Raw genomic sequence first — 457,938 nt, forward strand, 5'->3', positions numbered from 1 at the left:
CATGCGACGCTCGCGTTCGCGCGTCGGTTGGTGGCTGTTCTCTGCGCGGTTGTTCAGTCGGGCTGCAGCTTTGACGAACACGTGCTTCATGTTCGCAAGTTCCGGGATCTCGGCTTTTGCCGCCGGATAGCTGCGCAACTGATCGGTGACGATCTTGCGCGGCACGGGGTTCGAGCGCATGCCTCCATGCATGTTATGAAGCCTGACGTCGTCCGCCCGATGTCGTCACATGACGATATAAAAATGAACTTCTATTTATGTTTCAGGGCGCGCCACGCACACTTGCATCTAACTCATTGATTTAATTTATTATTATTGACGAATTGTCAGTGAGATTTAGTAATATTTGATCTTCGAAGGACGATGAACTGTCGCTAAGTTGTCAAAATTGACACTTTGGCGTCACAGTAGTTCCGTAAAACGTCTTCCGCATCGAAGGCGATGCACGAGGGACGTGGGACGTGCGACGCATGACATCGATCCGGGTAACGTCGATGGGATTCTGCGCGATAAAGAGCGTCATATCATTAGTAATCCTATCTGATTTACTAAGTCGCGCAGCTTCGTGGAGGCTGCCTGAATTTCTGCATACCTGACACCAGGTACATGTGTATCCGGGTCAGGATGTTTGCAACGATTGACGGAGAATAAACATGCCGATCAGGCATATGACAGGGTTGTTGGTGGGGCTGGTGAGCGGCGCGACAATGAGCGGCGCGTATGCGGCAGATACGGCGACGTTGCAGGGTCACGTGCTGTCGAGCGCGAACAAGCGTCCGCTCGCCGGCGCCCGGATTCAGATTCGCGAGACGGGTACGAGCACCACCACCTCGTCTGATGGCGCTTTTAGTTTTACCAGTCTTGCGGCAGGGCAATACACACTGGTCATCACGCCGACTCGCTCTGCCGCCGTCGAACGCACTGTGGTGGTGCGCGAGAACGACACGACAAGCGACGACCTCACCGTGGACGCAGCCGTTCCCTCGCTCGACCGCGTGACCGTCACGTCGCAGCGCACCGCGAACGTTGTCGCGCGGGCGACCCAGCAGAGCGCGGCGAACATGGTGAACATCCTGACTGCTGACGACATCCGCAAGATGCCCGACGTCAGTGCTGCGGAAGCCGTCGCTCGCGCGCCTGGCGTGTCGCTTGAAACGGATTCGGGTCAAGGCCGATACGTCAACATTCGAGGTCTCGATACCAACCTGAACAGCACGACCTTCGGCGGCATCCATTTGCCGCCGACCAACCCGGCTTCCGCCCAGAACGGGGGGCGTGCTGTCGCGCTCGATACGATTCCGGCCGGTATGATCGGGCAGATCGTTGTGACTGACACCAACAAGCCCGAACAGGATGCGGATGCGCTCGGCGGCACGATCGACATTTCGCCTCGCACCTTGCCTCCTTCCGGCAAGCCGTTCCTGGATGCCAAGCTCGGTTCAGGTGTCGAGACGCTGCGCGGTAGCACAATTCAGGATGTCGGGATGACGGCGGGTGCGCGCTTTGGCGCGCACGGCATTGCCGGTCTCGGGTCTGGCATCACGTCATATTCCGACGCGCCGTTCACCTTCATCGGTACCTTTGCCTACGACCAGGACCACCGCGGCGTCGACGACGAAGAAAACGCCTATGTCGATGCGACTGGCGTACCGAACAAGGCCTACGCGCAAACCGACCCGCGCTACTACAACTATCATCGCAAGCGCCTTGGCTACGGCGGCGAACTGGACTTTCAGCCTAACGCCGACAACAAGTGGTACTTCCGCTACTACAACTTCGGCTATACGGAGAACGTGAACCGGCAGGACATCCAGACCAACTTCAACGGCAATCCGGTCCAGAATGCGAACGGCACGCTCACGGATACGGCGACCTATGCGAAGGGATTGCGCGACGAGAAGGAGACGCTGCGAACGCAACTCTTTGCGCTGGGCGGTGAAAACAACATCGGCCCCGGCAAGATCGATTATCGCGCCGGCTTCACCAGTGGCACTTACGACAAACCGTACGACCTGAATTCGACGTTCAACAACGGCGCCCCGGCCACGGTGACGTATTACCCCGGCTCCGACTACGCGACGCAATCGATCGTGTCCGGTCCGAACCCGGCTGATCCCGCCGGCTACACGCTGGGCCAGATTGTCAACTCGTCGCAGTACGTCAAGACCAATGAGTGGTCGGCCAACGTCAACTACACGCTGCCGACTCACTTCACGAGTGCCGAGGACGAACAGTTCAAGTTCGGTGCCGGCCTGCGCCGCATGACCTTCGCCAGCGCGCAGAGCAACTACACGTACTCGCCGGCCGCGGGAATCCCGCTGTCGCAGGCGGTGTTCGGCGCACCGAACGTTTTCTACAACGGCATGTACAACGTCGGGCCGTCCATAAGCGATGGCGTGATGAGCGGCCTTTATGGCGCCGCCGCGGCCAACGGTAACCTCACGGCTTACCCGTTGAAGGACGCCGCCGCTTTCTCGGCTATCAACGAGAACATCTACAGCGCGTATGGCCAGTATCAGTTCGGCTGGGGCCGCCTGGGTGTGCTGGCGGGTCTGCGCGGCGAATGGACGCAGGATGCGTTCAGCGGCAATCTGATCAACGGTAGCTCCGTTACGCCAAACCAGACGTCGAACAACTACTTCAACCTGTTTCCGTCCCTGCAGTTGCGCTACGATTTCACGCCGACGCTGGTGGGTCGCGCGATCTATTCGAGCACGATCGCGCGTCCGGGCTTTGCCCCGAGCAGTGCGTCGGTCATGGCCGATCCGGGAACGGGAACTGTGACCACCGGCAACCCGAACCTGAAACCGACCACTTCACAGAACTTCGATATTCAGTTCGAGAAGTATTTGCCGCATGGCGGGATCATTTCGCTCGGCGCGTTTGACAAGTCGATGACCGACTACGTCGTGGGCCAGTCATCCACCGTCTTCAGCTCGCCTTATCTCCCGGGGTATTCGGGCCCCATCAGGCTCGTAAGCTTTGCCAATGTCTCGTCGGCACGTGTGCGCGGTGTCACCGCCAACTATGAGCAGCACTTTACGCAGTTGCCGGGGTTCCTGAGCGGCCTGGGCGCAGGCGCGAACTGGACCTGGACCAATTCGCACCTGGACATTCGCCCGGGCGACGACCACACGCTGCCATCCGGTCCGCGCAATTCGTATAACGCCAGCGTGTTCTACGAGCGTGGCCCGTTGGACATGCGCCTGTCGGCCTCCTATGTGGGCAAGAGCCTGTGGGCAGTGGGCAGTTCTGCTGCAACCGACGTCTACACGGCGTCGCGCTTCTCGCTCGACTTCGGCGGCAGTTATCAGATCAGAAAGGATGTGGGCATCTATCTCGACGTTCGCAACATCCTGAACACGCCGCTGAAGTTCTACGAGGGCTCGCCGGATCGTCCGATCCAGCGCGAGTTCTACGGCCCGACCGTGATGGTTGGTTTGACGATCAACGAATAACCCCGCAAAAACAGGATCAACATGAAACTCAAGTCTATTGTTCAGGCAGTAACGACGCTGGCTCTGTCCTCCGCACTGCTACTGGGCAGCACGGCGCATGCAGTACCGGGCGCGAATCACGGTGAGTTCGAAGTCGTGAAGCATTACGCGTTGGGCGGCACAGAGGGCTGGGACTACGTCGGGTATGACGCGGTTCGTCAACACCTGTTCATCAGCCGGGCCAATCATGTCCAGGTTGTCGATACCGGATCCGGCAAGGTGGTCGGCGAGATCGCCAACACGGACGGCGTGCATGGCTTCGCGTTTGTTCAGGATCGGAAGCTCGGCTTCATCACCAACGGCCGTGCCGACACGATCACGGTGGTCGATCTAGACACGCTGCGCACCGTCGAAACGATGAAGGCGGGAGGCCCGGACCCGGACGGCATCATGTATGCGCCCCAACTGAAGCGCCTCTATGTCAGCAATGGCCATGACCAGAGCGTCAGCGCGATCGATCCGGTTACGCGCAAGGTTGTCGCGACGATGCCGGTCGGCGGCAAGCCTGAATCGCTCGCGGCTGACAGCGACGGTCGCATCTTCGTCAACGTCGAAGACAAGGGAGAGATCGTCGCGATGGACGGCAAATCGAACAAGGTGCTCGCTCACTGGTCGATCGCGCCTTGCGAAGGGCCGTCGGGACTCGCGATCGATACGAAGTCGGAACGGCTCTTCACCGTCTGCGCGAACAACCGGATGATGGTGATCGATGCGCGCTCCGGCCGCCAGGTTGCCCAACTGCCGATCGGCGGCCACCCGGACGCCGCAGCGTTCGATCCAGTGCTCAAGACCGCGTTTAGCTCGAACGGCGCAGACGGAACGCTGACCGTGGTGCACGAAGACGACGCGGACCACTACACCGTGCTGCAGAACGTGCCGACGGAAGTGGGCGCGAAGTCGATGGTTCTCGACGGCGATGCTCATCGCGTCTACCTGGTCTCGTCGAAGTTCGGCTCGACTCCCGCCGCGACCGACAATCCGCATCCGCATCCGCATCCGGGCATTGTGCCCGGCACGTTCAACGTCCTGGTCGCGCAGCGCATGCCGCAAAGCAGCCGGTAACGTATCGCCGTCACCTCAACCGCCGCCGGCGGCATCGCGACCGCGATACGCCGGCCGGCGGCAGATTCAAGACACCACATTGAAGGTAGCATCATGCTTCGCATCATTATCGACTCATCGGTTCAGTCATTCGGCTTGTTGCCCTTGATGGCAGTAATCTTTGTGGTCGCGCTCGCGATCATCATCGAACGCGCGATTTTCTTCGGAACGTCCGTGCGCAGCGGCGTCAGCCTCGAATACGACCTCAAGCAGGTAGGCCGCGCCAGGGCCGACGATGTGAAGAAACTCGTTCAACATTACCAGGGATCGGTGCAAAGCGAACTGATGAGGTCCGCGATCGAATCGCAGGGTCAACCTGTGGAAGACTTCGAGCGCGAAGTCGAAGAAAGCATCATGTTCCAGATGAGAAAGCTCGACCGCAACCTGTGGGTGCTGGATACCGCAGTGACCCTCGGGCCGTTGCTCGGCCTGCTGGGCACCATTATCGGCATGATTGGCTCGTTCAATATTCTGGGCTCGTCGGGAACTAGCGATCCGATGGCCGTCTCCGGCGGCATTGCGCACGCGCTGATCGCCACCGCTTGCGGCCTGACGATCGCTCTCGTCGGCGTCGTGGCGCTCAACTATCTGAACAAGCGCGTGCGAATGGTTCTTCTGCAGATGGACATCATCAAGTCGATGCTCGTCACGCGGCTTGCCGCTTGAGTCGCGGCCACTTCACATACGGAGAACACCGTGAGAAACCATCGGGCTCACTACTTTGGCAATGAAGAGAAACCACGGATCGAGATCATTCCGATGATCGACATCATGATGTTTCTGCTCGTTTTCTTCATGCTTGTCATGCTCAAGATGATTCAGGGCACTGGACTCAAGCTGGAATTGCCGCAATCGTCCACCGCGACGCAACTCAACACGGTTGACGTGACGGTCGGGGTGGAGAAGGACGGAGAACTGCACCTCGACCGGAACGGCATTTCTGCGCCGCAACTCACTGCACGCCTGAAGGACATGGAGGCCACGAAGCAGGTCAATGTAACGATTGCGGGCGACAAGGGAGTCGAGTACGAGACGATCATCAAAACCATGGATCTGGTGCGCTCTGCGGGGATCAGTTCGGTCGCGCTCGCGACCGATGCGCAATAGTCTGTGGAGGCGCGCGTAATGAACATGAGTATCTCGAGTAAACCCCGTCGAGCACTGTGGCCGACCATGGCGTCACAGCCAGGGTCCGGCAATGCAATGACCATCGCGATTCTCGCTGCGCTTGCGATCGAGGGCATGCTGATAGTGGGCGTGATGTCGGTGCGTGTGCCCACTCCGAAGCCGGTACACGCGCCGCCCGTCATGCAGATGCGGCTTGTCAAAGCCGTTGCGCCACCGCCGCCACCGCCGGTCATCAAGAAGGTGGTGAAACAGCAATCGGATCTCCCGGTGCCGAAGCCAGTGGCACGACCGGCCGCCCCAGCTCAACGGCGCGCTGCCGCGCCGACAGCCGCACCGGTACCGGTTGCTCCCACGCCCGTCCCGACACAGGATGCGCCTTCTACGGCGCATGCTGCGCCAGCCGCTCCGGGTCCTTCAACCGCGGCATCCGGCAACACGAGCGCTGCCGCTGCGGCACCCGCCGACATTGCAATCGTGTGTCCGGTGCAGGCGAAGCCCGACATGCCGCCGCGGGCGTTAGCGGAGGGCATCTCCGGCGAAGTCACGGCGCGTGCGACGATCGAAGGCGGCAAGGTCGCCCGCGTCGATATCGTGAAGTCGACGCCTCCGGGGGTTTTTGACGGATCGGTACGGCGTGCGATGGCTCAGTACCAATGCAAGGTCGACGGCGGCGGTCAGGTCGTGGTCGAGCAGTCGTTTGATTTCACGCAGACCGACTAGACTGCTTGAGGGAATCTGTATGAAGGCGAGTGCGCGACTCGCCTGACACGCGCCGGCGCAGTTGAACTGCGCCGGCGTGTCATGTCTCGACTCAGCGGACGCTGAGCACCTGGAGTCCGGCCTCCGCTGCCTGCGGACCCTTCGTGTGAACGACGTAGAACCTCTTTAACGACGGAACATAGATCGAGGTCTTGCCACCGAGCGTGTTGATGTGTTGCTCGATCGTGTAGTGGTTCGGATCGACCTGTTTGACGACATCGAGTCCTTCTGCGCCGGTAACGTAGAGGCGCTGGTGCTGCGAGTCGAAAGTCATGTCGTCCGAAACGTCGACGATGTCGAGAGACTGGATCACAGAGCCGTTGTTCGCGTCCAGCACGAACAGCTTGCCGGGGTCGCGCGAACCGACGAACAGGCGCCCGGTCTTCGGATCGAACGCCATAGCCGAATTTCGGCTTGGGCCGGGAACGTGCCAGAGACTCGTCAACTTGCGGGTGTTCAGATCGATAACGCCGATTTCGTTTCTGTCGCGCATGTTCACGAAGAGGCGCTGCGTAGCATGGTCGATGACCATGGCCTTCAATTGTCCCGCAGGAACATCGATTCTCCCCAGTACGGAATCGTCGGCAAGTGAAATCAGGCTGATGTACGCGTTGTCACGATGTGATTGCGCGCCGCCGTTACCCAAAAAAAAGATCCCGCTCTTGCGATCCGCTACGCCGGAATCCGGTTGCGGATCGAGTGGAATCACATTCTTGACTTCAAAGCTGTTCGTATCGACGACCTTGACGTTCGAGTCGCCCGCATCCGCTATGAACAATTCCTGACCGTTGTGTGCCAACAGTATCTTGTGCGGAGACTTCGCAACGTTCGTGACGCTCGCAAGATGTTCGCCATTGGGCAACTGGAATACCTCAATCGAGCCGTACTTCTCGGCTGACACGTACAGACGGGAGTGAGCCAGGTCGACTGCGAAATGGTCGAAATCGCCACCGGTGACGTGTGGTAGCGGCGTGGTTGAAAGAACCCTCAGCGGGTCTGTTGATGATTCTGCGGCAAAGGCTGTCGATGCAACGCAAGGCAAGCAAGGGCAAGTAGCCGTGTAGTCGTCTGCATGAGTTTCGTTAGGGTGGTTAGGGAGCAGAATCCAAATGTTCATCCTAGCGTCCAACTCGCGACCATATTGTGACGAACGGGTTACCGTTTTGAAATTGACGAGGCACTGATGTCGTGAATGGCCCGGTCATAAACGGTCCACTGGATCACCGCAACGTTGCGGCGCCGGCGCTCGTGATGGCGGGCAAGCAACTCGCACAGATGGGTACGGGCACGGGCGTGCAGGCATGCTTCAGTTGCCTTGCCGCCGGCGGCAAGGGAAATGGCGCGCGCTTGCCGAGCATACCGGGTGAGCCAGGCGCTTTTGCCGTGGCGCGCTTGCATGAATTTCAGGTACGCACACGCCCGAATGTCGAGGCTTCCTGTAAGTATTAGATCAACTGCCTGGGACTCTCGTTTGCAGCCTCCAGGTATTCGCAAACCACCTCCGATCTGGGTTCGAAGGCGCAATACCCCCGCCGAAGGCGTAGGCAGCGAACCGCAATACTGACTCGCTGGCAACGATTGGGGTCGTCAGGTTACTGTAAATGTGCCGGTTTCATTGCGTTCACCCTCGAGACTATAGCCAGTCATCAATTGCCGTATGGCATCGCCGACAACAAGGCAAGGAACGGGGGCAAAGTCCGGCCAAGACTCAGCCGCTCGAAGTAGATTCTCGACGGTTCGTTGGCCCTCAAACAGGAGCCACTCGGGGGGATGCCACTCAACGGTCGCTCGATGTGCAGCGCCAGAGTCACGCACTCGACCGACCCGTTAGGTTGACTGACGGACGCTCTCACTGGCGCATCCTTTTCAGCGGCCAATCAATCGGCATGCCCCGTTGCGTCATCGATCGCCCGTCAACTTGACAGAGCCGGCGCGGCGGCAGGCACTGAACGGAACGACGCGCGTTGCAACGGAGCGCGGCTCCGTCGCGACGGCACCGCCTTCGCTCTCGCTACGCGCCGAACGTAAGCGCATGCGTGAGATCGCCCATCGGCATCTGTCCGCGTGCGCGCATCGCGTCGTCGCGCAGCTTCAGACCGTCGAGTGTCTCGAGCCCGAACACACGTGTGACGAGGCGCAGGATCGAGCCCGTGTCGTAGACCGTGTGGTCGACATAGCCCTTCTTCGCGAACGGCGAGACGACGAGTGCCGGCACGCGCGTGCCCGGGCCCCACCGGTCACCCTTCGGCGGCGCGACGTGATCCCACCAGCCGCCGTTCTCATCGACGGTCACGATCACGACCATGTTCTTCCACTGCGGGCTGGCGCGCAGCGCCTTGACCGCATGCACGACGTGGCGGTCGCCCGAGGCCACGTCGGCATAACCCGCATGCATGTTCAGGTTGCCCTGTGGCTTGTAGAACGTGACGGCAGGCAGACGCCCCGTGCGCGCGTCGGCGAGGAAACGGTTTGTGCTCTCGTCGTCGCCGAGGCCGCCGTCGCGCAGACGCTTCGTGCGGGCCCCGGTGCCCGGTCCGAGATTGTGGAAGTAGTTGAATGGCTGATGGTGATACTGGAAGTTCGGGATCACAGGCGTGCGGTTCGTAAGGTTCGCGCCGTAACGATCGAGCGTCTCCTGGAAGGCACCCGCATACCACGCCCATTCGACACCGCGCGCGTCGAGCTTGTCGCCGATGTGCTCGTGGGTCTGCGGCGGCACGGCCATCGCGTTCGCATCCAGCCGGAAATCGACGACGCCGTCCGGCCCGGGCGTAAGCGGCGTCGGCGCGTACGGGGGCATCATCGTGTTGACAGCGTAGCTCAGCGTCGAGCCGTTGGCGAGCGTCTCCTGCGGCGTGAGCGCGCTCGGACCGAACTTCGGGATGCCGTTCATCGCGCTCGCGGGCGAACCCGACAGCGGCTTCAGGTTCGGGTCGTCTGGGCGTCCGCTCATGGTCTCTGCAATCTGGAACTTCGCGATGCTCTCGCGCGGATTCGCATAACGCGGCGGCGTGGCCGCGGCGAGATAATGGTGATTGAGAAACGACCCGCCGAAGGCGCCCTGGAAGAAGTTGTCGCACAACACGTATTCGCTTGCAAGATCCCACATGCGCAGGTCGTAGCTCGTGTTTGCGTAGTGACCCATCGTGAAGCCAGCGGAATCGGCCCAGGCGACGAACATGTCGTTCCGGCCGCCGTTGATTTGCATCTGGTTCTGATAGAAGACATGCCACAGGTCGTGCGTGACGAGCGAGAGCGGCAGATTTTCCCCGCCCGGCCCCTTGAGCGCGAACGGCGCGTTCGGCAGGTTCGTCTGGTACTGCTGCCCGGCAGAGTAGGTGACGCCGTCGGCGACCTGATCCTTGAGCAGCCAGCCGCCCGGCACGGGCGGCAGAGACGGCAACACGGTGCTGCCGTCACGGTCGCGCTGCAGGAAGTCGGCGGGCTTCAGCGACGAGAGCGGCTTCTCGACGCCGGGGAAGTCGCCGAACAGGTTGTTGAAGCTGCGGTTTTCGGCATAGATCACGACGATCGTCTTCACGTTCTCGCGCAGTGCGGCATCGAGTTCGGCGCCGGCGAGGCCGCGCGCGGTGCGGCTCTCGGGCGCCGCGCAGCCGGCGAGGCCACCGCCAACGGCGACTGCCGCAAGGCCGCCGAGAAACGTGCGCCGGCCGGGATTGGCGGCGGGCGGCGTTTTCTCCGCTTCCGTCGATTGCGAGGATCCAACGGACGGGTCTTCCTTTTTTGTCATGAGATTTCCATTTTGCATAATTGAGCTCAAGGCGAGGCGCGCATCGGGAAAAAACGCGTGCCTGGCTCGGCCGACTGGCAGCATGGGCGGATACGGATCGCCGACGCCGTGGCCGTCCGCGCCATGTGCCGCCTCGGATGGTAGCGTGTAAGCGGGGCGGTTGAGTTACGGATCGATGACAGCACATCCGCGCATCGACCTCAGCACGAAAACGCGCAAGGCGCATGATTGTGCAAGTCACGGTGATTAGGACCGGTCGCCTCCACAGTTGCCGACCGAGTCGTGCGAATTCATGCCTTTGGTCCAGCCGGCGCTGTGAGAGGACACGCGCTTGCTCAGAAAACGGACGGATCTTGGGTGGCCTCAGTGAAACGATGCCAGGCGGCAAAGCGTGCGGCGAGCTGTTTGCGATAGGGTGAGGCGCGTAGCAGATGTCGCTTGAGCGCGAAGTGCTGCCGGATCGGACCGAAGCTCGATAAGAAAGCCTGCGTGCGTTCAAGATCGCGGAAGCCACGCATGCGTCGCTCGCGTTCGCGCGTTGGCTGAGGGCTGTTTTCCGCCCGGTTATTGACCCGCGCGCTAGCTTTGACGAAGACGTGCTTGAGGTGAGCCAGTTCGGGAATCTCGGCTTTCGCCGCCGGATAGCTGCGCAGCTGGTCGGTCACGATTTTGCGCGGTGCCTCAGTACACGAGGCAAGCACGCGCTTGAAAAACCGCTTTGCTGCAGCCTTGTCGCGGCGCTTCTGTAGCAAGATATCGGGTTCGGCACCGGGTTGGTCGACGGCGCGCCACAACAAAGCTTTGCGTAGGTGTTCTTTTCCATCGGTTACTTGAGTCAGCGCTAGTTCAATGTTGCATCGCCCGGGACGTTTCTTTGAAAGCGGCGGCCGCGGCCGGGAGGAAGACAGTCAGGGACTCGACGGTTCCAGTCACTGCCGTTACCTCCAACGGTCCCACGCGCTTTGCTCTCATAGCAGATTTTTGAACAGCTGCCCGCGCAAGGTCGACGCTATCTGCTCCAGGATGTCAGGCAGCAAAACTTGCGCATCTAGTGGTCCTACGACGGAGTACTCTGAGCCCGCATCGCCATCGTTGACAACGACCGCAGCACACCGGGCACCGGTTGTCTGCCGAACGTCATCACATGGCGCATCGAACTGGCCTACTTCCCTGCCGCCTTTCACAACTTTCGCGCCCGCCCTTTCCGTCATCTCAGCCTCTCAGATTGGTGAGTATCTTAGGAGCATTCTATGCCGGCAGGCTTGTGTCCCAAATCAAGTTAACGAAGGCTTCAGTCTTTCTGTAGACGGATGGATGGTAAGCGCCCGGCAATGGCACCCAGGGGAGTGCCTACCAGCGCTCAGGCGGTGATCGGCGCCCAGCGATGAGGCAGTAGCTGAGCGATGTCGTCGGCGCGATGCGTTGGCAAGCGATTCAGTATGTCTTTGAGGTAGACGTATGGATCATGGCCGTTGAGCTGCGCTGATCGAATCAGGCTCATGATCGCGGCTGCACGTTGCCCCGCACGCAAAGAGCCCGCGAAGAGCCAGTTCGCCCTTCCCAGGGCCCATGGACGAATCTGATTTTCCAGCCAGTTGTTGTCGATGGGCACATGCCCATGGACAAGGTAGCGTGTAAGCGCGTCGCCTCACGTTTTTGCCGAATAGGGAAAGCCCTACTAAATACTTTCGAGCATGAACCTACCCTTCCCCAAGGGCAAGGGCGGCGCCCCGAATGTTCCCGTTAACGGCTCAACTAAAACAGAACACTTGTCTCTGGGCCGCACGCTGCCGTCACGCGCCGGCCATCGTTGGTCTGCGTTGTCAGTCGCTTTCGATTCTGAACAAGGAGATGAACATGACCTGCAAGCGCCTAACTGTTTCATCAGCGGTCGCCTTCGCCCTGCTCGCCCTTACCGGCACAGCCCGCGCCGAGGGCGAATGTTCCGCCGCAACACTCAGGGGTCCCTACGCATTCAGCGCTCACGGCGAGCTGCTGGGAATACTCGATACCAGCGCGAGCCCTCCCGTGCTCCAGGCGCTTACCACGCCCATCATCATTGACGGCGTGGCCATTCAGAACTTTGACGGCTCTGGCAGTTTTACACGGACCGATTTTCTCAATACCAACGGCTCCCCCAGAGCCGGACAGACGACATTCAATCCGAATCAGCACGGCACATATACGGTCAACGCCGATTGCACAGGTACGATGCACATCGTGTATGACAGCGGGACGGTGCTCGACGTCCAAATGGCGGTTGCGGAGAACGGGAAGGTTGTCAAAGGCATCATAAGCCAGGAGACAGTCCCTTCTTTCGCGTCGTGTACGACAGGTTGTGCGCTGGGTGTCCAGGTAAGCCTTGACGGTAAGAAGACTCGTGACAACAACCGCGACCACTAAAGCCATAGTAGACCGCGAGCTACCCGGTGAAGGGGGAAGACTCGACCCGCTTCCCTCTTGATGTTGGGCGTCACTGTCGACTGCGTTGGCCCGACGATGTTAATGCACTCTTCGGTCCTGTAGAAAACCAATTCGGCGCTCCGGACCTTGTTGTCTACAACGCTAGTGGCCGTTATCGCGCGGCGGTCGAAGTTCAGGTTTCGTCGGGGGTTTCATAACTCCGTTGGTGCAAGTCGTGCGGTAGAAAGGCAGTTTGACAGACGAGGCTGTATGGTTACGAGACTGCTTGCAGTCCGTGCACTGGCTCTGACCCTCGCAGGCGCGGTGCACGGGCAGGGAGCTGCTAGCGGCTCAGGAATGGGTCGCCAAAGCGGAAATGCTGGGTCGAAGAGCGGTGTGCACATTTCGACGCCGGCTTCAACTCCCACGACCGGCTCCCCCTCCGCAACGCCAGGGGGCGGGCGCCACCGACCAGACCGGCGGCGCTGGCACGTCGACGCGTCCTGATGCGTCGCCCGGGACGCCTGATAACCCGAGTGGCTTGAAAAAGCCCGATTGATATCGCTCTATCAGCTCAACGCGGCATCGGCGCTCAGTGCCCCGCCAGTGGACCGCTCCCTGGCACGTCAGGAGCCTCGACAAACTCATCGGAGTCGTTCATGCGGTCAGCAGGCGTGGGACTGTCATGGGCACGGAGTTGCAGTCGGGCCCGTTGCCAGAATTCATCCGCGCGACCATCGGGACACCCTGCCTTCTCCCACAAACGGTAGGCAAGCGAACGGAGTTCCTCTTCCGCAATTTGCGTATCCATGTCCAGCCTCGCAAAAGTATTTACAGAGAAAGCAGCACACTCGCAAGTGGCATACAAAAACACCCCTGGCCCGGCAACTCGGATATTGTTTTGGTGAAGTCCAAGACCTCGTCATTATCCGCCTGGCTAGACAATGAACAGCCATCTGGTGAAAGTCGAGCGCACCGGAAGCAGGGTTACTTTGGTTGGAGCGGAACAATTTCACGGTAACCAGCTGAGCTACGACGAGCGATACGCCGGGTCGCATCCGCCGCGCCTTCTGCCCCCAAAACGTCAAGGTCAATGTCACGATACCCAAGCTCATTGGGAGCGTCGAGTGTTCGGCAACACCAGCGGGCATCGGGGCCGCGTGGAAAGTTTTCGTGATGACTTCTGTGACTTACTCCTGCCTATCCCTTGCGAGGTGAAACGCCTCTCGGGCAATCTCTTCGACGCGACTAACCCTGTCTGGCAGCTACCCATATCGGTCGCGCTTGCTTGCAGGCAGCCGTCCGCCATTCTCAGATGTGGCTCGAATAAGCCCGACACGCCGATTGGGGAATATCAAACTCGGCGTCTGTTCGTCATCGGTCTGGACAGACTGAACACGTTGTTCAGGTCGGTTAAGACGACCGAAGCGGTCCATATTCACATGCCTTCGATTTTCGTTTGCAAAAAAGATAGGGCAATGGGACTCGGCCTCGCCAATACCGACGGCCCGCTGCCCGAAAACATAGAGGCCTTCCTGGCGGAAACCGCAACTGGTATGTCTGAGGAAGTCATCACCGCCTGTAACCAAATGGACCCCATGAGAATGTTAGCCGCTCCAGAAGCGGTATCGCGCAATGCGCCTCCAACGCTAAACCCGCATCACGCCTTTCAATGGTCGTGGCGCTCGTCGCCGTCTCCGTGGTCACGGTGCCAGTCACCTCGCGGGCCGCCGCCGTGGTCATGGCCCCAGTCACCGCGATGCCCATCGTAATGGTCCCGAGCATCGTGCCACTCGCGTTCATCGTGATGGTGCTCGTCCCATTCGCGGCGCTGCCAATAGCGATGTCCGTCGTAGTACCTTTCGCCATACCAGCCTGGACTGATGACAACAGCGGCAGGAGGTTCGACGTACACCGGTGGCGGCGGTGCATAGACCGGCTCGGGCGCATACACGACACCGGGAATGCCAATATTGACGCCAACGTCGACGTGCGCGAGTGCGACGGAGGATGCGCCTATGCCAATGCCGGCGACGAGTGTTACTGCCAGCCAGCGATGAAGTTCAATTTTCATATTTCCTGTTGCAATAATTGCCTTGGCACAGTCCTGACGAAGAAACAGCTCAGGCGCCTTGCATAGCGGCCGTCGCACTACGGTGCTCGCCCACTGCCAGTATCCTGATGCTCTCGCTCTGCGCGCTTCGACGAGAAATTGCAATCACCGTCAACGCATCGACTGTGTTCGCAAGAAGCGCAGCTCTTTACCGTCCGGGCACACTATAGCGAGGCGCGCCGTTACGAATGTCATATTTTGTAACGAAAGGCGCCACGCGAAATCCTGCACGTAGATACCGAACTCCTCATTCGGTCGACCGATTGCCTTGCTCCCACGTGATTTATCTCGGAACAACGGCGCGTAGTGTCACCGACACCTTCTCCCTCAAGGGCAATATCGGGCAAGCTGAATGGCTCTTCGACTGCTTCCATCTGTGGCGGCAGTGGCTCGATGGGATAACGTTAAATGAAGAAGCGTTGGCCTGGATTGCCGCGGCCGTCAAGGATTCGCGTCGAGCACACGGCATAGACCTCTGGAACAATGCCCGGTTGCGAACCGCGCTGCAGCAGCGCTTTGGCATCGAATACTCACGGGGTTATGTCTGGGAGATTGCTACCCGTGCGGGCGTTGCAAATATCCTCAGCAGGCGAAGGAACTGAAGCACCCGCGCGGGCCAGTTACGCCATGCCTTCACGCTTCCGAAGAAGCGCTTGTGGTTACCGATTAAATCCTGCCCGAGAATTGACCCGTGCTTTCATCGATGCGGGTGCGAACCGGCAAATTACTGCAGAATGGGCGCGAGTTCGTCGCTGCCCACTGCGCGAAAAGCCTCGCGCCCCGGTGTACTGGCTGAAAGCTCCAGGAATTTTGGCGACGGTCCTTCGGCTGCAAGTAATGATGAAAGGAGCACCATTGTCGCAGCTGATTCCGGCCAACGCGGACCTGCTATAGAGGCTACTGGTGTACCGAAAAAAGTGCATTGCCTGACTCGGCGTTGACGACCTTGGTGCAAACTACCGATAGCATTCCAGTGTCGTTCGATGAGGCGGACTGTCCCCGCGAATCAGTTTTGCGACGGCTGTCGCATTTAGAGAAAGTTGGTTTGAGATGAGGTCGACCCGGCTGTGCAACCCACGTGCCCGATGGTCACCCCCGGAGTTAGGCAACGCATCTTCCGAGCGTGTGGGCGTCGCCCAGATTGAAGATAGCGCCACTTCCGTTTCAGAGGGCGCACTCACGGGCACGTATTTGAACTGCGAAATGCCCGCTGCAATGAACTCGACCTGCTTTGCAAGCTAACCGGCTGCAGCCGTCCCTAGCGAATCATTTCTTGTACGGCGTTTCTGGAAGCCGTTATAAGCAACGCTTCAAGGTTCGAACGAGACGGTCGGCTCGCAGGAAGTACCCGGCGGCTATTCCTGCCAACACAGGGCACATGCCACACAGAAGTGCGAACGCCCAGTAATCTCCAGTCGATTTCATTGCATGGCCTATACGAGGGGTGGAAGCATTTTCCAAATACGAATTTCCTGCACCGATTCTTTCACCTTCCTCACTGAATAGCAATGAAAGTTGCAGTAATGTGTATGAAATAAATCGTAGGCGTAAGTGTCTTTGAGCCTCCTCTCGCTCCGACTCCAATCGGTCTTCCTCAATGACGGTCTGGCCAAACCAGACAGCGGGGCGCTAGGGCACGCAATTTTCGTTTAGACTGCAGCGTTAAACGGTTCCGACGCAAAGCTTATGCGCCTTATTGATGTGCTTCTGTTGACCGCTGCATCCGTGGCGCTGCTTATGTTTGTGCTTTGGCGGGTCGCGGAAGTAAAGGGTTGGCTCTAGATTGCAGGTAAAACCTGCTCTATCAGGAACTGTGGCTAAAACGCGCAGCATTGATAGCAGGCCGGTTTTCGGCAATTTCGCTGCCTTGGCCCTTTCGACGCGAGGACTCACAAACTACGTGAAGTGGCAGACGCGGCATATCGCGCGCGAAAGCCAACAACTCAAAGGGCGTGTCTTCAGCGGTCTTATATCAGCGACAAGCTCACACACACTCTCTGTCCCGCCGAGTGCCAAACCGCTGCGGTAATATTGCCGCGGCTACTCCGCACGTGGCTACGAGGCTGCCAGTGAGTCGCCGCAGACATGGACGCGCTCACCGACCTGGACCGGCGGCGGCGCCGAGTAGTTGAAATGCCGGTAGCTGCCATCCTGCATTCTGACCTGCGCCTGATAGCTCGTCGCCTTGCGCACCGCATGCTCGATGCCGTTGCCCGCTAACCCACCGCCAACGGCTCCGGCAATCGTTACCAGAAAGCGCCCGCGTCCTCCTCTAGCCTGATTTCCCAGCAGTCGACCCGCGCAACTTCGCCAGAGTTGGGGTCAACCGCGACTGGCTGGTGCGACAAGAGCCGGGGTCTGGTAGCCATCATTGTTGTTGCGGCTGGGAGCCTGCTCAATCGGGGCGCTCCGGTGATATTGAACACCGGGCTGGCCGGGCGCCTCCTCCCGCCTAACGTATCGCTTATCGCCTCGTCGCGGTGATGCGACCGGCGCGCTGGCGATTGGCACGGCGACCGATATAGCCTGGGTGAAAATGCGGTCGTGCCCGGGACGTCGGGAGAATGCCGGTCCTTGCAATACGAGTTCGCACTGGCCAGAATGGCCCCCACGGCATCGGCAACCAGAGGAGGATGCGACTGCGTTGCTGCAAGTTGGAAGTCCGATTCGCAGCCGCCACGTGCCGAAGGCAGCGGTAGAATCTCTCGGCATTCAGGGAGACCCCCCGATGGCAAAGACAATCAGCGTAAGTATCGAACAATTGCGTCCGCTGCAAGCGACCGTTGGAATGCTCGAGGTCGACGCGAAACGAAAGCACCTTTTGGCCATGAATCAAGAGGTTTGAAAGCGTTCCTTAAATGCGCACCAATTCCAACGGTCATCGGCGAACATGACCGGCACTACGTCATCGACCATCACCATCTTGCGCGTGCCCTTTGGGACGGCGGCATCACGAAGGCTTTCGCGACAGTCGTGGCGGACTTATCACGACTCCCCGAGGGAAAGTTCTGGGACACGGTTATCGAGCGACGGTGGGTACACCCCTACGATGAGCGCGGCATACTGCGGGCAATGTCTGCAATTCCCGACGAGGTCTCTGGCCTGACCGACGACCCCTACCGCAGCCTGGCAGCCTTCGTGCGCGACGCGGGCGGTTACGTGAAAACGCCTGAGCCCTTCGCCGAATTTCAGTGGGCGGAGTTCTATCGAACGCGCATTCCGACGTGGACGAATGAATTCCAGTTCAATGCAGCGGTTGAGCAGGGAGTACACCTTGCGTCGAGCCCGGACGCGCGGACGCTTCCAGGCTTCAAACCACAGGGTGCGAAATCCGGCTAAGGCTTCGTGGTGGGCCGTACTGCGCGCCGTAGAGCAGATGTCCTCAAACACCAACACATGCCCGCCAGGACTTCTGAAAGGAAGCGCAGGTAGCATGGCAAGGAATGTGGTGGCGACGTCGCCGCCGCAGACGGCATCAGGCCCGTGACGCTGTTGCCGTAGTGTTGGCTACGGCTACTGGGCGCGGCGTCTCGCGAACGGCTACATCAATCACGCGTCGCCAATCTTGTGGATTCGCATGAGCACTTACATCCTCCTGGGCGGTGGTTTCGGCATTGCTTTACTTATCGCCATCTGGGGAATCTGGCGCTTGAGGTAGCGGCGGACGTCCGTTACTGCGAGAGCTTTGCAACGATGTATTTCGTTGGCGGCTCGCACTTTGAGTGGCTCGCGAGCGAGCAGGCGTCCGCGCAAGCACCCTTGTACGCCTGGATAGCCGCCGCATCACATCCTGCCTCGATTTCGCACTCCTGCTGCTCCGGCTAGCGTACCGGCGCGGCATGCAGTCGCAAGCTTAAGAAACCCTTAACTTTGCACGCGTGACAATCTGGAAGTCTCCCCTTCCAGTTTCGCAGGGGATGTCCGGCCGAGGGGGCGGGCGCGCCACTTGCACCATGTGTGCAACCCCTTTTTTCTAACGCGCGGTGTCTTTGCATACAGTCAACTTACAGGCCCTATGTCTTCGTCTGCTATCAGCCCGTCGTCTCCGGCGACAAAAGCTGCCCCGGGTCTCGTGCTCGGCGCTATTGGTGTTGTATTTGGCGATATCGGAACGAGCCCCCTCTACACGCTGCGTGAATGTCTGAAGGCGGCGGGCGGCATTACCCAGCTGAATGTGTTTGGAATCGTGTCGCTGATTCTGTGGTCGATAATCATCGTCGTCACGCTGAAGTACGTCAGTTTCGTCATGCGCGCCGATAACGACGGCGAAGGCGGAATCCTGGCTCTCACGGCGCTTGCTTCGGGCGTGGCCCCGGCGCGACTGCGCCGCCTTCTGCTGACGCTCGGCGTATTCGGCGCGGCGATGTTCTACGGTGATTCGATGATTACACCGGCGATATCGGTTATCTCAGCTGTTGAAGGGGTGACGCTTGTGGACCCCCACCTGACCGAATGGATTGTTCCCATCTCGCTGGTGATTCTCACGGGCCTTTTCAAAATCCAGAAACGCGGCACCGGTGCGGTCGGAAAAGTGTTCGGACCGGTGATGATTCTATGGTTCGTGACCCTGGCAGCACTTGGCCTATCTCATATCGTCACGCATGTCGATATCATGCGAGCCGCGTCGCCCGTCTACGCTATCGCGTTTGTTGCGCATGCGCCAACGACGGCGTTCGTTGTTCTGGGCTCGGTGTTTCTGGCGCTGACTGGCGGAGAGGCCCTTTACGCCGACATGGGCCACTTTGGCAAAAAGCCAATCCGGCTCGCATGGCTGTTGCTCGTGCTGCCGAGTCTCATCCTGAATTACTTCGGTCAGGCGGCGCTCGTCCTCGAAAGGCCTTCGGCGGTGGCGCAGCCTTTTTTCGAGTCAGCACCTGGCTGGGCGCTCATTCCGCTCGTCCTGCTCGCCACGGCGGCGACCATCATCGCGTCGCAGGCGGTTATTTCCGGCGCGTTCTCGATGACGAAGCAGGCCGTCCAGCTCGGGTTCCTGCCGCGCATACCGGTAGTCCACACGTCGACGCACGAAATAGGACAGGTGTACGTACCGTTCATCAATGTCTCGCTTTACGCCGCAGTTGTGTTTCTCGTAGTCTTCTTCAGGTCCTCCGACAATCTGGCTGCGGCCTATGGCATTGCGGTCGCATCGACGATGCTGCTGACGACTTTGCTGATGTACTTCATCACCCACTGCCTGTGGAACTGGAAGCCGCTCGGGACGCTGGCTGTTATCGGGCCGCTGGCTCTCGTCGACGCGGTGTTCGTCTCGAGCAATATCAGCAAGGTTCTTGAAGGCGGCTGGTTCCCCCTGCTCGCGGGCGGTGTGCTGTTCACCGTGATGACCACATGGCACAAGGGACGCGAAACGGTCGTCGAGCGGATGAAAAGCGACAACCTGCCTTTGGCGCCATTGATTCATTCCCTGTGTGGCGGCGAGCACTCGCCGCCCCGCGTCAACGGCACGGCTGTGTTTCCCGGTGGCGTAGTAGACATGGCGCCGACCGCCTTCCTGCATAACCTGAAGCACAACGGGGTCATGCATCAGGTCAACATCTTTCTTGCCGGCACGACGGACAACGTTCCCCACGTACCGGACGACAGGAAAGCCGCCGTCGTCGACCTGGGGCACGGATGCTATGCCGTCACAGTTCATCATGGCTTCATGGAGATTCCAAACATCCCCGCGATTCTTGAACTCGCGCAGGAGCAGATGCCCGACTGGCAGTACGAGCCCGCAGACACGTCGTTCTTCCTGGCGCGCGACACAATTATGGCGACGGGCGCAAGCAGAGCCATGCCGCTATGGCGCGAGAAGCTCTTCGCATTTCTTGCAAGAAACGCCGCGCAGGCGGCGGAATACTACAGTCTGCCCGCGAACCGCGTTGTGGAAATGGGCGGGCAGATTAACCTCTGAAGGGCCGGCGCATTTCAGCGGTGCAATCCGGACGGCAAGCGGGTCGCGCGTTGGTCAGCCTTCGTCGATCAGTTCAGGGTGCAACTGGATGTACAGCATCGCCAGCCAGTGCCCTGGAAAGGTACGCGCAATCTGCATGATGTGAGGTGGACTGCCTTCCAGCACTACGTGGTGTTGCGCGAGCGCTTTATCGAACGCCTCGCGCACGTCCACCAGAACCCATCGATGTGCCAGCAACACCGTTGCCCCGCCAAACAGACCGAAAGCGGTTGGCGACATGTCTCCCACGGTCAGCCCTGCCAAAATGGAAAGTAGCAGTACGCATATCTCGGTAATGCATCCGGCCACCAGCAGGATGGTCAGTTGCGCCTTGAGTTTCAGACCAGGAGCCGCTTTTATGTCGAACCTCGCTAAAGGTCTTCCGAATTTCATGCATGCGCGCGGTGTCGACTCTGGCGCCGCGCCCAGCGCATCACCCCCCCCGCGACTGGCGCGCCCGGCTGAGCCTGCGACTGACTCGTGAAACCCGAGACGGGGTCTCGGGGTCGACAGGCACTACGAAACAGACACGCCCAGGAGCCGACCAACGCCAAACGTGAAAGCTGCGGCGACAAGGCCAATGACGACCTGCCGCAATGCAGAGAAAGCGGCACTTCGTCCGTTAAACAGTGACGTGAAGACTCCGATGGATGCGAGAGCAAGAGCGCTCAGGACGATACACTGCGCGATGGCGCTGAATCCATGCGTCCACAAGAAGGGCATTGCCGGGAAAATGGCGCCCACCGAGAACAGGCAGAAGGAGACGCCGGCAGCGGACCAAGGATTCCCGCCCAGTTCCGCCGGGTCCAGTCCAAGTTCCTCCCGTGTCAACGTATCAAGGGCCTTGTCCTTGTCGCGCATCATCTGCGATGCCACGCGCTTCGCCTCATCGGCGTCGAGACCCTTGGCGCGATAAATCAGCGCCAGCTCATGTTCTTCGGCCTCGGGCGAATTCTCCAGCTCGTCGGCTTCCCTGGCAATCTGGGTGCTAGCCAGCTCCCGCGCGTTGGTCACCGATAGCCACTCCCCCAGCGCCATCGAGCACGCGCCGGCAATCAGTCCGGCCAGCCCCGTCAGCAGGATTGCCTTGTTGCCCGTTCCCGCACCCGCCACGCCCATAATCAGACAGAAGTTGGAGACGAGGCCATCGTTCGCGCCAAGCACTGCTGCGCGCAGGTCGTTCCCCGACGACACCCCCTTGTGCCATGACTCCGCTGCTGCAATGCGCGCGCCTTGCGACATGTCCGGGTCGCCGCCATGAGCCAGCGTCTGGACCACTGCGGCGTGGTGATGCTCGTCGGCCGACATGCGCCCTGCGTCCGGTTGCCCGTGATATTTGTTCCGGTCTGCGTACTCGGCCGCAGCAAGCGTGGGCAATACGAAACCCGCGCCGAAAAAGTGAACCAGTGTCTGCATCAGGCGCGTTTTCACGGCCTGCCCGGTCCCCTTCGGGTGGACCCCGTTGGCCGTCAGTTTTTCGGCCCACACCTGCGCGTGGTCGCGCTCTGATTTGGCCAGGTCGCTATACACCTGCTTGCGGGTACCATCCTCCTCGACCTTCGCGAGCGTTTCGTATAACGCAGCACTATGAAGTTCATCAGAAAGGTTTGCCCTGAAACGCTTTATTTCCTGTTTCGATGCCATGGTGAAGTACGTGCCTATTTTTGTTCTCGACCACGTAGCGTAATTGATTCAGGACCCCTGAATCACAAAGCCCCTAAAGCGCGCCTTAACCGAGAACGCCAACGGTTCTCATGCCGATTTGGGTCCGCCCGCATGCACGCCCGCATGCACGCCGGCTTGCAGAGACGGGCGCAGGCCCCAGTTGCAACTGGTCAAAACACGATATTGGTGCGCACACCCACCACCGCTTCATTGCCGATACGTTGGGACGGATTGTCCGGATTGGGAATGCCGCCTGCGGGCCGGAACGCGTACTGAAAGTCCGCCTGCAACTGCCACCACGGTGTGACCTGGTACTGGTAGGTCGCCTCGATGAGGGTCTCAGCGCTGCGCGACGGATACCCCTGCGTCGTAAGCGAGGCCGTATCGCCGGCGAGGCCCTGTGCATGTGAGCCAATCTTCGCGTAGCCCACAGCCACCCCGACGACGTCGTTGTCACGCCCCTTGAACGGCGCCTTCAGCGTCACGCCCGCGTTTATACCCAGGTCTACCAGGTTACGGTCGCCCGGCGCGCCCATGACTCTGGCAAACACGCCGACCGATTGCGGACTGTCCGCGCTCGGGCGCCAGACCATCTGGTCGGCCACGGCGTAGAAACTGTAATCACCCCGGTGGCTCTGCGGGACACCCGTACTTACTGGGTTCGCAAGCGACAAGCCGGTGTTGTCGAACTGCTGGTCGGCAAATTGCTGCGTGTTGTACCAGAAGCCCAGCTTGTACGTACCGGGCAAACCGCCCGGCTGTGCGTCCGTCGGGCTGGCCGGGGGCTGGTTGATTGCATACTGCACCTCGCCGATGAACAGCGCGCTGTTGTGCAGGTTGAAGTTCGTGCCGTGACTGTTCTGTTTCTGCGGGTCGCCGACATCACTACCCGCCGGATGACCGTCGAACACACCAGCCAGCACCGTCCACGAGTCGGACGGTTTGGCGCGTACCCGCACGCCCAGCGACGAGAGCGGATAGGCCGGGCCGCCCGCCGGCATGTCGACTGACGGCAGCACGGGCCATCCGAATGTCGCGTTCATGAACGGAGTCGCGTACTGGCTCACCATGAACTCCTGGTCGAGACTCTGCTGCCCGACCTTCACATCCACCTTCCCCGCGAGCAACGACTGCTGGTACCAGAGCTCCCAGAGCCGCGTCGTGTCGTCGGCTTCGATACCGCTCGCGCTTTGCAGCGTCAGCAGGTTGCGCTGGCTGAGGTTGGTGCCATGAATCTGCAGCGCTGAAACGTTGAACGTGCCGCCCGGCAGCCCGAACGCCTTTTGCGTGTCCACCACGACACCGAGTTGGGTCAGCCCGTCGTAGGCGCCACCGCGCTTCACGCCGCCGGATAAGTTGTTCAGATATTCGCTGGTTTCCTGCAGGTTCACGGTGACGCCATAGTTGCCGAGCCACGGGCGCAACCCGCCCATGTCGCCGAACAGGTTCGAACGGTCCCAGAACCCGGTCGGTGCTGGCGGCGCCTGGTCCGCTTTCGCCGCCGGATTGTCCGCCCCGGACGAGGACGACGGCGCTTCAGTCTGAGCCGGCGTTGCGGCAGGCGTTCCCTCGCTGGCCGCCTGGGCGAAAGCGGGCGGCACAACCCCGAGGGACAGCAAGAAGCTCAAGCTGATGGGACCACCGGACATCAGCAGTCTGGTTTTCAGGTTTTTCTTCATGACGAGTGGGGGCAAAGTTATCTGACGGATGAACCCGTTCGTTTATGGATATGACACGCAAAGTGTGGCGGGACCGTGAACCCGGTCCCCGTTCAATAAAACCACCAGCTCAGTCGTAACGCACGGCCCAGTTCGTTACCGACGGACGAGGTGGACAACATAGCGACCAGAGCGACTGCAGCGACTGTCATCGCCAGAATCGCGTAGCCGGCTGGTGTTAAAGGGCTGCCCACATAGGCAACGCCAATGGCTGCGCGCGCGGCCATCTTTCCGGCGCGGCGCAACTGGTTGGCTGCGAACCTGCGTGCGCCACCGGCTTGCGGGAGCCCGCTGGCATGGGCAACCGTCGCCCGGTCGGGAGGCAGTGCGACAATGAAATGTGCCCGGGCCGCACAGGCGGCCACTCGCACGGCGCAGTCCGCGCGGACGTGGGACGGCAACGCCCGGGCAACGAGGGACATCGGGCGCGGCGCATGCACCGCGCCACCCAAAGACGCTACAAATGATTTGACGAACATAAGCCCACTCCTGTCCAGCCTGACGAAGTCAGGCGACATATGAAGACGCGATTGCGCCACGCAGATAAACCTGCGAATGGCTGTCAAACAAGGGAGCGTGCTGCTGACAGACCGGCAGAAAGCCAGTCAGTGATGAAGCGCGCTAACCCGACCAGAGCGAGTTAGCGGCGAAGGAATGTTCCTGCGGTCGCTATCTCGCGGTTACTTCGCCGGCACGAGCCGGCATCGGACTTCCACTACCAGGGCATGCGTCCACGAGGGACTCCTTTTGATGAGACTGGCGGATTGTATTCGTCTGTCGAGCGAGCCGGCAAGCAAAAAAATCAAAAGACATCGCACTCTGAATCTCTTCGGAAAAGTCACGAAACAAACGGTTCTGCTTCACATTCTCATCTGCATTTCAAATGCTTGCGTGTGCCTTTCCGTCACTGAAATGATAGAACGGTCCTAATCCGTTCATTGAAAATTATATTGGCTCTGCTTAGCGAATCATGTTGACTCCGGCTTCAGGCGGCACTTAAAATTTAAAGGTCTTCACAAACGGGGCTGATGCCTTGGACACCTGCAGTAGTCGACCTTTGAATATTTTCGCTGCCTGACCGGCAGGACGTCCGCGCTCCCTTTCATAGCCGCCGTCCTGCCAGCAGGCAGACGGTGCGCGCCGTAGTTACTCTCTCAGTGCACCCCTATTAGAGCCAAATGGCCGCAGCGATTACGTGCGTCCGTTTGGCACAGCGTCGCGAGCCTCAACTCGCGGCTGCGTGCGGTCGCGCCTTTTCGATTCACTGGCGCGGGCAAACGCGTGAATAAACACGTGCGTACCAGACGCCGATAAGGAGCCGTCATGCCGGACAGTGACAGTTGTCCCATATGCCACTCACCTTTCCTTTTTCCCGAGGAAAGCGAGTAGACCTTTGTTGCTGCGCGCATGATGCGCTCGACCTCCGTGTCTGCTGGCTTTCCGTGAGCCCCGTTAAGCCAGACACCCGGAGAAATATCATGAACTTCAGCCTCCTCCTGTCGCAACTGCCGCACGTCCAGGAATCGCGCGCCCACTACGACGCCATGCTCGCGCTGCAGGCCCCGGAAGCGCACAAATTCGCCGCGTTCTGGCAGCGTCTCAAGACGCTCATTTCGTAATTTCTCGCGCTCTTCTCCGTCATACGCAAGCGACGCCGTCGTTCGACGACTCACGCCCTTGCGTATGCCAGAGGTGCACACTCCTTTCAAAAAAATCAGACTCTGAGAAGAAAGCAAAATGTCTACTCCAACGCAGGTCTCCCCAACGCGGAGCGCCGTGCTTGACCCGGCGCACGTCGGCGATATCAGGGGCGCCTTGGGCACCATCGCCCACCACGACACCGCACCACGCACCAGCTGGTGGGCGCGCTTCCGTACACTGCTGGCTATCCTCGGCCCTGGCCTCATCGTAATGGTCGGCGACAACGATGCGGGCGCCTTCGGCACCTACACACAGGCGGGGCAGAACTATGGGACCAGCTTGCTGTGGACCATGCTGCTGCTGGTACCCGTGCTCTTCGTCAACCAGGAAATGGTGCTGAGGCTGGGTGCCGTAACCGGCGTCGGCCACGCGCGCCTCATCTTCGAGCGTTTCGGCAAATTCTGGGGAGCCTTCAGCGTCATCGACCTGTTCATCCTTAATGCGCTGACGATTGTGACCGAGTTCATCGGCATCACATTCGTGCTCGACTTCTTTGGCGTTTCGAAGATTGCCGGGGTATGCATCGCTGCTGCACTGACCATGGCAGCCGTCAGTACAGGAAACTTCAGACGTTTCGAGCGGTTTGCAGTCGTGCTGTGCCTGTTGAGTCTGCTGCTCGTGCCTGTGCTCGTGTCGATTCACCCGCCGGTTGGCCAGATGACGCGCGACTTCTTCATTCCGAACTGGCCCGCCCACTCGAAGCTGAGCGATGTGATGCTGCTTGTCATCGGCATCGTCGGCACCACGGTGGCGCCGTGGCAGCTGTTCTTCCAGCAGAGCTACATCGTCGACAAACGCATCACGCCGCGTTTCATGAACTACGAGAAAGCTGACCTGTGGATTGGCATTGTCTTCGTACTGATTGGCGCGGTAGCGATGATTTCGTTCTGCTCCGCGCTGTACGCTGGCAAGCCCGAGTTCGGCAATTTCACGGACGCGGGTGGCATTATGGCGGGCCTTGAAAAATATGCGGGCCGGACGTCGGCCGTCCTCTTTGCAGTGGCCCTGTTTGACGCCTGCATTATCGGCGCCGCTGCAGTGTCGCTGTCGACCGCATACGCCATCGGCGACGTATTCAAGATTCGCCACTCGCTGCATCGCAGCGTGTCGGACGCAAAGGGTTTCTATCTCGTCTACTTCGGCATCGTTGCCGCCGCTGCAGCGCTGGTTCTGATTCCGGGAAGTCCGCTTGGTCTGTTGACCGAAGCGGTGCAAACACTCGCAGGCGTGTTGCTGCCCAGCGCTACGGTGTTTTTGCTCCTGCTGTGCAATGACAAGGCCGTGCTCGGTCCGTGGGTCAACTCGAAGAAGCTGAACCTCTTCACAGGTGCCGTTGTCTGGGTGCTGGTGATGCTCTCCATCATCCTGACCGCCTCGGTGATGTACCCGGATATCGCTGGGGAAACGATTCTCGAGATTCTCGCTGGTGGCTCATTGCTGGCCGTCGCCGGCTTTGCCGCAACGGTGGTAATTCGCAAGCTTCGCCATGAACCGGTCGATGGCGCAGCCGAAGGTGCGGTGCAGACGTATTCGAAAGACGCGCGCGGTACCTGGCGCATGCCGCCGCTGGAGGAACTGCCTCCCCCGAATCTCACGCTGACCAAACGTGTCTGGATGGGCGTGCTGCGCGGCTATCTGCTGGTGGCTGTCGCACTGGTTATTGTGAAGGTCGTGCAGATGACGTTCCTGAAATAAGCCAGACACCGGTGCGTTCAGTACTTTGCAGCCGTTCGCTCATGCGCAGTGCCTGCTGCCCTTATCCGGGCACGCAGGCCGCATAGCACGAAAGGTAGATGTTGTGTCCAGGATTCGAACGCTCTCTGCGCGCTCGATGCGCCTCGCGGCAGACCGGTCCCGTGGCCGGATAGCGTACGTCCGGCGGATTTTATGGGACAAGCCACTCAGCCCCACTGAGTGGGCTCTCCTCGTCGCGTGGTCCTGGGGGCACTGTCAGGTTGATGGGGATGCGGCGGTAGAATGAAGTGATGAAGAAAACGAAATCGCTTTATCACGGTCACCGCTTCCCTGCCGTCGTCATCAGCTGCGCGGTTCGGTGGTATTTCCGGTTCAGCCTTAGCCTGCGCGACGTCGAGGAGTTGTTGCTCGAGCGTGGTGTCGTGGTCACTTACGAAACGATCCGTTGCTGGTGCGACAAATTCGGCGCTGAATTCGCCCGGTGCGCCAAAGCGGTGAGGCCCAGGCCGGGCAGCATATGGCATCTGGACGAGATGTTCGTGACGCTGCGCGGCGAGCCGTATCTGTTGTGGCGAGCGGTCGACGAGCACGGCGCTGAGCTCGATGTGCTGGTGCAAAAACGGCGCGATAAGGCTGCGGCAAAGCGCTTCTTCCGGAAGGTGCTGCGTTCAAACCCGGTGCCGCGCAAGATCGTGACGGACCAGTTGCGCAGCTATCCGGCGGCGAAGGCTGACATTCCTGAACTCGCTCATTTGAAGCACGTTTTCGTCAAGGCGGCTGCACGTGTGAACAACCGTGCCGAGAACAGCCACCAGCCGACCCGCAGGCGCGAACGCCAGATGTGCGGCTTTCGCGATGCGCGTCGCACGCAAGCGTTTCTCTCATGTTTTGGCCCGATCCGGCAGCACTTCGCGCTGCCCAGACATCAGATGGACGCAGCATGTCATCGCGCCGTACTCCAGGAACGCCTCGCCACATGGCATGGTGCGACTGTCACTTCCGCATCTCAGAAAGCTATTTAATAAAGACAACTACGCTTCAGCCAAACAGGTAGTCTACAGCCGTCAACTTGACAAAGCCCTTGCCAGAGCGCTACGACATCGCCGGCGCGGCGTTCGCTTTTGCGTTGATCGTGACGCTTGCGGCAAGTGGTGTGCACTCAGTCCCCCTGCTTGCAGCCCGCGCCTGGGAGACGCTTCTCGGCGGGTCACTCGGCCTGGTTGCCGCCATGATCATTTTTCCACTCCAATCTTCGGGCTCTGGAAAATAGGCTGCGACGACCACCCAATTGCCGAGCACCGATCGTCAACGCTCGTACAACGATGTCAAACGATAGCTTCCACGCTGCATACCGCCTAACAACTCGATGGCAAATACCGGGCTTGAGCGGTACTCGACAGCTCCTGCGAGGGTCTGCAATGGGCTGAACTTCCGTCATCCAACGCGATCCCGCGAGTGTCGGTTCGTGGGCCGGTTGCTGCCGGGGCGTGTCAAGGCTGGAATGCGTTGCCGCCGAGCAGCGCCGATAGCGTCGCTCCCCAGTAGCAGAATGCTGGCCTGACCGCTTCGATCGCCTACCTGCATGTCGGCGGGCCGAATGCCAACACGACCCGGCGCCGTCGCGATCGGCCCGAATGGCACTCCGGATGGCAGATGCCCAGCCGGATGAAGTGGCGGACGACGGCAATGTAATTGCAGGCGACGTGCCGGTATGCGACGGCGCCCATCTTGCGGTAACGATGGTGGTAACCGGCGAGCAGATTGTTTTCGTAAAAATCGTACTGCGTGCCATCGGCGGCGACCCTCTTGCCGTCGCCCCAGTATTTCGGCAGATCGAGACGCAGCGAAAGCTCGATCAGTTCGCGCTGGGCCGTTTCGAGTTTGTCCACACTCACGCGGCCACGTGCAGCGGCTGCACCGCTGCGCGGCAAGACGTCCGGTGAGAACTTCGAAGCTCCTGGTTTCTGCCTTTCCCCTTCCTCGAACGAACCTCCGTCGATCGCCAGGGTCCATTCGGTAGTGGGGTTCCGCGGTTGCGTGCCCGGCAGTTCAATGGCGTCAATCCGCATCCTCGCCAGCGTCAAGCGATTTTGTCTACGAATTTCTAACTCGCGACACTAGCTTCCTCCGCCATAAAGCAGCGCGTTCAAGCGTGCCACCGTGCCATCCTGCTCCGCCCGGATCAGTTCCTGACGAACCTCCGCCCGGGTCTTGCCGGAAGAAGCTGTGTTGACCTTCATAGGCGCCACCAGTTGTGCCGATGAGGGATTCGCTTGCGACACGGTGGCAGCATTTTCGTAGGTTCCGGCCGGGACGTCCATGTCGCCAGCGTTCGCGTGTGCAGCACCCAGTGCGAGGGTAGCAGCCGCAATCAGACTAAGATTTTTCATCAAAATCTCCAATTCGCAGGTTACTTTGCAATCCAAAATATCCGATGGTAACGCCGTCGCTTCTGGAACGTCCCGTCGAACGAGTCGCATAAGATCTTCTCGATCGTTTCAAACCGTCCGGCGTGTACTCGTTAAACCGCAACATTGTCGGTTCTATTCCCGATCAGCGACTTTAGGTGCTCACTTCTTCCAGAGCGTTCGCTCTGCACATATGGCTCTGCGCGGGATCCCCGCGGTCTGCCCGAGCCATTCCTCTGAGCCGAACCGTCCTGCACAAGCGGCCGCGCGGCCATCACTTTTGCGTGCTTGCGGGAGGCCGCTGCTTCGCGTCGCCTTTAGCACGGGATCGTCGTCATGACGGGTGCCAGGCTTGCGCGGAGCATCACCCTGGCAGGTCTGGCAGCCGGTTGAATCCAGGAATAACCGGGCCTAACCGACGGTCTTGCAAGCAGGAAAACACGAAGGAGGTGATCGAAATGGACATCATCGACATGGCCCGTGCATCGGGAATGACAGTCATCCTCGACGGCAAAATCGGGCGGGAGGAATATCGGAGCGCTTGCGGTTCGCTATCGGCGTTGGAGCGATTTGCTGAGGCAGTACGTCACTCCAAAGCGGGCTCGAAAGGCAATCCGATGCGCGTGCGACCGTCTATCTGCCACTCATGAGGGAAAGCCGCACGATGAGCACTGTAGGGCAGGACACCTACTAGCGGCTCCGGATCTGTTGCGCGGATGAAATAGCGGGGATAATTCCTGCCCCATTGTTCCCCGACAACACGCAACTGACTTGTTGTACGGAAAACGCAAGGACAACGCAATTGCCAGCGAAGAAGAGACAACTGGCTGGACGCGAGACGGCGAATGCTTTTCGGCCCATGAAATACTGCTGATCGCGCACCTCAATCCGATTGAGCGCCGCGGACCGGTGCGATCATCGGCGGAAATCCTGAACCGTATAAACTAGATGTTGTTCAACTCATCGCCAATGCGTGAGTCGCGCGCTCTCAGTTCCGTCAGTCGCCTGATCGGCAATAGTAATATTCCTGAAGGCACGCATCGAAAGATCCAGCTCGACGATCTTGGCGGCAGGACGATGGATGCATGACTAAACACGCGTTGCAACCACATCGAACCGAACCCCTCCGGCCGATCTCCCAACGAAATGCCTCTGATCTAGAGGGTGAACAGCAGAGTATGTCGCGCTTTCCCAGTTTTCAAAGATGGCGGCCGGCGGGAGTGCGATCAGTTCGGCTGACCACCGGACTGGTGCTGTTCACCTATGTAGGGACACATCTCCTGAATCACTCGCTGGGGAATATCTCGCTCGCGTGGCTAGAGCGTGGTCTGCTTGTACAGAAGTCCATCTGGCAGGGATGGCTTGGAACAGGCGTACTGTACAGCGCGCTCGTGACGCATTTCTTCCTGGGTCTGTGGGCTCTGTATGAGCGCCGGTCAGTGCATTGGAATCGGGGTGAGGTGACGCAGCTCGTTCTCGGCTTGTGCATTCCACCGCTGCTAGCCAACCATCTCGCCAATACGCGGATAGCATTTGCCGCGTTCGGCCTGAACAAGGGTTACGCGCAGTTGTTGTACTCGTTCTGGATTGCTTCGCCGTTCTTCGGCCGGGCGCAGCTGATTCTGCTGGTGGTCGCCTGGTCGCATGGGTGTTGTGGCGTCTGGTTCTGGTTGCGGTTGAAGCCATGGTTTGGGACGTGGCGGAGCGTGTTGCTGAGCGTCGCCGTGCTGCTCCCGGTGCTCGCTCTGCTAGGTTTCCTGCAAGGCGGACGGGAAGTGATCGCGCTTGCGCAGGATCCCGTCTGGCGCGCTGCGGCGATTCGGCCGGCGGTCGTCGGCACGGGATTGCAAAATCTCTGGCTCGCCGATCTGCGCAACGATTTTTTGCTCTTCGATGGTGGTGCGCTACTGTTGGTACTTGGAGCGCGGCTGCTGCGCACGATCCGTGAGCGCCGGCACGGACAGCTCTGCATCTTATATCCAGACGGACACAAGGTATTCGCGCCGCTCGGATTTTCGGTGCTAGAAGCTAGCCGGATGGCGGGCGTTCCCCATGCCAGCACGTGCGGTGGGCGTGCCCGATGTACATTGTGTAGGGTGCGCGTGCTCAGCGATGTACCGCTGCCCACGCCGGCCGAGGCGGAGCGGCGTGTCCTGGAGCGACTGGGCGCTGACTATCAGACAGTGCGTCTTGCGTGCCAGTTGCGGCCGATCCATGATCTCTCCGTATGGCCACTTGTGCCGCCGGCCGCATCCACGGCCTTCCTGCAACGGCGTCAGCGGGACGTCATGCCGCAAGAGCGATTCGCAGCGTTCATGTTCGTGGACATGCGGGGTTCTACACAGCTTGCGGCAGCACAACTGCCGTTCGACAGTATATTCGTAGTCAGTCGCTTCCTGAGCGCTGTCTGTGCCGCGGTAGTCCAGTCGGGTGGTATGCCAAACCAGTTCATGGGCGACGCTGTGCTCGCGATCTTTGGCTTACGCAGCGAGCCAGCCATTGCCTGCCGCCAGGCGCTCTGCGCAGTGCCGTTGGTGGCGGCCAACATTGATCAACTCAACGCTGCGCTCGAGCAGCAGTTGCAAACGCCTATCCGGTTTGGCATTGGATTGCATTGCGGCCGGGCCGTGATGGGTGAGATTGGCTTTCGCGAGCATGCGACATTCACGGCAATTGGTGACCCACTGAACGTGGCCTCAAGACTTGAGGAACTGACAAAAGAAATAGCTTGCGACGCTATCGTGTCCGAACAGGTGTTCCAGCGTGCCGGCGTTTCGGCGGGAGACCTGCCGCAGCTTGATGCACACCTGAAAGGCCGCCCCGGCCCGGTTCCCGTTCGCGTGCTGTCCAAGGCGTCCCAGATGCCTCAGGCCTGACGCCAGCTAGGAAGCGGGATGCGCTCGCAGGTCCGAGATGAAGCCGTTCAGTTCCGTGTCCCCGGCATCGGTAATTGCCCAGTAATTCATTCCTGCAGCACTCCAGTGCGCGAGGTGATAGCCCTGCCGCTGGTAGATATGAGGCGTGGCGCCCGCGTCGTCGCCCGGCCACACATAAAGATTGATCGGGTGCAGCTTGTACCGATAGACCATCACGGTACGACAATTCTTCCAGCTCCCGCAGCACGATCACCTAACGGTATTCCAGACGCAGACTCTGCAATGCCTTTTGCACCCGCTTCTGGCTCTGGCTGCGTATGAGCATCGCTTCAGGACTGTCGTCGTGATCAGCGGTACTCGTCTCAAGGCTATGCATGTCTTCCTCAAACTCCAGCGTATCCGGTGCGTGGCCCCGGTTCTGCTGATACCAGGTGTAGAAAGTGTTGCGCACGATGCTTAGCAACCAGGCGCGGGCATCGTCGCCGCGAAATCCGCCAAAAAACCGGAACGCGCGCAGATACGCCTCCTGCACCACGTCCTTGGCATCCTGGTCGTTATGCGTCAGCCATCGCGCAACATTGAAGGCCGAATTCATATGAGGTAACACGAGCTTCTCAAAGCGCTGCGCGCTGACTGGATCGGTCATTGTGAAATTCCTGCAGTAACCGCAATCCGTGACCGACAGTTATAAGACCGCCAGCACGTCGTTCTTATTCCCCGCCTGTCAAAATCGCTCCGTATTACTCTGGCTTAGCACGCGGAGGTCATTTTATCGATACACGTGCGCGGAGAAACCTTGGGGAAACGCCCCGCCTGATGCAATTTCATCAAGCTAACCAAGCCCGCCGCCGCGGATTATCTCCGGCTTGAGCCGCCAGTCACGTCCTCCCCATGCCCGGTCCGATGCACGATCCGACGCCCCTCGTCTAAATTTTCCCATACCGGCTGGCGGCGCCCTCGAGCGCGGGCAGACGGATGAGTGACTTCAAAGACATTGTATCCGCGCTGAAGGTCACAGCGACGCACTCTCTCCCCCGCGAATGCAACCCTGCCCGTGGAACGGCGAAACCCCCGCGGACGGCCGACATCACCCCGACCAGCCATCCGATATATGTCGCCGATCGCAAGCTGACGCGGACAGTCAAGCCAATGCTTTCATCGAATATTCGGGAATATCCGATGACGAAGCAGCGTCTACTCATTGCGTACCGCACACTATCATCAGGAGTCGGAAATGAACAAGCTCACCATTGCCGCCATGTCGCTGTCCGTTCTCATGTTATCGGGCGCATTTGCGCAGAGCCAGACACGCGCCGAGGTCTATCAGGAACTGATCGATGCGCAGCAGAACGGCCTGAACTATGTCACCGATACCTCGTACCCGGATGTCAATCCGATCTTCGCGGCGCAGGTCGCTCGCATGAAGCAGGAGCATCTTGCGAAACAGCGCGCAATTATGACGGACAGCAATGCCAATTGAACCCGCGTTTCGTCCCGGCTGAACTTCCTTGGCGGATGACGGCACGCATGCGTCCCGTCCGTTCACCACCGCTCGCATCATGTGCAGCCCAGGCCGATCCTCGCGCGAATAAGCATCCCAAGAAGCAAGGAGCACTACTATGAAATCGGATTCGATGAATCAGTTTGTTGACCGGCCACTACGTGCGCTGGTTGTCGCGGGTGCGGTGCTGATGGCAACTTCGGCCAGCGTGTATGCGCAAACTTCGTCAGCCCCTGCCGCGCATCGGCTCACTCGCGCGGAAGTGCGACATGAACTCGAAGAACTGGAGGCGGCCGGGTATAACCCGGCCCTGGGCGACGATGTTGATTACCCGACCGATATTCAGGCCGCGGAAGCAAAGGTTGCAGCCAAACATCAAGCGGAAAGAAATGCAGTAGCAGGGGTAGTCCAGACCGGACCGACAACGCCGACGCCATGATTCGGCAGAGGCCGATGATGATAGTCCGGCATATGCGGGGCTACTAACCTCGCTCGAGTTGCCGTACACGCAAGACACCTTCACGATGCTTTGGGACTGGTGAACCACCGTCCGGGAGAAGGACATGAGACGTATCTATTTTCTGTTACCGAATGTGCATAGTGCACATACGGTCATCAACGAACTTCTGTTGTTGCGGGTCGAGTGGCGACATATCCACGTGATCGCCAATCATAATGTGCCCCTTAAGGATTTGCCGGAAGCTACCCTGGCGCAACGCAGCGATCTGTTGCCCGCCCTCGCGAGAGGGACGACGATGGGCTGCTTCACGGGGATGCTGGCCGGACTGGTCGCACTGGCGTTCCCGCCGGCTGGCCTGACGATCGCAGGCGGCGCGGTCGTGGCGATCACGCTCTGTGGCGCCGGCTTTGGTGCATGGACGGCGACGATGATTGGCGTCGATGTACCGAGTACGCGACTCAAGCGCTTTGAACACGCTATAGAAAAAGGCGAACTGCTGATGATGGTCGACGTCGCGAAAGGTCGCGTCGAAGAAATCGAAGAGGTGATCAAGGTGCGTCACTCCGAGGCCGACATCCAGGGAACGGACCCGACGATTCCTGCGTTTCCGTGACGCCGCGTCACGCCATCCGGCTCTGTCGCAATGACGCGATCCGCCATGATGTGCGGACCAATATGAACGACAGAAAGCTCGTCGTCGTGCGGCGCGGGGCATCGTCCGGAGCTTCTCGGTATTCTCGATACCACGGCGAGCGATACGTGCGGTGGTGGCGCGTCGCCGCCGCGACTCCCTGCAATGCGCAGAGTCGTATTCCCATCGAGTACGGCCTCGAGCACTTTCGCTTCATGCCGGTTCGTGCCGCGCCAGCGACCACAGGCATCAGCGGAGTACCCCCGACGGTCCACTGCGATATGCCGCTTGCTGCCGAGCACGCCCCGGGAGGGTCGGATTCAGCCCAGTCTGTTCGCACCCGTTTCTTTTCATCGCGAGTTCGTAACCGAGCTGCATGTCCGTTAGCCGTCTCATGCCTTGCCACATCACCGTATTGCCAAGTGGAGGATCGCTCGCACGAGCCAGATAGCCATCAAGCTGGGCGAGCTGAACATATTGCGTACGAGCGGTGGCGCACGTGCGCTAAACACACTACTCACTATAATTTTGTCGCACACTCGCTACCCAAGGGAATGCCGTGAGCGCTGCCAGGATCCCATTGTCAATTTCGTGAACACCGCGTTCTCGCGCCTCCTTCCGGACAGTTGCTCAACCTCCGGCGGCATGAGTTCCGGGAGAGAGTGCACCTATTTCACGGTAATCGTCTCTTTCATATACGGGTGAATGCCGCAGAATACGTTGTAGACACCAGGTTTATCGAACTTGAACTGAAAGGTGTCGTTCTGATCAAGCGCGCCGGAGTGGAACAGGCCGGCATCGTTGACAACCGCATGCGGCTCGCCATCGAGATTTTTCCAGGTCACGGTCGAGCCGGCCTTAACCGTGAGGGACATCGGCGAAAACATGAAATTCTTTATCACGACGGCATTCGACTCCTGCGCTTGCACAGCCGAGAAGTGAGCCGATGCAGCCATGACCATCGCGGCGCCAGCGGAGATCGCAATGGCGCGGCGAAGGGTAGTGGTTGGCATGATATGGCTCCTGGTTGATAGCATGGTGTGGCAATTCAGACGAGTGCCGTGTCGGTAAGTGTCGCCTTCAGCGGGTGGCGCGCGATCTTGATAGTGGTCACGCCAAGCATCTTCGGAAGCTGATCGCTCGCCACCGTCAGGGGCATGGGGCCGGGGCCATTGCCGGCCGTCGGTTGCGGATACGCCGTCGAGCGCGCTGTATGGAAGGTGATATTCCCCTCCACCTTCGACACGATCTGATGGATATGCCCATTCAGGACGGTGACCGAACCAAAGCGCTTCAGATAGCTCATCGCCTGGCCAGCATCGCCGGTGCCCCACCCCCACGGTTCGTAAATGGTCCACATCGGCATGTGCGCAAAGACGACGATCGGCGTGCTGGACGAGCGCCCCTTCAGATCATTTTCCAGCCAGGTGAGCTGGTCGTCGCCCAGACCTCCCAACCCGTTCGGCTTGAAATGCATGACGTTGACGAGCCCGATGAAGTGCACCCCATTGTGGTCGAAGCTGTAATAGCCTTTGTTGTCCGAGGCTTGCCCGAAACGGTTGAAATATTCGGTGCCAGGGCCGTCGGTCACATCGTGCTCGCCGGGCACGGTATGCAACTCGGTGATATTCAGGCCCGACAGCAATTGGGCCGCGAGGTCGAACTCTGCCGGTTTGGAAAGATGGGTAATGTCACCTGTGTGAATCGTCAGCGCCGGCTTGACCGGCATGGCGTTGACAAAATCAATCGTCTGTTTGAGCGTACCGGCGACATCCGGATTGGCTTCCTTGTTGAAGCCTATATGAGAGTCGCTGATCTGCAGGAACAGGGGAACACCCGAGGCACCTGACGAATCCTTCGCTGCGGCGGCGAGGGCTAATTCCACCGGCGTGAGAATACCGCCGGCCAGGACAAACACGGTGCCTACGCCACCGAAGGCGAGACATTTCAACGCGCCGCGGCGCGACGGATCGGATGGAAGATCTGACGACATGGTGCCCTCACGATTAGGTTCAGGAGGTAGACCGCCAGATTATCCGGCGGGCATCCCGACTGACTTCAATGCGTAGACTGCCGGGTCATCCGTTTTATTCCAGGCCGCCGCACATTTCCAATGTCGTCGTGGGCTCGGCGCAACCGGTTCACGCCATGGTTGGCTGCAGTGGCCGCGCGCCAGGGTGACATTGGCGCGCACGTAATGGTGACGTGACCAGAATCGGTGGCAAATTTCGCCTCTCCACCTGATGCTCGCGAGCCGACAGTGAAGTATTTTCCCGGTCGGTCAAATGTGTTATTTGACGGCGCGGGAATATCCAGCGACGAAACGGCGTCTAGATTGCATATCGCACATCACGCTCAGGAGTCCGCATAGAAGAAGTTTGCCGCTGTCACCGTTTCTGCATGCCCGTCCCTCGCTCTAACCTGAAGACAGGAGAAGTGCAAATGGTAACTATTCAGCGCTTGTAAACTGCTACCAGGCTGTGCATAGTGAGGGATATGACGAAGATGCCCGACATCAAGGATCTGACACCGGAGCAGAAGGACGCACTCATCGTTGATCTGGTGAGGCGTCTGAACGAGCTTGAAGCGAAGCTCGAGAAGGACAGTCATAACTCCAGCAAGCCGCCCTCAAGCGATGGTCCGAAGCGCAAGCCGAAGTCACTGCGTGGCACGAGCGGCGCCAGCCCTGGCGCGCAACCGGGGCATAAGGGCAAGACGCTCAAACGTGTAGCGCAGCCCGATCACATCAAGATTCACCCGGTAACGCCGGTGTGCGACGCCTGTGGACAGTGGATCGAATCCACCCGGATCACCGTGTTGACTGAAGGCCGTCAGGTAATCGATCTGCCGCCCACGCGCTTTGAGGTGACCGAGCATCGCGTCCAGATCGCGCAGTGCCGCTGCGGCAAGCACCATTCGGGCGTGTTTCCCGAGGGCGTGAGCCAGGCGGTTCAATATGGTCCTCAGGTGCGCGCCGCTGCGGTCTATCTGACGCAATACCAGCAGTTGCCGGTTGCGCGCACCGCCCAGGCGCTGGAGGACCTGTTTGGTCTGCATGTGAGTACGGGAACCGTACAGCACAGCATAGACCAGGCTGCCCGGTTGCTGGCGCCGGCGGTTGATCAGATCAGGCAGGCGCTACACGAGCAGCCAGTGGTGCATTTCGATGAGAGCTGTATGCGTGTGGGACGCACGCCTCACTGGCTGCATATTGCCTCGACGCGCGCGTTGAGCTGGTATGGCTCGCACCGCAAGCGCGGTAGCGAGGCGCTGGACAGCTTCGGCATTCTGCCCGGCTTTACGGGAATCGCGGTGCATGACGGCTGGAGGCCGTACGCCGGCTATGAGTGTGAACACGCGCTGTGCAATGCCCACCATCTGCGCGAACTGGTGTTTGTCCTGGAGTCCACGCAGCAGGCCTGGGCCCAGCAGATGATTGATCTGCTTTGCCAGGCAAAGTGCGTATTCCGGTGAACGTGATCAGCGATTCCGATTGAAGGTGATCGCTGATTCCGGACGAAGGTGATCACGTGTTTCGGTCGATGGTGATCACTTTCGGGCTCGTCCGAAACAGGTGATCACGTTACCGGAATGGTTGATCACCATCCCGAAACGGGTGATCACCGGACCGAAACCGGTGATCACAGGACCGAAACGGCGATCAGGTTTCAGCTTGGCGGTGGTGTTGCGCATGTTCTCAACGATGGGCAGTAGCCTGTTTCCTTTTTTTGGAAACGAAGGCAATGCCAGCACACCGCACGAGCATGCGCAAATTGAAGGAAGTCCTACGGCTGAAGTGGGCGTGTGGTCTCTCACACCGCCAGATTGGTCGGGCGGTCGGCATCAGTGTTGGTGCGATATCCGAGTACGCCGCGCTGGCGAGTGCCGCTGGTCTGGACTGGGCCAGTATTGAGCCTCTTTCGGATGATGAGATCGAGCAGCGCCTTCTGCCGAAGTCGGCGATGGGTGAACCTGCGGCCGGTTCCAAACGCATTCAGCCTGACTTCACGTTGATACATCGTGAGTTGCGGCGCAAAGGCGTGACGCTGCAGCTACTTTGGGAGGAATACGTCGAGGCACATGCCGCGCTGCGAACCTACCGCTACACGCAGTTCTGCCAGCTCTATAAAGACTGGGCGCTGACTCTCAAGCGCTCGATGCGCCAGCAACATCGCGCCGGCGAGAGATTGTTCGCAGACTTCGCGGGCCACACCATACCTATCGTTGCCGCCGATGGAGACATCGCGTTCCAGGCGCACGTCTTCGTCGCCGTCCTCGGCGCGTCAAGTTACACGTTCGCTTGCGCGACACGCTCCGAAGCCACTGTCGACTGGATCGGCAGCATCATCGATTCGATGGAGTTCTTTGGGGGCGTCCCAGAACTGCTGGTGCCGGACAACCCGCGCGCACTGATCGCCCAGCCCGACCGCTACGAGCCAGTGCTCGGGGCGACCACGCAGGACTTCGTCAATCACTACGGCACTGCCATGCTGCCTGCACGGCCACGCAAGCCGCAAGACAAGGCGAAGGTCGAGGTCGGCGTGCAGATCGTCGAACGTTGGATTCTGGCGCGTCTGCGCAACCATCGCTTCTTCAGCCTCGCCGAACTCAACAAGGCAATCGGCAAGCTCATCGTTGATTTGAACCTGCGCCCATTTAAGAAGCTTGAAGGTAACCGGCGCGAATGGTTCGAACGACTCGACCGACCGATGCTTCGTGCGCTACCGGCAAAGCGGTACGAGGTTGCAACGTTCCGCAAGTGCCGGGTCAATATCGATTACCACGTCGAAGTCGCACTCTCATTATTACAGCGTTCCGCATAGCCTCGTTCGTCAACAGGTCGAAGCTCGAATCACACGCCACGGAGTCGAGATTCTGCACGGCGGCAAGCGCGTTGCTGCTCATGCTCGTTCCCGACACAAAGGACATTACACGACGGTCGCCGACCATATGCCGGCGGCTCACCGTGCGCATATGGAATGGTCCCCTGGTCGGTTGCTTAACTGGGGCGCATCAATCGGTGCCGGCACCGAGACCGTCGTCAACCATTTACTGACGAACCGCCCACATCCCGAGATGGGCTACCGAGCCTGCCTTGGTCTGCTCAAGCTCGCCCGCAAATATGGCAAGGAGCGACTCGAAGCGGCTTGCGTGAGGGCCGTTGCGATCGGGGCACCCACCCGTCGATCCGTCATCTCGATTCTCGAGTCCGGACTCGACCGCCAGACACCGCTCCCGCAATCACTCACCGAGTGGCTATCTCCCGACCATGAGAACGTCCGAGGGCCCGACTACTACCACTGACCGATGGAGGTCGATATGTTGACGCAGCAAACCGTTTCCCAACTCAAAGCCTTGACGCTTGACGGCATGGCTCGCGCATTCGAGGAGCAACTCGGCCTGACCGCAAGCTCGAGTCTGTCGTTCGAGGAGCGCTTCGGGATCGTCGTTGAGCGCGAGCTGGCATGGCGCGACACTCGACGGCTCGAACGCCTGCTCAAAGCTGCGAAGTTGAAGAACCCTCAGGCATGTTTCGAGGACATCGAATACCGCCAGAGCCGTGGCATCGACCAACGGATGATCGCAACGCTCGCCGGCTGCGACTGGGTCCGTCACGCCCAGAACCTGATCCTGACCGGACCCACGGGAGCCGGCAAGACCTGGATCGCGTGTGCGTTCGGGCAGCAGGCGTGCCGGCAAGGCTTCTCCGTCTTGTATGTACGCGTTGGACGCCTGTTCGAAGAGTTGAAGATCGCTCACGGCGACGGTAGCTTCAGCCGCCGCCTCGCCCAGCTCGCCAAGGTCGACGTGTTGCTACTTGATGACTGGGGATTGCAGGATCTGGACCAAGGCGCACGCAACGATTTGCTCGAAGTACTCGACGACCGCGTCGGCACACGCTCGACCGTCATCACCAGCCAATTGCCCCTGGAACACTGGCACGCGTGGCTGCAAGACCCGACGCTGGCCGACGCCATTCTCGACCGGCTTGTTCATCAAGCTCACAAACTTCCGCTCAAGGGCGAATCGATGCGAAAGACGAACATAAAGCACGACGCCAACCCAGCAACGTGATCGCTCCAGCTATACTTACGTAACCGCGCAACACCACCTTCCAGACTGATCACGTTCGCCGAAACGCTCGATCACCATCACCGAAATCCGCAGGCAAAGCGCGAGGTCGACCTCAGTCTGGCCTCAGGCGACACCGCGCTGGATCAATCGCGCCAACGCTATTACGCACGGCGCAGCCGCACGCTGATCGCCCAGGCGCGCAGGCTCAATCCGCAGCAGGCACGTGAGCCCACGCGCAAGGAACGCCGCGGCAGAATCAGGCAAAGCTTTACCTGCAACCTGCTCACACGCCTTCACAGGCATGCACGCCAGGTGTGGCGTTTCATTGCAGATCATCGTGTACCGTTCGACAACAACCAGGCCGAACGCGATATCCGCATGCCCAAACTCAAACAGAAAATCTCAGGGTGCTTCCGTTCGGAATCGGGCATGCAAGCGTTCTGCACGATCCGCTCCTACCTTGCCACCTTGCGTAAGCAGAACCATTCGCTGATTGATGCACTGGCCTCCAGCTTTGCCGGAATCGTCGTTTCGCCTTTGTCTGCCGCTGAATAGTTACGTGCAAATGAACCAATTCGATTTTCGCGAAAGCCCGATCCCTGGTGCGTACAGCGCTGACGCACCCTGCCACCACGAGGCGGCGAACGGCATCCCAGGTTTGCGCAACCAGCCCGCAGGCAAGAAGGCTTCGTCGCGCATCCGTCGCGCAGTCTGGATCCCCGCCGCGTTCGTGGGGCTGATAACTGCGGGATGCACGTCGCTGCCCCAGACCAGCAGCAATGAATGCGTAGGTCCAGTCAGCTACTGCCAGCTCTTCTTCGGCTCCTGAATAGCCGTTCTCGTAGCGTCTGGTATCAAGGGCGACGAAGGTGCACGGCAGATGGCTGCTAATGACAGACAGGGGTTTCCAGCAGTTCGCGTTGAACCTGCGCAAATCTGAATACGGCGTTCAGAAAAAGGTTGCTTTACCCGATATCTTTTGGAGATATCGGATGCGATTCATATCAATCGGTGAAGCGGCAGCGGAACTGGGCGCGGCGGTGGCGACACTGCGGCGCTGGGATCGGCAGGGACGTCTGACGCCGGCCGGCCGTACCATTGGCGGACATCGCCACTACGAAAGGGAATCGGTTCATGCGAGCCTCGGCAGCGCGCCGAAACCCGCTGGCAAGATCGTCTACCATGCCCGCGTCTCGTCGCATGACCAGGCCGGGCAGTTGAAGACGCGGGCTGCCGGCTGGAAAATTACTGCATCGAGGCCGGCTTCACCGGTATCGAAGTCGTTGCTGACCCGGGCAGCTGTCCATCGCATTCATGGCGTGGGCTTCGTCTGCGCTATCGTGTTTCCGCCGGTCAGCGCATCCTGTTCCGCTTGATGTTTGGCCGCCAGTCTTTGTTCCGCCGCCTGAATGTCATCTGGGTAGTAGAGATCGTTGGGAACAGGGCGATACCCGACCGCCTCCAACTCCTTGAGTTCATTCCGCACTTCTGCACGGGTGATCTGATGCGTGCCGGGCTCCGCCGACGTTTGCGCGTACACACTGGCTGACGTTGCCATCAGCAACGCACTCACGATGAGCGAACCACGCGCGGATTGACCAACAAGCCGATTAAGCAAATTCGATTTCATGTTGCTACTCCTTGGTTTTCGAGCCCGTGATGTCCACAGTCCACTTGACTCCAGCGCACGACCCTCTGCACGGGTAAACCACTGAACCGGCATTCTTATTCCCTACTCTCTTTCGCAGGACAAAAGGTATCCCTGACATTTTCCATAAGAGGACACAGTGGCACGCAAACGGGATTGCGGCTCGATTACTCACATCGAAATCGATCTCATTTGTAAGTTTTTAGGCCACGCAAATTTCCTTTTTTTCACAAGCTGCGGGAATATCCGGCGACGAAACAGCGTCTACTCATTGCATATCGCAAAACGGGCCGGTCTCGCGCTTTCGGCACCTTAAGGAATTTGATATGAAAAACGTTTTCGACAGAGCGGGCGTGCCGCGAGCACCGATGGCATTGAGAGGACTCCTGCTAGCGGTATCGTGTATCGCCGCGGGCAGCGTCGCGGCGCAAGGTCTCAGCCCATATGACGATATCAACGCGCCTGAAAACAGCACCCGGTTGATGCCGCAGGCTGCACGCGGGAGCGCGTATCCCACCCACGGCGATCGGCAGGCGGGAGAGCTGAATCTGAATCCTACAGATCCGCGGGCGCAACTCGCCAATGGTTTGCCGAACAACGCTCAATCTGGTGGATACGGATCGCCACTAGCCGGCGTGACGACCTATGTTGTGCCGCCGTCGAAAAATTGATGGTCGAGACGAGTCGGCCTCATGCAGGGTGTACTGCAGATAGCTGGTTGCATTGAATCGCGAGCCTGATCGTCGTCGAATCCAGACATGTCACGTGGCTGATTCGCATGCGCGCTGGCGGGCCATCAATGGCAACCTGACTGGATCCGGTATTGATCGCGTCGCCGCGCATTTGTTACGCTGGTCGGCCACAGGGATGAAAGCGATGAAAAAGCATTCCGTTCATTCGATTGTCGCGCGTGCGTTGTGGATTTCGGTGCTCGCGATGGTCGCTGCATGCACGCCGCTCCAGGTGATCACGCATACCGTCAGCCAGTCTGAAACGCGAGTTCCGCCAGGTCAGTACGAACTTGATCCGCACCACTGGAGCATTACATTCGACGTCGATCACCTCAAGTATTCGCGCTTCACGATGCGCCTCGATCGTGCGACTGCAAATCTCAACTGGGACAAAGGCGGGCTCGACAGGAGTTCAGTCGCGGCGACCATCGATGCCGCCAGCGTGGATACCAACGTGCCGCTCCTCGACAAGCTCGTCAAAAGTGCTGATATGTTCGACGTGGCGCGCTATCCGCAGATCCGGTTCGTCAGCACGCGATTCAAACGCACAGGAGACGCCCGCGGCACGTTGACCGGCGATCTGACGATCCGCGGCGCCACGCAACCGGTCACGCTTGACGTGACGTTCAGCGGCTTCGCACCCGATCCACTGACGAAAAAGGACACGCTCGGCTTCTCGGCGGAAGGCCATTTCAGCCGCGCGAGGTTTGGACTATCGACGTGGTTCCCGGCCGTAGGCGACGAAGTAAACGTGCGGATTCAGGCGGAATTCGTCCGGCAACTCGCAGCGCCCGAACGCGCTACGGGCGTACCCGACATGTCGTTCAGGAGAGGGATAAATGGTCCGGTCCGGGATCAGCTTGTCGCTTTCGCCCTGAGGGCACCCGCGAACACGCAGAGCCAGTCATCATCCAGGGTTTCGAGCCCCCCTTTCGAGTTGGTCGATCGATATGTTCTGCCTTAAATAGGCGTGCGAGAGCGACCGGGACGGTAGGTAGTCGGGGGCGTGGCTGTACCCGACATGGAGGAGGTTTTCGATGGCTACAGAGAACAGAAAGCGGCCGATCGCGCAAAAGTCGATCGCACTCGCACTGCAAGGCGGTGGAATGCACGGAGCGTTCACCTGGGGCGTGCTCGACCGCCTGCTGGAGGACGGCCGGCTTTCAATTGAAGGCGTCAGCGCTACCAGTGCCGGTGCGATGAATGCCGCCGTGCTGGCCCACGGACTACTAATGGGTGATTCCGAAGGCGCGCGCCAGGCACTGCACGACTTCTGGCGCGCCGTTGCACAATCGGCGGAGAGCTACGATCCCTTCGGCAAGATACCTTGGTTGAGAGGAACCCACACGTTCGGACTGGACCACTCGCCCATGTACCTACTGGCGGACATCGTTCTTCGCGTCCTGTCACCATACCAGTTCAATCCCCACAACATGAATCCGCTGCGCGCGATACTTGACCAACACGTCGATTTCGCCGCGCTGCGCAGACATTGCCCGATACATCTATATCTATGCGCAACTAATGTTGAGACCGGTAGAATACGAATCTTTTCTGGTCAGGAACTGTGTACAGAGGCTGTGCTTGCTTCGGCCTGTCTTCCAACGCTGTTCCAGGCGGTAGAGATCAACGGTGAATATTACTGGGACGGAGGCTATGTCGGTAACCCGGCTATTTTTCCCCTGATCTATAACTGCAGAACACGCGATGTAGTGGTTGTCCACATCAATCCGATTGTGCGTCCCGGTGTACCAACCATGGCGGCCGATATCCTCAACCGTATGAACGAAGTGAGCTTCAATTCGTCGTTGATGCGTGAGATGCGCGCAATCGCTTTCGTAACCGAGTTGATCCAGCAAGGAAGGATTGAGCCCGGCGGGATGAAGGAAATGTTGATCCACTCGGTTCGGTCCGACCAGACAATGGCCGCACTCGGTGTGTCGAGCAAGTACAACGCCGACTGGAACTTTCTCTGCTCTTTGCGTGATAAGGGACGGATCGAGGCCGGGGCGTGGCTCGAGAAGAACTACCAATACATCGGCCAACGATCGAGCGTCGACATCAGCAAGGAATTCCTTTAGCAGGCTGCGGAAATACACCCCTCCTGAAACAAGGCCCTTCGCTCTGCGCGGCTACCGGCCGCGCAATTTTCTGCATTGCGAAATTTCAACGCGAATCCAGTTTGTTTTTTCGGCGATTTGATGCCTGTTTTTCGCCTCATGACCGCAATTTCTGCAACTACGGGCGGACCTGTCCTAGCGAACGCATGCGCACGAGGTGGTAGGCGGCCATGTTCAGCACGAACATCTGGTCGACTTTCTTCAACCCGCGTACCATCAGTTGGCGCATGCGCCCCACGGTCTTCGCCCACCCAAAGCCTTGTTCGATCAGCTTGCGCTTTTGCTGCGATATCGCGTAGCCCACACTGCGCGCAATCTCATCGGGCACGGCCGAACGGCGACCCGACGTGTTCTGCGCCACGTGCGGCGTGACCTTCATCTGCTGGCAAGCTTTGATGAATTCCTCTGCGTCGTAACCCTTGTCCGCGCCCAGCGTGATTTGCGCAGCCGCATCGTTCGCCGCCTGCCGCGCATCGTTGATCATGACCTTGGCCGCTTCACGTTCGGCATGTCCGTCAGCACAGCTCACCCGGACATTGACCACCAGCCCATGGCGGTTGTCGGTCAGCGTGTGGCCCATGTAACGCAATTCGCTGGCCGTCTTGCCCTTGCGGTAAAGCCGTGCATCGGGATCGGTCCCCGACTCGTGCGTTTCGTTGCTCCGCTTGCTGCCCTTGAAGTCGCCCTCGCCGCTGCCACCGTCGTTATCCCTGTCGTCACCGTCCTTGCGCACAAAGCTCTTGTGTGCCGCCCACGCCTGGATCAGCGTGCCGTCCACGCTGAAGTGCTCGCCCGACAACCAGTTCTTCTTCTGCGCGACGCACAGCACTTCGTTGAAGAATTCGACCACCGCATCGTGCCGGATCAACGCTCGCGGTTCTTCGTGAACACCGTCGGCACCTAGACTGAATCGTCCATCGACACCAATAAACCACCGAAACAGCAGGTTGTATTGCGTTTGCTCCATGAGCTGGCGTTCAGACCGGATGCTGTACAGCACCTGCAGCAGCATCGCCCGACGCAGCTTCTCCGGCGCGATGCTCGGCCGGCCTCCCTTGATGTGGGCCTCGTACATCCCGGCAAACACCCGATCCATCTTCGTCAGCGCCTCGTTCGCCATGACGCGAATCGAGCGCAGCGGATGCGAGGGCGGAACGAAATCGTCCAGCTGATATGACTCCCCGTGTCAATAGGGATGGTTTTTAAATTTTATTCATAGGCGTTTTTGAGTTTCCTGAGGGCGACGTAGCAGTAAATCTCGACGGTGGATCACGCTGATATTCGCGGATTGGGTACCGCATTACAGAGGTCCGTGTCATGAGCCTGCCGCTTTCTTGCGCCGCAAGTCGGCCTTGCCGTTGCCAAACTGGAACGCGGATTACTCAGATACCGGGCTACGCCGCCTTCAGGAAACTCTTGCAGTGTGTGGGCTGTTGGGTGGTTGGAGAAATGCGTTACGCAGGCTGTTCGCTTTGCGGTACCGCCAAGGCCATCCCCATCCGGCCAATGTCCCAGATGAACGCGGCAAGTTCACGAGCCACAGCAATGATTGCAACCTGCCGGCTCTTTCCTCTGGCCACGAGCCTGCGATATCGGCCACACAGGCGTAGCTGGGCATCCCAGGCCCGATCGACAATGGGCTTGGGTATGCCTTCTTGCCGGCTCTGTATGTCTTTGCTCACGCGCGCCGGATGCTGGTAGCTCCAGGCTGATTCGACCAGCAGCTTTCTCGCATAACTGTTGCCGGCCTTGGTGATGCTGCCCTGGCGCCGTTTGCTACCTGATGAATGTTCCGACGGCGTGACGCCCAGCCACGCCATCAACTGCCGCGGGTGTTCAAAGCGCGACAGATCTCCCAGCTCGGATATCAGTCCCACCGCCGAGGTGAACTGGATGCCGCGCATTGCCTGCAACGCCAGTACGACCGGATAGAACCGCCAGCTACCGACCGCTTCGTGCAGCGCTGCCTCCAGTCGGTCACACTGCGCGAGGCGATCTTCGATGGTGCGGCGGTGTTCGTTGAACGCCAGTTGCTGCCACGCACTATCGAACGAAAGGGCACTCAGCCACCGCCGGTGTGCGGGCCCCCAGTTCGCCAGGCCGCAGTAACGTACGCCGTGGGAAAGGAGGAAAGACTTCAATCGCTGCCTGGCCTGTTTCAGATCGTCCCGGGCGGACGACCACGCCCTGGCCAGATCGCGAAACGCCTCGTCTTCCACGCTCGGCACATGGACTGCGGATAGATCGCCGGCTCGCAGCGAACGCACCAGTTTGAACGCGTCGCGCCGGTCGGTCTTGACGCGATCACCGGGCTTTTTCGGAATCAGCGATGGCGCACAGACCATGCAATCGAAGCCCTTCCCGGTGAGCCGGCGATGCAGGTCATAACCACAAGGCCCGGCCTCATAGACAACGTGAACATGCCGGGCCTTCGACTGCAGCCGCTTGCACAGGCGATCAACTTCTATCTGTGTCGTGCCGGTCTTGCCGAGCAGTTCCACGTCGTCCAGACCGATCGCGTAGGCAACCGTGATCGAGTCCTTGTGAACGTCCAGCCCAACGTATAGCGTGCTATCTTGGTTCATGCTGGCCTCCGTGTTGGAAACAAACCGACGAGTGGTGGCTCTGGCCACACTCTTGCGGCTCTGGCAGCATGCTAACCCGCGCGCTTCACTACCGCACGGCGGCCAGCCTCGCTGCCACGGGAGTCATACTGCCTTGCGCACGGAAAACAAACTCTCGGTGAATGTGTCGGTGCCGCGCATGATCTCCGGGGGCGGGTGCAGTTCTTACATCAACGCTTTTGCTATCCGTCGCGATGACTTCAGTGCAAGGTATTTCCGCAGCCTGCTAGTCAATTTCGCTGCACCCCAGTTACAGGACCGGCAACAAATTTGACTGCGAAAATCAGACGGTGCATTTAACGACGCCAGCTGCTGATTGACGCGCCCACACCCTCGCGAGCGCATCGCCTTTCAGGTAGCAAATGAACTCGATCAGAATCGCACGCGTATGCCCGCAGTGACGGCCACCCGCTCGTTCGAGCTCGACATCGATAGCCCATTGATCACCGCATGGATGCCACTGTCGCCAGTGTCGCTGACATGCTGGTACACACCCTGAAGATAAATGTCGGTGCGTTTGGACAGCGCATAGTCCGTCTGCAGCGTAAACTGGTTCCACTTCGGCGCTACGCCGTCGATGCGACTGTCGGTAAAGGTATACGCCGCGGAAACCGAGACCGCCGGAGTCAAGTTGTAGCGTCCATTCAGTTCATAGTTGCTGAAGCGCGCACTATTATCGACAAAGGAAAGTCCATTCGACGTGCCGGATGCCGAGGCTCCGATTCCCGTCAGATTACCGTCGAGCCCGAAGTTTATCCAGACATTGCGCGGACGCGGCTACATGTTCGTGCCGTCGGCGAAGCAGGACGAAGAACGCCCGGTAATCGTCCGCGACCGCGACAGCCGGGGTTGTGCCGCGTCCGCACTCCATCTCCTGCAAACAGCTGGCCTCGCTTGAAATCGAAAACGCGGCGGCGCTCACGCACGCCGTAGACGCACCCGCTGCTGAGGCAAACCCGGATCGTCCGTCAAGGTGTGACGCTGGCCGTTGCGATGCGTGCGCACCCGCTGCCGGATCTCGGCTTCGGTCGCGTCGCCCGGCACGGCCATGCACGAGTACTCGCCGTTCGCGTTGATCCACTCGACAATCCGGCACCACTGGCCCCACAACGCCACGATCGGCGCCGAAATGCGGCAGCCACGCACCTTCATCACGTTCTTGCCGGCATCCGCCGGCGCGTTGACGCGTTTCGCGGGCTTTCTGCCAATTGCCGTGCCGGCGGCCGTCTTCCGGCCGGACTGGAAATCGCGTGAAGCGGCGCCGCTCACGTTCGACGAGACTTGCATGGAAGGTCCCCCTAGTGAATGAAGTGCCCTTTGCCGCCTTTTTTGCGGAGTTCATATGAGGGCCGCACGATCGTACGTATCAATCGCGCAGCCACGACGAAGAAAGAATGGAGAAGTTGTGGAGATTTCCCGGTACATGTAACGCCATACGCCAATCATCTAGAATTCGCCCATGCAAAGCGCCCCTCTTCACACCCAACCTGTCGATCGGCCACACACGTCGTTGTCTCGCGCACGGCGCGCCCCGATGAAGATGCGCTTCGGCATCACCTGGAAAATGTTCCTTGCAGTCTTGATCGCCTGCCTCGTCATTTCCCTGACGATGGGCTACGCGGTACGGGTGAGCTTCGAGAACGGCTTTTTGCACTATGTTCGCGAGCGCGACGCAGGGCGCATCAAGGCCGTGATGGCAAAAGTGACGAATGAATATGCCACGCACGGCAACTGGAATTTCCTGCGTGATCATCCGGATGCATGGCTCGCGCTGCTGGACGCGGCGATCCATGATGCCTTACGCGAGGAAATCGACGCCGCGCAAATCGACAAGAGGCCGAGCTGGCAGACGTTTCCCGGCAGCGGCAGCGTGCAGCAACTGCTCGGGCCGTTGACTGGCCCATCGGTAGGTCCGCACTGGGGCATGCGGTTGTCGCCAGCGCCGCCGGCGGCCTCCGCCATCATGAGGGAGCGCGACCGCCCTCGCGCGAGCGACAGTGACAGCGCCTATGCGAGACCGCCGCTTCCGCAGCCGTACGACGGCATGAGCGGCAGCCTTGCGCCCGGCGGTCCGCCGGTCGCGCTGTTCGACTCCAATCACGAACTGGTGGCGAGCAGCGCACGCGAGCCCGCGCCGGACAGCGCCATGAAGCCCGTCGTCTATAACGGCAAGATAGTCGGCTGGCTCGCCGTCAACGGACCGGACACCCTTTCGGATGCCGCAGACATTGCCTTCCAGGCGCAGCAGATGCGCGCAACGTGGCAGATCGCGGGCGTTGCCGTCGTGCTCGCGGCGATCGTCGCGCTACTGCTCGCCCGCATCGTACTTGCGCCGGTCAAGCGCCTGATGAACGCGACCCATAGCCTTGCCGGCGGCGACTACAGCGCGCGGGTTCCGGCCGGCCGGCGCGATGAACTGGGCCGGCTCGCGTCGGACTTCAACATATTGGCGGATTCGCTGCAACAAGCCGAGCGCTCGCGGCGCAACCTGATCGCGGACATTTCGCACGAGCTCCGCACGCCGCTTGCCGTGCTGCGCGGCGAACTCGAAGCGATTGAAGACGGCGTGCATGAATTCGATCGCGACTCGCTCAAGTCCCTGCAAACCGAAGTCAATATGCTCAACAAGCTCATTGAGGACCTGTACGAGCTTTCGCTGAGCGACGTCGGCGCGCTCAGCTATTACAAGACGCCCACGCACGTTGCGGAGCTTGCTCGCGCATCGCTCGACGCCATGCGCGAATCGTTCAAGGCAAGACAGATCGCGGTCGAATTCAGCTGTATGCAGGCCATCGCCGACGCGATGTTCTCGGTCGATTCCGCGCGCTTCGTCCAGTTGCTGAAGAACCTGCTGCAAAACTCGCTGCGTTATACCGACCCCGGCGGCCATGTGCGCGTATCGCTCTCAGAGAGTGGCCAGGGCTGGCAACTCGAAGTGCAGGACTCGCTGCCCGGCGTGCCGGAGGCCGCGCTCGCGCATCTGTTCGATCGCTTTTACCGCGTGGACGAATCGCGCAGCCGTCAGGGCGGCGGCGCGGGTCTCGGCCTGTCACTGTGCCGCGCTATCGCGATGGCCCATGGCGGCACGATCGACGCCAGGCCTTCGCCGCTCGGCGGCGTCTGGATCACCGCGCACTTTCCGCCGGAAGGAGACTGATGTGATGACCGAAGCGCACAGTTCACACATCCTGATCGTTGAGGACGAACCCAAGCTCGCCGCCGTACTCGAAGACTATCTGCGTCTGGACGGCTTCACGACTACGATCGTCGCCGACGGACAGGCCGTAATGCCGTTCATTCGCGCGACGCCGCCGTCGCTGATGCTGCTCGACCTCATGCTGCCGGGGCGCAACGGCATGGATATCTGCCGCGAGCTACGGCAATTTTCGGCGTTACCGGTGATCATCCTGACCGCGCGCATCGACGAAATCGACCGGCTGCTGGGCCTCGAAATCGGCGCCGACGATTATGTCTGCAAGCCGTTCAGCCCACGCGAAGTGGTAGCCCGCGTGAAGGCGATCCTGCGACGCGCGGCGCCCGCGGTTGCTTTCCGGCCCGGCGCACAGCAAGTACCGCACGGACTCGATGTCGACGAGCAGTTTCATCATGCACTGCTCGACGGCAACGAACTCAGGCTCACGCCGCTCGAATTGCGTCTGCTGGTGCTGCTGATGAAATCGCCCGGACGCATCTTTCCGCGCGACTACCTGCTGAACAATCTGTACGAAGACCACCGCGTGGTCACCGACCGCACGGTCGACAGCCATATCAAGAACCTGCGCCGCAAACTGCAGACCGTGCGGCCTGAGAGCGAGCCAATCGTCTCGGTGTACGGCGTCGGATACCGGCTGGAAATCTGAAGGGAGGCGCAACCAGCGCTTATCGCAACTCCAGTTCGACCTTCAACCGTTCGAACGAGTGCATCACGCGGCTCGCCCTCAAGGCCTGCTTCCAGAACCGCTCCTTCAACGCGCCGCCGACGAACAGATTATGCGGCAGCACGATCGCGCCGCGTCCCCAGTTCGGCCGCCACGTAAGCGCGAGGCCGCGACGCATGAATAGCGACGGCGTCGGCACGCCGAGCGCCGACGCGAGATGCCCCAGGCCCGAATCGTTGCCGATGAAGAATCCCGATTCGGCAATCCACGCCGCCACGTCGACGAATTTGACGAACGAGTGCAGATACGGCGCGATGTCTTCGTCCATCAGCCATGCCGGCTTTTCGTCCGGCGCGACCAGGAAGGTCGGCTCGAAGCCGCGGCGTATGAGCTTTCCGGCAAGCGCGGCAAATTTCGCGCGTGGCCAGATTTTCCGATCGTGGCTACCGGTCGGATGCAACGCGACACGTGCGGCATGCGTCCGCGGACGGATTCCGCAGGGCGCGACGATACCCGTATCGCGCGTCACGTTCGCAAGACCGAAGGTATCGCGCGCAACCGCAACGAAGCGCTCGATCATGTGACCTGCCTTGTTGAACGCATCGAGCCGGCTGATCTCGCACAGTTCGCCGTCCGCAGATAAAGCGCGCCCTGCCGCCGTCGCGTACAACTGGATCACCAGATCGACCCGCGGTGGCATTTCGCTCGCGGGCCGAACGTCGATGCCGGGAAACCACTGCGCGAGATCTTCCATTACCCAGCCCACGACCATCGGCCGGAAACCGTTCCTGACCAGATTGTTGACCAGCACCATCGCCAGCAACGTATCACCGATCGCTGGCGACATCACGACGGCAATCGAGTTGGCGCGTTGGAGCATTGCGTTCATGACTGCACGCGGCGCCGCTTCACTGCTTGCGGCGCTCGGCGGTTGTGTCGATTCCAGATCATTTGATTGCGCTGTCGCGTCGTCCGCATGGGTCTGTCAAAGTTCGTTTTGTGTGAACCATATGCTGACATAGCGCTATGCCACGATTGTTTCCGCGAACTTACCGAAAATTTCTTGCGGAAAATGGCACACCGGCACCCCTACGCGCCGCACGTCTTCATCCAAAGGATCGTCCGTTGGCCAGCAGGTATTCGTAGCCAACCAAGTACTTGACCAGTTTCGGCAGTATGACTTTCCGTGAGTCAGCGGCTGGCCCACCGCCAGGAATCAGACGAGGGTTAGTCAGTGTGGGAACTCTGCCACAGAGGATTCGACTGCATGGTGTGCGCGCCATCGCTGATCGAGCATTCGCAGCCAACTGATGGCACGGCTGGGCGGTTCGACGGCATCCAGAGAAAGGAGCCCGCTGGGCAAAGATAAATACTTCAAAACCCAAGGCACCCGCAACTGGGTATTTGCCACAACCGAAAAACAAGAGGATGGGAGGAAGAAGGAGCTCGTCCTGCTGAAAGCGGCGGACACGCCGATAAAGCGGCATGTCAAGATCAAGGCCGGGGCCAATCCGCACGACCCACAGTGGGAACCATACTTCGAGACCCGATGGGGCAAGAGGATGATGCACCTGCCAAGGGGCCGCGCGAAGCTCTACCGGGTCTGGCTGAGGCAGGATGGCCTGTGTCCGACCTGTCAGGAGCCGATCGCAATAGGTGCCCCTTGGGTCACCCGCTTCATTGTGAAAAGAACCGACGGTGGGTCGATTGCAGCGGGCAACATTCAACTGCACCATCCCGGTTGTCATGGAATTCAAAAGTACGCCGGAAATAAGTTGTGAAAGCGGGTGTCGAAAGATGCCTTGGCAGAGGCCTGAGCTGTATGCAGGGAAACTTGCACGTACAGTTCTTAGGGGGCTAGGCGCGGGCAACCGCGCTTGGCTACCCGGCGATGCTGGTTCTTCTCACGAGCGCAAGGGCGGCTTCAGACCAAACACAAGGAGACACGTTATGAAAACTTCGCAAAAACGATCTTGAGAGAGTCCGGACATGAAGCATGACACGCACCGTAGCAACGGTTGCCTAGAGGGAGAACCTGTCTCGTGATGGTCAGCAGTTATCCACGGTCGGCCGGCGTCGTGGTCGAAACGATCCACCGTTGAGACTTACTGATACGCCGCCCTCAGGAAATTCTCGTGCCTATGGAAGGAAAGCAACGAAAACCGATCCCGATGGCACGGAAAATGGAATGAACGCCTCCCACCGGAGATATTAATGCGATCAAGCTGAGGGAACGCCAATGGGCAACTCTGGAATCTGGATCCCGTCATGGACCATTGGGACGCTGCGCCCTATTCCATGTCGCAATTGCACAAGTGCATCGCCGAAACCTGCCTTATGCCCACGATAGGGATCGCCCTTCAGAGTGCGCTGGCGGACATCCAGGACCGCTGGGTCACTCTTTTGCACAACGACTTCCCGGTAAGTTCGATCTCCGACTCATTACGGGCGTCTTTGAGCCCGTAAATGCGCGCCTGTTTGAGGGGCTGGCATTTTCAATTTTGGAGCCAGCAGAGAGCGATGCTCTCAATGAATACGACCGCTACGTCGGGATGGATGTCTATGCGCGCGCACAGACGGGACTGATCTATGGCCTCGGCATAACTGAGATACGACTCGATAAGCGTGGCTCCCGTCAACCGTCGCGCTCTGAAACGCTGCTTGGAACTAACAGAGACCTTTCTTGCGGCTGAGAAACTTCTTTGTGGGAAACTGAAATCATCTTCAACATCCCATCGCTAGCCGCCGCAGACGATGTTCTGCTGATCCTGCTTGTTGCCGCTGTGGACGTTGTCTTCGGCGCACTGGTACAAGCGCTCTAAATATTGCGGGAATGGTTGAAGGCAGCCGGCGCGTAACGCGCCGATGACTGCCACCCGCTTCGTCTCGTTGATTGTCCGGCCGATCATCAATGCCCGGCGCGACGGGGCGGCCAGGGAACGCGATACCGCCACCCGGGAAAATTCACCGAAATTCCGCAGATGCGACTGCCACGTGGCCGCGACTCGCCTGTCTGATACCTTCATCGCGGCGCGCCAGGCACCGAGACACCATCAACAAACCATGTTGCTCAGGGCGAGGCGCGACGTGGCCGCGGCCAAAGCTTTCTCCAACAAGGCCATCAGGCATCAGGGCCAGTCGCCGGAGACCATCACGCTGGACGGCTATGGTGCCTCGCACCGCGCGGTGCGCGAGATGAAGACCGATGGCCTGCTGCCTGAAGACACAAAGGTCCGGTCGTCGAAATATCTGAACAACGTGATCGAGGTGCGACACGAGGTCGCTTACAGAAGTTGTTCTCCCTTCTCGCCGTATCGAAGGAGAGAACCACCGGTGTCACCCGGTGAATCCAGGGGCCTGAATCAAGAGCGGCTCTGACAACGTAACGAAGCGCCGCAAGGCGCGGGGTATCAATCGCGAGAGGCGTACCCTTCTGGCAGCCATACGCCGGATGAGTGCCAGATAGTCGGTATGGTGAAAACATTTGAATCTGCAGTAGGGTCGTTACGTTGAACGAGCGGAAATGGCTATTGCGCTCGAACCAAAACGGTACTGGAGGTGGGAACAGCGTCTTTCGATTACGCGTTCGTGACCCGCATACCTCCCGGCCCAGAGCAGGCACCTAACCCGACGTACTTCCATAAGCGGAACGTGGAAACCCCGTATCGCTCCCTTCGGGACAGCAGGCTGCGAGGTCTGCCCATGGCGGTGCGGGCACAGGATCGGGGAAAAAGCGAATGCCCGGCTGTAATGGACGGGATACGGGTTGCAACATCACCCGACGCGAAAGCGGGCAGACTTCCTCGTGGTCTCTCCTCACCAGAGAGTTTGCAGAACCATCTAAACGGAAGGAAAGCAAATGAGCGCAGCAACACGGGCGCGTGCACCTTCGGGCGTGGCGTGGAACGGCATCAATTGGGCCGATGTTCAACGTCAGGTAAGGAGGCTGCAATCGCGTATGGTGAAGGCGGTACAGGCCGGCCGCCATAACAGGGTGAAAGCACTGCAATGGCTGCTGACCCATTCGTTCAGCGGCCGTGCATTAGCCGTGAAGCGGGTGACTGAAAACAAAGGCAGGAACACCCCCGGTGTGGACAAGGTAACGTGGAAAACACCGGCGGCAAAGGCCAACGCGATTGCGTCGTTGAAGAGGCGGGATTATTCGCCCCTTCCACTTCGGAGAGTTTTTATTCTGAAGAAAAACGGCAAGACGAGGCCGCTCGGCATACCCGTGATGAAATGCCGCGCCATGCAGGCGTTACATCTGCTGGCGTTGGAACCCGTTGCGGAAACCACCGCCGATCTGAATTCTTATGGGTTCAGACCGGAACGCTCTACTGCTGACGCTGGAGGACAATGCTTCATTTCTCTGGCAAAAAAGGCGAGTGCGGAATGGGTGCTGGAGGCCGACATCCAAGGCTGTTTCGACAAAATTTCCCACGACTGGATGATCGCCAATATCCCCACGGACAAGGTGATTCTAAAGAAGTGGCTCAAAGCGGGATACGTGTATCAAAACGAACTCTTCCCCACTGACGCCGGCACCCCGCAAGGGGGAATTATTTCCCCGGTGGCAGCCAACATGACGCTCGATGGCCTCGAAGCTATGCTCGCGGAAAAATTCCCGCGAGCGAAGCAGAGAGGACTGAAAATGAACATGGTGCGTTACGCGGACGACTTCATTATTACCGGCCACTCGAAGGAGTGGCTGGAACATGAAGTCAGGCCGGCAGTAGCTGAATTCCTGGCGGAACGCGGGCTGGTCCTATCACCAGAAAAGACCAGGATAACGCACATCAAGGATGGGTTTGATTTCCTCGGATGGAACATTCGCAAGTACAACGGCAAGCTACTGATGAAGCCGTCGAAAGCGAACGTCAAGGCACATCTTGACAAAATTCGTGAAATCATCAAGGCCAACAAGACGGCTAAACAGGCGAACCTGGTAAAGCTGCTCAATCCTGTTTTACGAGGATGGGCGAATTACCATAGCCATGTCGTCGCCAAGAAAGCCTTCGATCGGGTTGATCACGAGGTCTGGTCAATGCTATGGCGATGGGCGGCCAGAAGGCACCCTAAAAAAGGCGCCCGATGGATAAAAAGCAAATACTTCAGGGCCAAAGGTCTGCGGGATTGGGTATTTGCCGCCACAGAAAAAAAAGAGGATGGCACGACAAGAGAGGTCACCTTGCTGAAGGAATCGGCCACGCCAATAAAACGGCACATCAAGATCCGAGCGGGCGCAAATCCGCACGATCCGCAATGGGCACCATACTTCGAATCCCGATGGGGCCAGAAGATGCTGAACTCGACGCGCGGTCGCCGTAAGCTGTACCGTGTCTGGGTAAGGCAAGATGGCATGTGTTCCAACTGTCAGCAGCCCATCACAATGAACACCCGCTGGGATGTTACGCATATTGTGAAGCAAACTGACGGCGGCACGGATGCAGCAAGCAACCTCCAGGTTAACCATCTCAATTGCCGTAGAAATCCGCAGTACGCCGGAAAATGAAGTTGTACTACCGGGTGTCGACAGATGCCTTTGCAGAGGCTTGAGCCGTATGCTCCTAAAGGCGCACGTACGGTTCTTAGGGGGCAGCAGCGCAGCAATGCGCTGCTGCTACCCGACCAGGACCATCGCCACATCAGGTCCAGAACGAATGTGATGCTCGGTTTCAAACGGTTCAGGAGCGCCGCGACCACGATTTCAGGCATCGAGCTGACGCATCGAATTCGCAAGGGCCAGTTCGATCTCGCGAAGCCCGGCCTCAAGGATGCCGCTGCGCCCGTCGTATGGAATGCTGTCCTGTCCACTCGATAAGGTTTCCTGCCTATATGAAACTTCTCAACCGGCTTACCTATTTGCAGCAGAACCCGAAAAAGAAGGCCCGGAATCGCTTCCGGGCCCGAGAAAGGTGGTCATGGCATGGCTCATTCGGCTCGAAACGTGACTGAGCCGAACTTCGCCAGCGGTATTAACCACCTGCGTGGTCAAACCAACGAAACAGCCCGACAAGCGGGCGTCTCGAACGTCAGAAACGGAATTCCGCTACCGCCCTGTCTGCACGAAAATTAGCAGCCTCTCCTTAAGGGCAGCTTATGCAGTGACGAAACGCTCCGAAAGGTCGCGCCTTCGGCATTGGTCAGAAAACGGCGCTTCGCATGTTGCCCCCAGTATTGAGCTTTGGCTACGGACAACGTGCCATTGTCCGGAACTGCGCAATCCTGGTGCACTGCATCGGTCACGAGCACGCCATCCTCGGAACGAACTTACAGTCGCTCAGGGCCCCGCCTTTTCGTCCGCGGCCTCCAGCCTTCACGACAGGTGCCGCTGATCGCCTGGAGGACGGCGAGTCTCATTGGCAGTTCGACGATGCACCGTGTTTTCTCCATGCAGCATGGGTGTTCTGCGCCAGGTTGACGGCGGACGGTTATTTATTCGCAGTACTCGATGCGGTGACGCTTGACTGGCGCAGCACATACGGAGTTGATCCACAGCGAATGGCAGGCGTCTGACCGACGGTCAATTTCAGGCTGGTTGGAGCGAGAATTCCGCGGCTCGTTGGTTGTGCGCCTCGCCGCTCGATTCACGCAACTTGATTAATGTTCATGTGGGAAACTGGAAGAACTCCGAGGAATATGCCTGGCCCATGCCTTCCGATAACACATCAAACGCGTCTATGGATATCTCGACCACGTTTTCGCCATCTGCAGTCATGACGCCCGCACTATCGCGAATACCTTTCCGGATCCAGCATCTGAAATCCCGATCCATACAGATCATATTGTCCGGCTCGCTTTTGAGCACATCACGTGCCTCTTTCACAGAGCAAATCATCGCCATATCTTTCATTGCCTGACCACCTGTGCATCCCAACCCACGATTTCCGTTGGACTGGATGTACGTTGCCCGGTTCACCCGCGCGAATACCCCTTATCTTGGCAGTGGGTTCGGCAAACTGTAATAACGTCCCGGCGGCATCATCTGTAGACTTGGGACGGTCGACCCAGCAGCGCCGGAGGCGGCCCGAGATGCGCTCGCAGCAACGGGCGCGGGAACAACTATACTGGACTGTCCGCCCGCTTCGGACGCCGGTGTGCTGATGCCGGACGAGTCCGCGTCGGAACCCGGGTCGTCTTTATAGACCGGCGGCGCCGGATTGCCGTCGGAGATCAGGTACTGGCGACGCTGCAGATACGCGTCCCGCACGAATGAATACTTGTCAAGGGCGGCACCCGCCAGGAGGTCGCCTGCTCCGAGCAGCGATGCGCGCAAGCTGACCACCCGCACCCCATAAAGGGTCGTGCGGACCCAGATCGGCTGGACGAACGTTGTCAGATCGCCTTCGAATTCGACGAGCATCCCCGCGGTATCACGCACGGTGCTTGGACCGAGCAGCGGCAGAACGAGATACGGCCCCGGCGGCACGCCATAGTGGCCGAGCGTCAGTCCAAAGTCGGCCGTGTGCTTTGGCAGCCTCGCTATCGTCGCGACGTCGAACAGGCCACCGACACCAAAGACTGTATTGATGGCAACGCGCATGACATCCTCGACGCCATCGGTAATCTTCAGCTGCAGCAGATCGTTGGCAGCCGTGTACACGTCGCCGATGTTTGAAAAGAAGTTCGTAACACTGCCCTGCACCGGCTGCGGAAGCGCCCATACATACGCCTGTGCCACTGGCTTCAAGGCATACTGGTCGACCTTGTCATTAAGCGTGAAGACAGTGCGATTGAGTCCTTCGAGCGGATCGCCTTTCGTCGGCGTCTTTACCGTCGCGCAGCCCGCCAGTACAAGTGTTGCCGCCGCCACCATCCCTGTGGCGCGTATCGTCACCATTACTGCTCTCCTGATTTTGCCTCGGGACTAGCCTCCGGCTGGATCCTTGACAATGCGAAACATTCAATACACCGCAGGCATACCTGGCGGACGATGTTTGAAGCGTCGGTGCACCCAGTAATATTGCTCGGGGAATCTCACGATCTGTTCCTCAAGAAATTCATTCATGCGACGCGCGTCGGCAATGTCACTCCCTGACGGGAAATCGGTTAGCGGCCTGAAGATCTTCAACTTATAGCCTTGGTAATCCGGAAGCACTTCAGTTACGAATGGCACAACCCGCGCGTGCCCCAGTCTTGCGAGCCGCGAAACGGCCGTCAGCGTACAGGCGGGAACGCCAAAGAACGGGACAAACACAGAGTTGTCGACGCCCTGATCCATATCGGCCGCGAGCATAACGGGTTTGCCCGAACGCAGCAATCCCACAATCCTTCTGGCGCTCGTCGCGCGCTCGATCATCTCTGCGCCAAACCTGCCGCGTTGTCGCCTGGCCAGGTCGCACATCCGGGCATCTGACATACGGGTGTAAAGCGAGGCAACCGGGAAATGTGTCGAGTAGAGCATGCAGCCGACCTCAATGCCCACAAAATGAAAGCCCATAAAGATGGTAGGTGGAGCATTCTTGTCATCGAGATCAATTTCACTTTCAATCTGCACACAATCCCTGATCGACTGCGCGCTGCCAAACCACTGAATGCCCCGTTCAAGATAGCTGCGAACTACATGCCGAAAGTGTTCTCTCGCAAGCTCGTCGTGTTCACGCGTAGTCTTCTCCGGGAAGCAGAGACGAAGGTTCACGAGGACCACATGTTTGCGACGACTGGGAAGGGTATAAAGCGCTCCCCCAAGTGCACTGCCGAGCCTCGCGACAAACGTGTAAGGAAGCATGGACAATATGCGGAGCAACGCTACCATGAGCGCAAAGCCAAGTTTTTTCAAAAGTTTCCCTACCCAGGATGCGCCATGACTCGGCGAGGAGAAGCCCTCCTTGGACAGCCCCGCACCACGAGCACCCGCTCCGATGCACCCGAGCCTCAGTTGAACGTTTCCGTTCGCGAAATCAATCGACAACCATACAACGTAGGAGCAAGTGACTGGTTACCGACACGACATACAGTGTTACTGAGTCTGACGCGCGACGCAGTCGATCGTGAGACACACGACAGAGACGCTGTGCGACGTGCTTTGGATCCTGCAACCAATTGAATGAATGATGCTGCAACGGCGCGAAAGCGCGCGGACATGTCCGATGCGTGGCAACCTCACCCGCGATCAGAAATCTCCACGATCGACGTGCGTGGCCGCGTCACGCGATTGACTACCGGCATCCGCGCCCCGCGCCACACGACGTGCGAGCCGAACGCCGCGCTCAACCACTGCAGCGCCAGCAAGGTGTCGCGCAATGGCACGAGCGGCAGGTCGCGCCAGAAGCTGCTCGAATAGCGGGCGCTGCGCGCATGCAACAGAATGCGCGCACTGACACCCGTAACCGTGCTAGTCGACAGCGTTAACAACATGAAAGGATGTGCAGTGGCGCCATCGCCGTTGCTCATCCCGAGCAGCAGCGCCGAGCCGATCACCAGCCAGGGGGACGTGAAGGTGATGAACAGGAACGCGAAGCCAGACGGATTCACTGAGCGGATCGTACGCAGCCAGCGCATCTCGCGCAGCCACAACGTGGTGAAGGTCGGTTCGATCACGTCCGTGTCGACCATCACGGGCGACAACACGGTATTGAACCCAAGAGTCCGCGCGTGCTCGGCCAGCCAGTAGTCGTCGGCAAGGCAGTCTTTCAGCGCCTCGAAGCCGCCAATCCCTTCAAGTGTGGAACGGCGCAGCGCCAGCGTCGCGCCAAAGCCGAAGCGGCGCGAGCCTCCCGCGTGCGCGACGCGCACCGACGGCGCGAACCATTCGTTGATAAAGAGTGCCCCGACGCGCGGCCAGAAACCGCCGACGCTCTGCGCGCGATACAGGCAGGTCACGACGCCGATGTCGGGGTCGGCGAGCGGTGCGGTCACGGTATCAAGGTAATCCGGTTTGACGGCAATGTCGCTATCGGCCAGGACGACGATAGCATGCCGTGCCCTCTCGAGCATATTGATCAGGTTGCTGACCTTCAGGTTGCTGCCGTGCACGCGCGAGTCGACGACCAGTTCAATGTCGCGATGCGAATAGGCGGCCTGCAAACGCCGCACCACCGCGATGGCCGGATCAACCGGCGAAGACACGCCGAATAGCAACTGGAAGCACGGATGCGCCTGCTCGCAGAACGTCACGAGGTTTTCATACAGACGCGGCTCAATCCCGCACAACGGCTTAAGCACGCTAACGGAGGACCAGCCTGGCTGCCGGGCACAGGTGCGCTTGCTAAAAAAAGGCATCGCAACGGCGGCTATGCCCGCGTAGATTGTAGCAACAGAGCACAGCAGAACCAGCGGCCACTCAAATATATGAAGCGAATGTACCGTCATTGCTTTCCGCCTCCTGTGGGCTGTGGCACTTTGGGCGTTGAACTGACCAATGGAACTATTGCCGGGACGCTAATTCGCACGTTCATACTCCCATATTTCGCCCACCCGGGCGGCATCGATTTGCCGCAGCACCGGAGCGAAGCATTCGCCAGCAATTCCACACGCAAGCAACACTATTGCGCGAGGTTGCGTGCCGACCTTCCCTTCAATTACAAACAGGATCTCAAGCTCAATTCTCGTGCGTCGATGGCCGGGGCGCAGATACATGGGCGATGTCAGAACCGCTTGGAAAAGCCGATGCTGAAACCCCGCGGAAGCAACTGAACGAATACCGGCGTATCCCACCTTGTGGTCCAATAGCCGACCGCTGTACCCAGCGCCCAACCGGCGAGGACGTCGGTCTGCCAGTGCGCCTGGCTCTTCATTCGCGCGACGGCGTCGTAGGCAGGAAGGACTTCCAGCGCCCAGACCCACGGATCCCGACGGCCATAGTTGACAATGAATGGCGTCACGAAACTCGCCTGCAAGGTGACCTCACCGCTGGGAAAGCTTTGACAGCAGGTTCCCTGAAACCAGCGGTTCGGTCCCTGTCCACTATTGGGCCGAGGACGGCCAAATGTGTATTTCAGGCCCTGCGCCGCGACGGCAGATATCGCTGACGCGTCCATCGCTTGCCAGAACGTATGGCCGAGTTCATTGTCGTTCCCGAGCCAAAGCGCCCCGCCCAGTTCGACGGCCACCACACCGTATTCGAGTCCAAGCTGATACCCGCGGGCCCATATGCCGCTCTGGTCCAGCGCCCATTCATGGTCGATTCCCAGTGGACCACCGCCAGCACGTGCTCCCGCACACACGACTCCTAGAACTGCGGCTGCAATGCAGCATTTGATATTGCCGGTCAAATGCCGGCGTGGCAAAAGTGCTCGAAGGCAGCGCATAACGCCTCCCGGCAGACTATGAACTTGCACACGGACCCTGGATGTTGCTTGATGGGCTGCAAGGATTGACCGAACCTAAGAATTCGGAATGACCGGCGTCGATTGCAGTTCAGGCTTCGTGCGCAGATCTCATCGCTCGATTCGGCGTGAAGCCTCTCAGCGCTCTCGCGGTCAGCTTATCCATTTGCGCGTGCTCGACCGTCTGGGCCACAGAGGGCCGAGGTCATTTCACATCGGTCGGGAACACTCCAAATTGCATCTAGCCGGTTCCCTGCGATCGCTGCACGGACTACGCGCTTGCAACGAATTGCAAAGTTCGACGGTATTAAATAAATCTGTCACGCACCCTACTAGTAATCCACCAAATCAGACAGTCTGCGACTGAATCTCAGGTGCAGGATGACAAGCTGACGTCCTGGACACTCACGTGAGACGGAGATGCTGTGACCCATTGGGCCGATGGGGGTGACGTGGCGATCGGCGACTGCTGAGTGGAACGCGAGTCTGGCCGCCTTTTTGGTTAGCAGCACCAGGCAGATGATGGCTGTAACAGCACCGGTCCGAAAGACGGGAGTTTGAAAGGTCTCGTCGGATAAACCGAACACCGCGAGCGCGGCCAGCGCGAGCGCCACGATGAAGACAGACGCCAGTGACGCTGTCATCAGATACGCTCGAAGCATGTCCACGGTGGACGGTTTCATAAGGCTGTCCAACGATGTCAATGTCAACAATCTCGAAGACGCTTCCGCAGGCCTTCACCTATCGCGCAGCGGCAGCGCGGCGCTCCAACTCTATGTGCCCTTCTACAGTAACAAACTCTTTCGCAGATGCTACCCCGCGGTCCTGAAGGAAACCTTAACCAAATCAGCGTAACGTGCATCAAACCGAGAAAGGCCGCTAAACTCGTATTGGCCGGCAGACAAACAATGAAAGTGAAAGACGCCGTCGATGACGATACCTTGGGGTACCCCCTCTTATGCGCACTCTCCTTGTTGAAGACGACGATCTGATTGGTAACGGTGTTGAAGCAGGACTTCGTCAGGCGGCATTCACTGTTGACTGGGCGCGCGACGGCCGGGAGGCGCAACTTGCTTTGGGTACCACGAAATATGCTCTGGTCGTTCTCGATCTCGGCCTTCCCAAGATGTCGGGCGCAGAAATCCTGGCATGGTTACGGGATTGCGCAAACGATGTGCCCGTCCTCGTGCTCACCGCGAGGGGCAATGTGGTCGATCGGGTCGGCACGTTAGAAGCAGGCGCTGACGATTATCTCGGCAAGCCTTTCGATCTCTCTGAACTCGTAGCCCGCTGCCGCGCACTGTTGCGCCGGTCACAGGGACGTAGCGTCGAAGTCATGCGGTATCACGATATCGTTGTCGACGCAGCTTCAAAAACTGTCCTGCGTGATGGTGCGCGCGTTCCGTTGACCGCTCGCGAGTGGGCGGTGTTACTCCAGTTGCTTTCCCATCAGGGCGTCCCACAGTCGAAATCGCGTCTTGAGGAGAGTGTATATCGATGGCAGGAGGAGATAGAGAGCAACGCGATTGAGGTGCATGTCTCCAACCTGCGCAAAAAGCTTGGTGCGGATCTGATCAGGACAGTCCGGGGGATTGGCTACCTTATGGACAAGAAATGATAATGGGTGCGCCGGGAGACCGGCAAGGAGTAGATGGTGAAAGTCCATTACGATGAAGGTGTAGCGAACCACATCGGCCCCGAGCCGTGCGCAGGCGCCCGCGAGGGTGTCGGCGAAGCGTCGGTAGGGGAGCGTGCAGGCCAGCCATTGAGCCGCGATATCTTTAACGTCTCAGGTGCCGACGTCGTCCATTTGGCGGAAGGCAACACGGAGGGGCGCGCCATCGCAAGTGCCTCGACGACTTGGCGCGGTCGCAGACCCTGGCATGCACGGACGATCCTTGTGCGGGAACCGGGAGATCTCTCGTCTGGCCTGTCGCAGCACGGGCAGGTCCGCATCGGGAAGGCGAGGAGCCGTAGCCGATGATGGACGGACGTGAGAAGTCAGACTCCGCCGTAGTAGCGACGAAGCCTGCGAACAACGCCGGGAAACCGGCTGCGGAGTGGGCGGAGCCAAGGGCGGGGACCAAGGGGAGCACGGGTCAGTCCAACACGTGCCGGGCACAGAACCGGGAAAGCGTGTCACACGGGCTGGAACGTGTACGGCAGGCAGCAAGGCAGCGGAAGAAGGAGCGGTTCACTGCGTTGCTGCACTATGTCACTATCGACCGGCTGCGGGAGTCATTCCGTGCGCTTAAGCGCATGGCGGCTCCGGGTGTGGACGGTATGACATGGCAGTACTTCGAGGCGGCGCTGGAGGAGAATCTCCAGCGCCTGCACGCACAGGTACAGAGCGGCGCGTACCGGGCGTTGCCCGTTCGGCGGCAGTACATACCCAAGCCGGATGGCAAACAGCGCCCGCTGGGAATTGCCGCGCTGGAGGATAAAATCGTCCAGCGCGCGGTGGTTGAAGTTCTCAACGCTATCTACGAAGAAGATTTTCTTGGCTTCTCGTACGGGTTTCGGCCCGGGCGCAGTCAACATGATGCGATGGATGCGTTGTCAACCGCCATCGATCGCACCTCGGTGAACTGGATACTGGACGCCGATATTCGGAACTTCTTTGACGGACTGAGCCAGGAATGGCTAGTCCGTTTTCTGGAGAACCGGATCGGCGATCAGCGCATCATCCGCCTTGTGCGCAAGTGGCTCAAGGCGGGCGTTCTGGAGGATGGAGAGCTTAGCGTCAGTGAAACCGGTACACCGCAAGGGGCAGTGGCCTCGCCGCTGCTCGCGAACGTGTACCTGCACTACGTGTTTGATCTCTGGGCGCAGCAGTGGCGACGGCGAGAAGCCAAAGGCAACGTAATCATCTCGCGGTACGCGGATGATATCGTGGTCGGTTTCGAACACGAAGCAGACGCGAGGCGCTTCTGGGACGCGATGCGAGCGAGGTTGGCGAAGTTCGAGCTTGCGCTGCACCCGGACAAGACGAGACTGCTGGAGTTTGGGCGCTATGCAGCGCACAGGCGAAAGCATCAGGGTCTTGGTCGGCCAGAGACGTTCACCTTTCTGGGCTTCATCTTCATCTGCGGGCGTTCACGCCGCGGCGCCTTCCAGCTACAGCGGAAGACTCGCGGAGATCGCATGCGGGCGAAGCTCAGACAGATCAAGGACGCACTCCGTCGGCGTATGCACGAGTCAATTCCAGAGCAAGGGAAGTGGCTCAAACAGGTCGTTCAGGGGTACTTCGCATATCATGCGGTGCCCACGAACTTCCGCGCGCTTTGTGCTTTTCGCCACCACGTCCGATCCCTCTGGATGCGCGCGCTACGGCGGCGTAGTCAGAAAGACCGCACGTCATGGACGCGGATGACGCACATCGCAGACGCATGGCTCCCGCATCCTCGCATACTTCACCCGTGGCCGAACCAGCGATTTGCCGTCAAGCACCCGAGGTAGGAGCCGTATGCCCGAATTGGGCACGTACGGATCTGTGCGGGGGGTGCCCGGTAACGGGCATCCCTACCGCGATCATCGGTACGATGTCGCCTGATGGTGCTGGTGTTTGGGGCTCTGTCAGGTTGATGCTGAGGCGGCGGTAAAATGCCGTGATGAAGAAGAGAAAATCCCTTTATCACGGTCACCGTTTCCCAGCCGAGGTCATCAGTTGCGCTGTGCGCTGGTATTGATATGACTTTGCGTGTCAATCGCGAAATTGGTTTCCAGGTTGCATCGACGCATGAATTTCCTGAGGGCGGCGCAGCAGTAAGTCTCGACGGTGGATCACACTGACATCCGCGGGTTGGATACCGCATTACAGAGGTCCGCCTCATGAGCCTGCCGCTAACTTCCGCCGCAAGTTGGTGATGCCCGTTGCGTAATACCATCGCGGGTTGCTCGGATGCCGGGCTGCGCCGCCTTCAGGAAACTCCTTCCGTTGTTCGGGAAATCACACACAGGCCGCGGGCGGTTTGCTGCGAGGTATTGCAAGCGCCATGGCCAGTCGACTGATGTCCCAGATGAACGCCGCCAGTTCGCGGGCAATAGCCACGACCGTGATGTTGATGGGCTTGCCTCGCGCGGTCAGCCGGCGGAATCGTCGGCACAGCCGCACCTGGGCGTCCCAGGCGCGGTCGATGATGGCCTTGGGCAGACCTTCGAGACGGGCCTGGATTTCCGGACTGACGCGGGCAGGATGGCGGTAACTCCAGGCCGCTTCGACCAGCAGTCTTCGGGCGTAGCTGTTGCCGGTTTTGGTAATGCTGCCCTGGCGGCGTTTGCCTCCCGATGAATGCTCGGATGGCGTTACGCCGAGCCAGGCCATCAGCTGACGCGGGTGTTCGAAGCGGGACAGGTCGCCCACTTCTGAAATCATCCCGACGGCGGTAACGAACTGGACGCCCCGCATGGCCTGCAGGGCCAGCACTACCGGATAGAAGCGCCAGGAGATCACCGCTTCGCGTACGGCTGTTTCGAGACGGGCGCACTGCGCAAGCCGGTCCTCGATCGTGCGCCGGTGTTCGTCAAAGGCAAGGTGCTGCCAGGCGCTGGGAAACGAACAGCGGCCCAGCCAGCGACGGTGCGCCTCGCCCCAGTTTGCGCTACCGGTATAACGGACGCCATGCGCGAGCAGGAACGACTTCAGTCGATGCCGTGCACGTCGCAGATCCTCGCGGGCAGCCGCCCACGCGCGGGCGAGATCCCGGAATGCCTCGTCTTCAATGCCGGGCACGTACACGGCCGACAGGTCGTCGGCGCGCAGCGAGCGCGCCAGCTTGATGGCATCACGCCGGTCGGTCTTTACGCGCTCGCCCGGCTTGCGCGGGATCAGTGAAGGTGCGCAGACCATGCAGTCGAAGCCCTTCTGGACGAGCTGACGGTACAGCCCGTAACCACATGGACCTGCCTCGTACACGACGCGCACGTGCGGCGCCTTGGATTGCAGGCGTGTGCACAGGCGATCGATGTCGGCCCCGGTCGTACCGGTCTTGCCCAGCAGCTCGATCTCGCCCGCGTCGATCGCGTAGGCGACCGTGATCGAGTCCTTGTGAAGATCCAGTCCAACGTACACCGTGCTATCGTTTCGCATGCTGGCCTCCGTGGAGGAAATCGCCGGGGCATGGCCCAGTCCACGCCCGTGCGGCTCTGACAGCAATGCTAACCCGCGTTCAGTTTCCCCACGGCGGGCCAGCCCTTGCCTCACGCAAAGTCATACTGCCTTCCGGTTCAGCCTGAGCCTGCGCGACATCGAGGAGTTGTTGCTTGAGCGTGGTGTCGTGGTCACGTACGAAACGATTCGTTGCTGGTGCGACAAGTTCGGCGCTGGATTCGCTCAGTGCGCGAAAGCGGCGCGGCGCAAGCCGGGCAGCACATGGCATCTGGACGAAATGTTCGTGACGCTGCGCGGTGAGCCGTATCTGTTGTGGCGAGCGGTCGATGAGCATGGCGCTGAACTCGACGTGCTGGTGCAGAAGCGGCGCGACAAGGCTGCGGCAAAGCGCTTCTTCCGGAGGGTGTTGCGTTCAAACCCGGTGCCGCGCAAGATCGTTACCGACCAGCTGCGCAGCTATCCGGCGGCGAAGGCTGACATTCCCGAGCTCGCTCATGTGAAGCATGTCTTCGTCAAAGCGGCTGCACGTGTGAACAACCGTGCCGAGAACAGCCACCAGCCGACCCGCAGGCGCGAACGCCAGATGTGCGGCTTTCGCGAGGCGCGTCGTACGCAGGCGTTTCTCTCATGCTTTGGCCCGATCCGGCAGCACTTCGCGTTGCCCAGACATCGGATGAACGCGGCATGTCATCGTGCCGTACTTAAGGAACGTTTCGCCACATGGCATGATTGGACTGTCACTGCCGCGGGCGATAAGGTTATCTAATAAGGATAACTACGCGTAGGTCACACAGGTACTCTACGCCCGTCAACCTGACAGAGCCGTTGCGATCAGTGGCTACGCTCAACCCGAAGACGTGCAAAAGGCGCTCGATTCCGGGTTTGACGCGCATTTCGCGAAGCCACTCGATATGCTTCGAATTGCGCAGCTTTTTACCGGCGATGATTTTCGCGATGGCTAAAGGTATGCTCGTGCGCCATAGCCCTCGCGGAGGCGCACTCCTGGCGGGTGAGCGTCACGCTGTTTGAAGCCGAATTTTTCATTCGAACACGCGCTTCGTCGACGACGCCATAAATGACCGAGCGTCCGCTTTCGATCAATCGACCGTCCCTTGTGGGTCGACTTCGGCCGGTGCCGTTAAGATTGGCCACCCCGACCACGCTACGGCTTCCCCGCGGTGCTAGACTCAAGATCAGCTCGCCAAGATCTCGGAGGTTGGAATGACCAGCGCTTACGTTGTCAGAACCGGCGAAAAATTTTTCTGCAGCGCGGAGGACGGTGACATCGGGCTCGCGCCGGAGGTAAAAGAAGCAAAACGCTTTCTCTCGCGTGAAGAAGCCGAAGAAGCGGCGAACGAGCACGCTGATCCCGAGTATGAAATCGTCACTGTGGACATCGCGGAACGTTGACTCAAAGTCGTTTCGCCACGTATGCTGAACGTCTGATCTCCGCTGGAGATCACAATCCCTCAACGATGTCTCGCTGACATCATCCCCGAGCGGCGGTATGGGCGTGTAGCGCCGACGTAGTCGACGACCACCGGAAAGGAGTCTCCCTTGCGCGAGTCCTAGTACAGGGTTGACCGCGTAGCGCTGTCATATTGCAACAGACGTGAGCCAGACAGTCTGCTTCGACGTCGCCGCGCCGCCGGCTCAGTAGTTCCGACCGGAATCCGCTGCCAATCACGCGGACAGTGGTCCGCGCCCTGCTATTCACCTGACATATCCTCACGCGCCTGTAGGCGCCGGCAGGCTGTGCCACCACGTGCGCGAGTGCTACTTCCGCATTCAAAAAGTCCCCAATTTTCCCCGAAAAGACGAGTACAAGGCCCAGGAACCCGACGGTTACGGCTACAGCTGGTTCTGCAAGCATTACGAGCGCTGGGCGGCGTCGCTGCCGGTCACGCTGCGCCAACCACACGTGCCTGGCGAGAAGCTGTTCTACTGCCCGGACGCCATGGCTGAGGTGCAGGAAGGGTTGTCTGAAACGACGGCGGCTCCATCATTCGCGCGCATTGCCTCTTCCATTTTCGCGAAGGACATCGGACGTCCCGTCAGAAAGCCCTGAACGACATCACATCCTGCCTCGCATAGCCAGGCGAGTTGAGCAGGGTACTCAACGCCTTCGGCAACGACCGCGAGTCCAAAGCTGTGCGCCATCGAGATAATGGCGGTCACGATCGGCTGCCCCGCATGCGGGAGTGCCTTAACGAAGCTTCGGTCAATTTTGAGCTGGTTTAGTGGAAAGGACTGCAGATACGCCAGTGACGAATAGCCCGTACCAAAGTCGTCGATCGACAGGCGGATACCGTGGGTGCGCAGTTGCCGCATTACGTTCACCGCGACGGCCATGTTCGCCATGAGCAGGCTTTCGGTAAGCTCGAGTTCGAGCATGCACGCGGCTAGGCCACTTTCCCTTAGAGCCTCAAGAACATCGGACTGAAATCCGGGCTCTCGAAGCTGCCTCGCGGAGACGTTCACGGACACGCTTATGGCATTACCTGCGCGGACGTTCCACCGGGCGGCATCGCGGCAGGCGCGCCGCATGACCCAATTCCCAAGCGCAACAATGAGATCGCTGTTCTCCGCGATCGGGATGAATTCCGCTGGCGGAATATTGCCTTCCGATGGATGGGTCCACCGCGCGAGAGCCTCTGCGCCTACCAGCCGTCCCGTTTGGCAGTCGTATTGCGGCTGATAGGCCAACTCAAGCGCGTCGCCCTCAATTGCTTCACGCAGATCGCGCTCAAGCCGTGCGCGTCGCTGCGCGTCCTTCGTCATCTGTGGCTTGAACTCGACGGCGAGATTCTTTCCGCTGTTTTTAGCAGCATACAACGCGATGTCCGCGCTGCTAACGAGCGATGCAACGTCAGTTGCATCGTCAGGGAATCGACTGAACCCGACGCTTGCCGTGACGAGAACGTTGCCGCCAGACAGTTCAAACGGTCTGGCCAGCATGCTGGTGATGCGTTCGGCAGTGTGACGGCTTCCGGTGCGGTCTGCGTCGTCGACCGCGAGCACCGCAAATTCGTCACCTCCGATGCGGCTGACGACGTCTGTCGAGCGAACTGCATCCCGTAGCGCGACTGCGACGGAACGGAGCAGTTCGTCTCCGGCGCCGTGCCCCAAGGTGTCGTTGACAGTCTTGAAGTTATCAAGGTCAATCAGGATCAGCGTCACATGCTCGCAGTCCTCGCGCCCCGGTCGTAAGCGGGTCGCCAATTCGTCGTAGAATGCCCGGCGGTTTGGCAGGTCTGTCAGGGGGTCTGTATTCGCGAGATATTCGAGTTCCTTCTCGGCCTCGAAGACACGCGCTTTCATGCGTGACGTGACGACGGACGATACCCAGAGCGCGCATATGCAGGCCGCCATCAGAAAACCGGCATATTGCCAAAGCTCGCGGACCATGCCTTCGGTACTCGCCACAAGTACAACTGTACCCAGAGCCTGACCGTCGTGGACGACGGGGTTGGCGACAAAGACATCGTTCAGGGAAAAGCGCTCCTGTCTCAATGCGCTGGCAAGCGTCGCTTCGTTAGCCTCATACGCAGAGAGTCCCGCTCTGAAATAGCGTGCATGGACGCCCCCCTTCGCGTTGAACACTGCAACACTCTCAACGTATGGCACGTTGCTGAGTGTATGAAGGATCTCGCTCGTGGCCTGCACATCGTGAAACATCAACGACGCTGGGATATTTGCCGAGACCATCGCCGCCTGCAGACGCGCGTCCGCGGCGAGCGCGGCGCGTAACGAAAACGCCTGGTAGGCCACCAGCCCTGCGCTGGAAATCAGCAGGGCGATTGCGATGCCGACAATATTCACGCGTCCCAAGGCGCGCGTAAGACTTGGTGCCTGTTCGTCGTGGGACGTCATGAGACATTCCTTGCAAGGCGAAGCAGCTTGGAGCTGAGCGACAGGTGTCGACGCAGCGCCTGCTGATTCTCTATGTCGAAACGGAGATGATCTTCGTCAGTGAAGAGACGGATGACAGCAGTGTGGTCGCTGGCATCGGAGTCGCTGATGACCAGAATGGGCTGGTCCGACGAGAGAACGTCTTTCACCGCATTAGACGATTGCTCCTCTTCCAGCACGATGACATTGCATCTGCCCTGGCCGTTCTTTGTTGGCGTCGGGATGACGGTCCACGCACGGCCGCCAACGGTTCTGCCATCAAGTTTTGCGAGTGCCCCACCAAGGTCACTGTCTTTGTTCACACAGACGAAGAGAGCTGCGTCGGACAAACTTTCTGGCGGCCAGGTGGTGAACTCGGTGAAGTTGAAGATATAAGCCGCCTTCAACGCAGACTCATCTACCTGAGCATGAGCCGATAGGCTTATCAGCGCCCAGATGAAGAAAGTGAGTATGCCTGCGAGGCAGAAGGTGCGGGCGGACGACATTTCAGAACCCGTACACCAGCTTGAGGAGGAATTCCCGGCTTTGCTGCGCGATGACTTCCTGCGTGAAGCCTGGGCCGGCGGGGTCCGTGTACCGCGCGTTGGCGACGTTATAGATTGAAAAGGACACGTCGGCATGCCTGATCAGGCGTGAGCTTCCGACGGTCACATTTCCGAGGCAATAGCCGGCCGCGTGCCCCGCTTCCGCGAGTCGACTGGATACGCACTGAAGCTCCGTGGCTACCCGCGCGGCGTTTGCGAAGACGGGCAGCACGACGTTCAGCTTGAGCAGGTTTCGAGGCGAGTTCTGAAGGACCGCACCGGAGTGATTGTCGCGAGCGATCTGCCATGAGTAACTCGTGCGTATCCTCGCGCCGCTTGAGAATTTCTGTTCATAGCTCAGTTCGGCCCCGTTCGCGTTCGCCCGATTCAGGTTTTCAAAGATGTAAAGTCCGGACGGAGCCGTCGTCTCTGAAATCAGGTCGCGAATGTCATAGTGAAACAGCGAAAGGGTGGCGCGACCTGACGCTCCGATTTGTCGCTCGTAGATGAATTCGTTGGTGGTGATATGTTCGGCTTTGAGCGACGGGTTAGCCAGTTGTCCGCCCACGCCCGGAACCGCATAGTAAAGCTCATACGCGTTGGGCGCCCGGTAGGCTCGCCCATAGATGAGCTTGAACGTATCTTTGGACGTTAGCTTGTATGAGAGCGCCAGTCTCGGGCTGACGTTGCCGCCCGAGACGGTTTCCTGGTCGTAGCGAAGCCCGGCATTCAGCGTAAAACCCGCCGGTAGCTGCAATTCATCTTCGGCATAGACGCCTGCCCGATTGCTGCTGCGCTGGTCGTCCAAAAGTAGCTGATAGGGGTCGACGTTGTAGTTGTACTGGTCGCGCTGGGCGTCGCGTGTGTAGTCCATCCCGAAGACCAGTCTGTTTTCCGGAACGGATGTCAGGCTCGCGTGCACGTCTCCGCCATACCACAGTGCGTGGTCACCGTCGATATTCTCCACCGGGCCGGGCGCGTACAAGCTCGGGCTACGGTAGTCGTAGCGTCCCCAGTACAGTTGCGCCGCGAGCTGCAACCCGTCGTTGACCGAGTGATAGAACGAGCCGTTGATAAAGCTGTGCGTGTCGGTAGTGCTATACGGCGTGTCGAAAATCGCGCCGTACGGAGCGTTCGGCACGCCCTTGGTCCGATTGCCGTAACCCATGCTCAGCCCGAAGTCGCCGTAGGCGAATTTGGCAAGGAAGTCCTGGGCGCGGTCATAATCCAGGCCTTGTGCGACGCCGTTGTTTTGATCCGGTGTGTCGAATTCGGGGTAGTAGAGATCCTGTCCACTCCGGGCGTAGGAACTGGCCGAGAGCACCACATCAGCGCCGTTGCTGCCGTGCCAGCCGTAGCTTGCCCGCGCATGCTTTTGGCCGAAACTGCCTGCGGCCACCGCGACTTGCGCACCTTTGAGCGTCTCTCCCGTTTTGGTAATCACGTTCACGATGCCGAACAGCGCGTTCGAACCATACACCGCAGAGCCCGGGCCTGGGACGTATTCGATACGCTCGACCATGTCCATATCCACCGGGAAATCCGTACCGATCGGGGCCTGGTCGTACACGGCATCATTCATGCGAACGCCGTCGACCAGAAGCAGGAACCGGCTGTTGTAGTCGCCTGGTCGCTGGAAGCCGCGCGCACCGAGATAGGCGTAATCCCGGTCGGAGCTAACGTAAAGCCCGGGCAAGGAGGCCAGGGCATCGGCTAGCGTTCGCCAGCCGAAATCCCGGATGTCCTCGGCCGTGAGGGCTCTGGTGCAAATAGGCAAGTTGGTCGAGAGGTCTTCAATAGGTAGGATACCTCATCGAGCAGACAGGACGGCATTCCAGACTGAGGCCGCAATGGTATCCCTGAGGCCGAGCTTTGCGAGGTTGAACTGACCTTTGCGAATGCGATGAATCAACTCGATGCCTGAAATCGTGACCGCGGCACTCCTGAACCGTTTGAAGCCGAGCATCACGTTGGTTCTGGACTTGATGTTGCGATGGTCCTGTTCTATCGGGTTGTTCAGGTACGTCGAGGATCGGACCTTTGTGTCCTCGGGCAGCAAGCCGTCGGCCTTCATCTCGCGCACCGCGCGATGCGAGGCAGCATAGCCATCGAGCGTGATCGTCTCCGGCGCTTGGCCCTGATGCTTGATGGCTTTGCCGAAAAAGCCTTTTGCCGCGGCCACGTCGCGCTTTGCGCGGAGCATGAAGTCCACTGTCTGGCCGGCCCGGTCCACCGCCCGGTACAGATAGACCCACCTGCCACGGATTTTAAGATACGTTTCGTCAACACGCCATGACCGCCCTGCCGGCGTGCCAAAACGGTTCCAGCGCTTGACGAACTCCGGTGTAAAGCGCTTCACCCAGCGCAGAATCGTGGTGTGGGCCAGCGACAAACCCCGCTCGGCCATCATCTCCACCAGATCACGCAGGCTAAGCTTGTAACGAAGATACCAGCGCACGCACAGAATGATGATCTCTCGATCGAAATGTCGTCCATCGAACAACACATCCATAGTCTTTAACTTGCTCATCGCCGGCCATCAGTTCGTTTGCTTCGACAACTCTAACCGATTTCGCCATTCCTATTTGCACCACAGCCGGTCAGCTCGTCAGTGACTGTCTTGCCGAGCCATTGGGCGCCGTGTTCGAGGATGACCCGCACGGCAACGGCCGTTGTCGTCGCCCTTGATTGTTCTTCGGCCCATGCGGGGTTGCCTGCGCCCGTACAAAGTTGTGCCACGTCGAACACGTCTTTAAATGCAAGGCGATAGCCGGACAACGTCGTGTGCCGGGACGCTACAGGTTCCGGCAACAGAGGTGGCCCCGTTCGTTCGGACAGTTTTTTCGATTTTTAAGTGGAACGCTGGGCGGTCACGCTGCCGTTTTCATCGCGGGCAGCATCGCGAAGTAAGCTTCATCCGGGGTCTTGTCCGACAGACTTGAATGAGGCCTTTGCTGGTTGTACCACGTCAGGTAGTTAGCGATGGACTTGCGTGCCTGGCCGACGGACTCATAAGCCTTCAAATATATCTCTTCGTACTTCACGCTGCGCCACAGTCGTTCGATAAAAACGTTGTCCCGCCAGCTTCCCTTGCCATCCATCGACAAAGCGATTCCGCGCGAGAGGACCGCGTCGGTGAAGACCGTACTGGTGAATTGGCTGCCTTGATCAGTATTGACGATCTCAGGCAATCCATATTTTGCGAATGCTTCTTCGAGCGCTGCTACCGCATGCTCAGCCTCCATCGTGATCGCGACTCGGTGCGCTAAAACACGGCGGCTGGCCCAATCGATCACAGCAGTGAGATAGACGAAGCCGTGTGCCATAGGCACGTATGTCGTGTCCAATGCGTACACCTGGTTGCTGCGCTCGATCTTCCGATCGCGCAGCAGGTACGGCCAGATCTTGTGAGCCAGATGTTTGCGGCTCAAGTTCGGTTTGCGATACAGCGCCTCGATGCCCATTTTGCGCATCAAGGTGCCGACGTGTTTGCGTCCGACCACTATGCCCTCTCGCTTGAGCAGGCGCATCAACATGCGCGCGCCGGCAAACGGATGCTCCAGGTGCAACTCGTCGATGCGGCGCATGAGCGCCAGATCCGCGGCACTGACCGGGCTCGGCGCGTAGTACGCACAGGATCGGCTAATGCCGACCAGCTTGACCTGCCGGGAAACCGGCAGGGGGTGGGCACGATCAATCATTTCTTTGCGCTCAGCAGGCCTGCCTTGCCGAGCGCGCCGGACAAAAAATCATTCTCCAGCGCCAATTGGCCGATCTTTGCGTGAAGCGTCTTCAGATCCACCGGCGGCTCATTGACGGGCGCGCCCGCCGCGCCGAACACATCGGCCGCTCGGTCTTGCAACTGCCGCTTCCATTCCGTGATCTGGTTCGGATGAACCTCAAACTGCTGCGCCAATTCTGCCAGTGTGCGCTCGCCACGTACCGCTGCCAGTGCCACCTTCGCCTTGAACGTCGCTGAGTGCGTGCGCCGGGTTCTCTTCGTCATCGTCTGGTTTCCTTTGTAGGCATTATGCCTATCTCAGAACCCAGCGATTCCACCTAACCGACTGTCCAGATTTCCGGGGCCACCTCTAACACCCCAAAACCGTCCCTCACAAATGCGCCGTGCATACCTGGCTGCAACAGATCGTCTCGTTTCATTCGTCCATCCAGCTCACGTGTGCGGCTATCACCCTCCAACCCTCTGCCACCTTCACCCAGGTTTGCGACTGGCGCCCGATGCGGGATACGTCCGGGCGTGTGAATGTGATGTTCGCGACGGCGAAATCGTGGCCGAATGTAGTGATCGATCGATCCACGATCGTGCGCATCAGCCCTTTGCCGGGGCGCTTTGCGCGAAATTCGCGAATCGCATCGTAGCCTTGCAGATTTTCTGTCGCGCCATAGCGCAGCGTGTGGGGGCTGTTCCAGAAAAGCGCGTCGAGGGTTGCGACGTCGTTAGTGGTCAGCGCCACCTCGTATGTGTCGAACGCCTTTTCGACGGCAGCATACGTGGCCGGATCGTTGATGAGCATGGTGATGTTGGTTGGGCTTTCGATGAGAAGGTTGGACACCTTTAAAAAGTACAGGACTGGAAGTCTACATCCTCCAAACGAACTAAGCCAAAAGACCGACTGTTGGAGAATCAGTTTGAACGTGTTTTTGAGGCTATCGGATACAGGAACGCTCAACACGGTATTGTCACGTTGATGGCAGGGTGAGGGAGAGAGGTGGCCCCGGAAATCTGGACAGTCGGTTAGGTGGAATCGCTGGGTTCTGAGATAGGCATAATGCCTACAAAGGAAACCAGACGATGACGAAGAGAACCCGGCGCACGCACTCAGCGACGTTCAAGGCGAAGGTGGCACTGGCAGCGGTACGTGGCGAGCGCACACTGGCAGAATTGGCGCAGCAGTTTGAGGTTCATCCGAACCAGATCACGGAATGGAAGCGGCAGTTGCAAGACCGAGCGGCCGATGTGTTCGGCGCGGCGGGCGCGCCCGTCAATGAGCCGCCGGTGGATCTGAAGACGCTTCACGCAAAGATCGGCCAATTGGCGCTGGAGAATGATTTTTTGTCCGGCGCGCTCGGCAAGGCAGGCCTGCTGAGCGCAAAGAAATGATTGATCGTGCCCACCCCCTGCCGGTTTCCCGGCAGGTCAAGCTGGTCGGCATTAGCCGATCCTGTGCGTACTACGCGCCGAGCCCGGTCAGTGCCGCGGATCTGGCGCTCATGCGCCGCATCGACGAGTTGCACCTGGAGCATCCGTTTGCCGGCGCGCGCATGTTGATGCGCCTGCTCAAGCGAGAGGGCATAGTGGTCGGACGCAAACACGTCGGCACCTTGATGCGCAAAATGGGCATCGAGGCGCTGTATCGCAAACCGAACTTGAGCCGCAAACATCTGGCTCACAAGATCTGGCCGTACCTGCTGCGCGATCGGAAGATCGAGCGCAGCAACCAGGTGTACGCATTGGACACGACATACGTGCCTATGGCACACGGCTTCGTCTATCTCACTGCTGTGATCGATTGGGCCAGCCGCCGTGTTTTAGCGCACCGAGTCGCGATCACGATGGAGGCTGAGCATGCGGTAGCAGCGCTCGAAGAAGCATTCGCAAAATATGGATTGCCTGAGATCGTCAATACTGATCAAGGCAGCCAATTCACCAGTACGGTCTTCACCGACGCGGTCCTCTCGCGCGGAATCGCTTTGTCGATGGATGGCAAGGGAAGCTGGCGGGACAACGTTTTTATCGAACGACTGTGGCGCAGCGTGAAGTACGAAGAGATATATTTGAAGGCTTATGAGTCCGTCGGCCAGGCACGCAAGTCCATCGCTAACTACCTGACGTGGTACAACCAGCAAAGGCCTCATTCAAGTCTGTCGGACAAGACCCCGGATGAAGCTTACTTCGCGATGCTGCCCGCGATGAAAACGGCAGCGTGACCGCCCAGCGTTCCACTTAAAAATCGAAAAAACTGTCCGAACGAACGGGGCCACCTCTGAGAGGCGGCGACAATCTCCGGCATGAAACGAACCAGTTTGCCGCAGCGCGCGCCAGTCACCGACACCATTTCCTACACCGGCTACCGGTTTCCGCCCGATGTGATCAGCTACGCGGTGTGACTGCACTGGAGCGGTACCCAATTCGTGGATGCCTTAGAAACTGTCAAAAAATAACTTTTACAACTTTGCGCGCGACTTGACGGATGATTTTGTAGATGGAACCGACGCGGCAGGAAACAGCGTGTAGTTCCAGTCGCCGCAGAACTTGTCGGTCTTCAAATGCAGCGACGCCATCGTCGAGTCGTCAACCTGTACGCCTGTCGGATAGGGTCTTTTGTCCAACGCGGCTTTCACGCGCAACCCCTTCGTGGTGGTTGTCCCGGCGATCAGGTTGACGATCACCTCGTGGCTCACGAGAGGGCGGCCGCGCCAGTTCTCCGTGATATGGCAGAACAGCCGGTGTTCGATTTTGTTCCACTTGCTGGTGCCCGGCGGGAAGTGGCACACCGATATCTTCAGCCCTGTGGCATCGGCCGTGCGCTGCAGCGCCACCTTCCACAGCCGTGCGCGCGAACCGTTGCTGCCGCCTCCATCGGCGGTTATCAGCAATTCGGTTGCGCCGGGATAGGTTTTGCGCCCCATGCGTCGCCACCAACAGCAGATCGATTCCACCGCAAACTCCGGCGTGTCGTGGTCGACACAGACGCTGACCCATCCGGCGTTGGCGCTCAGGTCGTAGACGCCATAGGGAATGGCCTTGCCCAGCTCCTTGGCCTGGAAGTCGTGCACACGCACCTGGGGCGCTTGCCCCTTGGGATGCCACTCTTGCCCGGCGTTCCTGAAGTCTCCGACCAGTTCCTTCTTCTTGGTATCCACCGAGATCACGGGCTGGCCGCGTCGCTGAAATTGCCGGGCACGCTTGGCGATGTGCTCGAACTGCGCATTGCGATCCGGATGCGCGGCACCCTCGCGTGTCTTGCGATTGGCCCGTAGGCTGTAGCCAGCTTCCTGCAACAACGCACTCACGCTCTGATGACTGACCGGGTGGCCCTGGCGGGTCAACTCCGACGCCAGAACCCGCACGCTCTTGCACGTCCAGCGCAGCGGCGACATCGGATCGCCTCGCGTCGTCGGTTCGACCAGTTCCTCCAACGCCGGAAGCAGCTCTGCATTGCCGTGCGTCACTCGTGGACGCCCCGCTCCAGCTCGTCTCACACGCCGCTGCGTCTTTGTCGATGCAGGCCGCTTCGTATCGTCGAGTTCCTTCAGTCCTGCAACGATCGTCGGGCGCGTGAGTCCGGTCGCTCGCGCAACGATGCTTACCCCGCCATAGCCCAACGCGCGAGCCTCCGTGGCCGCCCACAGCCGCCGCTGCTGTTCATCTAACAGCTCACTCAATGACTTGAACTTCTCTGCGATTCCGGCTTCGTTCTCATCCATCCCTTCATACTATCCGGACACGTCAACTTGTAAAAGTTATTTTTTGACATTTCCTAAGTGCTACTCAGGCTTGAAACCAAGAAAAAATTTGATGATGAAGATAGAAGTTTCTTGGTTCGTGACGCCGCTAACTTGCAATACTTTAGGCCCGGACCGGTCGCAGAAGGATTCGCGACTGTGAAAATCAATAAACGAGACAAACATGTCGAACCCGTTCGATCAAAGACGTCGCAACGCCCTCAAAACACTTGGCGCACTAACTGCGTCTGCGGCCGGCTTTGCCGGCGCTGCCGAGCCGCCTCTTCAACCCGTGAAATGGTCAACCGGCACCGAGCGGGCGCGGACAAAGGTCCCTGCCAATGCTGCGGATTGCCATCATCATATCTACGATTCGCGCTATCCGTGGGCGCCCGAAGCGACGTCCAAGCCTGGCGACGCCTCGGTCGCGGATTATCGACAGTTGCAAAAGCGCCTTGGAACCACGCGCAACGTCATCGTCCAGCCATCAAGCTACGGGATAGACAACCGCCTTCTGCTGGCATCAATCGCACAATTCAATGGCCGCGCCAGAGGAATCGCAGTGGTGAATACGAGCGTCACTGAGGCGCAACTCACAGAGCTGCATAACGGCGGCGTAAGAGGAATCCGCTTCAACCTTTCGCCTCCGGGCACGACGACGCTCGACATGGTCAGGCCTCTTGCGGAGCGCGTCGCCACGATGGGTTGGCATGTGCAGGTCAATGCGCCTGCCGCTTACCTACTCGAAGCCCGGACCACGTGGTTCGATCTGCCTTGCCCGGTGGTCTTCGACCATCTCGCACACGTGCCGGAACCCGATGCATTGCATCACCCCGCGTTCGAAATGGTCACCGAACTGCTGACCACTAGAAAAGCCTATGTGAAGTTGACTGGCCTATACAACGACACGAAAGTTGGGCCGCCGACTTACGCGGACAGCGTGGCTGTCGCAGGCGGGTTTGCCAAAGCTGCGCCTGATCGCGTGTTATGGGGAAGCGACTGGCCGCATCCAACTGAGCAGCCGCTCAACAGAATTCCAAACGATGCCCTCCTCCTCGACCTTCTTAGCGTAGCTGTTCCTGAGGAATCGGTCCGTGACCGGATCCTTGTCGACAATCCCGCCAAGCTTTATCAATTCGAATAAGACCACCTGTTTGAGATCAGTACGAATGTCGCAGAGAGGTGAGGCTTGCGCGTTCAAGCCTTGCCTGTCAAAGCGATTCCGCCGCCTAGAGCGTGTTAGGGGTTCTGGTGCAAATAGGCTCATTGGACCGGTTAAAGTAGCGATCCAATCAATCTGGTGGGCGGCGATGAGCAAGAGGAAGGGTCTGGACGGGTTGTTCGATGGCCGGCATTCTGATCGGGAGATCATTGTTCTGTGTGTGCGCTGGTATCTTCGCTACAAGCTCAGCCTGCGCGATCTGGTCGAGATGATGGCCGAGCGGGGATTGTCGCTGGCACACACTACGATCATGCGTTGGGTAAAGCGCTTTACGCCAGAGTTCGTCAAGCGCTGGAACCGGTTTGGCATACCCACTGGCCGGTCATGGCGTGTTGACGAGACCTATCTGAAGATTCGTGGCAAGTGGGTCTATCTCTGCCGGGCGGTAGATCGGGTCGGCCAGACAGTGGACTTCATGCTCAGGGCAAAACGCGATGTGAGCGCGGCCAAGGCCTTTTTCAGCAAGGCCATCAAACATCAGGGCCAGCCACCGGAGACGATCACGCTCGATGGGTATGCCGCCTCGCACCGGGCCGTGCGCGAGATGATCGCTGACGCTCTGCTGCCTGAGGGAACGCAAGTGCGCTCCTCGAAGTATCTGAATAACGTGATCGAACAGGATCATCGAAACATCAAGTCCAGAACGAACGTGATGCTCGGATTCAAACGATTCAGGTGTGCGAAGACCACGATTTCAGGCATCGAGTTGATGCACCGTATCCGCAAGGGTCAGTTCAATCTCCGCACTCTCGGACTCAAGGATACTACTGCACCCGCCGTCTGGAATGCTGTCCTATTCAATAAATAAGGCATCCTTATGTATTGGAGACGTCTCGGTTTCACCGGTCGTTTGCACCAGAACCTCAAATCCCTGCAGGAGAATCAGAAGGTGAGCTTCGAAGTGAAGCAAGGCCCGAAAGGCAAGCAGGCCGCAAATATCCAGCCGCTCTGAACACGCTCACTTCATGCCGCACTCGACGACGCTTGATTCATCCGCACTCTGCGCACGCCCGCGTACTGAATTTGACTTGTCGCCCGGATACCGTGCAGTTTCCGGCGCTGTCCGGCAATGGTGAAGTACCCACTTCATGCGATGTGATGCGACCGTGTTCCGGCTTTGCGAGATACCCAGATGACTGCTGTCCGACAACCGAATGAGGACTGAAACCGCAGGAGACGACGGTCCGTCATCTACGTCGTCGATGACGACAAGGGAATCCGGCAGGCTCTCGACGCACTCTTGCGCTCTGTAGGCTTGCGCGTCGAAACGTTCAAGTCCCCGGACGAATTTCTCCGGTCTCCCCGCTCCACCGGGCCAAGCTGCCTCATCCTCGACGTGCGGCTCCGCGGAAAAAATGGCATGGCGTTTCATCAGGAAATCGTCAATAGCGGCGTGCGCATTCCCGTCGTATTCATGACCGGTCATGGAGACATCGAGATGGGGGTGAAGGCAATGAAGGCCAGCGCACTGGACTTCATTGCCAAGCCGTTCAAGGACCAGGACATGCTCGACGCAGTTGCAAAATGGGGCCCTCGATTACTCTCTCTCGAATGACGTGCGGTCGGTGCCGCGCTCCTTTTTTAATTGGCAGATTACTTTACAATGGCGCCCAGTGACATGATATGAATCCGACGCCGGCTCATCCGCGGCGTCGAACGACGCTACGTTATACCCCGCGTCGACCCGCAACGCACCGAAATTGCGCGTTAGTTGTTTGTACAACTATTCCTCCGGGCGCACATCAGTGTCAATCGAAAATAATTCGTAGAATTCATTGCGCCGCATTACGCCCGCGCTTCCCACTTTCTCGGTCGACAACCGGGTTCAATCGCACATACAATCTGAAGCCAACCGCGCATCCGCGTGATTGACTGGAATGCCCCAAAACAGTTCACGGTTTTGGGAATTCTGTTTTTTGCATATCGCAATAGCCAGGAAGACTTTTCCTCGCCTCATTCGCTCAAGCCCTGTGCTAGGATTGATTTCCAATTTGCAACTTCGCCCCGTAGCCATGAGCAGTCGTCTTCCACCGACGCAAACTATACCTGCAGGCAAGATACCTCCGCTTTACACCGTGATACGCTCGCGACTGCCGCTGTCCCCCAGCCAGATACTCAATCTGTCGCTTAAACCTTACGTCGCGCTCGACTGGATGGTCCGGTGTAGCGTGTGCGAAGACTCCGCCCTCCTCGTCTTGCAGTACGTCTTCCTGAGCGAAGCTCTTTGTTGTGCGGGACACTTGGCCTACGCCCAGGAAATCGTTGTTCGCGCCCAAACGCGGCTTGCGGAGCTCTATGCCAACGCGACGAAATCCGGGCAATGGCAACTCGACGACGATACCTATGCCGCGCTGCAAAGCGCGCTCTCCGTGTATATCGCGCAATTGCATATCGTCTCGCGGGCCGACCTGCAGCGTGCAGGGCTCGTTATCGAAGAGTGGAAGAAAAACCACCGAAAGGCGATAGCCCAGACGTAGCAGGCCATAGCGTGAGGCCCGTGGCCTTCAAAGGAATACCACCCCGGAAATGTTCCCGGGACGGCCCAGGAGTCGCTAGAGCCGCACTCGTTGCGTGCGCATAAGCCTCGCCGTGGCATTCATCCATCGGAGCCGCTGGCGGTCCAAACGGATGCGCCCGGCGAACCATTCAGCCTGTCGGGCTCCCCCTTGAGGAAGAAGATGTCGTCACGCTGCGAGCCGTTGCTCCCCCTGGCGATAACTGTGGCCATCAACGCGTTCAACGTAAGGTGCGCGCGCGTGACACCTTTGTATTATGTGCGCGAGGTTCTCGCCCGATTGCCTGCAGCATGGGGCGGCCGTGGCGGCCGGTCCGCTGCGCCCGGCATCACCGTTGAGATTGCATGCCTGAATACCATCTGGAACCCGGCCAAGGACTCCAGCATGACAATGCGTCTGTCGAAACTCGCGACGTGACCGTTGAGCCGGATTCCGTTAATCATGAAGACGCTCACGAGCATCTTGTCGTCGATTAGTGCCTTCAGAAATTCGTCCTCCGTTGACGCTTGATTCGGCATGCTGTTTCCCCACTGTTGTTGGCCGTCCTGCATTGCACCGCTAGACACCCGAGGCCGCCGCCGGGCAGTCACGAGAGCCCGGGGCTGTTGGTGGCATCAGTCGACTATCCTGCCGGCGCCCTAAACCGGCGCTCAAGAAACGTAGACACGCAGGACGGTGCCATCAGGCTCAGAGAGGCCGAACACGCGCAAGCGACCGGCTTTGACGTCGAGCACAAGTTGCCCGATGTCTGGGACAGCGGCGGCCGGGCATGCGCCTGAATCCAGCGATTCCATCTGGATGGTTTCGCTCACGGGTTTGCGCTTTCCATACATGAGCAGCTGTACAGCACTATCGCGCGATAGACAAATCTGCGACAGATATTATGTGTGCCCTCGTCCACGTCAATCGCCGACACCAGTACTCTTGCCCATGCCAAAGTCAAAAAGGCACCGGAAGCTTGTCCTCTCAATAGGCTCGACAGTTCACCAGACGAGCACAACGGTGTTACAGAAATCGAGGCAAAGGGAACTCGCTCTCAACGCGTTGACCATGGCGTGCGCGTGACTATGATGTCGTCGATGATGCGCTGAGCCGCGCCGTAGCCGCGCATCAAGGCTTCGGCTTCGGTAGCGAACGGACAGCCATTGTCTCGACCGAAGCGCAACGGCTGAATTGTTGCAGGACTTGCGCCCAAGGAGATATGGACGACGGCGACGTATCCGACGGGCACCGAAAGAACTTTTCCTCTGGGAATTCCGCCGACAGACTCCGCCTCCACCGCTATGGTGAAATCTTTGTAACCGTATGTCCGATGCATTTCGAGACCGCCCTCCATTTGCGCTTTCGTTGAATGAGGTCGCGCTCGCCCGTCACCCAAATGCTCTAACGCCTTGTCGTGGGCGCTAGAGCCACGAGCTTTCGGACCGCGCCCTTCGAGCTCCGGGTCGATATTCTTAACCCATGTGCAAGCCACCGTTCAGCGAGAAGTCAGCCCCGGTCGCGAACGCGGCTTCGTCACTGGCAAGCCACGAAACAATCGAGGCAATCTCAGTGGCTTCTCCGAGACGTCGTACCGGGATGCTCTGGACGATTGCGTCCAATACCTCGGGGCGCACAGCCCGGACCATATCGGTTCCGATATACCCGGGTGAAACGGTATTCACCGTGATTCCCTTTGTCGCGACCTCCTGGGCCAGCGACATCGTAAAGCCGTGAATGCCCGCCTTGGCAGTCGAGTAGTTGGTCTGGCCGAACTGCCCCTTCTGGCCGTTCACCGACGAGATGCTGATTATCCGGCCCCACCCCTTGCTGACCATTTCCTCGATAACCTGCTTGGTCACATTGAAGAGACTCGTCAGATTCGTATCAATGACATCGTTCCAGCTCTCAAGCGACATTTTCCGGAACACGCCGTCCCGCGTAATGCCGGCATTGTTCACCAGCACGTCAATCTCACCGACCTCCTTCTTTACCTTCGCAAAAGCGGCTTCGGTCGACTCCCAGTCGCCGACGTTGCCCTCCGAGGCGATAAAGGAGAACCCAAACTCAGCCTGCTCGGCCAGCCATCGTTCCCGTCGCGGCGAGTTGGGTCCACATCCGGCAACGACCGTGAGCCCATCCTTATGAAGCCGCTGACATATCGCGGTTCCAATTCCACCCATGCCGCCGGTCACGTACGCAATTCGCTTTGCCATGTTCTACCCCCGGGTTCTTGCTACGGTTAAAGGGCCAACGTACTTTTGCCTGGAAGCTAACCTGTGTTCCGACGGGCGCGTCAGACGAGGCTTCTTTCCGCCGCGCCGTCCGGCGGCATTCAAACAGCTTCATCCGTTGCAGCCACCCTACCCTTCAGTGACTGGGCTACTCGCTGCTTTGGGGCGACGGACTTCCGGGTAGGCACAGGTCCGGGCGAAGCGCCGGATGTCTGCTCTGGCAGGCGACCATGCTCTATAAAGTCGTGAAGCACCTTGACTGCCTCCGGCTTGCCGCGTTGCTCCAGTCTCCCGAGAAGTGCAGACGCAAATCCCTTCAGCTCCTCGCGTCCGTGACATGCCTCGAACTGAAGAAGGGTTTCCCTGACCGCCGCGTGAATGCTTTGCTCGTACAACATGCTCGCGATGTGCGAAGCACCTCGCGCCAACTCCATCTCGCAACCATAGAAGCGCCGGACGTCATCAGTCGACCGTTTACGTTTAGCTCCCTTCACATCGATACCCCGTTTTCCGGCAAGCGGCCCCCGCGTCGATTTATAAACGCCGGCTGGCGCGTCGCCGCGCGCCAGTTCGACTGAGTTGGCAACAGAAGGATGAATACGGACGCACGGCACGCCGGCTCCATACTCCGCCATCTCCACGAAATGCGGATTAGGCGACCTGAGCGTGCCCCGTGCAAAGCCAGTGAACGTCGAGATTGAGGACGGCGGCCAGACGCATACAGGCGTTCAACGGCGGCACGGTGATTCCGCGTCGCCAATATTGCACCTCGTATTCACTCACGCCCAGCCACCTCGCTGCGCGCGCCGAACTGATGCCGGCCCGTTTGAATGCCCGGTCAAGGCGGGCAGCCAAGGCCCGCCCGAGGCGGTCGTTCTCGATGCTACGCTCGAGGTGACCGATATCCGTGGTACGTCGATTCATCTTGCTTAACGTCTCTCAGATTTTATTTTTTATGCGTTTCAGCGCCAACGCATTCGCGGCGTCGAATGAAGTTACGTGTTCGTCATGACGGCCGGTTCTGTCGCGATAAGGCCATCTTCATGAGCAGACCCGAAATGACAAGGACGGCTCACATAACCATCGAATAAAACTGCTCGGCGGCGGACGGATGGGTTCCATCCTCGGTTTTCATTTGCCCCTTCCTGATCATATGCATGACTTCGATGCCGGACAGGATGATGCGGGCGCAACGAAAATCCTTGAAGCCCAGCATCGGTCGGGTGATGCGTTTGATGGCCCGATGGTCTTGCTCGACCACGTTATTCAGGTACTTGACTTGATGGATCGTGATGGGCGTCTCCCGCTCGGCGTTCACCGCGTGCAGCGCAGCCAGATTAGAGCCGCTTTTGTCGATGGTGATCGTCTCGGGTACACCGTTCTGAGCGATCGACTTTTCAAAGAAGCGCCGCGCTGCCACCTTGTCGCGCTTGGCTCTGAACAGGAAATCAATGGTTTTGCCCGCCTTGTCCACCGCCAGGTAGAGGTACTTCCACTGGCCTTTGACTTTGATATACGTTTCGTCCATCCGCCAGCTCTTGCCTACCGGCTGCTTGTACTTACGGAACGTCTTCTCGAACAGCGGCACCAACTTGATCACCCAACGATGCACCGTGGCATGATCAACCTCAATACCGCGCTCGGCCATAATTTCTTCGAGATTACGCAAACTCAGTGAGTAGGCGACGTACCACCGCACGCACGGCAACATCACATCGAGCGGGTAGTGAAGCCGCTTTAGCACTCGGGCGATACCCGCGCAAGCGTCTTTCGCGGTGTTTCGGTCTTCTTCATCGGCCAGCCAAAGCATATTTGTCAGCCTCGAATACTACCTCTCCCGCCTTAACGCGACAAAACCGCAGATGCTGCTACTGAGCGTCCCGAGTTCTTGTCGACAGATTACCGGGCGCGGTCGCTTTTAGGGCGCGTCGCGGATTGATGCAAAGCGCGGTAGTTACGGCAGCCGCTGCTCCTAGGGCCGCTAACGCATAGAGCCCGCTCGCATAGCTGTTCGACGAACTCTTGAAGAATCCCACCAGATACGGGCCGGCGAAACCTCCAAGATTTCCCATCGCGTTGATGAACGCAATGCCGCCGGCCATCGCCTGTCCACTGAGGTAGGTTGCAGGTAGCGCCCAGAAGGGGCCCTTGCAACCAAGAATGCCGATTGCTGCAACGCTCACCGCCGCAATGGACCAAACAGAGGCGCCCAATGCTCCTGCCACCGCGAGGCCTCCGGCCGTCAGCACCATGGTGGCGGCCAAGAACCAGCGGCGCTCATTGAAACGGTCGGACAGAAAGCCAATGGCGAGCATTCCCACGCAGCCAGCGATGTACGGCACCGACGTAATGAGGCCGGTTTGCATCGTGCTATAACCTTGCGCCTTGATAATCTGCGGCAAGAAGAAGGACAGTCCAAGATTTGCACCGATTGCGCAGAAATACACTAACGCTAGTGTGAACACGGCCGGATCGGTGAACGCCTTGCGCAACGCAGAAACATTGTGTTCGTTGCTAGCCACAATGTCCTTATTGAGCTCGTCAGCGAGCCACGCTTTCTCCTGTGTGGTCAGCCATTGAGCCTCCTCTTGGCGGTCGGTCAGCATGCGCAATACGAAGAACGTGCCGAGTACAGCAGGGATGCCTTCAATAATGAAAAGCCATTGCCACCCTTTCACTCCGAGCATACCGTCAAGTTCCAGTATCAGGGTGGACAAGGGAGCGCCGACAGCAATCGACACGGGAATCGCGAGGCTGAATGTAGCGATGATCCGAGCGCGATACCGTGCAGGGAACCAAAAAGTCAAATACAAGATAACGCACGGAAAAAACCCCGCCTCTGCAACGCCAAGAAAAAATCGAAGTACGAGGAAGCTCGTCGGTCCAGCGACTAAGGCCATTGCGCACGAGAGAAGACCCCAGGTGAAGAGGATGCGCGCTATCCATCGCCGAGCGCCAAATCGCACCATCATCAGGTTGCTTGGCACTTCAAAGAGACAGTAACCGAAGAAAAAAATGCCTGCGCCCCAACCGTATGTGTACGCGTTGAGTCCGATGTCGTGATTCATCGTCAGCGCCGCGAACCCAATATTGATGCGGTCAATGTATGAAACAACATAAAGGACCATGAGAAGCGGAATCACGCGCCAAAATATTTTGCGCACGATTGAATATTCGTTGGGCTGCTGCATATCGTCTCCTGAAAAATAGTCTTATACCGGCTCTGAGGCGGTTTCTTGCTCAACCTGACCAACAAGTCTCTCGAACGCCATCACAGTGGCAGTTCTTCGTTGCTGTAACGTATTTCGCCCGCCGTAGCAACGCGTGTGCGAGCTAATGATGTTTGAAAATGGAGAGAAGCTCGTCGACAACGCGCACGTGACTTCCCGCTGGTGCTTCGCCGAAAGCAAGCACCAGCGACTGTCAATTTGCGCAGGATGTCAAAGTCTTAGGAAACGATAGTCCAACGGCCGTACTTGGCGACTTGCTTCTCGTCGAAGCCGAAGCCCAGCCCCGGCGTTTGATGCAGAACGACTCGACCTTCACGTTGCTCCAGTTGCCGGTCGATGAGCTGACGGAAGTTGAGGACCTGGTCGTCCCAGAAGAATTCGACGTAGCGTGCGTTCGGCGTGGCTGCAACCAGTGGCGCATGGACGTCGTGGAACCAATGCGGACATACCTGCACACCGTAGCCTGCAGACAGCGCAGCGATACGCTTCCATTCCGTAATGCCGCCGCAGACTGCTGCGTCGGTTTGGAGGATTGCAGCGCCGCCCATATCGAGTAGCTGCTTATGGTACCAGCGGCCATAACCAATCTCTGCGGTGGCCACCGGGATGCGGGTGAGCTTCGCCAGGCGTGCGTGGCTCTCGATGTCATCGGGGCTGAACGGCTCTTCGATAAAGTAGGGGTTGTACTGTTCAATGCGGCTCAAGTACTGCATGGCTTGAACGGTATCGATCCAACCGTTATTACAGTCGAGCATCAACTCCACGTCTGGACCAATCGCTTCGCGGGCTGCCTTGACCCGAGCCTCCTCGCCTAAAGGCGACCAACGACCCGTTTTCATCTTCACGGCCTTGAAGCCTTTGGCGACGAAGCTGGCCATCTCTTCGCCGACCATTTCAGCAGTTTTACCTTCAACGTAATAGCCGCCGCTCGCGTAGGCCGCCACCGTGTCCAAATCCACGGCGCCGAGGTACTTATGGAGGGGCAAGCCTGCGCTCTTGGAGTTGATGTCCCAAAGTGCAATATCGATTGCGCTTAGCGCGCGCATTACCGTACCCATGCGCCCCTGGAGCAGAGACTCTTGGTACATGTCTTTCCACAGGCCCTCTACAGCGAGCGAATCGCGACCGAGAATCACCGGCGCGAGCAATTGTTCTACTGCAACCCGGAAGAGGTCCCCCGCAGAGCTTCCGACGTAGCAGAAGCCGACGCCTTCGATACCGTCTGCGGTACGGACTTTAATTAATCCGTAGTGGCGCTCGGTGACAGTCCGGTTGGAGAAAGAAGTGACCTTGTCCAGCGGAACACGAGCAGCACAGACTTCGATAGATTTGATGATGGGCACGGCACGTCTCCTTCGAAAGCGGGTTGGTTATCAAGCACGGAGACAGTTTGCACGTTAGGTAACAGCGAAAAAAGCGGTCTCTGACATCTTTAGAACACGTAAAATACGCGTATGGACACCCGTTTTCTTCAGAGCTTCATTGCTGTTATCGAATCCGGCTCAATTGCGGAGGCGGCGCGACGGCTCGACCTTGCCCCGACCACAGTCGCGCAGCAAATACGCGCGCTGGAGGATGATATTGGTTCCAAGTTGCTCACGCGCGCAGGACGGACGGTTAAGCCAACAGTAGTGGGTGCCAGAATTCTCGACCGAACGCGAGGCCTCCTTCGAGACGTTCGCGACCTACGCTCCGCAGCCTCGGACACAGGCCTCCCCGCCGGCCCGTTGCGTCTCGGCGCAACCCCAACGGCATTGATGGGACTTCTGCCGCCATTTCTACGGCGCTGGAAACAAACGCATCCGAGCATTCCCATTTACATCGAGCCTGGGACCTCAGTCACGTTGCTAGACGGCGTAACGTCGGGAGAACTTGATGCAGCCATCATCGTGCATCCGACTTTTGAGCTTCCGAAGACTTGCTCGTGGCGCCTGTTGCGCGAAGAGCCTCTCATCCTTCTTACCCAGACACGTCTGCGTGTCAAGGACGCGTTGGCCACCGTGGCCGAAGAGCCGTTTATTCGTTACGACCGGAGAGTTGTCGCAGGAAAGATGGCTGACGAATATCTGCACGCAAAGGGTGTTCGCCCAAACGTGCAGTTTGAGCTGGACGGGATAGAGCACATTGCGAAGCTGGTAGCCGAGGGCTTCGGCGTGTCAGTGCTTCCCGACTGGCCAGTAATCGGCGTGCCCGACCCGCAGCTTCGACGCTGGAGTCTGCCGCAGCCGTGCCCGACGCGACGCGTCGGATTAGGATGGCTGCGAGCATCGGTTCGTTCGCAGCTCGTTGAGGAGTTCGCGCATATTGCTTGCTCCGAGCACGCGAAAGTCAGTAGATAGCAGAGCGGGGTTGGGACAGCCGGTTCTGCCGGACAATAGTTGCAGCCATTTTTAAATCTTAATCAACAAATCCGTAGAGTTCTGCTGGATTGTGCACACGAATCTGGTTGCGCATTGCTGTCGTAGGTGGCCACGCGGTAAGTAGGTCGAACATCGCACCGTCGTCGGGCATTCCGCTAGAAGACCCGGATGCGGCCAGTCGGTCCCCATACACAGCGCTCAGGAGCGACTTTGTTCGGATGGGTATGAGTTCCCATGCTGCGGACGCAACTATAGATTTTTGACGGAAACGGGCCTCCCAAATGAATTCCACAGGTTGATGATGTTGGCGATGATCACGCCTTCGCTCTCCTGCGACGCGATCTTCTGTGTCAGGAGGGTGGCACCAATGCATCGCTTGATGCGTGAGATCTGCGCTTCGACCAGCGCGCGTACGCCATATCCATATTTCTTGTGGAACGCATAGATGCCTTTCTCATCGATGTATTTGACGATCTGATCGTGCCAGCGGGTCTGGTCGTTGCCGTGCACGACGGCGTGAGCCGGCGGTGGAATGACAGGCGTCACGCCGACGCGCGAGAGCGCTTCGGTGCGCTCGATCCTGTAGTGCGCGCCGTCCGCGATCACCCGGTCGACTGACAGATCCGCGGGCAGGACCGGGCCCATTCCTTCGCTGTCCGATACTTCTGTGGTGGTAATGCTGATCGCGTGAATGTTCATCTCCCCGTCGATCGACAGATGGATCTTGCGCTGCGGTGTTTGCGTCGCCTTCCTGCCGTACTCATGCCGCGCTTTCTCAGACTCTGGTTGTACGCGCGCATTCGTCACCCGGTACCCGGGCTTCTTGCGCATGCGCGCTTCACCCTGTTTCAGCCTCGCTTCGTATGGCATGATCTTGGCTCGCATCGTGATGGTGTGCTTCTACACAATCCGCCCAAACTTCGCAATACCCCCCATCCGAACAAAGCCGTACCCGAGCACTCGACATTCTCCAAGGACCGCCACGGTCGCTTCCGCGATGGCGATTTACTTAGACATGTGTTCGGGTCGGTACTGGGTCGGTGCATGTCCGAAGGGCGCGCGCGTCACGAAGGCTGACACGTTGTGAGCTTACAATAAGCCGCGCTTCATTCATGTCAGCAAGCCCCGGAGCGCCCGCGTAGGAGCGTAATCACCCGCGCAACGATTGCCTCGAGCCGCACCGGATCGCTGTCTGCGATGCGCTTCACTACGGAGTAGGATGACCAAGCCTAAAAGTCGACGAATCGTGCCGAGGTCAACGCCGCAGCGCCGTAGTTCGACGGCGAACGTTCGCCTCGCGCCCGCATCGCCTCGACTCAACCGACCGACGCCAGCTCGAGCTCGACGCCGGACTGCCGCATGCCAAGCGCCGCGGCCGGCGCAAGACCGTCGTCAGTGATGACGAGATCGAAGCGGTCGAGCGCCGCCACCTTGTACAGGCCAAAGGTGCCGTACTTCGAGCTCGATACTGCCAGCACCGTGCGCGACGCGGCTTCCATAGCCGCCAGCTTGACTTCCACCTTTGGCGCAGACGGCGTCGTCACGCCACGCCGCAGATCCCACGAACTCGCCGAAATGAAGGCCACATCGAGTACGACCTGGCGCAGCGTCGTGGCGGCGAGCGGGCCGACGCTCGACAGATTCGCGTGATTGAGTTGGCCACCCGTATGGATCACGCTGACATGCGTTGCGCCAGATAGCTCGCGCACGATCTCGAAGTCGTTGGTGATGACCGTCATGTCGCTGAGCGCGACGATGTACGACACGATCGCCAGCATCGTCGTGCCCGCGTCGAGGTAGATCGTCATGCCGGCCCGCAGGCTTTGCGCAGCGACGCGCGCAATCGCCTGTTTCTGCGGCTGCTCGACGGAAAACTTCGACTGGTGACTCGGCTCGTTGCCCAGGTGACTCGCGATGCGTACGCCACCCGGCACCGTAAAAACGAGGCCCGCCTGTTCGAGCGCCGCGATGTCGCGTCGGACCGTCATGTGCGAGCAGTTGAACGCCGCCATCAACTGTTGGACCGACAGGACCTTGTCCCGCCGCAACTGACGAAGCATGGCTTCCCGTCGCTGATCGGGTATCAGAGGGGCTTCGCTCGAATCGGGGGGGGCGTGGCTAGACATGGATCGGTCTCTGAAGCGCGGGACGGACATCTCTTGAAATTGTGGGCGCCACTATCTTATCCGACGAGAACGCCGATCAGCATTCTCCGGGCAGATGACGCGGAGCCCGTCTTTTCAATCCACGGAGCCCGATGTCGTCGACAGGGCGGCACCGCGAGCGCTTCCGGCGAGGGTTTCCGGTGCCGTGCCCGGAGAAATAAATCTGGAAGCAGGTCGGCAGCGCGCGTTAACGCCACGTACCATGATATTAAAATAAGTTATCAAATATTAACATATATCGACCAAGCGCCGTTAAACTGGTCGTTCACGGAGGGTTTTCCATGCTTACTCACGCCCCGCGTCCATTGCTGGGATGCATTGCCGACGACTTCACCGGCGGCACTGACCTCGCCTGCACGCTGGTGCAAGGCGGCATGCGCACCTTCCAGACCATAGGCGTACCTGCGAGCACCGATCCGATCGATGCGGATGCACTGGTGGTCGCGCTCAAGTCGCGCACGGTCGATACGGCCACGGCCGTCGCGCAAGCGCTCGCCGCGCTCGACTGGCTGCGTGCGCAGGGCTGCCGCCAGTTCTTCTTCAAGTACTGCTCGACCTTCGACTCGACCGACGCGGGCAACATCGGCCCCGTCGCCGACGCGTTGCTCGACGCCCTGTCGGCAGGCGACGACGCCCCGTTCACAATCGCCTGCCCGGCATTCCCGGAAAATGGCCGCACGGTCTATCGCGGACATCTATTTGTCGGCGATGCGCTGTTGAACGAATCGGGCATGGAGCATCACCCGCTAACGCCAATGACCGACGCCAACCTCGTCCGCGTGCTGCAACGCCAAACGCGCTCGAAGGTCGGCCTGGTGCGCTACGACGCCGTTGCGCAAGGCGTGGACGCTGTACGCGCGTCGATCGACGCGTTGCGGCGCGAAGGCGTTCGTATCGCGATCGCCGATGCGGTTTCGGATGCGGCCATTCGCACGCTCGGCGAAACCTGCGCCGACGTTCCGTTGATCACCGGGGGCTCCGGCATTGCGTTGGGTCTGCCAGAAAATTACCGCCGCGCGGGCTTGCTCGTCGATGCGGCGGCTGCTGGCGATCTGCCATCCATCGAAGGCAGGTCTGCTGTTCTGGCGGGCAGTGCCTCGATGGCGACGAACGCGCAGGTGGCCGCCTGGTGCGAGAGCCGGCCGGCGTTCCGCATTGATCCGCTCGCTGCCGCACGCGGCGAACCTGTCGTCGAGCTCGCACTGGCGTTCGCGCGCGAGCATATGGAAGCGCGCGTCCCGCAGCCGGTGCTGATTTACGCCACGGCCGCCCCGCAGGACGTCAAGGCCGCGCAACGCGAGTTGGGTGCAGCCGAGGCGGGGCACCTGGTGGAACGCACGCTCGCGGCGATCGCGCGCGGCCTGCGCGAACTGGGCGTGCGCAAATTCGTGGTCGCAGGCGGAGAGACATCGGGCGCGGTGGTTCAGGCGTTTGGCGTCAAGATGCTGCGCATCGGCAGACAGATCGATCCGGGCGTGCCCGCTACGGCGACAATCGGCGAATCTCCGCTCGCGCTCGCGCTCAAGTCCGGCAACTTCGGCACCGTCGACTTCTTCGCGAAGGCGCTGCACCAGCTCGACGGAGGCATGCGATGACCCGTCCCGTGCCATGCGCCGTTCACGCCAGCGAAGAAGCGAAGATCCGCGAAGAAATCTGCGTGACAGGCGCGAGCTTGTACACGCGCGGCTATACGGTGGGCAGTGCAGGTAATATCAGCGCGCGCCTCGAGGACGGCTGGCTGATTACGCCAACCGACGCCTGTCTGGGCCGGCTCGACCCGGCCCGGATCGCCAAGGTTGATCTGGCCGGGAACCTGGTGTCCGGCGACCGGCCGTCGAAGACGCTCGCGCTGCACCGTGGCGTCTATGCGCGCAATCGCGACGTGCGCGGCATCGTCCACACGCATTCGACCCACCTCGTCGCGCTGACGCTCGCGGGCGTCTGGAGCGAAGCTGACGTGCTGCCGCCGATCACGCCTTACTTCGTGATGAAGGTCGGGCACGTGCCATTGATCCGTTACCGGCGTCCAGGGGACCCGCAGGTCGCGCAACAGATTGCGGCACTGGCCGAAAGCGTGCGCGGCGTGATGCTGGAGCGGCTCGGGCCGGTCGTGTGGGAGCGTTCGGTGTCACAAGCCTCGTATGCGATCGAAGAGCTCGAAGAGACCGCGCGTCTGTGGCTGATGTCGAACCCGCGGCCGGCGCCGCTCGACGCAGCTGCGCTCGAGGAACTGCGCACGGTGTTCGGCGCGCGCTGGTAATGCTCCGATGCAACGGGCAGGCATCTGTCACGAGCGGCCTGCATGAACAAATAACAAGGAGACAACGACTGTGGCAACGACGAACTCACTAGACGCCCACTCGACACTGGAGCACAGAACGATCCGCAAGGTGTCGCGGCGGATCATTCCGTTCCTCATCATTCTGTACTTCCTCAGCTTCCTGAATCGCGTGAATGTCGCGTTCGCGGGGCTGACAATGAACCACGATCTCGGCTTCACCAACGCAGTATTCGGAACTGGCGCCGGGGTGTTCTTTATCGGCACCTTTATCTTCGGCACGCCGTCGAATATCGCTCTGCATCGCATCGGAGCCCGCCGCTGGATTGCCTTGATGATGCTCGCGTGGGGTTCGCTTTCCGCAGCGAATGCCCTGGCGTCGAATCCCATGAGCTTTTACTTGCTGCGCTTCTTTATTGGCGTCGCGGAGGCTGGCTTCTTTCCTGGCGTCATTCTGTACCTTAGCTTCTGGTATCCGACGCGTCATCGCGCGTTCGTGACCGCGATCTTCATGGCGGCGGCGCCATTATCAAACATGATCGGGTCTCCAATTTCCGGCGCGCTGCTGCAATACACGAATGGTGTTGCTCACCTGCATGGCTGGCAATGGCTCTTTATCGTCGAAGCCCTTCCCACCGTTGTGCTGGGATGCGTTGCGCTGGTCTATCTGACCGACAAGCCGGAAGACGCACAGTGGCTCGAACAGGATGAGCGGCGCTGGTTGGCCCAGGAGCTGGAAAAAGAGCACTCCGAAAAAGCGGCGCGGAGCGCCTCCAATGTCTGGGTTGCGTTCAAGGATATCCGCGTCTGGCTTCTTGCGCTGGTCTATTCGGGGACGTCGATGGGGCTTTACGCGATCGGCTTTTGGGCACCCATGCTGCTCAAACAGTTCGGCTTCAGCTTCGTCGAGTTGGGCATCATCAACGCGATCCCGAATCTGGTTGCGGTTGTCGGCATGGTCTATTGGGGGCGGCGCTCCGATCGTCAGCGCGAAAGGCGTCTGCATGTCGCAATCGCCTGCCTCGCCGGCGCGCTCGGCATGGTCGTCGCCGGCCAGGCGGCTTCCGCGCTGGTGCTGGTGATAGCGCTGTCGGTCGCCAATTTCGGTATCAATGCAGCGAAGCCGCCGTTCTGGAGCATGCCGACGCTATTTCTTTCGAGCTCGGCCGCCGCGGCAGGCATCGGCCTGATCAACTCGGTAGGGAGCTCGATCGGCGGCACGGTAGGGCAGATGGTCATTGGCAAATTGCGCGACCTGTCAGGCAATTATTCTTCGGGGCTTTACTTCGTCAGCGCGACGCTCGTGCTTTCTGCTGTCATTGCCGTCCTGTTCGGGCGACCGGCGGCCTCCAAAGTGGAAATGCGTTCGCCGAGCAAATAGGCCGGCAACGTGAACTTTTTAACAGTACAGGTGAATACCTATGCAATCTGATGCTTTTAAGGCCGGCTTGTTCAGCGCGCTAGCCGTCCGCGCGGCATTTGACAACGGCATGATCGCTGCCCTTCGCGAACACGGAATCGATGCGACGATAGGCTGGGATCCTACTACGGTCATCGAGGCGCGCCTGAGAAAGGGCGACACGGCCGATGCGATCATCGTGACTGACAGTGCGATGAAAAACCTGGTCGACGCAGGATGGGTTGCTGCGCGACATTGCCTGCCTCTGGTCGAATCTTCCATTGGCGTGGCAGTGAAGCGCGGGGCGCCGCGTCCGGATATTTCTTCCGTGCAGAATTTCTTCGACGCCCTGTTGAAGAGTCGTTCCGTAGCGTATTCATTGAGCGGCGCGAGCGGCATTTATTTGCAGCAACTGCTGCGCGAGAACGGGCATCTTGAAGAAATCAACCGTCGGGCCACCCCTATCGACAAAGGCCTTGTTGCGGAAAGACTGGTAAGTGGCGAAGCGGATATCGCGATCCAGCAAATCAGCGAATTGAGTGCGGTTGACGGCATCGACATTGTCGGTCCGCTTCCCGCGAAGATACAGCAGATTGTCTCGCTGAGCGTCGGCATTTGCAGCGCTTCCGTGGACCGGCCAGTGGCACATGACCTGCTCAAGGTGCTGACCAGCGGCCACGCGAAAGCGATCTACGAACGCAATGGACTCACAGCCCGCTGGTGAACCCGCTTGTGAATGGAGTACAAATGACATCAAGAATTGTTTTGCTGCATGCCACCCCCGTCGCCATGCAACCGATTCATAGTGCATTCGCCGAAGTGTGGCCCGAGGCACAGACCATCAACCTGCTCGACGATGGCTTGACCATCGACCGGGCCCGCGAGAACGAGCTCTCGGAGCCGCTGATAGAGCGCTTTGTGCGCTTTGGTCGGTACGGCTACGACATGGGCGCAGATGCCATTCTCATCACCTGTTCTGCATTCGGTCCCGCTATCGATCGCCTGGCGGCGGCGCTGCCGGTGCCGGTGCTAAAACCGAATGAGGCCATGTTTCAGGCGGCTGTCTCCTATGGTCTGCGAATTGGCATGCTGGCGACGTTCGGACCCGCAGTTATCACCATGACCGAGGAGTTCGACGAATACGTTGCCCAGGTTGGCAGCAAGGCCGAACTAAAGACGGTATTGGTCGATGAAGCCATCGACGAACTGCGCCGAGGGAATGTAGAGCGCCACAACACTCTCGTGGCGGCGCGGGCCCCCGAGCTGGCCGACTGCGATGTCGTCATGCTGGCGCACTTTTCGACCTCGCGCGCAGCCGCACAGGTGCGCGATAAAATCTCCGTGCCGGTGCTGACGGCGCCGCAAGCTGCCGTTGAGCGCATGCGCGAACTCGTGGAAACAGGCCGTTAGAACTCGCTAGGGTACTGTCACATTGTGATGGTCGAGCGAGTGAAGACGCAGAACATCAGTATTCCTGATTTATGCAGCAAGGCGATCCAGCATTGAGTTGCCGGTCACGGTTTCCCACGCTTCAAAAGCCTGCGTGCGCGCCTGCCGCTTGTCTTGTGCGTTCGTGTTGTAGCGGCAGTGCATGAACAGGTTTGCCACCTGGTCGTGGACCGACGTGAATCGCTGCAGGTGGCGCGCTGATTTGAAGCGGCGCATCACCTTCTCGCGCACCCTCGTTGGCTGGTGCGAGTTCTCCGCCCGGTTGTTCAGTCCTTTGTGCTGCCGGTGTTCCACGTCCAGCCCAAGGTCCCTGTTTGCCGCGGCGTAACTCTTGAGCTTGTCGGTGATCAACACACGGGGAGCGCGACCATGCTTCTTGAGCAGCTTGCGCATGAGCCGCCTGGCCGCGTGCCTGTCGCGCCGGCTCTGCACCAGTACGTCGAGCACCGCACCGTACTGGTCTACCGCGCGCCACAGCCAGTGCTTCTTGCCGTTGATCGTCACGACCACCTCATCGAGGTGCCACTTATCGCCTCGGGCCAGCGCGGTAGAGCGGATCCGCCGGGCGATACCCAGGCCGAACTTCACCGACCAGCGCCGCACCGTTTCGTAAGTAAGGTCAATGCCGCGAGCTGCCAGCAACTCCTCAACCATACGCAGGCTCAACGGAAAACGGTAGTACAGCCATACCGCATAACTGATCACGTCGGGCGGAAATCGGTAGCCGGCATAGGAGATAGCACCGTTGGCAGGTGCGCTGTGTTGGATAGCAGTTCGTTTCATACCCGCAATTGTCGCTGCATTTCCGGCAACATCCCAGCAACGTGACAGTGCCCTCGGAAGGGTAATGGTGCATGCGGTCGGTCAGGTTCACCATGTCGAGCACCAGACCAACGCGCTCATGCCGCTCTCTGCGGGTCAAATGAGTCAACATCAGCGGCAGCTCGATGTTCTCGAAAGCGGTGAGCACGGGCATCAGGTTGTAGAACTGAAAAATGAAGCCGACGTTGGCCGCGCGCCATTCGGCCAGCGCCGCTTCCGGAAGTCGCGTGATGTCGAGCCCACCGACGCGCAGCTCGCCGCTATCCGGCCTGTCGATGCCGGCAATCAGATTGAGCAGCGTGCTCTTGCCCGATCCCGACGGGCCCATCAGTGCGACGAAGTCGCCCTTGCCGATCCCTAGCGTGATGTCGGCCAGGACTGGCACGGTCTGGACTCCGCGTCGGTAGGATTTCGCGACGTGGCTAATTTCGACGAGCGGTGCGGTACTCACGCTATTTCTTCGCCAAAGTCACTTTGGCGCCGTCCCTGATCTTCTCGTTCGGAGCCAGTACGAGCGTGTCGCCCGGGTTCACGCCATTGACCGCGACGAGCTCGCCGATCCTGGCGCCCGTCGTGACCGCGACCTCCCGCACCGTGTCGTCCTTGACCACGTAGACCACTTTCTTGCCGTCGCGCTCGCCGATCGCGGCGGGCTGCACCGCGACAACGGGCTGCTTTTCCTGCGGCGGAACCGGTCTCGCGAGGAACGCAATCTTTGCGCTCATGTCGGGAAGCACACGCGCATCGCGGTCCACGAAACGCACCTTGACCAGCACGGTCGCTTTCGAGCGGTCCACCGTGGGCACGATGCGCGAGACCTGGCCCGCCAGTCGCAGATAGGGCAGCGCGTCGAGCTGGATCTCGCACGGCTGATCCACATTGATTCCGGCTATGTTGGACTCCGCCACATCCGCTTCGACTTCGAGCGTTTCCATGTCGGCGATCGTCACGACCGCCCCCTTGCTGTCGGATGCCTGCGAAAAGGGGGTGATGTTGTCGCCCACGTTCGCATGCTTTTCGATCACCACGCCATCGAATGGCGCACGAATCGCGGTCTGATCGACAGCGACTTGAGCGGCACGGGCGTTGGCCTGCGCCGACAAGATGGCGGCCTTGCTGTTGTTGATCGACGCCTTGGCTTTGTCGTAGCGGGCAAGATCGGCATCGTATTGCGTTGCCGGGATAGCCCCCGTGGGCGCGAGTATCGCGGAGCGGCGCAGATTGGCTTCGGCGTTCTTCAGCTCGGCAACCTGCAGTTCAAGATTCGCCTGCGCCACTGTCACTTGCGCCAACGCCTGAGCCCGCGCTGCCTCGACATCCGCACTTTCGAGCCGGGCAATCACCTCGCCTTTTTTCACGTGAGTGCCCTCCAGTACCCCGAGCCACTCGAGACGGCCCTGCGCCTTCGATGCAACCGCGGCCTTGCGCTGCGGCACGACGTAACCCGTGGCATTGAGCAGCGTGTAGCTCTGCGACGGGTAAGCGGATGTCACGGTCGCCGTTTCGACCGCCGGCGGACCGGCCAGCCTGGCGGCAACGCCGAGCACCGCTGCGATGAGCAGCGCGATGACCGCGTAACGGATCCAGCTGCGCCGCCGCGGGACAGTGCCGGCCGACGGCCGGTCGATTCTCAGCCTTTCCAGATCGTGATCAGCCAATTTTCGGGCCTTGCACCGGCAAGCGGTCACGTTCGTCAAGCGCCGTACAGGAACGCCGTTTCGACGTATCGCCACGCCGGCTTGTGGAGCGGTGACCGGGCCCACAGTATAGCGCCGTGCCCAGTCCGCGCTTACGCCACGGTGGCGCCGCCGTGGCGTTCGGCGCGGACCTGCTCAAGCGACTCGCCGATTGCAATGCGGGCAATATCGTCGTCGCCGCTCGAAGCGGCGCACATTCGAGATATGAATCGCTTTTGGAATTACGCTCGCTGGTAGCCGTTTCCTGCTTCAATGGCGGTATTCGTTCATGAACGGGTGGAGAGAATCGCATGCTGACTGCGCACGTCCCGGACCTCGCTGCGGCATTGGAACGCCATGTGAAGGTTCTCGCCGAAGACATCGGCGAACGCAACGTGTTCCGGCCGGACGCGCTGCACGCGGCAGCCGACTATATCGTGCAGCAGTGGACGAGGTCTGGCCGTACAGTGACGCATCAGGACTACCAGGTGCGAGGGGTTCCCTGTGCCAATATTGAAGTTGCGCTCGAAGGCAGCGTTCAGTCTGACGAAATCATTGTGCTGGCGCGCATTACGACACCGTGCGAAACAGCCCTGGCGCCGATGACAACGCCAGCGGCGTCGCCGCGCTCCTCGAGATCGCGGGCATGCTTCAGTCCCTCTCGCCTCGGTACACCGGGCGCTGCGTTTCGTTCGTGAACGAGGAAGCGCCGTTCTTCTTCCGTGGCGACATGGGCAGTCTGAGGTACGCGAGAGCCGCGCGGCTGCGCGGGGATCGCATTCGCCTGATGCTTTCGCTCGAGATGCTCGGTTACTACCGAGACGAGCCGGGTACCCAAAGGTATCCGCCTTTGCTGCGTTACTTCTATCCAGCGTGCGGCAACTTTATCGGTTTCGTCTCCAATCTTCGCTCGGCGCGCCAATTGCGATGGTTCGTCGACGCGTTCCAGGCCTCGTCCGATTTTCCGCTCAAAGCAGCGGCGCTGCCGTGGTGGGTGCCAGGGGTCGCGTTGAGCGATCATTCTTCCTTCTGGCGCCACGGCTATCCGGCCGCCATGGTGACCGACACCGCCTACCTGCGCAACCCGCACTACCATACCGCTCACGATGTCCCAGCGACGCTCGACTATGGGCGCATGGCCGCCGTGACGCGCGGGTTGGCTGCAAGCGTGGCGTCGTTGGGGCCGGGTGGCGCGAATCCCGGCAAGATCCGGGCCCCAGAAAAGAGGCAGTTGTGACCGTTGGGGGGCCGCTTTCGAGGCGAGGCCTCTGTCAGCTGCCGACCCCGAAGCGACGTTCAACTTATGCTTCGTGCGGCTGGAGTGATAGCGGAAGCGGATTGTCGAAGACACGGGCCTCCCGCGACGCTGAGCAGGACACTGAACGCCGGAAGGGATTCGTGGCTGCGAAACGCCGGCCAATGGGAAATCATCTTTCGCGGACAAGGGTCACATCGAGCCGGCCATCGCACACAGCGGCGCCCCTTAAGAGCAGCCCCTGGCGGGCGGCGCTGACGCCCACAGCCGAGAACACCTGGGGCCGTCACACGATGGTGAGCGCCCCCACGGGGGGTGTCACCCTAGCGATTTGCCTAAATCGAACCTGTGTTGTGTGGGGGCTGGAAGCCCATGCTATCAAGGCTTTGGTGGTTTCTGGCAATCCCTGCCGGGGAAATCTGGTGGGAGGCGCTAGTGTTACCCAAGCTGGACAAGAGTCTTACCGAGAAGGGCCAGTTGTGGCGCCAGCAATTCCACTCAAAACTCCGCGATCCTGTGAGAACGAACGAGGATGCTTCTCAAGCAGTCCGAGTCAATTATTAGACGCATAGCTGTCGGAATTTCGCGACACGGTTTTATTTTTTGATTCTTGCACTCCGTGCGTTGGGCTATTCTCATTTTCGCAATGACGAAACTAATCCGCGTGGAGAAATAGATGAAACGAATCGCACTGTCGACCCTCTCGCTGGCTCTGCTCGGCGTTGCAGGCGCAGCACATGCACAAAGCAGCGTGACCCTGTATGGCCTGATCGATGAATCGATCCAGTATGTTGGCCAAGCCGACCGCAACAACAACCATCTGTTCCAGACGTATGCCGGCAACATTCAAGGTGACCGTTTCGGCCTGAAGGGCACGGAAGACCTGGGCGGCGGCCTGAAGGCAATCTTCCAGTTGGAAAACGGCTTTGACGTGAACAGCGGCAAGCTGGGCCAAGGTGGTCTCATGTTCGGCCGTCAGGCATTCGTCGGTCTGACGCAGGACGCCTACGGCACCTTGACGCTGGGTCGCCAGTACGACCCGCTGGTCGACATGGTCCAGCCGCTGACGGCCGACAACTACCTCGGCAGCACGTTCACGACGCCGGGCGACCTTGACAACAACGACAACGACTCGCGCACGAACAGCGCGATCAAGTACGTCTCGCCGGTGTGGAGCGGCTTCCAGGTCGAAGGCATGTACGCTCTCGGCGGTGTCGCCGGCGCAACGGGCGCAGGGCAATCGTGGGGAGGCGCAGCAACGTGGAGCGGCGGTCCGTTCAGCGCTGCTGCTGGCTACTTCCGTATGGAAAACGGCAATACGCTGGCAAGCCGCGGCATCACCCCGGCAACGCCCGCAGGCCCGGGCACTTGGAGCGCAGGCGCGACCTCGAACGCCACGTTCGTCTCGCAGATCAACAACGGTTACCAGTCTGCCAAGCAGATCGACACCACGTCGGCAGCAGGACAGTTTGTCACGGGTCCGTTCACGTTCAACGTGCGTTATAGCTTCGTGCAGTACAAGCCGGACGCATTCTCGGCCTTCACGCAGCAGGAGAAGTTCCAGGTTGCTGGCGCTTACGCTGGCTGGCAGCTCACGCCGGCTATGCTGGTCGGTCTGGGCTACATCTACACGCACGGTTCTGGCGATTTGTCGGCAAGCTACAACCAGGTTTCGCTGGGCGCCGACTACAATCTGTCGAAGCGTACCGACCTGTACCTGCTCGGCGCATACCAGCACGCGAGCGGCACGCAGCGTGTCAACGCAACGACTACGCAAACAGCAGGCGCGTCGATCGGTTCGTACGGCAATAACGCACTTGCGAACCACCAGGAAATCGTCAGTCTGGGTATCCGTCACAAGTTCTAATAGAACAACATGACCTACGGTCCGAGACGTCGTGCCGTACCCTGAAGCCAGCCGGGGCGCAAGCCGAAGGCTGGCTTTCTTGTTTTTCAGTGACGGGCGCTTTCATCCACAAAAGGGTTCGTCGCCACGATCGGACAGCCGCTCCTAAAGGTGAGACCTGTACTGGCTGCCTAGCCTTTTCTCGCCGTTTGAACGTTTGAACGAAGGTCGCCTTATCTACAGGTGATCTTGAATACCCCGGCTTTGTGTGTCGTCGCCCCCATCGCTAGGTAACGCCGCTGCAAGTGGCGCCAACGCAGCCTCATCACGCGCAAGGCGTTGGGGCAATGCCTCCCTGAGAAATTCGACCCATGTCCTTATTTTTCTGTCGAGATGCAGAGGAGAAGAATAAAGGACGTAGACATTACGCGCCTTCATCCTGTAGTCAGGCAGAACGCGAACCACCGACCCGGCGCGCAATTGTTGCAGCCCAATCCGGACGGGTAACGGGCCGATGCCCAAACCAGCCTGAATAGAATCATTGAGTACATCGCATAGGTCGCTCTGAAGAGCTGTATGGCCGACCGAACACGCTTCATGCCCAAATGGCCCGTCGAATATCCATTGACCGGCCGACAGGTCCCCAGCAAGATCAATGCATCGATGTTGCTTCAGGTCATACAGTGTCTGTGGCAATCCGTACCGCGCCAAATAGACGGGTGATGCGCAAAGGATTAATGACACCGCACCAAGACACTCAGAGCTTACGCCCGGCTCGGGGGGGTCTGATGAGCAGAGAAGTAGGACGTCGTGATTACCGAGCATCGCTTCCTGTCCCGGTTGCACCAGCCTTACGCTAACCGACAGCTGCGGGAATTGCTCTAGGTAGCTTGAAATCAGACCGGGCAGATGATACCGATCAAAGCTGGCGGTTACGCCGATCCTGAGCGTCCCGGAGGGCTCTGCACTCAATCCCAATGCCTCCGCCTCCGCTTCCGCCAAATGCTTGAGAATCACTTCACAGTGAGGAAGATACCGCTCCCCTGCTTCGGTCAATGCCACACGCCGAGTGGTCCTGTTTAAAAGGCGAACGTTCAAGTGCGTCTCAAGATCCGCTACAGCGCGTGAAACCTGAGATGTAACAAGGTCTAGTTTTTGCGCTGCCGTAGTAAAGCTACCAACTGATGCAACTTGAGCAAAGGCACGGATGGCCTGCAACATATCCATCGATCGCTTTCCGTTCATTCGGGGTTAAAAATGCGTCAATGTCTGGCAACCAGCCAGTCATGCCGCGCCGCAATATGCCTACTGGGCACAAGATGAATCGACCTTGAACTCGGCGGGTGCGCAGATATGCGCGAGCGCCTTTCCATAGGCGCACCGCGGAACGTTGCCATATCTTACTTCGGCGCAAAGAGGGCCGGGGTTGCGAGCGACTAAAAGCGGCAGGAAAACCCGAGATGCGTTCGATCCGAGGTGTTCGTAGCTGAGCTGCCCACGCGAGGCTAGCGTTCGGCCGGGCCCGACGCGGACCTCGAACGAACGACGCGCGTGATGACCATCGCCATCACAAGACGCGTGTCGGTTTGTCGAGTATTGCAGCAAGAAACGGGGGCGGCTGACTGCCGGCGCCAATATTGTTCAGACAGAGCGAGGCGATTGCGTTTCCCTCTTTCAACCACAGTCAAGGAGGAATTCAGCATGTCCAGGGAAGATGACAACAAGGCCGGTAGTGGGCCGCTGGTTCACCGTCGCTGATCTCATCGCCGAGGGGGAGTATGTAGTCGGCCGTTGGGAGGGTGGAGGCACACATACCGGTCCGGCATTCAGCGATTTCCTCATTGGATCGTTGCCGACCGCGACAGGACGGAAAATGCGTAAGCGCTCAATTTGGCACACGGGACCGCGAGGCTGCGTGGCGATGGATCAGCGCTTACCACGTCGTGGCAGTTGGAGTGGTCACGTCAGCACGATGGTTGGATCAGGCGATGTCGCGCGCTGAAGCCGTAGTCTTCGAGAAGTTGAATGGCAGCAGGTCACTGATATCAGCATCTGGCGCACGTTTGGGCAATTCGCTGAGTACCCTGACGAGATATGCGTAAGGCTCGACATTGCACGCCCGGCACGTGAGCATCAGGCTGTAGATCATTGCACTCGCCTTCGCACCGGCAACCGTGTCACTGAACAGCCATGAGGATCTGCCCGTGCAGAATGGCCGGATGTCGCGGTCGGGTAGCAGCAGCGCATTGCTGCGCTGCTGCCCCCTAAGAACCGGACGTGCGCCTTTAGGAGCATACGGCTCAAGCCTCTGCAAAGGCATCTGTCGACACCCGGTAGTACAACTTCATTTTCCGGCGTACTGCGGATTTCTACGGCAATTGAGATGGTTAACCTGGAGGTTGCTTGCTGCATCCGTGCCGCCGTCAGTTTGCTTCACAATATGCGTAACATCCCAGCGGGTGTTCATTGTGATGGGCTGCTGACAGTTGGAACACATGCCATCTTGCCTTACCCAGACACGGTACAGCTTACGGCGACCGCGCGTCGAGTTCAGCATCTTCTGGCCCCATCGGGATTCGAAGTATGGTGCCCATTGCGGATCGTGCGGATTTGCGCCCGCTCGGATCTTGATGTGCCGTTTTATTGGCGTGGCCGATTCCTTCAGCAAGGTGACCTCTCTTGTCGTGCCATCCTCTTTTTTTTCTGTGGCGGCAAATACCCAGTCCCGCAAACCTTTGGCCCTGAAGTATTTGCTTTTTATCCATCGGGCGCCTTTTTTAGGGTGCCTTCTTGCCGCCCATCGCCATAGCATTGACCAGACCTCGTGATCAACCCGATCGAAGGCTTTCTTGGCGACGACATGGCTATGGTAATTCGCCCATCCTCGTAAGACAGGATTGAGCAGCTTTACCAGGTTCGCCTGTTTAGCCGTCTTGTTGGCCTTGATGATTTCACGAATTTTGTCAAGATGTGCCTTGACGTTCGCTTTCGACGGCTTCATCAGTAGCTTGCCGTTGTACTTGCGAATGTTCCACCCGAGGAAATCAAACCCATCCTTGATGTGCGTTATCCTGGTCTTTTCTGGTGATAGGACCAGCCCGCGTTCCGCCAGGAATTCAGCTACTGCCGGCCTGACTTCATGTTCCAGCCACTCCTTCGAGTGGCCGGTAATAATGAAGTCGTCCGCGTAACGCACCATGTTCATTTTCAGTCCTCTCGGCTTCGCTCGCGGGAATTTTTCCGCTAGCATAGCTTCGAGGCCATCGAGCGTCATGTTGGCTGCCACCGGGGAAATAGCACTGCCAACAACATAGCAAACTCGCGGGTAAAATGGGGCCTGCGCATTTCAAGGGAGTGTCTGGCACCGTGGTCCAGAGGATGGCCTGACGTCGATGCGGTTCTCGTCCTTGAGACCCTCGCTCCCGCCGACAGGGAGGCGCGACAATGACCCGAGGACGACGTAAGAACTGGCGTGTCCGTCTTGCCTTTGAACCGAACCGGTATGCCGGCGAACAGCTGCAGAAGGCGTACGAGCAGCTCAGTCCGATAGATTCACGCGCTACGGCACAGCCATCCGCTGTTCGGCCCGTGGCGACACGGCGAGCGGCTATCAAGCGAGGTAAGCGATGAGCAACGCTGCAATGGTCGCGCTCTACGCGCGGGTATCCTCCGAACAACAGACCAAACGCGGCACCATTGAAAGCCAGATTGCCGCGCTGAGGGAGCGCATTACCGCTGACGATGCGCATCTTGTCGACGACATGTGCTTCATAGACGCCGGGATAAGCGGTGCGACGCTGATCAGACCGCAGCTAGAGCGACTCAGGGACCGTGCCGCACTCGGGCTGGTTGATCGGCTGTACATCCTGTCTCCCGACCGGCTGGCGCGAAAGTATGCACACCAGGCATTGCTGATGGAGGAGTTCTCTGCGTGTGGCGTGCAGGTGGTGTTTCTCAATCATGAGATTGGCGCGACACCGGAAGAGTCGCTGCTGTTGCAGATGCAGGGCATGATTTCGGAGTACGAACGGGCAAAGATCACCGAGCGTAATCGACGCGGTAAGCTTCATAGCGCAAAGCGCGGAAGCGTGAATGTGCTATCGACGGCTCCCTATGGTTACCGTTATATCCGCAAGCAGCTCGATGGGACACCGGCCCAGTACGTGATTGAACTACCGCAAGCGGCGACGGTAAAGACTATCTTCCAGTGGATCGGGATGGACCGGCTGAGCATAGGCGAAGTGGTTCGTCGTCTTGCCGAGGCGGGCACGGTGACGGCATCCGGCAAGCTGTACTGGGACCGTAGTGTGGTATGGGGAATATTGCGTAATCCCGCTTACATGGGGCGGGCCGCGTTCGGTAAAACCCAGTCTCGTGATCGCCTGCCGCATGTCCGCGTGCGCACCCAACGCCACAGCGCCGATGTGCCAAGGAGGGCATACTCGACAACATCCACGGACCCGCAGCAGTGGATCGAAATCCCGGTGCCGGCGATTGTTAGCGAAGCGATGTTCCATTCAGTCCAGGAGCAGCTTGCCGAGAATCGCAAGCTGGCGCGCCAACGCCGCCAGAACGCGCCGATCTACCTGCTTCAGGGGCTGACTGTTTGTGGGCAATGCCGTTACGCGTACTACGGCAAGAAAGTCAGCAAGGCGGCGGCCAAGGGGCATCAGCGAGATTATGCTTATTACCGCTGTGTCGGAACCGATGCCTATCGCTTCGGTGGTCAACGCATCTGCGACAACCTGCAAGTGCGAACGGATCGTCTCGATGACCTCGTATGGCAGCAGGTCGCGGATCTGTTGAGGCATCCGAGTCGACTGAAGAAGGAATATGAACGACGACTGGATGCGATGGAGCGCAATGAGAATAGTGGCTTCGATACGGCCAGCCTGGAAAGGCAAAGGCTTCAGTTGGAGAAAGGCAAGTCCCGGCTCATCGACAGCTATGCCGACGGTATCATCGACAGGACGGACTTCGAGCCGAAGATACAGCAGTTGAAGAACCGGCTAGAGCAGGTCGATCAGCAGATCCAGGAATCCCGGCAGCACGGGGTGGCTCAAAGTGAACTGTTTCTGGTCATCAACCGGCTGGAGGAATTTGCAAGTGCCGTTACGGACAAACTCGCTACGATCGATCTCGCAACGAAGCGCAAGATCGTACTGGCTCTGGTCAAGCGTGTCGAAATCCACAAGGATGAAATCCTCGTCGTATTCCGGATCGATCCGCAGCCCGGAGGTCTCCTCGCAGGCGAGAATTCGAATGATTCAGACGATGGAGTGAAAAGTATGCAACATTGTAGGCGGCGTAATAATTCCCCCTTGCGGGGTGCCGGCGTCAGTGGGGAAGAGTTCGTTTTGATACACGTATCCCGCTTTGAGCCACTTCTTTAGAATCACCTTGTCCGTGGGGATATTGGCGATCATCCAGTCGTGGGAAATTTTGTCGAAACAGCCTTGGATGTCGGCCTCCAGCACCCATTCCGCACTCGCCTTTTTTGCCAGAGAAATGAAGCATTGTCCTCCAGCGTCAGCAGTAGAGCGTTCCGGTCTGAACCCATAAGAATTCAGATCGGCGGTGGTTTCCGCAACGGGTTCCAACGCCAGCAGATGTAACGCCTGCATGGCGCGGCATTTCATCACGGGTATGCCGAGCGGCCTCGTCTTACCGTTTTTCTTCAGAATAAAAACTCTCCGAAGTGGAAGGGGCTAATAATCCCGCCTCTTCAACGACGCAATCGCGTTGGCCTTTGCCGCCGGTGTTTTCCACGTTACCTTGTCCACACCGGGGGTGTTCCTGCCTTTGTTTTCAGTCACCCGCTTCACGGCTAATGCACGGCCGCTGAACGAATGGGTCAGCAGCCATTGCAGTGCTTTTACCCTGTTATGGCGGCCGGCCTGTACCGCCTTCACCATACGCGATTGCAGCCTCCTTACCTGACGTTGAACATCGGCCCAATTGATGCCGTTCCACGCCACGCCCGAAGGTGCACGCGCCCGTGTTGCTGCGCTCATTTGCTTTCCTTCCGTTTAGATGGTTCTGCAAACTCTCTGGTGAGGAGAGACCACGAGGAAGTCTGCCCGCTTTCGCGTCGGGTGATGTTGCAACCCGTATCCCGTCCATTACAGCCGGGCATTCGCTTTTTCCCCGATCCTGTGCCCGCACCGCCATGGGCAGACCTCGCAGCCTGCTGTCCCGAAGGGAGCGATACGGGGTTTCCACGTTCCGCTTATGGAAGTACGTCGGGTTAGGTGCCTGCTCTGGGCCGGGAGGTATGCGGGTCACGAACGCGTAATCGAAAGACGCTGTTCCCACCTCCAGTACCGCTTTGGTTCGAGCGCAATAGCCATTTCCGCTCGTTCAACGTAACGACCCTACTGCAGATTCAAATGTTTTCACCATACCGACTATCTGGCGCTCATCCGGCGTATGGCTGCCAGAAGGGTACGCCTCTCGCGATTGATACCCCGCGCCTTGCGGCGCTTCGTTACGTTGTCAGAGCCGCTCTTGATTCAGGCCCCTGGATTCACCGGGTGACACCGGTGGTTCTCTCCTTCGATACGGCGAGAAGGGAGAACAACTTCTGTAAGCGACCTCGTGTCGCACTTCGACAATGTTGTTCAGGTACTTGACCTGACGGACCTCGATGGGCGCTTCCCGTTCAGCGTTGATGCTCTGGATGGCGGCCAGATTGGCGCCGCTTTTGTCCATGGTAACGGTCTCAGGCGCGCCATTCTGATTCATGGCTTTCTCGAAATAACGACGGGCGGCAGCCTTGTCACGATGGGCCCGAAGCAGGAAATCGACGGTCTTTCCAGCCTTGTCCACTGCGCGATACAGGTACTTCCACTGGCCGCGCACCTTGATGTAGGTTTCATCCATTCTCCAGCTCTTGCCAACTGGCCGCTTGTGCTTGCGAAAGGCTTTCTCGAACAACGGTACGAGCTTGATGACCCAGCGGTGCACGCTCGAATGGTCGACCTCGACGCCCCGTTCGGCCATCATCTCCTCAAGATCACGCAGGCTCAGCGAGTAGGCCACATACCACCGCACACATAGCAGGATCACGTCCAGCGGGTAATGTAGTCGCTTCATCACCTTCGCGATTCCCGGTGGTAACGTCGTACGCGGCATCCTGCCCGTCATGGTCATCGTGGTCGTCTCAATTTAGGTCGCCCCAGTTTACCTGATCACTTAGCGCGACAGAGCCGCGCAGGTTCCAGAACAACGTTGAGTGCTCATAGCCTTCCTTCGTCAACAGCGTGGCATCCAGCGCCTTGATGCGGGACACCGATTGACGTCCCTTTCCATGCCAAACCAGCCACTTGGCGTGATCGATCTCTGTCTCTACGGCAATTCGCTCGTGGGGCTCCGTCGACTGGCTTCAGAACACCGAGTTTCTGGCAGCCTTGAACTTCATCGCGATGTGAAACCAGTCCAGGATCCTTCCCCGAGCGAGCTTGCTGCCGTCCACAGCCTTACCGAATTCGCCAGCGTCATCGCTGATCACGGTGACCCGCTCGTCTGGAGCCACGCCGCTTGCAAATAGAAATTGGTCCAACCGCGCGGGCGCCGATGGCACCAGCTTATGCACATACGCGTAGAGACGCGGGGTGCGATCAGCGAGAGTTGCACGGCCCGCAACGATGTTGACATGTCGATCCCGCGGTAAGTTCTGCGCCCAAGGCGATTTCAACTCCGCAAGGTCGCGCGCCGCCTTGCGGCGCTGAGGGCTGCTGCTGAAGCTCAGCCAGGCCGAGGCGACGCTCACGCAGCCGACGGTGGCCGATTCGCGAACCTGCTCTGCGCTGACCGCTGTTGGACCAGACGCGATATCGCGCTCGATCTGCGCGTCCAGCGCCGTACCGATGGCGAGGATCCGACGGCGAGTACTACCGAAGGAAATCCCTTTGTCTAGCGGAAGGACCTCTCGAAGCAGCTCAGTGGCCTGACGGTAGGGTAGATGGGCGGCCCATTTGGCCTGCAGGTACTCCAATTCCGGCGTCACACGCTGTGAACGGCCTTGCACAGCGGACTCACAGAGCGACGCGGCTGCCCTTGCTTTGCCGCACAGTTGCACGCCCACAGCCTCCGGCCTCGGCACGTCGACTTTGCCAAACACGGTTCGCACCACGATCGACCGGGCATCCTTGTGCGCCAGCGTCGAGCCACAACAATCGCAAGCCAATTGGCTTTCCATCCACCCGGCCGTCTGCTCCAACACCAGTAACGATTGAACCTCAGCGAGCAAGGCGCGACCTTCGGCAAGTGTGGGTCCCAGGTCGGCGACGCTCCGGTCCGTTCGTTCCACAACAGCAACGGTCGTCGCTTTAGCCTCACTCGTTTGTCCACCCTCCAGGCGAGCCTCGATGATCAGTCGCATGACAACTGCGATCGTTTGGCAACGTCTCCAGCATAGCTGATATGGCCGGCGTGCTGGGCTGACTAGTTGGCCTCACTTCGTGAGAAACTTCGCAGCTTCCAAACGCCGTAACCAAACGGGTAAGGCGTCGTCTCGTCGTCTATGACGGCGGTCAAGTCGACGGAAATAGCCTCCCACGGTTTGGTTCACCCTCGTCTACGCGAGCGCCATCTTCTCTTCATGACGCGTCTCTTCGGGTCGCATATCACCCTCCTCCTGAAAGCAATCAGTGTACTGCGGTGCTACTGCCCTAGAAAATCAAAGCAACTTGACCGTTAGTTGCGCTCGGATCGGAAACGTAAAAAACACTACGATTCACGTAATGATTAGTACGACACCGTGGTCTTTGCGGCTTTGGTGTCGCACTTATGCCGGTCGGGAGCTGAAATCGTTCTCCGAGCGCGCGAGACGCTGGAATGAGCGTGAAACATTCGAGCGGTTTGCCCCTTAAGTGCCCGTCCGAAAAGCTATTTGGTGACGCTTAGATTGCGAAGGGGATGTTCCACGCACGCCATTTTGTTCCACGACTTGAGGCGCTGTCGAGAAGTTCGGCACAAACCACCGGCACATCGGCAATTGCGCAAGGACAACCATCGCAAAGTTAACTTGCGTTTACTTTTAACAGGGACTAATCTGCGAGCAGTTCGACCGGTTGGGTCGAAAACTTCTCAGCCGGTCCACTGGACGCTATGGGTAGAACAATGGACAGTATAACGAAGCTCAAGCCGGGTAAAACCACGGGCGAAGACCTCATGCGTCTTGCGCAACTGTCAGACGGCATGCTGCAGAAGATCCGCGACGAAATGCTTGAGCCCTTCCCTCGCAAGGTCCCGCCGATTATCTCATCGGCGCGCCTGCAGGAGATGTGCGGCATCGACAAGCAACGCATGGGCTATGTGCTCAAGAAGGGTGAACTGCCCGGTGGCACGCAGAGCAAGCCCGGGGCACCTCGTCAGTTCACCGTTGCAGAGAGCATCGCTTGGATTCAATCCGAGCGCAACCTCCTCCCCCGCAAAGGCCCCGCCAAGGTCATCGTCGTCGCCAACTTCAAGGGCGGTGTCACGAAGACCACGACCTCTACCCTACTCGCGCAAGGTCTTGCCATGCGCCGCGGCCGTCGGGTGCTTCACATCGACCTCGACCCTCAGGGCAGTGCAAGCACCCTCTACGGGATCAACCCCCATGCGGAGGTCGATTCCTCACAAACCGTGATGCCCCTGATTGAGGCCTACTTGGCGGGCGAACCGTTTGACATGACCACCCTCCCCGTTCCGACCTACTGGCCGAACGTGGACATCATCCCCTCCTCCACCGAACTTTTCAATGCTGAGTTCATGCTCCCAGCGCGGGCAGCCAGCGATGAGTCGGTGCGCTTCGAGCAGGTGCTGCATGACGGCCTCGCCCAACTGAAGGATGCGTACGACTACATCATCATCGATACGGCACCCACGCTGAGCTATCTGACAATCAACGCCATCTTCGCCGCGGACGGCGTCCTCGTGCCGGTCGTGCCGGACATGCTTAGCTTTGCCTCCATGGTGCAGTTCTGGCACCTGTTCGGCGATCTGATCAATGGGATGCAAGCGTTCGATGACGGGCGCGCCAAGGAGTTTGACTTCGTGGATGTGCTGGTCACGCGTATGACGTCAAAGCCCGCCGCACAGATCCTACAAGGCTGGATCACCCAGATCTACGGTTCCCGCGTGGTGCCCATCGAGATCCCGGAATCTGATCTGGCGCGCAACACGAACATGCGCTTTTCTACTTTTTACGATCTTGGCCCGAACGACGTTGGGGCGGAGACACTACGCCGCATTCGCACACCCGTTGACCAGCTAGTTGACCGCGTCGATGACAAGGTGTGCGCCATCTGGGCACAGGAGGGATGACGATGGCGAACTGGATGAAAGAGCAGGCTACTAAAGCCAAGAATATTCAAGTCACAGCTGAGGATCAGCAGCGAGCGCTCGATGCGCCGCCCGTTCAGGCTCGCACTGCACCAGGTCAGCTGATGCAGCTGCAGGCAACAGCCGAGCGACAACGCAAAGAGATTGCCGACCTCAAAACCCTGCTAGACAAGGGTGCCCGAGCAAAGCGGCCGATTGGCAAGATGCATGAGGTACCCGGTCGTCGCCGGAAGCTCACAGCTGAGCAATACGCCGAACTGAAAGCGAATCTTGCCCAGTACCCACTGGTGTATCCGGTTGTGCTGGAGGCTCGCGGTGACGGTGAATGGAACATCAACGCTGGTAACAACCGCGTCGCCATCTACGGCGAATTGGGCATCGATGAGATCGATTCCATCGTCTCGGACATGGAACCCGAGCAAGCAGAGCGGCTGGCGTTCTTCTCAAATCTCTTTGCCCCTTCCCTCTCGGACTACGAGAAGTACTGTCACTTCCAACGGTTGAAGGCGACAGCCGACGCTCTCTCCCAGCAGGAGTTGGCGACCGCAGTCGGGTTGTCGGAATCGCACGTGAGCAAGATCTTCGCGTTCGACGGATTGCCAGCTGATGCGAAGGCAATCCTAGAAACGCGTCCTGAGCGACTGGGTGCTGACGCCGCTGCGCATCTGACTCGGGCGCACACAGAAGGTCGTACGAAGGAAGTGATCGAGGCCGTGAATCGACTGGTGAATGAAGAGCGTTTCACGCAGAAAGAAGCTGTCGCGAGCGTGCAAGGCAAGCCTGCGAAAGCCACACCGACCGGCCAAACACTCATCGTGAAGCAAGGCAAGAAGAACTACTGCGAGATCACCGCGCGCAACGGCATCATCGGTGTGCGACTCAAAGTGGATGCTGAGCGGGCCGATGAGTGGGCAAAAGAGATTCAAGCGCTGATCGAATCGAAGCTTGCCGAGAAACCGGTTTCGTGAAGAAACCGTAGCGTTTTCAATGACTTAGATTTTAGAAGCTTGGACTGGAAACCAACCAAATTTGTAAGCCGTTGTTTTGATTGCACTTTCGTGACGAAACTTGGTGGAGCTTATGACACGGTAACGCCAGAAAGACAAAGGCCCCCAGCTGGAAACTGAGGGCCTTTGCGTAAGTGGGCTTGGCTGGAAACCTCGCACCACACTCCCCAGCTGGAAACTGGAAAGGGTACAACGTCAACCCGGAGTGTAGCGCAACGAGATAGCCAGTCAAGCGAATTCAAATCCATTTTTGAGAATGGACGCTCGACATGTCTATCGCGCAACGCTTCGTTGCTGGCGAGGGTGAAACTCACCCCGAAGACTCAACCGCCCTCACCGCCTTCCGTTCTGATGACACCAACTTGCCTTGGATCATCTTCCGCGCCGCATTTCGCGCGTCCCACATCGACGCCCTTCCCCAACGTGCGCGTGCCGTTCTCGCTGCTCTCGCACGAACCGTAGATCAAGCCAAACCGTTCGCAGCCATCTTCGCGCGTCGCGAGTTGCTCACGGGTCGCGCTCTTCAATCGATGCGCACCTTCTATCGCAGCCTGGATGACCTCGAAGCCGCTGGTCTGATTGAACGTCGTCCTCAGTCCCGCTATGTTGAAGCAGGCCTCTTTGGTCGCGCGTATCTCCACCTCACTCAGCATGCCGCTGAACTGCTGGGTCTTGTCGAAGCCCCGGTTCCTCACAACCCGGAACCCCAGCCTGACTCTTTGCCGAGTCCGTCTGCCACCGTGGCAGACGGTGGTATATATAAGGATCTTTACCCTGCTTCTTCTCAAAAGAGACAACCCGGGCAAGTGCCTGCTGACCTTCAGCGTCTGCGGTCTCTGGGTTTTCTTGATTTCCTGATTTTCAAATTCATGCGTGAAGCGCGTGAGAACGGCAAGCTCCTCTCCGACGTCGTCGAGGCTACGTGGGAACATCTAAAGGAAGCCGCAAAGCCCATCTGCTACCTAAACGCTCTGCTCCGCAGCCCGGTCGATTTCCGCTACCAGCTGCGCCGAAAGTCTCAGGCTGCTGTCGAGCAACAGGTCAAGGTGCAGGTCGAGGCTCAAGGCGAGCGCGTGGCTCGTGAGAGTGCTGGCCAGACATTCGTAGACGCGAGCGGCGAGACGGCCTACGTCGTGAGTGCGGACGGCGAATCGATGACCGTGTACAAGGCAGGCGAGGGAATTGGGCGTCAGGCAACCAACTGGAAGACTGGCTTTGCGCAAGCCAAGGAGCGTGGCTTCATCCGTCCAGCCACGACCTCCCGCCACATTGTCGCCGCGGCGACGCGCTCACACGAAGCGCGGCAGCACATCGCTGGTCTTCGCGACCTTCTGCGGCCGCGTCTGGCTTAAAAAAAAGAGAATTCGGACGATCCTCGTTTATGCTCGTGTCCGGTCGCACCTACGGGCCGCGAGGCCGAGGGCGTGCAGGTCACAGGGGTAAGGTCAGCGAGGTCGAGAAGCCAAGCGGTGCGTCAGTATCAGTCTCGCCGCAGAGCGCGAACTTGACGACCACCATTCGTTCAGCGACCAGCCTGATAGAGAACTCGGTCCCGTATCGACGACCGACGATCGACGGACTCTCCATCTTGCGCACCAGCTCCTGCAGGAACCCTGTAAGTTCTCGCTGGTTGGTCGCTGACATGACAGTGACGCCTTCTGCATTCAGCTCCGTGCCCGGAATGCCGTCCGCGGCGAGCGCCTCCATATACGACTGAAAGTCGAGGAAGTCGGTGCCACTCACATCGAGCGTTCGCTTCTCGCAGTCATAGTAGACCTTGCCGTCCATGTACCCCTCGCCCGAGTCCATCACGGTCAGCATGGCCTTGTGGATGACGCCGATGAAAGTCGGAAAACCGATCGTGCTCCCTGTCAAATTGCTCATAGCTTCAACCCCAACTTCTTCAATACAGCGGCAATCACCTTGATCTCGTGATCGGTCGCGGCTGTGGTGTCCGCGAAAGTCTCCCCGAACGTTTCGTTGATCAGCCGGATCAGAGCCGAACTTGGCTCTTCCGCGCTCTGATCCGGCGCTGCCAGACAGCGCGCGTCGCTGTGGTACTGCTCGATCTGGTATTCCACCCAGTCCCAGTAGCCGATCACGGTGTTCTCAGCAGCAACTTGCTCGCGCCACTCCGCGCGACGCAACGGCGTTGCCCGATGCTCGCCATCGCCGTTCGGGTTGTACTTGTTATCCAGTTGAGCAGCGCTCAGACGTTGGTCTTCCACCATGATCGCGTGAAAGCCGGCATTGGCTGCCTGCGCATGTTGGGTATTGAGGTCATGCGTGGTTGGACCGATCGACATGTTTTCGTTCCTTGTGTAAGTTCATTAGGATCGCGAAACGAATTCATAGCGCTGGAGTCCCTTGAGGGGCAAGCTACCAATCTGGCGACCCGTGCTGAAGCCTGCGATCTCGCGCAACAGTCGTAGGTAGTTAGTATCGATACCCTGAAGTTCGCACCAGTCGAAAAAGTCCGCTGGCGATACGAGACCCTTGGTATCCTCGGAGTGACGCCATTCGCGATGGTCGCGCCGCACGACATGGACGCGCTCGTTGCTGTGACTGATCACGAGCGACTGATCGTCGTCCGCAATATCGAACGTGACAATCGGCTTCTCGTCGTCCATCGACAGATCAGGCGGGACCACACCGTTGATGAGGCAACACGCCATGACGCCCGTCCAGTAGGTGGACTCCAGGTACTTAGCGAGTGCGAGAATCTGCCTCGCAGCCTTCGGCACGTCTGTAAGCGCCCGGCAATGGCACCCTGGGGAGTGCCTACCAGCGATCAGGCGGTGATCGGCGCCCAGCGATGAGGCAGTAGCTGAGCGATGTCGTCGGCGGGCTCTGTCGCGCTAAGTGATCAGGTAAACTGGGGCGACCTAAATTGAGACGACCACGATGACCATGACGGGCAGGATGCCGCGTACGACGTTACCACCGGGAATCGCGAAGGTGATGAAGCGACTACATTACCCGCTGGACGTGATCCTGCTATGTGTGCGGTGGTATGTGGCCTACTCGCTGAGCCTGCGTGATCTTGAGGAGATGATGGCCGAACGGGGCGTCGAGGTCGACCATTCGAGCGTGCACCGCTGGGTCATCAAGCTCGTACCGTTGTTCGAGAAAGCCTTTCGCAAGCACAAGCGGCCAGTTGGCAAGAGCTGGAGAATGGATGAAAGTGTGTCACGAACACAAGTGAGAACTTGTGGTGCTGTACTGAAGATGGGAGTAGGCCTCCCGGAGCCGGCTTGCAGGAGCAGGCTTCAAACCGCCCGGTGCTGCTGCGTTCAAAAGGCGTGGTGGTGAGCGACCGTGGAAAAGTCGTCCGAGAAGGATGGCAGGTATGTGTTGAGAAGATGAGCGAAAGCGAACCGTTCGATGACGCGTCGTTAATCCTTCAAAGCGCTGTCAAAACTGGGGTCATTTCGTCGCTCCAGGATCAGTCGGGAGGGGACCTGCTTACGGACCTGACGGCAGCCGGCGTAGAGGCGGCATGAGCTCAACACAGGCTTCGGTATGGAACGTGAGAACCTTGCTCCGGATGTAAAGGGAAATGACATCGCGCCAGGGAAAGCCTGGGAAAGGAGGATGTGAAAGCGGAAACCTTTCGTTGGGGTCCAGAGGGTTCGACTCCCTCCCGGCAAAGGCTAACCACCAGCCGGAAGCAAGTCTTGCATGGGGGACGGTAACGTACTTCGTGAAGCGTAGACAGCGGGTGCTGAAGCCGCGTGATTGAGTCTCGAAATACCTTTGTCGCTGGTGTCTTCGCCTTTGTTATAGCGGGGGCAGTACTGTGTTGACCGTTACGGTGAGGTCAGTCGGGCCGGCCGGGATCTGAGAGCGGGGCAAAGGCATGGGATGGATTCCCCAGGAACCTGGGAGATCCTGCGCACGACCAGTTCAAGACGCCGAAGGCAACAGGCGATAAACGGGCCAGGCCCGGGCGGATGTCTCCGCCGCACGGGAGCGAACCAGGAGAGAAGGACTGGGGCGAAGAAGCGAATCCATAAGCGACTTCGTATTCGGCGCAGGAAGTCTTAGCGCCTTGATAGTACCGATGACGCCGGGGAACACTGCTCGGGTGGACCCGGTCGAGGAAAGCGGGGCGTCGTTGCAACAGAATCGCTCGTGAGAAACACGGAGGTGCCTTGAAACCTGAAAGCGTGTCAACGAAACAGGAGCGAATTGCCGAACTGGCGCGGATGAACCCGGCGATGGCATTCACCTCTCTGAATCAGTATCTCGACTATGAATGGCTGTACTACGCCTGGGCGCAAACGCGCAAGGATGGCGCAGTCGGTGTGGACGGTCAGACGGCGGAAGAGTATGCAGCCAACCTGGAGCAGAATCTCCTGGGCCTGATCGCCCGCATCAAATCTGGTCGCTACCAGGCGCCGCCAGTGCGAAGGCACTATATCGCCAAGAGCGATGGCGGACAGCGTGGCCTCGGCATACCGTGCTTCGAGGACAAGGTAGCGCAAAGGGCCGTCGCGATGTTGCTGGAGCCGATCTACGAGCAGGACTTTATGGACTGCTCATATGGGTTTCGGCCAAGGCGGAATGCACATCAGGCGGTGCAAGCCGTGCGTAATGGGATCATGAAACAGGGTGGGCGATGGGTGCTGGACGTTGATGTTCGGAAATACTTCGACAGCAGCTATGCCGACGGTATCATCGACAGGACGGACTTCGAGCCGAAGATACAGCAGTTGAAGAACCGGCTAGAGCAGGTCGATCAGCAGATCCAGGAATCCCGGCAGCACGGGGTGGCTCAAAGTGAACTGTTTCTGGTCATCAACCGGCTGGAGGAATTTGCAAGTGCCGTTACGGACAAACTCGCTACGATCGATCTCGCAACGAAGCGCAAGATCGTACTGGCTCTGGTCAAGCGTGTCGAAATCCACAAGGATGAAATCCTCGTCGTATTCCGGATCGATCCGCAGCCCGGAGGTCTCCTCGCAGGCGAGAATTCGAATGATTCAGACGATGGAGTGAAAAGTATGCAACATTGTAGGCGGCGTAATCTCGCCGATCCTCAGTAATGTCTACCTTCACCACGTGCTGGACGTGTGGTTTGCCGAGCAGGTGCAACCGCGCCTGCGCGGACCAAGCACGCTGGTTCGCTATTGCGACGATTTCGTCATGCTGTTCGCATACAAGGACGACGCAGATCGTGTGCTGACGGTGCTCGGGAAACGGCTGGATAAGTACGGGCTGCAACTGCATCCGGATAAAACCCGCCTGGTGGACTTCCGTCACCGACCTGCGCATCGATCGGCAGAAGGCGACGAGCCGTTTGCAACGACCTTCAACTTTCTCGGGTTCACCCATATCTGGGCACGCTCGCGATGGGACAAGGTCGTCGTGCGGCAACTGACGGCGAAAGACCGCTTTGCGCGGGCGCTCCACGCGATCGACGAGCAGTGTCGCCGTATGCGGCACTGGCTTGTGCGGGACCAGCACCAGCGGTTATGCCGGATGCTCAAAGGGCACTATGCGTACTTTGGTATTGCTGGCAATAGCCGTCGTCTGGGCTGTCTGGTCTTCGAGGCCCAGCGGCGCTGGCACAAGTGGTTGAAGCGGCGCTCGCGAGAGCGTTCGCTCACCTGGGTCGCTTTCAATCAGATACTGGCGGTCTTCCCGCTGCCGAAGCCTCGCATCAGGCAGCGCTCTGCCACGCCGTGAGCAAATCTGTGCAATGAAGAACCGGATGCCTTAATTGGGCTCGTCCGGGTCTGTGAGGGGCGAGGAGGGTAACCTCCTCGTCTACTCGGAAATGGCAGACACCATGAGGAAGAATACCGATGCCGGAGTGAGGGGCGGAGCTGCCCGTAGTAGTGTTGAAGCCTTTGTAATGAATCTCAGCTATCTCACATCAGGTCACCAATGAATTCGCACACGCCTTCCCCGTCGAGTCGCCCAAAAAGAGAGATTGCGCCGCACGACACCCGCGTCGATCGATGATCGTTCGCATCATGAGCCTGATTCGATCAGCGCAGCTCAACGGCCATGATCCCTTTCCGCAATGTCTCTTTGCGCGCTATGCCGATGATGCGGGTGGTCCATTGCCGCAGCGAGGCGCAGGCGCAGGAGGTCATGCATGCCATTGCCTCGCGGCTGGCGGAATGCGGGTTGCAGATGCATCCTGAGAAGTCAAAGATCGTGTATTGCAAGGACCGAAGTCGCAACCAGGCCTACCCGAATGTGAATTTTACATTTTTGGGCTTTCTGTTTCGTCCGCGAAGGGTGCTGACGAGGTCCGGGCGGCTCTCCACGAGCTTTCTGCCCGGCGTGAGTCCTGCTGCCCTGAAACGGATGAGACAGGCGGTGCGGCGGTGGCGGCTGTCTCGTCAAACGTCAGGGTCACTGGTTGATCTGGCCGAGCAATGCAATCCCACGATACGTGGCTGGTGGAACTACTACGGGGCTTTTCCAGCCTTGTCCACTGCGCGATACAGGTACTTCCACTGGCCGCGCACCTTGCGGATACTGCAAAAAACATCGCACCTAGTTGCAACTGCAGGTGTCACTGTTTCGATTCCCGCAATAGGACCGTCAACCGGTTGACGGTCTTGAGCCTTTGGCGTTTGTCCCAACGTATTGGCCAGAAACAACAAATTCAGTGCGACGCTTCCGCCAAACTGTGAAACCGTGAAACTCTTCGGCCACGATCGTAACGCCAATTCCGGCTTCAGATTCTCCTTCACTCCATGCCAAACCTTGTCTTCAGCATTTCAATCATGAACTCGAGCGCCGCTACGCTGTTAGCGTCGGACTCGTGAAGGTGCAATTCAACGACTAGGCGCCGCTTTGCATTCTTTCCTGGCGCTTTCCTAACCCTCACGTCGACGCCGGGGATATCGATACCCGCCAGGCGGTTCAGTATCAGTTGGGGTGATGGCCTACGCGGCGAGCAGGCCGCCTCGGCTGCGAGCGCGCGAACGTTCTTCGCCCCCTGCAGCGCTATCAGCCTCACTATTTGCTTGGCGGCCGCGAAAGTAAGATCGTCACCCGGAAAAAGCATTTTTACCTCAGCGGGCAAGACCTTTTCAATGGTGAGAGCCTCGCTAAGCCGGGATTGCGGTATGCCCATGTGTACCGCCGCGATCCGTTGACTCGGGAATGCACCTCGCATGTAATACGCTGCAATGGCGAGTGGCCCCTTCAATCCGGGAGGGGCCGCTTGTGAGCGTACTTCACCGCCTGATCGTAAGGCGCGCACAATGCCCTTTCCATCCATGCCAGTTGTGTCTATCGTTGCGGCGCTGGCCGCGAGCACGCTTTCGCCACGTTGACTTGCCAATCTCAGGAGGGCGCGCGCGTTGCCAGTGCTCAAGCCCGGTCTGTCGAACAATCCTATAATTACGCGAGGCAATCGCGAGACAGCCAGCGCCTCGACAATTCTCGGTGGCGCGACTTTCGTCTCAAACATCCTTGACAGCTTCTCTGCTGCTTGACGATATGTCTTCCATTGCGTTCCCACGCCGGCCTTATAAATTAATGCTAGCCGCAGTGCATCGTCCACGACTTTTTCCGTCATTAAGTTTTCCCAGTAAAGCCGCTTCCGAAGCCCTTCTAACGATTCACGGTCGAAGGCTTCCAAGTTAAAAGCGGTATTTGCACTTGTCGGTTCGCTTTCAAAAAGCAATCACTTTTTACAGCGTCCCGAACGCTGGTGTCCTCTTGCGGCGCTACCACGCGCGCAACGATCTTTTTTAACCATGGTTAGTTTTTTCGGTCGAGTACCAGTCGTAACCATCTGATTCTGTGGAGAAAAAAATTTTCGATCTTGTTCCATGAATGTAAATCTGTAACAGAAGTTGGAACGCACATCAAGCATTGCACACCTGGATGCACGATGGAGACAGAAAGAGTACTGATTTCGTATCTCTTTCTCGCTGAGGTCCGTAACCATGGTTAACGTTTCGACAGCCATGCAAGCCTAACTGTCGACGGTCGCGACTACAAAAGGCGCTTAAATCTCCGTACCTTTCGCAGCAAAAGTCTAGTTAGAAATTGTTTCAATGGTAGCCATTCATCAAGGGTTGCCATGCGCATTTTCAGTAACAAGCGGCAGGCCGCGCTATCTACGGCCCCCGGCATGTATGCCGAGGAAGACGATCCAGCGAAAGTTATTTTCGAGACGAGCACGCGGCTCAAGGTTGAGAGCAATCGCTGGATGCTTATCGCGTTCGCGTGTGCGGCGGTCGCGGCCGGAGCCGTCTGGACGCGTCAGCCGCCTCCATCTGTCACGCGCGTGGTCGGAGTGTCGGCCGACGTAAGCGGTCATCCGGTGGTGACAGAACTCGTCGCCTATAAGCCCGACTCGCAGGCACTGCGTACGAGCATGCGTGACATGGCCGTGCGCTGGTTCACGATCGAGCCGGTCCTCACCGACAGTCTGACGACATCGCGCATGTCGCTGAACATCAATTCGGTGAAGGCGCAGATGATTGGTGCGGCAGCCGACCAGTTCAAAAGCTGGTTGCGCGACGACGCACCGTTTCAGCAGATCTCCGCGAATCCCAAGCTGATCCGCGAAGTGGCCGTCCGCAACATCGCACTGCTGGAAGACCAGACAGTCCTCGTCGAATTTACTACGACAACGTCTCAGGCCGGCGGGACCGGCAAGCCTGACGTGAAGTCGTATGCGCTGACCCTACGCTACCAAATAGTCGCGCCGACCGCCGACGCGGCACTTACCGCCAATCCCTTCGGCATCTATATCCCGTTCTTTCGCCTTGAGCGGACCGGTGGAGCCTGACCAGCATGATCTCCAGACCTCAGCGGCCGGCGCTCGGCCTTCTTTTTCTGCTCGCGGCGACGGCATTGCCGATGACTGCGGCGAAGGCCAAAAAGCCGGCCGACAACGGTTCGTTCAACGCCGCGATGATAGCGGGTGACCCGATGAGCCCGGTCAACCCGTTCAACAGCGGTTCGGATCCGCTCACGATGCCGGGCGACGCCCGCATCGGCGTCTTTCCCTACAGCCGCGACCAGATTTTCCGGGTGCTCACAGCGCCGTTAAAGCTCACGACCATCGAGCTCGATCCGGGCGAAAAGCTGATTGCCGATCCTGCAATGGGCGACAGCATCCAGTGGGAAGTTGACGACGACAAGATGAACCATGTGTTCATCAAGCCGCACAAGGCGGACATCGTCAATACGCTGCACCTGACGACGAACCGGCGGGAGTACGACTTCACGCTGATAGCCTCGCCGGCAGGCGGGTTCTTCTATCAAACCGTACGGTTCCAGTACCCGCGCGCGCCGATGGCCAGGGTGAACGTCCGCGATGAAGGCAGCGGGGCGGGGACGGGCACAACCGGTGGGAAGCGTGGCGGCGATTCGGGTGCAATCAGCGTGGCGCCTGACAAGCTCAACTGGGACTACTCGGTCGACGGCAACGCCGAGTTCAAGCCAGAGGTCGTCTTCGATGACGGTCACTCGATCTGGATGCGTATGCCCGCCAAAGCGCAAACGTGGCCGGTGCCGATGTACAAGGATCACGGCGATCGCGTCGTCGGCAATTTCATCCGTCGTGGCGACTTTCTCGTTTTCCAGCGCCTGGCCGACGAAATTGTTCTCGTGTCCGGCAAGGATGAGGTGACGGTAACGCATGGTCGCCGGCGCGTGTTCGGAGTGTTCTGACCGTGGCCAAAAAGACCGAACAGGCCACACCCAACGCCGAGCAGGCCGCGATCGTCAAGGGCAAGACGCCCCGCAATGCCATCATGAGCATTGGCCTGCTGGCCGCGCTGATCATCGGCGCGCTCGGCTTCTACTATGAGCTGAAGGCGAGCGATCAGGCGGCAGAGGAAGCGCGTCTGAAAAAGGCGTCGGCCCTCAAGTCCAGCACCGAGGTACCTGCTGCAGGCACTTCAGACATCGAGAAGATGATCAGACAGCAGCAGGAGGCTGCCGCGGCTGATGCGGCAGCCCGTGCCGCGTCCGAAGCGTCTGCCGCGCAGCGTCCAGGCGTCAAGCCGGTGTTGACGGGCAATGACTTCCAGCGTGAGGTGGGGGCTGCTGGCGGTGACACGAGCGCGCTTGCCGTGAGCAACAAGCAGGACGCGATCTATACGTCGTCCGTGTTCAAGCAGTCCGGAGCTTCCCGCAACGCCAGCCAGCAGTCGACGATGATGCCAGGGGGCGTACCCTCGCTCGACGATTTCCGCGCAGCCCGTGCAGCGGCGACGGCAGGTGCCCAGAACCCGACGGACGGGATGGCTCTCGCGCTCGCCAGGCAGGGGCAGGCACCGGAGGACCGCGATAAGGCGTTCCTGAAGGAAACAGCAGGGCAGCGCGGCATCGAGCGGACCACGTTCAACGGCCAGGCCGGCGGCTGCACCTTGACGCCTCCGCACAACATTCACGTCAAAACGGTTGAAGGGTTGAACTCGGACAAGCCCGGTCGCGTCGCGTTGATGGTCGACGAGGATGTGTACGACAGCCTTCGCGGCGACTGCCTGATGATTCCGAAGGGCTCGTTCATCAACGGCGCATACAGCGCTGACGTGAAGGTCGGTCAGGAGCGTCTGCTGGTTGCGTCGACCAGCCTGCGGCTTCCCAACGGAAAGAGCGTGCCGATGAACGGCATGCAGGGCGCCGACCAGAATGGGTACAGCGGCTTTTCAGGCGATGTCAACAACCACTTCCTGGCGATCTTTGGCGCGGGCTTCATTACCGCAGTCCTGCTGAAGAGTTTCGACAATGGCGCCACTACATCGACGACGGCAGGCCCCATCGGTATTACGACCACAGGAAGCACAGCGGGGCAGGTCGCCGCGACGACTGCGCAGGCCGTGCTTCAACGCAACCAGAACATTCCTCCGACGATCACGGTACCACCGGGCCAGCAGTTCCTCGTTCAGGTCACGCAGGACATTGTCATGGAGCCCTACCATGACTAGGCGCGCCGTCGCCGCGTTACTTCTGACGGTAGTGTGCTCGTCGGCCGGAGCGGCGGTGATCGACACCGTCATCAGTCCGACTCGCTTCGTGGTTGATGAAAACGGCGTGCGCTCCGTGCTGGAGCTTCCTGGTAAGCCTGTCTACGCGTGCGGCCTGCAGCGTTTCCTCGCTTGGGCGCAACCTCTGAAGGGGCAAAGCATCACTCCTGGACCACGCGGCTTCGCATCCGTGCTCGTTGATGGCGCGCCGGAAAGTATCCAGAGTCTGCTGGTCCGAAGCGGCTGGCTGCTACCTGCGGTCCTTGACGACGACGCGCAAGCCGCGATGACTGAGCGTCGGGGTGGCTGGGCGTGTGCAACGGCACAGGCACCCTTCGATGTGATGCACACGAGTGTCGACGCAAAAATTCTTGCGGGCATCGCGCTTAACGAATCGGCCTACAACGGGCGAGCGTGGCCGTGGACGTTGAACGTCGCGGGGCGAGGCTTCTTTTTTCGCACACGAGCCGATGCGTACAAGGCCGTCCGGTTTCTGATCTCGAATGGTCGGTGCGATTTCGATGTAGGCATTTTGCAGGTGAACTGGTGCTATCACCGGCAGCGCTTCGCGTCGCCGTGGGATGCCCTTGCGCCCGCAACGAATATCCGCGTGGCTGAAGACATTCTCAACGAGAACTATCGCAAGACAAACTCGGCGGTGAAAGCCGTGGCGTATTACCACAGCGCGAACCCGCAGCCAGGCCGCGAATACCTCGCGCGCTTCATCCAGCATCTTTCTCAAATCGACCGCGGTCTATGAAGCAAACGCTAACCCTCATCGCGTTGGCAGTTTTCTCGTTGTCAGCGTCGGCAGCGAGTACCGATCCGCTCGACTTTGACTATCAGGTCAACGGGAACATGACCGAGCGGCCCGCGCTTATTTTCAACGACGGAACGGACACGTATCTTCAGCCACGAGCCGGCCAGAATCTGAAAGTAGACGGCGGTCACGCTGAAGGCCCATACATCGTTGTGTCAGGGACGCCCGAAGTCGTTTCCTATTCGGTGGGTGGGTCGAGCGCCACGGCCCGATGGAAAAAGGCGAACACCTTCACCTCCGAGGCGAGCAACCGCAGTGGCGACATGCCTGCCGGTTTTGCTGGTTTCTCGAACCGCCTCGCACTGATTGGTCCGCGACCCAGTCTGGAGACGACGCGTCCGATGAGCGCAACGTTGCCGCTTGCACAGATGGTTAAGTCGCTGGTACCGCAAGGTTGGAGCGGCTCGGCGCAAAAAGACGTCGACCTGACGAACGCGCAGAGCTTCGCAACGCGAGACGGCGAGAACTGGATGCAGTCGCTCGACCGCCTGTTGGGGGCAGTGAATCTCTACGCCGACGTCGATTTCACCGCGCACCACGTGACGTTGCGTCGCGCGGCCGCCAAATCGACCGGGGTGAACTATGTGGCAAGCGCCGCGCCTGCGCAGGCTGCAATGCAAACAGCGGCAGCAAGCTTATTGCCCGCGTCGGGGGTAGTTGTCAGCGCGAGCGACAAAGTGCAGCCGCAGGACGGCGGTCTCGCCGCCAAGTTCGGCGCGCTAGCGATCCGGGACGGCGACGACACGCACATCCAGATCCGCTTCTCACAAAGGCCTGCAAAAGAGCTCGTCTTTCGGGACATGGAGGGGCACTCCCTGAGGCCAAAATGGGACGACTCAAACAGTGTCGTGACGATTAGCCGGGCGGATCGGTTTGTTGTGTCCAATGGCTCGGACAGCGTTGAAGTGGCGCGCGTTGCCGGCCTCGTCTACGGATTTGACGCGAAGAACACCGCAGGCCTTGAAGCGGTGTTCGACAAGGAAGGATCGACGTACTTCAAATTTGCCGACACGGTCGGCAACGTCAAGGTCTCGGATGTCGCTCACATGGGCTCAGGTGAGCAGCAGGGCCGCTATTACAAGTTCAACGGTACCGCAGACCAGTTCATTGTCAACGCCGACGGCAATGTCGTGAACGTGACGCGTAAGCATGACGTCCGCTTTTTCGACAGGACGAAATCATGAGGCGCCGGGCCGTCGCCTCATTTGCGGGCGCGCTGCTGTTCGTGCAGCCGACGCTCGCAGACTGCCTCGATGACGCAGCGCGGTTCCATCACGTCAATGTGGTGCTCGTGCGCGCAATCGCACAACAGGAGTCTGGCATGCGCGCCAATGCGGTGAACCGGAACACGGACGGTTCTGAAGATATTGGCCTCATGCAGATCAATTCGTCGTGGCTTCCGAAGCTTAGGCGCTATGGCGTCACGCGGGAGTCGCTGTTTAACCCATGCGTCAACGGATACGTCGGCACCTGGATTCTCGCGTCGAACATCAAGCAGTTCGGCCCGACGTGGAAGGCGGTTGGTGCGTACAACGCCGTCTCAACCAACAAGCAGCTGGTGTACGCAAACCACATTTATCGGCGCGTTGTGCGCGCGGCCCACTGAATCTCATGAAGCCAATCATCATCATGCCCACCCGTCGTCGCGCCTCGCTCCTTGCGAAGGTTTTCGCACTACTTGCTATGACGGGGTTGGCGAACGCTGCGTTTCCGCAATCCCACCTGTCGCCGCCAGCGGGTGACGGTTGGCAGATGCTGGACGCCAACGCAGCCAGCCCAGCCGCGCCTGGCCCAACGGCTTCGCTCGCGATGGCCAACCCTGCACCGAGTGCGCCTGCGACGTCTCACGCATCGCCGCCGCCGGTGCTTGCGTCGTTCCAAGCCATGGCGCCAACGATCACCTCAACTGCCGTCACGCCGGTTGTCCTGCCGGGTGCACAGGCTGCGGCCGGTTCCAGCGCCCTGACGCTCACGATCACCCCGCGGGACATCAATCTCCGAAACGCGCTCGACCGCTGGCTGCAGCAGCAGGGCTGGCAACTGGCCTGGAAAATCGACGATGACCTGCCGCTCGAATTCAATGCGACCTTCAGCGGTGATTTCGACTCCTTGCTGACGCAAGTCATGCGCGCGACCAATCACATGCGCACGCCTACGCGCGTCTGCGAACACATCAACAACGTCATTCGCGTGGTCGCCCGCGCGGCAAACTGCCAGGACTAAACCATGCGAGCAAACCGCTTCCAGGCCGCTGTATCACTCCTTGCAGCAACCATGCTGACGGGTTGCGTTGTGTCCCAATCCGACGTCAACCACGCCTATGACGCAGCGACACACGACGCGACGCGCGCGATGGCCGGCATGGGGGATTCGATGCCGCTAGTCGAGCACGTCTCTACCGCGTTTCTCGGCGATCGCCTCGTGCCCGTTGCCTATGAAGCGACGCTGCCTGCAGTGTTCCGGGACAAGAACGTCACGCTTCCGGCGAATCTGCCCATCACGAAAATCGCTACTCTCGTTTCCGATGCGTCGGGTTACCCGGTTCACCTGAGTCCCGATGTCTTCATCCCGCGTGAGGCACTGGTCGATCCCGTTACCAGCGGCAAGGCGGGGATGCAGGCACAAACTGCATCGACGAACATGGAGCCGGTCTACCGGCAGCCGGGCAATGCCCGGATCGGCCAGTATCTTCACAGCGTGACGGAAGACCTGGGACTTGCCTGGAACTTCGACGGCGCGACCATCAACATTTCGCGCTTCGTCACCCGGACTTTCCAGATAGCGGCGGTTCCAGGCGCGGTGAAAATTAAGTCATCGATGTCGAAGGGCACCGACACGTCGACGGGCAACCAGTCCAACGGGGCGGGCGCAACGAGCGCGAATACCGGTTCATTCGCGGCAGTCACGTCAACCGGTCGCGACGGGACGTTCGATCAGATCGGATTGATCACCAAGGAGCTGGAAAGCTTGAAGACGCCGATGGGGAAGGTGACGGTCAATCCGCATAGCCGTCTGGTGATGGTGCGCGACACGAAGGAAGCCGTCGATCGCATGAACGACGTCCTGACCCGCGAGAACGCCATCTCGACACGTCAGGTTTCAGTTCGCGTGCGCACGTTACAGATCGCGCTTAACAACGGGTCGCAGGCGGGAGCGAGCGCAGACATTATTTTCAACCGTATTTCGAACGGTTTGTCGCAGTACGCGATCAGCGTGGTATCGCCTACCTCGCTGGCGACCGCCGCGGGCTCGGTTGGCCTCTCCATCCTGAAGCCCAACGCGCCGCTCACTGGCACGAACGCCGTGATCAACGCGCTGAACACCTACGGCAAGACGGTCACGGACAACACGCAGACCAAGATGACCCTCAACGGCCTGCCGATGTCGATAGGCTCGTTCGAAACGAAGGGCTATCTGGCTGCGACGACTCCGTCAACCGGGTCGATCAGCGGCACGGCGGGGGCGCCGGGCCTGACGCCGGGTTCGGTCACGGTCGGTGACTTCGTGAACATCCTCCCGTCGGTGAACGATCACAACCAAATCATCCTGTCCTACTGGAGTGATAACTCCAAGCTCAACGGTCCATTCACGACGATCGGTACGGGCTCTGGAGCGTCGGCCCAGCAGATCCAGTTGCCCGACATCGTGGGCAGCAAGGACGATCAGACGATCGCGCTGTCCGACGGTCAGACTGTGGTCATGTACGGCGCTGTAACCAACAACTATGACGGCTCAAGCAACAACGGGATTCTCGGTGCGAGCGGCGCATGGAACAAGGGGAAGACGTTCCAGGTAATTATGCTGACGGCCTCCGTCGTCCCGTCGATGTGAGCGGCGCATGCACTTCGAGACGATTCCCAACGAAAAAAAGGCGCGCCTAGTCTTCGGACTTGACTGGCGGGCCTATGCAACGAAAGGTGCGGCGGGCGAGCGCCGTCGCTACGCCTACGAGCTCGACGCGACGCACTTCGTAGAGATCAAGGGTAAGGAAGAAACCGTCGCCGGCTTCTGTGCGCCGGAACCTGCCGATAGAAAAGGGCTGAAGCTGTATTCGGCGGCCGCACGGGTGGCCGGTCTCGATCGCGTGCGCTCGAAGCCCGCCGTGCTTGTCCTGGTTCAGGACGGCCAGCGGGTGCATCTGATTCTCATTGTCCGCGGCGCGGTGCGCGTCGACCAGACTGTGGCGCTCAATGCGCTTGAGGACCGCCGTGATGCGCTCGAGGACGAGTGCGCAAAGGATCGTGTCCGCCTGGTCACAATCGGCTACGGCCCCGACGTCACTGACCTGGATGAGCCCTTCACGCCCGCCGAGCTGCTGCGAGGCAAGAGCGTCGGACTGATCAAGAAGGTACCCGTGAAGGTACCGAAGGTTATTCCACTGACCGTTATTGCCGGGACAGTGATCTATCTAGGCCTCGAAGCGCTCGCCTACTTCAATCCGCCGCCGCCGCCGCCGGCACCGCCGCCTACCTACATGCAGGATTATCAGGCCGCGATCGCGCGCACTTTCAGTGGCGCGGTGCCGCTCGCGTCAGGGCTTGCGCCGGCGCTGATCGACGCGTTTGGCAAGCAGGAAACCAACGTAGCAGGCTGGCAGTTCCAGAAGGCGTCCTGCGGTGCGACCGGTTGGTGCTCGATCACCTACAAACGCGAGGGCGGCACCTACAAGGAATTCGACGCACGTGCACCGGCAGAGATGCGGCCAGTGGTGTTCGATCCCAACGGTTTGCTGTTGCAGGTTAAGGGGCCGGCCGTGCCGCATGTCCAGAAACTCGCGCTTACTGAACAGAAGCAGTGGCCGACCGCGCAGGCTCTTATCAAGCAGCTTCAGACGGACCCGCAACGGCTGTCGACGAAGCCCGACCAGTTGATGAGTCACGGCTACGTGGTCACGCTGCGCCCGCCCCAGCGTTTGCTCGCCCGGCAACCGAACGCCGGAGGGATCAACGGACCGATGCTTCAGGCAGGCGACTGGACCATCGAAGGCTACATGTGGCAGAGCCGGCTACTGGAGAAGCTGCCGGGCAACATGGCTCTGGACACGCTGGAGGTTGAGCTTAAGGAGGATGGCAGTGGCGTTCATTTCACCGCGAAGGGTAAATACTATGTTCTCCAATAAATTCGGCCGCTTCGCGGCAACATCGCTTGTCGTGCTCTGTGCCGCTGGCCTTGCACACGCTGATGAGAAGCATCTGACGCTCGATGACATCGATGGCCTAGCGCGGCAGAACCTCGTCAACTCCATGCGCAAAACGGATGGCGCCCAGCCGCCCGCGGGTGGTGTTGCATTGAACGCTCCCATTATGGCTCCGCCCGCTGCGCCTGTCGCCGCCACAACCGTTGTTGCAAAGCCGCCGAAGCGTTCAGACTCACCGGCGCGAAAGGCGATACCGGTGTCGTTCGTTGGTGCCTATAGCGACTCGGCAGGCTCGCACGTGCTGTACGAGTATCAGGGCGGCGTCTATTCATCCAGTCGCGGCGAAAAGCTGCTGAACGGGTGGGTCGTGACGCAAGTAAATGGGTATCGCGTGACCGTGGCAGAAGGAAAGCGTACGTGGGCGGATGTGATTGCTGTGCCAGCAGGTGCCGGTTCGGGTGGCGATAACCCCGCCATCCAGGCGATTACGGACCTTGGTGGCCCACTTCCGGTGGCGACGAACGTTGGCGCGTTTGGTGGAGTTCGGTAAGCATGGGCATTTTTTCAGGTGTTGAGACAGACGACGCTCAGGCGAGCGGTGGATTCCTGAAGCGGTTCCGCGGCGTGAGGCCATCGGCATTTGTTGAAGCTGGGCAGGGGACAGCGCAGCCAGCGGGTCAGCCGGGACAGGAGCCGACGTTCCGCGAACCAACTCGCGCTATCAATCCCACGGTCTCGTTTCTTGGGCGCAAGCTTTCCGGCGACGACGTCGAGGACGTCGAGTCATTCACGGAGTTGGGCATGTCGGGCGCAGCAGTGGTCGCTGCGGCGGTCATTCAGCCAGCGGTAACGCACGAGCAAACGGATGTGGCGAAGTCGGTGCAGGTTGGCGAGGCCGCACGCATGCCTGCCCAAGATGTGGTGGTTAGCCCGGCCGCGGACGTATCCAGCGGCCTGGGCAATGCGTACGCCGAAGGCGAAAAGGCTCTGCGCGAATTGGACTCTCTGATTGCGGCGCAACGGGGCTCGGCAGAACGGCCAGCCGCCCCTGACGAAGCGCCTGCGACGGTCGCGGCTGCTGAGCCAGTCATTGCCGCGCGACCGCAGCCGGCACCGCAACCAAAACCGGTACCTGATGGCGTGACGGCAACAGCGCCCCGAAAACAGGCCGCCGAGGCTGTCGCATCGGTGGAAGTGTCCCAGGTCGCCCAGGCACCGGCGCCGACGGAAGAGTCAGTCGACGACGAGGACGATGACAGTCAGGAGCCAACCAGCGATCTGAACGGCAGACCTGTTCTGGTGTCCGCCGATGCGCTACCTGACTTCAAACGGATCGTCACAGGTACGGATAGCGACGCAACCTTGAAGCTGTCAGCTGCCGCTCGCAAAGAGTTTGTCGCCGTAGAAATTCAGCCGGGCGTCGCTATTGTTGCCGCGACCGCGCGATTCAGCGAGCGGGCCCAGTTCACGACGTTCGTCAAAGACCTTGCCGCGCGCGACCTGCTCGTACAGGAAGAGATGATCGCAACCGAGGAAGTGATCGCGGCCATCTACGAAGGAAAGAAGCGCGAAACATCCGGCAACGTCGAGCGTGAGGCGTCGCGCGCCATCGGCAACTTCCGCGATATTATCGAAGCCGCGCATGGTTATGGTGCGAGCGACATTGCGATTGAGCCGCGAGACTTTCGCGGAGAAGTGGAGGTGCGGTTCCGCGTGAATGGCGACGTGTACACGTATCGCCGGCTGCCGAAGAACATCGTGCGTCGTGCGCTGTCGGCCGCTTATTCCGACCTGGTGCAGAAAAACACGAACTCGGGTAACTCGTTCCAGCCGAGCGCCCCACAGTCCGCAATGATCCCGCTTGTCGTCGGACGCGACACCATCAACCTTCGCTGGCAGTCGGCGCCGACGGTAGGCGGCTACGACGTTGCTCTGCGTTTGCTGGACGGCAACTTCAAGAATTACTCGGTGCTCATGCCTGCGCAGATGGGGCTCGCACCGAGCCAGTTGGCCCTGATCGACACGCTCAACCACGTGAGCGGTGGCATTAGCGTCCTGACGGGGGAGACCGGTTCTGGCAAGACAACACTGCTACGCGCCCTGTCGTTCATGCTGCCCGACCGCGAGTTGAAGAAGCAATTTGCCGTGAGCGAGCCTTCCGAGTATCCGCTGCCGTGGCTCTCAGAGATCTCGATCATCCGCCGCCCGGATGAGTCAGACGACGAAGCCAACCGCAAGTACGCGGAAGTCATCCGTACGCTGATGCGGATGGACCCTGACGATGTGACGATCTCGGAAGTGCGAGATCGCGTGGCCATGGGCCTTGTGTCCGAGATCGCGCTGACCGGGCACCCGGTACGGTTCTCATTGCACGCAGGCGACATCATTTCTGCCTTCATGCGTATGGCGGGCGGCCGCCTGATGCTGCCTATCGATGAACTCGCTGCTGAAGGGTTTGTGAACGCCGTCGGCAACCAGAAGCTGATTCCGACGCTTTGCCCGCACTGCAAGCTGCCCGCCGATGAGGTAATGCCGCAGGCCGATCTGGAATTGCTGCGATCGAAGTTTGGACTCGACACCTCGCGGATGGCATGCCGCAACCATGCCGGTTGCCAGCACTGCCGCCTCGACGGCCTTTTCTCACGGGATGGCAAGGTTGCTGGTGGCACGAAGCGGCCCACGCTCGTAGCCGAGTTGTACCGGCCGACTGAGGCGTTCCGCGAGCGTATCGCGGCTCGCGACTGGGCCGGCGCACGTCAGGTTTGGCGCGGCGAGCGGAAGACCGGGTTCGACAACGAGGATATGACTGGAAAGACGGTATATGAACACGCTCTTTTCAAGGCTTCCCGTGGGGAAATAGACCCACAATTTATCAACCGTTCGATGCAGTCGTTCGGGCAATACCGCGTGTTTCCGGGCGCGGACGGAAAACTTTAAGAGGCTGACGGGTCATGCTTAGTTCGTTGATTGCGCTGCTCCCCGAAGCGACACAGATGCGTATCGCGCGCTGGCGCTTTCAGAGCGTGCGCGAGACGTTCTACAAGGAAACGCGCCTCGACATCGAGAAGAAGGGCCTGCGCGACGTCGAAACGCTGCGCGAGCGGCTCGAGACATATGAAAACCGCAACCGGAAGCGCAACCGCATCGTGTGGAAAGTCTTTGCCACGGTACGGGAGCGGCTGGTGAAGGGCGACTCGTTTTCGGCCGCAATCAAGCCGTTCATACCGGGTGACGAGTACACGCTGTTCGATATTGCTGACGAGTCGACGCAGAGCGACGCAGTGGTGCGGGGATTCGAGCTTGCCGAAATGGCGGCGTTCGCCAAGCGCACTCTGTCGTCACAGACCGCGCTACAGGTTGCTTATCCGACGTTTCTACTTGTCTACCTGTACGGCTTTTGCATGATGTTCGGCGGCATGATCTATCCGCAGGTCGTGGAGATCAAGCCGCTCGAGCAGTGGCCTGATGCCGGGCGGCTGCTGTACCACATCGACACATTCGCCTACGACTACTGGTGGTTATCCACGTCGGTCGTCGTCGGAACCATAGCAGCCTACTTCTATACCCTGAAGCGTTGGGTCGGGCCGCTGCGCATCCGGTTCGACGGCTTCCCATTGATGTGGCGCAACCGGCGCGACATGCGAGCAGCGCTGTTGATTGTGTCGCTCGCTGGCCTGTTCGATTCAAACCTGACGTTGCGCGCGGCGATCAACCGGGTCGCCCATACGGCCGATCCACGGATGCGGTGGCATCTGACGACGATGAACAAGCGCCTCACGCAGCGACCCGATCAGCCAATGCGTGCCCTTGACACGGGCATCTTCTCGGAAATGATCGTGGACACCATCACCGATGCCGCCGGTCGGGATCAGTTTGAAGCGGCGATCAAATCGCTCGGGCGCGATTCGCTTGGGAGAGTCGTCGAAGCGGTGAAGCGCAATGCGCGATTGACTCACTACGTGCTTCTTGGATTTGCTGTAGCCGTTTTCCTGACGATCGGAGTGGGCTCGTACGTCGTCACAGGAGCGGTCAACATGAGTGGTGGCATTCCGGTAGCCGGCGCTCAGTAAGCGCTCAACGAGCAGTCATATCTAGGCACGCTGATAAGGCGTGATCTTCGGGAGAATCTGATGCAACAAAAAAACACCAACTCTTTCCGTCGTTTGAGTCTTCTTCGGATGGGCCGACGAAAAAAGCAGTCAGGTGAACTGTCGCTGATCGAGGCGGGGGCATACATGGCGGGCGCTGCGCTGCTGGCCATAGCGGTCATTAAAGGCAGCACCTATGTCTACACGCTGATCAAGTCCTCTGAGTTCACCAGCGAAGCGCAGATGTTTCACACCGGTATCCTCAATGCGACGCAGAACGATGCTGACTTTTCTACTGAGACCCTAACAACGTTGGCGACAAACCGGGCGTTCGACTCGGCCGGAGCGCGTCTGGCTAGCGACAAGTCGTCGCTGAAAGGGATCTTCAATCAGCCCGTCACTGTCAGTGTCGGAACACTCAGCACGGCGAACGACTCTCTGATTCTGAACTATCAGGTGCCTGCCGCCGTATGCGCAATGAGCGTTGCCGCGTTGACCAACACGTTCTCGCAGGTAGGTGCGAACAGCACGACGCTCTCGGGGCCGACCACAACTTTCAGCAGCACTACGGCGGGCACTGCGTGCGCATCTGCGGGGGCCTACGCGACGCTTCAGCTTTACACGTCGCGCACGTAACGGGGCGATAGGACCATGGGCAGCTTGCTCGAAATGATGTTCGTCCTTTTGGGTTCAGCGATCCTGACAGTGCAGGGCATCAAGCTAGACATTGAGCATCAGCGCGCGACGATGCTGGCGCTGGAAGGACAGAATGAAGCGACGTTGGTGACCGCTTTTCAGGGGTACATCTCTGACAACTTTGGGGCGATCCTGACGCAGTACACCGCCTCAGGTAATAACGCGACCATCACGCCTCCGACGATCGCTCAGCTCGTAGCGGCGGGCAATCTCAAACAGGCACACAAAAGCGGGCCGTATTGGGGTGGTGCGTACGTCACAACTATGACGATGGTGCCATCAGGCTGCACGCAGACAGCGGGGAACTGCCACGTCGCCTTCACGATGTATCCGACCACGCAACTTTTGAAGGGCGGGAAGCCGGACGTCGCTGGTGCTGCACAGGTCGCCGTGGCCGGCTCGAAGCTGGCGGGCACGAGCCAGTTTGGCTATTCGAACGCACAGAGCCCAGCGCAGATCACGGGCATCAACGGGTCATTCACGGCAAGCAACCCGCTCGGCTCGAAAGCTGCGTCGATCATGGCGACCAACGGACCTGCGACCGACGGGGACTCGGTCTACATCCGGCGCGACGGTAGCCTGACCTGGACCGGCGATCAGAACGTGAACGGTGTATCGCTGCACAACGTCCAGAATCTGGACGCCACGGGCACGATCAGCACAGGCCGTTTAACCGTTTCTGGCTCATCGAGTCTCGGCACGGCGACGGCCACGACGCTTAACACTACGGGAAATACCACGGTCGGCGGAACGCTCACAGTTGCGCGTACGATCCAGGCCGGGGCCATAGGTGCGCCGCGCGCGTCCTGTAGTCCATTGGGTGCGCTAGCATCGAATAGCGACGGGCGAGGGCAGGCGCTTTCCTGCCAGAACTTGAATGACGGCGCGGGTCCGATCTGGATGCCGGTCGGCGGTCCTACGCAAACCTATAACTTTTATCAGGTTTGGAATGGTTCGGTGGTGCCGTCCCCGTCATGCTTCGCCGGGGGCTCTCCGCAAATGCGATTGGTGCCGCAGACCTTCCGGGTCGATACGACTGCGGCGGTGAATTTCGCTGGCCCTGGTTCGGGACCGTGGACGATTTCGATCACAAACGGTTCGGGTTCAGGTACGTCAAATGTGGATGGAGGCGCTATCGGTACAGGCGAAGTTGAAACCTACTGCTCGTACTAAATATCGATTGAACGGTGAGAAAAATATTTAATTTTTTGATCCTGTGCGTGGGTCTTCTTGCTGGATAACACGCATGGGCACAGCGCGAGCATTGCTCGTATGGTTTTCAGGACTCATCGTGCGGGCCAACAATCTCGACTTCGGCACAGACGCCTCCGCAGTGCTCTACTGGCCCAGGTTGGACGACTGGTGCGGCGGCGCTTTGGCAGGGCTCGCACTTCTCGTCGCCGCAGTGTAATTACCAAGCGCCGCCGCAATGTCCCGCAGGATGGGACACAACGGGGTCGCCGGGATGGACTGGTAGTGCATGGACAGGTCCGTTTTGTCAGATACCGCAGCCACCAGGACCAAATACTTGCCAGTACGGCTTTGCTAGTGGCCCTACGTGGACGGGTAGCTCGTGGTCATATTCCTGTAATGCACCGCCGCCACCGCCGCCTCCGGTTTCTTCCGACCCGATTGCACACTGCAAAGCTAACGCTGTCGCTGCTGGATACAGCGTGCCTCCCGGTCTGGCGGCGACAACGCAGAAGATCGGTAGCTACACACAGGTTGCGATGTGCTACGTCACTGGCCCGTACTACGCTGGCGGCGGACCAAGCGGGGGCACTGACTACGAGTACGCGTGCTTCTTCAACAATTCAGACGGCTCGCAGTACATGCCCGACCGGACGATGATTTGGTCCTACTGTCAAGGGTATTCCGGTAACTGAAGTTGCAGTATCAGCAGTAAGAAAAGCGCCCGGAGAGGCGCTTTTTTCCTAATGAGTTTCAACAGGTTTGGAGAGTTATCACGATGAAAAAGCTTTTCAAGTTTTTAATATTATGTATGGGTCTCTTCATCGGTAGTCAGGTGTGGGCTCAGGCACAGCATACACACTGCTCCTACGGCTTCCAGGATTCATCTTGCGGGTCCAAGATCGCAACTGCTGCGCAGACGCCTCCAGCGTGTTCTACTGCGGCAGGATGGACGACGATTGCAGGCGCACGTTGGCAAGGTTCTCATTTCTCGTCGCCGCAATGCAACTATCAACCGCCGCCGCAATGTCCGGCAGGATGGGACACAACAGCATCCCCAGGTTGGACAGGTAGCGCGTGGACGGGTCCGTTTTGCCAGATTCCACAGCCACCGGGACCAAATAACTGTCAGTATGGTTTCGCGAGTGGCCCCACGTGGACGGGTAGCTCGTGGACATACACCTGTAACGCCCCACCGCCTCCAACGCCTACGGTAACGTGTGCAAGTGAAGCGGCGGCGCAGGGATACACCTTAACGAACAATTTTGGCAAGCAGGGGCCATTCACCGGCTACTATACAAATTTCGATGGCTCGTATGGTCATGGCACCTATTACAACCAACAGTATGGTGCGACGGGGCCGGTCTGGACCGACACTTGTGGTACTTCCGGCAACACATACATCTTGTACTGCCCTGTCAGTCCAACGGACGGAAGCGCGATGGGGCAACTCACGGGAAATACAACTTCGCCGGGACCTGCGGCTTGTGGCGGGCCAAATTAAACTTGACCTAGACAGGTTGTAGCGAAAAAGGGGTGCAGCCTTTGCGGGCTGCACCCCTTCTCTATTGACGTTCGGGAAAAACGATTTTCGGAAATAAAAAACCGCAAGTCATCGCACTGGCGGTTCTTCGTCAAGGGCTGCGCGAGCCCTTTGCGGCAGTGTTACCAGTTGATAGTCCCGGTCGTGAACGGGAACGGCGGCTTGGTGAAAGGCTTGCCATTCTGCGTGCCCGACACGTTGACCGTGTACGTGGTGTTCTCAGCCAGCGGCGTCGTCGGGTAGGCCACGGCTTCATACGGTTGAAGCTCCTTGTTCGGATCGTTAGCCGAATAAAGCAGTTGCAGGTTGATGACGTTGCCGGACGGATCGGTCATCGTGCCGGAAGTCAGCACAATCGTATCGGTCACGTTGCCCATGACGATAACCGGCGTGCCCCACGGACCCGAAGTGTTCGGCGGCGTCGGGGTTTCCGTATGAGCCTTGGGCGGAAGACCTGTAACGCCTTGGCACGGGAAGGTCAACGGTGCGCCCGTGGTGAGTTGCTGAATCGACGTATCTTCAAGCGTCGCCGAGCCCCACGCAGCCGGGAAACCGGACAGCGACGTTTCGTATTCGCCAATACCGATTTTCGTAACGGGAGTCAGCACAACCGGAGCGTGGTACACGCCGGTAAACCATTGGTTCACCAGCAGTTGGCCGTATTGCGTTTCCGTAAGTGCTGCGGCGGTCCAGTGGGCCGCGCTCACGCCGCCGCCGATTGCATTGGTGGTCGGAAATCCGAAATGCGCAGCACGATCAAGATAAGTCACGCCGGTAAAGCCTTGCTGACCAGCCGTTTCGTTGTCGGCCACCGTGTTGTTCAATCCTTCCCACATCGCATGCGCTTGCGCAGCTTGATCGAGAACCGTGTTTTGCTGAACTGCCGGGAAACCGCATTGCTGACGATAGGCGTTCACCTGATTAAACATCGCAAGCGTGGCGCTGTTCGCTGCGTATTGCGGGGTGGGTTGAGTGCCCGTTACCGGAGAGCTGGCCGAACTCGGAGCGCTGGCCGAACCCGGAGCGCTTGCGGGTGTGCCCGCAGCGGGCGAGCTGCTTCCACCACCACCACCACCACCACCACCACCACCGCATGCAGCGACGAGGATAGCAGCCGCAACTACGGCGGAAGTCAGTGTAAAAGTGCTTTTGATGGTCATTTTTCTGGCCCTAGTCGTTAGTGCAGTCGCCCCCGCGATCTGCTTACTTTCATCTTATCGAGCGCAATCCCAAGTCAAGGCAGCGTCGGCCGCAACTCTCGGAAAGCGTGAATGCTTACCCCAAATTTCGCGTGCGCTGGCATTGTAAAGAGCGGTAAGCCATTGCGGCGAGAGTGTCGTTGCGTAGGCGCAACCGTTTGCTACCGCCGTCCGGAGCGGTTCCTTCGCCGGTTTATGCGTATTGCAATAAAAAGCGCGGCGAGCAGAGTGCCGGCGACCGCTGGCTGCTGTTGTCCAACCGTCGAGAGCATCAATGAGCCTCCCCAGGCCAGCGCGAGAAAGAACACAAGGTGCTTGAATGCCTTGCTGTCCAGCACGCGCAGAATCCGACCGCCCGATCGCGCGCACTGCTTCGCATACTGCTCGTTGGATCTTTCGAGGTCGAACGTCTCAGGCGTCGCCTGCCGGTGCGCTTTGTAATGCCGCTCGTACTGATTGAAGCGAGCGTCGCCGCGGCCTCTGAGCCAGGCCGCGACGCTGTCGCCAAAGAGATAAGCGAAGTCCTGCATATCAGTGCATCACGTCCGAGCAGAACTCCACCGCGCCAATCACACCCGAGATGCATTGGCCGTCGGCTTCGGCGTGGAACTCGCCAGTCTCAATGTCGCGCCAGCCGAACTGGACCCGGCCATCGTGAGAAAAGACCACCAATCCGATCTGAACCGCGAAATCCTGATGCATGGCCCGACCTCCGTTATTGTGATTGCTTGCGCTTGCCCACCTGACTCTTCGGCGCGAGAAGGTAATTGCAACCGGGGCAGCTAAAGTCCTTCGCGAGCTCGATCTTGCCTTCGCCGTTGGACAGGACGTAGTCGGTGCCACAGGCCCGGCACGGTGCCATCGTGAGACGGGAGTCCATGGCCATCGAACGCGTCAGGTAGTTGGCCCTGTCTGCCGTAATCACAAGGTTCCTGCCGAACATCTTCGCCATGACGTCATTTGCAGCTATCAGCGCCTGCGGAATGTTCGCCTTGTTTTCGAGGCCGTTGCGGTAGAGCCAGACATAGACCGAAGCTTGGAGTCGATGAACGGCCGTCTCGATGAACCAGGTCAGGGAACTCGCCCGACACCCGCAAGGTGAACTAACGCCGTGGATCTCGCGGTACAAAGCACGCGCCTTGTTCTGGTTAAGGCCAAACAGGTCGATCGCCGTCGCTGAGCGGCAACCTTGAGCCATCATCAGCCGGGCGAAATCTTCACGCTGGCTTCGCTCAAGCCGAAGGTCGGTCCACAAATGCTTGTAGGGCAGCGATCCTGCCCTTACTGGCGAGGTGGCCATGATGTAATGAGCAACGGTTTCCTCGGTCAGCCACCCAGCGCTGTATTCGAGCCAGAAGTTCTGATCGTGGAATCGCCACTGGAAAAGCGGAAAGCTGATGGAGCCAACGGCTTTTTCGAGCCGTGCCATTGGCACCTGCTTCAGGTAAGCAGCCATTTCGGTCGAGATGCCTAGCAGCGGCACGGCGACGATGCTCATATGCAGCACGTCTTTCAGCAGTTGCACGTACGACAGGTTGTAGTGGTAGACGTCACGGCTGGTGACCTGGCTAGCCTGGGCATCGCCGCGATGAGGCTTTCTACTTTGGGCGAGTGCATTACTCCGTCGACAAAGCTTTCCCAGTCTCGCGGATCGTCGAGGACCGGTGAGAGCGCGAGGAACGGCATGTTCATCAGGGTGGCCTTTGCCCCAATGTGTTCATCGAATGTCGCGACGTTGTCGAGCGAAAGCGAAAACACGGATTGCATCCGGCCGTTCGCGCCGATCGAACGGCGCATGAAGTCGGTCAGAGCGAAATTGCCGCGCTGCACTTTCTCCGTCAACCAATCGGAGAGAAGAAGGTTTTGCGGCTCACTATGGCCGTAGAGACTAACTTTAAGCATTTTTTCTTTTCGTACTCTATGCGAGCGGCATGAGCCGCTCAACCCCGTTAACAGCGTCTTAGCCTTTCGTGCGCTGCAGAGCTGCCTCGATTTCTGACACGTACTTGCGCATCGTCGCGGCGATCGCTTCAAGTGTCGAATTGAATTCGGTTGGGTCAGCCGACGCCTGGACCGCCAGTTGCACGGTTGCCATCTTTGCTGCAATCGATGCCCACGCCGTGGTGAGATCTGCTACAGCGTTTTTGACCGCAATACGAGCATCGAGCGCGGCTTGGCTTTCACGCAGGCTGGCCTCGAGTTCCGCCTTCCGCGCGTCCAGCAACTGTTTTTCCCTCAATTTTTCGTCTAACTGGCTCGAGAGACCGTCCAGCGCTTCTTTGAGCGACGTGTACGATGGGGGCAGCGTTTCAACCGGAACTTCGACTCGCTCTACCTTTGGCGGAGAGCTTTCCAGCGCCATAAACCTGTCAGCCAGTTCCTTGTACTCCTTGTTCTTGTCGGCCAACGCCTTCTCAAGGGCCGGATATCCAGCTGAGTTCTTAGCGAGCATCTCAGAGAGAGTGGCTATGCTCTTCTCCTGTTCGAGGATCGCCCGTTCGTGGTCGGCAATCGTGTGCTTCAAATGGCCGTTTTCCCGCGCGCTCTGATCGAGGGCTAGCTTGCTGTCAGCGAGCAAACCTTCGATGTTAGCCACGTGAGTTTCTTTATCCGCGATCTCTTCTTCTTTCAGCCGGAGCGCTTTTACGAGCTTCGCGACGTCCTCGCGGGACATATCTGGCGTCGCCTGCTTCTGCTTAACAACAGCTTCGATCTGCTCATCGGTTACGTCATCCGCGGCCAGTATCCGTAGCTCACCAAAGCTGAACATCTGCACAGCTTCGGCTTTGTCCGCGAACTTCATATGACAGCGCATGTAGTTGTATGCAGAAGCCCGCGTCAGCTTCATGGCCCGTTCGAAGAAAGCAAAGCACAGTTGCGCGCCTCGTCTCTGACTCTTTGGGGTGTCACCGACCAGGCCGGTGTGATGGTTGATCGCCATCGTCATCATTTGCTGGAGGTGCCCGCCCAGAATGATCAGTTCTGAGACGACCTTCTCCCGCGACTCGGAGACGGCCATCATGTGTTCGACGAGGTTGGCCACCAGTTCGGTGGTCTCTGCGCCGCCGCCGAATACGTCACGTGCCGCATCCGCGATCTTGTCGCGGGTAGCAGCTTTCGGGTCCTGCATGCTGAACACTAATTCGTCCAGCGGGTCGAAGGGCACCATTTGCCCAGCGTTAGCGTCGGTCGGGGGCAGTGAGCCCTTGGTTACGAACCCCGACACCAGCCCGCGCCCATTGGGCCGGCGATCGGGACTGGACGTCTTGCCATTTTGCATTCTTCTCTCCAGAAGTTAATAGGAACGACCACCCTGGTTGTCGTCGTCAGATTGAGCAGATCGCTCGTTAGACCGGACGGCGCAAATGCCGCGCTGTCACTTAATGGTTTGCGCTTGGACGGTCGTCGCTGTTGCCGCCTCCTGGCAGTTGCGGGGACGCCGAAGAGTCGTCGCTGGTCTGCTCCAATAACGATTTCAAGCGCCCCATGAATGCTTCCCCCGTCATCTCAAATTTGTAAGAGAGAGTAACGCTAAGGATCCGAGGTGCAGCCCTCGAAAGGCGCGCATTTTGTACCGCCTTTCGCCAGAGCGCCCCGCTTTTGTCGCTCCAAAGAAAAAACCCTAAGATTTTGTTATCGGTCGCATTCCTGAAACATTTAGTGACAGCTGTGGAGTCCTACACTATGGGATTTGTGACGCGTAAAAGTTACCTGGGTACGCGGACTCGGTGCGCCTCCATCGCGGCGTGGGACGTGTCGACCAGAAGGGCTATTGCGGCGGTCGGCTTCCGCACGTCCACGGGCGGCATCCCGCCGTAGATGTCGCGTCTCGCGCGCAGCCAGTGCGAAAGGTCGCCAAGAGAAGGAAGGTCCGAATGCAGCGCGGGGCTGAGATGTGCATCCTCAGAGACAAGCAACCCTGCGCTGGCGACGGGCCACAGCGAGGGAAGGCGGCTGCGCAAAAAACGCAACCTTTGTCCGGTTCTGTTCGAGCGGCGATCGACGGTCCTGGGCGTTACCGTCGCGATCTGTCCTCGTCAGGAATCCGGGGGCCGACGCGGGACTGATGAAGCCCGACCAATTTTTCGTCTCGGATACGAAGATGCCGAACGGGGTGACGGCGAGGTGATCGATCTCCGCGGTGGGGAAATCGGTGCCAGGCGCGTGCTCGATGATGATTGGCCCGTTGAAGAGAGAATAGTCCGCGCCGCAGAGAGCGGTCAGGCCGTCGCGCAACTTAGCCTGAGCTTTGGCTTCGCCAGCCTCGCCGAGCGCCGCGCTGCGGTCCTTTGGCTTGTGCCGGAATAGGTCGCCAATCAACGGACGTTTCTTGCGGGTGAGTAGTTTCAATGCGGCGACGCCCAGAAGGATCTCGAAAAACATTGCTGCCCCAATGCGTTGTTGATGGGACCAGCTTGACACGTCCTCATCGAAGTCAAGGAAGCGAAAGACGTCGAATTCGCAGTGCAACGCGAAAGCGCACATGTTTTTTGGAGCTTTACCCCCGCTGAGTCGCGGGGCGATGCGTAAAGTGATTCCTATCCCCGCGTCTTCGACGCATCGACCTGAGTTTTTGGCCCTTTCAGTACCTGCGGCCGACCTCTATCCATCTGTTCACTTCCGCCGATAGCTGCTTTTGTCACGACTCAACAGAGCCGTGAGGAAAGCGTCTCTCCGCGCGCCCGATTTCCCTGCTCGGATGAGCATCGAAACGGTCCAGTGCCTTCCAGCCTGGACATCCCTTAGTGCGTTAATTTTTCTGGAGAGAAAAATGCCGAAGCTGTTCTTGATGAAGGCGACGCGTTCGCCAATGTGGTTCTTTGCTGTGTGCTTCGGCCTTTGGTTCGCGATGCACTCGTTTTTCGCCGCTCTTTTCGTCGGTTTCGTTGCTTACCAGTGGGTCAAAGCATCCATTCGCAAGACAATGAAAGACGAAAAAGAATCGAGCGACAAAAGTTCAGCAACGCCGGCGACTGCCCAGCCTCAGGCTGAAGCAGTCCCGACGGCGTCTGTAACCCCTATCAAACGACAGTACGCCAAGTCGCCTGTCGTTGTTCCGCTTAAAACCGGCACCGGCGAATAGTCGGCCCGCCACTGACCGCAAAGATGCCCCTCTGGGGCATCTTTGCAACTTCACCCCGACGGGAACCGACCCGTTGTGGGCATGGGTTCCCGTTCACCGGAGATAACCCATGGAAACCGAAATCACGGCATGGCAACTCGATATGTTTGGCGGGGAATTGCCAATCCTTGCCATTCCGCCTCTCAAGCCTGAGCCGCTTCCCGATCCGAAGTTCTGGAGCGAAGCGGTTCGCGAAAAAATGGTCGACGCACTTGTCGGCTTCGCCACTGACAGTCGTCGCGGCGACAACATGCCCGAGTCGCTGATGGATTGCTGCACGCTCCTGAGCGACAGGCTTCGCAACCGCAAAAAGCTTGAACTCGACGATTACCGGGCAACGCTCGGCTGGGTGATGGAGTTCTGGGACGGCGCTCTGCCGTACCGGTACGTCTGTCTCGTGAACGGCGTCGACCCTGAGATCCTTCAGGACGTCATCGTCAGCAACCCGCTGCTGAAGCGCGACATGGAAGACGTTCGTCGCTGCTGCTTCGGCTCCTTGTTGTAGGAGAGCCGAAAATGACAACACCAACATTCAGCAAGGTCCTGGGCGGCATCTTTGGCATTGGCGAGCCGGTATCACCGGCAACTCCCGCGCCAATAGTTGTAGGGCAAGGGGGGCGCAACGAGCGTCAGCTGGTGATCGCTGGCGAAGCCCGGCTTTTTCGCGATGAGGGCGACGTGGTGGTGCAGTTTCGCCCGGCCTTCGATTACGAATTGCGTGACACGCCGGTCAGCATGAAGCTGGTCCCGTCACTCGAACCTCACTGGGCCGTCATTAGCGAACATCCCGGCCCGCTAAGGGACGCGATCGCTGCAGCGATCATGGCAGCCGCTCCGCCAGTTACCCGGGAGCGTGAGGCTGCGCAGGAAGAGCGTCCCCGTGCACGCGCGCAAGTCAAGCCAGCTACCGCACCGGTCGTGATCGAGAATGCGGTACCGGCGTTGGCATCGCCCACGAAAGCGCCGGTCGCACCTCGCATGGAACGTTCGCATTACGGCGTCGTAACGGAGTGGGGTGAGCGCGAGTTCCCGGATGGCAAGCGACCCGGCAAGACCTATGAGTCGTTCTGCCTGACGCTGGAGCACCGTGGACAGACCCGCGTGTTGCAGGGCGAAGGCCTGCGTGACGCGATCGCGGAGACGCACTGCCGCATTGGAGATCGCGTCGAAGTCCGGCGACTTGGCAAGACGAAGGTGCCCGCAGTCAATTCGCGCGGGGAGCCCATTCTTGATCCGACAGGCGCTCAAGTCCTGTGGGACAAGTGGCTGTGGTCTATCAAGAAGAAGTCTTGATCGCCATTCAGCGCGTCTGATCCCGAACCTCCTCACCTTTGTTCCTGTATCGGCTCACCTTTTCGCTGCCTTGACCATCCCTTACGGGGCGGCAGGGCGCGAAAGGTGAGTTTTCCCTCCTCGCACCTTTCCGTGATCCCAACCGGCAGCGCCGTCCTTGCTGAGAAAAGCCGTTTCGCGTGCCTCGCGCGTGACAGACGGCTTTTCTGAGCAACGGTTTCACCGCCTGTAAAGGCATCGACCTCAACCACACCACTAATGGAGTGACATATGAATGTTAAGGACCTGAAACTGTCCCCCGAACAGTGGGTAGCGTTGCTCCAGAAGTACGGAGTACCCGCAGCCTCATTGACCGGCAAAGGGTCGCCTTGTCCCATTTGCGGCGGTAACGACCGCTTTACTTATGACAACAAGCGCGGCCGCGGCGACTGGGTGTGCCGCAAGTGCAATGAAGGAAGCATGAAGGCCGGAGACGGCTTCGAGCTTATCTGCAAAGCAGTCGGTATCACCTTTCGCGAGCTGATGCTCGAACTCGCCGGCGGCGTCCCGTTGCCGGCGCGTGACGCGCCAGGCTCCTCGGCGCCTTCGCCAGGTCGCAAGGCCGATCCGGCATGGGCGCGAAAGAGGCTCGAGTCGATGTGGGAGAACGCTGCGGCGCATGGGCGGGACGATCTCATATCGAGGTATCTGCGAGAGCGTGTGCCGGGCCTCGACCTTTCGTCGTCGCCGGCACTCCGGCTGGCAATGCTTGAGTACCGGCATGAAAAGAAGGTGATCGGTAAGTGGCCTGGCGTTCTCGCCAGATTCACGCTGCCCGACGCACGCCTCGGCACACTTCATCGGACCTTCCTTGATCGGTCGAAGCCCGCGAAGGCAACGATCATCACTAACGATGGTGAAGTTCTGCCTTCAAAGATGAACGACGTGACGTTGCACAAACTGAACGGCGGCGCAGTCCGGCTGATGGAGCCGGTCAACGGCGAGATCGGTGTGGGCGAGGGGCTCGAATCGGTGCTCGGCGCGCATATGCTTTTTGGCGTGCCGGTCTGGTACTGCCTTAACCGCGTGTTGCTCTCCGATTTCGTTGTTCCCGATGGCCTAGGGATACGCGTAGTGCACATCTTCGCGGACTTTGATGCAGTAGATCCGAAAACGCGGAAGTCGCCTGGGATGGCTGATGCGCTGGTGCTTGCCAAGCGCCTTCGCGCTGACGGCTACACCGCAATCGTTCACCGCCCCAAGGTTCGCGGGACTGACTTTGCGGACGAATGGATGGCGTCGTGTAACAAGCCTCGGGGTCGAGCCGGCCCCGTGCGGTTCGGCGGGACGCGAGAGGCACTGCATATCTGATTAACGGCGGCTTCGTCCGCTCAGTCGTTGTTCTTAACCGCCCGGTGGGGATTCGTCCCCGCCGGGGCCGCAATCCGTCTGGGCCTTCCCTATGGAGAGAAGCATGTTCAAGATGATTGTTGGCCGGTTTGAGATTGTTGCTACCTCGGGCATCAAGAATGGTTCGGTACGAGTCGGCAAGTCAGAAGCGCAGGCTTACGACGTGATCGACCGGCGTAAAACCGGCATTGTTACGCCGGAGAAGCGCGGCGTGGAGCTGGACGACGCGTGGTCTTATTGCGTACGCTACCAGGGTCGAGCTCGCGGTATCGCCTTATTGCATTGACTCAACCCCATAACGACAAACCCGGCCATTGGCCGGGTTTTTTTCGGTGCGCCGAGCATGCGCAACAGCTTGGGGGTGCAAGTCCCCTGCCCAACCTGATGGTGGTGAAGGGCTAGTGAAACGCAAGGGCGTCGTCGCGAGGCGGGGTCTGAAGGAAGCGTGGAGCAAAGCCACGACCTGACGAACAGAAACCAGATATGAGGCCTACCCGGCCGGACGAGCGAGCCGATGATCGCGAAGTCCATAACCATCAAGGCCCGGGGTGGTAGATCTGGCAGGCGTGTGGCGAAGGCGGTTGTGCTTACCTCGGGAGGCCTGCCCGGTGTCCTGGACTCAGGACTGAGCAACTTGCAAGGGTTGCTGATCGCCGTGCAGGAGTCAGCAGCGGGCATAGTAGGGCGGCGACGCCTGAAGGCCCAAACGGAGAGGAGCGGCGAGTAAGCCGGAGAACTCGACATGGGAGAGCAGCAGAAAACGCAACGCGTCCTTGACGGCGGAGGTCTGGGTGAAGCCCGGATGACCGTCGCCCGAGGGGCTGAACCTATGGCGGCGAACCCCGAAACTGAAAGCCCGTCGGCTTGTGACCGACTGATGGAAGAAGTCTGTGAGCGGGGAAACCTGCAACGGGCGTTGAAACGTGTGAAGGCGAACAAGGGTGCGCCGGGCGTGGACGGTATGACGGTTCAGGCACTACCGGCGTACCTGCGTGAGCATTGGCCGTCGATACGGGCCTCATTGCTCGAAGGAACCTACAAGCCACAACCTGTGAGACGGGTCGAGATACCCAAGCCGGATGGAGGTGGCGTGCGTAAGCTCGGCATTCCCTCTGCGCTTGACCGGTTCGTCCAGCAGGCGGTATTGCAGGTGCTGCAAAGGCAGTGGGACCCAACGTTCTCTGATACCAGTTACGGCTTCCGTCCGGGACGCTCGGCGCATCAGGCCGTGGCGCGCGCGCAAGACTACATTCAGGCGGGACATCGCTGGGTTGTAGATTTGGACCTCGAGAAATTCTTCGATCGCGTGAGCCACGATATCCTGATGAGCCGGGTGGCCAGGCGGGTCAGCGACAAACGGATGTTGAAGCTGATCCGCTCCTTCCTGACGGCGGGCGTGCTGGAGAACGGGCTGGTTGGCGCAACGGACGAAGGGACGCCCCAGGGCGGTCCCCTGTCACCGTTGTTATCCAATCTGATGCTCGACGATCTCGACCGGGAGCTTGAGCGGCGCGGACTGCGATTCGTGAGGTACGCCGACGACTGTAACGTCTACGTACGCAGCGAACGCGCTGGCCAACGGGTGATGGCGGGGCTGAAGGCCTTCCTCACCGGCAAGCTGAAGCTGAAGGTCAATGAGGCGAAGAGCGCGGTCGCGCGGCCACACACGCGGAAGTTTCTGGGATTTAGCTTCTCGAACCGGGATCAGGTCAAACGGCGCATTGCGCCCAAGGCACTAGCCCGCTTCAAGGAACGAATCCGGGACCTGACCCAACGCGCACGAGGGATCAGCATCGAGCAGTTGATGGAGCGGCTCAAACGCTACCTTACCGGGTGGCGCGGTTACTTCGGCTTCTGCGAGACGCCCAGCACATTACAGCGGCTGGATGAGTGGGTACGACGCCGTGTTCGCTGCGTCTTCTGGAAACAATGGAAGAACAGCACCAAACGGTTCCGGGAGTTGACGGCCCGCGGCGTCGATCGGGATCTGGCTGCCCAAACGGTCGGCTCCCCGCACTCGGCATGGCGACTGAGTAACAGTCCCGCCCTGCAACGCGCCCTCACCAACCGCTATCTTGGCTCTCTCGGCCTTCCATCGTTACGCACATAGCCGGCCAACTGATCCGAACCGCCGTGTACGGACCCGTACGCACGGTGGTGTGGGAGGGGTCGGGCCGCGAGGCCTGCCCCTATCCCGATCCCTGGGTCGATGAATTGGTTCACCACGGAGAGGTCTTGATCCGGAAGACGATCTTCAACAGCAGAAACATCATGAACAGGAAAGGGCGCAGTACGCCGATCGCCCACAGAAATGCGATGCCGCAAATCATAAAGACCGAAACGGTGAGATCGCATTTGGGCAATAAAACGTCGATAGCAATGAAGCCGAAAAGCGCGGCGGCAACGATCGCACGGCGCGCGAGGGGATCCAGACTCCAGAATTTGTTAAGCATGATCGCTGTCCTTGTGAAGCCACGACAGCACCGCATCGCGCAGATGATAGGAAGACTCTAAGGCGGCAACGCCCACAGCCACCAGGAGCCAGAAGCGCGCGGCCCGAGTCCAGTCCGCGTTAGTTAGTACGTGCAAGAGGTCCATTGTTCCCACTCCATTGGTAAGGCCCGTCATGCAGGCCGATGACCTATCTTCGCAAATACGGCACGAAGTCAAGGCCACCGGCTGCAACTAGAACCCGGCGAACTGGTCGGCGATAGCCTCCGTGTCGAATCGCCGGGTGCCGGCGACCGACGGATCGGCAGCGGGCCGCTGTGTTGGTTGCACCGCGGCCAACGGCGCGGCTCCAGTAGAGAGTGTAGGTACGGGACCGCTTTCTACCATATCTGTTGCGCCTGCGGAGCGCCGGGGCGTCGGCGCGTCGGTCATCTGCAGGGACGGCGCGTCAAACAGGGCGGGGTCGACGCGTCTCGGTCCTCCGCCGTTGAGCGCCGCTCGTGCCAACGCCCTAAGCGCGCCGGCGCGCAGGCGCTCGTTGTCGAACTGTTTGATGTAGGCGAAGAGATCTGGGTCTGTCGCTTCGTTGAGCGTGACTTTGACCAGCGCCTTGCCAGTCATGCAGCGGCTCCGAGCGCCTTGCGTTCGCGTGCAAGCGTTGCCTCGCCGACGATCAGGAACCCCTTGGCGTTGGCATAGCACGGCGCCTCCAGCACGTCGAGCTGTACCCGCGGGAACGCGGCTCGTATTGCCGGTTCGTAGAGCGCCGCTCCGCCTCCCGTCAGTACGATCGAGCGCAGATCAGCGGTCCGACCAACGCGGTTCTGCATGTCCTTGACCGTTGAATTAACGACAGCCTGGGACTGTTCAAGATATGGGGCGAGGTCGATGTCTTTGCCGTAGAACAACAGCGGTTTCCTTTCGCGCAGACACTTGTCGATGCGCTCAATGTCGTCGACCGGTTCGCTTTCCTTTTTCGCAATCAGAGACGCAATGCTTTTATAAACATGTGACGCCCCGCCCGGAGCACCACCGCTGCGACGGTCATTCATCGTAAAGCCGTGAGCGACCACCCAGTCCGTCGTGAAGTAACCGACATCAATGACGAGGTGGGCGTTCTCGCGATCAAAGCGGCTTCCCCCATATTCGGAGAAGGAGACAAGCGATCCAAGCGGTTGCGGGACGACCTTGACCGAACCGACCTTGATCTCGCCATGACCGAAGTTGAGGGTTCCCGTGAACGCGTCGCGAAGATGCGCGGAGTACTTGGTGATGCTGTGAACAGGCAGCCCAAGCACCATGCGTTCGACCTCGGTTACGCCGGCAAAATGGAGGGATCCACCAAGCAGCGCTGCATAGTTGGCGGTGAGACAAAAATCTTCCGACAACGTCCGGCCCGCGTTGCCGTAAGCCGACGACAGTTCTACGCCGGGACCGATCTCATAGGTTGCGCCGTCTACCTCGATTGGCGCAACCTTGCGCGCGTGCAGCACGCCCTGTCCGAAGCCCGACACTGCGTCGCTGACCGCGATGGGCGCCAGCGACGGGAACATTTGCGTGGCGATGTCTGAACCCATACGGAACGCGCTTTTCGTGTTGCCGTAGCCGACGTCGACTGCGAATACTGATACTTTCATTGACTCTCTCCAGAGTTGTTGAACATTGATTGCCTGCGCTTGGGCCAAGCAGGGGCCGAGTTCGGGCCAAAGATCGTTGCCGCGAAGACTTCGTTTTTTCTTGGCCCAAGCTTGGGCCAACGTTGGCCCCAAGACCGCGTGTGACGTTCCAACTCTATCGGCTGTGGAGCAAAGTCAAGAAAGCTAAAGCTCACAAGATTTAGGGAGCTTTAGAAATTCAGAGAGCGGCGGGCGCGGCTATTATTTGCGTTACCCACCGCGCGATAAGCGCATCGACCTCCAAGCTTCACCATTGAAGGGATCGCTTTGCCTGGCGAAAACCCTTCCTGTCCACGGCCGCAATCTGATGCGGCCTTTTTCTGAAGTAAATCAAAAGCAATCCGGGGCGATTTGAGGCAACCGGACGAGCGATATCCATTGGGTTTGCGGGCGGTTTTGCCCGATTTTGCGATTTGAGCTGAGTTGCCGGACACCGGACACGTCCGAAACCGGACGTAACTCACGCTTGAGTCAGCATTGGACGCACCCTTTCAGCACACGAAGCTGGGACCGTTGCATGAAGCCCGACACACAGCGGCGGATTGAACGGACTTGGGGGTGGGGGATGTGATCGCTATTACAGCGAACACTTCCCTGTACGGAAGACGAACGGCGGGCGCGGCCGGAGAAAAAACAGCGCAAACGGTTTGCCGGACGGTTGGCCACAGACGTGCGAGTCGAGAGACGGCGCACACGGGCGCGTGAAAACGTGTCACAGGCCGGTCCGGCAGCTAGAGCAGTCGGCGGAGTCGGGATCGCGGAGCGAAAAGCGCTGCGGCCCGACCTGCGAGACAGCGAACCCGATCAACGACGATGGACCCTGCAAAGGCAGGTCCGGTTCGGTGATGGCAGGGAAAGCAGATATCGCAGGCAGGCATTGCGCGCGAGCGTGGTGCCTCGCAGCAGGCAGCAGATGGACAGTCGATGCACGTCTCTTCCACGTGCGGGGCTGAACCGATGGAATCGCTAAAGGACAGGAAGGTTGTACCCGGCGGGGAACGCGACGCGCAGCGCGACAGGTTGATGCGGGGATAGGCTCCCAGCGTCTCGCGCGCAGCGCACCGGAGCAAGCCGTAAAAGATCAGGAAAATGTTCGGTCGCTGCGTTTAGGCAAGGCGCTGTACAACGCTTTGACCGTTGCTACTCATGGGGTTGTAAGGATGTCAGCTATTCTGAATGTGCGCGCAGTGCTGCGCGATTATCGGTTGCCGCCCGACTTTAAAGGGGTACTTGAAAACCTCTTTCTGGAGAATGTCGAGAAGGTGCACAGTCGCACGCGAATCAGCGCCAAGCCTCTCTCCATCAAAACCCAGATGTATCGGACGCAGCAGATCTGCCGATCTTTTGAAGAGCTTCGGAAAAACGGCTATGCGCTCCAATCGCCGTATGCGCTGAAGCAGAAGCACGTGACGTTCCTTGTAGACCTGTGGATCAAGTCCGGCCTCAGCGGTGGCACGATTGAGAACAAGTTGACTTATCTACGAGCGCTCGCTGACTGGATGGGAAAGACGAACCTCATCGGAACCCTGTCTGAATATGCGGACAGAGAAGCGAATAGTCTCGTGCGCTCTTATGTGGCGCTCGAAGATAAGTCCTGGGTAGGAAACGGCGTCGACGCCTCAGCGAAGATCGAGGAGATTGCAAAAACAGATCCGCGCGTCGCAGTTCAGCTTAAGCTTCAGGCGGCGTTTGGGCTGCGCGTGGAAGAGAGCTTCCTTCTGCGCCCCGCCGAGGCCGTGCGCAACGATGGCCTTTTGAGCGTAACCCGCGGGACAAAAGGCGGCCGTGACCGGGCGGTGCCGATCGACTTCAAATTTTCGGTACTGGAAGAAGCTGCCGCGTTGGCCAATCCTTTTACCGGCTCGACCATCCCGCATGGCATGACCAAACAGCAGTGGAAGTGGCGCTATTACAAGGTGCTGGCCAAACACGGCGTCACCGAATCGGGAATTGGGGTGACCAGCCACGGTCTGCGTCACCAGTACCTGCAGGAAATGTACGAGCGGATTACTGGCGTTGCAGCGCCGATCAAGATGCCATCAGAGCGCGTGGATCGTGAGGCACACAAGGCGGCGATGCAGCGCGTTGTCGAGGCGGCAGGTCATAGTCGCGCGACTAAAGCAAACGCCTATCTCTCAACGCATGCTGCGTTGGCTGCGAAGAAGACGCGTTCGCTGACAAGGGAAATGGCACTGGAGGCCATCACAACTGCGGGCGGAGTGAAATCACGCGCCGCAGCCGCGATGGGAATCTCGCGTCAAGCGCTTTACAGGCTGTTAGAAAAGTGAATGACGGGCCGCTTGTCCGGTTGCCTGCCTCACACCGTCCTGGCGGGTAATGACCCAAGGTCTCCGTTACCGGCACATGCAGCAAATGTATGAGCGGATTACGTTGTTCAGGCACCGATCAAGCAACCTATCGAGTCGGTAGATCGCGAGGTACAGAAGGCGGATGTTCCAAAAAATCTATACAAATATCCGTTTTTGGAACGGAGGTGGGCGGCAAAAAAAGCTGACTAATCAGGCACTTGATGACGACCGTTTTCTTAAAAAAATAACCACGGTTAATTTTTTGGACTGTTTTTGGCTAACGCAGCCATTCAAGGACTGGGCTGGTCAGTGCGTGATACGTGAAAATCACTCCGAGGGCCAGCACGGTAAGTAGCTGCGGAGCGAGCTTTTCGCGATGGCGGTACGCGGCACGAACGTATTCGACTGGGGACATGTTTTTCTCCGACAGGTGGTTGTTCGCTCACCGATGTGGCGAGAGTTGAGTCCAGTATGGCGCCGCTCCCGCGAAGTCAAGTCACCAGCGGATGCGATCCGGGAGGTCGTCAACGGCGGCTGAGACGCGGATCTCAAAAGAGCAATCCTCGTCACCACTGGTCGCCGGAATGCGTGGGAACTGAACGGACGCCACGCCATCGATGTAGACGAAGCGGGCCATCTGCTGCAGCGTGCGATAACGGGCGGCATCCTCGAGCACCGGGTCTATCGGCCAGAAATCGCGCGTGGTGATTTTCCCGTCGACAATCTTCTGCGCGAGCATTGAGAAAATCGGGCCGCGCTTCTCCCAGTCCTCCGTTGTGCGGCTAAGTAAATCGAGGATGTACGGCGCGTCGATCGGCGAGATCTCTTTGCGTACGAGATCGAGCAATTCGCCCTCGGCCGCGGCCGGGCGGTTCAATCGCTGATTCCATATCTTTCCGGCCTCATCGAGTGCGGCGTGCCTGTCGTCGCCGACGGGTATCCACGGCGTCTGCATCCCGCAGTCGTCGCACAGGATGCAGCAAAGCTTCTCGGTCGGCGGCTCCGACAGCGACCGCGCCTCCATATCGTTCATCACGGGGGCAGTGCTGGAATTGATCTGCAGGAAATCCGTCGAAGGCCTGATGCGGCCCCCGATCACTCGTTGGGACCAGCCGAATGCCCAGTTGCCACCACAGTGTGCGCAAGGGAAAAGTTCATCAGTCATGGCGCTTCCGGGGGACAGAGTATTTATAGTCGAATTGTAATGTCTCCCGACCAGCGCTTCTGGGCAAAGCGACAGGAATAAACACAAATTGCGGCAAGTCAGTCGCTCAGGGCGTCAGCTGCGTGGTTGTACGCTTCGTGCGAGAGGAGGCGTAGAGGGCGCAATGACTCGCAGTCGAACACCAGGCGGTAGGCGTATCCAACGGGCACCGAGAGGAGCTGCCGGTTCGACGAGCGGATCGGTTTTCCCTTGAGCGCGCACGGGTGAGTGCCGTCCCGCACTTTCGTGAGGATCGATCGAGCCTCTCTCCGAAGGGATGGCAGGTGAGCCACGCAGGACAGGTCGATCGGGTCGGCTGCGGCCAGTTCTGGCCTGGCGAGGCGCTTATGCTGTCGCGCGAGCGCCTCGGCTTCCTTGGCTTTTGTGATGGCGACGCAGGTATGGCAGTACTTGCCTTTGCCCGAGTGCCCGCAAGGGAAGTCTCGCTTCATGGTGATGCCCTTCAGTTAGATGGTTCACCATTCGACCATGGAGCAGCCCTCAGTCAAGGTCAGGTTGAGGAAGGTTTGAACGGGCCTTTCGTGGGCTGCCGGGAATCCAGTTCGGCCGACAGTTCGAGGATGCGCGAGTCCGCCCGCGCGAGCCTCGTTTCCAGGCGCTCTATGTGAGTGAGTGCAACGGCGTACTGGTCAGCGAGCATCGTGAGGGCCCAGAAGGGCGTGAGCGTGGCAGAGCAATCCCGGCAGGTAACGATTCCGCCGCGTGGGTCGAGGCGGATATTGCGATGGGCGCATTCGCCGGGGCGGTGCGTGCGATCGTCTGTGGTGACGCGCATGCGCGCGAACGGGAGGACACTGCTCATGCGCTTCCGGGCGGTAAAAGTACGGGTTTATGGGGCGAGGGCGCGGGACTGTATGTCAAAAGCGGCGTCGGGCGCAAACAGATTGCGGGAGATCGCTTCGTCGCGCCGGTAGTGCTGCTCGATCGTGTCAAGATAACGACGGAACGCGTCCGTGTCCGAAGGGGCGACGCGGCCGCTGCCGGCGGCAAAGCGCACATCGGTTGGCGTGTTGGCGTGCCGCTCAATGCTTGCGAGCGCAGCGACCTCCGGAAGCCACCACCGATTCCAGCGCGTGGTGAACTTCAGCCAGCCGCGCGTGGCGCCGTCCATTTCGTCCCACGATGCCTGAAAGTCGAGAATCGCGCCGAGAGAGCTGAAGAAGGCCATCCGCACGGTTGTGTCGTCCGCAGCGGCGACGACGATCTGCTTGCGCCGTTCGTCGACCGGATCGGTCGAGCTTGCCATGCAGAGTGCCGGATAGCTGACGTGCCAGTCAGCACCGCGGGCCAGAGCGCGCTGAAGAAAGAAAGAGCTGGATTCCATTTTGTCGATCCTGTTCGGGCTATATCTGCCTCACCCTATATGCATCGGCAGCAAGTCAAGTCGGCGACGGTAACACGACCGAGGAGAGCGGCGATGGTGGAACCCATTCGACGCATGGCTCACGGCGCGAAGCGTACATCGCCTGCTTCTGCAACTTGCGGGCGCGGTATGCGTCGTTAGCTTCCATGCCATAGATCTCGATTGCGGTTGGCCGCGCTGTGTCTGTCAGACGGAAGTCGGGCAGCATGTCGTCGCCCTCGTCCCGCCGTAGCGGCTTTTCGAACCGCCGCCGCTCGTCCACAAGACGGTTTGCCATATCGACCTCGTAGCTCGAGTCGCACGGTATGAACGCGCGGTTGCAAAGCTGCAGGGCGAGATCGACCGCGCGCAGATTGCCGTCCTTCGTGCGTTCAACGACGAGCCCGGCGACGACTCGGGATGCCGGCTGGCCGATCATCGGCCACGCGTGCCGGTAAGAACGGGCAGCGCTTTCAACAAGCGCTTTCGATGCATAGAACGTCTCGAATGTCTGACGCAGGCGAACGATGAAGCCATACTTTGAAGGATCGATGGCCTTGATTTCCGCGATCACGACGCCGCGGCGCGACTCTGTCGGCGTGGTCTCGATCCGGCTCAGGAAGGCGTCGAACTCAGCCTTGATGGTCGGCAGTTCACTTTCTTCATAGCGCCGCATGACGTGAACGACGTCCTGAACCGGCTTGCCGTTCATCTTCCCTTCGCCGAGCACCGCGAGGATCTGTGCACTGCAGGTGCCCCAGTTGCGCTGTGCTCCGCCTGACCAATGGTTCAGGCCAGCGTCTTGCCACACGCGCTGCAAAAAACCGAGTAGCGGTGCGGATCGGCGCGACGCAGCGCGCGAATTATCGCCCGGTGAGCTTTCGCTTCTAACAGCGCCGACAGTGCGCACCGTCAGGGACACGTCTAGTCTCGCATCGAGTCCCGAATGCGTCGTGCGGATAGCTTCCTGCTCGATGCCAGAAGCGCCACTCAATGCGGTGGGTTCGGCGAAGAACGAACAGATGTCCCGCTTGTGATAGACACCTTCGTCTGGCCAGCGCGCGAGATGGAAGAGCGCGCCGTAGCGGCGAACGACCAGTCGAAGCGGCTTGCCCCCGCCCGCGCTCTGGCAAAGGCACTCGGCGTAGCCAGACGTCCGCTTCGCGCGTTCGAGTCGTGTCGCGAAGCGTGCGGGATTGTCCTGCACCTCTTCGAGGGATGTCACCAGGCCATCGAATCGGACGTTTGTCATCTGTCAGTTCGGTAGAAAACCCGGCCACGTGTTGCCTACGTTGCCGCGAAAGGCGTGTGTCCCAAGCAGCTTGCTCACCTGACGAACGCTGCTGGCGAACTGGTCGAGGTGGTGCTGGGTCGGAAAGCGCGCAACGATGCGTCGCAGTATGCCGGGTGCAATGTAGTCGCGCTGCTCGACATATCCATCGCCGATGAGTGCGTCCATCCAGCAGTCCGGGAGTCCTAGCGCCGTGGCGCCGCCGACCCCTTGTCCACGCGTTGTATCGACAAATTCAAAGACGATCGTGGTCATGGTTGGACATCCGCAGTACGGAGAGCGTCGCCGTGTCTGGCCATCCGCCCGAGCGGGATGATGCGCTCGATGGTCGCGACGTCGATGACGTGGCGGGCCCCTGTCGCGTTCTGAAATTCGAGGAGAGTCACGCCATCAACGACGTGCTCCTGGATGAAGGTGCGTTCGAGCACGAGGCCGGGGAAATGGCCGTTGGACAGCGCCAACGCGCGGGTCTCGATGCAATAGCCCATGGCAGGGCGTAGCTGGTCTGTCGCCTGTTGCATGCGGGTCACGGTCGCGCGTGCCGGCGCTTTGTTCCGTACGCGTCGAAGAGCGAGATCGCGCCGACTGCGATGACGAATGTGTTGAACACGGCCAGGCCAATGAGCCAGATAGCGCGCTTGTCGCGCACCGCAATCTCTTCGACGCGTTCTCTTTCCGACACCGCAAGGTTCGCACGCTGTGCGGCAAGTGACTGGGCTAGTGCCTGTTCGGAGCCCACGTCGTGACGGGCGAGCACACCCGAACGAAGTGCGGGCGGCATATCCCGGATCGCATCCGACACGCCAGTGAGTTCAGAGACGATTGCCGTATCAATCACGACGCCCACCGCTGCGCGCTGGGGTTGCAACTGCAATCCAGCGAGGCCGATCGTCGCCGTTGACGTGAGCACGGCGATGGTGAGGATGGACAGCGTGGCGCGTTGACTAAATTTCATGCGAGTCGATAGAAAGTTCACCCATCAAGGGCGGGCACGGTCTTATTTTCCGACTACTACGTTGCCGCGCGGCTTGCAAAGACACAGCAAATCGCCGTCCTTTCGGCACCCGACTGTTGAAACGACTGGCATTTCGAAAGTCCAATGTAATGCGACCCTTGAAAAGAAGCAGGAAAACAGCGTCATTCTTCGTTAGTAGTCTACCCATGGGTAAAGATATGGCCGAGGTTCGATATAGCAGCAGCCTGGGGGAGCCGCGTCGCGCAGACGTGAACAACAAGAGCCCGCAGTTTTTCGAGAGTCACGTTATCCACATGCTTGTCCCCAGAATATGTTGATAACCCGAGGGGCACGCACGCAAGAGGGGATGTGAAAACGCCGTCATTCGGCCCTGCCGACGGCTACGCGCGCCGTATTGTTTACACATCACCCGCGCATACGCGCATCGACTGACCGCGCACCTGCGCAATCCATCTGACGGCCGCTCTTGGGCCGCTCATTCAACCCGGACGGGAATCATCCCGCTCTGGCGTGGTGTGTCCCGTCCATTCATCGAGGGAAACACCATGTATACAGCACTTGTTCAGCAGTTCAAGGACGCACAAACGAAGGCGGCCGCTGCCTATCTGGAAGTGAGCGCAGCAGAGACCGCGCTTTTTCCGAGCGACGGTCAGTATTGCTACCGCGCTGCAGAGTCCCGATCCGAATACAAGACGGAGCGTGAACTCAGCGACTTCTGCAATCGGCTCTCTCACGTACTTGTCAGCGAGGCTGTTCGACGTTTTTCGCCACCAGGCGGACGGCTGGAGATAGACAACAGCAAGGAACTGGCTAACGCGTCGATCGATATTCACGGCGCGCTCAGGGCGGGGAAATGTCCTGACTTCGACGCGTTCTGGGCTCATCTCGAACGCACTTACAGCGGTGACGCCGGCAAGCGGATCGGTCTGATGCAGGCTGCGAAGCTAATCATCAATGGCTTCAACATCCGTCCGGATTCCGAGATCAAGCGCACCTCCAGCGCCATCGTGCTGGAAGCGCGCATCTGGAGCGAGCCGGTTCATCGGTCCAGTGCGCGGAAGGCCACCTATCAGTCGCAGCAGACTGCGGCGTGCATCATGCGTGGGCTCTCTGCCTTTGCGGGGCATGCCGGGTTCGACGTGCTATCGGTCGAGCTCAACCATGGAAGACTCGTCGATTACCACTTTGAAACGCGGGAGAAGGTTTCGCTTCACGGACTTGACGTCGTGATGTTCAACGAAAAGTGGCAGTTCAAGTTCTCGCATCAGGTGGGCGATGCTCTGTCGTTGTTTATCAGCGAGTTCGGGGCAGAACACCTCGCCTCCCGTGACCGCTACTGATCGGGGGCCATCATGTCCCGTCAACGCATCTATCTGTTCTCACGCTACGTCGCCAGGACGTACGCGTTGTCTCTCGACAATCTCATCACCATCGTGCGCGCGCGTGAGTGCTATTCACCGATGTTTCGTGCTGCGGCGTTGCGTCATGTCGTGCTGCAGGCCCCGCTCCATGTGACAGGCGGGCAGCCGTTTGCCGCCCGTCGCCGAGCCGTTCGCAAGTTCTATCAACTGTAGTTTCCAACCCGCCGGATACGTCCGGCGCCTTTTTCTTTGGCCCGCTTCACGCGGGCCTTTTCCTCTATGGATGCAATCATGCAGAGAGATCTGTTTTCTTTTGCGCCGGACTGGTACGAGCCCTTGCGCTCGTTGCTGAGCCTCGGGTCCCAAGCGGCTCCGGTGGCTCATCAGGGCGAACTGGTATGAACGCGGAATTGTTTCGGACAATTGGACTCGTGAACCTCTGGTAGTAGACGGGCACATCAGTCAAAGTATTTCGGGGGATGGCCTATGTCGCGGAACGTATGCTGAGAAAGTCAACGTGCAACGACATAAAGCAGGACGCAGCTTTCACCTTACCCTGTCGATACACTATCGAGGTGGCTTCTTCGATCTGGCGGCCGGACAATCTACATCTATCCCTTGGGATTGTTCCACAGCGCTTTCGACGACAAGCCCACACGCTCTCAGGCCGGCGTGTACGTCATCACCGACCGGCACACTCAATAGCGAATTGATGCTACCTGCCTGTCGGATGCTTGCAGCAAGTTCCTCATCCAGCGATTGTTGTGAATTCGGATCGGCCGGTTCGTCCTGCGATCCATCAACCCTGACGCGTTGCGACACGGCGCGCGTTCGCAACGCCGACATTACCTCCTCGGCCGTGTTGGCGCATGCCTGATCCAGTGCTGCAAGATGCCTGGCAATTTCTTCGTTTGTCGGCAGCAGATCTTCGTATTGTTCCAACGCTCTTGCTGATCCCTTTCGCAGCGCGGCGACGGCTGGCCTCAATAACACAAGGTCGTGATCAGCCACGTATCGGAAGTCAGCTTCGGTGATGCGTTCCCGTGGCCCGCGCAATGCACGCCGCTGTGCAAGAACGAGCAGCTTTATAAGGATGTCGGTAATGCCCTGACTGAGATCGTATAGTAGGAGCTTTGTTTCCGGAGTTAAGGGAATCCTTTCCCTGGTCCACTGCCGATCCCACGCAGTCTCTACGAGCAAATCCCACCACCTGTCGGTCTGGACCGGCCGGCAGAAATCCTTCATGCCGTCGCCGGATGCCCGTCGCGCATCGCGCATCGCTTCCTGGAAGAGCGATGTCGCTCCGTAGGTGCCGATAAGCATCAGCGGCACGCCCACATCGTTTACAAGGTTCACAAAAAAATTCATCATCTTCCGCTTGCCGCCGACCTTGGCGAGGCTGAGATGCTGCAATTCGTCGATGACCAGTACGCCCACGGAATACGTCGCGCACAGCTGTCGCATGGCAGCCAGCAGGCCAGGCACACCATGCCGGCCGGTTGTGTATACTTTCGCATACGAAGTCCCAAGCGCCGAGTCGAGCGCAACAAAGAACGCCAGACATAGCTGGGTCAGCGACCCGTCGTGGGGACAGGAGATTTTCAGCCACACGACCTGCGGATGAACGAATTTCTCGCCGGCGTACTGCTTGTGTTGGATCACCCGCGGGTAGCACGCGAGAATACGTTCGATCATCGTACTTTTTCCAATGCCACTTGGTCCTGTCAGACTGAGCACACCGGAGGTTGCCTTAAGCCACGATGGAGGCGTGAGTGTCTCAATTTCACGGATCGAATACAGATGACGTTGAACAGTCGTGTCCAACGGATTTCTCCCTACGTAACCTCCCCTGATCAGCTCATCAAACGATCTTTGCATCGCGATGTACAGCGGAGATGCCTGCACTAGGCTATAAAGGCGTCCGACGCAATGGCTCCGAACCTGCGTCGGAGCTTCCAGTTCACAAGATTCGATACTGACATAGTGACTAAGCACTGTAGTAGCGGTGTGCAGGTCCATGATTGGTGGCAGCGCCTCTATGAGGGGATTTCCGCCATAGTGGGCGACACCGGTTGGTCGATATATGGCGTCGACCACAGATGTCCGTGCCATCATTCGCTTCTCTTCGTTGCGTCGCGCGCCTGCCGTAACATGTCGATGACAATCGACTCGCCTTCATCGTCCTCCGCTTGTGGCTCAAGAGCTGGCTTCGCGGCGCAGGGGTTACTTGCGTACGACTCGAAAGCATCGCGCAGTCGATCAGTCTGAGCCTGGAATGCCCGTTGCTCACGAATTCATGCCAATTGGGCTGCCTTCGATGTGCTTCGTGCATGCGTCTCAGCGAAATTTTTCGCTTCCGCGACCTCCTCAGCCAGTGATGCCCCTAACATGGCGCTGCTCTGACGGCATTGGTCAACAAGGCGACCCGGTTTCACGCTGTTGATTTCCAACAGGTCCAAAGTCTCCTCGATACGCCGGTTTCGATAGAGTTCATCTGTAGAGCGCAGCGTCGCCGCCTCGTACTGACCAGTCTTCGTATCTCGCAACCAGATACTGTTCGTCCAGCTGTTGTCGTACGCCACTTCCACCGTTTCACGGCCGCCATTTCTCGCCCGTGAGAACCATCGTTCGCGCAGTGCCCGTTCTGTTTCGTATCGCATGCCCTTGAATACGACCCCTCTCGCCGTGATGCTGGCGCGTGCCTTCGGAAGTAGCCCGAAGCGCAGCAGATTGCCGTCCTCCCTGCGCAATGAGCCGAGGCCATTCTGAATTCCCCAATTCCACATTGAGAGCGGTGTCGCATCAATGCCTGCCCTGGCTGTAGATGGGTGACTAAGCAGATGTTGAGGGCAGAAATGGTATTTGTTGTAGTGCAGGATCGCTTTGATCAGAATACGCGTGAATTGGTCCAGGTCGAGTACGGCATCCAGCCGATAGTCGCGATTGCCTCTCTCCCTCGCTCGCTGCGTCACGGCGCCGGGAAGCCACTGAATGCGGCTATCCAGATTGAGCAGCCGGAAACGGGTCTCGATGAATTTCAGGTCTGGTCGGTAAGGTGGCGTTATTTCGCAATGAACCTGTAGATCACGACGTAAGCTCGACGCAGCATCGGCCAGCAGTTCCTGACGATCGGCGAGCAATCGTGTTGGGACGATGTCACACGGCCAGTCCGAATCCTGAATGTCGATCCCGTGGCGATTGCAGAGCGCTCGTTTGTTTGTAAACGCGTTCAGGAGCGCCAGGCGGGAACAGTCCCAGCTCGGTCCCCACAGGCCGACGAACAACCCGGTGATCATTGTCGAGAACAGGTCGATGACAAGGTAGACGACGGGACGCCCGATCAACCAATCCCGCCTGTATCGGTTGACCAGATAGATGTCAGCTAGCGTGGCATCGATTTGGTAACGGTCACCGGGCCCAAGAACACCCTCTCGCCCGGAACCGTCCAAGCCGCGTTTGTTTTGCAGGTACTCGCGTTCACCTATCCGCCGCACGAAAAGTTCATGTTCATCAAAGTCCCTTCGAACGGCGTATTCAAACATGTTGTACGACGGAACATCGTTTGCCGGCAACGGAATCGGCACGGTGATACCGTCGATGTTCCGATGTCCGGAGATATATAGCTCCTGGGCCATCCGACGGTAGACGGCCCTGAGCGAGCCACCTTCCTCGTCGTAGTAGAGCGCAATTGCCTTCTGGAAGACGGCGAGGTCGCTCGCCTGACTATTGAAATCCACCAAGACCCCTCCGGCGCTCTCGATCGCAGGCTTCACGGGTCTCCCTATCTTTCGGCCCGTCACAGCTCCGGGAGCCTTTCCTTTTCTATTTTTTCCTCTTCCACCCCGGTTTGCCCAATCAGGAAGCACCGCGCTTTCGGTCATCCCGTAGACCCAGTAGCGAAATAGAATGCGGTGAAGCGTCTTGATCTGCATTTGCACTTCGACAGCGCGTGCCGCAATGACCTGCCCGCGCAGATTTGGATCGTATAGTCGGTACGTCTCGGGACCGCTGACCAATGGTTCAATCGCGTTCCACGCATTGTCTCGCAGGGTGCGGGCACTAGCAGGTATCTCCTCTTCGCCACGAAACATGTAAGAGGGAAGCTCGAAGGTCCCGATCGACAAGGCACGTTGTTCTGGCGCCAGGCATGCATTGACCTCGCTGAGGGAACGTAATACAGGCATTCGCCAAGGCCGGCACAGGGACATCAGGACAACGGAGTCTTGCGGAAAATCTATGTAAATGACGCGATGCAATCCATCGAACCCGGACCTCGCCCCTACGGGAGACAGGATGTCCTTGAGTCGTATCACCATGTTGGGGCCTTTATCCCGCCGCGCATTCCTCAAAGGTTGGCTCCTCCCAAAGTGGCTCCGTCATATGCAATTTTCCTGCACTCAAATTGAAGCGCATTCGTCGTTTCCAGACCTGAAGTTTGAAGAGATTGACGCCATGCTCAAACGGCCGGTCGATCAATCTAGAAAGCTCTCGCACCGTATGCGCAAGGGGACGAGAGGTCCAGCATGTGCAACGTGCTGTGGCCATGAAGTTGTTCTGTCCAGCTTTGTCAGCCGTTACCTGCGCAATTCTCGCCGCTGCAGAGGCAAAGGAAAGGTTGTCGGCGAGGATGCAGTCGATGTCCGCGTCCGTGACCAGCTTCCAGCCGATCCCTGCCAGTCGCCAATACACGCGCTGAATTTCCTCTTTTTCAAGAACGCGCCTGCTGCCCCTTCCGGACAGTTTTTCCCGGGGTTTGATCGACCTGGCAAGTAGTTCTGCTTTGCCATCCGGACTCTTGCGGGTCAGAAGAAAATCGGTGGTCATGATTGCCGGGGTAATCGTCCCCGGATATACCGGATGCCGAATCCCCAACCCGCTGGCTATCGCAAGCGTTGAGGATAGCGGTAGGGGATAACATTCACGCACGTCCGTCAGCCCCCCGATCCACAACTGGATGAGAAAGTAGCGACATTCGTGATCGGAAAGGAGGTGATGCTCGCGACCACACAGGTCGCTCCAGAGAATGTGTGATCGACCTTGCGATGGAACATCACGCACAAGAAGCCATGGTTTGTATCTGCTACCTTCGCCGCATCCGAATCCATTCCTGAAGTGGCGTTCGATATCGTCAAGTGTCTTGAAATGCCGCCTGCGCGTCATCGTCCGGGGTCCTCACTGAAAAGACGTTTTGCACTGGTCCCGTATGCCGGTGGGCATATCGAATCAATATAGGCGTGCTTTCTTCAAAAATCCAACATTCCATTTATCGGAGACACGGCTGTTCGCAAGGCAATCGCGCCAATCAGCGAATATCGGCTGGGCTCAAGGAAAATTCGACCAGGTCGCTGGTAAACATGCGACAACCGTACTATATTGGGCAGGATATCAATGTACTTTGATCGTCGGCCAACACGGTTCCAGACCCATAAAGTGAGGTGCCAGGAGTCGACGCAGCTGAAGGGTACAGCTTGACGTTGCATGGAGATGCATGCGTGATTTGCGAGCCAGACAAACAACAGGTCCAGCTGTTTCCCAAGCCTTACCCGGGCGAGATCCTGTACAGCATGGCGGCACGATATCATCTCCTGTCGGCCGAAACGAATTACCGACGGACATCGATGCGGTTGTTCGGAATCCCGGATGCGAAGATCAACTCAGCGCTATGTGGGCATATCGGAGCGTTTTACGAACGCATTGGCAAATACCTGTGGGACAGTCCTGCGGAATTCATCGAGCAGCACACGCTTTTCCCGTTGTGCAGATTCCTCGTTGTGCCCGGTCGGTCTTCCGAAATTATGGCCGCCATGATCGGCGAACACGGCAGAAGCGCGAAGCCGCTCACATCGAGCGGTTTGAGCGCCGTTCCTGCGCGGAACAATCGTGGCACGCTGCGGTTCTGTGTTGCCTGCCGTGACGAAGAGACAATTGCGTACGGCACAGGTGTGTGGACCCGCGCACATCAAGTGCCCGGTGTTCTGCATTGTGCCCGCCATGGATTGCTGCTGGTCGACAGTTGCCCGCAGTGCGGCGGCTTCGCTGCGCCAAACGTCAGGTGGCGCCCGCCACCCAAAAGATGTGAATGCGGTTATGTTTTTCGCACCTCCCGACAAGACCTGCCAGCAGAGATGCGGTACTCGGCGTTCTATGACGGTCTGCTTGCCAGTTCTCCCGCCCATGTGCCGGGAGCGGATCGATTGCGGGCTTACCGGAACAGGCTTGCCGAACAGTATCTGTACCCGAAAACGCGGACGGCTCGCGATAGTCTGGGTAAAGCGTTCGATCGGTATTATTCGGTAGACTCCTTGGGAACGGGTACGCGGGCATGGACTCTCCAGCGCCTGTCGGGTCATCAGGTCGAACAGCTTGTCACCCGTTCACCGCTCGTGAACAGACCGGGAATCAGGCTGACGGAACTGTTTGTGCTGCCTTGGCTATTTGACGGCTGGTGCGATTTCCATCAGACCGTCGCGAAAGTGACTTCAAGTCCGGCCAGCGAGAAAGCGAAACCCGTGAGGCGTAGCAATGCCGATATCCAGAACATGGTACTCGCGACCCTTGAAAAGGGTCTCTCCGTTTCGCAGGTTGCCAAAACTTGCCGCGTCCAGTACTGGTATCCGCTTTACCTGCTTGACCGCTTGGGGCGGTGTAATGATTTGCGGATGCGGGCGAAGCGCACCTTGATTTGCCGTGTTGTTCAGCGCCTTCGACGTGGATGCTCCACTACCATGATCGTCAGGGAACTGCAGGTCACGCGAGCCGAGATTGATGCAATTCGTATGGCCTATCCCGAAGCAGCCGCGGAAGGAGCCAGGCAGAACACAGTTTCACGGTTAGCGAAAGCGAGGAATCTCGTGCTCCGGCTGCTGAAGACTGGCAATGCCCGGAGCCGCCAAGACCTTCGGCGCGCAGCCTGCAATACGGTCGACTTTCTGGCGCGCGAAGACGGTGTCTGGATTCGTGACACGATTCGAGAATATTGTGGCGTGAGCGTGAGTCGAAAGCGCATCACGCGGAGGTCGGGACAGGTTGACTGGCCTGCACTGGATATCGAACTCGAGGGCCGAATCGAAGCGATTCTGGCAAGACTTGAACTGGATCCGTTTCATCCGAGAATCACACTGTCGCTGCTTGCTCGGATGCTCGGCTTCAACAACGTCTGGCTATATACCCGGCTCATGAAGATGCCAAAAACGCATGCGTTGCTGAACGAACGGCTGGAAACCGGCCAACAAGGTCGCGACCGCAGAATTCGCCAGGCGATCTGGGTTCTAATCGCCGAGCGAGGCAAAGCTCCAACGTCAGAGATTAAACGCTTGGCTCGAGTGTCTTCGACCAAAATTGTCGAGGTCTCAGCATAGTCCTGTCAGCACGGACTCTTTTCTGGAAACGATCTGGGAGTGAGAGGTCACGCAACGCAACGTACAACGTCGGGTTGGCAGGCCAGATGGCCATGAGAGAATCCTGCTCTTGCTCTTGTCCTCAACCTCATCGTCTCATGAAGATTCTCGAATACACGGGCCTCGACACCTCACGCGTCAAGGCCAGCTACGACAAGGTGTCCGCGGCCATCGCTCGCCACGACTTCCGTGCTGCCCAAGTCAAGAAGCTCGCCAATCTGAGCCACGGCAAGTTCTACCGGGCGAAGCTGGATGACGCGGACCGGCTGTTGTTCTCGCTGGTGCGCCACGGGGATGAAGTCTGCGCACTGATGCTGGAAGTGATCGCCAATCACGCCTACGATAAGTCACGTTTCCTGCGCGGCGCGGCGATTGACGAGAGCAAAATTCCAGACATCAGCGCTGATGACGCCATCAGGGAGGCGCAAGCTCTACGCTACCTTCATCCCGAGCGTACCGGCATTCACCTGCTCGACAAACCGATCTCGTTTGATGACACGCAGGAGACCATTTACCGACAGCCAGCTCCCTTGGTTGTCGTCGGCAGCGCTGGCAGCGGCAAGACCGCACTGACGCTTGAAAAGCTCAAGCATGCCGATGGTGAGGTCCTCTACGTCACTCACTCCGCCTTCCTGGCGCAGAGCGCCCGCGACCTTTATTACGCCAACGGTTTCGAGCATGGCGGTCAGGATGCCGTATTTCTGTCCTACCGGGAGTTTGTCGAGTCGATCCGCGTTCCGGCAGGACGCGAGGCTAGCTGGCGCGACTTTGCGGGCTGGTACTCCCGTATACGGCAGAACTTCAAGGATGTCGAAGCCCACCAGGCTTTCGAGGAGATTCGCGGCGTGATTGCTGCCGGGTCGGGCGGTGTCCTGTCGCGCGACGAGTATCAAGCACTGGGGGTGCGTCAATCGATCTTTCCCGTAGAACGGCGCGACCAACTCTACAATCTGTTTGAGAAGTATCGCGCCTGGCTGGCCGAGGCAAAGCTCTACGACCTGAATCTTGTCGCCCACGACTGGCAAGCGCTGGCTGCGCCGCGCTACGACTTCGTGGTTATTGACGAGGTGCAGGACATCACCACCGTGCAACTCGCGCTCGTGCTGAAAACCCTGAAGAAGCCTGGCCATTTCATGCTCTGCGGGGATTCCAACCAGATTGTCCATCCCAATTTCTTTTCCTGGAGCCAAGTCAAGAGCCTGTTCTGGAAGGACCCGAAACTGGCCGAACAGCAGGAATTGCGCGTGCTAACGGCCAACTTTCGCAACGGCCTGGAGGCCACTCGCGTCGCCAATCAGTTGCTCAAGATCAAGCAGCGGCGCTTCGGCTCCATCGACCGCGAGAGCAACTTCCTGGTCCAGGCCGTCGGCGGCGAGACCGGCCAAGTTACGCTGATACCCGACAAGGACGTCACCAAGCGCGAACTGGACCAGAAGATTCGCCAATCCACCCAGTTCGCCGTCCTGGTAATGCGCGATGAGGACAAGGCCGACGCCCGCAAGCACTTTGCCACGCCGCTGTTGTTCTCGATCCACGAGGCCAAGGGTCTCGAATACGAGAACATCGTGCTCTACCGTTTCATCTCGGATCACCGCAACGAGTTCAACGACATCGTCGAGGGCGTCGCCAAGACCGATCTGGCGGTCGAGACACTGGATTACAAACGCGCCAAAGACAAGAGTGACAAGTCGCTCGAAGTCTATAAGTTCTTCGTCAATGCCCTGTATGTAGCGCTGACGCGCGCCATCAAGAACATCTACATGATCGAGTCGGACACAGGGCATGATCTGTTCGGGTTGCTGGATCTGATCGTCGGCCAGACCAAGATCGAGGCCAGGCAATCCACGCTCGAAGACTGGCAGAAGGAAGCACGCAAACTCGAACTGCAGGGCAAGCAGGAGCAGGCGGCGGCCATCCGCCGCACCATCTTGAAGCAGGTCCCGGTGCCATGGCCGGTGTTCGATGAGGCCAAGGTCAGGGAACTGCTGATCAAGGTCTTCCGCGAGCAGTCTCCGGGCAACAAGGGCAAGCAGCAACTCTTTGACTATGCCACCTGCTTCGATGAACCGCAGCTCGCCGAGTGGCTGGCAGTTGAGGCGAAATTCGAGCATGCACGAACCTTTGACCAGCAGCGCGCGGTGTCCGCCCGCAAGAGCTACGTCCCTTTCTTCGCCAACCGCTTCAAGGACATCCTCAGGCAGTGCGACCAGCATGGCGTCGATCATCGTCTGCCAATGAACCAGACGCCACTGATGGCCGCAGCGGCTGCAGGAAATGTGGCGCTGGTGGAAGCCCTGCTGGAGCGCGGTGCCGACCGCGATGCCGTCGATCACTATGGTCACAATGCCCTGCACTGGGCTTTGCGTCAGGCATTTGGCGATGCAAAGTTCGCTGCTGGCCCGCTGGCGGCAATCTATGAATGCTTGGCTCCGCCCTGCATTGATGTCAGAGCGGGTGATCGCTTGGTCCGCATCGACCGGCATCTGTCTGAATACTTTCTGTTCCAGACCCTGTGGGTATTGTTCAAAGCCCGATTCAGCAAGATACGACGCAATGCAGACAGCGCGTTCCAGACCCAAATCATCCTCAATGCCTGGCAACACTTACCCGCTAACCTAGTGCGGCCAGAGCGCAACAAGCGCCAGCATCTTTCCGGCGTGCTGGCGAGGAACGAAATTGACAGAGACTATGCCTACAATAGATCCCTGTTTCTGCGCGTATCCACCGGGCGGTACCAGTTCAATCCCAAACTCGCTGTGCGTCGCCGCCAGGGCGAAGAAGAAAACTGGATCCCGATCTACACGGCACTCAACCTCCCGTTGATTAGCGAGTTTGCCTACAACGACGGCTGGATCAGCACCTGGGACAATATTGACAAGCTTGTGATTCTTGCCGGACTACCTGAGCGAACCACACCCATCGCGGCTGAACGCCTCGCCGAGCGGCAAGCGGCCAAAATGAGGGAGTTGGACGAACGCAGAGCCAATCAACTCGCCGCCAAAGCACGCATTCGTGCAGCCGTCGAAGCCACCCAGAACAGAGCTCCACGATGGGGAACAAAGGAAGCCAAACGGCTTGAAATCGAACGTGTGAAACAAGAAATCGAAAGACGAAAGAAGGGTTGACTTGCCGATATTTCTTTGGGTCGGCATGCGGCCAAGTCCGGCCGTCCGCGTACAGGCTAAGATAGACAATCGAACGTCGGCTTCGCACGGCCAACGGTCATTAGCGCACCGCAGATAATGAGTAAAGGGAGGCATCGCATGAAAGCAACCACCCGCCGTCAGCGAAATTTGTTGCGCGCAGTGTTATGCGCATCCCTCATCGCGCTGTCTCTACCGACGGCGCTTGCCTGTACTCGCGTACTTTGGAACAACAACAAGCTTGCCGTGGTGGTGAGTCGAACGATGGACTGGCCGACAACGACCGATCCAATAATCACTGTTTTTCCTCGGGGCATGAAGCGTGACGGGGGGCGCATCGGGCCTCATGTAGCTGTCGCCGACAATCCCGCACATTGGACGTCAAAGTACGGCAGTCTGGTCACAACTGTTTATGGCGTTGGCACCGCAGACGGCTTTAACGAGAAGGCTTTCGCGGTTCACATGCTTTATCTGACTGCGACCGATTTTGGCCCGCGCGATGAAACGAAGTTGGGGGTACAAGCGGGTTTATGGGGGCAATACCTTCTTGACAATGCCGCGACCGTTGATGAAGCGTTGAAGCTCATGAACGAGATTCAACCGGTGATGGTTTCGGTAGACAACATGAAGGCGACGGTGCATCTCGCCGTTGAGGATGCTACGGGGGATTCAGCCATCCTGGAATACATCGACGGCAAGCTGGTGGTCCACCATGGTCACCAGTACCGCATCATGACCAACGATCCCACCTACGACCAGCAACTTGCCAATCGCGCCCGGTACGATTTCACCAATGCGACACGCCAGACAGTTCTACCGGGCAACGTTGACCCGCGGGACCGTTTCGTGAGGGCAGACTACTACCTCCAGATGCTGCCGGAACCAAAGTCGGAGCGCGCAGCGATGGCGAGCATCCTCTCCATTGCACGCAACGTGTCGGTTCCGTTCGGTGCGCCAAACAATGAGCCTGGGACCCTCTATAACACCGAATATCGCACCGCGATGGACCTGACCAACCGATTCTATTTTTTCGAACTGACGACCACGCCAAATGTTATCTGGATGAACATGGCCAAGCTCAACCTTAAGGCAGGAGCACCGGTGCTGACCCTCGATCCGGATGATATCAACCTATCAGGGGATGTAACTGCGAAGCTACGTCCGGCCAAAGAATTGCCGTTCTGACGTCGAACCAAAGCCCGTCGCCGTTAAAACATCGGCCGCGACAGCGGAGGACCCACGGACCGAAGGGTCATGGCAATGACCGCTGTTGACCGTACAACAGCCGTCAGCTCCGCGGTATGCCCGGCTGGCTCGCGTCGCGTGCCGCCGATCGCAGCCTGGCGAGGTTCAGGCTGAGTATGCCCAGTGCATGAGGCAGCACCCGGCCACTTTGAGACGTTCGACTGCTTCGCGCAAACGGCTGCTCCCGGATTAAACTTGCCTCCTAACGTCGCGTTCGTGTATCCGGATTGCGCGCATACCATCGTGCCATCGGCCCGCGCCTTTTTCGCGACACGAACGCTATCTCACATCAACAAGTTTCGCGGCCAGGCAGCCACGCAGGCCACGATAGCGTTCGGCCACCAACGAGGTTTTCTTCCGGTCGAATCGTCCCTAATTTGCGCGTAACATAGGGACGCTGACCGGACCTCGACACCCGTTTTGGAGACGCCTACATGCGACTTGCTGACTTCATCTCGCGAGACATGGACCCGATTCTGGCGCAATGGGAGGCGTTCGCCGCCACCCTTCTGCCGGCGGCGGCAAACATGGAATCGTTGGCGCTGCGCGACCAGGCGCAGCAGATTCTTCTCGCCGTGGCAAAGGACTTGCAGACTTCGCAAACCAGGGAAGCACAACGCGAAAAATCAATGGGGCGAGGGCCCACTCTGATCGACGCCACCGAGACAGCCGCGCAAACCCACGCCCTTCTGAGAGCGAGGGCCGGCTTCAACATCAACCAGCTTGCCGCCGAATATCGCGCACTGCGCGCAAGCGTGCTTCGCTTATGGATCGACCATTGCGAGCCGGAAGCGCCTGATCTGGACGACATCATTCGCTTCAACGAAGCGATTGATCAGGTACTTGCCGAATCGGTCACATTTTTCAGTGCACAGATCGAGCAGAACCGTAACCTTCTGCTTGGCATGCTGGGGCACGACATGCGCAGCCCTCTGCAGGCGATTCAGGTGACCGCGTCGTGTCTGGCAGCACTGAACGCCGGGGAGCAAATATCGGAAGCCGCCGGCCGCCTGATACGTAGCGGGGCCCGAATGCAGGCGTTGCTTGACGATTTGAGCGATTTCAATCGGACCAGACTGGGCTTGGGCATCAACGTCATACCCACCAGTGTCAATCTCGCGGACGTGCTTGCCGAAGAGCTGGACGAGTTGCGCGCGGTTCATCCTGACAGGCAGATTGAGCTGCACGTGAGTGGTAATTCACAGGGGGTCTGGGACGGCCACCGCCTGCAGCAATTGATCGGAAACCTTGTACTCAATGCCATTAAGTACGGGGCACAAGACACTCCAGTGCACGTGACAGTGACTGGCGACGTAGCACTTGTCCGGATCGACGTCAGCAATCGCGGACCCGCGATCGATCGCGCCACGCTGGCGCGCATTTTTGATCCCTTGATGCGGGGTCCGGACCATCAGAGCAAAGACGACAGGGCGGATGGCCTCGGACTGGGACTCTATATCGCAAGCGAAATCGCCAAGGCCCACCACGGTGCGATCGAAGCGCAGTCCGACGAGACAGAGACCTCCTTTTCCGTGTCACTCCCACGTGCGGACGACGCGGGGCGAGGGGCTGGATAATTGACCCGATGAAAAGGCAATATCGACCTGAATCACTTGGCGGAGAGTCTTGAACGCTACCGTACAGACGTTCCCTCTGTGCCGTGAGACGCTGACGTTTCCTACGTGCATCCGGCAATCGCGAGTCGCCCGAGCGGGTTTGCGGACCCGTTGCAGTTGGCAGAGCCCGCCCGGTCCTTGTTAGGAGCGGGCGCCAAACACCACTGGATTTCTCGGGCTGACCGCGATCCGGAAGTCAAAAGAGGAAGCATCATGTCGGCGCAGAGAATCTCCTACCGGCGGTATCTGGATATTTCCTGTAAGCGTCGCTCAGCCGTGAGCGATCGAGATATGAACCGCCCTCGCCGGCGAGCCGCCATCGCTTTTTCAGACAACGTTCCGCTGACCCACGGCCATTTCGACCTGTCGCAGAGCAGGGTCGAAATTTTGTTGACGATTGCGCACGAGCTGTTCAATCGTTTGACCCCACTGCGACTCGCGGTTCAAACCCTCCGCACGGCATCTCCGGATCAGCCAGAGATACTCGGGGCGATTGACACGATTGACCGGGAGATTACCAGGATCGCGAGCCTTGCAGAGGATTTGATGGGCCACGTCTTTTCAGGCGAAAGGTTTGCCGACGTAAACGCACCACGCCAGGGCTGACGGTCGGGGCAATGCGCAGCGACATTCTTGCCGTTTGTTCGACGCGCTCACACGGCTTCGTTACGTGATCCTGTCAAGACGACGCCTACGCATGCCGTGCGGTGCGGTGCGGATCAGATGCCTGGGAGCGAAACACATGACGAACGAACATCGTGCCAAAGAGAATCACTTGCTCAGTGTTCTTCCGGACGCAGAATGGGCGCGTCTGGCAGCGCACCTGGTCCCAGTCAATATGCCCCTGGGGCAGGTTGTGTACGAGTCTGACGCAAACGTGGAGAACGTCTATTTTCCGACGACGGCAGTTGTATCGATGCTGCACCTGATGCATGACGGAACGCCCGCAGAAATTGCGATCGTAGGTAACGAAGGACTCGTTGGGATCGCGCTTTTTATGGGTGGAGAGACGATGCCAAACAGGGCCATCGTGCAAAGCGCAGGGCAGGCGTATCGCCTGGATGCCCGAATCCTCAAGGAGGAATTCGACCGGGCTGGTCCGGTGCAGCGGCTATTGCTACGCTATACTCAGGCATTGATCACGCAGATGGCCCAGACGGTCGTTTGCAACCAGCATCACTCGATGGACCAGCAAATGTGCAGATGGCTGCTGCTCAGTGTCGACCGCCTACCGCTGGACGAACAGAAAATGACGGTTGAACTGATTGCGAACATGCTTGGGATCCCAAGGGCCGGCATGACCGAAGTGGCAATGAAGCTGCAGGATGCCGGGTTGGTACGATGCAGCGGTAATCATGTTGAGGTGCTGGATCGGCCGGGACTCGAAAAGCGCGCGTGCGAATGCTATGGCGTGGTGAAACGGGAGTTCGACCGACTGTTGCCCGATATGCAGGCGATATAAAGGTTCTGGCCTGGTTCGCCTGATGTTGGCGTTACTCGCTGCGGTCTGTCGCTGGGCGCGGATCGTTCGAGCGAGTATCCAGAGTGGCCGAGCCGCAGAGCGTCGCATTTTGATCTGCGAGCGTCTCATACTAGCGTGAGATCGGACGACCGTGACGGTAGGCTGGCTGGCTGAAGTGGGTCGACTACGGCCTCTCGGCGGGCGACTGGATCGGTGTTCATGATCACCGATCTCGAAGGTCACGTTGCCGGACCGAGTGATCACGTTCACCGAAATACGCATATTGTCCGAAACAATTCCGCGTTCATAACTGGCCGCAGCACGTCGTCAGCACCTCGGGCAGTTTTTCACGCCCGACGCGATCGCCGCTTTCATGTGGAGTTTCATCAGCGGCTGGCGGCTGGATCGCCGGATACGTCTGCTCGACAACTCAGTGGGTTCGGGAAGGCTGTTTCAGTATGCCGACCCCGAGCGGTACGCGGTTTATGGCGTGGACGTGCATGCGGACGTCATAACGCAGTGTCAGAAGGTGTTTGAAGAAGCGGGTTTCGACTGCGAATTCAGACACGCGGGCATGGAGGACATCCAGCCGACGAACTTCGACATCGCGATCATCAACCCGCCGTTCTCGGTGCACCTGGAGTCGCCGCACCTAAAGCCGTTTTCCTGCACCACCTGGGGCAGATACGGTGCTAACACAAGTGCGCTCAGTCACGAGTACGCGGTGCATCAGGCGTTGGACGCGGCCAATATCGTCGTTGCCTTACTCCCGACCACTACGGCAGAAGCTGTATTGGCCGGAGGACTGGGCGACTCGGCGCAACGCCGCGCAGCGGGCCTGTTCGAGTTGCCACCCGATGCGTTCAGATCGGAAGGAGCAAACGTACGGACGGCTGTCGTGGTGTTCGACCGTTACCGGTCGAGGCCTTCGGACTTCGTGAGAACGAAAATCGAAAACCTCGCGCTACCGGGGCCCGACCTCCGTTTACACCACGAGGATCGAAGCTTTGGCGAACCGCGACTGCGCTTCCAGAAGCTCGATGACAGCGTTCCGGCCATCACGCGGCCTGTGACGGGCAACAAGTCTGTCGTCATCTCGCATGACGGCCGGCGCATCCGTCTGGGCTTCGCCTGCGGCTTCAACGAGGCGATGGTGCTCAACAGTGTCTTCGTTGAGCGCATCTACTCGCGCGACGGCCATCGGCTCCCACGCGGCTTTCGTTACGCCGGTCAGGGGCTGCTCGACATCGAGACGTATCTGATGCAGGGCGATCCGCGCGTCGCGCTCGGCAAGCTGCTCGACCGCATCCGTAGCGTCGGTGGTGAACCGCAGTTCGCGCCAGGCTTCCTTGAGAACCTTGAGCGTCGTTCAAGACGCAGCGAGCGTCAGGCGACACCGCTCAGGCATGTCGCGTGGACGACCGGCGCCGGCTCGGCGGATGTTGTCACCGGATCGGCGCGGGAGACCCACAAGGTCGACTTGTCGCGCTGGGCCAGTCCGCTCGTGATGACGGGTGAGCCGGTCAGCTTCACGCGCGAAGACGATGGCCGATACCGCTATGCCGTGAAGGGCGCTACCTATCATCTGTCGGTCGATGAGTTGAACGCGCGGTTTGCGGTCGATAACGTCGCTGAAGGGTGGGAAGTGGTGCACGAAGGGCTCGCGGTCAAATTTCCACAGCAGGCCGCGGCGCTCCGCGCCAGAGTCCGGGCGCTGGGCGTTGATCGCTGGCTGAACTGGGAGTTTCAGACCGAGGATCTTGTCGAAACGCTGATGAAGCCGTCGGGTTGCGTGATCGCGTGGGAGCAGGGTTGCGGCAAGTCGCGCCTCGCGATTGCGCTCATTCTCGTCGCGAAGGTCAGGCATGGACTCATCGTCGTTGAGTCGCGTCTGATTGACGAGATGATGAAGGAGATCGCGATGCTGCCGATCAATGCGGATGACGTGAAAGTCATCGGTTGTGCGGCGGACCTGAATGATCTGCGACGGTTCAACCTGATCTCCTATGAGCGCTTGCGTATGCCGGTCGACAAGGGGGCGTCGAAGCGCGTGACGTATGCGCACCGTTTGCGGCGGCGCATTGGTCTGCTGGTTGCCGACGAAGGCGAGCGGCTGGCCAATCCGACGAGCGACCAGAGCCGCGCGCTCTGGCAGCTTTCGGCGCGACGCCGTTATGTGCTCACCGGCTCGCCGATCCCCAACTATCCGCGTGACGCTTTCGGGCTGATCGCGTTCTCTGGTGGTGATGGCACCGCAGCGCAGCCATACGGTTACCGGCTGGGCTATCTCGAGGAAAACTGGATCAACACCGTCCAGTATGCGATGCGCGGTGTGGACCGGTTCCGGGATGACTTCGTGGTGCTGGAATGGGTCACGTGGCAGTTCGCGGAGAGCCTGCAAGAAGGGGCGAAGCGTGAGGTGCCAAAGATCGGGAACCTGCACGGCTACCGCGCGATGCTTGCGCCGCATATCAAGCGGCGGCTGGTGGCGGAGCCGGAAGTCGCGAAGTACATCCAGATCGACCCGCCGGAATTCGAAGTTGAGACCGTGGACTGGGACCGTGGCCATCTGGCCACCTACCTGCGAGCGGCCGACGAGTTCGCAGACTGGTATCGCTCGTCACGGGATGACCGTAAGGCATGCAACCTCATCACCATCCTTGCGCGTATTCGTGCAGTGCATTTCGCCGCCAACTTTCCGCAGTACGGGATGGAAGGCGTCGATCGCATTGGCGGCCTGACGAGCAAACAGCGCGCGGTGATCTCACGCATGCGGGAGATTGCGGCCGAGGGAAAGCAGGCGATCGTGTTTGCAGAAAACCCGGGCGTGCTTGATCTTCTCGCACGGGAGCTCGAATCGCACGGTGTGCAGTCGGTGGCGTTTCATGGCGAGATACCGATCAAGCGCCGCGTGTCCGACAAGGACAAGCGGTTCCTGACAGGGCTGGCTACGGGGCTTCTGGCGACAAAGGCGTCGGGACGTGCGGGCTACAACCTGCCGAACGCCGACTACATTCTCTTCTACGACAGGTCGTGGACGTGGCGCATCGAATATCAGGCGATGCGGCGCGCGCTGCGTTGGAACCGGAAGGGGACCTTGACGGTGCTGTATTTCCATCTGCCGGGCAGCATCGACGAGTATCAGGACCAGATGGTTGCGCACAAACGTGATGCAACCCAGGCGGGACTGGACTGGGCGACGCCTGAGCTTGAAGACGAAACGTTCCTGCACATGGATTCGCTGCTGGACCGTTTTGTCGAAGACCTTGCATTGATCGCCGATCGCAAGAGCGGCGACATGCGCAAACTGTTGAAGGAGGCCGAATGAAGGAATCAAAGGTGTCTGTGCTGGTCGGTGAAGGTGTCGTTACCGTGAAGCGCGAGGGATCCAACCGCGCGCTTCAGGCCGATATTCTCGGCACGGTCGAAGCGGACGGTGTCGAGGTGTTGTGTCTCGACAGGCTCGTGCATGCGAGCCACGAACAGCAGTTCGGCGAGTGGACGTTGTCAGGCGCCGTGACGACGCTGCTGTCGAGGCCGCTTGCGGTGCCCGGAGCAACTCTGCCTCAATAGGTGGATTCGACGCTGTAGTGGCGTCGAGCCTGCTTTCTGTTTCAACCCGGCTTCGTGCCGGGTTTTTTCGTTTACGCGAAAGGCATGCTTGTGTTTACCCACTATTTTCACGCCCCAACCAGTATCCGATCTGGATGTCGACAAGCCGATGCATGCCGCGCCAGATGACCTTATTACCGGGCGGTGGATCATTTGCGCGTCCGAGATAGCCGCCCAGCTGGGCGAGCTTGATGAGGCAGCGTGACAGTGGAGGCGCCTGTGCGGTGCGTGCCGTATCCTGGACGAGCTGGTCAAGAAGCGTCACCTCGGTTGCGGTAAGTGCCACCTCCGGAGAGGCCTCGGGTGCAGATCGATTGATCTCGGTCAGCCAGAATACCCGCCACGCAAGGATGCAGAAGATGGCGATCAGGTTGGTCAACCGGCTGGCCGTGCGCAACTGCGACTCTTCAGCCTTGCAGCCGGACTTCAGGTTTTTGTGAAACGTTTCTATTTTCCAGCGCATCGAGTACCAATCGATCTTTTCGATCGCGTCTGCACGTGAGTTCACCGGCAGGTCAGTGACAAGCTTCCATTCGACACGTGGTCGCTCCGCTGGGTCGCCGCGCTCCGTCGCGTGGATGACAGTCAGCCTGAGCGCCGGATAGTGCCGCTGCTTCGCGTCGGGTGGCCAGACCGTGAGGCGCCGATATCTGATCTCCAGCAGCGCCTGGTGAGGGCGCCCTTTGACGTCGCGAAATTCGATCTGGTGCAGCCCCTTCACTCGCACCTCTGACATTTCGTCTGCAACGGTATGCTCACCGTCGCCGGCTAACCTGTTCGTGCAGGTCCGCACCAGAAAATGTGTTCCGAGCTCGCTGGCAGCGCAAAACAGTTCAAAAATGTCGCTTTCCCGGTCTCCGATATGCACGCAGCGATCGGGATCGCCGAGTCGCGCCGTTGACTGCCGCAGGTTCTCAATCCAGCGAAAGCTTTCTTTCTTCTCAATCGGTATGCGCGTGAAATTGACCTTCCTGCGCTTTTTCGCGGTGTCCTTGAATTCCTTGCGGCTCCAGAACTTGATGGCTGTCAGCCCGAGTGGCTGACCTTCAGTTGTGACGGCGAGACTTGAATGCATCAAAATGCCGCATTGTGAGCTTGCCTTGTCGAGACCGTATCGCCGGGCTGCAGTCAGTGTGTTGCTTGCATAACCGATGAGCTCGGGATGTTCCCTTTCGTATGAAAACGTGGTGGTGTCCTGAAGTACCAGGATCGGTCCATCGGTTGTGGAAACGCGCTGCGCGGTTGCCCGGAAATGTCCACTTAGAATGTCCTGCTCACAGACGCGATCATTGTCCATAAAGCGATAGGCCGCCTTGGTGTTGGCCCAGTCCTGACAGGCAAACGGAATGCTCTGGCCCATGCCCTTCCACAATCGCTCGAGTAGCATTGCAAACCGCTTGCGAAGCCGCACGTCCTGAAATTCACTCCCCGCGACCTCCTGATCCAGCCATGATTCGTCATCGGCTTGTTCTAGTTTTTTCATCCATCATGTAGGTATCCTAAATTACTCCAGGTTAGCAGAATTTATAGCTGAGATGTGGGTAATCTCAAGGAAAGGCATGGCGTTTACGCGAGCTTTGCGAGGCGTCGGCTGTCTAGGCGGCGGTATCTTTGCATTATCACCCGCGTCCCTGACGCATCGACTCGCCGGCTTTGCCGGCCCATTGTTGTTCAACCCTTCGGGAACTCACTCCCGACGGGGCTGGGTTCCCTCCCCGGAGACCCACAATGCAACAGCAACCTACTCTTGCCCTTAAACAGATCACCATCGCTGCCAATCCCCGCACGTACTTCGACGCGGCGGAAATGGAAGAGCTGACGGCTTCGGTACGCGAAAAGGGCGTCATCCAGCCTGTCATTGTTCGCACACTCGCCGATGGCGGATTCGCTCTCGTCGCTGGTGGCCGCAGATACAGAGCGGCCATGACGGCGCATGGCGAGGATTACGAGATACCCGTCGTCGTGAAGGAGATCGATGAAGTCGAAGCGAAACTGCTTGCGATCATCGAAAACATTCAACGCGCGGATATGTCGCCTGCCGAGGAAGCCATTGCAGCAGCCGAGCAGGTCGGGCTGTGCAAGGGCGATCGCGACGAAGTCGCGCGCATCTTCGGATGGTCGCGTGCCACGCTCGACAAGCGCCTGGCGCTCATGAACTGCAGTGCTTCGGTTCTCGAGGCGCTCAACACCCGGCAAATCCTTCTGGGTCACGCAGAGCTCCTGGCCGCGCTTCCCAAAGAAACACAGGACAAGCTCCTTCCCGTCATCATCAAGGAAGGCAAGTCGGTCGCCGAAGTGAAGAAGACGATCGAACAGGTCGCCTGTTCGTTGTCTGCTGCGATCTTCGACAAAACCGACTGCGTCAGCTGCCCCCACAACTCGTCAACACAAGGTGAGATGTTCGGCGAGTCCATTGCCACAGGCAACTGTACGAACCGTACCTGTTTCAACGAGAAAACGGAGAAACAGCTTGAGGTGGTGGCCACCGGCCTTCGCGATGATTTCCCCGTCGTGCGTATCGTGCGCGCGGGCGACACCCGCACCCGCATACAGCTTGCTGTGGAGGGTACAAAGGGCGTCGGCGAGGAACAGGCGAAAGCCTGCCACGCGTGCCAGAACTACGGCGCGGCGGTGAGCGGCCTTCCGGACTCAGTCGGCAAGGTCTACAAGGGCCAGTGCTTCGACACCGTCTGTAACATGAAGATGGTGGCAAAGCGCCTGCAGGCTGAAAAAGCTGCTGTCCCGCCGAAGTCTGACGGAAAGGCCGAAGGCACTGGCGCAGCTAAGCCTGCTGCCAAGGCCTCCGGCGCTGCCCAGTCAACGACAAGCAATCCGCCGGCGACGGTGGTGGCTGAATCGGACCGCATCAAGACGTATCGCGTGGCGCTGTGGCGTAAAGCCCTGCGTCGCGAGGTTGGCGCCAATGCCGCGCTGGCCCAGCGATACCTAGTCTCGATCGCTCTCGCCGGACAGGCCCGCTGCGTCGATGATTCGACGTTGAGGGGCATCTGGGAAAAGCTGACCGAAGAAAAGATCGCGGTGTCGGATGTGGCCAAGGCCGCAACGTCCGTGGCCGCCGCTGACGACGACAAGTTCGCGCTTGCTCTCACTGGCGTCACGGTCGCCGCGATCCAGGGTCTGGACGTTCACCATCTGACGAGCCTGTGCCGTCATCATCGACTGGACCTCAATCAGCACTGGAAGCTCTGCAAGGAGTTTCTGGAACTGATCACGAAGTCGGAAATGATGGTGGTAGGCGACGAGCTTGGCATCCGTGCCGCGCTCGGCGACGAGTTCAAGAATGTGTTCAGCAAATCGAAGGCAGAAGTCATCGAGGCGCTGCTCAACGTCAAGGGCTTCGACTACACCGGCAAGATCCCGAAGGTTCTGAAGTATTAACGCGCGCTCTCGCGCATCGACCGAAGCGGACAGATCCTGCCCGCTTCATTTCTTTCATGGACTGCCTCGGGCGGTCCTTTTTTATTTGTGGAGTTTTTTATGTTCGTTGAACTTGAACCGCTGTTGAAGTCGTGTGGTGGCCTGAAGCTGGCGCTGAAGATGAAGGGTGATGCGATGGTCGTGGTCGTCATGCCGGAAGGCGAGGCGAAAGACACGGCGTTGCGTCAGCCGCTCGTCATGACCGCGGCGGCGGCGGAACTGGATGCCGGCTTTGCCGAGCATCTGGCGACGTACACCGGCGCTCATGCGTCGCTGGCTGAACAGGTTGCCGCGACGACGGCAATCCTTGGCGAAGCGCAGAAGGCCCAGGTCACGAAAGCGACCAAAGCACTCTCGGGCAAAGCTGGCAGAAGTACACCAGCCGCGGCCAAATCGTCACCAGACGAGGACGCTGAGGATGACGACAGTGAATCGTCGGAGTCGGACGCACCTGCCGCCGGGAACGAAGGTAAAGCGGACGCTTCGGCGCCTGCTGAGCCTGTTTCGAGCGGCACAGACCTCGCTTCGCTCTTTTAAGGAGGCAGGGTCATGTCGATTTCGATTACCGCGCTCGTTCGCCAGTTCTCGTACAACGGCGTTGCATTTGCCGATCCCGGCCCGGCGTTCTCGCCCGAAGACGTTCGCGATCTCTACTCGGCGCAGTACCCCGAGCTGACGACCGCGTCCGTCGATGGACCCGAACTCTCGGGCGATGTTGCCACCTACAAGTTTGTCCGCGCGGCGGGCGCCAAGGGTTCGTATGCGTAAGCAGACGCTTCTCAAGGCTCTTGCCGACCCGGCCAACGGGTTCAACCAGGAACCGCCCGGAAGGGCGGTTTTTTTATATGACGACGAGGTTCGCCAATGCTGTTCGATCCTTCATTCGCTGATAGACCGGTCGATGCGGGCGTCGGTGCGTCCTGGCAACCGCCAGTCGCTGCCGTTGCCCAACATCGATCTGCCGATTGTGTTCTGACACTTCCCGATGTTGCCGAAGAAGTGCCCGTGGCTGCGTCGGTGAAATGGCGCAACGATGCGTCGCTTGATGCGATCGTGCTCGAGCAGTTCCGTCACGGTCCGCTTCTCGCGGCCGATGTGGAGGCACCGGTCAGTCCGGTCGACGCTCTGCAGCAGGCCTTCTTCGCGTGGGTGCGCCGGCAGTTGCCAGCGCCGCTTCGGTTCCTGTCATTCCGACTCGAGCTTTGCGACACGAATGCGGTGATGGATGCCATCCAGCATCAATATGAGCACCATGATTTCAAGCCTCGCACGCCGTTGCATCTGGGCGTGAAGTGCATGGACGAGTGGGTGCACGAGGTGGGGGCTCTCGCAGAACCACTGCGCCGCGCCCATCCGCTTTTGCTGTACACGATCTTCAATATCGTTGATCGCGTTTCTGGCAAGACGGTTCTCGTTCGCACCCCTGGCTGGTTCCTGTGCGAAGCCTCCTGTATGCATTGGGAGGGTGACGAAGGCGCGAAAGATGATGACGTGCGTGAGTTGCTGAAGGACTTCTATGGGGAGGACGACGACGTAATCGATCGATATCTCCCGTCCGTACTGCGGCCGCTGCTTTGTCCCGACGAGCTTCGTGTGCCGGGGAAAGTCGAAGGGCGCCGCGCTCGGTCGTCCGTCCTTTCAGACAACGAGCTGCGTCTGGTGCGAACGGCTTCACCGGGACTGGTCGCAAGGGTTTGTGATCATCTTCTCGTGCTGAAACAGTTGCTGCGCAAGGCCGGCAAGTCCGACTGCCTGGCTGATGGCTATGACGCGCAGCCGATCTATTCGGGTTGCACGTTCGTTCTCGCTCACAACGAGCGGACCGGCGAACTGCTCGACGACCACATGAACAACGCCTTCTCGGCGGGTGAGTCGTCCGAGTACAGCCGTTTCATTTCCTTTTCCGACACACGACCGGGCATCCGCGCGCAGTACGCGCAATGGAGCCTCGGTTTGCGCATGCTCCATCACCTCGATCGCCTGATGGCGCTGGTGGTGGACCCTAACTAGGAGTTTTCCAATGAATGATGTTTCGATTGGCCAGACGGGTCACGACGTGGCGCTGTCATCGGCCCTTTTGCTCTATACCGGTCCGAACGGTTCGCACTATGCAACGACGCATCCTGTCGCTGCAGAGCGCAAGACCGGACGGCCGATCATCGGTGCAGGCCGGCCGCTGGATCGCAAGGCCCTTATCGACGCGCTGGTGCAGCTGGATCGCAATGCCGCGCCGAAAGCTGACTTCCTCCCGGCGACAGTGCTGGGGGTGACGTCGGCCGCAGTGACGTGGTGGTGCCCACCGGCTCCGCGCCGCGTGTTTTTCAAGTGCGAGGAACTCGGTGAGCGCAGTGCGGTGGTACGTCATCCGGGACTGGTCTTTCAGGCCAGCACCAATGGCTTCAGTGTCTTCGCGCTGAAAGGCGACGGCAGACCCGACCCATCGACGCCCCTTTTCGAGCCTCCGTACTTCAACACGTGGGACCGAGGCAAGATCTGCATTGGCTCGGCCAACGTTCCGCGTCGGATTGACATCGCGGCGATCGCTGGTTGGGAAGAGGGCTTTTTCACTTCGGCCTTCACGCACCCCAACCACGGCAGCAAGCGTGTCGAGTACAAGAACGGCTTCTACGCGTTCTGGAAAGACATGCTGGACGGCGGCTTCGAGGCATTCCCGCTCGATGTGCTGGTGCCGATGAAAGGCGCGACGGCGGGCAAGCTCGTCGCCGGAAAGATTGGAGGTCAGGAATGAATCCAGTCGATCAGGTGCTTCAAGGCTCTTTCCCGTCCGTTATGGTGCCAACGCGCGAACCGGTTGTCCCGATGTCCGCACCGGGCGAACGGCTGCTGATTGCGTCCAATGGTGTGTTTATCGAAATCGACCGCCCGTGGATAAGGCTGGTGAGGCGTCTAGGCTCGTTCAGCTGGCGCACGCCCGTGCCCTACGGCAAGGCGGCCGATGCGACAGAAGTCCGCTGCGGCGCGGTGCCGGCGGAACTGGTTGCCGGATTCGCCCGCATGGCTCGTGCAGCTTTGCCCAACGAGGTAGGGGCGTGGATAACCTGGAACGCGTCGACTGGCGCTTTCCGGCTGCTTCCGCTCCCTTCGTTGTCGCACAGTCCGGCGCACCTTCAATACGAACGTCCGGAGCTGCAGGCCGGCGAATGGCTGGTGGTTGACTGTCATTCGCATGGCCGCGGCAGGGCGTACTTCTCGCCGACCGACGATCGCGACGATCAGCACGATGTAAAGCTGGCGCTGGTGCTCGGTCACTGCCATCAGGTGCCGTCCGTCGCGCTGCGGTTGTGCGTGAAGGGGCGCTTCGAAGTCCAGAGCGCTGTACCTGAGCGCTGGAAGGCAGCGTTGGCTACGTCGGCTGCGGAGGTCGTATGACGCTTCTACATACGACTCCGCCGCACATGCTGAGTGGGCCCTGGAAGGTGGTGGTTGTGGGCGCTGGCGGTACTGGCAGCGCCTTGCTTCCTTCGCTTGCGCGGCTGCATCACGCAATGATCGAGCTCGGGCACCCGGGCGGGATCGAAAGCGTGGTCTATGACGACGACACGGTCAGCGAGTTCAACGTTGGCAGACAGGGCTTTTATCCCAACGACGTCGGCCAGTACAAGGCGACGTTGCTGGTAAATCGCCTGAACCTGCTGATGGGCACGAACTGGACGGCCGAGCCGCGACGCGTCGATTCGAAGCTGAATCTGTACGCGGACATGGTGATTGGTTGCGTCGATTTGCGGCGTGCGCGTCACGCGATTGCGCAGGCGGCCAAGCGCGGCAAGGTTCGCTATTACCTCGACTGCGGCAACGAGCCGGATCGTGGTCAGGTGATTCTCGGTGAATTCGGCAAGGCACGGCATGACAGGTTGCCCCATGTGGGCGACCTGTTTCCCGACCTGCTGAATCCGAAGAATGACAAGGGCGACGATGCGCCGTCCTGCTCGATGGCCGATGCACTGCGCAAGCAGTCGCTGGTCATCAATCAGGCGATCTCTGTGCAGGCGTTCAATCTGTTGTGGTCACTGTTTCGCAACGGTGGCCTCAACTTCTCGGGCGTATTCGTGAACCTCGCAACGGGGCGAACGAACCCGATTCCCATCGACCCGGCGGCATGGGCGCGCTTTGGCTATGACGCGCCAAAACCGCCTGTGAAAAAGACCAGAAAGCCTGCGAAGGCCAAGGTCTCTGTCTGAGTCGCACCTGTTTAGGGAGCGGCTCTATACCTCTCTGATGTCCCGCTTCGGCGGGGCATCGAATTCCCAATCTCAAACTGGAGGAGTCTCAATGACCCCACAAAAACCGTCGACCCCGGTCGGCAAGATGTTCATTCGTTGGGCCGAGTCCGCGGTGGCTGGAGCCGCTGTTTCGTATGCGGCCAATCACTACGCTGTCGTGCCGGTGCTCCAGTCGGTCGCACGGGCCGTTCTCCGTCACGGAGCGCTGGTCGGTCCCGAAGTCGGGAAGCGGCTGCTCATGGTGCTCGCCGTCGCTGCGTTGCTGTTCGCAGCGTCGATTGCGACTGAGAAACGCCGCAATGCGTTCCTCGATGCCGTCGCTTCGCGTGGGCGGCGCCTTGCAGACTGGCTGCTGGCTGGTGTTGCGGTGAAGGTCTGTTTCGTTTGCGGCGCGCTGGCGGGTTTCGGCGGTCTAGGCTGGCTCGCTGGCCTGCTGACACTCGTGATGTACGGCGTCGTTCTGCTGTGCGTCAGGCATCTGGTCATGACTGCCCTGATGCCTCGGATATCCCGGTCGTAGTCAGACCATTTTCTTGCCGCTCTTCGTAGCGGCTTTTTCCTTTTTCCCTCAGCGGGTCGCAGCCCGTTGGGGGCTGCTCCGCATCTACATATCGGAGCTTCAAAATGGGTGCAACTGTACTGACTGGCAAGAAGGCGGGGGCCTTTCAAACGACAGATGGCGAATGGATGTTCGCGCTGTTCGAGCGGACATACGAGAAGAACTGCTATCCCCACATCGACCACTGGTCAGCGATTGCCTTCGGGCGATATGCCGACGTTATGCGAAGGGTGTTCAGACACGCCTCGTCGTGCGAAGGCGGCATGCTGCAAAGCCGCGCTGGCTACATCAAGCCAGAGAACTACATAGGCACCTGGCGATCCTTGCTAACGAAGCCCTTCCGGCTTCCTGACCAGAAGATCCGACTGGAGGTTTCGAAGTCCTTCCGGGCGGCGATTCCAGAAGCGTCGATCGAGGACGTTCGCAGCAGCCTGAGCGCTGCGGGGTTTGCTGAACGCGTGGACGAGGTGGTTGGAGGGCAGGCGGAACTCTCGCTGCACGGCGACGCTTCGCTGCTGGAAGCCATTTATGGCGAAAGCGGAGCGCTCAGCGCGTGGCGAGTGCTGAGCGAGCACGACTGCTCAAGTGTGCCCGTCGCCGGGGACCTCAAGCTGCCGTCTCGCGATTCGTCGGCGATGGATCGGATGCCGGCGGTCCGATGCTACAAGATCGACGATGAGAACCGGCTTTTGTCATTCGACGGGCAACCGTGGGATAACGGTGGCTGGCAGTATTGGGCGATTGGTAGCTTCATCACTGACGTTGCCTATCCGATAGAGATGGAGGCGCCCGGTTTTGCGAAGGGTGCGATTCCGGGGTATCGGCAGCTGCTGACGAACGCTGGCCCGTTGCCTGGCGAGACGGTGATTAACGTCACACGGCAGCCCGAAGGCGTAGAGGATTATTGCGCGCGGGTCGCCGATGAACTCGCCGGCTATCTTGGCCGTGCAGACGGCGAGGGACGTGCGCCTGAGCGGTTCAGCTTCCGGTTTGGCGATGTGCCTGCCGAGCCGCGCGGCTCAGCGATGTACAAGCTGTGCAACCTGCGCAGCCAGCAGGTGACCTGGACTTTGCCGCAAGACGCAGCGTCCACGCAGCCGGTCCAGGAGGTGCCATACACTGATCTCGCCCAGATGATTCTTGAACTGGGTTAATTGCTGACGACAAGCGCCGCTCCGAAAGGAGCGGCGTTTTTTTTACCAGTAGCGCCGACGGCGACGCGCATAGATGGCGGCCGCGAGCAGTCCAACGAAAAGCCCTTCGACGCCCCATTTCACCCAGTCACTGTTGATGAGCGGATCACCCATCGGCCGGAAGAAGTCTTCTGTGTCGCGACCTCCGCTAGCGATGCTGTCGAGCACCGGCCAGATTGACGGCCATGCGATGACGAAGAAGCCGGCGAGGAGGGGCAGGGCGAAGTCGTCCAGAAACCGCCATGCAGCGAAAAGAATGACCGCCGAGAACAGGATCGGGACCGTCGCTGTGCACACGGATGAGAAGCTGGCTCCGAGAGTCCGCGAGATCCAGAACAGGCCGCCAATGATGGCCAGAATAGACAGGACGAGGAGTGAAGAGGTAGCGTCGTTGCGCATGGGAAGGTGCCTTTGCAGTTGGTTGGGGATAAATAGGAAAGCGGCGAATACCGCACGCATGGTGCTCAGAACACAAAAGCCTCCTGAGCCGGCGTTTCGGGCTCGCGTTGCGTAGCACCCGCGGTCGCTCGAGCGGCGAGCAACGAGTCGTAGCGAGCTACAACCGACTCCGCTGTCGTGTAATCGACGTCGAAGCCGACGAAAGCTGCGACGCGCGAGCGCACGCTTGCGATCAGCGCGGCCTCCTGCGGGCTTGGAAGGTGGGTGGGCCAGCCTGCGGTGTAAAGCAGATGGGCCGGTATCTCGGCCTCGACTCCAACTCGCGCGGCAGCCGCCACCTTGGCTCGGGCCACGGCGGCGAGAAGCGATGCAGGAAGGAGATCGGGCGCAACGTCAGCAAGCCACCGTTGGCCTTGGAATGCGAAGGTCGATGCGGCCTCGATTGCCACCATCTCACGGTAGAGATCATGATTGTCGGCGCAGCCGGCTGCCGCCCGGAGATCATCGAGCGAACTCATGATGCAGAAGGCGCACGAGACGCGCGACGCGCCGTAGCGGGTGTACGCCTCATGCAGCGCCAGACCGGCATCAGCAATTTCCTGGAACACGTCCTCTACCGGCCATTCGATGATGGCGTTCCAGGTGATGCCCTGTCTGCCGCGACGGGTCAATGCGGCCAGCGGTGCTGCAACAGGCATCTTGCTTCGAGCTGAGCTTTCCTGACGGCGAACGCCCGTCACGTTGACGATGTCATGGGCCGGATAGCGTTTCTTGAGGGCGCTGGTGATGACAGCTGTTTTCAATTCCGACGTGCAAAAGCGCATGGAGGGCGTGCTCCACGGCAGGATGAGCCGTACGCACGATAGCTCTCTATAGCGCGTGACGTTGTTCTCCCAACGTTTCTGCCATCGCGCGAGCATGTCGCCAGCCTGACGTCGCACGGTCAGTAGCTCCCAGCCTAGGTGCGCGGCCAACCGTTCGCAGGCCGGCGCGCTGTCCTTCCACTCCACCCGGCCAAGGTCGGCATGGACGAGGACACGTGGGCCGGTGTGTCCGATGAGATCAAGATAACGCGCGACGGCCAGTGCACAGGCGACGCTGTCCTTTCCACCGCTCACACCGATAGCGACCACCGCATCGGTATCGAGAAGCGCGTTCACCTCCGGAGTGCTGGCGACGGTACGCAAGAATCGCGTCGCCGGGATGGTCAGGCGTTCGCGGAGGGACGATAGGTCAATGATCTGCAGGGACATGGCGCGTAACCGAAGAGATGTGTTGATTCATCTTCGCAGCTACAACGCAAAGTCAAGGCGTCGCCGCTGGCGGCCTTGGCGAAAAGCGAATCAAGCCCTAATGAGAGCTCTTTTCGCGCAATTGGCTCTATGGCGCGTCGATACAATGAAATCTCTCTCAAGTTCGTAGTGACCACCCTCGGAAAGACGAACTCTCTTGGCCAGCCTTCGCGCTGGCCTTTTTTTTCGCCCGTTGTGGGCACCGCCAGCGAGAGACGGGCCGAAAACCGGAGCATTACGGGCATGGACCGGCATGACTGGCGATAAACTGGCTTCATTCCCTGCGCTACTGCGCATCGACCTCCAGACGTTCCTTTCCAGGTCCGTCCAATTTTTCTCTCCAGCCATTCACTCGGTGAATGGATTATCGAAAGGCTGACGTTCGCGTCAGCCTTTTCCTTTTTTCCCGATGGGAGCCCCCCATCAGGGTAGCTCCCGAATTTTTTCAGGAGTTGTCCATGTCCTCTACGCTCAAACATGCTTTCGGCAGCCTCGCCTGGTACACCCGGCAGGACGCTGAAGCCTGGAAGATGCTTACGTTTCTGGTTGGCGTCGTAGCTCTTGCTACCGCGATCGCATCGGTTAGCAACGTCCCGTTTTCGTTGTAATCCGTCATCACCTTGTTCATTCGCTGCGCTGCTGCGCATCGACCTACGGACGATCCTCCAAAGGACCGACCGTCCATGTTTTCTCTCCAGCCATTCACTCGCTGAATGGATCACTGAAAGGCTGGCGTTCGCGTCGGCCTTTTCCTTTTTCCCGATGGGCTGTCCCATCGTTTGTTGCACGCTGTAGCTACAAGGCGGACCTTCTGGTCCGTCACATTCCATGTACCTATCTGGGAGCCTCCTCCCAATGGGACTGGCTCCCCTTCGAAGGAGCCACACCATGTCGCAGCAAATTATCGTTTCCAAAGAACTCGCAGGTGTTCTGGCAGTTTCCGCCGATCCGCATAGAGTTCAGGCAAAGTGGGGCTTTCGCGAGAAACAGCGTGTTTTCGCTCAGGCCGTCTCGAAGCTGCCGATCCGTCAATTCAGTGGGACGATTCTGTACCTCTGGAGCGATGGAACGGCCACGGTCAAATTTGACCATGACTTCGCTTTCGATGCTGAGCGCGAGCTCGTCAAGAGCGGTCGCGTGGATCTGCACTACCTCACGCGCCTTGCTTCGTAAGTATCTCGCTCGTGGCCGAAGCCGATATCGGCGTCCAGGCGCTAGCCGCGTAACGCAACTATTCTTTTTAACCCTGTGGGGAACGTCCCTACAGGGCGTTTCTCGTCATTTTTTTCAACGAGGAACGTCATGTCCGCTGTTCGAAATCTTCATATCCGCACCGAAGCGGTAACCCTGTCGGTTCGACCCTGCTCGCCACGAGTGGGCAGCACCCATACCTACGTTTTGAACGGCACGCTGATGCGCGACGTTCTTGTGAACGGAAAGTGGGTAACTGTCCACACGAGCGAGCCGCGCGTTCGTCTCGCACACTAAATTCCTTCCCTGTCAGGGCAACCTCCCTGGCGGGTGGTTGCCCCTTTTTTTGTTGAGGCAACCATGTTCAAACTTTTGATCAGCACCGTCCTGTTTTCGCTTCTCACGGCTTGCGCCAGTGCGGATTTCGGCTCGCCGAACACGTACCAGCGTTACGACGTCCAGCGCATCGGACAGATGGAGCAGGCAACGATCATTCGCGTTCGCCAGATCACGATCGAGTCCAGTTCCGATTCGTCGGGGCTGACTTCGATTGTGAGTTCCGCGGCCAGCGCTTTCCTCGGCTCCCAGATCATCGGGAACGGGCGCGGCCGCTATATCTCCGGTGCTCTGTCGGGCGCTGCTGCGGGGTTCATTTCCCAACACGTCAGCGCTGCGATGTCGCGTCACAGCGGCGTCGAAGTCTTCCTTCGACGAGCCGACTGCCAGACCGTTGTTGTGTCTCAGGTTGATGACCAGCAATTCGCGCCTGGCGAACACGTTTATCTGATTTCCAGCGGGTCCGGCTACCGGATTACTCACTGACCGTCGCTGTGGCTGGCTCAATCTTTCTCGACAACTTCCCAGAGGCCTTCATGAACACCTATGAACTGATCGCGCGTGGCCAGACTTCGGGCTGGAATCCGGCAGCCAACTCTATCAATGCAGAGAACGTCTTTGGGATGCGTCCCGTGGAAGTTGCTGCGCAGGCTGGGAACATCGACGAGTTTGTTGCAATCGTCGAGCACCCGGAATTCGATCCGACTGGCACACGCCCGCTTTTCTTCGCAGAAGTAGGACGTGTGAGTGAGGGTGACAATGCTGGCGACGCGAGATTCGCTCGCTTCAAGGCGGCGATCTCCGGCTACACCGAGCGCTTCACCAGCAAGTTGAGTTAGCGGAACGACGGAACGGTCGGACCCATCTGTATCGCGCCGGGACCCGGCGCGTTTTCCCTTGCGGGGCAGCCCCCGCAAGGGAGCTGCCTCGTCTATTCGAGGTACAACATGAAATTCCCGAAAGTGTTCTACGCGGATCGTCGATCCGCTGGCGCCGGGGCTACCGCTGCTCTCCAGCAGCAGGCCACGCGCGTTCTTCGCCGTGTGGCGCAGGACCTGCGTCTTCGTTCCCATGAAATTGTCGTTGAGCCGTCGCGCCGGAGCCTTCCGGGGCGCGTTTCGCTTCGCACCGAGACGCTGTTTGTCGACGTGCTCGACCGGTCGTGCGAAAAAGGCGGTTGCCCTTAGCGTTCGCACGCGCCGCGGCCGCTCGGACCTAACGGGTGGCGGTGAAAACTACGTGCCGCTCGAGCAGATCGAGACGACACGTGGCTATCAGTCGTTCCTCGACGGGCTGCGCCTTGCCAGTGGCATCGACACTTCGTCCGGAGGTCGCCGATGAAACTCGCGAACGTCAAAGTCGAATACTCGTGCGGCACGACAATTACGGACAGGGTGACGCTTGATCCTGCAACGGGACAGGTGCATCTGCCTCCGCGTCTTCAGACGCTCCTGCGCGCGATGGACGAAACCGAATGCTCCCCGTCTTTTGTTGTGGAGTACAACGGCTCTACGTTGCCTGTCACGGTGGATTCGAACGGGCTTCGGAAAATCGGAGAGCCCGATGAACCGAAGTCAGGCTTCGAGCAACTGTTGAATCCGACGAGGGATCAGCGTCAGCAGAACGCCCGGTTCCTGCATACCCTGTCAGCTGCGTCCGTGGGTGGCCTGGTCGGCTATGTTCATGCCGCATCCACGCTGGATTCGACGACAATCGCTGGCACGGCGATACTCGCAATAGTTGCGATACTATTGTGGTATGTCGGTTTTGTTGAAATGAAAGGAGATTGAAATGGTTGCAAACCTCATCACTCTCGTTGTGGGCGTGTCCATTGCAGCGTTCTTTCTCTGGACAAATAACAACGGCCGCAAGCGTGACCATGAGCGCGCGTGGGGCAAACGTGATTAAAGATGCGGCCTGACGCCGCTTCAAACAGATAGTGCCGCGCCTTCGGGTGCGGTTTTTTTTCGTCTTTTTCGACCATTGAACGCGCCTTCGGGCGCGTTTGTCTTTTTGTGAGACCAGAAATGAACCATGCATTTGTAAAACCTGTGGGGTATCAGCAGCCCGTTGCCGTCGCCTCGACGGTCGGAAACGGAAGCGCCGTGGCCGCGATCGCCGGCGCACGCGCTGATGCGTTGCCGTGCCGCGACCGTCTGGTCGTGGAAGGCAAGACTGTCGGAGAGGTCTGTTCGATGTTGTGCAAGCTGTTGCGCAACACGGAGCTTGAGCCGGAGTGGCTCGTGACTGCCAATATGCTCGACGACCCCAACGAGGCGACCAACGGTGCTCGGATGGACCGGGTCTGGCCTGCCGACAGCGTCTGGGATCGCGTGGCCGTCTCCGTTGCCATTGGGAGATCCGAAGGCTGGATCGTCCACGTCGACTGGATTACGCGCACGGAAATGCCCGCCGACGTTGTTGGCCGGGGATTTGCCGTGATGCCGCTCCTGCGTGCGAAGGTTTTCGTCGCCGATCAGGCGTGGCAACTGGCGCGCTTCCTCGCCAACGCGATCGACGTCGCTTAACTCCTCTTCCTCGCGTCTGAGACGCAAACCTCAATTCAACCCTCAGCGGGCATTCGGCCCGACAGGGAACGATTGCCCGCTTTTTCCTTTACGGAGCAATCGTGTATCAACTCTCCTTCGCTGGTCTTTCTCTGTCCATCGGCACGCTGCTCGAAGTACTCGCAGTGTTCAGAACCGATACTCGCCTTCTTGCGCTTGAATCGTCTGAGATCGTACTGGAGCACGGCGGCCAGCCCGTTCAGGTCATCCGCCACAACGGCGCGCTGACAGTGCGTCGGCCGGGCACTGCCCGAGACGTTTTCCTATCGTTGATTGATGAGATCGACGGCGCATATTTCCGACCGAACGGCGTCCTGCAGGCTGCATGGCAGATCCGGCGCTCACACTGGAAGCTGCTCTACGATGCGTTCGACCTGACATCTAACCCCCGCCTGATTTTTTCGTCCGACCAGATCGAGGCGGCAGCTGATGCACGAGGCGGTCTGGACCTGTTCGAACTGCTGCAGTCTGAAAGCGATCGGCGGTTCGGGTTTCGCTATGCGGGGCCGGAGTACGGTCGCACGCGGCATCGGAACGGGCGGCACGAAGTTCACGTCGCGTACGCACTCGCGGAAGGCCGGGCTGTCCCGGAGGCGGTGCTCGACGAGTACTGCCAGTTGCCCGACAGGTTCACGATGGATATGAGCTGGGGCAGGGTGCTGGTCGACGTGCCGGAACTGCGCGGCGCGATGTCGCCGGACAAGGTTCGTGTGCTCGCCAGTGTGATGCGGCGGGAACAGGGTGGAATCAGTTCGTGCAATGCGGCGCTGCTCGCGATGGTGATGAGGCTCGCGTCGAACTCCCCGACTTTCGAGGAGGTCGACGATCTGCTGTTCCATCACGGGCTGGTCCAGGCGCATAACCTGCCTGATCGCTACTCGACCCCCGAGTCGCTTGGTACGCCGGTGTCGAGGTTTGCCGAAGTTTACCGGCAGAACATGGCGGACAAGCGGCGCGATACAGCGGTGGCAAGGCTGCGCAAGGAACGTTTGGCCGGGCAGATGTCTCAACGAACGTTCGACCTCCAGATGCAGATTGCGCTGCTCGAGCATGGGCGGGAGACTTTCGCTCTCGGAAACGAGATCTCGGAAGCGATCGACAGCGGCGACGTGCACTACCTGCTGAACATCATGGACTGTCCCGACGAGCGCAACCGAGTCGCCAAGCAGACGGTGCGCGAGATCTTCGGCATCAAGCTGCTCGGTGTCCGCGCTGCTACGCGTCGTCGCGGCATCTTCGCGCTGGCGGGCTATGACGAAGCCTGTCAGGCCGAGTGGGAATCGGCCGGGTCTGCGCAGGCTCGCCAGCGTGTTATCGAAATGCATCAGGCGACGCGTGCCGCCGCCAGCGTCCATCCGGCAGTGTTCGCCCGGACGCAGGTGGCTCACCACACCTGATCTGTTTCATCCAGTCCTTTTCGACCAACCCGGCCTCGTGCCGGGTTTTTTTCGTCCAGCCCGTGCGTCCGCAAAACGTAAGGCCATACGAAAAAGCGACGATTCGGGCATTGCGCGCGCGCGGCGCTCCCTACACTGGGTGTCATCTACGGCGTCATTGACGCATCGACCTTGCCGACACGTCGGCATTCTTTTATCGCCCCACAGGGACTACGTCCCTACGGGCGTAGTCCTTTGGGGCTTTCTCTTTTCTGGAAAGCCATCATGAAAGTTACGCCCGCACAACTCACCGAACTGCTCTCGCTGTATGTCCCGAAGCGTCTGCCGGTGCTCATCACCGGTCGCCCGGGTATCGGCAAGAGCGACATCGTCGAGCAGGTCGCGCACGCAACCGATCATGAACTGCTCATCAGCCATCCCGTGGTTGAAGATCCGACGGACTCGAAAGGGTTGCCGTTTCCGGCGCCAGACGGCTTGAACGCGAAGTTCCTGCCGTTCGGTGATCTCGAACGCGCGATGAAGGCGAGACGTCCGCTCATCTGGTTTCTGGACGATCTGGGGCAGGCCTCGCCCGCCGTTCAGGCCGCCAAGATGCAACTTCTGCTCGCCCGCCGTATCGGCGAACACGTCTTGCCGCCGCACGTGACGTTTCTTGCGGCGACAAACCGCCGGACCGATAACGCGGGCGTGACGGGGATTCTTGATCCCGTCATTTCGCGCTTCGCAACGGTGGTCGAGCTGGAAGCGACGATCGACGGCTGGACGAAGTGGGCTGTGCGAAACAACGTGCCGCCCGAACTTATCGCTTTTCTGCGATTCCGTCCGGACCTGCTTTCGGTGCAGAAGACGTCACGCGATATCGAAAACACGCCGAGTCCCCGCAGTTGGGGTTTCATCGCGAAGACGATGGGCGTGGTGCCGAAACACCTGGAGCACATCTCGCATGCGGGATCGGTGGGCGAAGGCGCTGCAACGGAGCTCGTCAGCTTCCTGCAGATCTACCGGGAACTGCCGAACCCCGATGCGCTTCTGGCTACGCCGGATAAGGCGATGATCCCTCAGACGCCGTCGACGCTCTACGCCATCGCAACCGCTCTGGCTGCACGCGCGACGGAAGCCAACTTCGATCGTGTCGTGACCTATACGGAACGCATGATCGAAGCGGGGCATCGCGAATTCGCGGCGCTACTCGTGCGTGACGCATTGGAGCGCACGCCGGAAATCGCCAACTCTTACGCCTTTATCCGGGCGCAGGGCGGCGAGATCGGCGCAATCATCAAGGGCGACTGATCCGCCTTCCATTCCACTTTTTTCTCAGCTTCATCACTCATGGCTCTGCCGTGTCCGCGAGGACACGCGGGGCCATTTTTTTCGTCTCATCCATTCATTTTCTATACGGAGTTTTCTCATGAACACCAACATCCAGTCGAAAGTCATGCTCTGCTCGGTCACGATCTCCACGTGGGTTGCCCGTCGATTCGACGGCAAGGCCACCGAAGAAGTCGAGAACAAGCATCATGCAAAGGGCATCGGCAGATTTAACAAACGCCTGCTGCCCGAAAACTCTCCGAGTTTCCAGGAGGTGGTAACGATTGCCGGCCGCATCCGGAAATACTTCTACGATCACTCGTTGAAGTACGACCAGCTCGGGGTGCGCCTGCTGCCGACGATGATTTACATGGAATTCGCCGACAAGATGCGCTCGCTGAAAGACGAGTTCGATCTGGCGGTATCCGTATTCCTCACCGACTACCTGGACCTGAAGGAGCGCGCTCGCGCGGAACTGAACGGCCTGTTCAACGAGGCGGACTATCCGACCCTCGCGGAACTGTCGACCAAGTTTGGCGTGAAGATGGCTGTGTTGCCCTTTCCGGATGCCAGCCAGTTCGGCGTGGACCTCCCTGCGGACGTGCTGACGACGCTGAAAAGCGAACTCGATGAGCACGTGCTGGCGTCGATCGCGACCGCGAACGAGGATCTCGTCGAACGGATGTATACGGCCGTTTCGCAGATGGCGTCGCGGCTGTATGCGACGGGCAACGTGCGTCTGGACGTGGCCAACAACGTGCGCGACCTGTGCGCGTTGCTGCCGAAGCTCAACTTCTCCAACGATCCGAAGCTCACGCACATCCTTGATCAGGCGAAGACTCATCTCGCCGTTCATACGGGTGCGGATCTGAAGGAGTCGAATGTCCTGCGGTCCCAGGTGGCCAGCAAGGCACAGGAGATCGAGGGGCTGATGGCTGCTTTCATGGGTATCACGCCGGAAACGGAGATCGAGCCCGCGGACCACAGCGCGCAGCTGCGCCTCGTTGCTTAAGGGGGTGCTCATGGATCGCACCGTGACGGTAGCTGGCAATGGCGCGGTCCATCCGCACATTGCCAAACAGCGAACTGAGCTCGTTCTGTCACAACCGTTTTTCGGGTCGCTCGCATTGCGCCTGAAAATGGTTGAAGACAGGTCGACGAAGGAATGCTGGGTAGACGGGGAATCGTTGGGCTATAACCCCGAATATGTCGATAAGTTGAGCGACCTTGAACTGCGGGGCGTGCTGGCGCTGAAAGTCATGCAGGTGGCCAACGGTCATTGCTGGCGTCAGGGCGCGCGAGAAGCCGGTCGGTGGAGCGACTCGAGCCAATACGCCATCACTCCGATTCTCCGTTCGTCGGATTTTGTGTTGCCAAGGGGCGCGCTGAACGACGCACGCTTTGCTGGAAAGTCGGTTGAAGAGATTTATGGCGCGCTGACGCAGGAGGCAAAGCAGAAACAGCCCAAACCTGATCAGCAGCCTAAATCCGATCAGCAGTCGAAACCGCAGCAGCAACCTGAACCGGATGGCCAGTCGTCAGGGCCGGACGGAAAAGGTGGCGCCCCACAGCCGCAGGCAGGTGACGGCCAGGGTGATCCAGAGCCGTCTGCTGGTTCATCGTGCGGAGAGGTCCGCCAGTACTCGGGGACTGACAAACCTGTGAAGGAGGCCGAGTGGAAAGTTGCCGTCGTGCAGGCCGCCAAGGCTGCGCAGATGCGCGGCAAGTTGCCCGGTGATCTTCAGGCGATGGCCGGTGAGGCGGTACGGCCGGTAGTTGACTGGCGCGCGGTGCTTCACCGCTTCGCGCAGCAGTCATCGCCTACCGACTACAGTTTCGCCACGCCGAACCGCCGGTACCTGCATCTGGGCTTCTATTTGCCCTCGCTGCATACGCCGGCGGTGGGCGACGCGGTTTTCGTGCGTGACTCCAGCGGCTCGGTGTTTGACGAGACGCAGGCACAGTTCGATGCGGAAATCCTGTCGGTGTTTCACACGCTCAAGCCCGCCCGGTTGATCGTGATGGACTGCGATACGCGGGTCACACAGGTGCAGGTGTTCGAGCGGGGCGACTCGCCGGAGATCAAGCCTGTGCGCGGTGGAGGCGGAACGGCATTCACCGATCCGTTTAACCGCGTGGCGGCCGATGGTCTGAATCCGGCGTTTCTCGTCTACCTGACGGACATGGATGGTTCTTTTCCGGCGAGCTCGCCGCTTTACCCGGTGCTGTGGGCGTCGACCACGCCGCTCACGCGGGCACGGCGGGCGCCATTCGGCGAAACCGTCGAGGTCATCTGCTGATTGCATCGAAATTTTCTTTAACCCAACCCGGCCTCGCGCCGGGTTTTTTTCGGTGCGCCGAGCATGCGCAACAGCTTGGGGGTGCAAGTCCCCTGCCCAACCTGATGGTGGTGAAGGGCTAGTGAAACGCAAGGGCGTCGTCGCGAGGCGGGGTCTGAAGGAAGCGTGGAGCAAAGCCACGACCTGACGAACAGAAACCAGATATGAGGCCTACCCGGCCGGACGAGCGAGCCGATGATCGCGAAGTCCATAACCATCAAGGCCCGGGGTGGTAGATCTGGCAGGCGTGTGGCGAAGGCGGTTGTGCTTACCTCGGGAGGCCTGCCCGGTGTCCTGGACTCAGGACTGAGCAACTTGCAAGGGTTGCTGATCGCCGTGCAGGAGTCAGCAGCGGGCATAGTAGGGCGGCGACGCCTGAAGGCCCAAACGGAGAGGAGCGGCGAGTAAGCCGGAGAACTCGACATGGGAGAGCAGCAGAAAACGCAACGCGTCCTTGACGGCGGAGGTCTGGGTGAAGCCCGGATGACCGTCGCCCGAGGGGCTGAACCTATGGCGGCGAACCCCGAAACTGAAAGCCCGTCGGCTTGTGACCGACTGATGGAAGAAGTCTGTGAGCGGGGAAACCTGCAACGGGCGTTGAAACGTGTGAAGGCGAACAAGGGTGCGCCGGGCGTGGACGGTATGACGGTTCAGGCACTACCGGCGTACCTGCGTGAGCATTGGCCGTCGATACGGGCCTCATTGCTCGAAGGAACCTACAAGCCACAACCTGTGAGACGGGTCGAGATACCCAAGCCGGATGGAGGTGGCGTGCGTAAGCTCGGCATTCCCTCTGCGCTTGACCGGTTCGTCCAGCAGGCGGTATTGCAGGTGCTGCAAAGGCAGTGGGACCCAACGTTCTCTGATACCAGTTACGGCTTCCGTCCGGGACGCTCGGCGCATCAGGCCGTGGCGCGCGCGCAAGACTACATTCAGGCGGGACATCGCTGGGTTGTAGATTTGGACCTCGAGAAATTCTTCGATCGCGTGAGCCACGATATCCTGATGAGCCGGGTGGCCAGGCGGGTCAGCGACAAACGGATGTTGAAGCTGATCCGCTCCTTCCTGACGGCGGGCGTGCTGGAGAACGGGCTGGTTGGCGCAACGGACGAAGGGACGCCCCAGGGCGGTCCCCTGTCACCGTTGTTATCCAATCTGATGCTCGACGATCTCGACCGGGAGCTTGAGCGGCGCGGACTGCGATTCGTGAGGTACGCCGACGACTGTAACGTCTACGTACGCAGCGAACGCGCTGGCCAACGGGTGATGGCGGGGCTGAAGGCCTTCCTCACCGGCAAGCTGAAGCTGAAGGTCAATGAGGCGAAGAGCGCGGTCGCGCGGCCACACACGCGGAAGTTTCTGGGATTTAGCTTCTCGAACCGGGATCAGGTCAAACGGCGCATTGCGCCCAAGGCACTAGCCCGCTTCAAGGAACGAATCCGGGACCTGACCCAACGCGCACGAGGGATCAGCATCGAGCAGTTGATGGAGCGGCTCAAACGCTACCTTACCGGGTGGCGCGGTTACTTCGGCTTCTGCGAGACGCCCAGCACATTACAGCGGCTGGATGAGTGGGTACGACGCCGTGTTCGCTGCGTCTTCTGGAAACAATGGAAGAACAGCACCAAACGGTTCCGGGAGTTGACGGCCCGCGGCGTCGATCGGGATCTGGCTGCCCAAACGGTCGGCTCCCCGCACTCGGCATGGCGACTGAGTAACAGTCCCGCCCTGCAACGCGCCCTCACCAACCGCTATCTTGGCTCTCTCGGCCTTCCATCGTTACGCACATAGCCGGCCAACTGATCCGAACCGCCGTGTACGGACCCGTACGCACGGTGGTGTGGGAGGGGTCGGGCCGCGAGGCCTGCCCCTATCCCGATTCCAAGGTGCTCCCCAGGTCACCAGATAAACCGAAGGTGCGGCGGAAAGCTATACGTTTTTGGGGGTCTTTCCTCGGGAGCAGCGTGCCCATGGGCAAAAAAGCGCGACCAACGATCGCTCTTCGTTTCGCCGCTTGTCTCGGCGCATTCCATGGTGAAGCGAAAGCCGCGCAAATTAGCCCCGCTTTTGCATCCCGGCCGCGAGGTCCGCGACGAACAATAGTCGCATGTTAGACCGCCCACAAAGCCGCGCATGCAAGACCTTGACGACAACCCGTTACTGAAGCTTCAGCCGCTAAAGGCGGAGGCTGTCGCGATGTTCTTCGAGGCGCTAAACCCGCTCAAGGAACTGCTGGAAGCGCCCGACCTCGCGGAAATAATGGTCAACGACCATCGCAACGTTTGGATCGAGCATCGCGGCGTGATGTCTCGGGTGAACGTTGACCTGCGCCCCGAGCATCTGGAAGGCGCGATTCACTCACTCGCGTCTTCGGTGGACAAGTCGGCACACGCGGGCAGCGACAGGGGCATTATCAACGCCGGTCACAAAAACCTGCGTATTGCCGCGGTCATGAATCCGACCGCCATCGACGGGCACGCGCTCAGCATCCGCAAGCACCGCGAGTCGAAGATGACGCTCGACGATTACGTCAGCATGGGCGCTTTCTCGGCAGCGAATGCGCGTCCTGCGGAAGCGGAGGCCATCCATTTCGAGGAAGGCATTGAGAACGAAGCGCTCATGCGCGCGCTACAGGCGCTCGTGCAGTCGCGCAAAAATGTTCTCGTCGCCGGCGGAACTTCGGCGGGGAAGACAACGTTTCTTAATGCACTGGTTGGCGTCATCCCCGAGGACCAGCGCGTGATCACCATCGAGGACACGATGGAACTGAAGGTTCAGGTTCCGAACCGTGTGCGCCTTCTATCCAACGCCGATACGAACGTCACAACGCAGCTGCTCGTTGCGCTTTGTCTGCGGTTCCGTCCGGACCGGATCATCGTTGGCGAGGTCCGTGGCGGGGAGGGCTACGACCTGCTTCAGGCGCTCAATACGGGCCACGACGGCGGGCTCGCGTCGCTTCACGCCAACAACGCTCGCACCGCACTGAGCCGCCTGGAAAGCCTCGCAATGCTTGGTATCCCAGCGGGTTCCCGTTGGGAGCTAGACGACATGCGCAAGAACATCGCTGACTGTTTCAACTATGTGGTGCATTTCAAACGCACGGGCGAAATGCGCCATGTCTCCGAAATCCTCGAAATCCGGGGGTTTCGTAACAACGACTATGACCTACGACGGGTTTTTTAACGGGAGCACTAAATGAAGCAAGGAAAGTTTTTCAGCACGGCCACCGCAGTCGCGAAGAAGCTGCGACCGGGCAAGCCGCTCATCGTCGGCGCGCTGTTGAGCGTGGCGTCCGCCGCAGCGATGGCCGCGGGCGATTATTCGTCGCTCACCGGCCTGACGGACATCATCTGCACGATCAGCAACCTCATCAGCGGCCCCTATCTCTACGGTATCGGCATTGTGCTGATTACGCTCGGTGGCGTCGCCGTCGCAAATTCGGAGAGCAATATCGCCAAGACGTTCTCGGTCGTGCTGATCGGCCTGGGTATCGCATCGGTCGCCGTGCCGATCATGCGCGATCACTTCCACATGAGCGTCGCCTGCTGATATGCGCCAGCACAAGGTCAGCCGCGGGCTCTCGTTGCCCCGTCAGATGGGCGGGGCAGACCGGATGCTGGCGATTCTCAACGGCACCCTGACGGCACTGCTCACCTATACGAGCTGGACACCGTCGTTCCTTGCACTCGGTGTGATTGCACACTTTTACCTTCGGTGGCGTAGCTCGAAAGATCCGTGGTGGCGGATGGTGATGCTCATCTATAACCGCTACCCCGACGTGTATGCGCCTGAGCCACACGGCAAGTTCAGTGCGCGCTTCAAGCGCCCCTACGGCTTCGATCAGGACCTTTCATGCTGAAAATGCCGTTCACCAAGCGCGCGGTGCAGGAAATTGCGCCGTGGATGACGCTCGTCACGCCCGAGCTAGTGCTCGACAAAGACGGCTCCCTCGTCACCGTGTTCGAGTTCGATGGCATCGACGCAGACACACCGAATCCGGGCGACATCACCGCGGCGCGCGACAACCTCGATCACGCGTGCCGGAATTTCGACCACCGTGTCACCGCGTGGTGGCGGGTTTCGCACCGTCGTATCCGGGGTGGCATCGACGGCGAGTTCGGCAACGAGGCGGATGCGCGAGTCGATGCGGTTAATCAGGCGAACATCGGTAGCGGGAAGTACTTCCGCAACTCGCATTCGCTCGCACTTGCGTTTACGCCAGAGACAGGCCTCTCGCGGGTCTTCGACAAGATCGGCTACCACATGACCGTTGGCGGCAAGAACGTAGCCGTCGCGATGTTTGAGGCCGCCAAGGACATGCTGCTCGCCAGGAGCGCCTTCGTATTTGACCTCACCAAGCTGCAAAACGAGATCAAGCGCTTCGAAGCGGTCATCGATGGCTTTACGGGCGGTGTGACCCGCCTGAAAATGAAGCGGCTACAACTGCAGAACGCCTTATCGTTCCTGCATCAGCGTGCAAATCCGAGCACGCCGAAGCGTCGCATGCGCTATCCGGTCACGATGCTGGACACACACCTGACGGAGACGCAGGTGACGATCGGCGCCGAGCAGCTGATGTTCGAGTCCGCCCACGGCAAGGTTTACGCGCGCATCATCGGCGTAAAGGAGTGGATGGGTTTTCAGGAGGCGGCGCTCGATGTGCTGTCGCAGGTCGATGCGGAACTCGACGTTTGTGTGATGTTCCGCTTCCTCGACACATCGCGCGCGAGCGCGTACATCCGCAAGATCCGAGGCTTCTACAAGGCCGCAGCTTTCAACCCTGTCGCGATCATCAAGCAGTGGGCCACGAAGGAAGAGCAGAAAAACGACGAAGGCCGTGAGCAACTGGCGAAGGAGGCGAGCGAGGCACTCGCCAAGCTGGAGGCAGAAGGCCAGCAGTACGGCTTCGCAAATATCTCGATCATCGTCTACGGCAGCACCCCCGAAGAATGTGAAGACTCGACCCGCCAGGTCGTCGGTGTCATCGGCAATGCGGGATTCGGCGTCATTGCCGAGAAAGACAACCTTTTCGCGGCCTGGAGTTCGACGTTGCCAGGGCGCTGGGACCAGCAAAAGCGCCTGCAGTTCGTTGAAACGCCGGCAGTCTCGGACATTGCGCCGTTGTGCAGTGTCGGCGAAGGATCCACCGTCAACGAATGGCTGACGCAGCAGTCCGGGAAAAAGACGGGACCGCTCACGTGTCTGCCCACGCGTCATCGCACCTTGCAGAACGTTGACCTGCATCACCCGGGCGGCAAAGCCCACTTGCTAGTGGTTGGCCCAATTGGCGCGGGTAAATCCGTGCTGCTGAACTACCTGATGTCGCAAACCGGCCGACATGGCGCGCGCCGCATCCGGTTCGATAAGGACCGCTCGACCCGCATCCCGACGTTGCTTGGCGGCGGACGGTTCATTGACGCGACGGGCCGCTTCGAGGCGGCAACGTCCGTCAATCCGCTCTCCCTGATCGGCGAGGAGAAGCACTGGCCGTACGTGGCTGAGTGGGTCAAGCTCGTCATCGAGGGCGAGGATTACGCGTGCACACCGCAACAGGAAACGGATATCTACGCTCGTATTCGAACGCTTGCGACCGCATTTCCGCGCGAGAAGTGGCGTCTATCCGGGCTCATCACGCTGCTGCCTGCTGAGTTGCGCGAGCGGCTGGCCGTCTGGACGGAAGGGCAAAAAAACGGCCGGTTCTTCGACCATGTAGACGACGGGTTCGCACTTTCCGATGATCTTTCGATCGAGATGGGCGACCTGTTCCAGAACTTCCCGGTGGCCGCTGCTCTGTTCATGGATTACGCGTTCTATCGGATCGCGCAGATTCTCGACGGCAAGCGCTACACGGTGATCGAAATCGAGGAGGCCGGATTCTTCTTCACTTACCCGAAGTTCTATGCTCGACTCGAAATCTGGGCGGTGACCATCCGGAAGCTGAACGCCGCGTTGCTGATGGCGACGCAGTCGCTCGGTCAGCTAGCGCGGGTGGCCAACTTCGAGATCATGAAGGAGAACATCCCGAACATCATCTACTTGCCCAACAGCGACGCGATCAACAACCAGGCGCTCTACAAGGACATTTTCGGCCTGACCGAACACCAGATAAGGATGATCTCGAACGCGGTGCCCAATCGCGACTACCTGTGGGTGACGTCGACGCAGACGCGCATGCTGCAGGCGAGCTTCCCGAAGGAATCGCTTGCCTATCTGCGCTCGGACGGTCGCGCTCAGGCGATTCTCGACAAGCACGGGAAGTCGGGCGTCGACAACTGGCAGGACGCATACGTGCGTGACGTCCTCGCAAACGCATAACGTCAGTCTTACTCCTGGAAATACTCACCATGATCAAAACATTGCTCCGCACCGCAACGGCGACGGCCGCTCTGACCTTCGGTCTCATGACGCAGGCCCACGCACAGCTTGCCGTTATCGACCCGACGAACCTGATCCAGAACACCATGACCGCGATTGGCGCGGTCAAGGGAGAGGTGTATCAGGACACTAACCTCGTCTACCAGTATCAGATGATGCTGAACCAGTTGAAGCAGGCGACCAATCTCAACCCGTCCGCGATGCTTGCACAAGCGACGTCAATCACAAACGACATCAGCAGCCTGACCAAGTACACCGATACTCTCAAGTCGCTGTACGGCGGGCTGCAGTCGAACGCCGAATATGCGACCAAGGTTCAGGCGCTGATTACGCAGTCGGGAAAGACGCCGGCGCAGTGGTTTTCTGACCAGAGCACGCTCATCAGCAACAACGACAAGACGGCAAAGCAACTGTTCCAGATGGGCAATGACGTCATCTCGCACGTGAGCACGCTTGCCAAGCGCCGCCAGGAAATTCAGGACCAGCTGAACATGTCGCCGACTGCGGAAGCGACCGCGCAACTCACGACGCACCTGCTGGACATTGTCGCGAGCCAGAACAGCGACATGTTGCAGATGATGGCGTCAAAGCAGCAGGCAGATAGCGTCGTTCAGGCGCAAAAGACATCGAGCGACCAGGCGAACAACACTGCCAAAGCGGCACTGCAGGCACAGCTTGATCAACAGCGTGCGGCCTACGATGCGACGATCGGTTCGTCGAAAGTGCTGGGGCAGTGAACCGTGGGCAAACTCTTTCTTGAGCGTCTGCGCCGCCTGATGCTGACTGTCTGCCTGCTGGTCCTGGCACTCGCTGCGCCCGCTGCCTTCGCAGACGACAACATGACCATGCCGGACGGATCGACGATGACGGTCGGCTCTGATACTTCAGGATCGTCGACGAGCGCGAAGCCCCTGACGAGCGCCAACGGGGATTTCGGCAAGGGATCGACCGACGCTGTCAGTCAGATTCAGGGCCTGCTTGGAGGCATCATTCCCGCTGCTGTGGCAGCTAGCGCAAGCGTAATGGACGAAGCGAACAAGTTTGCGTGGGGGCTGGGCGTCATCTCGCTTGTCCTCGTGGGCGTCCGTTTCTCTGGAACGCATCATCCGATTTCGGCATGGGTCAACCTGTTCGAAGAAGTGGCGGTGCTGGGCATCTTCGTCGCGCTCTACCTGGGCTATTCCACGTCAGCAGCCGGGTTCTGGACGTGGTTCGAGCAGCTTGCGACGCACATATCGGGCGGGTCCAGTAACAGCATCCCGACACAGATGGCGACCCTGGCGGGCACGATGTTCGATGCCGTGAAGACCCGCTTCGTCAGCATCAAGCTCCTTACGGATCTGACCGGGACCGTTGTCGATGCTATCGGACTCTTCCTGGCTTTCGTCGTCGTACTGATCGCCTCGATCGTCTTTGCCTACTACAGCGCTGTCGGCCAGATTCAGGCGGCAGTGGGAATCGTTCTCGGGCCGATCGCGATCGCGCTTGGATTTTCGAGCTACACACGAAACTATTTCATGAAATGGCTCGACTGGATGATCCATTCTGGCATGTACATTGTCATGGTCGCGGTTTTGATCAAGCTGCTCGGTTCCAATATCGCGACCGCGGTCCAAAGGGCCACGAATGTCAGCGGCGCGACGTCGACCGGCGCGTACGCATTCGATCTTGCAGTTTTCATTCTGCTGCTGTCGTTTGAAATTCCGAAGCTCGCTGGTATGTTTGGTAGCGGCGCTGGCGCGACGGGTACCGGAGCCCTAAAGCTCGCCCGGAGCTTCATCCCATGACAGTCTCCCATCGCCCGGCTGTGGTGAACGACTTGCTGAATACCCACGCGAAGCGCATCGAGCTCGTACGGCAGTGTGCAAACGAGAGCACGGAAGCCGAGTTTGAGCGGAAATGGCTTTCGGTCCTCCGCCGGTGCGCAGCGTGGTTTTCGTCCATGCCGCTTACGCCAGAGCTGCACGCGGAGCCGGGTGGGGCTTTCCGCGCGACCATCGAATCGACCTTCTACGCGATGCGCCTCGCGGGCGGGCAAAAGTTCGCCGCCGACATGACGTCGGACAAACGCCGCAGGCTGGAGCCGCAATACATCTATGCGGTGTTCCTTGCTGCAGCCTGTTCGTCGCTCGACGAGCCATGCAGGCACTTCGAGTTTGTGCGTGTTGCCGACCGCACGCCATGGAGCCCGGCGGCACATGGCGCTTTCGGGAACTGGATCGGCGACGGCGACTACGTAGTGCACCGTCGACTCGCTCCGCTGAAAGGCGAGCGCATGCGTACGGCAATGTTCGCGCAGACCGTTATCACGCCCGAACTGCTGTCGGGGCTTGATAACGCCGTGCTCGCCGATCTCTTCGGTGCCATCAATCCGGAAAAGAGCCCGCAGGGCTTCGAAGCATTGGTGCACAAGGTGGTGCGCCAGGCGATGGATGTCTCGGTCGAGTTCGAGCGAAAGGCGCAGCGCGGGGTCTTCGCCCCTGTGAAGTTTGATGTGCCGTCGGCAGTGCACGTAGCGCTGGAACTTCAGCCGCAGGTCGCCCCTGCTGCGGCGCCACCGGAACAGGCGGGCACAGCGGTCGCAACGTCCGCGGCGGCGGCGACGTCAGCCGGTTTGACCGACGCCCCGCCGACAGCACCACCGCCAGCACCCGCCGCTACGGCGCCTGGCGCGGTACCGAGTGGTCCGCAGCTTTCCCGGTCGTTGCTCGATGCATTGGAGCGCAGTGAAGCCCAGACCGCCAGCGCGGCCGCCGCTGGACCCGTTGAACAGGTGGTCACACCCACAGCTGCGGTTGACCCCTCGCGGATCTCCGGGGGGATTCCGTCAGCTTCGCGTCAAACGCGTGCCGGACCTACGGAGGAGGAGCTAACGGAGATTCTGGGTCCGGGTTCCGCGATGCTGAGGGAGTTCTTCCGCGCGCTCGCCGGCGACGTTGCAGCAGGGCGAGCCAAGGTGACGTGGGAAGAAAAGGGACTGGCCGTGCAGAAGCGTCTGATCGGCGGCTACGGAATAACGAGTGACACCCTCGTTGAACAGCTAAGGAAGCGCACGCTTCTTTTGCGCGCGGCCGGCAACGACATCTGCATCGTTGAACGTGCTGGGCGCCTGATCATGGAGCGGCCCGCGGCATGAACTACATCAACCATTTTCGGCCAATCTACGAATTCCGGCCGCTGATCGTCTGGCCGGTCGCAATCGTGGGCATCTTCGCATCGGGCATGCCCTATGGATGGGCGTTCGCGCTCGCATGTTTCGCGATGCTTGCTGTTCGTGCGGTTCAGGTGTGGCGGGCGCTCAGTTTTCGCATGGCGATCTCAACGAAGTGGCTTAGCAAGATTCACATTGGCAAGCTGCTGGAGTTGCAGCGCAAGATGCGCGAGCGAGAGGACTCGATGTATCTGGGGACGGGCTTCGAATGGACTCAGAAGCACACACAGATCGCGCATGACATCCTTCGTATGCCCGTGACGGACATCCCGTCGTTGCCAAAGTGGCTGAACAAGACGGAACTCGGACGGAAGACCGAAGCGCGGATTGAGCGGCTTTTCGCGCCGCGCGACAGCATCCGCGATCGCATGCCGCAGGGCTCGTCCTGGATTCACGGCATGGAGCCGAAGAAGGTCCGCGTGCCGTTCCACTACAAGGCGATGGGCGGGCACACGCTCGTTGGCGGCACGACCGGCGCGGGCAAGACCCGCACGTATGAGGTGATCTCAACGCAGGTCATCCACAACCCGAAAGACGTTTTGATCATCGTCGACCCTAAAAACGACGACGACTGGAAAAAGCGCGTCGAGAAAGAGTGCGCACGCGCTGGTCGCAAGTTCCTGTATTTCAATCAGGCCAAGCCGCACGAGTCTATCCGTCTCAATCCGCTTGAGAACTGGTCCCAGCCGTCAGAAATCCCGTCGCGCATCGCGCAGTTGATGGAAGAGGGGCCGTTCCGCGACTTCGCGTTCCTTTTCATTGACCGTGCCGTGAAGGGGGAGCTGTACGTGGGTGACAAGCCCAATCTGCGCTCGATCCTGAAATACGCGCAGTCTGGCATCGGTACTCTGCTGGATCGCTCGCTGCGCCGCTTCTTCCTCGAAAACGGACTGGCGAACTGGGAGGAGTTGACGGTCGCGCAGACGGTCAAGGACTCGGTTCGAAAGAACGACGTTTCGCTCGTCGACGGAATGGCCAAGCTCTACATGGACCGGTTCGCTGCGCACGACCGCGGGCACGAAACCATCGACGGGCTGATCGCGACGCACACCCACGACCGCGAGCACTACATGCGGATCATCGCGTCCGCGCTCCCGCTGCTACAGATGCTTGCCACCGGCGAGACGGGGCTGATGCTCGCGCCGAAGGCCGACGACTTCGACGACGAGCGCGAGATCTGGGACATCGACAAGATCATCAAACAGAAGGCCGTGCTGTACATGGGCCTCGACTCGCTATCGAACAACATTGTCCAGAAAGCGATTGCCTCGATGGCTCTCTCCGACGTCGCGGCGGTCTGCGGCTCAATCTACAACTTCTACGCAGAAAAGCCTGATGTCGTTCTGATCATTGACGAGATTGCCGAAGCGATCAACGAACAGGTGATCCAGATCCTGAACAAGGGGCGGGGCGCGGGGTTCAAGGCGTTTGTCGCGTTTCAGGCGCGTGCCGACCTGGAAGCCAAACTCGGAAACGCCGCCAAAATGCTGCAGGTTTTGGGCAACCTGAACAACCAGGTCATCCTTAGACTTGAAGATAGCGATACCGCCAAGTGGTTCTCGGACAAGGTGGGGGAGACAGCGATTCGGGTGGTGAACATCTCGAACAGCACGAACACCACGACCGAGTCTCATGCGATGGAATTCAGTGGATCGCAGTCACGCACGCTTCAGCTTGAGAAGGTGCCACTGATTCCGATGCCGCTCATTCATCGTTTGCCGAACCTGCAGTATTTCATGCGCATCTCGGGCGGTGCCGTCTACCAGGGCCGAATTCCTATTATCGAAGGCTGAACTACACAATATGTCCGCTGTCTTCAAAAACATCATTCGCGATCACAAGCTCTCGCACAAGCTTATCCCCGTTTTCAACGTCGCGCCGGATCTGGAGCTTGCATGCTCGCGGGTTGCCGATTTCGTTGGGGAGCGCTTCGTTGGAGACAAGGGGCCGCTCGCGGCAGAAATGATCGGGTCTGCACTCGCCTCGTTCAAGCGGGCAAAGCGTACGGGCGATCAGCATGTGGCTTTCATGCAGGGGCTGTTTGAGCCGGCCAAATCGCTCTATGCGCGCCGCTACGTGGCTCGCCGGGGCGACAAGGTCAGCGTCTGGTCGCCGATGCTCGAGCCGATTCCGACATTTGAGGAGCGGCATCAGAACAGCGATCTGGAAATGGTCGACGAGCGCTGCCCGGAACACATTACTGAGCGCACCGCAGCTTTCCAACTGGCCTCGCGCGTGCTGCAAGGCGAGGCGTTCCGTCGCTACTTTGAGGAATACGATGTCGCTCACCGTTACGATAATAGCGAAGTTGTCGCAGGTTGATTCCGACACGGCGCGACGCGCGCTCGACACGGCGGGCGCTTTCGATGAGCCCGACGCGACGCCGCCGGGAGAATTCACCTGGGGCGCGGGTGCTCGGTGCTACGCACTTGCTTCCATCGCAGTGAACCGCCCGCTGCTGTTCTGGGGGGGATTGCTCGCGATAACCGCGATCCCGCTTCTTGCTGTCGTGAGGTTGATCCATGGCTAGCCGGTTCGGATCGCACCTGAAAGTCTGGTTCCTGCTGGTGCCCGTCCTGTCGATCGCGGTGATGCCGGCGATACCGGACAGGAAGCTGTTCGAAGTGCCGGACGTCGAGACCGAGTCGCTTGTAGCGTCGGTCGGGCAGGACAGGGCCGACGTGGCAGTGCGCTCGGCTAACGAACTGTTCAGGCGGTCGTTCGTAGACAACGGCCTCCTCCACCGCACGCTCGCGGCGTCGGGCAACGTCGGCGGTCTTAACGACGGCGGCATGTCATCGTTCGCCCACACGTGGACCGAAAACTTCTGGCTGCTTGCTTACAGGGCTATTTTCCGAGCGATGGTAATGAAGATGTGGATCGTGGGCACACTGTGCTTCGCGCTTGGTATGTTCATCGACGGTACCGCACGCAGGAAGATCAAGGCAGCCGCGGCCGGGTTCGTTAGCCCGCTTTCTTTCCACCTCGCAGGCCATGGACTGCTGATCGTCACGGGCACGCTGTTCGGCGTGCTGCTCGTGCCGGTACCGGTTCTTGCGGGCTACTGGCTTGTGGTTGCCGCACTGCTTGGTGCACTGCTCTGGAAGGCCGCCGAGTCGTTCCAGTCGGCGCGATAACTGCTCGAAAAGCAGGACGGTCCTTCCGGCCTGCTTCCCCGTTTCCCCATCTGATTTATCAATCCCGTTTTCGCCAATTGTCCTGCCTGACTGTCCCAGCGGCTGTCAGGTGGTGGCCTCCTTTCGTCGGTTTTCTGTGGCTAGAAGCGACCGCCCGTCTTTAAAGGCTTCCGAAATAACGCGCGTTTCTGGCGTTCTGCAGCCTGTGACGCCGCAACAATTGCACTGTGGGTACGCGTTGCGCGTGCCCGATAACCAACGATGAAACGACACAGGTCCACCAAGGAGAAACGGGCATGAGCATCACCACTGTGGCAGATACCGAACTGGAACACGCTGTGACGGCAGATGCGCAGGCGTCGGCTGCAACTGCCGCTGATGCTGCGGCAAATCTGAATGCACTGGCGCCGGCCTCACACGCCGGCGGCGACGCGGGACACGACGGCGCCGACGAGGGTGAGCGCGAGATCGAGAGCGAGCTGACGCAGATGGCAGCGGACGCGGACCGTCTGCAGAAGGAAGGGGTCATTTCGCCCGACGACGCGAACATGAAGCGCGCCGAGGTTGAAAAGACCCGCAAGCTGTTCCGCGATCTGCCGGCCACTGAGCGGATCTCCATCATCAAGCGCCGCCGTGAGCTAGGCCGACAGTTGATGGAGCGTCAGCTTTCCGGCGCGGCAGTAGTGCCCGCGAATGTGCGCCTGAATCACACACGCCTGAAGCCGCTGTTTGAGCAATGGTGGCCGTACCTTAACCGCATGAGCGTGAACATGCAGCGCTTCGGCGACTCGACATTCGGCGAGGGTGACAAGAACGCGGTCAATAGCTTCTTTGAAAAGCAGATCAAATCGATCGAAGAATACGTGGACGAGTCGTTGCGCGTGGCAGTGGGCTTTCGCGAGAAGAAGGAGGCCGAGCTTCGCGAGGGCGGTGAGTTCGTGTTCGAGCCGTCGATCCCGATGCCGGCGCTGGACATGACCGTCGAAGTGTATTCGCGTTTCTCGATGCGCGTTCTGTCGGCGATCATGAAGTTCGACAAGGTGATGGATCAGTTTGACTTCATGGTCTGGAACGGCATTCGTGACCAGTCTGACGTCGATGACGAAACGGTGCACTTCCTGAAGAAGGTGAACCCGCTGGGCGTTCGCGGTTACATGACGCACCTGCGCCTGATGACCACGGTCCGCGGCCTGTAAGGGGGCGTCATGCTGGACGAACTCAATCCGCAGCAGCGGGAAGTCGCCCAGTTGCGCCAGAACTGTGTGGCGATTGCATGCCCCGGCGCGGGCAAGACAAAGACGATCGCCACCAAGGCCGCGCTACTCCTGCAGGAAGGGGCGGCGGTCGTTGGCGCGGTGACGTTCTCGAAGGATGCGGCGGTCGAGCTGCGTGAACGGATTCTGACGGTGGCAGGCAAGGCGGTGAAAAAGCGCCTGATTGCAGGCACTTTCCATTCACTCGCGTACAAGCAGCTTCAGCGTCCCGGCGGCCGCTCGCCCGACATTGCGAGCGATGGCGACAGACTGGGCCTGCTGATCCGCGTCATGCAGGACCTTGGGCTTGAAGGAAAGGCCGAAGACATCATCCCGACGATCGAGAAGATCAAGACGAATTTCGGCCGGTGCGATGTCAACAGCGCCGACGGCCAGTTGTACAGCGCCTATCAGGAAGCGCTGGCGCGCAACGGCAAGATCGATTTTCAGGACATGCTGCGGCTCGCGGTCGAGGGCATGCAGAACGGCGCGATCCTGCCGTATCCCTTCACATACCTGCTCGTCGACGAGTTCCAGGACACTGACCCGCTGCAGTACCGGTGGATCGAGCTTCACGCGAAGGCGGGTTCTGTCGTGACGGTCGTGGGCGACGACGATCAGAGCATCTACGCGTTTCGCGAGGCGCTGGGGTACCGGGGCATGGAATCCTTCATCAAGGAATTCGACGCCAAGCCGGTCGTGCTCGGAAGCAACTATCGGTGCCGCGCCGAGATCCTCGCGGCGGCTGACAGGGTGATTCGCAACAATCCCGACCGCATCCCGAAGGTGCTGCGGGCGGAAAAAGGCATCGGCGGCCGGGTCGAGGCTTCCCGCCATGCCGACGAATACGTGGAAGCCGAAGCCGCCATCGAGGCGCTGGCGCCTCTACTGCGCAATGGAAAAACCTGCGCGGTGCTCGCGCGCACCAACCGTATCCTTGACCCCCTCGAGGCCGTCTGCCGCTCGTATGGCGTCAAGTATCACCGCGCGTCAGGCGCATCGGTCCTCAATCGTCCTGAAGGGGCGTTGCTCTGCAATCTGCTGGAGATCATCGAAGGCGTGAAGGCGACGGGGCTTGACGCCGTGCTGGCGCATTCGGGCCTGCATGCGGACCATCTCCGTGCGCTGCACGCAAGCATGGGCGCGGAACTTGTCCAGAAGCCGCGGGCGGAGCTCGTTGAACTCGGCATGCCGGAAGACGTGGCGACGAACTACCGCGAATTCATGAAGCGGCTTGCGGAGTGGCGCGGGCTCTGCGAGCGGAAGTTCTATTCGTTGGTGCTCTCGGGCGTGAACGAGTGGCTGCTCAAGTACACGAAAAAGGAAAACGGTATCCGCACCATTCAGGCGATCTATGACGTGCTCTCACGACTGAACGGCACCTTCGCCGAGCGGTTGCTGTTCCTGCGGCAGGACAACAACGAGCCCGCACCGGACGCGCTGGTCCTGACGACGATGCACAGTTCGAAGGGGCTTGAGTGGGATCACGTCTGGATCGCGCGGTCCGAAGACACCATCGTCCCCGACGCCAAATCAACCGAACCCGAAGAGCGGCGGCTGTTCTACGTCGCGATGACCCGCGCGCGCGAGACGCTGATGATTTCAGGGACGTCGAAGAATTTCGCGTCGCGGTTTGTCACCGAAGCGCAGATCGAAACGGCAGCGCAGCCGGCTTAGCGCGAGAACCGCCTTTGGCTCCGCTCCATCGAGCATGTCCTCCATTACTGCATCCAGTCGGGCAGTCGCGAGTGCGCCAGCCTCGCGACCAGGCAGTCTGGCCGATAGGCGAAACCGAAGTGGGCTTCGAAGAGATCTGACAGTTCCCTTGGCAGAATCCCCTGCAAGTCTGCCTTGCCGGGGCTGTCTAGCATGAAGTTCATCGGTTCGGCCGCCCTGATACGCAGTCTCATCTGGAATTGCTGCAGCCATATCATCGTGCTGTAGAACGTTCCGTAAAGCGCGAACAGCAAGAGAGCCGGCGGCGCTGCAGTGGCTTGTTGCACTTTCCGGGAGGGAAGCGTCGACCACTGTTCCCGTACCTTGATAACGGGCCCCCTAGATCTCCCGGCGGCGGTCAGGACCGCTTGCGCGAAGTCGCGGCAGTCCGGAGGTCCCAGCAGCGCTCCATCTATCCTTGCGCGGGCAGTCGCCAGATCGACAGTGTCGTCAGCGAACCGGATTCGAATCCGTTCTCCGCACGGATTGAATTCGTCCAGTGCCCGCCCTATTGCGGCCGCATCGAAGTTGCCATGGTCGAAACTTGGCGAATCGCCCGGTACGCGCCTGGCGGCAGCGAGATCCGGGGCAATCCACATGCCCACAACTAGGCGAAAAGCTCCCACAGCGCCCCCAAAGGCTGATGCCGCATCAAGGAATACTAGTCGACACTTAAGAATTCGTCGGTATTTTTGCTCGCTGACCCCCAACGTATTCGCGTGTGAGCGGCGCCGGCGCAGGCGCAGGCGGTACTGGCTCGACCACGTCCCTAAAGAAAAAAGCCCGCGCTTGGGCGGGCTTGAGGCCATGCATGGAGAACATGGAGAAGACGGGGTTAGTATAAGCACCAAGCCGTTTTCCTGCATGGGGCGCCCGAGCAGCAAGGCTGGAACGTTGCTTAACGCACGCGCGTAACGGTCCCGGGTGCCCAGTACGCCGCAGCTACGGGGATGGAGAAGTAGGAACAGCGGCGGTACAGCCGAAAAGAAAACGGGAGCCTTTGGCTCCCGTTTCGCTTCCAGTTTGCTAACCGTTGCTCAAAGAGCGTCGCGGTGAAGATTGAGCACGAGCCGGTATTGCGGGTTCTTCATCGGCACCTCAACGTTCTGGCCGTCGGCGAGTTCAACCGGGAGATCCGATGCGGTGTAGCCGTGGACATCGACCACCTCGGAAGTGCAGTCCGCGGTTCCAACCTTACGGATGCCGTCGAGCACGGTGTCGATTGCAGAGACCGTCAGCCGTACCTTCCCGGAATTGACTGACACAGGCTCGATCAGCAGCGAGCGCCCGACGAACTTCTTTTCCGCGCTCAGGCGCATCGCGCCCGCGGTGCCGGAGCAACTCGCGTATCCGACTTCCTTCCCGCTGCGATGCAGGTACGGTGCCGGACCGGTATTGTTGTTAATGATGTGTCGTCCGCTGTCGATCACCTGGCCGTCCTTGTACCAGGTAATGTCCAGCGTCTGGACTGACGTCGCGCCGTGGGCGCTCGCGATGAGGCTTGCTGCGACTGCCGTCGCGAACAACGTTTTGCGTACGAATTGCATATTGGTTCTCCGTTTCAATGTGATGTGTAGTCGTTTTTTTGGCCGTCATATCCGCGAGGGATGCGGGACAGGGGCGATCAGGCCAATGTGCTGTTCAAAAAAATCAGCGGCTAGGGCAAAGCGACTCTGGTGCGGTGTCTCATCCGGCATTGCCTGCCGGTTGATAAACCGCCCATCGCTGAGCATGCAGAAGCAGAGCCCGTCGAAGGCGGCTTCCTGTGCTGCGGCTTCCCAGTCGCGGGTGTGGTAACTCACGCTGGTTTTTGAATGAGCGTCACGCCGCAGCTGCGGAGCCGTCCGAGCGTTTGCGTGGCAACAAGCTAGCCAGCGTTACTGCGAGCCAACTGCTGATCGCCACGCAAAAGAAACCGATTGCTGTGTTGCGCCAAACGCGGCGCGCTGTGTTTTCGACGTCGGCGTGAGTCTGCGCAAAGGTGGTTTGCGCGACCTTTATCCTCTGCTGCAAAGCTTCGGACGAACTCAGGCCGTGTCTTGTCAGCAGCAGCGACCCATCCGCAGCGGGAAGGCTCCGGACGTCACCGCTGAGCTGTGACAGCCTCACCATGTCTACTTCAATCAGGGACGCTCTTGTCAGAGCGGAGCCATTCTCCAGGTAGGCTTCGACCATGTTGATCACGGTGAAGGGCATGGCGATCGAAACGGCTACAGCGACCCACCTGATTGCATCCTTTACCTTCATTTATCCACCTATGTCGCGGGCGTTTGGACCCTTTGCGGCGATGTCCTGCAGGCAGAACAAAAATCGTTAGACGACGCGCGCCTTGATTGTCAGCAACAAGCCATTGAGCGGGATGGTCAATGCCTGACCTTGCGACAGGTGGAAGGCGCCGCTTGAGGTGTCGGTGGTTTCGGCGGGGCGCGCTTCCGAAATGACCATTTTGTAGGACGTCAGAATGGACCCGTCAGCTGCAACGGCGGGCGTAACAGACAACATGAAACCGGAATGCAGTTCGCCGGCTGAACAGCTGGCGTTGTCGCAGGCACTGAGGTAGGGAAGCTCTTCCTCAGTTGCCGCGGTAGCCTGTTTCCGGTCGTCAGTCAGGATGGTGAGCGACTTAACGATGTGGCCGCCCCTGGAGAGAGTCACCTGATAAAACACCTGCGCTGGAACAGAGTGCTCGCTGTCTCGGGGGGTGAGAGATTGTGTGCGCTGAACAATTGCTGGGCTGTTCGTCGGGATCGGTTCAGCAATGCCTTGTGCAAAAGCACTGGTGGCGAAAGCGGTTAGCAGCAAGGCGAGGGTCTTCTTCATTCGTTTTTCCGCCGTGGATGATAGGAAAGGGTTGGCTTGACAGGTCGCGGACCAATTGCAAGCGTTTATCGGCCTTAGGCCTTCGCGCGCGAGAATTCGGTCACGTTTGATTCGGGGCGCTCTGGCGCGGCCGCAGCCGGGGATGTGGCCGCAAGCACTGGATTCGCGCTCTCGCTGGCTTCCGGTTCGACCGTCAGCATGCGCGCCACACGCTTGAGTGTGCCGTTGAGAGCGGCGCGCGGACCGAGGCGGATCGTGCCGCAGTACATGATGTCGCCCGCGACGTGTCCGTTGATTTCGAGCGTGCCCCGCGCGTGGACGTTGCCGTCGACGCGACCGTCGATGCGCACGTGGTCGCCCTGGACATTGCCCTTGATAAGGCCGCCGTCGCCAACGTGCAGCAGACCTTGCGTCGAGATGAGGCCGCCGTCGAGCAGGCCGAAATAGCTGATGCCGTGATCAACGATCATGTCGCCGCTGATCGTGCAGCCGGCGGATACAAGGGTGATAGAAAGTTCGTTTTTCATGTCAGGGCTTCCTAAAACATCTTCACTTCGGCAGACCCGGCGCGGGTATCGGCCGACGGTCTGGCATCGGTATTGGATTCGGCGTTCTGCTCCGCGCGAGGGCGCGAAATGTGGTGACGAGCGGCGTGCGCCGGTTTAACCGCCTCGGCCGGTTGCTGCTGGGTGGCCGCCCCTGGCTGCGCCGCCTGTGCCGCGGGCGCGGGCACCTGTGCTGCCGCGAGCGGGGCTTGGGGTCCCGGTGCTGGCTGCGCCGCGCTCTGCGCGGGTACGGCCGGCTTCAAGGCGGCTACAGGCTGCGTGGGCGCGGCCTGCACTGGCGTCACCAAAGGCTGGGCGACGGCTGCGGTTTCGCGGCTAGCGCCCGCGCGATGGATGGGCGAAGCGGCTGCGAGTTGCGCCGCGCCCGTCAGCACGGGCGCGGTGCCGGGCGTCGCGGCCTGTGCGCTGCGCGTCGGTGCTTTCAGGGAATCACGAAACTGGTCCGCAGTCAGCCCAAGCGAGCGCGCAGAAGCGAAGTCGCTCGCGCTCAATGCGGGCGCTGCGCTGACCGGGTGGGGGAGTGTCGCATCGACCTCCCTGTAGGCGGGCACCTCCGGCTTGCCTGCTGCTGCAATCAGTTCGTCGCCTTTCCTGCTGGCGACGCTAGGCTCGGGTGCTGCCGTCGATGCCGCGTAGTGGCGCGCCTTCACGTTGGTGTAAAGCGACGCTGCGCCCATGCCGGCCATGCCGACCATGCCGGCGACGGCGAGCGCAATCGCGGCCAGGCGTGCGCGGGGCGCAAGCGCTGTGAAACGTCCGCCCGTAGCGCGGGCCGGTTCCGACCGCGAAAGGTCGGCGGGGCCGGGGAGTGCGGCGATCTGGCGGGGAAGGTCGATGACCATCGAATCCGGGGCAAACTGCGCGTGCAGTCGCTGGATCTCGCGAATGTCCATGAGAAGCCTCTTCTTGTCGTGTGGATTACAGCCTGCCCGATGCCGCGCGATGTCTAGGGCGACGTCGGTCAGCGGGCGTACAGCCAGCGGGTTCAGTGGGTGCCGTCGGAGTCGGGAAGCAGGATGCCTTCGGGGGCGTACCGGTCGTTGTCTGGCATGCACAGGATGGGTATCTGCTTGATGCGCGCCGCAGCAGCATCCAGCGCCGCCTGTCGGTCGTGAGCCATGACCGAGCGGGCAACGAGAGCTTCCATGGTCTTACGGAAAAGCTGGTCGTAGATCGTGAGCAGACGCACGAGGCGTCCCGACATCGGGTGCTTGATTTCCAGCGTCACACGCTCCGGCGTGAAAGGAGCGCTGCGACCGTGCAGGCGGTTCGCCCAGGCGAACGCCTTGCGGAGAAATGCTTCGGCCGTATGAAATTCCGCTTCCAGCGCGAGGAGCTTGCCGCCGCGGGCAACCGTCATCTTCGCCGCACAGAAGTTGTAGTCGGAGCGGACGAACGTGCGGGCGAAGTCGGAGTAGTAAAGCAACTCGGTTTTTGCCAGCGTCTCGGGATGGATCCGCGCAAGCCGGTCATCGCTGGTAAGGCGCTTGATGGGACGCAGTCCGCCCTGAACATGTTCGGTCGCGGTGGAAGGGGAAATCAGCCGTTGTGGATCAGCCGCCTCGGGCTGTTCCGTATCGAAGCCAGACATAACGTGTTCTCGGTGTATGTGTTCTCTCTCACATAAATTCTCACTGAACACCGCTCAGTCAAGCGGGCAAAAGCTATATCAATTTCGCGAGCTTTCGGATGCCCGCACCTGTCATTTGCCCGGATACTTCAATCCATTCCCCGCGTCTCTGACGCATCGACCTCGACTCCAAGCCCGGAGTCCATCTTCTCTCTCCAAGTCGTGCCTCTGAGCATGCTCCGACCGGATAGCTACCGGTGTGGATATCTTCTTGTGCCGAATCTGCCCGCTACAGATTCCCCTATTTCAGCTGTGATACTCGTACCCTGGCCTGCATTCATTTGCGCCGGTACATCGTTCGAACTCAGGTTTTCGGGTGTTCTCTCTCCAGAGCCTGATCTGGGTAGAACGATCGAAGTTGGCTGATCCGTGATTCCTGCGGCGGAATGTATTTTCCGAAAATGGGCTGTTGCGCAGCGTGACCATGCTGCGCGAGGACGACTTTACGTCCTCTGGCAGAGCGCGCCGGTTTGCCGGTGCCGCTCCCTGCACGCCACGTCCCCAGAAGGGACGTGGCGCGTAGGTCACCATCTATCCTGATTTCACGAAGCTCGCTCCCTGACCGGAGCGGGCTTTTTTTTCGTCCATAGGTGCCCCGTGGACTTTTCTCAACTGGAGGTGTTTATGTTGTTGCCCGACCGCCTCGACGATCGCATTGCCGAGGCTATCAAGCATCAGATCGACAACGAGCGAGCCGCTTCAGACACGTCGTCCGACGCCTGGCGCAGTCGCTGTGAGGTTGCACGGGTTGCGATGTTCAGCGACGCCGAGCGCTCTGTCTTTATCCACCATGTCAGCGAACGACGCGGAAACCTTGCCGCCCGGGAGATCGAATCCCAGGCCAGCACGCTCCGCACGAACGCCATCTTTTTTCTCGCAAGGAAACCTTCATGAACGCAGTCGTCCAGATGTTAGACAACGCGCCTCGCAGTCTGGTGGAGGAGCGCGCAATCCGCCCGCCGATCATTGGAAAGATCAGACCCGGTATCAAGGTGCTCACGCGAAACGCGCAGGGCAACCCGGACGCGGTCAGGATGTATAACGAGATGGTGGCCGCCGGCGACTCGTACGAGACGATCGGTAAGGTCATCGAGACAAAACTCAAGCTGCGCAACGCGCTTGTTCCTCGAAACGTCGGGCACTTCACGTGCAGACGCTCGGACTTTTCCAATCCCGACACGGCCGACGAGATCCTTCGCCTTTACGGCGAGGACCGCGGCGACGGCCTGAAGCTGCACCGTTTCCCGGTCATGTTCGCCTTTGACGACTGGCTGCGCAATGTGCCCAACCAGATGGCCGCCTATACGACGACGGGACGGCAGTATTTCTCGGAGTATGGTCGCGACGGCAAGCGCTACTGCAAGACGTATGCACCGGTCGAGCGCGATGAGCGTGCGAAGCGGGTGCGGCGATCCTTCGGCGGACGGCTTGTCATCCAGCGGCAGGATGACGACATTCCCGATGGCATCTGTGATCCGCACGTATGCCCGCAGTATCAGGATCGAAGGTGCAACCTGAGCGCAAACTTCGTGTTCGCGATCCCGGACGTCAAAGGCCTCGGACTGATCGAGCTTCCAACAAATTCGATTTATGTCCTGCAGAAAGCGTATTCGGCCATGCAGACGGTCTCGCTCGCGCGAGGCAGGCTGACTGGCACGCGCTTCTGGCTATCGAAGAAGGAGTTCGACATCACGCGGATCGACGACAACGGACAGGCAGTACGTCAGAAGCAGATGCTGACGGTGCTCGATGCTGACATCGATCTTGGGGCGCTACTGGATGCAGGCGACGAGCCACAACCGGCGCTGGACGCGGCGAATCGTGCAGTGGCCTTGATCGAAGCAGCGGGCAACGTCGAAGTTTTGACGCAGTCGTTCGAAGAGTCTGAGGCCAGTGAACCGGCAACAGACGGGTCAATGCAAGGGGACGCTGATCGCACCGGTGGTGCGGACGGCGATGACGGCGGATCGACCGGGCAACCGGAGCCGGAGGAAACCCTTGAAGACAAGCGGCACCGCATGTCTGACCTGCTCAACCGGCTCGGTATCAGCCAGCCGGATCGTCAGCAGTCTTTTCGCAAATACGCGCATGTGACGTACGGGCGCGGCTGGGCGGAAAGGCCGGCCGACGTCGATCAGATGAATGCACGCCTCGCGGCAGCGCTCGATGATCCCGCCGTGTTTGATGATGAAATGAAACAGGCGAATAGCTTCGTCTGAACATGATCGGCCCCCTCTTCAAGGGGGGCGGTCATCCCTAGTCATCACCCTCTTTCTGGCGCCCGAGAGCTTTTCAGCAAGCGAACTTGCTAAAGCGCTTTCGACCGCGCACCCCTGCGCATCGAATTCTTCCGCCATCACGGCGGATCATTTCCCTGTCTTGATGGAGTATCAGCTTCATGTCGACCGATCTGGGCACCCTCACGGGTCTTCAGCAGATGCGTTGCGGCGGTTGTGGTGGTGACCTGTTCAAGGTCTTCGCTGCGGATCGGACGCAGCGGATCGTTGTCCAATGTCAGCAGTGCACGAGCACGTCGTTCATCGAACCCGAACCTGCCAAGCTGCAGATCAATTGGGGAGAGGGCGACGGCCGCATGACAGTCTTCTAGGAGCTTCAACCATGCGCAAGATCTCAAACTTCACGCTGTTTTTTGGTGAGCAGGACGCGCTGAGTAACTGGCATCGCTGCCAGTTCGCTTATCACGGCGTGAATTTCACGTCCGTTGAACAGTTCATGATGTTCTCGAAGGCCAAGCTTTTTGGCGACGAGGCAGCGGCGGAAGCGATCCTCGCGGCGCGACACCCGAAAGATCAGAAGGCGATCGGACGGGGCGTCACAGGTTTTGGCCTTGCAGCGTGGGAAGCGAAGCGCGAGTCGATCGTCTATGTCGGATGCCGGGAGAAGTTTGCCCAGAATCCGGGATTGCGTTCGCTGCTACTGGCGACCGCGCCGACCGAGCTTGTCGAAGCCAGTCCCTACGACCGCATCTGGGGAGTAGGACTCGGCGAGCGCGACCCGCTGATTCTCGACAAGGCAAACTGGCGGGGCACGAACCTGCTTGGCGTCACGCTGATGAAGGTGCGCGACACGCTGTCCCGATAACGATTTTTCGAACGCGCCGCACGGCGCGAAAACCATTGAGGCTGCCTGCGGGCGGCCTTTTTCTTTTTCAGGAGGCGACGTGAAAATCGCTCACATGTCTGACCTGCATTACTCGCCAGAAAACCTCGATGAGGCGGACCGGTGCTTTTCGTTCGCGGTGCAGGACGCGATGAATCGCTGCATGGATGTCGCTGTTATTTCCGGCGACTCGACTGATCATCGGCTTGATGCGCACGCGCCCGCCCTGAACCGGCTGGCGTGGAACATCAACCACCTGAGTCTGTCCATGCCGGTGCTAATGCTTCAAGGCACGTTCTCGCACGAGCCACCGGGTACGCTTCGCAACTTCGCATTGATGGGCACGAACCACCCGGTATTCATCGCCGAGCGCGTGCAGCAGGTCAGCCTTCTCGAAGGGAAGTTCTTCGGTTCGGCAGGGCCCGTGTTCAACGAAGAGGAGCTGCACAGCGTTCTGACTCTGGGCGCCGACGCTGTGTTCACCTGCCTGCCCTCGATCAACAAGGGGCAACTCGCGGCCGCGGTCGGTGCGAAGAATGCTGCGACGGGGCTTGAGGCGGTGCTGGGTGATTACCTGGCAGCGGCTGGGCGGGTCAATGCACAGCTTCGAGCGGCTGGCATTCGCACGGTCGGTGTGTCGCACGGCACGGTCAACGGTTGCGCGACTGAGCATGGCGTCACGATGGCGGGCTTCGATCACGAGTTTTCACTCGGTGCACTGTTCGAGGCCGAATGCGATGCGTTCATGCTGGGCCACATTCACAAGTCGCAGCAGTGGGAACGCGGCGGCCGTGTCGTGGCCTATGCCGGGTCGCCTGGTCGGTTTCATTACGGCGAGGAAGGTGACAAGGGCTATCTCGCGTGGGACGTTGAGACAGGGAGCGCGAGAGCGTTGCTTGTTCCGACGCCGGCGCGCGAGACGATCTGCGTTGACTTCGACGGCCCTCCGGATATGGAGCGACTCGCGGCCATCGCGGCTGAGGCAGGCGACAAGTTCATCCGTGTTCGCTGGCAGGTGGACGAGGAGCATCGCCAATCGGTAGACCGCGACGCGATCGAAGCGCTGTTTGCTGGCGCGTCGGCTCTCAAGCTTGAGCCGCGCATCCTGCCGGTGACCCGATCGCGATCGCAAGGCATCAGTATCGAGCCGACTGTCGATCGAAAGATTGAACGGTGGGCCGAACATGCGAACGTGGAGGCTGCTCCGATCGTCGAGCGGTACCGGTTGCTTGAGGCTGGCTATGCGGAAGCGATTGCTGCTGCGGTGCTGGCCGGTCTGGCCGATGAAGACGTTGGCGCTGCTGTGGCGCAATCGGTGCCTGAGCGAGTCTCTTCGTCAGGGCAGTTGCCGGTGGACATTCCGCTGGTGCCTGAAAGCGACACGGTGCCTCATGCGACGGTCGAAGTCTTGCCCGCCGCACAGATGTCGTGGCTCGAAGATGATCTGTTTGCAGCGTAATTCGCTGCCTGAATGCAGGAGAGGCCAGTATGTCTCTCCTGCGTGGAACAGTAGCCTGTTCCGATAGCTGTCGCAGCTATCGAAACGAGGTTTCACCGCGTCACACGACGCATCGATGTAGTCGTTGCTTCACCTTTCTCAGCAGTTCATTTCTTTTACCCTGGCGGGGAGCGATCCCTACAGGGAGCACTCCGCCCGTTACCTACGGAGTGCAATCATGTTTGGTCTTTACCCTGCTGGATCCGATTGGGCTCGAATCTTCGCCAATGACGATCAGGACATACGCGACGTTCAGAAGTCGCTTGTTGAGCACGCTGGTTTCACAGCGGCAATTCTTCACCAACCCTTCGGCAAGGACCGTGGGGCCGTCGTGGCGCAGTCAGGCCAGATGCTTGTCCTGAGCGCGACCACGCCGGGAGCGAGTCAGGTCGTCGTTACGCCTGCCGTTGAAATGCAGCACCTGCTCTGGTCATATCACACGGGTATGGCGACGCAGTGGTCCCCGATGGAGATCCGCACCCTGACCGGCTATGCCGGGTGGGACGAGCTTCTCACGTGTGCCCGCCGCGAATTCGCCCGGGCCTGCGAAAAAGTCGAGGCTGCGATCGCCGGCAAGCTTCGGGCGCCTGTGGCTGTCGCAGAGAGAGGCGATCCGATGGTCGAGTCTTTCCCCGACGATGACGATGTCGCTTTCTATTCGCGGATGGCAGCAATGTCCGAAGCTGCGGAGGTGTCGCCATGCGCCCTCTGAAACTGACGCTCGAAGGCTTCTACGGCGTTCGTGACGGGATGAGGCGCGAAAGCGTCACGCTTGACCTCGAGTCGCTGCCGGAAGGCCTGATTGCGCTTGTCGGCCGCAACGGGGCGGGCAAAACGACGATCATGGACAACCTGCATCCATATCCGATCATGCCGTCACACGCTTCGATGCTGTCGGTCGATGCCTTCTCATACTGGGACCACATCTGTGGAACGAGTGCGCTGAAGGAGCTGGAGTGGGAACACGACGGTATCCGGTACCGCTCGACGTTTTCATTCAGAAAACCCGGCAAGACAGGCAAGGCGGAGTACTACCTTGCCTGGCATGGATCAGACGGCGCATGGCATCCCGTTACATTGCCCGACGGTACGGTATCGGACGGCAAGGCGGCGACGTATAACCGCTGTGTCGAAGCCATCAACGGTTCGCTTCAAAGCTTCTTTACCAGCGTCTTCTCCGCGCAGAACCGGCGGCCGCTCGCGTCGTACGGCGCGGGAGAAATCAAGACGCTGCTCGCAGAGTTGCTCGGCATTGAACAGCTCAAGGCGTTGTCGGCGAAGGCCGGTGACGTCGCGAAGATTCTTGGCCGTGCGCTCGACGAGATACAGACGGATCTGACGGCACTCGCGGGAAAGCGACAGCGTAAAGCGGATGTCGAACGCTCCGTGCTTGCACAAGGCGAGCTTCTGCGCGACACGCGTGCACAGCGCGATCTGAAGCTTGAGGAAGCTGGGAAGCTCACTCAGGAGCGTGCGACGCTGGCGGCGAAGGCAGGCGAATCGGCAACTGCCGAGTCGAGGCTGCGGGAGCTGTCGGTTCGCGCGCACGAGCTGGTCAAAGGCGTGCAGTCGCTGGATGGCGATGAGCGGGCAGCATCCGTTCGGACCCAGCAGCGCGTCAACTCGCTGAAGCAGGCCGCGGCGACTCATCAGGCGACACTTGCCCGCAAGGAAGCGATTCTCGGAGCGGCGGCGAAGCGCGATGAAGCGCAACTGCTGATCGGTCGCGAAGAGGCAAAGCTGGAGCCTCTGCAGCGCGTGATTGCTGATCTGGAAGCGAAGCAGGTGAGTCATGCGACGCTTCAGGCTGCGATTTCGGGGCTCATGACGCAAGGTCAGACGAAAGCCGCCCACTTCGAGACGTTGACGAAGCAGGCTGCAGTCGTCGATCAGGTGCCGTGCGTGGGACATGCCATGCATGCCACGTGTCCGCTGCTCAGTCAGGCGCTTCAGGCGAAATCGCAGGCAGAAGAGCAACGGGTGTCGGTGGCCGAACTTCGTGCGCAGTATCGCGAAAAGAAAGCACAGGCCGATCTTCTTGCACCGGTGGTCGCAGAGCTTGCTGCAAAGCGCAGTGAGCTTAATACGGTCGCCCGTGCACTAACTGACGCCAGGCGTGATCTGCAGGCGGCGACTGAACTTGCTGCCAGCAAGCCACTACTCGACGCTGCCTCAACGGGTCTTGAGACCGCTAACGCGGAATTGGGAGACGTAGCGAACGAAGCCGCTGCGCGGTCTGCCCGATACGAGTCCGAGAAGGCGCGTATGACGGCGGAGATGACCAGAATCCAGCAGGAATCGAAGCAGCTTGCAGCCGTCGACGTGACGGCCGCAATTGCAGAGACCGACCGGAAGCTGGCCGCGAATCGTGAAGCAGTCGCAGCGCTCGAGGGCAGCATTGAAGGTGCGATTCGCGCACAGACAATGCTCCAGGCCGAAGCTGACAGACTTGCTGCTGACCTGAACGGGTTTTCTGCTACGCAACGGCGCGCCGACCGGCTCTCCGACGAAATTGCGCAGTGGAAGCTGCTCGCGAAAGGCCTCGGCAACGACGGCGTCATTGCGTTGACGATCGACGACGCTGGCCCTGCACTGGCCGATACGGTCAACAGGCTGTTGCTCGCCTGTTACGGCACTCGGTTCACAGTTGAGATCCGCACACAGCGCGCGCTTGCAAATGGCGAGTTGCGTGAGGGTTTCGAGATCCTTGTGCATGACGCTGAAGCTGACAGCACCAAGTCAGTGGCGGTGATGTCCGGTGGCCAGAAAGTCTGGATCAACGAGTGCCTCACGCGTGGCATTGCGCTCTATCAGGCCCAGAACACCGGGCAGCCTTATCAGACGCTTTTCAGCGACGAGTCCGATGGTCCGCTCGACCCGCAGCGCAAGCTGCAGTTCATGCGGATGAAGCGGGAGGTGCTGAAGCAGGGTCGGTATGAGCGTGAGTTCTTTATCTCGCAGACGCCCGATCTGGTCAGCGAAGCAGATGCTGTGATCGACGTTCAGGCGCTCGCCGCCTGAGCACATTTTTCTTTTCAACCCTGTGGGGACTCCCCACAGGGGCGTTCCCTCGTCTTTTTATCGAGGAACGCCATGTCCACTGTTCGAAATCTTTATGCCCGTACCGAAGCGGTAGCGCTGTCGGTTCGTCCCTGCTCGCCCCGATCGGGCAATACCCATACCTACGTCCTGAACGGCACGCTCATGCGCGACGTTCTGGTCGACGGTAAGTGGGTAACGGTCCACACGAGCGAGCCTGCTGATCGCCGCGCCGCGTGAGCGGTGCGCACAACCTTTTAGGAAAACGGATGGAAACTTTTTTGATGGTGCTGCTTGCGGCAGGCGCTTCGTCGTTGTGTGCCTGTACGGCGCAACCTCATGCGCCCGCCGCAACTACACGCTCGGTGATTGTCGTTCACGCGCCGCGAGGCGAACCGGGCGACTTTCGAGTTTGTCCGGATGGCCGGGTTATCACATACCCGGCCAGTCATCCCAAGAGCTGCTCCTGAGCAGACCTTGTTCAGCCCCGGCTTCCCTTTGTGGGACCGGGGCTTTTTCCAGTAAACGGAGGAGATGTCACGATGAAACAGATTGTCATTGCGACTGTGGCGGGCGCCCTCATTACAGGAGCGTCGATGCTCTGGGCGGACCCTACGCATGGCGCGACCAACGATGTGCAGGTCGCGTTTTCGACGGACGGTGGCGCCGAGCAACTTGTGCTGCAAACCATCCGCAGCGCGCGGCAGTCGATACGGGTGATGGCCTACTCATTCACCGCGCCGGCAGTCGTGAGAGCGCTGCTCGATGCAAAGCGGCGCGGTGTTGATGTAGCAGTCACTGTCGATTACCACAGCAATGTGGATGAGGATCGCAGTGGAAAAGCTGCGGCCGCGATGGGTGCGCTTGCGTATGCCGGCGTGCCTGTCGTGGTTGTACGTGCTTACCCCTTGCAGCACAGCAAATTCGTAGTGGTTGACAACGCAACGGTCGAGACCGGTTCGTACAACGGTTCTGGTGCAAATATGCTCATTGGACCGGTTAAAGTAGCGATCCAATCAATCTGGTGGGCGGCGATGAGCAAGAGGAAGGGTCTGGACGGGTTGTTCGATGGCCGGCATTCTGATCGGGAGATCATTGTTCTGTGTGTGCGCTGGTATCTTCGCTACAAGCTCAGCCTGCGCGATCTGGTCGAGATGATGGCCGAGCGGGGATTGTCGCTGGCACACACTACGATCATGCGTTGGGTAAAGCGCTTTACGCCAGAGTTCGTCAAGCGCTGGAACCGGTTTGGCATACCCACTGGCCGGTCATGGCGTGTTGACGAGACCTATCTGAAGATTCGTGGCAAGTGGGTCTATCTCTGCCGGGCGGTAGATCGGGTCGGCCAGACAGTGGACTTCATGCTCAGGGCAAAACGCGATGTGAGCGCGGCCAAGGCCTTTTTCAGCAAGGCCATCAAACATCAGGGCCAGCCACCGGAGACGATCACGCTCGATGGGTATGCCGCCTCGCACCGGGCCGTGCGCGAGATGATCGCTGACGCTCTGCTGCCTGAGGGAACGCAAGTGCGCTCCTCGAAGTATCTGAATAACGTGATCGAACAGGATCATCGAAACATCAAGTCCAGAACGAACGTGATGCTCGGATTCAAACGATTCAGGTGTGCGAAGACCACGATTTCAGGCATCGAGTTGATGCACCGTATCCGCAAGGGTCAGTTCAATCTCCGCACTCTCGGACTCAAGGATACTACTGCACCCGCCGTCTGGAATGCTGTCCTATTCAATAAATAAGGCATCCTTATGTATTGGAGACGTCTCGGTTTCACCAGCTGTTTGCACCAGAACCACTAGGAGCATCCATCTCTTTCATCTCTATTCCCGCCGCTTCGTCCTTTCTCGTTTCGTTCGTTCAGGTGGCCGGTCATGCGGATTCTTCGATTCTTCTTGTTGAATCAGTCGAGAAGATTGCGTGGCGGTTGGCGTCAGTTCTGCGACATCAGGGTTATACCGTCGATCGAGTGAAGGACAATCGTGAGGCACAGCTTGCGTTAGCGACCGCACGCTATGCACTCGTCGTGGCCGACGTTCTGCTGCCGCGCCGTTCTGGTTTCGATTTTCTCGTTCACTTACGTCGATTGAATGGCGACGTCCCGGTCATGACCTTCAAGGAAGGCGACAGCCCCACAGATTGCATACAAGCTCTCGATGCCGGCGCGGACGATCATCTGAGCGCCCCTTTTGACACACGTGAACTGATCGCGCGGTGTCGTGCGTTGATACGTCGTTCGCAGGGACGAAGCACCAATCAGATTGAGCATCGAAAACTGTATATTGACACCGCGTCGCGAACTGTGACGCGCGCAGGCATTCGCCCGAATCTGGGCGCTGACAGCGGCGAAGAATATCACCGCGAAAATGATCGTGCCGACAAGGTAGCCCAGATTCATCGACATCGAGACTGCATCTCCGCCGGTCTCGCCTAGCAGGTTGCTGAAATACCGGCGGTCACGTCATCGCGGAAAGCCTTTGAAGCGTTGATAGAAGGACCCCACTTGCCCCCTGGAGATCATGCGCGGCGCCGACACGTTCACCGAGAGTTTGTTTTCCATGCGCAAGCTGAACGACTTCGTTGCGATGTCACATCCGCTGCGTGCGATTCGCGTCATGGCGAACGAAGCGCTAGCGAAGATGGATCGGCTGTTCGCGGGGATGTACGAAGCCGACATCAAGGGTGGGCGGCCGAGCATCGCACCGGAGAAGTTGCTGCGAGCAATGCTGATCCAGGTGCTCTACAGCATCCGCTCGGAGTGCCAACTGATGGAGCAGGTGCAATACAACCTGCTGTTTCGCTGGTTCATCGGCTTGGCGATGGATGATGTGGTGTGGGTGCCCACGGTCTTCACGAAGAACCGTGAGCGGTTGATCAAACACGACGCAGTGATCGAATTCTTCAACGAAGTAGTGGCCATCGCTGAGAAGAAGGACCTGCTCTCGGGCGAGCACTTCAGCGTGGACGGCACGCTGATCCAGGCGTGGGCGGGACACAAGAGCTTTGTGCGCAAGAACAGCGACGATCAGGACAATGACGGCGGCAGCGCGGGCGAGTTCAAGGGCGAGAAGCGCAGCAACGAGACGCATCAGTCGAAGACCGATTCCGATGCGCGTCTGTATCGCAAAGGCAAGACGGCCAGCGAATTGCGGTACATGGGCCATACGCTGACCGATAATCGGCATGGCCTGGTAGTCAACGCGCGCGTAACACGCGCTGACGGGCATGCCGAGCGTGAAGCGGCCAAGATCATGATCAACGATGCGCGGCAAGCGGCAGAGGATGCAAACGCAGAAATCACGCTGGGTGCGGACAAGGGTTACGACGCAGAGGAATTCATCGAAGCCTGCCAGCAGATGAAGGTCACACCGCACGTTGCGCAAAACACCTCGGGGCGGCGTTCGGCGGTGCCCGATACGATTGCCTCAAGCGTGGGCTACGCCATCTCGCAGCAAAAGCGCAAGTTGATCGAACAAGGTTTCGGCTGGGCGAAGACCGTGGGGCGCATGCGCCAGGTGATGGTGCGTGGGTTGAAGAAAGTGGATCAGATGTTCGTGTTGAACATGGCCGCCTACAACCTCGTGCGCATCCGATCCCTGGCACAAGTCCGCCCATAGTGGCGGAAAACGCGGCAATGCGGCCAGAAATTGGCCTTAAAACGCTAAACATGACATTGAATTCGCGTTGAAATTGCGCAAATGCGAAAATCTCGCGACGAGAGCCGCTTAAACGGAGCGAGGCCGCTTCCGATGGGGTGTATTTCCGCAGCCTGCTAACTCCGGAGGTGACCATCGGGCACGTGGGTTGCACAGCCGGGTCGACCTCATCTCAAACCAACTTTCTCTAAATGCGACAGCCGTCGCAAAACTGATTCGCGGGGACAGTCCGCCTCATCGAACGACACTGGAATGCTATCGGTAGTGTGCACCAAGGTCGTCAACGCCGAGTCAGGCAATGCACTTTTTTCGGTACACCAGTAGCCTCTATAGCAGGTCCGCGTTGGCCGGAATCAGCTGCGACAATGGTGCTCCTTTCATCATTACTTGCAGCCGAAGGACCGTCGCCAAAATTCCTGGAGCTTTCAGCCAGTACACCGGGGCGCGAGGCTTTTCTCGCAGTGGGCAGCGACGAACTCGCGCCCATTCTGCAGTAATTTGCCGGTTCGCACCCGCATCGATGAAAGCACGGGTCAATTCTCGGGCAGGATTTAACCGGTAACTACAAGCGCTTCTTCGGAAGCGTGAAGGCATGGCGTAACTGGCCCGCGCGGGTGCTTCAGTTCCTTCGCCTGCTGAGGATATTTGCAACGCCCGCACGGGTAGCAATCTCCCAGACATAACCCCGTGAGTATTCGATGCCAAAGCGCTGCTGCAGCGCGGTTCGCAACCGGGCATTGTTCCAGAGGTCTATGCCGTGTGCTCGAGGCGAATCCTTGACGGCCGCGGCAATCCAGGCCAACGCTTCTTCTTTTAACGTTATCCCATCGAGCCACTGCCGCCACAGACGGAAGCAGTCGAAGAGCCATTCAGTTTGCCCGATATTGCCCTTGAGGGAGAAGGTGTCGGTGACACTCCGCGCCGTTGCTCCGAGATAAATCACGTGGGAGCAAGGCAATCGGTCGACCGAATGAGGAGTTCGGTATCTACGTGCAGGATTTCGCGTGGGGCCTTCCGTTACAAAATATGACATTCGTAACGGCGCGCCTCGCTATAGTGTGCCCGGACGGTAACGAGCTGCGCTTCTTGCGAACACAGTCGATGCGTTGACGGTGATTGCAATTTCTCGTCGAAGCGCGCCGAGCGGGAGCATCAGGATAGTGGCAGTGGGCGAGCACCGTAGTGCGACGGCCGCTATGCAAGGCGCCTGAGCTGTTTCTTCGTCAGGACTGTGCCAAGGCAATTATTGCAACAGGAAATATGAAAATTGAACTTCATCGCTGGCTGGCAGTAACACTCGTCGCCGGCATTGGCATAGGCGCATCCTCCGTCGCATTCGCGCACGTCGACGTTGGCGTCAATATTGGCATTCCCGGTGTCGTGTATGCGCCCGAGCCAGTCTATGCACCGCCGCCACCGGTGTACGTCGAACCTCCTGCCGCTGTTGTCATCAGTCCAGGCTGGTATGGCGAAAGGTACTACGACGGACATCGCTATTGGCAGCGCCGCGAATGGGACGAGCACCATCACGATGAACGCGAGTGGCACGATGCTCGGGACCATTACGATGGGCATCGCGGTGACTGGGGCCATGACCACGGCGGCGGCCCGCGAGGTGACTGGCACCGTGACCACGGAGACGGCGACGAGCGCCACGACCATTGAAAGGCGTGATGCGGGTTTAGCGTTGGAGGCGCATTGCGCGATACCGCTTCTGGAGCGGCTAACATTCTCATGGGGTCCATTTGGTTACAGGCGGTGATGACTTCCTCAGACATACCAGTTGCGGTTTCCGCCAGGAAGGCCTCTATGTTTTCGGGCAGCGGGCCGTCGGTATTGGCGAGGCCGAGTCCCATTGCCCTATCTTTTTTGCAAACGAAAATCGAAGGCATGTGAATATGGACCGCTTCGGTCGTCTTAACCGACCTGAACAACGTGTTCAGTCTGTCCAGACCGATGACGAACAGACGCCGAGTTTGATATTCCCCAATCGGCGTGTCGGGCTTATTCGAGCCACATCTGAGAATGGCGGACGGCTGCCTGCAAGCAAGCGCGACCGATATGGGTAGCTGCCAGACAGGGTTAGTCGCGTCGAAGAGATTGCCCGAGAGGCGTTTCACCTCGCAAGGGATAGGCAGGAGTAAGTCACAGAAGTCATCACGAAAACTTTCCACGCGGCCCCGATGCCCGCTGGTGTTGCCGAACACTCGACGCTCCCAATGAGCTTGGGTATCGTGACATTGACCTTGACGTTTTGGGGGCAGAAGGCGCGGCGGATGCGACCCGGCGTATCGCTCGTCGTAGCTCAGCTGGTTACCGTGAAATTGTTCCGCTCCAACCAAAGTAACCCTGCTTCCGGTGCGCTCGACTTTCACCAGATGGCTGTTCATTGTCTAGCCAGGCGGATAATGACGAGGTCTTGGACTTCACCAAAACAATATCCGAGTTGCCGGGCCAGGGGTGTTTTTGTATGCCACTTGCGAGTGTGGGCTCTGGTGCAAATAGCGGGGGGGGGGCGAATCGGTTAAGGTGTCGGTCTGAACGAATTGAGAGCCGCCGATGAGCAAGTTGAAGAGTCTGGAGGAACTGTTCGCGGGCCGTCATTTTGACCGCGATGTGATCATTCTGTGTGTTCGCTGGTACCTGCGCTACAAACTCAGCCTGCGCGATCTGGTCGAAATGATGGCGGAACGGGGTCTGTCGCTGGTGCACACGACGATCCTGCGCTGGGTGCGTCGCTTTGCGCCGGAATTCGTCAAACGGTGGAACCGCTTTTGCAGGCCCACCGGCCAGTCGTGGCGTGTCGACGAGACTTACCTCAAGCTGCGCGGCAAGTGGGTCTATCTTTATCGGGCGGTGGATCGGGCAGGTCAGACGGTCGACTTCATGCTCAGCGCCAGGCGTGACGTGAAGGCGGCAAAAGCGTTTTTCAGGAAGGCAATCAAACATCAAGGCCAGCCGCCGAAGACCATCACGCTTGATGGCTACGCCGCCTCGCACCGCGCCGTGCGCGAGATGAAGGCCGATGGCTTGCTGCCGGAGGACACGAAGGTCCGATCCTCGAAATATCTCAATAATCTGGTCGAGCAGGACCACCGCAACATCAAGTCCCGAACGAAAGTCATGCTCGGCTTCAAACGTTTCCGGAACGCAGCGATCACTCTCTCAGGTATTGAACTGGTACATCGAATTCGCAAGGGCCAATTTAGCCTCGCGAAACTCCGCCTCAAAGATACCGCTGCGCCCGCTGTCTGGATGGCCGTCCTGTCTGCCTGATCAGGTATCCTTTATATAACAAAATATATCGTCCATATCGACTATTTGCACCAGAGCCGTTCCAATAGGGGCAAGACCAACAGTCTGAATCAGGGTACAAATAGCGGCGCGAACAGCGACGTCAACAGCAGACCTGGCGGCATAAGGCAGAAGGGCCAGTAGCACGGAGCCTCCTCTCACGATGGCAGTGGTACAACTCTTAAATGTCAGTCACATCTCCTTCGCTAGCGGCGCGGGTAGCAGACCAGCCCTCGGCGAGAACAGCGCATGCCACGCGGCCGCTGCGCCGTCGCGCATAATGTCTGATATTTTTCCAACATGTTCCCCATCAGACGACCTCGGTGCCATCCAAGGTTGAGGCGGCAATTACATTCGGCCCCGGCCCATCGCCGACTCCGCCCGCCCAACGATGTTCCCTGTGCCACCCATCTGGGACTGCATTTGGGGGAAAGGGTTGTCATGGCCTACTCCTGAAAGGTTGATGCCTTTGGACGTAGTTCCTGGGACGACCGACCGCGAACGGTGAAAGTGAGGAACCTTTGCAAGGGGCATCAGCGGCACGGGAATTGCGCGAATCAACGCAGCGGGGGTTGCACCGACCCGGGTCGCAACCGGTCGCTTTGCGTACGAGGAAGACCATCATGCGAGTTGCTGCGAAAGGATTACTGTTGTCGGCATTCATTGTGAGCTTGTCTGGCGCCGCCTATGCGCAGGGTGCGGGCACAAGTGGTGGTGGGGGCGCTGGTGCAGGCCAAGGCGGCACCGGAATGGGAACGCCGAATGCAAGCGGCACTACGGAGTCACCATCTGGAGCGTCCGGCGCAAACACGATGGGGAAGTCGGGCGACATGTCGCAAAAGCAGATGAACCCTAAGATGCAGAAGACGGGAGGAATGGATGCACCTGCTTCCGAGGGTGGCGGCATGAAGAAGGCCTACTGACAGCGGTGCTGTTGCAGAAGCGTCCTGCGTAATTTGCAAGATCAAGCTCCGGACCGCTATGCGGTAGCGTGACAAAACCGGATAGCGTCCGGCACGTCGTGGGGTCGGCGCATGGCGACAACGAAAGGGCGCGCCGCGTGCACTGCGCCGCCAAACGGTTCGCCTGCAAGCGTTATGGCTCCGCTGGGCGGTCGACGGCTGGGCTTCTCTTCAGCGTCCGGCTTCCGTCACTCGGGCAGCCGGCTCTTTGGCTCAGTTCCGTTTCCGTCCGCAGTCTCTTCTTCGTTTATCTGGGCCTTGGCCTGCTCCCAATACTCGTCGGCGCTTCCCTCGAGGCTACCGTCTTTTTCCCAGAGCTCATAGGCCCGCACACGAATCTTCTCTTCCCGCGAAACGTTGTCCATTGCACTCTCTCCAGTAGATTATTCACGAACAGCTACGCATGTTGTCGCTCGGCCTCCTGGACCACGCGCGCAGTTCGACGACTTCCTGCTCGCTGGTCTCGCGGACTCCGACACAATCTCCTTCAGGTCGGCGGGGGGCCCCGGACGGTCGACCGGGCGACGCTCAACAGAAGCATGTTCCTCCCGTAAAACCGAACGCCAGCCGGCAAGCGTCAATGGGCAGGACTGTGACCACGTTCACCCCCACTTCCGCGTGCAGCGCGTACCGCGTCGTCGCTCGCCGCGCCGCCTCCTTCCTCGTAAAGGGGTTGATGGCGAAAGCCGAGACTGCCGGACCCCAGAGCGATGATTGCGCCCACGACAAGCGCCGCAAACGAAAACCACGTCGCGCGAGCGACGGCACGCGCAGCTGTGTCCGCAGTCTGACGTGCGTTCTGCTCGGCTTGCGGGCTCGAAGCTACCGAGGCTGCGGACGCGGCCAAACTCTGAACCTGTTGTTTGACCGAGTCGACCACCGGGTTCCCGCCAGGCGCCTGGCTCTGCGCGGCGCCCACGGTTGCGCCCGCCGTGGCGACGTTGCCGGCAACGCTGACGGCACCTCCGACGAGGGAAGCCATGCCGTACACGACGAAAAGAATCATGACTGCCCACGCGAGCAGGCCATGCAACCATCCAAAAACGGGCGCACATCGGCCAGCCAGATACGAGCCGGTAAAGACGGCAACGACCGTCGTCACAATCATCCAGACACCTGAGCCAAAGCCGAATGCGCGCATCGGGTCAGGCTGCGACAGTGGAGACAGGAGTGTTGCGCCGATGGCGGTCCCGAGCACGCTAAGGACCAGATAGACAATGAGTGACAGGATTACGCCGGCGAAAGTGGCACCCCATGACACGCGGGGCAGGCCGGTTTGAGTGGCAAGAATTTGCGTGGTTGCGTCTCCCAGAGTGAAGGGTGTTCAAGCGCGGTCTCAACAACTAAGAAATCCGAAGCTTTGCCCGCGCCATGGTGGCGCAACGGGCGTTCCCGGGAGACGCGGATGCCGTCAAACGGCGACACGGTCCGGTCCGCGCAAACGCACAGGAAGCAGAGGCGATGCTGCAAACATACTGAAGCTCGCCGCTACGGCTCCGTCATCAGAGCTGCCGGGAGCAACTTTTCTCCTTGGATGGGGGCGGATTGAGTGCGCGACGTTGTTAGCGGCAAGCACGGGCATGTGGTTTGCGGCTCAACCCGTCACACTGCACCCGCCGGTAGGCGAGTTTCCGAAACTGAATCGAGGGAGTAGCCATGGTACAAAGACGCTGAAGGATTTGTTCATTCACTCGCTGTCCGATATTTACAGCGCCGAAAAGCAGATGACAAAGTCGCTGCCCAAGATGGCACGCGCGTCGACCAATCCGGGTCTCAGGTCGGCGTTCGAGATGCATCTGGAGGAAACGCGAGGTCAGATTGAGAGAATTGACCGTGTCGTCGAGGCTACCGGCATCGAGCTCAAGCGCATCAAGTGCGTTGCCATGGAGGGTCTCAACGAGGAAGGCCAGGAGCAGATTGACGAGATTGAAAAAGGCCCACTGCTGGACACGGCGCTTATCGCAGCGGCGCAGAAAGTGGAACACTACGAAATTGCGGCATATGGCTCGCTGATTGCGCTGGCGAAACAGTTGGGCGAAACAGAGTCTGTCAAACTTCTGGCCGACACGTTGGAAGAAGAGAAGGCCACCGACCGGAAGCTGTCCCTGATTGCCGAGGAGAAATTGGCAGCAGAAGCGCTCGGCCAGTAGCGAGTAACGGTTCCAGGGAGAGAGCCATGGCAACGATAAAGCACGTGTTTGTTCTTATGCTTGAGAATCGCTCGTACGACAGCATCTTTGGCCTGTCGGCTTTTGCTGGCAACCTCCCAGGCGGCGGTACAATGACGGCCAACGGATTACCCATACAACCGGTTGTCAACTTTGGCCGCACAGGTACACGTTATCAACTTGGCAAAGGTTCGCCTTATGCGCTCGGCTTTGACCCGGGCCATGAATTTACTGACACTTGCGTCCAGTTGTGCGGCTTGCCTTTCGCAAGCGCGGACATGGTTAGAAGCGATTCGCTTGTCCTGGGCTCAACAGGCTACCCACCCCTGGCCGTGGACCCGTCGACCACCGGGTTCGCCGCAACGTACGAAGACCACGCTGACGTCGTGGCTGACGCCTTCAGCACGTTCACGCCCGACCAGTTGCCGGTACTGAACTTCCTCGCCAGGCAGTTCGGTGTATGTGACAACTGGTTCGCGTCGGTTCCCGGTCCCACCTGGCCGAACCGCTTTTTCGCAGTCGCGGGAACGTCCTCTGGGCTTGACCACTCACCTAGCGATGCTCAGGTGCTCGAGGCCATTTTCCTGAATGCCCCGATATTCAACTTTCCGAACGGCACCGTATTTTCGAAGCTGGGCCCGACTGACTGGCTCATTGTGCAAGGCGATGTTGCCCAGACGCGCGCTATTTCAGGCATGCAGGGCCAGCTAAACCGATTTGTCGGGATGGACACGCTCCTGTCTCAGCTCGCCGACGGCTCCCTGAGTTCGAAGTTTGTCTTTATAGAACCGACATACGACGCGAAAAACGATTTCCGGAACGGCGACTCGATGCACCCCGCCGGCGACGTGCGCAGAGGCGAGGCGCTGGTTAAAACGCTGTACGATGCCATCAGCGGCTCAAGCATGTGGCCTAGCAGCATGTTCGTTATCGTGTTCGACGAGCATGGAGGCTTCTTCGACCATGTACGCCCTCCGCCAGCGGTGCCTCCGGGCTCAAGCGAGAACCCCAAGCTTAAGACGCACAACTTTCCTTTTGACCGTCTGGGTGCGCGCATCCCGGCTCTCGTCATCTCCCCCTATGTTCCGGCCGGCACCATCGACCAAACGCAATATGACCATACGTCGATATTGAAAACTGTCGATAACGTGCTTGGACTGAACGGCTTACTGAATCTCACTGCCCGCGTGCGCGCTGCCGCCGATTTTTCGAAAATGCTGGCATTGCCGGTCGCTCGGTCCGATATCCCCAAGTGCCCGTCGCCTGTGGTCGCCGGAAATGCGCGTCCATCGAGCGCCGGTACGCCGCGGGCAAAAGACCCCTTCCTGCCGCTCTATGCGCATCGGTAGGACGCCGATTTGTATTGCCCGTCCGCAGGTGGTTCAGGCGCGGGTCAATACTCTCAGCCACGGCGAGGTCGCTGAAAAGCGCGGAACCTGAACAGTCCCGCGGTGAACAGCAAATCGACTGCGTCAGGAAAGGCGACGAAGACCACGCCGGACAATGGCAATTCCCGCTGCGCCGTCCGGCCGACTGTTTGCTGGCGAAAAACCGGAACTGCTATGACAGAAGCCTCACAATCGGGTCGACCAGTTCGGTGAAAAGCTGAATCACCTCTAGTTGTCGCATGTCGCTCATCATCCTCGCAGTAAATTCATTCCCGCGCGTCGAAGCGGTTGATGCGCTGGACGACCCAAGTCGGTCTCGACACCGTGGCACTTCGTTGAACGTTCGCCGGCAGTTTCTGGACGTGAGCCTGCCGAGCGGATTCGGCGCGAAGGCGGCTATCGCCGCTCGGCGGCAAGCGGCTGTCACGCGTCAGTCGCCATGGCCGCGACGATGGTTGCTCGTGCCACGTCATTGCATATCCGTTGATGACGGTCTGCTGAGGTGAAAGCCTTGCCCGATGCCCACACCTTGCTGCCTCGAGGGATTGCTTTCGCTTTTCTGTTTCAACGCCCTCGGCGAGCGTCTCTGGACCCGGCGGTTCGCCGACTGACGCCGCAGTGTGGTGAATAGCGGGGAGTCTTCGTCTACTTCGATACCGTCGACCAGGGACGCGTCAATCGTTGGTGTACTGGCGGGAAGCCCTCCAGAGGCAGTACGTTGCTCCCACTCGAGGGCGTCCGGTCGCCTGCGCACCTCGCCCCGGCGTCGGAAATGGTACGCGTCGAACAGCTGGGAACATAGCTGGGCAAGTGACGCAAGGCTCGCGGCCTGGTCTGGACGCTCGACCCCGCCTGCACTGAGCACGTCATCGAGAACCGGGGGGCGAGACTTCGCAGTCGCACAAACATCGCGGCATCTAGTTTCATTTTGGACCTGTGGCCATGGCGAAGCGCACCCTGTGGCACGGCTCGGCCGCGAGTGTGCCGATGCGGGCGGGACCGTCCATGACCGGCATCATGAAATCCGAAACAACGATGTCGGGGCGCCTTCGGCCAGTTGCCTGCAGTGCCTCATCCCCGTTCGATGCAGTCATAAGCTCGTAACCTTCTCCGCAGACCAACGTCTCAAGCGCCTAAAGCAGGTTCATGTCGTCGTCGACAAGTAATACCGTCACCATGACACGGCCTCAAATCGGCGGGTTTTCACTTCGACTTGTTTGCTGGCAACGGTTATTCCGTTGCTCACGCGCGTTGCAGAGGTCGAATCGCCGCTGACTTGCGGAGCTTTACGCTCTCATAACGGCGAGCGCTGTCTCGATGAGATAAGAGTAGGCTTTGGCGAAGGGCGAATCTACTCTACGGTTGGATATGTCGATGTCGCGGCAGCGTAACTCGCTTATACGGGCGTAGCCGCGGTGAGGAGACTTAGCGAGCGGTGTCGAACCGCGAGAAAACCGGCAAAATCTCTGGAGCTGATGCAAGCGGGCTGGTGCAATTGCGCCCAAAAGGGAGACATTCTGTGCGCACGACAGTTTCTTCACATGAAAGCAGAAGCTTGCGATATCTGGCGACGTTGTGGCTTGGAGGCTGTATCGCGCTCGGAGCCGTTACTGCAACCTGTGTCCTTCTGGACCAGGAAGAGAGCACCGCTGGCTTCTTCCTTCTGGTCGTCATTGTTCTCCTGTCCCTGCTGGACAGCTTCATCTCATCGGTCATTTTCTCGGTTGTCGGCGCCGCGCTGCTCAGCTATTTTTTCACGGAACCCATCAATAGCTTCCACATTAGCAAACCCGGGGATTTATTCTCCCTTGTTGCCTTTCTCGTCACCTCACTCGCAATCACCACCCTTGTCAGGCGGATTGGCCGCATTGAAAAGACGCAGCGCGCGCAGGCACAGCTGCTGGAGCTGACACACGACATTATCATCGTGCGTGATAAGAACAACGTGATTACATACTGGAATCAGGCAGCAGAGACACTCTATGGATGGAAGAAGGAAGAGGCGATTGGGAAGTTCATCGACGAATTTCTGAGTTCGGTATTCCCGCTGCCTCGAGATGAGCTCCAGCGGATTTTTCTTCGCGACGGCCAGTGGGAGGGCGAGTTAATTCACACGAGGCGGGATGGCACCGAGATAATCGTGACGAGCCGCTGGGCACTGCAGCGCGACGGCGCGGGAAACCCGTTGGCCACGCTTGAGACCAACAATGACATCACGCAGCGCAAGCATGCCGAAGAACTGCTCCGGAAGAGTCAGGCGCAGTACTTCGCCGAAGCGCAGAAGCTGAGCAGGACCGGCAGTTTCGGCTGGGATGTCCCGAGGGGCGAACTCATCTGGTCCGACGAGACTTTTTCCATCTTCGAATACGACCCGGCGGTCGTGCCCAACATTGAACTGGTCAGGCAGCGGGTGCATCCAGACGATATGCCCCTGTTCGAGGAGAAGATTGCAAAGGCGCACGGTTTCACCGTCGACTTTACCATCGAGCATCGTCTGCTTTTTCCCGATGGACGCATCAAACACCTTCACGTCGTTGCTCGGTCAGCGAACGGTCAGCCGGATAACAGACAATTCGTCGGGGCCGTGATGGACGTGACGCGGGCGAAGCAGACAGAGGAGCGGTTGCGGCATGCGCAAAGCGAACTGGAACGCGTAAGCCGGCTAACGGCGCTTGGTGAGCTGAGCGCATCAATTGCCCACGAAGTGGGACAGCCCCTTTCCGCCATCGTAACGAACGGTGAAGCATGTCTGCGCTGGCTGCATCGCCAGCCTCCGGACATGGAGGAAATCGAGGGTTGCGTGAGCCAGATGACAGGCGAGGCAAATCGAGCTGCAGAAATCGTGCAACGTGTGAGGGCGCTCATGAAGGGGGCGCCGCCGGACCGGGCACCGATTGCAATCAACGATGTGGTCGAGGATGCGATTGCCCTTATCAGGCGGGATATTGAGCGCCAGGGTGGCTCGCTGACACGTCGCCTTGCCAGGAAGCTACCACTGATACTGGGCGACCGTGTGCAGCTCCAGCAGGTGCTCGTCAATTTAATCATCAACGCTCTGCAGTCGATGGCGAACGTCAGCGGCAGGCGCGAACTTATCGTCCAGTCCCGCCTTGACCCTGATGGCAATGTTGTCGTGGCGGTAAAGGACTCGGGGGCTGGCATCCAGGAGGCCAATCTTCCGCAACTCTTTGAACCGTTCTTTACGACACGCAGTTCCGGCATGGGAATGGGACTGGCTATTTCCAGTTCTATTGTTGAAGCCCACCGTGGGCAAATCTGGGCCTCCAATAACCCTGAAGGGGGCGCGACGTTCTCGTTCAGTCTTCCGCCAGCCATGACGCAGGAGGAGGTACGAAAGTGACGCACGGCGACCGGCGCGCACGTGGTTCGGTTCATATATACATTCGTATCATGTCATTGGGAGCCGTTGCAAAGTAATCTGCAAATTAAAAGAGGCTCGCGGCACCGACCGCACGTCATCCCGAGAGAGAGTAACCGAGGGCCGCATTTTGCGAATCACGCCTGTTGTTTCGATTGTCGACGATGATTCAGCCATCCGTGTTGCGTTAAGCAGCCTTATCCGGTCGCTTGGCTGGCAGGTGCGCATGTATGAGTCGGCAGAAGAATTTCTTGCTTCCGGGCAGGCCGCCCATACCTCCTGCCTGATTTCCGACATCCGCATGCCCGGCATGTCAGGTATCGAGATGCATGAGTGCCTGCGTGCGCAAGGGCATGCCCCGGCGACCATCTTTATAAGCGCATATCCAACGCCGGTGTTGCAGGCAAAGGCGGCGAGTAACGGCGCACTTGTGTTGCTGCAGAAGCCCTACCAGGCCAGTGCAATGACTCACTGGTTGTCGGTCGCTCTCGGAAATCCCTAGCGAATCATGGACGCTGTGCAGAAGTGCTAACGCACGACGGCGCTCAATGATGACCGCCGTGGGGCAGACGGGGCTCGATACCAAGCGATTCGGCCTTGCGGACAAGGTCGGGCATGGAGCGCGAATTCATCTTGCGCATCACCTGCCCACGGTGAACCTTGACTGTGATTTCGCTCAGGTTCATCTCAGAGGCAATCTGCTTGTTCAGCAGGCCGGACAGCACAAAGGCCATCACCTCTTTCTCGCGCGGTGAAAGAGATTGATATGAAGCGCGCAGGCCGGCTAACGCGGCCTCTGCCGCGAGCCGCTCGCTGTCCCGGGCCAGGGCCTGGGCCACTGCGTCGAGCATGTCCTGGTCCTTGAACGGCTTGGCAAGGAAGTCCAGCGCGCCGGCCTTCATTGCCTTCACCCCCATCTCGATGTCTCCATGACCGGTCATGAATACGACGGGAATGCGCACGCCGCTATTGACGATTTCCTGATGAAACGCCATGCCACTTTTTCCGCGGAGCCGCACGTCGAGGATGAGGCAGCTCGGCCCGGTGGAGCGGGGAGACCGGAGAAATTCGTCCGGGGACTCGAACGTTTCGACGCGCAAGCCTACAGAGCGCAAGAGCATGTCGAGAGCCTGCCGGATTCCCTTGTCGTCATCGACGACGTAGACGACGGAACCGTCGGCTCCTGCGGTTTCAGTCCTCATTCGGTTGTCAGACCAGCAGTCATCCGGGTACCTCGCGAAGCCGGAACGCGCTCGCATCACATCGCATGACAGTGGAGCGGGTACTCCACCATTGCCGGACAGCGCGGCAGACACCACGGTACCTTTCAGCAGAATCACCGGCAACTCATCAAAATTACCTACGAGCCAGAGCCAGAGCCAGAGCCAGAGCCAGAGCCAGAGCCAGAGCCAGAGCCAGAGCCAGAGCCAGAGCCAGAGCCAGAGCCAGAGCCAGAGCCAGAGCCAGAGCCAGAGCCAGAGCCAGAGCCAGACGCTAACGAATCGAGGTACGAGCACCGTTTCCCCAGTGTGTGCCCCCGGCCCCGACGACTACTGATGAATGGCCGACGTTTCGCGACCGTTCCGGGGTGGGCACGGATACCCAGGGCGTGGTATGGGCGGCGGCCATTACTGGGGCGGTGGCGGAGGCCACGGGCGTTCGCATTGAGCGCTAACAGAGATGCGCTCGTGTTCAACAGTGCCCCGACAGCTGAGCCCGTGGGTGAACTGGATGCAGGTCGCCAACGGGCGATAGCGCCGGACCGTGCGGTGACCAGTCCCAACCTCCATTGCACGTCGACGAGTCTGTTCAACACGTCCACTAACAATTCAACTGGCGTATCGAAATTTGACTACAAGGCGTTTCTGCAGAGGGACCGTCTATTGCCCGCGCGATAGAGGCACAACTCCCCAAGTGGTATGCCGGTTGTACTGGGTGAAGCCACAGGTACTGACTCGCCAGTCTGCCGAACTTACGCAGCTCCGTTGAACGATGGATTGAGCCGAACTTTAGAAAGGTCTACTGCCATGTCTTTCTCCGGAAACTGGCGTGACTACGACCCGTTCGATGCGGCGTGCAGTTCATACGGAAGGACATGAAGCTTTGCAACCTGCCTTCGCAGGCGCCCACCTCGTTTGAGGCGGAGCGCCGACCTTCTCAGAACAGGTACATACCGGCCACGAAAATCACGCCGGAAAACAGAAGCGCCGTCACGCAGTAGCCCATGATGTCCCGAACGCCCAAACCGGCGATTGCAAGTGCAGGCAGTGCCCAGAACGGCTGCGCCATATTCGTCCACGCTTCGCCGTAGGCAATTGCCATCGCGGACTTGCCGAGGTCCGCGCCAAGTGCTTGCGCCGCCGGCATCACAAAGGGACCTTGCACCACCCAATGACCGCCGCCAGACGGTACCGCGAAATTGATAAGCGCCGAACTCAGGAATGCCAGAAGCGGAAATGTGTGGACGTTCGCGATGTCGACGAACCACTTCGTAATGACGCCAGCCAGCCCCGAATGGTCCATAAGGGCCTGAATGCCAGCGTAGAACGGGAACTGAATCATGATGGCGGACGCGCCCTTGGCTGCACCGGCTACAGCGCGCGCGTATGCCATCGGCGTCTTGTGAAGCACGATACCTGCTGCGAGGAACACGAGGTTGACGGTATCAATATCAAGAACGAAGCCTTTCTTGACGAATCGGATTACCAGAAACACGGCGCACAGTGCTGCCACCAGGAGCGCCAAAATCCGGCTTTCTTCCATTCTTTCCGCGAACGTCGCGTTAGGAGGAAGTTTGCGCTCCACACTCGGCGGGTCCTGCAAAAGGGCCGGGTCCACTGTGACGACGTCCTCCGGCTTCGGCATCATGAGTCTCGCCAGAATCGGCAAAAGAATAATGTGGCCGATGGTGATAAACGCGTTGTAGCCGGTGAATATGGTGTGCGATACCGGAATCAGACCTACTGTCTTCTCCATCGGATTGCCCTTGGTCGCGGCCACGAGCGGCACAGAGCCAGACAGGCCACCGTGCCACGTCAGGAACCCCATGTAGGCGCTCGCAACGAGGAGACGGTAGTCCGTTCCCGGGACGCGTCTCGCGACCTCACGCGCAAGCATCGCACCAAGGACCAGACCGAAGCCCCAGTTAATGGCGCAGGCGACTCCGCCCACAAACGCCACCAGCATCACGCCTTGGCCGGGTGTACGCGCGGAGCCCGCCAAGGCGACCAACATCCGCTTGACCGGGCCTGAGCTCGCCAATGCGTGGCCGGTCACAAGAATCATCGCCATCTGCATCGAGAATGCGAGCAGATTCCAGAAGCCAGAGCCCCATAGCATCACGAGGTCGGCGGGAGGCTTCGGCGTCAAACCAAGCGCGAGCGCGAAGGTCACGACGGTCAGAAGGATGGCAAAAATCAGGGGGTCGGGCAAAAACCGGTGCACCACCTGAGTAAAAAAGGCGGAAATTCGCTGAATCAACTGTCTACTCCTCGTCACCAAAGATGAAATCGACCTACTGTCATTGTTATGGGCGGTAAGCCGCGCGCGGCGATTCTTGCACACAACGAGCAATCCTGCAGCGACGAACGCCACGACTCTTGCAGTGGGTGGAGACAGCATTGATTGATAGAGACGCCCTCGCCGGAATTCGTGCCTTGGACAGACAGACGGGCTATTGTGAACCGTAGAAGCAACGGCCAGGACAAGCCGAGCTTGCGCATGCGCCAGCGCAACAGGGGGAGTAAACGACGCGCTCAGAGGCTGAAGGACCGAGTACTCAAGCCGCAACGGCGGACAGGGACCGGGGACGCGAAAGCACGCTTTTTCGGCCCGCATCAAGACAGCGACAGATTCATTGTCAGGACCTTGCCGGTTATTGGCAAAACTCCGAGTGGTTAAATGAGGTTTTTTTCCGTAGGCTCTTCTTGCTTGGCTGCAAAGACGCACAAGCGAAATGTGCACGAATGCTTGCAGACGATTGTTCACCGGTATCGGCGCTAAAGGGAGCAATCTCGTGACCTCGCACGGCAGTTTGACAAGCGGGCTGAGGCTGGAGCGAAGCCGGGAACTACTATGCGACTGCCAAATGACTGAACTGTCGCCGCAAGCGCGAATGGTCTGGGCATTTGAGGCCGCATACTTTTGCTGCGTCGAAATAGCTGCAGCGCGCGGTGTGAATGTTGCTTGTGAGAAACACCCGAGCAGAGAAATTATCGATGCAGCATCGAGCGCACTCGCCCTGAGCCCCGCTAAAGTGCGTCTGATGCAGGAGTTGCGGGACTGGTGCCAATATGCCGCGCCGATACGTCCGGCGCCACGCATGATGGAGCGTGCGGTCGCGCTCGCGGACGATGTGTATCGGCGAACGGTTGAATTGCTCGCATCCATGCAGAGTGACGGCTGAAATGCACTACCGACACCCTTGGGCTTGTGGCCCATGAAACTGGCGCGAGACGCTGATGGGTCGGTAGTTCTCGCTAATGAATCACCCGCGCGCTCGGCAACGACGTCCCGCTCACACGCGCCGCCATCCAATCTGGGCTGAAGCTGAACGGGTCCACTACCTCGAGGACTTGCGAAGGTGATTCGGGCAGTCTGCGCAACTCGAGATACGCGGGGCCAGTCTGCGTTGTGCCGGGATGCGTTGTTCGCGGCGGCGCGACGCAGCCCGGGGTGCTGTTGCTAGAAAAGAGAGTCTGGCCGCAGCGACGGCAACGTTGGTCTCGAGCGTCGGGACATCGGCGCCGACCGGCGTCAGTCGTAGTGCGGGTCGAGGAACTGACTGGGGAAGGACTGCTCGCTAGCGATGTACACATCGTGCTTTCCTTGTCCGCGCAGAGGCATTGCTGAATGACGCAAAATATTCCCACTTGCCGCTGTCCATCGCAATATTCGACCTCGAAGTTCAAAGCCACGACGAACATGGGCACGCGGTCGGCGCTCGGGCGCTTGCGCATTTTGCTTCGACAGTATCGGGCGGCTTGCGAAGCGCGGCGCGAGAGAGGTTATCCTCGTTGTTTGCCGCGGCGAAGTTGATTTTCGCGGTCAGGAAGGGCGCCGTAACGAGTCCTCGTTGCGCCTTTGTCTCGACCTTGACGCTTCGCTTTTCGTTTGCGGCTGAGTCGCTTACGGGGTGGGCCGCATGGCTCTCAACATGATGCTCTGGCTGTTTGGCTTTGAGCCGTCGGCTCCGGTCAATTGGGGGTGACCCGCTTCAGTGGACGGTTACGTAGTTGAATTGTGCCCGGGTGAGGGTCCTCCCTTTGATGTGACGTTGCGGGTTGTCCACGGCCGGACGGCGGGTCGCCCGTTACGACCATGACGCTGGCCGGCGGTGGGCAACCCGCATGCGGACGAGGTCTGTTTTTTCGCGGCATGCATCCGTTCGTAAATCATCGGCGAGCGATAGCCGATGCCGCTGTGCAGGCGGTGCGGGTTATACCAGCCTTCAATGAAGGAGAACAACGCTTGTCGGGCTTGTTCATGTGTATCGAATCGCGTGCGCGCGAGCAGCTCACATTCAAGCGTGGCGAAGAACGCCTCGCACATGGCGTTATCGAAGCAGTCGCCCACTGTGCCCATGGACGGACGCACGCCTGCTTCGCTGCAACGCCGGCCGAAGGCAAGCGAAGTGTATTGGGCGAATTCAATCGGTCGTTGCAACATCTCGAGATTGGAGGTGTTAAATGGGACGACCACGAGGTTGGGCTGCGCAACAGACGGGGCGGGCATCGATGTCTTCACCGGGCAGGCCAGGTGTCAATCAGTTAGAGACGAAACAAGCATTCTGGAACTGCATTGCCGAGGGAATGGAGAGTGATGCCGCCGCGTTGGCGTGCGGCGTGTCGCAGCCCTTGGGCCCGCGATGGTTTCGCCAGGCTGGAGGCATGCCGCCGATAGATTTGGCGCCGCGCTCGGGTCGCTATTTATCGTTCTCGGAGCGTGAGGAGCTTGCCTTGCTTCGGGCGCAGGACTGCGGGGTTTGCGAGATCGCACGGCGGCTTGGTCGTTCGCCCTCGACCATCTCACGCGAACTGTGCCGCAATGCCGCGACCCGTGGCGGTACGCTGACCTATCGGGCGACGGTCGCGCAGTGGAAAGCCGAGCGAGCGGCAAGGCGGCCCAAGACCAGCAAGCTCGCCGAGAACGAGCGATTACGGGCTTATGTGCAGGACCGACTGGCGAATGCGGTTACCGATGAGAAGGGCCGGCCGATACCGGGACCCAACGTACCGTGGAAGGGAAGACGGCATGGTCGTCGGGCCGACCGGCGTTGGGGCACTTGCTGGAGTCCGGAGCAGATCAGCCGCCGGTTGCGACTTGATTTCCCCGATGATGAGTCTATGCAGATCTCACACGAAGCCATCTATCAAGCACTCTACATTCAGGGCCGTGGTGCATTGCGACGCGAACTCTCTGCGTGTCTGCGTACCGGCCGGGCACTGCGCGTGCCACGGGCCAGAACGCAGCAGCGAGGAAAAAGCTTCATCACCTCCGAGGTGCTGATCAGTGAGCGCCCGGCCGAGGTTGCCGACCGTGCTGTACCTGGGCATTGGGAAGGAGATCTGATCATCGGCCTGAACAGCTCTGCAATTGGCACTTTGGTTGAACGTACGACCCGATTCACAATGCTGCTGCACCTACCGCCCATGCCGGGCCACAATTCTGGCGCTCGGGTGAAGAACGGGCCGGCGTTAGCTGGCCACGGCGCCGAGGCTGTTCGCAATGCCATTGCCGCGAAGATCGCGATGCTGCCCGAGCATTTACGCAAGTCACTAACTTGGGATCAGGGCGCGGAAATGGCCCAGCATGCGCAGCTACAAATCGACACGGGTTTGGCAATCTACTTCTGCGATCCGCGAAGCCCGTGGCAGCGTGGAACTGACGAAAACACCAACGGCCTGTTGCGACAGTACTTCCCCAAAGGCACCGACATCAGTCGATATTCTGAACGCGAACTCGATGCGGTCGCCAACACACTCAACGCCCGACCGCGCAAAGCCCTTCAGTGGAAGACCCCCGCTGAAGCGCTTGAAGAGTTACTATCCACAGCTTAAAAAACAAGTGTTGCAACGACTCCTTGAACCTAAGTTGGCAACCTTGGTCCGAGTGGTGAATCACCCCGTTGGGATGGCGTTGTCCCAGCGCCATGTCCAGGGCCTGCAGCATCAGCGCGGTGCGCAGATGGTCGGCTATCGCCCAGCCCACCACGCGCCGGCTGAACACGTCCAGTACCACCGCAAGGTACAGAAACCCGACGCGGGTCGGTACATAGGTGGCGTCGGCCACCCACAACTGGTTCGGCGCGTCGGCGTTGAAGTGCCGCTGCACCAGGTCCGGCGCTGGCCGCGCATCGGGCTGCCGTTGCGTAGTACTGAACCAGCGACGCCGGCTCACGCCGCGCAGCCCTGCGATGCGCATCAGGCGCGCAACCCGCTTGCGCCCGACGTGGATACCTTGTCCGCTGAGCTCCGCATAAATGCGCGGCATCCCGTAGGTCTCGCGTGAGCGCGTATAGATTGCACGGATGCGTGACAGCAGATCCGCATCGCTACGCGCATGCGCGGACGGTTTGCGCTCGATCCAGGCGTAGAAGCCGCTGGCGGAGACCTCCAGCAGCCGCGCCATGGTGACAATCGGCCAGATGGCCTGATTCGCTTTCATGAACTCGAACCCTTGTCGGGCACGGTCCCGGTCTCCCGGGCGAACCAGGCCGCGGCTTTTGACAATATGTCTCGCTCTAGCTTGAGTTGCCGGTTCTCGCGACGCAGCCGCGTCAGTTCCTCGCGCTCCGCCGTGGTCAGTCCGTCGTGACGCTTACCTGAATCGCGATCGGCCTGTGCGACCCAGTTGTAGATGGTCTGCGCGGTCGGCTCGAACTCCGTCGCGAGTTCCTCAGGCTTACGTCCGGCACGCACCAGTTCAACCATTTGTGCCCGGAATTCCGCCGGGTACGGGGTGCGATGTCTCTGCATGATGGACACCTCCTGTTCCAAAGAATAGGTGTCCACGAAACCGGGTCAACTCCAAATCGCTGCCTGGTCATTGGCGTGGGAGTTGTCGCGTGCATCGTGGTCGCCTTGCTGCTGAATCGCTACATCTGGGCACCGGAACGCATGCGCCCCGCTCACCCGAGCAATCTGTCCGCGGCGCTGCGAGAAAGAAAGAGAACAGATGAAATCGAAATGACGCAGCAAACGGGGCGGAGCGTGAATGTCGCAAGCGTGACTGGCGTGACGAATGTGAAGTCGGTGCCCAGTATCGGCTTGGCCACCGGGCGGACCTGCTCTACCTGTTGGGCTATTTCGTTCTCTTCGTAAGAATGGTGGTCCCATCGGGCCTACCGGAGACGTCGATAGCCCGGGTCGGCGAGCTGGGTGAGTGCGATGCATAAGGTCTTTTTGCCATGGCGAGCTTCATGGTGCTTTGGGCCTGAAGACAGACTACCCTGGACGACATTGACGGCTGCGTGGCGTGGGTGCTCCCGCCTACCAGTCGGAAAGCGGGCCGTCATTGACTCCCGCCCGGGCAGATGGCTCAGCATGTTCCGAAAGATTGCGGTTCAGCGAAAGCAAAATTGCACAGCATGAAGTGGGTCGCACTCCGTGCGGACCGTGAAATTCGATTTCCCCTCCCGCCCCCATCGCAGGCAAGACATGCTCCTGAAGGGCTGTCTCATCAGTTGTAGCCGAGAATCGCCACAGCTGAAATGTCTGACCGGTCGCTGACATTACAGGCCCTGCTGCTCATCGGCGCCTGGAGCAACGTTGCATACGGCGAGTCCCGTCGCTTTTGATTTGCCTGTTTTCCGGACCGAACTCCTGTGGATGACGGGGAAAAGCTCTTGGTCTGATTGAACGTTTTCATGTTGATACCCGTTCGACAATTGACGACCGAATGCAGCGACGTTGCCGCTGAGAAACGTTACGCTCCATATTTCCAGTAAGCTCCGACGCGCCGGCTAATGACAACGGGAATATCACTGATACAGCGCCGGAATTAGCGTTCAACGGTTTGCGTCTCGTGCCGACCCCATGGGAGCGAACCAAGACGCGTGGTTTGCTGGCCCTCTCCGGCAACTCCGGCTAGAGTTATTGGCAAGGGTGAAATTGAGCAGCGCGCATTCTTCAGACTGCACGGCGGTATGAATGACCATTTCTCGCTTCCTGAACGACCCGTGAGGCCCTTTAGTGAAATCGGGAGCGCATAGACATCCGTTTTCAGGGCGAACGCACATCTGGGTAGTCATCGGCTCGCATATGTCAGTCGACCCGTTCGAACGCAGCGTCGTGGGCGGCAGGCGACCCCGGAGTGTCCTAGTCCAGGCAGTTACCTTCTGATGAACATCCTGCTAGTCGGCGATTGCCGCGCTACGACCGATATGCTCGCGGACATCGCCTGTGCGATGGGGCACACCGCGTCCAAGGCGTATTGCGGCTCTGAAGCGTTGACGGCGGCTGGCGAAGAGGGCCGATTCGACCTGATTCTCCTGGACATTGCGCTGCCCGATATGAACGGTTACGAGGTGTGTCTCCGGCTGCGCGCATCCGAAAAATACGCGTCCCGGCGCATCATTTCGCTGAGTGCCGATGCTGACCTCTTCGACCACTATGACATGTCATGTTTTGATGGCTCGCTTTTGAAGCCGCTCGCACTCAGCGAGTTTAAGTCCTTGCTCTCAGACAGAAACAGCGCGCCGGAGTCAGGCTGGCGCGGCTGACCCAGACCTGCCAACAAATTTTCGGGCAAAGCAGGAGCGTGCGCGAGTGCGAGCCCGCTATCGGGCAGGCAAGGCGAGCTGGTGGCGTGCGTATGGTGTCGCGGAGGATGCAGCAATGCTCGGGAAACCGTCAGAATGCGGGGCGGTTTTGCTTGGCAAAAGCCAGCGTCGGAGAGAATAGTCAAATGTTGGCTGTCGCGGACGGGGCTCGCGCGCGGTTGTCAGCGTTGAACGACCTGACGACCTTCGTCCATGCGCTTTTCCGAGTCTGGAGCGTCGCGGGAAGCATGCAGCGGTCAGGATTATTCATGACTTTATAGAGCGTCGACGCTTGCAAGGCGACATTTAGTGTCGCGTAGTGCCTCGGCAATAGGCTGTAAGATGTCGGCGTCAGGGGCGATGTGTATTGCCGATGCCATTCAGGGCGAGTCTGGTCGCGAAACATGGATGTCGGTGGTCGCCACAAGACACAGTACCCGTAACATATGCAACAGATTTTTTTGTCACGCCAGAGGGCCGTTCACGAGCTTCTTCTCAGGAGCCGCGAACTCAAGAATGAAACCATGCCGACAGGTTCAGTGCACTCGGACCGGTCCGACAACGCCGCAATTGCTCACACCGAACAACTCGTGCTTGATGTCAGGGCCGGTCGCCTGCACATATTCGAATTTGTTGAGCGTGATGGTACCGTCTTGCGCGTCTATGTCTCGTGAGGACCAGGACCCCGCCACCCGTCGCTGGATGCTGGGCAATGGCGCAGCGATGCATTATCGTTTTCCCTGCGGTGCGACTTCGGATGCTGCGGATGGCAAGATGCTGCCATCACCGACGAGTCACCGCCGGAGGTCGCCGCTGCTGGACACGACCGCTGCATTGTTCCCATAAAGCGTGAAAACATTGACGCTTGGTTGAATCCAGACGCGTCTGACATGACGGCATTGCACGCGATACTTGATGACAGGGACAGGCCGTTTTATGAGCGCAGGTTGGCGGCCTAACGATGTGAACAATTTCGAACCGGTTCGTGCTCGATAAAAGCGGCTTCTAGTAACATTGCGACGTTGATTAAGCACCGCAGCGAACGAAGCATCGAATAGCAGGCATCGAATGGATATTTTCTACTACTGGCAGAAGCTCGAGCAGAACCTCAAGAACGGTCAAGTCGGCTACTTTGGCTCCAACAATACGAGAATGATTCAACTCGCAGACCGGTTGCCAAAGCGCATTTGGGTATTCAAAACCCCGAAGGGGATGAAAGGGTCTATCCAGTTGGTCGGCTCGCTGGTTGTGAGTGATGAACCACGCGTAGCTGTGGCTACCGACTACCCCAATGTCATTTACTACGACCCGTTCTCGCCTGAATCCGTGATGTTCACGGACTCAGGTACGCAAGAGCGCATCCAGGAGGTCTCTGCCTACTTCCAGTATCGCTTCCACTCCGCGTTCAGTGCCAATTTCAATGGCGATGCCGGGGGTGCAAGCTATGGAATCGAATGTCGTCCGCGGGTTTGAAGCGCTGGTTTCTGATTGGAGCACATGCCAGATGCTGGAGCGCGTCAAGGACCGCCGGAAGGTTCAGCCCATCAATCCGTTTGCGAAGCAATCAACTTGACGTCACGGAACGGCTTTCGTTGTATTTGGGCAGGCATAGAAGCAAAAAAGCCCCTCAGACTTCCGTCGCGAGGGGCTTCCTTTCCAGCGGTCCGGCTTAGAGAGCGGCGTCCTTCAGCTTCTTCAGCGGGCGTACTTTCAGACGCACCGACGCGGGCTTCGCGGCAAACCACTTGTCTTCACCCGTGAACGGGTCCTTGCCGAAGCGCTTCTTCTTTGCCGGCACATCCTGCGCAACAACCTTCAGCAGACCCGGCAGCGTAAACTCCTTCGCGCCCTTCTTGTGAATCGACGCGAGCACCGTTTCTTCCAATGCGGCCATCAATGCCTTCGCCGCTTTCGGCTCGACACCTGCGCGCTCGGCAAGATGAATAGTGAGCGAAGACTTCGTGAACGAATCCTTGATGGGCTTCAGCGGCGTCGCAGCGACCGCCTTCTTCGTGACAGGGGCCGCAGCCTTCTTCACCGTCGGTGCCTTCGCCGTTTTCGCGACCGGGGTCACCGCTTTCTTCGCAGCCGGCTTTGCTGCAGCTTTCGTTGCACTCGTTGTTGCCATAAATTCCTCGTCATTGGTCGAAGGTTGGCCCGAGACCTTTGTCTTTGCGTAGTCACCGACAATGCGCAAAGGCCTAAATCCTCAGGCTGGCGCTAGCGTAGCAACCCGGACTTGAATCTGCAACGGGCGAGCCCCTAAAACAAGGGGTTTGGCACCGCGGGAACGAAAAAACGACGACCTGTACCCCTCCGGAGAAGGCTGCGTTTACGAAACGGCTATGCGAACGGGTTTGAAGCAAGGGTAAGAGGAGCAAAAAGACCGCTCGAAGTTCTTGATTGCAGGTACTGCTGAAGCGACTGGGGCGACGACCGCGGCTCCTTCGAGCAAAGCAAAGACTGCGGCCAAAAAGGCTTCAAGGTCGGTTGCTGCGACTGCGGGCAAGGGGCAGCCGAAGGGTCCGCAGCCGGCGCTCTATCTGGACCCCAAGTCGGGCGCGACCTGGAGTGGGCGTGGACGAGCTCCGGAGTGGCTGGCTGGTGCTAGGGAGCGGTCGAGGTTTTTGATTGACGGAACAGCTATTCCGTTGAGATAGAACGAGAGGGCAATGGGCTGTTCAGCCGTAGCTATCAACCCATGCGCGTGCCCACGCAAGCCCTGCGAGTTGAGCCTCTTCTTCGGTCTCAAAGGTGCGAAGAACGCCCGACGCTTCAACAAGCCTTCTGTTCTGCGTTATTGTCCCGCTGGCTGCATATCTCTCCGGCCGCAAGATTTCATCTTGTTGGAGAATGGCGTGGCCAAAGATTGCATAGCCGCGATAATTCTCAGCTTCCATTTATTGCCTGTACATCAAAGATACGCGTGCCTGCTCGTCGCGTGGCGCATGGTTGATGAATGGGTGGGAAAGCGGTACGCCACTCCCGCGCTTGTGGGCAAAGCCACGACGGTTTTCATCTGTCGGCGCGATGAGGAGCTGGATGTCGCGCCGCTGTTTAGAGAGGACGATGTCCAACTTGTCCGACTGGACCTCGTAGTGAAAGACGCCTATGTGTACGCAAGCATCGTGCGACCCGACTACCCGCGAGAGGACGCTGAGTCCGTGCGTGTTGACGCGGCGACGACATAACCACGATTGTCCACAAGCTTCTTGAGTCCATGCTGGACGCCAATGAACGTAACTGACGAACTTCCCGCACGACGTCGCCCGGCTCCGTAGTTGAGTTCAACCCAAGATGCCCCTGCGGTTTATCGACGGCCGACTGGTGGTTGGCCAGGCGGAAGACGAGAGGCGCGAGCGCTGGGAAGTCTATGCGAGGACTTCGCGCAGCAGCTGGTCGCTGTAGCGAATAAAGATGCCGGTACTTTTCGACCACTCAGCTAGCCGGAACATCCTGTAGAGATTCACCGGACGCGTTGGCGCGCCTGTCTTTCGCGCCGAATGCGGCGAGGCCGGCGTTGCAATCCGCCTCGATAAAGGAAAGCCCATGCAGTCAGAGCCACGGAAACTGGGATTTTTTCCTAGAAGGTGCGGTTGTCCCTGAAGATGCGCGGGTGAAGGCCCGCCCAGCAGCGAGATTCGAAATGAAAGCAGCTAAAAAATACATTGTAAGCACCAAGGGGTAGGGGTTGTCCCTACGCAGTAGGGTTCACCCTACTATAGCAACTTGTTCGCTGCTCTGCATTTGCCGCGCGCAGAAGCTTGTTTGTGTCGAGCTGTGCCCGTTTATGCGGGAGGCGGCGCGCCGACTGAAGCTCGCTTTTCAGCCGATGAATGCGCGGAATTGGGGCACTCCATTGCCGGACAGCGCCGCAATCTGCACGTGCCTTCCAGCAAAATCATCGGCAACTCATCGAAATTGCCTACGAGCCAGAGCCAGAGCGACCCGCTGACGAATCGAGGAACGAGCACCGTTTCCCCAGTGTGTGCCCCGCCTCAACGAATACTGATGAATGGCCGACGTTTCGCGACCGTTCCCGGCGGCCGCGACCTGATGCGCATGAACCCCGCGCCGCTAGGCATCCTGTTTTTCTGAAGTAAGCTAACTGTAGTAAAGGCGCGCCGCATGTTGCGTCGCATCAGACCCCGGAGCTGGTTATGAAAACGCTGGATGCAACGTCGCGCGCGGGCGGCGTCGTTGCGGTGGTGGTCCTGTCCGCAGCTTTGTCCGGTTGCTACTACGTGTCCTACGGCTACGTTCCGTACGGCGAAGTGCCGGCGGCAGCGCCGCAGCAGCAATATCCTTTCTCGATGACCGACGCAGCCGCGACCGGTGCGGCCGCGTCAGATGTAACTGCATCGACGAACACCTATACCGCACCAGCCGCGCCCGTCTTCGTCGCGCCCGCGTATTACCCTGTCGCCTATCCGTACTACGGCTGGCCCGCATGGCAGGGACCTTCGGTGTCGCTGGGCTTCGGCTATTGGGGCGGCTGCTGTTACGGCGGTGGCCGACACGGCTACTGGGGCCACCGCGGCTATTGGGGCCACGGATATCGGGGCGGTTGGGGCGGTCATGGCGGCTGGGGTGGCCACGGATACCCAGGGCGTGGTATGGGCGGCGGCGGCCATTACCGGGGCGGTGGCGGAGGCCACGGGCATTCGCATTGACCTCCAGGATTGATGCGCTCGTGTTCAACAGTTCCCCGACAGCTTGAACCTGTGGGTGAACTGACGCAGGACACCAACGCGGGACAGCGGCGTCGCGTAACGTGCAACTGGGTGCCAATTAATTGCTGTCGCCGGAATAGGATGCTGTTGGACATTCTTGGCCTCGCGCGCATTTTCACATGCATGACGTGATGTGGCCATCCAGCTGCATAAAGAGAATCCGCCAGCCGAGAGGCTGGCTCTCCAGCCGAAGGCAACGCCGTGGAAAGTAGAGGCGCAGACCCAGCTGGGATGCGTCTGCGTTTCAGCTTTTTCGCCTGAGAAGCAGGTCAGCTACTCTTGCTCGGGCTGCAATCTCCCGGATGCCCCGTCGAGTGGACCGTCTAAAGATAGGACCGTGACTGCGGCCCTATCCGCAAATGAGCGGCGCCTCGCGCGCTCTAAGCCTTGGCCACCGGCTTGCCGGCTTTGTCGATGACGTTCACAGCCTCCTTCGCCGCAGCCCTGGCCTGCCCATGCAATGCGTTAGCTGCGTCCCACATTGCCCCGAAGCCCTTCGACCAGAAGGCGGTAATCGCTTCGTTTCCCGCCTGCGGGTTTTTGGCGAGATTATCGATAATTACTCGAGTCTCACGAACGTACTCGCTGGCCAGCTTTTCACTTGACGCGAGCAGTTGACTTCGCGTCTCTGTGGCAATTTCATTCAGATGTTGCCAGTAGGCTTGCGCCTTCTTCGTGGTCGCTTGCGATTGCCGGGACTGCAGTTCGAAGAATGACTGAGGGTCCTTGGTAGAAAGAGCAGCGGCCTCCGCCACGACGGCCTCATTCTCCAGAATCGAAGCTTTGGCCGCCTGCAGGTTCAATGCGACGAGCTTTTCGTAGACCTCGAAAGCCGTATTAAAAAATCCATAAAGGACCTCGCCGCCGACCTTTTGTGCTGCAGCTATCTGTTCGGGGACTTGCGTGTTCATCGGTTTTAACTCCAGGGTTGAAAAGCCGCTATCGACTGATTCGGTCGGTTTTGAGGCGCGCCCCGACCCTCGGCTGGAATACGTGCACCATTATTCGGAAGTGACCTAAGACTGCGGGGCCGCAGCGCGCACCGTTGCGGCCCTGCCGTACGCAAGAAGGCAGGTATCGAGGGCAAGCTTTACATTGAACACTGAACGGCTACGCACGCCTTCGCGGCCACGAAACTCTGCGGTCCCGTCAGCACCTACGACAATCACCTCCTCTGCTCCGCTGCACAGGTAGGCGTGAGTCCGGCTGTCGAGAGTGGCCGCGCAGACGGCATTGCCGAACAGCACCTCCACGCACAGGTCTGGGGCGAAGGCAAGGGGATTGGTTGCTTGCTCCGCATCGTCGTCGGGCCACTTCTCATCCGGCATCCAGATGACATCGGGGACACGAACACCAAAAGACCGGGTGACAACGGGGAGGTGCAACGCCACGCGAGGACCCAACTGGGCGGCGAGCTGACAAAACACATCGGTTTTCAATATCTGATGCCAGGGGTCTTCGTCACGAACAAAAACGTCGCCGGCCGCGCTGAGTTCATATAAGGCGTCAGCGGGCTTACCCCGGACCCCTAACGTGCGCCAGATTGCGAGGAGCGAGTCTTGTTGCAGAACGTGGGCTTTCATGGCGCGGTCCTGACGGAAAATCAATTTCAGTGCGCAGGCGCGCGGAGAGCGCGGATGAATCAAGCGTCGCGGAGTGGGGCAAGAAGTGAGCGTGTTCTCAAAGCGGCTGGATATTTGCGGCTTGCTTGCCCTTGGGACCCTGCTTCACCTCGAAGCTCACTTTCTGCTTTTCCTGCAGCGATTTGGAGCCGCTGCCCTGGACCTCAGAAAAATGCGCGAACAGGTCTTCTCCGCCATCGTCTGGCGCGATAAAACCAAAGCCCTTTGCATCGTTGAACCACTTCACTGTACCCGTCTGCATCATCTGGTTCCAAAGAAGTTAAAGAAAGTCACCCGGCAGAACAAATTTTTTGAGATGCGCTGCAGGCGCTGCTGCGCGCTTGCGGACGCCTATGAGAAAAGCTATTGGTGATTCCAGAGAAAGATGTCACTTAGGTGTGCGAATGGACGTTTGGTTTTCAAAGCATACCCGATGTGATGATTCTGTTCCACCGGAAAGCACGCGGCCGCGCCATTTGCTCTTGTCACGTAAGTCAGCCATTTTGAGGTGTGCCCATCAGATACGCGCTTTGTCGATGGAGCATTCTCAGGCAGCCTTCATTCGATACTAGGAATCTGTGGGCGCGCTGGCTAGCCGGTCAAGCAATCGCTGTAACCGTTCCTGTTGCGTTTGCATCCGCCCCGGGGTCGCACATGCCTGAAGGACCCGACCACGCCAGTAAGCCTGAGCGAACAATGAATCTGCACCCTCAGCGCACAGGACATGCTCAAGATGCGTGATTGCAGTGTCAAGGTTCTGAGGCGTGTACGGGCTCACCCAAGCGCCTGCTTTATCGGCGGTTTTCACTGTGTTCTCCCAGTTTATTTAGGTCTTTCTGCTAACGGCGCATCTCCAGCGAGTATGTCCTGCTGGAAGCTGCCAAGGTTATTTGTCAGATGTTTAGAATTTCTTTCTAAACGTAATACAAGATACAGCAAACAGAATTGCTGAATCCCCAGGGTTTACCCACCAGGCAAACGTTCGCCACTATTTGTTAGTTCTACGGACACATTCATATGACGTACAAAGCCGTGGCAGTCTCGCAAAATGGGAGCCCGCGGTAACCTGGCTTCGACCGATTCGCCCTAGACGTCAGTTTGGGTGTCGGCATCGCAACGCGGACCCCGGAATGCGGCTGCCATCCAGTTTCTTAATCGCTGACGTGTCGCAGGGACGTGACAGTTCATCGAGATACCCGGGGTAGCACTGGGACGGTTATTGACGCCTTTGGGGGAGACCCATTCGGGGAAGCTCGAACAGGCGCTGTCATGCACTCTGGCGGACCCTGAGGGTTTCAATTCGCCTGCGCGTTGGGCGCAGTTGCCGGCGGTAAAACGGGGGGCACGGGGTTTAATGAGGTGCAACGATTTGCTGCGAATTATTTATTGTTTGACGCCATTGCGCTGGCGGGGGAATAGTGAGTTGCCCAAAGCACACCCTATGTCGTGCTCTCGCATGGGTTGATGAGAACGTTCGACATGGCGTCATGAGGCGGTCATTGCGAACGCGTAACTTTATTCGACGCTGCGAACCAGTCGGCACCGGGTTGCATAAAAATATAGTCTGAGAGACGTCAAGCAAGATGAATCGGCATACCCAAAGTATTGGTCACCTTGAGCGTAGCGCCGAGGACAACCGCCTCAGGCGCGCCCTCGCCGCACGCCTCGACAGGGCACTCAAACGGGCCGGCGTCAGTTCTGCACGCGCAGCCCGGTGGCTGGGCGTGACTGAATACGACGTGCAATACTGGCGGCGCGGAATCACCGTCCCGCCGCTGAACGCCTGTATGAAGGCGGCTGCGGGCACCGTGCTTCGGGAGTTTATAGAGCGTGGTCGCCTGCCAGAGCAGACAGTCAGCGCACCGACCAGACCTGTGTCTACTCGCAAGCCCGCCGCCCAAAAGTGGCGAAGTAGCCAATCGGGGAAGGCTGGCGAGTGTGAAACGGGTGGAGCTGCGTGAATGACGTCGAACAGCGCAGCGGAGGAGGGCCTCGTCGGATTGTCCGAGACCACTGCCTTGCAGTAGGGGCTAGAACGGACAAACGCTCATTGACCTGCGAGAGGAGCCGTCGTATAAAAAACGCGCAAGGGGCGTCATGCGATGTCCCACCAATTAATAAGGAATGGGCATGGCAACCGGTACTGTGAAGTGGTTTAACGATGCGAAGGGCTTTGGCTTCATCACGCCTGATGATGGTGGCGAAGACCTGTTTGCTCATTTTTCTGAAGTGAAAGCGGCGGGCTTCAAGTCACTTCAGGAGGGGCAAAAGGTGAGCTTCGAGGTCAAGCAGGGACCAAAGGGCAAACAGGCATCCAACATTCAACCAATCTGACGCGTCAGCGCGCGGCCTGTCGCCGAAAGAATGGTCCGACTCGGTCGGCAATCCTGCTTTCAGCTACGAGCCGTTTGTGAGCGTGCGCGCGAAATTCACCGGCATTCGTACGCGCAGGCCGGCCTCGCGGTAACACCGGCTGTGGTGGTTAACGCTTTCCCCCAGAATGCCCATGAGGATGAGGAACCCCAAATAGACGGGCTGTCACATTACACGCACTGGTAAAGGTCGCTCGATGGAGGCACCGTTTATGACGGCAGCCGTTTCGACGCTTCATCGGGCTATCAACTCACGGGCTAGCACGTGTTCGGCAGACGACGTCTGCATGCCGCAGACCTTCTTATCGAGAAGCCGAGCCGACTACCAGTAGCCTTAACCGCATTGGATTACTTCGTCGTTGACCAGCAGGCATTCAAGTATGAGACTCACTGGCCCGCACCTGGTTGACGTGAAGAGCTGAGACCTGCGTCTTCCTAAAACGTCATGCTGTGTAGAGCAAGCAACGGAGCCTTACATGCGCGATTTCTCAAGCATCGAATTGTCGTCTCCCTTCCTTTCCCGGCCGAGGCTGGGCTTCCTCGCGCGCGACGTCAAAAGTCCCAGCGCAGCGCTCGTTTATTGGCTAGGTGTGACGAAACCATCACACGAAGCAAGCTTTTTCGACGCGGCGCGCAAGTTCGGTCCTCTGATGCAGATGGTGCTGCCTGACGAACGCCCCGGCGTCTTCGTGAAGCGCGACGCCGTTCACACCGTGCAAGATTGTGGGGTTGTGAAGCGACTGGTTTTCAAGGACCAGTCGTCGCTCGATGTTCGATACGCTGGACCGTGCAGCGACCTCTACAACGAATGAACGTCGCGTCACGCCCACCAGTCGTCTGGCAGGGCTCATCCAGCAGCAGCGCGCGGGCTGACCTGTTCAGGCGCCGCCCAATAACGTCGAGGGTGACTGCCCACTGCGGTGCCTCGCTTTTTCGATGAAGGGCAACGGGCACTCATGCTACCTGATTCAGTTTTCCGTGAAGTACTGCTGCGAATGGTTGTCGCAGTGCTTGCTGGTTGCGTCGTTGGCGTGGACCGCAATCTGCGTGGCAAACCTACCGGTGTGAAAACGCTGGGTCTGGTTGCGCTCGGTGCCTGCCTCGTAACCATGGCCGGCGCAGGCTTTGCCCTAAGCGGAGTGGGGGTTGATGCAAATGCCTCGCGCGCCATTCAGGGCATCGTGACTGGAGTTGGATTTCTGGGTGCCGGGGTCATCGTTCAGAACGGCGGGGATGAAAAAGTTCGCGGGCTTACGACTGCGGCGTCCATATGGGTAACAGCAGCTCTGGGGATTGTCTGCGGTGTGGGTGCATGGTCTGTCGCCCTCATAGCTACCTTGCTTCTGGTCCTTCTGCTGGTTTTAGGTCGTCCCTTGGAGCGTGCACTACACCGGCGGTGGTTGAAAATGCCACAGGAGGACCGCGATTCCATTACGAGACATGAGGAATAGTCCCGCAGACTTCCCGGCCGGAGCCGTTCCTCCGGCTTCGTGTCCGTCCGCTTGTAACGTGATTGCAAGCATTTCTATAGTCGATGGCATGGCTAGGGCCATCGCTCCTACCTTTGCCGGTCACGCCCGTAGCCAACCGGTCGAGAGTGACGTCAGAATCGCGGGAGCAGCGGCAGTCGATGCCCCGTGCTTCGCGATAGCGCCATCTCCTGGGTTGCGAGCGACAAAGCGGGGTTCGCTACCGGTGCAGACTTTTCGCGGAATGGTGGCTTGCACATGGGTTTGGCATCGAACCCGACGGGGAAAAGCGCGCTCGAAATCTCGTGGCTCTGGCGCTCACAACGTGGCGCTGGAGCATCTGCATGATGGGCGAGAGCGAAGACATTGCACGAGGGCGCCATGCATCGGACATACGGTTAAAGAGATTTCACCATTGAGGTGGGGATGGAGTCCGTCGGCGGAATTCCTCGAGCAAGAGGTCTTTCGGTGCCGGTCGGATACGTCGCCGTCGTCCACATTTTCCAACGCACCGGTTCCGCAACGATTCAGCCGTCGCGCTTCGGTCGGGACAATGGCTGTCCGTTCGCTACCGAAGCCGAAACCCTGATGCGCGGCTACGGCGCCGCTCAGCGCATCATCGACGACATTATAGTCACGCCACATCAAGGCTAACGCGTTAAGAGCGCGTTCCCTTTGCCTCGACCTGTGTAATGCCGTGGCGGTAGGGGCAGGCGGTCTGATTCCCTCGTTTATGGGATTTGCGAAGCAGGGGGCGGGTCAATCTGCGGCCCATCGCCAGAAGGTGGGAACACGTGCCAGCACCCGTCGTCATGTCTAAAGAAAAATAGCCTCGCGGCATACCGGTGTGAACAATTTCGAACCGGTTCCTGCTCGATAAAAGCGGCTTCTAGTAACATGGCGGCGTTGATTAAGCACCGCAGTGAACCAGGCATCGAATGGACATTTTCTACTACTGGCAGAAGCTTGACCAGAACCTCAAGAACGGCCAAGTCGGCTACTTTGGCTCCAACAATACGAGAGTCATTCAACTCGCAGAGCGGTTGCCCAAGCGCATTTGGGTATTCAAAACCCCGAAGGGGATGAAAGGGTCTATCCAGCTGGTCGGCTCGCTGCTTGTGAGCGATGAACCACGCGTAGCTGTGGCTACCGACTACCCCAATGTCATTTACTACGACCCGTTCTCGCCTGAATCCGTGATGTTCACGGATTCAGATACGCAAGAGCGCATCCAGGAGGTCTCTGCCTATTTCCAGTATCGCTTCCACTCTGCGTTCAGTGCCAATTTCAATGGCGATGCCGGGTGCAAGCTATGGAATCGAATGTCGTCCGCGGGTTTGAAGCGCTGGTTTCTGATTGGAGCACATGCCAGATGCTGGAGCGCGCCAAGGACCGCCGGAAGGTTCAGCCCATCAATCCGTTTGCGAAGACTTGACGCCACGGAACGGCTTCCGTTGCATGTGGGCAATGAGCCAAGCCGTCGAGTTGACATCAATTGTAGAAACCGGTTGGGTAACTGAATGGTAGATTTCTACATGAGGAAGGTCGTAGATGCCGCCGCCCTCACGTTCGTTGCAGATATCGCAGCTGGAGCGTCGAACTGGACAGCGGTCGTCCACTTTTTGCTGTAGATGAGGTGCAGCGCCGGTTGGGCGTGCCCTCCCCGCGGACGCGTTGCGTCACGCGCCTCTAGGTCCGCTGCATCGGGTTGATTGGCAGCTGCAGTGTGGCCAGTGAATCTCACAAGGCGGTGCGCTTCGTCATATTGTCCGCCGGTAGCATCCCCGGCAAGGCCTCTACAAAGAAATCTGCTTGCAGCGCAGCTCCAACCTGCACGTCGTACTGGGCAAAGTCGCGCACACCGGCTGCTAGCAGGACTTCGTCGTCGAGAAAGAAGTTTCCCGAACACTCTTCGGCGGGGCGCGTCAGGATATAGTGGGCCGCGTCGGCGACTAGCCTCTTCGGCGACATGCATGCATACGGCGAGGAAGGCGTGCGCTTTGCCAGCGCGACTTTGCGACGAACTCTTTCAATGCCGCGAGCGCCGCCCGGCATTCTGTCGCCCTGTTTCCGAACACCTCCGAGACACCTATGGCGAGGTATCTCCGACTTTCACCATGCTTTCTTCAATTCGGGCAAGGACTTGGTCACTGCTCTTGGCAGAAAGTTGTCCGGAGGGTTCCGGCTTTTTTCCGAAAATGTGTTTTCCGATTTGCGCGAGCAAATTCCAGCCTCGTGGGACCTACAATAAGCAGGTTTATGTTTTAAAAGGCTTGCGTAAGTTATTCGCGAAAATCTTTCGAATTCTAGTCGTTTGGAAAGTGAAAATGAAACGAGGCGTAAAGGCAGCTGTTCTTATGATGTTTCTGCTTGGTAGTGTGTCTGCAATGGCTGATACCAAACTGACTGCGGAGGAATGTAACGATTATCCGTTCAAGCCGGTCGTCGGTGAGATAACCCACGCCCAGTTGATGCAGGAGCTGGCGGAGCTGGAATCCGTTGGATACGACCCCCACAGAATCGATTACTACTATCCCAATAACCTGCAGGCAGCACAGGGGCGATTGCATGCGAAGTATGTTGCGGACTGCGCACCGGCGATGGGTCGAGGGAGCTGACGCCGCCTGAATTTCTTCGCACTGGATGAAAGCCGGGCAGTTCCCGGATGCCCGATTCCAGCTCTGGATAGCTCCCGGCGGTGCGATGAGGAAGGCGAGACACTGCTGAGACGCGAAATGCGGAATAGCGCCTAGGGTAAATTGAAGGATGGCAGAAGACTTCAATCCTCAAAGTACCTACGATGCGGTCGGAGGACATCTTTGGGGATAATCTCGCCGAAGTGATTTCGGCTACCTGTCAGTCGTTCGGCGAAGAGTTACGTTCTACGCCTTTGGCGAGCACGTTCGAATGCAACGCTTTGGCAAGTGCGCTAAAGCTTGAGTGAGCAGCCAGGCGTCTACTTCGACATAGTCCGCGAGGAGCTTGTAAATTACTTTCCGCGCTAATGGGGTACCGCTAGATGTCGGCAAGATTGGAGTGACGGTCACTAAGCCGTGCCGCGCGACTTTAAGCACGTGCATCGAGCCGCTAGCCAGTCCACAGGTAGCGTGTGTTACTGCGACTCAAGGGCGTCATCGCGCGCTTGGGCAATCTCGACCGGGTGCTGGTCGTGGTACACGTCGAACAACTGTGAGCAGAGCTGTGCAAGCGAAGCGAGGTCTACGGCCTGGTCTGCATGCTCGACCTCGCCCGCGCTTAGTACATCGTCGAGAACTGGCGCGAGACGGCGTAGTCGCGCAAAGATGGCGGACTCCAGTTTCATGTTGAACCTCCTCTAGCGGACATGGGAGCGCACCTGAGCCGGCCAACCTCAAGTCTCTGCAAACGCCTCAGTGGTCCGAGTCTCCCAATCGCGGACTTTCAGGTTTGACCGAAAGCTGACGCGCCGGTTACGGATTCTGTAATCCGCGTCTCATTGCAAACCAGCCTTGCCTTGTGGCGGGGTTGCATGCGGGTCTGTGCGAAAACGAAGAAGCAGGCGCAATACATATGCGGTAAAACCAAAAACGGTTCGCCCGTCGCGGGTCAAACCGTTTTTCACCTAGGCCAGCCTTGACGGCGCGAAAGGCTTAGTCATGCGAGCGGTAGTCATGGTGAGGCTGAGCATGGTGCGGCTGAGGATGGTGCGGCTGAGGATGGTGCCGCACAGGGGCGTGCCGGCTATCTTGATGCATATCGGCGAACGACACGGCGGGGGCAGCGAACGCGGCTACGATGAGGACGGCAAGAGTCTTCTTGAAAACGGGTTTCATGTAAATCCAGGTGGAAGTTAGGGAGTGTCAGACCAGAAGAGCGATGCAATGCCTCGAATCACTGCGATGCGAATACATTTTAACGTATGACCGATTTCGCATCGGCGAACCGCTATGTAGCGTGCGCGACGGCAAGCAGCCTTGCAATGGGCCTGCATCCCATCGTCAAAACATTTTTCCGCAGCTAATGCCTAACGCTGACTGACTCTATTTCTTTATTGCATCGACCGTGCAGCTCACAAACAACGCGAGAGCCGGCCCCATGTTCGCGAGGGACACCGAGGCGGTCTCCACTGTTGCTTCAGTCATGAAAGGCGGTTTGCGCGCGCTGTCATAGCGCGCGTACGCATCGTACATCGCGGTTATTTGTTCCACTGCGAGCAGTGCGAAGGTCGCGCTTTTCGCCCGATGAGCCTCCAAGCTTTCTCCTGGCGGCACCACGTCAATCGCTTTCAGCGACTGCACGAGGGCGTTGAGTGAGGTATGCAACTGCCACGCGCTGAAAGCTGGCCGTGAAGCGAGTAGCGAAAAGCGACTGGGATTCGGAGACAGTCTAAATGCGGAATTCTCTGCAGCCAGATAGACCTCTTCTGCGGCAGAAACGGGCTCGATATGGGCGTCGATGAATTCTGCTGTATTGATGCTCTGTGGGACCGCATCGCGCCGGAACGCAGCACACGTCTTTTCGTCCATGGCGCCAAAGTCGTATGTCGCCGCTGTTGCAGGCGTCGCACCGACACTACGGGCAGACAGAAGTACCAACAGGGCTGCGGCCGCCGCAAGTCGTCGCATGTCGCTCATCATCGCTCGCAGTAAAATTCAATCGCGCGCTTCGAAGCGCGGTTGGTGCTCATGGCATTGGGCGCTTCGAAGATAAGGCGCGGTCAGCGGGATGCTCTCAGTTGCCTCGAATGTCGCCAAAGGAATGGCGCCAATTGCCGCGGCCAGCATCTGGAGCTTCACGGATTGCTATGTGGCTGTCGATTGGACGGTGTTTCTCGTCTCGTTGCTGTCGGCAATTGCGTTCTTTGTGGCTGTTCGGGTTAGTCGTTACGCGACAACTGGAGCCGCCTGACGTCGCTTCCAAAATCATTAAGGACAACACTGACTGTGAAGATACGTGCCGCCCGAAGTGACGACCTTGACGCCATCAAAGGGTTGCGAAGAAGCACTTCACGCACGTCGGCGTTGCCGAAGTGCATCTGTGGCAGTCACATATCGGCTCGGTGACGCTCGACCCGACATACGGCTTCTACCTCCTCAACTACACGCCGGGGTTCGCGCCGGTAGCGGCATTGAGCCGTCGCCGTTGCAGATGCCGCTGTCGGGAAATGAAGCGCTTTGAAACCTGCGCTCCACCTCGCCTGCGAGGATGACGCTCTCCGCGTTCGCGGGGCGCCTCTCGCGGAGACTCCTTGGATGGAAGACCGCATCGCCCTTCTTAACTGAGAGCCCGGTCAGTGCGCACACGGCATCGCGTCGCGCGAGCACGCGGGTCCACGTCTGGTAGCCATATCGGCCGCCGGTAGGGTCCTGCCATGCGACGATAATCATTCTGTCGTTCATGACCTCGATGACCTGGACTGTTGGCACGGCCCGGTCCTCGGGGTCGTCCGCGCGCGGGTTTGCCTCGGCCCAATCGCGCTCGAGCACAGCAGCGCTGTCAGCAGCATTATGCCCGTAGAGCTTTGCCAACCAGCAATCCAGTTCACGAACTTTCGTCATGGCGCACCTCCGAAGGAGCGACTTCCAGTCACTTTGTGCCCGGCCATCCGGGCGAACGTGAAAAACTTCCTGTTCGAAGGTTTCGCAATGTATTCGACATCGCCTACGCGTCCCATTCCGGCGCGAACGGCGGAGTGACGAAGCGGTGGTTCTTCGGCAACACCGCAATAGCGTGCCGGTCATCATCGTCGAGTTTCACCGCCAGCGCGTCGAGATTGGATTTCTGACTTTCGCGGCGTTGAGCCTTGGGAATGACGGCCACCCCGTCCTGTTCCAGAAGCCACGCAAGAGCAACCTGGGCAGCGCTCACGCCATGCTTGACACCGATTCCCTGAAGTACGCGGTCGCTTGCTGCACGGCCTTGTGCAAGCGGGGCATAGGCGACGAGCGGAATGCCTTTCTCGCGCAGGTAGCTCAGCATTTTCGACTGGTCCAGAAACGCGTGGTATTCAATCTGATGGCAGGCGATGGGTGCGCCGATTTCCTCGATGGCTGTTCGCAGCATCGTCACGTTGAAATTGCACACACCGATTGAGCGAACCGTGCCGTTCTGCAGGAAGCCTTGCATTGTCTCCATGACGGCGCCGAGGTCCATGTCACGCGACGGCCAATGCACCATGTACAGGTCGACATAGTCGACACCGAGCTTCCCAAGGCTGGCGTCCAGTGCGCGACGGAGGGACTCCGGCTTGAGGTTCTCGTGCCATACCTTGGTCGTCAGATGCAGTTGCTTGCGCGCAAGACCCGAGGCAGCAATTGCGGCGCCTACAGCTTCCTCGTTCTGATACATCTCGGCAGTGTCGATGTGTCGATAACCGAGCTCCAACGCGCTCTCAACGACCGGTTGGCAATCTCCACCGGGCATACGGTACGTGCCGAATCCGAGCCGCGGCAGTTCAATGCCCTGTGTCTTCAAAGCTTCCATTGATGCTCTCCCAAGCTGGTTCAGGTCTGCAGCGCAAGTCGCCGCAGCATTCAGGAGGACAATTTCTCATTTTTTGATTGTTGAATAAAGTACGTGCTGTTCAAATCACTCGTGACTAAACTATCTGAATGACACGCGCCTCGGAGAGGGGATGTCGGCTGTTTTCTGGTATCACCGTACTCGCCGCAGTCGCGGAGAGTGGCAGTTTCGTGCGCGCGGCAGACGCTCTCGGATTGTCGCCATCGGGCGTTAGCCGCGCTGTTTCACGCCTCGAGAAGCGGGTAGGCGTGCGGCTGCTTGACCGTACGACACGCTCGCAGACGCTGACCGACGAAGGGAGGCGTCTATATGACGCAGTTGGTCCGCATCTGACAGGTATTGAAGAGGCGGCTTCAGCAGCGTCGGGTTCAGCGAACGTTGTGCAGGGAAAGCTTCGTGTTAACGTCGACCCGTTCTTTTCAAGGACGGTGCTGGCGTCAGGATTGCCAGCGTTTTTGGCACAGCATCCTGACCTTTCGCTCGAACTCATCATGCGCGACGACGTTGGCGACCTCGTGGCAGATGGATTTGACCTCGCCGTGCGCTTTGGACCCCCGCCAATGGGAACACTGATTGCATGCAAGCTCCTCGAGACGCGCATCATTACGGTCGCGTCTCCGCGGTATGTGGCTGAGCACGGGAAGCCAGGAATTCCGGAGGAGGTGAGCAAACATCAGCGAATCATGTTTTATAACCCGGTGACGGCCAGGCCCTTTGAGTGGGAATTCCATCGGGGTAAGAAGGTCGCGGAGATACCCGCAGAGGGGCGACTCCTCGTGTCGGACGTGGAAACCATGCTCGGTGCGTGTATCGCCGGCGCTGGCATCGCGCAGGTGATGGAGATTGGCGTCGAGCAGATGATGCGCGACGGCTTGCTCGTGGATATCTTCCGGGACTGGTCGGACGAAAGATTTCCGCTGTATGCGCTCTTTCCGTCCCGGCGCCATCGAGCTGCGAAAGTTGAGGCATTCATCAATTTTTGCATCGAGTCATTATCGGCAGCCACGACCGTTACGCACCGTCGTCAGATGAGCCTCCGGGGCGAACGGCGGCAACGTAAAGGCTAAGGCGCCCATGTCGCGACCAGGCCAAGATATCAAAATCGTATACGGAGCAACTGGTAATGCCGCAAGATTTGATACGGCTCGCTGGCACCACTTCCACCGCTGACTCGCTCTTCGCACAGCTCAAGGCACGCGTTCTCCTTCTCGCCGCCTTTGTCGGCTCCATGTGGGTGGTCTTTCTTTTGTCCGCTGCGCTGCCGTTCCTGCAATTAAATCGGCATGGGGTGGTGCCGCGCACGCTCAGCGGGCTGCAGGGTATTCTGCTCGCCCCATGGCTGCACGCAAGCCTGATGCACCTGGTAGCCAACACGGGTGGACTACTCATTCTGGGCTGGCTGTGCATGTGGCCGCGCATCGCGAACTTTTGGCAGGCGACAATCGGTGCGATGCTTGGTGCAGGATTGTGCGCCTGGCTGCTCGGCACTCCTTACACAGTACACATCGGCGCGAGCGGGCTGGTGTTCGGTTACGCTGGCTACCTGGTCGCGCGAGGCTATTACACGCGGCACATTCTCGCGATGCTAGTGGCGCTATTCGTAGCTGCGAGTTACGGGCTAACCATGCTCTTCGGCCTGATGCCAATATACCCAGGCGTGTCTTGGCAAAGCCATCTGGGTGGCGCGCTGGGAGGCATCCTTGCCGCACGTGCCGCGGCACGCAGTCGACCCTAGCAACGCAGAAATCTTGTCGCGGAGAATTCTGGCGGGTATACCGGTGCCGCCGGAGACACACGGCCTAAAGCTTGCCCTTGAGAGTGAACGGGGCTAGCAGTGACTGTACGTCAACCTGTTGTCCCTGAAGTAAAAGCAGCCTCGCGTGGAGCACTGTGTTTTCCAGAACGAGCTTGGCGGTACTCAGCAGGTACAGCGCATAGATGTCGGAGCCAGACATGCCAGCTTCTACCAGATGGTGACGCTCGACGAGCGAACTCATGACGAGGCGTCTAAGTTCCTGCTCTCCAAACGGAAGGTCAGCGTAGTCGATTGGGTCGTCAGCCTCAACTTCTCGTAGCATTTCAACAAGCGTTTCCGTGTTCACTTCCATGTCGGCGGCTCCACGATGTCGGTAAGGACCAGCATAGCCAAACTACGTCATCCCGCAGGCTCAGACTACCGGTTCCAAATCTGGTCGTCCAGTCTGCATGCTTGCAAATTTGGGCCGTCGTCTTTGGTTTGCCGACTCCCCGCAGGCGTATGCTCCGCGAGAGTTGCCCTTATTCAAGCAGTGATTGCTGCCCGTCTTGAGTAGACTTCGCTTCCGAGGGTTTTGTTTTCGGTGCTCTTGGTGGCAACGGGAACGCCTCTGCATCCATCTCATCGGCCGGTACAAATGCACGAATGACCAGCCTCGTCGGTGTTGCGACACGACAGCCAGTCCTCGTACGCGTTCGGCCGAATCATGACCACAGACCTCTTTTCGTCGCCAGGTTTGTGGAAGCGCCGCATAAGAGGATGTTCATCTGCATTAACCGTCAGCATCGTGAACGATAGTGATGCCGCACCGTCGGGCTCTTCTCATGCACGCCATAGACCGGCTATCGCGGTCGGCTCGTTGCCGGCAACGCGGATGCGCCAGCGCACGGCTTTCCCTGTCTCGTAATTAGGCTCAAAGAGCGTGCGGCATGGGATGAGGCAAAGCTGCAGTCGATTCCATGCCCCGCTGAAACTTCGCTTTTCACCGATGGTCTCGGCGCGAGCGTTCATCGTGTCGAACACTCACCATAGTCCTCAAGTCTCATCTCCATCTGCCGTAAATACGAGTTGCGAGGTTGTTCGACAAGACAAGCCGGACCGTTATCTAACGGAAAATGGTCGACGCCATAGTTTATTTAACAGGCTGTTGAAAAACTGTTTCGAGGAGTGCTCGCAAGCGGTTTTCGGGGGTGGTCTTACCCTTGCCGAGGTCGCGCGAGCGGCTTGCAGGCCGTTTTGTGAGGCCCGTGATTTTCACTGGAGCTTCGTCAGGGAGAATTTCAACAGCCTGTTAAAGAATGGTGGCAGGTCCCTTGGAATAACCTGTTGAAAGTCGCCGTCGCGCAATGGCATTTGCGGATAAATTCGGTTGGTACAAAAAACATGACAAACGGGGAAACGACAAGATGAAATTGCTTTTGAGTTTGCTTGCGGTTGCGGCACTGGCTGGATGTTCGACGTATGCGGTGCCACGGTATTCAATTTCGGCCGACAACGTGGTGGCCTTGAAGTCCACCGTGGTCAACGGTATTAGCGTCGGCGCCTTCACGTAGCCATCGATTTCCAACCAGAATGCCAACGAGATAATGTGCCGCGGCGTCGGGCCTATCAAGACACCGGACGGCGAGCCATTCGCTGAGTTCGTGAAGTCTGGGCTTGTATCAGAACTGAAAATCGCTGGTGTGTACACTGCTGGTGCCCCTGTCCAGCTTACGGGTCGACTGGACAATATCGATTTCTCGTCGGTTACTGGTGCGTGGAACCTTGGCCTCACAGTGTCGTCCTCGAACGGACGCAGCCTGAGTGTTGCCGAAAAGTACTCGTATACCTCCAGCTATTATGGCGAAACAGCTTGTAATCAAACAGCGCAGGCATTGATGCCAGCAGTGCAGGACCTGATTGCGAAGGTCGTACATTCGCCAGATTTTCCGACCTTGGTGAAGTAGACGGTCGCCGCGTTTCACCACTAGAAGATTGCCGCTAGCAGCGCGCTCGGCGGGAACCGGTGCGCCGCGGCGCTGATAACGGCGGCCGGGTTAAGCGGAGCCGACTTCGCTGCCGATGAATACGTGGGGCTGCTCTTGGTGGTAGAAGCTGCCGTGACGATGGTCGAGCGGTACGAGCTGGCGGCAGGGTAGTCGCTTCGTCGGTTACGACCGCTAGTCTGGTAGCACACGAAATTTATTGCACAGAATTTTTGCTGTCGCCTTGGCGGCGCTCATCTCCAGTGGGCGCCGTCTCGAGCCTGCTGACCAAAGCCTGCGCTCTCAGCTTCGTTATCGGTCCCACTTGCCGCGAGCATTCCGTTGCTCTCGATGACGGGTAACGTTGATGATTCCTTGGTCAGTGATGCGGGAGCGGCTGCCGGAACGCAATCAACCACCCACAGGAGGCAAAATCGAAAGTCGCACGGGCGTCGGTTCGCCGCTGGCCGTGCACCTTCTCGCCATATCAAATGAAATCGCGACGCTCGACGAGAGCGTTCAAGGTTCCGTCAGCAGGTCTACGCTTGAATTGCTGGGAATCGCGCTGTCGGGCCAGCAGCCGTCCGCCACATTCGATGCCAGCGCGACCATGCTCAGGCGCGTGCAGGATTTCATTCTTCAACATCTGCATGACGACGACCTGAATCCGACTCGCATTGCAGAGGCCAACCACATGTCCCTGCGCTATCTGCACATGCTGTTTCAGCGCAGTGACATGACCGTTTCAGGGTGGGTACTCGACAGTCGTACGGTCCAGACCCAAGGCGGACTTCTCGCTTTTCGGGTTCCCCCAAAACCGGAGCGCCTTGGGCTGGTAGGCCGTATAGGCGTCGAGGAGTGTCTGGTCGACGTAGGCGCAGGTCGAGAAGCTGTTCATCTTTCATGCTTTGGTGCGTCAAAACATCCCCGAGTGGCGGCCGACTTCGCGCGTAAGATTCGACGAAAATTCCGAAAGCGGAAACGCTTGGATGAACCGCGTGCCGCTCATCGGAAAAGCTGCGTTCACCTCACCGTCGCGCAGCGTCAGGGCCTGGCGCATCGCCGCGGACCCGACCTCGCCAAATTCGTTGACCGCCATGTTCGAGCTGACGTAGTTCGCCAGCTTGGCCCGGGTCGTGCGGTCCAGGACTCGCAGAAACATCGTCCACAGCTCAACGTTGGTCCCCTTGGGCGTCTCGTAAAGAGTGCTCAGCTTGCCCTCGGCATCAACCGACCCAAGAAAGAGCTCGCGCAAGGTGTATCCCTCCGGTTGCATGGTCTCCGGAAACCGACCCTGATGGTCAAGGCGGTAGTGAAAGATGCTGTAGGACTGAGCCAGCAGGTCATCGAGGCTCGCGCCGACCACCGACAGAAGCTCCTCGACAAGCGCCCGCGGAGTATTGGGCACGGCCACCGGCGGCGGGTCCGTGAACCAGCCGTCGACGCGCAGGCCCGGAGCCCAGGTGCGCGCGAGCTCATACTTCACGTCGTCGTCCCGAAGCTTGGAGTCTTGGCCAGGAATCGGTCGCGCCAGGAGCCGATAGACGTTGCCCTTGAACGCTACCTCATAAAATGGCAATTCGGCGCCAAGCCGCATGTGCGCGCGGCAGGTTATGCCCAGGTTGTCAAAGGTCGTCCCGTCATAGGAGGCGGTGCGCAGAGCCTGCTCCGCCAGAATCACCCCAGACTTGAGCCCGGTCTTTTGCCGGAAGGTGCGCAGTAACACAGCAGTATGGGGAGTGGCGTTACGCTCATTTTCCTCGTTGTCGGTAGCGGGCTTTGCGGGAACGAAACTCACAGCTGAACTCCTGGTGGATGCCGGATGGCGAGGCAAAAAATAAGCTCGGCGCACGGGAAACGCAATGTTTTTTTGAGCACAGCTCGTCGGGTAGCGCACGTCCAAAAGCAGTGCCTTCGGACAGGCGGCGCCTGGCGACTGAGGATGTCGGCGGGCATGCACTCGGATACGCGCGCGTGCGACATAATCCAGCACGGTACGGCGCCGGCGGCGTCAAGCATCGAAGTCTGCGCGTTGCGTCGATATTGCGCGGCGTTCGGCCCGGTGCCCTGACCGATAAGGCGGATGGCCGTCGCGTACCCCGCCAGCGCCTGCAACGCCTTCGGGCTGGCGTTGTGCTTGGCGGCGAGCCATGCGGCCTGACTCGCGAGGTCCCGGTACGTCTTGGCGAGCCCAGCTTCCAAGCTTACGCGCCGCTCGTTCGGCGTAAACAGCTCAGCGCGCGTTTCAATCTGCTCAAGGTGGGCACGGATTCGCGACCAGTTCCAGGCATCGCGCAAGGTGGCCGGGAGTGCCGTGTCGTCGCCATTAGTCGCCGGCACGTTCACCAGCCGGTCGGCGAGCTTCTCGGCGCCCGCCTGTGCGATGCCGCTCGAGACAACTGGGCGTCACCGGCTGGGTCCGCAACCGTATGGACGGTTCGGTAGAGGCGATGCTGCAAGGCTCGCCGGAGCAACTGGCAGCCATGTGCGCCTGGCTCAGCGAAGGCATGTCCGCAGCGCTTGTCGAAGAGCTTGAGGTAACCGAGGTGCCCCCACCGTTTGCCCGCTTTGATAACTTCGAACGTATGCCCACGCTGTACATGCAGGGGAATCGCTGCAGTGGAGGTTACGCTCAGCAGGGAACTGGAACAATGTCGCGCAGCGCGCCCCGATGCGGATTGAAACGGATATGACAGCAACAGCCGCCAGTCCGCGTTCGGCCTTGAGCCGTCGGGCCGCTAGGATTCGTTCCGCGATATGCGCGCTCGAATACCCCGTCCAATACTGCGAGCATGGTGTTTTGGGACCGCTATTGGTGAGGTGACCCCGTACTTCGCCGACGCGGTCGGCACATCCCAACGATGTAACCATTATGTAGAAGTTCATCGACATGACTTGTCCTCCACCCACGTTTTACTTGTCCTCCACCCACAGTTTACTTGTCCTCCACACACGTTTTGCTTGTCCTCCGCCCACGGAAAATGGGTATCCACTTCTGAAACCTCCCCTGTGGCCAAGGAGTTTTCTCGGTCCACCGCTCCGGTAATCATATAATCTCTAATCTGTGTAATTCCCTATGCGTGAGCGAGGCGTCTCCCGATATTCGCTCCTGATAGCGCTTCTGTTCAATTCCTTGAGCTTGCGTGTATCGGTGCTCGTTTTCGAGCGTAGGGTTTATGGCAGCCAGAACAAGGAGTTGGCCCATGCGAGTGGCATCTCTCCCATCAAGTCTGGCGCCCGCGCTGTTTCTTAGGACGCGGCGGCGCAGTTGAAAATCACCGCGCCTTGGCACGTTCCCTGGCTGCCCTCTGCACAGTTTCAAGAAAGCTCTTAGCGCAAATCCGTCTGCGCTGCGGCCAGCGTCCTTCTCGCGTCATTAGTTCACGTTTTCTTGTAGTCAATGTCGTAGGCGCCTGCTTTGTGCGACACGTCAATGCGACGTTGCATGGCTCCAAGACTCTCCCGACGTCGCAACTCGTGATACTCACGCACAGCGACAGGCGGAGTGGCGGACTTTCTGCTTGGATAACAGGTGCAGCCGGCGCATGTTTCGAGCGCTTCGCCGCAGATTTTCGGTGGGTATTGGCGGACATGTTCATTCTCCCCGATTGAAGACGGTGAGGTCCTCCGACCGCCAAGCGTTGTCCGGGCTGTGAGCGGCCGCGAATAAACAGCTCCATCGTCACTTGCAGTCGTTAGGCTGACCACCGGCGCCATCAGGTGATTAACGACCGCGCGCGGCGACAAGCGAAGCTGTAACGCGAATCGCATGCGGTGTCCACCGAGCAACCGCGAACGCCGGACACCTGAATAGAAGAAGCGCTTCCGCCGCTTCATTCTGGTGCTGGCTTCGACCGTGCGCGATAAAATCAGACCGACTCTTTGGGGAGTATTGATTCCATGCGCACCGAACAGCGAGCCAGTGTTCTACGGCAAATTCCCCGCAGTGTCTGGGTCCTTGGCTGCGTCAGCCTGTTCATGGATGTCTCATCCGAAATCATCCATAGCCTGCTGCCCATGTTCCTCATGGCGAGTCTCGGCGCCAGTGCGACGACGATTGGTCTCATTGAGGGCATCGCCGAGGCGACAGCGCCCATCATCAAGGTGTTCTCCGGAACCCTCAGCGATTATCTCGGCAACCGGAAATGGCTCGCAGTTGCTGGGTATGGGCTGAGTGCGCTAAGCAAACCGCTTTTCGCTGTGGCGCCTACTATCGGAATCGTAGTCACTGCACGCATCATGGACCGGGTCGGCAAAGGCATCCGGGGCGCGCCGCGCGATGCGCTTGTAGCTGATGTCACGCCGCCCCATCTGCGAGGCGCAGCATTCGGGCTCCGTCAATCTCTGGATACCGTCGGCGCGTTCCTTGGGCCACTACTGGCTGTAGTCATCATGTTGGTGTGGGCAGACAACTTCCGGCTCGCGTTCTGGCTCGCCGTCATTCCCGGCTTGCTCGCCGTCGCCCTGCTGACATTTGGCATCGAGGAGCCCGCGCAGGAGCCGGGCGCAAAACGGGTCAATCCGATTCGCTGGGACAGCATCAGGCAGCTTGACACGCGCTATTGGTGGGTGGTCATCGTAGGCGGGGTTTTCGCCCTCGCCCGGTTCAGTGAAGCATTCCTCGTGTTGCGCGCCATGAGAAGTGGCGTGCCGATTGCGCTGGTGCCCCTCGTGATGGTCGCGATGAACGTCGTGTATGCGCTGTCGGCTTATCCGTTCGGGAAACTTGCCGACACGATGAGCCAGACGAAGTTGCTGGTCGCGGGCCTCGCTATATTGATTGCGTCGGATGTAGTGCTCGCGCATGGCACGCACTGGAGCGTTGTGCTTGTGGGTGTTGCGCTGTGGGGCCTGCACATGGGGATGACACAGGGGTTGCTCGCCACAATGGTCGCTCACACCGCGCCGGCACAACTGCGCGGTACCGCGTTCGGCTTCTTCAATCTGCTCAGTGGCGTCGTCACGCTTGTGTCGAGCGCTATTGCAGGTGTTCTGTGGGACCGTCTGGGTGCGGCCGCCACCTTCTATGCGGGTGTCGGCTTCTGCCTCATAACTGTTGCGCTGCTTTTGTTCGGTCGGACGCAGGATACTACTGCGGGTCGCTGAGCCAGAGCGCTTGCAGAGAAGGCAGAAGCTCTATTTCCGCCTTGCCAGACGTATGGCAAACAGCAATGAGGAGTGTCTGCAACGGCTGTCACGACATGTTGATGCACCTGCGGGCCGTAGTCGTAGTCAATACCTGCCACAGCAGTCGCGGACGCGGTATGGAATGTTCTGAGAGCATTTTTACCGACCGTAACTCTTTGATACACATGGCGGAGGGGCCAAAGGCTACCCTCACAACCTTACAACCCGCTTCCTCACCCGCCATGAAACTGTCCCGCCTATTGCTGGCAAGCGCCTTGCTCTCGGTCCCGCTCGCAGTGGTGTCCCTTGGCGCCCGCGCTGACTCCTGGAAAAAACATGGTGGCGAATACAAGGAGGAATATTGGGACGGCGGCTGTAAGGTCGAACGCAAATGGAAGGGAAAGGGCGAATACAAAGAGAAGAGCAAGTGCAAAGGTGGGTACGTTACGCAGCCTTCCGCCGTGATTTATCAACCTGTTCCCGCCGTCGTAATCAGCCCTCGGGTAGTCATTGGCCAGTAAATGGTGCGCTGTTAGCCGCTGCTGTCGGCAAGCAGCGAGACGTCACGACGTTTGTTGATATCGGTGTCGCGATGAGTTGACCACCTTGACGACGACGGGTCCGAAGCCATGTCTGTGAGCTGCATACGAATGACCTTGTACGAGGTCGCGCATTGAGCGAGAGCCTTGGAAGCAAGAACTAAGTCACAACGCATCGTCGCAAACTCGGTCTCTCGAAAAGCCCGCTCCCGGTACGGTGGACATATGTGTTGGAGGTCTATCGCATGACCGACATCTACCCAAGAGCGGGCTCAACAATCGCCCGAGCGGAGCCGCGCGCAACGAGCGGCGTCTGGTTTGCTTCGGGCAAGCTCGCATCTTGAGTGGTGTTACAGATTCGCGCTTAATGCAACCGCAGCCAATGCGACGGCGAGAGCGGGCAGGGTCACCACGACACCCAGCTTCAAGAAAGACCATGCGGACACTTCAATGCCGTCGCGACGCAGCGCTGTGAGCCAAAGGATGGTTGCCAAAGAGCCAGTGACGGAAAAGTTCGGGCCAAGGTCCACACCAACCAGAATCGCGCTGGCGATAGGCGTGGACGCGTGCGCGGCGGTAAGCGCTGAGCCCGCGATAAGGCCTGCGGGCAGATTGTTGATAAGGTTGCATGCGACGGCAACGACCGCGCCGGATATCCAGCCCGCATGAGCGGGAATTGTTTTCGCGGCGGTTTGAACGGCGGTAGCCAGATGGTTAATAACACCGGTGTGCTGCAACCCTTCAACCAGCACGAAAAGTCCACCGACGAGAGGGAGTACCGCCCACGATATTTCGGTGAGGTGATGGCCGAGAAACTGTCGTTTCAAGAGGCAAACGAAAAAGAACAGCGCGAGCCCTGCGCCGAAAGTCGGTAGGCCAAGTGGAGCGTCGAAGGCAGACGCTGCAAGCATTACGACTGCCATCACTACGATACCGAATCCCGTCGCCTTTCCCGCGCCGGAGAGCCTGGGCACGTCGACATGAGCCTCGATTTTCTGCTCCAGAGAATCGCGTTGCATGAAACGGAGGACCAGATACGTGGCGACAATACTCAAGACAGACGGGATTGCGAAACGACCGAGCCAATGCATCAAGGTAGGCATATGGTCGCGAAAAATCACCAGATTTGCCGGGTTCGAAATCGGCAAAACGAAACTCGCAGCGTTGGCAATGAACGCGCAGATGTAAAGATAGGGCAACGGCTTTTCGGCTTTGACCGCGTGTGCGACCGCCAGGACTGCAGGCGTCAGAACAACTGCCGTTGCATCGTTAGACATGAAGATGGTCACGACTGTACCAACGCAGTACATCAGGAAAAACAACCGCTTCGCCGAGCCTGCTGCTCGCTTTGCGGTAAGCGCCGCCAGGTAGTCGAACAATCCCTCCTTTCGAGCAAGTTCCGACGCCATCATCATGCCCGTCAAAAACAGGTACACGTCGGTGCCCTTGCCAATTGCATGCAGGGCATCCGACCAAGGCAACATGCCAAATCCGCATAAGGCTAATGCTCCCAGCACGGCCCACATCGCTTCCGGCAGTTTGAATGGGCGAGTGATGACGCCCAGCGTCGATACTGCCGCAATGGCCCAGACAGAAAACGGCGAGGTGAGTAACGCGTTCATTGTGTAATCAGGGAGAGGTAAGAATCAAATGTTGCGAGTCGGTACGCCGGGTTGCGGTACTGTCCCCGGGAGGCCTGGTCTCAGGCATAAAGACCGCAAAAAATATCAGGGCGAGCCCACCGATGGCGGACAAAGTGAGAAAGCCTGCTGTGAAACCGAATTTTTCGACGACGTACCCTCCTGTGACATTACTCAACGCCCCGCCTACTCCCACGGCCAACGCCATCAATCCTTGCGCAAGATTGAAGCGGCCAGTCCCGCGCATTAAATCCGACGCGATGACGACGGCGACAACGCCAAAGATGCCCGAGGCCACGCCATCGAGCAGTTGAATGGCGACGACAGCATACGGACTGCTGGTCATTGAGAAGAGGAAGCCACGGACAGGCAGCACTGCGAGTGCAACCAGGAAAATCTTCCTTCTCCCGACGCCCTTCTTCATCGCACGCCCGACCAGCGCAGCAACCACCACCATCATCAGCTGCGCGGCGATAACGCACGCGCTTAATGCGATGACATCGGTGCCCGGGTGAACCTTGGCGATGACTTGCCCTGCAAGCGGCAGCATCGCCCCGTTTCCGATGTGAAAAAGGGTGACCGATACGATAAAAACTTTGAGGTCACGCTTTTTCCAAAGTTCTGAAAAGGCGATGGGACGGCGCCGACTATCGCCTCCTGCGCGGCACTCCGAACCTCGTGCGAGCGCGTGGTCAATCTCCTTGGGTTTGATGAATAGCACCACACCCGCGCTCGCCACTGCAAACGCGCAGATAAGATAGAACAGCCAGATGACTCCGACATACTGACCCAGCGCGCCGGCCAGTAGCGCTGCGGTGAAGTTGCCTGCGTGATTGAAGCTCGCGTTGCGACTTATTTGTGCCGGCAGCAGGCGATGGCCCACGATACCGAGACTCAGTGCAGCAAGGCATGGAGGAATGATGGCCGACGCCGCGCCGAGCGTGACCTGCACCGCCATCACCGCGGGCAATTGCTGAAAAAAGGCGATGAGCAGGCACCCGGCACCAATCATTAGACCCGAAATCGCGATGAGCAGGCGCTTTGCACGAACCGCGTCAACTAGCAAGCCGGCGGGGATTTGACACATGGCCGCCGCGATGCCACTTACCGCCATCACAAGACCGATGTTGCCTGAGCCCCAATGTTGGGTGTCTCTGAGATAGACCGACAGAAACGGCCCCAATCCACCTTGCACGTCAGCCATCAAAAAATTGAGGCCGTCCAACCTATGCAGGCTGCGACCGGCGGGCGATTTCGCTGGTTCGCCGCCGGTCGCCGGTTCGCCTGAGCTCACCATTTTCTCCCGTTGCGATTGGGTCCAAGCTGCGTACCGAAGATATGCTTTTCGTCCCACGCGCCTACGGTATCCGCATCGCTCCCGTGTGCGCGCCGCTTCTCCAAGGTCTCGGGTGTTGTCACGATATCGATGCTGTCGATGTCGCTTGAGCCGCACAGGTCGGTCGCCCGAACGGAAATCTTGAGGGGTTCGTCCGGTATTTCGGTTTCAAGTGTCCATGATTGTGTCGATGCGTCCAGGGCCATCGGCCGCCACTCAGTGTCGCCGATGCGGCACTCAACCCGTTCGATGCCTTCGGCGCTCCACGCCTTCGCGCGGACCGTGGTGCTTCCGGACGGGATGTGATTGGGCGACCGGGAGCGGGTGACCAGGCGGCGGTCAGCGGGTGAAGTAATCATGGCTACCGGCCACGGTTGGTCCAGTGGCTTGAAGCGCCAACTGACCACGTTTCCGTCGATAGCGAGAATGGAAAATCCGGCCGGTCCTTCCTCTATCTGCCCAGTCGAGCGCGTCGCTGCGTAAATCGTCTTCCCGTCATTTGCGAGTTCGTTGTAGTGCGTATGACCCATATCGACGACCAGAACGCGGTGGTCGCGCAGAAGCTTATGGAGGGTTTTCGCTTCGTCGGCGTCGGCGAGGTCAGCAGGGTAGGCGTGAGCGAAAACTGCGGCTTCAAGGCCCTGGGTGGAAGCGCGCTCCAGCTCTTCCTTTAGCCACTTAAGCTGCCTTTTGCCAAGCTTAAAATCGGGTCCGCCGGTGCCAGCAGATACATAATCTAAAAAGAGACACTTGCAGCCGGCGGCGGTGATTGCCTTGGGCAGTTGTTGCGCTCCAAGTACTGAATGGAATGCATCAAGGCTCCTGGATTTGAAGTCGTGGTCACCCGGGAGGATGTGAAGCGGTAGCCGCAACTTGTCCAACTCGGAGCGGAGAATCTGATATTGCTCAGGTGTCCCATCGTCAGCGTTGTCACCCGGCAGAACCGCGAAATTGATGTGTCCCGCCAGATGCGTGTTGGCTTGCGCGATGATGTCCCGGAGCGCGAGGTGGTTGGGTTCTTCGGCGTCGGTCAAATGTAAATCGCCGATATGCATCCACGTTAACGGGCCACCGCTCGCGGCAACACCACTCGCCGGATTGTCTAGTTGCTCTGGTGCAATCTCGCTCTCGCCGGGAAAAGAAAGGTTGTGGCTCTGTTCGCCTTCGCCCGCGTTATTCGCCTCGGCGCTGTCCGCGTCGACGAACTCAGCGATGTCATCCACCTCAATGGTGTGGCCATACTCGTTCTTCACCCCGTGACCCCAGACCTGGATGTGCGCACCCGGTTCGAGATAGCTGACAAGTTCAGCCGCGGCATGAGGAGCCATGCGAATGGTCGTTCCGTCGGCGAGAAGCGCGCCACGGAGTTCACCCTTCGGGCCGTACAGGGAGAGCTTGACCTCACCCGTGACTTCCATCGGCTGCTTTTCTGCATGAGGCTTCTTATGCTTCTTGCCATCGTGCGGACCTTCATCGAGAATCGCCACTCCGGAACTGGACGTCAGCAGCACTGCAGCAACGATGTCGGCTGACCGAGGCTTCACGCCTCGTACGATTACCGTGTCGCCGATGCTGATGTGCTTGGCGACCTGCTTCGACATATGCGGGGGGAAATGCACCTGCTGATTCTCGCCGAGGATGAAACCGTCTAGCTCCCCATGCGGGTTCGTCAGAAATTGAGTCACGATACCGCGCGTTTCTTGCAGGCAGTCAGGGTCAATCCAATGCATCGTCTTACTCCGAAAAGTGGAAAATTAGTTAGGGATGTTGTTGTAGAGCTGGATGACGTTGTCCGGCGTGCCGAACGCAGTCGCTTGCAACGCCTCGCCATACTGGTTGCGCGTGCCGTATCCGCGGGCAGCGATGACGACGTCGGGACGCAGGAGGCTCATATACTGCCGAGCGACGGGCGGCGGCATCTTGATGATGGTCCCGTCCTTGAGCATGACCCCGTCAGGCTCTCCTCGCGGCGCAGTAGTGACCCGCATGACGGTCCCATTGACGCTCAGCTTGACGAGGCCCGCACCACGCAGCGCCGATGGGGCATGCGTCAAATCGACCGGTGGGGGTTGGTCGACGAGCTGTTGCCCGGTCCGTTCGTTTGTAATCTGCTGGGCGCGCACGTTGCCGCTGCCGTCCCGCAAGCCGACGATTCGGACGGTGTCGCCACGATGCGCCAGGCTGACCAACTGCGAACCCATGTGCGGCGGGAAGTGAACGAGCGCGCCGTCCGCGAGCATGAAGCCGTCGACATCTCCTTCGGGATTGGTGACGAATCGGCTTATCGTCCCGGTTGCGACCAGCGACTGTTGTTGTGCCATGAAGGGAGCCGGCGCGGGCGGAGGGGCCTGGGGCGCCATTCTTGGGACATGGCCCACGGGTGCGGCAGCGACAGGTGGTGGTGCGGGTATATTTCCAGGTGCCGGCGCGGGCGCCGTTTGCGCGGCGCACGCAGTCGCGACGACAACGAGAGAAATCGTCGCAGCGCGTGCGAGGTTCAAACCGGGACGTGTGTATCTCGGATGCTGCTCGTGCAGGTTCGCGATGCGAGATATTGACTTCGATGACATGATTCTCTCCGTTGAACGACACGAAGAGAATTGCAAGCCCTATGCCAGGCGCTCGGAGCCCAGCCTGTAAGGCTTCCCGGCCAGATGGGCTATGCGAGTGTCAAGTAGCCCGACACTCCAGCGTCGGCTTTCTGGACACCTCATTCGATTGCGAGACTTGCCATCTTTGCGTAGAGCGTTTGCCGGCTGATGCCGAGCCGGCGGGCCGCGTCGGCACGGTTGTTCCCAGCGAGTGCCAAGGCATTGCATATCAGGGCGCGCTCAACCGTTTCCACGGCTTCTGGAAGAGCCATCTCAAGCAGCTGTGCCGGCAGTCGCGAGTCCGTCTCGCCCGGCTTTTGCGTCAGGAATGCCAGGTCGTCCGCAGTGATAGCCGGCCCAGGCGCTAGAGCGCATGTGCGCTCAACGGCGTTCTTGAGTTCCCGGACGTTTCCCGGCCATCGATACGTCACCAGTAACCGCTGAGCGGGCGCCGACAACCGCATTGGATGGCCCCTGAGGGATGCAGCATCAGCGAGAAAGTGTTCGGCGAGTGGCAGGATATCGGCCAGGCGCTCCCGCAGCGGAGGCAGGTGAATCGGTATGACGCTCAAGCGATAGAGCAAATCCTCGCGAAACTCGTTTGACTCGACCATTCCCTTCAAATCGCGATGGGTCGCCGCGACCAGCCGTATGTCCACCGGAACCTGACGATGGGTACCCACAGGCGTGACATAGCGCTCCTGGATGACCCGCAGGAGCTTGGCTTGCATGGACAATGGCATGTCGCCGATTTCGTCTAGCAGCAAGGTCCCGCCGTCTGCCGCGGCAATGCATCCAACACGGTCGCTGGCTGCGCCGGTGAATGCGCCTTTGACGTGTCCGAACAGTTCGCTTTCAAGCAGGTCTGCGGGAACCGCCGCACAGTTCACGGCCACGAAAGGCATGCCGCGTCGCTTCGACACATCATGGAGAACACGGGCCGCGACCTCCTTGCCGGTGCCCGTTTCACCGGTGATGAGAACCGTGGCGTCTGACGAAGCGGCGCGCCCGATTTGCTTCTGTACTTCGCGCAGCGTGTCGCTGACTCCGAGCAGACGAGGCTTCTTGTTGGCGGTCTCAGACGTGAAGGAGGCCGCTTGCTCATCAACCGCCGCGGAAGGGGCTTCTGACGAGACAATGCGTTCAAGAAGCGACTGGATTGCTAGCCTGCCGACGGGCTTGGTCAAATGGTCGAACGCGCCAAGCGTCATGGCTCCAATGGTGTTGTCGCTGGTCGCAAAGCCTGTAAGCATCACGACCGGTAGCAAGCGCCAACGGGGTTCGGCTCGAATGGCCTCAAGTAGCGCGAGTCCATCCATGCCGGGAAGCCGAAAGTCGAGAAAGACGCAGGTGAACGCCCGTGCATCCTGAAGCACTTCGAGGGCTTGCTCACCCGAGTTCGCTTCGTCCACGTCGTGTCCGAGGTCAAGCAAGGTCTCCACAAGACCTTCGCGGAATCCTTCGTCGTCGTCGACTACGAGTATGTGTGCCATGGGATATCAATTACAAAACACGCGCCGTGTTCGGTGTCTGCCACATAAGCCCGGCCGCCATGCGCCGTGGCAACTTCCCGTGCGACGGCCAGGCCGAGTCCCGAGCCGTCAGGCCTGCCAGTGACGAAGGGCTCGAAGATGCGTTCCCGGTCGATGGCGGGAACGCCCGGTCCGTTGTCGATAACGACCAATCGCAAACTTTTCCGTCCGGAGGCGTCAATCCCGCTTGCCCTTACGACGACCTCGCTATCGGGCGGCGCATGCCTGATGGCGTTCAATATGAGGTTGTCCAAAGCGCGAGCCATTTGCGCGGGGTCGATATGCACGGAGCAATTCCTCTGCTCGAGTATGTTCGGTTGCAATGCCTCCACGTCAACGTTTAGATTGATGCCTTTCAAGGCTGCCTGCTCCTCATGCGCATTGACAGTTTTCGCCAGCCACTCGGCCAGGTTCGTCGCTTTCTTCGTGACAGTCACGGGCTGCGTCAGTGCGAGAAGGCTGGATACCTGAGTTTCAATCCGTTCTACCTGCACAAGAATTGAAGCCAGGGTTTCACGCTGTCTGCTGCCATTGCCCAACAGAGCGTTTTCAGCCTTCAGTCTAACCGCGCCCAAAGGGTTACGAATCTCATGTGCAACTTGCGCCGCGAGTCTACCGAGGGATGAGAAACGTTCGGCTTGCATCAGTTGGTCGCTCAGGGCAACCGCCCGCTGCTGAAGCGACTCGGCGCGAGCGACATAGGCGTTGAAGGCGTCGACGATTTTGTCGAGGTCGGGCTCTCCCACTGCCCGCAGCCGAACCGGAGACCCGACATCAGGTTGAGGCGATAGTCCGAGTTCGAGCTTTGACAAATTGTTCTTCCATCGACGTAGCGCCAAGCCCAAAACGACGGCAACGAGAAGGATGCCACCGAGGACGACCGCAAGTGACGAAACCAGGACTTGTCCGTACGGACCAAGGGGCGCATGGGCTCGGGTCAGTGTCCAGACATAGAGGTTTACGGCGCCGCCGACGGCACACGCGGAGACCACCGTTACGCCTTGTTCTGCGCGGACAGAGTCAGATACCGAAGCATGAGTTGTCGCGGAGCGTCTCAAAGCGCGGAGTATCAACGGTGTTTCTGCCTCTGGAATGTCGCGTTTAATGCCGCTTCCCTGATACGTGGGAAATGAGTATGCAAGGAAACCGTTCGGTTTCGATGCTGGCGCCGAGGTGGAACGGCTGTGGTCACTGGAACCCGCTGTCTCCGACGGCGAACCGGACGTCGTAGCTGCGCGTGAATCCCAAAAGCCGCCTTCGACAGCTGGGGCCTGGACCAGGACGGCGTCGAGTACCGCATGCATCAAATCGGCATTAAAGGGGTCCGGATTCAACTGCCGTGAGAGTGAATAGCGAGAAGCGACGTGCTCGCAGGCACTGGCCGACTCCTGGCTCGCCATCGAAACCTGCCTGCTTTGGTCTGACTGAATGAGAAGCCAAATCACCCCGGCGAGGACCATGCAGACTACCGCAACCAGCGCCCAAAGGAGCACCAACTGGGTGGCAAAAGATAGTCGCTTCATGGTTGGGGACGTCCCTAACAAAACAGGCTATCACTTATGAGAACCGTTTCGAAAATTCTATTGGGTGGTGGAACGTCACGTTATAAGCACGTTTGGTACCTGGATAGATATTGACGTCTTCTTCCCCGAATGTGGAGGGGTCTCCGGCGCTAGAGGGATGAAATTCCGCCGGAAGGCGTGAGCGGTGTGTCCACTAACCCGACACTCGCTGTCCGATAAATACACAGCTCGCAACTCAAAGTCCAATCCTTGCCGTATATCTGGAGAGGTCGCTCGATAAGGCCACAAGCATAGCGATGATGCGGCACACCACCGATACTTGCACCGTGCAACTTGCCGAGCGCTTGCCCAAGCGCATTTGGGTATTTAAAACTCCGAAGGGGATGAAAGGGTCTGTCCAGTTGGTCGGTTCGCTGCTTGTCAGCCGGAGAATGGCAGAAAGATGTGCTGGCGTCAGGATTGCCAGCGTTTTTGGCACACCATCCTGACCTTTCGCTCGAACTCATCATGCGCGACGACGTTGGCGACCTCGTGGCAGATGGATTTGACCTCGCCGTGCGCTTTGGACCCCCGCCAATGGGAACACTGATTGCACGCAAGCTCCTCGAGACGCGCATCATTACGGTCGCGTCTCCGCGGTATGTGGCTGAGCACGGGAAGCCAGGGAAATCCGGAGGAGGTGAGCAAACATCAGCGAATCATGTTTTATAACCCGGTGACGGCCAAGCCCTTTGAGTGGGAATTCCATCGGGGTAAGAAGGTCGCGGAGATACCCGCAGAGGGGCGACTCCTCGTGTCGGACCTGGAAACCATGCTCGGTGCGTGTATCGCCGGCGCTGGCATCGCCCAGGTGATGGAGATTGGCGTCGAGCAGGTGATGCGCGATGGCTTGCTCGTGGACCTCTTCCCGGACTGGTCGGACGAAAGATTTCCGCTGTACGCACTCTTTCCGTCCCGGCGCCATCGAGCTGCGAAAGTTGAGGCGTTCATCAATTTCTGCCTCGAGTCATTATCGGCAGCGGCACCCGTTAGGCACCGTCAGATAAGCCCCCGGGGGGACCGCCGGCAGCGCAAAAGCTAAGGCGAGCACCTCGTGGCGACCACGACGATTGATATCAACGCGGCGCACTAAGTCCAGTCTCTCGCGACACTCACCACTTCGACGAGACGTAGCTGACGGGGGGTGCGGGAATGCCCATCGGTCACCTGCGGCTACACGCTCCGCACGGGCCTCTCTAATGCCTCGGCTGTAAGATGCGCAGCATCGTCTGCCCGCCCGAGTTTTTGAGTGGAAAGTAGGAGCGGTGTGTCTCGACGTCGACCGCCACGACGTGCGCGTTCGGGCCGACATGACCGTCGCCCAGTTTCGAGACCGCGCCGGCTCCCACTAGAAACATCGAGACGACACCCGCCTCGCCGGCGACGTACAACCAATGGAGTGAAGGGTCGTACGCGAGGACGTCCGGGTCCTTTCCGACTTCAAACGACGATGCCGCGTGCATCGTGCGCATGTCGAGAACAATGAGCCGGTCGTTTCCTTCGCATGCGATGAAGGCCAGCCTCTGGTCCGCAGCTATCAGCAGCCCGTGGTTGCCCCTGGCGCCTGGCACATCTATCCTCGCGACAATCTGGTCCCTGACCGGGTCGATTTCAACCAGCTGATTCCGCGTCTGGACGTTGACGAAAATGTGTTTCGAAATCGGGTCATACTGGGTGTTGCCTGCCTCTCCTCCGAGGTGAATGGATGCAATCCGCGTGTTTGACCGCACGTCAATGACCGTCACAGTCCCGCCGGTTTCATCCGAGACAAAGAGCTTGTGCGCTTCAGGCACGTAGGCCATGCCATCTGGATATGCGCCTGTCGGTATGCGAGCCGTGATTCCCAGCGTCGCCATGTCGATGGCAACTACCTCGTTTGCGCCGGTAGCGGACGCGTAGACGCGTCCCAGTTCTGGAATCGCCAGCACTCCGTGAACCGAACTGACGTTCGCGACACGCCCTACGACGCGAGACATCTCCGTGTTGAAAGCGACGACTTCGCTATCGCCCAGGTGCGCGATGAATAGCAGATGACGGCTTGGGTCGAAGCTTTCGTAGTCAAAGCGCGTAGTCCCACCGCCGAGCGGCACATCGGCGACTTTCTGCAGCTGCAGATTGGAGGTTTGGACCGCTTCCTCTGTGCCATTTGTACGCGTCGAAACAAATGCAAATGCGACGATTGCAAGCGCTGCAATGGCAAAGGCCCGGAGCATCAATAACATTCTCGAGGAAACCACCATGTTGCCCCTGCGCCAGCGTTTCTACGACGCCGGCGGCCAGCCGTGCGTTTCACTCTGACAGTCGCGACACCACGCGTAGAGCGCGTCATACATAACCATGCCATGCGAAAGCATCTCATGGTCGTCCGCAAAGATTCTCGATAGACCCAGAGATAGGGCCAGCAACCCTGGTGCTTGCGCAGCCAGGTCGAGCCGGGCCGTATCGGCGCCGCGTACGATGACGGCAAGTGCGGCCAGAGCCGGGTCCGTCAACTGATATTCCGCAAGGAAAGTATCGAAGCTGCAATGCTCGGCAACGTGAGAGAGCTTTACTCCAGGAGCGTCGAACGGTACCGCGCCTTCACGCTCGGCGACTACAAGCACCTGGTCTGTTGGTACGAATAGAAACTCTGGCGACTCATCGATGAATCGCGCAATCAGCCATGGGCATGCTATACGGTCGATTATCGGGCGTTCACGCGTAACCCATTTCATGTCAGCCTCCGCGTCGGCTGTGCGGCACTGAACCGTTGCGCAGCATTTTCCCAGTTCAACAGCGTGAAGAGCTGGGTGAGATACTCATTGCGCTTGTTCTGGTACCTCAGGTAGTACGCGTGTTCGAAGACATCGAGAACAAGGATGGGTTGAATACCCCACGCCGTCAGCTTCTGATGATTTTCACACTGCAAGACCATCAGCTTCCCGGTCATTGGATGGTATCCGACAACGCCCCAGCCAGACGCCTCCACTGCTAGCGTTGCCGCGAACAGCTGAGCCTTGAACCTGGTGTACGAACCGAAGTTCTTGTCGATTGCCTTGGCCAGTTCGCCTTTAGGTTCGGTGCCATTGCCGGAGATGCTGGTCCAATAAATCGTGTGCAGGATGTGGCTTGAGAGCTGGAACGCCAGTTCTCTCTCGTAGAACTTCGCCAATGCAAAATCGTTCGAATCGCGTGCCTTCGCAAGCGCCTCTTCCGCCTTGTTGGCGGCGAGCGCTGCGGGCTTGTGATGGAAGTTGTAGTGAACTTCGACGGTTCGAGCGTCAATAATCGGCTCGAGCGCGCCGTATGTAAATGGCAGTGGCGCTGCCGAATATTTACCGTCCGCGTCTACGAGCTTGTCACTGTACGCAGGTTCCTCAGCTGCCTGCAGCACGTCGGCGGTGGAGGCCAGAACCAGGCCTGCGCCTGCTGCAGTTGTCTTGTGCAGAAAATCTCTTCGGGTCGCCACATGCTTCTCCGTTAGTTTGCGAGAGACGCCTCTCTCGGCTGCAGCGTCACATCCGCCGACCAAAGGCACATTATGAAAGCCCGGATTGGCGGGGCGGAATGGTGAGTCACCTGCTCCTGCAACGAATCGTAGGCGTGAACCGCGCACAAAGCAAAAATAAGTTGTAGCGTGTGTAACTATAATGTAGATTTCGTAACATGAACGAATTCACCGACTGGCTGCTCCTCGTCCTCACGCTCCCGACCGACAACGCAACCGCGCGCATGCGTTATTGGCGCGCCTTGAAAACCAAAGGCTGCGCTGTCTTGCGGGACGGGGTATATCTGCTTCCGGACGGAGAAGGCGCGGGCAGCGAGATGGGGGAAATGTGCGAGGGTATTGGCCAGGCGGGGGGCACAGCCTATCTGATGCGGTTCCCAAGCCGCGATGCGGTGCAGGAGCAGGAATTCCGGGGGCTGTTCGACAGAGCCGACGAATATGCGACGCTGCGGCGCTCACTCGACGAAAGCCGGAGGTCGCTCGCGAGCCTTGCGCCTGCGGACATCACCAAGGTCCTGCGAAAAACGCGAAAGGAGTTTGAAGCGCTTTCGGGCATCGATTTCTTCCCGAACGAAGCCACGGTACGTGCCCAGTCAGCCTGGCAAGACTTCGTCGCCGCTACCGATGCGGTGCTGTCCCCTGGGGAACCCCATCAGACGGAAGGCACGATAACCCGTCTTAAGCCAGAGGAGTACCAGGGCCGTGTTTGGGCCACCCGTCGGCGGCTCTGGGTCGACCGCGTGGCAAGCGCATGGCTTATCAGGCGTTTCGTTGACCGCGACGCCCGCTTCGAGTGGCTCGCCTCTCCGGATGATTGCCCCCCAGACGCGGTCGGCTTTGATTTTGATGGCGCCACGTTCACGCACATCAATGAGCGCGTGACCTTTGAAGTTTTGGTGGCCAGCTTCGGTATCGACGAGGAGCCCGGTATGGCCGGTCTCGCAAGCATGGTTCACTCGCTCGACGTCGGCGGCATCGTCGTTCCCGAGGCAGCCGGATTTGAGGCGGTGATGACAGGCGCCACACAGCGCGGCCTGAACGACGACGAACTGCTGAACGAAATGAGCCAGATGCTTGAGTCGCTGCTCGCGCATTTTGCTGCGATGGAAAAGGGAGCAGCCAGGCGACGGAGGTGAACGGGCTTCTGAATCGTCCCGCAGTAGCTTTCTCCGTTAAGTGTCCGTTGCCAATCGCCATGGAAAACCCGGCGTCGCAGTTACACCCCCCGCGAGATTTGCAACACCGGTCTGGGATGATGCCGCCGAGGTATCGGCCATCGCTAAACATTCAATCGCAAGCTGAAGTATTCGGAGTTTCCAAGTGCAACAAAGTCAACTGGCGCCAGATAACGAAATGAGCAATCAGCGCATTCAGGCGGTCGAGTCGGTGACCTTCGGCCAGGCGCTTTGGTACTGGCTCAAGCTAGGCTTTATAAGCTTTGGAGGTCCGGCCGGGCAGATTGCCATCATGCATCAGGACCTGGTCGAGCGAAAACGCTGGATTTCTGAAAAGCGGTTCCTGCACGCGTTGAACTACTGCATGGTCCTTCCCGGACCGGAGGCGCAGCAGCTGGCCACCTACATCGGTTGGCTGATGCACCGCACGTGGGGTGGCGTAATTGCAGGAGGCCTCTTCGTCCTGCCGTCGCTTTTCATCCTGATAGGACTATCCTGGGTCTACATGGCCTTCGGCAGTGTTCCGGCTGTGGCAGGCGTGCTTTTCGGCATCAAGCCGGCGGTCACGGCGATTGTCGTCTTCGCCGCGTACAGGATTGGCTCTCGCGCACTGAAGAACGCGTGGCTGTGGTCAATTGCTGCGGCGGCATTCCTTGCCATATTCGTAGCCAACGTCCCGTTTCCGCTCATCGTCCTGGTGGCCGGCATCATTGGTCACTTTGGGGGTAAGTACGCTCCATCCAGATTGGTTGTTGGTGGAGGACACAAGTCGGGTGACAAGGCGTTTGGTCCCGCACTCCTTGACGACGACACGCCCACCCCCCGACACGCGCTCTTCACATGGAAGCGATTCACTGTCGTGCTTGCGGCCTTCATGCTCATATGGCTCGCGGCCATCGCGGCACTTTCGCTTGTGTACGGCTGGACGGGGACGCTTACGCAAATGGCCTGGTTCTTCACGAAAGCCGCCCTGCTAACTTTCGGGGGCGCGTATGCAGTGTTGCCGTACGTTTACCAGGGTGCCGTCGATAACTACCACTGGCTGACCGGACCACAGATGATAGATGGCCTGGCGCTCGGAGAGACCACGCCCGGACCACTCATCATGGTGGTTTCCTTCGTCGGCTTCGTTGGTGGCTGGACCAGGGCAGTGTTTGGGCCGGATGCAATATTTGCCTCTGCTGTCGCCGCATCCATCGTCGTGACGTTCTTTACGTTCCTGCCGTCTTTTCTGTTCATTCTGCTCGGCGGTCCCTTCATCGAAACGACGCACGGTAATCTGAAATTTACTGCGCCGTTGACAGCCATCACTTCCGCTGTGGTTGGCGTCATCGTGAACCTCGCCGTTTTTTTCGCCCTACACGTGTTGTGGCCACATGGCATGCAGGGCGAATTCGAATGGCCCTCGCTGCTGATAGGTGTGGCTGCCGGTATCGCACTGTTCCGGTTCAAGGTCGGGGTAATACCGGTGGTGCTGACATGCGGTTTAATCGGACTCGCACTGAGACTGTTTGCTTTTTGAGGGACCTTTCACCAGCACCAGTCGCCGATGCTGCTCACGCCGCCGCACGCCAATAGAAGACCAGATAGCCTTCCACTGTTTTCCGCGCGTCAATGGATAGCCCGCTGCGGTCACTGGCCATTGCGCAGACTGCTTGAAGTGATGGTTTGGGGCGGCCGCTGCTCGCGCACGCGGAAAGACGTGGCGCGCGTGGCCGCGACCACAAGGTACGCGAACTGAAGGTTCTCACCGCTGCGATTGCAGCCAGCGGAGCCTTTTGCTTTGCCATCAAATCGTTACGCTGCATGCCAGCAAGTTATCCACAGCGTTGCCAACAAAAATTGGGGATAACTTGGACGGTGCGGGGAAGGAGCCGCATGCAACACCCCGCGGGTGTTGTGGACCTCCGCTCAACCATTGCTCCTAGCGGTGCGCTCGGGTAAATGTGCCGTTGATGACCTTCTTGTAATTTCACGTTCATCCGTACGCCATGCAAACCTCTCTATATTTTGCTGTGCCCGCTGTTTCGGCGAACACAGTTAAGGAGAAGGGAATGAAGTGGCCACATGGTGGCGTGCCGTCCTTAGGCTTGGTATTGAGCGCGCGAAAATCGAAGACTCAACTCGAAGCAAGCATTATTTCGATGGTAACGGCTATCGCAACCACTTTCGTTACTCCCCACTCCCGCTACATGTCTTACCCTCAGCGTCATTCGGGAGAAAATCGTGCGTAAGTTAATTGCGTTGCTCGGTGTGGCAGCGAGCCTGAGTGGGTGCGTCGTCGCCCCAGGATATGGAAACGCTCAGCCATACGAGTCGGTCTACGGCTATCCCTCGTACGGGCCGGAATTCGGGACCTGCAGTTTTTGGAGCGACTGCGGTGGCTGGGGCGGCTATCACTGGCACGGCGACCGTTGGCACGGCGGACATGAAGTTGGACACGAGGGCGGCCATGGAGGTGGACACGGCCATGGAGGCGGGCATGGAGGTGGAGGTGGGCATGGCGGCGGCCACTGACACGTTTTCCTCGTCGGACTCTATACGGCCGCTCCCATTTTTCTTTGAATCTATTCAAAGGGATTAAGGGGCGCGGGTCACCGGCCTTTCATCGGCTGCTTTTCAGCATGTCGTATACCTGTCGTCACTGTCTGACTGCAGTTTACATCACGGCGATGAATATAAATACTCGCCTTCTCGTTGCGCTTCTCGTTTTGGGCACCGCTACGGCGCCCGCGTTCGCCGAAAACGACTACGGTCAAGCATCTTCCAATCGGGTTATCACCTCGTCTGGCGCGGATGCGGAAACCCTCAGTTGAACAGCGGTGCACCGAAATACTTCGCTCCCCAGACGGCCACTCACGAAAAAACCCGAGAACAGGTGTATCAAGAACTGCTTCAGGCAGAACGGCAAGGCCTGGCTCCGTCGTGCCGTTACGACTATCCGCCAGGCGCGAGAACCCTCGAGCGCCATCGCAAGCGATACGCCGCTGCGCACAGCGGGTCCGTCACGGCGAACAAACTAAACGGACCAATACGGCAGGTTGTATCAACTGTCGTGAGTGCGTTCGCCGCCGTCCATGAGTGCGTCGATGAGCGGGCACGAAACCTTGCCTTTCGACGTCGAGCAGCGTTGTACCAGCTTCGCCAATGCGGCTTCCAGCATAGATAAATCCTGTATGCGCTGGCGTACGTCGGCAAGCTTGTGTTCGGCGATTGCGCGCGCAGAGTTGCACGTCTGGCCGTCGTGCAGGGATAACAGCGCCTCTACTTCATCCAGCGAGAATCCAAGCGATTGGGACCGCTTGATGAAACATAATCTCGTCAGCACGGCCGTCGGATATCGCCGAATGCCACCTGCGGGACGGGGTGGTGTCGGCAGTAACCCTCGACGATGGTAATACCTCACTGTTTCCACATTAACCTCTGCCGCTTCCGCCAACTGTCCGATGGTCATCTCTTGCATGGCGCGCTTGACTCCGTACTTGGGTACGCACCTAGACTAAGCTCAAACAGTCCTCAAAGGAAGTGTCATGCGACCTCGCTGGTCAACTACCGGCCCCGTGCTTGCAGGAGTCGCTGCCGCGCTCGGGGCATCGGCTTGCTGTGCGGGGCCCCTGCTCCTCGTTGTGCTGGGACTGGGCGGCGCCTGGGGCTCACACCTGACCGCATTGCGGCCGTTTCAACCCCTATTTGTCGCCATATCCATCGCCTTTTTCGCGGTCGCTTTCCGTAGGCTCTACGCCAGGTCCGAAAAATGTAGGGCGGGCGAAGCCTGCCCGGCGCCTTCGGCGCGACATCGGCAGCGCTTCATTTTCTGGGTCGTGATGCCGGCCGCGCTCGCGCTGATTTCGTTCCCCCTGTATGCGCCGCTCTTCTATTGAGAATCTGCCATGAAGAAACTGATTGCTGTGCTCGTCACGACGGCGCGGACCGCGTCCGCGGCGCTGGCCGGGGGACTTCGCACGGTTACCCTTGACGTCACAAACATGGATTGCGCTGTGTGTCCGATTACGGTTCGCAAGGCACTTGAGAAAGTGCCCGGCGTGACCTCGGCAAAGGTCGACTTCGCAAGCAAGCGCGCGGAGGTGGTATTTGACCCGAAGAAGGCTTCGGTCGACGCGTTGACCAACGCCACGGCGGACGCTGGCTATCCGTCTCACGTAAAGGAGGTGCAGTGATGGCTGCAGTCGTGCTGGATTCGAGTATCACGTGTGCGGCGTGCGGGCACAGGAAAGAAGAGACGATGCCCACCGACGCCTGTGTGTGGTTTTACGAATGCGAGCATTGCAAGACTGTGCTCAGACCGAAATCCGGGGACTGCTGCGTGTACTGCTCGTACGGCACCAACAGGTGCCCGCCGACGCAGCAGTCAGGTTCCTGCTGCGCCTGACCAGGCTCACGCATAGGCCGCGCGCGATGCCAGTCGGGGCAACCCGACAGTCACAGTTTCCGGAAACTGCAGTAAAGAAACTGCTGGCTGGAGCCAGCCGGCGTGTGGTGGTCTTCGAGTGTGCTTGTGACCAATTCAAAACCGGGACCAAACTCGTCGGAGAGCAGCTGAACGTCGTATCGCCTGACATCCAGCCCGCTGCACCTGTTTGGTCCCAGTGGTCCGAATGTGGCAATTACAACGCGGCCACCCTGCCTGAGTGTTCTCGTCATCAGGCGGGTGTAGGCGTCTCGTTGCGATGGTTCCGTCAGGAAGTGGAAGACGGCGCGGTCATGCCACACGTCATATCGATGCTCAGGCAGGTCGACCACCGTAATATCGGATTCGACCCACGTTACCTGTCCGGCGATAGAGCCCAAACGCTGTTTCGTCGTCTCGAGAGCGACGGCGGACATATCGAGCACGGTCAGGTTTCGATATCCACCCTGAAGCAAATCATCGACCAGCGTCGACTCTCCTCCACCCACATCAATAATGGCTGCGTTCCGGTCCGACACGGCCTCGCAAATCAGCGTCAGCGAGATGTCAAGGTGCGGTCGATACCAGCTGACTGCATCGGGGGCCTTCCACCGGTAAACGTCTTCCCAGTGCTGTTTGCTGTCCATATTGCATCCTTAAACGCCGCACCTTGTCTTGAGGACCTTTCTTTGGCGCTAATGCCGGGGGTACCCAGGCTTCAGCGTTGCGCCACCCAGCCTAAAAGTCGCTGACCATACCAGCCGCTCAGCGACAGATAAAGCCCGGTGACGCCAAGGTTCCACAGCAATATCATCACCGTTGCGTCGAGCGGGTGGAGAATCGACAGCGCTACCGCGGTTATTGCAGCGACCGCGAGACTGCCTGCCATCGTGACCGGGCCCGGTGACAGTCGAGCGACGTGGCGCAGCATAATCAGCATCGCGAGCGATAGCGGCGTACCGACCAATACCAGGGTAGCGAAGCATCTGGCCGTTTCGCCGACGGACATGCCTTCCGGTCCAATCGTGACCCAGTTGGTCAGGCAACCGTAGCCAATGGTAGCTACCCAGGCGAGAAAGGCCGGTACGGGCAACAGAAGCCAAAGGCGGGACCTGCCTGGCACGCTGGCAACAAATGCCGCCGTGGCGGCCAGAATACCTGTTGCCACGGCTGCAGCTACGCGGGCGGCGAAGAGATACTGATGCAGTTTGACCGCCAGGTCGGCACGCACCCCATGCGCGATGCCGACAAAGAGCATCACAGCTGCGGCAAACAACAACCAGCCTGCAGCTCTCGCCACTGGGGGCCGCAGACGCCGGACCGGCGTTGCGTCCGCGACCAGCACGTCAATCAGGTCGGAGGTCCGGGTCATGATTTGCCACCTCGCTGCTGGAACATTTCCCGCAATCGTTTCATTGCCCGGTGAGTGGCTACCTTCAACGCTGCAACCGACGTTCCGCTTGCGGCCGCGGCCTCGAGCAAAGACATTTCTTCGAGCTTGAGCATGCGCATCGCGTCGCGCTGTCCCACAGGCAATTGCTCGATAGCTTCTCTCACCAGACGGGCATTCATGGCCTCTTCCTGTAAGTTCGCTCCATCACCAACAAAGGTTTCAAGCTCGTTTTCCGCTGAAGATTCATGTGCGCAAACGCGTCCCCGCCGACGCAGACCGTCGACGATGCGTCTGTTTGCAATTGTGACCAGCCACGGCCCGAACGGACGGGAAGGGTCGTACGTGCGGCGGACTGAGTGCACGGTGAGCAGCACATCCTGAACCGTGTCCTCAATGTCATCGGCATTCCGGATGTGTCGTGCCGCAAGCGCACGAAGATACGGGGTTATGTCCTGGAGCAGCCAACGATAGGCTTCCTGGTCGCCGGTCTGCGCGCTGGCCATGGCGATGGACCAGTCCAGTTTGCCGTCAGCACGGCTGGCAACCGGCGCGGCCTGACCGACCGGGGTGAACGACTCCAGGTCCTCGCTTTCGGAACCCGAAACCGGACTGGGTGGATGTGGATGGCGGAGCATGCGGCAATTTTGTGGCGCGGACGATAGATTGTCACGCAGAAAAAGTTTGCTCGGGCCCGTAACCTTTTGGTGTGGCCGGCCGAACTTCCCTACACGGCCGCAATGTCGGGCCGCAACCCTCAGGAGCAAGCGAGATGAACAAACATGTTATGGCCGCCTCGACCTTGTCGTCGGCAATCGGATTGGCACTTGCCATGCAGGTAGTACCGGTCCAGGCCCAGACCATGAAGGATATGAGCGGAAAGCCGCAAGTTGTGAAGGACAACATGGCCCGGATGGAGGCGAACAAACTGGAGAAGTGCTACGGCATCAATGCCGTATCGAAAAACGACTGCGCTGAAGGAGCCCATTCCTGTGCCGGACAATCCACGCAGGCACGCGACCCCAAGTCCTTCGTTCTGCTGCCCGCCGGCGATTGCAGCAAAATCCAGGGCGGCAAGCTGAAGCCGGCTTGAGCGAAGGGGAATGGTCATGGATGCCGCTTCTGAAGCCTCGCAATATGCACATGGCGTGATTCCGGCGCGCGCCGGGGTCGGGCTGCGCTTTCGCCACCATCAAGAGGTCGTTGAAGGGCATCCGCCCGCCGCCTGGTTCGAGGTGCATACAGAGAATTACATGGGAGGCGGGAGCGCGCCAGCTTACCTGGACGCCATCCGCCGGAACTATCCAATCTCGCTTCACGGCGTAGGCCTTTCATTGGGCAGCGCCGAAGGGATGGATGTCCGGCATCTGGAGCGTGTGCGCGACGTCATCAAGCGTGTCGAGCCAGGACTGGTTTCAGAACACCTGTCCTGGAGCATCAACGGCGGCATCTATCTCGCCGACCTCTTGCCGCTCCCCATGACGGAAGAAGCGTTGAACATTGTCTGCATGCACGTCGACCAGGCCCAAGCCCACCTGCAGCGGCGGATTTCGTTAGAGAATCCATCGACCTACCTACGTTTCCGCCACTCAACCATTCCCGAATGGGAATTTCTCGCCGAGGTCTCCCGGCGCACGGGGTGCGGCATTCTCTGCGACGTCAACAATATCTATGTCAGTTCCTGCAACCACGGCTGGAATGCGCTGGCCTATCTCGATGCTCTGCCACCGGCGGCAATTACCGAGGTTCACCTGGCCGGTCACAGCGTCCGACAGCTTGACCAGGGACAGATAATTTGCATCGACGACCATGGCTCGCGCGTCGCACCTCCGGTGTGGGACCTGTTCGAACAGGCCCTCAAGCGCTTTGGACCCGTTCCCACGCTGATTGAATGGGACACCGATGTCCCGGCGCTTGAGGTTCTGATGGAAGAAGCCGCGATTGCAGAGGCCGCTATTGAGAGGCAGCGAAATGACAATCTGTGCACCCACGCTGCTTGAGCTGCAACGCGCGGTCCGCGGGGACGTGCTGGGGCTTGCCGACGGCGAGGCATCTGGGTATGTGGTACCCGACGGCCTGGCTCCGCACGCGCGGCTCGCCATCTATCGAAATACGGCGAACAGCACGCTGCTTACAGCATTGCGGCTGACCTATCCAGCCGTGCAGGCTCTGGTCGGGTCCGAATTCTTCGAAGGCGCCGCTCGACTTTTTATTGAGCAATGCCCACCGTCGAGCGCTCAGCTAGACAGCTACGGCGAGTCGTTTCCGGAATTTCTGGCGCGGATGCCGGAAGCGGCATCTCTTGTCTATCTGCCAGATACGGCACGACTTGAATGGGCCGTGAATGAGGTGCTGCACGCGCCAGACGCAAAGCCGCTTGACTTGCGGCGCCTTGAGCATTTCGACGCAGTCGACATGCACGCTGTAAGATTTTTGCCGAGTTCTGCCGTGCGGGTACTTGAGTCGTCCTTTCCCGTCGATGCCATCTGGCACGCGGTGTTGTCCCGGGACGATAGCGCATTGGCAAACATCAATCTGGCCGCTGACCCGGTATGGTTGTACATCCACCGGGGGCCTTCGGGTGTCGAGGCGAACCGGATGGCAGAAGGGCAATACCGGTTCACGGCTGGCTTGCTTGCGGGGCGCCCCTTGCATGATGCCCTTGTCGACGTGACGGACGCAGAGACATCTGTCTGGCTCGCGCACCTTCTTGCATCTGGATGCTTTGTCGACATCTGCCTATCAAACGAAGCATCCAGCCAAACAATTGGGAGGCAAGTCACATGATGCCGGAATCTCAATCCGCTCATCGCAGTTCGAGACTGACTGACCGCGTACGACGCGCCGTTGGGTGGCTGGAGCGGGTGCCGCACACGGTTCTCGCGCTTCCACTGAGGCTCGCTGTTGCCACGGTCTTCTGGAACTCGGCGATGACCAAACTGGCCGACTGGAATGCCGCGCTCGAGTTATTCAGGGAGGACTATCGACTACCGTTGCTTCCTCCCGAGGTTGCCGCCTACATGGCGGTGTCAATCGAACTGACTACCCCTGTTCTACTTGTGCTCGGCCTGGCGACGCGACCCGTAGCGTTGGTCCTGCTCGGCATGACAACTGTCATCGAGGTGTTCGTGTATCCGCAGGCATGGCCCACGCACATTCAGTGGGCCGCGATGCTGCTGGTTCTGCTGTGCCGGGGTGCCGGCAAATGGTCATTGGACTATCTGTTATACAGACGCTTTAGTCGCCACCCAACATCAAGCGTGTAACTCGATGAATGCGATTGTTCTGGAGTCGACCATTACGTGTCCAGTGTGCGGACATAAGAAGAGCGAGACCATGGCCGCCGACGCGTGCGTCTGTTTTGCGCACGCGAACATTGGAAAATCCTGCTCAGGCCGAAACCCGGAGATTGCTGCGTGTACTGCTCATACGTCACCAACCGGTGCCCTCCGATGCAGCAGCCAGGCTCCTGCTGCGTTGACTGACCCCGGATGGGCTTTGGCGCCTTCCTGGTCCGAACGAAGTCAGCCGGCCCCATGGCGCACGGGCTCCAGAATGCGCAGCATCGTCCGGCCCTCCAGGTTCTTGAGTGGGAAGTAGGCGCGGTGTGTCTCGAGGTCTATCGCCACGACATGCGCGTTTGGGCCGACATGACCATCACCCAGTCTTGAGACCGCGCTGCGTTCTACCCGAAACATCGAGACGACGCCTGCCTCACCGGTGACGTACAACAGGTGAAGTGAAGGGTCGTAAGCGAGGACATCCGGGTCCTTTCCGACCGCAAATGACGATGCCGCGCGCATTGTGCGAATGTCGAGAACGACGAGCCGGTCGTTTCCCTCGCATGCGATGAAGGCCACCCTCTGGTCGGCATCTATCAGCAGCCCGTGGTTGCCGCGGGCGCCCGGCACGTCAATCCTCCCGACTATCTGGTCCGTAGTCGGGTCGATTTCAAACAGCTGATTCCGCGTCTGGACGTTGACGAAGATGTGCTTTGAGCTCAGGTCATACTGCGTGTTGCCTGCCCCTCCTCCGAGCGAAATGGTCGCGATTCGTCGGGTTGATGTCACGTCGATGGATTGGGGGCCGATGGCCCCGATGACAAACCGAGGTCCGACTTACCGGCGCAGAACGCACCGGCCGTCGAGCTTTCAAAGCGAAGATTCGCTTCCGTCGTCAGTGGATGTGGTGGTGGTGAATATCGGTGAAATGCGCGTGCGTGTGGGTAATAGGTGCGTGCAGATGGGGGTGCGTGTGCGGCTCCTCACCATCCCACTCAAAGTCGTGGGTGTGCTGATGGTGCTCGTCGTGCCGGTGCCGATGGTTGTGGTCCAGAATCTCGTGAGTGTACGGATGTTCATGCCGCTCACGGATATGCAGCCAGATTCCAAGAGCCATGCGCGCAGCCGCAATCCAGAAAGACACCGAGGGCACTTCGGGCCAGAGGAAAGGCGATAGCCCGACGCCGAATATCGGGGCGACAGAAAAATACGCGCGGGTTCGGGCGGTTCCGAGATTTCGCAGGGCGACGACAAAAAGAACCAAGCTCACACCGTAGCCGGCGAAGCCGGCGAGCATGGCAGCCGCAATCTTCCCGACGCCTGGCAGATGCGCGCTGAGAAGCAGCGCGATGGACAGATTGACTGAGCCGGCGACAAGACCTTTCAGACAGGCAATGACCATCGCGTCGTTCGTCGACACCTTCCGCGTCAGGTTATTGTCGACCGCCCGCGCGACGCAGGCTGCGACCACGAGGAGTGCATCTGGCGAGGCGCCTGCCGCACCCGGCTGCCACGCCAGGACGACGCCCCCAACACTATTGCCACCATCCCGAGAAATATCTGTGCGTCCACGTTCTCGCGGAATACCACCCAGGCAATCACCGCCGTGAATACGCCCTCAAGGTTCAGCAGCAGTGAACTGGTTGCAGCAGGCGTCGTGCTGAGGCCAAGCATCAGCAGCGCAGGCCCCGCGACGCCGCCTGCTGCGATTGCACCAAGAAGCCAGGGCATTTCGGGGAGCTGAATCCGGCTTTCGTTTTCTCGTTCGCCGGTCGAGCGGCGCAGTCGCTGGAAGAGAATTCCGATGGCAAGACCGACGCCGCTACCAAGATAAAACAGACCCGCGACCGTGAACGGCGAGAGAGAACCGAGCAAGGTCTTGGCGAGAGGCGTCGTTGCGCCGAACAGCGCGGCGGCAAGAAGTGCGGTGAAAGCGGCGTTGTGGCGCGCGTGCATGGATTGACGGCTACGAACAATAACCAGATTCAGAAAGTATCCCGTGAAATCCGCGCGCGCGGAGAGTTTTACGTAATGACCTATACCCCCGCCCCCTATGGTAGACTAAGAACTATTGTATACCCGGTGGGGGTATGTGGAGAACGCGATGAGTCACACGGTTCAGGAAAAGCAGAAGCTTCTCAACAGGGTGCGCCGCATCAAGGGGCAGGTAGAGGCGATTGAACGTGCGCTGGAGGATGAGCACGGCTGCGCGGACGTTTTGCAGCGGATTACGAGTTGCCGGGGAGCGATGAACGGCCTTCTTGCCGTCGTACTGGAGGACCACATCCGGAATCACCTTGTCGATGCAGAAAGCGGCGAGGAGTCAGGTGACAGCGCGACCGAACAGCTCATCGAAGTTGTTCACAGCTATTTCAAGTAAGGCGAGTTGGAAATGAGTGATTTCAAAGACGCCACGTTTGGCGCGGGGCACGACCACATCTTCCTTGGCGCCGGTCACGAACAGAACGAGCGAAAGACGTGGGCTGTGATTGTGCTGTGCAGCGCGATGATGCTGATTGAAATCGTCGGCGGGAGCATGTTCGGGTCGCTTGCGCTCGTCGCCGATGGACTGCATATGTCGACGCATGCGGGCGCGATGCTGATTGCGGCACTCGCCTATACGTATGCGCGCAAGCACGCTGCCGACCCCCGCTTCGTGTTCGGTACCGGCAAGCTGGGCGACCTGGCGGGATTCACGAGTGCCATCGTGCTTGCCATGATTGCACTGCTGATTGGATACGAGGCAGTCTCGCGCTTTCTGTCGCCGGTACCGATTCACTTCGACGAAGCGATTCCTATCGCGGTGGTCGGCCTGCTGGTTAACCTGGCGAGCGTCTGGCTCCTGAGCGGCGACCACCACGGCCATAGCCATGGTCATAGCCACGGACACGGCCACGGTCACGACGACCATGCTCATGAGGACGAGGGGCAGAAGATTTTTGCGCCGACTGGTGTGTTTGCCGTTTCCATCTTCGAGGACGGGGTGCCTCCGGTGTTTCGTATTACACCGGCGACGGAGGGCTCGCCACCGGACGCTTCAGTGGCGTCCGTTACGACGGTGCGACCCGATGGGACGCAACAGGTATTCGCGCTGGCGGACCGTGGCGGCTATCTGGAATCGAAGGAAGAGATTCCTGAGCCGCACGCGTTTAAAGCCATCGTGCGGATGCCGGATGGCGAGCACGAAGTCGAATTCGAAGAGCATGTGCACCACGACGACGCGCATGAAGCAGCGACCCGCGACCACAATATCCGGTCTGCGTACATTCACGTGATGGCCGACGCGGCTGTCTCCGTGCTGGCTATCATCGGCCTCTTGCTGGCACGCGCATTTGGCTGGCTCTGGATGGACCCGCTCGCCGGTGTCATTGGCGCGCTGGTAATTGCAAACTGGTCATACGGCTTGATGCGAGACACGGGCGCAATCCTGCTCGATATGAATCCCGACCGACGCATGGCCGAGAACGTCCGGAACGCTATCGAGGACCGTGGCGACAAGGTCGTCGACCTGCACGTATGGCGGGTGGGTCCGGGTCACATGAGCGCCGTGGTGTCGGTGGCGACGGGTGAACCCCAGCGTGATTCGCGCTTCTATCACGCGGTGCTCGAGCGCTTCAAGGGGCTGTCGCATGTCACCGTTGAAGTGCAACCCTCACACGCGGCGGCCTGACCCATGGCAGTCAAGTCGCCGTGCATCGATGTGTGTGCCTTCGATGGCAAGACCAAATTGTGCGTTGGGTGTTTTCGTACTCTCGATGAAATTCGGGGGTGGAAGAAGATGACCGACCACCGACGCCATCAGGTGATTAACGACCGGGTGCGGCGACAGGCCAAGCTGCAGCGTGAATCGCCAGGTTCGTCGGCGCCGGCGGACAATGCCATGGACTACAAGCTCTCCGATGTCGCCATCGTAGCTAGATAATCAGGCCGCTCGCGCATCTACCGTAATGAGATAGTGCATCAACGTTTCCAACGGGGAGGAACTATGCCTGTGCGACATAAGGAACAGCACCGTCTGGAATCCATTAGCTGGTTGCGCGCCGCTGTACTGGGCGCCAATGACGGGATTGTCTCAACGGCGAGCCTCGTTGCCGGTCGTCGGCGCCTTGTTCGGAGCGGTAACCTGAAGCGCCAGACGCCGTCCGGAGCGATACACCTCCGGGACAACGCTACCGAACGACAGTCGGAAAGCGCTACAACTGCTTACAAATCTTGCGGTCGCTACGTCCACCGGTTTGTGGGCTCCCGCGTTCTTGCTGACACACGTCAACGGAGCGCGAGATGAACACCAACCTGACATCCAATTTGCCGCAACGCAGTCGTATCCACCCTCTGGTTGCCGGTGCGGCTGTCGCCGTTATCCTGGCCAGTGCGACGGGCATCGCAGCGATGACGGGCATTCTTCCGACGTCCCGGGCAACGACCGCGCCTTCGACGCAGGCTGTACCGGTCGTCGCTCAGACCGCCAGCGCGCCGCTTGCATTGCCGCAACCAGCCGCTCAGCAACACGCCACGCGGGAGGACGCGCCAGTCCAGCCCCGTGTGCATCATCATCGGACCACTCCGGTTGAACAGGCTCCAAGGTATTCAAACAACGACGCATATCAAAACGCGGTGCAGCCGGCACCGCGGCAGGTCGCGGTTGACCCGAACGCTGGCGAAGTTGTCGCCGTCAATACTGTTCAGGAACCCGAACCGACAACGGGTCTCGGAGCCGTAGGCGGAGCTGTAGCTGGCGGGTTATTGGGAAATCAGGTTGGAGGAGGACGTGGTCGCGTTCTGGCAACGATTGCGGGAGCTGTTGGCGGTGGATTGGCGGGCAACGGCATCGAGCATGCGGTGCGCAAGGCGACGAGCTACCAGGTGCAGGTAAGAATGCAGGATGGCAGCTACCGGAATTTCAACTACTCGACGCAGCCGCCGGTCCAGGTAGGCGAGCGTGTTCATGTCTCCGGCGACTCACTGGCAGCGTCGTAAGCATACCCACAGCCGGCAGTACATCACAACGGGTTACTGGCGGTTACAGAATTGACATTTCAGCCGCACCTGCGTCCGCGTGCCCTTCGTAAAATCCGCACCGTTCGCCATTGTCTGGCATCCGTCAGAAGTGTACTGGACAGGAGAACTCCATGAAACGCATGACCCTTTTTCTCGCAGTGGGCATTTCTGCTGCGTCCGCATCTACCGCAACTCTCGCTCGCGCGGACATTGGAGTTTTTCTGGGCGTGCCTGGGCCCGTCTATGTCGCCCCTCCCCCAGTCGTGTACGAGGCTCCGCCGCCGGTGGTCTATGCACCAGCTCCGGTCTATGGCTATGGATACCGCTATGAAAGGGATTACGGCGACGAGCGCAGGTGGCATGACCACGGTCGCCACCGTGGATGGGAACACCATCACCACGGTGACGATGACGACTGATTCAAGGACGGCTGCACCTCCATAGCGACTGAACGCTCGCGAACGTAATTCGACGCGCCGCACATTGAACGCTCAACCTGTGCGCGGGACCTCGACCGCGTCGAATCCCACTCCAAATGATGTGCGTTCCTCGCATCGACGCACGCGGTCACTTGCCCTCATGTTTCGCCTCCCGACTCTGCGTGAAGGCAGTGTCGGCCAGCAAGAGGGTTGCCAACAAGCTACCCGGGGGCGTAGAGGGTCATGTCCACACCGTGCTGCATGATGATGTGTACAACTGCACTGATGACAAACGTGACGAACGACGCTATACCAAGGGAGGACGCGTCTCTCTGATTTTCATCGCCAAGGTGATGAAGCACGGCGGCTATCGCTATCCATGCCACGCCGAAGCTGAGGCCCGCGAGCACGTCTGAGAACCAGTGAGCGCCCAGATAAAGACGTGAAAAGGAGATAAGGAGAATGAATAGAGCCGTGGCAGTCGCAATGCGTCGCCGTCCGACATTGCCCCAGGCGCGCGCAACGAAGAACGCTAGAAAGCCATAGGTGACGACGCTTAGCGTCGCATGGTTGCTGGGAAAGGAGAACCCCTGCAAGCCCTCGTACATCGAAGACGGTCGCGCACGGCGCATGAAAAACTTCAGCGTCACGACGAAGAGCTGTGCGAACAGGACCGCCGAAATCCAGTAAGCGGCGCTTCGCAGCCGCCTTTGCCAAACGAGCCACGCAAGGACGACGAGAATGACCGGGACGGTGACAGCTGCATCGCCTAGCTCTGAGGCGGCAACCATAAGGGAATCGAGTAACGGAAAGCGAAGTGTTTGCAACGCGGCGTGAATCTTTATGTCGACGGCAACGAGTGGGTCCTCACTAATGACATCCTCCATTACGCCGAGCAAGAGCCACGTGCCACCAATGGCTAGCACGCCGGCCACGAGCAGGTTGCGCGCGCCAATGCGCTCAAAGAGCAGACGCCAATTCACGTTTTGCCCGCGAGTGTCGTTGTACTGGTCGCAAGCGCAAACAGCGTTGCGATACAGAATCCCGCCCCGGCATAAAATGTCGTGCTGACTCCAAACCGGTCCCAGAGTTCACCGGCCACGACACTCGCAACAAGCATCGCCAGCCCGCTCATCAGGTTGAAGAAACCGAAGGCAGTGCCTTTCAGCTCGGGCGGCGCCGATTGCGCAACCATGGTCGCCAGCAGACCTTGCGTCAGACCCATATGCAGCCCCCAGAGGGCCACGCCGATTGTCACGACTGGCCACGAGTTGCCATGGGCAAGCACGATGTCAGATGCGATGAGGACCACGAGGCCGACGGCGAGTAACCTGGTGTGACTCATCGAATCCGCCAGCTTCCCGAACGGATAAGCTGAAAGCGCGTACACGACATTCATTGTGACCAGGAGAGGGGAACCAGCGCTATCGGAACCCCGGCCTGCATTGCGCGCAGTACGAGGAATGCTTCACTGAACCGCGCGAGCGTGAAGACTGCGCCGACGCCGACCACCCACCAGTATCCGCGCGAGAGTTTCTTCAGGTTTTCGCGCGTGACTGGATTGACGCGTTTCGCTTCCGACTGCCGTGCGGGTTCCCTGATACCGAGAACCAATAACGCAACGGCAACGAGCCCGGGCACCACCGCGACCCAGAACACCAGACGGAAGTTGTCGGCCCACAGCAGCATCAATACAACCGCAAGCAAGGGTCCCAGAAACGCGCCGACCGTATCGAGTGATTGTCGAAGGCCATAAGCCGCGCCACGCAGGTGCAGGGGTGTGATGTCGGCCACGAGCGCGTCGCGCGGTGCACCCCGAATACCCTTGCCGATGCAGTCGACTATACGCGCAGTCAGCACGAAGCCGGCCGTGGGCGCGAGCGCAAACAGCGGTTTGCTCAGAGCACCAAGGCCGTATCCAATGACGGCGAGCCATTTGCGGTTACCCAGGTAGTCGCTCAGTGCGCCGGAAAACACCTTGACGATTGGAGCCGCCGCCTCGGCGACGCCTTCAATCAGGCCCACCATCAAGGCGCTCGCACCGAGACTCGTCACGAGGAACATTGGCAGAAGGCTGTGGATGATTTCCGACGAGATGTCCATGAACATGCTCACGAAGCCGAGCGTCCAGACGCCGCGCGGGATTTGACGGAGCGTACCGGGGCGCTTAGTGGAATCAGTCTGCACGTGTCCTCTGTTCAGTGAAGAGCCGCCTCGACGCTCACATTGTCGCGCATTCATGCAACAGAACGGTGAAGCGAGACAGCCTGCTGCCAGGCTCTAGCGCCGACCGGCCTATGATGCCTTTCGGAGCTGCCGCTCGCGCTTGTACACATAAAGCGCCGGCAGCAGATTAGTGCTGAGCAGGCCGCTCCAGACTAGCCCGCCCAGCGTAACGATGGCCAACCCCTGTTCGGGCGCGGCACCTTTGCCGAAGCCCAGTGCGGTCGGCAAGAGGCCCAGCGATGCTGTCAGGACGGTCAGCAGAATCGGCCGGAACCGCACCTCGACCGCGTCGCGCACGGCGTCGACCACGGACAATCCCTGCGCTTCGTTTCGCCTCACCAGTTGTAGCAACACGATGCCATGGTTCAAGCTCACCCCAATCAGGGTGAGAAAAGCAATCAGACCGATGGCGTTCAGCCCAACACCGCTCACCACCAGGGCGACTGCTCCGCCCGAGAACGCCAGCGGCATTTGCAACAAAAGCAGCCCCGGCACAAGCAGCCCATCGAATTGCAGCGTAAGGATGCCCAGCATCAAGGCCAACGCAACAACCGCCGCGACACCTACGTTAATCGCTGCGCGTTCAAGTTGGGGATACAGACCGCCGAATTTCACTTCGTACCCGGCTGGCAGCGAAAGCGTCGCCAGCGCCTGCCTGGAAGCAGATATCACCTGCCCGAGGGGGGCGGTGGGCGTCGCCAGTATTTCGACCGCACGCAGCCCGTTCAGATGCCGGATGACGTTGGGTCCGGTCGCCATGCGGACGTCGGCCACTTCGTTCAAGGCGACCCACCCGTTGGCCATGACCGGAAGCTGATTGAACTGCTCGATGGACAGGTGCGTCGGGTCGGTCAGTCGTATGAAGACGTCCAGGTGACCATTGCCTTCCGGAACCGTCGCAACTGTCTGACCGGCCAGCAAGATGTGTAACTGGGAAAAAAGCTGCGCCGGCGTGATGTCGTGGAGCGCAAGGCCGTCAGGATTGGGTGTAATTCGCAGTTCGGTGATGGGATAACCGTCGTTGTTGAAGACGTCCGAGAGGTCCGACACGCCAGCAAGCCGACGAGTGACTTCGGTTGAGAGCGACTGCAGGGCTTCAATGGAATCGCCGTAGACATCGATGACGAACGGTTGTGGTAAGCCTGAAAGCGTTTCGCCAACCCGCTCGAGAGTCGGCGTCCCAATTACAGTCTGGACGGCAGGAAGCTTCGACGCGTCCAGAATCTGCTTGCCGATTTTATCGAGGCTGCTCGCGTTCACATCGGGCTTCAGCGCAATCTGAATCTCGCCTGCGTAGGCGGGCTCGGTGTAGGACGTCCCCGACGCGGAGCCGACACGTGAAAACACGTGCGCCACCGGTTCGAGGCCGAGCAGGCGCTGGGTAATGCGGTCGGATGCATCCTGGGCATCGTGCAATGACGTGCCAGGCGGTAGCGTAAAGCTTTCGAGCAGCACCTCCTCGTTCGGCAGTGGCAGGAAATCGACCGGCACCAGCACAAGCCCAGCCACGGAGACCACGAAAATGGCTACGCAAGACCAGAGTGAGACCCGAGGACGACGCAGCGCAAAGTCGAACAGGCGCAGGTTCTGGCTCTTCAGCCACGCGACAGCACGCGAACCGGATGTGGCGCGCTTCTCGATATGAGGCCCGATGAATCCCAGCACGAGCGGAATCAGGCTCAACGAAATGAGCAGCGATGCAATCAGGCTGACTGTCATCGCGACAGAGAACGGGACAAAGAACAACCCCGCCAGGCCACCCACGAACACGAGCGGCAGGAACACCGCGACGGTGGTCATCGTCCCGGAAATGTCAGGCCCAGCGATGTCGCGCAACCCTCGCGCGACACCTTCCCACTTGCCGTCTCCAGATTCCCAACGGTGGTAGATGCTCTCCAGCACTATGATGGCGTCATCAGCGAGCAGGCCGACCGCGACTGACAATGCGCCGAAGGTCAGCAGATTCAGTGTCTGTCCCATCAGGTACAGCCCTGCGATACCGAGCAGTAGCGAGAGCGGGATACTCAACGCAAGGGCCCATATCCCGCGACTCGCGCCGAGCATCCAGAACAGGACGCCGACCGCAAGCACGGCTCCGATGGCGAGATTCCTGGTCAGGTCGGCAGCGACGACGCCGACAATATGTCCCTGACTGTAGATGCGCACGAAGCGTGCGCCACCGGGCAACTGAGGTTCGAGTTCCCGCAGCGTTTTATCAACCTCGTCGACGACCGGTAGCGTTGAGGCGCCGGGCTGCTTGAAGACAATGAGCGCGATGGTGGGCCTGTTGTCGAGTTTGACCGTATGGTGCGACGGAAGCGCAGTCCGGACAACGTCCGCAATCGAGCCAAGTGGAATCCTGTTCCCGGCTGACGCGACAGGCACGCGGGCGTACTCGGAAGGCTTCGTCGGCAGACTTCTGCCTTCCATGAAAACGTCCTGGTGTCCGAGGTCGACATATCCGCTCGGCACCATTGCAGTCGTCGCATCGAGCGATGCCGCGAGTGCCGATGCAGAGACATTGAAACGTTGTAGCTTCGCAAGGTCGGGGCGCACCCATATCGCATCCGCTCCGGGTCCGGCGACCGACACACGCTGCACGCCCGGGACCGCCCGGACACGGGGCACAAGATTTGACTCGATGATGCGCTGCACCTGTGACGCATCCACGCCGTCCGGAACCTGGATTGCGTAGTCGGCAACCTCGTTTATCGCGTTGCCGGAGATTTCCGTCGTCAGGCTTGTGCCTTTCGGCAGCGCACCGTTAATGCGCCCGACGACACCGTTGACTTCCTGCAACGCACTTGCAGCGGTGGTGCCTTCCACGAATCGAGCTTCAATTTTGACGGAACCCTGGCCCACGACCGTCCGCACGTCGCTCAATGACGAGAGCGACGACAGTTCGGCTTCGACGGGCCGCGCAATCAGCCCCTCCAGGTCCAGAGTCGTAGCTCCGGGCAACTGGGCGACAACGCTCACCTGTGGCATGTTGAACTGCGGCAGGACCTCGGCGTGGATATTGAGGAGCGCGTAGATGCCGTAGGCAATCAGTGCCGCATACAGCATGACCCAGAGCAGCGGCCGCTTGACGATATCTTTGAGCATCTTCTTGTTGGCAGAGGAGCGTCAGTCGGTGTGCTGGTAACGCGTCGCGAAGTCCTGGTGAAAGAGAAGATACGAGTCTTGCGTCACGACTCGCTCACCTTGCGCGAGTCCTTGCCTGATTGACGTCCAGCCACCGTCGGATAGACCCGGAATCACCTGGCGTCGGCGGCTGCCGCTCCTGTCACGCACCAGTACCCACCATTGGCCGGCATCGAGAATGAGCGCGGTGGATGGAATGGCCAACCGTTTGTCGTCAGTTGTGGTCAAAGAAACTGTGCCGACCGCTCCCGGCACAAGCGCGGTTCCATGTACGGCATTGAGCCAGACTTCCAGTTGACCGGGCGCGGTAACGCTCCACGACACGCGCTCCACGACCACGTCGATGGGCGCATTCGCACCCTCGGCAAGAAAGACCCCTTTTTTTCCGGCGGCAACCGATGAGGCATTGCTTCCATATAGATTCGCTACTACGTAAAGACCACGCGCGGGGACCACAGTTACCAGCGCCTGGCCGGCACTCGCGTATTGACCATCGGCCGCATTGACCGCCGTCACCACGCCCGGCTCCGGCGCGCTAATGACGGCGAGGCTCGCGTAGTTCCGCGAGGCCGACTGCGCCGCTACGAGTTGCTGACGTGCAGTATCGAGTTCGGCGCGCACGCGGATAACGGCATCGCGCGTGCTGAGTTGCTCATCAAGCTTTTGCTGTTCGATGGCGAAAGCCTGGGTTGCCGCAGACACCCGTATCTGGGCCGACTTCAGGTCGGCAGCAAGGCGCGCACTGTCAGTTGATACGGTGGGCCCCGTCAGGTGCGCAAGCGCTTGCCCGGTCCGCACCGTTTCACCGGGGAGAACGCGCAAGCCGGAGATGACGCCTGCCGTGGGCGCGCTGAGCACGGTGTTGGATGCTGCCTGCACGCGTGCGGGCGCCGAGAATGTCGTTACGACCCGCTTCTCTACGGCAGGCATTGTCACGATGTCCTGGGCGAATGCGCGATGACCAGACACGGACCACGTACCAATGACTGCGGCAACGAGAATCAACCGAGTCGAATTCACTGAAGGTCCTTGTCTAGCGGTTTATGGTCAATGGCACTCACGCCAATCAAGGTGCAGAGCTCGACCTGCTGTTGAAGTACCGAATTCGCGAGCTTCGTTCTCGCGATGCGTTGATTCAGCAGCCGCGATTCAAGGTCAGCCAATACCGGTAACGTCATATCACCATTGCCGTAGGCGACGCGCGCCAGCTTCACGGACGCATCGAGCGTCGCCTCCGCTGAGATTGCCGCGCGAACCTGTTCATGAAGCAGGCTCAGCTCCGAGCTGAGTCCGTCGACAGCCGTGTATGCATCTTCGAGCCTTTGGCCGTATTCCTGAGAGAGGGCTTCCCGAGTAGCCTTCTCGACCGCGATATTTCCCCGGTTACCGTTGAACAGGGGAAGCGTCACCGAAACGGTAAACCCTGACGTGTAGATGGCTGACGTGTCCCGACCTCGTGTGACTCCGATGTCCAGTCGAGGGAACTGAGCCAGGAGCGCTGCGCGATAGCGTTCGTCCTGTTCGGCATACCCCGCACGCAGAGCCAGCAAATCGGGGCGACGCTGCCCGAGGTCTGAGAGCGCATTGACGAGGATGTCCTGCGGGACGTCAGATGACTCGGGTGGAGGCACAAGGGTCAGGTGCGTACCGGGGCGTCGTTGGAGCAGTGTATTGAGTTCCCGTCCTGCCCTGAGATGTTCCTGCCGCAGCGTCCCTAACTGTTGGACGCTGTCGCGGTAAGCGATTTCCGCCAGCACGGCCAGGTCACGCGTCACGTCAGTACGAACGAGCGCCTTTTGCATTCGCTCAGTGACATTCCTCTGATGGACCACGAGCTTCTCGACGTCGCTCTCCAGACGCTCGAGGCTTCCATTCAGAACATAAAGCGCATACGCACGGTTCGCGACCTGCCATTTCGTCCATTCCAAAGCGAGCTGCTGCTTATCACGAGCCTCTGCTGCGGCTCGCCTTCTCGCTGGACGGTCAACCAGCGCGGAAATTTCATAGCTGAGCCCCACCATGAATGCAGGAACGTATCCCGCCGCGCCAGGACGGTCGGTACTGAAGCTGAGTGTTGGGTCCGGCAGCAGACCGTCCGCGTACTGCCTGGCGGTGGCGATATCGAGTTCCCGCTCTGCACGACGGATATCCGGGCTATGCTCGAGTGCGCGCTGGACAACCTGGTCCACAGTCAGCGATGGGGTTGTTGAAGCACCGTCATCAGGCCATTGCGCTGCGTCTGGAAGTGGTCTGGGAATATAGGATACACATCCATGCAACGCCAATGCGAGCGCTAGAACCATGAGACGGGCGACTCGCGTGTGCGCACATGTAGCGGTGCGCCATCGACCAGTTGCCGAATCCGTGCTTTGCAACCTACTATCGAAAGCGCCATGGTTCACGATGCATATCCGATTGGGGAAGGCCGTTCGGATACTAATTCACGACACTTAGTTTTAACTTAGCACCTATTTTTGGCCTCGGTGAGACGCATGAGAATCCTGCTCGTAGAAGACGACGAAATGATTGGCAACGCAATCGTCCAGGCGTTGAGGGACGCAGCCTATGCGGCTGACTGGGTTCACGACGCTGAGTCAGCCACGGGCGCGCTGTTGGGACGCGAGCATGATGTGGTGCTTCTGGACCTGAACCTGCCGAAGCGCGATGGCATAGACGTGCTTCGGTCGCTGAGGGCCGGAGGCAGCAAGGCTCCAGTCATCATTCTCACGGCACGCGATAGCGTTGGGGACAGAATCGTTGGTTTGGACGCAGGCGCCGACGACTACCTTGTGAAGCCATTCGAAATTGACGAGCTACTCGCACGCGTTCGGGCGGTGACGCGACGACTCGGTGACCACGGCGATACCAGGATGACCAGCGGAAATCTCACGCTGGACTCAGCTACTCACCTCGCGGTGTACGGCAGCACCGAATGCCGGCTGACCAGTCGCGAGTTCGCACTGCTGAGCGCACTCCTGATGAAGCCCGGGACAGTCCAGTCGAGAAGCGAACTGGAGCGGAAGCTGTACGCGTGGGAAGAACAGGTCGAGAGCAATGCCGTGGAGGTCCTGATTCACGGCATCCGCAAGAAACTGGGTGCGTCTGTCATTCGCAACGTGCGAGGTGTGGGATGGTTGGTGGACAAAGAAAACAATCACGCTCTCTGACGTCGCAACTGTCGGCGTGGATTGGCTGCGTAATTGTGGGCGTAGGTGTGATTGCCTGTGTGCTGTCGTTCGTGTTCGCTTACCAGGAAGCAAGGGAGTTGCAGGACGGGCAACTGAAGGAAATCGCTGCGTTGATTGATAGTCGGGCGCTCGCGTTCAGCGGGTCTCGACCATCGATTGAGAGCTCCCAGGACGCGGACGTCAAAGTGGTAATCGACAGCTTGAGCGACGCGACAACGGGCATCGCGCAGGCCGCCGGACTCGTGATTCCCAAGGCCATCACTGACGGCTTTCACGACCTGGATGGCAACGGGCAAAGCTGGCGCGTCAATATCCGGACTCTCCACAGCGGCGAGCGCGTCGCCGTTGCAGAACCGTCTGCATTGCGCGACGAAATTGCGCAGGATGGCGCGATGAGAACACTCGTACCCATGCTCCTGCTGTTACCGGCCCTGTTCATGGTAATCGTGGTGATTGTTAGAGCCAAGCTGGCCCCTCTCACACGTCTTGCAAGCGTGGTGGACCGCCAAACCGACATGTCGCTTGAACCGCTTCCTGAAGATGGTATAACCAGCGAAGCGTTGCCGTTTGTCAGGTCGATTAACCGGCTGATTGCACGATTGAGGGAGGCCATCAGTCATCAGCGCCGGTTTGTCGCGAGCGCCGCACACGAATTGCGTTCGCCGCTGGCCGCGTTGTCGCTGCAGGCGGGGAATCTGGGAACAACGATTACGTCGGCCGATGCCCGTGAGCGGCTCATGGCACTGCAGTCAGGATTGCGCCGCACCCACAGGCTGGTGGAACAACTGCTCACATTGGCGAGGTCTGAGCAGGGAGCTTTGGAGCAACCGACCAGGGTATCACTGCGCGCCGTGGCAACCGAGGTCATCAACGCCACGATTGGCGTTGCCCGCGAGAAGGATATCGACCTCGGGTTCGAGCATTTCGATGAACTGGAGGTGGTTGTCGATGCGTCGTCACTCACGGTGGTGCTGAGAAACCTGGTCGACAACGCGGTGCGATATGCACCAGCCGGCGGCAAGGTGGATGTGTCCGTCGTTCGTGCAGGAAGCGAGGTAGTGTTTGAAGTTGCAGATTCGGGCCCCGGCGTTCCGGACGCGGAACTCGAGCGTGTGCTGGAACCTTTCTACCGACTGGACCACTCCATTGCATCAGGAAGTGGACTCGGTCTTTCCATCGTTTCGGAAATTGCACGGCGGACAGGCGGGCGCCTCGCGCTCGAAAACGTCGTAGGCGGATTTCGTGCGCGTTACTTCCAACCATTACGGCAGCAAGGCTGACAGCGCACGATGGAGCATGCGTACGTCCAACTGTTGCATCTGCTCGCTGGTACCCGGCATGGTCGCTCACGGTCGTTTTCCTTGCGGCGTTCCTTGAGGCCATCGCGCTCGATGCTCACGACAACTGGGGCGCAGGCCTCGGAGCAACCGTACTGGCCAAGGTGGATTGTCATGGCGTTGCGGTGGCGCTGCTGGCGTCACCCGAGGAATGAATGTCGCGTCGTTGCCTCGTTGCGTGCGCGTGTTGGACGTACCCAGGAAGAAATCGTCGCGCTCTCAGTCCAATAGTGAGTCCGTCAACCAGCTAGTAGCAGCGACAGGTCCGGAAGCGCTACGCCAAAGGTGGCTCTTTTGAAAACGGAGTGGGTAACGGGGCTCAGCGGGCATGTTGGTTAAAGCGTGAGAAGTCGAGTTTTCCAGCGATGAGAAACAGGACCGTGCGCATGGTTTCGAAGCGGGCGTATCCACGTGCCTTGCGTTTGGCGGCCTGGAACAGACCGTTGATGGCTTCGATGAATCCGTTGGTCTGACGAGTCTGGGTCCAGGCGACGATGCCGTCGAAATGCCGCCGAATCAATCGCACCACGTCCTTCATCGGTTCGACCTTGGAGCGCATGACGTTGGTGCACCACTGTTGCAACATCTCCGACACAACATTGATTTGCTTGCGCTCGAGAATCTCGCGCAGTTGCTCGCGATACAGCCAGGCGCGGGCCGTACGCTGGGTGGTGTACTGACTGATGAGCGCCTCGAGGTCGGTCAGTTGAGCGAGATTCAGTTTGTTCGGGTCTTTGAGCAACGTCCAGCGCATGCCTTTGAGTTCCGGGTCGACCTTCTGTTGTTGCCGACGTACTGTGTCGAGCGCTTTGGACGCGTGAGCGACGACGTGGAACTTGTCGAAGGTTACTCGCGCTTCAGGCAGATGTTCATTGACGCCCTTGATGAAAGCCGGTGACATGTCGATGCTGACCGAGCCGACTTGCCCGGACGTGCCACCGTGTTCGCCCAGATAGGCCGCAAAGCGTTCAATCGTGCTGGCGTCCTTGCCGGTCGTGACGAACACGACTCGCCGCGCCTGCATGTCGGCGACCAGGGTTAGATACTCATGACCGCGCCGGTAGGAAGTTTCGTCAATCGCCACCGTCTTCACGGCCGACAGGTCCGCCGATGCGAGTGCCAGTTCGACATACCGCGAACAGATAGCATGCACCCGGTGCCACGACAGGTTGACCGCACGCGCGACAGCGGCGAACGGCATCTGCTGGGCGAGCATCAGCACGAGCGCCTCGAACAGCAGCGTGAAGCCGCTGAGTTGGCCAACCCAGTCCGGTTCGACCAACCGTACCGAGCCATCGGGCAAACGCACACGCGGCACCCGCACTTCGAGGAAGCACTCGTGCTGGAAGAAATTCAGGTGACGCAGACGCTTGATTTGCGTGTCGTGCACAGGATGTTCACCGGCAATTCCAGGATAGGCAAACCGGGTGCCTGCGACGAAGTCCACGGCAATCGAGAGCTGCCGCTGGGCAGCATCGAAGTCAACGCCCTGGACGTACCAAGGGGTGGTTATACCGAGAGCGGATTCGAACAGTTGATTCGTCATGGTTGCCTGTCTTACGTGGCTGGTTGCCGCATTCTGCCGCAACCAGCCACGACTCAGCTTGTCGATTCAGTGCGCCTCAAGGATTCGCTTCGCCGGGCTCACGCCCGCCCTTGACCCGCCAAACCTACCCACTGAAAATTTAAAAGAGGCCCAAAGGTTTGTAATAACAAGAGTGCGTTGAGCGACAGGACCGCAGTCGCTGCTACCGTGGCCAATATGGTAGTGAACGTGCGGTTCTTGCGAACGCCCATGATGTCCTGTCGACAACTGAACCATAGCAGCGCCATCATCGGAAACGGCAAGGCAAGACTCAACACGACCTGGCTGATGACGAGCGCATTGGTCGCGTTCACCCCGAAACCAACAACGACAAAACTGGGCACCATTGTCACGACCCTTCGCACCCAAAGCGGGATACGAAAGCCAATGAAGCCCTGCATAATCATCTGGCCAGCCATCGTGCCCACGACCGAACTTGATATCCCGGAGGCGATTAGGGCAAGGAGAAAAATGCCTGCAGCGCCTATGCCCAGCAGCGGTGCCAGTGTGTGGTATGCCGTCTCGATTTCTGCGACATCAGGGTGTCCCTCGTGGAATGCGCCGGAAGCCATGATGACCATGGCCATATTGATAAGACCTGCGGTGGCCAATGCGATGACGACCTCGAGGTTCGAATACGCGAGCAGCGTGGTGCGTTCAGCTTCTGTCATTGGGAGGACGCGACTTTGAGTCAGCCCCGAATGGAGAAACAGCGCATGTGGCATGACTGTCGCGCCAATAATGCCGACAGCAATAGTGAGCGCCTCTGAATCCGGAAGGCGCGGTGAGAACGTATGAACGAAGACTGCCGGCCACGCAATTGGCACGATGAATAGCTCGGCCAGGTAGGACAAGCCAATCACTCCGACCAGTCCACCAATTGCCAGCTCGAGTGGACGGAAACCGGCGCGCTCAAATAACAGAAGCGCATAGGTCACGAGAGCGGTGACCACCATGCTGACAAACAACGGCATGTGGAACAAGAGTGACAGGCCGATTGCTCCGCCGAGAAACTCGGCCAAATCCGTTGCCATCGCGGCCACCTCGCTCACGCCCCACATGAGAAGGACGAGCGGCTTGGGGAAGTGTTCGCGGCAAAGCTCCGCGAGGTTTCGCCCGGTAACTATCCCGAGTTTTGCGGAGAGCCCCTGAAACAGCATGGCTATCAGATTCGCCAGCAGCACAACCCAGAGGAGCGTATAGCCGTACTTCGCGCCAGCCTGAATGTTCGTCGCGAAGTTCCCCGGGTCCATGTAGGCGATTGAGACGACCACCGCCGGGCCGAAAAATGGCAGGAACACCCGTGCGCCCCGGCCTTCGAGCCGCGCCCGTATCGCCGACGTCGTTCGCTCCGTCAGCGTTTTACGTTTATCCTTGCGACGAGCACGGTCGTCCATCGCCACTCCAGCCAATCACCTGCTGTACGGACTGCGGGTCAGCAGCCATCCGCACATAACGACGTTATTTGCCGGCGTGTTTCGCCTGCCACTTCTTCATGTAAGCGATTTCCTCATTTTGTGCCTTGATGATGTTCCTGGCCAGTCGCTTCATGTCGGGGTCCTTGCCGTGTTTCAGCTCCACCTTCGCCATATCGACCGCGCCCTGATGATGCGGAATCATGTGAGACACGAAATCTTTATCGGTGTCACCGCTGTACGGAGGGGCACTCATCTCCTTCATCATCTTTTCGTCCGCTTCCTTGAACGCTGATGTTGACGGGCTTGAACCGCTATCGGCCGAACTGGACATGTTCATTCCCGGCATGGATGCGCCTTGTTGCGCGCCGGCGGGATATGCCGCAACAGTCAATAGGACGCCCGCGCAAATGGACGCGGCGCGCAGAGCGAGAAGGCTTTTCATCTTGAATCTCCTTATAAGAAAGGTCATTTCGAGTGGCCACCGTGTTGATGGTGTGCATGGTCACGAGAGCTATGGCTCCCGCGCGGACCATGGTCATGTTCCCCGCGTTCCATCATTCGCATCATCTCGGGGCCGCCGGTCCTGAAAAAGACGACCATCAGAATGAGAAAGACGGCGCCGAAGATGATGTTGAGCACGGTGGTGTAGTTGAAAGTAATTGCTGCATCGACGACTGCCGTATGCCGTTCCCTGGGAACCCATCCAAGCAGCTGGAACAGTGACTCAACTACCAATGCGGCCGCGACCATCGCGACATAAAAGGTAACGGCCAGAAACGTAGTCATCCTGCCGCCGTAGTACTTCCTGTAGATGTTGAGGATGGGAAGAATGATGAGGTCGCCGAAGATGAAAGAGGCCACCCCACCGAAGCTGATGCCACCGTTCCACAGCACTGCGGCGAGTGGCACGTTCCCGACCGAACAGGTAAACGACGCAACAGCAATCAGTGGGCCGACAAACGCGCCCCAAATCATCGCGGCCATCGGATGGCTGACGAGAAAAAACTTCTGCCAGAAACTGTCGGGCACCCATGCGCCGAGTGCGCCCGCGACGAGTAGCCCGATACCGATGTCTCGCCACAGCATTGACCAGTTCATCACGTAGCTGTGGCTGATTGCAATCCATCCTTCCCTCGAAGAGAGACGCTCCTTCCAGGTCCCGTGCTGCTCAACCATCGACATGGCCGCATGACCTTCCATGCTGCCGGCGATTCCCTTGTCCGCCTGTTCGATAGCTTCCTTCTTCAGCGAGTCCTTGAGAAAGAACCGGAAGAGCAGTACTAGAACGACAATCATGATGGGTCCACCTATGAATTCAGCGGCGGCAAACTGCCACGAAATCAGTACCCACATCAGTACGCCAAGTTCGAGCACGAGATTCGTCGCGGCGAACTGGAACGCCATTGATGACGTGAAGTCGCCGCCCTTGCGCACGATGGAGCGTGCCATCGCGACGGCGGCGTAGGAGCAGGAAGAGGACGCGGCACCGAGCAGACTGGCGACGGTCAGCGACCGGGGAGATGCGTCAGGCAGAAGCCTGGACATCTCGGACTTCGAGACCACGACTTCAATTACGGCGGAGAACAGGAAGCCGAGACTCAATCCCCAGAATATCTGCCAGAACATCGTGAAGGCCATCCAGAGGGCATGACCGAGGGCAGTGATAATCTGCATCGCAACCTCCTGCGTGGAAGCTCCTATATGAGCGGCGCGCGGTTATAGAAGTAGATACCGTGGGGCGATTTTCCGACCTTGATGGTGTTAACGAGCTTGTGGGTTTTCATATCGATGACGCCGACGTAGCGGGTGAACCGGAAGGTCACCCACAGGTATCGTTTGTCGGGCGTCAGTTCCATGTCATCCGGACCAGCAAGCAAACCGTTGATGGTGCCCACATTGGTCAGCGTGTTCTGGTCGAGAATGCTGATAGTGCTGCCGACCCGGTTCGACACCAGAATGTGCTGTCCGTCGACGAACGACCGGAAGTTGTGCGCACCCTTGTCGGTATGGATGGTCTTCACGATTTTGCGCGCCCGCCAGTCGATGACTGCGACGTAGTCCGCGCCGGTCATGCCAATCAACAGGTATTTGTCCCCCGGCGTGAGCCAGAGACCGGCGGGCGACTTGCCGACGGGCATTTTCCAGAGCACGGTTTGGGTTGCCAAGTCAATCGCCGCGACCTCGCCTGAGACCTGCAGCGTGACGAAAACAATCTTGCTGTCAGCAGAGAAAATCATGTGGCTCGGCATCGCAGCCAGCGGCACGCGCTTGGCGAGCGCGAAGTTTTTTCCGTCGTAGTGGTAGATGTCGACCCGGTCAAGGCGCAAGCCGTTCGTGACGAACCATTTACGGTCGTAGGAGAATCCGAGTTGATATGGGTCCTCGATGCCTTGAAGCCAGCGCTGGACTTTCCCCGTTTTGGGGTCGAGAAAGACGAGATTGTTGGCAACCGAGTTCGCCACAATCAACGACTGATTGTCGGGCGTCGCCATGAGGTGATGGGGTTCCTTGCCGACAGCAATCGTGTCGACGACTTTCTGCGTCGCCTCGTCAATCAGGCTTACGCTGGCGTCGGCTGAATTCAGCACGATAACGTTTTCAGCGTGCGCCGGAAGCTGAAACCCCAAGGCGAACAGTAACGCACAAATCGGGAGCCGCATTTCGTCTACCTCCGTGGGACGGCGTCGTCAGCCTTTGACCGTGGGATGGAATCCTGCCTCTTCGATGACCGCGACCAGTCGGTCCGATGGCAGCGCCGAATCGATTTTCACGACTTTGGTGGTGACATCGATGTCCAGTTTGGCTGCCGGGTCAACACTGTTGACCGCGCGCGTGATTGAGTTTGCGCACCCGCCGCATGACATATCTTTGACTTCGAACTCCATTTTCTACTCCATTAGCAAATCGGAATCTCAAGCTTGAACCTTCCCATGGCGGGAAGGTCAAGTACCGCGACGCGCCTGCTCGCGAGTCGTCGTCGCAGGTCAGAGGCGGGGCAGGAAAACAGAGGGTGAAATCGCCCAAGCGCGGTTACACACTGACGCGGTCTCTGTCTTACAGCCTTCGTGAACTGCGTGCTAGACTTCCGGACCATGTCCTATTGGCGCAAACTCTTCGTCGTCGTGCTGCTAATACTGAGCCTTCCGGTTCAGTCGTTCGCGGCCATCTCCATGAAATGCGGGTCGTCGCATTTCGGGAGTGAAGTCGCGTCTGCGCACCATGAAGACGCTGATGAGTCGCTCCCGCACCATCACACGCATGATGTGACAGTGGCTGGGAGCGACCATGACAGCCATCCCCATGGCGGCGATGTGCACCATGCACATTCGTGCTCGACATGCGCATCCTGCTGTTTCGGCGGCGCCTTGCCGGGCGCCCCCACGGTAGTGACATCCGCCGACGCTGTTCATTTTGCTCTTCTGATTCCCCGCTCAGACCGCATCGCGTCGTTCCTGACCGGCGGCATCGAACGTCCTCCCCGAATCTCCCTCGTCTAGTCCTTCTGTCGCGGCCGTAGCCGCGATGCGAAATTTCGACCTGATGGCCTGTCGGCTATCCAGGTGACTTACGACGAGAAAATCCATGCGAATGTTTATCGCGGCGCTAGCCGGGGCGGCGGCATTGTTGCCAACGCTCGTGCACGCCACTACTGCACTTCCTGACCCGACGGATGCGGCTGCATCGGTTCCGACGGTTAGCGTGCCGTCCGTCTTTGCGGACTATCAACCATACCGGGACCAGAAAGCGCCCAGCTGGCAGGAGCTCAACCGGGCAGTAACGACCTCGCCCGGAAAGCCGGGGATGAGCCACAGCCAGATGCCTTCCGGCGGCGCCGGTGCCAAGAGTAACGACCCCACCTCTCATCAAGAGGAGTCGGCCAAATGATGCGGCATTTCTTTTCGTGCGGCCGCGTCGTCGCTGCGGCCACCGCACTAGCGTTTCTTGCCGGCTGTACGACCTTTTCAAAGGACGGCGGCTTTAACACCGTTTCGACGACCGCATCGGAGCGTCTTGGGAAGGACGCCTTGCTGATGAAGACCGACGAGGACCGCGAGGCGGTTGCAAAGCGGACGCAGGAACTTCTTTCAAAGCCGCTCAGCATGGACGACACCGTGCAGATTGCCTTGCTGAACAATCGGGGACTGCAGGCTTCATACGGGGAACTCGGCATCTCCGAGGCCGACCTGGTACAGGCCGGACGCCTGCCTAATCCGGGATTCACGTTCAGTCGCGCGCATGGGAACGACTCCCTGAGCATCAATAGAACCTTTACGCTCAGCTTGCTGAATGTCCTGACGATGCCGCTCGCGACGCGCATTGAGAGCCGCCGCTTTGAACAGACCAAGCTGCTGACTGCAGATGCGATGCTCAAGGTCGCGGCCGACGCCCGCCGGGCCTATGTCAACGCGGTTGCAGCCCAGCAGTCGGCCGCGTACGCCGCGCAGGTAAAAGATTCCGGCGAGGCCGGTGCCGAACTCGCGCTGCGGACGCAGCAGGCGGGTGATTTCAGCAAGCTCGACTACGCGCGCGAGCAGGCGTTCTATGCAGATGCCGTGGCGCAACTAGCGAAGACGCGACAGCAGTCTGTCGCCGCTCGGGAGAAGCTGACCCGCACGATGGGCCTGTGGGGAGCGGGCACGCAGTACAAGCTGCCCGACCGTCTGCCGGACCTGCCCAAGGACCGTCCAGAGCTGAAGGACCTTGAGAGCTTCGCGATGCAGAACCGGCTGGACATCCAGGCGGCGAAGCTGCAGACGCAGAGCGTCGCATCGTCATTGGGTCTGAGCAAAGCGACGCGTTTTATCAACGCGCTGGATGTCGGATATCAGAACAATTTCACGACGTCCGACGGCCACGAACAGGGCTACGAAATCAGCGTCGAGATTCCCATCTTTAACTGGGGCGGTTCGAAGGTTGCACGCGCCGAAGCAATTTACATGCAGTCGGTCAACCGCGTCGCCGAGACCGCGATTAACGCACGGTCCGAAGTTCGCGAGTCGTACTCGGCCTACGTGACCGACTACGACGTCGCGAAGCACTACCGCGACGAGGTCGTACCAATCCGCAAGACCATTTCCGACGAACTCATGCTTCGCTACAACGGCATGCTCGCGAGCGTGTTCGAACTGCTCGCTGATTCGCGCGACCAGGTCGGCGCGGTGAACGGCTATATCGACGCGCTGAAGGACTACTGGCTTGCGGAGACCGACTTGCAGCAGGCAGTCGGTGGTCGTCTCCCCCCGCTCGCGATGGCCTCAGCGTCATCCGCACCCACGACGCAACCCACGACGCAACCGGCGTCGTCTACAGATTCCGAAGGTAAATGAAATGGTGTCACGTCGAGATTTTATTGGTGGCTCCGGGGCGGCGCTGCTGGGAGCAGCACTGGTCAGCAAGGCTGGCGCTGCGTCGCTGCCTGAGGCGCCCACGATGGCCAAGCCCACGATGCAACCGCCGCTCACGCCTCCAAATGGCCGTCCCTATACGCCCGTTGCAACGCTGAATGGCTGGTCGCTGCCCTGGCGAATGAAGAACGGCTGGAAGGAATTCCACCTGACTGCGGAGCCCGTGGTACGTGAAATGGCACCCGGCATGAACGCGAATCTCTGGGGCTACAACGGCCAGACGCCGGGGCCGACCATCGAGGCAGTGGAAGGCGACAAGGTCCGCATCTTCGTGACCAACAAGCTGCCGGAGCACACCACCGTTCACTGGCACGGGATGCTGTTGCCATCGGGCATGGATGGCGTCGGCGGCTTGACGCAACCGCATATCCCACCGGGCAAGACTTTCGTCTACGAATTCGAGCTCGAGAGGCACGGCACCTTCATGTATCACCCGCACGCGGACGAGATGGTGCAGATGGCGATGGGAATGATGGGCACGTTCATCGTTCATCCGAAAGACCCCGGCGTCATGCAGGTCGACCGCGACTTCGTGTTCATCATGTCGGCGTATGACATCGACCCGGGCAGTTTCACGCCGCGCGTCAATGAGATGACCGACTTCAACATGTGGACGTGGAATGCGCGGGTGTTTCCCGGTATCGACCCGTTGCCCATCCGTGCTGGCGACCGCGTGCGTATCCGCTTCGGCAATCTCACGATGACCAACCACCCCATCCATCTGCACGGTTACTCCTTCGAAATAGCCGGCACGGACGGTGGGTGGATTCCGAAGGGCGCGCGCTGGCCGGAGGTCACATCCGACGTCGCGGTCGGCCAGATGCGCGCCATCGAATTCACGGCGAACCGGCCCGGCGACTGGGCGTTTCACTGCCACAAGTCGCACCACACGATGAACGCGATGGGACACCAGGTACCGAATTTCATCGGCGTGCCGCAGAAGGACCTTGCCAAACGCATCAACAAGCTGGTGCCAGATTACATGGCAATGGGCAGCACGGGTGGCGCGATGGGCGAGATGGAGATGCCGCTGCCCGATAACACGCTGCCGATGATGACCGGCACCGGCCCCTTTGGCCCGCTGGAGATGGGCGGCATGTTTAGCGTCGTGAAGGTTCGCGAGGGACTGGGGCGCAACGACTACCGCGACCCGGGCTGGTTCAAACACCCCAAAGGAACGGTCGCCTACGAATACACCGGTGAGCTACCGGAGAGCTGATTTTTGTCTGGCCGGCATGCAGCCGGCCCAACTTTTGTTTAACGCAGGGGAAAGAGTGATGAAGAACGTATTTGCATTGATTGCAGTTAGCTGCGCATTGGCAATCTCCGCATCGGCCTATGCGGCCGGCGACACGGGCAACATGGACATGAGCAGCAGCAGTGCCAAACCGGCCGGTGAAAACGCCGCCATGTCGCATGGGGAAATCAGGAAGGTCGATGCTGCAGCCGGGAAGCTGACCATCAAAGCCGGCCCGATAGAGAATCTGGGCATGGAAGCCATGACGATGGTGTTCAAGGTGAAGGACCCGGCAATGATTTCGCAGGTCAAGGTCGGCGACAAGATTGATTTCGTGGCCGAAGAAGTGAACGGCGTCGCGACGGTAACCAAGCTGCAGAAGCCGTAATGGTGCACGGGGTGTTGCCATTAAAAGCAGGCAACACCTACTTTGACTATTCAGGATGCGCAAGAACATGAAAACATTCACTCGCAAGCACTTGATGGGACTAGCTACGACAGCCGTCATCGCATTCATGCCGGCTGCTGCGTTCGCGCACGGCAAGCTCGAAAGCGCCGTCCCGGCCTCCGGTGCCACGGTCGACGCGGCACCGGACACGTTGCGACTCACGTTCAACGAGGACCTGGAGTCCGCCTTCAGCACCGTGAAAGTGACCGACGCAAACGGCACCGCTGTTAGCAAGGAAAAGGCCAAGGTCGATGCCGCGAATCCGCGCGTGTTGACCATTGCTGTCCCGAAGCTGTCGCCGGGTTCCTATTCCGTGCAGTGGGCCGTCATGACACATGATTCCCACAAGACGAAGGGCGCATACGGCTTTCGGGTGAAGTGATGAACGACGGTCTCCTTGGCATCCTGCGGCTCGCGTCAGTCGCTCTTCAGAACCTCGGCTTTGCAGTTGTTGTCGGCGTGCTGCTCAGTGACCGGTGGCTCGCGCGCCGACCCTCACCGTGGCAGACAGGCGTGAGCCGACGGCTGCTTCGCGCTCTACGTATTGCGTCGGTCGGCGCACTGATGTCCAGCGCGTTTGCATTCTGGATTCATTGCGCGTTGATGAGCGACTCCACGCTGCTGGAGGCGGGGCCTGCAATCCGCTCGATGCTGGTGGCGACCGATTTTGGTCATGCCTGGTCGGTTGGCGAGGGACTGATGCTGTGCGTGGTCATCCTTTCGTTCATGCAGACGGGCAAGTCGATTCGATTTCCGCTAGCCATCTGGTTGGCCGTGGCTGGTGTCGCCCTCGCTCGAAGCAATGGGGGCCATCCGGTCGATGCTGGCCTTTTCAGCCTGCCTGTATGGGCGGACTGGATACACCTGCTCGCCATCAGCACGTGGGTGGGCCTTGTGCTGGTTGCGACTTACGTTGTGATGCCGCGTTTGTTCGAAGCGAAGAGAACCGAGCTTGTGAACAGTGGTGCGTTCGTTCAGTCGCTCTCGGACGCTGCCACGTTCGCGCTGATTTTGCTGTTTGCTACCGGTGCGTACAACGGGTGGCGCGGCGTCAATTCGGCGGGCAACCTGGTCGGTTCGCTTTATGGACAGATTTTGCTTCTGAAACTTGCGCTGGTGCTCGTTGCCGCCGCGCTCGGCGGGCACAATCGCTTCTTTCAGATGCCCGGCCTATTGGCGTCTTTGACAAATGCGTCATCGACATCGCCGGTACGCCACCTCAAACGCTTCGCCGCTGTCCTGCATGTCGAGTCGCTGGTCCTGGCGGGTGTGCTGGTCGCTGCTGCCGTGCTTGTCTCCAGCCCGCTGCCGGACGCCTAGTAGCCAGTTCGGCAGCGTTTGTTTCTTACGTCCACGCAGATGGTCACCGCCGCAGGGTCAATTGAGGGCTCAGCCAGCCTCGATTGACTCCCCAGGCAAAGGCCATCTTTTACAGGACCCGAACGCATGTTCGGGTCCTTTTTTTATGGCTCCAAGCCTTGTCATCGAAGCAACAGATTCACGTCAAGGCAGCATTCGCCGCCAGCGGCGCGAGCTACGGCGGCCCACATGTAATGCATGAACCCCATCAGGAACCGCTTGCACTAGCCACCGCCTGCAGGGGTGGCGCACACGCTTGACCTTCCCATCATAGGAAGGTCCACAGTAAAAAATGTGCGGCGTACGGACCGTGCTCTACAGGGGCTCAATATGAACATTGGTGAAGCGGCGAAGGCGTCCGGCGTATCGGCCAAGATGATTCGCCACTATGAGGAAACCAGACTGATTCGGCCGGCGAAGCGCACGCAGTCCAACTACCGCGTGTATTCGCCCAGCGATGTGCAAATACTTCGGTTCATTAAGCAAGCGCGCCGACTCGGTTTTTCGATGAACCAAATCACCGTTTTGCTCGGGCTGTGGCAGGACGGCCGGCCGAGTAGCGAGGTCAAACGCCTGGCCATGGGGCATATCGGAGAGCTGGAGCTGCGTATCCGTGAACTCGTTGAAATGAAAGAGACCCTCGAGAACCTGGCGAAGCACTGCAGAGGCGATTCTCAACCTGAATGCCCAATCCTGAATGACCTGACTGCAACGTCATTGACCCAGCGCGGTCATGAGACGGGGGACTGCGGCCGCGCGCTTGACCTTCCAATAGGGGGAGGGCCAATGCTGGATTCATTCAGCCTGAACGGAGAGAAAAAATGGAATTTGAAGTGAAAGACATGACGTGCGGTCACTGCGCGGGCCTCATCACGAAAGCGGTAAAAGACGCGGACCAATCCGCGATGGTCCACGTATACCTTGACCAAAAGCGGGTGAAGGTTGTGTCTGAGACGTCGCCCGATGAGTTTCTGCATGCCATCTCCGAGGCGGGTTACAGCCCGATTTTGAAAGATTGACTCGCGCCCGAGCCGCCCTTGGCTCGGTTGTGATTATCGATGAGGTGATGAAAATGGAAGCGACAGTGCCGCAGGCCGGCGGTAGAAAGCCGGCCAAAGAATGGACTTTGCCCGTGGAAGGAATGACTTGCGCGTCTTGCGTGAGCCGGGTTGAAAAAGCGATTTTAAAAGTGCCGGGCGTCGAACGGGCGACCGTGAATATCGCCACCGAGCGCGCGAACGTAACGACGGACTCATCCGTCGTGGCGGATGCGCTTGTTGAGGCAGTGAAACGCGCAGGCTACGAAGTTCCACAGTCGTCGACCTCGCTTAACGTGGGCGGCATGACATGCGCATCCTGCGTTTCGCGCGTCGAAAAGGCGCTGCTCCGGGTAGCCGGCGTGACTGACGCCGTCGTGAACCTCGCAACAGAGACCGCAACGGTGCGCGGCTTTGCAGTTAGAGAGGACGCGCTCGTCGCCGCCGTCTCGAAAGCGGGCTATGAGGCATCATTGCACACCGACGAAGCGAAGCAAGCGCCGTTGCCCCGGCGAGACAGCGAGATGCTGGCAGTTTTCAGTCTGCGCGCTGCTCACGCTGCCGCTGGCCGTGCCAATGGCCGCCCAGTGGTTCAGTCTGCACGTGATGCTGCCACCGTCCGTTCAACTCGTGCTCGCGACAATCGTGCAGTTTGCCTTCGGCGGGCGGTTCTACAAGGCTGCATACAGGGCGGTTCTGGCGAGAGCCGGCAACATGGATTTGCTGGTTGCGCTCGGGACTTCCGCTGCGTACGGGCTGAGCGTGTATGAAATGATGGCTCACCCTGGCGAAATGGGGCACCTGTACTTCGAGTCGGCCGCCATCGTCATTACGCTGGTGCGTTTCGGCAAATGGCTGGAAGTGCGTGCGAAACGTAAGACGGCCGAGGCCATACGCGCGCTGAATGCTCTGCGGCCTGAAACGGCGCGCGTGCGCGCAAACGGCGAAGAAAAGGACATTCCACTGTCCCAGGTAAGAGTCGACGACAGCGTGGTGGTTCGTCCTGGCGAGCGAATTCCGGTCGACGGCGTGATTCTGGAAGGCCAAAGCGATATTGACGAGTCGCTCATCACGGGAGAGAGCTTGCCGGTGTCCAAGGGCGCTGGCGACGCGGTCGTCACCGGCTCAATCGTGGCGCATGGCTACCTTGTTGTGCGGACGACGGCCGTCGGCGCGGACACGATGTTGTCGCGCATTATTCGGCTGGTCGAGTCCGCACAGGCCGAGAAGGCGCCGATTCAGCGTTTGGTGGACAAGGTCAGCGCGGTATTTGTGCCGGCTATATTGGGCATTGCATTGCTGACCTTCTTCGGCTGGCTCGCTGTGGGTGGAAGTGCCGAAATCGCAGTGCTGAACGCGGTCGCGGTACTTGTCATTGCCTGTCCCTGTTCGCTCGGTCTTGCGACCCCTACCGCGATTATGGCAGGCACCGGCGTGGCGGCCCAGCACGGCATACTCATCAAGGATGCCGAAGCCCTGGAACTGGCCCATAGGATGAACGTGGTCGCGTTCGATAAAACGGGCACGTTGACCGAAGGCAAACCCAGTCTCGTCATATTCGAGCCGGCGCATGTGTCACGAAACGAGGCGCTGCGGCTTGCTGCGTCGGTTCAGCAGGCGAGCGAACACCCACTGGCCCGTGCGGTCGTCGCGGAAGCGCAACGCGAAGGAACCGCACCGAGCAGCGTCGCAGACGTCACAGCGCTGCCCGGTCACGGCATTGAAGCTACCGTGGACGAGCGGCAACTCGTCATTGGCAGTGACCGGTGGCTGGGCGGCCGTGCTGTCGAGGTGCCGAGCGAACTGCAGCAAGCGGCCGAAGAAGCGCAGGCCTCGGGTTTGACCGTGTCATGGTTGATTGAAATCAAACCCGAGTCCCGCGTGCTCGCCTTGATGGCCTTCGGCGACGCCATAAAGGACACCGCGCGTCATGCTATCGGAGCGCTCTCAGAGATGGGCGTGCGCACGGTCCTGCTTACCGGTGATAACTGGGGTAGCGCGCAGCGCGTGGCAAAGGAACTGGGCATCGACGAAGTGCATGCAGAATTGCTGCCCGAGGACAAAGCAAACACCGTCGCCGCGTTGCGTAAGGCTGGCGCGGTTGTCGGTATGGTCGGTGACGGGATAAACGATGCGCCCGCGCTGGCAGCGGCTGACGTTGGCATTGCAATGTCAACAGGCACGGATGTCGCGATGCATGCAGCAGGCGTGACGCTGATGCGTGGCGACCCGTCGTTGGTGGCCGACGCGATTGACATCTCACGCAAGACGTATCGGAAGATTCGGCAAAACCTCTTTTGGGCGTTCGTCTATAACGTCGTCGGCGTGCCTCTGGCGGCTTCTGGTGTGCTCAGTCCCGTCGTGGCGGGAGCCGCGATGGCCTTCAGCAGCGTGAGTGTTGTCAGCAACGCATTGTTGTTGCGCACGTGGAAACCGAAGGCAGGCAGGTCGGCGTCAGGCACTGTTGACATTGGCGCCGTTCAGGAAGAAAAAGCACGCGGTGCCTTAGCCACACCTCACTGAGCGGCGGCCTTAAGCGGGAAAGTATGCATGGTCGGGCGCCGGAAGTGCGTGGTAGGGACTGGTTCCGCGAACCAGTCCCTACCACGTGCGCGCATTTCCGTTGAGTCCTTTCGCTGGCGGGTCAATCGCCGGCGGCAGGTGCTGCGCCCCGCCACCATAATCGTCAGTCGGTGCCGGCGCTGTGCGCGAGCGACACTAGCTACACATTCGCGGGTACATGGATAAAACGGCTCCGCTATAATCACAGCCATGAAATTTCTTCGGACATTGCTGCTCCTGTTGCTTTGCGCCGCGCTGCCCATCAGTGGGCTGGCGGCCAGCGGCTTGACCGGAGAATGTCCAATGCAGATGCCCATGTCCGCTGACGAAGGCAGTGCCATGTCTTCGGACATGCCCGGCTGCGAGACGATGAAATCATCGCAACCGGAAAAAGCCAAGGGGTTCTTCTGCAAGGCAACGGCGCAATGCCAGCTCGGCAGCCTGTATCACCCTGTCTCCGCTGCCGAGGTAACCCGTCCCGCCGGGCTGTCCAGCCCCGTCGTATTCCACTACGCACTGTCGCTCACCGTCCGTGAACCGGCCGGTCTCTGGCGACCTCCTCGCGCCATCTAATCCCTTGCTGACAGGTTCACCGCATTCGCGGTGAGGTCGTCCTGCGTCCAGGACGTGGATTCCCTGTGGGAGTCCGCCGTTGGGGTTAGAACATGCCTTTAACTATTGGCACGCCGTCATGCCGGCGTGCACCACTGCGCGCGCGTTCGCTTTTTGCCGCGCTGATTCTCGCAAGCGCCGCAGCGTACTCTCAGGAGGCACCCGTTACGCTTGATGCGGCGCTCCAGGCTGCGACTGACCGTTCGGCTTCGATGCAGGCGGCACAGGCGTCCGTCAGTGCCAGTTCAGAAGCTGCCGTCAAGGCGGGGCAGTTGCCCAACCCGATGCTCGCGGCGGGCATCGACAATCTGCCAATCAATGGCCCACAGGCGTTCACGATTGGCCAGAACATCCTGACGATGCGCCGTATCGGCATCGAGCAGGAATGGGTCTCACCGGAAAAACGCCGGCTTCGTTCCGCGCTGGCAAACCAGGTTGTCGATAAGGAGCGCGCGGGATTTCTAGCGCAACTTGTCAATGTGCGCCAGCAAACTGCGACGGCATGGCTGAACGCAGCCTATGCAAAAAAGGCTGTGTCACTGCAGCAAGAACTGGTCGGACACATGACGCACGAGCTCGCGGCCACACAAGCCTCCTATCGGGGTGCAAAAGCATCTGCAAGCGACGTCGTGCAAGCCCAACTCATGCTGGCGCAAACGCAGGACCAGCTCCTGAAGGCCCAGCAGACTTTACAAACAGCGCTCATCAGCCTGTCGCGCTGGACGGCCGGTGCGGTCACAGACGTTGCCGGCGAACCGCCGGCGCCGCAATCCGTTGTGGCCTCGCTTCCGCCCGACCAGCTCCGTGAAGTCGAGCCCGCACTCATGACCGCGACGGCTGACATGAGAGTGGCGGACGCCGATACCGCTGTCGCCAACAGCAACCGCAATACGGACTGGACCTGGAACGTCTCTTATCTGCAGGGGGGCGGCTCCTCGAGGTTTGTGTCGGTGGGCGTCAGTATTCCGTTGCCGATTAACCGGAAGAACGTCGAGGACCGGGACGCCGCCGAAAAAGCACAGCTTGGCACCAAGGCGCGACTGATGTACGAGGATGCGCAGCGTCAGGTCGAAGCGGATATCCGTACGCAGTCAGCCACGCTCGCGAGCGGTCGCGAGCGCATTACCAATCTCACCTACTCCCTGCTTCCGGCTGCGGACCAGCGCGTGCAACTGGCGGCTGCCGCATACAGGGCAGGCACGGGCTCGCTGGCCGATACCTTCGCTGCCAGGCGTGCGCAGCTCGACGCCGAACTTCAGGTGCTCGACCTGCAGCGCGATGTGTCGCAAACCTGGGCCCAACTGGAATACCAGGTCGTGCCCGCTTCGACGTCCGTGAGTCAGTGAAGGAGAACAACATGCAGAAGAAACAACTGGCACGCGCGGCCATATTGGTGTTTGCCGCAGCGGCATTGCTGGGTGCCGGCTATGTCGCCGGTACGCATCGTTCAACGATGGGCGGCGAGAGCGCTGCTGCGGCAACATCCTCCAGCGACAGAACCGACCCGAAGACTGGCCGGAAGGTGCTGTACTGGCACGACCCGATGGTGCCGAACCAGCATTTCGACAAGCCCGGCAAGTCACCTTTCATGAACATGCAGCTTGAGCCGGTCTACGCCGATGAAGGTGGTTCGAACGGCATCAAGATTGACGCGGGGTTGCAGCAGAACCTGGGCATTCGCTACGCGACCGTGCGTCGGCAGGAAAAAACTGAAGGATTCGACGCGGTGGGTACAACGCAGTTCGATGAATCAAAAGCCGATGTCGTGCAGTCGCGGGTGACCGGCTACATTGACCATCTTTACGCCAGTGCCCCGATGCAACGCGTCACGAAAGGCGCGCCGATTGCGTCGCTGTTCGTTCCAGACTGGCTCGCGCCGCAGGAAGAATATCTGGCGCTGAAGCGTGGCGGCATGGACGACGGCATGCTTGCGGCATCACGCGCGCGCATGCGGGCGATGTCGATTCCAGACGGCGTGATTGCCAGTCTCGACCGCACCGGCAAGGCGCAGACGCACATCACGCTATCCGCACCGGAAACCGGCGTGCTGACCGAACTGAACGTTCGCGATGGTGCGATGGTGTCGCCCGGCCAGACGCTCGCAAAGGTCTCCGGGCTCGACAGGCTGTGGCTCGTGGTCGAGGTGCCCGAAGCGCTGGCGCTTCAGGTCCGACCGGGCATGAGCGTGGAGGCCGTGTTTGCCGGTGACCCTGCCCAACATTTCACGGGACACATCCGTGAAATCCTGCCAGGCATCAGCACGAGTAGCCGTACGCTTCAGGCTCGCCTCGAAATCGATAACGCGGACTTCAGGTTGACGCCGGGGATGTTGATGCGGGCCCGCGTCGGCGCGGCAAAAAAGGTATCGCGGTTGCTGGTTCCCTCGGAAGCCGTCATCACGACGGGTAAGCGGTCGGTGGTCATCGTCAAGAACCCAGACGGCAGGTTACAACCTGTCTCGGTCACCGTTGGCAACGATGCCGGCGACGACACCGAAGTGGCCAACGGCCTGACCGAGGGCCAGCAGGTCGTCGCATCCGGCCAGTTCCTGATTGACTCGGAGGCGAGTCTGAAATCTGTTCTGCCGAAGCTCGAAGCGACCGCACCGACCGGCGCGAGCGCGTCGCCTCCAGCACCTGCCGCAGCAGCACCGCAGACCTACGACACCACAGGTGAGGTCGAACAGGTAACGGCCGGGGACATCACGTTTTCACATCAACCCGTTCCAGCGCTGGGCTGGGGCGCAATGACCATGTCGTTCGGCAAACCGTCGCCGACGGCGTTTCCGGACGTGAAGCCTGGCCAGACCGTGCATTTTGTCTTCACGCAGTCGGGTGATGGATACCAGTTGACCAAGGTCGAGCCGGTCGGAGGCGCCAAATGATTGCGCGTCTTATCAGGTGGTCTATCCACAACCGCTTCCTGGTGCTGCTCGCGACCGTGCTCGTTACGGCGTGGGGCGTCTATTCGGTCACGCAGACGCCGCTCGATGCGCTGCCTGACCTGTCTGATACACAGGTCATCATCAAGGCGTCGTATCCGGGCAAGGCGCCGCAGGTCGTCGAGGACCAGGTGACCTATCCGCTGACGACGACGCTGCTTGGTGTGCCCGGTGCGAAAACCATTCGCGCGTATTCGTCGTTCGGCGATGCGTTCGTCTACGTGCTGTTCGACGACAAAACCGACCAGTATTGGGCGCGCTCGCGCGTGCTCGAATACTTGAATCAGGTACAAAACCGACTGCCACAGGGGGCGACCGTTTCGCTCGGACCGGATGCAACTGGCGTGGGTTGGGTGTACGAATATGCACTCGTCGACAGGACCGGACAACACGACCTCGGACAACTGCGCGCGCTCAATGACTGGTTCCTGAAGTTCGAACTGAAGTCAGTGCCTGACGTGTCCGAGGTCGCGAGCATCGGCGGCATGGTGCGCCAGTACCAGGTTGTGCTCGACCCGGACAAACTGCGCGCCTACGGCATCACGCAGGCGGCGGTGGCCGACGCGCTCGGCAAAGCGAACCAGGAATCAGGTGGGTCGGTGGTTGAAATGGCTGAGTCGGAGTACATGGTCCGTTCGTCTGGCTACCTGCACACACTCGACGACTTTCGCAACGTCGTATTGCGAACGAACGATGTCGGTACGCCGGTTCTGCTCGGTGATGTAGCCCGGATTCAAATCGGACCCGAGATGCGGCGCGGCATCGCTGAGCTGAACGGCCAGGGCGAGGTCGCGGGCGGTGTCATCGTCATGCGCTCCGGCAAGAATGCGCTGACGACTATCGACGCGGTGAAGGCGAAACTGGCTGACCTGAAGCGTTCACTGCCGGCCGGAGTCGAGGTTGTGACGACCTATGACCGCTCACAGCTCATCGAACGTGCGGTGGACAACCTGAAGGACAAACTTATCGAGGAGTTCATCATCGTTGGGCTGGTCTGCGCGGTGTTCCTGTTTCACCTGCGCAGTGCGTTTGTCGCCATTCTGTCGCTCCCGCTCGGTGTGCTGGCCGCATTCATCGTGATGCGCTATCAGGGTGTCAACGCGAACCTGATGTCGCTGGGAGGCATCGCAATCGCCATCGGGGCGATGATTGACGCGGCCATCGTGATGATTGAGAACGCTCACAAGCATCTCGAAGCGTACGACCACGAGCATCCGGGCGAACAAATCACGACGGCACAGCGCTGGGAACTCATCGCGACATCTGCTGCGGAGGTGGGACCGGCGCTGTTCTTCTCGCTTCTCATCATCACGCTGTCGTTTATCCCAGTGTTCTCGCTCGAGGGGCAGGAGGGGAAGCTGTTCTCTCCGTTGGCTTTCACCAAGACCTACACCATTGCCGCTGCTGCCGGCCTGTCGGTAACTCTGGTGCCGATATTGATGGGCTACCTCATCCGGGGCCGCATTCCGCACGAAAACGCGAACCCCATCAATCGCGTGCTGATTCGACTGTACCGGCCGTTGCTGGAGGCCACGCTGCGGCGACCGTGGGTTGCCATTGGTCTGGCGGTGGTCGCGCTGGCCGCTTCCGTGATTCCGCTTTCCCAGCTCGGCGGCGAATTCATGCCACCACTCGATGAAGGCGACCTGCTGTATATGCCGACAGCGCTTCCGGGCATTTCGGCCGAGAAGGCGAGCGAACTGTTGCAGCAGACTGACCGGCTCATCAAGACGGTCCCAGAGGTGGAGACCGTCTTCGGCAAATCCGGGCGGGCCGACACCGCTACGGACCCGGCACCGCTCGAAATGTTCGAGACCACGATTCAGTTCAAGCCGCGTAGCCAGTGGCGACCCGGCATGACGCCAGAGAAGCTGGTCGATGAACTGGAACGGACCGTCAAGGTGCCGGGGCTGTCGAATGTGTGGGTGCCGCCCATCCGTAATCGTCTGGACATGCTGTCTACCGGCATCAAGACGCCAGTCGGCGTCAAGATTTCAGGCAGCGACCTTACGCAAATCGACAGAATTGCGGCACACGTCGAAACAGCCGTCAAGAATGTGCCAGGCGTCACTTCTGCACTGGCCGAGCGCCTGAACGGAGGTCGGTACATAGACATCGACATCGACCGGCAGGCGGCTGCACGTTACGGGCTTTCCGTCGGCGACATCCAGGCTGTCATTTCTTCGGCCGTCGGCGGGGAAAACGTCGGCGAGGTGATTGCTGGCCGGGAGCGGTTTCCCATCAATATTCGCTATCCACGCGAAATCCGGGATTCGCTCGAGAAGCTGCGTCAGCTACCGGTCGTCACAGACCGTGGCGCGCAAATCCAACTCGGTGATGTTGCGCACATCACGATTGCCGATGGCCCACCGATGATTCGCAGCGAAAATGCGCGGCTCTCCGGCTACGTCTATGTCGATATCCGCAATACGGACCTGCAGTCAGCGGTCGAAGCAATGCAGCGCGCTGTTGCGGAGAAGGTGACGCTTCCGCCGGGTTATTCGATTGCGTGGTCCGGCCAGTTCGAATATCTCGAGCGTGCAGCGGCGAAACTGCGCACGGTCATTCCCGTAACGCTCGTTGTTATCTTCGTGCTGCTCTTCCTGACCTTCAACTCTGCGGCCGATGCTCTCCTGCTGATGTCGACGGTGCCTTTCGCTCTGGTCGGCGGGTTCTGGCTCATCTGGATTCTGGGTCATGCGGTGTCGGTCGCAACCGCAGTCGGATTTATCGCACTCGCAGGTGTCGCGGCCGAGTTCGGTGTCGTGATGCTGCTCTATCTGAAGGGTGCGCTCAATCGCCGGCTGGAGGATGGTGAACCGCTAACCGAGGCGCTTCTGTTCGATGCAATTCGCGAAGGCGCCGTGTTACGCGTGCGACCGAAAGCGATGACGGTTGCTGTCGTGCTGGCTGGTCTCATCCCCATCATGGTCGGACACGGCGCTGGTTCGGAAGTCATGCAGCGCATCGCCGCACCGATGGTGGGCGGCATGGTCACTGCGCCAATCCTTTCGATGTTCGTTATCCCCGCCGCCTGGTTCCTGTTGCAGCGCCGCCGTGCGCGCAAGCAGGCAGGTGCAGGGCTCCCCCACGCAGTACCCTCCGGCATGAAAGTGCCATCTACTCAAACTGGAGAAGTTCAATGAAGAAGTTGATTGTTGCATCTGTTGCTCTTGCAGCCATCGTTGCTGCGCCCGCGTTCGCTGGTGATGACATGGCCGGCATGAACATGTCCAAACCGTCGGCTTCGAAGATGTCATCGAACACCGCGCTCACCGATGCAGAGGTCAAAAAGGTGGATGCTGAGACCGGCATGGTCACGCTGAAGCACGGCGCGTTGGAGACCGTCGGGATGCCGCCGATGACGATGGCGTTCAAGGCGAAGGACGCCGCGATGGTCAAGCAGGTTCACGAGGGCGACAAGGTCAAGGTCCGCGTCGAAAACGTCAACGGCACCCTCACCATCGTGAAACTGCAAAAGCAGTCATGATGGGGCGCTGACACAGCACTCGCAGGCTCGCCGCGTGACGGCGGGCATGCGGTCGCACGTCTGCGCTCACATCTTGTGAGTAGAGGCACTGCAATGCGAATGACATCATCCGACCTACGGCAGCGAATTTGCCGTCAGACAGACGCAGCGAAGCGCGCGTTGCGCATCGCGCTTGGCTTGCTGTTCGTTTTCATGTCTCTGGCCGCTTACGCGGTGAGCGAATCCGACCTGCTACCCGTCAACGAAGCCTTCCCATTGACGGTTAGCGTCAGCGGTCCACAACAGGTAACGCTCGACTTCGGCACGAAGCCTGGCTACTACCTGTACCAGGAACGCTTCAGCTTCGCGGTGGATGGTGTGCCCGTTAAGCCGGACCAGATGCCGCCCGCAGAATCGAAAAACGACCCGACATTCGGCATGGTCCAGGTCTATCACCGGCCTGTGCAGATTCGCGTTCCGTTGCCCCGCGCCATCACGGCGAGCATCGTGCTGTCCGTCACCTCGCAGGGGTGTGCTGACCTCGGCGTCTGCTACCCGCCGCTAACCCGAAGCTACCGGATAGCTGCTAGCGGCGTCGTCACGTCCACTGCGAACGAAGGGAATGCAACGACCGGTGCGACCGAGTTTCCAGTTGTCGGCGAAAATCGGGGCGTCACTGTTTTCGGCCTGAATCTGCGACCGGCGAATGGTCTTGGCGTTCCTGAGCTGTTGGGCTTCCTGCTTGCCGGCCTGTTGATGGCGGGCACGGTGTGTATGTATCCCCTCATTCCGATTGTGACCGCCGTTATCGGCCGAGGTCAGGAACGGCCAACCGTGTGGCGCGGCTTCGCGTTGTCGATGGCTTATGTGCAGGGACTCGCGGTTACCTATGCAGTCGCCGGCACCATTGCAGCACTCATCGGCATCCCATTGGTGGCTGTAACGCAAAAGCCCTGGGTGCTGGCCGCCTTTGGTTTGCTCATGGTCGTCCTCGCGCTCGGCATGTTCGGTCTGTTCAGACTGCAGTTGCCAACGGGCTGGCAGACCAGGCTTACCGGGTGGAGCAATCGCCTGCCCGGCGGCCGGATTGTCCCAGTGTTCGTGATGGGCATGCTCTCCGCACTGATTGTCGGCCCATGCTCGACACCCGCGCTGGCGGGTGCGCTGCTGTATATCGCCAACAGTCGCGATGTCGTCGGCGGAGCGCTGGCCTTGTACGTGATGGGCATCGGAATAGGGATTCCGCTACTGCTCGTCGGCACGTTCGGCGCGCACGTGCTACCGAGGTCCGGTCACTGGATGATTGCCGTTCAGAATACGTTGGGCGTCATGCTGCTTGCAGCAGCATTGTGGTTCGTCTATTCGCTACTGCCGGATTGGCTGCTGATGGCATTGGTCGCTTTGCTGCTAGCCGTTTGCGCCATGATGTTGCGCGCCATCGACCCGCTACCGCCGAACGCACAAGGTGTGCTTCGCGTGGGCAAAGCAATTGGCGTACTGCTGCTGGTCGCCGCCATTGCCGAACTGGTCGGCGTTGCATCGGGAAATTTTGACGTTCTTCAACCATTGCATGGTGTTAGGCGGGGGGCACAGACTGAGACGGTCCGTGCAGCGCGGTTTGAACCGATACGGTCGACCGCCGAACTCGACCGGGCGCTTGAATCGGCACGCGGCCAACCCGTAATGGTGGATTTCTATGCTGACTGGTGCATCAGTTGCAAGGAACTCGAGCGATTTACCTTTACCGATGCGCGCGTGGTGAGCGAGTTCGCGCATTGGAAGCTGCTGCGTATTGATGTGACGAAGAACACTCCCGAAGACGCTGGGATGTTGAGGCGCTTTGGCCTTTTCGGACCACCGGCGCTCATTTTTTACGACCGCAATGGCCATCAGCAGGTCGACGCGCAGCTGGTCGGGTTTGTGGGTGCTGACGCGTTCCTCGCGCATCTGAAGCGTTGGGGCCAGTGACCTACCGGCTAGCGCGCGAGTCATCCTGTCCTTTGGCGATGCCCCGTGGACCACCTATACTGAAATGATGAAATTCTGGGCAAAACTTGTCGCCTGTCTGCTTATCGCGTGGCTGCCGCTTCTTGGTTACCCCGCGCAGGTAGCGCTTTGCCCGGAGATGTCGTCGTCGACAATGCAGTCGCAGATGAAGGCGCCGCACACACCGGGCATGGTGGCGTGTGCACAAGATGCGAGAGCCCACGTAACGGGTTCTCAGCCCGCATGTCACGGCAGCCTGAGCGGTCTCGCCTGCGGCATGGCGGTTATACCTACGACGCACAAGACGGCAGTCGTGACTTCCTCGCCCGTCTACCGGGCCACCAACCTCATTCTCATACCGCAGTTCATCCCCGAACTGCCCGCGCCTCCGCCTCGCTCCCTGTAGTTCCCTCGTCGACGAGTCTCGAACGGCCCCGCGTCGTTGCGCACGCACACGTGTCGCGAACGCGGAGAGCGTCGGCTCGCGCCTCGAGAACTGCTTTCTCAGTGACACGATTTAACCGAATCCGGAGATATATATGAACGCGAAATCACTACTGACTGCTGCCCTGTTGACACTCTCGTTGGGTACGGGCGCTGTGGCCATGGCTGCCAGTGGGACCGGCAACGACGCGAGTCACCCACCGCAAACGCGAGAACACGGCTCCAACATGATGGGCGGCATGGGAATGGGAGGAATGGGCGGCGGCATGATGGGTGGCTGTCCGATGATGGGCGGCAATATGGGTATGGACCCGAAGACCGCGATGCGCATGCACGGGGAAATGATGAAGGCGATGGGCGACATCATGCTCAAGTACTCCGACCAGGCCGGTACGTCACCATCGAAGTGACGTGGATTTCTTCCCGACACTACTACCCAATCCAGTTCCAGAAAGGAAGCAATCATGAAGTGCAACACAAAGACGATGGTGACGACCTTAGGTTCAAGGAGTCGTTGCAACACTTGTTTTTTAAGCTGTGGATAGTAACTCTTCAAGCGCTTCAGCGGGCGTCTTCCACTGAAGGGCTTTGCGCGGTCGGGCGTTGAGTGTGTTGGCGACCGCATCGAGTTCGCGTTCAGAATATCGACTGATGTCGGTGCCTTTGGGGAAGTACTGTCGCAACAGGCCGTTGGTGTTTTCGTCAGTTCCACGCTGCCACGGGCTTCGCGGATCGCAGAAGTAGATTGCCAAACCCGTGTCGATTTGTAGCTGCGCATGCTGGGCCATTTCCGCGCCCTGATCCCAAGTTAGCGACTTGCGTAAATGCTCGGGCAGCATCGCGATCTTCGCGGCAATGGCATTGCGAACAGCCTCGGCGCCGTGGCCAGCTAACGCCGGCCCGTTCTTCACCCGAGCGCCAGAATTGTGGCCCGGCATGGGCGGTAGGTGCAGCAGCATTGTGAATCGGGTCGTACGTTCAACCAAAGTGCCAATTGCAGAGCTGTTCAGGCCGATGATCAGATCTCCTTCCCAATGCCCAGGTACAGCACGGTCGGCAACCTCGGCCGGGCGCTCACTGATCAGCACCTCGGAGGTGATGAAGCTTTTTCCTCGCTGCTGCGTTCTGGCCCGTGGCACGCGCAGTGCCCGGCCGGTACGCAGACACGCAGAGAGTTCGCGTCGCAATGCACCACGGCCCTGAATGTAGAGTGCTTGATAGATGGCTTCGTGTGAGATCTGCATAGACTCATCATCGGGGAAATCAAGTCGCAACCGGCGGCTGATCTGCTCCGGACTCCAGCAAGTGCCCCAACGCCGGTCGGCCCGACGACCATGCCGTCTTCCCTTCCACGGTACGTTGGGTCCCGGTATCGGCCGGCCCTTCTCATCGGTAACCGCATTCGCCAGTCGGTCCTGCACATAAGCCCGTAATCGCTCGTTCTCGGCGAGCTTGCTGGTCTTGGGCCGCCTTGCCGCTCGCTCGGCTTTCCACTGCGCGACCGTCGCCCGATAGGTCAGCGTACCGCCACGGGTCGCGGCATTGCGGCACAGTTCGCGTGAGATGGTCGAGGGCGAACGACCAAGCCGCCGTGCGATCTCGCAAACCCCGCAGTCCTGCGCCCGAAGCAAGGCAAGCTCCTCACGCTCCGAGAACGATAAATAGCGACCCGAGCGCGGCGCCAAATCTATCGGCGGCATGCCTCCAGCCTGGCGAAACCATCGCGGGCCCAAGGGCTGCGACACGCCGCACGCCAACGCGGCGGCATCACTCTCCATTCCCTCGGCAATGCAGTTCCAGAATGCTTGTTTCGTCTCTAACTGATTGACACCTGGCCTGCCCGGTGAAGACATCGATGCCCGCCCCGTCTGTTGCGCAGCCCAACCTCGTGGTCGTCCCATTTAACACCTCCAATCTCGAGATGTTGCAACGACCGATTGAATTCGCCGACTGCACTTGCGCTCGCGCTTGTTATCGCCCTTGGATATTGGGCGCTGCCTCAGTTCAGAGGCGCTCTCGCCCCATTCATCCTGGTGGCCTGCATGCTGGTATGTCCGCTCTCGATGCTGCTCATGATGCGGGCTACGAAGTCCAGTACCGACAAGCAGGACGTGCAGAGTGAAGCGGTGACAGGTCCCAAATCGTGACCTGATTCATCAGGCCACGATTAAGTCACGCGGGGCAGCGCGATATCGCTGCTCGTCATGCTGCTCCGCGACTGATGCGAAGGAGAAAATCATGTTGGACAACGCTCGAATGCTCAACGTCGTCATTGTCATTTTCGCCGTCATTGGCCTCTTCGCTGTGCTCGGTATCGTCGGCATGGCTGTGATGCACGTAAGCATGATGCACGGCATGCGTTCTTGCAGTGAGGCGATGCATCTCTGGCGATAGCGCTGGCCTGTGAAAAAGGAGAGTTGCAATGAAAAATTGGATACACAAAGAAGATGGGCGTCAGGCGCGCGGGGCGCATTCCCCGGTACTCACCTTGCCGAGGTGGTGTCTCGTGGCGCTCCTGGTCGCGCTGATTCTTGCGGTACCTGCGGTGGTTGTTCTGGGGCCGTTCTTTGCACGGCACCCGGTACTCAGTTCCGCGACCGGGAAAACGGGTCTGCAAGAGCAGGGACATTCGGAATCTGTGTGGCATGTGGGGATGTTGCGTCCCGATGGGTTGCGCATCATTCCCAGTGGCCGGTCGGATGCGTCACACGTCCTGAACCCGAATCAGTTTACTGATAAGGACGTAAGACATTCGTACTGGGTTGCAACGCAGATTCCAGCGACGCTCAACAAGCTCTATTGCTGGTGCGGTTGTAAAAATCGCGGCGTACACCGCTCCAATCTTCAATGCTTCGAAGACCAGATGGCGGTGACATGCGCGGTTTGCCAGGGCACGGCAGAGATAGCCTGGCAGATGACAAAAGCTGGCGTTCAGGATGCAGGCAAGATTCAAGCTGCCGTGGATGCGAAGTGGGCACCAAACGGATAGCAGAAGACGGTTTCGCTAACACTCAACCGCTGAGGAGGACGACATGGAACTGAAATGCGTTGTTGCCATCGTCAGGCTCGATGTAGTGGAAGTACTGGAACGAACGTTGGGCGCTATTCACATCCATGGTGTGACCGTTACCAGAGTGCGAGGATTCGGCGTGCATCCGAATCACTTTGCTGACGATTGGACGACGGAGCACGTCAAGATTGAAATCTTTGCGCAGGAAGAAAACGTCGATGCTCTCGTAAAGACCATCATGGATATCGCACATGTCGGCGCGATTGGAGACGGGGTCGTAGCGGTCATTCCAGTGGAGAAATTCTTCCGCGTTCGCAGTCAGGCCGAAGCAATACCTTGATTCCAAAGCGAGGGAGCCACCGCAGAAGGCCGGGTTTGTTGCGCCCTTCAGGGCACGCTTGACCCTTGTACTTCAGAAAGTCCAACGGAAAGAGACATATTTCAGGCTGACAGCCGCTCCCTTCTCAAACCCAGCGCGAAATGGAGCGAAGGCCTTCGAGGTTGTCCAACTGCAAGCCGGTTTGAATCTATGCCGTCAGCAATTGCGTCGGCTTCTCTCCGGGCAATTTCCCCTTGTATGGGGTCGCTGTAAAAAATAATTTTCTCGAGAATCCTTTTGACGACCTGAGAGATTTTCTGAAATGCCTGGCCCGCAGCCAAATTATGGCTTCTCACGTCACATATACTTTTGGCAGCTCACCTTGTCGGTGAGTTGCCGCATGGCTGGTCGGACATCAACGACAGCGGTCATGGGACAACCGGTACTGTGGGATAGTCTTGAGACACCGGACAGGGTGGCGAAGTTAGCGCCCTGAGGCGAACGGCTGACGGGCGACGCTGGCTCCGAGGGGCATCTCACGATGCTTTGGAACGTGTCTGAAGGCCTCGCTCAGGATAAGGCGGGGCTCAACTTCACCAAGGGGCATTCACAAAAAACGAAGTATGTAGGCTAGAGAGGATGCTCAACCTAAAGACGAATCCTGAGGAACGTGTTCTAGCGTTTGAAGACATAGCAAGCCCGCCAGGCTGGAGGAGCACCCGGAACTTGGATGAGACTTTTATTCACACCGACTGAAGCTTTACCGTGACACCATCCCGCGGGGCGGCTTCGCGATTCTGCGCAGATGAGCGGACCGCATCTGCCGGTCCGGTTTGAAAGTGTCTGGGCAGGCTTACAGCAGCCAGCAGGAGAAGCGAGCAGCTAAACACGTTGGAAGCTGCGCCGCGTCCTTAAAGGACACGGCGCGTTTCATCTGCCAGTTCGATACGAAACCGTCCAAGTCGAACGCTCAGCAGCGGTGAAGATAAAACGGGTAGGTGAGTTCAGAGTGCGTCGCCATACTCGTTCGACGCTCCGGGGAAAACTTTGCCGCAATCAGACCGCGTTTTTCGGCCGCGCCGTGACTTTTAGAGCGGACTCCAACCCTTCGCTGCTTCCTTCGACTCGACCTGCAATTTTTTGACTACTTCTTTGTAGTCCTCGCCCTTGAGATTGGCAACAAGGTAGCCAATACGTTTCGCGCCTTTGGCCGTCACGATGAATGGCACATCTCCCAGCCCCCACACTCTGTCGTTTCTTGAATTCAGCGCCTGTTCGGCCGCTTTCGACGCTGGCTTAAGATAGCCGCGTTCCACAAGGCCAAGGATGCCCCCTTCCGTGAAGATGTCACACTCACGGGAATCAAATGTCCTGGGACGGAACAGCCGGTTGCTGAGTGCTTGGCTATTGTAGATTCGGTCGAGGCACATCGTCCCCAGCACGAAGGCCTCCATCGGTGGAAGTGTTTTCGCTGCCTCAACTCCCGAATATAGGTCTACTTTCTCCGTGAAATAAAGGCTCATCATCATTTGCATGAAATGCTGGCTCGGGTCCGTCAACTTCTTAGGCATCTAGGTAGGTCTCTCGTAATTCAAATCAAAAAATGTTCGATAACAAATCATTCTGTGTTTACGACCGACCGCTCTTTTTCTTGAGCCCTCACGGCCGCCCGGCGTCAGGAGCGAGCACTAGCGGCTCCTCACGTTCGTTGGCCAAGGCAAATCAATGGCAACCGTGGACGAATATGCTTCTGAGAAAAACAGATGGCATACCCACCTTGCGTTACGCTGCGTTTCGCCTCCGACTTCATTACAGTCATCCTCAAGTCGGCGGCAGGTCACGGTTGGGTTGACCGGAAACAAAAGTCCGCTCCAGTAGCTATATAGGTATCCACACGGCGCCGAATCATCGGCCAAGTTCGAGCTATACGATAGGCGAGCAGATTTTCGCCCGCTTTTTTTCTACTGAGCTTTACCTGCAAGTCGGCCTCCTTCCAACTTCGAGGGTGGAAGAAGATGACCGACCACCGACGCCACCAGGTGATTAACGACCGGGTGCGGCGACAGGCCAAGCTGCAGCGTGAATCGCCAGGTTCGTCGGCGCCGGCAGACAATGCCATGGACTGCAAGCTCTCCGATGTCGCCATCGCAGCTAGATAACCTAGGCCCCCCGCGCATCTACCATCATGAGATAGTGCATCAACATTTCCAACGGGGAGGAACTATGCCTGTGCGACATAAGGAACAGCACCGTCTCGAATCCATTAGCTGGTTGCGTGCCGCTGTACTGGGCGCCAATGACGGCATTGTCTCGACGGCGAGCCTCGTTGCCGGTGTAGCCTCCGCGCACACTACTCACGGAAGCGTTGTGCTCACGGCCGTGGCCGGCCTGGTTGCTGGGGCCATGTCAATGGCAACGGGGGAATACGTATCTGTTTCCTCGCAGGCAGATACTGAAAAGGCAGCCTTGGTCCAGGAGCAGGCCGAACTCGATGCCGACTTCTCACGCGAGCATCGGGAATTGACTGCAATCTACGTGCGTCGTGGTCTTGATTTGCCGCTTGCCAGGCAGGTTGCCGAAAAGCTGATGGCGCACGACGCACTGGGTGCTCATGCGGGTGATGAACTGGGCATTTCGGAGGTCACTTCTGCCCGACCTCTTCAAGCCGCACTGGCTTCTGCCTGCAGCTTTGCGGTTGGTGCCGCGTTGCCGGTTATCGTTGCCGCCCTCGCACCCGCATCGGTGCTGCTACCGGCCATCGTCGTTTCTGCTCTGGTTTCGCTGGCCGTGCTGGGCGGCCTGGCCGCGAAAGCTGGCGGGGCGAAAATTGGCCCCGGCGTCATCCGCGTGGTCTTCTGGAGCGCTTTAGCCATGGGCGTGTCCTCAGGCGTCGGCGCCTTGTTTGGAGCGGAAGCCTGAAGCGCCAGACGCCGTCCGAAGCGATACGTCCGGGACAACGCTACCGAAAGACAGTCGGAAAACGCTAAAACTGCTTACAAATCTTGACGGCGTTATATCCCGGCAGTTTCGGCCAGCAAGAGGGTTGCCAACACGCTACCTGTGGGCGTAGAGGGTCATGTCCACACCGTGTTGCATGATGTGCACCGTCGCACTGATGACAAAGGTGACGAAGGACGCCACGCCGAGGGAAGAAGCGTCCTTTTCGTTTTCATCCCCTGCACGATGCAGCACGGCTGCCGTTGCTATCCATGCCACACCGAAGCTGATTCCGGCGAGCACGTCGGAAAACCAGTGCACGCCCAAATAAAGGCGTGAGAACGAAATCTGGAGAATGAACAGTGCCGTGGCAGTCGCAATACGTAGCCGTGCGGCATTGCCCCACGCGCGCAACGAAAAACGCCAGAAAGCCATAAGTGACGACGCTCAGCGTTGCATGATTGCTGGGAAAGGAAAATCCCTGTAAGCCCTCATACATCGATGACGGTCGCGCACGGCGCATGACAAACTTTAGTGCTATCACGAAGACCTGTGCAAACACGACCGCCAGAATCCAGTAAGTAGCGCTTCGCACGGGCCACGCCGCCCTCACAATGGCCGGACGCAATGAGTTCACCGCGTCGCACGCTCTTCTTGTACAGGCCAAGTCTCTTTTAACCGAGGCATGAAATCAGCGGCGGCGAACTGGAAGCGGCCATCTACCCCTGGCGTGTCGCGGCAAGACGCGGCATCCTTGGAACCGAGTGCTGGATTGCAGTGTTTTTCGACAGTTTGAAACATCATCGGATGGCACCGAGATAAGTGCGCTTCGTTGAACGTACGGGGATTATGAGGTCGCAACGAACTGTAGCCGGAATCGACATTGGCGGAGACCGGAAAGGAAATCATCTCGTTATCCTGCGTGGCTGCGAGATTGTGTGCAACCTCCGCAAGGAGGCGCCAGAGCATATGCTCGAAAAGTGCCTCCAATTTGAGGTGGCAGCGGTGGGTATTGACGCACCCTGTCTGTGGCGAGTCGGCGAGGCCGGAAGGCAAGCAGAGAAGGAGTTCGCGCGGCGACGAATCTTTTCGTTCGCCACACCGACTCGTGAACTGACATGGCCAGTAAAAGCGGATTCTACGGGTGGATGTTCAGCGGCGAGCGTGTCTATCAGGCATTCGCGCCACATTTTCCTCTTTTCAATAATGGGGGAGAAATCGATGACCGAGTCTGCTTTGAGACGTTTCCCCACGCCATAACCAGCGCCCTTCTTAGGACTGAAGTCGCATCTGCGAAGCGAAAGCGAGCCCAGCGCCGAGAAATTCTTGAAGATGCGGGAATTGATGCGACGTCGCTGAGGTCTATCGACGAAGTGGATGCGGCGCTGTGTGCCTTGACCGCAAATTTCCTGCTTGAAGGGAGCATCGTAGCGTACGGCGACCAGCTCGGCGGATTCATGGTCGTGCCCGCTCCCACTGGCTACAGCAGAAGGATTCAGGTCAGACCGTTTTCGCGGTTGAACTGGCGCGCCCCATGCGGTAGCAGCATCAGGGGTCTCGTGACCACGTTATGCGCACATAGGAATTCGCTCACGAGCGACCGCAGTTTAATCACAGCAACCACATTCAGGGAGGACCGGTGCATCTAAAGCGATTTTGGGCAGTGCTGCTGTCAACGACAGCGTTTGGTTCGACCGCGGCATGGGCGACAGATATTCAGTGTGCAACCACGCAACAAGCCGCTGAGCGCGTCATATGCGACTACGCCATCCTGAACAATGAATACGACGCTATCTTCGCGCAGCAGCAGGCTCTCCTGAGCCGTGGGAAACTCTCGGCCGAGCAACTCCGGAAGTGGAGGCAATCGCGGAACGCCTGCGTCGACGTCCACTGCGTCGACGTCGTGTTCGCGGCGTGGAAGGCGATGGCCAAGTCTGTCGAAGCCGCCTCTCAAGCTGCTCCGGCTCCAGTTATGGCATCGGCTACCGCTTTGGCTCCAGTCGGTCCCACCCCAGATGCAATTCCCTCAATCGCGTCTCAGGCGTCCCCGACCTCGGAAGCCTCGCTCGTTCGTCAAGGCAGTGCTGCCGGAGTAGCGCTCCCGCAGCCGGTCGCAACGCAAGCCTCGTCGCCTGCTGTCGCTTCTGCTGCTTCCGGTCCGAGTGACTCCCGCAGCACGACCGGCATGAGTGCCGCCCTATTGATGGCCTTGCTTGTAGCGGTTGGATTCGGTGCGCTTTTCAGACGCCGCAAGAAGAGCGGCGGAGGCCCGAGTAACCATTAGAGGATATTCTCGGCAAAGACGAGCCTCGTGTTCCGACTGAGTGGCAATCAGCCCGACGGCATCATGTTCGGTTCTCGGTAGAGTGCCGCTGCCATCGATGCTCTAGCGTTTTCTTGTGCGGCCGTGGCATATTGCGACCACATTCATGAGGAGGCCACTTGATGGCAACGACTTTGGACGCAATTCAGGCGAAGATGAAAAAACTGCAGGCACAGGCGGACGCATTGATGACAAAAGAAACCGCGAAGGTCTTAAAGACCATTCATGATTCGATGGCAAAGCACGGCCTGACGGCTACGGACATTGATGAGCATGGTGGCGGCAAGGGACGCGCGAAAAACGCGTCGGCAAAGACCGCCGCGAAGTCCGCTACGTCTGTTGTCAAATATCGCGACCCCAAAACTGGCGCAACGTGGTCCGGACACGGCCGCGCACCCGCTTGGATTGGGACCGCGAAAAACCGCGACCGATTCCTGATTGACGTCAGTACTGCGACCGCGAAGCCGGTTTCATCCACGAAAGCGAAGGCAGCGGGAGGTTATGTTCGTGGTCCGCAGCCGGCGCTGTATCGGGACCCGAAATCGGGTGCAACATGGAGCGGGCGGGGGCGTGCACCGGCTTGGATTGCTGAAGCCAAAAACCGGGATAGGTTTCTGATTTCAAGTGCCTCTGACGCGACTGTTGCCGCGACGGCGGGTGCTGTGAGCAAGGCAAAGACTGCGGGCAAGAAGACCGCGTCGAAGTCGGTCGGTGCGACTGCGGGCAAGGGGCAGAGGAAAGGTCCGCAGCCGGCGCTTTATCGTGACCCTAAGTCCGGAGCTACGTGGAGCGGACGCGGTCCCGCGCCCGCATGGCTTGCTGTCGAGAGGGACCGGTCGAAGTTCCTGATTGATGCGGCAGTAGTTTGAGTTCAACCAATCTCGGGGTCTCGTTACATTGGATGCTCTGACCCGGGGCACTTGAGGTCGAGTGCTCCGGTATGGGACGAGGAACGCAAAGTGTGCCCCTCGAAGGACCAAGAAAACATGGGGAACACAGCAATGAGGCACGTATCCGGGGCAGCTGCGCCGAGCACGGGGGCGTTCGTCGACCCGCCTCGTTCGCCCCAACGAGCAGCGGCCGTCTGGTCCATGGTGGTTGCGTTCGTGGCGGCGATAGTCGCGCTTTTGGTCGGTCGGACACTTTGGGTCGCGTCTGGCCACGTCGCGGCAATCTGGTTGACCTCTGAGGTTCTGCTCGCGCAGTCGATGGTTGTGAGGCCGCAGGAGCGATGGTGGGTACTTACCGGGGGCGCGCTCGGCAACTTCTCGGCCAGGTTTCTTGTGGGCAACAGCCTGGCGGTATCTTTCACCTTGATGTCCGCCAATATCGTCGAAGTAGCAATTGTATTGCTGCTGCTCCCCGGTATCTCGACCGTCGCCGAACTGATTCGCCCGGAATCGCTCGTCAAGTTTTTGGTCGGTGGCGCAGTACTTGCACCTGCCATGTCGGGAATGCTGGCGACGGCGCTGCTTGGTTGGCCGCTGAGTGGCCCCCGGCTACCTACGTTTTCTCACTGGTTCGCCGTGGACGCATTGAGTTTCATTATCTTTACTCCGGTTGCTGTGGTCTTCTGGACAGGCGAGGTAGTGCATCTTTTTCATAACACCGGCCGCTGGAAGACCGGCTTTCTGCTACTTACGGTTAGCGTTGTAGCGACAGCGGTCTTCGCACAAAATCACTTTCTCTTTCTGTACTGGCTTTTCCTGCCTATCGTGCTGCTGGCGTTTCAGGCCGACGTTGCTGGTGTCCTCATTGGATTGCTGCTGTGTTTTGCGATTGCGATGGCGTTCACCATCCACGGCTCAGGTCCGCTCTGGATTAATCCGTATGAGAGCATGCAACGCCGTATCTTCGAGCTCCAGTTGTTTCTGGTCGCTGTGCTCGCCATCGCACTACCAATCAGCGCTGCCCAGGCACAGCGAATGCGCCTCTTCGTTTTACTTCGTGAGGGCGAGCGGCGATACCGGATACTTGCGGAAAACGCGAGCGATATCGTCATGAGTATGTCGCTCGACGGTAGGCTCACCTACGTGTCGCCACGGGCAAAAGCGGTCATCGGCAGTGACCCGGACCACCTCATCGGCTCCTACTATCCGGACCTCGCTCTGCCTGACGACCACGATTCGCTGGCGGTGGCCATTGCGCGACTGGCACTCGATGCGAATGAGGCTTCGCGGGTTAGTCGCGTCCGCTGTCCCGACGGTCGCGTGCTGTGGCTAGAGACATTCCTGCGCCCAGTCATCGACCCGATATCTGGCAAGCCGGAAGCGCTTACCGCGACGGCTCGTGATGTGACAGAGCGCACATTGATGGAGAAGCGCGCGGCAGCTGAGCGCCTTGAACTTGAGGACCTTGCATTCAGAGACGGGCTGACCGGACTGTTCAATCGCCGACATTTCGACCGTGAGCTGGGACGTCATTGGAAACAGGAAGCGCGCGCAGACAAGCGCGCGTTCGTCGCGGTTATCATGGCCGATGTGGATGCTTACAAAAGCTATAACGACCGTTACGGCCATCAATGCGGGGATGAATGTCTGCGCGTGATTGCACAGGCCATTGCTTCGTCGGTAACGCGCTCGGGCGACCTGGTGGCCCGATATGGCGGCGAAGAATTCGGGTTGATTCTGCGAGATACCGACCAGCAAGGTGCGCTGGTCGTGGCCGAGCGTATCAGGGAGCGTGTCGAAAACCTGCGCATTCCACACGCGGCGTGCAACAACGGGGTCGTTACCATCAGCCTCGGCGTGGCCGCACAACAAACCCGTGAAAGCCAAGCCCCGACTATTCTGGTCGCAGCCGCAGACAGAGCGCTTTATGCGGCTAAACGCCAAGGACGGAACCGGACTTGTGCGGCTGACCTTGATAGAGAGGAGGCGACAGCTATTTGACGGAAGTCGAGACTTTGCGAATCGACGAGCGAGACCAGGCTCATGACCCGGGAATTTCTCTTCAGTCATCTGCGGGGCATCATCGCTTTGCGTCCCCTGCGGGTGTGTCACTTTTTTGGCGCCTAAGGGCCGGCTTTCGTGAGACTGGTCAAACAGGATGGGCACTTGAAAGAGGCACGAACGGTGGCCGAAGGGACCTGATGGCGAGCCTCAGGCAGATGCTTGGCGATGCCAAAGACGATGTACTCCTATGCTCGCGAAAGTCAGGGCCAACAACGAGAATCGACGGGGCGCCAACGAGACGTGCAGCGCTCTTCACGAGCAGCTTCAGTACGCTTTGTAGTCAGCCGTTGTGCAATGAACAAATCAACTATATGCATCAACAGGTCGATAGGAGCCGGCTTGCGAAGGAAAGCAGCCCAGCCACGCGGTTCATCCGGTGGTTCAAGCATTGCGGACAACATGACGACCGGTATCCCTGCGAGGGACGGCTGACATTTGAGACGGCGGCATAGCTCTGCGCCGTCCATTTCAGGCATTTGCCAGTCAGTGATAACGAGTTGTGGAATATTACGGGCTGCCTTCCGCAACGCGTCGCATCCATTTTCGGCAAGCACCACGTGATGGCCGCCGCTTTCCAGGGCCAGTTGTAGAGCCCATCGGTTTTCAAGGTCATCGTCTACAAGGAGGACGGTAGACATGGCATGCCACGCGTCACATCATTATTATCTCTGCCGCAAACGCTGTACCCGAGGGAAGGCTTGTTGCGGTACTTAGGCACCTGACCGGCAGCTCAAGCGGGGAATCGAGATGACACCATATCTGGGGCAGAGCGAGCCGAAATTCCGTTTCGTCAGCGGGGCGTTTCCCCTACGGATGCAAGGATTGAAGTAAGTGCATGCATATCGACAGGTTTCGCCATGTGACGGTCAAAGCCAGCTGAAAGCGCTGCCACGCGGTCGCTCTCCGACGTGTCTCCCGTGAATGCGACGAGCTTCAGATGTTTAAGCGCTGGCCGCGTTCGTAGCTCTGCCGCCAAAGAAAAGCCATCCATGTCAGGCATATTCACGTCGATGAACGCGACGTCAGGAGTGAAGTCGTCCAGAGCGCTGAGTGCCTCAGGCGCACTGGTTGCGGTGCGGACGATGTGGCCGTCCAGACCGAGCAGGAGCGCGAGTGACTCCACCGTGTCCTTGTCGTCATCCACCACGAGTACGCGGCAGGGCGCGCAAGGCGCAGTCGCACGAGGCTGCGTACCTGACAGTTCAGGCCCGCGCGGCAACGGCAGACGAATGGTCACCGTTGTTCCGGAGGACGACTCGTCGCTTTGGACCGCGACGGTACCGCCGTGCGCCTCTACCAGATATTTCACCAGGGCTAGCCCGATTCCGAGACCGGCTTCCGTCGAAGGGGAGTGGCTACCGCGCTGGGTGAACATGTCAAAGATGTGAGGCAACGCTGGCGGGGATATGCCATAGCCTTCGTCGGCGACGGTCATCACCAAGGTAGGCTCAGTCGGCGTCCCGGAGGGGTCCAACGGAACGTCTACAGCCGCAGTCAAAGCTATTTGGCTGCCATCCGGTGAGTACTTCGCGGCGTTGCTCAATACGTTGACAAGCACCTGGGTAATACGGCCGGCATCGACATAAATCAGGACCGCCTCAGACGGCGCGGTGACATGAAGCGTGTGCTTGCGCGCCTCCATTTGCGGCCGGACAGCGGCAACTGCATCATTCAGAATGTCTGCCAGGAGGCTGTTCTCTGGTCTGACCGCGACCTTCCCCTGCCGGATTCTGGACGCGTCGAACAGGTCATCGACAAGGCGCCGCAACCTGTGAAGCTGGCGTTCGGCAATATCCAGCGCCTGCCCCGCCTGTTGCGATTGGAGCTCCAGACGTCCCAGAGATTTGATGGCGCTGTCGATGGGGGAAATTGGGCTGCGCAACTCGTGGCTTAGTGTCGCTATGAATTCGTCCTTACGCGTCTCCGCTTCGCGCAGGGCGGACTGGGCAGTTTCGGCCTGTATGGCCCGACTTTCGGCTAGCGCCTTCATGCGCGCCACATGCATCGTCGCGCCCGTGAAATCTGCGAGGCTGGTGAGCAATCGCAGGTCCTCGGCATCGAAGCGAACTTCAGGACGTTGCGACATCACCCAGATGGCGCCCCAGGCGTCGTCCCGGACAGGAATTGGCACGAGCAACGCCTCGACCACGGGCGGGGACAGCATCTCGATGGACGGGAAGAAGCGCTGGGGCGTTCCGAATAGCTCCGGTTTGCCCAATGCCAGCGTAACGCCGCACAGGCTGTCGTCGAAGGGCCGGTGAGTGTTGAGAAGAGGCACTGCCCGCCCCGCGAGAGCCGCCCACCGGAAGCTGGCAGGCCGGTCGGGCGGCGACTCAAGTACGCTGATGCCTGCGCTGTCTGCGCGACACAGCCGCGCAGCTTCGCGGGCAAGCGTATCAAGCATTTCTGTGTCCGACGTGGCCAGTGCATGGGCGAGTTCGCCCAACACCTTTGCCTCTGCCTCATAATCCGGATGCCGACTTGGCCTCGAATACAGCGCAGAAGTTATGAGCGACTGGCGATGGGTCTCGCGGATGCTGTCCGGCTTCGGGATGGTCATAAGCTGTGAAAGGGTTTTCAGGAATACGTTCCACCCCGGCGAGCCGCCAGTCCGGATTCGACGGGCTCAACAACAATCATAGCCGTTTGCGACCCATATCCTGGTTTTAAGGGCCACGCCGGATGCATGTTCTGCCGGTTCGCTCATCGATTCTACGAAACAGAAAGGCGGCAATGCGACATTTTTAAGCGTGTTCTCACACAGGGCCGGAAAGAAAAGGGCAAACGCCTGAAAGCGAGTGTTTCCCATCCTCCGACTCGCCAGTCACGCCCGCATCTCCGGTGGAGCATCCAATGCGGCGGGTATTACTGACGCTCTGACGGCGGATGGCCTTGTGAACACCGTGTCGGGGAACGCGCATACAGAACACCGGCCAGGCTTGGACTATAGCTCTACTGAAACCTGATTTCGGCCGAGGCGTTTAGCTTTGTAGAGCGCGCGGTCGGCGCGACAGAACGTCTCGTCCAGCCTGTCCTCGCGAGACATCTGCGTAATGCCGGCCGATACGGAATATCGCACCTCTTTTCCGGCAACGCTTAGGACAATCCGGCTCAGCGCCGCATGGCGCATTCGTTCGACCACCCGCAGTGCCTCTGCTGCCGTTGTCCCAGGCATCACCAGCAGGAATTCCTCGCCTCCGATTCGCCCAATAACGTCGGAGCGTCGGACCAGGTTTCGGGCCAGGGAGGCAAAATCGCAGAGGACCGCATCTCCCGCAAGGTGTCCGTGCTCGTCGTTGATGTTTTTGAACCGGTCCAGGTCAAAGAGTGCGATTGCACTTGGCGTTTCCGGAGCCGGCAGCCTCACAATCGCTGTGTCGAGATAGTCGAGGACCTGTCTACGGTTTGGCAGCCCAGTCAACGCATCTGTTCTTGCTTCGTGCAGGGCTCGCTCATGAGCATGGGCTAACGAGCGCTCATTCTCCTTAAGAGGGGAAATCTCACTGCCCACGAGGACAAGCCACCCGTCATCCAGCAGCGTTTCGGTCATCCAGTACCAGCTGCCATCAACCATGTCTGTCGTGAAGAAACGCTGCCCCGGCTGACCACGTCGTCGCCGTTGTGTTTCAGCAATAAATACCCGGGTGTCCTCACAATCTATTATCGGGCCGATACCGTTTCGCGCCCCTCGCATTATCAGGTCGGCGAACGTCATCGTTCCCTCGACCGCGTCGAGTTTAAACGCCCTCTTAAACGCAACGCTCGCATAACGCAACACGTCTTCCGGGTCGTACGTCGCCACAATTAACGACCCGACTGCAAACGCGCGAATGAGCGCGTCAGCCGGCCCGAAACCAAACGGCACTGCGCCTGTGGGGTTCATTGTGCTGTTCTCTCGCTCAGTAGGTCCCACGGGAATGGGCCTCGTTTTTCTGATTGCATCCTACCTGGGAGACGGCGCGTTGTGATACATCTGTCCGAGGCCCGAGTCAGCCACCGGAAGGACGATGCTGTCACGCTGTCGCGGCGGGTCCTGACGTTCGCTGAACGCGATGCTCGAGCCAGAGACCGGCAGATGTTCGACGCTTTGGTGAAGACGCTTCTTTCTGGCCACGCGGTTGACGTCAGGCGCCCTCCGATGCAGCAGTCTGGCTCCTGCCGTGCGGGCCAAGCTTTTGAGAGGTCCACGGCGACTTACAGACGGTTACCCGAGAGGCCCTGCCGTTTCACCTTGTGGTCTTTGGTTCGCCTAGGATGAAAGTGGATTATCGGGCCGTTAGCAGGCAGGATGCCTGACGAATGCCATGCCGACGCCTCCCAGAAACTCACAGCCAGCAAAGATGAAAACCATTCTTGTCGTGGATGACGAACTCACCATTGTGACTGCGTGGAAACGCATCCTTCAATTTGAAGGCTATCGAGTCGTGACCGCTAGCAATGGTCGTGAGGGGCTTATTGCCGCTAACGAAGAGAAGCCCGACCTCATCATCACAGACCGGTCGATGCCGATAATGGATGGCGTTGAGTTCTGCCACCATCTGAAGCGAGAACGAGAGTTTGCGCGAATTCCTGTGATTCTTACAAGCGCTGACCATGCGGGGCCCGGCGACACAGCAGTATGGGATGGGTTTTGCCTTAAGCCCGTGTCCATCGAGGTGCTGCTAGCATCGGCACGACGCCTTTTGAACGCGTGATGATGCTCAGGCCGGAAATTCGGTGATTGCTGCGTGTATCGCTCATATGGCACCTACAAGGTCCGCTGATGCAGCAGTGTGAGTGCAAGCTTGCTGACCAGGCCGTGGCCTCAGCCGTGCGCGTCGACCCAGGCGCGGGCCCAATCCAAGCCAGCATGTTGCGCGTCCTCTTCACTGTCGAAATGACCGAGGACACCCGATGCTTCGATTAGCTTACCGCTCTTAGTAATGGTCCCGCTTCCCGCATAACGCTCCGGCTGGAGAATGTCTTCCTGCTGAAGGATGGCGTGGCCCCACACGTTGTAGCCACGATAGCTTTCCGACTCCATCAGCGCCCAACCTTTACCGATGCTCCGCGCGAGCTCACGCGAAGCACATTTCCCTCGGGAGTTATCTGGCGAGGAATGTCCGACATGTCAGGCTCGTTCGCTGGAACGACTTCTTGCATGTGGTGTTGCTTCGCCATGAGCCTGGTTGCAGATGTCGGTGCGCGGCGTGCGTGCACTTTCACTGCATGGGGCGCGACATGCCGACGAGTTACCAGCGTGTGTGCGGCACTGACGCGGTGTGGTGCGGTCGTGCGCGCCTCTGGTGGATTCCACATCTCCGAATATCCGCCAGTTGCGAACGCTGTCGGCGCCATCGTCGCTGCCAGTAACGCCAATCCAATCCTTTTCACGGTTTCTCCTTGCTGGCCGTTCGTTGCAGCCACTCTTTGCAACCAATTGCTTGGCCGACGCACCGGCCGTCACACCCGGGACAATAATGCCGGTCTCGTATGTCGGCGTTGACGCGCCAGACATTGTCGTTCGCCGGACTTGCTGTGCCAACAGTGCATCCATTCTCGCGCGCATAAAACGTCGGCTCACCAACTTTGCCGCGCCGGACCGCATTATCGACGCACTCGTCCCCGAAAGCATTACGCATCGCTGACATGAATGTTGCCACCTCCGGCATCGGATGGCTGACCTTGCGAACGCGTGCATCCACGATTCAGCTCCCGATGAAAAGTGTCAGTTCACTATCTCAGAATTGCGTGTACGATACTGTATAAATATACAGGTTTTTTCGATGCCGCATGTCTACTGCTAGCGCTACTGCCGAAGAGATACATCCGTCCCTGTGGCGTGCGTCTCAGCTCGCGCGCGGCCGTGGGCGGGTCGTTGAGACCGGCTATCCCGCGTTGTCTGCTGAACTTCCCGGTGGGGGCTGGCCGGTTGGAGCTCTCATCGACCTGATGGTCCAGCAAGCTGGGGTGGGCGAATTGCGGTTGCTGCGCCCGGCACTCAGCGGCTCGGGCAATCGACCCGTTGCATTCGTGCAGCCGCCGCATACCCCAGACGGACTCGGACTTAGCTACATCGGACTTCCCATTGAACAGGTGCTGCGGGTGAAAGCGCAAAAGACCGCAGATGCGCTCTGGTCAGCGGAGCAGATTCTGCGGGCAGGCAGTTGCAGCGCGCTCATCTTTTGGACGCAATACGCGCAGGCCTCATCGCTTCGACGCCTCCATTTGGCTGCGCAATCATCCGAGACGCTTTTCGTGATGGTCAGGCCTTTGGCCGCCGCTCAGGATTCTTCGCCCGCGCTTTTGCGGCTCGCTTTAAGACCATCAGCCGACGGTCTGACCGTTCACATTGTGAAACGACGAGGGCCCGCCCGCGCAGAGCCTCTGTCGATTCCTCTTCAACCCACTCCTGTACTGCTTTCCCGACATGCGCGTCTTTCTCGCCGTCCACTTGCCGAAGTTGCCACTCGAGGTGTTCCGACCGAAGTGGTCATCTGAGCCCGTGCACGGAAGTGCTGTCCTGGAGAAAGACAAAGTGGTCATTACCGACAACGCGGCTCGCGCAGCCGGCGTGCGCCTCGGGATGAAGCGCGGTGGAGTACTGACACTGTCTCCGGAAACGGAGATGCACGAGCGCGATGCGGCCAGGGAGGCCGCGGCACGGCGGGAGGTGGGCATCGCCCTGATGCGGTTTTCACCTGAGGTCGCCTTGCTTGACGAAGCGACTGTCGTGGTTGAAGTCGGCGCGAGTCTGCGACTCTTTGGTGGGCTGCTTGCATTGTGCCGGGAAGCGAAGTCAGTCTTGGGGACACTCGGGCTGACCGCGCGTATCAGCGCTGCGCCCACCGGCCAGGGCGGATGGCTACTCGCAAAGTTTGGGAACCGACGCGTGCTCAAACTGGCATCGCTCGAGAAACGGCTGGCCGCTTTGCCGATGATGGCGGTTCCCGAGGTTCGCCCGTTTGGAGATTGGTTCTCGGGGCTCGGCTGTGAGACTATTGCTGACATCAGGCGTTTGCCACGCGCCGGCCTGCAGCGTCGATGTGGTGAACATCTGCTCGACTCGCTCGACCGTGCATTCGGCACCGCGCCCGAACTGTTTGACTGGCTCGAGCTGCCGCCCACTTTCTCCGCACGTATCGAAATGCCGGACCGGCTTGAGCATGCGGACGGCGCAGTGTTCGGTGCGCATCGACTCATCGTGCAACTGTGCGGCTGGCTTTGCGCCAAGCAATTAGCGGTCACGGCCATCAAGCTGCTGCTTGAACATGAGCGTGGGCGCGACGCTATCGAGCCGACAACCATCGACATTGCGCTGGGCGAGCCGACCTGGAAGGAGGAGCACCTCGTCAGGCTACTCAAGGAGCGGTTGCACCGGATTGAGCTGGCTGCACCCGTTATCGCGCTGCGACTCGATGCGTCAAAAGTGGAGTCTGCCGTGCCAGCTTCCGACACGCTCTTCCCGGAGCCCGGCGGCTCAAAGGAAGACCATGAACGCCTTCTCGAGTTACTCGTTGCGCGACTCGGAGAAGAGAATGTCCTTCGGCCAGCGCCGACTGCAGACCATCGCCCTGAAATTGCAAACCGCTGGGTGCCGGTAACGCATAAGTCGAAGCAGGAAGCGCTTCCGTTGGGTCTTCCACGACCAACCTGGATGCTGGACAGCCCGGTACGGCTGTTGATGCGTCAGCATCGTCCCTTCTATGGTTCTCCACTGCGGATGGTGTCACCTGGCGAACGCATCGAAGCCGGCTGGTTTGATGGTGAGCTGGTGACGCGCGACTATTTCGTTGCGCAGGCGGACGACCAGAGTTGCTACTGGATATACCGCGAGCGCGTTAGCAGCCGCGATGCGGAAGAAGAGCAGCGGTGGTTCCTCCACGGCCTGTTCGGCTGATGCATCATGGACGCGACCTTCAATGTCCTGCCGGCGTACGCCGAGCTTTTCTGCCTCTCGAATTTTAGCTTCCTGCATGGCGCTTCTCATGCGGAAGAGCTCTCCGAGCGCGCGACACAGCTTGGCTATTCGGCATTGGCCGTCACCGACGAATGTTCGCTAGCTGGAGTCGTGCGTGCGCACGTCGCCGCGAAGGAAGCGAAGCTTCCATTCATCGTCGGTTCCTGGTTCCGTCTGGTCAACGCCGATGGCTCGCCAGCATTCGGACTTATCGTGCTCGCTCAGAATCGCGAGGGATACGGCAACCTGTCCGAACTGATTACGCTCGCTCGCACCCGGGCAACCAAGGGGGAATATCGCCTGACGCCACAGGACCTCTCCCGTCCCGAGAAGGAATATCGGCACCTGCGCGGGATGCCGAATTGCCTTGCCATTCTCGTGCCGGATTTCCCTGCCAACGAGGATGTCCTTGCTGCACAGGTCGAGTGGCTGGACGATACATTTACGGGCCGCGCCTGGGTAGGGTTGGTGCTTCATCAACGCGCCATGGATGACATTCACCGTGGCTCGGTCGAGTTCATCGCGCGCAGCCTGGATGTACCCGTGGTGGCGCTGGGGCATGTCGTCATGCATGTGCGCTCGCGCAAGCCATTGCAGGACACGATGACCGCCATCCGGGTCGGAAGGCCTGTACACGAATGTGGCTATGAACTTGCGCCAAATGCCGAGCAGCACCTGCGTTCACGGCTCCGGCTCGCGAATCTGTACCCAGCCGAAGCACTCGCAGCGACCGTCGAAATCGCGAGCCGCTGCACGTTCTCGCTCGACGAGCTGCGCTATGAATATCCGGACGAACTGGTACCCGCGGGCATCACCCCGAAAGCCTATCTTCGGCAGGAAACATACATTGGCGCGCAGCGGCGCTTTCCATCTGGCATCCCGCACAGCGTACAGGGGCAGATTGAGCACGAGCTTGAGCTCATAGCCGACCTCGAATACGAACCGTACTTTCTGACTGTGTACGACATCGTGCGCTTTGCGCGCAGCCAGCACATCCTTTGCCAGGGGCGCGGCTCGGCCGCCAATTCGGCGGTCTGCTATTGCCTCGGCATTACCGAGGTCGACCCTGCGCGCGGCAACATGCTGTTTGAACGGTTCATCAGCAAGGAGCGCGGTGAACCTCCAGACATCGACGTCGACTTCGAACACCAGCGTCGCGAAGAGGTCATCCAGTACATCTATTGCAAGTACGGCCGCGACCGCGCAGCAATTGCAGCTGCAGTCTCGACCTACCGTCCTCGGGGTGCGCTTCGAGAGACCGGCAAGGCGCTTGGCGTAGACCCACAGATTGTCGATGTGGTGGCAAAGAGCCATCACTGGTTCGACACAAGCCAGGACCTTCTGAAGCGTTTCGCTGAGTCTGGGCTCGACCCGGAGAAGCCGCTCATCCAGGCGTGGGCGCGCCTCGCTTCCCAACTCCTTGGCTTTCCGCGCCACCTGTCCCAGCACTCTGGCGGTTTCGTTATCAGTCGCGGGAAGCTCACGCGGCTCGTCCCTGTCGAGAATGCGGCGATGGCGGACCGGTCCGTCATCGAGTGGGACAAGGACGACCTCGAGGCGCTCGGTCTGCTCAAAATCGACGTGCTCGCGCTCGGCATGCTGTCTGCCATCCGCCGCGCGCTGGACATCGTGTCGGAACAGCGGGGCGAGCGCTTCGAAATGCAGGACATTCCGCCGGAGGATTCGAAGACGTACGAGATGATTTCCGCCGCGGACACAGTCGGTGTATTTCAGATTGAGTCGCGAGCACAGATGAGCATGCTGCCTCGAATGAAGCCAAAGACGTTTTATGACCTGGTCATTGAAGTAGCCATCGTCAGGCCAGGGCCGATTCAAGGTGGTGCGGTCCATCCTTACCTTCAGCGCCGCCAGGGCTTCGAACCCGTGACATATCCGAGTGAAGCTCTGAAGACGGCGCTTGGACGGACGCTCGGGGTCCCTATTTTTCAGGAGCAGGTCATGCAGGTCGCCATCCTGGCTGCCGGCTTTACAGCTGGTGAGGCTGACCAGTTAAGACGGGCAATGGCCGCCTGGAAACGGAAAGGTGGCCTCGAAAAATACTATGACCGCATCGTCAACGGAATGCAGGAGCGCGGCTATGACCAAGCCTTCGCAGAAGGCATCTTCGAGCAAATCAAGGGCTTCGGTGAGTACGGTTTCCCTGAAAGCCATGCTGCCAGTTTCGCGCTGCTGGTGTATGCGAGTAGCTGGCTCAAGTGCCATGAGCCCGAGGCATTCCTTGCTGCCATGCTCAACAGTCAGCCGATGGGATTCTATTCGCCATCACAGCTTGTGCAGGACGCACAGCGCCACGGCGTGAAGGTGCTGCCAGTTGACGTTGCTGTCAGTGGCGGGGATTCTGTCCTGGTGCCATCGCCCGACAATGACCGCCCAGCAGTCCGGCTCGGCATGTCGCTGCTGCGCGGCATGAAGGATGGCGCGGCAGAGCGGATTGAAAATGCGAGAGCCGTGCGACCGTTCGATACCGTCGCTGACCTGGCCCGTAGAGCGCAACTGGACCGAAAGGACCTCCACGTTCTTGCAGACGCTAACGCGCTCGCTTCGCTGGCAGGCAATCGTCGCGAGGCCCTATGGGAGTCGGTCGTCGCCGTGCCTGACAAGGACATGCTTGCCGTAGCAGCTGTACGGGATGAGACGCCCGAGTTAGGGGCGCCGACGGAAGCTAGCGACATCGTCGCAGACTACCGGTCAGTCGGATTGACGTTGGGGCGCCATCCGCTGGAACTGCTTCGGCCGCAACTGCTCGCAAATCGGCTAATGCCAGCGTCGACGCTACGTACTTATCGTGACGGACGGCTCGCGCGTGGCTGCGGACTTGTGACTGTTCGGCAACGCCCCGGTACAGCCAAGGGGGTCATGTTCATGACACTCGAAGACGAGACGGGCAACGTGAACGTCATCGTCTGGCCAAGCCTTCTCGAGAAACAGCGCAAGGAGGCGCTTGGTGCATCTTTGCTCGCCGTCTATGGGACATGGCAATGCCAGGGAGAGGTTCGACATCTCGTCGCACAGCGACTTGTTGATATGTCGCATCTGCTTGGCGGGCTCATTACAGCAAGCAGAAATTTTTGTTGACCCGGCACTATGACGAGACCCGCGCCTCATCGGGATTCGCGGCTCGGCTCGCCTCATGCGTAGAAGCAGACGTTCGCTCCATTATTTCGTTCCGCCGCGCCCGTGCTCTCGATGGGTTGCGTGCTCAATCAGCAGCCGTCGCATTGTAGCCAGTAAAATTTGCCCATCTACGGGCTTGTGAAGGAAACCGTCGTAGCTGACGAAGGCGGGTGGACTCGGCTCTCCTGAAACCAGTACGAAGACAACATCGGCTAGTCCGGGAAGAGTGCGCAGTTGGTGACAGAGTTCGCTTCCCGACATCACCGGCATACGCCAGTCGGCAACCACAATGTCCGCAGGAAATTCGATGAACATCGCCAATGCTGATTGTCCGTCGCGCGCGCTCCTAACCTCAAATCCATCCGCGGCACAACTGGCGCTCCGTGCAGCCAATGCCTCCTCCTCATCGTCTACCAGCAATACGCTTGTCATACCCAATTGTCCGAGCCGCCACATGAAGTTTGGCAGCCTGATGCTGGCCAAAGTTCACACAAAATCTCGTCGAAGCCGCACGCCCGTAGCGCTCGCGTCGTTTCGAATAATGCGTATCATGGGAAGACGAAACGGAGGCATTTATGTGCTACTCGGCTCAAATTCAGGCTGACTACCGGAAATTCGTGCGCACATTCGGTGCCGTGATGGATATTGACGAGTTCGCGCGCTTGTTTTTTGAGCGCGCGGAGGGCGTCAGCAAGGCAAAGATACCAAAGGCGGTGGAAGACTCTTTTGCCGAGCCGCAGACTGACGCCGAGCGTGAAATCAAAGCGCTCATCGACCGTTTCAATGCTGGCCAGGCGACCAAACTTGAACAGGACCTGTTTAGGCAGCGTAAGCGGCTAGCGGACGCCGAACGGTCACTGCAGGCAAAAGTGACCAAGGCTGCCACGGAGAGCCAGCGAATCGCCACCGATAAAATCGCGTGGACCCTTGGCAAGCTTGATGACATCCAGCGAACTGAGCTCAAACCGCGCGACTCGCGTATCTTCCCAGGGCACTATGCCACCGTTATGGTCATGGAAGATGGCCAGCGCGTCGTTAAGCCGATGCGTTACCAATGCCGCATTGCCGGCAAACCGACCGTTTACGACATCAAATATCCAGGCACATACAACGCGAGAAAAGATAATCTAGAAGGCTTTTGGAAGCCCCTGTTCGGATACACGCACGGCGTGATGCTTGTGGACGTGTTTTACGAGAATGTCAGCAAAGCGAAGTTCGAGGGAACGTTGCTCGAGACTCATGAGCGAGACGAAAACATCGTTCTGGAATTTCGTCCGAGCAACGGCGAGCTAATGCATGTCGCTTGCTTGTGGTCACGCTGGTCGGCGCCGGGCGAACCGGACTTGCTCTCATTTGCAGCTATAACGGACGAGCCGCCACCAGAGGTCGCAGCAGCGGGTCATGACCGGTGCATCATCCCTATTAAACGGGAAAATATAGACGCTTGGCTCAACCCGGACGCGTCGGACTTGGCGGCAATGTACGCAATACTTGATGACAGGGACCGGCCGTTTTATGAGCACAGGTTGGCGGCCTAACCGGGTAATGTTGCCCCGCTAGCTGATGGGACTTAGCTGCGGGACCGCGTAAAAGAAAACTCTATCGCCGTAACCTCTGACCGCTCGCGGAGCATGTGGGTCATCCCGCGGCTTACTTTTCGGCATGTGAAATTGATGAGTGGCCCAGGGTATGAGAGACTTAAGCTCAAACTGACTCAACGATGACGCAGATACACTCACGCAGACAGACTTGAGGAGCTGACACCTTGGCGCAACTTATACAGTCATTGTCGGAGCTGGCGTATCTTATTGTGCACTTATTCAGCAGGTAGTCTTGGCTCATTCTGCTGGGTCGAAGATGCCTGCGATTCCTACGTAAGTCGTCACGTCGAGTTCAGCATTACCTAGCTTCCGAAGAGCGTAATGGTGGCGGTCGCTGAGCCACCGGTCGCCGCCAGCTTCTCGCAAGACATGGCGAAACGCGCGTACATCACCCCTGCTTGCAAATAGCTGTCCGACGTAGCGCTCTGCATCGAGTCTCCCTGTCTCTGCGGCCGCCGCCATGCTATCCAGCACCCAATAAAGCGCGGGGTTGTGGGGCATTGTCAACAGCTCGGCCACTCTGATTGGCGACAGGGTTTGGTTCTTATGGTTCCACCCGCCGTACTCGATGCAAGCGCTGGCCATCCGTTGCCCTTCTTCGGTTTCGAACATTAGCGGTGTGGGTTGCGGGATGTACGCGTTAATCGTTGCCATCAAAATCCTCGATTTCAATTGTTGTTTTCTACCGGACTGAGCGACCGTCTAGCGTTGATTACGGCATCAACGTAGCGGTTCTTGAGCGACAGACGTGAATGGCGATTTCAACGACTGCAATGCACCGTGCAAAGCATCGACTTGGATACGTCAGAAGTCATAGCGCCCGCGAAACTATCTCGTCCAGTTGCAGACATTGCGCGCGTCGACTCTTGAAGACCATTCTGCTTTTTGTACGTTTCCACCAATGTCTCAACAAGACGTAATCGACAACAACTGGCGGACGGCCCATACGCATGGCATAGTGCGGACATCTCAAAGGGAGAGAAAAAAATGACAACTTTGGAATCCATGCAAGCAAAAATCAAAAAGCTTGAGCAGCAAGCCGAGGCTCTGATTGCAAAACAGTCATCGGGCGTCGTCGAGAAGATTCAGAAGCTGATGGCAGAACACGGCCTTACGGCTGCGGATATTGATGGACATGCTGGCGGCAAGCAGCGCACGAAGAAGGCCGCATCGAAGACTGTCGGCACAAGGACTGACGCTGCAGTGAAGTATCGCGACCCAAAGAGTGGTGCGACCTGGACGGGACATGGCCGCGCTCCGAGTTGGATTGCAAACACCAAGAATCGCGATAAGTTTTTAGTTGATGGCAGTGCGGCGACGGCGAAGCCGGTTTCTGCTCGCAAGGTGAAGACTGCTGGAAACAACGTTCGCGGCCCGCAGCCGGCGATGTATCGTGAACCAAAGTCGGGAGCAACGTGGTCTGGTCGCGGTCGCGCGCCGGCCTGGATTGCTGAGGCCAAAAACCGGGATAGGTTCCTGATTGCAGGTGCCGCTGAAGCGAATGTTGCGACGACGGCGGGTCCTTCGAGCAAGGCAAAGACTGCGGCCAAAAAGGCGTCAAAGTCGGTCGGTGCAACTGCGGGCAAAGGCCAGCCGAAAGGCCAGCAGCCGGCGATGTATCGCGACCCAAAATCGGGAGCAAAGTGGTCTGGTCGTGGTCGCGCGCCGGCGTGGCTTGCATCGGTTAAAGGCCGCTCGAAGTTTCTGATTGATGGCACCGGCGCGGCGGCGGATGCGGGTGCTGTGAGTAAACCGAAGGCAACGACCAAGAAGGTCGTGGCGACAAAGGCCACACTGACGAAGAAGCCGGCGGCGAAGAAAACTACCGCCAACAAGGCAGTGAACGCAAAGGCGCCGGCTAAGAAAGCAGTTGCAAAGAACGCCGTGCCGGCTGCAGTCAAGAAAGCGCCGCGCAAGAGCGTGGCCGTGCCCGCTCCGGTAGCCACAGTCGAGTCTGGTGCCGAGTTGACGACCTAATCGGAGTTGTCAGGTGCCCGGTGGACCAATGATTCTCGGGTTCCACTTGGCACACCAAGGCGACGACGTTTTATTGCAGGTGTGCCGTCTGACGTTCCGCGACGTGCTGTTGGGCGTGCTGCTTCGCAAGGTGCCTGCCGACGATGCAGCCACCAACCGCACCAACGACAGCGCGGTGACCCGCGTAATGCCCAGCGACCTCGCCTACGACCGCACCCTTGATGCAGCCTGCGGCATTTGCCGTGCCTGCCGCTGCGAAGGCCAGCGTCGTTGCAATCCAGGCGATTCTTATCGGGCTAGCTTTCATTCAAAGGTACTCCGAGTTTGGATTTCTCGGTTGCGGCGTTTTCCAGAGTCGTTTCAATTCCCGCGCCAATCACGATGCTCGCGCCACTCGTGCTTACGCCATTCCTGGCGACGCCATTCACGTTCACGCCACTCGCGACGTTCGCGCCATTCGCGGGCTCGCCAATCGTCGTCACCGCCGTACGCGACGGCGACAGGTCCGGGGGCATAGCCTCAGCGGATTCACGACGTCAGCGCTCCATTCAGAGCATCTTCATTCGCGACTGCTAGAATGCTTGAACGCGATGTCGAGTTGATTTGATTGGCCAGACTGCGAGACGAGGGTCAGCCGCAGACGCTGGGCGCACGCGGGTTCTGAAATCAAGCGATTGGCTGATGAGTCGTCGACGTCCGCGACGACGAAGCCGAATGCGTGAGTCCGATATTCACCGGCGACGTCAATGACCTGTCCTTTCTGTGAAATTTCCCGTTCTCGTATCGTCGGCAATAACGAGCACGCTTTCTGGATACTTGATGGCTACCCGGTTTCACCCGGGCATAGCCTCGTTATACCAAAGCGCCATGTTGGCTCATTCTTCGAAGTGACTAAAGACGAGCGTGACTGTCTTTTCGCGCTCCTCGATGATGCGAAGGCTTCGGCGGTCCGCTCTTATGCGCCGGACGGATTCAACATTGGCATCAACGACGGCCCGGCTGCTGGGCAGACTGTGCCGCATTTGCACATCCATCTGATACCGCGGTTCAAGGGCGACTTGCCGGACCCCCGCGGTGGAATTCGATGGGTACTGCCGGCAAAGGCAGACTATTGGAGCAAGCGAGATTGAGTCTCAACCCTCAGCCGCCATCCCCGGAAGCGCAACTGGCTTTTCTCGCGAAGCTTCAACGACTGTTCGCTGAGGGCGACTTTACAGCCACGTATAAGTTCGCGCTTCTGATTTCGTTCGCAGAATTGGCGGTCGAGCACGGAGCCGACGACGGCGCGCAACTGACGCTGACCACTCGTCAAATTGCAGAGCGATTCATCTTCCTCTATTGGAAACATGCGATTCCATACGGAACCGGTCGGCCAGGCAGCGAACCCGGCGTCCTGGTCCAGAACCTTGGAGTTCAGGCAGCGATTTTGAGCGCAATCGCGGAGTTTCGAGCAAGCACCTCAGCATCATCAGCGCTCCAGGCATCTAGCTTCCCTGGCTACGCGCCTCTGTTGTCGAAGGTTGCGGCCATAGTATCGGCGCAGCCGTTGAACTATCTCCAAAATTTCGGCGGGGTGACGGACCCGTTCCTATATGAGCGGGCTTTAAGAGGCGGCGTTACTTTGAAGCCGGGCGTCAGCTACTGTCTACGCCGGTTCTACACCCTCGTGGAGCAGATGGCTCGAACCCGGTGGGTAGCGCACATCAAGGCGAACCGCCGGAACCACCCAATTCTCGGCAACGCCGACGACCTCGAAGATTTCCTGTTCTCATCTTCTCGTCAGTCGCTCGCCATCATCAGCGCTAACCTGCGAAAACTGGATGGTCCTCGGTGCTTCTACTGCGGAGAAGGGCTGGTCGATGCAGACGTTGACCACTTCGTTCCTTTCTCGCTTTACCCAAGAGACCGAGCTCACAACTTCGTCATCGCTCATCCGGCTTGTAATCGCAGCAAATCGGACACCCTAGCGGCGAAGCCCCATCTTGAGCGGTGGCTAGAACGTCTCGTGGTCAAAGAGCAGCAGCTCACTGAAATCGGGCTGCTGGCTGGCGTTTCGGGTGACAGGGGCACCGTACAGCGTGTGGCAACTTGGGGTTACACGGTCGCCAGCGGCACTGGCGGCCGCGCCTGGTTGTCCCCCTCGACCTACGAGAATATCGATTTCCTTTATGTAAGCCTGCTATCAGCGCATTAAGCAGGCCGAAGCGCTGACGGATATCCGATTGACATCGACACGGCATGATTTTCTCAAGTTCGGTCGGAGGATGCCGATAAGGTGGGTTGGAGATGACACCGAGGCTCGCTCACCTTGTTCAAAAACCATGCTTTTGTGGCTTCGGCACTTGCCGTCTTAGTCCTTTCCGCTTGTGCGCCCGCCATATCGGTCCAAAGCACCGAGTTGTCGTCATTCACTGCAGCGCGTCAACAGGAGCGCTTCCGCGCTGCCGCGCCAATTACGGTCCAATTGACGACAGGATATTCGCGGCAAGTGAAAGAAGGTTCCCTGTGGCGGCCGGTTGGTGAAGTTCCGCAAGGGCTTGTTCTCCGTCCCGTTGATGGAATATTTACCATCGAAGGGCGCCAAGTGCATGAAGCCTTGTTGATTTGCACTGAATTCTGACCCACCTGACCCGGTGATTTGCATCGAATATTGACCCACGTAGAACACACTGGCCCGCTGAGCAGCTAGCGGGAGAACGGAGTGATCGACATGGCAATATTGAGCATCATTCGACGCTGGCACTATCGCGATCATGTCTCGCTACGCGAGATCGCCAAACGGCTTGGCGTTTCAAGAAACACGGTCAGGCGCCATATACGCGCGGGCACCGTAGTTCCCAGCTATCCGGAACGGCAGAGTCCGAGCAAGCTCGACGGATTCGCCGCGAAGCTGGCGGGCTGGTTGAAGACGGAAGCAAACCGGCCACGCAAACAGCGCAGAACCCTGAAGCAGATTCATGCTGACCTCACCGTGCTTGGCTTCACAGGGTCCTACGACAGGGTCGCCGCCTTCGCGCGCCGCTGGAGACAGGAGCAGCAGGAGCAGGCAAGGACCGCAGGACGTGGCACCTTTGTACCGCTGACCTTTGCTCTTGGTGAAGCGTTCCAGTTCGACTGGAGCGAGGACTGGGCGGTCATCAACGGCGAGCGCACCAAACTGCAGGTTGCGCAATTCAAGCTTAGCCACAGCCGGGCGTTCTTCCTGCGTGCCTATCTGCTGCAAACCCACGAGATGCTGTTCGACGCCCATCACCACGCGTTCGTGGCGTGGGGTGGTATTCCACGTCGGGGCATCTACGACAATATGAAGACCGCTGTCGACAAGGTGCGTCGTGGCAAGCTTCGGGACGTCAACGCGCGCTTCAGCGCCATGGTCAGTCACTATCTGTTTGACGCCGAGTTCTGCAATCCGGCCTCAGGCTGGGAGAAGGGGCAGATCGAGAAGAACGTTCAGGATAGCCGTCACCGGCTGTGGCAACGTGTGCCGGCGTTTGGTTCGCTGCCTGCACTGAACGACTGGCTGGCTGATCAGTGCGTCCTGCTCTGGCAGCAGACGCAGCACCCTGAGCAGGACACAACGATCTGGGACGCGTGGTCGGTCGAGCGACCCCATCTGATGCCGGTCGGCCAGGCATTCGACGGCTTTGTCGAGCACACCAAACTCGTCTCGCCCACGTGTCTGGTGAGTTTCGACCGCAACCGTTATAGCGTCCCGGCGGCATTTGCGAACCGGCCCATCAGTCTGCATGTCTACGCGTCCCAGCTCGTCTTCGTCGCCGAGGGGCAGGTTATCGCGGAGCACGTCCGGCGTATCAACCGCAGCCATGATCGCGGAGAAACGATCTACGACTGGCGTCATTACCTCGCAGTCCTGCAGCGCAAGCCGGGAGCGTTGCGCAACGGCGCGCCGTTCGCCGAGTTTCCTGCCGCCTTCAAGGAGCTGCAGACAATCCTGCTGAAGCACCCCGGTGGCGACCGGGAGATGGTCGAGATACTGGCGCTGGTGCTGCTGCACGACGAACAGGCCGTGCTCACCGCCGTCGAACTGGCACTCGAGGCCGGTGCGCCCTCGAAGCAAACGGTGATGAACTTCCTGAGCCGGCTGCTTGACGGGGCACCCGTGCCTCCGCTGCAGACGCCCCAGGCCTTCGCCCTGCGCGTCGAGCCGCAAGCCAACGTCGGCCGTTATGACGACCTGAGAGGCCGGGAGGATCATCATGCAGCCTGACGCCATGATGGAAATGCTCAAGTCACTGAAGCTGCACGGCATGGCCCAGGCGCTTGGCGAGCTGGCCGCGCAGGATTCCCCCGCGTACAAGTCGGCATCGCTAGTTCTGGCAGGTCTGCTCAAGGCGGAGATGGCGGCCCGTGAGGTACGTTCACTGGCCTATCAGATGAAGGTCGCCCGCTTCCCGGCGTATCGGGATCTCAACGGCTTTGACTTCGGTTGCAGCGATGTCAACGAGGCAACCGTGCGTCAGTTGCACCGGTGTGAGTTCATGACATCGGCACACAACGTCGTGCTGGTCGGCGGACCGGGCACGGGCAAAACGCATCTGGCGACGGCGATTGGCGTGCAGGCGATCGAACATGATCGAAGCCGCGTGCGCTTCTTCTCCACCATTGAACTCGTCAATGCGCTTGAGCAGGAGAAGCTGACTGGAAAGCCCGGGCAACTGGCTGTGCGTCTGATGTACGCCGACCTCGTCATCCTCGACGAACTGGGTTATCTGCCGTTCAGCCAGACCGGTGGCGCCTTGCTCTTCCATCTGCTGAGCAAACTCTACGAGCGCACGAGCGTCGTCATCACAACCAACCTGAGCTTCTCTGAGTGGGCTAACGTCTTCGGCGACGCGAAGATGACCACGGCGCTGCTCGACCGGCTCACGCACCACTGTCACATTGTAGAAACCGGCAACGATAGCTATCGTTTCAGGAACAGCACGACACAGCCTGAAAAGGAGAGAAAACGAACCCCGAAACACCCAACCTGAACCCCAAAACTGGATCAAAGGGTGGGTCAGTATTCGATGCAAATCCTGGGTCAGGATTCAGCGCAAATTAACAGGTAAAGGATTAGAAGCGTTTACCTAGCGAAATCAGAAGATTGCCGTCGAGTAACAGCTTCTTTGGGGAAAGTTTCGCTGTTGTGTAACGACTTCTAATCCATATCGCCAAACCGCGTTATCGTCAACCGCCTCTCTCACTCCACCGTCACCGACTTCGCCAGATTCCATGTTTTGGCTACATCGACTTGGTCAGCAATCCGGCGTAAGCCGCCTCGGGAGACGACTCGTCCGGAACCAGCACGGTCTTGAGCATGTCCCTGAACTGCAGCCACAGCTCCTGCCAAAAGCCTTTGTCTGGCTGCCAGGGGTCTTTCCACGAAATCCGTGGTTGAACCGATGGATTCTTCGGTGCAGATGTCACTGAGCATGTGGTGAAGCCCCTACACGGCGCTGAGTTTGCCTCGCAAGACGGGACGCCTGCCCAACGCGCTACGCTTCCGTGGCCTTGTGACGCACAGTTGTCCGGAGCACCTGATGACCGAGGAATTCTTGCACCTCCTCCGGCGTATACCGACCGCAAGTCAGTGCGGTTCGTGCGAAGCTATTGCGCAGGATTCCCGCACCCTGACGTCGGCTTTCCACGTTGGCGTCGTCGAGCCAGCCTGATACCCTCCGAAACAGCCCTGACGGAGAGTAGGCCGTTCCCTTAAGCGTGGCAGGGCACATCAGTGAACCAGGAATTGACCGCCCGACGCGCTCGACGCGCCATTCACGCAGCCATTTACGCCAAGGCCCCTCCGGCAGCACGAGCGTCGTGTGCGCGTGATGCAAGCCCATTGGCTCGACTCGCACTTTATGGCTCTCGCTCAACGAATTCACCGGTAGGTGAACCAATTCATTCGTCCGCAATCCGGCACCAAGAAGAAGCGCGGCCATCGCCCGGTCGCGCATCCCCTTCCACCCTTCAATGTCACAGAGCGTGCGAATCAAGGCTTCCTGCGCTGCTCCGTCCAACCCTGCCGGCAGCCGAAATTCGAGCGAGCGCTCCTTGGCGAATTCGAGCTGAAGCGGGTCCTGCCGCTCCAATCCACATGAGCGAAGATGGCGATGTACCTTGTCTAGCAACTGGAGGTAACGCCGACGCGAATTAGGTTCAAGCCTCTGCTCGGCGAAGAAGTCGGTAGCGTCCATGGGGGTTGCCTCTAACAGGCTCAGCTGCCGGTCCCCCAGATGCCGGACCCACGTTGCGAACATAGCAGTGTATGTCTCCCGCGAAGATTCGCGGAACTGCCGGTCAGCGATGCGCTGGCCAGAGAGCCAGGAAAGGAAAGTTTTCGCTGGCTCCTGTTCCCAAGAGGCAAGGCTATTCGCAGGCCAGAAATCCAAAACATGCGACGGTGCCGACGCATGTGCACGCGGACCTTCGTACATTGCATCCCCCAAAAGTGTCTGCGCATCAGCCAGGGAGGAAGGACGGCCATGGACGCTGTACATTACATATGGAACGCTACTGTCGTCTCGGCGCGACATTTTACGCGGACTTTAGTCAGTGACGATAGCGAGCACAAGTCCCGCGCGTAATGCAGACGCGACGGCCGGTGGGTATTCGGCGTGAGCTATCAATAGACTTGGGTTATTGAGAATATCGCGCGATAGATTCGTTATTTGGCACGAGTCCGACAGACTTAATTGTCCACCGACAGACTTAATTGTTTCCTATCAACATGCTCAAGTGAGCGCCTTTGTTACGCCCCACGCCCGCGTACCGTAAATTGAATTTCATCAAACTCGGAGGGCGCAATACGTGAGTAGGCGTTTTCTCTCGCTGAGATCCCGTCTTTTATCCCGCCTCGGTGATCGTCAGATCCCTCAGTGTGGATTCGGCGAATTCCGTCCGCCTTCATGGAAGAAGGCTTCGGCGCGTGAGCAGAGATTCGTCGAGTCAACGCGCTCGGACACCGGCGGGGTGCGTGCACCTGAGGACGGACACGAAACTGAAAGTTCTCTTCAAAAGCTTCGCAGTTGCAGCACTGTTGTTGATTTTTGCGGGGACCCGATCCGCGCCGAATTCAGGCGCGGCCCGCGAGACTGGAGTGGGTGGTGTGGGGATGGCCCGCGCCGGGGCGGGGATGCGAGACGCCAACGTCGCTGAGACGTCTCCAGGTGGCGATCGACCGCGCATGCCTGGCGCAATCCGCGCGCCTCACTCTGCGTCGGCGGCCTTCGGACGACGCGAGACGGCGCCGGATAACCACGGTGCGAGCGCGCCGGCTGCTGATCAGGGGGTGACGCGCGGAGGACCTGAGAATCCAAGCGGACTGAAGAAGCCCGATTGACTCGCCAGTGTGTCAGGAACGGCTCTGGGCTCCGATCGTGAAGCGATTGACGCGCAGTTCAGGAGAAGATGAGAAACGGGTCAGTGGACGCCGCCAATCATGCGCGCATGCTTGCCGGTTGGAGAGCAGTCCGTCTGCCAGACGACAGGCCGCTATCCATCTGACGGCGCCCGGGTTGAGGCCGTACACTTGCCGACAGGAAGCACAGCATCAGAACTCGGAAAGACCGACAGGAGGTGAATGGAAATGGAGCTGAAGCCTTTAACCTGCAGCTAAGGCAGGGCCGTACTTGTCCCATTCGCCCTGATGATCCGCGAACAACCATTGATTTTTCGATCTTGGCAATTCATCGCTTCTGCTTCCGCGGTCGACCGTCCCCGACACAGGCCCGTGTCGGGCGTCCTCTTCCTTGACAGCGGTCGCGAGCCTGGCGCTTCAGGACCGATTCCATTAGGACCGGACATTGGATGGGCAAATCAGGTATGCCATGTAAATCCAAAGTGGTTCGCGCGCCCGCACTGCACACGCACTCAAGGAGCGAGCATGAACCAGAACATGGCGAGCGTGGCAGCGCCCATTGCAATCGTCGCGGCCCACCCGGTGATGCGAAGGTGCACTGGAATCATGAAGCTGCCCATGATCTTCGGATTCACCGCCATGAACATGATCAGTCCCATGATCGGGACGGAAACCACGCCGTTGATCACGGCGCTCCAGTAAAGCGCCTTAATGGGATCGATCCGTGTAAAGCCGATCACGAGACCGACTAGCGTCGACAGGGCGATGATGCCGTAGAAACGTTTTGCCAGTTGCGGTTTCAGGGCGAGGCTGTTCCGCCAGTTGAACGTACCGGCCATCGCGTAGGCTGCTGATCCCGCGAGCACTGGCAACGCGAGCAGGCCCGTGCCGATGATCCCCAGACTGAAAAGAGTGAACGCGAAGTTTCCAGCGATGGGTTTCAGGGCAACAGCGGCCTGTGAGGACGTCTGTATGTCAGTCACGCCGTGCGCGTTCAAGGTCGCGGCAGTCGTCAGGATAATGAAAAAAGCCACCGCGTTCGAGAATCCCATCCCGATCCAGGTGTCCATCCGGATGCGGCGCAGGTTAGCCTGGCCCTGCCCAGGTGCGTTTTTGAGTGCGCGCTGGCCCGTTTCGGCGCGCATCTCTTCCACCTCCTGTGAAGCCTGCCAGAAGAACAGGTACGGACTGATGGTGGTGCCCAATACAGCGACGACTGTCGTGAGGTAGTCGCTTTTCCAGGACAGGTGCGGAATGAAGGTACGGACCAGCACGGTCTGCCATGGGACCTGGACGACAAACACCGTGGCCACGTAGGCGAACAGCGCGAGCGTCAGCCACTTCAGTACGCGTACGTAACTGCGATAGGGAATGAAGAGCTGCAACAGCACGGATATCAGTGCAAGTGCAACGGTGTAAAGACGTGCTGGGCCGCCGATTACCAGGTTGACCGCCGCGCCCATTGCCGTGAGGTCGGCCGCGATGTTGATCGTATTGGCGACCAGCAGCAGGACCACAGAGCCGTAGAGCAGCCATGCGGGATAGTGCCGCCTGATGTTTGTTGCAAGGCCGTGACCGCTGACGCGCCCCAGTCGCGCGCTGACTATCTGGATGGCGACCATCAGCGGATAGGTGATGATGATGGTCCACAGCATGTTGAAGCCGAACTGCGCACCCGCCTGCGAATAGGTCGCGATACCACTGGGATCGTCGTCCGCGGCGCCGGTAACCAGGCCCGGGCCGAGCTTTTCGAGCCACGACTGAACCTCGGGATCCGGCTTGTCGGACGGGTTGATGTCGATGTCCATCACGGTGCCTGTGAGAAGCGTGCGTGGAACATGGCGCGAGCGGAGACGGTCTGTTCCATGAACCTTTGAACTGGAAGCGGTCGCATGTCGCGCGGCACCGCCGGAAGCCACCAACCGGACGTGCGATGCGCGCCTGTCAGCAACCGACGCTGAGCATGGGCTCCGTCGATCCTGAATCCTCTTTTGGCCGCAGCGCTTCGCCCGACCCGTGCAACTCACTGCGCCCGACGACATCGTCCGGATCCAGACTTCGACCGCACGCCGGGCAACCGGGCTTCAGTTTTGCGAACGGTCCGTCTCCGCCGTCGTACGTCCCAGCAGGGGTCAGGTTACGCAGCCCCGTCCGATGCCGGCGGTCGGAAAGATCGCCGATGTCCAGGCTTTCGATGAGGGCTCCGCGATGTCCGCATGGCCATTCGACGTAAGTGAAAATGCGGGTTTTCATGATGGCCTCCTACCGGTCAACAGCAGCGCAGCATGAATCGGGCCAGGAAGCTATTCATGGGTCCGCGGGGCGGGGAACTCTCATGCCCCGGCTCCCCGCTTCGCTTGACTGCAAATGCCCGTTGCAGTTTCAGGCTCCGTATGTCTGCGCTGCCTGGCAGCAATCGTGTGGACATCCACTGCGTTCGTCTGCAGTGCATCTTCTCCGTGGAGTGCATGGGTTGGCTGTGCACCCGTCAATACGCAACACGAACCGATGACCGGCGCGATCGCGGCCTATCGCGCATTCGACCGGCAAACCTTTGGACCAAGGTCAAGCTACGAGCCGTAGACGACTCCCGGCACGACGGTTGCTGACTGTCAGATCACCACTGTCAAAAGAAAAGATTGCGCATGAGTTTCCCCGCTTTTCCCGGCCGGTATCTGACTTCATGACACTCGACCAGCGTCTTCGAAGCATGCGCAAGACCATGGGCGACATGTTCGGCATCTCCCGGCTACGTGCCGGCCAGGAAGATATAATTCGCAGCGAGCTGGAACGGAGCGATACGCTGGCCACGATGCCGACAGGCGCCGGGAAGTCGCTGTGCTATCAATTGCCCGCGCTGCATCTGGACGGCATGACGCTGGTCGTGTCGCCGCTCATCGCGCTGATGAAGGATCAGACGGACACACCACTTGCGACCGGCATCGACTGCACGCTGGTCAACAGCACGCTGCGAAGGCGTGCGGAACGCGAGGCGCCGGACGTATCGCGGCAGGCGAGAGCGGCATTGTGTTCGTGACGCCGGAGCGCCTCGCGCAACCGGCGTTCATCGACATATTGCGTTCCCATACTGAGCACCGCGTCGGACTCGTGGTCGTCGATGAAGCGCATTGCTTGTCGCGATGGGGTCACGACTTCCGGCCGGCCTTCCTCGAACGCGGTAACGGCGCTTGGCCATCCGTCGGTGCTCGCGTTGACCGCAACGGCGACAGCCGCGGTGCTGGACGACATCGTTCGCTCACTAGGCTTTCGCGAGCCGCGCGTCGTTCGCACCGGCACGTTGCGTGAAAACCTGCGCTACCGGGTCGTGCAGGTCAGTACGGCCGGCGGCAAAGACGGCGCGACGCGGGCCGTGGAAGCGAAGCGTGAACAACTGCGCGAGCTGACCGCATCGTTGTCCGGCAACGGTAGCGGACTTCGACCGCATCTACGGCTGGCTCGTCGAGGCGGGCGAATCGGTTTCGCGTTATCACGGCTGCCTCGCCGACAATGTGCGCAAAGCGGCGCAGGAGCAGTTCATGTCCGGTGCGACGCGCGTGATGGTCGCCACCAACGCATTCGGCATGGGCATCGACAAAGCGGACATCCGCTCCGTGATTCACTATCAGATGCCTGGCAGCCTCGATGCCTATTACCAGGAGACAGGCCGTGCAGGGCGCGACGGCAAACCGGCCGACTGCGTGTTGTTGTTTGATCTGAACGACCGGCGCATCCAGCATTTTTTTCTGGCGGGCCGCTATCCGAGCCCCGAACTTGCGCAACGCGTGTACGACGCGCTGGCGGCGCATCGCGGGGAGAACGCGAAGGGCGCAACCCTCGCTACGCTCAAGCGCGACATGGCCGAGGTCGGTGCCGGCAAGCTGGAGGTTGCGTTGAACATGTTGGTGGAGGCGCATCGCCGGCCGTGACCGGCAGCGCCGCTACCGGTTGCTCACGCAGGCAGCGTCCAGCGATGCTGCCGCTGAAACGGCGCGCGAGTCAGTAGCGAAAGGCGCAACACAATTCGAGCAGATGAGCGTGCACGACAAGGAGACCTTGCAAAAGATGATTGACTACGCGCAGACCAGTCAGTGCCGCGGGCGCGCGATTCTCGATTACTACGGTGATACGCCGCAAATGGAGCGCTGCGGCGTGTGCGACAACTGTCTGAATCCGCCGCAGATCGACGTGCGTTCCGGCGCGGATGTCGTCGTCCTCGACACCTTGTTGCCCGCGCAACCGCGCACAAGCGAACCGCACGGGTCGCGTGACTGCGCACCCGGCGATCCGGTTCGCGTACCGCGTTACGGCGCCGGTGAAGTTGCGCTGGCGAGCGGTGAACAGGTGGTGGTGCAGTTTCCCGACGGCCGCACGCGAACCTTGATGCCGAGCTGTGTGCAAGCGGCGCGACGACGCCCGGAATAGCGCCTGGCAAAGCGTTGCCGCTGGCTTCGATGCGGCGCGAAAATAAAGGGCAGTCCGCGGTCGATCGTTGGCCACGAGGCGTGCGGTTGCCAGCCGAGCAGTTGGCGCGTACGCGTGATATCCGGCTGACGGTGCTGTGGGTCGTCGGTCGGCAATGGGCGCAATTCAGGCGGCGAGGCGGAAGCCGTGATCGCCACGATGCGCCGGGCAATCGCGAGCATCGTCACCTCGTATGGCTTGCCTGGATTGACCGGACCACCGTCGAGTTGACAATCATTGAAGGGCTTCCTGGCCGTCGGAGAAGGGGGCGACCGGGGTCTACAGTTGAGAGGCAAACGATCGACTGACCCGTTCAGGAGGCTCAACCGAGGTATGCCGGCCATGATCTGTACTCGAATATCGCCGTGGTGGCCGTAATCAACGAGCGGGGACCGGGTACGGTACTGCAAGCGGCTGACAATGATCTCAGACTGGCTCTGGCAGCGTTCGCGCCTTATCGGCTGAGCGGGAGGGAGTGCTGGTGGACGGCTGATGATCGATGCCACGAAACCCGTCACGGTTGGGGGCGCCGTCCATCGCAATGACGCTGGGGGCGGATCGCATGACCATCGTCATATCCGTCGACGAGCCAAACGGCTACGACCAAACCCGGTACGTCAGCTCGTCGCGCGCCGGTCGACTTCCTTTCGACCTTGTTCGGCAACATGCACCTGCCGACGCATTGCAAGTACGGAAGGCGGGACTACCCGGCGACGGGCCAGCGCCCACGGGAGCGCGCGCATCATGGCGAGCACATCACGCACGAAAGCGCCTTCGTGCCACAGAAGCGCGAAGGCTCGCCCGGTCGCGCAGCATGCGTCGCGCAGTGGCAGACGCAGCCAGGAAATCCATGCTGCATTGCGTGCCAGCAGCCGTCGTCTCAAACGGCTGTCCCGCGTCCGCGACGGATGATGATGCACCACCATCGAGTCCACATAAACGATTGCGCCGCCGGAAGTGAGTACGTCGAGCGCAACCAGTTCTTCTTCCCCGCCAATGAAAAGGCGCGGCTCGTAACCGCCGACCGCGCGAAACACATCGGTCCGGAAAACGCAGGCACCCGCCAGGTAGCCTGTCAGCGACGGGCCGGGCAAATCATGGCTCTCCAGTGGGCTGTTGCGCATACGAACACACGTCTCGTCCAGTTCCAGCGACTTGCCCACCAGCACGCGGGCGCTCAGCACGGCGGCACGCGGTGACGCGTCGAACACACGAACCGCCCGCGCCAGGGAGCCGGGCTCCCACCACATATCGTCGTCACAGAAGGCGACGTAGTCGGTCGTTACGCGCGCGACGGCCCGGTTGCGGCCGGCGGCGCCGAGATTTGACAGGCACTGCACGACGCGCACACCCCGCGTGCCTGCCTCGATCAGCGCGACGGTTCGGTCGCTCGAAGCGTTATCGGCGACGATGATCTCGGGCTGCTCCGGCAACGCAACCAGGCGCGAGATGGTGCACATGACTTCCTTCGCCCGGTTATGCGTCAGGACGACTACCGAGATGCGCTGCGCGACCGACCGGTCCCGGGAATTGGCATCCATTTTCATTGCAAGCCTCGCGGTTTGTCGCTTGACAGAAAATCACTCGCCCGCCGGTGTCCGTTGCGGAGTCGACCCAGACACCACTACTTGAAGGGGTCGCCGTGGCAGGGGCTGCCGTCCGTTGCCTTTTCCGTCTCGCCTTGCCGAGATCATCACGAAGGCCTCGGGCGGGCGCGGGCCTTGCCAGTTTCAGGCACTGCCGCATCAGAGGGCCGCACACGCACTTTCATGTCGAGCTATGTGCGAGCGGCGCGGCGAAGCCGCCCGGCATAGCGCCACACAGAGCCTCGCCGCTGGCCGCGATCCGTGCGCGGAAATAACGGGCGGTGGCGGCCAGACCGTCGTCCAGCGATATCTGCGGTTGCCAGCCAAACAGCTCTCGGGCACGCGTGATATCCGGCTGACGATGCCAGGGGTCGTCGGTCGGCAAGGGGCGCAACTCCAGAGGTGACGTGGAAGCGGTGATCGCCACGATACGCTGGGCCATCTCGCGCATCGTCACCTCGTGGGGATTGCCGAGATTCACCGGGCCCGCCGGATTGTCGTCGGTGTTCATCAAACGGATGAACGCATCGATCATGTCGTCCACGTAGCAGAACGAGCGCGTTTGCGAGCCATCGCCGTAGAGCGTGATCGGCTCGCCCTGCAGCGCCTGCATCATGAAGTTCGATACGACGCGGCCATCGGCGGGATGCATGCGCGGCCCATACGTGTTGAAAATGCGGGCAATCCGGATCGACAGCCCATGTTGGCGCCGGTAATCCATGAATAGCGTCTCGGCGCAGCGCTTGCCTTCGTCGTAGCACGAACGCGGGCCGATCGGATTCACGTGTCCCCAGTAGTCTTCGGTCTGGGGATGCATGAGGGCATCGCCATACACTTCGCTCGTCGACGCCTGGAAGATTTTTGCCTTCACGCGTTTGGCGAGTCCGAGCATGTTGATCGCGCCGTGCACGCTGGTCTTGGTGGTCTGCACCGGATCGTACTGATAGTGGATGGGCGAAGCGGGGCAGGCGAGGTTGTAGATTTCATCCACCTCCACGTATAGCGGAAAGGTGACGTCGTGGCGCAGCAGTTCAAAGTTGGCGCAATCGAGCAGATGCGCGATGTTGTCCTTGGTGCCGGTGTAGAAGTTATCGACGCACAGCACGTCGTGCCCTTGTGCGACGAGCCGCTCGCATAGATGCGAGCCGAGAAATCCAGCGCCGCCGGTAACCAGAATCCGCTTGCGGGTGAGTTCTTTCATGGTGCATCGTCCTTCGGTGGAGTGCGGCGGGTGCTGGGTCAGGCAGCGACGTGCTGCAGCGTGTCATGCCAGTCCTGGGCGAAACGGTCGATATGGAAGCGCTCGAGCGCGGTGCGTCGCGCGCCTTCGCCGAGACGCCGCGCTTCGCCGGGATCGCGCAGTAGCGCCCGCATGGCTTCCACTAACACGTTCACATCCGTGTGGATGAAACCGTTTTCGCCGTTGCGGATCACGGTGGCCAGTTCGGTGGTCGCGAGGCCGACGATCGGCATGCCGATTGTCATGGCCTCTACGACTGCCAACCCGAGGCTGGTCCAGCGAATCGGATTGAAGAAGAAGCGATAGCGCGCACTGAAAGCGGCCAGATCGAGATTGCCGATTTCGCCAATACCACCCAGGCGCTCCGCTTCCATGCCGACGAGATCGAGCGGCACGCGCGTGCGGATTTCGCTGAATACATCCGCGCCGAGCCGCCGTCCGCGCTGCGCCAGGTGGTTCACCACCACAATGCCACGCTCCAGTTCGCCGCTGTAACGCACGCCCGCGGGCACGAGCACGCCGTGCTCGATGACACGCGTCGGCGTGACGCCGCAGTCCCACATCAACTGGTTGAAGTGGGTGACGTGAACCAGCAGCGTGTCGGGGTCGTCGACCCAGTGCCATTGCTGGAAAGGATTGTCCTGCGGAGGATCGTGCTCGATATAGACGCGCGGCAGGCGCCGTTGCGCCGCGCTCAATACATGCTCGCGGTCGTGTTCCCAATGGCTTTTGTGCTGATACAGGATCACGTCGAATTGCTGATTGGGCACATCGTCCACATGGATTTCGTGGACGTTGTCACCCCACGGCAGAACGCCTGTTTTGCCCGCAAAGCCGGGTGGATTGCCCGGTTTGGTGACGAGATAGAAGTCGTGCGGCGTCTGCGTGAGGTAGTACAGGTAATTGCCATGTACGTGCCAGGTCAACACGCGCAGACGGCGGAGGCTATGCAGCATGAGGCATCTCCTTCAAAGTCCGGCTGTCCGCGTGCAATGCGTTCGGCGCCCCCGGACATGCACCCCGAACTTGCGCGAGTTGTGCGCGGGCGGCCTCGACGACGTGTTCGACGCTGACGTTCAATGCACAAGGATGCCCGTACGGGCAATCGCGGTACGCGCACGGCCGGCACGCGGGGTAGTCGGCGAGGACGCGATGCCGTGCGTGGTCCAGCGGCGCCCAGCGGCGCGTATCGCTGCCGGACGCGATCACTACCGATGCCGTGGCCACGGCTGCGGCAATGTGCGAGATGCCGGTGTCGTTGCAGACCACGAGTCGCGCGCGGGCAACCAGCGCGGCCAGTCCACCGAGCGAAGTGGCGCCCGCAAGATATAGCGCGGGCGCGCTCATGGCGCCCAATACCGCGCCCGTCAGCGACGCTTCGGCGGCGGTCCCGGTGATGGCGATCTGCCAGCCGTCGGTAGCCAGGTTGTCGGCCACGGAAGCAAAACGCTCCGCGGGCCAGCGGCGCGACGGCAATTGCGCGCCGGGATGAATCAGCACAAGCCGCTGCGCTTCCACGCCATGCACCGCCGCAAGCTCGGCGTACTCGTGGCCGTCGCGCCAGGTCAAGGGAAACGCAGATTGCCGTTCGACCACGGGCGCACCGATGGCGCTGGTCAGGGCAAGATAGCGTTCAGACTCTGGCAGGTCGTCTGGCCAGTCAATGAAGCAACCATGCCTCACCGGTTCGCCAGGCTGTACGAAACCGGCATGGGCTCGTGCGCCGAGTTCGTGCAACAGATCATTGGCGATGCCGCCGCTGCCGTGCCACTGGATCGCGAGATCGAAACGCCTTCCACGCATTTGCGAAAAGAATGCGGGTAGCCCGGCGTTCGATTCTGACTGTTCGGGGAAGCCCACCGCGCCGGGAAAGACGATCAACTCGTCGATGAGATCGCCGTAGCGCTCGACGAACGCCTGCGCCCACGGTAACCCGATCAGCGCGATATGCGCTTGCGGGGCTGCATTTCGTAGCGCCCGCAGCGCGGGCACTGCACACAGCATGTCGCCGAGTTGCAGCGCGCGAAAAATGACGATACGGCGCGGCGCGAATGCCGTCAGGAACGAGGGTGCGTTCATAGAAAGAACACCTTGAAGCGAAGGGCGCCATAGAGCCGCCAGAAGATCGAAAGAAACGGAATGGGGATTGACGTCCATGCCATCTCGGCGACGTGCCGCCAACTGCGATCGCGACCGCGCAAACGCATCACGCAGAAGTAGCCCGTGAGTGCCAGCCACGCAATCAGCGCCGTGAGCGCTGTGCGGGCGTTGCCGGCCAGCATACCGCCCAACGCCGCCACCGCACTGCACACAGTCGCGTAATACAGGAGCGGCGGCGTCGCGCGAATGCGTGTTCTGAACAGTTCGGGATGTTTCCTGTAGAGCAGCGCGTCGAACTGGCTTTTTTTCTGCTGCGCGATGCTCACCCCCCAGCGCGCCGGCCTGACCCGATGCACGACCAGCGCTTCGGGCACGCGCACGATCTCACCGCCCGCCTGCATCAGCGTGAACTGCAGGTCGGAGTCTTCACGCCATGCCGACGTGAAACGTTCGTCGAAGCCACCCGCCGCGGCGAGGAACGAGCGGACGACAAAGGCATTCGCGGTCGCGAACTCGGCGCGTTCGAGGCCGCTTGCATCGGCTTCGTAATCGGTCGGCAAAGGCGGTAGCGGCACGACGATCGCTCCCGTCGCGGCCGCGGCGCCGTGTGCGAGCGCCCCGACGCCGGCCGTGAGCCAGTGCGGGTCGGGGAGGGTGTCGTCGTCGGTGAAGGCGATCACTGGCGAGCGCGCCTGCTGCCAGCCGGCGTTGCGGGCGCCGGCCGGCCCCTGGGTGCGAGTGACTGGCACATAGCGGATGGCGGGTCCACGCGCGGCCAAGGCTTCGGCAAAGCGGCCGACGCAGGCTCGCGTAGCCTCGTCGGGACCGTCATCACAGACTACGATCTCGTAGCGCCCGGCGGGAAAATCCTGCTCGCACAGCGCGGCGAGACACGCGGCGAGCATTGCCGGACGACGGTAGGTCGGCACGACCACGGAGACATCGAAATGCGTCGGCAGCGCGCCGGGATAGCCGGACGCGACCGGTTCTCTCACAACGCGCGGGTTGGCCATTGCGCCGGCTGGTTCGATCGGACCGGTCACTGAACTCATGCGCCGGCTCCCGATTTTTCGACGAGGAATGGGCCGATCACGAGCGCATCGAGCGGCGAGGTCCAGAACGATTCCACCGCGTCGCGCGGCGAATTCACCATCGGTTCGCCGCGCGTATTGAACGAGGTATTGACCAGAATCGGCACCCCGGTGCGCTGTCGGAACGCGTCCAGCAGGTCGTAATACAGCGGATGCTGCGAGCGGTTGACGGTCTGCACCCGCGCCGTGCCGTCGACGTGCCGCACAGCCGGAATGCGTGCGGCCTTGTCGGCGCGCACGTCGAAGACGAACAGCATGAAAGGCGCGAACCTGCCGTCGACGAACCATTCGTTCGCGTGCTCTTCCATCACGACCGGCGCCACCGGTCGGAAATCTTCACGGTCCTTGATCTCGTTGAGCTTCGCCTGCATCTGCGGGTCCACGGGCGAGGCGAGGATCGAACGCGCGCCGAGTGCGCGCGGTCCGAATTCCGTGCGGCCCTGATACCAGCCGACCACCTTGCCGTCGGCGAGCAGATCGGCGGTCTCGCCGGCAATGTCGGACAGGCGCCGGTATGGCATCTTCGACCAACCCAGGAATTGCTCGATTTCCGCTTCGCCGTATTCCGGTCCGAGATACGCGTGATCCATGACCCAGTGACGCCGGCGGTCGCCGCGCGCGCTGCGCTCGCGGTAGTCGATCCACAGCGCGGCGCCGAGCGCCGTGCCGGCATCGCCCGCAGCGGGCTGAACCCACACCTCGGAAAACGGACCCGCGTCGCGCAGTTTCGAATTCATCACGCAGTTCAATGCAACGCCGCCGGCCATGCTCAGCCTGCTCAAACCGGTCCGCTGATGCAGCCAGCCCGCCAGTTGCAGCACGGTCTCTTCGAGCACCCGTTGCAAGGAATGCGCGATATCAAGGTGACGCTGCTCGAGCGGAGCGCCGCGTTCGCGCGCCGGTCCGAAGCGTTCGGCAAGACGCGGCGCCTCGACGGTATAACTCCCATCGTTGCGATAGCGAACGATCTCGCGGAATACATCGATGTATCGCGGCTGGCCGTACGAAGCGAGCGCCATGACCTTGTATTCGTCCGACGAGTGGAGAAAGCCCAGCCAGTCGGTCACGGCCTCATAAAGCAAGCCGAGCGAGTGCGGCAGTTCGACCTGCTTGAGTCGCGTATATTCACCACCGACGAATTGCCCCATGCTGGTGGTCACGCCTTCGCCGCGGCCATCCATGGTCAGGACCGCGGTGTCGTCGAATGGCGCGGCGAGAAAGGCGCTGGCCTCGTGTGCAAGGTGATGCTCGACGAAGTGCCATTGGAACCCCTTGTCACGGTCCACGCCCTGGAAGCGCTTGCGCAAATGATGCGGCGCGCCGTCGAGCAATTGCCCTTTGGCGTTCGCAATGTAGCTGAGAAAGAGCGGATCCCACGGCGACGCCGACGGGTTGGCCAAGCGAGTATTGGCGGGATCGAACGGCAGTTCGATGGTTGCGCCCGCATGTTTCGGCATGCCGCCGAACAAGGCGGGGTCGTACGAATACGCAACATGGTCGACGTCCGCGAGCGTGATGCCGGCCGCCTTCAGGCAATAGTCGATCGCATCGAAAGGCAATTGCCATGTCGAAAACGGCACGGGCCGCTTCGCATGTTTGACGTGGGTGAAGCGTTCGTCTTCGGCGGCGGCGAGGACCACCCCGTCGCGCAGCAGGGCCGCGGCGCTGTCGTGATAGACGGCATTGATTCCGAGTGTATACATGAGCGTTCGCAAGGGCAGAAGGTTTTTAAGGGGCCACGGCTTCATCGGCGAGCGGCGGAAGGTCGGCGCGGCGCGCGCCGAATGCGGCGTCGTGCGTGGCCGCCTGACCGAGCAGCTCGAGCGCCGCCTGTACCACTTCATCCGGCGTGACGCCGAGCAGGCAGGCGTGATGGTGTTGCGGACACACGCTGCGATAGCACCAGCGGCATTCGACGTCGTGAAACAGCACGCGGTGCGGCGTCTGCCACGGCGTGTGTTGCGGATTGGTCAGTGCGTACAGATCGACGACCGGCGTGCCCAGCGCCGAGGCCAGATGCACCGGGCCGCTGTTGTTGGACACTAGCACGCTCGTTCGCTCGATCAGCGCGGCGAGTTCGCCGAGCGCAAGCGCGCCGCTCAAATCGTGCAGGTGTGTCCGCACGCCGGGCGCAGCAGCGCGAATCACCGCCTCGACTAACGGGCGTTCGCCTGAACTGCCGGTGATCAGCACCGCCGCGCCGGTTTCGCGCGCGAGGCGGCCGGCCAATTCGCCGAAACGTTCGGGCGGATAGCGGCGCGACGCGGCGGTGGCGCCGGGATGCAACACGAACCAGCGGGCTGCGTGATCGACGCCGCGCGCTGAAAGTTGCGCATCGAGGCTTCTCCGGTCGGCTTCGTCCACGCTGAAGCGCATGCGCGTGTCCGGCGCTTGCGCACCGACGTGGCGCACAAGATCGAGCTGACGCTCCACTTCATGACGCGTGCGCTGCTGCGGTTCCGGTTCGCTCAACCAGTCAGTGAGCAACGCATAGGGGTTCTCCCGGCAGTGAGCGAGGCGGCGCGGAATGCCGGCGAGATAGCAAAGCATTGCCGCAGGTAACGGGCTCTGACTGTAGACGGTGAAAATCACGGCTGCGTCGAAGCAGCCGCAGCGCAAATGGTCGAGCATCCGCTGATCGTCGGCGAGTGTGCGGTTATCGTTCGGCGGTTGCGCGACCCATGGGGCGTCGTATTCGATCACCGCGTCGACGTCGTCGAGAAAGGGGGTGAGCGCAACGCCGCTGCGCGAAGCGAGCAGCGTGATGTGGCGATTCGCGCCGGATCGACGCAACGCGTGCAATGCGGGCGTGGTCATCAGCACGTCGCCGAGATTGTCCAAGCGCACGCAGAGGATCCGTTTGACGTCTTCGCCCCACCACGAGGGCTGCGACGTATCGGGCGCGCGCGCGTGCGCCAGGGTCGGCTGGGCGAGAAGCAGCGGGGCGTTCATCGGGCGGCTTCCTCGCGGCTCGGGGCGCGCCGCGCTCCGTCACCGCCGCTACGCACGACAATCCGCGCGGCCGCGTGCAGATCGGCGGCGCGCGCGCTCGGCACACGCTGTGCTCCGCTGAGCCATTCGGTTTCGTTGCCGTTGTCGAGCAGCACCGTGCGACAGCCTGCACGGTTGCCCGCTTCGACGTCGTCGAGAATGTCGCCGATAAACCAGCTTTGGGCGAGATCGAGTCGGTGTTCTTGCGCCGCGCGCAGCAAGAGACCAGGGGCAGGCTTGCGACAGCCGCACATGGCCGCATAACGCGCGACGCCGCCGTGCGGATGATGCGGACACCAGTACACGCCGCTCAAGGTCGCGCCGCACCCGGCGAACAGGCGATGCAATTGAGCTTCGACCTCGGTCAATGCCGAATGCTCGAACCTGCCCAGCGCCACGCCTGACTGATTGCTGATTACGAACAGCGCGAACGGATGCGCTGCGAGCAACGTCAGTGCCTGACGCGCGCCCGGCCCGAAACGCATCAGCGAGGGATCGACGTTGTACGGCACGTCGTCGAGCAGCGTGCCATCCTTGTCGAAGAACACAGCGGGTTGCATCATGTGCGTCCAGACGAAAAGCGTGAGCGGAAATTCGGCAGTGGCGCCGCGGGTATCGGCGCCAGCAGGCCAGGCGAACGGTATGAAAGGCGGCGCGTCCGCCGGCTTAACCGGCCGACGCGCCGGCCGCAGCGCGCTTCGGCATCTCGACCTGTTCGACTCCCGTTCTTTCCGGCACGAGTCGCGCCGCTCGCGCATAGATCTGTGCTAGTGCTTCGCCGACACCTTGCCAGGTGAATTCCGCCTGGGCGCGCGCGAGGCCCGCATCGCCCATGCGGCGCGCGAGCGCCGGCTCGCGCCGCAACTGGTCCAGGCGAGCGGCGAATGCGACCGGATCGCGCGGCGGCACCAGAAAGCCGGTCACGCCATCAGCGACCGAATAGCGGATTCCGCCGACATCGGCGCCGATTACCGGCGTGCCGCATGCCATCGCCTCGACCGGCGTGATGCCGAATGGCTCGTACCACGGCGTGGTCACGAACACATCGGCTGCGCTATAGAAGTAGCGCAGTTGTGCCCGTCCGCGCCGTCCGATGAAGGTAGTCTGCTCGGCCACGCCGCATTCGCCGGCAATGCCGCGCAAGCGCGCGATCTCCGGTGTAGCCAGTTCATTCGGCGCGTCCGAGTTGCCGCCCACCACGTACAGTCGCGCGGACGCCCGGAATACCTGCCGCAGAATGCCGACGCCGCGCACCACGTTGTCGATGCCTTTGCGTTGCACGAGCCGTCCGAGCTGCAGCACGGTGAATTCATCCTGATGCCAGCCGAGGGCCTCGCGCGCGGCGGCGCGCTCGATGGGCCGGAATTCGTCGGCGTCGAAACCGCATGGGACGATCTGGATGCGGGACGGATCGGCGCGGTAGTGTTCGATCAGATCGGCCTCGTCCTGGGGACACTCGGCCACGACAATGTCCGAGCGGGCGACCAGTTCGTCTTCAATGGCGAAACGCTCGTCGGGAAAGCCGTCGTCCGCGCCCTGGTGGATTCGCCGCACGCGACCTAGCGCGTGGAAGGTGGTGACGAGCGGCACGCCGAGGGCTTTCTTCACCTTCAGGGCAGCGAGGCCGGACATGAAGAAATTCGCGTGCATGACCTGGTGCGGGTCTCTTTCCCGCTGAAAGAACTCGATGAGGAACGTTGCGAACTCATCCATGAAGGGCAGCAGTTGTTCTTTCGGCAGTTGCTTCGGTGGTCCGGCCGGCACATGAATCACCCGCACACCGTCCATGTCCGAGATGAGCGGGAGCAGCGCGCGGTCGCAGCGCGTGAAAACATCGACCTCATGGCCCATCTTTACGAGTTGCCGCGCGACGTTGGCAACGTAAATGTTTTGTCCACCACTATCGACGCCGCCGGCAACCGCGAGGGGCGAGGCGTGTTCACTGATGAGGGCGATTTTCATAGCGTTCCTTCGCAAGCGGGACATTAGTGGCGTCGGGATGGTCGCTTCCTCTTACACGTATTCCGGAAATCACGCGACGAAGCCGACATTCGGCCACAGCATGCGGTGTGCCACTCCCGAAAAGGAGGCGTTATACAGATGCGGCGCTTGCAGCCGGCCTCGTCGCTCTCGCGCGCCCCTTTTTTTCACATGAAATGCGGTGTGGCGTTCCCTGTTTTTACAACGCGGATGTAAGTTCACGTGGTCACAACATTTGTTGATACTACGATGATCCCAACGTGCAACGAACCGCAGAAAAGCCCGTGACTAAGCGTCATTTTTTGACCGATCTTGCAGGCGCGCTGCTTGCTCAGAGGTGGCTCGCCGCGCATTCCTTTCCGCTTAACGTTGGCAACGCCGCGCCGCCGCCGCCGAATTGGCGGCCGACGACAAGTTAGCTAACATCGCGCGTGCTATTACAGGAGCACCATGACGAATTCCGCGAAGCTGTCCCGCTCACGACTGACAGCCCGCATTGCCGGCGATCTCACGCGCGCCGTTTGGCGCTATCGCAAGCAAACCGTGGTGTCGCTCCTGCTGATGGTGGCGGCCAAGCTGTCCATTGTCCTGATTCCGTTCGCGCTCAAGCACATCGTCGATGAACTCGGACGACCGATCGCTCAGACGCTGTTCCCGGTGTTCCTCGTGCTGGCATACGCGCTGCTGCGCTTTCTCGGCGACGCGCTGAACGAAGCGCGCGACGTGGTCTTCAGTATCGTCACGCAGCGCACGGTAGCGGCATTTGCCGAGCGCACTTTCGCGCATCTGCACCGCATGAGCGTGCGCTTTCATACGCGGCGCGAAACTGGCGCAATCGTGCGCGATGTTCAGAAGGGGGCTGATGGCATCGGTTTTCTGCTAGGCGTCGCGTTGTTCACGATCGTACCGACCGCTTTCGAGATAGCCACGATCGTTGCGATCATGGTTCACAACTATGCGCGCGAATTCACGGTGGCAATCGCCGTCACCTTCGTTTGCTATGCGATTTACACATTCATCTTTACGCGCCGGCGGGTTGCCCTCCAGCGCGCTGTCAACGCACTGGAAGCGCAGTCGGACGGCCGGCTGGTCGACAGCCTGCTGAACTACGACACCGTCAAATACTTTGCGACGGAAGAAACCGAGACGCGCCGGCTGAGCGAAGTGCTGGGGAAGTGGGTCCACGCGAGAATTGCGAATCAACGCGCGCTGACCGCGTTGCACGTCGGACAGAGCACGTTGATTGCGCTCGGCATCGCGGCGATCATGCTGCTCGCCGCGCAGCACGTGGTGGGCGGCAGCATGAGCGTGGGCGATCTGATACTGGTGAATGCCTATATCGTCCAGATCTGCATGCCGCTGAACACGCTCGGTTTCGTGTTTCGCGAGACGAACGACGCGCTGGTCAACGTGGAGCGTATGTTCATCATTCTCGGCACTCAAGGGCGAGTGGGTGAGGATATCGACGTCCCGGCATCGAAGCCGCTGGTGGTGAGCGCGGGGCAGATCGCTTTCGAGCATGTGGATTTCGGCTACGAGCCAGCACGCCAGATATTGCGCGATGTCGACTTTCAGGCGTATGCCGGCAAGACGCTGGCGGTGGTCGGCGGCAGCGGCTCGGGCAAATCGACGCTCGTGAAGCTGCTGTTCCGACTCTATCAGCCAGGAAGCGGCACGATCCGAATTGACGGCCAGGATATCGGGCAGGTGACGCAGCACAGCTTGCGCGAGGCGATCGGCATCGTGCCACAAGACACCGTACTGTTCAACGAGACAATCGCCTACAACATAGCGTACGGGCGACCATCCGCCACGCGCGCGGACGTCGTGCGCGCGGCGAGTGCCGCACAACTGGACGAGTTCATCGAGCGGCTGCCGGATCACTACGACACGCGCGTCGGCGAACGCGGTGTGCGGCTCTCGGGCGGCGAGCGGCAACGTATCGCCATCGCCCGGGCGATTCTGAAAGACCCTCGCATCATCGTCTTCGACGAGGCGACCTCGGCGCTCGATACGCGTTCGGAGCGCGCGATTCAAACCGAGCTGACCGGTCTCGCGCGCGGCCGCACCTCGATCGTGATCGCGCATCGACTGTGGACGGTGGTGGACGCGGACTGGATTTTGGTGATGGAGCACGGCAGAGTGGTGGAGCAGGGCGCGCATCGAGAGTTGCTCGCGCGCGAGGGCGTCTATGCGAAAATGTGGTCGCTGCAATGGCACCAGGGCGAACTGGAGCATGCGCAGCGCAAGCTGACCGCGCAGTCGGTCAGCCTGTCCGCGCTCATGACGGACGTGATCGGCGCATTGCGCGATGAGATCGCCGCGCAGGGTGTAACCGTCCGTGCTGAACTCAGCGACGTCGATCTGCGTGTGACGGGAGACCCGAGTGTGTTGCAGCCGCTGATCGTGGAGTTGTGCCGCAACGAAATCACGCAGGCGCAACTGGGCCATCGAATCGCGCTGCGCGCGGCGCGTCATAACAACCACGCATGGGTCAGCGTGCTCGGCATGGGTAGCGAGCCCGCGGAGCTTTCGCAAGCGGCCGCGCAGCGGATAGAGGCGTCGCTGGCCGCCGCGGGCGGCAGCTTCACGCCCATGCCGTTGCGCGGCCGACTCGCATATGTCGCGATGCTGCCGCTGCATCCGGTGGCCGAGGCAAATTCGCAAATCGCGCCGACGGAAAAGCCGGGTGGCATGCGGCCGCTGGACAATCTGTTCATCATGGCGATTGATGACCAGGAAGAAGCGCGCGACGCGCTCGAAGCGGTGCTGAGCGCGAGCGGTGCGCGCGTGCAGGTCGCGTCATCCGGCGTCGAAGCGCTGGCGTGGCTTTCTCACGCGGAGACGAACCAGTGGCCGCAAGTGCTGCTATGCGACATTGTGCTCGCGGATGAAGACGGCTACGAAGTGTTGCGGCGACTGCGAGCGCTGGAGGGGGAACGGAACTTGCCGCCGACGTCGCATCTACCGGCGGTCGCTTTGACCGGCTACTCCGAAGTGGGGGACCGCTTGCGCGCGCAACAAGCCGGCTTCGAGGCGCACTTGCGCAAACCGGTCACACCAGACGCTTTGATTATCGAAATCAGGAAGTTGACGGAATTCAATCGCGGGCAGAAGTCGGCCGCTGGAGAGATGGCCTAACGGGTCTTACCGGATCTGCTCAGACAACTGCCAGTCGCACGGAACGACCAGGGCTCCTGCATCATATTGGCTCAAGGCTGAGCAAGCGGAGCTTTCGTTGAGCGCTCTGTGGCTGCGCTGTTGCTGGGCGACGCGGCTCGACAGCGCGCTGCAAATTACGCGGCCACCCTTGACAACGGCGTATCAGGGCGATTGGGGACCTGCAAGCAAGGGCGAACTGTCCACGTCAGCGACTTGACTGAACCGGCTCCGTGGAACACTTGATTGACTCAGACGGACATCCGCGGGCGCGTCGTTGCGCTCCGGCTGATAAACATAACCAGAGGCTAGGAAATGACAATAGATGCTCATTACCCAGACCGATCGGTCGCGCATCGCATCTCGGTGGTCGTGCTGACCCATAACCGGGCGAAGGAAGTGATGCATACCCTTTCACGCCTCCTTGCGTTGCCGGAGCAGCCCGAGCTGTTCGTTGCGGACAATGCCTCGACGGATGGCACCGTTGAGCTGATCAAGGCGGGTCTGCGGGGCGTGCGCGTCGTACGGTGCCCGTCAAATCTTGGCGCTGCGGGCCGCAATCTGGCCGTCGCCTGTGTATCGACCGACTACGTCGCCTTCTGCGACGACGATATGTGGTGGGAGGCCGGCTCGTTGGCACGGGCGGTGCACGTACTCGACACGTCGCCGGGCGTCGCGGTGCTGAGCGCGCGCGTGCTGGTGGGCGAGTCGCTGGAACTGGATGAGACATGTATCCGTATGCGCAACAGCCCGCTGGAGAGCCGTGACCTGCCGGGCCCACCTCTCACCGGCTACATAGCGGGCGCTTGCGTTTTCCGGACCGATGTGTTCCGCGCGGTCGGTGGTTACGAGCCACGCCTGTTCATTGGTGGGGAAGAAGAACTAGTCGCGCTCGACCTCCTCGCTTCCGGCCGCACAATCGTTTATCTGGACTCGGTAGTTGTACATCATCATCCGTCGCGGACGCGCGACAGCCGTTTGAGACGCCGGATGCTGGCGCGCAATGCAGCATGGATTTCCTGGCTGCGTCTGCCTTTGCACGATGCGTGCTGCGCGACCGGGCGGGCTTTTGCGCTTCTGTGGCGCGAAGGCACTTTCGCCCGTGATGCGTTGGCGATGATCGGAGCGCTCCCTTGGGCGTTGGCCCGGCGCCGAGTGGTCCCGCGCTCGGTACTTGCAATGCGCCGGCAGGTGCATGCGGCCGAACAACGTCAAAAGGAAGTCGACCGACGCGCGGCGAGCTGACGCACCGGCTTTCGTCGAAGTCGTCGCTTCTGGTCGACCGATATCAGGAGGAGCAGAGTAAGCGGCTCGTCCCCACCGTCGTAGGCGGTTGCTGCGATACACAGCAAAGTGATGTCCATCATTTCCGATTTGATGGACACCACTTTGTCAGAATCTCCAGAGAAGAAGCATGGAAGTCGAGCAGGCCGTCCGAATTACCCACGGGAGCTTCGGGACCGGCTGGCGGCAGCAGCGTGTGAGCCGGGCGTCTCGGTCGCGAGACTGGCCCGTGAGAATGGCATCAACGCGAACATGTTGTACACCTGGCGGCGGCGATATCTTGCCGAGCAGCAAGCTCCGTCCACCGGCCTGCTCCCCGTCGTACTGCTGTGTGACGCGCCGACGCAGGTCGTTGCGTCCTCTTCGGGGGGGCCGCAAGCGCCAGATATGAAGCCAGCGTCGCGTGGGGGCACGATCGAGATCCGCATCGGCCGTGCGGTGATTAAGGTAGACGGCCTGGTCGACGCGGACATGCTGCGGACTGTGCTGGGCAGTCTGCGATCATGATCTCTCTGCCGGTTGGTACGCGCATCTGGATCGCTGCGGGCGTGACCGACATGCGATGTGGGTTCCAGGGGCTGGCCGCAAAGGTACAAACGGCGCTTGAAGAGAATCCACTGGGCGGCAACGTCTACATCTTCCGGGGCCGCCGGGGCGACCTCGTAAAAATCCTCTGGGCAACGGAGGACGGAATCTGGCTTCTCGCGAAGCGGCTTGAGCGGGGTCGTTTTATCTGGCCCCAGGCCGACGGCGGGAAGGTCCATCTGAGTTCAGCACAACTGTCGATGCTTCTCGAGGGCATCGATTGGCGACAGCCCCGTCGTACCGCCGCGTTATCGATGTTGTAAACCGCGCCGCAGACTCGTAAACTACGGCGTATGTCGAACGGCGCCGATCTTCCAGACGATGTCGAATTGTTGAAGGCCTTGCTGGTCGAGGCCAGTAGTCTGCTTGCTGAACGCGATGTCGAGATCGAGCAGCTTAAGGCGCAGATCGACAAACTTCGGCGCATGCAGTTCGGCCGCAAGTCCGAACAGTTGCAGCGGCAGATCGAGACCCTCGAGACCCAACTCGAGGATCTGGCCGCCGGACGCGGCGTTGCAGACGTGGAGCGTGCGCAAGCTCGAGACGCAAACGCTTCCTCCTCCAATGCACCGACGGACGAAGCGGCTTCGAGGCAAGCACTGGCTGCGCACCTCGCGCGTGAGGATCATGTGCTCGAGCCCGAATCGAGTTGCCCGGACTGCGGTCAACAGATGCAGGTGCTCGGTGAGGACGTGTCCGAGCAACTCGCCCGGGTCGCAGCGGCGTTCAAAGTCGTTCGCACGATCCGGCGCAAATTCGTTTGCCCATGCTGCAGCACCATCAGGCAGCCGCCGATGCCCGGCCTTCCGATCGAGCGGAGCATTGCCCATCCAAGCTTGCTGGCGGATATCCTCGTTTCGAAATACGCAGACCACCAGCCGTTGTACCGGCAATCGGCGATCGCGGCGCGCGACGGCGTGACGCTCGACCGGGCCAGCATGGGTCGCTGGGTCGGTCAATGCGAAGCGTTGTGCGCGCCGCTGATTGAGGCGCTGCGCCGCTATACGGTGTCCGCCGCCAAGCTGCATGCCGACGACACGCCGATCCCGGTGCTCTCACCGGGCAACAGGAAGACCCGCACCGGTCGGCTATGGGTCTATGTGCGCGACGATCGTCGCTCGGGGTCGATGCAACCCGCTGCGGTATGGTTCGCATACTCGCCGAACAGACAGGGCATCCACCCTCAGACTCATCTCGCCGGCTTCAGGGGGACCCCGGCAAGCGGACGCTTACGCGGGCTTCGATGAGCTGTTCCTGGGTGGCTCCGTACTGGAAGCGGCATGTCATGCTCACGCGAGGAGAAAGTTCTACGACATCCATGTGCGCACGCCGTCCGACACGACGCAAAAAGCACTTGAATACATTGGCGCGCTATACGACATCGAGGCCTCCATTCGCGGCAAGCCTGCGGCCGAACGGCTACGAATACGGCAGGAGAAAGCCTGGCCACTGCTTCAAATCTATGAAGCGTGGCTCAAGGCCAAGCTCGAAACGTTGTCGTCGAAGTCCGACACTGCCAAGGCGATCAACTACTCGATTAACCAGTGGCGCGCCCTGACGCTATATTGCGAAGACGGCACGCTCGAGATCGACAATAACATCGCGGAAAACGCGCTGCGTTGTGTAAGCCTGGGTCGGAATAATGCGCAGTTGCAAATTATGCGGAGTTACTCATTGTCGAAGAGTGCCATGCGAGTCGCCGACGCGATCCGCAGGGATTCGCGGTTCGGCGAGCTACGCATAATTACAGCGACTCAAGGAACTGGAGGATGCGGTCCGGTGGTCGATAGCGACGGTTCTTCACTTCCGGTGGCTGAATCCTGCTCAGCGCTCGCTGCTTCATCGTCAGATCGGCTTCCATATAGCAGTGTGTTGTCGATGGGCTTTCGTGTCCCAGCCACAAGGCGATGACCGAGAGGTCGACGCCTGATTGAAGTAGATGCATGGCAGTCGCGTGACGAACCAGGTGCGGAGAAACACGCCGTTTGGCGAGTTGCGGACATTGGTCCTTCGCGCGCGTTACGGCAATTCTCATTCGATCGGCGACATTGGAGCGTGTCATCGCGTTTCCCGATCGATTTGGAAAGAGCCTCTGACTTGATGCATCCTGGATCTGCGGCAACCACCCCTTGATGAGCCTGGCCGTGGATCGCCATAAAGGCACCGTTCGTTCCTTGCGTCCTTTGCCAAGAATATGAACGAAGGGTGATGTACCCAGCACGACATCACTGACGCGTAGTGCCAGCATCTCCGAGACGCGCGCCCCCGTGTTATACATCGTTGCCAGCAGAACCCTGTCGCGTTGACCCGACCAGGTGTCCGGGTCAGGCGCCGTCAACAGTTGCTGAATCTCTTCGCGTGACAGGAATCCGACCATAGGTTTATCGCACCGCTTCATCGGCACGGAGAGTGCGCGCTGTATAACGGCCAACGACGCGACGTCACGGTGTGCCGCGTACTTCAAGAACGAGCGCAACGCTGCGAGTCGAACGTTGCGGGTCCGCGTGCTGTTGCGCCGCTCAACCTCGAGATGCCGCAGAAACGCCAAGATCAGCGGCGCATCCATGTCCGACAGCTTCAGATCAGTTGGGCACCTGGCAAGGCGATCCGATGCGAACTGAAGAAACAGACGAAACGAATCGCGGTAGCTCGATATCGTCTCCGGGCTCACCGCACGTTGCTGCATCAACCGTTCGACGAAGAAGTCCTGCAGGAGCGTCGCGAAGGAAGGAACTAGGCAGGCTTTAGTCATGACGTACCCCTTCGGCAAAGCACGCAAATTTCCGGCTCACGATTTCCATGAGATCGGGAACCGCAGTCAGATACCAGTAGGTATCGCTCGGCTTCACGTGCCCCAGATATGTCGACAGCGCAATCATCCGGTTGTCGACGTTCACGCCGTCCTGATACCACTTGAGGATGCACCGGCACACGAACGTGTGGCGAAGATCATGGATTCGAGGCAACGCGTGGTCACCCCGAGAAGTCCACGCGAGTTGCTCGCGAAGCCGACCGAACACCCAGTGCACCGTTCGGGCCTGCAACTTCCTGCCATCAAGATTCACAAAGAACGAATCGCACGGCTCTGCGGCGACGACCAGCGCACGGCGAGCAGCGTAACGCTTCATGGCCAGAGTTACGGTAGGATGCATCGGAATAAGGCGCGACTTGTGAAACTTCGTCTCGCGCACCGTGAGCGTGCCCTCAGCAAGATTCACGTCGTCTCGAGAGAGATTGATGGCTTCCGAGATACGCAAGCCGGTTGCCGCAATCAAACCAAACAGCGCTTCATATGTAAGCGGTATGATCGAACCGACGGGTAACATCGCCGCCGACGCCGTGAGGAGTTCGCCGAGTTCCTGCTCCGTGTAGATGTGCGGCGCCAGACGACGATGGGCCCGCCCGCACAAGTCGCGTCGCGGAACAACCGTATCGGGATAGAACTGCCTGAGGTACTTCGCGAAGGGGCGCACTACCTCGATCCGACGCGCCCAGGTAATGGACCTTTGGCTCGGTGTCGAGTGTGCCCAAGCAAGGGCCAGACTTTCGGTGATCGGACCGCGATCGTGCGCCGTATCCGCGAAGCGGGCGAAGTTCATCAGCACCTGCCCCGAGATCGCAAGGTCGAAGCCGAGACAGCGTCGCTCTGCGAGATACGTTTCCACCAGCGATACCATTGTGTGTGCCGATTTGACGGGACGCTTCATGATTTGCTCCCCGGCCAGGGAAGCGCCACGGCCTCCAGGCTTCGCAGGTCGATCTTCGTGTAGATCGCGGTGGTGTCGATGCTCTGATGGTGCAATACGTCAGCCACTTCCTTCAACGACGAGCCGGAACGAAGCAGCCGTCGGGCCACGCTGTGCCTCAGAAGATGGGTTCCAGATTGTTCAGTCCAGCCGCAGCGAACATATGCGGCATGCACGGCCTGATGGACGCGCCCGGTTCCCAACGGAACGTCGGCGGGTGCGTAATGCCGGACAAAGACAGCACGGGAGGTCGTCGTCTTCCTTCGGGCTAACCGGATATAGTCGGCGATCGCACGACCTGTTGGCTCGGGCAACGGAATGACGTAGCCCCGTCGCGATTTGGTGCGACGGATTTGCAGCGTGCCTTCGCGCCAGTTTAAATCGTCGAGTTGGATTTGCACGACTTCCGCAGCCCGCAACCCAAGATCAGCCAGACAGCGCGCCACTGCGTAATCACGTAAGCTGGACGCAGTCGCGCGATCGAAGGAGTTCAGGAACTGCTCAATCGCTGCATCCGAAAGCGTTTCAGGCAGCGCCGCCAACCTCCATCCAGCCACGTTCGGTACTGCCGCGATCAGCTCTTCGACCTGGTCGTTATATTGCATGGTCCTGAATCGCAGATAACTGCGCAACGTCACGCCCGCTACGTGAGCGGCTCCAGCATTGCACCCGTCAGGGTAGCGCGTAACGAAACGACGGATATCCCGAATCGTTAGCTGCTCCATGTCGATGTGTTTGCGACCAAAGCGCTGACGCAAGAAATCGCGAATGATTCGACCACGCTGATATCGCGTGCATTCGGCTAGGCCGCAAACGTCCTTGAGGTGGTCAGTAAAGCGACACACCTCCTGTTGCACCGAATCCGGTTCTGCCTGCAGAAACCGAGGGACACCGCACGCGCCCAACACGACCAGCAAATGCCGAAGTGCAGCACTCACGTCTGTCCGACACCTCGGAATCGGATCTGGGCAGGTACATCGCCGCAAATGGTCGTTCACGAACCTGCAGACAAGTCGATCGTCGACACTTGCTACGGCTATACGGTGCGTTGTAAGCCAATACGCAAAGTGCGCGGCGCACCTCACGTAGCGGTTGACGGTGCCGGCCGCGTAGCCGGTATCAACGAGATATTCGCAGTAGCGCTCTGCGAAAGGAGAAAGGACGCTGCGCCACAACCACGCCTGAGGCTGCGGTCGAAGAGGAACCAAGCCGATCATGATGATTCTCCTGAATGGGTAACAACCCAAACAGGAAAGCATCTTTTTTATGTGCAGTTTGCTGCAAGCCACAGATCCCTGCAAGGCGCGTCGCACTGGCGCTCGTGACGAGCCGTACGATGCAAACTCCGCATAATTTGCGGCTGCGCATTATTTCTGCAATGCAATTATGTGCATTGCAGAAAGAATTTCCTGTTTGCCGGTTCCGACAGCGGCGGTGAACGGGCCGCCGCAATGTACGCGCTGATCGGGACTTGCGCACTGAACGACATCGATCCGCGCGCCTATCTGAACTATGTGCTAACTCACATCGCTGACCATAAAATCAATCGCATCGACGAGCTTCTGCCGTGGCGCGTGGCCGACAAGCTGCACACGCCAGCCAGTCCTCCGACACCCGCTACCTGACAGTCCAAGTCCGGATCACCATCATGCCTCACGTGCACGCGCGTGGACGAACGGCCCACGTGAACCGCTTACGGAGCATTTGAGCGTGCCGACATAGAAGTGTCATGCGCGCCACAGTAGGGCATGTATGCGAATTGGGACTGTTAAAAAGCGTGGGGTTTTCGGCAGCGCTAGCATTGAACCTCGCCAGTGCCTACGCCGAGGTCCGCGATGAAAATCGTCGTTCTGTCGAACTGGTTACCGACAGGGGTGATGTAAATGCGATCGAGATGGGCCGCATCGACCGGCCAGGCCAAACATTCGATTCCGAATCTGTAGGGCTGTGATTGGCGGACGGAAAGCAGTTGCTGCATAACTTGCAACAGGCGGTAATCCCGGCCCAGGCCGACGAGATCTGCGCCTTACGGCGCATCGGTCGACGATGTCATCGGTCGTAGAGCGAAATAAATTTGTCACTGGCCACTGCCCGCTGGGACCGCTTGTGAACCTCTGAGTTGACGAATTTACTGCGTTTCGCAGCGAAGTAAAGTTGTCACTTCGCATCAGTCGTAAAACGAAGCAATGTTGTCACCGGACTATGCCCGTGGGGGGCAGGGGTTTCGCCGTTGAATTGACAACATTGCTTCGCTAACTGGCGAAGTAAAGTCGTCACTTCGCATTAGCGCGAATTAAATCTGTCAATACGCGTTCGTTCTACACCAATGAATCCGCTTGCATGGTGGTTCTCACGGTGGATCTCACGCGTAGCTTTGAGCCGCTCTCGTTGCCACGTCTTTTCACGGCGCGCAGCGGTACGATGTTTTCAGCCCAAAGCAGCTAAAGCATGCGCCAGGATATTGCGCCTACGTCGTTATGGACTTACGCCGTCCCTCGTTCCGGATATGTCTAGTCCCGTCATGCGACCGGCCGTGTACTCGTTCACGCGTGAACGGGCCGCGTTCATTGCGCCGCTTTTCGCGATCCTCACTGTTGACGACCGGCGGCTATCTACGGGGCTGGGCTGCATATTTGATATCAGATGGCTGTTGCCTGGCGAGTCGACCGTATCGATCCTGTGGAAATTCGCTCGCGCGAAAGGAGTACCGGCGCACACCTTGATCCAGTTGATGAAGGTGGGCATAGACCCATACGAGGGCTTGGAGCCGATGCGCGACGTTTTGGATATAAGGCACCTACGATGCAAGCTGCGGATTCCCGGCAAGGTGTTGCGAGATTCACTCCTTGACGCTGGCCAGCGGGGTCGGCATCACCCGGTTTCCGGTACTGCAGGCAATGCATATCGCTTGGTCATCATAGCGTGACGTACCAGATGTTCAGCGAAAACCGGTGTCCCGCTCACCGACGGAAGCTTGAGACGAAATGCCAGCATTGCGGGCAGGAGACACCCTACATCCTCAACGCGAGTCTTGTGGGCTCACCGTATCGTTGTGCGCGCTGCAGCGCGCTTTACGCGACCCGATCTCCTCCAACTTTTGCAACGAAGCCAGCGATGCACAAAGAGCATCGTATTGCCATCGCGCGACATTTCCACAATAGCATGGCAGGCAGCTTTCGCCTTGGCATTGACGATCGCGACCTGTAGCTCGCGGGCTCAGGTGGCAGGGGCGGTGCTTGAGAAGCTTCCAGGGATTGACGCCAAAAGACTGTCATGTGCGATACGCAAAACCGGGTGTTGACGACTTTACTTCATTTTTGGTGACGACTTCACTTCGCTCTACGTTAGGGTTCGGCAGTTCCCGCGAGAATCAGTAGGCGATGAATATTGTCTTCTTCGACTTTGGCCGCAGGTCGAATTTCTCTATTCTCTCGACATAGCGTTGCCTGAACAGGGCCGCGATCACGACGTTTGACGTGCTGCCGCCTTCGGCGACCGTTGCTAGTGGTCGGGCCGGTCAGCCACAGCGCGACTGACGACTGTCGCAACTGGAATCATCGGATCGCATGTTGCCACGGCGTGTTAACCCGAAGGGCCGGCCTGTCGCCGTGCCGCCCTTAATACGGTTACATCGTCCAGTTGTTGTAATCGCTGTATGCCGTTGCGCTCGACATACCGTTGCCCGATTGCCGTCCATGCGGTCGCCGACGGATCGGAAATGTGTGGAACCGCTTCCGCACGGGTATTTACCTACAAAGAAACACGCCACCTGCATATTTGACAAAGTTAGAATGTTTCTTCTAAATGCTCCAATAGAAGTATGACTGTAGGCCAGGCGCGCGGGACCTGTCGATGCTGGATGACGGACGACACGCATTGGTCACCGCGACGCTGTAGAACTCTGAAACGCGACCGGAATTTCGGGTGGATTGTTTGTTTAAGGAAAGATGCATGCTGAGTCCGCACGAACTAACCGCGCTGATGGTTATCAAGGACGCACCGGATCACGTCGAAATCGACCGAGACGAGCTTCATACGCTACTGCAACGCCATCTAGTAATCGTCGAACTACTGGCGTCCGGCATACGGCGACTACGCATCACACGGCACGGCCATGCCGTCCTGCAAGCTGATGCAAGGTTTCACTGAGTGCTTTCGCCTGAAGGCAAAGACGCAGGTCTAACGAAGCGCACAGCGCGACTGAAGGTGGTCATTCAGAACTTGACAGGGGCTGGAACGCGTTCGCGGACCGCTAACGATGGGGATTGCAATGGCCGAATCGTGGATGGGCGTCATGGCTGGTGCGTTCGTAATGGTGATCGCGGCTATCGGCGTGATCGGCCACTATCGACGCGAACAACGTCGTGCGCAGTTACTCAAACACCTGGACCATCACGACTGGTGCCGCTTTATCACTCACAGGCGCTGATGAGCTAGCCGGATAGCGAAGACGGCGGCCGTTTTCCAGCACAGAGCGGTTCTAGTCAACGATATTTCGCGAACCTGGCATCAGATCAAAAACAATATTTGAGAGCACGGCACTATGTCTCGGCACGTCTACGCAGAGAACGAACTGAATCACATTAGGTCCATGATCTTCTACCTGGAACGGCAACGGCCCGAAACATTCGCACCGACAAGTGCCATAGCGGAAATCGACTACTGGCGGATGCGCATCCGCGCAATGTTGACGCTCCGGGACACGCCAAGGCGAATCACCGACCAAGCATCAGTTCTTCTGGTTAGATTGGATCGCGCCGCTGCTGCAAAGCGGGAAAGTGTCGAGTCCCGCCAAGTGAAAGCAGCAGCATAGGGTCCACAGCCAATGCCAGACTTACGACTGGCGGTAGAAGCGCAGATTTCGGCTCCGGTGCAAATCGGAGGAACCGGTAGGTTAAGCTCGGGTTTTGACGAGCGCGAGCAGGCCATGAGTAACCAGGTAGACATCGGCAGGCTGTTCAACGGCCGCCATTTTGACCGCGAAGTCATCGTCCTGTGTGTGCGTTGGTATCTGCGTTATAAGCTCAGCTTTCGAGACCTCGTTGAAATAATGACCGAGCGGGGGCTGTCGTTGGCGCACACTACGATCATGCGCTGGGTCAAACGCTTCGCGCCGGAGTTCGTCAAGCGCTGGGACCGGTTTGCGAAATCCGCTGGTCGTTCATGGAGAGTCGACGAGACGTATGTGAAAGTCCGTGGCAAATGGGTCTATCTTTACCGTGCAGTTGACCGCGCAGGGAAGACGGTCGACTTCCGGCTCAGCGCCAGGCGCGATGTCGCTGCGGCCAAGGCTTTCTTCGCGAAAGCGATCAGGAGTCAAGGGCTCGCTCCGAAGACAATCACGCTGGACGGTTACGCTGCGTCTCACCGCGCGGTGCGCGAAATGAAGGCGGACCAGTTTCTGCCCGCGGACACGACGTTGCGATCGTCGAAGTATTTGAAAAATTTGATCGAGCAGGATCACCGCAACATTAAGTCCAGGGTCAATGCAATGCTCGGCTTCAAACGCTTCAGGAATGCGGCCATTACGATATCGGGCGTCGAGTTGATGCATCGCATTCGCAAAGGTCAGTTCAACCTCGAACGGTTGCGCCTCAAAGAGGCCGCTGCGCCCGCTGTTTGGAAGGCGGTCCTTTCAGCACGATGATGCAATGGTGAATACGCCATTTTTCGCTCGCCCTCTAATTTGCACCACAGCCAGATTCGGCACCACCGAATCATTACGGTATCATCTGGCCGGATCGACGGTCCATGTACCGCAAACAGTTGTTTGTCAGACGGCAAAAAATATAAGTTTCGGGATTAATGGCCGTTGAAGCATTGCTGATGTCAGACGGCGACAAGGAAAAGTCGGTCACGCAAGTATTAGCAGGCTGTTGAAATATCCGTCGTTGAGGCGCTCAGATGCATTGCGACGGATGTTGGGTTCGTACTTTTGAAACGCGGAACACGTTTGCGGGCATTCGACGTTGCTCGCGGGTTCACCATATCGGTGTTATCCATTGCTTCCTGCCCCTCAACCGGCAAGTGTGCGCATACGCGTCAGGTTGTAGCCGACCTGCGTCAGCACGAAGAGCTGGTCTACGCGTTCAAGTCCACGATACATCGCCTGTCTAATTCGTCCGACTGTCTTGCCCCATCCGAACACCTGCTCAATACGCTTACGTTTTTGCTGGCTGACCGCGTAACCCGGCCAACGCGTAGTTCGCTCGTCAATTGCCGAACCGCCTGGACGCCCATCGTTTTGTGCCACATGCGGTGTGACACGATTCGCGCGACAACTGCCGACGAAGCCGGCGGTGTCGTAGTTCTTATCCCCGCCGACCGTGATGGCGCCCGGTGCAACACTTGCGGCATCAGCAAGCATCAGCTCGGCCGCGTCGCGCTCGGCGGTGCCCGTCGCCAGCGTCACCTGCGCGTTCTCCACCAGGCCGTGCCGGTTGTCGGTCAGCACGTGGCCCATATAACAGAGCATCGCCCCGGTTCCTTTGCTCTTGCGAAACAGGCGCGCCTGCTCGTCCGTCGTCGATTGGTGCGTCTCGTTACTGCGTTTCTGTCCGTGCCAGTTGTCGTTCGGCGCGGGCGGTTCGTCAGGAGGCGTGTCGTCTTCGTCTGGACTTGCCTTCGGCACGAAGCTCTTATGCCCGGCCCATGCCTGAATCAACGTGCCGTCGACGCTAAAGTGCTCCCCAGAAAGATATCCGCGCTCGCGCGCGGTCTCGACTGTCTCGTTGAAGAGCAACACCACCACATCGTGTTCGAGCAACCGGTCGCGGTTCTTGCTGAACGTCGAGTGGTCCCACACGGTCCCGTCCATCGGCAGGCCGACGAACCAGCGGAACAGCATGTTGTAGGAAATCTGTTCCACTAGCATGCGCTCGCTACGAATCGAGTACAGCACCTGCAGCAAAAGAGCTCGCACCAGTTTCTCCGGCGCGATGCTCGGCCGACCTCCTTTCGCGTCAGCCTCGTACATCCGGGCGAACACATCGTCCATGCGGTTAAGCGCGTCATTGACCCACGCGCGAATCGGACGCAACGGATGGTCCTTCGGCACAAAATCGTCCAGCTTCAGCACCGTGAACATTGACTCGGTAAAACCATCTGGACCACGCATCCGTTCCATCTCGCTCTCATTGATGACATCAGTTCAACGTTTACGCCTTCGTTACGGATGACCGCCACATCAGGTATTTCAACGGCCTGTTAGTGAATGACGCCGCAATTATCGAAATTATCGTTCTGATAACAGAACCGAAAATTCAACCAATACGAGAGAGACCATATGCACTGCACACAATGTGGCACCGAGAACGGTAAAAAATTGAATTGCTGCGGTGACGCGACTTGTCTGATGAAAACGACGAAGGACATATGCAAACATTGTCGGCAATGCGATACATCCATGCAAAACAAGATAGCAACCGCCGTCCATCGGCGGTTTTTCATGATTCGACTACTGGCAATCCGGGAAACCTATGAAATTTTGTCATCTGCTAGTGGCCTTGCTGATCGTGTCGCCGCTGGCGCACGCTACGTCCTTTGATTGCGAGAAGGCATCGACCTTCGTGGAGAAGACAATTTGCGCCAGTCCGGCGCTTGGGAAGCTGGACGACGCGCTGACGGACAACTACAACGCGATGTTGGCGACGAATTTGGGCGATGGCGGTGCGTCCTTGAAAAAGGAACAGCGCGCATGGATCGCTCAGCGTAACAAATGTACGACCGACCAATGCCTGATTGATCTGTACCGGAAGCGCGTGGATGATGTTTGCGATGCACCCGTCGTGACCGGTGTCCATGCGGCATGCGTGCAGACCAGCGACATAAGTGCTGGCCCCGCAACTCCATCGATTCAAGGCGCTTTGAAGCCAGCCAGCGCGCAAGTTGTCGGCACCGTCACGGATGGCAGCGATCCGGCGACCGGGTTGGGCTTAAAGAATACGTAATTGGAAAGAGCAAGAAGGAATTTTCGTTGGCGCGATGTGTGAATATCGATAACCGATCAGATTTGCAGATGTGTTTGCCGAAAAATGTTCAAACGACGATTGCGAAGGTGCCAGCCGTAATTAAGATATTGACATTCAAGGATGACAAGCTTGCCTCCGTTGAGGTAGACATTCCGTTCAGCAATCGGGTCGGTGGGGAGGGAGTCGCCCAAGCACTTCTCGCGAAATATGGTCAGCCTCAATTCGAAGGCGAAAGTCCATCGCATGGCGCAAACGGCACTGTCACGTTGCTGAGATGGTCGAGTAAGATCGCGTGATGAAGAATGCAAAATCGCTCCACCACGGTCATCGCTTTCCGGCGGCGGTCATCAGTTGCGCGGTGCGGTGGTGTTTTAGGTTTCCGCTCAGCCTGCGTGATATCGAAGAGCTGCAGTTCGAGCGCGGGGTTATCGTGAGCTACGAAACTGTCCGTCGCTGGTGCGATAAATTCGGTGCATGTTTCGCACACCGCATGAAAGCCGCGCGGCGCAAGCTTGGCAACACCTGGCATCTTGACGAAGTATTTGTGACGTTGCGCGGCGAGCCTTATCTTTTGTGGCGCGCCGTCGATCAGCACGGGGCTGAACTTGATATCCTGCGGCAGAAGCCCCGCGACAAGGCTGCAGCGAAGCGGTTTTTCAAGCGTGTGCTTGCCTCATGTGCGGAAGTGCCGCGCAAGATCGTAACCGACCAGCTGCGCAGCTATCCGGCGGCGAAAGCCGAGATTCCTGAACTCGCTCATGTCAAGCATGTCTACGTCACAGCCAGCGCCCGGGTCAATAACCGGGCCGAAAACAGTCATCAGCCGACGCGCGAACGGGAACGACGAATGCGTGGCTTCCGCGATCCCGAACGTACGCAAGTCTTCTTATCGAGCTTCGGTCCGATCCGTCAGCACTTCGCGCTCAAGCGACACCTGCTACGCGCCTCACTCTATCGCAAAGAACTGTATGCGGTCCGTCAGCGACGTCCTTGAGCGAATTTCGTAACACTCTGATGCTACGTGTCCACGTGGACAGCTGGCATCAGAGTGTATGAGTGAGAAACGAGATTTGCTTACCCGGTTGGTGACCGGCCGGAAACGAGATGGTCGTCGTGAATACGACGATGCCGCTCGCGATGAACTTGTGCAGCTTTGTCTGCAGCCTGGCGTCTCCATCGCGAGGACTGCAATGGAGCACGAACTCAATCCGAACCTGCTGCGCAGCTGGATCGCGCGGTATCAGAAGAGCCAGGCCCAGGTAGAGCGCGAGAAGGTCGCCCAAGCGCCGATGGTCGCCGATTGCGTCCCGATCGACCTCTCGGGTACACCGTCGGCATTCGTGCCGGTCGTGTCGACTGCTGCTCCGCCGGTGGCACTGCCACCAACATCGTCGGCTCCAGTTCCTTCGATGACGCTCTCGTTGCGCGTGCGTCTTTCGAACGGCGTCGAATGCGATGTTGGTGAGGCTAGCATCGACGAACTGATCACGGTGATCCACACGCTCGGGAGGATGCCGTGTTCCGGTTCGACAAAGATCTGAAGGTGTACCTGCACCGCGATCCCATCGATTTCCGGCCGGCATCAACAGCCTGTCGATACTTGTCGAGCAGGCGATGCGTTTGAATCCAATGTCGTCAGCGCTCTACGTGTTCGGCAACCGGCGTTGCGACAAGATCAAGATTCTCGGCTGGAGTGGCAATGGCTTCTGGCTCCTGATGAAAAGACTCGAAGCGAAGGACCATTTCGTCTGGCCTGATAGCAAGACGCAGATCGTAACGCTGTCCGTCGAGCAGTTGCATTGGCTTATCGAGAGCATCAACATCACTGCGGTCCAGCGACATCCCAAACGCAACTATGCCCGGGTAAGCTGAACATGTCATCAGCATACTGGTCTAAGCGGTATGCCGATCAACGTGACGATCACTGCTGAAGAGCTGAAGCAGTTGCTCGACGAGCGCAACGCCGCTCGTGAACTCCGGGACGAGCGCGAAGCTTTACGTGGCGAATTGCGCCTTGTGACCGCACAACGCGATCTCGCCGAAGAGCGGCTACGAGCTTATCGGCGTGAACTGTTCGGCGCGAAGAGCGAAGCGCGCGCCTCTGAGCAGCCCGGTCTGTTCAATGAAGCCGAAGCGCTCGGCACGAACACCACGCCCGCGCAGGAAGATACTCCGGAAACGAAGGTCGCTGAACACACACGCAAAAAGCGTGGTCACCGCAAACTGCTCGATCCCAATCTGCCCCGCGAGGTCCGTCGTCACGAACTTTCCGAAGCAGAACGTTTCTGCGCTCCCGACGGTCATGCTCTTGTTGAGATCGGTGTCGAGACCAGCGAGCAGCTCGACGTGATCCCGGAACAGGTTCGTGTGGTCCAGCACCAGCGCGTTAAATACGCGTGCCCGTGCTGCGATCTCGGCATCAAGGTGACGCCGGCGCCGCCGCGGATCATTCCGCGCGGGCTGTTTACCGAATCGGCCCTTGCGTGGATAGCGGCCGGCAAATATCGGTTCGGCATGCCGATTTACCGTCAGTCGGGCTTGCTGCGCCGCTTCGGCGGCGACATCTCGTCGAACACGGTCGCCGCGAGCATGGTCCGGGTTGGTGTGGCTGCACAGCCCGTGATCAACCTGATGCGCGACGCGCTACTTGATGCAGAGGTGATCTATTGCGACGAGACAACGTTCCAGGTCCTGAAAGAGAAAGGACGTCGCCCACAAACGAAGAGTTACCTGTGGGCGCAGATGACCGGTTCGGGTATCCCGATACGATGCTTCACTTATACACCCGGACGTGGCGGTGAGCTGGCCGACAAACTGTTCGCCGCCGAAGCGCGCAGCGAGACGTGGACCGTCGGGCGACGGCAGCGGTTGCGACGCCGATACAGCACACACGTGCTCGACGCGATCAAGAAGCTGATGCTCGAACAGCTGCCTGCCGTCCTGCCCAATAGCCTGCTTGGCAAGGCGCTGAACTACCTGCGCGGGCAATGGCCGAAGCTCGTTCGCTACGTCGAGAATGGCAGTTGGCCAATATCAAACAATCCCTGTCATGCCGCTAGCGGCATGACAGGGATAATGCCGCCGGTGGAATTATGCCGCGCGCACTGGATTGCCTCACTGCAGATGCCGGCGGCGCTCGGATCGAACGCTTGACGAGCGGCATAATCAAAGCCCCTCGAGGAATGCAAGCAATGAGTCCGGCGGCTGATATCGACCGGGGACTTGCCCGGATCGCGACACATGAGACAGAGCACGTTCCTTGAGTTCCATGTCAGCGTGCAGGTAAATCTGTGTTGACTCGGTAGATTCGTGGCCGAGCCAAAGTGCGATGACACTCAAGTCCACACCTCGTCTTAACAATGTCATTGCAGCGGCGTGGCGTAGCGTGTGTGGCGTGACGTTCTTGAGCTTCAGCGAAGGACAGATCTGCTCTGCGGTCGCGACATGACGCGCAACGAGCCTTTGGAGAGCGTCGGCGCTGAGGCGATTGCCGGTCAGAGCGGGAAACAGCGGATCATCAGGCGCACCGTGTTGTTCCTCGAACCATTCCTTGAGAATCGCGACGACGTCTGGACGCAAAGGCGTACAGCGTGCCTTGCGACCCTTTCCCATGCAGCGAACATGGGCGCCGACTCCCAATTGCAGGTCCCGGTTTCGCAGCGACGTGATTTCGCTGTTGCGAAGGCCGGTCTGGACAGCAAGCAGCAGTAAGGCCCGATCGCGCCGACCGATCCAGGTGCGAACGTCAGGTGACGCTATAAGCGCACTGACCTCGTCATCCTTGAGGAACTCGACGGGGTGATGTTCACAACGCTTTGCCGGCATCGCGAGGACTCGCTGGCAGTGTAATGCGAGCGCCGGCTCATTTAATGCCACGTATTGAAAGAAGGCATGAAGCGCGGAAAGACGCGTATTGCGCGTACGCGGAGTATTGCCTCGGTCACGCTCGAGATGATCGAGAAACCTCGAGAGGAAGCGGACATCAAGGTTCTCCGCCAGCAATGAGGAAGGCGCTCGCTTGAACTGCTCTGAAGCGAACAGAAGCAGTAGGCGAAATGTATCGCGGTAACTCGCGACTGTGTGTGGGCTCGCGCCCAGCTGGCCTAATAGCCGATCGGTAAAGAACCGTTGAAGTAGCGGGGCCAACGTTGGCGTATTCATACCCGGCCTCTCGACACATGAGAGCCTAGCCGCTCGGCGGCCAGGCCAAGCAGTTCCGGAACTCCTTCGACGTACCAGTAGGTGTGCCCCACGTCTACGTGACCAAGGTAAGTGGCCAACTTCGGCAGTTCCAGGCCTACGTCCAAACACCTCGGTACCAATCGATGAGCGTTCGTGTGGCGAAGCTGTGACGGATATCCTGCAATCTGGGACCGTGGCCGACGCGCCCATTCCCAACGTCGACACGCAAGCCGACAGTACGAGAAACCTTCGCGAAGGTACGGCGAACGGATGTTGCATTAAGTCGCCTTCCGCGCTCCGATAGGAAGAAGGCTTCGCTGCGCAATTGCGGAGCGCATTCAATCCTTCGCTGTTGATATCGCTCAAGCGCCAGTCGCGTGGATTCGGAGACTGAGGTAGCCTGACTTTTTAAGACACTCCTTTTTGATAAACTTTATCAATGGGAGCACAGATGACGAAACCAAGAACATACACGCCAGAGCTTCGTGAAGAAGCTGTAAAGCTTGTGCTTGCACAGGGCCTGACGCTGGATGAAGCGGCGAAGCGAATTGCCATTCCGATGGGGACTTTGGCCACGTGGGTCAAAGCAGCCAAGCGTGGCAATGGCGCCGTGACGGCGCCAGGCAGTCGTACGGTTGCCGAATTAGAAGCCGAGGTAGCCAGACTACGTAGGGAACTGGCGGAGACCAAGATGGAGCGAGATATCGTAAAAAAAGCGGCAGCGTATTTTGCGCAGGAGTCGCTGCCAAATACGCGGTCATGAATACGATGCGACTCGATTATCCAATTGCTGTCCTGTGCCGTGCCTTTAAGGTTTCGCGCAGCGGCTTCTATGTCTGGTCTAAAGGTAAGCTGTCTCCACGTGCGCAGGTTGATGAACGCCTGAAAGTCGCCATCAAGGCTGTGCACAAGCAGAGCCGCGAGACCTATGGCACGCGACGCGTGAAGCCTGAGCTTGAGGCACAAGGCTTTATAGCCGGCCGCGACCGCATCGCTCGCCTGCGCCGAGAGCTCAATCTGCGGTGTAAGCAGAAGCGCAAATTCAAAGCCACGACGAATTCGAATCACAACTTGCCTGTCGCCGACAATCTGCTGAACCAGACGTTCGCGCCAACGCGGCCAAACGAAGCCTGGGTGACAGACATCACCTATTGTGCCACCGACGAGGGATGGCTCTACGTCGCCGGTATTAAGGACGTCTTCACCTGTGAGTTGGTTGGATACGCCATGGGTGAGCGCATGACACAAGGACTCACGGCGCAAGCTCTGTGGCGTGCTGTGCGCAACAAACGCCCCGAGAAAGGCCTGATTCATCATTCGGACCGTGGGAGTCAATACTGTGCTCATGACTATCGGAAGCTGGTTGAACAATTCGGCATGCAGGCCTCAATGTCGCGTAAGGGCAATTGCTTTGACAATGCTCCGATGGAAAGCTTCTGGGGCAGTCTAAAAAACGAACTGATACATCACCATCGCTACGCCACGCGTGCCGACGCGAAGGCAGCAATTCAGGAGTACATCGAAAGCTTTTATAACCGCCAACGGCGCCACTCACGCCTAGGCAATGTTCCGCCAGCGTTGTTTGCCGAAGCGTTCAGCAAACAACAACAGGCGGCTTAAGAAAAGAGTGTCTGCTGTTGACAGTACACCTCACCGCTGATATGGTCGGCGTCGCAAACTCAGTTTGCGTGCGAAGATACCTGAACAGATGCGTCAAAGTGCGCCGTACGAACGACAGCCTGTAGGGTCCGGCGCGGTACAAGCATGACGAGAACACTTCGATGTCTTGGTCTTTGAGAACAGTCATCACGGGCTTCTCGGACCGAATCCATTGCGCGAACGCGGCAATCACTCGCCGTTTCTTACGAAGCGTGGACGGAGCGTAGTCAACCGAACGAAGGTAATTGAGATAGCGTTCGACAAATTCGTCGAACGTATGAGCCGTCGGAACTCCGGCGGCCGGTGGGTGGGTATCTACGGACATGATGCACCTCCTTCTCTGGCGTCAAGCCAGTTAAAGGAGAGCCCAAGAATTATGCCGCGTCAATGCTCGGTCCGAGCGCACACGACGTGGTTTGGGTGCTTCCAGCGCGGCATAATTCGACCGGCGGCATTATGCCTGCGAAAATTCGATCCGCCCCTTCTGCCTTGGATGCCGCAGCTGGTTATTTGCTGACACCGTTGACGGTGCCCGTGCAAGCGCGAATCTCTATACCCTGGTCGAATCTGCGAAGGCGAATCAGATCGACCCGTATCGATACCTTACCTGGCTATTTACGAAGCTGGCGCTGGCAAAAGCCGTCGACGACTACGACGCGCTTCTCCCCTGGAAGATGCCTGCCGAACTCCGCTGATCCCTGTCACCAACAAATATGACGCGTTCCTCGACGTCACTCTGAGGGGCGTCGTCAATGGACCGCATACAAACAACTCGCCACACGCTTCCCCGACCGGTATCGTTTCACCGACGTTACCCAAGTTCCGTCCGTTTTCTGAGCAAACGCGCGTCCTCTCCGCTATTTTGTGTCAAACAAATTAACGTGACAGAGCTCCGGTAAACCGGTCAAGATCGATAGCTGTTATGCCTATGGCGCCTCGCGACATCGTGAAGGTCCTGTGAAGCGTCAATCCGCCTCCTTAGGTCGATCAGAAGATTCTTCGCCTTTCGCATGGCGCTGCGAAGTTCAACTCCCCTAAAGATTCACCTTGAAAATCGGTGCCGATCATAATCGTATAACTAACAGTCGACGCCTCTGCATCTTTGTTAACCGCAAGCCCCGTCTTCAGTGGGGCAGGCTGAACCTGCTCCGGCGGTTCTCCAGGCGGCCTGGATCGCTGCACGCTCCCGTTCTCCGTTCTGTAAAATTGAATACAGGCAACAGGGAGAGTAAAAGTTCGCAGCTGAATGTGGAGGGTAGAAGTGATGGACGTTATTGACTCGATGTCCGAGGTCGCGGCGGACCGGCATGAAATTTCGCTTCGCCTGAGCGGGCATCGCAGCGAGGTCACCGGTGCGATTACGCGAGAGGCGCTCGAAGCGAGGTCACCGGTGTGATTACGCGAGAGGCGAAGCGCAATTCTGGCTGCCCAAAGATGCTGACGAGGTCCGCATCCTCAAAGCATTTGCGGACGAACGGCGCCGCATTATCGCGGTCGCCGGATGAAAAGTCCGCCTGCGACCGGGTGAACCGGTCAGGCTCACGGCCGCGGATTTCCAGATCAGGCGGTAGGGCGTGGCTGCCGTCTGTCACCAGTCAATACGGTGTTTCTCGTCGGTCTCGCGGTGCCGGCGATCGTCGTCGGCGTGAAGATACTGACTGGTCGTCGTCAGTGACGCATGCCCGAGGTTATCGCGCACGAGTCGCAGATCGACCTGCTGGTCCGCCATGTGGGACCCTGCGCTGTGCCGCAGCCAGTGTGCCGATGCCTGCTTAAGGCGCTCCGCGCGCTGCGCATGGTCTTCACCACGCGCGCGCAGGGATTGCGCCGCACCGCTAAAAACATCCTTCACGATCCGGTGTAACGCTGCGCGCGTGAGCGGTTTGCGCGACTGGCCAACCGGCAGCACGAGCGGCGTGTCCTCGCCCGGCGAGGGCAGGGCTGGCAGTCCGCGTGAGCGCCGGTAGGTGCCAAGTTCCGTCATCATTTCCGCGGTGGCGGGCACCAGCCGCTCCTTGCCGCCCTTGCCCATCACTTCCAGCCACCATCGATCCTTGCCGGTTTCGTCACCACGACGGAAAAACCGTCCCATCGTGTTCGTGCCGACCTCCGTGATCCGCAGACCGCCCAGATAGAGCAGGGTAAAGAGCCAGCGCACGCGTGCGTGGTGTTCGCGCTCGCGGCCGGTCTGCACTGGCATGCCCTGGATGTAGGTCTTGACCTCGAGCCACAGCTCGGGCGACAGATACCGCACGATGCGCGGCCTCGCCCGTCGGGCGCGCTGACGCGACAGCGATAGTGGATTGCCGGCCAGATAACCGGCCTGCACGAGCCACGCAAACATAACGTTGAGGATCACCATGGCCTGGCGCTGGCTTGATCCGGACAGCGGCCCGTAGAACGGCCGCCAGCGCGGATCGTTGCGGGGATGCTTGCGCCCGCCGTTAGCTGCCCACCGTGCGGCAGGCTGGGGATCGCCGAGAAAGTGCTGGTAGACGAGCAGGTCCTCGTGCGTGAGCGAGGAGAGCGGTTTGCCCAACTGCAGGACCGACCACAGGAGTAGCCGTTCGGCTTCCTTGCGGTAGTTGTCAAACGTGGTCTTCGTATCGGCGAAGCGGGCGAGCCACGCGCGAAGCGCGTCGAGGTCGGTGTCAGCGGCGACCTGCATGCGTCCGCTTGCGCGATTCGTGCCGTGACGGCCATCGAGGTCGGGGGACAGTTCTAGCCGCATCGAGCGGGCGCGGGGCGGGCAGGGCGGTTGTCATGGTCGGAGGCGGCGGTGGCCCGGGTTGCTGGCATGAACGTAATTATGAGCGCAACAGATCGCATAAAATCAACATTATAGGATTAATGTCAAAATATGCACACATCTTAGTTAGATATATACCGGGTTACGTAGTAATATTTATAAAAATTCTTTGATTACGATCTCATGAGCGACGTCCTGTCCCCCGATGCAGCGCTGGCCGCCGACATCGAGCGCCTGAAGGCAGAATTTCCCAAGACCCGCGAGCTGTATCGCGAGGTCTGCGGGCTGCTGTTCTTCCGCCATGGCATCACGCCGACCGCGAACCGGCTGTACCAGCTCGTGAAGCGGGGCAGCATGGGCACGCCAACCGCCGTGCTCGGCGAGTTCTGGACGGAACTACGCGAGAAGAGCCGCGTGCGCATCGAGCATCCCGACCTGCCCACCGATCTCGGTGCGGCTGCCGGCGAACTGGTCGCGACCCTCTGGACGCGCGCCAGTGCGTCGGCCGACACCGCGCTCGACGCGCTCCGTGGCGAAGTCGAGGCGCAGCGGGCCGAGGCGCAGCAGCTGGTGATCGCCGCCCGCGACGAACTGGGTCGCACCGAGACGGCGCTCGAGCAGCGCACCGCCGCGCTGCTTGCCGCGCAGGTCGAGATCCGCGAGCTGGACAAGGCACAGGCCGAAGCCCATGCGCAGCGGCAGGCGCTGGAGGCAGAACTGGCGAGGATCCAGGCGGCGCTGGCTGCGCGCGATCGCGAGCTGGTGGAAGTGAGAGAAGGGTTTTCGAGTGACCTGGCGAAGCAGCGGGAATCGGCAGAACGCGCGGAGGAGCGTCTGCGCGCGTCCGAAAAGCGCGCGCTGCTCGAGATCGACCGCGAGCGCGGCGCCGCCGCGAAGCTGCAGAAGGAACTGGACGAGACGACGAAGCGGGCTGACCGGCGCGACGCGGACCATCGCCGCGCGGTCGAGGCGCTGCAGGCGCAACTGGGTGACGCCCGTCATCAGGCGGGCGTACTGCAGGGGCGGCTCGATGCCGTTCAGGCGGAAAATGTGCGGCTGCAGGCGGAGATGATGACGCTGCGGGAGGTGGAAGCGCGTGCGCGGGAAGCCCGGCCATCGGACGCTTCGACAGGCGTCCGGAAGACGCCACGCCCGGCCCGTTCCTCTCGCGCCGTGCCGACCGCCAAAGCAGCAACGCGTCGCAAAAAAGCGGTATAACCGCAAAGGTACTTGCCACCTGGGAAATGGGCTGCATGGCTGATATCTACCTGCTCGCCGGACTGACGCTTCCACAGGGCGTCGCGCATGAGTCTCTGCCCGGAGCAGTGACACTCTTCATGGCGGAATGCTGGCCAGGCATGAGCCGCACACAAATGATTGCTCGCGCGAAACGGCGGGGTCTGCGCCTGTCGTTCCGCGCAACGCCGCCATGTCCGCCCGGCGAAGCCGGCGTGTTCGAGCTGCGCTTCAACGATGGCGCAGGCGAATGCCTGATGCTGGCGCGCCTACAGCGGGCTGGAAACCGGAATGGTGGGGTTCGGCGAACCCGCCGGGCCCATATATCCCGACCGCCGGCGCGCGATCCCCGGCAGGCCACGCTGTTCTGACGCGACGGCTCCGGTTGCCGTGCAACGCGCGGCTCGCTATGCTCCAGGTTTTCAAACAGTCTGTGAGACACGAAGTGCGGCGCGTGACGGTCAGAAAATCATCGGTTCATGGGCGAGGCGTCTTCGCGCTAAAGGCGATCCCTGCCAGCCAGCGGGTCTTCGAATATCGCGGGGAGGTGACGTCGTGGCGGCGGGCATCGGCTCGGTACCGGCGATCCGGAGTGCCCGGTCACACATCCATCTTCGGGCTGGCTGACGGGCGCGTGATCGACGGAAGCGTCGGGGGCAACAGTGCGCGCTGGCTGAATCACTCCTGTCAGCCAAACTGCGAGGCGATTGAGGACGAGGGAGGGCGTGTTTTTATCGAAACGCTGAGAAACGTGAGACCGGGCGACGAGCTTTGTATCGCCTATGGACTGACTGTCGATGACGCGATTACTCCCGAACTGATCGCTGACTATGCCTGCCGCTGTGGGGCGAAGAGGTGTACGGGTTCGATGCTGGCCCCGGCGAGCGGTTAACATGCGTCGACCCGTCAGCCGCATCCGGGCGCCGGTCGCAATGCTGGTTCTACTACGTATGCACCGGAAGGACTGGCAATGTGGCACTAAGGGCCCGCGTGGGCGATTTCGAGCGGGTCGGTTGCCAACATGGATTTTCAGCGATGGACCGAGTGCGGACAGCGCAAGACCATGGTAGCCAATGTCCACCATGAACTGATTAACGCTGAAACTACCTGCTGACAGGACCAATGACTGATATCGCATTAAGCGGCGCCGATTACAGTGGCATACACGGCGATATCGTTGCGCTTCTGGAACATGGTCGTCGCGCTGCGGCGCGAAGTGTCAACGCACTGATGACGGCGACCTACTGGGAGATTGGTCGCCGTATTGTCGAATTCAGTCAGGGCGGGGAGGGGCGTGCCGCCTACGGTCAGGCCCTTTTAGAGCGATTGTCGGTCGACCTGACTGCCCGCTTCGGGCGGGGGTTTGGGGTCGACAATCTGGAGCTGATGAGGATGTTCTACCAGACCTACCCGCCAGCCGCGATTTCCGAATCACTGATTCGGAAATCTACGCCCACCGGCCATCCGGAAAATTCCGGATCGCCGATTCGGAATTTCGATCTCGACCAGCTGGCGACCACGTTCCAGCTGTCCTGGACGCATTACATCCACCTCATGCGGCGAACCCGGTCAGTTGAAGAAAGAGCGTTTTACGAAGCTGAAGCGCTTCGTGGCGGCTGGAGCGTGCGACAACTGGATCGGCAGATCAGCAGCCAGTTTCACACCCGTGCGATGCTGTCGAAGAACAGGCCGGCGATGCTACAGAAGGCGGGCAAGGCGCAACGGGGCGACCTTGTGACCGCAGAGGAGGCCATCAAGGATCCTTATGTTCTTGAGTTCCTGGATCTCAAGGACGAATATTCAGAAAGTCAGCTGGAGGAGGCATTGGTCCATCGGCTCGAAGACTTTCTTCTTGAGCTGGGGGGCGATTTTACGTTCGTGGGCCGCCAGCGTCGCCTTCGGATTGGTGAAAGCTGGTTCCGGGTAGATCTTCTGTTCTTTCATCGGCGTCTGCGATGCCTTGTTATCGTCGATCTCAAGCTCACCGAGCTCAATCACGCCGACGTGGGTCAGATGCACATGTACTGTAATTACGCGCGCGAGCACTGGACGCTGCCAGGAGAGAACCCACCCGTTGGACTGATCCTGTGTGCGCGAACGAATGCCGCGGTGGCGCGTTATGCATTGGAAGGGTTGCCAAACAAGGTGCTGGCGGCTGAGTACCATATGGTCCTGCCGGATGAAAAACTCCTCGCCGAAGAACTGGCCAGAACCCGACGTGCATGGGAGGCCCAACATCGGTCGGAAGAGGGCGCTGACGGTTCAGAAGGCCAACTGTCGTGACAGGGGTACCATCATGATTGCATCACGCCCGGTTCAGCATCAACAACTATTCAGCGACTGACTGCTTGTTACTATGGCAATCTGCGTGCGGAAATACATCTCTTTAGCGGTTCGGCGAGTTGTACAAGATGGGTGCCAGAGCATGACACGGTGCATGCGGTCGCCGACGCGAGCGGTCGGCGCGCAATCGTCGAGTCAGTCGATGAGCACGACAGGAAATTGAGAAGCGCGGTCAAATGGAATAATCTCGTCAGTCCGACCAGCCAACTGTACTGAATCCGACGGATGCAGCTCGACATTTTCAACGACAGCCGCGACGTGATGCTGCGCAATGACGTCCTGTCAGCGTTGCAGCGGTACGATGCCGCGGACGCGCGGCGCGCGCTGCAGGCCCTTGCGAACGAGTATCCGGACGATGTCGCCCAGGCGTATTTCGGGTCGATGGTCGATGCTCTTGAGGGGCGATCGACGGTACCGTTTGACCGTCACGAAGCCGCCCTGCAGGCTCGCCAGGCGCTATCTCACGAAGTCCAGCCCGCAGTCGCGCATGTGTTCCCGAGGCAGAGCGGGGCGACCTGGCTCGCACCGCTCTGGGCAGAACTGGCCGGACGCGCCGCGGCGCTGCCTTTCCGTGCGGACCACGCGGATGCGCACGCGGCGCCGCTCTTCCTGCTTGCTGCGCGGTGGGCCGAGGCCTCCGATGCGATATCGCGCATCGCGTCCTGGCGACGGATTCCAGCGCCGCTTTGCTGGATGACGGAGGCACGTTACCGGCTCGATGGCCTGGACGCGGCCTGGCCATTGCTGGTGGAACTTGCGTGGCTTTCTCCATCCCGGTTTGACCAGCTTTTGAGCCGGCTTGGCGACGCATGCGTCAATACGCTGCGGCGCAACTTCGATACGTCGTTCGACGGCGCCGGCGACATTGACGATCTCGCATGGTTTCCGGCATGGGTACTCACGGAAAAGGCCGGCCTCACGCCCTTGTTCAAACAGGCAGAGCCTTCGCGACGGAATCCTCCCGAGCGGGCGGCGAAGGTGATGCTCGAGTTACTCAGCCTGGAGCGTCAGGGCCGGCATCACGAACTGCTGGAGACCCGACGCGAACTGCAGGCGCTCAACGCGGTGCTGTACGCGGCCTACATGAAGACACGCTGAGCAGGTGCCCCGGAGCATGACACGCACAACCTCTCACAGATGGGCTTTCGCCGCACGGTTCCGGCGTGGCGCCTTCGGCTGGAAATCCGCGTTGCCGATCCAGCGTCTGAAAGAAGCGCTGGCGGAGATCCGGCAGATCGCCCGTGCCGATCCTGTTCTCGCGGCGGACGGCGCGGTCACTTTACTCGAAAAGCTTTCGCCGGCGCTTGAGCACGTGGACAGTTCTTCCGGCGCGATGGGCACCGCCGTGAATCGCGCGATCGACGCGCTTGTGCCGGTCATCGCCGGGGTGGACGTGCCCGCTCCGGTCCGGATGCGTTGGCTGGATCGGCTGTTTGACGCGCTCCAGGATGACCCGATGCCGTATATCGAACAGCTGGGCGATCGCTGGGGTGACCTGTGTACGTCGCCCGCCATCGCGTCCTCATGGGCAGACCGGTTGTTGCCGGTGACAGCGCGCGTGATGGGCGCTGAAGGTCTGGGCGAGCATTTTGCGGGTACCACCGCCTGCCTCAGCGCGCTGAATGCCGCCCGGCGCCATGAGGAACTACTCGCTCTCGTGAATGGCGCGCGCCTGAACTGGTGGGGGTATCGCCAGTACGGGGTGGATGCGCTGATCGCATTAAATCGTTCGGCTGAAGCACTGCGTTACGCGGAAGCGTCGAGGGGGCTGAACGCGCCCACTGTCGCAATCGCCCGCAAATGCGAAGCGATCCTCCTGTCGTCGGGCATGATGGACGAAGCCTATCGGCGCTACGCGATCGAGGCCAATCAGGCCACCACGCATCTCGCAACATTCCGTGCCATCGCGAAAAAATATCCGGACAGGAGTGCCGACAGCATCCTCCACGATCTGGTCGCGAGCAGTCCGGCCGCCGAGGGGAAATGGTTCGCGGCCGCGAAGGACGCCGGCCTGTTCGATCTGGCGGCGTCGCTTGCGATGCGCGGCCCCACCGACCCGCGAACCCTGACGCGGCCGCACGCGATTTCGCGCAGCGCAAGCCTGAATTCGCGATGGCCTGTGGCACGGCAGCGTTGCACTGGATAGCCGCAGGCTTCGGGTACGAAATCACGGGGAGCGATGTGCTGGAGGCCTACGGTACGCTGGCGGATGCGGCCGTTGCCACCGGCATGGAACGCGACGAGCTCAACAGGCGCCTGAGGGCGCAGTTTGCGGCCCTTCCGGGGCACTCGTTCGTCGCCACGGTGCTGGCGCATCACTGGGTCGCATAACGTCTCGATGCATCCGGGTTACGGGATGGACGGTTTTTGCACGGCCCGAGCCCCGGCGTGTTGTCATCAACGGGTCCCTCCCGGTCGTGTGGGACGGGCGCCCGTTTTGCCGCCGATGACTGGACTCAAGCGCAAAGTGGCTGACAATGGGAGTTTTACGACGGGCAGAAGTCAGCACAGGACTTGCATCATGGAAGAGTACAACCCCGGGTGTGCGCCCGAACCTGAATCATGGCTCGAACTCGACGAACAGGAGCGAATTGCTCTCGTCGAAACGTATCACCGGGTTGCCCGGATCAAGCTTCCCAACGTCACGGCACACGCTGCACTACACACGATCGTCGAAAACCAGATCGCCCTGAACCTTGATCCCGTGGTCAGGGCGATGGATCGCCTCGGGAAAGGAGGACTTACGCGACACGACGCGGTTCACGCGATCGGCTCAGTCGTCGCGGAGCATCTGTTTGATATTTTGAGGACGGATCAGAACGACGATGCTGCGACTTCGCAGGCGCGTTATTACGCGGCGGTGGAGCGGTTGACCGCCGCAAGCTGGCGCAGAGGTGAACACTGATGCCGATACCATCGAAACTTCAACCGTGGTTTGAAGCGAAGGGCAGGGCGCCGCGCCGACGCCCGACGACGTCAGGTCATCCTAGGTTTGCTTCCGGGCCGCGCGATGCGGTAGGGTGCGGGTTTCCCTCCATACAACAGGACTGACCGTGAACAAACAGGAACTCATCGACGCGGTCGCCGAGCGCACCGGCGCCAGCAAGGCCGCCACCGGCGAAGTCATTGATGCGGTACTCGCGGCGATCAAACACGCGCTGAGTGCCGGCGACGCCGTGCAACTGGTCGGCTTCGGGTCGTTCGCGACGGGACAGCGCGCCGCACGCACCGGACGCAATCCGTCGACGGGCGCCGAAATCCGGATTGCCGCGGCGAGGACAGTCAAGTTCACGGCCGGCAAGGCATTCAGGGAAGCGGTCAACGCGGGCTGACGGCCGCGTGTGGCGGCCGCTACACCTGCCAGTTGAAAAAATAGGGGCTCGCCGTCATAATGAAGACATAGCGGCGCTGCGGTTTAAATATGCCCGGATCACCTGCGACAAATTGGCGTCGGCGATCGTAAGCGTACTGTGAGTACGTCAGGTCCGGGTACCGCACCTTTTCCAGTAGCCTCCTTCGGGAGGCTATTTTCATTATGGGCACGATTTGGGCGTAACGATTTACCTCGACGAAAGCGGGTGCCTGGGCTGGAAACTGGACGCGCCTTACCAGCGGGGTGGCTCGAGCCGCTTCTTCACGCTGGCCGCCGCGATCATCCCGGACGGTGCGGAGCCCGTTCTTGAACGCGTCGTGCGCGGGTGTACAAGCATCGGGGCCGCTCGGCGCGCAATGAACTTAAATCCGTACAGCTCTCGTCGGGTGAGCGCGCGGCTTTCGCCGGCGAACTCGCGAAGATCCGCGCGAAGCATCCCGACATCCGTTTCGTTACGATTACTGTTCGCAAGGAAAAGGCGAACAGCGCGTTCCGGCGCTCGCCCAACGGCCTGTACAACTTCATGGCGAAGCTCCTGCTACTTGAGGTCATGAGCGAATACGATTCGGTATGCTTTATTCCGGACGCCCGTTCCCTGAAGATCGAGCTCAAGCATTCACTGCACGAGTATCTCTGCACCGAACTCGCGGGCCGCGGCGCCGAGATCATGCTGCAGACCACGCCTTGGGAAAGTAAGGACAGCTTTTCCCTGCAGTTCGTCGACTGGATGGCGGGTATCGTCTGGGCGCATCATGAGCACCGCAACGGCGACGCCTACAAGTCGGCATCGCCGAGTATCGCGCAGCGCTGGCTGTTCTTCTAACCGCCACGCGCGGCTCCCCGCGGCAGCAAGGAGCGCTCTGGATGGGCTATCGTCTGTGCCAGTTACGATTACGGCTCTTCGGCCGTAGCACACGGCCTGACGTGGCGCAACGCGTTGCTTGACGGCCACCGGCTGGTGGTCGGTCATGAACTCGCGCGGCACGACCTAGTGGTTGCACACACGCTGTGTGAGATCAGGCGTTATGTCAATCAGGCCGGAGTTCGAGCGGAGTGAATGACGCTCAGTCTGGAGGTCGTAGTCGTGAAGTCCCTGATTCACGCTGTTGTTGTTGGTGCAGCCCTTGCCGCTCCGGTTGCCGTGTTTGCTGTGGTGATACTGGATCGCTTTCTTGGCCGACGTCTTCGAAGGATATTGAAGCCGACGCCTCCCAATGATTGAAGTAGCGCCGCCCGCTATTTCAGCGGTCGAAACCGTCAAGACCGCCGCGGCCAGCAAGGTCGTAGGACGGAAAGGGGGCAGTCCGTAAGGATATTGACCCGGCGCGCCGGCATAGAGAGGTGGCCCCGGAAATCTGGACAGTCGGTTAGGTGGAATCGCTGGGTTCTGAGATAGGCATAATGCCTACAAAGGAAACCAGACGATGACGAAGAGAACCCGGCGCACGCACTCAGCGACGTTCAAGGCGAAGGTGGCACTGGCAGCGGTACGTGGCGAGCGCACACTGGCAGAATTGGCGCAGCAGTTTGAGGTTCATCCGAACCAGATCACGGAATGGAAGCGGCAGTTGCAAGACCGAGCGGCCGATGTGTTCGGCGCGGCGGGCGCGCCCGTCAATGAGCCGCCGGTGGATCTGAAGACGCTTCACGCAAAGATCGGCCAATTGGCGCTGGAGAATGATTTTTTGTCCGGCGCGCTCGGCAAGGCAGGCCTGCTGAGCGCAAAGAAATGATTGATCGTGCCCACCCCCTGCCGGTTTCCCGGCAGGTCAAGCTGGTCGGCATTAGCCGATCCTGTGCGTACTACGCGCCGAGCCCGGTCAGTGCCGCGGATCTGGCGCTCATGCGCCGCATCGACGAGTTGCACCTGGAGCATCCGTTTGCCGGCGCGCGCATGTTGATGCGCCTGCTCAAGCGAGAGGGCATAGTGGTCGGACGCAAACACGTCGGCACCTTGATGCGCAAAATGGGCATCGAGGCGCTGTATCGCAAACCGAACTTGAGCCGCAAACATCTGGCTCACAAGATCTGGCCGTACCTGCTGCGCGATCGGAAGATCGAGCGCAGCAACCAGGTGTACGCATTGGACACGACATACGTGCCTATGGCACACGGCTTCGTCTATCTCACTGCTGTGATCGATTGGGCCAGCCGCCGTGTTTTAGCGCACCGAGTCGCGATCACGATGGAGGCTGAGCATGCGGTAGCAGCGCTCGAAGAAGCATTCGCAAAATATGGATTGCCTGAGATCGTCAATACTGATCAAGGCAGCCAATTCACCAGTACGGTCTTCACCGACGCGGTCCTCTCGCGCGGAATCGCTTTGTCGATGGATGGCAAGGGAAGCTGGCGGGACAACGTTTTTATCGAACGACTGTGGCGCAGCGTGAAGTACGAAGAGATATATTTGAAGGCTTATGAGTCCGTCGGCCAGGCACGCAAGTCCATCGCTAACTACCTGACGTGGTACAACCAGCAAAGGCCTCATTCAAGTCTGTCGGACAAGACCCCGGATGAAGCTTACTTCGCGATGCTGCCCGCGATGAAAACGGCAGCGTGACCGCCCAGCGTTCCACTTAAAAATCGAAAAAACTGTCCGAACGAACGGGGCCACCTCTTAGAGCGCGTAGGCTCCGCATTCACGCACTTGAACCGCCCCCACATGGTGACGCCCGGAACTGCTAATTACATATCAGGGAGTCGCATGGCACCGGCGTCTGTGCCGCGCCCAAGGAACGTCGCATTACCCATCGCCGTCAGCGCAGGGCGCGTCATGCCCTGCGCCTCTCTTCCAAGCTTGCCTATTCCCACATCGCCTTGCCCGATCCGTCCTTCACCTTCACCTTCACCTTCGCCTTCCATTGCGAGCGGATTTCCGCCGTCACCGAGTCCGGCAACGAGATGTAGTCCAGATCGTTTGCAGCTTGCGTGCCGTTCTTGAACGCCCAGTCGAAGAACTTCAGCGTTTCCGTGCCTTGCGCCGGCTTGTCCTGCGTCGTGTGCAGCAGCACGAAGGTTGCGCCGACGATCGGCCATGCGTTCTTGCCCGGCTCGTTCGTCAGGATCTGATAGAACGTCTTCGACCAGTCCGCGCCTGCAGCCGCGGCCTTGAAGGTTTCCGTCTTCGGCTCGACCACCGCGCCCGACGCATTCTTCAGGTCGACGTACGTCATATGGTTCTGCTTCGCGTACGCCCATTCCACGTAGCCGATTGCGCCCGGCAGACGTTGCACGAAGGCTGCGACGCCGTCGTTACCCTTGCCGCCTGTACCCATCGGCCAGCTGACCGTAGCGCCTTCACCGACCTTCGACTTCCATTCCGGGTCCACCTTCGACAGGTAGTTCGTCCAGATTTCGCGGGGTACTGTGGTCAGCCGGCTGTCTGACTCCAGAGCTCGCTTCTCGTGCGTTAGTTTCTTTCGACTTTCCTTGGCATTTCCTTAAGGTGGTGCATTCATAAAAACGACATGTTCTGGCCCTAAGTTTCAGCCCCACCGAAGAGAATCAACTTCGCCATAAAGGATGTTGTGGCTGAGCGACACCCGTCGGCCAATTACATCGACTTACATCCTCCCCGGGTCCTCGTCGAGCATCCAAGCCGCGTCCCGCCTTGTTTGGAGACATTTTTTCGACTGCTACGCAATCGTGACAACTCGATTCGATTTCTAAAAGATAGCGTTTCAATCACCAACCGCATCGAAATCTTATACTCCTTACGCTTTTTCTGGGCGACTGCGATTCGCCTGCTTAAATTACGGGTTAGGAATTTTGATGAAACTGAAGAATCTGGCTATTGCGTCAGCACTGCTGTTCACCGGGGTTGCTCACGCGCAAAGCAGCGTGACGCTGTACGGCCTCATCGACACGAGCATGGTCTATCAGAGCAACGTGAAAGGTAACAGCAATTACCTCATGAATTCTGGAAGTCTTAGCACCTCGCGCTGGGGCTTGCGCGGTAATGAGGATCTCGGCGGCGGGCTGAGCGCAGTGTTCGATCTGGAGAACGGCTTCAACTCGGCCAATGGCACGTTGAAGAACGGCACCGACCTGTTCGGGCGCCAGGCGTGGGTTGGTCTGCGCTCCAGTCAGTACGGGCAGGTTACGCTGGGCCGTCAATACGACTTCGTGGTCGACTACGTCGCACCGCTTACCGCGGTGGGATCGGGTTTCGGCGGCAATCTCGCCTCACACGTGTACGACAATGACAATCTGGCAAATGATTTGCGGCTGAACAATTCGGTCAAGTTCAGCAGCGCCTCGTTCGATGGCTTCAAGTTCGGCGCGATGTATGCATTCTCCGGGATGGCGGGCGCAGCGGGCAACAACAGCGCGTACGCCCTGGGCACCAGCTATACGTACGGCCCGGTCAATCTTGCGGCCGCGTACATGCAAAACAACCGCTCTACCACGCTGGCGAACGCGACGGGCGCAGTGAGCACCGGCGACGGCGACGAACTGTCGACGGGCGGCAGCCAACAGATCTACGGCGCCGCTGCCCAGTACAAGTTCGGCAACAATTCTACCGTCGGTCTCGCATGGACCCATTCTGTTACGAACAACGTGACGGGCCTTTGGCAAGCCGGCGCGGTCACCGCAGGCAACCTCACGGGCCCCTCTATCAAATTCGACAACTTCGAAATTAACGGCCGCTATTTCCTGCGGCCCGATTTGAGCCTCGGTGCGTCCTACACGTACACCATGGGCGGGTTTGCGGCGAGCCCCGGTTCCAAAACGACGTCGGCCGACCCGCATTGGCACCAGATTATGGCTCAGGTCGACTATGCGCTTTCGCCGCGCACCGACGTGTATGCGGAAGGGGTCTATCAGCGCGTCGGCGGCGGCAATGGCAACAGTCTGTTTAACGCGGGCGACTACAACCTGGGGCAGTCCAACAGTAACCAGCAGGTTACTGTGGGGGTCGGCTTGCGTCACCGGTTCTAAATACCGATCGTGAGTTCTACCTCGTAGGATGCCTGCGCGATTTGAAGGGCGCCGCCAGGCGTCCTTCAAGTCCAGATGCTGGGCGCGGGTGGCCAAGCTGTCCCATATAGCCGATCAGCTCAGTGACGGTGGCTTTGAACGCGGCGCAATGTCACCACGTCGATCGGCGTCCCCGTCACTGAGGCCAGCCGGAAAAAGTGGAAGCCAACATTCCGTAAAATTCAGGAATGGAGGCATACATGAATCCAATCCCCAAAGCTGTCTACACTGAAGGAATTCCGTGAAGAGGCGGTGAGGCCAGGCGAGCCATCAGTGAATACATTGAGATGTTCTATAACCGGCAACGCACGCAGCCTCGTCTTGACTACGTGTCACCCGCAGCATTCACGCAGCGATACTATCCGAATCAGGGCGCTACTTAACCCGTTGGGCGCTGTCAAGTTGACGGGCGCAGACCAGCTGTGTAGCTCAAGAGTAGTTATCCTTATTAGATAACTTTATCGGCTGCGGTAGTGACAGTCCAACCATGCCAAGCGGCGAAGCGTTCTTTGAGTACGGCGCGGTGACACGCCGCGTTCATTTGATGTCTGGGTAACGCGAAGTGCTGCCGGATTGGGCCGAAGCATGAGAGAAACGCCTGCGTGCAATGCGCATCGCGAAAGCCGCGCATCTGGCGTTCTCGCTGGCGGGTCGGCTGGTGGCTGTTCTCGGCACGGTTGTTCACGCGTGCAGCCGCTTTGACGAAAACGTGCTTCACATGAGCGAGCTCGGGAATGTCAGCCTTCGCCGCCGCATAGCTGCGCAGCTGGTCGGTAACGATCCTGCGCGGCACCGGGTTTGAACGCAGCACCCTCTGGAAGAAGCGCTTTGCCGCGGCCTTGTCGCGCCGCTTTTGCACCAGCACGTCGAGTTCAGCACCATGCTCGTCGACTGCTCGCCACAACAGATACGGCTCGCCGCGCAGGGTCACGAACAGGTAAGTAGGCCCGGGGGATTTCACCCCGAGCCTCTCGCAGAACCGTGCGTAAACCTCTCGATTTACACGGCTCCCGTTATCCAACCTTGCCCCCCAGAAACTGCCAGTGCACAAACTGTCGCGGATATGCCTTCCTCATCTTGTGCAACCACTCGTCGCTACGCCGTTTATGCCGTCGTAGTGTCTTGTAGTTGCATCGGCTGTGGTGCAAATAGGAATGGCGAAATCGGTTAGAGTTGTCGAAGCAAACGAACTGATGGCCGGCGATGAGCAAGTTAAAGACTATGGATGTGTTGTTCGATGGACGGCATTTCGATCGAGAGATCATCATTCTGTGCGTGCGCTGGTATCTTCGTTACAAGCTTAGCCTGCGTGATCTGGTGGAGATGATGGCCGAGCGGGGTTTGTCGCTGGCGCACACCACGATTCTGCGCTGGGTGAAGCGCTTTACACCGGAGTTCGTCAAGCGCTGGAACCGTTTTGGCACGCCCGCAGGGCGGTCATGGCGTGTTGACGAAACGTATCTTAAAATCCGTGGCAGGTGGGTCTATCTGTACCGGGCGGTGGACCGGGCCGGCCAGACAGTGGACTTCATGCTCCGCGCAAAGCGCGACGTGGCCGCGGCAAAAGGCTTTTTCGGCAAAGCCATCAAGCATCAGGGCCAAGCGCCGGAGACGATCACGCTCGACGGCTATGCTGCCTCGCATCGCGCGGTGCGCGAGATGAAGGCCGACGGTTTTGTCGCAGTAAGGCGCGATGGGCAAGTAAACGCGATTACTATGTATTGCTTATGAAACGAGCGAGTAGAACTGCTGCGCAGCGGACAGTGAGATTTTGCCAAAGTCCTTCGCCTGCCCTTTCTTGATCATGTGCATGACTTCGATGCCGCTCAGAATGACACGCGCGCAGTCAAAGTCCTTGAACCCGAGCATCGGTCTGGTGCGACGTTTGATGGCCCGATGGTCCTGCTCCACCACGTTGTTCAAATACTTGACCTGCCGAAGCTTGAGGGGCGTCTCGCGCTCGGCATTCACCGCATGAAGCGCCGCCAGATTGGAACCGCTTTTGTCGATGGTCACCGTCTCGGGTGCGCCGTTCTGAGCGATGGCTTTATCGAAGAAGCGGCGCGCGGCGGCCTTGTCCCGCTTGGCTCTGAACAAAAAGTCGATGGTGTTACCCGCCTTGTCCACGGCGCGATACAGGTATTTCCACGAGCCTTTGACCTTGATATAGGTTTCATCCATGCGCCAGCTCTTGCCCACGGGGCGTTTGTGCTTGCGAAACGTCTTTTCGAACAACGGCACCAACTTGATGACCCACCGATGCACCGTCGAATGATCGACGCCGATGGCGCGCTCAGCCATCATCTCCTCAAGATTGCGCAGACTTAGGGAGTAGGCTACATACCACCGCACGCACAGCAGCATTACATCCAGCGGATAATGAAGCCGCTTCAAAATCTTGGCAATGCCTGCAGCAAGGGTCGTTCGTGGTGTCGCGATCTTCTTCATCGTGGGCCGAAGCAAAGTTAGTGCAGCCCGAACTTTACCGCGACATCGTTATTGCGACAGAACCCTGTCGGGACAGCCTGCTCACCGCCCGGCTTGCCGAACTGCGTTCCCTCGATGCACGGGCGCATCAGCTCGCTGAGGACCTTCGGACGCTTGCCCGGTGGCTGGAGCGCGACGTCGTGGCACTGGCCGGCTCTGATCTCGCAACCCGTCATCATCTTTTCGACTTTGTCGCCGATGAACTTCATCAACGTGAGCCTGAAGATCCATCACGCATCGGCACGATGCGCGTTGCCCTGCAGAACCAGCGCGACGGCCTGCTCGCCTTCGCCGGCGTGCTCGATGACAAGCTGGCCGCCATCGCGCGCGCGGCGGCGGTACCGGACTATCTGGTCCGCGAGACCTGTCTGCTGCATCGCAAGCCCGACACCTCGGGCGCCTTCTCGCAAGGCTGGAACCGGCTGCATGCCGCCATGGGCCATAAGTTCTATGGGGTCTGGGCTGCGGTCTCGCCCGCACTGGGCAGCACGCCGCGCAGCAGTTCGCTGGTTGAAAACCTCAACTCGCGGCTGCGCAACTGCCTGACGCTGCGGCGCCATCTCAACGGTGGCAAGGCCTGGCTGGGCCTACTGCAGTTCTTCTTCAATCACCGCCGCTTCATGCGCATCCGGTGCGGCAAGCGGCTCGGCAAAAGCCCGCGTGAAGCGATGACGGGAGAAGATCATCCGCACTGGCTGACGCTACTCGGACTCGGTCCGCTTCAGCCCCGGCAAAGTTGATCGCCTGAGGTCACAGACCTTAACGTGATTCGCATTCCATACTGATCCTGCCTAAAAACGCAGGACGGGTCAGCTCGTCTGTGTACCGCAAAAAACACGGAATTTGAACCACGCCGACCATTCCGTATCTCTGATCGACGCCGCCGTTTGGTGTCGGTTTCGCACAGCCGTTCACAAAGACCCCTGCACGGTTCTGAGGGGGCTGGACGCGGGTAACCGCGCCCAGCTACCCGACAAAACCGAATTAACGAACTTCAACAGCCCATGTCCGCGCTCACGGTGCGTGACCTGCGCGAGTATTACTTGCGCCTAAAAGCCGGCGAAGTGTGTCGGTGCGTCACTCAAACGAGCACACCGCAATCCGCGCGTCAACCCTCGTATTGAAGAATGTTCAGGCCGGCATTGGGATCCGTCACGTACATGATTCCATTTTTGTCGACGTAGACATCGGTGGACTGAGTTACGGCGCTCGCGCCCGGACGGATATCGACAATGCGTTCCGGCGGCCGCGGCACGAAATACGCGATTTCTTTCGGCGCAGTAGCGTCACTGGTGTCGTACACCCGGACGCCAGCGTTGTGGTAAGTCGCAAAGAGCAGCGTCTCGCTCTGAAAGCTATCGGGGCGATTTTCATGAAAATTATGCGGTCCGAAGCCGCCGCCTTTCTTGCAGAAATTCTCCTCCGATGGAACCGGGAACAGTCCGAGCTCGATCGGGTTTTCCGGCCTCGAGACATCGAAGCTCCTGATATGAGCGAGGCCATTTGCACAAAAGGTCGTGGTGGCTTCGTCGCATACAAAGGCAAGACCTCGGCCGGGGATGGGTAGGGCAGTATGTGTGTGCCCCTTTCCTTCGCGGTAGGAAAGCAACCGGGGCCTGGCCGGGTCGGCGATGTCGTGAATCGTGAACCCTCCGTCGCGCCAGGTGCCATAGGCCAGATTTCCATGCACGATGGCGTGGTGGCAAGCGAATCGTTGCCCCGCGCTCCACGTCGGCGTCTCGCCTTCTGCGCGATTCATTCCAGGCAGCCAGCAGCGGCTGACGATTTCTGGACGCTCGGGATTCGCCAGATCAAGGACGGCAAGTATCGTATCGGTAAAGCCGTCAAAGTGCGCTGAAACAGTTGCGTAGCGACCGCCGACGTACCACAGCCGGTGGGCACCGATGCCGTCAATCGGCAGGAAGGCTATCTCCCGCGGGGCAGTCGGTCGCGAGATATCATAGACGCGCACGCCGGCGCTGAACGGGAAGTCGGTACGCCGAAAGGAATCCGCGAGCGGTTTGCCAAAATAATCTTCCCGTTGACCGTACTGTTGCAGCTTCCATACATTCGCCGCATTGACGACGAGCAACAGGTCGCCGTGCACCTGGATATGGCTGGCCCGGGTGTTCGGTGGGGCGCCAATGAAGCCCACGGCAGTCGGCTTCGTCGGATCGGCAACGTCGATAATTGCTACGCCCTCATTGAAAGCATGACCAACATAAGCGTATTTCTTATGAACGATTACCTGCGTGCCATCCGGCCGCCCACCCATATCGCAATGGCCGAGGTGCCGTATCCGATGGCCTGAACCCATACTAAGTTGTGTCATGTGATCGTCCTTTCATTTGTTCACTGCGACCGCGCCGCATGCAGGCGCCGAATACCCGAGCGACTAGATCCCCATCGACATTCAGCGAATGCCGCTGTTTGTCGATGTCCGCACTACCTCATCTCAATCCGACATAACGTATCCGTCACATGAAATGTCGTAGCGAGACTCCGTTGTCGTCCGTACAGTAGTTCTACCCGCTCATTTCATAAGTAACCCTACTCATAGCATAACTGCTTTACCCGCTGACCGTACTGCGACGGAACCCGCGAGACTGCTGACATTTTTAAGCGGCCGCCCGGCATCGACAGTCACGCGCCGTCAAGACACTCAGAATCTGGCTCGAAGCGCGACTCGGACAAGAAGCTGATTTGCAGTTGTAGACGACGCGGTCGCCCCCACGAGAGTCGCCATGTTCAAAACCCCAGCACCTGCCCCACCACCCGAGACGTGTGCGTACATGCCTTGAACGTATACATCGGTGCGCGCCGAGAACGCGTAATCCGCCATCAGGCCGACTTCGTTCCAGTTTGGTGTCGATTTGCCCGCCGTGTTGGTAACATGTACGCGCGTGTAGTCGTATAAAGCGCCAACAAAAACACCCGGCGTAATCTGCTGTTTGACGTTTAGTTCGAAATTATCGAATTTAAGCGAGCTTGCCGGGGTGGTAAAGGTGCCTGTGTACTCGGAGCCGATCGCGTTCGAGAGGTCGGTATGCGTATAAACAAAACCGACGGTAGTAGGGTTGCCGATTTTGTAGTTGACGCCCGCGCCCCACACCCGTTGACGCGCTGCGGTGAAGTTTGTATCGTTGGTCAACGAACCCAATGTGTTCGTCGACGAACCTGGGTTGTTAATCTCCATGTACGCGGCCGCTACCGTCAGCGGGCCTCCAACGTATCGCGCTCCCAGGCCGTACGCACGATTGTTTGAGAACTGGCCAGCCTGATTGCTGAATCCATAAAGCCCTCCGAACGTCAACCCCCTGTAGTTGGCGCTCGTGTACTTGACGGTGTTGTTCAGACGGAAAGAGTTATTGGTGTTGTCGTTGTCCAATGGATGGGAGAAAAGGGAGCCTGCCCAATTTCCGTTGGCCGTCACCGGGCCGAGATAGTCGACAACCGAATCATATTGACGACCCATCGTCACCGCGCCGAGCGTTGCTGAACTCAGTCCGACATAAGCTTGCCGACCAAATAGCCGACCGCCCTGTCCCAAGCCGCCCGTACCGGCGTTAAACCCGTTTTCCAACTGAAATATAGCTTTAAGGCCGCCGCCGAGGTCTTCGCTTCCCTTAAGGCCCCAGCGGCTTCCTGTGGCATATCCGCTTTCCATCTGGACGGCCGAATGGCCGCTTGCATTCGTCGTGTAGTTAATACCCTCGTCGATAACACCATACAGTGTCACGCTGCTCTGGGCAAATGCATGAAGCGGAAGAAGGGCAAACGCGAGCGAGGCCCCTCCGGTAAGGAGTCGTTTCATAGATGTATGGATGCTCTTGTGAATTGGTGTGACTCGCGCGGTCTGCAGTCGGCTCTTCAGAACATAACGCACGCTTTATTGCGACAAAACCTTGTATTTTGACGAACCCGAACCCCCAATGAGTAAGCCGAAAGACATCGAATGGTTGTTCAACGGTCGTCACTTCGACCGCGAAATCATCGTCCGGTGCGTGCATCGGTACCGCCGCTTCGTAGCCCGGACGGCTTTCACTCGGCATCTTTATTCTTGCTCGGGTGAGGCACTGCCAGCGTCATGTGGTTTTAGAATATCAATCAGGATTCTTCACTTGGTAATTCGTTCGCTAATCCATTCGGCGATGGCAAGTAGCTTATGGTCGTCACCCCAACGGCCAATCAATTGAAGCCCGATGGGAAGGCTCTGGTTCCCGTGCGCGAACGGTATGTGCACGCATGGCAGCCCCAGTAAAGTCCATGCCCGACAAAAAAGCGGATCGCCCGTGGCGTCGATCCCTGCAGGAGCTTCGCCGGCGGCGCTCGGGGCAAGCAATACATCGAAGTCGTCAAACAGAGAGTCGACACGCGCTTGTGCTGAAGCGGTAGCCCGTTGATTCTGGACATGCGTAGCGCCGCTTATTTCCGTGCCCTTGACGAGCAGTTCTTGCAGCGCGGCACTGAGTCGCGCTTTGTTCGTAGACAGTTCATAGGCCAGGGCACGGCTCATTTCGAACGCCATAATGGCTTTCTGAAGGGCGACAAGGTCCGGCAGGTCTGGAGGGAGGACGGCGTCGGACATATGCGCTGCTTGCGGACCCAGAACATGGACCGCTTCGGCCCACGCGCGTTGCACGTCGGAACTGACATGTGCCCATTCCGAAGTTGGGCAAAGACCAATTCGTGGTCTTAAGGCCTGAAACTCACTGTTCAGCCTGGTGTCACCGGTCAGGACGGCACCGAGGAGGGCGACGTCGCGCACCGTTCGGGCGAATCCACCTACCGTATCGAGTGTCTCGGAGATACTTTTTATCCCGGCTCGTGGTACCCGTCCCCACGTGGGTTTGTACCCGACAATGCCACAGTAAGCTGCCGGCCGGATGATGGAGCCCGCGGTCTGTGTGCCCAATGCAAGCGGGACCATCAGATCCGCTACCGCTGCCGCGGAACCACTTGATGAGCCACCGGGCGTGTGCCCGAGATTATGCGGATTGCGCGTTGGACCCGGATGGAAGTAAGCGAATTCGGTTGTCACTGTTTTGCCTGCCACTACCGCACCCTCACGCCGGCAGAGGGCGACAACAGCCGCGTCAGAGGGGGGGCGATGTTCCTTGTAGAGTTGCGATCCGTATTCGGTCGGGAAATCCGCAGTGTCCATCAGGTCTTTCACGCCGAGGGGCAGTCCGTGCAATAGTCCTTTGCGCGGCGCCGTGTCGAGAATGCGGGCTCGACGCATCGCATCGTCCGGATCCACGTTGACGAAGGCGTGGACATCGCCGTCACGTTCGGCTATCCGGTCCAGGCACGCACGCATCAAGTCGGACGGACGCAGATCCCCCCGTTCGATAAGCGCAGCCGCTTCCCACGCGCCAAGCGCGTTCGGATTAGAGCGCGTCATTGGAGATGTCCATTTAAAGAAAAAAACGCCATAATAAGGTCTACATAAGGATAATAGGTTTATATACGGTTCGCGACGCCTGCCGGCGTGGCTTGGCATCGCGGGGGAACGTCCCCTCTCTGCGGCTTCGTGGACCTCTCTCACGCACCCGGCGGTCTTGCCACACAACTTACGGCGAAGTATTGTTGGCCAAATTCTGCGGGTCTAATATATTTTAGAGTTAATTTTGATTCACAGGATGTATCAATGATAGAACTGCGCCAGTTACGGCAATTTGTGGCGGTTGCCGAGAAAATGGATTTCGTCGCGTTAAGGTGGGACATGTAGTATTCGAGGCTGACAAATAATCTTTGGCCGGGCGATGAAGACTCTAACACCGCGAAAGACGCTTGCCGGCGGCATCGCCCGGATGCTCAAGCGCCTTCACTATCCGTGCACAGCAGTTCTACTCGCTCGTTTCATACGCAGTCCTCCGCATATCGCCATTGCTTGATGCGCTGACCTTTCTGAGACGGATTTCTCAACTTTCATTCACTGAATCCGGTGTCGCACTTTGCTCTTGACGGCCATACATGGCGCGTATATTTTAAATTTTTTAAGGACCCTTATGTCGTCGATCATCGCTCAAATCGAGCACATCGCTGGACAAACCGTACGGCGCGACATCAGTCGTTTGGTGGCGTTCGCGCGCGGTAATCTGGCGCTCGCGGCGCAATCGATCGCTGAGCATCCGGCACCGCACGTTGGCATCGTCTGCGGCTTTTTCGTTCGACATGGTGAGCCGCCGTCACCGGAAACCGACGGTCTCAATGGGATGGGTCAGCTCGCGGCGGGTCTAGCCGAGGCCGGCATTCCGGTGACGGTAATCACCGATGCGCCATGTGCGAAAGCGGCATGGGCAGTTATCGAGGTGCTGCCTGGCGAGGTCGACCTTCAGGTCGTCGCCGTCAGCGCGGTCGCGGTACGCCGGCTCCGTAGTCAGCTCGAAGCCGCGGACCGGCCGCTGACCCATCTGATCGCAATCGAGCGATGCTCGTTCGGCGCCGATGGCAAGCCCCATCGCGAGCACGGTTGGGATATATCGAACGACACCGCACCGATGGAGTACCTATTCCAGGACGATGGCTGGACGCCTGGCTGGAAAACAATCGGCATCGGCGACGGCTGCAACGAAATCGGTATGGGCGTGTTGCCGAAGGAGCTCGTCGAATCGGATGTCCCGAATGGCAAGTTGATTGCTGCTACCACGCCAGCCGACTTTCTGATCGTCTCCGGTGTTGCCAATTGGGGAGCATATGCGCTACTCGGCGCAATCGCCTCGCTGCGCCCGGACCTGGCAGCGCGACTGTTGACACATTTCAATGGCGCAATGGAACGCGCGATACTGAAGTCGGCGGTCGAATTGGGGCAGGCGATCGACGACAGCCGAACCGATCGGCTTGGTCAATTACAGATGACGATCGATCGGTTGCCCCTCGAAGATCATATTCGAATCATCGAGCAAATTGCTGCGGCGCTTGACGAGCCTGCCTGATACGCAAGCCAGCGGGGCAGGGACTGTCGTCCGCGACCATCAACGTGCTGTGGGGAGCGTTCAACATCGTGATCGGCTATTTGCTGATATGCCGGGTCGGGGACTTTTATCCTCGCGATACCATGGATGCCGCTGTTGCAGGCCTAGGTGCGCTGTCGATGGGAGTGATGGCGGCCCCGGACGTTCGGGCAGTTTCATGGTGCATCCCTCCGGACGGGTCTGCTTGGTTCCGTCGCAGTAAGGTCAGCGGGTCAAGCAACGGTGATATCGGAGGGTTGCTTACGAAACGTCTTCTCGAGCAGCGGTACCAAGTTGATCACCCGACGATGCACGGTCGAATGATCAACCTCAATACCGCGCTCGGCCATCATTTCTCTGAATCGCCTCTGATTTTTCTGGACACGAATTTGGGCTAAAACCTGTGCCTCGAAACGGAGTTGAACATGCTGAATAAGTCGAATGTCGCAGGGGTTGGGCCCGGGGCGATGGAAGGAGCGCGGAGCGCGACTAGAAGCGCCCCCGGTGCGGCCGTCGAAGCGAAACGATGGTCGGCCAACCGAAAGAAAGAAGTCGTCCTGCGCCTGTTGCACGGCGAGCCGGCAGATGCCATTTCGCGCGAGGTGTCGGTGCCGATACACCGGCACGAAGAATGGCGTGACCGTGCGCTGGCCAGTATGGATGCCGGCCTCAAGGAGCGCGAGAACGATCCGCTGGAGGAAAGGCTTGGCGAGGCAACCCGGCGCATTGGCAATGCTGGTTATTTGAAAACGAGCTGCTTCGCAAGGAACGGCAGGCCCGACACCCTTTGGTCAACCGGAGGTCGTCGAAATGAGCCGAACGATCTCCGCTGGCACCGGCAAGCCTTATCGAGTGGAGCGGGTCTGTCGGGTGCTCGGATTTCCGCGTTCTACGATCTATGCCGGTCGTGCGCGCGAGTCGAGCAACGTGGTGCCACTCGAGGCACAGCGGCGCGGCCCGAAACCAAAATTGCCCGACGCCGACCTTCTGAATGCCATCCGGGCCGATCTGGCGGCCTCGCCGTTTACCGGCTAGGGACGCCGCGTCAAGAACGGCCGTGATACGGACGGTTACGGACCAGCAGGTTGAAAGCCGCGTTCGGTGCCGGCTCGATTTAAATTCAAGTCGTTGATTCGCTCAGGAACGGGTGCGCAGAGGTCATCAGGCTGCGGCGTCTATCAGCGATTTTGGTATCGACACGCCAAAATATTTGGTCCAGATAGCATTCAGCGTTCCATCCTTAAGGTTCTTTCCAATCCAGTTGTTGAGCCAGGCTTTGAGCTCAGGGTTGCCTTTGCGCAAGGCAATGGCGAGCCGATCGTCGCTCAACTCGAACTTGTACTCATAATTCATCGCCGGACTAGATTGCTTGATGGTTAGCGCATCCGCGAGTGCCGCTGCGGCGAGTGACTGCTGGCCGGACAGCACAGCGGTGCGCGTCGTGGCCTCGTCTAAATAACGAACGATCTGAACGTCCGGGACTTTATTGTCCTTGACCTGTGCCGTCAAATTGAGATCAGCTGTGGAACCACGCTCAACGGCGACCGTTTTCCCCTTGAGGTCCTGGATACTCTTAAGGTTTTCTTTCCCTGGCGCGACCAGCAGCGTCGGTTGGTTCGCGTACGGGCGCGTAAGGTCGATGATTTTTTCGCGATCCGGGGTCACGGCAACGGAAGCGATCACGATATCGACCTTGTTCGTCAGCAGGAACGAAATTCGATTCGGGCCTGTCAACGACACTATATTTAATTTCACGCCGAGATCATGGGCGATCAATGTCGCGATCTCGAAATCTGTTCCGATCCTCTGCGATTCCTTGTTCAACATGCCATAGGGCGGGTGGGTGAAGTCGACGCCTACGGTGATGCTTCCCCGGTCTTTGATGTCCTTGAGGGCGTCCGCCTTTGCCGAATTCAGGTTCAATGCCAGCGACATTGTGAGGGCTAAGCCCAGAACTGCTTTATGAAGCTTCATTTTTCTAATCCTCGATGGATGACAGTGAACCGACATTAATTAAAATAGAGGATCAAGCTTTAAGTCGAGCAATGGATCAAGCGGCCACGGTACCGGGTTCCACCGATCACACGTCTTGCGGCGATCACAGACCGCTGCCAATGAACTGCCTCAGCTCAGGCGTTTGAGGATGGCTCAATATGTCTGCGCTGCCTGCCTCACAGACCACGCCGTTGCTCATAAAAATCAATTGCCTGGCGACCGATTTGGCGAAAGCCATTTCGTGCGTGACGAGAACCATGGTCATGCCGTCAGCAGCCAGTTTTTCAATCACGCGCAACACTTCGGCAGTCAACTCGGGATCAAGGGCCGAGGTCACTTCATCGAACAGCATCACCTTGGGCTCCATCGCCAGCGAGCGCGCGATCGCGACCCGCTGCTGCTGGCCGCCAGAAAGCTGTTGCGGATAAGCGTTAGCTTTGTCCGAGAGCCCGACCTGATCCAGCACGCGGGCAGCCAATTCGTCCGCATCGCTCTTCGACATGCGTCTGGCTTTGCGCGGCGCCAGAGTGATGTTTTGCAGGACCGTGAGATGCGGGAACAGGTTGTAACTCTGAAACACGATCCCGACATCCCGACGCAAACCGCGGAGGTCCATCGTCGGCTCATGCAGCGAGCGGCCGCACACGTATAACGCGCCCTGATTGACTTTCTCGAGGCCATTGATACAGCGTAGCGCGGTGCTCTTGCCCGACCCGGACCGGCCGATCAAGGCCACCACATCGCCTCTTCCCACTTCAAAGGATACGCCCTTCAGCACTTCCGTTGCGCCGTATTGCTTGCGAACGCCTTCAAACCTCACCATTGATTCCACCGCAGCATCCCTCCGATTTGGGGCCGAACTCAAACTTTTCTCATCGCGCGCTCGAGTCTCAGGCTAAGTCTTGATAGCGGATAGCACATCAGGAAATAAATGGCTGCCGCCAAAGTGAAGATCACAAATGGCTCGAACGTCGTGTTATTCACCACCCGTGTCGAATAAGTCAGTTCGGCCATGCCGATGACGACGGCATATGACGTATTCTTGATGAGGCCGACAACGAAGCCGACGGTAGGTGGGATCGCAATTGTCACTGCCTGTGGCAAGATCACGTAGATCATGCGCTGAACATAGGTCAATGCCAGCGACTCCGCCGCTTCTGATTGCGTCAACGGTACCGAATTAATCGAGCCCTTCCACATTTCGCCAAGATAGGCCGATGCGTTGATGACCAGCGCCGACGAAGCCGCGAGAACCGTCGAGACGTTCACGCCAAAGATGCTGATACCGAAATAGACCATGAACATGGTCACCGGAAGCGGAATGCCCTGGTTGAACTGCACATAGATGCCTGAGACCGACCTGACCCACCGACGTTTGGAAACCCGTGCCAGCGCGATGGGCAGGCCAACGATAAAGCCACCGACTGTCCCAATCACCGACAAGAGGATTGACCACCCGGTCCCTTCGAGGATGTAGCCGATCTGGCTCGCCGATAAATGAAAGAACATAAGTCCTCAACGCTGATGGTTCATGACGCGGAGCCGCGGAAATAAGATCGAGGCGCCAGCGAGCAGGAATAGGCGTAGCGCCGAAACGAGAACCAGGTAAATGACGGCAACGACCAGGTAAGCTTCGAAGCCGCGGTATGTGAAGGACTGAATGACATCGGCGACACCGGTCAACTCATCGGCCGAGATCTGCGACATGATCGAGGTCGCGAGCATCATCAGGATGAACTGGCTAACCAGGGCCGGATAAACCCGCTCCACAGCTTGCGGAAGCTCGACGTACCAGATCGTCTGCTGCTTTGTTAAAGCCAGGCAGGACGCCGCCTCCAGTTGACCTGTCGGGATAGCTTCGAATCCGGCGCGCATTATCTCGGCGGCATAGGCGCTAACATTGATCGCGAGCGCAATCACAGCGGCGGCCAACGCCGGAATCGGTAAGTGAAGCGCTGAAAGGCCGAAGAACAACCAGAACACCTGGATCACCAACGGTGTGTTGCGGATTACTTCGATATACGTCCCGACAGACCGGACCAGCCACGGGCGGCCATAGATGCGCGCCAGCGCACATAATGTTCCAGCAACAAAGCCGGGGATGATCGAGAGCACCGTCATGCGCAATGTGAGCCACGCTCCGCGCAGCAAATCGGGCCAATACTGCGAAAGGAAGCTGAAGTCGAAGTTGTAGGTCATAAAAGCAAAATCGTCGATTGGAAAACCGCGCGTCGCTAAATCTTGCTTATGAAACGAGCGAGTAGAACTGCTGTGGGAGAGATAACGGCGTCTCGCCCCGACATTTCACCTGCCCTTTCTTGATCATGTGCATTAATTCAATCCCACTCAGAATGACGCGCACACAGGAGAAATCCTTGAACCCCGGCATCGGCGGGGTGATGCGTTTGATAGCCCGACGGTCCTGCTCGACCACGTCGTTTAGGTACTCGACCTGACGGATCTGGATGGGCATTTCGCGCTCGGCATTTACCGCTTGCAACGCGGCCAGATTGGAGTCGCTTTTGTCGATGGTCACCCTCTCGGGCGCACCTTTCTGAGCGATCGACTCTTCGAAGAAGCACTGCGCTGCCACCTTGTCGCGCTTGGCTCTGAGCAGGAAATCAATGGTTTTAACCGCCTTGTCCACTGCCCGGTAGAAATACTTCCACTGGCCTTTGACTTTGATATACGTTTCGTCCATCCGCCAACTCTTGCCTACCGGCAGCTTGCGCTTACCAAACGTCTTCTCGAACAGCGGCACCAACTTGATCACCCGACGATGCACCGTCGAATGATCAACCTCAATACCGGGCTCGGCAATCATTTCTCCGAGATTACGCAAGCTCAGTGAGTACGCGACGTACCACCGCACGTACAGCAACATTACATCGAGCGGATAGTGAAGGCGTTTTAGCACCCGCGCGATGCCGCCAGCAAGCGTCTTTCGCGGCGTTAGAGTCTTCATCGGCCAGCCAAAGCATATTTGTCAGCCTCGAATACTACATTTCCCACTGTAACGCGACGAAACCTGCGGGCTCGACGCATCGCATCGTCTGGATCCACGTTGACGAACGCGTGGACATCGCCGTCACGTTCGGCTATCCGGTTCAGGCACGCAGGTATCAAGTCGGGACGCGGTTTCCCCCGTTCGATAAGCACACCAGCTTCCCACGCGCCAAGCGAGTTCGGATTAGCGCGCGTCATTGGAGATGTCCATTAAAGAAAAAGCGCAGTAATAAGGTATAAATAATGATAATAGGTCCATAGGGTTCGCAGCCTCTGCTGAGTGGCTTGCCATCGCGGGGAACGTCACCTCACGGCGGCTTCGTGGGACTGTTGATTCCCATGCGTCGATCCCAGTTTGGCTGGTGCGATGGCCGACCACTTGGATGCAATCGCCTGGAGATCTGTCTCACGCGCCCGCCGGTCTTGCCACACAACTTGCGGCGAAGTATTGTTGGCCAAAATATGCGGGTCTAATATATTTTAGAGTTAACTTTGATTCACGGGATGTATCAATGATACAACTGCGCCAGTTGCGGCAATTCGTGGCGGTTGCCGAGGAAATGCACTTCCGGCGAGCAGCCCAGCGCCTGCACATGACCCAACGGTACTGTCACATTGTTGATGGCCGAGCGAGCGAAGACGTGGAACATCAGTATTCCTGATTTATGCGGAAAGGCGATCCAGCATTGAGTTGCCGGTCACGGTTTCCCACGCTTCAAAAGCCTGCGTGCGCGCCTGCCGCTTGTCTTGTGCGTTCGCGTTGTAGCGGCAGTGCATGAACAGGTTTGCCACCTGGTCGTGGACCGACGTGAATCGCTGCAGGTGGCGCGCTGATTTGAAGCGGCGCATCACCTTCTCGCGCACCCGCGTTGGCTGGTGCGAGTTCTCCGCCCGGTTGTTCAGTCCTTTGTGCTGCCGGTGTTCCACGTTCAGCCCAAGGTCCCTGTTTGCCGCGGCGTCACTCTTGAGCTTGTCGGTGATCAACACACGGGGAGCGCGACCATGCTTCCTGAGCAGCTTGTGCATGAGCCGGCTGGCCGCGTGCCTGTCGCGGCGGCTGTGCACCAGTACGTTGAGCGCCGCACCGCACCGTACTGGTCTACCGCGCGCCACAGCCAGTGCTTCTTGCCGTTGCTCGTCACGACCACCTCATCGAGGTGCCACTTATCGCCTCGGGCCAGCGCGGTAGAGCGGATGCGCCGGGCGATACCCAGGCCGAACTTCACCGACCAGCGGCGCACCGTTTCGTAGGTAAGGTCAATGCCGCGAGCTGCCAGCAACTCCTCAACCATACGCAGGCTCAACGGAAAACGGTAGTACAGCCATACCGCATAACTGATCACGTCGGGCGGAAATCGGTAGCCGGCATAGGAGATAGCATCGTTGGCAGGTGCGCTGTGTTGGAGAGCAGTTCGTTTCATACCCACAATTGTCGCTGCATTTCCGGCAACATCCCAGCAACGTGACAGCGCCCTGTGCGGCCACCTGGGCGCCGACAATTAGTGTGCTGAGTAAGGCCGGCTATCGCGTGATTGCGATCGACCAGATCGGCTTTTGCAAATCGAGCAAGCCCGAGAATTATCAGTTCACGTTCCAGCAACTGGCGCGCAATACCCGTGACCTGTTGCAATCGCTCGATATTCAGCAGGCCACGATGATTGGCCACTCGACCGGAGGAATGCTCGCGATTCGCTACGCGCTAACCTATCCTCGGCAAACAGAACAACTTGTGCTGGTCGATCCGATTGGACTGGAAGACTGGCGGGCGAAAGGCGTGCCGCCGGTCTCCGTCGATCAATGGTATGAGCGTGAGTTGCACACGTCGGCGGATCGCATCCGGAATTGCGAAAGGAACACTTATTTCGCGGGCCAATGGAGAGCCGATTATGAACCGTCGGTTCAAATGCTCGCGGGTATGTATCGCGGACCGCAAAGAGATCTGGTGGCGTGGAACTCGGCGCTGCTGTACGACATGATCCTGACGCAACCTGTCTATTACGAACTGCCGCAAATCAAGACGCCGACGCTGTTGATGATTGGAGACAAGGACACGACTGCGATCGGTAAAGAGTTTGCACCGACCGGGATTCGCCCCTCTCTCGGCAATTATCCACAACTTGCACATCAGGCCGCCGCTGTGATTCCACACGTCAAGCTCGTCGAGTTTCCGAGCGCAGGACATGCGCCACAGATGCAGGAGCCGGACGCATTTCATGCGGCTTTGCTTCGCGGAATGACCGATCTGGGCGCGACAGATTAATCCAAAGGTTGCGTAGGGAATCGTATGCGATGACACCCATTAGCGGGCCCGTGTCAAGCGAGTAAACAACACCCACGACTGCAGCAGCCGGGTTCCCGTTCCATGCCTGATTGCAGTGGCTGAGCGCGCCCGTTTCTTCATTTCGTGGCTGCGACGGATCGCGCCAGACACCCATCAGGATCAAGCGATTGGCGTACTGCGGTTGCCTATCGCCCTGGTGGCTTCGCCGGTTCTGTCGCAATAAGGCGGTCCGCTATGATGTTCGGACCAACATGAACGACGGAAAGCTTGATGAAAACGTTGAATCCGGCGGTGGGCCGCGTGCTCAAACGCCTGCATTACCCGCTCGACGTGATCCTGATGTGCGTACGCTGGTATGTCGCCTATCCGTTGAGCCTGCGTCACATTGAAGAAATGGTCGCCGAGCGTGGGATCTGCGTTGATCATTCAACCGTCCACCGCTGGGCGCTCAAGCTGTTGCCGGTACTGGAGAAAGCGTTTCGTTGCCGCAAGCGGTCCGTCGGGAAGAGCTGGCGAATGGACGAGACGTACATCCGTGTAAAGGGCGACTGGAAATATCTCTACCGGGCCGTCGACAAGGACGGCAACACCATCGACTTCCTGCTACGCGCGCATCGGGACAAGACTGCAGCCCGGCGTTACTTTGAGAAATCGATCGCTCAGAATGGCGTCCCCGAGACGGTGACCATCGACAAAAGCGGTTCCAATCTCGCCGCACTCGAAGCGATCAATGCCGATCGTGAAGCGCCCATCAAGATCCGCCAGTCCAAATATCTCAACAACCTGGTCGAGCAGGACCATCGGGCGATCAAGCGACGAACGCGGCCCATGCTGGGGTTCAAGACTTTTCGCTGTGCCCGGATCCTTCTGGCCGGCATTGAGATTATGCACATGATCGCGAAAGGACAGATGAAGTGTGCTCGCGGAACCCATCCGTCCGCCGCTGATCAATTCTACGACCTCGCAATATAAGCGGTACTTCGCATATCGATCTCGCTTGCCCCTCGATCCTTACCGCGACAAAGCCTTATGGAGGAGCTCCTTGCCGAAGTCGCCTTTCAATAACGTGGTTGCTTCTTCTAGGTTCATGGTGATTTGATGATCGTGCGGAGCCGTAAGAAAAAAATCCTATACGGAGATTACCGTAGTTTTTCCTGTAAAAAGCACCGATGCGAGCGGAAATGGCATGAACAGCGCAAGCGTCGGTTGCCTGGAGGTTGTCGGTTGCCATCACCGAGGTCGGATGCTTGCCGAATGACCGCTGGCGAGAATCATGATAGTCCGTTTAGGGTCGCAGGACGAAACCGCTCGCGCGGTAATGGGGCTCCGATTGAGCTGCTGGACAATTTTCCGCATTTCGCCCTCCCTGGTAAGCTCTTCAAGGAAGTCGACCTTGGCATCCTGAGCCGCCAGACCTCTGTCTGCTGAGGCTTTCCAAGTCGACTAAAGATAGAGTCACTTTGGATGGAGAGCTTACGTTGTACAAATCTGTACTGTACAACGTATCCGAAGATGCAAGCTCACCACCATGCAAGGTTCTGCCTGCGAGCAAATCACGCTCAAAAGCCGAGCCAGTATTGAAGGTTTTCCATCCTTACAAGCCAGCCAATGAGGGGTGGACGAGCAACGCTGTAGAATGACTGCTCGATGGCCACAATGCTCAGTCATGTTGCTAGCGCACCGCGATTCTCAGCCCAAGACTAGTATCGGAGCGTACGCTGCGGGTCGCCGGTCCTTTTCCATAATCCCTCTCATCCTCGAACCTCGCGTGGCACCGATCAGTCGTTTATTCGGCCCCACCTCACGCTAGTGTGGCGGCCTTCATACGTCCGTGGCATGGACAAACCAGCCCCCGTGCACTAAAACGAATACACACGGAGCGACGTGTATTCGGAACCGGCATTTCGCACGAACATTCAAGCAAGGGCTCACATGCGCTATCCCTTCGCGTCAAAGCTGATAGAGCACATCGGACCGTCAATGGGAATCGCTGTCGAACTGGAGCCGGAGTTCGAGTTTGCCGGAGAATTGATTTTCCCCAATGGGAAACGTCATCTGTTTAGGAACACGAACTTAAACGTGAATCCGGCTGGATCGACGGAAATTGCCAAAGATAAGGGGTATACAAGTTTCTTTTTGAGGAAGAAGGGGTTTTTCGTACCCGAAAGCCGCGCATTCTTCTCTGACAAACTAAACGCCAACCTGCTCCCTCACCAACGAAGGGGAACTGAAGCCGCCATCGCTTACGCGGAGTCGCTGGGGTTACCCGTTTTCATCAAACCCAATAACCTTAGCCAGGGCGAGCTTGTAACAAAAGTTTATAATGCCGGAGAGATTTTTGAAACTGCAAAAAATATATTTAATCGTACGGATGTACTCTTGGTAGAGCGGGAGTGCGTCGGCAAAGATTATCGGATTGTAGTTCTCGGCGACTCGATAATTTCCGCATATGAGCGCATTCCTCTTGCAATAACCGGTGACGGGATGCGAACGGTAGGCGACCTGATCGAAGGAGCGCAGGCAGAACTGCAGAACCAGGGGCGACCAAACTCCGAGATTAATCCTTGCGATTCCAGAATTGATTTAAAGCTCGTTCGGCTTGGTTTGAGCCGTGCTTCCGTCTTGCCAAAGGGGCAGCGTACTTTTCTGTTGGATAACGCGAACTTATCGACGGGTGGAACTTCAATTGATGTTACTGATGCCATGGACTCTACTTTCGCGGAGTTGGCTATTGCAGCGACAAAGGCGCTTGGGCTCCGATTATCGGGCGTTGACATCATATGCGCAGATCTAAAAATAGACGCCAAAACGCAAGTGTGGAACATCATCGAATTGAACTCTGCGCCCGGTTTGGATAATTATGCTTCAAGTGGTGGCGTGCAAGCGAACCGGGTGGATCAACTATATCGAGAAATTCTAGTCTATCTTTCCGAACACGGCGGGTAACGGTGGCCAGTTGAAATTATATTCCTGATGCATCGGCATCGGACGGAATTGCCTTCAATCAAACCAGGGGACGATGCTCGACTGCATACCACTGTACGCTTTCGCAGTAGCAGCCTGTCCAGGTGACTTTCATCTTAAAGAGTGCGCCAAATTATCAGATGCAAAGGTCACCTTTTTTTAAATTCAACTACTTAATCAAATTAACCACTCTTATTACCCACTCAATAAACCGAGCCTATGCACTAGCTGATCCCTGGGGATTAAATGCAAACAACCAATAATTGGGCTAAAAATACAAATGGCACCGTGACAAGTCTTATCAACCGTCCGAAGAACGCAGACGCCGCGCTCCCGTTGGACGGAGATACGCACCCTCCATGCGACAGAGAAGGCCATATGGTGCTAATTTGAGCTACTATGAACTGTCAAATGCGGAGCGGACGCTCCGGTCGCGACTTGCAGATCAATGATCCGACGAACGGAGCCGATCATGATAGTTTCGCGTATTTCCCGGCTTCCGGCTTGCCTCGGATTAGTTGCGGCGGCTCTCTTCAGCGGCTGTTCCGCATTGGCCCAAACTGTTTTGCCAATGCCGCCAACGCTAAAGATTTCAGTGGCGCAGGGAGCAACCTGGAAAGTCTACACGGTATATTGGTCGGCGAATATGACAGTCCTCAACGCGCTCGAGCAGGCGCTTCCGACCGTTCCCGCCAGTGGCGCCTTTTCACTGAAGTATTTCCCGCAATACTCCGGCTATCAGATTTCAGCCGTGGGCGGTGTTCCCGCGCCCGGCACGTCAGGGTATTGGACGACATGTCTTCAGCCCGCGGCTGCAGGTAGCACTGTAATAATGCTTCCGCTAGCCCTGGACAGAATCTTGGTGGGAGTTAACGACATCGTGGGGTTAATCTACAACGGTCCATGTCCGACTTCGCTGCCGGCGCGTTGACTAGCCGGCCGCAGGGGCAATGGCAGCGCCGTCACATATGTTTGTTCCGCGCCGACATAGGATTGGCGAATGATCAAGTCCGTCATAGTCAGAATGATCTGGTCGGTTGGCCTGTCTAATTTCGCTATCAAAAACTGAAGGGGTCTGCAATGACGAAGCCAACGGTCAATCAATTCGTCGATTGGAGTTCTGAGTTCCACAATCCGCCGTGGCAGGCCAACGATGCCGTGCCGATCAACCCCGGTGTGACCACAGCATTTGACCTGCTCACTGCCTCTGGTGTGGCCCCGTCACTCAACCCCCAATGGGAAGGCTCGGGAGCAGGGTTATATGTGACTGGTTTGGGAGGCGTGATGGCCAACCAGGACGGTAACGGGTATTGGTGGGTGTATCTCGTCAATGGCAAGATGCCCGACGTTTCCTGCGGTATTGATGTCTTGGCGTCCGGCGATAGCGTGGCGTGGGACTACAAACACGTTTCCAGCGGCCTGAAGCAGGCCGCCCATCCACCGCTCGCATGAGTCCTTACATGCCGTATTAATAACCTTGTCGACAAAGCTCTCCATCGCGTTGGAGATGGCTTCCTGAGCTGCTTGGCTCACTACCACCGCCGAGCGGCCGCCGCGCTTTCCCGACAGGGCGATGATGCAGGCGGCGATCTGAAGGTGCTAACGCTGCTGTGTTTGAGGCAGTGGATGAACCCCTTGATCGACGGGTGGCTGATCCATCCGTTGATTGTATCGACTTATCGCTTTGGCCGAGTCGGCAATCATCCGTTTTCTGTAATGGAGTTAGTGGCAGGGACCTCGGGCAAGAGCTGGCTCGATCTAAATCCGACTGTGGAGCAACGGACGGATGTATGGCGACTTTATTCAACAGCACTTCGCTTCATCACAGCCTTGGTGAAATTCATGGCGACCCTCATCTAGGCGATGTATTGGTTTTTCCAAATGCACACCGGGTGCATGCCGACAGAGGGCTGGTAAAAGAAGGGCTCGTAAGCATCAAAGTGGCCGACGCTGGCACAAGTGAATTCTGGTCGTCATACGACGCTATCCTACGACGAGAAGGAGCACTTATCCGCGAAACTGCCGGCGGCCTTTTCGCCGCCCAGAATTTCGACAAGCTTTGGTGGCATCCGCGGGGATTGCCTCACAATGTGACCTTGCAAGTGCTCGATGCATGCTGTTCGTACATTTCGTGGGTGCACGGTTTTGTGGATTATGATCGTGCGGCAGATAATGCGAATTTTTTTGGTAAATCTTATTCTTGAAACACCTCTTTTTGAGCTCGACGAAATAGTTTCGCAAACCAAGCAAACGTCGTTCACGACAACTAGTCGATTTGCTCGCAGGTTGAATGCGAGGCTATTGCGCATCTGCGATTTCATGCGACGTCATGAGTCCCACAACTAAAGAACTTTACGCAAAGGCTCGTCAAAAATTCGTGGACGAACAACGATTAGCTGGCTCGCACGACTCATACGACCGCGCCGCGCGTTGACGTTCAAGCGCGCGCTAATCATCGCCGTCGAACGGCCACTATGGAGAAGCGCAGAGGCCGGTTCGGGTCGCGTACAACCGGCTCCGACGGTCTACAGTTGGTGGAGTCAACAACTTAAGTAGGTGTATGGTGCGTCAAGTACGGGTCGAACAGAGGTGGCCCCGGAAATCTGGACAGTCGGTTAGGTGGAATCGCTGGGTTCTGAGATAGGCATAATGCCTACAAAGGAAACCAGACGATGACGAAGAGAACCCGGCGCACGCACTCAGCGACGTTCAAGGCGAAGGTGGCACTGGCAGCGGTACGTGGCGAGCGCACACTGGCAGAATTGGCGCAGCAGTTTGAGGTTCATCCGAACCAGATCACGGAATGGAAGCGGCAGTTGCAAGACCGAGCGGCCGATGTGTTCGGCGCGGCGGGCGCGCCCGTCAATGAGCCGCCGGTGGATCTGAAGACGCTTCACGCAAAGATCGGCCAATTGGCGCTGGAGAATGATTTTTTGTCCGGCGCGCTCGGCAAGGCAGGCCTGCTGAGCGCAAAGAAATGATTGATCGTGCCCACCCCCTGCCGGTTTCCCGGCAGGTCAAGCTGGTCGGCATTAGCCGATCCTGTGCGTACTACGCGCCGAGCCCGGTCAGTGCCGCGGATCTGGCGCTCATGCGCCGCATCGACGAGTTGCACCTGGAGCATCCGTTTGCCGGCGCGCGCATGTTGATGCGCCTGCTCAAGCGAGAGGGCATAGTGGTCGGACGCAAACACGTCGGCACCTTGATGCGCAAAATGGGCATCGAGGCGCTGTATCGCAAACCGAACTTGAGCCGCAAACATCTGGCTCACAAGATCTGGCCGTACCTGCTGCGCGATCGGAAGATCGAGCGCAGCAACCAGGTGTACGCATTGGACACGACATACGTGCCTATGGCACACGGCTTCGTCTATCTCACTGCTGTGATCGATTGGGCCAGCCGCCGTGTTTTAGCGCACCGAGTCGCGATCACGATGGAGGCTGAGCATGCGGTAGCAGCGCTCGAAGAAGCATTCGCAAAATATGGATTGCCTGAGATCGTCAATACTGATCAAGGCAGCCAATTCACCAGTACGGTCTTCACCGACGCGGTCCTCTCGCGCGGAATCGCTTTGTCGATGGATGGCAAGGGAAGCTGGCGGGACAACGTTTTTATCGAACGACTGTGGCGCAGCGTGAAGTACGAAGAGATATATTTGAAGGCTTATGAGTCCGTCGGCCAGGCACGCAAGTCCATCGCTAACTACCTGACGTGGTACAACCAGCAAAGGCCTCATTCAAGTCTGTCGGACAAGACCCCGGATGAAGCTTACTTCGCGATGCTGCCCGCGATGAAAACGGCAGCGTGACCGCCCAGCGTTCCACTTAAAAATCGAAAAAACTGTCCGAACGAACGGGGCCACCTCTTAACGCCACCTTAACTGCGCCACCGCACACATTTTCATGGAAACTTAGCGTCAGGTGCTTCTTTTGAATTCCGTTTTCCGCGAAATCTCCCAAGGTTATAGTAGTCGGATCTGCAAAAACCTGTGAAGCACCGTCTGGCCTGGCGTAGCAGTTGGTTTTCGGATAACCTGGCTCCCAGGAAGATTATCGAAGAGATAAAAATTCTGGGAGTTTTGGCCGATGAGCACACCGGATTTTTTTCGTAGCCGTCTGGACGCGATGATTGATCTGCGCCACCCACTTGCGGTGCTGGCCACGAGGATGCCGTGGGCTGCCATCGAAGCGAGGCTCGCGCCCCTGTTTGTGCGGCGCTCACGCGATGGCCGGTTAAGCGAAGCGGCGGACCTGTTTGGTGTGAGTTCTAAGGAACTGGCCGGTGGCGTTAGTGCGGCCGGACGTCCGCGCCTGCCAGTGCGGCTGATGGTCGGGCTGCTGTATTTGAAGCACACTTATAACGAGAGCGATGAATCGGTGTGCGAGCGCTGGGCGCAGGACGTGTACTTTCAGTTCTTCTGTGGTGAGGAGTACTTTCAGCCACATCTGCCATGCGACCCGACCAATCTGGTGCGTTTCCGGCAGGCGCTGGGCGAAGGCGGTGTCGAGGAGCTGCTCGCGACGACGATCACGGCGGCGGTGCAGATGAAGGCGGTGAAGCCGGCCGAATTCGAGCGCGTGATTGTTGATACGACGGTCCAGGAGAAGGCCATTGCGTATCCGACTGACGGCCGTCTGCTGGAGGTGGCGCGGGCCAGACTCGTGCAACTTGCGCAACGCGCTGGTCTTGTATTGAAGCAGACGTACGAACGTGAAGGCAAACGGCTGCGTCGCCGCGCCGGCGGCTATGCGCATGCGAAGCAGTTCAGGCGACTGCGGCGTGTACTCAAACGTCAGCGCACCGTATTGGGACGGCTACTGCGCGACATCGAACGCAAGCTCTCTGGAGCCTCAGACGAACGCAAGGCACAACTGCGCGTGTGGCTGGAGCGGGCGTGGCGTATTTGCTGCCAACGTCCAAAGGACAAAAACAAGCTTTACGCCCTGCACGCGCCCGAAGTCGAGTGCATCGGTAAAGGCAAGGCGCGCCAGCCCTACGAGTTCGGCGTCAAGGTAAGCCTTGCGATCACGGAAAAACAAGGGCTGATCGTTGGTGCGCGCACGTTCGCGGGCAACCCATACGACGGCCACACGCTGGCAGAACAACTTGAACAGAGCACCATCCTGTTGCAGGATCTGCCCGGTACGCCGCAACCGAAGACCGTGCTGGTCGATCTCGGGTATCGTGGGGTCGATAATGAGGTATCGTCAGTACAACTTATTCATCGCGGTAAACACAAGAGCCTGACGAGCACGCAGCGACGCTGGCTAAAGCGGCGGCAGGCGATCGAACCGATCATCGGCCATGTGAAGCATGATCACGGCATGCGGCGTTGCTGGCTTAAAGGGCAGGCTGGCGATGCGCTACACGCGATACTGTGTGCTGCGGGGTACAACCTGCGATGGTTGCTGCGCGCAATCGTTCGTCTGCGCCTGGCGCCCGCATTTTTTATCCTCACGACGCTGCAGTGGCTCGTCACTGTCACGCTCACGCCAGCACCGGCTTGCTGGAACCGTCTGCAAAGGCACTGATCCCCTTCGTTGACATCCAGGCGTTCCACTGCCTCGCCGCGCAGACGGAGACTGTGGCCTCTTTGGCCCCATGGAGACGCGCTGATGCGCAAACTGAATTTTTCAGGACCGACTATAGTAAGGCATTCGTTTGAATTTTCTGACTGGTCAAACAGACTTCGGCGGAGATAGTCGAGCGCGTTCATCTCATACGCCAATGCATCTGCAAGATCGGCGGACTTTCCCAAAAAAATTCGCGTCATTAATTTCTCTCGATGATTTTATTAAACATGGTCAGACTTTCGAATTCTAGCAACGAATGTCCTCTTTCGAGAATCGCGAAGGACCGCTGCGGGTCCAGGTTGTGTAAAAACGCGAACCGATGTGGCTCGACGAGTTCGTACCTTCGATCACGGCCATTGGCGGCTGTTTTAGCCCGCTGTATGGTTGGAGGACGTGCGGGCTGGTCAGAATGCGAAGATTCATCGACGAGTTCCAGAAGCGCTCCGGTTCGCCGCGGTGCAGCCGGTTTGATGTAAGGCCTCTCTTCAGGCCCTCATCTTTTGCATTAACGCCGCAGTGCCTAAGATCGCCATGACACGCTTGAGGTTGTATGCGAGCACATGCAGACTCATCTCGGTGCTGACATGCTCGCGTGTCTTCATCAGGAAGTGCGTAGCGCCCATCCAGAACTTGAGCGTGCCAAACGGATGCTCCACGGTCTGACGGCGTATGCGCATCATTTCCGGCTTCTGATGGAGTCGCTGCTGCATTGCTTCGACTACGCCCTCATGCTCCCAGCGCTTTATCCGGCGGGCCTGCTTCCCGGATGTGCATTGCTTTCTGATTGCGCAGGTGGCACAAGCCGAACTCGAGTAGCAATGCAGCGTCATACCGTGCTCGATGTTTGTGAAACGCCAGGTAAGCCGCTGTTGCGCTGGGCAACGGTACTCATCATCTTCGGCAACGTAGACAAAGTCCTGCTTGCCGAAGTACCCATCTGCTTTACTGCCCGACGTCAGTGGTTTGGGAACGAATGCCGTAATACCCGCCTCATCGCATTGCAGGATTTCCTCGCCCTTGAAGTAACCCCGGTCAGCAACAACGGTCAGATTTTCGATGCCGGTAGCCACTCGCGCCTGCCCGGCCATGTTCGTCAGCTGGTTACAATCATTGCCAACATTGGTGACCTCGTGTGCCACGATCAGATGCGACGTGGCATCAACGGCCGTCTGAACGTTGTAGCCAACCATCCCTGTTCCCCGACCGCTGGTGGCCATGGAACGCGCGTCCGGATCAGTCAGCGAGACCTGTCCATCGGGTGAGTCGCGCAGTCGCTGCTCCATTGCCTTGAGGTCTTGCATCTGCTGCCTGAGCTTCTTGATCTTGTCGCTGATGCGGCTCGTCTTCGCCTCGGCGACATCGGATTGCGTCCGGTCCGAGGTCTCCATCGCCGCAAGGTAACGCGCGATGCTCTCATCAATCTGCTGCATGCGTGCCCGGACCTTACCACTCGTGAAGTTGCGATCACGATTGTTGACGGCTTTGAACTTGCTGCCGTCAATGGCCACAATCGACTTTGAGAACAGGTCCAGGTTACGGCACAACACGATGAATTGCCGGCATACATTGCGGATCGCTTTGCCGTTGTCACGGCGAAAGTCGGCAATGGTCTTGAAATCCGGTGAAAGGCGGCCCGTGAGCCACATGAGCTCAATATTGCGTTGAGTCTCGCGCTCCAGACGCCGACTTGACTGAATGCGATTGAGATAGCCGTAGATATATATCTTAAGCAGAACGGATGGATGATAAGAAGGCCGTCCTGTTGCAGCTGGCGCAGTTCCGTCAAAGCCGAGATCACGCAGATCAAGTTCGTCGACGAAGACATCCACTACACGGACCGGGTTGTCGTCGGCGACAAAGTCGTCGAGATACTCGGGTAGCAAGACGGCTTGTCTTCGGTCTTCGCCTTCGACGAATCGCTTCATGTGCCCACCCGCCCTGAATGCGTTGCTTCAGTTTAGGCGATCAGCACGTTTTCACACAACCTCGGTCGCGTGCTGCCGATCGCCGTCAGGCAGTGACCGGCCCAGATTGTGTCAAAACGCCTTTTTTGGAGCGCTAAAATTTGCCATCCGAAGCGATGGGATGAGCAAGATGAAGCGGTTTGTTCAAGGCGACAATCGTACGCAAAGCTTTCTCGGCTCTGGTGCAAATAGCGCGGGGGCGACTCGGTCAAGGTGTCGGTCTGAACGAATTGAGAGCCGCCGATGAGCAAGTTGAAGAGTCTGGAGGAATTGTTCGCGGGCCGTCATTTTGACCGCGATGTGATCATTCTGTGTGTTCGCTGGTACCTGCGCTACAAACTCAGCCTGCGCGATCTGGTCGAAATGATGGCGGAACGGGGTCTGTCGCTGGCGCACACGACGATCCTGCGCTGGGTGCGTCGCTTTGCGCCGGAATTCGTCAAACGGTGGAACCGCTTTTGCAGGCCCACCGGCCAGTCGTGGCGTGTCGACGAGATTTACCTCAAGCTGCGCGGCAAGTGGGTCTATCTTTATCGGGCGGTGGATCGGGCAGGTCAGACGGTCGACTTCATGCTCAGCGCCAGGCGTGACGTGAAGGCGGCAAAAGCGTTTTTCAGGAAGGCAATCAAACATCAAGGCCAGCCGCCGAAGACCACCACGCTTGATGGCTACGCCGCCTCGCACCGCGCCGTGCGCGAGATGAAGGCCGATGGCTTGCTGCCGGAGGACACGAAGGTCCGATCCTCGAAATATCTCAATAATCTGGTCGAGCAGGACCACCGCAACATCAAGTCCCGGACGAAAGTCATGCTCGGCTTCCAACGTTTCCGGAACGCAGCGATCACTCTCTCAGGTATTGAACTGGTACATCGAATTCGCAAGGGCCAATTTAGCCTCGCGAAACTCCGCCTCAAAGATACCGCTGCGCCCGCTGTCTGGATGGCCGTCCTGTCTGCCTGATCAGGTATCCTTTATATAACAAAATATCTCGTCCATATCGACTATTTGCACCAGAGCCACTGATCCCGGAGCGACGAGATGGCCCCGGTTTTGACAGCGCTTTGACACCTGAAAGACGCATCATCGAACGGTTTGCTTGCGCTCATCTTCTCAACACGTACCTGCCATCCTTCATGGATGACTTTTCCCCGGTCGCTCACCACCACGCCTTTTGAACGCAGCAGCACCGGGCGGTTTGAAGCCTGCCCCTGCAGGCCGACTCCGGGAGGCCCGCTCTCATCTTCAGTACAGCACCACAAGCTTTCGCCTGTGTTCGTGACGCACTCTCATCCAGATGCCATATGCTGCCCGGCCTGGGCCTCGCCGCTTTGGCGCACCGGGCGAATTCACCGCCGAATTTGTCGCACCAGCAACGGATCGTTTCGTAAGTGACCGCTCACCACGCTCGAGCAACAACTCCTCGACGTCGCGCAGGCTAAGGCTGAACCGGAAATACCACCGAACCGCGCAACTGATGACGGCGGCAGGGAAGCGGTGACCGTGATAAAGCGATTTCGTTTTCTTCATCACTTCATTCTACCGCCGCCTCCCCATCAACCTGCCAGTGCCTGATCGTGAAGTGCCCATCAAGATCCGCCAGTCGAAATATCTGAACAACCTCGTCGAGCAGGACCATCGGGCGATCAAGCGGCGCACCCGGCCCATGCTGGGCTTCAAGAATTTTCGCTGTGCCCGGATCCTTCTGGCCGGCATTGAGCTTATGTTAGCGGCGGTGCAAACCCGGCACTAAACGGCGGCGCAAGGTTGAGTAAAAGCGTCAACAACAGGGGGCGGTTATGGCCCGCTGTTGTTGTGCGATGGTCATCAGAATGGATCGTCGATCTCGTTCGTCCCTCGATCCTTACCGCGA

Annotated in this window: 413 protein-coding genes and 57 pseudogenes (1 of these 470 cut by a window edge); 273 read left to right on the forward strand and 197 right to left on the reverse strand. The window is 59.3% G+C overall.

The window, feature by feature from the left end; genetic code table 11:
• Positions 1-180, reverse strand: a pseudogene (locus P0D84_RS40845) (DDE-type integrase/transposase/recombinase); its annotated part reaches 177 nt to the left of the window's first position; the annotation flags it as partial.
• Between the two features lie 473 nt (positions 181-653).
• On the opposite strand from P0D84_RS40845, the gene P0D84_RS40850 reads away from it, so the two are divergent.
• The 5 genes from P0D84_RS40850 (at position 654) to P0D84_RS40870 (ending at position 6,446) form a co-directional block, all read left to right on the forward strand.
• The gene (locus tag P0D84_RS40850) at positions 654-3,458 is read left to right on the forward strand and encodes a TonB-dependent receptor (protein WP_408347888.1); all 2,805 of its coding nucleotides are present in this window, start codon (positions 654-656) and stop codon (positions 3,456-3,458) included.
• Positions 3,459-3,479: 21 nt separating this feature from the next.
• Positions 3,480-4,559 carry a YncE family protein gene (locus tag P0D84_RS40855; protein ID WP_408347891.1) on the forward strand — a complete coding sequence of 360 codons (1,080 nt, stop codon included), beginning with the start codon at positions 3,480-3,482 and terminating at the stop codon, positions 4,557-4,559.
• Positions 4,560-4,652: 93 nt separating this feature from the next.
• On the forward strand, positions 4,653-5,264 hold the full coding sequence (locus P0D84_RS40860) for a MotA/TolQ/ExbB proton channel family protein (RefSeq protein WP_408347894.1): 612 nt from the start codon (positions 4,653-4,655) through the stop codon (positions 5,262-5,264).
• 30 nt (positions 5,265-5,294) lie between these two features.
• Positions 5,295-5,705 carry an ExbD/TolR family protein gene (locus P0D84_RS40865; protein WP_408347897.1) on the forward strand — a complete coding sequence of 137 codons (411 nt, stop codon included), beginning with the start codon at positions 5,295-5,297 and terminating at the stop codon, positions 5,703-5,705.
• A gap of 96 nt (positions 5,706-5,801) precedes the next feature.
• On the forward strand, positions 5,802-6,446 hold the full coding sequence (locus P0D84_RS40870) for an energy transducer TonB (RefSeq protein ID WP_408347900.1): 645 nt from the start codon (positions 5,802-5,804) through the stop codon (positions 6,444-6,446).
• A gap of 91 nt (positions 6,447-6,537) precedes the next feature.
• Here P0D84_RS40870 and P0D84_RS40875 read toward each other — a convergent pair whose 3' ends face one another.
• The 5 genes and pseudogenes from P0D84_RS40875 to P0D84_RS40895 form a co-directional block, all read right to left on the reverse strand.
• Positions 6,538-7,386: a hypothetical protein gene (locus P0D84_RS40875; protein ID WP_408347903.1), complete on the reverse strand. Its 849-nt coding sequence runs from the start codon at positions 7,384-7,386 to the stop codon at positions 6,538-6,540.
• A gap of 254 nt (positions 7,387-7,640) precedes the next feature.
• Positions 7,641-7,883: a hypothetical protein gene (locus P0D84_RS40880; RefSeq protein WP_408347906.1), complete on the reverse strand. Its 243-nt coding sequence runs from the start codon at positions 7,881-7,883 to the stop codon at positions 7,641-7,643.
• A 613-nt stretch (positions 7,884-8,496) separates the two neighbouring features.
• A complete protein-coding gene (gene acpA / locus P0D84_RS40885; protein ID WP_408347909.1) occupies positions 8,497-10,236 on the reverse strand; it encodes an acid phosphatase in 1,740 nt (579 codons plus the stop codon).
• Between the two features lie 335 nt (positions 10,237-10,571).
• Positions 10,572-11,033 (reverse strand): annotated as a pseudogene (locus tag P0D84_RS40890) (DDE-type integrase/transposase/recombinase); the annotation flags it as partial.
• A gap of 563 nt (positions 11,034-11,596) precedes the next feature.
• A pseudogene (locus P0D84_RS40895) lies at positions 11,597-11,878 on the reverse strand (transposase domain-containing protein); the annotation flags it as partial.
• A 215-nt stretch (positions 11,879-12,093) separates the two neighbouring features.
• Between P0D84_RS40895 and P0D84_RS40900 the strand changes: the two are divergent.
• The gene (locus P0D84_RS40900; protein ID WP_408347912.1) at positions 12,094-12,639 is read left to right on the forward strand and encodes a hypothetical protein; all 546 of its coding nucleotides are present in this window, start codon (positions 12,094-12,096) and stop codon (positions 12,637-12,639) included.
• A 592-nt stretch (positions 12,640-13,231) separates the two neighbouring features.
• Here the strand turns inward: P0D84_RS40900 and P0D84_RS40905 are convergent.
• Together P0D84_RS40905 and P0D84_RS40910 are read right to left on the reverse strand one after the other, a co-directional pair.
• Positions 13,232-13,450, reverse strand: a complete 219-nt coding sequence (locus tag P0D84_RS40905) for a DUF2934 domain-containing protein (protein ID WP_408347915.1) — start codon at positions 13,448-13,450, stop codon at positions 13,232-13,234.
• Between the two features lie 858 nt (positions 13,451-14,308).
• Complete coding sequence (locus P0D84_RS40910; protein WP_408347918.1) at positions 14,309-14,713, reverse strand: hypothetical protein; 405 nt, start codon at positions 14,711-14,713, stop codon at positions 14,309-14,311.
• A gap of 317 nt (positions 14,714-15,030) precedes the next feature.
• Between P0D84_RS40910 and P0D84_RS40915 the strand changes: the two genes are divergently transcribed.
• The 3 genes from P0D84_RS40915 to P0D84_RS40925 all read left to right on the forward strand — a co-directional run bounded on the left by P0D84_RS40915 (position 15,031) and on the right by P0D84_RS40925 (position 20,666).
• Positions 15,031-15,354: a helix-turn-helix domain-containing protein gene (locus P0D84_RS40915; protein ID WP_408347921.1), complete on the forward strand. Its 324-nt coding sequence runs from the start codon at positions 15,031-15,033 to the stop codon at positions 15,352-15,354.
• A gap of 2,239 nt (positions 15,355-17,593) precedes the next feature.
• Positions 17,594-18,091 carry a ParB-like protein gene (locus P0D84_RS40920; protein WP_408347924.1) on the forward strand — a complete coding sequence of 166 codons (498 nt, stop codon included), beginning with the start codon at positions 17,594-17,596 and terminating at the stop codon, positions 18,089-18,091.
• Between the two features lie 676 nt (positions 18,092-18,767).
• Positions 18,768-20,666 carry a potassium transporter Kup gene (locus P0D84_RS40925; protein WP_408347927.1) on the forward strand — a complete coding sequence of 633 codons (1,899 nt, stop codon included), beginning with the start codon at positions 18,768-18,770 and terminating at the stop codon, positions 20,664-20,666.
• 54 nt (positions 20,667-20,720) lie between these two features.
• On the opposite strand, the gene P0D84_RS40930 is transcribed toward P0D84_RS40925, so the two are convergent.
• From P0D84_RS40930 to P0D84_RS40945, 4 genes are all read right to left on the reverse strand, one after another.
• Complete coding sequence (locus P0D84_RS40930) at positions 20,721-21,098, reverse strand: hypothetical protein (RefSeq protein ID WP_408347930.1); 378 nt, start codon at positions 21,096-21,098, stop codon at positions 20,721-20,723.
• 123 nt (positions 21,099-21,221) lie between these two features.
• Entirely contained in the window at positions 21,222-22,349 is a 1,128-nt protein-coding gene (locus P0D84_RS40935) for a VIT1/CCC1 transporter family protein (RefSeq protein WP_408347932.1), read from the reverse strand.
• 191 nt (positions 22,350-22,540) lie between these two features.
• Positions 22,541-24,049 carry a carbohydrate porin gene (locus P0D84_RS40940; RefSeq protein WP_408347934.1) on the reverse strand — a complete coding sequence of 503 codons (1,509 nt, stop codon included), beginning with the start codon at positions 24,047-24,049 and terminating at the stop codon, positions 22,541-22,543.
• 92 nt (positions 24,050-24,141) lie between these two features.
• Positions 24,142-24,567 (reverse strand): hypothetical protein, encoded by a 426-nt coding sequence (locus P0D84_RS40945; protein ID WP_408347937.1) that lies wholly within the window; start codon positions 24,565-24,567, stop codon positions 24,142-24,144.
• A gap of 999 nt (positions 24,568-25,566) precedes the next feature.
• Here P0D84_RS40945 and P0D84_RS40950 point away from each other — a divergent pair.
• The 4 genes and pseudogenes from P0D84_RS40950 to P0D84_RS40965 all read left to right on the forward strand — a co-directional run.
• On the forward strand, positions 25,567-25,707 hold the full coding sequence (locus P0D84_RS40950; RefSeq protein ID WP_408347940.1) for a hypothetical protein: 141 nt from the start codon (positions 25,567-25,569) through the stop codon (positions 25,705-25,707).
• A gap of 118 nt (positions 25,708-25,825) precedes the next feature.
• Positions 25,826-27,484, forward strand: coding sequence for an NRAMP family divalent metal transporter (locus P0D84_RS40955; RefSeq protein WP_408347943.1), 1,659 nt, complete (start codon positions 25,826-25,828; stop codon positions 27,482-27,484).
• 290 nt (positions 27,485-27,774) lie between these two features.
• Positions 27,775-28,506, forward strand: coding sequence for an IS6 family transposase (locus P0D84_RS40960; protein WP_408347946.1), 732 nt, complete (start codon positions 27,775-27,777; stop codon positions 28,504-28,506).
• 59 nt (positions 28,507-28,565) lie between these two features.
• Positions 28,566-28,754, forward strand: a pseudogene (locus tag P0D84_RS40965) (FUSC family protein); the annotation flags it as partial.
• Between the two features lie 382 nt (positions 28,755-29,136).
• On the opposite strand, the pseudogene P0D84_RS40970 reads toward P0D84_RS40965, so the two are convergent.
• Together P0D84_RS40970 and P0D84_RS40975 are read right to left on the reverse strand one after the other, a co-directional pair.
• Positions 29,137-29,388 (reverse strand): annotated as a pseudogene (locus P0D84_RS40970) (Tn3 family transposase); the annotation flags it as partial.
• 213 nt (positions 29,389-29,601) lie between these two features.
• Positions 29,602-29,874 carry a DUF4148 domain-containing protein gene (locus P0D84_RS40975; RefSeq protein ID WP_408347949.1) on the reverse strand — a complete coding sequence of 91 codons (273 nt, stop codon included), beginning with the start codon at positions 29,872-29,874 and terminating at the stop codon, positions 29,602-29,604.
• A 476-nt stretch (positions 29,875-30,350) separates the two neighbouring features.
• Between P0D84_RS40975 and P0D84_RS40980 the strand changes: the two genes are divergently transcribed.
• Complete coding sequence (locus tag P0D84_RS40980; RefSeq protein ID WP_408347952.1) at positions 30,351-30,542, forward strand: hypothetical protein; 192 nt, start codon at positions 30,351-30,353, stop codon at positions 30,540-30,542.
• 570 nt (positions 30,543-31,112) lie between these two features.
• Positions 31,113-32,768: an adenylate/guanylate cyclase domain-containing protein gene (locus P0D84_RS40985; protein WP_408347955.1), complete on the forward strand. Its 1,656-nt coding sequence runs from the start codon at positions 31,113-31,115 to the stop codon at positions 32,766-32,768.
• Between the two features lie 6 nt (positions 32,769-32,774).
• On the opposite strand, the gene P0D84_RS40990 is transcribed toward P0D84_RS40985, so the two are convergent.
• The gene (locus P0D84_RS40990) at positions 32,775-32,984 is read right to left on the reverse strand and encodes an anti-sigma factor (protein ID WP_408347958.1); all 210 of its coding nucleotides are present in this window, start codon (positions 32,982-32,984) and stop codon (positions 32,775-32,777) included.
• Positions 32,985-33,021: 37 nt separating this feature from the next.
• A complete protein-coding gene (locus P0D84_RS40995; protein ID WP_408347961.1) occupies positions 33,022-33,414 on the reverse strand; it encodes a sigma-70 family RNA polymerase sigma factor in 393 nt (130 codons plus the stop codon).
• 588 nt (positions 33,415-34,002) lie between these two features.
• On the opposite strand from P0D84_RS40995, the gene P0D84_RS41000 reads away from it, so the two are divergent.
• The 3 genes from P0D84_RS41000 (at position 34,003) to P0D84_RS41010 (ending at position 35,342) form a co-directional block, all read left to right on the forward strand.
• A complete protein-coding gene (locus P0D84_RS41000; protein ID WP_408347963.1) occupies positions 34,003-34,248 on the forward strand; it encodes a DUF4148 domain-containing protein in 246 nt (81 codons plus the stop codon).
• A gap of 139 nt (positions 34,249-34,387) precedes the next feature.
• Positions 34,388-34,708, forward strand: coding sequence for a DUF4148 domain-containing protein (locus tag P0D84_RS41005; RefSeq protein WP_408347966.1), 321 nt, complete (start codon positions 34,388-34,390; stop codon positions 34,706-34,708).
• A 124-nt stretch (positions 34,709-34,832) separates the two neighbouring features.
• Positions 34,833-35,342 (forward strand): DUF1269 domain-containing protein, encoded by a 510-nt coding sequence (locus P0D84_RS41010; protein WP_408347969.1) that lies wholly within the window; start codon positions 34,833-34,835, stop codon positions 35,340-35,342.
• Between the two features lie 686 nt (positions 35,343-36,028).
• On the opposite strand, the gene P0D84_RS41015 is transcribed toward P0D84_RS41010, so the two are convergent.
• Together P0D84_RS41015 and P0D84_RS41020 are read right to left on the reverse strand one after the other, a co-directional pair.
• A complete protein-coding gene (locus tag P0D84_RS41015) occupies positions 36,029-36,322 on the reverse strand; it encodes a cupredoxin domain-containing protein (protein ID WP_408349737.1) in 294 nt (97 codons plus the stop codon).
• An 86-nt stretch (positions 36,323-36,408) separates the two neighbouring features.
• Complete coding sequence (locus P0D84_RS41020) at positions 36,409-37,353, reverse strand: metallophosphoesterase family protein (RefSeq protein ID WP_408347972.1); 945 nt, start codon at positions 37,351-37,353, stop codon at positions 36,409-36,411.
• A gap of 503 nt (positions 37,354-37,856) precedes the next feature.
• On the opposite strand from P0D84_RS41020, the gene tnpC (P0D84_RS41025) reads away from it, so the two are divergent.
• On the forward strand, positions 37,857-38,834 hold the full coding sequence (tnpC, locus tag P0D84_RS41025; RefSeq protein ID WP_408347975.1) for an IS66 family transposase: 978 nt from the start codon (positions 37,857-37,859) through the stop codon (positions 38,832-38,834).
• Positions 38,835-38,909: 75 nt separating this feature from the next.
• Here tnpC (P0D84_RS41025) and P0D84_RS41030 read toward each other — a convergent pair whose 3' ends face one another.
• Positions 38,910-39,053, reverse strand: coding sequence for a hypothetical protein (locus P0D84_RS41030; protein WP_408347978.1), 144 nt, complete (start codon positions 39,051-39,053; stop codon positions 38,910-38,912).
• 50 nt (positions 39,054-39,103) lie between these two features.
• Between P0D84_RS41030 and istA (P0D84_RS41035) the strand changes: the two are divergent.
• The 4 genes and pseudogenes from istA (P0D84_RS41035) (at position 39,104) to P0D84_RS41050 (ending at position 42,811) form a co-directional block, all read left to right on the forward strand.
• Positions 39,104-40,664, forward strand: a pseudogene (gene istA, locus P0D84_RS41035) (IS21 family transposase).
• Positions 40,665-40,679: 15 nt separating this feature from the next.
• Positions 40,680-41,435 carry an IS21-like element helper ATPase IstB gene (istB, locus tag P0D84_RS41040; RefSeq protein ID WP_408347980.1) on the forward strand — a complete coding sequence of 252 codons (756 nt, stop codon included), beginning with the start codon at positions 40,680-40,682 and terminating at the stop codon, positions 41,433-41,435.
• A gap of 138 nt (positions 41,436-41,573) precedes the next feature.
• Positions 41,574-41,990: an IS66 family transposase gene (locus tag P0D84_RS41045; protein WP_408349740.1), complete on the forward strand. Its 417-nt coding sequence runs from the start codon at positions 41,574-41,576 to the stop codon at positions 41,988-41,990.
• A gap of 437 nt (positions 41,991-42,427) precedes the next feature.
• The gene (locus P0D84_RS41050) at positions 42,428-42,811 is read left to right on the forward strand and encodes a MerR family DNA-binding transcriptional regulator (RefSeq protein WP_408347983.1); all 384 of its coding nucleotides are present in this window, start codon (positions 42,428-42,430) and stop codon (positions 42,809-42,811) included.
• Here the strand turns inward: P0D84_RS41050 and P0D84_RS41055 are convergent.
• The gene (locus P0D84_RS41055) at positions 42,748-43,065 is read right to left on the reverse strand and encodes a DUF4148 domain-containing protein (RefSeq protein ID WP_408347986.1); all 318 of its coding nucleotides are present in this window, start codon (positions 43,063-43,065) and stop codon (positions 42,748-42,750) included. The genes P0D84_RS41050 and P0D84_RS41055 overlap by 64 nt on opposite strands.
• A gap of 386 nt (positions 43,066-43,451) precedes the next feature.
• Here P0D84_RS41055 and P0D84_RS41060 point away from each other — a divergent pair, with 386 nt between their 5' ends.
• The 3 genes and pseudogenes from P0D84_RS41060 to P0D84_RS41070 all read left to right on the forward strand — a co-directional run bounded on the left by P0D84_RS41060 (position 43,452) and on the right by P0D84_RS41070 (position 45,895).
• Positions 43,452-43,754, forward strand: coding sequence for a hypothetical protein (locus P0D84_RS41060; RefSeq protein WP_408349743.1), 303 nt, complete (start codon positions 43,452-43,454; stop codon positions 43,752-43,754).
• A 265-nt stretch (positions 43,755-44,019) separates the two neighbouring features.
• A pseudogene (locus P0D84_RS41065) lies at positions 44,020-44,592 on the forward strand (YceI family protein); the annotation flags it as partial.
• Between the two features lie 259 nt (positions 44,593-44,851).
• The gene (locus P0D84_RS41070) at positions 44,852-45,895 is read left to right on the forward strand and encodes a patatin-like phospholipase family protein (RefSeq protein ID WP_408347989.1); all 1,044 of its coding nucleotides are present in this window, start codon (positions 44,852-44,854) and stop codon (positions 45,893-45,895) included.
• Positions 45,896-46,052: 157 nt separating this feature from the next.
• Here the strand turns inward: P0D84_RS41070 and P0D84_RS41075 are convergent, their stop codons facing one another.
• The 4 genes from P0D84_RS41075 to P0D84_RS41090 form a co-directional block, all read right to left on the reverse strand.
• On the reverse strand, positions 46,053-47,102 hold the full coding sequence (locus tag P0D84_RS41075; protein WP_408349746.1) for an IS5 family transposase: 1,050 nt from the start codon (positions 47,100-47,102) through the stop codon (positions 46,053-46,055).
• Positions 47,103-47,388: 286 nt separating this feature from the next.
• A complete protein-coding gene (locus tag P0D84_RS41080; RefSeq protein ID WP_408347992.1) occupies positions 47,389-48,519 on the reverse strand; it encodes an IS110 family RNA-guided transposase in 1,131 nt (376 codons plus the stop codon).
• A gap of 411 nt (positions 48,520-48,930) precedes the next feature.
• Positions 48,931-49,314 carry a porin gene (locus P0D84_RS41085; protein ID WP_408349748.1) on the reverse strand — a complete coding sequence of 128 codons (384 nt, stop codon included), beginning with the start codon at positions 49,312-49,314 and terminating at the stop codon, positions 48,931-48,933.
• Positions 49,315-49,476: 162 nt separating this feature from the next.
• Positions 49,477-49,845 (reverse strand): DUF2866 domain-containing protein, encoded by a 369-nt coding sequence (locus P0D84_RS41090; protein WP_408347995.1) that lies wholly within the window; start codon positions 49,843-49,845, stop codon positions 49,477-49,479.
• A gap of 247 nt (positions 49,846-50,092) precedes the next feature.
• Between P0D84_RS41090 and P0D84_RS41095 the strand changes: the two genes are divergently transcribed.
• The gene (locus P0D84_RS41095; protein ID WP_408347998.1) at positions 50,093-51,715 is read left to right on the forward strand and encodes an ATP-binding protein; all 1,623 of its coding nucleotides are present in this window, start codon (positions 50,093-50,095) and stop codon (positions 51,713-51,715) included.
• Between the two features lie 4 nt (positions 51,716-51,719).
• Complete coding sequence (locus P0D84_RS41100; protein ID WP_408348001.1) at positions 51,720-52,418, forward strand: response regulator; 699 nt, start codon at positions 51,720-51,722, stop codon at positions 52,416-52,418.
• Between the two features lie 19 nt (positions 52,419-52,437).
• On the opposite strand, the gene P0D84_RS41105 is transcribed toward P0D84_RS41100, so the two are convergent.
• Positions 52,438-53,325, reverse strand: a complete 888-nt coding sequence (locus P0D84_RS41105) for a glycosyltransferase family 9 protein (RefSeq protein WP_408348004.1) — start codon at positions 53,323-53,325, stop codon at positions 52,438-52,440.
• A 421-nt stretch (positions 53,326-53,746) separates the two neighbouring features.
• On the opposite strand from P0D84_RS41105, the gene P0D84_RS41110 reads away from it, so the two are divergent.
• Positions 53,747-54,217: a hypothetical protein gene (locus tag P0D84_RS41110; protein ID WP_408348007.1), complete on the forward strand. Its 471-nt coding sequence runs from the start codon at positions 53,747-53,749 to the stop codon at positions 54,215-54,217.
• A gap of 957 nt (positions 54,218-55,174) precedes the next feature.
• Here the strand turns inward: P0D84_RS41110 and P0D84_RS41115 are convergent.
• On the reverse strand, positions 55,175-55,312 hold the full coding sequence (locus P0D84_RS41115; protein WP_408348010.1) for a hypothetical protein: 138 nt from the start codon (positions 55,310-55,312) through the stop codon (positions 55,175-55,177).
• Between the two features lie 190 nt (positions 55,313-55,502).
• Between P0D84_RS41115 and P0D84_RS41120 the strand changes: the two are divergent.
• From P0D84_RS41120 to P0D84_RS41130, 3 genes and pseudogenes are all read left to right on the forward strand, one after another.
• Positions 55,503-55,712 (forward strand): annotated as a pseudogene (locus P0D84_RS41120) (DDE-type integrase/transposase/recombinase); the annotation flags it as partial.
• Between the two features lie 583 nt (positions 55,713-56,295).
• Positions 56,296-57,948 carry a group II intron reverse transcriptase/maturase gene (gene ltrA / locus P0D84_RS41125; RefSeq protein ID WP_408345712.1) on the forward strand — a complete coding sequence of 551 codons (1,653 nt, stop codon included), beginning with the start codon at positions 56,296-56,298 and terminating at the stop codon, positions 57,946-57,948.
• 108 nt (positions 57,949-58,056) lie between these two features.
• Positions 58,057-58,257 (forward strand): annotated as a pseudogene (locus P0D84_RS41130) (DDE-type integrase/transposase/recombinase); the annotation flags it as partial.
• Between the two features lie 786 nt (positions 58,258-59,043).
• Here P0D84_RS41130 and P0D84_RS41135 read toward each other — a convergent pair.
• The 6 genes from P0D84_RS41135 to P0D84_RS41160 all read right to left on the reverse strand — a co-directional run bounded on the left by P0D84_RS41135 (position 59,044) and on the right by P0D84_RS41160 (position 64,386).
• A complete protein-coding gene (locus P0D84_RS41135; RefSeq protein ID WP_408348013.1) occupies positions 59,044-59,289 on the reverse strand; it encodes a hypothetical protein in 246 nt (81 codons plus the stop codon).
• 81 nt (positions 59,290-59,370) lie between these two features.
• Positions 59,371-60,276, reverse strand: coding sequence for an MlaA family lipoprotein (locus P0D84_RS41140; RefSeq protein WP_408348016.1), 906 nt, complete (start codon positions 60,274-60,276; stop codon positions 59,371-59,373).
• Between the two features lie 63 nt (positions 60,277-60,339).
• The gene (locus tag P0D84_RS41145) at positions 60,340-61,215 is read right to left on the reverse strand and encodes a lipid A biosynthesis lauroyl acyltransferase (protein ID WP_408349751.1); all 876 of its coding nucleotides are present in this window, start codon (positions 61,213-61,215) and stop codon (positions 60,340-60,342) included.
• 323 nt (positions 61,216-61,538) lie between these two features.
• Entirely contained in the window at positions 61,539-62,747 is a 1,209-nt protein-coding gene (hpnI, locus tag P0D84_RS41150; protein WP_408348019.1) for a bacteriohopanetetrol glucosamine biosynthesis glycosyltransferase HpnI, read from the reverse strand.
• A gap of 275 nt (positions 62,748-63,022) precedes the next feature.
• Entirely contained in the window at positions 63,023-63,487 is a 465-nt protein-coding gene (locus tag P0D84_RS41155) for a phosphatase PAP2 family protein (RefSeq protein ID WP_408348022.1), read from the reverse strand.
• A 548-nt stretch (positions 63,488-64,035) separates the two neighbouring features.
• Positions 64,036-64,386 (reverse strand): hypothetical protein, encoded by a 351-nt coding sequence (locus P0D84_RS41160; protein ID WP_408348025.1) that lies wholly within the window; start codon positions 64,384-64,386, stop codon positions 64,036-64,038.
• 275 nt (positions 64,387-64,661) lie between these two features.
• Here P0D84_RS41160 and P0D84_RS41165 point away from each other — a divergent pair, with 275 nt between their 5' ends.
• The 3 genes and pseudogenes from P0D84_RS41165 to P0D84_RS41175 form a co-directional block, all read left to right on the forward strand.
• Positions 64,662-65,321 (forward strand): response regulator, encoded by a 660-nt coding sequence (locus P0D84_RS41165; RefSeq protein ID WP_408348028.1) that lies wholly within the window; start codon positions 64,662-64,664, stop codon positions 65,319-65,321.
• Between the two features lie 362 nt (positions 65,322-65,683).
• Entirely contained in the window at positions 65,684-67,162 is a 1,479-nt protein-coding gene (ltrA, locus tag P0D84_RS41170) for a group II intron reverse transcriptase/maturase (protein ID WP_459252231.1), read from the forward strand.
• A gap of 152 nt (positions 67,163-67,314) precedes the next feature.
• Positions 67,315-67,389: pseudogene (locus P0D84_RS41175) on the forward strand (IS6 family transposase); the annotation flags it as partial.
• 263 nt (positions 67,390-67,652) lie between these two features.
• Here the strand turns inward: P0D84_RS41175 and P0D84_RS41180 are convergent.
• The gene (locus tag P0D84_RS41180) at positions 67,653-68,792 is read right to left on the reverse strand and encodes an IS110 family RNA-guided transposase (RefSeq protein WP_408348031.1); all 1,140 of its coding nucleotides are present in this window, start codon (positions 68,790-68,792) and stop codon (positions 67,653-67,655) included.
• Positions 68,793-68,922: 130 nt separating this feature from the next.
• Between P0D84_RS41180 and P0D84_RS41185 the strand changes: the two are divergent.
• Both P0D84_RS41185 and P0D84_RS41190 read left to right on the forward strand, forming a co-directional pair.
• Positions 68,923-69,579 (forward strand): annotated as a pseudogene (locus tag P0D84_RS41185) (IS6 family transposase); the annotation flags it as partial.
• Positions 69,580-70,034: 455 nt separating this feature from the next.
• Positions 70,035-70,223, forward strand: a complete 189-nt coding sequence (locus tag P0D84_RS41190) for a hypothetical protein (protein WP_408348034.1) — start codon at positions 70,035-70,037, stop codon at positions 70,221-70,223.
• Positions 70,224-70,754: 531 nt separating this feature from the next.
• On the opposite strand, the gene P0D84_RS41195 is transcribed toward P0D84_RS41190, so the two are convergent.
• The 7 genes from P0D84_RS41195 to hpxZ all read right to left on the reverse strand — a co-directional run bounded on the left by P0D84_RS41195 (position 70,755) and on the right by hpxZ (position 77,784).
• Positions 70,755-72,686: a putative bifunctional diguanylate cyclase/phosphodiesterase gene (locus tag P0D84_RS41195; RefSeq protein ID WP_408348037.1), complete on the reverse strand. Its 1,932-nt coding sequence runs from the start codon at positions 72,684-72,686 to the stop codon at positions 70,755-70,757.
• Positions 72,683-73,210 carry a YfiR family protein gene (locus P0D84_RS41200; protein ID WP_408348040.1) on the reverse strand — a complete coding sequence of 176 codons (528 nt, stop codon included), beginning with the start codon at positions 73,208-73,210 and terminating at the stop codon, positions 72,683-72,685. Before P0D84_RS41200 ends, P0D84_RS41195 begins: the two co-directional genes overlap by 4 nt.
• Position 73,211: 1 nt before the next feature.
• Complete coding sequence (locus P0D84_RS41205; protein ID WP_494478248.1) at positions 73,212-75,026, reverse strand: TonB-dependent receptor domain-containing protein; 1,815 nt, start codon at positions 75,024-75,026, stop codon at positions 73,212-73,214.
• A 33-nt stretch (positions 75,027-75,059) separates the two neighbouring features.
• Complete coding sequence (locus tag P0D84_RS41210) at positions 75,060-75,779, reverse strand: IS6 family transposase (protein ID WP_459252235.1); 720 nt, start codon at positions 75,777-75,779, stop codon at positions 75,060-75,062.
• A gap of 32 nt (positions 75,780-75,811) precedes the next feature.
• Positions 75,812-76,027, reverse strand: coding sequence for a hypothetical protein (locus tag P0D84_RS41215; protein WP_408348043.1), 216 nt, complete (start codon positions 76,025-76,027; stop codon positions 75,812-75,814).
• A 92-nt stretch (positions 76,028-76,119) separates the two neighbouring features.
• A protein-coding gene (locus P0D84_RS41220; RefSeq protein ID WP_408346954.1) for an IS3 family transposase occupies positions 76,120-77,255 on the reverse strand; the annotation gives its coding sequence in 2 pieces (ribosomal slippage) (positions 76,120-76,991 and positions 76,991-77,255; 1,137 coding nt in all).
• Positions 77,256-77,406: 151 nt separating this feature from the next.
• On the reverse strand, positions 77,407-77,784 hold the full coding sequence (hpxZ, locus tag P0D84_RS41225) for an oxalurate catabolism protein HpxZ (RefSeq protein ID WP_408349760.1): 378 nt from the start codon (positions 77,782-77,784) through the stop codon (positions 77,407-77,409).
• 278 nt (positions 77,785-78,062) lie between these two features.
• Here hpxZ and P0D84_RS41230 point away from each other — a divergent pair.
• Positions 78,063-79,198, forward strand: a protein-coding gene (locus P0D84_RS41230) for an IS3 family transposase (RefSeq protein ID WP_408346954.1) whose coding sequence is annotated in 2 segments (ribosomal slippage) — positions 78,063-78,327 and positions 78,327-79,198 — 1,137 coding nt in all. Because the reading frame shifts where the segments join, the coding sequence is not laid out codon by codon here.
• A gap of 237 nt (positions 79,199-79,435) precedes the next feature.
• Here the strand turns inward: P0D84_RS41230 and P0D84_RS41235 are convergent.
• Complete coding sequence (locus tag P0D84_RS41235; protein WP_408348046.1) at positions 79,436-80,698, reverse strand: ISAzo13 family transposase; 1,263 nt, start codon at positions 80,696-80,698, stop codon at positions 79,436-79,438.
• A 202-nt stretch (positions 80,699-80,900) separates the two neighbouring features.
• Between P0D84_RS41235 and P0D84_RS41240 the strand changes: the two genes are divergently transcribed.
• The 5 genes and pseudogenes from P0D84_RS41240 (at position 80,901) to P0D84_RS41260 (ending at position 84,415) form a co-directional block, all read left to right on the forward strand.
• Positions 80,901-81,860 carry an amidohydrolase family protein gene (locus tag P0D84_RS41240; protein ID WP_408348049.1) on the forward strand — a complete coding sequence of 320 codons (960 nt, stop codon included), beginning with the start codon at positions 80,901-80,903 and terminating at the stop codon, positions 81,858-81,860.
• A 166-nt stretch (positions 81,861-82,026) separates the two neighbouring features.
• Positions 82,027-82,746: an IS6 family transposase gene (locus tag P0D84_RS41245; protein WP_408348052.1), complete on the forward strand. Its 720-nt coding sequence runs from the start codon at positions 82,027-82,029 to the stop codon at positions 82,744-82,746.
• Between the two features lie 57 nt (positions 82,747-82,803).
• Positions 82,804-82,890: pseudogene (locus tag P0D84_RS41250) on the forward strand (cold-shock protein); the annotation flags it as partial.
• Between the two features lie 237 nt (positions 82,891-83,127).
• Positions 83,128-83,460: pseudogene (locus P0D84_RS41255) on the forward strand (response regulator transcription factor); the annotation flags it as partial.
• 490 nt (positions 83,461-83,950) lie between these two features.
• Positions 83,951-84,415 carry a hypothetical protein gene (locus P0D84_RS41260; protein WP_408348055.1) on the forward strand — a complete coding sequence of 155 codons (465 nt, stop codon included), beginning with the start codon at positions 83,951-83,953 and terminating at the stop codon, positions 84,413-84,415.
• Between the two features lie 293 nt (positions 84,416-84,708).
• Here P0D84_RS41260 and hfq read toward each other — a convergent pair whose 3' ends face one another.
• The 8 genes from hfq to P0D84_RS41300 all read right to left on the reverse strand — a co-directional run bounded on the left by hfq (position 84,709) and on the right by P0D84_RS41300 (position 91,240).
• The gene (hfq, locus tag P0D84_RS41265; protein ID WP_408349763.1) at positions 84,709-85,005 is read right to left on the reverse strand and encodes an RNA chaperone Hfq; all 297 of its coding nucleotides are present in this window, start codon (positions 85,003-85,005) and stop codon (positions 84,709-84,711) included.
• A 99-nt stretch (positions 85,006-85,104) separates the two neighbouring features.
• Positions 85,105-85,266 carry a hypothetical protein gene (locus P0D84_RS41270; protein WP_408348058.1) on the reverse strand — a complete coding sequence of 54 codons (162 nt, stop codon included), beginning with the start codon at positions 85,264-85,266 and terminating at the stop codon, positions 85,105-85,107.
• A 224-nt stretch (positions 85,267-85,490) separates the two neighbouring features.
• Entirely contained in the window at positions 85,491-85,790 is a 300-nt protein-coding gene (locus tag P0D84_RS41275) for a hypothetical protein (RefSeq protein WP_408348061.1), read from the reverse strand.
• 118 nt (positions 85,791-85,908) lie between these two features.
• The gene (locus P0D84_RS41280) at positions 85,909-86,649 is read right to left on the reverse strand and encodes a 3-ketoacyl-ACP reductase (RefSeq protein ID WP_408348064.1); all 741 of its coding nucleotides are present in this window, start codon (positions 86,647-86,649) and stop codon (positions 85,909-85,911) included.
• Positions 86,650-87,318: 669 nt separating this feature from the next.
• A complete protein-coding gene (locus P0D84_RS41285) occupies positions 87,319-87,591 on the reverse strand; it encodes a helix-turn-helix domain-containing protein (protein WP_408348067.1) in 273 nt (90 codons plus the stop codon).
• Between the two features lie 148 nt (positions 87,592-87,739).
• A protein-coding gene (locus P0D84_RS41290; RefSeq protein ID WP_408348070.1) for an IS6 family transposase occupies positions 87,740-88,461 on the reverse strand; the annotation gives its coding sequence in 2 pieces (ribosomal slippage) (positions 87,740-88,428 and positions 88,428-88,461; 723 coding nt in all).
• A 74-nt stretch (positions 88,462-88,535) separates the two neighbouring features.
• A complete protein-coding gene (locus P0D84_RS41295; RefSeq protein ID WP_408348073.1) occupies positions 88,536-89,858 on the reverse strand; it encodes an MFS transporter in 1,323 nt (440 codons plus the stop codon).
• Between the two features lie 257 nt (positions 89,859-90,115).
• The gene (locus tag P0D84_RS41300; protein ID WP_408348076.1) at positions 90,116-91,240 is read right to left on the reverse strand and encodes a mandelate racemase/muconate lactonizing enzyme family protein; all 1,125 of its coding nucleotides are present in this window, start codon (positions 91,238-91,240) and stop codon (positions 90,116-90,118) included.
• Positions 91,241-91,351: 111 nt separating this feature from the next.
• On the opposite strand from P0D84_RS41300, the gene P0D84_RS41305 reads away from it, so the two are divergent.
• Entirely contained in the window at positions 91,352-92,236 is an 885-nt protein-coding gene (locus P0D84_RS41305) for a LysR family transcriptional regulator (RefSeq protein ID WP_408348079.1), read from the forward strand.
• Between the two features lie 270 nt (positions 92,237-92,506).
• On the opposite strand, the gene P0D84_RS41310 is transcribed toward P0D84_RS41305, so the two are convergent.
• Together P0D84_RS41310 and P0D84_RS41315 are read right to left on the reverse strand one after the other, a co-directional pair.
• Complete coding sequence (locus P0D84_RS41310; RefSeq protein WP_408348082.1) at positions 92,507-93,142, reverse strand: transposase; 636 nt, start codon at positions 93,140-93,142, stop codon at positions 92,507-92,509.
• 431 nt (positions 93,143-93,573) lie between these two features.
• Positions 93,574-94,383, reverse strand: coding sequence for a DeoR/GlpR family DNA-binding transcription regulator (locus tag P0D84_RS41315; protein ID WP_408348085.1), 810 nt, complete (start codon positions 94,381-94,383; stop codon positions 93,574-93,576).
• A 320-nt stretch (positions 94,384-94,703) separates the two neighbouring features.
• Here P0D84_RS41315 and otnK point away from each other — a divergent pair, with 320 nt between their 5' ends.
• From otnK to P0D84_RS41340, 5 genes are all read left to right on the forward strand, one after another.
• Positions 94,704-96,017, forward strand: coding sequence for a 3-oxo-tetronate kinase (gene otnK / locus P0D84_RS41320; RefSeq protein WP_408348088.1), 1,314 nt, complete (start codon positions 94,704-94,706; stop codon positions 96,015-96,017).
• Positions 96,014-96,682 carry a 3-oxo-tetronate 4-phosphate decarboxylase gene (gene otnC, locus P0D84_RS41325; RefSeq protein WP_408348091.1) on the forward strand — a complete coding sequence of 223 codons (669 nt, stop codon included), beginning with the start codon at positions 96,014-96,016 and terminating at the stop codon, positions 96,680-96,682. Before otnK ends, otnC begins: the two co-directional genes overlap by 4 nt.
• Positions 96,683-96,752: 70 nt before the next feature.
• On the forward strand, positions 96,753-98,081 hold the full coding sequence (locus P0D84_RS41330) for an MFS transporter (protein WP_408348094.1): 1,329 nt from the start codon (positions 96,753-96,755) through the stop codon (positions 98,079-98,081).
• A gap of 40 nt (positions 98,082-98,121) precedes the next feature.
• A complete protein-coding gene (locus P0D84_RS41335) occupies positions 98,122-98,823 on the forward strand; it encodes a substrate-binding domain-containing protein (protein ID WP_408348097.1) in 702 nt (233 codons plus the stop codon).
• A gap of 23 nt (positions 98,824-98,846) precedes the next feature.
• A complete protein-coding gene (locus P0D84_RS41340) occupies positions 98,847-99,509 on the forward strand; it encodes an aspartate/glutamate racemase family protein (RefSeq protein ID WP_323047063.1) in 663 nt (220 codons plus the stop codon).
• A gap of 69 nt (positions 99,510-99,578) precedes the next feature.
• On the opposite strand, the gene P0D84_RS41345 is transcribed toward P0D84_RS41340, so the two are convergent.
• The 3 genes and pseudogenes from P0D84_RS41345 to P0D84_RS41355 form a co-directional block, all read right to left on the reverse strand.
• Complete coding sequence (locus P0D84_RS41345; protein ID WP_408348101.1) at positions 99,579-100,331, reverse strand: IS6 family transposase; 753 nt, start codon at positions 100,329-100,331, stop codon at positions 99,579-99,581.
• Between the two features lie 52 nt (positions 100,332-100,383).
• Positions 100,384-100,821, reverse strand: a pseudogene (locus P0D84_RS41350) (ABC transporter ATP-binding protein); the annotation flags it as partial.
• Between the two features lies 1 nt (position 100,822).
• Positions 100,823-102,028 (reverse strand): efflux RND transporter periplasmic adaptor subunit, encoded by a 1,206-nt coding sequence (locus P0D84_RS41355; protein ID WP_408348104.1) that lies wholly within the window; start codon positions 102,026-102,028, stop codon positions 100,823-100,825.
• A 329-nt stretch (positions 102,029-102,357) separates the two neighbouring features.
• On the opposite strand from P0D84_RS41355, the gene P0D84_RS41360 reads away from it, so the two are divergent.
• The 3 genes from P0D84_RS41360 to P0D84_RS41370 all read left to right on the forward strand — a co-directional run bounded on the left by P0D84_RS41360 (position 102,358) and on the right by P0D84_RS41370 (position 105,168).
• Positions 102,358-102,744 (forward strand): zinc-binding metallopeptidase family protein, encoded by a 387-nt coding sequence (locus P0D84_RS41360; protein WP_408349884.1) that lies wholly within the window; start codon positions 102,358-102,360, stop codon positions 102,742-102,744.
• Positions 102,627-103,283: a M28 family peptidase gene (locus tag P0D84_RS41365; RefSeq protein WP_408348107.1), complete on the forward strand. Its 657-nt coding sequence runs from the start codon at positions 102,627-102,629 to the stop codon at positions 103,281-103,283. The genes P0D84_RS41360 and P0D84_RS41365 overlap by 118 nt, the downstream gene beginning before the upstream one ends.
• A gap of 694 nt (positions 103,284-103,977) precedes the next feature.
• Positions 103,978-105,168 (forward strand): porin, encoded by a 1,191-nt coding sequence (locus P0D84_RS41370; RefSeq protein ID WP_408348110.1) that lies wholly within the window; start codon positions 103,978-103,980, stop codon positions 105,166-105,168.
• Positions 105,169-105,384: 216 nt separating this feature from the next.
• Here the strand turns inward: P0D84_RS41370 and P0D84_RS41375 are convergent, their stop codons facing one another.
• Entirely contained in the window at positions 105,385-106,374 is a 990-nt protein-coding gene (locus tag P0D84_RS41375) for a LysR family transcriptional regulator (protein WP_408348113.1), read from the reverse strand.
• Positions 106,375-106,897: 523 nt separating this feature from the next.
• Here P0D84_RS41375 and P0D84_RS41380 point away from each other — a divergent pair.
• A pseudogene (locus P0D84_RS41380) lies at positions 106,898-107,023 on the forward strand (ester cyclase); the annotation flags it as partial.
• A 105-nt stretch (positions 107,024-107,128) separates the two neighbouring features.
• On the opposite strand, the pseudogene P0D84_RS41385 reads toward P0D84_RS41380, so the two are convergent.
• The 3 genes and pseudogenes from P0D84_RS41385 to P0D84_RS41395 form a co-directional block, all read right to left on the reverse strand.
• Positions 107,129-107,377: pseudogene (locus tag P0D84_RS41385) on the reverse strand (transposase domain-containing protein); the annotation flags it as partial.
• A gap of 114 nt (positions 107,378-107,491) precedes the next feature.
• Positions 107,492-108,148, reverse strand: a complete 657-nt coding sequence (locus P0D84_RS41390) for a group II intron maturase-specific domain-containing protein (RefSeq protein ID WP_408349766.1) — start codon at positions 108,146-108,148, stop codon at positions 107,492-107,494.
• Between the two features lie 36 nt (positions 108,149-108,184).
• Positions 108,185-108,454: pseudogene (locus P0D84_RS41395) on the reverse strand (reverse transcriptase domain-containing protein); the annotation flags it as partial.
• Positions 108,455-108,773: 319 nt separating this feature from the next.
• On the opposite strand from P0D84_RS41395, the gene P0D84_RS41400 reads away from it, so the two are divergent.
• Positions 108,774-110,540, forward strand: a complete 1,767-nt coding sequence (locus P0D84_RS41400; protein WP_408348116.1) for a recombinase family protein — start codon at positions 108,774-108,776, stop codon at positions 110,538-110,540.
• On the opposite strand, the pseudogene P0D84_RS41405 reads toward P0D84_RS41400, so the two are convergent.
• The 4 genes and pseudogenes from P0D84_RS41405 to P0D84_RS41420 all read right to left on the reverse strand — a co-directional run.
• Positions 110,451-111,161 (reverse strand): annotated as a pseudogene (locus tag P0D84_RS41405) (reverse transcriptase N-terminal domain-containing protein); the annotation flags it as partial. The gene P0D84_RS41400 and the pseudogene P0D84_RS41405 sit on opposite strands and share 90 nt — an antisense overlap.
• Before the next feature lie 541 nt (positions 111,162-111,702).
• A pseudogene (locus P0D84_RS41410) lies at positions 111,703-112,293 on the reverse strand (IS6 family transposase); the annotation flags it as partial.
• A gap of 16 nt (positions 112,294-112,309) precedes the next feature.
• Positions 112,310-112,438 (reverse strand): hypothetical protein, encoded by a 129-nt coding sequence (locus P0D84_RS41415; RefSeq protein ID WP_408348119.1) that lies wholly within the window; start codon positions 112,436-112,438, stop codon positions 112,310-112,312.
• Between the two features lie 93 nt (positions 112,439-112,531).
• The gene (locus P0D84_RS41420; RefSeq protein WP_408348122.1) at positions 112,532-113,530 is read right to left on the reverse strand and encodes a hypothetical protein; all 999 of its coding nucleotides are present in this window, start codon (positions 113,528-113,530) and stop codon (positions 112,532-112,534) included.
• 740 nt (positions 113,531-114,270) lie between these two features.
• On the opposite strand from P0D84_RS41420, the gene P0D84_RS41425 reads away from it, so the two are divergent.
• The 3 genes from P0D84_RS41425 to P0D84_RS41435 all read left to right on the forward strand — a co-directional run bounded on the left by P0D84_RS41425 (position 114,271) and on the right by P0D84_RS41435 (position 117,835).
• Positions 114,271-115,458, forward strand: a complete 1,188-nt coding sequence (locus tag P0D84_RS41425; protein WP_408348125.1) for a ParA family protein — start codon at positions 114,271-114,273, stop codon at positions 115,456-115,458.
• Positions 115,459-115,460: 2 nt separating this feature from the next.
• Positions 115,461-116,444 carry a ParB/RepB/Spo0J family partition protein gene (locus P0D84_RS41430; RefSeq protein ID WP_408348128.1) on the forward strand — a complete coding sequence of 328 codons (984 nt, stop codon included), beginning with the start codon at positions 115,461-115,463 and terminating at the stop codon, positions 116,442-116,444.
• 308 nt (positions 116,445-116,752) lie between these two features.
• A complete protein-coding gene (locus P0D84_RS41435; protein ID WP_408348131.1) occupies positions 116,753-117,835 on the forward strand; it encodes a Replication protein O in 1,083 nt (360 codons plus the stop codon).
• A 79-nt stretch (positions 117,836-117,914) separates the two neighbouring features.
• On the opposite strand, the gene P0D84_RS41440 is transcribed toward P0D84_RS41435, so the two are convergent.
• The 3 genes from P0D84_RS41440 to P0D84_RS41450 are packed head-to-tail and all read right to left on the reverse strand — an operon-like array spanning position 117,915 to position 119,227.
• Positions 117,915-118,367, reverse strand: a complete 453-nt coding sequence (locus P0D84_RS41440; RefSeq protein WP_408348134.1) for a hypothetical protein — start codon at positions 118,365-118,367, stop codon at positions 117,915-117,917.
• Positions 118,364-118,789 (reverse strand): hypothetical protein, encoded by a 426-nt coding sequence (locus tag P0D84_RS41445; protein ID WP_408348137.1) that lies wholly within the window; start codon positions 118,787-118,789, stop codon positions 118,364-118,366. Before P0D84_RS41445 ends, P0D84_RS41440 begins: the two co-directional genes overlap by 4 nt.
• Before the next feature lie 24 nt (positions 118,790-118,813).
• Positions 118,814-119,227 (reverse strand): hypothetical protein, encoded by a 414-nt coding sequence (locus tag P0D84_RS41450; RefSeq protein ID WP_408348140.1) that lies wholly within the window; start codon positions 119,225-119,227, stop codon positions 118,814-118,816.
• Between the two features lie 166 nt (positions 119,228-119,393).
• Between P0D84_RS41450 and P0D84_RS41455 the strand changes: the two are divergent.
• The 4 genes and pseudogenes from P0D84_RS41455 to P0D84_RS41470 form a co-directional block, all read left to right on the forward strand.
• Positions 119,394-119,669: pseudogene (locus P0D84_RS41455) on the forward strand (IS6 family transposase); the annotation flags it as partial.
• A 68-nt stretch (positions 119,670-119,737) separates the two neighbouring features.
• Positions 119,738-119,986, forward strand: coding sequence for a hypothetical protein (locus P0D84_RS41460; RefSeq protein ID WP_408349887.1), 249 nt, complete (start codon positions 119,738-119,740; stop codon positions 119,984-119,986).
• A gap of 705 nt (positions 119,987-120,691) precedes the next feature.
• Positions 120,692-121,531: a reverse transcriptase domain-containing protein gene (locus tag P0D84_RS41465; RefSeq protein WP_408348143.1), complete on the forward strand. Its 840-nt coding sequence runs from the start codon at positions 120,692-120,694 to the stop codon at positions 121,529-121,531.
• Between the two features lie 25 nt (positions 121,532-121,556).
• Positions 121,557-122,174 carry a reverse transcriptase domain-containing protein gene (locus P0D84_RS41470; RefSeq protein ID WP_408348147.1) on the forward strand — a complete coding sequence of 206 codons (618 nt, stop codon included), beginning with the start codon at positions 121,557-121,559 and terminating at the stop codon, positions 122,172-122,174.
• A 305-nt stretch (positions 122,175-122,479) separates the two neighbouring features.
• Here P0D84_RS41470 and P0D84_RS41475 read toward each other — a convergent pair whose 3' ends face one another.
• The gene (locus P0D84_RS41475) at positions 122,480-122,662 is read right to left on the reverse strand and encodes a hypothetical protein (protein ID WP_408349890.1); all 183 of its coding nucleotides are present in this window, start codon (positions 122,660-122,662) and stop codon (positions 122,480-122,482) included.
• Between the two features lie 142 nt (positions 122,663-122,804).
• Here P0D84_RS41475 and P0D84_RS41480 point away from each other — a divergent pair, with 142 nt between their 5' ends.
• Positions 122,805-123,056, forward strand: a complete 252-nt coding sequence (locus P0D84_RS41480; protein WP_408349769.1) for a group II intron maturase-specific domain-containing protein — start codon at positions 122,805-122,807, stop codon at positions 123,054-123,056.
• Between the two features lie 136 nt (positions 123,057-123,192).
• Here P0D84_RS41480 and P0D84_RS41485 read toward each other — a convergent pair whose 3' ends face one another.
• Complete coding sequence (locus P0D84_RS41485) at positions 123,193-124,029, reverse strand: hypothetical protein (protein ID WP_408348150.1); 837 nt, start codon at positions 124,027-124,029, stop codon at positions 123,193-123,195.
• Between the two features lie 510 nt (positions 124,030-124,539).
• Here P0D84_RS41485 and P0D84_RS41490 point away from each other — a divergent pair.
• From P0D84_RS41490 to P0D84_RS41560, 15 genes are all read left to right on the forward strand, one after another.
• The gene (locus P0D84_RS41490; protein WP_408348153.1) at positions 124,540-125,253 is read left to right on the forward strand and encodes a VirB8 family type IV secretion system protein; all 714 of its coding nucleotides are present in this window, start codon (positions 124,540-124,542) and stop codon (positions 125,251-125,253) included.
• Between the two features lie 5 nt (positions 125,254-125,258).
• Positions 125,259-126,140 carry a TrbG/VirB9 family P-type conjugative transfer protein gene (locus P0D84_RS41495; RefSeq protein ID WP_408348156.1) on the forward strand — a complete coding sequence of 294 codons (882 nt, stop codon included), beginning with the start codon at positions 125,259-125,261 and terminating at the stop codon, positions 126,138-126,140.
• Between the two features lie 2 nt (positions 126,141-126,142).
• Entirely contained in the window at positions 126,143-127,402 is a 1,260-nt protein-coding gene (locus P0D84_RS41500) for a TraB/TrbI/VirB10 family type IV secretion system protein (RefSeq protein ID WP_408348159.1), read from the forward strand.
• The gene (locus tag P0D84_RS41505) at positions 127,395-128,201 is read left to right on the forward strand and encodes a transglycosylase SLT domain-containing protein (RefSeq protein ID WP_408348162.1); all 807 of its coding nucleotides are present in this window, start codon (positions 127,395-127,397) and stop codon (positions 128,199-128,201) included. The genes P0D84_RS41500 and P0D84_RS41505 overlap by 8 nt, the downstream gene beginning before the upstream one ends.
• Positions 128,198-129,445, forward strand: coding sequence for a TrbG/VirB9 family P-type conjugative transfer protein (locus P0D84_RS41510; protein ID WP_408348165.1), 1,248 nt, complete (start codon positions 128,198-128,200; stop codon positions 129,443-129,445). The genes P0D84_RS41505 and P0D84_RS41510 overlap by 4 nt, the downstream gene beginning before the upstream one ends.
• Positions 129,442-129,867, forward strand: a complete 426-nt coding sequence (locus tag P0D84_RS41515; protein WP_408348168.1) for a lytic transglycosylase domain-containing protein — start codon at positions 129,442-129,444, stop codon at positions 129,865-129,867. Before P0D84_RS41510 ends, P0D84_RS41515 begins: the two co-directional genes overlap by 4 nt.
• Positions 129,868-129,872: 5 nt before the next feature.
• Positions 129,873-130,484 carry a toxin co-regulated pilus biosynthesis Q family protein gene (locus tag P0D84_RS41520; RefSeq protein WP_408348171.1) on the forward strand — a complete coding sequence of 204 codons (612 nt, stop codon included), beginning with the start codon at positions 129,873-129,875 and terminating at the stop codon, positions 130,482-130,484.
• A 3-nt stretch (positions 130,485-130,487) separates the two neighbouring features.
• Positions 130,488-132,092 carry a type II secretory pathway protein gene (locus P0D84_RS41525; protein ID WP_408348174.1) on the forward strand — a complete coding sequence of 535 codons (1,605 nt, stop codon included), beginning with the start codon at positions 130,488-130,490 and terminating at the stop codon, positions 132,090-132,092.
• Between the two features lie 7 nt (positions 132,093-132,099).
• A complete protein-coding gene (locus P0D84_RS41530; RefSeq protein WP_408348177.1) occupies positions 132,100-133,380 on the forward strand; it encodes a type IV pilus inner membrane component PilO in 1,281 nt (426 codons plus the stop codon).
• Positions 133,334-133,948, forward strand: a complete 615-nt coding sequence (locus tag P0D84_RS41535) for a hypothetical protein (RefSeq protein WP_408348180.1) — start codon at positions 133,334-133,336, stop codon at positions 133,946-133,948. Before P0D84_RS41530 ends, P0D84_RS41535 begins: the two co-directional genes overlap by 47 nt.
• 2 nt (positions 133,949-133,950) lie before the next feature.
• On the forward strand, positions 133,951-136,335 hold the full coding sequence (locus P0D84_RS41540; RefSeq protein WP_408348182.1) for an ATPase, T2SS/T4P/T4SS family: 2,385 nt from the start codon (positions 133,951-133,953) through the stop codon (positions 136,333-136,335).
• Between the two features lie 14 nt (positions 136,336-136,349).
• A complete protein-coding gene (locus P0D84_RS41545) occupies positions 136,350-137,468 on the forward strand; it encodes a type II secretion system F family protein (RefSeq protein WP_408348184.1) in 1,119 nt (372 codons plus the stop codon).
• 60 nt (positions 137,469-137,528) lie between these two features.
• Positions 137,529-138,122 carry a hypothetical protein gene (locus P0D84_RS41550; RefSeq protein ID WP_408348187.1) on the forward strand — a complete coding sequence of 198 codons (594 nt, stop codon included), beginning with the start codon at positions 137,529-137,531 and terminating at the stop codon, positions 138,120-138,122.
• 15 nt (positions 138,123-138,137) lie between these two features.
• Entirely contained in the window at positions 138,138-139,355 is a 1,218-nt protein-coding gene (locus P0D84_RS41555) for a hypothetical protein (RefSeq protein ID WP_408348190.1), read from the forward strand.
• A 73-nt stretch (positions 139,356-139,428) separates the two neighbouring features.
• Positions 139,429-139,593, forward strand: a complete 165-nt coding sequence (locus P0D84_RS41560) for a hypothetical protein (RefSeq protein WP_408348193.1) — start codon at positions 139,429-139,431, stop codon at positions 139,591-139,593.
• A 1,445-nt stretch (positions 139,594-141,038) separates the two neighbouring features.
• Here the strand turns inward: P0D84_RS41560 and P0D84_RS41565 are convergent.
• The 7 genes from P0D84_RS41565 to P0D84_RS41595 form a co-directional block, all read right to left on the reverse strand.
• Positions 141,039-142,076 carry a CAP domain-containing protein gene (locus P0D84_RS41565; protein WP_408348195.1) on the reverse strand — a complete coding sequence of 346 codons (1,038 nt, stop codon included), beginning with the start codon at positions 142,074-142,076 and terminating at the stop codon, positions 141,039-141,041.
• Between the two features lie 200 nt (positions 142,077-142,276).
• Positions 142,277-142,645 carry a hypothetical protein gene (locus P0D84_RS41570; RefSeq protein ID WP_408348198.1) on the reverse strand — a complete coding sequence of 123 codons (369 nt, stop codon included), beginning with the start codon at positions 142,643-142,645 and terminating at the stop codon, positions 142,277-142,279.
• A 1-nt stretch (position 142,646) separates the two neighbouring features.
• Complete coding sequence (locus P0D84_RS41575) at positions 142,647-142,817, reverse strand: hypothetical protein (RefSeq protein WP_167455805.1); 171 nt, start codon at positions 142,815-142,817, stop codon at positions 142,647-142,649.
• A 13-nt stretch (positions 142,818-142,830) separates the two neighbouring features.
• Entirely contained in the window at positions 142,831-143,640 is an 810-nt protein-coding gene (locus P0D84_RS41580) for a FlhC family transcriptional regulator (RefSeq protein ID WP_408348201.1), read from the reverse strand.
• Positions 143,628-144,017: a hypothetical protein gene (locus tag P0D84_RS41585; protein WP_408348204.1), complete on the reverse strand. Its 390-nt coding sequence runs from the start codon at positions 144,015-144,017 to the stop codon at positions 143,628-143,630. The genes P0D84_RS41580 and P0D84_RS41585 overlap by 13 nt, the downstream gene beginning before the upstream one ends.
• A 58-nt stretch (positions 144,018-144,075) precedes the next feature.
• Positions 144,076-145,395, reverse strand: coding sequence for a hypothetical protein (locus tag P0D84_RS41590; RefSeq protein ID WP_408348207.1), 1,320 nt, complete (start codon positions 145,393-145,395; stop codon positions 144,076-144,078).
• A 623-nt stretch (positions 145,396-146,018) separates the two neighbouring features.
• Positions 146,019-146,498 (reverse strand): nuclease-related domain-containing protein, encoded by a 480-nt coding sequence (locus P0D84_RS41595; RefSeq protein ID WP_408348210.1) that lies wholly within the window; start codon positions 146,496-146,498, stop codon positions 146,019-146,021.
• 388 nt (positions 146,499-146,886) lie between these two features.
• Here P0D84_RS41595 and P0D84_RS41600 point away from each other — a divergent pair, with 388 nt between their 5' ends.
• From P0D84_RS41600 to ltrA (P0D84_RS41625), 6 genes are all read left to right on the forward strand, one after another.
• Positions 146,887-147,198 (forward strand): hypothetical protein, encoded by a 312-nt coding sequence (locus P0D84_RS41600; RefSeq protein ID WP_408348213.1) that lies wholly within the window; start codon positions 146,887-146,889, stop codon positions 147,196-147,198.
• 109 nt (positions 147,199-147,307) lie between these two features.
• Positions 147,308-147,742, forward strand: coding sequence for a hypothetical protein (locus tag P0D84_RS41605; protein ID WP_408348216.1), 435 nt, complete (start codon positions 147,308-147,310; stop codon positions 147,740-147,742).
• A gap of 11 nt (positions 147,743-147,753) precedes the next feature.
• On the forward strand, positions 147,754-148,530 hold the full coding sequence (locus P0D84_RS41610; protein WP_408348219.1) for a hypothetical protein: 777 nt from the start codon (positions 147,754-147,756) through the stop codon (positions 148,528-148,530).
• A 270-nt stretch (positions 148,531-148,800) separates the two neighbouring features.
• A complete protein-coding gene (locus tag P0D84_RS41615; RefSeq protein WP_408348222.1) occupies positions 148,801-149,880 on the forward strand; it encodes a primase-helicase zinc-binding domain-containing protein in 1,080 nt (359 codons plus the stop codon).
• Positions 149,881-149,983: 103 nt separating this feature from the next.
• On the forward strand, positions 149,984-150,205 hold the full coding sequence (locus P0D84_RS41620) for a hypothetical protein (protein ID WP_114200377.1): 222 nt from the start codon (positions 149,984-149,986) through the stop codon (positions 150,203-150,205).
• 456 nt (positions 150,206-150,661) lie between these two features.
• Complete coding sequence (gene ltrA, locus P0D84_RS41625; RefSeq protein WP_408348226.1) at positions 150,662-152,029, forward strand: group II intron reverse transcriptase/maturase; 1,368 nt, start codon at positions 150,662-150,664, stop codon at positions 152,027-152,029.
• 109 nt (positions 152,030-152,138) lie between these two features.
• Here the strand turns inward: ltrA (P0D84_RS41625) and P0D84_RS41630 are convergent, their stop codons facing one another.
• From P0D84_RS41630 to P0D84_RS41640, 3 genes are all read right to left on the reverse strand, one after another.
• A complete protein-coding gene (locus P0D84_RS41630) occupies positions 152,139-152,372 on the reverse strand; it encodes a hypothetical protein (RefSeq protein WP_408348229.1) in 234 nt (77 codons plus the stop codon).
• 232 nt (positions 152,373-152,604) lie between these two features.
• Positions 152,605-152,991 (reverse strand): hypothetical protein, encoded by a 387-nt coding sequence (locus P0D84_RS41635; RefSeq protein ID WP_408348232.1) that lies wholly within the window; start codon positions 152,989-152,991, stop codon positions 152,605-152,607.
• Positions 152,988-154,007, reverse strand: coding sequence for a PRTRC system protein D (locus tag P0D84_RS41640; protein ID WP_408349772.1), 1,020 nt, complete (start codon positions 154,005-154,007; stop codon positions 152,988-152,990). Before P0D84_RS41640 ends, P0D84_RS41635 begins: the two co-directional genes overlap by 4 nt.
• A 1,199-nt stretch (positions 154,008-155,206) precedes the next feature.
• Here P0D84_RS41640 and P0D84_RS41645 point away from each other — a divergent pair.
• The gene (locus tag P0D84_RS41645; RefSeq protein WP_408348235.1) at positions 155,207-156,334 is read left to right on the forward strand and encodes an integrase domain-containing protein; all 1,128 of its coding nucleotides are present in this window, start codon (positions 155,207-155,209) and stop codon (positions 156,332-156,334) included.
• A 298-nt stretch (positions 156,335-156,632) separates the two neighbouring features.
• On the opposite strand, the gene P0D84_RS41650 is transcribed toward P0D84_RS41645, so the two are convergent.
• From P0D84_RS41650 to P0D84_RS41690, 9 genes are all read right to left on the reverse strand, one after another.
• A complete protein-coding gene (locus P0D84_RS41650; RefSeq protein WP_408348238.1) occupies positions 156,633-156,770 on the reverse strand; it encodes a hypothetical protein in 138 nt (45 codons plus the stop codon).
• An 81-nt stretch (positions 156,771-156,851) separates the two neighbouring features.
• The gene (locus tag P0D84_RS41655; protein ID WP_408348241.1) at positions 156,852-157,520 is read right to left on the reverse strand and encodes a hypothetical protein; all 669 of its coding nucleotides are present in this window, start codon (positions 157,518-157,520) and stop codon (positions 156,852-156,854) included.
• 98 nt (positions 157,521-157,618) lie between these two features.
• A complete protein-coding gene (locus P0D84_RS41660) occupies positions 157,619-158,011 on the reverse strand; it encodes a DUF7682 family zinc-binding protein (RefSeq protein ID WP_408348244.1) in 393 nt (130 codons plus the stop codon).
• A gap of 59 nt (positions 158,012-158,070) precedes the next feature.
• On the reverse strand, positions 158,071-158,382 hold the full coding sequence (locus P0D84_RS41665; protein WP_408348247.1) for a hypothetical protein: 312 nt from the start codon (positions 158,380-158,382) through the stop codon (positions 158,071-158,073).
• A 27-nt stretch (positions 158,383-158,409) separates the two neighbouring features.
• Complete coding sequence (locus P0D84_RS41670; protein WP_408348250.1) at positions 158,410-158,904, reverse strand: hypothetical protein; 495 nt, start codon at positions 158,902-158,904, stop codon at positions 158,410-158,412.
• Positions 158,905-158,959: 55 nt separating this feature from the next.
• Entirely contained in the window at positions 158,960-160,174 is a 1,215-nt protein-coding gene (locus P0D84_RS41675; protein ID WP_408348253.1) for a DUF1173 family protein, read from the reverse strand.
• A gap of 3 nt (positions 160,175-160,177) precedes the next feature.
• Positions 160,178-160,468 carry a hypothetical protein gene (locus P0D84_RS41680; RefSeq protein WP_408348255.1) on the reverse strand — a complete coding sequence of 97 codons (291 nt, stop codon included), beginning with the start codon at positions 160,466-160,468 and terminating at the stop codon, positions 160,178-160,180.
• Positions 160,465-160,734 (reverse strand): hypothetical protein, encoded by a 270-nt coding sequence (locus P0D84_RS41685; RefSeq protein WP_408348258.1) that lies wholly within the window; start codon positions 160,732-160,734, stop codon positions 160,465-160,467. Before P0D84_RS41685 ends, P0D84_RS41680 begins: the two co-directional genes overlap by 4 nt.
• A 5-nt stretch (positions 160,735-160,739) precedes the next feature.
• Positions 160,740-161,168 (reverse strand): hypothetical protein, encoded by a 429-nt coding sequence (locus tag P0D84_RS41690; protein WP_408348261.1) that lies wholly within the window; start codon positions 161,166-161,168, stop codon positions 160,740-160,742.
• Positions 161,169-161,734: 566 nt separating this feature from the next.
• Between P0D84_RS41690 and P0D84_RS41695 the strand changes: the two genes are divergently transcribed.
• Both P0D84_RS41695 and P0D84_RS41700 read left to right on the forward strand, forming a co-directional pair.
• Positions 161,735-162,529, forward strand: coding sequence for a hypothetical protein (locus P0D84_RS41695; protein ID WP_408348264.1), 795 nt, complete (start codon positions 161,735-161,737; stop codon positions 162,527-162,529).
• Between the two features lie 12 nt (positions 162,530-162,541).
• A complete protein-coding gene (locus P0D84_RS41700; protein ID WP_088176886.1) occupies positions 162,542-162,763 on the forward strand; it encodes a hypothetical protein in 222 nt (73 codons plus the stop codon).
• Positions 162,764-163,117: 354 nt separating this feature from the next.
• On the opposite strand, the gene P0D84_RS41705 is transcribed toward P0D84_RS41700, so the two are convergent.
• From P0D84_RS41705 to P0D84_RS41715, 3 genes are all read right to left on the reverse strand, one after another.
• Positions 163,118-164,665 (reverse strand): ATP-binding protein, encoded by a 1,548-nt coding sequence (locus P0D84_RS41705; protein WP_408348268.1) that lies wholly within the window; start codon positions 164,663-164,665, stop codon positions 163,118-163,120.
• A gap of 179 nt (positions 164,666-164,844) precedes the next feature.
• Positions 164,845-166,866: a TnsB C-terminal domain-containing protein gene (locus tag P0D84_RS41710; RefSeq protein WP_408348271.1), complete on the reverse strand. Its 2,022-nt coding sequence runs from the start codon at positions 166,864-166,866 to the stop codon at positions 164,845-164,847.
• A gap of 10 nt (positions 166,867-166,876) precedes the next feature.
• On the reverse strand, positions 166,877-167,710 hold the full coding sequence (locus tag P0D84_RS41715; protein WP_408348274.1) for a TnsA endonuclease N-terminal domain-containing protein: 834 nt from the start codon (positions 167,708-167,710) through the stop codon (positions 166,877-166,879).
• Between the two features lie 332 nt (positions 167,711-168,042).
• On the opposite strand from P0D84_RS41715, the gene P0D84_RS41720 reads away from it, so the two are divergent.
• The 8 genes from P0D84_RS41720 to P0D84_RS41755 all read left to right on the forward strand — a co-directional run bounded on the left by P0D84_RS41720 (position 168,043) and on the right by P0D84_RS41755 (position 180,986).
• Positions 168,043-169,908 (forward strand): TnsD family Tn7-like transposition protein, encoded by a 1,866-nt coding sequence (locus P0D84_RS41720; protein WP_408348277.1) that lies wholly within the window; start codon positions 168,043-168,045, stop codon positions 169,906-169,908.
• 137 nt (positions 169,909-170,045) lie between these two features.
• Positions 170,046-173,072: an ankyrin repeat domain-containing protein gene (locus P0D84_RS41725; protein ID WP_408348280.1), complete on the forward strand. Its 3,027-nt coding sequence runs from the start codon at positions 170,046-170,048 to the stop codon at positions 173,070-173,072.
• 138 nt (positions 173,073-173,210) lie between these two features.
• Positions 173,211-174,275 carry a linear amide C-N hydrolase gene (locus P0D84_RS41730; protein WP_408348283.1) on the forward strand — a complete coding sequence of 355 codons (1,065 nt, stop codon included), beginning with the start codon at positions 173,211-173,213 and terminating at the stop codon, positions 174,273-174,275.
• A gap of 494 nt (positions 174,276-174,769) precedes the next feature.
• A complete protein-coding gene (locus tag P0D84_RS41735; RefSeq protein ID WP_408348286.1) occupies positions 174,770-175,912 on the forward strand; it encodes an ATP-binding protein in 1,143 nt (380 codons plus the stop codon).
• 252 nt (positions 175,913-176,164) lie between these two features.
• Positions 176,165-176,557, forward strand: coding sequence for a hypothetical protein (locus tag P0D84_RS41740; protein ID WP_408233107.1), 393 nt, complete (start codon positions 176,165-176,167; stop codon positions 176,555-176,557).
• Positions 176,558-176,693: 136 nt separating this feature from the next.
• Entirely contained in the window at positions 176,694-177,413 is a 720-nt protein-coding gene (locus P0D84_RS41745; protein ID WP_408348289.1) for a Crp/Fnr family transcriptional regulator, read from the forward strand.
• A gap of 373 nt (positions 177,414-177,786) precedes the next feature.
• A complete protein-coding gene (locus P0D84_RS41750; RefSeq protein ID WP_408348292.1) occupies positions 177,787-180,741 on the forward strand; it encodes an SNF2-related protein in 2,955 nt (984 codons plus the stop codon).
• Positions 180,738-180,986, forward strand: coding sequence for a hypothetical protein (locus tag P0D84_RS41755; protein WP_408348295.1), 249 nt, complete (start codon positions 180,738-180,740; stop codon positions 180,984-180,986). Before P0D84_RS41750 ends, P0D84_RS41755 begins: the two co-directional genes overlap by 4 nt.
• Before the next feature lie 94 nt (positions 180,987-181,080).
• Here P0D84_RS41755 and P0D84_RS41760 read toward each other — a convergent pair whose 3' ends face one another.
• Positions 181,081-182,508: an IS4 family transposase gene (locus P0D84_RS41760; RefSeq protein WP_408348298.1), complete on the reverse strand. Its 1,428-nt coding sequence runs from the start codon at positions 182,506-182,508 to the stop codon at positions 181,081-181,083.
• A gap of 245 nt (positions 182,509-182,753) precedes the next feature.
• Here P0D84_RS41760 and P0D84_RS41765 point away from each other — a divergent pair, with 245 nt between their 5' ends.
• The 4 genes from P0D84_RS41765 to P0D84_RS41780 all read left to right on the forward strand — a co-directional run bounded on the left by P0D84_RS41765 (position 182,754) and on the right by P0D84_RS41780 (position 185,439).
• Positions 182,754-184,424, forward strand: coding sequence for a PRTRC system ParB family protein (locus P0D84_RS41765; RefSeq protein ID WP_408348301.1), 1,671 nt, complete (start codon positions 182,754-182,756; stop codon positions 184,422-184,424).
• Positions 184,425-184,523: 99 nt separating this feature from the next.
• Positions 184,524-185,000 carry a PRTRC system protein E gene (locus P0D84_RS41770; protein WP_408348304.1) on the forward strand — a complete coding sequence of 159 codons (477 nt, stop codon included), beginning with the start codon at positions 184,524-184,526 and terminating at the stop codon, positions 184,998-185,000.
• Positions 185,001-185,012: 12 nt separating this feature from the next.
• Positions 185,013-185,231 carry a PRTRC system protein C gene (locus tag P0D84_RS41775; RefSeq protein WP_408348310.1) on the forward strand — a complete coding sequence of 73 codons (219 nt, stop codon included), beginning with the start codon at positions 185,013-185,015 and terminating at the stop codon, positions 185,229-185,231.
• Positions 185,224-185,439, forward strand: coding sequence for a hypothetical protein (locus tag P0D84_RS41780; RefSeq protein ID WP_408348314.1), 216 nt, complete (start codon positions 185,224-185,226; stop codon positions 185,437-185,439). Before P0D84_RS41775 ends, P0D84_RS41780 begins: the two co-directional genes overlap by 8 nt.
• Here P0D84_RS41780 and P0D84_RS41785 read toward each other — a convergent pair.
• A complete protein-coding gene (locus tag P0D84_RS41785) occupies positions 185,343-185,537 on the reverse strand; it encodes a hypothetical protein (protein WP_408349893.1) in 195 nt (64 codons plus the stop codon). The two genes, P0D84_RS41780 and P0D84_RS41785, sit on opposite strands and share 97 nt — an antisense overlap.
• Here P0D84_RS41785 and P0D84_RS41790 point away from each other — a divergent pair.
• The 6 genes from P0D84_RS41790 to P0D84_RS41815 all read left to right on the forward strand — a co-directional run bounded on the left by P0D84_RS41790 (position 185,481) and on the right by P0D84_RS41815 (position 190,417).
• Entirely contained in the window at positions 185,481-186,473 is a 993-nt protein-coding gene (locus tag P0D84_RS41790; RefSeq protein WP_408349775.1) for a PRTRC system protein F, read from the forward strand. The genes P0D84_RS41785 and P0D84_RS41790 overlap by 57 nt on opposite strands.
• 10 nt (positions 186,474-186,483) lie before the next feature.
• Positions 186,484-187,212: a PRTRC system protein B gene (locus P0D84_RS41795; protein ID WP_408348317.1), complete on the forward strand. Its 729-nt coding sequence runs from the start codon at positions 186,484-186,486 to the stop codon at positions 187,210-187,212.
• The gene (locus P0D84_RS41800) at positions 187,209-187,853 is read left to right on the forward strand and encodes a PRTRC system protein A (protein ID WP_088176879.1); all 645 of its coding nucleotides are present in this window, start codon (positions 187,209-187,211) and stop codon (positions 187,851-187,853) included. Before P0D84_RS41795 ends, P0D84_RS41800 begins: the two co-directional genes overlap by 4 nt.
• Positions 187,850-188,662, forward strand: coding sequence for a PRTRC system ThiF family protein (locus P0D84_RS41805; protein ID WP_408348320.1), 813 nt, complete (start codon positions 187,850-187,852; stop codon positions 188,660-188,662). The genes P0D84_RS41800 and P0D84_RS41805 overlap by 4 nt, the downstream gene beginning before the upstream one ends.
• 91 nt (positions 188,663-188,753) lie before the next feature.
• Positions 188,754-189,224, forward strand: coding sequence for a hypothetical protein (locus P0D84_RS41810; RefSeq protein ID WP_408348323.1), 471 nt, complete (start codon positions 188,754-188,756; stop codon positions 189,222-189,224).
• A gap of 104 nt (positions 189,225-189,328) precedes the next feature.
• The gene (locus P0D84_RS41815) at positions 189,329-190,417 is read left to right on the forward strand and encodes a hypothetical protein (protein ID WP_408348326.1); all 1,089 of its coding nucleotides are present in this window, start codon (positions 189,329-189,331) and stop codon (positions 190,415-190,417) included.
• 42 nt (positions 190,418-190,459) lie between these two features.
• Here P0D84_RS41815 and P0D84_RS41820 read toward each other — a convergent pair whose 3' ends face one another.
• Together P0D84_RS41820 and P0D84_RS41825 are read right to left on the reverse strand one after the other, a co-directional pair.
• Positions 190,460-190,855, reverse strand: a complete 396-nt coding sequence (locus P0D84_RS41820; protein WP_408348329.1) for a hypothetical protein — start codon at positions 190,853-190,855, stop codon at positions 190,460-190,462.
• A gap of 65 nt (positions 190,856-190,920) precedes the next feature.
• Complete coding sequence (locus P0D84_RS41825) at positions 190,921-192,108, reverse strand: phosphoadenosine phosphosulfate reductase domain-containing protein (RefSeq protein ID WP_408348332.1); 1,188 nt, start codon at positions 192,106-192,108, stop codon at positions 190,921-190,923.
• Between the two features lie 497 nt (positions 192,109-192,605).
• Between P0D84_RS41825 and P0D84_RS41830 the strand changes: the two genes are divergently transcribed.
• The 23 genes from P0D84_RS41830 to P0D84_RS41940 all read left to right on the forward strand — a co-directional run bounded on the left by P0D84_RS41830 (position 192,606) and on the right by P0D84_RS41940 (position 216,938).
• A complete protein-coding gene (locus P0D84_RS41830; protein WP_408348335.1) occupies positions 192,606-192,755 on the forward strand; it encodes a hypothetical protein in 150 nt (49 codons plus the stop codon).
• A 280-nt stretch (positions 192,756-193,035) separates the two neighbouring features.
• Positions 193,036-193,320 carry a hypothetical protein gene (locus P0D84_RS41835; RefSeq protein ID WP_408348337.1) on the forward strand — a complete coding sequence of 95 codons (285 nt, stop codon included), beginning with the start codon at positions 193,036-193,038 and terminating at the stop codon, positions 193,318-193,320.
• A gap of 378 nt (positions 193,321-193,698) precedes the next feature.
• Positions 193,699-194,160: an outer membrane lipoprotein gene (locus tag P0D84_RS41840; protein WP_408348340.1), complete on the forward strand. Its 462-nt coding sequence runs from the start codon at positions 193,699-193,701 to the stop codon at positions 194,158-194,160.
• Positions 194,161-194,210: 50 nt separating this feature from the next.
• On the forward strand, positions 194,211-194,513 hold the full coding sequence (locus P0D84_RS41845; RefSeq protein ID WP_408348343.1) for a hypothetical protein: 303 nt from the start codon (positions 194,211-194,213) through the stop codon (positions 194,511-194,513).
• A gap of 498 nt (positions 194,514-195,011) precedes the next feature.
• Complete coding sequence (locus P0D84_RS41850) at positions 195,012-195,464, forward strand: hypothetical protein (RefSeq protein WP_408348346.1); 453 nt, start codon at positions 195,012-195,014, stop codon at positions 195,462-195,464.
• 237 nt (positions 195,465-195,701) lie between these two features.
• Entirely contained in the window at positions 195,702-196,202 is a 501-nt protein-coding gene (locus tag P0D84_RS41855; protein ID WP_408348349.1) for a hypothetical protein, read from the forward strand.
• 101 nt (positions 196,203-196,303) lie between these two features.
• On the forward strand, positions 196,304-197,638 hold the full coding sequence (locus P0D84_RS41860; protein WP_408348352.1) for a hypothetical protein: 1,335 nt from the start codon (positions 196,304-196,306) through the stop codon (positions 197,636-197,638).
• 264 nt (positions 197,639-197,902) lie between these two features.
• Complete coding sequence (locus P0D84_RS41865; protein ID WP_088176867.1) at positions 197,903-198,928, forward strand: P-loop NTPase family protein; 1,026 nt, start codon at positions 197,903-197,905, stop codon at positions 198,926-198,928.
• A gap of 118 nt (positions 198,929-199,046) precedes the next feature.
• Complete coding sequence (locus P0D84_RS41870) at positions 199,047-199,958, forward strand: hypothetical protein (protein WP_086916698.1); 912 nt, start codon at positions 199,047-199,049, stop codon at positions 199,956-199,958.
• Between the two features lie 10 nt (positions 199,959-199,968).
• Positions 199,969-201,246: a vWA domain-containing protein gene (locus P0D84_RS41875; protein ID WP_408348355.1), complete on the forward strand. Its 1,278-nt coding sequence runs from the start codon at positions 199,969-199,971 to the stop codon at positions 201,244-201,246.
• A gap of 462 nt (positions 201,247-201,708) precedes the next feature.
• A complete protein-coding gene (gene ltrA, locus P0D84_RS41880; RefSeq protein WP_408348226.1) occupies positions 201,709-203,076 on the forward strand; it encodes a group II intron reverse transcriptase/maturase in 1,368 nt (455 codons plus the stop codon).
• A gap of 342 nt (positions 203,077-203,418) precedes the next feature.
• The gene (locus tag P0D84_RS41885; protein WP_408348358.1) at positions 203,419-204,468 is read left to right on the forward strand and encodes a TadA family conjugal transfer-associated ATPase; all 1,050 of its coding nucleotides are present in this window, start codon (positions 203,419-203,421) and stop codon (positions 204,466-204,468) included.
• A gap of 12 nt (positions 204,469-204,480) precedes the next feature.
• Positions 204,481-204,834 carry a TrbC/VirB2 family protein gene (locus P0D84_RS41890; protein ID WP_408348361.1) on the forward strand — a complete coding sequence of 118 codons (354 nt, stop codon included), beginning with the start codon at positions 204,481-204,483 and terminating at the stop codon, positions 204,832-204,834.
• A gap of 1 nt (position 204,835) precedes the next feature.
• Positions 204,836-205,144 (forward strand): hypothetical protein, encoded by a 309-nt coding sequence (locus tag P0D84_RS41895; RefSeq protein WP_408348364.1) that lies wholly within the window; start codon positions 204,836-204,838, stop codon positions 205,142-205,144.
• A complete protein-coding gene (locus P0D84_RS41900; RefSeq protein WP_408348367.1) occupies positions 205,138-207,600 on the forward strand; it encodes a VirB4 family type IV secretion system protein in 2,463 nt (820 codons plus the stop codon). The genes P0D84_RS41895 and P0D84_RS41900 overlap by 7 nt, the downstream gene beginning before the upstream one ends.
• Before the next feature lie 29 nt (positions 207,601-207,629).
• Positions 207,630-208,397, forward strand: coding sequence for a type VI secretion protein (locus P0D84_RS41905; protein WP_408348370.1), 768 nt, complete (start codon positions 207,630-207,632; stop codon positions 208,395-208,397).
• Between the two features lie 3 nt (positions 208,398-208,400).
• A complete protein-coding gene (locus P0D84_RS41910) occupies positions 208,401-209,447 on the forward strand; it encodes a type IV secretion system protein (protein ID WP_408348373.1) in 1,047 nt (348 codons plus the stop codon).
• Entirely contained in the window at positions 209,444-210,796 is a 1,353-nt protein-coding gene (locus P0D84_RS41915; protein ID WP_408348376.1) for a TraI domain-containing protein, read from the forward strand. Before P0D84_RS41910 ends, P0D84_RS41915 begins: the two co-directional genes overlap by 4 nt.
• The gene (traD, locus tag P0D84_RS41920; RefSeq protein ID WP_408348380.1) at positions 210,793-212,664 is read left to right on the forward strand and encodes a conjugative transfer system coupling protein TraD; all 1,872 of its coding nucleotides are present in this window, start codon (positions 210,793-210,795) and stop codon (positions 212,662-212,664) included. Before P0D84_RS41915 ends, traD begins: the two co-directional genes overlap by 4 nt.
• A gap of 10 nt (positions 212,665-212,674) precedes the next feature.
• Entirely contained in the window at positions 212,675-213,193 is a 519-nt protein-coding gene (locus P0D84_RS41925) for a hypothetical protein (RefSeq protein WP_408348383.1), read from the forward strand.
• A gap of 200 nt (positions 213,194-213,393) precedes the next feature.
• Positions 213,394-214,008: an IncC plasmid conjugative DNA transfer DtrJ family protein gene (locus tag P0D84_RS41930; protein WP_088176855.1), complete on the forward strand. Its 615-nt coding sequence runs from the start codon at positions 213,394-213,396 to the stop codon at positions 214,006-214,008.
• 302 nt (positions 214,009-214,310) lie between these two features.
• Positions 214,311-215,204, forward strand: a complete 894-nt coding sequence (locus P0D84_RS41935; protein WP_408179028.1) for an ATPase — start codon at positions 214,311-214,313, stop codon at positions 215,202-215,204.
• A gap of 9 nt (positions 215,205-215,213) precedes the next feature.
• Positions 215,214-216,938, forward strand: coding sequence for an ATP-dependent helicase (locus tag P0D84_RS41940; protein WP_408348388.1), 1,725 nt, complete (start codon positions 215,214-215,216; stop codon positions 216,936-216,938).
• 44 nt (positions 216,939-216,982) lie between these two features.
• Here P0D84_RS41940 and P0D84_RS41945 read toward each other — a convergent pair whose 3' ends face one another.
• From P0D84_RS41945 to P0D84_RS41980, 8 genes are all read right to left on the reverse strand, one after another.
• Positions 216,983-217,786, reverse strand: a complete 804-nt coding sequence (locus P0D84_RS41945) for a hypothetical protein (RefSeq protein WP_408348391.1) — start codon at positions 217,784-217,786, stop codon at positions 216,983-216,985.
• A 228-nt stretch (positions 217,787-218,014) separates the two neighbouring features.
• Positions 218,015-218,524, reverse strand: coding sequence for a hypothetical protein (locus P0D84_RS41950; RefSeq protein WP_408348394.1), 510 nt, complete (start codon positions 218,522-218,524; stop codon positions 218,015-218,017).
• Positions 218,525-218,569: 45 nt separating this feature from the next.
• Entirely contained in the window at positions 218,570-218,779 is a 210-nt protein-coding gene (locus tag P0D84_RS41955; protein WP_408348397.1) for a hypothetical protein, read from the reverse strand.
• 19 nt (positions 218,780-218,798) lie between these two features.
• Entirely contained in the window at positions 218,799-219,161 is a 363-nt protein-coding gene (locus tag P0D84_RS41960; protein WP_408348400.1) for a hypothetical protein, read from the reverse strand.
• 129 nt (positions 219,162-219,290) lie between these two features.
• Complete coding sequence (locus tag P0D84_RS41965) at positions 219,291-219,797, reverse strand: hypothetical protein (protein ID WP_408348403.1); 507 nt, start codon at positions 219,795-219,797, stop codon at positions 219,291-219,293.
• Positions 219,798-219,871: 74 nt separating this feature from the next.
• The gene (locus P0D84_RS41970; RefSeq protein ID WP_408348406.1) at positions 219,872-220,324 is read right to left on the reverse strand and encodes a bactofilin family protein; all 453 of its coding nucleotides are present in this window, start codon (positions 220,322-220,324) and stop codon (positions 219,872-219,874) included.
• A gap of 11 nt (positions 220,325-220,335) precedes the next feature.
• Positions 220,336-221,256, reverse strand: a complete 921-nt coding sequence (locus P0D84_RS41975; protein WP_408348409.1) for a hypothetical protein — start codon at positions 221,254-221,256, stop codon at positions 220,336-220,338.
• Between the two features lie 92 nt (positions 221,257-221,348).
• The gene (locus P0D84_RS41980) at positions 221,349-221,954 is read right to left on the reverse strand and encodes a DUF1845 domain-containing protein (RefSeq protein ID WP_408348411.1); all 606 of its coding nucleotides are present in this window, start codon (positions 221,952-221,954) and stop codon (positions 221,349-221,351) included.
• Positions 221,955-222,620: 666 nt separating this feature from the next.
• Here P0D84_RS41980 and P0D84_RS41985 point away from each other — a divergent pair.
• From P0D84_RS41985 to P0D84_RS42035, 11 genes and pseudogenes are all read left to right on the forward strand, one after another.
• Positions 222,621-222,887 (forward strand): DUF7696 family protein, encoded by a 267-nt coding sequence (locus tag P0D84_RS41985; protein WP_408349779.1) that lies wholly within the window; start codon positions 222,621-222,623, stop codon positions 222,885-222,887.
• Entirely contained in the window at positions 222,884-224,212 is a 1,329-nt protein-coding gene (locus P0D84_RS41990; protein ID WP_408348414.1) for a recombination directionality factor, read from the forward strand. The genes P0D84_RS41985 and P0D84_RS41990 overlap by 4 nt, the downstream gene beginning before the upstream one ends.
• A gap of 179 nt (positions 224,213-224,391) precedes the next feature.
• Entirely contained in the window at positions 224,392-224,601 is a 210-nt protein-coding gene (locus P0D84_RS41995; RefSeq protein WP_408348416.1) for a hypothetical protein, read from the forward strand.
• A gap of 11 nt (positions 224,602-224,612) precedes the next feature.
• The gene (ybiA, locus tag P0D84_RS42000) at positions 224,613-225,095 is read left to right on the forward strand and encodes a riboflavin biosynthesis intermediates N-glycosidase (RefSeq protein ID WP_408348419.1); all 483 of its coding nucleotides are present in this window, start codon (positions 224,613-224,615) and stop codon (positions 225,093-225,095) included.
• 79 nt (positions 225,096-225,174) lie between these two features.
• Entirely contained in the window at positions 225,175-226,572 is a 1,398-nt protein-coding gene (locus P0D84_RS42005; RefSeq protein ID WP_408348422.1) for a metallophosphoesterase family protein, read from the forward strand.
• A gap of 217 nt (positions 226,573-226,789) precedes the next feature.
• Positions 226,790-227,323, forward strand: coding sequence for a hypothetical protein (locus P0D84_RS42010; RefSeq protein WP_408348425.1), 534 nt, complete (start codon positions 226,790-226,792; stop codon positions 227,321-227,323).
• Entirely contained in the window at positions 227,311-229,632 is a 2,322-nt protein-coding gene (locus P0D84_RS42015) for an AAA family ATPase (RefSeq protein WP_408348428.1), read from the forward strand. Before P0D84_RS42010 ends, P0D84_RS42015 begins: the two co-directional genes overlap by 13 nt.
• 72 nt (positions 229,633-229,704) lie before the next feature.
• A complete protein-coding gene (locus tag P0D84_RS42020) occupies positions 229,705-229,890 on the forward strand; it encodes a hypothetical protein (RefSeq protein WP_408348431.1) in 186 nt (61 codons plus the stop codon).
• Between the two features lie 356 nt (positions 229,891-230,246).
• Positions 230,247-230,612, forward strand: a pseudogene (locus P0D84_RS42025) (phospholipase D-like domain-containing protein); the annotation flags it as partial.
• 72 nt (positions 230,613-230,684) lie between these two features.
• Positions 230,685-231,404: an IS6 family transposase gene (locus P0D84_RS42030; RefSeq protein ID WP_408348052.1), complete on the forward strand. Its 720-nt coding sequence runs from the start codon at positions 230,685-230,687 to the stop codon at positions 231,402-231,404.
• 122 nt (positions 231,405-231,526) lie between these two features.
• Positions 231,527-231,865 (forward strand): annotated as a pseudogene (locus P0D84_RS42035) (response regulator); the annotation flags it as partial.
• Positions 231,866-231,982: 117 nt separating this feature from the next.
• On the opposite strand, the pseudogene P0D84_RS42040 reads toward P0D84_RS42035, so the two are convergent.
• Positions 231,983-232,096: pseudogene (locus tag P0D84_RS42040) on the reverse strand (hypothetical protein); the annotation flags it as partial.
• Between the two features lie 85 nt (positions 232,097-232,181).
• Between P0D84_RS42040 and P0D84_RS42045 the strand changes: the two are divergent.
• Complete coding sequence (locus P0D84_RS42045; RefSeq protein ID WP_408348434.1) at positions 232,182-233,279, forward strand: IS5 family transposase; 1,098 nt, start codon at positions 232,182-232,184, stop codon at positions 233,277-233,279.
• A gap of 658 nt (positions 233,280-233,937) precedes the next feature.
• Here the strand turns inward: P0D84_RS42045 and P0D84_RS42050 are convergent.
• On the reverse strand, positions 233,938-234,261 hold the full coding sequence (locus tag P0D84_RS42050; RefSeq protein ID WP_408348437.1) for a helix-turn-helix domain-containing protein: 324 nt from the start codon (positions 234,259-234,261) through the stop codon (positions 233,938-233,940).
• 317 nt (positions 234,262-234,578) lie between these two features.
• Between P0D84_RS42050 and P0D84_RS42055 the strand changes: the two genes are divergently transcribed.
• Together P0D84_RS42055 and P0D84_RS42060 are read left to right on the forward strand one after the other, a co-directional pair.
• Entirely contained in the window at positions 234,579-234,983 is a 405-nt protein-coding gene (locus tag P0D84_RS42055; RefSeq protein WP_408348440.1) for a hypothetical protein, read from the forward strand.
• A gap of 903 nt (positions 234,984-235,886) precedes the next feature.
• Positions 235,887-236,594, forward strand: coding sequence for an IS6 family transposase (locus tag P0D84_RS42060; RefSeq protein WP_408349782.1), 708 nt, complete (start codon positions 235,887-235,889; stop codon positions 236,592-236,594).
• A 247-nt stretch (positions 236,595-236,841) separates the two neighbouring features.
• Here P0D84_RS42060 and P0D84_RS42065 read toward each other — a convergent pair.
• Positions 236,842-236,994 (reverse strand): annotated as a pseudogene (locus tag P0D84_RS42065) (PRC-barrel domain-containing protein); the annotation flags it as partial.
• Positions 236,995-237,235: 241 nt separating this feature from the next.
• On the opposite strand from P0D84_RS42065, the gene P0D84_RS42070 reads away from it, so the two are divergent.
• Positions 237,236-237,535, forward strand: coding sequence for a hypothetical protein (locus P0D84_RS42070; protein WP_408348443.1), 300 nt, complete (start codon positions 237,236-237,238; stop codon positions 237,533-237,535).
• Between the two features lie 227 nt (positions 237,536-237,762).
• Here the strand turns inward: P0D84_RS42070 and P0D84_RS42075 are convergent, their stop codons facing one another.
• Both P0D84_RS42075 and P0D84_RS42080 read right to left on the reverse strand, forming a co-directional pair.
• Positions 237,763-237,939 (reverse strand): DUF2934 domain-containing protein, encoded by a 177-nt coding sequence (locus P0D84_RS42075; RefSeq protein ID WP_408348446.1) that lies wholly within the window; start codon positions 237,937-237,939, stop codon positions 237,763-237,765.
• Between the two features lie 212 nt (positions 237,940-238,151).
• Positions 238,152-238,835, reverse strand: a complete 684-nt coding sequence (locus P0D84_RS42080) for a YrzE family protein (RefSeq protein WP_408348449.1) — start codon at positions 238,833-238,835, stop codon at positions 238,152-238,154.
• Positions 238,836-239,154: 319 nt separating this feature from the next.
• Here P0D84_RS42080 and P0D84_RS42085 point away from each other — a divergent pair, with 319 nt between their 5' ends.
• Together P0D84_RS42085 and P0D84_RS42090 are read left to right on the forward strand one after the other, a co-directional pair.
• Positions 239,155-239,724 (forward strand): YciE/YciF ferroxidase family protein, encoded by a 570-nt coding sequence (locus P0D84_RS42085; RefSeq protein ID WP_408348452.1) that lies wholly within the window; start codon positions 239,155-239,157, stop codon positions 239,722-239,724.
• 26 nt (positions 239,725-239,750) lie between these two features.
• Positions 239,751-241,091: an alkaline phosphatase family protein gene (locus tag P0D84_RS42090; protein WP_408348455.1), complete on the forward strand. Its 1,341-nt coding sequence runs from the start codon at positions 239,751-239,753 to the stop codon at positions 241,089-241,091.
• A gap of 962 nt (positions 241,092-242,053) precedes the next feature.
• Here the strand turns inward: P0D84_RS42090 and P0D84_RS42095 are convergent.
• Positions 242,054-242,251, reverse strand: a complete 198-nt coding sequence (locus tag P0D84_RS42095; RefSeq protein ID WP_408348458.1) for a response regulator — start codon at positions 242,249-242,251, stop codon at positions 242,054-242,056.
• Between the two features lie 314 nt (positions 242,252-242,565).
• On the opposite strand from P0D84_RS42095, the gene P0D84_RS42100 reads away from it, so the two are divergent.
• Together P0D84_RS42100 and P0D84_RS42105 are read left to right on the forward strand one after the other, a co-directional pair.
• Positions 242,566-244,491 (forward strand): ATP-binding protein, encoded by a 1,926-nt coding sequence (locus P0D84_RS42100; RefSeq protein ID WP_408348461.1) that lies wholly within the window; start codon positions 242,566-242,568, stop codon positions 244,489-244,491.
• A gap of 148 nt (positions 244,492-244,639) precedes the next feature.
• Entirely contained in the window at positions 244,640-245,011 is a 372-nt protein-coding gene (locus tag P0D84_RS42105) for a response regulator transcription factor (protein ID WP_408348464.1), read from the forward strand.
• Positions 245,012-245,054: 43 nt separating this feature from the next.
• On the opposite strand, the gene P0D84_RS42110 is transcribed toward P0D84_RS42105, so the two are convergent.
• Positions 245,055-245,711, reverse strand: coding sequence for a response regulator transcription factor (locus tag P0D84_RS42110; protein ID WP_408349785.1), 657 nt, complete (start codon positions 245,709-245,711; stop codon positions 245,055-245,057).
• Positions 245,712-246,490: 779 nt separating this feature from the next.
• On the opposite strand from P0D84_RS42110, the pseudogene P0D84_RS42115 reads away from it, so the two are divergent.
• Positions 246,491-246,584, forward strand: a pseudogene (locus tag P0D84_RS42115) (YbiU family protein); the annotation flags it as partial.
• Between the two features lie 82 nt (positions 246,585-246,666).
• Here P0D84_RS42115 and P0D84_RS42120 read toward each other — a convergent pair.
• On the reverse strand, positions 246,667-247,989 hold the full coding sequence (locus P0D84_RS42120) for a TIGR00366 family protein (protein WP_408349788.1): 1,323 nt from the start codon (positions 247,987-247,989) through the stop codon (positions 246,667-246,669).
• A 499-nt stretch (positions 247,990-248,488) separates the two neighbouring features.
• On the opposite strand from P0D84_RS42120, the gene P0D84_RS42125 reads away from it, so the two are divergent.
• Positions 248,489-248,914, forward strand: coding sequence for a hypothetical protein (locus P0D84_RS42125; protein WP_408348467.1), 426 nt, complete (start codon positions 248,489-248,491; stop codon positions 248,912-248,914).
• A 965-nt stretch (positions 248,915-249,879) separates the two neighbouring features.
• Here the strand turns inward: P0D84_RS42125 and P0D84_RS42130 are convergent.
• A pseudogene (locus P0D84_RS42130) lies at positions 249,880-250,149 on the reverse strand (transposase); the annotation flags it as partial.
• Positions 250,150-250,196: 47 nt separating this feature from the next.
• Between P0D84_RS42130 and P0D84_RS42135 the strand changes: the two are divergent.
• A complete protein-coding gene (locus P0D84_RS42135; RefSeq protein ID WP_408344547.1) occupies positions 250,197-251,567 on the forward strand; it encodes an IS30 family transposase in 1,371 nt (456 codons plus the stop codon).
• A 34-nt stretch (positions 251,568-251,601) separates the two neighbouring features.
• Here the strand turns inward: P0D84_RS42135 and P0D84_RS42140 are convergent.
• Together P0D84_RS42140 and P0D84_RS42145 are read right to left on the reverse strand one after the other, a co-directional pair.
• Positions 251,602-252,302, reverse strand: a pseudogene (locus P0D84_RS42140) (IS3 family transposase); the annotation flags it as partial.
• A 24-nt stretch (positions 252,303-252,326) separates the two neighbouring features.
• A pseudogene (locus P0D84_RS42145) lies at positions 252,327-252,485 on the reverse strand (transposase); the annotation flags it as partial.
• A gap of 1,364 nt (positions 252,486-253,849) precedes the next feature.
• Here P0D84_RS42145 and P0D84_RS42150 point away from each other — a divergent pair.
• From P0D84_RS42150 to P0D84_RS42160, 3 genes and pseudogenes are all read left to right on the forward strand, one after another.
• Positions 253,850-254,230, forward strand: coding sequence for a response regulator (locus P0D84_RS42150; protein ID WP_408348470.1), 381 nt, complete (start codon positions 253,850-253,852; stop codon positions 254,228-254,230).
• Positions 254,231-255,045: 815 nt separating this feature from the next.
• Positions 255,046-255,228: pseudogene (locus P0D84_RS42155) on the forward strand (SOS response-associated peptidase family protein); the annotation flags it as partial.
• 109 nt (positions 255,229-255,337) lie between these two features.
• Entirely contained in the window at positions 255,338-255,742 is a 405-nt protein-coding gene (locus P0D84_RS42160) for a hypothetical protein (RefSeq protein WP_408348473.1), read from the forward strand.
• Positions 255,743-255,938: 196 nt separating this feature from the next.
• On the opposite strand, the gene P0D84_RS42165 is transcribed toward P0D84_RS42160, so the two are convergent.
• A complete protein-coding gene (locus tag P0D84_RS42165) occupies positions 255,939-256,397 on the reverse strand; it encodes an HU family DNA-binding protein (RefSeq protein WP_408348476.1) in 459 nt (152 codons plus the stop codon).
• 271 nt (positions 256,398-256,668) lie between these two features.
• On the opposite strand from P0D84_RS42165, the gene P0D84_RS42170 reads away from it, so the two are divergent.
• The gene (locus P0D84_RS42170; RefSeq protein ID WP_408348479.1) at positions 256,669-256,929 is read left to right on the forward strand and encodes an H-NS family nucleoid-associated regulatory protein; all 261 of its coding nucleotides are present in this window, start codon (positions 256,669-256,671) and stop codon (positions 256,927-256,929) included.
• Positions 256,930-256,950: 21 nt separating this feature from the next.
• On the opposite strand, the gene P0D84_RS42175 is transcribed toward P0D84_RS42170, so the two are convergent.
• Positions 256,951-257,169, reverse strand: coding sequence for a DUF6566 family protein (locus tag P0D84_RS42175; protein ID WP_408348481.1), 219 nt, complete (start codon positions 257,167-257,169; stop codon positions 256,951-256,953).
• Positions 257,170-257,217: 48 nt separating this feature from the next.
• Between P0D84_RS42175 and P0D84_RS42180 the strand changes: the two genes are divergently transcribed.
• The 3 genes from P0D84_RS42180 (at position 257,218) to P0D84_RS42190 (ending at position 258,942) form a co-directional block, all read left to right on the forward strand.
• On the forward strand, positions 257,218-257,460 hold the full coding sequence (locus tag P0D84_RS42180) for a hypothetical protein (RefSeq protein WP_408348484.1): 243 nt from the start codon (positions 257,218-257,220) through the stop codon (positions 257,458-257,460).
• Positions 257,461-257,998: 538 nt separating this feature from the next.
• The gene (locus P0D84_RS42185) at positions 257,999-258,367 is read left to right on the forward strand and encodes a hypothetical protein (RefSeq protein WP_408348487.1); all 369 of its coding nucleotides are present in this window, start codon (positions 257,999-258,001) and stop codon (positions 258,365-258,367) included.
• Between the two features lie 62 nt (positions 258,368-258,429).
• On the forward strand, positions 258,430-258,942 hold the full coding sequence (locus P0D84_RS42190) for a hypothetical protein (protein ID WP_408348490.1): 513 nt from the start codon (positions 258,430-258,432) through the stop codon (positions 258,940-258,942).
• 440 nt (positions 258,943-259,382) lie between these two features.
• Here the strand turns inward: P0D84_RS42190 and P0D84_RS42195 are convergent, their stop codons facing one another.
• From P0D84_RS42195 to P0D84_RS42205, 3 genes are all read right to left on the reverse strand, one after another.
• Complete coding sequence (locus P0D84_RS42195; protein ID WP_408348493.1) at positions 259,383-259,913, reverse strand: phasin family protein; 531 nt, start codon at positions 259,911-259,913, stop codon at positions 259,383-259,385.
• A gap of 105 nt (positions 259,914-260,018) precedes the next feature.
• Positions 260,019-260,585, reverse strand: a complete 567-nt coding sequence (locus P0D84_RS42200; protein WP_408348496.1) for a Uma2 family endonuclease — start codon at positions 260,583-260,585, stop codon at positions 260,019-260,021.
• 97 nt (positions 260,586-260,682) lie between these two features.
• Complete coding sequence (locus P0D84_RS42205) at positions 260,683-260,886, reverse strand: cold-shock protein (RefSeq protein ID WP_408348499.1); 204 nt, start codon at positions 260,884-260,886, stop codon at positions 260,683-260,685.
• Between the two features lie 1,868 nt (positions 260,887-262,754).
• Between P0D84_RS42205 and P0D84_RS42210 the strand changes: the two genes are divergently transcribed.
• From P0D84_RS42210 to P0D84_RS42235, 6 genes and pseudogenes are all read left to right on the forward strand, one after another.
• Entirely contained in the window at positions 262,755-262,958 is a 204-nt protein-coding gene (locus P0D84_RS42210; RefSeq protein WP_408348502.1) for a cold-shock protein, read from the forward strand.
• A 514-nt stretch (positions 262,959-263,472) separates the two neighbouring features.
• On the forward strand, positions 263,473-263,808 hold the full coding sequence (locus tag P0D84_RS42215) for a hypothetical protein (protein ID WP_408348505.1): 336 nt from the start codon (positions 263,473-263,475) through the stop codon (positions 263,806-263,808).
• A 183-nt stretch (positions 263,809-263,991) separates the two neighbouring features.
• Positions 263,992-264,447 (forward strand): MgtC/SapB family protein, encoded by a 456-nt coding sequence (locus P0D84_RS42220; RefSeq protein ID WP_408348508.1) that lies wholly within the window; start codon positions 263,992-263,994, stop codon positions 264,445-264,447.
• Positions 264,448-264,645: 198 nt separating this feature from the next.
• A pseudogene (locus P0D84_RS42225) lies at positions 264,646-264,729 on the forward strand (beta-ketoacyl-ACP reductase); the annotation flags it as partial.
• 162 nt (positions 264,730-264,891) lie between these two features.
• A complete protein-coding gene (locus P0D84_RS42230; RefSeq protein ID WP_408348511.1) occupies positions 264,892-265,119 on the forward strand; it encodes a hypothetical protein in 228 nt (75 codons plus the stop codon).
• A gap of 284 nt (positions 265,120-265,403) precedes the next feature.
• Positions 265,404-265,985: a hypothetical protein gene (locus P0D84_RS42235; protein ID WP_408348514.1), complete on the forward strand. Its 582-nt coding sequence runs from the start codon at positions 265,404-265,406 to the stop codon at positions 265,983-265,985.
• 220 nt (positions 265,986-266,205) lie between these two features.
• On the opposite strand, the gene P0D84_RS42240 is transcribed toward P0D84_RS42235, so the two are convergent.
• Positions 266,206-266,520 carry a Rossmann-fold NAD(P)-binding domain-containing protein gene (locus P0D84_RS42240; RefSeq protein WP_408348517.1) on the reverse strand — a complete coding sequence of 105 codons (315 nt, stop codon included), beginning with the start codon at positions 266,518-266,520 and terminating at the stop codon, positions 266,206-266,208.
• A 62-nt stretch (positions 266,521-266,582) separates the two neighbouring features.
• Between P0D84_RS42240 and P0D84_RS42245 the strand changes: the two genes are divergently transcribed.
• Entirely contained in the window at positions 266,583-267,083 is a 501-nt protein-coding gene (locus tag P0D84_RS42245; RefSeq protein ID WP_408348520.1) for a DUF4148 domain-containing protein, read from the forward strand.
• A 494-nt stretch (positions 267,084-267,577) separates the two neighbouring features.
• On the opposite strand, the gene P0D84_RS42250 is transcribed toward P0D84_RS42245, so the two are convergent.
• Both P0D84_RS42250 and P0D84_RS42255 read right to left on the reverse strand, forming a co-directional pair.
• Positions 267,578-267,787 (reverse strand): hypothetical protein, encoded by a 210-nt coding sequence (locus tag P0D84_RS42250; protein ID WP_408243234.1) that lies wholly within the window; start codon positions 267,785-267,787, stop codon positions 267,578-267,580.
• Between the two features lie 697 nt (positions 267,788-268,484).
• The gene (locus P0D84_RS42255) at positions 268,485-268,970 is read right to left on the reverse strand and encodes a hypothetical protein (RefSeq protein WP_408348523.1); all 486 of its coding nucleotides are present in this window, start codon (positions 268,968-268,970) and stop codon (positions 268,485-268,487) included.
• A 199-nt stretch (positions 268,971-269,169) separates the two neighbouring features.
• Here P0D84_RS42255 and P0D84_RS42260 point away from each other — a divergent pair, with 199 nt between their 5' ends.
• Positions 269,170-269,352, forward strand: a complete 183-nt coding sequence (locus tag P0D84_RS42260; protein ID WP_408348526.1) for a hypothetical protein — start codon at positions 269,170-269,172, stop codon at positions 269,350-269,352.
• A gap of 185 nt (positions 269,353-269,537) precedes the next feature.
• Here the strand turns inward: P0D84_RS42260 and P0D84_RS42265 are convergent, their stop codons facing one another.
• Positions 269,538-270,002 carry a DUF3331 domain-containing protein gene (locus P0D84_RS42265; protein WP_408348529.1) on the reverse strand — a complete coding sequence of 155 codons (465 nt, stop codon included), beginning with the start codon at positions 270,000-270,002 and terminating at the stop codon, positions 269,538-269,540.
• Between the two features lie 103 nt (positions 270,003-270,105).
• The gene (locus P0D84_RS42270; RefSeq protein ID WP_408348532.1) at positions 270,106-270,927 is read right to left on the reverse strand and encodes an aldo/keto reductase; all 822 of its coding nucleotides are present in this window, start codon (positions 270,925-270,927) and stop codon (positions 270,106-270,108) included.
• Positions 270,928-271,055: 128 nt separating this feature from the next.
• Here P0D84_RS42270 and P0D84_RS42275 point away from each other — a divergent pair, with 128 nt between their 5' ends.
• Together P0D84_RS42275 and P0D84_RS42280 are read left to right on the forward strand one after the other, a co-directional pair.
• Positions 271,056-272,033: a LysR family transcriptional regulator gene (locus P0D84_RS42275; RefSeq protein WP_408348535.1), complete on the forward strand. Its 978-nt coding sequence runs from the start codon at positions 271,056-271,058 to the stop codon at positions 272,031-272,033.
• Between the two features lie 56 nt (positions 272,034-272,089).
• Entirely contained in the window at positions 272,090-272,701 is a 612-nt protein-coding gene (locus tag P0D84_RS42280; RefSeq protein WP_408348538.1) for a rhomboid family intramembrane serine protease, read from the forward strand.
• Positions 272,702-272,765: 64 nt separating this feature from the next.
• On the opposite strand, the gene P0D84_RS42285 is transcribed toward P0D84_RS42280, so the two are convergent.
• A complete protein-coding gene (locus P0D84_RS42285) occupies positions 272,766-273,074 on the reverse strand; it encodes a hypothetical protein (protein WP_408348541.1) in 309 nt (102 codons plus the stop codon).
• Between the two features lie 470 nt (positions 273,075-273,544).
• Positions 273,545-273,745 (reverse strand): SOS response-associated peptidase family protein, encoded by a 201-nt coding sequence (locus P0D84_RS42290; RefSeq protein WP_408348544.1) that lies wholly within the window; start codon positions 273,743-273,745, stop codon positions 273,545-273,547.
• Positions 273,746-274,068: 323 nt separating this feature from the next.
• Here P0D84_RS42290 and P0D84_RS42295 point away from each other — a divergent pair, with 323 nt between their 5' ends.
• Positions 274,069-274,275, forward strand: coding sequence for a hypothetical protein (locus P0D84_RS42295; protein ID WP_408348547.1), 207 nt, complete (start codon positions 274,069-274,071; stop codon positions 274,273-274,275).
• Positions 274,276-275,602: 1,327 nt separating this feature from the next.
• Here the strand turns inward: P0D84_RS42295 and P0D84_RS42300 are convergent.
• Positions 275,603-276,484 carry a hypothetical protein gene (locus tag P0D84_RS42300; protein ID WP_408348550.1) on the reverse strand — a complete coding sequence of 294 codons (882 nt, stop codon included), beginning with the start codon at positions 276,482-276,484 and terminating at the stop codon, positions 275,603-275,605.
• The gene (locus P0D84_RS42305; protein WP_408348552.1) at positions 276,481-277,032 is read right to left on the reverse strand and encodes a hypothetical protein; all 552 of its coding nucleotides are present in this window, start codon (positions 277,030-277,032) and stop codon (positions 276,481-276,483) included. Before P0D84_RS42305 ends, P0D84_RS42300 begins: the two co-directional genes overlap by 4 nt.
• A gap of 41 nt (positions 277,033-277,073) precedes the next feature.
• Between P0D84_RS42305 and P0D84_RS42310 the strand changes: the two are divergent.
• From P0D84_RS42310 to P0D84_RS42320, 3 genes and pseudogenes are all read left to right on the forward strand, one after another.
• Positions 277,074-277,283: pseudogene (locus P0D84_RS42310) on the forward strand (acylphosphatase); the annotation flags it as partial.
• 1,303 nt (positions 277,284-278,586) lie between these two features.
• Positions 278,587-279,792 (forward strand): MFS transporter, encoded by a 1,206-nt coding sequence (locus tag P0D84_RS42315; protein ID WP_408348555.1) that lies wholly within the window; start codon positions 278,587-278,589, stop codon positions 279,790-279,792.
• A 158-nt stretch (positions 279,793-279,950) separates the two neighbouring features.
• Positions 279,951-280,334, forward strand: a complete 384-nt coding sequence (locus tag P0D84_RS42320) for a hypothetical protein (protein WP_408348558.1) — start codon at positions 279,951-279,953, stop codon at positions 280,332-280,334.
• A 368-nt stretch (positions 280,335-280,702) separates the two neighbouring features.
• Here P0D84_RS42320 and P0D84_RS42325 read toward each other — a convergent pair whose 3' ends face one another.
• The 7 genes and pseudogenes from P0D84_RS42325 to P0D84_RS42355 all read right to left on the reverse strand — a co-directional run bounded on the left by P0D84_RS42325 (position 280,703) and on the right by P0D84_RS42355 (position 288,974).
• On the reverse strand, positions 280,703-281,974 hold the full coding sequence (locus tag P0D84_RS42325; RefSeq protein ID WP_408348561.1) for an arsenic transporter: 1,272 nt from the start codon (positions 281,972-281,974) through the stop codon (positions 280,703-280,705).
• A gap of 7 nt (positions 281,975-281,981) precedes the next feature.
• Entirely contained in the window at positions 281,982-283,286 is a 1,305-nt protein-coding gene (locus P0D84_RS42330) for an MFS transporter (RefSeq protein ID WP_408348564.1), read from the reverse strand.
• Positions 283,283-284,383 carry a metallophosphoesterase family protein gene (locus tag P0D84_RS42335; protein ID WP_408349791.1) on the reverse strand — a complete coding sequence of 367 codons (1,101 nt, stop codon included), beginning with the start codon at positions 284,381-284,383 and terminating at the stop codon, positions 283,283-283,285. Before P0D84_RS42335 ends, P0D84_RS42330 begins: the two co-directional genes overlap by 4 nt.
• 129 nt (positions 284,384-284,512) lie before the next feature.
• Positions 284,513-285,058: pseudogene (locus tag P0D84_RS42340) on the reverse strand (hypothetical protein); the annotation flags it as partial.
• Between the two features lie 24 nt (positions 285,059-285,082).
• On the reverse strand, positions 285,083-285,649 hold the full coding sequence (locus tag P0D84_RS42345; protein WP_408348567.1) for a hypothetical protein: 567 nt from the start codon (positions 285,647-285,649) through the stop codon (positions 285,083-285,085).
• Positions 285,650-286,038: 389 nt separating this feature from the next.
• Positions 286,039-287,412, reverse strand: a complete 1,374-nt coding sequence (locus P0D84_RS42350) for a sigma-54-dependent transcriptional regulator (RefSeq protein WP_408348570.1) — start codon at positions 287,410-287,412, stop codon at positions 286,039-286,041.
• Positions 287,394-288,974: a sensor histidine kinase gene (locus P0D84_RS42355; RefSeq protein WP_408348573.1), complete on the reverse strand. Its 1,581-nt coding sequence runs from the start codon at positions 288,972-288,974 to the stop codon at positions 287,394-287,396. Before P0D84_RS42355 ends, P0D84_RS42350 begins: the two co-directional genes overlap by 19 nt.
• A 444-nt stretch (positions 288,975-289,418) precedes the next feature.
• On the opposite strand from P0D84_RS42355, the gene P0D84_RS42360 reads away from it, so the two are divergent.
• Complete coding sequence (locus P0D84_RS42360) at positions 289,419-289,685, forward strand: LysR substrate-binding domain-containing protein (protein WP_494478250.1); 267 nt, start codon at positions 289,419-289,421, stop codon at positions 289,683-289,685.
• Positions 289,654-290,055 carry a LysR substrate-binding domain-containing protein gene (locus P0D84_RS42365; protein WP_408348576.1) on the forward strand — a complete coding sequence of 134 codons (402 nt, stop codon included), beginning with the start codon at positions 289,654-289,656 and terminating at the stop codon, positions 290,053-290,055. The genes P0D84_RS42360 and P0D84_RS42365 overlap by 32 nt, the downstream gene beginning before the upstream one ends.
• A 154-nt stretch (positions 290,056-290,209) precedes the next feature.
• On the opposite strand, the gene P0D84_RS42370 is transcribed toward P0D84_RS42365, so the two are convergent.
• The 3 genes from P0D84_RS42370 to P0D84_RS42380 are packed head-to-tail and all read right to left on the reverse strand — an operon-like array spanning position 290,210 to position 292,461.
• A complete protein-coding gene (locus tag P0D84_RS42370; protein WP_408348579.1) occupies positions 290,210-291,226 on the reverse strand; it encodes a YncE family protein in 1,017 nt (338 codons plus the stop codon).
• 48 nt (positions 291,227-291,274) lie between these two features.
• Positions 291,275-291,727 (reverse strand): chromate resistance protein ChrB domain-containing protein, encoded by a 453-nt coding sequence (locus P0D84_RS42375; protein ID WP_408348582.1) that lies wholly within the window; start codon positions 291,725-291,727, stop codon positions 291,275-291,277.
• Positions 291,724-292,461 carry a superoxide dismutase gene (locus tag P0D84_RS42380; RefSeq protein ID WP_408348585.1) on the reverse strand — a complete coding sequence of 246 codons (738 nt, stop codon included), beginning with the start codon at positions 292,459-292,461 and terminating at the stop codon, positions 291,724-291,726. The genes P0D84_RS42375 and P0D84_RS42380 overlap by 4 nt, the downstream gene beginning before the upstream one ends.
• Positions 292,462-292,658: 197 nt before the next feature.
• Between P0D84_RS42380 and P0D84_RS42385 the strand changes: the two genes are divergently transcribed.
• From P0D84_RS42385 to P0D84_RS42395, 3 genes and pseudogenes are all read left to right on the forward strand, one after another.
• Positions 292,659-293,636: a chromate resistance protein ChrB domain-containing protein gene (locus tag P0D84_RS42385; protein ID WP_408348588.1), complete on the forward strand. Its 978-nt coding sequence runs from the start codon at positions 292,659-292,661 to the stop codon at positions 293,634-293,636.
• A 217-nt stretch (positions 293,637-293,853) separates the two neighbouring features.
• Positions 293,854-295,197, forward strand: coding sequence for a chromate efflux transporter (gene chrA / locus P0D84_RS42390; RefSeq protein ID WP_408349797.1), 1,344 nt, complete (start codon positions 293,854-293,856; stop codon positions 295,195-295,197).
• Between the two features lie 1,290 nt (positions 295,198-296,487).
• Positions 296,488-296,607: pseudogene (locus P0D84_RS42395) on the forward strand (DUF4148 domain-containing protein); the annotation flags it as partial.
• A 114-nt stretch (positions 296,608-296,721) separates the two neighbouring features.
• On the opposite strand, the gene merR reads toward P0D84_RS42395, so the two are convergent.
• Positions 296,722-297,138, reverse strand: coding sequence for a mercury resistance transcriptional regulator MerR (gene merR / locus P0D84_RS42400; RefSeq protein WP_408348592.1), 417 nt, complete (start codon positions 297,136-297,138; stop codon positions 296,722-296,724).
• 67 nt (positions 297,139-297,205) lie between these two features.
• On the opposite strand from merR, the gene P0D84_RS42405 reads away from it, so the two are divergent.
• The 3 genes from P0D84_RS42405 to P0D84_RS42415 are packed head-to-tail and all read left to right on the forward strand — an operon-like array spanning position 297,206 to position 298,065.
• A complete protein-coding gene (locus P0D84_RS42405) occupies positions 297,206-297,556 on the forward strand; it encodes a mercuric transporter MerT family protein (RefSeq protein WP_408348595.1) in 351 nt (116 codons plus the stop codon).
• 9 nt (positions 297,557-297,565) lie between these two features.
• Positions 297,566-297,853, forward strand: a complete 288-nt coding sequence (gene merP / locus P0D84_RS42410) for a mercury resistance system periplasmic binding protein MerP (protein WP_408348598.1) — start codon at positions 297,566-297,568, stop codon at positions 297,851-297,853.
• On the forward strand, positions 297,853-298,065 hold the full coding sequence (locus P0D84_RS42415; RefSeq protein WP_408348601.1) for a GDCCVxC domain-containing (seleno)protein: 213 nt from the start codon (positions 297,853-297,855) through the stop codon (positions 298,063-298,065). Before merP ends, P0D84_RS42415 begins: the two co-directional genes overlap by 1 nt.
• A gap of 50 nt (positions 298,066-298,115) precedes the next feature.
• On the opposite strand, the gene P0D84_RS42420 is transcribed toward P0D84_RS42415, so the two are convergent.
• From P0D84_RS42420 to P0D84_RS42430, 3 genes are all read right to left on the reverse strand, one after another.
• Entirely contained in the window at positions 298,116-298,730 is a 615-nt protein-coding gene (locus tag P0D84_RS42420) for a class I SAM-dependent methyltransferase (RefSeq protein WP_408348604.1), read from the reverse strand.
• A 71-nt stretch (positions 298,731-298,801) separates the two neighbouring features.
• Positions 298,802-299,455 carry an NrsF family protein gene (locus P0D84_RS42425; protein WP_408348607.1) on the reverse strand — a complete coding sequence of 218 codons (654 nt, stop codon included), beginning with the start codon at positions 299,453-299,455 and terminating at the stop codon, positions 298,802-298,804.
• The gene (locus P0D84_RS42430; RefSeq protein ID WP_408348610.1) at positions 299,452-300,111 is read right to left on the reverse strand and encodes a sigma-70 family RNA polymerase sigma factor; all 660 of its coding nucleotides are present in this window, start codon (positions 300,109-300,111) and stop codon (positions 299,452-299,454) included. Before P0D84_RS42430 ends, P0D84_RS42425 begins: the two co-directional genes overlap by 4 nt.
• A 134-nt stretch (positions 300,112-300,245) precedes the next feature.
• Here P0D84_RS42430 and P0D84_RS42435 point away from each other — a divergent pair, with 134 nt between their 5' ends.
• From P0D84_RS42435 to P0D84_RS42455, 5 genes and pseudogenes are all read left to right on the forward strand, one after another.
• Positions 300,246-300,566: a BufA1 family periplasmic bufferin-type metallophore gene (locus P0D84_RS42435; RefSeq protein WP_408177513.1), complete on the forward strand. Its 321-nt coding sequence runs from the start codon at positions 300,246-300,248 to the stop codon at positions 300,564-300,566.
• A 16-nt stretch (positions 300,567-300,582) separates the two neighbouring features.
• Positions 300,583-301,473, forward strand: a complete 891-nt coding sequence (gene bufB / locus P0D84_RS42440; RefSeq protein WP_408348616.1) for an MNIO family bufferin maturase — start codon at positions 300,583-300,585, stop codon at positions 301,471-301,473.
• The gene (locus tag P0D84_RS42445) at positions 301,445-302,260 is read left to right on the forward strand and encodes an HvfC/BufC family peptide modification chaperone (RefSeq protein ID WP_408348619.1); all 816 of its coding nucleotides are present in this window, start codon (positions 301,445-301,447) and stop codon (positions 302,258-302,260) included. The genes bufB and P0D84_RS42445 overlap by 29 nt, the downstream gene beginning before the upstream one ends.
• Complete coding sequence (locus P0D84_RS42450; RefSeq protein ID WP_408348622.1) at positions 302,257-302,739, forward strand: DoxX family protein; 483 nt, start codon at positions 302,257-302,259, stop codon at positions 302,737-302,739. Before P0D84_RS42445 ends, P0D84_RS42450 begins: the two co-directional genes overlap by 4 nt.
• Before the next feature lie 4 nt (positions 302,740-302,743).
• Positions 302,744-302,958: pseudogene (locus tag P0D84_RS42455) on the forward strand (GDCCVxC domain-containing (seleno)protein).
• A gap of 39 nt (positions 302,959-302,997) precedes the next feature.
• Here P0D84_RS42455 and P0D84_RS42460 read toward each other — a convergent pair.
• Together P0D84_RS42460 and P0D84_RS42465 are read right to left on the reverse strand one after the other, a co-directional pair.
• A pseudogene (locus tag P0D84_RS42460) lies at positions 302,998-303,549 on the reverse strand (YncE family protein); the annotation flags it as partial.
• A gap of 100 nt (positions 303,550-303,649) precedes the next feature.
• Positions 303,650-304,710, reverse strand: a pseudogene (locus P0D84_RS42465) (DMT family transporter).
• A gap of 148 nt (positions 304,711-304,858) precedes the next feature.
• On the opposite strand from P0D84_RS42465, the gene P0D84_RS42470 reads away from it, so the two are divergent.
• The 6 genes and pseudogenes from P0D84_RS42470 to P0D84_RS42495 all read left to right on the forward strand — a co-directional run bounded on the left by P0D84_RS42470 (position 304,859) and on the right by P0D84_RS42495 (position 308,171).
• The gene (locus tag P0D84_RS42470; protein WP_408348625.1) at positions 304,859-305,134 is read left to right on the forward strand and encodes a metal/formaldehyde-sensitive transcriptional repressor; all 276 of its coding nucleotides are present in this window, start codon (positions 304,859-304,861) and stop codon (positions 305,132-305,134) included.
• 12 nt (positions 305,135-305,146) lie between these two features.
• The gene (gene dmeF / locus P0D84_RS42475) at positions 305,147-306,424 is read left to right on the forward strand and encodes a CDF family Co(II)/Ni(II) efflux transporter DmeF (protein ID WP_408348628.1); all 1,278 of its coding nucleotides are present in this window, start codon (positions 305,147-305,149) and stop codon (positions 306,422-306,424) included.
• A gap of 3 nt (positions 306,425-306,427) precedes the next feature.
• A complete protein-coding gene (locus tag P0D84_RS42480; protein WP_408348631.1) occupies positions 306,428-306,676 on the forward strand; it encodes a DUF1289 domain-containing protein in 249 nt (82 codons plus the stop codon).
• Positions 306,677-306,739: 63 nt separating this feature from the next.
• A pseudogene (locus tag P0D84_RS42485) lies at positions 306,740-306,850 on the forward strand (VIT1/CCC1 transporter family protein); the annotation flags it as partial.
• Positions 306,851-307,035: 185 nt separating this feature from the next.
• Positions 307,036-307,731 (forward strand): glycine zipper 2TM domain-containing protein, encoded by a 696-nt coding sequence (locus P0D84_RS42490; protein WP_408348634.1) that lies wholly within the window; start codon positions 307,036-307,038, stop codon positions 307,729-307,731.
• 152 nt (positions 307,732-307,883) lie between these two features.
• Entirely contained in the window at positions 307,884-308,171 is a 288-nt protein-coding gene (locus P0D84_RS42495) for a hypothetical protein (RefSeq protein WP_408348637.1), read from the forward strand.
• Between the two features lie 221 nt (positions 308,172-308,392).
• On the opposite strand, the gene P0D84_RS42500 is transcribed toward P0D84_RS42495, so the two are convergent.
• The 5 genes and pseudogenes from P0D84_RS42500 to P0D84_RS42520 all read right to left on the reverse strand — a co-directional run bounded on the left by P0D84_RS42500 (position 308,393) and on the right by P0D84_RS42520 (position 315,844).
• Complete coding sequence (locus tag P0D84_RS42500) at positions 308,393-309,154, reverse strand: phosphatase PAP2 family protein (protein WP_408348640.1); 762 nt, start codon at positions 309,152-309,154, stop codon at positions 308,393-308,395.
• Positions 309,151-310,358 (reverse strand): annotated as a pseudogene (locus tag P0D84_RS42505) (MFS transporter). The gene P0D84_RS42500 and the pseudogene P0D84_RS42505 overlap by 4 nt, the downstream one beginning before the upstream one ends.
• A 108-nt stretch (positions 310,359-310,466) precedes the next feature.
• Entirely contained in the window at positions 310,467-313,502 is a 3,036-nt protein-coding gene (locus P0D84_RS42510; protein WP_408348643.1) for an efflux RND transporter permease subunit, read from the reverse strand.
• Between the two features lie 21 nt (positions 313,503-313,523).
• Positions 313,524-314,561, reverse strand: a complete 1,038-nt coding sequence (locus P0D84_RS42515; protein WP_408348646.1) for an efflux RND transporter periplasmic adaptor subunit — start codon at positions 314,559-314,561, stop codon at positions 313,524-313,526.
• Positions 314,558-315,844 (reverse strand): TolC family protein, encoded by a 1,287-nt coding sequence (locus tag P0D84_RS42520; RefSeq protein ID WP_408348649.1) that lies wholly within the window; start codon positions 315,842-315,844, stop codon positions 314,558-314,560. The genes P0D84_RS42515 and P0D84_RS42520 overlap by 4 nt, the downstream gene beginning before the upstream one ends.
• A 189-nt stretch (positions 315,845-316,033) precedes the next feature.
• Here P0D84_RS42520 and P0D84_RS42525 point away from each other — a divergent pair, with 189 nt between their 5' ends.
• Both P0D84_RS42525 and P0D84_RS42530 read left to right on the forward strand, forming a co-directional pair.
• Entirely contained in the window at positions 316,034-316,708 is a 675-nt protein-coding gene (locus P0D84_RS42525) for a response regulator (RefSeq protein WP_408348652.1), read from the forward strand.
• Complete coding sequence (locus P0D84_RS42530) at positions 316,672-318,009, forward strand: ATP-binding protein (RefSeq protein ID WP_408348655.1); 1,338 nt, start codon at positions 316,672-316,674, stop codon at positions 318,007-318,009. Before P0D84_RS42525 ends, P0D84_RS42530 begins: the two co-directional genes overlap by 37 nt.
• 376 nt (positions 318,010-318,385) lie before the next feature.
• On the opposite strand, the gene P0D84_RS42535 is transcribed toward P0D84_RS42530, so the two are convergent.
• From P0D84_RS42535 to P0D84_RS42560, 6 genes are all read right to left on the reverse strand, one after another.
• On the reverse strand, positions 318,386-319,612 hold the full coding sequence (locus P0D84_RS42535) for an ISL3 family transposase (protein WP_408348658.1): 1,227 nt from the start codon (positions 319,610-319,612) through the stop codon (positions 318,386-318,388).
• A gap of 98 nt (positions 319,613-319,710) precedes the next feature.
• A complete protein-coding gene (locus P0D84_RS42540; RefSeq protein ID WP_408348661.1) occupies positions 319,711-321,048 on the reverse strand; it encodes an Nramp family divalent metal transporter in 1,338 nt (445 codons plus the stop codon).
• A 64-nt stretch (positions 321,049-321,112) separates the two neighbouring features.
• Positions 321,113-321,511: a CopM family metallochaperone gene (gene copM, locus P0D84_RS42545; protein ID WP_408348663.1), complete on the reverse strand. Its 399-nt coding sequence runs from the start codon at positions 321,509-321,511 to the stop codon at positions 321,113-321,115.
• 23 nt (positions 321,512-321,534) lie between these two features.
• Positions 321,535-322,743, reverse strand: a complete 1,209-nt coding sequence (locus P0D84_RS42550; protein WP_408348666.1) for a permease — start codon at positions 322,741-322,743, stop codon at positions 321,535-321,537.
• 23 nt (positions 322,744-322,766) lie between these two features.
• Positions 322,767-323,729 carry a YVTN family beta-propeller repeat protein gene (locus tag P0D84_RS42555; RefSeq protein ID WP_408348669.1) on the reverse strand — a complete coding sequence of 321 codons (963 nt, stop codon included), beginning with the start codon at positions 323,727-323,729 and terminating at the stop codon, positions 322,767-322,769.
• A gap of 27 nt (positions 323,730-323,756) precedes the next feature.
• Positions 323,757-323,954 (reverse strand): heavy-metal-associated domain-containing protein, encoded by a 198-nt coding sequence (locus P0D84_RS42560; protein WP_408348672.1) that lies wholly within the window; start codon positions 323,952-323,954, stop codon positions 323,757-323,759.
• A gap of 697 nt (positions 323,955-324,651) precedes the next feature.
• Between P0D84_RS42560 and P0D84_RS42565 the strand changes: the two genes are divergently transcribed.
• From P0D84_RS42565 to P0D84_RS42640, 16 genes and pseudogenes are all read left to right on the forward strand, one after another.
• Positions 324,652-324,954 carry a hypothetical protein gene (locus P0D84_RS42565; RefSeq protein WP_408348675.1) on the forward strand — a complete coding sequence of 101 codons (303 nt, stop codon included), beginning with the start codon at positions 324,652-324,654 and terminating at the stop codon, positions 324,952-324,954.
• The gene (locus P0D84_RS42570) at positions 324,951-326,396 is read left to right on the forward strand and encodes a TolC family protein (RefSeq protein WP_408348677.1); all 1,446 of its coding nucleotides are present in this window, start codon (positions 324,951-324,953) and stop codon (positions 326,394-326,396) included. The genes P0D84_RS42565 and P0D84_RS42570 overlap by 4 nt, the downstream gene beginning before the upstream one ends.
• Before the next feature lies 1 nt (position 326,397).
• On the forward strand, positions 326,398-327,693 hold the full coding sequence (locus P0D84_RS42575) for a multicopper oxidase domain-containing protein (protein WP_408126987.1): 1,296 nt from the start codon (positions 326,398-326,400) through the stop codon (positions 327,691-327,693).
• A gap of 58 nt (positions 327,694-327,751) precedes the next feature.
• Positions 327,752-328,099 carry a copper-binding protein gene (locus tag P0D84_RS42580; protein WP_408238550.1) on the forward strand — a complete coding sequence of 116 codons (348 nt, stop codon included), beginning with the start codon at positions 327,752-327,754 and terminating at the stop codon, positions 328,097-328,099.
• Positions 328,100-328,166: 67 nt separating this feature from the next.
• Positions 328,167-328,541, forward strand: coding sequence for a copper homeostasis periplasmic binding protein CopC (copC, locus tag P0D84_RS42585; RefSeq protein ID WP_408348679.1), 375 nt, complete (start codon positions 328,167-328,169; stop codon positions 328,539-328,541).
• Positions 328,541-329,479 (forward strand): CopD family protein, encoded by a 939-nt coding sequence (locus P0D84_RS42590; protein ID WP_408238468.1) that lies wholly within the window; start codon positions 328,541-328,543, stop codon positions 329,477-329,479. Before copC ends, P0D84_RS42590 begins: the two co-directional genes overlap by 1 nt.
• Positions 329,480-329,848: 369 nt before the next feature.
• Positions 329,849-330,223: pseudogene (gene cueR / locus P0D84_RS42595) on the forward strand (Cu(I)-responsive transcriptional regulator); the annotation flags it as partial.
• 116 nt (positions 330,224-330,339) lie between these two features.
• Entirely contained in the window at positions 330,340-330,537 is a 198-nt protein-coding gene (locus P0D84_RS42600; RefSeq protein WP_408238471.1) for a heavy-metal-associated domain-containing protein, read from the forward strand.
• 47 nt (positions 330,538-330,584) lie between these two features.
• Positions 330,585-333,078: pseudogene (locus P0D84_RS42605) on the forward strand (heavy metal translocating P-type ATPase).
• A gap of 249 nt (positions 333,079-333,327) precedes the next feature.
• Positions 333,328-333,690 carry a hypothetical protein gene (locus P0D84_RS42610; RefSeq protein WP_408348682.1) on the forward strand — a complete coding sequence of 121 codons (363 nt, stop codon included), beginning with the start codon at positions 333,328-333,330 and terminating at the stop codon, positions 333,688-333,690.
• 92 nt (positions 333,691-333,782) lie between these two features.
• A complete protein-coding gene (locus tag P0D84_RS42615) occupies positions 333,783-335,075 on the forward strand; it encodes a TolC family protein (protein ID WP_408348685.1) in 1,293 nt (430 codons plus the stop codon).
• 11 nt (positions 335,076-335,086) lie between these two features.
• Positions 335,087-336,613, forward strand: a complete 1,527-nt coding sequence (locus P0D84_RS42620; protein ID WP_408348688.1) for an efflux RND transporter periplasmic adaptor subunit — start codon at positions 335,087-335,089, stop codon at positions 336,611-336,613.
• Positions 336,610-339,816 carry an efflux RND transporter permease subunit gene (locus P0D84_RS42625; RefSeq protein WP_408348691.1) on the forward strand — a complete coding sequence of 1,069 codons (3,207 nt, stop codon included), beginning with the start codon at positions 336,610-336,612 and terminating at the stop codon, positions 339,814-339,816. The genes P0D84_RS42620 and P0D84_RS42625 overlap by 4 nt, the downstream gene beginning before the upstream one ends.
• Positions 339,813-340,160 carry a copper-binding protein gene (locus P0D84_RS42630; RefSeq protein WP_408348694.1) on the forward strand — a complete coding sequence of 116 codons (348 nt, stop codon included), beginning with the start codon at positions 339,813-339,815 and terminating at the stop codon, positions 340,158-340,160. Before P0D84_RS42625 ends, P0D84_RS42630 begins: the two co-directional genes overlap by 4 nt.
• A 99-nt stretch (positions 340,161-340,259) precedes the next feature.
• On the forward strand, positions 340,260-342,107 hold the full coding sequence (gene dsbD, locus P0D84_RS42635; RefSeq protein WP_408348697.1) for a protein-disulfide reductase DsbD: 1,848 nt from the start codon (positions 340,260-340,262) through the stop codon (positions 342,105-342,107).
• Positions 342,108-342,664: 557 nt separating this feature from the next.
• Complete coding sequence (locus tag P0D84_RS42640; RefSeq protein ID WP_408285512.1) at positions 342,665-342,979, forward strand: hypothetical protein; 315 nt, start codon at positions 342,665-342,667, stop codon at positions 342,977-342,979.
• A 120-nt stretch (positions 342,980-343,099) separates the two neighbouring features.
• On the opposite strand, the gene P0D84_RS42645 is transcribed toward P0D84_RS42640, so the two are convergent.
• A complete protein-coding gene (locus tag P0D84_RS42645; protein ID WP_408344547.1) occupies positions 343,100-344,470 on the reverse strand; it encodes an IS30 family transposase in 1,371 nt (456 codons plus the stop codon).
• Positions 344,471-344,807: 337 nt separating this feature from the next.
• Between P0D84_RS42645 and P0D84_RS42650 the strand changes: the two genes are divergently transcribed.
• Genes P0D84_RS42650 through P0D84_RS42660 form a run of 3 tightly spaced genes read left to right on the forward strand, consistent with a single transcriptional unit; the run spans position 344,808 to position 345,919 of the window.
• A complete protein-coding gene (locus tag P0D84_RS42650) occupies positions 344,808-344,963 on the forward strand; it encodes a hypothetical protein (protein WP_408348700.1) in 156 nt (51 codons plus the stop codon).
• A 28-nt stretch (positions 344,964-344,991) separates the two neighbouring features.
• Positions 344,992-345,558, forward strand: a complete 567-nt coding sequence (locus tag P0D84_RS42655; protein ID WP_408348703.1) for a PCYCGC motif-containing (lipo)protein — start codon at positions 344,992-344,994, stop codon at positions 345,556-345,558.
• A 43-nt stretch (positions 345,559-345,601) separates the two neighbouring features.
• Entirely contained in the window at positions 345,602-345,919 is a 318-nt protein-coding gene (locus P0D84_RS42660; RefSeq protein ID WP_408348706.1) for a P-II family nitrogen regulator, read from the forward strand.
• A 1,067-nt stretch (positions 345,920-346,986) separates the two neighbouring features.
• On the opposite strand, the gene P0D84_RS42665 is transcribed toward P0D84_RS42660, so the two are convergent.
• Positions 346,987-347,469 (reverse strand): hypothetical protein, encoded by a 483-nt coding sequence (locus P0D84_RS42665; protein ID WP_408348709.1) that lies wholly within the window; start codon positions 347,467-347,469, stop codon positions 346,987-346,989.
• 393 nt (positions 347,470-347,862) lie between these two features.
• On the opposite strand from P0D84_RS42665, the gene P0D84_RS42670 reads away from it, so the two are divergent.
• Both P0D84_RS42670 and P0D84_RS42675 read left to right on the forward strand, forming a co-directional pair.
• Positions 347,863-348,057 (forward strand): hypothetical protein, encoded by a 195-nt coding sequence (locus P0D84_RS42670; RefSeq protein WP_408349800.1) that lies wholly within the window; start codon positions 347,863-347,865, stop codon positions 348,055-348,057.
• A 64-nt stretch (positions 348,058-348,121) separates the two neighbouring features.
• Entirely contained in the window at positions 348,122-348,817 is a 696-nt protein-coding gene (locus P0D84_RS42675) for a VIT1/CCC1 transporter family protein (RefSeq protein WP_408349803.1), read from the forward strand.
• Between the two features lie 135 nt (positions 348,818-348,952).
• Here the strand turns inward: P0D84_RS42675 and P0D84_RS42680 are convergent, their stop codons facing one another.
• Together P0D84_RS42680 and P0D84_RS42685 are read right to left on the reverse strand one after the other, a co-directional pair.
• Complete coding sequence (locus P0D84_RS42680) at positions 348,953-349,270, reverse strand: phosphatase PAP2 family protein (RefSeq protein WP_408348712.1); 318 nt, start codon at positions 349,268-349,270, stop codon at positions 348,953-348,955.
• Positions 349,271-349,468: 198 nt separating this feature from the next.
• A complete protein-coding gene (locus P0D84_RS42685; protein WP_408349896.1) occupies positions 349,469-349,744 on the reverse strand; it encodes a hypothetical protein in 276 nt (91 codons plus the stop codon).
• Between P0D84_RS42685 and P0D84_RS42690 the strand changes: the two are divergent.
• The 3 genes and pseudogenes from P0D84_RS42690 to P0D84_RS42700 all read left to right on the forward strand — a co-directional run.
• A pseudogene (locus P0D84_RS42690) lies at positions 349,685-350,304 on the forward strand (DUF429 domain-containing protein); the annotation flags it as partial. The gene P0D84_RS42685 and the pseudogene P0D84_RS42690 sit on opposite strands and share 60 nt — an antisense overlap.
• 976 nt (positions 350,305-351,280) lie before the next feature.
• Positions 351,281-352,027, forward strand: coding sequence for an H-NS family nucleoid-associated regulatory protein (locus tag P0D84_RS42695; RefSeq protein WP_408348715.1), 747 nt, complete (start codon positions 351,281-351,283; stop codon positions 352,025-352,027).
• 222 nt (positions 352,028-352,249) lie between these two features.
• A complete protein-coding gene (locus P0D84_RS42700; protein WP_408348718.1) occupies positions 352,250-354,049 on the forward strand; it encodes a bifunctional diguanylate cyclase/phosphodiesterase in 1,800 nt (599 codons plus the stop codon).
• Positions 354,050-354,312: 263 nt separating this feature from the next.
• On the opposite strand, the gene P0D84_RS42705 is transcribed toward P0D84_RS42700, so the two are convergent.
• From P0D84_RS42705 to P0D84_RS42715, 3 genes are all read right to left on the reverse strand, one after another.
• The gene (locus P0D84_RS42705; RefSeq protein ID WP_408348721.1) at positions 354,313-354,750 is read right to left on the reverse strand and encodes a response regulator; all 438 of its coding nucleotides are present in this window, start codon (positions 354,748-354,750) and stop codon (positions 354,313-354,315) included.
• A 152-nt stretch (positions 354,751-354,902) separates the two neighbouring features.
• The gene (locus P0D84_RS42710; protein ID WP_408348724.1) at positions 354,903-356,672 is read right to left on the reverse strand and encodes a hybrid sensor histidine kinase/response regulator; all 1,770 of its coding nucleotides are present in this window, start codon (positions 356,670-356,672) and stop codon (positions 354,903-354,905) included.
• Between the two features lie 384 nt (positions 356,673-357,056).
• A complete protein-coding gene (locus P0D84_RS42715; protein WP_408348727.1) occupies positions 357,057-357,995 on the reverse strand; it encodes a GGDEF domain-containing protein in 939 nt (312 codons plus the stop codon).
• A 457-nt stretch (positions 357,996-358,452) separates the two neighbouring features.
• Between P0D84_RS42715 and P0D84_RS42720 the strand changes: the two genes are divergently transcribed.
• Positions 358,453-358,806, forward strand: coding sequence for a response regulator (locus tag P0D84_RS42720; RefSeq protein ID WP_408333077.1), 354 nt, complete (start codon positions 358,453-358,455; stop codon positions 358,804-358,806).
• 110 nt (positions 358,807-358,916) lie between these two features.
• Here P0D84_RS42720 and P0D84_RS42725 read toward each other — a convergent pair whose 3' ends face one another.
• A complete protein-coding gene (locus P0D84_RS42725) occupies positions 358,917-359,135 on the reverse strand; it encodes a hypothetical protein (protein ID WP_408333080.1) in 219 nt (72 codons plus the stop codon).
• A gap of 749 nt (positions 359,136-359,884) precedes the next feature.
• On the opposite strand from P0D84_RS42725, the gene imuA reads away from it, so the two are divergent.
• The 3 genes from imuA to P0D84_RS42740 are packed head-to-tail and all read left to right on the forward strand — an operon-like array spanning position 359,885 to position 365,147.
• On the forward strand, positions 359,885-360,592 hold the full coding sequence (gene imuA / locus P0D84_RS42730) for a translesion DNA synthesis-associated protein ImuA (RefSeq protein ID WP_408333083.1): 708 nt from the start codon (positions 359,885-359,887) through the stop codon (positions 360,590-360,592).
• Positions 360,522-361,991: a Y-family DNA polymerase gene (locus tag P0D84_RS42735; protein ID WP_408348730.1), complete on the forward strand. Its 1,470-nt coding sequence runs from the start codon at positions 360,522-360,524 to the stop codon at positions 361,989-361,991. The genes imuA and P0D84_RS42735 overlap by 71 nt, the downstream gene beginning before the upstream one ends.
• A gap of 6 nt (positions 361,992-361,997) precedes the next feature.
• Complete coding sequence (locus P0D84_RS42740; RefSeq protein WP_408348733.1) at positions 361,998-365,147, forward strand: error-prone DNA polymerase; 3,150 nt, start codon at positions 361,998-362,000, stop codon at positions 365,145-365,147.
• Between the two features lie 81 nt (positions 365,148-365,228).
• Here P0D84_RS42740 and P0D84_RS42745 read toward each other — a convergent pair whose 3' ends face one another.
• Positions 365,229-365,618 carry a response regulator gene (locus P0D84_RS42745; protein ID WP_408348736.1) on the reverse strand — a complete coding sequence of 130 codons (390 nt, stop codon included), beginning with the start codon at positions 365,616-365,618 and terminating at the stop codon, positions 365,229-365,231.
• A gap of 143 nt (positions 365,619-365,761) precedes the next feature.
• Between P0D84_RS42745 and P0D84_RS42750 the strand changes: the two genes are divergently transcribed.
• Entirely contained in the window at positions 365,762-366,724 is a 963-nt protein-coding gene (locus P0D84_RS42750) for an SOS response-associated peptidase family protein (RefSeq protein WP_408348739.1), read from the forward strand.
• A gap of 300 nt (positions 366,725-367,024) precedes the next feature.
• On the opposite strand, the gene P0D84_RS42755 is transcribed toward P0D84_RS42750, so the two are convergent.
• The gene (locus P0D84_RS42755) at positions 367,025-367,441 is read right to left on the reverse strand and encodes a hypothetical protein (protein ID WP_408348746.1); all 417 of its coding nucleotides are present in this window, start codon (positions 367,439-367,441) and stop codon (positions 367,025-367,027) included.
• 333 nt (positions 367,442-367,774) lie between these two features.
• Here P0D84_RS42755 and P0D84_RS42760 point away from each other — a divergent pair, with 333 nt between their 5' ends.
• Positions 367,775-368,764: an H-NS family nucleoid-associated regulatory protein gene (locus tag P0D84_RS42760; protein WP_408348749.1), complete on the forward strand. Its 990-nt coding sequence runs from the start codon at positions 367,775-367,777 to the stop codon at positions 368,762-368,764.
• A 70-nt stretch (positions 368,765-368,834) separates the two neighbouring features.
• On the opposite strand, the gene P0D84_RS42765 is transcribed toward P0D84_RS42760, so the two are convergent.
• The gene (locus P0D84_RS42765) at positions 368,835-369,071 is read right to left on the reverse strand and encodes a hypothetical protein (protein ID WP_408348752.1); all 237 of its coding nucleotides are present in this window, start codon (positions 369,069-369,071) and stop codon (positions 368,835-368,837) included.
• Between the two features lie 439 nt (positions 369,072-369,510).
• On the opposite strand from P0D84_RS42765, the gene P0D84_RS42770 reads away from it, so the two are divergent.
• From P0D84_RS42770 to istB (P0D84_RS42790), 5 genes are all read left to right on the forward strand, one after another.
• On the forward strand, positions 369,511-369,894 hold the full coding sequence (locus P0D84_RS42770) for an HIT family protein (protein WP_408348755.1): 384 nt from the start codon (positions 369,511-369,513) through the stop codon (positions 369,892-369,894).
• Positions 369,891-370,958: an HNH endonuclease gene (locus P0D84_RS42775; protein WP_408348758.1), complete on the forward strand. Its 1,068-nt coding sequence runs from the start codon at positions 369,891-369,893 to the stop codon at positions 370,956-370,958. The genes P0D84_RS42770 and P0D84_RS42775 overlap by 4 nt, the downstream gene beginning before the upstream one ends.
• A gap of 114 nt (positions 370,959-371,072) precedes the next feature.
• Entirely contained in the window at positions 371,073-371,384 is a 312-nt protein-coding gene (locus P0D84_RS42780) for a hypothetical protein (RefSeq protein WP_408348761.1), read from the forward strand.
• A gap of 90 nt (positions 371,385-371,474) precedes the next feature.
• Entirely contained in the window at positions 371,475-372,992 is a 1,518-nt protein-coding gene (gene istA, locus P0D84_RS42785; RefSeq protein WP_408348764.1) for an IS21 family transposase, read from the forward strand.
• Positions 372,982-373,758, forward strand: coding sequence for an IS21-like element helper ATPase IstB (gene istB / locus P0D84_RS42790; protein ID WP_035546074.1), 777 nt, complete (start codon positions 372,982-372,984; stop codon positions 373,756-373,758). Before istA (P0D84_RS42785) ends, istB (P0D84_RS42790) begins: the two co-directional genes overlap by 11 nt.
• Positions 373,759-374,262: 504 nt before the next feature.
• Here istB (P0D84_RS42790) and P0D84_RS42795 read toward each other — a convergent pair.
• The 3 genes from P0D84_RS42795 to P0D84_RS42805 form a co-directional block, all read right to left on the reverse strand.
• A complete protein-coding gene (locus P0D84_RS42795) occupies positions 374,263-374,964 on the reverse strand; it encodes a tyrosine-type recombinase/integrase (RefSeq protein ID WP_408348767.1) in 702 nt (233 codons plus the stop codon).
• A gap of 1,675 nt (positions 374,965-376,639) precedes the next feature.
• Positions 376,640-377,935, reverse strand: coding sequence for an NRAMP family divalent metal transporter (locus P0D84_RS42800; protein ID WP_408348771.1), 1,296 nt, complete (start codon positions 377,933-377,935; stop codon positions 376,640-376,642).
• 136 nt (positions 377,936-378,071) lie between these two features.
• Positions 378,072-378,380, reverse strand: coding sequence for a hypothetical protein (locus tag P0D84_RS42805; RefSeq protein WP_408348774.1), 309 nt, complete (start codon positions 378,378-378,380; stop codon positions 378,072-378,074).
• A gap of 430 nt (positions 378,381-378,810) precedes the next feature.
• Between P0D84_RS42805 and P0D84_RS42810 the strand changes: the two are divergent.
• Positions 378,811-380,549: pseudogene (locus tag P0D84_RS42810) on the forward strand (RecQ family ATP-dependent DNA helicase).
• Positions 380,550-381,205: 656 nt separating this feature from the next.
• Here P0D84_RS42810 and P0D84_RS42815 read toward each other — a convergent pair.
• From P0D84_RS42815 to P0D84_RS42855, 9 genes are all read right to left on the reverse strand, one after another.
• Complete coding sequence (locus P0D84_RS42815; protein WP_408348777.1) at positions 381,206-382,135, reverse strand: glycosyltransferase family 2 protein; 930 nt, start codon at positions 382,133-382,135, stop codon at positions 381,206-381,208.
• Positions 382,136-382,355: 220 nt separating this feature from the next.
• Complete coding sequence (locus P0D84_RS42820) at positions 382,356-383,375, reverse strand: UDP-glucuronic acid decarboxylase family protein (RefSeq protein ID WP_408348780.1); 1,020 nt, start codon at positions 383,373-383,375, stop codon at positions 382,356-382,358.
• Positions 383,376-383,413: 38 nt separating this feature from the next.
• Complete coding sequence (locus P0D84_RS42825) at positions 383,414-384,370, reverse strand: glycosyltransferase family 4 protein (protein WP_408348783.1); 957 nt, start codon at positions 384,368-384,370, stop codon at positions 383,414-383,416.
• Positions 384,360-385,493, reverse strand: coding sequence for a glycosyltransferase family 9 protein (locus tag P0D84_RS42830; protein WP_408348786.1), 1,134 nt, complete (start codon positions 385,491-385,493; stop codon positions 384,360-384,362). Before P0D84_RS42830 ends, P0D84_RS42825 begins: the two co-directional genes overlap by 11 nt.
• Positions 385,490-386,527, reverse strand: coding sequence for a glycosyltransferase family 2 protein (locus P0D84_RS42835; protein WP_408349806.1), 1,038 nt, complete (start codon positions 386,525-386,527; stop codon positions 385,490-385,492). The genes P0D84_RS42830 and P0D84_RS42835 overlap by 4 nt, the downstream gene beginning before the upstream one ends.
• A 35-nt stretch (positions 386,528-386,562) precedes the next feature.
• Positions 386,563-388,308 (reverse strand): carbamoyltransferase family protein, encoded by a 1,746-nt coding sequence (locus P0D84_RS42840; protein ID WP_408348789.1) that lies wholly within the window; start codon positions 388,306-388,308, stop codon positions 386,563-386,565.
• Positions 388,309-388,333: 25 nt separating this feature from the next.
• Entirely contained in the window at positions 388,334-389,557 is a 1,224-nt protein-coding gene (waaF, locus tag P0D84_RS42845; protein WP_408348792.1) for a lipopolysaccharide heptosyltransferase II, read from the reverse strand.
• Positions 389,554-390,159, reverse strand: coding sequence for a D-glycero-alpha-D-manno-heptose-1,7-bisphosphate 7-phosphatase (locus P0D84_RS42850; protein ID WP_408348795.1), 606 nt, complete (start codon positions 390,157-390,159; stop codon positions 389,554-389,556). Before P0D84_RS42850 ends, waaF begins: the two co-directional genes overlap by 4 nt.
• Positions 390,160-390,262: 103 nt before the next feature.
• Positions 390,263-391,558: a glycosyltransferase family 4 protein gene (locus P0D84_RS42855; RefSeq protein WP_408348798.1), complete on the reverse strand. Its 1,296-nt coding sequence runs from the start codon at positions 391,556-391,558 to the stop codon at positions 390,263-390,265.
• A 468-nt stretch (positions 391,559-392,026) separates the two neighbouring features.
• On the opposite strand from P0D84_RS42855, the gene P0D84_RS42860 reads away from it, so the two are divergent.
• The 5 genes from P0D84_RS42860 (at position 392,027) to tnpC (P0D84_RS42880) (ending at position 397,851) form a co-directional block, all read left to right on the forward strand.
• Positions 392,027-394,717 (forward strand): ATP-binding cassette domain-containing protein, encoded by a 2,691-nt coding sequence (locus P0D84_RS42860; protein WP_408348801.1) that lies wholly within the window; start codon positions 392,027-392,029, stop codon positions 394,715-394,717.
• Positions 394,718-395,050: 333 nt separating this feature from the next.
• Positions 395,051-395,980 carry a glycosyltransferase family 2 protein gene (locus P0D84_RS42865; protein ID WP_408348804.1) on the forward strand — a complete coding sequence of 310 codons (930 nt, stop codon included), beginning with the start codon at positions 395,051-395,053 and terminating at the stop codon, positions 395,978-395,980.
• Positions 395,981-396,124: 144 nt separating this feature from the next.
• Entirely contained in the window at positions 396,125-396,526 is a 402-nt protein-coding gene (gene tnpA / locus P0D84_RS42870; protein ID WP_408348807.1) for an IS66-like element accessory protein TnpA, read from the forward strand.
• Positions 396,523-396,867 (forward strand): IS66 family insertion sequence element accessory protein TnpB, encoded by a 345-nt coding sequence (gene tnpB, locus P0D84_RS42875; RefSeq protein WP_074294021.1) that lies wholly within the window; start codon positions 396,523-396,525, stop codon positions 396,865-396,867. The genes tnpA and tnpB (P0D84_RS42875) overlap by 4 nt, the downstream gene beginning before the upstream one ends.
• Before the next feature lie 30 nt (positions 396,868-396,897).
• Positions 396,898-397,851, forward strand: coding sequence for an IS66 family transposase (gene tnpC, locus P0D84_RS42880; RefSeq protein ID WP_494478249.1), 954 nt, complete (start codon positions 396,898-396,900; stop codon positions 397,849-397,851).
• A gap of 497 nt (positions 397,852-398,348) precedes the next feature.
• Here tnpC (P0D84_RS42880) and P0D84_RS42885 read toward each other — a convergent pair whose 3' ends face one another.
• From P0D84_RS42885 to P0D84_RS42895, 3 genes are read right to left on the reverse strand one after another with little or no spacing between them, the layout of a single operon-like run.
• Positions 398,349-399,356, reverse strand: a complete 1,008-nt coding sequence (locus tag P0D84_RS42885) for a tyrosine-type recombinase/integrase (RefSeq protein WP_408339057.1) — start codon at positions 399,354-399,356, stop codon at positions 398,349-398,351.
• Entirely contained in the window at positions 399,349-400,311 is a 963-nt protein-coding gene (locus tag P0D84_RS42890) for a tyrosine-type recombinase/integrase (protein ID WP_408339055.1), read from the reverse strand. The genes P0D84_RS42885 and P0D84_RS42890 overlap by 8 nt, the downstream gene beginning before the upstream one ends.
• Positions 400,308-401,288, reverse strand: coding sequence for a tyrosine-type recombinase/integrase (locus P0D84_RS42895; RefSeq protein ID WP_408339053.1), 981 nt, complete (start codon positions 401,286-401,288; stop codon positions 400,308-400,310). The genes P0D84_RS42890 and P0D84_RS42895 overlap by 4 nt, the downstream gene beginning before the upstream one ends.
• A 459-nt stretch (positions 401,289-401,747) precedes the next feature.
• Between P0D84_RS42895 and P0D84_RS42900 the strand changes: the two are divergent.
• The 5 genes and pseudogenes from P0D84_RS42900 to P0D84_RS42920 all read left to right on the forward strand — a co-directional run.
• Positions 401,748-401,975: pseudogene (locus tag P0D84_RS42900) on the forward strand (transposase domain-containing protein); the annotation flags it as partial.
• 104 nt (positions 401,976-402,079) lie between these two features.
• Entirely contained in the window at positions 402,080-402,301 is a 222-nt protein-coding gene (locus P0D84_RS42905; RefSeq protein ID WP_408348812.1) for a hypothetical protein, read from the forward strand.
• Positions 402,302-404,301: 2,000 nt separating this feature from the next.
• The gene (locus P0D84_RS42910; RefSeq protein WP_408348815.1) at positions 404,302-404,499 is read left to right on the forward strand and encodes a hypothetical protein; all 198 of its coding nucleotides are present in this window, start codon (positions 404,302-404,304) and stop codon (positions 404,497-404,499) included.
• Positions 404,500-404,620: 121 nt separating this feature from the next.
• Positions 404,621-404,779, forward strand: coding sequence for a hypothetical protein (locus P0D84_RS42915; protein ID WP_408348818.1), 159 nt, complete (start codon positions 404,621-404,623; stop codon positions 404,777-404,779).
• Between the two features lie 498 nt (positions 404,780-405,277).
• Positions 405,278-405,997 (forward strand): IS6 family transposase, encoded by a 720-nt coding sequence (locus tag P0D84_RS42920; protein WP_408348821.1) that lies wholly within the window; start codon positions 405,278-405,280, stop codon positions 405,995-405,997.
• Positions 405,998-406,366: 369 nt separating this feature from the next.
• Here P0D84_RS42920 and P0D84_RS42925 read toward each other — a convergent pair whose 3' ends face one another.
• On the reverse strand, positions 406,367-407,467 hold the full coding sequence (locus P0D84_RS42925; RefSeq protein WP_408349809.1) for an IS5 family transposase: 1,101 nt from the start codon (positions 407,465-407,467) through the stop codon (positions 406,367-406,369).
• A gap of 397 nt (positions 407,468-407,864) precedes the next feature.
• On the opposite strand from P0D84_RS42925, the gene P0D84_RS42930 reads away from it, so the two are divergent.
• The 6 genes and pseudogenes from P0D84_RS42930 to P0D84_RS42955 form a co-directional block, all read left to right on the forward strand.
• Positions 407,865-408,299, forward strand: a complete 435-nt coding sequence (locus P0D84_RS42930; protein ID WP_408349811.1) for a lysozyme inhibitor LprI family protein — start codon at positions 407,865-407,867, stop codon at positions 408,297-408,299.
• A gap of 38 nt (positions 408,300-408,337) precedes the next feature.
• Entirely contained in the window at positions 408,338-408,616 is a 279-nt protein-coding gene (locus P0D84_RS42935) for a hypothetical protein (RefSeq protein WP_408348824.1), read from the forward strand.
• A complete protein-coding gene (locus P0D84_RS42940; protein ID WP_408348827.1) occupies positions 408,616-409,314 on the forward strand; it encodes an IS6 family transposase in 699 nt (232 codons plus the stop codon). The genes P0D84_RS42935 and P0D84_RS42940 overlap by 1 nt, the downstream gene beginning before the upstream one ends.
• Before the next feature lie 58 nt (positions 409,315-409,372).
• Positions 409,373-409,861 (forward strand): transposase, encoded by a 489-nt coding sequence (locus tag P0D84_RS42945; protein WP_408347380.1) that lies wholly within the window; start codon positions 409,373-409,375, stop codon positions 409,859-409,861.
• A 40-nt stretch (positions 409,862-409,901) separates the two neighbouring features.
• The gene (gene tnpB / locus P0D84_RS42950) at positions 409,902-410,192 is read left to right on the forward strand and encodes an IS66 family insertion sequence element accessory protein TnpB (RefSeq protein ID WP_408349704.1); all 291 of its coding nucleotides are present in this window, start codon (positions 409,902-409,904) and stop codon (positions 410,190-410,192) included.
• A 30-nt stretch (positions 410,193-410,222) separates the two neighbouring features.
• A pseudogene (locus P0D84_RS42955) lies at positions 410,223-411,377 on the forward strand (IS66 family transposase); the annotation flags it as partial.
• 108 nt (positions 411,378-411,485) lie between these two features.
• On the opposite strand, the gene P0D84_RS42960 reads toward P0D84_RS42955, so the two are convergent.
• Positions 411,486-412,481, reverse strand: coding sequence for a tyrosine-type recombinase/integrase (locus P0D84_RS42960; protein ID WP_408346597.1), 996 nt, complete (start codon positions 412,479-412,481; stop codon positions 411,486-411,488).
• A gap of 472 nt (positions 412,482-412,953) precedes the next feature.
• Between P0D84_RS42960 and P0D84_RS42965 the strand changes: the two genes are divergently transcribed.
• From P0D84_RS42965 to P0D84_RS42975, 3 genes and pseudogenes are all read left to right on the forward strand, one after another.
• A protein-coding gene (locus P0D84_RS42965; RefSeq protein ID WP_408335889.1) for an IS3 family transposase occupies positions 412,954-414,122 on the forward strand; the annotation gives its coding sequence in 2 pieces (ribosomal slippage) (positions 412,954-413,218 and positions 413,218-414,122; 1,170 coding nt in all).
• Between the two features lie 500 nt (positions 414,123-414,622).
• Positions 414,623-414,856, forward strand: a pseudogene (locus P0D84_RS42970) (transposase domain-containing protein); the annotation flags it as partial.
• Between the two features lie 566 nt (positions 414,857-415,422).
• Positions 415,423-415,557, forward strand: a complete 135-nt coding sequence (locus P0D84_RS42975) for a hypothetical protein (RefSeq protein WP_408347386.1) — start codon at positions 415,423-415,425, stop codon at positions 415,555-415,557.
• 192 nt (positions 415,558-415,749) lie between these two features.
• Here P0D84_RS42975 and P0D84_RS42980 read toward each other — a convergent pair whose 3' ends face one another.
• On the reverse strand, positions 415,750-416,892 hold the full coding sequence (locus P0D84_RS42980; protein WP_408348832.1) for a tyrosine-type recombinase/integrase: 1,143 nt from the start codon (positions 416,890-416,892) through the stop codon (positions 415,750-415,752).
• Positions 416,893-417,093: 201 nt separating this feature from the next.
• Between P0D84_RS42980 and P0D84_RS42985 the strand changes: the two genes are divergently transcribed.
• From P0D84_RS42985 to P0D84_RS43030, 10 genes and pseudogenes are all read left to right on the forward strand, one after another.
• A complete protein-coding gene (locus P0D84_RS42985; RefSeq protein ID WP_408348835.1) occupies positions 417,094-418,128 on the forward strand; it encodes a DNA-binding protein in 1,035 nt (344 codons plus the stop codon).
• A 35-nt stretch (positions 418,129-418,163) separates the two neighbouring features.
• Positions 418,164-418,517, forward strand: coding sequence for a hypothetical protein (locus tag P0D84_RS42990; RefSeq protein ID WP_408348838.1), 354 nt, complete (start codon positions 418,164-418,166; stop codon positions 418,515-418,517).
• A 74-nt stretch (positions 418,518-418,591) separates the two neighbouring features.
• Positions 418,592-419,038 carry an SET domain-containing protein gene (locus tag P0D84_RS42995; protein ID WP_408348841.1) on the forward strand — a complete coding sequence of 149 codons (447 nt, stop codon included), beginning with the start codon at positions 418,592-418,594 and terminating at the stop codon, positions 419,036-419,038.
• A 230-nt stretch (positions 419,039-419,268) separates the two neighbouring features.
• A complete protein-coding gene (locus P0D84_RS43000) occupies positions 419,269-420,429 on the forward strand; it encodes a PDDEXK nuclease domain-containing protein (protein WP_408348844.1) in 1,161 nt (386 codons plus the stop codon).
• A 285-nt stretch (positions 420,430-420,714) separates the two neighbouring features.
• Positions 420,715-421,587, forward strand: coding sequence for a hypothetical protein (locus P0D84_RS43005; RefSeq protein ID WP_408348847.1), 873 nt, complete (start codon positions 420,715-420,717; stop codon positions 421,585-421,587).
• Positions 421,588-421,603: 16 nt separating this feature from the next.
• Positions 421,604-422,820: pseudogene (locus P0D84_RS43010) on the forward strand (hypothetical protein).
• A gap of 190 nt (positions 422,821-423,010) precedes the next feature.
• Complete coding sequence (locus P0D84_RS43015) at positions 423,011-423,394, forward strand: hypothetical protein (protein ID WP_408348850.1); 384 nt, start codon at positions 423,011-423,013, stop codon at positions 423,392-423,394.
• Between the two features lie 148 nt (positions 423,395-423,542).
• Positions 423,543-423,821, forward strand: a complete 279-nt coding sequence (locus tag P0D84_RS43020; RefSeq protein ID WP_408348853.1) for an HU family DNA-binding protein — start codon at positions 423,543-423,545, stop codon at positions 423,819-423,821.
• 366 nt (positions 423,822-424,187) lie between these two features.
• Positions 424,188-424,685, forward strand: a complete 498-nt coding sequence (locus tag P0D84_RS43025; RefSeq protein WP_408348856.1) for a hypothetical protein — start codon at positions 424,188-424,190, stop codon at positions 424,683-424,685.
• 601 nt (positions 424,686-425,286) lie between these two features.
• Positions 425,287-426,422, forward strand: a protein-coding gene (locus P0D84_RS43030; RefSeq protein WP_408346954.1) for an IS3 family transposase whose coding sequence is annotated in 2 segments (ribosomal slippage) — positions 425,287-425,551 and positions 425,551-426,422 — 1,137 coding nt in all. Because the reading frame shifts where the segments join, the coding sequence is not laid out codon by codon here.
• Positions 426,423-426,663: 241 nt separating this feature from the next.
• Here the strand turns inward: P0D84_RS43030 and pstS are convergent.
• Positions 426,664-427,215: pseudogene (gene pstS, locus P0D84_RS43035) on the reverse strand (phosphate ABC transporter substrate-binding protein PstS); the annotation flags it as partial.
• 418 nt (positions 427,216-427,633) lie between these two features.
• Between pstS and P0D84_RS43040 the strand changes: the two are divergent.
• Together P0D84_RS43040 and P0D84_RS43045 are read left to right on the forward strand one after the other, a co-directional pair.
• Positions 427,634-428,803 (forward strand): porin, encoded by a 1,170-nt coding sequence (locus P0D84_RS43040; protein WP_408348859.1) that lies wholly within the window; start codon positions 427,634-427,636, stop codon positions 428,801-428,803.
• Between the two features lie 293 nt (positions 428,804-429,096).
• Positions 429,097-429,225 (forward strand): annotated as a pseudogene (locus P0D84_RS43045) (IS3 family transposase); the annotation flags it as partial.
• 65 nt (positions 429,226-429,290) lie between these two features.
• Here the strand turns inward: P0D84_RS43045 and P0D84_RS43050 are convergent.
• Positions 429,291-429,863, reverse strand: a pseudogene (locus P0D84_RS43050) (IS6 family transposase); the annotation flags it as partial.
• A 182-nt stretch (positions 429,864-430,045) separates the two neighbouring features.
• Here P0D84_RS43050 and P0D84_RS43055 point away from each other — a divergent pair.
• A pseudogene (locus P0D84_RS43055) lies at positions 430,046-430,522 on the forward strand (IS6 family transposase); the annotation flags it as partial.
• Between the two features lie 45 nt (positions 430,523-430,567).
• Here the strand turns inward: P0D84_RS43055 and P0D84_RS43060 are convergent.
• Entirely contained in the window at positions 430,568-431,290 is a 723-nt protein-coding gene (locus tag P0D84_RS43060; RefSeq protein ID WP_408348862.1) for an IS6 family transposase, read from the reverse strand.
• Positions 431,291-431,310: 20 nt separating this feature from the next.
• On the opposite strand from P0D84_RS43060, the gene P0D84_RS43065 reads away from it, so the two are divergent.
• Positions 431,311-432,069, forward strand: a complete 759-nt coding sequence (locus P0D84_RS43065) for a hypothetical protein (protein WP_408348865.1) — start codon at positions 431,311-431,313, stop codon at positions 432,067-432,069.
• A 368-nt stretch (positions 432,070-432,437) separates the two neighbouring features.
• Here P0D84_RS43065 and P0D84_RS43070 read toward each other — a convergent pair whose 3' ends face one another.
• Positions 432,438-433,661, reverse strand: coding sequence for an LVIVD repeat-containing protein (locus P0D84_RS43070; RefSeq protein ID WP_408348867.1), 1,224 nt, complete (start codon positions 433,659-433,661; stop codon positions 432,438-432,440).
• Between the two features lie 330 nt (positions 433,662-433,991).
• Positions 433,992-435,143 carry a porin gene (locus P0D84_RS43075; protein WP_408348870.1) on the reverse strand — a complete coding sequence of 384 codons (1,152 nt, stop codon included), beginning with the start codon at positions 435,141-435,143 and terminating at the stop codon, positions 433,992-433,994.
• 118 nt (positions 435,144-435,261) lie between these two features.
• Here P0D84_RS43075 and P0D84_RS49130 point away from each other — a divergent pair.
• Positions 435,262-435,354: pseudogene (locus P0D84_RS49130) on the forward strand (IS6 family transposase); the annotation flags it as partial.
• Positions 435,355-435,446: 92 nt separating this feature from the next.
• Here the strand turns inward: P0D84_RS49130 and P0D84_RS43080 are convergent.
• Entirely contained in the window at positions 435,447-436,733 is a 1,287-nt protein-coding gene (locus P0D84_RS43080) for an amidase (RefSeq protein WP_408348873.1), read from the reverse strand.
• 607 nt (positions 436,734-437,340) lie between these two features.
• Here P0D84_RS43080 and P0D84_RS43085 point away from each other — a divergent pair.
• Positions 437,341-438,267 (forward strand): glutamate cyclase domain-containing protein, encoded by a 927-nt coding sequence (locus P0D84_RS43085; protein ID WP_408348876.1) that lies wholly within the window; start codon positions 437,341-437,343, stop codon positions 438,265-438,267.
• Positions 438,268-438,545: 278 nt separating this feature from the next.
• Here the strand turns inward: P0D84_RS43085 and P0D84_RS43090 are convergent.
• Positions 438,546-438,653: pseudogene (locus tag P0D84_RS43090) on the reverse strand (IS6 family transposase); the annotation flags it as partial.
• Positions 438,654-439,095: 442 nt separating this feature from the next.
• Here P0D84_RS43090 and P0D84_RS43095 point away from each other — a divergent pair.
• Complete coding sequence (locus tag P0D84_RS43095) at positions 439,096-439,320, forward strand: hypothetical protein (RefSeq protein WP_408348879.1); 225 nt, start codon at positions 439,096-439,098, stop codon at positions 439,318-439,320.
• A 126-nt stretch (positions 439,321-439,446) separates the two neighbouring features.
• Here P0D84_RS43095 and P0D84_RS43100 read toward each other — a convergent pair whose 3' ends face one another.
• The 5 genes from P0D84_RS43100 to P0D84_RS43120 all read right to left on the reverse strand — a co-directional run bounded on the left by P0D84_RS43100 (position 439,447) and on the right by P0D84_RS43120 (position 443,245).
• Positions 439,447-440,259 (reverse strand): transporter substrate-binding domain-containing protein, encoded by an 813-nt coding sequence (locus P0D84_RS43100; protein WP_408348882.1) that lies wholly within the window; start codon positions 440,257-440,259, stop codon positions 439,447-439,449.
• 124 nt (positions 440,260-440,383) lie between these two features.
• Positions 440,384-441,112 (reverse strand): amino acid ABC transporter ATP-binding protein, encoded by a 729-nt coding sequence (locus tag P0D84_RS43105; RefSeq protein WP_408348885.1) that lies wholly within the window; start codon positions 441,110-441,112, stop codon positions 440,384-440,386.
• A gap of 29 nt (positions 441,113-441,141) precedes the next feature.
• The gene (locus P0D84_RS43110) at positions 441,142-441,789 is read right to left on the reverse strand and encodes an amino acid ABC transporter permease (RefSeq protein WP_408348888.1); all 648 of its coding nucleotides are present in this window, start codon (positions 441,787-441,789) and stop codon (positions 441,142-441,144) included.
• A 6-nt stretch (positions 441,790-441,795) separates the two neighbouring features.
• The gene (locus P0D84_RS43115; RefSeq protein ID WP_408348891.1) at positions 441,796-442,479 is read right to left on the reverse strand and encodes an amino acid ABC transporter permease; all 684 of its coding nucleotides are present in this window, start codon (positions 442,477-442,479) and stop codon (positions 441,796-441,798) included.
• 46 nt (positions 442,480-442,525) lie between these two features.
• A complete protein-coding gene (locus P0D84_RS43120) occupies positions 442,526-443,245 on the reverse strand; it encodes an IS6 family transposase (protein WP_408348894.1) in 720 nt (239 codons plus the stop codon).
• Between the two features lie 553 nt (positions 443,246-443,798).
• On the opposite strand from P0D84_RS43120, the pseudogene P0D84_RS43125 reads away from it, so the two are divergent.
• Positions 443,799-443,888, forward strand: a pseudogene (locus tag P0D84_RS43125) (LysR family transcriptional regulator); the annotation flags it as partial.
• A 61-nt stretch (positions 443,889-443,949) separates the two neighbouring features.
• Here the strand turns inward: P0D84_RS43125 and P0D84_RS43130 are convergent.
• Positions 443,950-444,707, reverse strand: a pseudogene (locus P0D84_RS43130) (IS6 family transposase).
• Positions 444,708-444,760: 53 nt separating this feature from the next.
• On the opposite strand from P0D84_RS43130, the pseudogene P0D84_RS43135 reads away from it, so the two are divergent.
• The 7 genes and pseudogenes from P0D84_RS43135 to P0D84_RS43165 all read left to right on the forward strand — a co-directional run.
• Positions 444,761-445,546, forward strand: a pseudogene (locus P0D84_RS43135) (alpha/beta fold hydrolase); the annotation flags it as partial.
• A 291-nt stretch (positions 445,547-445,837) separates the two neighbouring features.
• Positions 445,838-446,539 (forward strand): IS6 family transposase, encoded by a 702-nt coding sequence (locus P0D84_RS43140; RefSeq protein ID WP_408348897.1) that lies wholly within the window; start codon positions 445,838-445,840, stop codon positions 446,537-446,539.
• A 960-nt stretch (positions 446,540-447,499) separates the two neighbouring features.
• Complete coding sequence (locus tag P0D84_RS43145; protein ID WP_408348900.1) at positions 447,500-448,513, forward strand: hypothetical protein; 1,014 nt, start codon at positions 447,500-447,502, stop codon at positions 448,511-448,513.
• Between the two features lie 1,098 nt (positions 448,514-449,611).
• The gene (locus P0D84_RS43150) at positions 449,612-449,983 is read left to right on the forward strand and encodes a DUF4430 domain-containing protein (RefSeq protein ID WP_408348903.1); all 372 of its coding nucleotides are present in this window, start codon (positions 449,612-449,614) and stop codon (positions 449,981-449,983) included.
• Positions 449,984-450,321: 338 nt separating this feature from the next.
• Entirely contained in the window at positions 450,322-450,735 is a 414-nt protein-coding gene (locus P0D84_RS43155; protein WP_408348906.1) for a hypothetical protein, read from the forward strand.
• 468 nt (positions 450,736-451,203) lie between these two features.
• A protein-coding gene (locus P0D84_RS43160) for an IS3 family transposase (protein ID WP_408346954.1) occupies positions 451,204-452,339 on the forward strand; the annotation gives its coding sequence in 2 pieces (ribosomal slippage) (positions 451,204-451,468 and positions 451,468-452,339; 1,137 coding nt in all).
• A 277-nt stretch (positions 452,340-452,616) separates the two neighbouring features.
• Complete coding sequence (locus P0D84_RS43165; protein ID WP_408333720.1) at positions 452,617-454,062, forward strand: IS5 family transposase; 1,446 nt, start codon at positions 452,617-452,619, stop codon at positions 454,060-454,062.
• Positions 454,063-454,589: 527 nt separating this feature from the next.
• Here the strand turns inward: P0D84_RS43165 and P0D84_RS43170 are convergent.
• On the reverse strand, positions 454,590-456,029 hold the full coding sequence (locus tag P0D84_RS43170; RefSeq protein WP_408348909.1) for an IS1182 family transposase: 1,440 nt from the start codon (positions 456,027-456,029) through the stop codon (positions 454,590-454,592).
• Positions 456,030-456,320: 291 nt separating this feature from the next.
• Between P0D84_RS43170 and P0D84_RS43175 the strand changes: the two genes are divergently transcribed.
• Positions 456,321-457,028: an IS6 family transposase gene (locus P0D84_RS43175; RefSeq protein ID WP_408349814.1), complete on the forward strand. Its 708-nt coding sequence runs from the start codon at positions 456,321-456,323 to the stop codon at positions 457,026-457,028.
• 325 nt (positions 457,029-457,353) lie between these two features.
• On the opposite strand, the pseudogene P0D84_RS43180 reads toward P0D84_RS43175, so the two are convergent.
• Positions 457,354-457,595: pseudogene (locus tag P0D84_RS43180) on the reverse strand (IS6 family transposase); the annotation flags it as partial.
• Between the two features lie 43 nt (positions 457,596-457,638).
• Here P0D84_RS43180 and P0D84_RS43185 point away from each other — a divergent pair.
• A pseudogene (locus tag P0D84_RS43185) lies at positions 457,639-457,818 on the forward strand (DDE-type integrase/transposase/recombinase); the annotation flags it as partial.
• Between the last annotated feature and the right edge of the window lie 120 nt (positions 457,819-457,938).

This window comes from Paraburkholderia sp. RL17-337-BIB-A, from assembly GCF_046025895.1.
GTDB lineage: Bacteria > Pseudomonadota > Gammaproteobacteria > Burkholderiales > Burkholderiaceae > Paraburkholderia > Paraburkholderia fungorum_C.

What these genes read in the sequence shown, in the direction of transcription:
- P0D84_RS40850 (WP_408347888.1), top strand. Translation starts at nt 654, where the DNA reads ATGCCGATCAGGCATATGACAGGGTTGTTGGTGGGGCTGGTGAGCGGC.
- P0D84_RS40855 (WP_408347891.1), top strand. Translation starts at nt 3,480, where the DNA reads ATGAAACTCAAGTCTATTGTTCAGGCAGTAACGACGCTGGCTCTGTCC.
- P0D84_RS40860 (WP_408347894.1), top strand. Translation starts at nt 4,653, where the DNA reads ATGCTTCGCATCATTATCGACTCATCGGTTCAGTCATTCGGCTTGTTG.
- P0D84_RS40870 (WP_408347900.1), top strand. Translation starts at nt 5,802, where the DNA reads ATGACCATCGCGATTCTCGCTGCGCTTGCGATCGAGGGCATGCTGATA.
- P0D84_RS40880 (WP_408347906.1), bottom strand. Translation starts at nt 7,883, where the DNA reads ATGCAAGCGCGCCACGGCAAAAGCGCCTGGCTCACCCGGTATGCTCGG.
- acpA (WP_408347909.1), bottom strand. Translation starts at nt 10,236, where the DNA reads ATGACAAAAAAGGAAGACCCGTCCGTTGGATCCTCGCAATCGACGGAA.
- P0D84_RS40900 (WP_408347912.1), top strand. Translation starts at nt 12,094, where the DNA reads ATGACCTGCAAGCGCCTAACTGTTTCATCAGCGGTCGCCTTCGCCCTG.
- P0D84_RS40905 (WP_408347915.1), bottom strand. Translation starts at nt 13,450, where the DNA reads ATGGATACGCAAATTGCGGAAGAGGAACTCCGTTCGCTTGCCTACCGT.
- P0D84_RS40910 (WP_408347918.1), bottom strand. Translation starts at nt 14,713, where the DNA reads ATGAAAATTGAACTTCATCGCTGGCTGGCAGTAACACTCGTCGCCGGC.
- P0D84_RS40925 (WP_408347927.1), top strand. Translation starts at nt 18,768, where the DNA reads ATGTCTTCGTCTGCTATCAGCCCGTCGTCTCCGGCGACAAAAGCTGCC.
- P0D84_RS40930 (WP_408347930.1), bottom strand. Translation starts at nt 21,098, where the DNA reads ATGAAATTCGGAAGACCTTTAGCGAGGTTCGACATAAAAGCGGCTCCT.
- P0D84_RS40935 (WP_408347932.1), bottom strand. Translation starts at nt 22,349, where the DNA reads ATGGCATCGAAACAGGAAATAAAGCGTTTCAGGGCAAACCTTTCTGAT.
- P0D84_RS40940 (WP_408347934.1), bottom strand. Translation starts at nt 24,049, where the DNA reads ATGAAGAAAAACCTGAAAACCAGACTGCTGATGTCCGGTGGTCCCATC.
- P0D84_RS40945 (WP_408347937.1), bottom strand. Translation starts at nt 24,567, where the DNA reads ATGTTCGTCAAATCATTTGTAGCGTCTTTGGGTGGCGCGGTGCATGCG.
- P0D84_RS40950 (WP_408347940.1), top strand. Translation starts at nt 25,567, where the DNA reads ATGAACTTCAGCCTCCTCCTGTCGCAACTGCCGCACGTCCAGGAATCG.
- P0D84_RS40955 (WP_408347943.1), top strand. Translation starts at nt 25,826, where the DNA reads ATGTCTACTCCAACGCAGGTCTCCCCAACGCGGAGCGCCGTGCTTGAC.
- P0D84_RS40960 (WP_408347946.1), top strand. Translation starts at nt 27,775, where the DNA reads ATGAAGAAAACGAAATCGCTTTATCACGGTCACCGCTTCCCTGCCGTC.
- P0D84_RS40975 (WP_408347949.1), bottom strand. Translation starts at nt 29,874, where the DNA reads ATGAAAAATCTTAGTCTGATTGCGGCTGCTACCCTCGCACTGGGTGCT.
- P0D84_RS40980 (WP_408347952.1), top strand. Translation starts at nt 30,351, where the DNA reads ATGGACATCATCGACATGGCCCGTGCATCGGGAATGACAGTCATCCTC.
- P0D84_RS40995 (WP_408347961.1), bottom strand. Translation starts at nt 33,414, where the DNA reads ATGACCGATCCAGTCAGCGCGCAGCGCTTTGAGAAGCTCGTGTTACCT.
- P0D84_RS41000 (WP_408347963.1), top strand. Translation starts at nt 34,003, where the DNA reads ATGAACAAGCTCACCATTGCCGCCATGTCGCTGTCCGTTCTCATGTTA.
- P0D84_RS41005 (WP_408347966.1), top strand. Translation starts at nt 34,388, where the DNA reads ATGAAATCGGATTCGATGAATCAGTTTGTTGACCGGCCACTACGTGCG.
- P0D84_RS41010 (WP_408347969.1), top strand. Translation starts at nt 34,833, where the DNA reads ATGAGACGTATCTATTTTCTGTTACCGAATGTGCATAGTGCACATACG.
- P0D84_RS41015 (WP_408349737.1), bottom strand. Translation starts at nt 36,322, where the DNA reads ATGGTCATGGCTGCATCGGCTCACTTCTCGGCTGTGCAAGCGCAGGAG.
- P0D84_RS41020 (WP_408347972.1), bottom strand. Translation starts at nt 37,353, where the DNA reads ATGTCGTCAGATCTTCCATCCGATCCGTCGCGCCGCGGCGCGTTGAAA.
- tnpC (WP_408347975.1), top strand. Translation starts at nt 37,857, where the DNA reads ATGACGAAGATGCCCGACATCAAGGATCTGACACCGGAGCAGAAGGAC.
- P0D84_RS41030 (WP_408347978.1), bottom strand. Translation starts at nt 39,053, where the DNA reads ATGCGCAACACCACCGCCAAGCTGAAACCTGATCGCCGTTTCGGTCCT.
- istB (WP_408347980.1), top strand. Translation starts at nt 40,680, where the DNA reads ATGTTGACGCAGCAAACCGTTTCCCAACTCAAAGCCTTGACGCTTGAC.
- P0D84_RS41050 (WP_408347983.1), top strand. Translation starts at nt 42,428, where the DNA reads ATGCGATTCATATCAATCGGTGAAGCGGCAGCGGAACTGGGCGCGGCG.
- P0D84_RS41055 (WP_408347986.1), bottom strand. Translation starts at nt 43,065, where the DNA reads ATGAAATCGAATTTGCTTAATCGGCTTGTTGGTCAATCCGCGCGTGGT.
- P0D84_RS41060 (WP_408349743.1), top strand. Translation starts at nt 43,452, where the DNA reads ATGGCATTGAGAGGACTCCTGCTAGCGGTATCGTGTATCGCCGCGGGC.
- P0D84_RS41070 (WP_408347989.1), top strand. Translation starts at nt 44,852, where the DNA reads ATGGCTACAGAGAACAGAAAGCGGCCGATCGCGCAAAAGTCGATCGCA.
- P0D84_RS41080 (WP_408347992.1), bottom strand. Translation starts at nt 48,519, where the DNA reads ATGAACCAAGATAGCACGCTATACGTTGGGCTGGACGTTCACAAGGAC.
- P0D84_RS41090 (WP_408347995.1), bottom strand. Translation starts at nt 49,845, where the DNA reads ATGCAAGTCTCGTCGAACGTGAGCGGCGCCGCTTCACGCGATTTCCAG.
- P0D84_RS41095 (WP_408347998.1), top strand. Translation starts at nt 50,093, where the DNA reads ATGAAGATGCGCTTCGGCATCACCTGGAAAATGTTCCTTGCAGTCTTG.
- P0D84_RS41100 (WP_408348001.1), top strand. Translation starts at nt 51,720, where the DNA reads ATGACCGAAGCGCACAGTTCACACATCCTGATCGTTGAGGACGAACCC.
- P0D84_RS41105 (WP_408348004.1), bottom strand. Translation starts at nt 53,325, where the DNA reads ATGAACGCAATGCTCCAACGCGCCAACTCGATTGCCGTCGTGATGTCG.
- P0D84_RS41110 (WP_408348007.1), top strand. Translation starts at nt 53,747, where the DNA reads ATGGCACGGCTGGGCGGTTCGACGGCATCCAGAGAAAGGAGCCCGCTG.
- ltrA (WP_408345712.1), top strand. Translation starts at nt 56,296, where the DNA reads ATGAGCGCAGCAACACGGGCGCGTGCACCTTCGGGCGTGGCGTGGAAC.
- P0D84_RS41135 (WP_408348013.1), bottom strand. Translation starts at nt 59,289, where the DNA reads ATGAAAGATATGGCGATGATTTGCTCTGTGAAAGAGGCACGTGATGTG.
- P0D84_RS41140 (WP_408348016.1), bottom strand. Translation starts at nt 60,276, where the DNA reads ATGGTGACGATACGCGCCACAGGGATGGTGGCGGCGGCAACACTTGTA.
- hpnI (WP_408348019.1), bottom strand. Translation starts at nt 62,747, where the DNA reads ATGACGGTACATTCGCTTCATATATTTGAGTGGCCGCTGGTTCTGCTG.
- P0D84_RS41160 (WP_408348025.1), bottom strand. Translation starts at nt 64,386, where the DNA reads ATGAAACCGTCCACCGTGGACATGCTTCGAGCGTATCTGATGACAGCG.
- P0D84_RS41165 (WP_408348028.1), top strand. Translation starts at nt 64,662, where the DNA reads ATGCGCACTCTCCTTGTTGAAGACGACGATCTGATTGGTAACGGTGTT.
- ltrA (WP_459252231.1), top strand. Translation starts at nt 65,684, where the DNA reads ATGATGGACGGACGTGAGAAGTCAGACTCCGCCGTAGTAGCGACGAAG.
- P0D84_RS41180 (WP_408348031.1), bottom strand. Translation starts at nt 68,792, where the DNA reads ATGCGAAACGATAGCACGGTGTACGTTGGACTGGATCTTCACAAGGAC.
- P0D84_RS41190 (WP_408348034.1), top strand. Translation starts at nt 70,035, where the DNA reads ATGACCAGCGCTTACGTTGTCAGAACCGGCGAAAAATTTTTCTGCAGC.
- P0D84_RS41195 (WP_408348037.1), bottom strand. Translation starts at nt 72,686, where the DNA reads ATGACGTCCCACGACGAACAGGCACCAAGTCTTACGCGCGCCTTGGGA.
- P0D84_RS41200 (WP_408348040.1), bottom strand. Translation starts at nt 73,210, where the DNA reads ATGTCGTCCGCCCGCACCTTCTGCCTCGCAGGCATACTCACTTTCTTC.
- P0D84_RS41210 (WP_459252235.1), bottom strand. Translation starts at nt 75,779, where the DNA reads ATGAGCAAGTTAAAGACTATGGATGTGTTGTTCGATGGACGACATTTC.
- hpxZ (WP_408349760.1), bottom strand. Translation starts at nt 77,784, where the DNA reads ATGCTCATCAACGATCCGGCCACGTATGCTGCCGTCGAAAAGGCGTTC.
- P0D84_RS41235 (WP_408348046.1), bottom strand. Translation starts at nt 80,698, where the DNA reads ATGGATGAGAACGAAGCCGGAATCGCAGAGAAGTTCAAGTCATTGAGT.
- P0D84_RS41240 (WP_408348049.1), top strand. Translation starts at nt 80,901, where the DNA reads ATGTCGAACCCGTTCGATCAAAGACGTCGCAACGCCCTCAAAACACTT.
- P0D84_RS41245 (WP_408348052.1), top strand. Translation starts at nt 82,027, where the DNA reads ATGAGCAAGAGGAAGGGTCTGGACGGGTTGTTCGATGGCCGGCATTCT.
- P0D84_RS41260 (WP_408348055.1), top strand. Translation starts at nt 83,951, where the DNA reads ATGAGCAGTCGTCTTCCACCGACGCAAACTATACCTGCAGGCAAGATA.
- hfq (WP_408349763.1), bottom strand. Translation starts at nt 85,005, where the DNA reads ATGCAGGACGGCCAACAACAGTGGGGAAACAGCATGCCGAATCAAGCG.
- P0D84_RS41275 (WP_408348061.1), bottom strand. Translation starts at nt 85,790, where the DNA reads ATGGAGGGCGGTCTCGAAATGCATCGGACATACGGTTACAAAGATTTC.
- P0D84_RS41280 (WP_408348064.1), bottom strand. Translation starts at nt 86,649, where the DNA reads ATGGCAAAGCGAATTGCGTACGTGACCGGCGGCATGGGTGGAATTGGA.
- P0D84_RS41285 (WP_408348067.1), bottom strand. Translation starts at nt 87,591, where the DNA reads ATGAATCGACGTACCACGGATATCGGTCACCTCGAGCGTAGCATCGAG.
- P0D84_RS41295 (WP_408348073.1), bottom strand. Translation starts at nt 89,858, where the DNA reads ATGCAGCAGCCCAACGAATATTCAATCGTGCGCAAAATATTTTGGCGC.
- P0D84_RS41305 (WP_408348079.1), top strand. Translation starts at nt 91,352, where the DNA reads ATGGACACCCGTTTTCTTCAGAGCTTCATTGCTGTTATCGAATCCGGC.
- P0D84_RS41310 (WP_408348082.1), bottom strand. Translation starts at nt 93,142, where the DNA reads ATGCGAGCCAAGATCATGCCATACGAAGCGAGGCTGAAACAGGGTGAA.
- P0D84_RS41315 (WP_408348085.1), bottom strand. Translation starts at nt 94,383, where the DNA reads ATGTCTAGCCACGCCCCCCCCGATTCGAGCGAAGCCCCTCTGATACCC.
- otnK (WP_408348088.1), top strand. Translation starts at nt 94,704, where the DNA reads ATGCTTACTCACGCCCCGCGTCCATTGCTGGGATGCATTGCCGACGAC.
- otnC (WP_408348091.1), top strand. Translation starts at nt 96,014, where the DNA reads ATGACCCGTCCCGTGCCATGCGCCGTTCACGCCAGCGAAGAAGCGAAG.
- P0D84_RS41335 (WP_408348097.1), top strand. Translation starts at nt 98,122, where the DNA reads ATGCAATCTGATGCTTTTAAGGCCGGCTTGTTCAGCGCGCTAGCCGTC.
- P0D84_RS41340 (WP_323047063.1), top strand. Translation starts at nt 98,847, where the DNA reads ATGACATCAAGAATTGTTTTGCTGCATGCCACCCCCGTCGCCATGCAA.
- P0D84_RS41345 (WP_408348101.1), bottom strand. Translation starts at nt 100,331, where the DNA reads ATGAAACGAACTGCTATCCAACACAGCGCACCTGCCAACGGTGCTATC.
- P0D84_RS41360 (WP_408349884.1), top strand. Translation starts at nt 102,358, where the DNA reads ATGCTGACTGCGCACGTCCCGGACCTCGCTGCGGCATTGGAACGCCAT.
- P0D84_RS41370 (WP_408348110.1), top strand. Translation starts at nt 103,978, where the DNA reads ATGAAACGAATCGCACTGTCGACCCTCTCGCTGGCTCTGCTCGGCGTT.
- P0D84_RS41375 (WP_408348113.1), bottom strand. Translation starts at nt 106,374, where the DNA reads ATGGATATGTTGCAGGCCATCCGTGCCTTTGCTCAAGTTGCATCAGTT.
- P0D84_RS41390 (WP_408349766.1), bottom strand. Translation starts at nt 108,148, where the DNA reads ATGAAGCCGTCGAAAGCGAACGTCAAGGCACATCTTGACAAAATTCGT.
- P0D84_RS41400 (WP_408348116.1), top strand. Translation starts at nt 108,774, where the DNA reads ATGAGCAACGCTGCAATGGTCGCGCTCTACGCGCGGGTATCCTCCGAA.
- P0D84_RS41420 (WP_408348122.1), bottom strand. Translation starts at nt 113,530, where the DNA reads ATGCGACTGATCATCGAGGCTCGCCTGGAGGGTGGACAAACGAGTGAG.
- P0D84_RS41425 (WP_408348125.1), top strand. Translation starts at nt 114,271, where the DNA reads ATGGACAGTATAACGAAGCTCAAGCCGGGTAAAACCACGGGCGAAGAC.
- P0D84_RS41430 (WP_408348128.1), top strand. Translation starts at nt 115,461, where the DNA reads ATGGCGAACTGGATGAAAGAGCAGGCTACTAAAGCCAAGAATATTCAA.
- P0D84_RS41435 (WP_408348131.1), top strand. Translation starts at nt 116,753, where the DNA reads ATGTCTATCGCGCAACGCTTCGTTGCTGGCGAGGGTGAAACTCACCCC.
- P0D84_RS41440 (WP_408348134.1), bottom strand. Translation starts at nt 118,367, where the DNA reads ATGAGCAATTTGACAGGGAGCACGATCGGTTTTCCGACTTTCATCGGC.
- P0D84_RS41445 (WP_408348137.1), bottom strand. Translation starts at nt 118,789, where the DNA reads ATGTCGATCGGTCCAACCACGCATGACCTCAATACCCAACATGCGCAG.
- P0D84_RS41465 (WP_408348143.1), top strand. Translation starts at nt 120,692, where the DNA reads ATGAACCCGGCGATGGCATTCACCTCTCTGAATCAGTATCTCGACTAT.
- P0D84_RS41480 (WP_408349769.1), top strand. Translation starts at nt 122,805, where the DNA reads ATGAGACAGGCGGTGCGGCGGTGGCGGCTGTCTCGTCAAACGTCAGGG.
- P0D84_RS41485 (WP_408348150.1), bottom strand. Translation starts at nt 124,029, where the DNA reads ATGACGGAAAAAGTCGTGGACGATGCACTGCGGCTAGCATTAATTTAT.
- P0D84_RS41490 (WP_408348153.1), top strand. Translation starts at nt 124,540, where the DNA reads ATGCGCATTTTCAGTAACAAGCGGCAGGCCGCGCTATCTACGGCCCCC.
- P0D84_RS41495 (WP_408348156.1), top strand. Translation starts at nt 125,259, where the DNA reads ATGATCTCCAGACCTCAGCGGCCGGCGCTCGGCCTTCTTTTTCTGCTC.
- P0D84_RS41505 (WP_408348162.1), top strand. Translation starts at nt 127,395, where the DNA reads ATGACTAGGCGCGCCGTCGCCGCGTTACTTCTGACGGTAGTGTGCTCG.
- P0D84_RS41510 (WP_408348165.1), top strand. Translation starts at nt 128,198, where the DNA reads ATGAAGCAAACGCTAACCCTCATCGCGTTGGCAGTTTTCTCGTTGTCA.
- P0D84_RS41515 (WP_408348168.1), top strand. Translation starts at nt 129,442, where the DNA reads ATGAGGCGCCGGGCCGTCGCCTCATTTGCGGGCGCGCTGCTGTTCGTG.
- P0D84_RS41520 (WP_408348171.1), top strand. Translation starts at nt 129,873, where the DNA reads ATGAAGCCAATCATCATCATGCCCACCCGTCGTCGCGCCTCGCTCCTT.
- P0D84_RS41525 (WP_408348174.1), top strand. Translation starts at nt 130,488, where the DNA reads ATGCGAGCAAACCGCTTCCAGGCCGCTGTATCACTCCTTGCAGCAACC.
- P0D84_RS41530 (WP_408348177.1), top strand. Translation starts at nt 132,100, where the DNA reads ATGCACTTCGAGACGATTCCCAACGAAAAAAAGGCGCGCCTAGTCTTC.
- P0D84_RS41540 (WP_408348182.1), top strand. Translation starts at nt 133,951, where the DNA reads ATGGGCATTTTTTCAGGTGTTGAGACAGACGACGCTCAGGCGAGCGGT.
- P0D84_RS41545 (WP_408348184.1), top strand. Translation starts at nt 136,350, where the DNA reads ATGCTTAGTTCGTTGATTGCGCTGCTCCCCGAAGCGACACAGATGCGT.
- P0D84_RS41550 (WP_408348187.1), top strand. Translation starts at nt 137,529, where the DNA reads ATGCAACAAAAAAACACCAACTCTTTCCGTCGTTTGAGTCTTCTTCGG.
- P0D84_RS41555 (WP_408348190.1), top strand. Translation starts at nt 138,138, where the DNA reads ATGGGCAGCTTGCTCGAAATGATGTTCGTCCTTTTGGGTTCAGCGATC.
- P0D84_RS41560 (WP_408348193.1), top strand. Translation starts at nt 139,429, where the DNA reads ATGGGCACAGCGCGAGCATTGCTCGTATGGTTTTCAGGACTCATCGTG.
- P0D84_RS41565 (WP_408348195.1), bottom strand. Translation starts at nt 142,076, where the DNA reads ATGACCATCAAAAGCACTTTTACACTGACTTCCGCCGTAGTTGCGGCT.
- P0D84_RS41570 (WP_408348198.1), bottom strand. Translation starts at nt 142,645, where the DNA reads ATGCAGGACTTCGCTTATCTCTTTGGCGACAGCGTCGCGGCCTGGCTC.
- P0D84_RS41575 (WP_167455805.1), bottom strand. Translation starts at nt 142,817, where the DNA reads ATGCATCAGGATTTCGCGGTTCAGATCGGATTGGTGGTCTTTTCTCAC.
- P0D84_RS41585 (WP_408348204.1), bottom strand. Translation starts at nt 144,017, where the DNA reads ATGCTTAAAGTTAGTCTCTACGGCCATAGTGAGCCGCAAAACCTTCTT.
- P0D84_RS41590 (WP_408348207.1), bottom strand. Translation starts at nt 145,395, where the DNA reads ATGCAAAATGGCAAGACGTCCAGTCCCGATCGCCGGCCCAATGGGCGC.
- P0D84_RS41595 (WP_408348210.1), bottom strand. Translation starts at nt 146,498, where the DNA reads ATGTTTTTCGAGATCCTTCTGGGCGTCGCCGCATTGAAACTACTCACC.
- P0D84_RS41600 (WP_408348213.1), top strand. Translation starts at nt 146,887, where the DNA reads ATGCCGAAGCTGTTCTTGATGAAGGCGACGCGTTCGCCAATGTGGTTC.
- P0D84_RS41605 (WP_408348216.1), top strand. Translation starts at nt 147,308, where the DNA reads ATGGAAACCGAAATCACGGCATGGCAACTCGATATGTTTGGCGGGGAA.
- P0D84_RS41610 (WP_408348219.1), top strand. Translation starts at nt 147,754, where the DNA reads ATGACAACACCAACATTCAGCAAGGTCCTGGGCGGCATCTTTGGCATT.
- P0D84_RS41615 (WP_408348222.1), top strand. Translation starts at nt 148,801, where the DNA reads ATGAATGTTAAGGACCTGAAACTGTCCCCCGAACAGTGGGTAGCGTTG.
- P0D84_RS41620 (WP_114200377.1), top strand. Translation starts at nt 149,984, where the DNA reads ATGTTCAAGATGATTGTTGGCCGGTTTGAGATTGTTGCTACCTCGGGC.
- ltrA (WP_408348226.1), top strand. Translation starts at nt 150,662, where the DNA reads ATGGGAGAGCAGCAGAAAACGCAACGCGTCCTTGACGGCGGAGGTCTG.
- P0D84_RS41630 (WP_408348229.1), bottom strand. Translation starts at nt 152,372, where the DNA reads ATGCTTAACAAATTCTGGAGTCTGGATCCCCTCGCGCGCCGTGCGATC.
- P0D84_RS41635 (WP_408348232.1), bottom strand. Translation starts at nt 152,991, where the DNA reads ATGACTGGCAAGGCGCTGGTCAAAGTCACGCTCAACGAAGCGACAGAC.
- P0D84_RS41640 (WP_408349772.1), bottom strand. Translation starts at nt 154,007, where the DNA reads ATGAAAGTATCAGTATTCGCAGTCGACGTCGGCTACGGCAACACGAAA.
- P0D84_RS41645 (WP_408348235.1), top strand. Translation starts at nt 155,207, where the DNA reads ATGTCAGCTATTCTGAATGTGCGCGCAGTGCTGCGCGATTATCGGTTG.
- P0D84_RS41650 (WP_408348238.1), bottom strand. Translation starts at nt 156,770, where the DNA reads ATGTCCCCAGTCGAATACGTTCGTGCCGCGTACCGCCATCGCGAAAAG.
- P0D84_RS41655 (WP_408348241.1), bottom strand. Translation starts at nt 157,520, where the DNA reads ATGACTGATGAACTTTTCCCTTGCGCACACTGTGGTGGCAACTGGGCA.
- P0D84_RS41660 (WP_408348244.1), bottom strand. Translation starts at nt 158,011, where the DNA reads ATGAAGCGAGACTTCCCTTGCGGGCACTCGGGCAAAGGCAAGTACTGC.
- P0D84_RS41665 (WP_408348247.1), bottom strand. Translation starts at nt 158,382, where the DNA reads ATGAGCAGTGTCCTCCCGTTCGCGCGCATGCGCGTCACCACAGACGAT.
- P0D84_RS41670 (WP_408348250.1), bottom strand. Translation starts at nt 158,904, where the DNA reads ATGGAATCCAGCTCTTTCTTTCTTCAGCGCGCTCTGGCCCGCGGTGCT.
- P0D84_RS41675 (WP_408348253.1), bottom strand. Translation starts at nt 160,174, where the DNA reads ATGACAAACGTCCGATTCGATGGCCTGGTGACATCCCTCGAAGAGGTG.
- P0D84_RS41680 (WP_408348255.1), bottom strand. Translation starts at nt 160,468, where the DNA reads ATGACCACGATCGTCTTTGAATTTGTCGATACAACGCGTGGACAAGGG.
- P0D84_RS41685 (WP_408348258.1), bottom strand. Translation starts at nt 160,734, where the DNA reads ATGCAACAGGCGACAGACCAGCTACGCCCTGCCATGGGCTATTGCATC.
- P0D84_RS41690 (WP_408348261.1), bottom strand. Translation starts at nt 161,168, where the DNA reads ATGAAATTTAGTCAACGCGCCACGCTGTCCATCCTCACCATCGCCGTG.
- P0D84_RS41695 (WP_408348264.1), top strand. Translation starts at nt 161,735, where the DNA reads ATGTATACAGCACTTGTTCAGCAGTTCAAGGACGCACAAACGAAGGCG.
- P0D84_RS41700 (WP_088176886.1), top strand. Translation starts at nt 162,542, where the DNA reads ATGTCCCGTCAACGCATCTATCTGTTCTCACGCTACGTCGCCAGGACG.
- P0D84_RS41705 (WP_408348268.1), bottom strand. Translation starts at nt 164,665, where the DNA reads ATGATGGCACGGACATCTGTGGTCGACGCCATATATCGACCAACCGGT.
- P0D84_RS41710 (WP_408348271.1), bottom strand. Translation starts at nt 166,866, where the DNA reads ATGGTGATACGACTCAAGGACATCCTGTCTCCCGTAGGGGCGAGGTCC.
- P0D84_RS41715 (WP_408348274.1), bottom strand. Translation starts at nt 167,710, where the DNA reads ATGACGCGCAGGCGGCATTTCAAGACACTTGACGATATCGAACGCCAC.
- P0D84_RS41725 (WP_408348280.1), top strand. Translation starts at nt 170,046, where the DNA reads ATGAAGATTCTCGAATACACGGGCCTCGACACCTCACGCGTCAAGGCC.
- P0D84_RS41730 (WP_408348283.1), top strand. Translation starts at nt 173,211, where the DNA reads ATGAAAGCAACCACCCGCCGTCAGCGAAATTTGTTGCGCGCAGTGTTA.
- P0D84_RS41735 (WP_408348286.1), top strand. Translation starts at nt 174,770, where the DNA reads ATGCGACTTGCTGACTTCATCTCGCGAGACATGGACCCGATTCTGGCG.
- P0D84_RS41740 (WP_408233107.1), top strand. Translation starts at nt 176,165, where the DNA reads ATGTCGGCGCAGAGAATCTCCTACCGGCGGTATCTGGATATTTCCTGT.
- P0D84_RS41745 (WP_408348289.1), top strand. Translation starts at nt 176,694, where the DNA reads ATGACGAACGAACATCGTGCCAAAGAGAATCACTTGCTCAGTGTTCTT.
- P0D84_RS41750 (WP_408348292.1), top strand. Translation starts at nt 177,787, where the DNA reads ATGTGGAGTTTCATCAGCGGCTGGCGGCTGGATCGCCGGATACGTCTG.
- P0D84_RS41755 (WP_408348295.1), top strand. Translation starts at nt 180,738, where the DNA reads ATGAAGGAATCAAAGGTGTCTGTGCTGGTCGGTGAAGGTGTCGTTACC.
- P0D84_RS41760 (WP_408348298.1), bottom strand. Translation starts at nt 182,508, where the DNA reads ATGAAAAAACTAGAACAAGCCGATGACGAATCATGGCTGGATCAGGAG.
- P0D84_RS41765 (WP_408348301.1), top strand. Translation starts at nt 182,754, where the DNA reads ATGCAACAGCAACCTACTCTTGCCCTTAAACAGATCACCATCGCTGCC.
- P0D84_RS41770 (WP_408348304.1), top strand. Translation starts at nt 184,524, where the DNA reads ATGTTCGTTGAACTTGAACCGCTGTTGAAGTCGTGTGGTGGCCTGAAG.
- P0D84_RS41775 (WP_408348310.1), top strand. Translation starts at nt 185,013, where the DNA reads ATGTCGATTTCGATTACCGCGCTCGTTCGCCAGTTCTCGTACAACGGC.
- P0D84_RS41780 (WP_408348314.1), top strand. Translation starts at nt 185,224, where the DNA reads ATGCGTAAGCAGACGCTTCTCAAGGCTCTTGCCGACCCGGCCAACGGG.
- P0D84_RS41795 (WP_408348317.1), top strand. Translation starts at nt 186,484, where the DNA reads ATGAATGATGTTTCGATTGGCCAGACGGGTCACGACGTGGCGCTGTCA.
- P0D84_RS41800 (WP_088176879.1), top strand. Translation starts at nt 187,209, where the DNA reads ATGAATCCAGTCGATCAGGTGCTTCAAGGCTCTTTCCCGTCCGTTATG.
- P0D84_RS41805 (WP_408348320.1), top strand. Translation starts at nt 187,850, where the DNA reads ATGACGCTTCTACATACGACTCCGCCGCACATGCTGAGTGGGCCCTGG.
- P0D84_RS41810 (WP_408348323.1), top strand. Translation starts at nt 188,754, where the DNA reads ATGACCCCACAAAAACCGTCGACCCCGGTCGGCAAGATGTTCATTCGT.
- P0D84_RS41815 (WP_408348326.1), top strand. Translation starts at nt 189,329, where the DNA reads ATGGGTGCAACTGTACTGACTGGCAAGAAGGCGGGGGCCTTTCAAACG.
- P0D84_RS41820 (WP_408348329.1), bottom strand. Translation starts at nt 190,855, where the DNA reads ATGCGCAACGACGCTACCTCTTCACTCCTCGTCCTGTCTATTCTGGCC.
- P0D84_RS41825 (WP_408348332.1), bottom strand. Translation starts at nt 192,108, where the DNA reads ATGTCCCTGCAGATCATTGACCTATCGTCCCTCCGCGAACGCCTGACC.
- P0D84_RS41830 (WP_408348335.1), top strand. Translation starts at nt 192,606, where the DNA reads ATGTCCTCTACGCTCAAACATGCTTTCGGCAGCCTCGCCTGGTACACC.
- P0D84_RS41835 (WP_408348337.1), top strand. Translation starts at nt 193,036, where the DNA reads ATGTCGCAGCAAATTATCGTTTCCAAAGAACTCGCAGGTGTTCTGGCA.
- P0D84_RS41840 (WP_408348340.1), top strand. Translation starts at nt 193,699, where the DNA reads ATGTTCAAACTTTTGATCAGCACCGTCCTGTTTTCGCTTCTCACGGCT.
- P0D84_RS41845 (WP_408348343.1), top strand. Translation starts at nt 194,211, where the DNA reads ATGAACACCTATGAACTGATCGCGCGTGGCCAGACTTCGGGCTGGAAT.
- P0D84_RS41850 (WP_408348346.1), top strand. Translation starts at nt 195,012, where the DNA reads ATGAAACTCGCGAACGTCAAAGTCGAATACTCGTGCGGCACGACAATT.
- P0D84_RS41855 (WP_408348349.1), top strand. Translation starts at nt 195,702, where the DNA reads ATGAACCATGCATTTGTAAAACCTGTGGGGTATCAGCAGCCCGTTGCC.
- P0D84_RS41865 (WP_088176867.1), top strand. Translation starts at nt 197,903, where the DNA reads ATGAAAGTTACGCCCGCACAACTCACCGAACTGCTCTCGCTGTATGTC.
- P0D84_RS41870 (WP_086916698.1), top strand. Translation starts at nt 199,047, where the DNA reads ATGAACACCAACATCCAGTCGAAAGTCATGCTCTGCTCGGTCACGATC.
- P0D84_RS41875 (WP_408348355.1), top strand. Translation starts at nt 199,969, where the DNA reads ATGGATCGCACCGTGACGGTAGCTGGCAATGGCGCGGTCCATCCGCAC.
- ltrA (WP_408348226.1), top strand. Translation starts at nt 201,709, where the DNA reads ATGGGAGAGCAGCAGAAAACGCAACGCGTCCTTGACGGCGGAGGTCTG.
- P0D84_RS41885 (WP_408348358.1), top strand. Translation starts at nt 203,419, where the DNA reads ATGCAAGACCTTGACGACAACCCGTTACTGAAGCTTCAGCCGCTAAAG.
- P0D84_RS41890 (WP_408348361.1), top strand. Translation starts at nt 204,481, where the DNA reads ATGAAGCAAGGAAAGTTTTTCAGCACGGCCACCGCAGTCGCGAAGAAG.
- P0D84_RS41895 (WP_408348364.1), top strand. Translation starts at nt 204,836, where the DNA reads ATGCGCCAGCACAAGGTCAGCCGCGGGCTCTCGTTGCCCCGTCAGATG.
- P0D84_RS41900 (WP_408348367.1), top strand. Translation starts at nt 205,138, where the DNA reads ATGCTGAAAATGCCGTTCACCAAGCGCGCGGTGCAGGAAATTGCGCCG.
- P0D84_RS41905 (WP_408348370.1), top strand. Translation starts at nt 207,630, where the DNA reads ATGATCAAAACATTGCTCCGCACCGCAACGGCGACGGCCGCTCTGACC.
- P0D84_RS41915 (WP_408348376.1), top strand. Translation starts at nt 209,444, where the DNA reads ATGACAGTCTCCCATCGCCCGGCTGTGGTGAACGACTTGCTGAATACC.
- traD (WP_408348380.1), top strand. Translation starts at nt 210,793, where the DNA reads ATGAACTACATCAACCATTTTCGGCCAATCTACGAATTCCGGCCGCTG.
- P0D84_RS41925 (WP_408348383.1), top strand. Translation starts at nt 212,675, where the DNA reads ATGTCCGCTGTCTTCAAAAACATCATTCGCGATCACAAGCTCTCGCAC.
- P0D84_RS41930 (WP_088176855.1), top strand. Translation starts at nt 213,394, where the DNA reads ATGGCTAGCCGGTTCGGATCGCACCTGAAAGTCTGGTTCCTGCTGGTG.
- P0D84_RS41940 (WP_408348388.1), top strand. Translation starts at nt 215,214, where the DNA reads ATGCTGGACGAACTCAATCCGCAGCAGCGGGAAGTCGCCCAGTTGCGC.
- P0D84_RS41945 (WP_408348391.1), bottom strand. Translation starts at nt 217,786, where the DNA reads ATGGCCTCAAGCCCGCCCAAGCGCGGGCTTTTTTCTTTAGGGACGTGG.
- P0D84_RS41950 (WP_408348394.1), bottom strand. Translation starts at nt 218,524, where the DNA reads ATGCAATTCGTACGCAAAACGTTGTTCGCGACGGCAGTCGCAGCAAGC.
- P0D84_RS41965 (WP_408348403.1), bottom strand. Translation starts at nt 219,797, where the DNA reads ATGAAGAAGACCCTCGCCTTGCTGCTAACCGCTTTCGCCACCAGTGCT.
- P0D84_RS41970 (WP_408348406.1), bottom strand. Translation starts at nt 220,324, where the DNA reads ATGAAAAACGAACTTTCTATCACCCTTGTATCCGCCGGCTGCACGATC.
- P0D84_RS41975 (WP_408348409.1), bottom strand. Translation starts at nt 221,256, where the DNA reads ATGGACATTCGCGAGATCCAGCGACTGCACGCGCAGTTTGCCCCGGAT.
- P0D84_RS41980 (WP_408348411.1), bottom strand. Translation starts at nt 221,954, where the DNA reads ATGTCTGGCTTCGATACGGAACAGCCCGAGGCGGCTGATCCACAACGG.
- P0D84_RS41990 (WP_408348414.1), top strand. Translation starts at nt 222,884, where the DNA reads ATGAACGCAGTCGTCCAGATGTTAGACAACGCGCCTCGCAGTCTGGTG.
- P0D84_RS41995 (WP_408348416.1), top strand. Translation starts at nt 224,392, where the DNA reads ATGTCGACCGATCTGGGCACCCTCACGGGTCTTCAGCAGATGCGTTGC.
- ybiA (WP_408348419.1), top strand. Translation starts at nt 224,613, where the DNA reads ATGCGCAAGATCTCAAACTTCACGCTGTTTTTTGGTGAGCAGGACGCG.
- P0D84_RS42010 (WP_408348425.1), top strand. Translation starts at nt 226,790, where the DNA reads ATGTTTGGTCTTTACCCTGCTGGATCCGATTGGGCTCGAATCTTCGCC.
- P0D84_RS42015 (WP_408348428.1), top strand. Translation starts at nt 227,311, where the DNA reads ATGCGCCCTCTGAAACTGACGCTCGAAGGCTTCTACGGCGTTCGTGAC.
- P0D84_RS42020 (WP_408348431.1), top strand. Translation starts at nt 229,705, where the DNA reads ATGTCCACTGTTCGAAATCTTTATGCCCGTACCGAAGCGGTAGCGCTG.
- P0D84_RS42030 (WP_408348052.1), top strand. Translation starts at nt 230,685, where the DNA reads ATGAGCAAGAGGAAGGGTCTGGACGGGTTGTTCGATGGCCGGCATTCT.
- P0D84_RS42045 (WP_408348434.1), top strand. Translation starts at nt 232,182, where the DNA reads ATGCGCGGCGCCGACACGTTCACCGAGAGTTTGTTTTCCATGCGCAAG.
- P0D84_RS42055 (WP_408348440.1), top strand. Translation starts at nt 234,579, where the DNA reads ATGAAAATTGAACTTCATCGCTGGCTGGCAGTAACACTCGTCGCCGGC.
- P0D84_RS42070 (WP_408348443.1), top strand. Translation starts at nt 237,236, where the DNA reads ATGCGAGTTGCTGCGAAAGGATTACTGTTGTCGGCATTCATTGTGAGC.
- P0D84_RS42075 (WP_408348446.1), bottom strand. Translation starts at nt 237,939, where the DNA reads ATGGACAACGTTTCGCGGGAAGAGAAGATTCGTGTGCGGGCCTATGAG.
- P0D84_RS42085 (WP_408348452.1), top strand. Translation starts at nt 239,155, where the DNA reads ATGTGGTTTGCGGCTCAACCCGTCACACTGCACCCGCCGGTAGGCGAG.
- P0D84_RS42090 (WP_408348455.1), top strand. Translation starts at nt 239,751, where the DNA reads ATGGCAACGATAAAGCACGTGTTTGTTCTTATGCTTGAGAATCGCTCG.
- P0D84_RS42110 (WP_408349785.1), bottom strand. Translation starts at nt 245,711, where the DNA reads ATGAGGACTGAAACCGCAGGAGCCGACGGTTCCGTCGTCTACGTCGTC.
- P0D84_RS42135 (WP_408344547.1), top strand. Translation starts at nt 250,197, where the DNA reads ATGGGACGACCACGAGGTTGGGCTGCGCAACAGACGGGGCGGGCATCG.
- P0D84_RS42150 (WP_408348470.1), top strand. Translation starts at nt 253,850, where the DNA reads ATGAACATCCTGCTAGTCGGCGATTGCCGCGCTACGACCGATATGCTC.
- P0D84_RS42160 (WP_408348473.1), top strand. Translation starts at nt 255,338, where the DNA reads ATGGATATTTTCTACTACTGGCAGAAGCTCGAGCAGAACCTCAAGAAC.
- P0D84_RS42165 (WP_408348476.1), bottom strand. Translation starts at nt 256,397, where the DNA reads ATGGCAACAACGAGTGCAACGAAAGCTGCAGCAAAGCCGGCTGCGAAG.
- P0D84_RS42175 (WP_408348481.1), bottom strand. Translation starts at nt 257,169, where the DNA reads ATGGAAGCTGAGAATTATCGCGGCTATGCAATCTTTGGCCACGCCATT.
- P0D84_RS42180 (WP_408348484.1), top strand. Translation starts at nt 257,218, where the DNA reads ATGGTTGATGAATGGGTGGGAAAGCGGTACGCCACTCCCGCGCTTGTG.
- P0D84_RS42190 (WP_408348490.1), top strand. Translation starts at nt 258,430, where the DNA reads ATGAAAACGCTGGATGCAACGTCGCGCGCGGGCGGCGTCGTTGCGGTG.
- P0D84_RS42195 (WP_408348493.1), bottom strand. Translation starts at nt 259,913, where the DNA reads ATGAACACGCAAGTCCCCGAACAGATAGCTGCAGCACAAAAGGTCGGC.
- P0D84_RS42200 (WP_408348496.1), bottom strand. Translation starts at nt 260,585, where the DNA reads ATGAAAGCCCACGTTCTGCAACAAGACTCGCTCCTCGCAATCTGGCGC.
- P0D84_RS42205 (WP_408348499.1), bottom strand. Translation starts at nt 260,886, where the DNA reads ATGCAGACGGGTACAGTGAAGTGGTTCAACGATGCAAAGGGCTTTGGT.
- P0D84_RS42210 (WP_408348502.1), top strand. Translation starts at nt 262,755, where the DNA reads ATGGCAACCGGTACTGTGAAGTGGTTTAACGATGCGAAGGGCTTTGGC.
- P0D84_RS42215 (WP_408348505.1), top strand. Translation starts at nt 263,473, where the DNA reads ATGCGCGATTTCTCAAGCATCGAATTGTCGTCTCCCTTCCTTTCCCGG.
- P0D84_RS42220 (WP_408348508.1), top strand. Translation starts at nt 263,992, where the DNA reads ATGGTTGTCGCAGTGCTTGCTGGTTGCGTCGTTGGCGTGGACCGCAAT.
- P0D84_RS42230 (WP_408348511.1), top strand. Translation starts at nt 264,892, where the DNA reads ATGGAGTCCGTCGGCGGAATTCCTCGAGCAAGAGGTCTTTCGGTGCCG.
- P0D84_RS42235 (WP_408348514.1), top strand. Translation starts at nt 265,404, where the DNA reads ATGGACATTTTCTACTACTGGCAGAAGCTTGACCAGAACCTCAAGAAC.
- P0D84_RS42240 (WP_408348517.1), bottom strand. Translation starts at nt 266,520, where the DNA reads ATGCCGGGCGGCGCTCGCGGCATTGAAAGAGTTCGTCGCAAAGTCGCG.
- P0D84_RS42245 (WP_408348520.1), top strand. Translation starts at nt 266,583, where the DNA reads ATGCTTTCTTCAATTCGGGCAAGGACTTGGTCACTGCTCTTGGCAGAA.
- P0D84_RS42250 (WP_408243234.1), bottom strand. Translation starts at nt 267,787, where the DNA reads ATGAAACTGGAGTCCGCCATCTTTGCGCGACTACGCCGTCTCGCGCCA.
- P0D84_RS42255 (WP_408348523.1), bottom strand. Translation starts at nt 268,970, where the DNA reads ATGGACGAAAAGACGTGTGCTGCGTTCCGGCGCGATGCGGTCCCACAG.
- P0D84_RS42260 (WP_408348526.1), top strand. Translation starts at nt 269,170, where the DNA reads ATGCTCTCAGTTGCCTCGAATGTCGCCAAAGGAATGGCGCCAATTGCC.
- P0D84_RS42265 (WP_408348529.1), bottom strand. Translation starts at nt 270,002, where the DNA reads ATGACGAAAGTTCGTGAACTGGATTGCTGGTTGGCAAAGCTCTACGGG.
- P0D84_RS42270 (WP_408348532.1), bottom strand. Translation starts at nt 270,927, where the DNA reads ATGGAAGCTTTGAAGACACAGGGCATTGAACTGCCGCGGCTCGGATTC.
- P0D84_RS42275 (WP_408348535.1), top strand. Translation starts at nt 271,056, where the DNA reads ATGACACGCGCCTCGGAGAGGGGATGTCGGCTGTTTTCTGGTATCACC.
- P0D84_RS42280 (WP_408348538.1), top strand. Translation starts at nt 272,090, where the DNA reads ATGCCGCAAGATTTGATACGGCTCGCTGGCACCACTTCCACCGCTGAC.
- P0D84_RS42285 (WP_408348541.1), bottom strand. Translation starts at nt 273,074, where the DNA reads ATGGAAGTGAACACGGAAACGCTTGTTGAAATGCTACGAGAAGTTGAG.
- P0D84_RS42295 (WP_408348547.1), top strand. Translation starts at nt 274,069, where the DNA reads ATGGCATTTGCGGATAAATTCGGTTGGTACAAAAAACATGACAAACGG.
- P0D84_RS42315 (WP_408348555.1), top strand. Translation starts at nt 278,587, where the DNA reads ATGCGCACCGAACAGCGAGCCAGTGTTCTACGGCAAATTCCCCGCAGT.
- P0D84_RS42320 (WP_408348558.1), top strand. Translation starts at nt 279,951, where the DNA reads ATGGAATGTTCTGAGAGCATTTTTACCGACCGTAACTCTTTGATACAC.
- P0D84_RS42325 (WP_408348561.1), bottom strand. Translation starts at nt 281,974, where the DNA reads ATGAACGCGTTACTCACCTCGCCGTTTTCTGTCTGGGCCATTGCGGCA.
- P0D84_RS42335 (WP_408349791.1), bottom strand. Translation starts at nt 284,383, where the DNA reads ATGCATATCGGCGATTTACATTTGACCGACGCCGAAGAACCCAACCAC.
- P0D84_RS42345 (WP_408348567.1), bottom strand. Translation starts at nt 285,649, where the DNA reads ATGGCACAACAACAGTCGCTGGTCGCAACCGGGACGATAAGCCGATTC.
- P0D84_RS42350 (WP_408348570.1), bottom strand. Translation starts at nt 287,412, where the DNA reads ATGGCACACATACTCGTAGTCGACGACGACGAAGGATTCCGCGAAGGT.
- P0D84_RS42355 (WP_408348573.1), bottom strand. Translation starts at nt 288,974, where the DNA reads ATGAAGCGACTATCTTTTGCCACCCAGTTGGTGCTCCTTTGGGCGCTG.
- P0D84_RS42370 (WP_408348579.1), bottom strand. Translation starts at nt 291,226, where the DNA reads ATGCTCCGGGCCTTTGCCATTGCAGCGCTTGCAATCGTCGCATTTGCA.
- P0D84_RS42375 (WP_408348582.1), bottom strand. Translation starts at nt 291,727, where the DNA reads ATGAAATGGGTTACGCGTGAACGCCCGATAATCGACCGTATAGCATGC.
- P0D84_RS42385 (WP_408348588.1), top strand. Translation starts at nt 292,659, where the DNA reads ATGAACGAATTCACCGACTGGCTGCTCCTCGTCCTCACGCTCCCGACC.
- chrA (WP_408349797.1), top strand. Translation starts at nt 293,854, where the DNA reads ATGAGCAATCAGCGCATTCAGGCGGTCGAGTCGGTGACCTTCGGCCAG.
- merR (WP_408348592.1), bottom strand. Translation starts at nt 297,138, where the DNA reads ATGCAAGAGATGACCATCGGACAGTTGGCGGAAGCGGCAGAGGTTAAT.
- P0D84_RS42405 (WP_408348595.1), top strand. Translation starts at nt 297,206, where the DNA reads ATGCGACCTCGCTGGTCAACTACCGGCCCCGTGCTTGCAGGAGTCGCT.
- merP (WP_408348598.1), top strand. Translation starts at nt 297,566, where the DNA reads ATGAAGAAACTGATTGCTGTGCTCGTCACGACGGCGCGGACCGCGTCC.
- P0D84_RS42415 (WP_408348601.1), top strand. Translation starts at nt 297,853, where the DNA reads ATGGCTGCAGTCGTGCTGGATTCGAGTATCACGTGTGCGGCGTGCGGG.
- P0D84_RS42420 (WP_408348604.1), bottom strand. Translation starts at nt 298,730, where the DNA reads ATGGACAGCAAACAGCACTGGGAAGACGTTTACCGGTGGAAGGCCCCC.
- P0D84_RS42425 (WP_408348607.1), bottom strand. Translation starts at nt 299,455, where the DNA reads ATGACCCGGACCTCCGACCTGATTGACGTGCTGGTCGCGGACGCAACG.
- P0D84_RS42430 (WP_408348610.1), bottom strand. Translation starts at nt 300,111, where the DNA reads ATGCTCCGCCATCCACATCCACCCAGTCCGGTTTCGGGTTCCGAAAGC.
- P0D84_RS42435 (WP_408177513.1), top strand. Translation starts at nt 300,246, where the DNA reads ATGAACAAACATGTTATGGCCGCCTCGACCTTGTCGTCGGCAATCGGA.
- bufB (WP_408348616.1), top strand. Translation starts at nt 300,583, where the DNA reads ATGGATGCCGCTTCTGAAGCCTCGCAATATGCACATGGCGTGATTCCG.
- P0D84_RS42445 (WP_408348619.1), top strand. Translation starts at nt 301,445, where the DNA reads ATGACAATCTGTGCACCCACGCTGCTTGAGCTGCAACGCGCGGTCCGC.
- P0D84_RS42450 (WP_408348622.1), top strand. Translation starts at nt 302,257, where the DNA reads ATGATGCCGGAATCTCAATCCGCTCATCGCAGTTCGAGACTGACTGAC.
- P0D84_RS42470 (WP_408348625.1), top strand. Translation starts at nt 304,859, where the DNA reads ATGAGTCACACGGTTCAGGAAAAGCAGAAGCTTCTCAACAGGGTGCGC.
- dmeF (WP_408348628.1), top strand. Translation starts at nt 305,147, where the DNA reads ATGAGTGATTTCAAAGACGCCACGTTTGGCGCGGGGCACGACCACATC.
- P0D84_RS42480 (WP_408348631.1), top strand. Translation starts at nt 306,428, where the DNA reads ATGGCAGTCAAGTCGCCGTGCATCGATGTGTGTGCCTTCGATGGCAAG.
- P0D84_RS42490 (WP_408348634.1), top strand. Translation starts at nt 307,036, where the DNA reads ATGAACACCAACCTGACATCCAATTTGCCGCAACGCAGTCGTATCCAC.
- P0D84_RS42495 (WP_408348637.1), top strand. Translation starts at nt 307,884, where the DNA reads ATGAAACGCATGACCCTTTTTCTCGCAGTGGGCATTTCTGCTGCGTCC.
- P0D84_RS42510 (WP_408348643.1), bottom strand. Translation starts at nt 313,502, where the DNA reads ATGCTCAAAGATATCGTCAAGCGGCCGCTGCTCTGGGTCATGCTGTAT.
- P0D84_RS42520 (WP_408348649.1), bottom strand. Translation starts at nt 315,844, where the DNA reads ATGGTTCTAGCGCTCGCATTGGCGTTGCATGGATGTGTATCCTATATT.
- P0D84_RS42525 (WP_408348652.1), top strand. Translation starts at nt 316,034, where the DNA reads ATGAGAATCCTGCTCGTAGAAGACGACGAAATGATTGGCAACGCAATC.
- P0D84_RS42530 (WP_408348655.1), top strand. Translation starts at nt 316,672, where the DNA reads ATGGTTGGTGGACAAAGAAAACAATCACGCTCTCTGACGTCGCAACTG.
- P0D84_RS42535 (WP_408348658.1), bottom strand. Translation starts at nt 319,612, where the DNA reads ATGACGAATCAACTGTTCGAATCCGCTCTCGGTATAACCACCCCTTGG.
- P0D84_RS42540 (WP_408348661.1), bottom strand. Translation starts at nt 321,048, where the DNA reads ATGGACGACCGTGCTCGTCGCAAGGATAAACGTAAAACGCTGACGGAG.
- copM (WP_408348663.1), bottom strand. Translation starts at nt 321,511, where the DNA reads ATGAAAAGCCTTCTCGCTCTGCGCGCCGCGTCCATTTGCGCGGGCGTC.
- P0D84_RS42550 (WP_408348666.1), bottom strand. Translation starts at nt 322,743, where the DNA reads ATGCAGATTATCACTGCCCTCGGTCATGCCCTCTGGATGGCCTTCACG.
- P0D84_RS42555 (WP_408348669.1), bottom strand. Translation starts at nt 323,729, where the DNA reads ATGCGGCTCCCGATTTGTGCGTTACTGTTCGCCTTGGGGTTTCAGCTT.
- P0D84_RS42560 (WP_408348672.1), bottom strand. Translation starts at nt 323,954, where the DNA reads ATGGAGTTCGAAGTCAAAGATATGTCATGCGGCGGGTGCGCAAACTCA.
- P0D84_RS42565 (WP_408348675.1), top strand. Translation starts at nt 324,652, where the DNA reads ATGCGAATGTTTATCGCGGCGCTAGCCGGGGCGGCGGCATTGTTGCCA.
- P0D84_RS42570 (WP_408348677.1), top strand. Translation starts at nt 324,951, where the DNA reads ATGATGCGGCATTTCTTTTCGTGCGGCCGCGTCGTCGCTGCGGCCACC.
- P0D84_RS42575 (WP_408126987.1), top strand. Translation starts at nt 326,398, where the DNA reads ATGGTGTCACGTCGAGATTTTATTGGTGGCTCCGGGGCGGCGCTGCTG.
- P0D84_RS42580 (WP_408238550.1), top strand. Translation starts at nt 327,752, where the DNA reads ATGAAGAACGTATTTGCATTGATTGCAGTTAGCTGCGCATTGGCAATC.
- copC (WP_408348679.1), top strand. Translation starts at nt 328,167, where the DNA reads ATGAAAACATTCACTCGCAAGCACTTGATGGGACTAGCTACGACAGCC.
- P0D84_RS42590 (WP_408238468.1), top strand. Translation starts at nt 328,541, where the DNA reads ATGAACGACGGTCTCCTTGGCATCCTGCGGCTCGCGTCAGTCGCTCTT.
- P0D84_RS42600 (WP_408238471.1), top strand. Translation starts at nt 330,340, where the DNA reads ATGGAATTTGAAGTGAAAGACATGACGTGCGGTCACTGCGCGGGCCTC.
- P0D84_RS42610 (WP_408348682.1), top strand. Translation starts at nt 333,328, where the DNA reads ATGAAATTTCTTCGGACATTGCTGCTCCTGTTGCTTTGCGCCGCGCTG.
- P0D84_RS42615 (WP_408348685.1), top strand. Translation starts at nt 333,783, where the DNA reads ATGCCTTTAACTATTGGCACGCCGTCATGCCGGCGTGCACCACTGCGC.
- P0D84_RS42620 (WP_408348688.1), top strand. Translation starts at nt 335,087, where the DNA reads ATGCAGAAGAAACAACTGGCACGCGCGGCCATATTGGTGTTTGCCGCA.
- P0D84_RS42625 (WP_408348691.1), top strand. Translation starts at nt 336,610, where the DNA reads ATGATTGCGCGTCTTATCAGGTGGTCTATCCACAACCGCTTCCTGGTG.
- P0D84_RS42630 (WP_408348694.1), top strand. Translation starts at nt 339,813, where the DNA reads ATGAAGAAGTTGATTGTTGCATCTGTTGCTCTTGCAGCCATCGTTGCT.
- dsbD (WP_408348697.1), top strand. Translation starts at nt 340,260, where the DNA reads ATGACATCATCCGACCTACGGCAGCGAATTTGCCGTCAGACAGACGCA.
- P0D84_RS42640 (WP_408285512.1), top strand. Translation starts at nt 342,665, where the DNA reads ATGAACGCGAAATCACTACTGACTGCTGCCCTGTTGACACTCTCGTTG.
- P0D84_RS42645 (WP_408344547.1), bottom strand. Translation starts at nt 344,470, where the DNA reads ATGGGACGACCACGAGGTTGGGCTGCGCAACAGACGGGGCGGGCATCG.
- P0D84_RS42650 (WP_408348700.1), top strand. Translation starts at nt 344,808, where the DNA reads ATGTTGGACAACGCTCGAATGCTCAACGTCGTCATTGTCATTTTCGCC.
- P0D84_RS42655 (WP_408348703.1), top strand. Translation starts at nt 344,992, where the DNA reads ATGAAAAATTGGATACACAAAGAAGATGGGCGTCAGGCGCGCGGGGCG.
- P0D84_RS42660 (WP_408348706.1), top strand. Translation starts at nt 345,602, where the DNA reads ATGGAACTGAAATGCGTTGTTGCCATCGTCAGGCTCGATGTAGTGGAA.
- P0D84_RS42665 (WP_408348709.1), bottom strand. Translation starts at nt 347,469, where the DNA reads ATGCCTAAGAAGTTGACGGACCCGAGCCAGCATTTCATGCAAATGATG.
- P0D84_RS42675 (WP_408349803.1), top strand. Translation starts at nt 348,122, where the DNA reads ATGCCTGTGCGACATAAGGAACAGCACCGTCTCGAATCCATTAGCTGG.
- P0D84_RS42680 (WP_408348712.1), bottom strand. Translation starts at nt 349,270, where the DNA reads ATGGCTTTCTGGCGTTTTTCGTTGCGCGCGTGGGGCAATGCCGCACGG.
- P0D84_RS42685 (WP_408349896.1), bottom strand. Translation starts at nt 349,744, where the DNA reads ATGATTTCCTTTCCGGTCTCCGCCAATGTCGATTCCGGCTACAGTTCG.
- P0D84_RS42695 (WP_408348715.1), top strand. Translation starts at nt 351,281, where the DNA reads ATGGCAACGACTTTGGACGCAATTCAGGCGAAGATGAAAAAACTGCAG.
- P0D84_RS42700 (WP_408348718.1), top strand. Translation starts at nt 352,250, where the DNA reads ATGGTGGTTGCGTTCGTGGCGGCGATAGTCGCGCTTTTGGTCGGTCGG.
- P0D84_RS42705 (WP_408348721.1), bottom strand. Translation starts at nt 354,750, where the DNA reads ATGTCTACCGTCCTCCTTGTAGACGATGACCTTGAAAACCGATGGGCT.
- P0D84_RS42710 (WP_408348724.1), bottom strand. Translation starts at nt 356,672, where the DNA reads ATGACCATCCCGAAGCCGGACAGCATCCGCGAGACCCATCGCCAGTCG.
- P0D84_RS42715 (WP_408348727.1), bottom strand. Translation starts at nt 357,995, where the DNA reads ATGAACCCCACAGGCGCAGTGCCGTTTGGTTTCGGGCCGGCTGACGCG.
- P0D84_RS42720 (WP_408333077.1), top strand. Translation starts at nt 358,453, where the DNA reads ATGAAAACCATTCTTGTCGTGGATGACGAACTCACCATTGTGACTGCG.
- P0D84_RS42725 (WP_408333080.1), bottom strand. Translation starts at nt 359,135, where the DNA reads ATGGAGTCGGAAAGCTATCGTGGCTACAACGTGTGGGGCCACGCCATC.
- imuA (WP_408333083.1), top strand. Translation starts at nt 359,885, where the DNA reads ATGTCTACTGCTAGCGCTACTGCCGAAGAGATACATCCGTCCCTGTGG.
- P0D84_RS42735 (WP_408348730.1), top strand. Translation starts at nt 360,522, where the DNA reads ATGCGCGTCTTTCTCGCCGTCCACTTGCCGAAGTTGCCACTCGAGGTG.
- P0D84_RS42740 (WP_408348733.1), top strand. Translation starts at nt 361,998, where the DNA reads ATGGACGCGACCTTCAATGTCCTGCCGGCGTACGCCGAGCTTTTCTGC.
- P0D84_RS42745 (WP_408348736.1), bottom strand. Translation starts at nt 365,618, where the DNA reads ATGACAAGCGTATTGCTGGTAGACGATGAGGAGGAGGCATTGGCTGCA.
- P0D84_RS42750 (WP_408348739.1), top strand. Translation starts at nt 365,762, where the DNA reads ATGTGCTACTCGGCTCAAATTCAGGCTGACTACCGGAAATTCGTGCGC.
- P0D84_RS42755 (WP_408348746.1), bottom strand. Translation starts at nt 367,441, where the DNA reads ATGGCAACGATTAACGCGTACATCCCGCAACCCACACCGCTAATGTTC.
- P0D84_RS42760 (WP_408348749.1), top strand. Translation starts at nt 367,775, where the DNA reads ATGACAACTTTGGAATCCATGCAAGCAAAAATCAAAAAGCTTGAGCAG.
- P0D84_RS42765 (WP_408348752.1), bottom strand. Translation starts at nt 369,071, where the DNA reads ATGAAAGCTAGCCCGATAAGAATCGCCTGGATTGCAACGACGCTGGCC.
- P0D84_RS42770 (WP_408348755.1), top strand. Translation starts at nt 369,511, where the DNA reads ATGACCTGTCCTTTCTGTGAAATTTCCCGTTCTCGTATCGTCGGCAAT.
- istA (WP_408348764.1), top strand. Translation starts at nt 371,475, where the DNA reads ATGGCAATATTGAGCATCATTCGACGCTGGCACTATCGCGATCATGTC.
- istB (WP_035546074.1), top strand. Translation starts at nt 372,982, where the DNA reads ATGCAGCCTGACGCCATGATGGAAATGCTCAAGTCACTGAAGCTGCAC.
- P0D84_RS42795 (WP_408348767.1), bottom strand. Translation starts at nt 374,964, where the DNA reads ATGGACGCTACCGACTTCTTCGCCGAGCAGAGGCTTGAACCTAATTCG.
- P0D84_RS42800 (WP_408348771.1), bottom strand. Translation starts at nt 377,935, where the DNA reads ATGGACATCGACATCAACCCGTCCGACAAGCCGGATCCCGAGGTTCAG.
- P0D84_RS42805 (WP_408348774.1), bottom strand. Translation starts at nt 378,380, where the DNA reads ATGAAAACCCGCATTTTCACTTACGTCGAATGGCCATGCGGACATCGC.
- P0D84_RS42815 (WP_408348777.1), bottom strand. Translation starts at nt 382,135, where the DNA reads ATGAAAATGGATGCCAATTCCCGGGACCGGTCGGTCGCGCAGCGCATC.
- P0D84_RS42820 (WP_408348780.1), bottom strand. Translation starts at nt 383,375, where the DNA reads ATGAAAGAACTCACCCGCAAGCGGATTCTGGTTACCGGCGGCGCTGGA.
- P0D84_RS42825 (WP_408348783.1), bottom strand. Translation starts at nt 384,370, where the DNA reads ATGCTGCATAGCCTCCGCCGTCTGCGCGTGTTGACCTGGCACGTACAT.
- P0D84_RS42830 (WP_408348786.1), bottom strand. Translation starts at nt 385,493, where the DNA reads ATGAACGCACCCTCGTTCCTGACGGCATTCGCGCCGCGCCGTATCGTC.
- P0D84_RS42835 (WP_408349806.1), bottom strand. Translation starts at nt 386,527, where the DNA reads ATGGCCAACCCGCGCGTTGTGAGAGAACCGGTCGCGTCCGGCTATCCC.
- P0D84_RS42840 (WP_408348789.1), bottom strand. Translation starts at nt 388,308, where the DNA reads ATGTATACACTCGGAATCAATGCCGTCTATCACGACAGCGCCGCGGCC.
- waaF (WP_408348792.1), bottom strand. Translation starts at nt 389,557, where the DNA reads ATGAACGCCCCGCTGCTTCTCGCCCAGCCGACCCTGGCGCACGCGCGC.
- P0D84_RS42850 (WP_408348795.1), bottom strand. Translation starts at nt 390,159, where the DNA reads ATGATGCAACCCGCTGTGTTCTTCGACAAGGATGGCACGCTGCTCGAC.
- P0D84_RS42855 (WP_408348798.1), bottom strand. Translation starts at nt 391,558, where the DNA reads ATGAAAATCGCCCTCATCAGTGAACACGCCTCGCCCCTCGCGGTTGCC.
- P0D84_RS42860 (WP_408348801.1), top strand. Translation starts at nt 392,027, where the DNA reads ATGACGAATTCCGCGAAGCTGTCCCGCTCACGACTGACAGCCCGCATT.
- P0D84_RS42865 (WP_408348804.1), top strand. Translation starts at nt 395,051, where the DNA reads ATGACAATAGATGCTCATTACCCAGACCGATCGGTCGCGCATCGCATC.
- tnpB (WP_074294021.1), top strand. Translation starts at nt 396,523, where the DNA reads ATGATCTCTCTGCCGGTTGGTACGCGCATCTGGATCGCTGCGGGCGTG.
- tnpC (WP_494478249.1), top strand. Translation starts at nt 396,898, where the DNA reads ATGTCGAACGGCGCCGATCTTCCAGACGATGTCGAATTGTTGAAGGCC.
- P0D84_RS42885 (WP_408339057.1), bottom strand. Translation starts at nt 399,356, where the DNA reads ATGACTAAAGCCTGCCTAGTTCCTTCCTTCGCGACGCTCCTGCAGGAC.
- P0D84_RS42890 (WP_408339055.1), bottom strand. Translation starts at nt 400,311, where the DNA reads ATGAAGCGTCCCGTCAAATCGGCACACACAATGGTATCGCTGGTGGAA.
- P0D84_RS42905 (WP_408348812.1), top strand. Translation starts at nt 402,080, where the DNA reads ATGCGCGCCACAGTAGGGCATGTATGCGAATTGGGACTGTTAAAAAGC.
- P0D84_RS42910 (WP_408348815.1), top strand. Translation starts at nt 404,302, where the DNA reads ATGCTGAGTCCGCACGAACTAACCGCGCTGATGGTTATCAAGGACGCA.
- P0D84_RS42915 (WP_408348818.1), top strand. Translation starts at nt 404,621, where the DNA reads ATGGCCGAATCGTGGATGGGCGTCATGGCTGGTGCGTTCGTAATGGTG.
- P0D84_RS42920 (WP_408348821.1), top strand. Translation starts at nt 405,278, where the DNA reads ATGAGTAACCAGGTAGACATCGGCAGGCTGTTCAACGGCCGCCATTTT.
- P0D84_RS42925 (WP_408349809.1), bottom strand. Translation starts at nt 407,467, where the DNA reads ATGCGTGGTCCAGATGGTTTTACCGAGTCAATGTTCACGGTGCTGAAG.
- P0D84_RS42940 (WP_408348827.1), top strand. Translation starts at nt 408,616, where the DNA reads ATGAAGAATGCAAAATCGCTCCACCACGGTCATCGCTTTCCGGCGGCG.
- P0D84_RS42945 (WP_408347380.1), top strand. Translation starts at nt 409,373, where the DNA reads ATGAGTGAGAAACGAGATTTGCTTACCCGGTTGGTGACCGGCCGGAAA.
- P0D84_RS42960 (WP_408346597.1), bottom strand. Translation starts at nt 412,481, where the DNA reads ATGAATACGCCAACGTTGGCCCCGCTACTTCAACGGTTCTTTACCGAT.
- P0D84_RS42980 (WP_408348832.1), bottom strand. Translation starts at nt 416,892, where the DNA reads ATGCGGCTAGAACTGTCCCCCGACCTCGATGGCCGTCACGGCACGAAT.
- P0D84_RS42985 (WP_408348835.1), top strand. Translation starts at nt 417,094, where the DNA reads ATGAGCGACGTCCTGTCCCCCGATGCAGCGCTGGCCGCCGACATCGAG.
- P0D84_RS42990 (WP_408348838.1), top strand. Translation starts at nt 418,164, where the DNA reads ATGGCTGATATCTACCTGCTCGCCGGACTGACGCTTCCACAGGGCGTC.
- P0D84_RS43000 (WP_408348844.1), top strand. Translation starts at nt 419,269, where the DNA reads ATGACTGATATCGCATTAAGCGGCGCCGATTACAGTGGCATACACGGC.
- P0D84_RS43005 (WP_408348847.1), top strand. Translation starts at nt 420,715, where the DNA reads ATGCAGCTCGACATTTTCAACGACAGCCGCGACGTGATGCTGCGCAAT.
- P0D84_RS43015 (WP_408348850.1), top strand. Translation starts at nt 423,011, where the DNA reads ATGGAAGAGTACAACCCCGGGTGTGCGCCCGAACCTGAATCATGGCTC.
- P0D84_RS43040 (WP_408348859.1), top strand. Translation starts at nt 427,634, where the DNA reads ATGAAACTGAAGAATCTGGCTATTGCGTCAGCACTGCTGTTCACCGGG.
- P0D84_RS43060 (WP_408348862.1), bottom strand. Translation starts at nt 431,290, where the DNA reads ATGAAGAAGATCGCGACACCACGAACGACCCTTGCTGCAGGCATTGCC.
- P0D84_RS43070 (WP_408348867.1), bottom strand. Translation starts at nt 433,661, where the DNA reads ATGACACAACTTAGTATGGGTTCAGGCCATCGGATACGGCACCTCGGC.
- P0D84_RS43075 (WP_408348870.1), bottom strand. Translation starts at nt 435,143, where the DNA reads ATGAAACGACTCCTTACCGGAGGGGCCTCGCTCGCGTTTGCCCTTCTT.
- P0D84_RS43080 (WP_408348873.1), bottom strand. Translation starts at nt 436,733, where the DNA reads ATGACGCGCTCTAATCCGAACGCGCTTGGCGCGTGGGAAGCGGCTGCG.
- P0D84_RS43085 (WP_408348876.1), top strand. Translation starts at nt 437,341, where the DNA reads ATGTCGTCGATCATCGCTCAAATCGAGCACATCGCTGGACAAACCGTA.
- P0D84_RS43095 (WP_408348879.1), top strand. Translation starts at nt 439,096, where the DNA reads ATGAGCCGAACGATCTCCGCTGGCACCGGCAAGCCTTATCGAGTGGAG.
- P0D84_RS43100 (WP_408348882.1), bottom strand. Translation starts at nt 440,259, where the DNA reads ATGAAGCTTCATAAAGCAGTTCTGGGCTTAGCCCTCACAATGTCGCTG.
- P0D84_RS43110 (WP_408348888.1), bottom strand. Translation starts at nt 441,789, where the DNA reads ATGTTCTTTCATTTATCGGCGAGCCAGATCGGCTACATCCTCGAAGGG.
- P0D84_RS43115 (WP_408348891.1), bottom strand. Translation starts at nt 442,479, where the DNA reads ATGACCTACAACTTCGACTTCAGCTTCCTTTCGCAGTATTGGCCCGAT.
- P0D84_RS43120 (WP_408348894.1), bottom strand. Translation starts at nt 443,245, where the DNA reads ATGAAGACTCTAACGCCGCGAAAGACGCTTGCTGGCGGCATCGCGCGG.
- P0D84_RS43140 (WP_408348897.1), top strand. Translation starts at nt 445,838, where the DNA reads ATGAAAACGTTGAATCCGGCGGTGGGCCGCGTGCTCAAACGCCTGCAT.
- P0D84_RS43145 (WP_408348900.1), top strand. Translation starts at nt 447,500, where the DNA reads ATGCGCTATCCCTTCGCGTCAAAGCTGATAGAGCACATCGGACCGTCA.
- P0D84_RS43150 (WP_408348903.1), top strand. Translation starts at nt 449,612, where the DNA reads ATGACGAAGCCAACGGTCAATCAATTCGTCGATTGGAGTTCTGAGTTC.
- P0D84_RS43155 (WP_408348906.1), top strand. Translation starts at nt 450,322, where the DNA reads ATGGCGACTTTATTCAACAGCACTTCGCTTCATCACAGCCTTGGTGAA.
- P0D84_RS43165 (WP_408333720.1), top strand. Translation starts at nt 452,617, where the DNA reads ATGAGCACACCGGATTTTTTTCGTAGCCGTCTGGACGCGATGATTGAT.
- P0D84_RS43170 (WP_408348909.1), bottom strand. Translation starts at nt 456,029, where the DNA reads ATGAAGCGATTCGTCGAAGGCGAAGACCGAAGACAAGCCGTCTTGCTA.